Below are 461,373 nucleotides of genomic sequence, written 5' to 3' on the forward strand. Positions count from 1 at the left end.
TCTACTGAGGTGCGAATAAATGGCAGGCCAAGGGTAATGTTGACCGAATTGCCGAAACCTTTGTATTTTAGCACAGGTAATCCCTGATCGTGATACATTGCAAGCACAGCATCTGCTTGTGATAGATATTTATCTTGAAACAGGGTGTCAGCTGGCAATGGGCCAATTAAGTTCATACCTTGGTTATTCAGATGTTCTAAAGTTGGCGTTATGGTGTCAATTTCTTCAGTGCCTAAATGGCCATCTTCACCCGCATGCGGGTTGAGTCCACACACTAATATACGCGGCTTTTCAATACCAAACTTAGTTTGTAAGTCATGGTTTAAAATCGTAGCCACTTTACTTAAACGTTCAACAGTAATCGCACGAGACACATAAGCAAGTGGTATATGTGTTGTTACGAGTGCCACGCGTAAGCCTTCTGTTGCTAGCAACATAACTACATCGGCAGTATTTGATTGCTGTGCGAAATACTCAGTATGACCACTAAACGAGATACCCGCTTTGTTGATAATTCCTTTATGGACAGGTCCTGTGACAACAGCTGCAAATGTACCATCCATGTTTTTTTCGCTGGCGATACGTAGCGTATCCAACACGTATTGACCGTTAGCGTCATTAAGTACGCCGACTTCAACGTCAGTGCCTAAATCCACTTGATGTAAGTAAACACTGCCAGCAGGTGCAAGGCTTGGCGCTTTGCTATCATCAAACTCAATTAAGTTGATATCTAAGCCAAGTAATTTGGCGCGCTGTTTTAAAAGCGCACCATCAGCAATCACCACCAGTTGGGCATCCCACTGGTGCTGCGCTAACTTGATAAGTAAATCAGGGCCAATACCGGCTGGCTCACCTGGGGTAATTGCGATTCTAATGGTCATAATTTTTATTCTGTTGGGAAAATATCAACGTGCGCTTGCTCACGCATTTCTTGCTGCCAGTTGAAACTTTCTTCTTTAAATTTACGATTAAACAGTAGCTGATGTGCGCGGTTGCGCTTAGCTTGTTCAGTTTTATCTGCTACACGCTTGTCAAGAAGCTGTACAATGTGCCAACCGAATTGAGTTCTGAATGGCTCACTGATTTCATTTTTATCTAGAGAAAGCAAAGTATTTTTGAATTCTGGTACATAAGTACTTGGATCAGTCCAATCATATTCACCACCTTTCAATGCTGAACCTGGATCTTCAGAGTATTCTTTAGCAAGTTCGCCAAAATCTGCTTTGCCTTCACGTAGATCTTTAGCAAAGCCTTTTAGCATGTCACGGGCTTTTTCTTCACTTAAAATTATTGATGGTTTAATTAGAATATGGCGTGAACGAACTTCAGTCGTTTCAACTACTTGGCGGCCACGAACATCTTGCACTTTGATAATGTGGAAACCTGCACCTGAACGTAGAGGGCCAACGATATCGTCTTTTTTATGGCCTTTTACCGCTTCAGCAAACAGCGATGGCATTTCGTTGATACCCATCCAACCTAGCTGACCACCTTCAAGTGCTTTTGAGCCACTTGAAGATGAAATAGCGATACGCTTAAACTCTTTGCCTTCTTTTAAAAACTCGATAACCTTTTCTGCTCGAGTTTTAGCACTCGCGATTTCATCTGCTGACGCATCACTAGGAATATCAATCAAGATGTGACCGATATCGTATTCTTCGGCACTTTTGCCTTGGGTTTCCATGATTTTTAGAAGGTTATCGATTTCTTGCGGGCTGATATAAATACGACGGTCAACGTTCGCACGCATGACTTGTTGCGTGGTGATTTCTTTACGAATTTCTTCACGGTAAGCTGTATAGCTTTCACCTGCTGCTTCGATAGTACGGCGTAAATCCGCAATTGTACCGCCTTGCTCACGAGCCATATTTTCAAGTGTTTGGTCTAACTGAGAGTCAGAGATCTCTAAACCCATTCGCTCAGCAAGTTGCATCATCAGAGTTTGGTTTACTAAACGCTCAATAGCTTGAATTCGAAGCGTGTCATCAGACGGTAACTCTTGACCTTGCTCTGCTGCTTGAGTTTTTACACGGTTGATAATGGTGTCGACTTCACTTTGTAGAATAACACCTTGGTTAACAACACCAACGACTTTGTCAATTTCGACAGGTGTTGCGAAAACGCTTTGGCATAGGCCAACTGTTAATAATGCAGATGCTAATAATTTTTTTAAATTCATACTTTTTCTAATACTCTTGCTAATAGTACTGCGGTACTAGTTATTAAGAAAATACGGTCTACGATAGCCAAAAATACCTTGTTGTAATAATTTTTGTGCATCATAACGGCTTTTACTTCCAAGCCCTTTTAATACGATATTGAAGCCAATACTGGTATCAAAAGTTGCTTGTTCTTGACCAATCGCCTGGTTCAAATCTGTTTCGATTTGACGACGGCCTGTGATTTGAAACGCCCAACAGCAGGATTCATACTGAAGACCGCTGAAAACTTCAATACTACGACCGCTTTCTAAATCGCGGTGGTAGCTACCAACAAACTGCCAATCTTGCGATAGCGGAATGCTTGTAAATAAACCAATTTGCTCGATTGTATTGCCTGAGACATCATTTGCATAGCGATGGTTCAATTGCACGAGCTGTTTATCGTCACCTTTATAATCTAAGGTGATATTTGATTGAATAATATCTTTGCCGTCAGTGTCGTACTGAATCCCACCTGATAAATACCAGCGACGGTGCCAATGTAACATGGTTTGCGCTGCGAACAAGGCATTGTAGTTAGTATCAACATTAATGCCTTGTGTTGTAGGTTTTGCGTCATTACTTAAATAAAAGATTTGTCCGGCACTAAAGTTAAATACTTCTTCGTTTTCATTGCTAAATAAGCGGGTTGTCGCACCTAACGTAAATTGGTTCGCAGTGGCAATACGGTCGATGCTTGAGAATCGACGGTCTCTAAATAAACCAAAAAAGTCGTCTTGTAATTTTGTTGTATCGTAAAGGCCAATGTTTGATTGGTCTTTATTAGGGGTGTACAAATACTGAATTTGTGGTTCAAGTGTTTGAATACCATCTTTAAAGAAAAATCCAGTATCACGTTCAAAATTTAATTGGCTGTATAAACGCACTTTTGGCAGGGTACGCGTGACCTTTTCGTCGTAGTCGGTTCCTGTTAAATCACCATGCTGGTTATATTCTGTATGCAGTAAACTGAATTCAGATAAAAATGACCATGCATATTCTTGGTAACCAAAGCTTGCTTTCGGTTCGATATGAACACGACTTGCTTCATCAATGACTGCGTTATCATTAGTGAAATAGCTAAGCTCACCATCAAAGGTTAAATCAACGCCATAAAAATCATACGCATCAGTTTGCGAAAAGCTAATTTGTGGCAGTGCCGCGTATGACTCGCGGTGATCACCAAGTACTTCAAAACTTTGCAACTTGATATTGGTACGCCAAGTGTCACCTAAATGAGTTAGTGAACCTGTGCGGTATAACTGAGTATCTGTGCGAGTCGCATAACCAGAATTTAAATCAGTTAAGTAGTTATCATCACTAACGTTAGTAATATCTATATTACCGCGCCAGTTTTCACCAAAGTAGCTTTGCTGCTGCCAATGGAATAGATAACGCGAGTCAACATTTGGTTCTTCATCATCTTTATCTAAGTATTCAACAGCAATAAGACCGTTGTTTTGCTCCGTTAAATAACGAAATTCACTAATAATCTGTAAACCGCGCTTTGACATATAGCGAGGCGTAATGGTGGCGTCGTAATTAGGTGCAATATTCCAGTAATACGGTGTGATGGTTTCAATACCGTAGCGGCCTGAACTTGAGAAGTTAGGTGTTAATAAGCCTGATTTACGGCGGTCATCCAATGGAAACGTAAAATAGGGAATATAAAGAACCGGCGTATCAAATACCCGTAATACGGTATTGTGGGTTTCGCCCCAACCATCTTCACTGGATAGATCAATTTCGTCAGCTTCAATTGCCCACACCGGTGTTTCGCCCGGGCAGGTAGTAAAGCTTGCGTTCATCAGGTTTAAGCCAGACTCGTTTACTGTTAGTTTTTCTGCGCCACCATGACCAAGTTGGTCGGTGAGCTTATAATCAGCACCAAGCAAGCTTAATTCAGAATTATTTAAATCCGCATTGAGCCCAGAACTATTAATTTGGCTTACTTTATCGCGATAAACGATAGGGCCGGTTGCATTAAGTAACCCACGTTGTTTGTCAATCAGTGCACTTTGTGCGGACAAATTCATCGTTAGGGTGTTAATATCTACATTACCGGTAAATTCTGCGCTTTGGGTACCCAATAGTTCAATATCATCTGATTTGATATCGATCATATTAAGTTCAAGGCCAGGGAGCGGTTGCCAAGCTCTGGTTTGCATTGAAGTGCCACAAAGATTGTGTGTCAGTTCAGTTTCGGCGAACGATGGTGCGCTAAGTACGCTTAGCATCATTATGCCCCAGGTTTTGCTCATTTAATGACCTTAATGCTCTTTGGTTGGATATAAGCTAGACATAATAAAGGAAAACAATGGCAAATACAGTAATTGACTTAGTGAAAAATAGATATCTTACTAAATGAATCGTTATAAAAGTTTACAGCAGTTTTTAAATCCTCATTTTAAAGAGGATGAATATCAATTAGCCGCCATCACTGGGGATGCGAGCTTTCGCCGTTATTTCCGCGTAAATACAAGTGAACAGAGCTATATCGTCATGGACTCAGACCCCAATAAATTAGATAACACGCCTTATATAGAACTCAATAAAGTGTTTTCTCAACATGGCTTTAAATTACCAAAAATTCTTCAAGCAGATGAAAAGCAAGGTTTCTTCTTATTGAGTGATTTAGGCAATACTCATTTGGCCGACTTACTGGGCGACGAAGACCGCACTTTACACTACAAACATTTAATAAAGTTAAGTGCACAATGGGCGCAAATCCCACCTGCCCAACATATGAAAGTATTTGATGGTGAGTTTTTACAGTTTGAACTGAGCATTTTTAGAGATTGGTTAGTTGATAACTTTATTGGTGAGCAACTTTCTGTTGATGAACAGCAAATGTGGCAACAGGCTTGTGAGTTATTAGTTAATAATGCCCTTGAACAACCAATTGTGACGGTGCACCGAGACTTCCATAGCCGTAATATTATGCGCACAGGACAGCAATGGGCGATCATTGATTATCAAGATGCCGTACAAGGGCCAGTGTGTTATGACCTTGTTTCGTTATTAAGAGATTGCTATTTTAAGTTGCCAGAGCAAGAGCTAGATTACCTTTTACATTACGCTTATGACGAATTTTGCGAGCAAAAGCTTTTGCAAGACATCTCATTTACGATGTTTAAACGTTGGTTTGATTTAACTGGCGTGCAGCGTCATTTAAAAGCGGCAGGTATATTTTGCCGTTTGAAATTGCGTGACGGTAAGTCTGGCTATTTGAGTAATGTACTGCCAACCCTTACATACATCAGTAATGTCAGTAAAGAATACCCAGAGTTAACAGCCCTTGGCCAGTGGATAGAGCAGATAATTATTCCACAGACTAAGCAGCGTTTAACAAAAGAGATGAAATGAAAGCAATGATCCTAGCGGCAGGGCGCGGTAAGCGCATGATGCCGCTAACAGAAACGATGCCAAAGCCGATGCTAAAGATTAACGGCAAGCCATTATTAGAGCATCATATTAATAACTTACGCCAAGCAGGCATTACCGATATTGTCATTAACCTTGCTTGGCAAGGTGACAAAATAACAGAGTATTTTGCTGATGGTTCGCAGTTTGGTGTATCGATCACTTACAGCCAAGAGCAGGCTGGGGGTCTTGAAACCGCCGGTGGTATTATTCAAGCATTGCCGTTATTGGGTGAGCAATTTATTGTCATCAATGGTGATGTGTTTACTGATTACGATGTTACTTCGTTGATGCAGCTTCATCTGCAAGCAGGGGAGGCGCATATTGTCCTTGTTGAAAATCCTGCTCATAATCCTGATGGTGATTTTGCTCTAAGTCATCTAAGCCCAGATAGTCAAAAGTATACTTTTTCGGGTATAAGCCGCTATCATGTTGATTTTTTTGAAGGTCTCAGCGCAGCTATTCGTCCACTTGGGCCCATTTTGAGAGAAAAACTCACAGAGCATCAAGTTTCTACTGAGCTTTATTTAGGTCAGTGGGATGACATTGGCACGCCTGCCAGACTCGATGAAATAAATCAGCGTTTCACTTTGTAATAACAACAGAGGTTTGCCAAATTATGTGGGGAAAAGTACTCGGTTTTTGTTTTGGCTTTATGTTTGGCAAGTTTATTGGTGCCCTACTAGGTTTATACCTAGGCCATATGTTCGATCGCAGTTTAAAACAAGACTTTGATAAAGCAGGTGGTTTTTCTGGTTTGTTTAAAGGCGATGACATTAACGAACGCCAAGCTCTTTTCTTTTCAAGCTGTTTTGCGGTAATGGGGCATATTGCCAAATCGAATGGTCGCGTTAGTGAAACGCATATTCGTGCTGCAAGTTTGTTTATGGACGAAATGGGCCTATCGGGCGATGAGCGCCGTGAAGCTCAAGATGCCTTTCGTAGCGGTAAAGAAACGGATTTTTCATTAAAAGAAACCGTTCATGACTTTAAGGAGCGCTTTGCCCGACGTCATGATTTATTGCAATTATTCCTCGAAATACAAATTCAAATGGCCTTTTCTGATGGCCACCTTGCAGAGCAAGAAAAGCAGCTCTTGCAAGAGGTGAGTAAGCAGCTTGGTATTTCGCGCACTCAGTTCGGATTTTTATTAAAGCGCTACCAAGCCGAATTTGCGTTTCGCCAGCAACAACAGCGCTTTTATGAGCAGCAACGTCAACAAAGCCAGCAAAATCGCAGCAGTCATAGTGAACAAAGAGGGCACAGTGTGCCACCCAATAATGGTATGAATCGCGCGCAAGCTTTGGCTCTTTTAGGCTTAAACAATGATGCTTCTGCGCGAGATATTAAAGTAGCCTATCGCAAACTCATGGCTCAGCATCACCCCGATAAGCTGGTATCGCAAGGTTTACCAAAGCATATGATGGAAGTGGCAGTAAAGAAAAGCCAAGATATTCAAGCAGCCTATGAGTATTTAAAAAAGGCGGCGTAGGAAGCCATCAACTTCTTTGAGCAGCCTCTCGTGCTGCTCAGGCTCAGAAGGAACACCAAATAACTCTCTTTGTCGGTAGTCATATTTTGCGTGTTTTCTTACCCAGCGTTTCCTGTCTTTTACGCTTTGCAGCGTGTCAGGGTTACCCTCACTATAGAAAATATCTAATAACGGTGGGCTGATTGTCGATAGCGTAGCATTGAGATGCTGGTTACGAATACTGTTGGGTAAATAACTCCCTAAGCTAATAAAGGCGTTTAGTTCGTTATTTGGAAAGCTAGCATAGTGCTCAATTAATAGCCCCGCACTGGCACCTTGAGCCACAACAATTATGTTGCCGCCCTCATCCATTGCACTGTTATACAAGGCATTGAACCTGGCTATTAACTTTAACTTGTAATCATCAAGCACAGCTTCACTAATATTGGGTGCACCTGTAACAAAATGAGGCGCTTGTTGTGCTTGGGCTGGCGTGGCAGGAGCAGTTTGTTCATCGCTTTGCGTAGTTGACTCTTCAGCGTCTTCAGAGCTCTCAGGCATTGCCATGTCAGCAGGGTGCCAATCAATGTCTGGCATAGTCATGGCAAGAGTTGCATAGCCAATTTCATTTAACTGTTTACGTAAAAAGTTAATGCCAGCATTGTTTGTTGGTAAGTGCTGCCAATCGGGAATAATGAGCACAATTCCACGTTGACTTGCAGCCATCGATTGACGATATAAGCTGATAAACTCATCTTCACCTGCAAGCAGGGGACGCACTTCGTCAGTTGGTAAAAAACGTTGAATATCATTTGTGACCAAGCTTGACCAAGGCGTCGGTTTGATAAAGTCGGCTGCATTCACGCTGCTAATCAACGCAAAACAGGCTGCGTAAACTAAGCGATGTGAGGATTTTAAATTCATGCCGATATTACCTGAGTCATTAATTAAACCAGTGATTAACTATGTTATCGGCAGTGTTTATTAAATATTTAGCGAATTGTCTTAAAACTCAGGAGCAGCTTCAAAAATCAGTGTTTCACCGCTGGCTGGGTGAGCTAAGGTTAGCATTTCGGCATGCAGTTGTAAGCGAGGAGCCATGGCGAATGCCTCGGGGTGAGCATACAACTTATCGCCTAAAATAGGGTGACCTAAAGACAGCATGTGTACACGCAGTTGGTGAGAACGCCCTGTAATTGGGGTCAGCTCAACACGAGTTGCATTACCTTCATATTTAAGCACTTTAAAATGGGTTAATGACGGTTTGCCATTGTCGTGATCAACCATTTGCTTTGGTCGGTTCGGCCAATCACAAATAAGTGGTAAATCTACCGATCCAGTTTCTTGCTCAAGCTTACCAAATACACGAGCAATGTAGCGTTTCGCGGTTTTTCTATCTTGAAACTGAATGCTTAAATTACGATGCGCTTCTTTGTGCATAGCTAAACAAATAATGCCAGAGGTAGCCATATCAAGGCGGTGAACAATTTTCGCCGTTGGAAAAACGCGATTAATGCGAGCAATAAGGCAGTCAGCGTGTTTTGGGTCTTTTCCCGGCACAGTAAGTAAACCACTTGGTTTATTCACAATAAGTAAGTCATCATCTTGATAAACAATACTTAAATAAGGTGTCATTGGGGGATTATAATTGAGTAACACAGCCAGCCTCGATGATATGCAAGGGCGCTATTTTAAAGGAGTATGAGCGCATACACAATGCCAGTGCTGGTTTTTGAGTAGTAGCTAAGATACAGTAAATTAAGGTATGGAGTTTAAAGAAAAGGACAAATGAATGTTTCGCCTTGGTTTAATTCGCTGTAAGCCTTGTATACGTTGTGGCTTAGAAGTAAATGACCGTGAGCCAGAGTGTCCGCATTGTAAAGGCTTTTCAGACCTACAAGCAGTATATTTGAAGCAAGCTTACAAAGACGATTTAATACAAAGAAATAAAAGCTTAGCTAAGTTATTTTGTAAGCTAGCGGCAGTGGCCGTAATTATTACCCTTGTGGTGTTTTTTGTATAAAAAAACGCGATGTGAAAGCACATCGCGTTTGTAGTTTTGAGTTTAGCTATTTAACGTTAGTGTGAAACGACAATTAAACGAATTGCATCCAGTTTAACTTGGGCTTTTTCGATGTAAGTCGTGAGTTCGCTACGCTGTTTATCAAAGAAGCTAAGCTCTTCATCACGAATATTCGGGTTGATCTGTTTAAGAGCAGTTAAACGAGCTTGCTCTTCACCAAGGGCAGTTTGCATTTTCTCTAGTGATTCAGCACGCAATGCTTCTAGCTTGGTTTGAGCCATGCCTTGTGCGCTGGTGATCATTGGGTGAATGGCACTTTGTAGCGCGCTGGCTAATTTACTTGCAGTTTGGCGACCAACCGCAGACAACTGCTGATTGAAAGCATCAAAAGCAACATTATCAGCCAGATTGTTACTGCCCTTATCTAATAAGATACGAATAGGCGTTGGTGGTAAGAAGCGGCCAACCTGAAGTGCTTTAGGCGCCATCGCCTCAGCAATGAAAATGAGCTCAACAAAGAAGGTACCAGCAGGTAGCTTTTTGTTTTTCAGTAACGCTACAGAGGCAGTACCAAAGTCATCATCACAAATCATGTCTAAGCTGCCTTGCACCATAGGGTGGTCCCAGCTGATGAAATGGGCGTCTTCTTGCGAAAGCGAGGTGCTGCGATCAAACGTTACTGTGATGCCATCATCTTTTAAACATGGGAAAGACGGATTTAGCATGTGCTCAGTTGGCTTTAAGATAATGGTATTTTCACCTTTATCTTCTTGGCTTACACCAAAAGTATCGAACACATTGATCATGTAACTTGGTAGTGTAAATTGATCGTCTAACTCTTCGATATCTGCAACAAGACTTTCTGCTCGGCCTTGGCCACTTGAATGCAGCTCTAGTAAGCGGTCACGACCACTTTCCATTTGCTTACGAAGCTTGGCATTTTGACCAGCAACTTGTTCTAGCAGTGGGTCTAGCTCTTCTTCATCGCAATTGTGTGCACCAATAAACTCAAGTAGTTCTTCGCCATACTCTTTATACAGCATTTGCCCTGTTGTCGATGTCGTTTCAAACGCATCTAGGCCTTCGTTGTACCAACGAAGTAACACTTCTTGTGCGGTGTTTTCAAAATACGGTACATGAATGTTTACGTCTTGAGTTTGACCAATACGGTCAAGACGACCAATGCGTTGCTCAAGTAAGTCAGGGTTGAGCGGTAAATCAAACAATACTAAGTGATGCGAGAATTGGAAGTTACGACCTTCAGAGCCAATTTCAGAGCAAAGTAGAATTTGTGCGCTGTCGTACTCGTCGGCAAAGTAAGCGGCTGCACGGTCACGTTCAACAATCGACATACCTTCGTGGAAAACAGAGGCTTTAATCGCTTCACGCTCACGTAGAATCTGTTCTAGGCTAAGTGCGGTTTCGGCTTTAGCACAGATAAGCAGTACTTTTTCGTGTTTAAGGGTTTTTAACGTTTCGATTAACCAATCAACACGTGGGTCAAATGCGCCCCAGCTAGCATTTTCACCTTCAAACTCTTGGAAGATCTTTTCAGGAAATAAAGCGCGAAGGGCTGTTAGCTCAGCATTTTGAATGCCGCCCATATTACCCAGTACTGACATTGCCGTTTTATATTGTTTTGGCATTGCCATTGGGTAAGCATGAAGCTTACGGCTTGGGTACCCATCAATACCACTACGGCTATTTCTAAATAAAATGCGACCCGTACCATGGCGGTCTAACAACATTGATAAAATTTCGTTGCGCGCCGTTTCATCACCTTTCTCTGCTTCGGCTAAAAGATCAGTGATATCGGTTTCTTTTAATAGCTCTTTTAATGTTGCACGAGACGCATCATCAAGGCCTTTTTCACCGAGTAATTGGTTGGCTGCTTCGGCAACCTCTTTGTAGTTACTTTCTTCTTCAACAAACGCATCGTAGTCGTAGAAACGATCTGGGTCGAGTAATTGCAGGCGTGCGAAGTGGCTGCGATGGCCTAGTTGATCCGGCGTTGCAGTTAATAAGATAAGGCCTGGAATGTCTTGGCTTAACTCCGCTATACGTTGGTATTCAGTGCTTGGTTTACCATTATTGATACTTAAATGGTGTGCTTCATCAACAACCAGTAAATCCCAATCAGCCAGAGTTGCTTGCTCAAACCAGCGTTTTTTCTTACTTAAAAATTCAAGGCTAGTAAGTACTAACTGTTCTGTTTCAAATACGTTTGGTGAGTCAGCAAAGGCTTCATCGCAACGCTCTTCATCAAAAATAGAAAAATGTAAGTTAAAGCGGCGTAGCATTTCTACTAACCACTGATGTTGTAAATTTTCAGGCACAACAATCAGTACGCGACTAGCGCGGCCACTGATGATTTGTTGATGTAAAATCATACCTGCTTCAATGGTTTTACCTAAACCCACTTCATCAGAAAGTAATACGCGTGGCGCAAAACGTTTACCGACTTCTTGTGCGATATAAAGCTGATGCGGAATAAGGTTTGCTCGCTGACCAATTAAACCTTTTAAAGGTGATTGTTGGCGCTCAAACTGATGCTGCCAAGTTTGGTAACGTAGAGTGTAGCGGTCAAAGCGGTCCACTTGACCTGCAAATAAACGGTCTTGTGGTTTATTGAATTTGATAAAGTGATCTAAAAAAGTTTCTTTTAACTGTGCTTTTTCACCGTTATCAACGCGTGTGCCATGATAGCATAGTAACTCGCCTTGCTCTTCAACTGACTCAACTTCTAATTCCCACTCTTCAACGCTGCGAATAACATCACCTGGATTAAATGCGACACGAGTAACAGGTGCTTCTGTTAAAGAATAAACTCTGTTTTCTCCACTGGCTGGAAATAAAATGCTGACCTGGCGGCCTTCAAGGGCAACTACGGTGCCTAATCCTAAATCTGACTCAGTATCACTGATCCAACGCTGACCTAAGGAAAAATTCATGTATGTCTCGTCTATGAAGAAAAAAGGCGGCTATGTTACCTGTAACGCCATGCTACTTCAAGGCAGTAAACTCGCCGCACACAATTAAATTTAGTCAACCTTTTTAAGTCATTATTAAAGGTAAAAATTGTATGTATTCTAACCGGTTAAATAATTATATATTTGTTTGTCATAAAAAGGACTTTTGTCGTAAATAGACTAAACTGAGTATATACCTGACGAATAAACCATAGCTTCATCCGCCGCTTGTTTAGTTTATTGGGTATAGCATAAAAATCATAAAACGTAAGGAAAGTGCTATGGAAAAAGCTTCGAACCTTGATAGTAAAATGTATGTGCTTGATACCAATGTGTTACTCCACGAACCCCTCGCTTATTTATCTTTCCAAGAACACGATGTTGTTATCCCCATGACAGTATTAGAAGAGCTCGACCACATTAAAGATAGAAAACATGACGTTAGCCGTGACGCCCGTGTTGCTATTCGTGGTTTAGATGAAGTGCTAAAGGACGCTTCGCCAGAGCAAATGTTGCAGGGTGTCGCGCTCCCTAGTAACAAAAAGGCTAAAACAGATTCTCGTGGCCGCTTAATTATCGTTAATGACCATTTATTTGCAGACAGTATTTCAGGTTTACCAGGCAACGAAAATGACCACCGAATTATCAATTGTGCTGTGCATTTACAAAAGCAACATAGCGACAGCAAAGTGGTGCTTGTAACTAAAGACATCAATATGCGCCTCAAAGCGAAAGGGGCCGGGCTTAAATTTGTTGAAGATTACAGAACTGACCAATTAATTGATGACATAGCGTTGCTTACTAGTGGCTATAAAAAAATTGAAGGCGACTTTTGGCAACATGTTGGTGAGTGCGAAACAGAACAACAAGGCCGAGATACCTATCATCATGTGGCAAAAAGCACGATTAGCGATGTGTTCTGTAATGAATATATTTTAGATGAAAGCGACCACTTTGCGGCTCGAGTAACAAGCTACGATGATAAACAAATTACTTTAAAAGATATCAGTGTTGAACGTTTGATGAGTCATACTGCTTGGGGCGTTAAACCAAAGAATGTGTATCAAGGAATGGCACTTGATGCACTGCTTGACCCAAGTATTGAACTAGTGATCTTAACCGGCCCCGCTGGTTGTGGTAAAACCTTACTCGCGCTTGCCAGCGCCCTTGAAATGATTATAGAAAAAGGCATTTACGATAAAGTTATTGTTACCCGTAATACTCCTGAAATTGCTGAATCAATCGGCTTTTTACCAGGCACGGAAGAAGAGAAAATGGCGCCTTGGTTGGCTGCGATCACCGATACCTTAGAGGTACTACATAAAGGCGATGAAAACCCAATTTCGAGTCGCAATTACATTATGGAAAAAGCCAACGTACAGTTTAAATCAGTAAACTTTATGCGTGGTCGCAGCATTCAAAATGCCGTTGTTATTTTGGATGAGAGTCAAAACTTAACTGCGTCGCAGTTGAAAACTATTATCACTCGCTGTGGCGAAGGCACTAAGCTAATTTGCTCAGGTAACCTTGCGCAAATCGATAGTAACTACTTGACCCCAGTGACCTCTGGCTTAACTTATATTGTTGAACGTTTTAAAGATTTTGAGGGCAGTGCTACTGTTAACTTAAATGGTGTAGTACGTAGCAGGTTAGCCAGCTTTGCTGAAGAAAATTTATAGCTTGCCAGTATACTTATGCCTCGTTAACCTAGCTGTAACGAGGTAAGGTACATATAAGCCAGTGAATTTTTTACCATTAAAGCATTATTATCGCTCTTTGGCAGTGGCACTTATTGTGCCGCTGCTGGTGGCGTTTTTTTTGTGTTTACACCTGTATAACTTAAAACTTGAGCGAGTGATAGAAAGCAGGCAAAACGGATTTAATAATATTACTGCTCAGCTTTCCCATGCGATGAATGCCGCGGATGGCCTCATAGACACCATGTTCAAGCTTTATGAACAGCCACTTTCTTATGATTTTGATCCTAGTTGGACACGTAATGTGAATCAATATGATCACTATTACTATCAAAGTGTGGGCGATGGAGTGGGGGAGATAGTCGGGCAAGGAAAGTTTGCCTCAACGGCTTATGCAATTAATCAATGGCGACGAGTTATTGCGCTTGGTCCCTCGTTTAATACTACGCTGTCACTTATTCAATCTTTAGAAGGTGTTGCTTATGTTAATGAGCAAGGTTTTGTTTACATCAAGCGCCGTAGCATAACAAAAAGTGAATTTCTGACCAGTGTGTTAGATAACAAATTTCGACCTTTATTAATAAATAGCAATAATCTTGCCTCTAGCTCTGTGTTGACCATTAATGGTCATGCCTATTTTGCAATTGGCAAGCAAAGAGCTGCTAATAGTCGCGATTACATTGTGTTGATTTATGATCTTGAAGCAATTTCTAATTGGTTAAAAAAAATAGCGCCTAACTATGGTGAGTATATTTTTATCAATCAAGATAACCAAGTTATTGCCAGCTCAAAGGCAACGCTTAATACGACCATTAGTGCCAGCGAACATTGGCCGCATGTCGCGGTAGATATGCGCAAAAATAACGATAGTCATTTAGTACAAGAAGCGACCAACTTACCTATTTACACTCGTTTCTATGAATCACAGCAAGCTCTTAGTGAACCAGTTGGCTATGACATCTTTTTAGAGTTCGCATTTTTGAGTGTTTTTTTAGTGATGATGTTCAGCGCTGTTTTTTGGTTGAGTCAGCGCATTTTTGTAAAACCGATGACGCACTTAATGAATTACCTTGAGCAGCATGATGAAGGCAAACAAGCGTTAGTTCATTATCGGATTCCTGTTGATTGGCAGCCTTGGTTCAGCCGTGTGAAAAAGGTGTTTAGTCGTAATGAGGAGCTCGTTCAATCTTTACAAGAGGCAAATAAAGCGCTTGATTCCCAAGTACAGGTAAAGTCAAAGCAATTGCGCCGTAGTATTGATGCGAAAGAGCGTCACTTAGCGTTATTAAATACTATGCTAAATAACGTGCCGGATCTTATTTACTTTAAGAATATCGATGGCTCGTTTTTAGGCTGTAATAAGGCGTATGAGCGCTATATAGGCTTGCCACAAGAGAAGTTAGTGGGCCAGCAACTATGTGATATTAGTGATGATAACGGCGAGTTAAATGAGCTTGAAAAGCAAGTACTCAAAGACCGCCAAGCTTATCAAAAAAGATTGACCACCGAAGATAACAGTTATTTGTTTAGCATTGTGCCATTTTACAACGAGCATCAGCAATTTCTTGGCACTATGGCGATTGGTCGTGATATTACCGAGCAGCATAATGCGCTTAATGCATTACAAAGCTCTGAAGCTAAATTACGCAGTGCTATGGAATATGCTGCTAATGGAGTGTTGTTGGTTTCGCTTGAAGATCAGGTGCTGCAAGCAAATAAAGCAGCACGTAGAATCTTTGCAATTGAAAACGCCAATGACCTCAAATTAATAGACTTATTTGCAGAGCCATCTTATCAGACGCTAAAGGATACCTTGACAGAGTTACTGCATGAGAAGAAAAAAGTTTATCACTTTAGTCTTGAGCAGCAAGAGCAACAGCGGTGGTTACAAATTAGCGTGTCATTAGTTTGGAATGCTGAGCAAACACCCGATTACTATGTTGTTCATGTACAGGATGTGACGGATTTAGTGCAAGCAAAAGATGATGCAGAGCGAGCAACATTAGCTAAAAGCCGTTTTATAGCTAACCTAAGTCATGAAATACGCACACCACTTAATGCTGTACTAGGCTTAATTGATGTGATTGCACTGCAAGGGTTAACACAGCCGCAGCGTAACCATGCCGAGCAAGCAAAATCTGCAGCCAATAGCTTGCTTACCTTATTAAATCGTATGCTAGATTTTGCCTGCGCTGAAAGCTCGCAAGTACAACTTAATAAAGCCCCTTTTAGTGTGCCTGATTTAATCGATTACTGTCAGGGGATCACAGCTCCCTTATGTGCGAATAAAAATATCGAGTTTAAAGTCAAATGTGACCAAAGTATTAGTGATAACTTGGTTGGTGATCAAATTTGCTTGCAGCAAGTATTAGCTAACCTACTCACTAACGCAGCAAAATTCACCGAGCAAGGCACAGTGACATTAAACTTAATGCTGGTGGAGGAATCTGCTGAGCAGCAACTTATTTGTTTTACAGTCAAAGACACCGGTATTGGTATTAGTAAGGCCGATCAAAGCCGCTTATTTGATGCATTTACCCAAGGCGATGAATCATTAACGCGCTCTCATCAGGGGGTTGGTTTAGGTTTAGCGATTGTTAAATACGAAGTTGCATTGATGGGAGGCGAAATTAAGCTTGAAAGTGAAAAAGGCAAAGGCAGTGAATTTTGCTTTTGCTTGCAGCTCGATAAAGCCGTAGAGCCTGTGAAAAAAGAGCTGGTTTCATTGCCTTCTAGTACTGATCTATCTGGACTTTTAGTACTTGCTGTGGATGATAATCCACTAAATTTAAGCATTATTAAAAGCATTTTAGAGCAAATTGATGTCACTGTTGTGTGTGCACACAGTGGTGAAAAAGGCATTGAGCTGGCAAATAGCCTCAGACCTGATCTCATTTTTATGGATATTCAGATGCCAGAAATGGATGGTTGTCAGGCAACGCGTATTATTCGTCAGTCTTTCACTAAAGAGCAAATGCCGATATATGCACTCACTGCACACAGTGAAAGCGAAGATATTGAGCATTCTATTTCGGCCGGTATGAATAAGCATCTCACTAAACCTATTGTTGCCAGTAAATTATTTTTAGCAATGAGTGAGTTGGATAGGCCAAAAGAAGTCTTTTTTGATCAAGCTTTTATAATGTCTCAGTTTGCAAATAATACTAAGTTAGTATTAACTATGTTGTCGAAGTTTGCGACTATGGCAGCTGAGCAGCTATTACAAATCTCTACATTAAAAACTACCAATGAGTTGGTTCGTGTAGTTCATAATGTTAAAGGATCAGCTGGCAATCTTGGTTTTAAGCGATTGTCAGCGTGCGCACAACAATGTGAAGCTAGGCTTAAAGCAGATGGCGAATTGCCCGAGCAATTAAATGATGAATTGCAATGGCAAATAAAACAGGTCATTGCATTTATCATTGAACAAGGATCTACTGATGTTGAAAAGAGCCAAGGTACTGATTGTTGATGACGATCCGTTAAATCGCTTGGTATTAGAGAAAACATTACAGCAAGACTATGATGTTTTTTGTGTAGAGAGTGGCGAAAAAGCACTGACGTTTTTAAAAACGCAGACTGTTGATTTATTGATCTTGGATATTGTGATGCCAGGCATTGACGGTTATGAAGTGCTAACTAAGTTAAAAGAAAACGCTGCCACCAGTATGCTGCCTGTTATATTCATTTCTGCAAATACCAGCCATGATGACGAAGCTAAGGGCCTTGAATTAGGCGCGATGGATTACATCACGAAACCATTTAGTGCTGCAATCGTTCGTGCCCGTGTACGCAATCAGCTGCTGATCAAACAAAAAAATGACTTACTCGAAATGCTCGCCTCAATTGATGGCTTAACTGAGATCCCAAATAGACGTTATTTGGATGAAAACTTAGCGCGAGAGTGGCGCCGGTGTCGTCGAGATCAAACTCCGTTATCAGTGTTACTAATGGATGTCGATCATTTTAAACGTTACAACGATTGCTATGGCCACCGTGCAGGTGATGACTGCTTAAAAAAAATTGCTCATGCCTTAGTTGGGGCTTGTGAGCGAGGCAGTGACTTTGTTGCTCGTTATGGTGGTGAAGAGTTTGCTGCGGTGTTACCCAATACTTCAGCGAAAGAAGCTATGTCGTTTGCAAATAAACTGCGCAATGCGGTGAATGAGTTAAACATTCTACACAAAGCGTCGCTAAATGCTGACCATGTCACAATTAGTATTGGTATTGCGACCACAGAAAATGGTCAGGTTTATGCAGAACAAACCTTACTTGAAGAAGCTGATTTAGGTCTTTATCAGGCTAAAGATGCCGGGCGAGATCAAATTGTATCGAGAATGATCGCTGTAAATGAATCAGAGTAGGCAAAGCCTACTCTTAACTTTAGCTTGCTAATTAGCCGTTACTTAGCGATTTATAAATTGTATCACCCACACCAATTAACTTATCATTTTTAAATACGAGTGGCGTACACTCGTCTTTAGTCATCTTGCCATCAGAATGAATGCTATGTGTTACATAGAATAATACCTGATAAACATCATCACCCTGCTTTAACAACTCGGTAAAGTTAGGTGTATTCAGTTTGTTTAATACGGTTTGGTAGCTTGTATCTAATGCGAGATTAGAAATCACTTCACGGTTACTTTTATGCTGTTTTTCCCAGCTAGAAGAACTACCAGCCCAATGAGTGTCGGCTTCACCGTCAGAAACAGCGATGACACAGCCAGTTAAAAATGGTGCAGTTAGAGCGGCAATTAGAAGTGCTTTTTTCATGTTTTTTATCCCTAAGAAATTGTTTTATAGTTAAACCTTGATAGCAAACTGCTTGCCAAAAATTTTATTTTTAATAAAATCATTGGGTTAATGTTATTTTGCGCAATGGGGCTAAGTAAAAAATCACTAACTACTTAGCTCTATTGACTAATATATTGCCTTTTAGACCAACCTGTTACGCATCTCGCCCTGATTAAATGCTTGAATATTTAAAGCTATTTCGTTAACTAAGCGAACAATAGACTCTTGGCTTGCCCATGCGATGTGAGGCGTGAGCAATAGGTTTGACCCTTTGTAGAGTGCTAGCGGGTTTGATTGCTCTGCGGGTTCTTTGCTGAGTACATCAACACCAGCTCCAGCAATGATATTATTAGCCAATGCATCTGCTAAATCAGCTTCATTGATGATACCACCACGGGCGGTATTAATAATGATGGCTGACGGTTTCATCATTCTTAACTCTTCCGCGGCTATTTGGTTGCGAGTTTCATCAGTTAGCGGGCAGTGAACACTAATAATATCCGCTGTTTTTAGGGCGTCATTAAAACTGACGCGACCTTCACGAGGTGCTTGGCCTTTACGCTCACTGATGATGACTTTGGCACCAAAGACTCGTGCTACGTCGGCAACGGCTTTACCCAGTGACCCATAACCAACAATTGCCAATGTTTTGCTGGCAATTTCATTAAAGCTGTAATCTAGGCGACAAAACATCGGGCTTTTTTGCCATAAGCCTTGCTGACAATCATTAATGTATCTGTGAGTATTACCCAATAAATTAGTGATTAGAGTAAAGGTATGTTGTACCACACTTGGTGTTGAATAGCCCGCTACATTTGTCACTGCAATGTTATGCTTCTTAGCCGCCTCTAAGTCAATGTTGTTAGTACCTGTGGCTGCAACGCAAATGAGTTTTAAATTAGTCAGCTTAGCCATGGCGTGCTGATCAATCACCACTTTATTACTGATAACTACATCTGCATCTTGGCTGCGCTCAACAACTTGTTCTTGGTTGGTTAAGTCATAACAGGTTAATTTACCTAATTGCGCTAAGGCATCTAACGAAGTGTTGGCTAATGTCGCTGCATCAAGGACAGTAATATTCATGTGCTTTCCTTTTTTAATTTATTGCTTGACCTTGGGGTGTACTCCAAGGTTTATAGTGAGCATAATAAATAAACGCTTCACAATGGAGACGGTGATGAAAATAGGTGAGTTTGCCCGTCAGTTGGGTGTCTCAACAGATACGCTAAGGTACTACGAAAAGCATGGTTTGTTAACGCCAAGTTCGCGTTCAGACGTAGGATATCGTTTTTACTCTGAGGATGATTATAAGCAAATGGCTTTTATTCTCAGAGCAAAGAATGTTGGCTTTAGTTTGGCTGAGATTAAAGAGCTACTTCAGATTAAATTTCATAAAGATCAGCACTCTTGCCATGAAGTTAAAGAGATGACGTTACAAAAACGTGATCTCGTTGCACAAAGAATTGCAGAGCTTACTCGCTTTTATGACTCACTTTCATTATTGGCAGATAAATGTTGTGGCGGTGAAGAACCTGCTGAAAACTGTTCGATACTAACGACGCTGGAGGATATCGATGGACTTACTCATTAATTTTTGGCACCTGTTTTTACTCTCAGCACCTTGGTTAATGCTAGGCTTATTCATCGCAGGTCTTTTAAATGTGTATTTGCCTGCCAACTTTCTTAATCGCCATTTAGGCAAAGAAGGCTTATGGACCACAGTGAAAGCGGCCTTTATTGGTGCCCCAATGCCACTGTGTTCATGTGGCGTAATCCCTGCGGCAATTGGTTTAAGAAGAGCGGGGGCGTCAAAAAGTGCCACCACAGCATTTTTGGTATCAACTCCTGAAACTGGGGTCGATTCGGTCTCCGTATCTTATGTGTTATTAGGTCCATTTATGGCGGTGATTCGCCCTATTGCAGCCGTATGCAGTGCGATTGTGGCAGGTGTTTTAGTAGGTAAAGACAGTGAACTTCATCAACAGCAAAGCACAATACCAAATAAAGAAAGCACTAAAACAGACTCTTGTTGTAGCAGTAAACAACCAGAGCCTATGACCGCATCAAGCTGTTGCAGCAAAGAGGCACCTGTTAAGCCCGCGCAAAGTTGTTGTAATAAGCAAACGCTTAAAGAACCTGAGCCTGTTAAAAAAACAAGTTGTTGTAGTAGCAAGGAACTGCAACCAACACAGGGTCAGCAACACAGTTGCTCAACAGAAAAAGAAGCACCTTCGCAGAAAAGCTGTTGTAGCAGTGAGCACTCAACTAAAACCGTTGAAAGTCGTTTTAGCAAACTGAAACGCGCGGTGAGTTTTAGTTGTAACAAGCTGCTTGAAGACACCATGATCTGGTTAATGATCGGTTTATTCTTTGCTGCTCTAGTACAAACTTATGTACCAGAATCTTATTTAAGCCAGTGGGGTAATGGCATCCTTGCGATGCTGGTGGTCATTTTAATCAGTATTCCTATGTACATCTGTGCGACTGCATCGACACCTATTGCGGCAGGCTTATTACTCAGTGGTGTGTCCCCCGGTGCGGTGCTCGTGTTTATGTTAGCTGGGCCAGCAACTAATATTGCAACGCTTGGTGTGGTTGGAAAAGAGCTTGGCAAGCGAGCAGTATTTGCCTACCTATTAGGGGTAATTGGAACGGCGCTAGCATTTGGCTTTTTAACCGATTATTTAGTGGCGCAGTATGGTTTTGTGGTTGCGCCTATGATGGGCGAAGAGCATGAAGTTTTACCTCATTGGTTAAGTCTTGCAGCGGGTATTGTATTGGCGATTTTAATGCTTAGATTGGTCCTCAAAATGGTATTAAAAAAGTCGTCTCAAACTGGTAAGAGCATTACTTAATTATTTGTTATAAAAATATTTTTTTACATTGATTGGGATTTAAGTTGGTTAACTATCGCGTCTCGGTTCGCATTTAAAATTGTCTGAGTTATAATCCGCCAATTATTTTTAACGGCACGCATCGCGTGCCGTTTTTTAACTTAAGTAGTTTTTAATGAGTGAAAGTGTGGATAAATACGCCGACATAAGACCTTACAATGATGATGAAGTAGCTGATTCAGTAGCGCGTTTGATTGCTGATAATGCCTTTGTAGATGTAATCGCTAAGTATAACCTACCGCGCTTTTTATCGAACTTCCCATTTCTTACTCGTCCATTGGTACGCAGCCAACTGCGTAAAAAATGGGGTAACACCTCATCGGTTGAGCAAGTTCAGCATGAAGTGGCTGATTATTTAAATAAATTAATTACCCGTACGACTTCAGAAGTGACGTTTTCTGGCATAGATAAACTAGATCCAAAACAAGCCTATTTATTTATCTCGAATCATCGCGATATCGTGCTTGATCCTGCATTAGTGAATTGGGGCTTGTTTAAGCACAATATGCCGACAGTGCGCATCGCAATTGGTGATAATTTACTGCAAATCCCTTATATCACTGAGTTAATGCGTTTAAATAAGAGCTTTATTGTGAAGCGTTCAGCGAAAGCACCAAAAGAGATGCTAAAAGCGCTGTCGCAGCTGTCTGCTTATATTTATGACTCATTAACAGAGGGTCATTCAATTTGGATAGCCCAAAAAGAAGGTCGAGCAAAAGACGGTTTTGATCAAACAGATCCAGCCTTACTTAAAATGTTGCAGTTACAAGGTCGTAAGCAGAAGAAAGAATTTGCTGAGTACGTACGCGAACTAAAAATTGTACCTGTGTCTATCTCTTATCAATACGAGCCATGTGCGATTGCTAAAGCGAAAGAGCTTTATCATAAACAGCAACATGGTCAGTATGTTAAACAGCAGGGTGAAGACATTGCCAGTATTGTTGAAGGCTTTAGTACAGCCAAAGGACATGTACATTTAGCGTTTGGCGAGCCAATTGAGTCGGGCTGTGAATCGCCTGAGGAGCTTGCAAAAACGATTGATCAGCAAATAGTTGATTCGTTTTTCTTACACCCAGGTAACTATATAGCGGGTGGTTGCACGCAAGCTATAATTGATGAAGAAGATGCCGCTGCCTTTAATGAGCGCATGGCGAAAGTGCCAGAAGAGTTAAAACCTTTGGTATTAGCGATGTATGCAAAACCATTTCATCGTAAAGCAGAACTTGCTACAAGCGAGTCTGAGTAAGCGATACAGTTAGTTTAAGAGGCCACTTTTTAAAGTGGCTTTTTTTATGGTTAATTTTCAGGCTATACTTTTAATATTCTTTATTAACCGGCATTTGTGATGCAACAAATTGAAATATTTGAAATTCCAAGCCCTTGCAAAGGGATATGCCAAGTTAATAACCGAGGCTATTGTAAAGGCTGCTATCGCAGTCGGGATGAGCGTTTTTATTGGAATCAGTTTACTAACGCGGAAAAGCGTAAAGTGATTAGCTTATGCCAACAGCGTTACAAACGTTACCTTCAGAAAAAACAGCAAGCACAACAGCAGCAAACAAACCCTGAGCAAGGTGGTTTTGATTTTTAAAATTCAGTGAGGTGGTATTTTGATTTTAGAAAGTGCACCGTACCGTTTTCATCAAGCTTTTTGAGTACCATGGTCAGTTGTGGAATTATTGCTTTATGGCGTTTGTGAACAAAGTGATAGCTCTGCATTGGCATTAACACTTGTTTATGAAAGGCTGTTTGATTAAAGTTTGGGTGCTTAGTTGACAGTAAAAAGTCTAGCAATATTGTCCCTTCAACACGTTTTTGTGTTAGTAAATTAAGCTGAGCAGTGACATTTCTGACTTTGATAACATCACCATTAAATGGGTGACGTTCGATATAACTCTGTGCAGCTGGGTAGCTTGATTGAATTGCTAAAGACTTGAGCTCTTCGTATTGACATTGCTGGCAATTTTTCAGCAGCACTAAATTAAAATCAAAAAGCGGATAATCGACTTTCAATAAATTAGGATAATTATCCTTAACATCAGCAATGCGACCTAACTGTCCATCGAGCACACCTTGGTTAGCGGCTACTAAAGCATTTTGATGATTGAAATCGATAATATGGACCTCATAACCTATTTCCTTATAAGCCATTTTCATTAAATCAATAACATAGCGAGCTTGTGGTGTATCGGCAGGGCGATTAAAAATCAGTAAGTTTGTGCTGGCGTTACTTAAGAAGCAAAAAAGCAGCAAAAATAAGGCAAATCCGTAATTAAGATACTTCGACAACGTGCATTCCTTGCGTACATAAATTGCTCGTTAATCTACTTATATGTGCCTCCAAAATCAAGTTTGTCGTGGTCTTTTTAGCCTAATAAAAGCGATTAAAGCGGTCTAATTTTGTTATACTTGTTAAATCAAAAAATTTATTGCTGAGAAAGTATGAGTTTCAATTTATGTAAATTGCCGCGAGAGCAAAAATATCAAATTCAATTGGATTACGAAGCGTCTTTTTGGGCCTATCAAATAAAGCGTGGAAAAAACACGCGTGAGGGCGTCTATACTGCAATAAACAATCGCCCTATCTCTGAGCAAGCTTTTCTTAAGCAGCAATTTGAGCATTACCTTTCGCTAATGAGCTAACATGGCAGACTTCAGATTTTGTTTACTTGAGCCGATTAAAACGCCCTTAGTAAATAAATTTTATGACAAAAACAATGCCCGTGGTCGAGCGACCAAAGCGGACTAGGTGTGGGTTGTTTACAATGAGTTAGAAATAATTGCTGCCTGCCGGGTTCAAGACCAATCAGGACAATTGTTTTTGTCTACTCTTTATGTTGATGAAATGTGGCGGGGTCAAAAGATAGCCTCACAATTGCTTACTACTGTAACTGATGCACAAAAAGGTACCGTTTTTACCTTCGTGTACCAAAATCTGATTGATCTTTATCTACAAAATGGGTTTAACTATGCATTAACATTACCCAATTCTTTGCAATCGTTGTTTGAGGTATATGCGCATCGAAAAGTAGTTGCGATGCACTTTACGCGTGACACAGTGCCAAGTTAGCAATTTGGAACGTCAATGACTAAGTTCTTCTCCAGTATAGCGTTATTTTTTATTTTGACTTGTGGCTTGTTTAGCCATTCTGCCTTTTCCCAGGTAAAACGTTTATCAACAAGTGAAGGCTTATCACAAAGTTATGTTAACACCATGCTCATCGATAATAGTGGATACTTATGGTTATCGACTGAAGGGGGCCTCAATCGTTACGATGGTTATCAGGTTGTGCATATCAAAGGCCCTAATGGTGAACTTGAAGACTCAATCATTGACCGTATTTACCAAGACCCGCAAGGTTATATCTGGATAGCTTCCCTACAAGCGGGTTTATTCCGTTATGATCCCACCACCGACACTTATCAGCAGTTTATTGCTAAACCTACCACTGAAGAGCAAATTTTTATTGAGTCAGTGTTTAGTATGGTGGCGGTTGATGACAAAACACTATGGCTAGGGCGTGGTTGGGATTTTGCCAAGCTAGACTTAGAAACGAAAAAAATCACCTCTATTTTTGAAATTCCTGAGCGGGTAAAAAGCAGTGTTATACGTGAACTTTACGCGTATCAAGGTTTTATCTTTATGGGCACTAGCAATGGCGCCTATGTTTATGAACTTGCATCTGGCAAGGTCCGTAAGTTAGAACATTTGCAAAATGAGCCAAGCCACATCTACCAAAACTATGTGAAGTCATTCTCGGTGATAAACAACAATACTTTGTTAGTTGGGGCTGTGAGAGGACTATATCAGGTAGATATTAGTAATTTGCAAGCCATGTTTGATACTCCTGACATCGCCTTTAAAAATAAATCACTGATCAGTGATTTGAATATTTGGAAGATTATTCCAGAGGCTAACTCAGTTACCTTAGGCACTGATAAGGGCTTATTTGAATATAACCTAGAAACTGGCGAGTTAGTTAAGAATATGCGCTTAAAAGAAAGTGGCTATACTCTAGCTGATACCAGCATTATTGATATAGTGAAAGACCGTTCTGGTGGGATGTGGCTAGCAACCAAAAATGACGGTGCCTTTTACCAATCTTATGATAACTACAACTTTATCAATGTTACAGCCAATACATTAAAGGGTGATGGATTATCTCATCATTCAATTTGGAGTATTACAGAGTTTCAAAATCGCCTTTGGCTTGCTACGCATAATGGTTTAACAGCGGTTGATTTAGAAACTTACGAAAGCGAGGTTTTCTTAAAGGATTATCAAGTCGATCTTATTACAACTGAGTTTAGTATCTACCAAGTAATGCCCTATAAAGATAAGCTATGGTTACATACCAATCGAGGCGTTTTAAGTTTTGATCCGAAAACAGGGCAGGCAACACCAGTAAAAGCGGCAGATCCAGAGAAACAGGTTTTAATTAATGATTGGGTTCATGGCATATTGTTGATGCCATCGGGTGACCTTTACTATGTTCATCCTGATTACGGCATGTTTGTTTATAATATTGATAGCCAAAAAGTCACCCGGTTAGGCGGTAAATTTGATGAGTTTGAGCCGTTCTTAGCTTACGGTTTTTTGCCTGCATTATCATCTAACCCAGAGGCACCTCTATTTTATAATGCAGGTATTCTCTATCAAGTAGATCCTAACACATACGAACTAACCACGATTTATACAGTCCCAGAGCAACACGAAAATGTGGCTGTGAATGTGATGTCATACATCATAGATAACAACAATGTACTGTGGTTATCATTATCGAATTTTGGTTTGATTGGTTTAGATGCCGATACTTATGAACATATTTACACAATTGATTTAGAAAAGAATAAGTTAGGTACATTGCTTTACGATATGGTACTTGATGAAGCGGGCATGATATGGATGAGTAGCCACAAAGGATTATGGCGACTAAATCCAAATAATCTGCACTTTCAACAGTTTACTGGCTCAGAGGGGTTATTCTCAACCGAGTTTAATAGTGGTGCATTTACTAAGCTTGAATCAGGGCAAATTGTCTATGGTACGTTAAAAGGATTTACTTACTTTTATCCAATGGATAACCACTATCAGCAAGCTTTAATTGATCACGTTAATATCACTAATCTTGATTTGATGTCTCGTGATTTACCCGCTGAGTTAAAACAGCCAATCGACAGTGTTGTCCTTGAGCATGATGATATAGGATTAGAAGTTGCGTTTTCGGCAATGGCATTCAATTATCAAGAGCGTATTATTTATGAATATCAGCTTGGGGATGGCCAAAAAACGTACACACGAAATAACAACCGTGTGTTATTCCCTAAACTCAGCGCAGGAAAATACCATCTTAAAGTTTGGGCTAAAGATCCATTAACGGGAGATTTAACGCCGCCCGCTATTTTGAATATCGAAGTAAAATACCCACTTTGGCGCGCACCACACTTCATTATTTTATATGTGATTCTGGTTGCACTATTTGTAGCTGCTTGGATATTTAGACGTAATCGAATGCAACAAATATTGCTAGCAGCTCATAAAGAAAGTAAAGAGAGTGAAGCGCGATTAAAGCTCGCTCTTGAAGGTAGTCATTCAGGTGTATGGGATTGGTCATCGCAAAGCCCAATTATTTATCAACCACGTCTTAAAAATGAGCTCGGCTATGAGACCGATAGCGTAAACTTAGATGATTATTTAGCAAAGATTCACCCACATGATAAACAAACCTTCCGTTTAGAGTGGTTAGAGTTTTTATCGACTCAAAAAGGTTATTTCAATTGTACTTACAGGCTGCGTCATGCCGATGGTAATTGGCGTTGGTATAAAGACTTTGGCAAAGTGGTTGAATGGCAAGGCAATGCTCCTGAAAAAGTAGCAGGCACTTATACGAATATGACTCGTGAGTTAGTATTTGAGGAAAATGCTCGCTTGTTTGGTGCGGCATTCGAACAAACACGAGACTGGGTATTTATCTTAGATAAAAACTTACGTATTCGAGCTACCAATAAATCCTTTCAAGATGCATTTGGTTTTCCGGCTGAGCCGCGTTCTAGTCGCTCGTTAACCTTAGGGATGCCAATTCCTACACGAATTCATTACTTGCGCATTATGCAAAAGCTTAAATCTGGTGAGCACTTCTCTGCAGAAGATGTAGTTTCAGTTGCGAGCGGTGAAAAGCGCCAAGTATTGATAAAAATAAGTGCAGTAGCAGGTAATAACCGCCAACTTGATAGCTATGTGATTATTGTTACTGATATTAGCGCGCAAAAGCTGGCTGAAAGTGAGCTACATTTACTCGCTAATTATGATGCTTTAACCGGCCTACCTAATAAAACCTTGTTTAATGATCGGGTGGTCCACGCTATTGAACAGGCTGATTATCATCAAACAAAAGTGGCGTTATTAAACGTTAATATTAAGCGCTTTAAGCATTTTAATGATTCACTTGGGCGCGAAGAATCAGATGAACTAATCAAGCGAGTTGCTAAGCGCTTAAAGCATGTACTTCGCCCGCAAGATAGTGTGGCACGTTTCGATGGTGATGAGTTTGTGATCCTTGCTGAAGATTTTAAACAGCTGGATGAATTACTATTACTATGCGCTAAAGTAATGGATTGTGTTGATACACATATTGAACTGAGCCAACAAGCGGTAAAAGTAAACCTTAGCGTCGGTGTTGCTGTTTACCCAGATGATGCAAAAGACACAAAAGCGTTATTAAAAGCAGCTAATGTGGCACTTTATCACGCGAAAAGTCATGTTGAAGGGTGTTATCAGTTCTATAAGCAAGAAATGAATTTACAAGTGCAGCGCACTTTGCATTTAGAATCTCAGTTAAGTAAAGCTTACCAAGAGCACGAGTTTTGTAATTTTTATCAGCCAATAGTAAGCGCAGAAACTTGCCAAGTTGCAGGGCTTGAAGTGCTTCTACGTTGGCCGAGTAATGATGAATATAAACCTGAAGACTTCGCTAATGCCGCAGAAAGTTCAGGGCTTATTACCAAAATTATGTTGCAAACTCTATCGAGAGCATTGATTGAATTGCGCCAGTGGCGTACTACGCATCCTGATTTATATATTTCAATTAATCTCTCCGCCCTTGATTTTGAAAGCGAAAATCTGGTTGAAAAAATACATCAATCAATAAGCGCAATTAATGTACCTGCGAGTGCATTAGTTTTTGAAATCACCGAATCAGTTATGATGCATGATTCGGATAAAGCGCAGCAAAGTATGGAAAAGCTCAAAGCGCTAGGTTGTCGTATTTATATGGATGACTTTGGTACGGGCTATGCCTCACTGACCTATTTAAAACGTTTCCCGGTCGATGTACTGAAAATAGACAAGAGCTTTGTTAATGACATCGGAGTTGATAAAGGCGATGAGGCTATCATTAACTCAACACTTACCCTTGCAAAAAGTTTAGGTAAAGAGTGTGTAGCTGAAGGAGTTGAAAATCGCACCCAGTTACAATTCTTACGTTCTTTAGGGTGTGAGTATTTCCAAGGTTATTTGTTCAGCAAACCTGTGGCGGGAGACGAAGTGAAAGCGCTTTTAGATACACAGTGGAGCGATGAGTTTTTAGGGTAAAGCTAAACGCTTTACCCTTTTAGTTAATCTTGGCGCTTTCCGCAATGGCGGCAATAAAGGCTACGATTACGGTTTTTCAGTTCGTTATGAATCGCTTTGTTCGCCTCTTGCTGACTTAACCCTAGTTTATAACGCAAGTTTTCTAAGTGTTCCTCTTCAACGGGTGAAAGATGGCCATCTTCAATAGCTTCGTGTACCGCATCGGTAAAAACTTGTCTACGTTTTCGTAGCTGCTCAGAAAAACTCGAAGCTAACAAACCGGTTGGAATTGCCACCATGCCCATACTAACGAGTGTAATAGCGCCACCAAATAAGCGACCAAGGGGGGTCACAGGCACGACATCGCCATAACCAACGGTTGTTAGTGTGACCATTGCCCACCACATTGCTGCAGGGATAGAGCCAAATTTATCGGGCTGAACATCATGTTCAATTAAATAAATACCACATGAAGCGATGATCAGCACCACAGCCATTATAAAAAATGCCGCAAGCAAGGAACTGCTTTCTTCTTTAAATGAGTTTAAAAGTAGTTGCATGGCGCGTGAATAACGAGTGAGCTTAAAGATCCGCATCAACCTAAGTACTCGTAAGAAACGTAAATCAACACTCACAAACACCATTAAAATGGTGGGTAAAATGGCAATGAGATCAATCAGCGCCATAGGCGAAAAGAAATACTTAATACGAATTTTTGAGTTTGTTAACGGGCTTTCTTTATGTGCGCTTTTATCTACACAACACCAAAGTCTAAGTACATACTCTAAGGTGAAAATACCGACAGAAATCAGCTCAATCATTAAAAATTCGTGATGATATTGTTTTGCTAAAGGGCCGACCGACTCTAAAACAATCGCCACTACATTGATCATGATCAGTGACATTAAGAACACGTCAAGTGTACGACCAATACGCCGATACTTGCCGTTGCCTTCAAAAACGCGCGCTGTGTAATTTCTTAACCGCTGCAAAATAATGATCCATTTATTAGTTTAGTTTTAGCACCATATTAATGCTGCCTTCTTCAAAATCGCGGGTGATCTTAAACCCTAGTTTTCGTGCCAGCTCAATCATGCCAGTGTTTTCCGGCAGGGTGATCCCGGCAATTTGTTTAACGCCTTGGTTTTTACAATGCTCAATCGCGGCATTCATTAGTATTGTACCGAGCCCTAAACCTTGGCAGTCAGAGCGCACCACAATTGCAAACTCTGCATCTAGCTTGTCAGGATCCATCAACACCCGAGAAACCCCTAGTGTGCAGGCTGAGCCGTTTTGCTCTTGGCTGACAATAAATGCCATTTCTCGGTCATAATCAATTTGCGTCATTTTTGCCAGCTGATCATGATTAAATTGCGGTAACTCACCAAAAAAGCGCTTATATCTGTCTTCTTTACTCAGTGACTGATCAAACTCTAAATGTGCTTGTTCATCTTCAGGTTTTATAGGTCTTAATTGTGCTTGAGTGTTATTTTTAAGAGTAACTTCTTTAACCAGTTCAATAGGGTAGGGGCGAATACACAAACGTTTACGATTTGCTTTTGCTTTATAACGGCTCAGGCCAATTGTCGCATCAAGTACTAAAAATTGTCCATTGCTGGCTAAAATAGGATTTAGTTCGACACTGATTATATCGGGTTGATCGATTACAAGCTGCGAGATACGTGTTAGCAAGGCGCATAAGCGATACTTATCGACTTTTTCTGGTAGTACGCGATCTTTAAGTACGCCTTTATCGTGCGCTGCAGCAATCAGGTATTTTGCCAAGTTCATATTAAGTGGTGGTAATGCCACTGCAGCTTGAGCGAATTCAAGTCCGGTACCTGCTTCACCAAGTAAGATCACTGGGCCAAAGTTAGGCTCTGTTTTAATAGCGATACGCAGCTCATTAGCACCTGCTCGTGGCGCCATCTTTTGCAATGAAAAGCCTTCAATATGGGCATCAGGGTAGGTGTTTTTGATTCGTAGCAGCATGGCAAAAGCTGTTTGCTCAACTTCTTGCGCATCATTTAAATTAAGTACCACGCCACCGACTTCTGATTTTGAAGGAATGCTTGGGCTGATTAGTTTTAATGCTACCGGAAAGCCCAGCTCTATGGCTTGTTCTTTTGCTTCTGTTGGCGTGTAAGCAACCTCTGTTTGAATACAATCAATGCCATAATGAGTGAGTATTTGGCTTGCTTCATGGGTTGATAAATAGCTTTGCTCTTCGGCTAAAAATTCATTCACCACAGCGCGAGCTGCGTCTTTATTTATCTTCGCATCATCAGTATTCGATTCAGGGGTTTGCGTTAAGTGCTTTTGGTTACGACGATAGCTCACTAAGTGCATAAATGCACCAACCGCACCTTCAGGTGTACGGTAAGTTGGAATGGCATTATTAGCGCAGACTTTACGTGCGGCATACGCAGCATCTTCACCCATAAAGTTCGTCATAACATAAGGCCGAGCCATTTTAGGGATTTTTTCTAAGGTTTCGACAATGATCTCAGCATAGTCTTCACTTGGCGCTAAAGCAGAAGGAGTGTGAATGATCAGTAAGTTTTTGACTTCTTTGGCTTGCAGCAAGATTTCTAAGGCTTGTTGATAGCGCCTTGGTGCTGAGTCACCAAAAATATCCACCGGATTCGAGGTCATCTCTGATTGCGGGATCACTTTATTAAGCGCCGCTCTGGTCTCGTCGCTAAGCTCAGCTAGTTTTCCTGAGCTCTGTAATAGCGTATCCACTGCCATGACACCTGGGCCGCCACCATTTGTTAAGATAGTCAGTTGTTCGACTTTTAGTAATTTTGGGTGCATTGCCAGTGTTTGTGTAGCAGCAAAAAGCTCACGTAAGTCGTTTACCCTTAGCATACCTGCTCGCTGGAATAGCGCATCATAGACTGCATCTGAGCTTTGCTTGCCACCAGTATGGATCTCTGCAGCAAGAGCGCCCGCACTGGTTTTACCGGTTTTAATGGCAATTACGGGTTTACTAAACGCAGCGGCTCTAGCTGCGGAAATAAAGCTACGAATATCTTCAATATTATCGATATACAACAAGATAGCTTTGGTTTTTGCATCTCGGCCTAAAAAGTCGAGTAACTCATCAAAGTCGATATCAAGGCAGTCACCGACAGACACAAAATATGAAAAGCCAATCTCTTTATTTTTGGCCCAATCAAGGATTGTTGAACAAACGGCCGCTGATTGGGATACAAAGGCGAGTTTTCCTGGACTGGCAATCGTATGGGAAAAACTGGCATTTAAGCCGATATGAGGAATGAGTAAGCCTAAGCAGTTAGGTCCTAGTAAAGACACATTTGCTTGAGTTGCAGCCTCTTTTAATGCTTGTTTTTGTTCTACATTTAAACCCGCAGCAATCACCACCGCATGTTTACAGCCAAGCTCACCAAGTTCATTAATGATGTTGATTAAGGTATTTTTGTTAGTACAAATAACGGCAAGGTCGGGTACTTTTGGCAGTGCAGCAATGCTTGGATAGGCTAATACCCCGTGTACAGCGCTGTGATTTAAACTAACCGGCATGATCGGGCCTTTAAAGCCCCCTTGTAGCAAATTGCGCATCACCACAAAACCCGCTCGATTAGGGGAATTTGAGGCGCCAATGACCGCGACCGATTTAGGATTAAAAAAATGGCTAATACGTTTAACGCTCATGCTGTTTCCTTCGCTTGCGCTGTTTGTTAAAACTTCAGGGTCTGTTAAGTTTAATACACCCAAACTAGAACCGACACGCTTCTAAAGTATTAAAAGTGATACTCATAAGATAACCTGTTTATAACTACTTTTCGAGTCAAAAACAGTGACCTACATCAAGGAGAAAAGCATGAATAAGACGCAACCATTTAATATCGTTATTGCAGCGTGTGCATTAGCGGTTGGTTTACTTGGATTAGGTTTTATTTTGAAAAGTGCGGCCCTTGATGTAAAGGGTATGGAGCGCACTGTCCACGTTAAAGGTTTAGCTGAAATGGAAGTGCCAGCTGACACCGTTATTTGGCCATTACAGTTTTCAGATGCCGACAATAATCTTGAAAAATTAGTTGGTCGAGTTGAAGAGAAAAGCGATGCGGTTGTGGCTTTTTTAAAGTTACATGGTTTTAGTGATGAAGAAATCAGCCTTGGTAGTCAATCCATTATTGATAAGCAAGCCCGTGAATATGGCGGCGAGAATCAGCAGTTTCGTTATATTGCCCGTAATAATGTCATTGTTTATTCAAATGACATCGAAAAAGTGCAACATGCCTTAGGCGCAGTAAGCCAATTAGCGAAGCAAGGCATCGCGATAGTACAAGACAATTACGAAACGCGTATTCAATATTTATTTAATGGCTTAAATGAAATTAAGCCAAATATGATTCAAGAAGCAACCGAAAAAGCCCGCGAAGTAGCAATGAAATTTGCCAAAGATTCACAGTCTAAATTAGGTAAAATTAAAACAGCGCGTCAGGGGCAGTTTTCAATAACAGATAGAGATTCAAACACACCTCAGCTGAAAAAAGTGCGTGTTGTTACCAGTGTTGAATATTATCTATCTGACTAAACCCAATACCACAGATAAAGGCAGCCGCATGCGTGTGCATACAATAACCATGCGGCAAAGCGCACCTAGCATAAAGCCACCACTAAATGCCACAGCCACCCCCAATAAGCCAAACTGATCTTTTAACAGTACTGCCATTAAAACCGTGACACTGGTTGCGCCAAGCAATACGTACAAGTTGATAAGCGGGTTCCCTTTTAACTTGATCATGCTACTGGCTAAAATTCTTGCTGGTAATAACAGCTGCCCGAGTAACAGCAGCATTAAAATCCAAAACCCTTCTTGCAATTGGCTTTCGCCATAGAGAGTGAGTAGTGGCTTTGCGAGCAGGGCGAGTATAAAAATAGCGGCAAAGTTAAAACGCCATACCACTTTCATTAACTCGCTAAGTTGCTGCTCGGTCGTCTCATCAGCCATTAAAATGGGTTTTAAATATTGGTTGGCAGCATTGCCTAAAATAGTCAGTAAGCCAGCAATCACTACCGCAGGAAAGAAGATACTCACGCCTTGTGCACCAAACCAGTGATGCACCAGTAAGACATCGAGTTTTGCTACCAACACGGTTCCTGCGCCACTGGCGAGCATGATCAATGAGTCTTTACACCATTGCTTGGTTTGGTAGCGGGCAGTGCTTGCGACGATCATTTTTTTGATTAACCAATATTGATAAATGACCACACATAAGATGCTACAAAACAACAGGATACAAATCTCGACTAAAGATAAGTCACCACGTATTAGATAGACTAAAAAGCAAAACCCAGCCGTTAGCAATTCAAAGATACACTGCTGCGTTATCAGGCCAATTTTGGGTTTGTTTAAAGCCACTAAAAAAGCAGATTGGCTTTGCATAATGGCGCCAATTGGCACCAGTAATAGTAAATAAACCACATGCTCTTGGGCGCTTTGGTGCGGTGAAATAGCCTGAAAGCTAATCACCACAGCAGCGACAAAAATCACCCCGAATAAACAAGATGCAGCTAAATAAACATGTTTTAAGCCGCGTAATAACTCATGTTGCTGAGCCTTGAAGAGCGGATAGCTAATACGCATTAAAGACGATGCAAAACCCATGCTCGCCGGTAATAAAAGAATTTCACAAAGTGCGAGTAATGCCGCGAACGTGCCAAACTCATCAGTACTTAATAACCTTGCAAGGCACAAGGTAAGTACAATACGGCTACCGTGGTTAAGGGCTGTAAAGCTGCTGAGCGATAAAAACGCTTTAACAACATCCTTATTCATGGAGTTATTGATTGAGCGCGTTTAATAACTGCGCCGTTGGTACCTGCAAATAGGCCGCACACAGTAGAACTTTGCTATCACTACTCGTTGGTTTATTGGCACTGTAAAAATGCTTGAGAGTATTTATCAAGGCACTGACAGCAGTTGGGCTATGGCTTTGGTCTACTTCCATCATGGCTAATAATGCTGAAAACTCATGTTTTGCTAGCATTTGGGTTGTCGTGTTTTGCGCTATAAAGCAACCAATAGGGGTGAGCTGCTGCTTATTTAATGTTTTTAACGCACTTCCTAGGCTCTCGTTGCTTTCAAATAACATTAACGAGCGCAAATAATTAAAGGGCAGTTTATCGGGCTGACACTGAGTAAATAAATGATGTAGTAGGGTATTCCCTTGGTTGTCTGTTACGCAAAAGGCATTTTGAAACTTAAGGCCTGGAGTGAAAAAACTCAATTTATCGATATCATCAATCAAGCCCACAGCTTCACTTGGTAGCGGGCTTGCTTCGAGTAAATGCGCTGCCACATTTTGTAAAAACAAATATTTAACTTCACTACTGCAAGCTAATTGATAGATATGTTGTAATTGTGCCGCTTGCAAAACCCCCGATAAACTTTGGTAATCGGCAATGAGTTCTTTTAACTGATGATGTTGTAGTCGGCTGTTCAATTGCTCAATCGCGCTTTGCATGGAAATACTCGCTTTTTATTATTTATACATTTATAGCTCAACTACTTGTTTAAATAAATAAAAAAGGCCGCTGAGCGGCCTTTTTCAAGTCTTTATTGTTTAAGCTGCCTGTTTCTTAGCAACCCATTGGTCAACAAACTTCTCAAGTACGTTTAATGGTACTGCACCATTTTTAAGTACTACGTCGTGGAATTCACGAATATCGAATTTATCGCCTAGTTTTTCTTTAGCCGCTTCACGAAGCTCTAAAATTTTCAGCATGCCCACTTTGTATGCCGTTGCTTGTGAAGGCATTACAATGTGACGCTCAACCATTTTAACGCCATCAGACGTCGCATTTGGTGTGTTATTTACGTAGTAGTCGATACCTTCTTGACGAGTCCACTTCATAGCATGGATACCTGTATCTACTACTAGGCGACATGCACGCCATAATTCCATCGCAAGACGACCAAAATCTGAATACGGGTCTTCGTATAAGCCCATTTCTTTTGGTACTAGCTCAGAGTATAAACCCCAACCTTCAACGTAGGCTGTGTAGCCGCCAAACTTACGGAACTTAGGCACACCTTCAAGCTCTTGCGCGATAGCAATTTGCATGTGGTGACCTGGAATACCTTCGTGGTATGCAAGTGCTTCCATTTGGTATGTTGGCATTGCTTCCATATCGTAAAGGTTTGCGTAATAAATACCTGGGCGTGAACCATCTGGTGCAGGTTGTTGGTAGAACGCTTTACCTGCTGCTTTTTCGCGGAATGCTTCAACAGCTTTAACCTTAAGGTCTGCTTTTGGCTTAACTATGAATAGCTCGTCTAGACGAGACTTCATGTTATCGATAAGCGCTGTTGCCTCATCAAGGTAACGTTGTTTACCTTCAGCGGTATTCGGGTAGTAGAACTGCTTATCAGTTTTCATGAATTGCATGAATGCTTTAAGGTCACCTTTAAAGCCTACTTTGTCCTTAATCTCACGCATTTCGTCGTGAATACGCGCGACTTCAGCTAAACCGATTGTGTGAATTTCTTTCGCTGTTAAATCAGTTGTTGTGGTACGTGCTAGCGCATTGTTGTAGAACGCTTCGCCGTCAGGGAATTTCCAAGCACCATCACGGTCATCAGCGCGCTTTTCTAACTGAGCTAAGAAGTTAATTAGTTTAGTGTAAGAAGGTTTTACTGCTGCTTTTAAGGCTTTTTCTGCATCGCTGATAAGTGCTGATTTTTCGCTGTCGGCAATCTCTAATGCGTTTACTTTACGTTTAAAGTCAGCAAGTAACGTTGAGTCTTCACCATCATGGAATGGTGCGCCGCGTAAGATATTATTGCTTGAATCAATTACGTGTGGGAAAACAAACTTAGGGGCGATAATGCCTTTATCTGCACGTACTTCAAGGTCTTTGATTAGTTGATCAATAACCGTTGTAACACCATTTAAACGTGAGATATACGCTTTAGCATCTGACACATCAGCAATTTGATGTTGGTTGATTAAAAACGCTGGGATCATCGAGTGAACACCAAACATTTGGTTCACTGGGTAGTTGTAATGACGCCATTTGAAATCAGCAATTTCGTTTTCTAAATCTTGCTTTTTAAGGTCGTAGCTTACTTTCGTCGCGTCATCTAATAGGTCACGGTTAATTGCCTTAAGCGCAACTAGATCAGCTTTAGTTTGTTCAAAGTCTTCTAAAACGCGCTCTTCACTGCCATCGTCCCATTTGTCGTAATCTTTTTTGATGCCCATGTATGTTTGATAGATAGGGCTTTTCATTACATCACGGTTAAAAGTATCTTCGAAGAAGGCATTTGCTTTATCGATTTCACTTTGTACAGGTTGGCTTTGTACACTTGGTGCAGGCTTCGGTTGCTCTTGCATTTGTTGGCAGCCGCCAAGTAATGCAACACTTACCGCCGCAGCGATGAAGGTCAGTTTACGCATTATCGTTCCTTTGTAGTTGTTAGAAATTTAATTATAATTCTTAAACGAATAATTCTAGCAGGTCATTTAAAAAGCGGTGGCCTTTTTGGCTTACCTGCCAGTTATCTTTATCATCAATTAGTAAGCCTTTTGCAATTGCATCAGTCAAGGCTTGTTCCTGACTTGGCAGTGACAAACTTGTAAGCAAAGGTAAATCAGCTTTGGGGCAGGGTTCGACTAAACGAAAACGATTCATAAAGAATTCAAAAGCTAAGTCGTCTTCTGCTACTTGCCATTGTTCGTATAAATACGGTTTGGCAAGATCCATATAACCTCGTGGGTGTTTTACTTTCACCGTACGGGTGATGACTTTATTTTCATCGGTAATTTTACCATGTGCACCGCAGCCGATACCGAGATAATCGCCAAATCGCCAATAATTCAAGTTATGACGGCATTGGTAGCCGGGCTTCGCGTAGCCAGAGATCTCGTATTGCTCATAACCTGCAGCTGCCAGCAATGCTTGACCTTGTTCTTGAATATCCCACAGAGTGTCGTCATGCGGTAAGGTCGGTGGCTTAGAAGCAAATTGAGTATTCGGCTCAATCGTTAGTTGATACCAAGATATGTGTGGAGGATTAAGCGCGATGATTTTTTCAAGGTCGCTTAAGGCATCTTCAAGAGATTGTCCGGGTAAGCCATGCATTAAATCAAGGTTAAAGCTATTTAACCCCGCTTGGTGTGCCTGTTTAGCTGCATAGCTTGCTTCGTCAGCACCATGAATACGGCCAAGGGCTTTTAGCTTGTCATTTTGCATGCTTTGTACGCCAATCGAAATACGATTGATGCCAGCGGCAACATACTCTTTAAAGCGACCTGTTTCGACGGTACCGGGATTAGCCTCTAGGGTAACTTCACAGTCATCACTTAGGCCAATTAATCTGTCGACTTCACCTAGTAAGCGGGTATAAGCGTCACCCGTTAATAAGCTTGGGGTACCGCCACCAATAAATATGCTGTGGATTTTACGCCCTTGCACCAAGTGCAAGTCGGCCTTGAGATCATCAATTAGATGCTGAACATATTCTTTTTCGGGGATTGTGCCTTTTTGGCCATGGCTATTAAAGTCACAGTATGGGCACTTTTGCACGCACCAAGGCACGTGCACATATAAACTTAAAGGCGGTAAACTCACAGGCCGCCTTTTTGCTGCAATTGCGCAAGTAGTTGTTTTAAAGCTTGGCCGCGATGGCTAAGGGCATTTTTTTGCTCCTTAGTTAACTGAGCGCTAGTGCATTGCTCAGACGGTACGTAAAAAACAGGATCATAACCAAAACCACCCTGACCATCTTGGCTATGGGTGATTTCGCCTTCCCAACTGGCACTACAAATAAGTGGTGTAGGGTCGTCGGCGTGGCGCATTAATACCAAAACACACCAAAAACGCGCACTGCGAATTGGGTTATCAGCAAGCTCTTTTAATAGCTTGTCGATATTATCTTGATCGCTTGCACCCGCTCCGGCAAAGCGTGCAGAGTATACACCCGGTGCACCATTTAGGCCGTCAACTTCAAGACCTGAGTCATCAGCAATAGCGGGCATGCCAGTGATCTTTGCAGCATGGCGCGCTTTAATAATGGCGTTTTCAACAAATGTGGTGCCTGTTTCAGGCACGTCTGGTACTTGAAAATCGCTTTGTGGAACCACGTTAATATTAAGAGGGCTGAGCATACTTGCCAACTCTTTTACTTTGCCAGGGTTACCCGTGGCTAAAACCAAGGTGTTATTCATAGGTCTATTAATCTACGTAAAATTTTTGCTGAAACTTCAGCGTTTGTACTTTGCCATTTTGATTTATTTCGATATCAAAACGGTAGATTTCTTCGTTGCTATAATCGATTTGAGCTAGGTAATAAATTGCATCGCCTTCAACAACTTCTTTAAACTTAAGCTGCTTTTTATTGCCAAGCAAATTACGTGCTGTGCCTGTTAAAGTTGCAGTCTGTGCTGTTTTATCGCTGTTTTTTAATACCGAAATATTAATAATCCCTTTGCTAGGGCTACGCTCTAAATCGTAGTTTTTGGCGATATTAGGCTGGATAAAGGTCGATGGAAATGCAATGTAGTGAACTTCCCAAGGGCCAAGTACCTTGTACTGAGCGCCTGCCTGTTCATCCGCTTTGGCATAGCTTGTAAATAAACTTAATACAATTAAAGAAAAATAAATAAATTGCTTCATGGTATATCTCACTTAACAAAAGAGGCCTTTCGGCCCCTTACTGCGTCACGCTAAACGTTTAGCCAATTAAATCCAACAATAGAAACTGTAAAAACTGTAGACCAATAATCAACACTAAGATTGATAAGTCTAAACCACCTAGTGGTGGAATAACCTTACGAATAGGGCGTAACATAGGTTCAGTTAGCTGGTGGAATACAGCTTCAATTGGGTTGTAACCTTGGCTTACCCAGCTTAGTAAAGCACGAATAATTAAAACCCAAAATAGTAAGTTTAACCCTTCTTTAACGACAGTTATTAAAGCCTGAATAAATACCGGACCTGGCGCCCAAGCATTATAAAACATCAGAAAAATAACACTGAGTTTCGCTACTGCAACTAAATAAGCAAGCACTAACGAAGCAATATCAAAGCCACCCACTCCTGGAATAATTTTACGAAGCGGGTTTACTGCGAACGAAGTGGCTTTCACCACAAACTGGCTCATAGGATTGTAAAAGTCAGCTTTTGCCGCTTGTAACCAAAAGCGTAAAAGGACCACCATTAAAAAGAGATCAAAAATAATCCCAACTAAAAAGTGCATGGCTTGCATAATTTTACCTTAAAAGTAAGCTTAAAGTTCTTTTTCCATCGCTTCAGCGCGGGCTATACAGGCATCCATTGCATCTGCAACAGTACCTACTAAACCTTGTGATTTTAGATGCTCAACCGCTTCGTGAGTGGTACCCCCTTTAGAGGTTACATTTGCACGTAGCTGAGCAATACTGATGTCTGGTTGCGAAAGTGCCATTTCGGCTGCGCCTAGTGCAGTTTGTTGTACTAAACGGCGCGCATCTTCATCACTAAAGCCAAGTGCTTTAGCTTTTTCTTCGATAGCTTCCATAAATAAGAAGAAGTAAGCAGGTGATGAACCTGTAACAGCGATGATGTCGTTGATTTGTGACTCTTGCTCAACCCAAACAACAATGCCTGTACACTCAAAAACTTGTTGTACAAACTTGTGCTCTTCAGCGGTTTCGCCTGCGCCATATAGACCTGAAACACCACGACCGAGTAATGATGGTGTATTAGGCATACAACGCACCATTTTCACGTCTTGACCTAGCATTTCACGTAAACGGTTTACGCTAAGGCCCGCTGCCACTGAAATAAATAGCTTGTCGCTAAAATCAACGCCAGAGTCTTGGAATGATTGGCAAAGATCGCCCATCATTTGTGGTTTAACAGATAAGACAATTACATCAGCATCGCGAAGTGCCGCGTTGTTATCCGCGGTAGTTTGCACCCCGAAATCAGCAGCAACCTTAGCTAATTTTTCTTGGTTGCGATTGGTTGCAATGATGTTTTTAGCTGCAAAACCGTTCTTTACCATGCCGCCAATGATGGCGTAGCTCATGTTACCCGTGCCTATAAATGCGATTTTTTTGTCTGACATATGTCTGTTATCACCTTTTAATTTCGTTGGCCAAATATATCCGTGCCAATGCGTACCATGGTTGAACCCGCAGCAATCGCTGCTTCAACATCGTTACTCATACCCATCGACAAGGTGTCTACTTGGGGATATTGGGCCTTTAGTTTATCAAAGCAAGCGCTTAATTGCTCAAAATATTGTAATTGTAGCTGGGCATCATCGGTTTTGGCAGGAATAGCCATCAAACCTCGCAGGCATAAATTAGGGCATTGACTGATAAATTCGGCCAATGCCATTAGCTCGTCTGGGTGGCAGCCTGACTTAGCCTCTTCTAAACTAATATTAACTTGTATTAATACATTGAGTGGCGCTTTATCGGCTGGCCGTTGCTCATTAAGACGTTTTGCAATTTTTGTGCGGTCAACACTTTGCACCCAATCAAAATGAGAGGCTACTTGAGCACTTTTATTTGATTGAATAGGGCCAATAAAGTGCCAAATAATGTCTTTATAATCAGCCAATGCTGTTACTTTTGTTACCGCTTCTTGGACATAAGATTCGCCGAACTGGCGTTGGCCATGCTCATAGGCAGCAATAATATCGTCGGCAGGTTTTGTTTTTGAAACAGCCAATAGGTTGATTGATTGCTCATCGCGGCGATTATTTTTTGCAGCTTGAGCAATTCTTGCGTAGGCGGATGTAAGTCGTTCTGCTATTGTAACCATATAATTATCAGTTGGTTGTGGAGTCATAAATGGATATTACCGAATTATTGGCCTTTAGTGTGCAACACAAAGCCTCGGATTTACACTTGTCATCGGGCGTATCACCTATGATACGTGTTGATGGTGATGTGCGTCGTATTAATATTCCAGCATTAGAACAAAAAGATGTAAATAGTCTGGTATACGATATTATGAACGATAATCAGCGTAAGGACTACGAACAAAATCTCGAAGTGGATTTTTCTTTTGAAGTACCAAACCTTGCGCGTTTTCGTGTAAACGCATTTAACTCAAACCGTGGCCCAGCGGCGGTGTTTCGTACTATCCCAAGTGATGTTTTAACGCTTGATGACTTAGGTGCGCCTGATATTTTTAAAACCATTTCCGATAATCCGCGTGGTTTAGTGTTGGTTACAGGCCCGACTGGTTCTGGTAAATCAACTACCTTAGCGGCGATGGTTGATTATATTAATCAACATAAGCATCACCATATTTTAACTATCGAAGATCCTATCGAATTCGTGCACGAGAATAAGCTGAGTCTCATTAACCAACGCGAAGTTCACCGTGACACGCATAGCTTCTCTAATGCACTTAGAAGCGCATTACGTGAAGATCCGGATGTAATCTTGGTGGGTGAGCTTCGTGACCTTGAAACAATTCGCTTAGCGATGACCGCGGCAGAAACAGGTCACTTGGTGTTTGGTACCTTGCATACTACTTCTGCACCAAAAACTATCGACCGTATCATTGACGTATTCCCTGGTGAAGAAAAAGACATGGTGCGTTCAATGTTGTCTGAATCACTACGTGCCGTAATATCACAAACCTTACTTAAAAAAGTGGGCGGTGGCCGAGTAGCAGCCCATGAAATCATGATAGGTATTCCTGCTATCCGAAACCTAATCCGAGAAGATAAAATCGCGCAAATGTATTCATCAATTCAAACCGGTGCGTCCCATGGAATGCAGACCATGGATCAATGTTTAGCAAGCTTAGTTAACTTCGGTATTATTACAACCAATGATGCGCGTGCTAAAGCACAGGATAAAACCCAGTTTGGTGGTTAACGGAGTTATTTAAAATGTCTTTACCTTTAAATCATTTTTTACAAGTTATGATCGACAAAAAAGCGTCTGACTTGTTTGTTTCTAGCCAACTGCCTGTCAGTGCAAAAATAAACGGTGAGCTAGTACATCTTACCGACGAAAAGCTTTCTGATGAAGCTTCACTCGATTTGGTTGAGTCAGCCATGAGCGATAAGCAGCGTAAAGAATTTCATGATACTAAAGAGTGTAACTTTGCGATTGCAACTGATGAGGGCCGTTTCCGTGTTTCTGCTTTTTGGCAGCGTGACAGAGCTGGTATGGTTATTCGTCGTATCGTGACTCAGATACCTGATGTGAATGAGCTAGGGTTGCCGTCAACCTTAACCGATGTGATTATGGCTAAACGTGGTTTAGTTCTGTTTGTGGGTGGTACAGGTACGGGTAAATCGACCTCGCTCGCTGCGCTTTTAGGTTATCGTAACCGCAACCAGCGAGGTCATATTTTAACGATTGAAGATCCTATTGAATTTGTTCACGAGCATCGTAAAAGTATCATTACTCAACGTGAAGTAGGTTTAGATACAGAAAGCTTCGAATCAGCGCTAAAAAGCTCGTTGCGTCAAGCGCCTGATGTAATCTTAATTGGTGAAATACGCTCACAAGAAACCATGGAGTATGCATTAAGCTTTGCAGAAACAGGTCACTTGTGTGTGGCAACACTGCATGCGAATAATGCTAACCAAGCAATCGACCGTATTATGCACTTAGTACCTAAAGAAAAGCACGATAAGTTAAAATACGACTTAGCACTTAACCTTCGCGCTATTGTTGCTCAGCAGTTGATTCCAACTGCCGATGGCGAAGGACGTGTAGCTGCTATCGAAATTTTGCTAAATTCACCTATGGTGGCAGAGCTTATTAAAAAAGGTGATGTTGGTTCTATCAAAGAAACCATGGCGAAATCGAAAGAAATGGGTATGCAGACCTTTGATCAAGCATTGTTTGAGCTTTATAAGCAGCGTCGCATTAACTACGCCGATGCGTTGCATCATGCTGATTCGCCAAATGACCTACGCTTAATGATTAAGCTACAAAACAATGAGCAAAGTGGCGCAGGCTTTTTACAAGGCGTGACTATCGATGGTCTTGATGGAAAGAGTGACACATAAATGGGATTGCGAGTAAGTTTAATCAGCTGGTTATTACTATTAGTGAGTACGTTTCATGTATACGGTAATGACAATAAAGGTGTGGTTATTTTTATTCGCGATGATGTTTATGACGATTACAGTCGCTTTTTGAATGGTCGTAAGCCTATTGAAGTTAAAGACTTCAGTGGTGCTTACATTCGTCGCGATGTAGTCGATATGATCATAGCTCAACAAGCATTGAATATAGGCGGCTACACTAAGCCATTTCGCTACCACAAAGGTAATGCTAATTACCGTAATACCAAGCTGTTAGAAGATGGCCAGCTTTTACTCAGCTTTGATAGTGTATGGTCTGTTGATGCAAAGTCGCTTGCAGAGTCGGTGTACATATCAGATCCTGTGATTCGAAATGGTGAGTATTTTGCGGGCATTTTTACCTCACCGAACAATAAAAAAGCGCTGCAAATAAAACAGCTTACTGACTTTAAGCAATTAACTGCGGTGTCAACGCCACGCTGGCAAACCGATTGGCAAACGTTATCGGCTCTGCCACTGAAAGAATTACTTAGAGAAGACGAGTGGCTAGGACAAGTCCGCACTGTATCGATGCAGTGGGTTGATTTTATGATGATGCCCCTGATGCCCAGCCTCAATAATCGTTATTCCTTAGAGAATATTGAATTGGTTGCTGTGCCTAACCTTTTACTTCAGCTTAAAGATAGCCGCCACTTTATCATTTCGAAGAGTCATCCCGATGGCAAAGAAGCCTTTGCTGCAATTCAAAAAGGGCTTGCACAACTTCGTCAATCAGGTGCAATTGAAAAAGCCTACCGAGAGGCAGGCTTTATTCCAGATTTAAAAGACTATATTGTGATTAACGAAGATCGCTAGTCGCCGTAAAATTGTTCAAAGAAGCTTTCTAAGATGATCACTGCAGACATGTTATCAACATTGCCTTTACCAAGGTTTCGATAGCCACCTTGTTCGAATAAACGGGCTTTGGCATCTGCAGTCGTTAGTCGTTCGTCTTGAGTTTCAACCGGAATAGCAAAGTGGTTGTGTAAGCGATTAGAGAACTTCTTCGCTTTAAAGGTCACCTCTTGATTCGTACCATCCATATTAAGCGGTAAACCAACTACCATTAAATCAGGTTGCCATTCGTCCACTTGCTTTTTAATGAGCTGCCAATCAGGAATACCATCTTTCGCTTTTACTGCTTGTAAGCTTGATGCTGTTCCTGTGAGTTCTTGACCTATAGCTATACCAATGCTTTTGGTTCCAAAGTCAAAACCCATTACGGTGCGTTCACCCACCGGCTTAAAAGTTCGTTTTGTCATAGTCTTAAAATTTTAAATGTTAAGCGTGGCCTGCTTCAGAGCTTAATTGCCCGACATCAAAACCGAGCATAGAAACCGCTTTTTCCCAGCGTTTTTCGACTGGAGTATTAAATATGATTTCAGGATCAGCTTTGATAATTAACCAGGAGTTTTCTAACAGCTCTTGTTCTAATTGGCCTTGATCCCAGCCAGCATAGCCAAGAGTGATAATAAATTGATCAGGTGCCTCACTTGTGGTTAAGCTTGCTAACACATCTTTTGAGGTCGTGATCATAATGTCACTGCTGAGCTTTTGACTCGCTGCATAACCAGGCTTTGGCGAATGTAAAACAAACCCGCGATCGGTTTTTACAGGTCCGCCAGCATACACAGCTAAGCCTGCAGCTTGTTTGCTTTTGTCGTTATCAATTTCGATTTTATCGAGTAGCTCGCCCACAGTGATGTTGATAGGCTGGTTAATCACCAAGCCCATTGCACCATCTTGATTGTGCTCACAAATATAAGTGACAGCACGCTTAAAAAAAGGGTCTTGCATGCTCGGCATCGCGATTAAGAAATGATTCTCTAATGACTGCATAGGTCGCCCCTTTTGTTGTTTAAATTAAGTATGGCTCAGTTTTCTTTCAATGGCATCAAATAAGTGACCAGTGATTGAAATATCATAAGCAGCTTCAATCTCTTTTACACACGTTGGCGCAGTGACATTGATTTCAGTTAAGCGGTCGCCAATGATATCTAGACCAACAAAAATAAGGCCTTTTTCTTTCAATGTCGGCGCAACTGCTTCAGCAATTTTGCGGTCAGAGTCGCTAATAGGGCGTGCTTCGCCACGACCACCCGCTGCTAAGTTACCGCGCGTTTCGCCATTTTGTGGAATACGCGCTAAGCAATATGGCATCACTTCACCATCAACTACAAGTACGCGTTTGTCGCCTTGTTTGATTTCAGGAATATAATTTTGTGCCATTGCAAAACGGTTACCATGCTCGGTTAATGTTTCGCAGATCACACCTATATTCGCATCATCCTCTTTAACACGAAAGATAGATGCCCCTCCCATGCCATCAAGCGGCTTTAAGATAATATCTTTATGCTCAGCTAAAAATGCACGAATGTCTGCTTGGCTTCGAGTTACCAACGTATCAGGGGTATGTTCGCTAAACCAAGCTGTAAATAGCTTTTCGTTGGCATCACGTAAGCTTTGAGGCTTGTTGATAATAAGAGTACCGGCTTGCTCGGCACGCTCTAAAATATAGGTTGCGTAGATATACTCAGTATCAAAAGGTGGATCTTTACGCATTAAAATTACGTCTAAATCAGCTAAAGCAATAGCGGCTTTTTCTTCTAACTCGTACCAGTGATTTACATCATCAAAAACACGGGCTTTGGCTGCAGTTGCATAGCCTTGACCTTGACGCAGAGACAGGTCATCCATTTCCATGTAGTAAATTTCGTAACCGCGCTTTTGTGCTTCCATCATCATTGCAAAGCCAGTGTCTTTTTTAATATTAAAGCCACTTATTGGATCAGAGATTATGCCTAACTTAATTGCCATTATTTTGCCTTAGAATCGTATGCCATACTGTGTTTTGTTACTTTGATATATGGGTGTTTTTACGGTTTTCAATTCGCTAAATCGCCAAACTGTAATTGCAGTGCGCTTAACACAGTCAGGGCCGCTGTTTCTGTCCGCAAAACACGAGGGCCTAAACGAATATCAACAAAATTTTGTTGTTTAGCTATATCGATTTCTTCATCGGTAAAACCACCTTCAGGACCCACTAAAAAACGCACGCCCTCGCTAGGCACATGAATAGTTTTAATGCTGTGCTCAGCACGTGGATGTAAGGTGAGTTTTTTTGCTTCACTTGCTTGCTCTAACCATTCTTTTATATCGATAGGAGGATGTACAACAGGTACATAATTGCGGCCAGATTGTTCTGCTGCAGCAATTGCAATTTTTTGCCATTGTTGGTGTTTTTTCTGCAGTCTATCGCCACTGAGTTTTACACCACAACGTTGACTAAAAATAGGAGTGATTTCTGTGATACCTAACTCTACAGATTTTTGAATAGTGAAATCCATTTTATCGCCACGAGAAATACCTTGGCCCAAGTGAATTTTTAAAGGCGATTCAACATTATGATCAATAAATTCTTGTGGCTCGACCACCACATTTTTTTTGCTGACTTCAATAATCTCACTGAGGTATTCACCTCCTTCACCATTAAAAATCGAGACCTTATCACCGACTTGCATACGTAATACACGGCCAATGTGACCTGCTGCATCATCATCAAGTGCTAATGGTGTGTTTAAAGAAATCGCTGAGGGTTGGTAAATATGTGGAACTCGCATGGCTGTCACTTATCAATAATTTTAGCAATATGGTAAGTATACAGCGGTTTAGGTGCAATTATTTATTTGTTATTTAAACTCATCTTTGGCAGTTAAGGCGTGGGCAGTTGTTTCGGCTATTTCAGATTGGCAAGATAAGTGATTAATGTGAGCTGCATCAGGGCAGGGAGTAAAGCCAAAGCCTTGTCCTTCTTGCTGCACTAAGTAACGTATTTTGTGCAATGAGTTATAGATAAACTTTTGTGCGTCGTCTGCCAGTTGGTAGTCAGTTTGGTTTATCAATACACCTTGTATGTTGTGATGTTCATGTAAATAGCTAGCTAATTCTGAAACACTAATCTCATTACTAAAATCACAGTAGCAATAATCTTTAACGAGTTGATCGAACATGAGCTTTACCATGCTACGGCTATTAGCTCCAGCCACCACAAGGGTTGAGTTTTCGGCATTTGCAAAATAGTGCTGAGCAAATGCACGACTAAACTCATTATCGATATCAACTAATAAATAATTATTAACTTTAAATGGCATAACGCCTCACGATTCAAGAACTTCCGTATCAAATTGAAAACATACTTATTAGTAAATAGCCTATTGCACCGAAAACGGCAAACTCAATACAGGCTATGCCAATGTTATCTTGGTGGTCTACTTCTAACGATGTGTCGATATTGGGTAAAGATATATATTTAATAATATAGCTCAAAATATACAACAATACCCACATTGCACCGCAATGAGATACTAGAGTGAATAAATTTTCTACCATCTTACCACTAATAAAGGATGCACTGGCAAGACCAGCATAACCCGCAAGTGCTAGGCCAATAGACTTACCCGCATAGCGAATACCAATAGAAGTATTTTCAAGATTAAAATTACTTTGTAGCGATGCACCTTGGTTGGCTTTGGCAAAGCGATACTCTCGGATTTTACTATCAAGGGCAAACATACCTTGCAGCACAAAAAAGCTTACAGTGGCGATCAGCAAGCTGCTATAGCCTTGGGTATGGCACCAGTTATATAGACCAAGAGCAATAATACAGTTTGCGATTAACATGCCTGAGTCGACTAAAGCAGCACAGACATTTTGTTTTAATATGGCCGCTTCTTCGTTAAAGCGATGCAAAATCCATTTACGGTGAATTAAGTGACCTATTTTGATAAAGCTAAATAACAGCACAATAAGTAATAGGACCTTGAGCGGGTTAGACTGCGCTGCACTTAAGCTAATTTCATCAAATATATAGGCAATGGTAGCAATAACAACCATGATCTCACTGGCAAAGCTGATCCCCATAGCAAAGTTATCATGCTGTGCAAGCTCTTCTTTAAGCGCTTGTTTTGCTTTGATTTGCGTTAGAATACGTAGCAGTACTATAGTGACGCAAATTACAGCGAAACTAATAGCAATCGCGACTAAACTAGTGTTAGATAGTGATAAATATGACATGCAGGTCCCTGCTAAATAATTCTTTGATAATCATTCTAGTACGGTTATTGGCAAGTTAAAAGAGAGTATTTAATGAGTAATTTACACGCGCTTACCGAGTCACTACATCAGTTAGGCCAAACCCGCTTCGAGAGCCTGTATAAAGGGCAAGCGGAGCAAGAGAAAATTATTAACTTATTGTCTTTAAGTGACTTTGCGTGGAATTGCTTACAGTCTCAACCAGACCTAAAAGATTGGTTACTAGATGATAATGAACTCACTAACCGTAAGATTGAAGCTCCGTTAAACAGTGCTGAAATTAGCGAACTTGACGACAATGCAGCGATGGCAAAGCTGCGCTTATATCGCGAAAAGTACTGGTTGAAAGTGGCTTTTCTTGATTTGTGTTGTGCTAACCCAATTGCTGACAGTATTGCTTATATCTCAGCGCTTGCAAACCAGCTTATCGATAGTGCTAATCAATGGGCATTTGCACAAGTAGCTAAAGTCAGCGGCATGCCGCTTGATGATGACGGTAATGCAATGCCAATGTTAGTTTTAGGCATGGGGAAACTTGGCGGAGGAGAACTTAACTACTCATCTGACATTGATTTAATTTTCTCTTATCCACGCGATGTTGCAACACAAGGTGGTCGCCGCTCCATTGAAGCCCAGGTGTTTTATACTAAAGTGGCGCAAAAACTAATTATGGCGCTTAACCAAACTACGGTAAATGGCCAAGTATTTCGGGTCGATATGCGTCTGCGCCCATTTGGTGAAAGTGGGCCTTTGGTGATGAGTTTTAATGCAATGGAAGACTATTACCAAGAGCAAGGGCGTGAGTGGGAACGTTATGCCATGCTAAAAGGGCGTTTAATTGGCTCAGAAAATCGTTATTGGGACGAGTTTTATGAATTGCTTCGCCCGTTCGTTTATCGTCGCTATATTGATTTCTCGGTGATTGAATCGTTACGTAAAATGAAGCAAATGATTGCTCAAGAGGTACGCCGAAAGCGCCTTACAAACAATATTAAATTGGGTGCAGGCGGCATTCGAGAAGTGGAGTTTATAGTGCAAGCTCTGCAAATGGTGCGAGGAGGGCGTGAAGCTAATTTACAAACTCAGTCATTATTGGTTGCTTTAAAAGAGCTCGTAAACAACCAAGTTATGTCGAATAAAGAAGCTGAGTTATTAACACAGAACTATTTAGATTTACGTCAAATTGAGCAGTACCTACAGATTTTCGATGATAAACAAACGCAAACCTTGCCTGATGACGAGCTAAACCAACAACGTTTATGTTATTTGCTCAACAAAGAAGATTTTAATCAGTGTTTAATTAGCATTGAGCAGACCATGTCCCAAGTACATAGTGAATTCGAACAAGTGATTGGCTTTGAAAGTGAAACGGCGGATCCTTGTGAAAGTGAGTATATTAGCGCTTGGGAAATGACTGATGTTAGCCTGATGTGTGAGCCGAACCTTGATTGGCAACCGGCGCTTGAAGATTTTAAAGCGCGATTAACTAAGGCGAAAATTGGCAGTCGAGGTCGTGATATCCTCGATAAATTAATGCCGCTTTTACTTAAACAACTCACTGTAACTAAAGCGAGCTGTGATGCCTTTACCATGATTTGCCAAGTACTGAATAAGATCATTTCACGAACCGCCTACTTGGAGCTGTTATACGAAAATCCCGGTGCGTTAAATCAGCTGGTTTCACTTTGTTGTCATAGTAAATGGATAGGTGAGCATATTTCTCGCTACCCAATTTTACTTGATGAGCTGATCGATCCTCAGGTGCTCTATAAACCGACGCCTCTGTCTGCTTACAAAAATGAAATTAGACAGTATTTCTTACGCATTGAGCATGGTGACTTAGAATTGCAAATGGAAGCACTTCGTCAGTTTAAACAAACACATCAATTACGTATTGCCGCAGCAGATGCAACAGGTGTTCTTAGTGTAATGAAAGTAAGTGATCACCTTACTGCGCTTGCTGAGGCTATTGTAGAGCAAGCTGTAAATATAGCATGGCATGCCTGTGTTGAGCGCTTTGGTCAGCCAGCGAATACTTCAGAGCAAGAAAAAGGCTTTGCAGTGATAGCGTATGGCAAAACGGGCGGTTTTGAAGTCGGTTACGATTCAGATCTTGATCTTGTGTTTGTGCATAACCACGATGGTAGCAGTTACACTGATGGTGATAAGTCGATTGATTCTAGGCAGTTCTACTTAAAGCTGGCGCAGCGCTTAATGCACTTATTCAATACTCGCACCGCTTCTGGCATTTTGTATGAGCTTGATACTCGCTTAAGGCCTGAAGGAGCGTCTGGGTTACTGGCTATTAATCTAGAAAGCTTTTATCACTATCAACAAACTCAAGCATGGACTTGGGAGCATCAAGCACTAGTCCGCTCACGAATGATTTATGGGCAAACCTCATTGAGCGAGCGTTTTGCACAAATTCGCAAAGACGTTTTATGCCAAGCCCGCGATAATGAAAAGCTGAAAACAGATGTCGTTGAGATGCGTGAAAAAATGCGCGCTCACCTTGCTAAAGGGAATGATGAGCTATTTGACTTAAAACAAGATAGGGGCGGTATTACAGATATTGAGTTTATCACTCAGTACTTGGTGTTGAATAATGCTATGCAGCACCCTGAGCTAACTACTTGGTCTGATAATGTGCGTATTTTAGCTGATGCAGCTCGTTTGGATTGTATCAGTGAACAAATGCAGCAAGAGTTAATCACTGCGTATATTGCGTATCGTTCACGCTATCATGTGATGAGTTTGAATCAGCAAGGGCGTTGTGCGCCACGTGCTGAGTTAACTCAGCACATCGACTTAGTAAGTCAGGCGTGGCAGCAGGTGTTTTAGCTTTTTAAGCGACGGCAGTTTTCGCGCACATAAGCAGAGGGCAGCTCGGTTATTACCGCTGCTCTTTGCTTAAAGCAGAAGTAAGTGTAAACCTCATTTTCGAAATCATCGTTGATGGCGCGGCCAACTTGGTAAAGTGTTGAGACAAAATTACTATCAACGCGAAAATGGTCTTTTACCACATAGTCTTTACTTAAATACCAGTACAGCACGATATCTTCGTGGCGGGCATAATCCGCGAGTACATCTTTTAGAGTATTACCACTTTCAAAACGACGTGGTTGAATCTCTCCAGTCCAGTTTGGCGATGAAGGATCGACTACTTTTTCACGTTCAAAAAGTGCTACATCAAGGCTGGTTTCTGGCGTAGGCAATTTAAGAACGTACTTATCTCGTTCGTTATTTTTGTCATTTACTTGGTTACGTAGTGCTGCATAAAAGCGCGATAAGCCTTGTGCCGCAGCATTCTTAGTATCTTTCATGTCCATTACTGGACCACTACCGAATAAAAAGTAAATAGCAGCAGCAATTAAAATAAATGCTAGTGATAAATGCTTAACCCAGAACCACATTTCTAATACTCTTGTTGTTGATTAGCTTTATAAAACCATACAAACAGCAAAATGTCACTCTACTTGTAATAAGAAGGGGCATTCTTGTCTGGACGGGTTTTAAAGCGGCGATGTAGCCACATGTACTGTTCTGGCGCTAAATCGATGGCTTGCTCCATACGTTGATTTACATGAGTAACATCAACAAGATCATCACCACTTGGGAAGTTTTCAAGAGCAGGTAACACTTCTAGGTGGTAGCGACCATTTTCATCACGACGACTAGTTAAACTCACCGTTTCGCAGTTGCGGCTACTTGAAAATAGCAGCGTCCCCGTTGTTGTTGCTGCTTCTTTTACCGCATAAAAGGGGGCAAATTCACAGCGTTTACGGCCGTAATCTTGATCTGGCAAGTAGTAGCAAACTTTTTTATTTTTAAGTGCTTTTAATAAGCCTTTGACATCTTTTTTGCCAATTAAGTATTCGTTTGAACGAAGACGACCGTTAGTCGTGAAATATTCCATCAAAGGGTTATTGTGTGGGCGATAAAAGCCAATACCTTGGTGTTTTACACCCATAATACGGCTCGCCATTTCTAAGTGTAAAAAGTGTGGCACAAGTAACAGCACACCTTTACCTGCTTGCTGAGCCTTTTCAAAGTGCTCAAGACCTTTAACTGAACCAAACACTTTATTGATACGCCACTGGGGCCACCACCAAGCCATGCCGGTTTCCATCATTGCAATACCAGTATTTTCCATATTTTTAAGTACTAATTCGCGTTGTTCATGTTCTGGCATATCAGGAAAACATAAACGAATATTCACTTCAGCAATATGACGGCGGCGCTTCATAAAACGGTGTACTAAACGACCAAGTAGTTTTCCAAGCGCTAGTTGTAATTTATGTGGTAACCAAGAGATAAGATATAAAAAGAACACGCCAACCCAAGTTAACCAGTAACGAGGGCCTAAAAAAGACGCCTTAAAAGGAGATGAACTAACCACAAAAAAATCTCTGAAAATAAAAAAGCTAGTTTAACTGTATGTCTTTAAAAATACAAAAAAGCCAGCACGAGGCTGGCTTTTAAATAAGGACTCATTAGAAGAAATTACTAGATTTCTTTTAAACCTTGGTTAATTGCCGCAAGGTCTTCGCTTGTTAGTGTACCAGCAGCTTGCTTCAAACGAAGTGTTGAAACAACATAGCGGTAACGAACGTTTGCTAAATTACTTTTTGCATTATAAAGGTTTTGCGTGCTGATCAGTACGTCTACGATAGTACGTGTACCAACTTCAAAGCCTGCTTCAGTTGCTTTAAGCGCACTTTCAGCAGAAACAACAGCTTGTTGTAGCGCTTTATAAGTTGCGATGTCAGATACCACTTGGTTGTATGATGTGATAACTGAGCGGGTTACTGCACGTAAGCTTGCTTCTAAGTCTTCACTTGCCGCGACATAGTAAGCACGAGCTTGCTCAGTTGCAGCGGTAGTTGCACCACCTGAGTAGATAGGCAGGCTAAAGTTTACGCCAATTTTAGCACTATCTTCACGTGGCTTATGTGAGTTACTGTTTAAGTCAGTTAGGCTGTCACCATATGAAGCATTTAATGTTAGCTTCGGATAATGCCCCGCTTTTGCTAAATCGATTTGATCTTTAGCAATATCAACCGTGACTTTTGAAACTTGCAGATTTAAGTTGTTGTCTTTTGCAATTTCGATGTAGTCAGTTGACTGTTTTTTAGGTGCAACCGTTGAAAACGTTTCGGTATTCAACATATCTAATTTAGCGTGGTATTTACCTGTGATTTCGCGAAGCTGCTCACGAGCTGTTTCAACACTATTCTTAGCAACAATTTCTTGCGCAACAGAGTTATCGTACTGAGCTTGCGCTTCGTGAACATCAGTAATCGCTGTTAAACCAACCGCATAACGTTCTTTAGTTTGTTGCAATTGGCGCTCGATAGCGCGCTTTTCTGCTTGTACGAACTCAAGGTTATCGATTGCACTTAGTACGTTGAAGTAACCCTCAGCAACACGAACGATTAAATCTTGGCGAGCAAAGTCGTACTGAGCATTTGCTTGTAGTGCTTGTTTATCTGCAATACCAAGTGAATTCCATGCGCCTAAATCAAACAGTGTTTGGTTTAAGCTGATACTACGGCTAAATTCATCAGGATCATAGTCATAACCGGTATAACCCGTTGCATCATTACCGTCATAAAGATCTGATTTGGTTGATTGGTAACCAAGGCTTAAACCAATTTGTGGTAATAGTGCACTTAACGCGCGATCGCTCTCATAGGCTTGCGCATCTGCTTGGGCTTTTGCTTTAAGTACGGTAGGATCGTTTGCCGTAGCAATCTCGTATACTTGCAGTAAGTCTTCAGCATAACTAGCTGTTGCAGTCAGTGCGCTTGAAAACCCGATCAGCGCAGCGAGTAGTGTTTTTTTCATTGTTCGTTCAGTCCTTAGACAATTTTGTACTGTCACCATGGTACTCTTTTTTAATGAATAACCAAAAAAAAATTACGTAAATCTGCATGTCCAAGTGTAACAGAATATAATTGGCCGTAACATTTACTTAAAACGTAAAGGAAATAGTGAATGAAAATATCAGCAATCTCACAATTTAACCATGATGACATAGAGTTAAAGCCGATTGAGCGTGTTTATGATGGTTTCTTTAAAATTAATACTTATCGCTTTCATCATGCATTGTTTGCTGGTGGTAAATCGGTAGAAGTTAAACGCGAAATATTAGAACGTGGTCATGCTGTTGCAGTACTTCCTTATGACCCTACGACCGACCAAGTTTTATTAATCGAGCAAATCCGAATAGGTGCGTTAGCATCCAAGCAGTCACCTTGGTTGCTTGAGTGTATTGCAGGCATGGCTGATGGCAGTACTGATTACGAAGATGTTGCTAAGCGAGAAGCATTTGAAGAAGCGGGCATTGAGCTTAATGAGCTAGAATTTATGATGTCTTACCTTTCAAGCCCAGGTGGTACAACTGAGCGTTTGTATTTATATTTAGCACGCACTGACTTAGCTGGGTATCAAGGTGGAATTTTTGGTCTAGATAATGAAGATGAAGATATCAAAACTCATGTAATGTCATACGATGAGGCTATGTTACGTTTAGAGCAAGGTGAAATAGACAATGCTGCCACAGTTATCTCATTACAGTGGTTAGCACTGAATAAGCAACGTATACTGTCTGATTGGAAAAACTCATAGGGGATTATTTTGTCGTATGTCAGTGCCCAGCAGCGTTATATTCAAAGCTTACCTAAGTATTTAACTTTGTGTGAGCATAACTATGTGCGTGCGCTTAAACTATTACCACATGAGCGTCGTGTAGGTCAGGAGCGAAAGGTGCAATTAGGCCATAGTACCTTTGCTGTTAAAGTTGACGATACAGCAAAATACACCACAGATATTTCTATTAGCCAAGAGGCGGGTAATTTAGCCTCAGTTAAGCCTTTGTATTTAACTGTGCGTATGTACCATGATGCGAAAGTAGCCGAAATTGTGCATCATGATTTTCATCAGCGTATTAAGCCTTCTTACGCTTATCCAAACCCGAACATGCATCAAAAAGATGAAAAATATCAGCTTAATGCCTTTTTGTATGACTGGCTGATTGCTTGTGTTGAAAATGGCCGAGCAGTTTTAAATTGGGATGTAAACAATGGCTTGGTTTAGTAATGCCTACCATTTTGATAAAACAGCGCTAAAAGTCGCTCATATCACTGACTGCCATCTATCAAAAGATACTAGTGGTGAATACTTTAGCGTGAATACGGCAGCATATTTTGCGCGTTGTTTACAGGCTATTGCTGAGCAAAATGCGGATTGTGTGGTGTTTGGTGGTGATTTAACACAAGATCACAGCAGTGAGTCTTATCAGCTTTTTGCTAAGTTAATAGCAGACGCAGCGCTCAATTGTCCGGTATTTTGGCTGCCGGGTAATCATGATGAACTTTTTGAATATGAAGCGCTTACAAGTTCACAAATTCTAAGTAGTAAACGTATTACCTTTTTAGGTGGGCAACTACTTTTGGTAAACTCAAAAGGTTCGACCCCTGCAGGCTGGGTAACACAAACACATTTAAATGAATTAAGCGAGGCGATAGGACAAGTCCCGAGCGTAGTGTTTTGTCATCATAATCCGCTACCTATTCAGGCTTACTTAGATAAGCATATGTTAGAAAATGGTCCGCAGTTTTTAAATACCTGTGTCAACAGTCAGCAGTGTATTGGCGTGTTCCATGGCCATGTTCATCATGAGTACACTCAAAACTACCGTGATCTCAGCGTGTTTGCGACACCAGCCAGTTCGATACAATTTACTAAGCACACCATGGCATGGCAGCAAGAGGACTTAGGCCCTGCATTTCGACTCATCAACTTAAACATTGATGGGCAACAAAATTTACTGTTAAGCACGGATGTAGTATGGCTAAACGAGTAATTTATATACACGGCTTTAATAGCTCTGAGCAATCTTATAAAGCAGTTTGTTTTGGTAAGCATATGGCGCACTTCGATGTAGATTATCAGGTGCCGCGACTAACTCATGAGCCGTTACATGCAATTTTACAATTAGAACAACTGTTAAATGATGATACTGTATTACTAGGTAGTTCATTAGGCGGTTTTTATGCGACCTATTTGTCGCAACGTTATTCGATACCCGCGGTGGTAATTAATCCTGCGGTTCGCCCATTTGAGTTACTCGATAACTATTTAGGGGAAAATTATAACCCGTATCAAGATAGTCACTATGAACTTGGTACTCGTCACATGGATGCATTGCGCAGTTTATATTTGCCGCAATTAGACACCCCTTCATTGATTTATTTGTTACAGCAAACGGGCGATGAAGTACTGCCTTTTCAGCAGGCGGTTAAATATTATTCTCAGTGTAAGCAACACGTTGAATTTGGAGGCGATCATAGTTTTATCGGCTTCGAACAAACCTTTGCAAGTATTGTAGATTTTCTTAAAATCACGTAAAACATAGCTAAGCGCATAAAAGATATAAAAACTATGAGTCAGCAAAATTATAACGCCGAAGCAATTGAAGTCTTAAACGGGTTAGAGCCCGTAAAACGCCGCCCAGGTATGTATACCGATACGGTTCGTCCTAACCACTTAGGTCAAGAGGTTATCGATAACAGTGTCGATGAAGCAATGGCTGGTCATGCAACAAAAATAGATGTCATCCTTCATGAAGATAACTCGCTTGAGGTTATCGATGATGGCCGTGGTATGCCGATTGATATACACCCAGAAGAGGGTATTCCGGGTGTGGAACTTATTTTTACCAAGCTGCACGCTGGTGGTAAGTTCTCTAATAAAAACTATCAGTTTTCAGGTGGTTTACACGGTGTAGGTATTTCGGTTGTGAATGCGCTATCGACTCGTGTTGAAGTTACCGTCCGTCGTGATGCACAGCAATTTCGCATGGCCTTTGAAAACGGCGATAAAGTTGAAGACTTAAACGTGATTGGCACTGTGGGCAAACGTAACACAGGTACAACCGTGCGTTTTTGGCCTGATGCCAGCTATTTTGACTCAGCTAACTTCTCTCTTACTAAGCTTAATCATTTATTAAAAGCCAAAGCGGTATTATGCCCAGGCCTGCGCATTAAGTTTACCAACAAGCAAACTAAAGAAAGCCAAGAGTGGTATTACGAAACGGGCTTAAAAGACTATCTAGTTGAAGCAGTTAAAGGCTTTGAAGTATTACCAAAAGAACCTTTTATTGGTGAGTTTTCAAGCTCAACAGAAGGCGCTGACTGGGCTGTTGTGTGGTTACCAGAAGGCGGTGAATCGATCGCTGAGAGTTATGTTAACTTAATTCCTACCGCTCAAGGCGGTACGCATGTCAATGGCTTGCGTCAAGGCTTGCTTGAAGCAATGCGTGAATTCTGTGAATTCAGAAACTTATTACCACGAGGCGTAAAGCTTACGCCAGATGATATCTGGGAGCGTTGTAGCTACGTATTGTCGGTTAAAATGCAAGACCCGCAGTTTGCAGGCCAAACGAAAGAGAAGTTATCATCTCGCTCATGTGCTGCGTTTGTCTCGGGTGTGGTGAAAGACTCATTCAGTTTATGGTTAAACGAACATACTGAAACCGCTGAATTATTAGCTGAGCTATGTATCTCAAATGCACAGCGCCGTTTACGTGCTGCTAAAAAAGTCGTGCGTAAGCGCATTACCTCAGGCCCTGCATTACCCGGTAAATTAACTGATTGTAGCGCTCAAGATAATGACCGCACTGAACTGTTTTTAGTAGAGGGTGACTCTGCAGGTGGTTCAGCAAAACAAGCGCGCGACCGTGAATTCCAAGCAATTATGCCGCTGCGCGGTAAAATATTAAATACGTGGGAAGTTGAGTCAGGGCAAATTTTAGCATCACAAGAGGTGCATGATATTTCTGTGGCCCTTGGTATCGACCCTGACTCAAGTGATTTATCTGGTCTGCGTTATAACAAAATTTGTATTTTGGCCGATGCTGACTCGGATGGATTACACATTGCCACCTTGCTTTGTGCGCTGTTTGTTCGTCACTTTCCATCGCTAATAAAACAAGGCCACGTGTACGTAGCTATGCCTCCGCTATTTCGTATCGACATTGGTAAAGAGGTTTATTACGCCCTTGATGAAGATGAAAAGAACGGTATTTTAGCGCGCATTGAAGCGGAGAAAAAACGCGGTAAAGTCAATGTTCAACGCTTCAAAGGGTTAGGTGAAATGAATCCGTTACAATTACGCGAAACGACCATGGATCCTAATACACGTCGTTTAGTGCAATTAACCTTGGACGAAGAAGAGCAAACTATGGAAATGATGGATATGTTACTTGCGAAGAAACGTTCGTCAGACCGTCGTCAGTGGTTAGAAGATCACGGTAACCGCGCTGAAGTTTAATAAAGTGTGTGGCAATCTAGTTTCTAGCAAAGAATTAAAGGGCAAGACAAAAATGAAAAAAATACTGACCTCAATATTATCGCTGAGCTTGTTATCAGCGCCTGTAATGGCAAAAGATATTCTTGATAAGTTAACAGTTACTGATGGTTTTTCTATTAGTCTGTTTGCTGATGATGTTGAAAATGCGCGTCAAATAGCGGTTTCAAAAAGAGGCATTGTTTACGCAGGTTCCCGTAAAGCAGGAAATGTTTATGCTCTGATTGATCACAACAGTGATGGTGTGGCTGATAGAAAAATGGTTATTGCCACAGGTCTTGAAATGCCATCAGGTTTAGCAATCAAAGACGGTGACTTATATGTGGCTGAAGTGTCACGCATCATTCGCTTTAAAGACATCGATAAAAACCTAAAAGATCCAAAATTCGATGTGGTTTACGACAAGTTTCCGACTGATCGTCACCATGGTTGGAAGTTCATTAGTTTTGCGCCAACGGGTGAGCTAATTGTGCCTGTGGGTGTGCCATGTAACATTTGTGCTGAAGACGACAAGTACGGTCGTATCTTTTCGTTAGATGTGGATACAAAAGAAATTAAAACAATCGCCAAAGGAGTTCGTAACTCAGTTGGTTTTGATTATCACCCTACAACTAATGCATTTTGGTTCAGTGACAATGGCCGTGACATGATGGGTGATGATATGCCACCTTGTGAAATTAACCGTGTTGGTGAAGGTGAAGAGGGCGCCCATTATGGTTTCCCTTATGTTCACGCAGGTGCAATTTTAGATCCTGAGTTTGGTAAAGGTAAAAGTATTGCCGACTACAAATCACCAGCGCTTGCATTAGGTGCTCATGTTGCACCACTGGGTATTCATTTTTATAACGGCAAGCAGTTCCCTGCGAAATACAAAGAACAGCTGTTTGTTGCTGAGCATGGCTCTTGGAACCGCAGTAAAAAATCAGGCTATAGAGTGATGCTAGCGAATGTTGAGCAAGGTCGTATTACTAAGTACACCCCGTTCATCACAGGCTTTATGCAAAACGAAGAAACATTTGGTCGCCCAGTTGCATTTGCAGAGCTTGCAGATGGCAGCTTATTGATCTCAGACGACTTTGCTAACGCGATTTATCGTGTTAGTGCTAAGAAAAAATAGGTAAGCGTTAATGAGTGATACAGATACCTTGCTGATGCAAGGCGTAGAACAACAAACAATGGGGCGCTTTACTGAAGACGCCTACTTAAACTACTCAATGTACGTCATTATGGACCGTGCTTTACCTCACGTAGGTGACGGTCTAAAACCTGTACAGCGTCGTATCATTTATGCAATGAGCGAACTGGGGTTATCGGCGCAAGCAAAATATAAAAAATCAGCGCGTACCGTGGGTGATGTACTAGGTAAATACCACCCGCATGGTGATAGTGCTTGTTACGAAGCGATGGTGTTAATGGCACAGCCGTTTTCTTATCGCTACCCGCTGGTGGATGGTCAAGGTAACTGGGGGGCTGCGGATGATCCTAAGTCATTTGCTGCAATGCGTTACACCGAAGCGCGTTTATCTAAGTTCTCAGAAGTTCTACTAAAAGAGCTTGGTCAAGGCACCGTAGATTGGACCGCAAACTTTGACGGCACACTCGATGAGCCAATGGTATTGCCTGCGCGTTTACCGCATATCTTACTTAATGGTGTAACCGGTATTGCGGTGGGTATGGCAACTGATATACCCCCACATAATGTTCGTGAAGTTGCCAGTGCTTGTTGTTTATTACTTGATAAGCCAAAGACTGAAATCGAAGAGTTGCTTGAGTTAGTGCATGCGCCTGACTACCCAACAGAAGCTGAGATCATCACACCGAAAGACGATATTCGTAAGATTTATCAAACTGGACGTGGCTCTATCAAGATGCGTGCAATTTACACTGAAGAGCAAGGCGACATTGTGATCACTGCGCTGCCTCACCAGTGTTCAGGTGCAAAAGTGCTCGAGCAAATAGCAGCTCAAATGAATGCTAAAAAGCTGCCTATGGTTGCGGATTTACGTGACGAATCTGATCATGAAAATCCAACCCGTATTGTAATTGTTCCACGCTCAAACCGCATTAAAGCTGAGCCATTAATGGCTCACTTATTTGCAACCACAGATTTAGAAAAAAACTACCGTGTAAACCTAAACATGCTTGGCCTTGATGGTCGTCCGCAAGTTAAAGATTTACGTAGTATCTTAACAGAGTGGTTAACGTTCCGCCGCGAAACAGTTCGCCGTCGCTTACAACACCGTTTAGATAAAGTACTCGCACGCTTACATATTTTAGAAGGTTTATTAACGGCCTTTTTAAACATTGATGAAGTCATCGAAATTATCCGTACTGAAGATAAACCAAAGCCTGTTTTAATGGAGCGTTTTGGTTTAACTGATATTCAAGCGGAAGCGATTTTAGAGTTAAAACTACGTCATTTAGCAAAACTTGAAGAGTTCAAGATAAAAGGTGAGCAAGATGAGCTTGCGCTTGAGCGTGACAAGTTAGAGCAAACTCTTGGTTCAGAGCGTCGTATGTCGACCTTGATGAAAAAAGAAATCCAAGAAGCGGCTGAAATGTACGGTGATGAGCGTCGCTCGCCTGTCGTTGAGCGTGTCGAAGCTAAAGCTCTTAGTGAAAAAGATCTTATCCCTTCAGAGTCAGTCACCGTTGTATTATCTGAAAAAGGCTGGGCTCGTGTCGGTAAAGGTCATGATTTAGATGTTGAAGGACTAAGTTATAAGTCAGGCGACAGCTATAAAGCCTCTGCGCGAGGTAAGAGTAATCAGCCAGCAGTGTTCCTTGACTCAAGTGGTCGTGCTTTTGCGACTGATGCGCATAGCTTACCTTCAGCACGAAGCCAAGGTGAGCCAATGACTGGGCGTTTTAATTTAAGCTCTGGCGCTAACTTTGAGCATGTGGTGATGGCAGAAGATAACCAAGTGTTGTTAATGGCTTCAGATGCGGGTTACGGCTTTATTAGCGACTTTAAAGATCTTGTGAGTAAGAACAAAAACGGTAAAGCGCTGGTTAGCGTACCTAAAGGCGGTGAATTACTCGCGCCAATTAGAGTTACTGATGTAGCGACAGATTACTGTATGGCTATTTCTAACGAAGGCCGAATGTTGTTATTCCCACTGCGCGATCTACCTAAGCTTAGTAAGGGTAAAGGAAATAAGATTATTTCTATTCCTAGTGCGAAAGTACAAGCTCGTGAAGAGTTCGTAAAAGTGCTCGCGGTTGTACCAGAAGGCAGTAGTGTAACCTTACATGCAGGAAAGCGAAAACTGACACTTAAACCAAGTGATCTTGAGCATTACCATGGCGAACGGGGTAGGCGAGGTAACAAGTTACCGCGTGGTCTACAACGGGTAGATGAAGCTGTTATTGAATTTACACAAGTTGATGATAATGAAGAGCCAACTTCAGAAGTAACAGAATAAAAATAAGGCCCGAAAGGGCCTTATTTTTTCATCAATTCGCTATAACTTTCATTGATGCCGGTTTAGAAAAGTTAAGATAATGACCATTATCAGCTTTTACTTCCATTAATTCCTGATGACTTGTATGCCCTGTAAATTGAGCTGTTCGTCGATAAGAGAGGTTCGGCCAATCTGATAATACAACGGCTACACTGGGGGCTGCTTTTATATAAACTGGGTGTTTATAAATAAAAGAAGGTAGTTTGTAACCAGAGCGTTCATTTGCACTGAGGCAGTACTCACTTTGATCTATTAAGCTCACAATACAACCTAAGGCTTCTTTTGAACTAAAAACGCGCATTGATCTTGGCTTAGAAAAGTCAAGGTAATGGCCATTTTTAGCAAGTACTTTTTTAAGTTTTTCATGTTCAACAGTTCCATTGAACGTAGCTATACGGTTATAAGACAAATTAGTGTAATCAGATAACATGACTTGCAAACCTTGTGGTGCTCTCACATAAATTGGCTTCTTGTGCACAAATGCAGGTAAAGAACTTACTTTTTGCCCATCCTCAAGACAAAACTCCTCATTTGTTTCGATATTAACAATACAGGCTTTTGGCTTGTCGAGTGTACTGACTATCGAGGTTGCTAAATTTTGTTTTGCGGGTTTTAAATTTTTAGCTGCTAAGATATTTGAACCACAGTGAATCGAAGCAAAAACAGGATTGGCAGACTGTTCGATATTGATATGAAACTTATTCATTTTATCTGTATTTAATCGATTCTCAGGCAAATTAAAAGTTTTTGTACCTGCTTTTTCAGTGACCACAATTAATTGGCAGCTAGACTTTGCAAAGTTATCTTTATACACCGCACCAGATGAGCCATGAAGCGCAGGATAGATAAAGCTTGAAAGTTGCTTGTTGGGATCATAAAAGCCAATCAGAGTCGTAATGGCAACATCTTGCTTGTAAGGTGTTCTTTGCAAATTACTCTTCGTATTTGTATCTACTACAATATTACTCCACGGTTCCATTTTTTTACTAACAGGATTCCATTTTGTGAAACCTGTCATTGAACTTGGAGAAAAATTAGCTTTGCTTTCAAAAAAACGCTGAATACGATTTAGCTCATATGGAGTGTGTAACGTATATTTATTGAATTCGTAATACATTGGCCCACCACCAGACATTGATCCTTTACCATATTGGTGGCCATTAAAAGACGCAATACACGTTTCCTTATAGCAACGGTCTTTGTAAGTTACTATAGATGAAAAGTTAGGTATAAATTTATCTAAATCCGCATCCCAACCCCAGGTTGAGTTACGTTCATCCGCAGGACGATGCAACACACCATCTACACCACCAGGGTAGTGTCCCATACCATAATTATGGCCAAGTTCATGGCTAAACTCATTTCCTTCAGAGCGGCGCAAGGTGACCATTCCAGCCCCTCCGGATAAACCATGAACAAAAATACCATTACTATATTTACCGATAGCATTATGAGCGGTTAATTGTGCACTACTGAATGGATGTGAAGTGGGACCAGACATTCCTGAAGCGTTAATTCCATAGTTAGCGTTATTAATACCGTGGGAAAATAAGTTCTTTGCGATTTGATGACGCATATCACCGCTATAAACCCCCCCTTTACTCGGATCTGAGTCGGTAAGTAAGTTACCATTTGGCAACATTACTTCAGTAAGGTGAATCGGCTCGAACTTATTAACTGTTAATTTACTGAGCGGGACTTGTTGGAAATACTGTCGATGTAAGTCTGGATCATTTTGAAATGTGAATTTGTCACGATAAGGCGTAAGTAAACCAATATCTATTGTGTTAATGATTAAGTTTGAGCTTCCACCTACAGTAACGTTCTTTAGCTCTCCTTGTTTCTCTTCAAACTGGAAAGAGAGGCGCATATTTGGTTTAACAACAGATGCGGGGACTATAGTTGAAAATGTGTCTTCACTATAACTAATTGGGTTGTCACTATCTTCAAACCCAAAAGGTTTAGTGAAGTTTTCTGGCGAGCGCATATATGTTTGGTAAAGCAGGCTATTATTGTGATCAAGTACGCTTAATATAATTTTTGCATCATTATTCAATTTATCATGTGGCTTAAACATGATCATCGTTCTTCGTTCGGCTACCAAGTGAGGTTGAATGTCGTCTTCAACCCCATTTTGTGATGGCGTAATTGAGTTTTGTGCAAAAAGGACCGTGGCTGGGAAGTTTCCTGTTGTGTCACTATGAAACTCGTTTTGATTAAATGTATTGGTCTGTAAGGCTGATGCATTAAAGGAGTGACACAATGCAAATGAGCCAAGTAACGCTATGACTATAGGAGTTTTTTTCATTAGCACTTACCGTTTTTTGTAGTTTATAAATAGGGTAGGGGTATGAAAAAGTTAGCATTTTAAAAGCCATTACTCTTTAAGAGGCTTCATAATTTTTTTTGAGAAAAATCTGTAAATACAAAGAGGCCTCTCACGTTTGTTTGTCGTTTTTATGCTCATTATTTGTAGTGAAATGATGATATATTGCTTAGGCTTACACATGTGCGCTTAAAGCTATGGCTATGGCACTTTTCACGTTATAATGCGCGCTGTTTAGTACGAGGAGAATTCGTTTGTTAGCTTTTTTTCGCATCATTTTCATGGCTTTATTTATAATTTTAAGCTGTGTGTTTGGTTTGCTCTTATGTATTGTTAAGCCATTTCATACCAATAATGTACATATTATTTCAGGTTGGTTTTGCAAGGTAACTAAAATTTTAGGTGTAAAACTTGAGCTTAAATACCACGATGATCCAAAAAATATAGGCCCTGCTGTGTATGTGGCAAATCATCAAAATAACTATGACCTATTCACTTTACCTGCCATGGTGCCAGAGAACTGCGTAAGCCTAGGTAAAAAAAGCCTTAAATGGATCCCGTTTTTTGGTCAGCTGTATTGGTTATCGGGTAACATATTGATTGACCGTGCAAATCGTTCAAAAGCCGCAGGCACAATTTCTAAATCAGCTGAGAAAATAAAACAAAAAGGTCTATCTGTTTGGATGTTTCCTGAGGGCACACGAAGCTATGGTCGTGGTTTATTACCTTTTAAAACAGGGGCATTTCACACAGCAATGAGTGCTGATGTGCCCGTTGTGCCAGTTTGTATGAGTACAACGCACAAAACTATTAAGCTAAATCGCTGGGATAATGGTACAATTTACCTCGAAATGTTAGCGCCGATTTATCTTGATAAAGACGTATCTGCTCGTGACCATGCTTCACATGTTCATCAGATTATGGCTGCTAAAATAACTGAATTAGATGCTCAAGTGAGAAACAAATAATGGAAAATTGGCGCGAAATTACTGAAGACATCGTTACTTCATTACTTGAAGATGGCTCAGATCCTGAAGTACTTTATGAAGTGGAACACCACTTTGTTAGCGAAAATTTTGAAAAGTTAGAGCAAGCAGCTTTAGCCGCTTTTAAACTAGGATACGATGTTGAAGAGCCAGCTGAACTTGAGCTAGAAGACGGCGAGAAAGTATGGAGCTTTGACGTGGTTGTTGAGTGTGAGCTTGACGTAGAAGCTATTATGGAAGATGTCGATAAGCTAGAAGCACTTGCTCAGCAAACAGGTGTTGAATACGACGGCTGGGGCACTTACTTTCAGGAATAAACAGCTAGAGAGCTGTCAGCTATCAGCCGTCAGCTTTCAGGGATAAAGTTAGCGAGTTGCTACTTTCTAACTTCCTCCTTTCTAACTCATACCTATTTCGTATTCGCTAGCCAATCTATAGACATTTGTAATCAATTAGCGATAATAAAAAACTTGATATTTTTATGCGCTAAGCTCACATATGCTTATTACCTTACCCATTGCCGAACTTGTACCAGGGATGTTTGTTGACAGTGTCAGTAAGCAACAAGAGCATGTAAATAGTATTAAGATCAAAACACGTGGTTTAGTGCGTGATAAAACAATTATTCAACGCCTGATCTCTGAAGGGGTTGAAGAGCTACTCATCGACTTTACACAAAGCGATGTTGCACTGCCTAAAAAATACCAACCAAAACCTGAACCGGCTAAACCGAAAGTTGAACAAAAGCCTGCAGCTAATGGCTCACCGCAAGGGATCACGGTTCAACAAGAGTTTCTAAAAGCCAGCGTGCATTACGAACAACATAGCCGAAAACTGCAAAGTTTCTACTCTGATATTACATCGGGTTTGAAAATGAATGTATCGGTGCTTGATGATATCGCCGTTGATATAGTCAGCTCGGTATTTCGTAATCACAATGCATTAACTATTTTAACTCGCCTCAAAGATAAGCATATTTATAACTGGCGGCACATGATCAACACCGCGATTTTGGTGAGTGTGTTTGCCAAGTATTTAGGCTACAAAGAAAAGACAATTAAAGAGCTGGCAATGGGTGCATTGATGCACGATATCGGTCAAGCGAAAATGCCACAAGGTGTACTATCTAAACCAAGCGCTTTGAATGACAATGAAATGCAAGTTGTTAAAAAGCATGTGGCACAGAGCCTTGGCTTAGTAAAAGGTGAAAAGGGCATTACACCATTAATGCTCGATATGATAGTAAATCACCATGAGCGTTTAGATGGTACAGGTTACCCACGTGGTATTGCTGCTGAAAAGCTTAGTCGCGCAGCACGAATGATGGCCATTGTTGATGTTTATGATGCGATGACGGCAGATAGACCTCATCAAATGGGTGAAGAGCCAATCTCAGCTCTGCGTTATTTACTTGCTAATAAACAATTGTTTGATTCTGAATTAGTACAACGTTTTATTAAATGCTTGGGTGTGCATCCAGTTGGCACAATCGTTAAGTTAAACAATGAGCGCTTAGCGCTAGTTATGGAAGGTAACCACGAAAATCCTATTAAGCCAAAGATAAAGGTTTTCTATAATGCTAAGCACAAGCACCATATTACAGCTAAAGATGTCGATCTAAGCGTAGAAAAAGAACTAAAAATCATGGCTAGCATCAAACCATTAGATTATCAGCTTAATTTGGCTCGTTTGTTAAAAGAGCATCTGCTTGTTTAGACTTAATACAGCGTTTTTTGGCGCTGCGTTTTGCTGATATAAATGCACCACTAAAACAACTTGTCATTAATACCAACCAAAGCAAAGAGCCTTTTTCCACATGTAAGGCCACGCAACAGAATAGAAGCGATAAAACAGCACTCAGCATAGCACCTAGCCAATAGTGATTAACTGGGTTATCGCAATCACCTGCTTTAGTACAAGCGCAATAGTTTGCTTTACAAAAATAATGAACGCTGACACCGCATAACATCAGTGCTGCAATAATCAATGCGATTTCCATACTCAAGCTCTACAGAAAAACCTTTATTTTTAGTCTAATAGGACGTGAAATAGAAGTCAATGCAAATGATAACCACTATCACTTGGTGTTTTTGTAATCAGACCTCTGATGGGTTTTAATAAGTTGTTATCTTGTTGTTAAAATGTCGGTTTTTTACCTAATTCTAACGAAAAGTTACAGTTTTTTGATCTTAATTAAGGTAATGTTCGAAAGTTTGTAATTATTAGAATAAAACATCTAATACCAACATACAGCGCTAATCTTTTATGCTTAACTAATAGGTTGCCCTCGTTGTTGGATTAGCTTTCGCACAAGTTTGCAAGAGGACACAGATTTATGAAGTTCACTAAAACACTTATTGCAGCATCACTTGCTGTTGTTTCTGCTGACAGCTTTGCTGCAGCTTTCCAATTAGCTGAGCAAAACGTATCAGGTTTAGGTCGTGCATACGCTGGTGAAGCAGCTGTTGCTGATGACGCGTCTGTTGTTGCTCGTAACCCTGCACTTATGTCTTTATTCAAAGACAAGCAAATTTCAGTTGCAGGTATTGCGGTAATTCCAGATGTAAGCTTAAAAGGTGAAAGTGCTGCGTACGGCTTAGATAAAAGCTCTATCGATGATGATAGTATCGCTCCATCTGCATTTATACCTGCAGGATACTTCACTATGCCTTTAAATGACAAAGTGTCTTTAGGCTTTGGTGCTTTTTCAAACTTCGGTCTTTCAACTGAATTTAAAGACGATTACGCAGCGGGTTCTATCGCAGGTGAAACTGAAATCGTTACAATTAACATGAATGCAAGCGCTTCATACAAAATTAATGAACAGTTCAGTCTAGGCCTTGGCTTAAACTATGTTTATGCAGATGCTAAAGTTGTTCGTAATGCAGGTACTAACCCGTTTGGTTTACCAGCTAGTACGCAAATCGCTCACCTTGAAGGTGACGACTACGGCTTTGGTTGGAATATTGGTGCAATGTATCAGTTAGACGAAAACAGTCGTTTTGGTTTTAACTACCGTAGCGAAACTGATATCGACTTTGAAGGTGAGTACTCAAACCAACTTCCAGCAGCTGTTGGCGGCTTAGCGGGTACTGTAGTACCTGGTGAGTTAAAATTAACTTTACCAGCAATTGCTGAGTTCTCAGGTTCACACCAAATTGATAAGAAGCTTGGTGTACATTACAGCATCTTATGGACTGGTTGGGACAGCTTCCAAAAGTTAGAAGCTTATACACCAAGCCAAGAAACGCCAGTATTCTCTAAAGCAGAGAACTTCTCTGATTCAATGCGTTACTCTATTGGTACTGACTACCAATACAGCGATGCACTTTTACTTCGTGCAGGTATTGCCTACGATGAGTCGCCAGCAGACCAATCACACCTTTCAATCTCTATCCCTGATACAGATCGTTTTTGGTTCTCATTTGGTGGTAACTACGCATTTAGTGAAAACTCAAATGTTGATTTAGGTGTAAGTATCCTTCGTGGTAAAACACAGAACTTCTCAGAAAAAGACAGCTTAGCGGCCTCTTTAGGCCAAGATGTTTCATGGGAATATGAATCAAAAGGTCACGCAGTACTAGTTGGTGCTCAGTACAACTACAAATTTTAATTGTGACGCGACGTAAAGTCGCTGCTACAGAGCATTAAAAAGCCGCGCTATAACAATGTCATAGCGCGGCTTTTTTGTAAGCGTGATTTTATATCACGCTTAATTACTTGTAAGTTATAGACTTTCGATTTTCGCTTTTTGCGCTAATAGTTTGTCTTTCGCATCTGTAAATTCAGCCAGTTTAGCATGCTCTTTAGCAAGCACTGCTTCTGGTGCGTTATTTACGAACTTCTCGTTAGCTAACTTGTTTTGAACTTGTGCTAAGCCTTTTTCTGCTTTTTCAAGCTGCTTCGCGATACGAGCAAGTTCAGCTTCAACATCGATTAAGCCAGCCATTGGGATCATGATCTCAAGGTTGCCAACATACGAAGTTGCACACGCTGGTGCATCGTCTTTGTTATCAAGTAGCGTGAACTCCTCAAGCTTAGCAAGAGAAGCTAAGAATGCTTCGTTTTCCGTTAAGCGGCGCTTGTCTTCATCAGACGCGTTAGCAAGCAATACAGATAGAGGCTTACTTGGGCTGATATCCATTTCACCACGGATGTTACGAATAGCAAGAATGAATTGCTTAACCCACTCTAGGTCAGCCATCGCTTGGCTATCAACATTTGCTTCATTGTAAAGAGGGAAACCTTGAACCATGATGCTAGTGTTGGCAGTTTCGATACCTGCAAGTGGCGCAACACGTTGCCAAATCGTTTCAGTGATGTAAGGCATTAACGGGTGCATCAAGCGTAGTAGGCTTTCTAATACTATGATTAAGGTATGACGAGTACCACGTTGTTGTGCTTCGTTACCTTTAAACAATACTGGTTTAGTAAGCTCTAGGTACCAGTCACAGAATTGGTTCCACGTGAACTCATAAATGGTGTTTGCTGCTAGATCAAAACGGTAGTTTTCTAGATGCTCAGTATAGGTTTTAACAGTTGCTTCAAATTGGCCTAAAATCCAACGATCAGCTAGTGAGTACTGTTTTTCAGCATCTGTAGCGAAGCCACAGTCTTGCTCTTCTGTATTCATTAATACGTAACGGCTCGCGTTCCATAGTTTGTTACAGAAGTTACGGTAACCTTCAAGACGATTCATATCCCAGTTGATATCACGACCCGTTGAAGCCATTGCCGCAAGGGTGAAACGCAGTGCGTCTGTACCGTGTGCTTCAATACCATTTTCGAATGTTTTACGGGTATTTTTCTCAATCTTCTTCGCTAGTTGTGGCTGCATCATGTTACCAGTGCGCTTTTCAACCAGGCTTTCAAGGTCGATACCGTCAATCATATCGATAGGATCAAGTACGTTACCTTTCGACTTAGACATCTTATCGCCGTTTTCATCACGGATAAGGCCAGTTACGTAAACGGTTTTAAATGGTACTTGTGGCTTGCCGTCTTCATCTTTGATGAAGTGCATGGTCATCATGATCATACGAGCAACCCAGAAGAAGATGATGTCGAAACCTGTTACCAATACGTCAGACGGGTGGAAAGTTTTTAAATCATCAGTGTTTGCCGGCCAGCCTTGCGTTGAGAAAGTCCAAAGCGCAGATGAGAACCAAGTATCTAAAACGTCTTCGTCTTGTTTAAGTGCAACATCATCAGCAAGGTTGTTATCGCGGCGTACTTCAGCTTCGTCACGACCAACGTATACGTTACCTTCGTTGTCGTACCAAGCAGGAATGCGGTGACCCCACCAAAGCTGACGTGAAATACACCAATCTTGTACGTCGTTCATCCACGAAAAGTACATGTTCTCGTATTGTTGAGGTACAAATTTAATATCGCCATTTTTAACTGCTTCTTTCGCAGGCTCTGCTAGAGGTGCTACGCGAACATACCATTGGTCTGTAAGAAGTGGCTCAATTACTACGCCAGAACGGTCACCGTAAGGTACCGTTAGGCTGTGATCTTCGATTTTTTCTAGTAGGCCAAGTTCTTCAAATTCAGCAACGATTGCTTTGCGAGCATCAAAGCGGTCAAGGCCGTGTAAACGCTCTGGAATTGGCGCATCTAACTCAAGCTCTTTACCGTCGAATGTGTAGCTTTCGCCTTCGCTTAATACAGCAGCATCTTTATTGAAGATGTTGATCATTGGTAGTTGGTGACGTTTACCCACTTCGTTATCGTTAAAGTCGTGGGCAGGCGTGATTTTCACACAACCTGTGCCTTTTTCCATGTCTGCATGCTCATCGGCAACAATTGGAATACGACGGTTTACGATAGGCAGTAAAATTTCTTTTCCGATTAGGTCTTGGTAACGCTCATCATCAGGGTTAACAGCAACACCTGAATCACCTAACATTGTTTCAGGACGTGTTGTCGCAACAATGATGTAGTCTTTACCATCTTTGGTTTTTACGCCATCAGCAAGTGGGTAACGTAGGTTCCACATGTGACCTTGTTTGTCTTTGTTTTCAACTTCAAGATCAGAAATCGCTGTGTGTAGTTTAGGATCCCAGTTAACTAGGCGCTTACCACGGTAAATTAAATCTTCTTTGTGAAGACGTACAAATACTTCTTTAACTGCTTCAGAAAGGCCTTCGTCCATAGTGAAACGCTCACGGTCCCAATCTACAGAAGCGCCTAAACGACGTAATTGTTTAGTGATCGTGCCGCCTGAGTGGTTTTTCCATTCCCAGATTTTATCGATAAATGCATCACGGCCTAAGTCGTGACGTGTTTTACCTTCTTCAGCAGCAAGCTTACGCTCAACAAGCATTTGTGTTGCGATACCCGCGTGGTCAGTACCTACTTGCCATAATGTGTTGTTGCCTTGCATACGCTTTAAGCGCGTTAGCGTATCCATGATGGTATCTTGGAACGCGTGGCCCATGTGTAAGCTACCCGTGACGTTTGGTGGCGGGATCATAATTGAGTATGCGTCACCTTGGCCAGACGGTTTAAAGTAGCCATTTTCTTCCCAGCCTTGGTATAAAGACTGTTCAATATCTTGCGGATTATAGGTTTTATCCATTACACAGAACCTTAAATAAATGCTTAAATGTCAATTTCTTGCGTTGCAATATGGGCGCCCAGTTGGCGAAGCTTTTTAAACCGCTCACGGGCGGCTTGTTTAGCATTTGGCTCAACGGGTACGAAATCATAAACCTGCTGAAAACGACGGATAAAATCCGGTAGGTGTTCAGCTAAGTTGATTAATATTTTTCTGTTGCCGACAGGTGGAGTCATACCAATCTCAACCGGAGCGCCACCTTTAGGGCCTTCACCTTGTAAGTTGTGAGGTACGAAACTATCTGGTTCAAATGACCAAATAATGTCGTCGATTGTGTGGGCCGTGTCGGTGTTATCGGCGTAAATAAATACGCGATGACCTAGACGATACTGATCAGCAGCAATTTTGGCTGCAAGATCGAAAACAGCGTCTGCCGTTTGGTGGACACTATCATCTTGTTTCAGAACGTAAAATTGTGCGTTCATATTCATAGTGACTTTCGTCCCCACAGATACACAGATCAAAGCAGGGATTTTGACATAGAACGCGAATTGCTTCAATTAATAAGGCGCCATTTGGCGCCTTATTTAGGGTTAGTTTTAAGCTTTCGACAAGGCTTAATCGTGACTTGCTTCACTTATGCCCGCACGGTTTAACAAATACTGGGTTAACATAGGAACCGGACGACCAGTTGCACCTTTGTTTTTACCGCCGCTGCGCCATGCTGTACCTGCGATATCTAAATGCGCCCAGTTGTATTTTTTGGTGAATTTAGATAAGAAGCATGCTGCTGTTATCGTACCTGCAGCACGACCACCTAAGTTGGTAAAATCAGCGAATGGGCTTTCAAGTTGCTCTTGATAGTCATCCCATAGCGGAAGCTGCCATGCGCGGTCGCCACTTTGCTCAGACGCTTTAAGTAGGTCATGGGCAAGTGGGTTATGGTTAGATAGTAAGCCCGTTGCATGTGAACCCAGAGCAATAATACACGCACCCGTAAGTGTTGCTACGTCGACAACAGTATCTGGTTCGAAACGCTCAACATAAGTTAGGGCATCACACAGCACTAAACGACCTTCAGCATCAGTGTTTAACACTTCAACGGTTTGACCTGACATCGTTGTTAAAATATCACCAGGGCGATAAGCATTTGACCCTGGCATGTTTTCACAACCGGCTAAAACACCGACAACGTTGATAGGTAACTGCATTTGTACCAATGCGCGCATAGTACCAATAACACCCGCTGCACCACCCATATCGTATTTCATTTCGTCCATGGCTTCGCCAGGCTTGATTGAAATACCGCCTGAGTCAAAGGTTAAGCCTTTACCTACTAATACGATAGGTGATTGGTCTTTGTCGCCACCTTGATAGTTGATTACTGACATAACTGATTCATTAGCACTACCACGACCAACCGCTAAGTATGAATTCATGCCAAGCTCAGCCATTTTTTCTTCACCAATAATATCAACGCTTACATTATCGAAGTTATTAGCAAGCTCTTGTGCTTGTTCCCCTAAATACGCAGGGTTACAGATATTTGGTGGCATGTTGGCAACGTCTTTACATAATTTGCTACCTGCAGCGATTGCTAAGCCATGCTCAATGGCGCTTTCGCCAATTGTTAACTCGCGGCGTGTTGGCACGTTGAAAACAATTTTACGAAGTGGGCGACGCGGATCGCTCTTTTTGCTTTTCAGTTGGTTGAAGGTGTATAAGCAGTCTTGAGTTGTTTCAACTGCTTGGCGCACTTTCCAGTAGGTGTCGCGGCTTTTAACGTGTTGCTCTGTTAAAAAGCATACTGCTTCCATTGAACCGGTTTCGTTTAGCGTGTTAATCGTTTTTGAGATGATTTGCTTATATTGTTTGTCATCAAGCTCACGCTCTTTACCACAACCGACTAACAACACACGCTCACTCAGTACATTTGGTACATGATGTAATAGCAATACTTGGCCTGGTTTACCTTCAAGGTCACCGCGGCGTAGCAAATTTGAGATATAACCGTCACTGATTTTATCTAATTGTTCACCAATGGGGGATAAACGACGTGGCTCATAAACGCCTACTACAATACATGCGCTACGTTGCTTTTCTGGACTACCACTTTTTACGCTAAATTCCATTGTTACTCCTGATATTGAGTCGTATAACCTTAGTTTATAAGGGTAAGAAATTCTTTTTCGAGTCCTTTCTTACATTTTTTAGTTTAATAGCACTAATCTTAGTACATAAACTATGACTCTATTTATGTGTTTTTGAACTTTATCTTAATGTGAATATCAATATCACATAATAGACGCCATCTGCACCATTTATGCAAGATTATATGTTCTTGCTAGGTATGATATTTAACTTTGATGGCATATAATAAAGTGAGTAAAATAACTAGTTTACTCAAAATTCCTTACTATTCCAGTGAAACTCGATGTTTAACAGGGGCGAGCATTGCTAATTTTTCGTTATTTGACCACTGAAGTCTTCAAGTCGCAGGTCGCCGTATTTTTAACTTTGATGACTATTTTTGTGTCTCAAAAGTTTGTCGTTATCTTAGGAGACGCCTCTGAAGGGGGTCTTCCAGCTAAACTTGTGCTTTCGATGATTGCACTAAAACTTCCTCAACTAGCTTCTCTTATACTGCCTTTGAGTATCTTCTTGGGTATTATTTTGGCGTACAGTCGCATTTATGCCGACAGCGAAATGACTGTTTTCAAAGCCTGCGGTGTTAGTGAGTGGTACGTGGTTCGGGTAACCCTTATTTCAAGCACTGCGATGGCTGTTTTAGCTGGGGCGCTGACACTTTATGTTGCGCCATGGGCCAGTGAACAAGAATATCAATTAAAAGAGCAAGCAAAAGCGGATGCAGGCTTATCGGCACTTCGTGCAGGGCGTTTTCAGCAAACTGGAAACGAAAAAGCGGTTGTTTTTATTCACAACATCGAAAATAGCGGAAAAGAGCTACACAAAGTATTTGTTGCTCAGCTACCCGATCGTGAAAAAGGTGACTTAGCACGTTTGGTGTATGCAGAACGTGGTGTGGTGATTGAGCAAGAAAACGGTGAACAGCAACTTGTTCTTAACGATGGTAAGCGCTACGAAACAGATGGCGAGTCTGCTGCGTTAAACTTAACAGAGTTCGATGGTTACAGTGTGCAAATTCAAGATCAAGAAATTGAACATCAGCGCCGTAAGTTAGAAGCTATTTCAACGCTTGATTTATTCAAAATGAAAACCTCTGAAGCCATTGCACAGTGGCAGTGGCGTTTAGCTATCCCGCTTTCAATTCCATTATTAACCTTATTAGCAGTACCGCTAAGTGTGGTGAATCCGCGCCAAGGTAAATTCGCTAAATTGGTGCCCGCAATCAGCTTGTATTTAGGGTATTTCATTTTACTGAATGCCGCTAAATTTGCAGTTGAAGATGGCAAAATCCCACCTTCAATTGGCTTGTGGTGGATTCATTTATCAGCTTTGTTTATTGGTGGTTTCTTGATTATTAAAGGTCGTCCGCTCGGCGCATGGTTAAGGTCAATTGTGACTAAGCGGGAGCTAAGCATATGATGAAAACTCTCGACTGGTATTTAGGCCGCAGCATTATTCAAACAACCGGTTTTGCTTTAATGGTACTGGTGGGTATTAGTACCCTGATTAAGTTTATTGAGCAGTTAAAATCGGTTGGTCGTGGTAGCTATGATATTGCAACCGCGCTGATCTACACCATATACAGCATGCCGGGTGATTTGGTTATTTTCTTTCCTATGGCTGCACTGATTGGCGGATTGACCGGTCTTGGCGCTTTAGCATCCAACAGTGAGTTGGTGGTAATGCAAGCCGCGGGTATGTCACGTCTGCAAATTATTACTTCAGTTATGAAAACCGCTATGTTTATGGCGATTTGTATGATGGCGCTTGGTGAATGGGGCGCCCCTGAAGCACAGCTCAAGGCAAAAGAAATACGCAATCAAGCAATTTATGGTGGTGATGTTTTTAATGCCAAGCAAGGTGTGTGGGCAAAAGATGGCAGCAATTTTATTAATATCGAAGATGTCGACCAGCAAGGTACGTTACGTGGCGTGCATATGTATCACTTTGATAAGTCGTTGCAACTTACTCAGATCACAAAGGCTGAAGAGGCATTAAATCGTAAAGATGGCTGGTTACTTCGTGATGTGAATAAGGTGGTGATCACACCTGAGCAGATCAGTACTGAACAGCACAAGGAAGAGTTTTACGACTCGCAGCTGACCGCTGAAAAGTTAGGAGTTGTATCAGTGAAGCCCGAGGCGCTTTCGTTTACTGGGCTTTGGTCATATTTAGGTTATTTGCAGCAAAATGAGCAAGACACCAGCACTTATGAGTTAGCTTTATGGCGTAAGGTTATGCAACCGGTATCTATAGCCGTTATGTTGTTAGTTGCCTTATCGTTTATATTTGGTCCGCTTCGCACAGTAACAATGGGCGCACGTATTATTATGGGTGTAATAACAGGTATTACTTTCCACCTAACTAATGAGATTTTTGGTCCTGTGGTGATGGTTTATCAAATTCCAGCTGTGGTTGGTGCTGTGTTACCAAGCTTACTGTTTATAGGGTTTGCTACTTATCTATTGAATAAACGAGTGTAATGCTCGTTTAAAATGCACAAAAAAGCGTGGTTTGTTGCCACGCTTTTTTTGTACTTGATGTGTTGCTTAATCACTTAATCAAGTGAGCGATAAATACGTTTATTTTCTTCTTTGGTGAGGGTGAGCACTTCAGTTTTTGCGATGTAATCTTGCAATGCGCGCTTATTTTTAAAATCCACCAACACCACTAAATTACCTAAACCTAATAGCGCAGTAATGGCTCTAAGTGCACCTTGTTGCCAGCTAATTAATTGACCATCGAGGGTTTGCACCTTTAAACGCCATGCCCGCATACCAATTGTTTGGCCACTCTTAGTCCAAAAGTAGCTAAAGAAACTAATACTCACTATTACCAATAATGCACTTCGAATGCCATACAGTAATGGCGAGTTTTGAATGAAAGCAGATACATCCTCAGCGTCACCAATGCTTAGTAAGTCTAAAGAAATTAGCCCTTGAACAGCTAATAAATACAGTACGGTAGTCAGCATCGCAAAGGCAATGATAACCAAGGTATCGTAGATTAAAGAGGCAAAGCGGCGCCAGAAACCGGCACGTGGAAACTCAGCTGACATAAACAATCTCATCCAATTAAATTGCGCAGTAGTTTAGCAAAGTCCTTCGCAAACAAGAAATACTTAACGGCCGTTTAGCAAGTCGACAAACAGGTCTGACCTGCTATAGTTGAGAAAATAATAAAAAATGAGCACACAATTATGGCCGTTTCTCAAAGCGAAACCCATCAGGTATTTAATCAACCCAAACCACTTGAAAACTACAATGCCTACGAGGCTGATACCATATTACAGTATTGGCAAAACCGTTTTGCAGGGCAGTGGGGAACTGTGCATTTAGCTGCGTTTGGGGAGCAAGTGGGTGGCGTATTACTGCAAGCTGGTTTTTTAGCAAACAAACACTTACCAGAATTAACGACTCACAGTCGGTTTGGCGAACGCATAGACCAAGTTGACTATCATCCAAGCTATCATGAGCTGATGCAGCATGCCATAGAGCAAGGGCACTGCGCATTGCCTTGGCAGCAACAAAAAGCCGGGAGTCATGTTGTAAGAGCTGTGATGGCAGTGCTGCACAATCATGCAGAACCGGGCTCCGGCTGTCCATTAACCATGACTTTTGCCAGTGTGCCAGCTATTGCCAGCCAAGAAAATATCGCAGCTATGTGGCTACCTAAAATAATGGCAAATCATTACGACCCAGATAATAAGCCTTGGTCTGAAAAAAAGGGTGTCACTATAGGTATGGCGATGACCGAAAAACAAGGCGGCTCTGATGTTCGAGCCAATACCACTAAAGCCGCAGCTATTAATGAAAGTGGCGCAGGGCAATTATACGCTTTAACTGGGCACAAATGGTTTTGCTCAGCGCCCATGAGTGACGCATTTTTAGTACTCGCTAACACTGATGAAAACCAATTATCCTGCTTCTTAGTGCCGCGCTGGCTCGAAACTGGTGAGAAAAATGCCATGTATATTCAGCGTTTAAAAAATAAGTTAGGTAATCAATCGAATGCGAGCTCTGAAATAGAGTTCAGAGGCGCGCATGGCTGGTTGCTAGGAGAGCCAGGGCGAGGCATTGCAACTATTATTCAAATGGTCGCTTTGACTCGTTATGATTGTATGCTTGGTTCAAGTTCGTTGATGTTGCAAGCTGTGAAAGAAGCGATATGGCACACTTCAGGGCGAAATGTATTTGGTAAAAACCTGCACCAGCAGCCACTAATGCTTAATGTACTGGCAGATTTAGCTATCGAGGCTGAAGCTGCACTTGCTATTTCCATGCGCATTGCACATGCTCTTGATAATCAAGGTAATAGCAATGAAGTTGCATTAGTACGCAGTGCCACTGCAATAGGTAAATACTGGATCTGTAAGCGTGCGGTGCAGCAGACCTATGAGGCTATGGAATGTATTGGTGGCGTGGGTTATGTGCAAGACAACATTATCAGTCGACTTTATAAAGAAGCACCTGTTAACTCAATTTGGGAAGGTTCTGGTAATGTACAGTGCCTTGATCTTTTGCGTGTATTTAATCGTGAGCCTGAATCTCTGAAGGTGCTTATGAATGAGCTTGAAAAGGCACGCAGTTTGAGCCTCGACTACGCGACAAAGTTAGATGAACTACAACGAATGCTCACTGATGCCGCGAATCTCGAAATGCATGCTCGACGCATAATTGAAAGGCTTGCGCTACTTTGGCAAGCATCAACGCTATTACAATTTGGCGAGCCACTTATTGCAGACGCGTTTGTGAAGAGTCGTCTAAATGAAGTGAGTTTTAGCCAGTACGGCTGTCTTAGTCATGACATCGATTGTCAGGCTATTGTTTCACGAATGATGCCAAAACTCTAAAGTTAACAACTTGTTTAATTATTGTGCGGTTGAGTAGTGGCACCGCATAAAACGCTTGCTGCCTTACCTATTCTTTGTATAATGCTTGGCATAGAGACAAAAGCAGTTTAAAAAGCTTTTGCTCTAAAGTGGTTTTTCTTTATCTTCTCGTGTTTAGAAGGTTAAAGAAAAATTAAGCCAGTATGATGGAATTGGTAGACATGACGGATTCAAAATCCGTTGCCTTCGGGCGTGGCGGTTCAAGTCCGCCTACTGGTACCACTTTTTAACCCTAGCCAATCGGTTAGGGTTTTTTTATGCCTGAAAGCTATCAGCTATCAGCTATCAGCCGAGTGATCGCCTATCGCCTAGTACCCAGAACCTAGGACCCAGAGCTTATAACTCAAATTTAAGTACCAACTCCACCACTATTAAAGCAACTTTTGTTCTATTTATAACCGACCAAGTTCAAACTATGTTTGATCTACAAATAACCATGAAAAATGTGTGCTTATTTGCTTGGAAAGTAACCGTTTAAGACTAGAGTACGATGGTGTTTGCATGCGTCTTATAATACAATTTGTTTTCTAAACTATAAGTGAGGTCAATCACTTAGTGCATAATATCGGGTAAGGTAACTTAGCGTGGGTACATACGACTTAAAGCGTATAGTTGAAAGTATTTCAAATTTAAAAAGTGAAAACTTTTATAATGCAATATGCCTGTCTTTATCGGAAGTGCTTGGTGCTTCTCATGTTTTTTTAGCTCAAGTTGATGAGTCGACTTTGCATGCGACAACCATCGCTTTGGCTGAGCATGACGAAATTGTAGAAAACATCAGCTACGATATCCGCTGTACGCCATGCAACGATGTAAGGTGTGGCAGTATCTCAAGTTACAGCTCTGGAGTTCAGCAGCTATTCCCTAACGATCAGTTACTTGTTGATATGGGCATAGAAGCCTATGTGGGTGTGCCTTTACAAAGTATATCTGGCAAAACAGATACTATTCTTGTCGCACTATTTCAGCATGAAATAAACGATGCGATGCAAATAGAGTCTTTCTTCTCGTTATTTACAGGTCTTATTCAGCGAGAAATCGAAAAAGACCGCTTTATTGCTAAACTTGATTTTGCAAATCAACTTATCGAGCAAAGCCACGAAGCGATTTTTATTTGCGACCATAATGTACATATTACTTATGCAAATACGGCATTTACTGAAATGACCGGTTACTCGCTGAGTGAAGTATTAGGGCAAAACCCAAAAATTTTAAGCTCAAACAAGTATGATCCACATTTTTACAAAGCGATGTGGCATCAAATTAATACAGAGGGTAAGTGGTCTGGTGAAATAACGAATAAAACCAAACAAGGTAAGCTGTATACGCAATTTTTATCTATTACCAAAATGCAAAATAATGGTGAAGATTGCTATGTTGCGTTTATTTTGGATATCACCGAGAAAAAAGAAGCTGAACAGAAAATCTATTTTCACGCAAACCATGACCAACTCACCGGTTTAACCAATCGTTTTTACTTTAAAGAGTATTTATGCAAGCTAATATCGTCTTTGTCTTACCAAGATGATGCGAATACTAACTTAGCAGTGATCTACTTCGATGTTGATAAGTTTCAAGACATCAACACAGTCTACGGCTTAACGTTTGGTGATAAGGTACTATGCGAGCTGTCAAAACGGCTTAATGGCAGTTTTAAAGAGTGTGCTTTTTCGCGTATTGATGGTGATAGCTTTGCCATCTTACAAACTTATCAGCACGTTAGTGAACTTGAGCATGTTTGCAAACAAATTACCGCGTTACTTGTTGAACCTTTTTCGATTGGTGGAATTAGTCAGCAGGTTTCAGTTACGCTGGGAATGAGTCAATTTGAGCAAACTGAAACGGCTACTTCAAATTATAAAATTGAAAAGGTTGCCCGTCGTTTAATACGCCAAGCTGAACTTGCCACCTTAAATGCCAAGCAAACAGGTGATGAGTACCTGTTTTTCTGTAAAGAGATGGATAACAAGGTCAAAAAACACAATTTGTTAGTAGAACAGCTTACCCAAGCTGTGAAAAACAATGATATTGAAGTGTATTTTCAACCTATTATCGATATTGAAAATAACACAGTTGCTAAATTCGAAAGTTTAGTACGCTGGAATAATCAAGGCCAATGGCTATCACCTGCTGAGTTTATTCCTTTGGCTGAAGAGTCTCGGGTGATTATTCCACTCGGTGAACTCGTGTTGACTAAAACTTGTCAGCAAGTAAAAGAGTTAGAAGCAAAAGGTTATGAAAACGTTGTTTTTAACGTAAACCGTTCTTTATTTGAGTTTACTGAGTATAACCCTGAGCGTAATACATGGCTTGAGGTTATTAAAAGCCAAGGGGTTAAACCATCCCAAATTTCATTTGAATTAACCGAAAGTGTTTTAGCTCCAGAAAACACCAATCATCTAGATGTGTTAAGGCAGTTGAAGCAAGCAGGGTGTTTAATTTCATTAGATGATTTTGGTACGGGTTATTCGTCTCTTAGCTACTTACGCCGTTTTCCTGTCGATGTACTTAAGCTAGATAAGTCTTTTATAGACGAAGTACATGTTGATTCAGGTGACGAAGCGCTGGTCAAATCAATTATTCAAATGAGTCGTGTTCTGGGTATTAAAGTTGTTGCTGAAGGGGTTGAAGAACGCGAACAATTGGCTGTACTAACAGAAGCTGGCTGTGACTATATCCAAGGCTATTACTTTTCAAAGCCATTGCCAGCAAGCGATATACTGCCATTTTTAACGCAATTTCCTCGAGCGCAGTAGGTAATTACGGTATGATTTTGATATCAACCTGCTAGTAAAAGCTTACTATGTCAAAATCAACTGCGAAACAAAATATAAAGACGATAGTTTCAGCTATTAAGGCTGAAGAGCAGTCGCTAAGATCGCTTTATCCTATACTTAATCAGCAAAATACAATTGCTATGGCTATTCTACTCGTGTCGTTATGTTCACTATTCGGCGTTGCGACACTCTATTATTTAGCTATTATTCCTGCATGGCTGTGTATCATTTTGGCTGCTTTTATTACCTCGATATCGCATGAACTTGAACATGATCTGATCCATAAGCAGTATTTTAGTAATCGTCCTTTTACACATAACCTGATGATGCTAACCGTGTGGTTAATGCGGCCAAATACGGTTAACCCTTGGTATCGCAGAAAAATTCACTTACATCACCATAAAGTATCCGGCACCTCTCAAGATTTAGAGGAGCGCTTAGTGGGCAATGGCATAAAATCCCCATTTTTGAGGGTGTTGGTTATCACTGATGGCTTGCTAGGTTTATTAATTAATACCAAGCGATTTAATAAAGAAATTAGTGGCTTTAAGTTTTTACGAGTTTTTAATGCTGGCTTTCCTGTTGCAACAGCGTATTTTGCGACTCTTTATGGGTTAATTGCTTACTATGCTCTGCAATTTGTGCAGCCATTTACATTACCCGCTTGGGGAGTAGAGTTACTTACTGGGGCTGAATTCTTAATGGTGGTACTTATCGTGCCTAATATCATTCGCTCAACGTCTCTTAACTTGGTGACATCTTCAATGCATTATTATGGTGGTGTAAATAATTTGCTAGAGCAAACGCATGTGATCACCAGTCGCTGGTTTTTACCGTTTCAATTATTTTGTTTTGATTTTGGTCGCACACACACAATCCACCATTTTGTACCGAATCAGCCCTTTTACATTAGGCAATTGATCAGCAAAAAAATACATCCTATTATGGCCCAGCATGGGGTACGTTTTAATGACTTACAAAGCTTAAAACATGCAAATCACTACCCTGTAAAAGAGCAGTCATCTCAACAAGGAATTTAATATGAAGGTAACAGGTCGTTGTCATTGTGGTGAGGTAACTTACAATGCAGAAGTTGATGAAAATAAAGTGATTAACTGTCACTGTACAGATTGCCAAATTATCTCGGGTGCGCCTTTTCGCACTGTTGTGGTGTCTGTGCCAGATGGGGTTACCTTTACAGGTGCTGAGCCAAAAGAATATATAAAAATAGCCGAAAGTGGTAATCAGCGTGCGCAAGGCTTTTGTGGTAACTGTGGTACAGCCTTGTACGCGACTTCTGTAGGTGCAGGTGAGCGTATTTATGGCTTACGTATTGGCGCTGTAGAGCAAGCTGATGAGCTTATCCCTAAAGCGCATATTTGGTATCGCTCACATAAGCCTTGGCTCGATAACCTAAGTGATATGAGTATCTTTGAAACCGCACCTAATTAGCTGCCCCTTTTTGTTGTTGGCCGATAGTTAGATTTCGGCCACTTAAATAACCAAACAAAGCACACAGTAGACTTGATGCAATACACAGCCAAAGTGCTCCTTCCCAATTATTAAAATAACTATGTAAGGCACCCGCAATAATAGGGCCGGTTGCAGCCAATAAATATCCGATACATTGTGCCATGCCCGACAAAGCTGCGGCTTGCATTGAGTCTTGAGTTCGCAGGCTTACGAATGATAAACCTAGAATAAAACATGCGCCTGAACAAAAACCTAGAGTGATTGACCAAAACATCGCGAAACTAGGTGCAACTAATAACCCAAGTGAACAAAGCGCCCCAAGTAACGCAAGGCTTAAAGTTAAAATACGTTGATCTTTTAATTTGGCAAGTAGCGGAATAAGCACAATCCCTGGCAGGGCGGAGGCAACTTGAAAGGCGCCTTGTAAAGCACCAGCATGCTGCGCACTATGACCACCCTCTATTAAAATACTGGGCAGCCAACCTAGCATGATATAAGTGAAAAATGAGTTAAAGCCGAGCAGTGAAGTGATTTGCCAAGCAAGTGCTGAGTGCCAAATTTTGCTTTGTGTACTACTTGGCACAGATGATTTTTTTGGCATGGTATGTTGCTTAAGTTGTGGTAACCACACAACAGTAGCCAGTACAACTAATAGGGCATAACTGGCGAGGGCTAATTGCCAGCCAAGTTCTTTATATTCTGCCAGCGGAATGATTATTGCTGAATAACTTCCGCCAAATATCCCCATTGCCAAAACATAACTAGACGTCATAACAGCCACTTTATGGGGAAAGTCCCGTTTTATCAGGCTTGGCAATAACACATTACCAATCGCGATACCGACGCCAATCACTGCAGTACCAATAAATAACACTGTGGCTGAGTCAATAACGCGAGATACGACTCCTACGCCTATAAGCACAAGGGCAATGAACAGCGATACTTCAAGACCGCACTTTTTAGCAAGGCTCGCCGCCATGGGGGAGGCAATAGCAAACGCGATTAAAGGTAAAGTAGTCAACATACCGGCTTGTGATGCACTTAACTGAAATTGTTCAATGATTTGTTCAAGTACAGGTGCGATCCCAGTGATAGGAGCACGTAAACTGGCTGCAATTAGAAAAATGCCCAGTACTAATAGAAGGTTACGAATTACGTTTTGAGAAGATGACACGCTGTTTGGAAAGATAGCTATAGGTACTTTTATCATACCAAAACACTAAACAGCGTGGGTGAACTATGAGATAGCTCACCAAATAAAACGGTTACTTAAAACTGATAGCTTGCTGATATCATGGCGTTGCGCGGTCTACCCGGAAAGTAGCGGTCGCCACTAAATGTGGTGTAGTCTGCGCGCTCAGCATAGTGCTCGTCGGTTAAATTGTTTATTCGTGCAGTAAGGGTAAAGTTAGGTGTTAGCTGCCATGCTGCTCTTAAGTTAACTAATGAGTGGCCTTCGTAACTATGCTGGTTTTCAGGATCAGTAAAGTAGCTGCTGGTGGTATGCAGCTCAAGTCCAACACGTGTTATATCGTTTGCTTGCCAAAGTAGCTGTAAGTTTGCAATGTTACGTGGTGCAGTATCAATGAGATTGCCATTGATATTAACCCCACCGAGTAACTGATTATAACTATATGTGTGTTTGGCATGACTTGCGGCTATTTGCATCGATAAGCTTGGTGTAATGGCATAGGCTAATTCAAGCTCAACACCACGATGCTGGGTTTGGCCGTCGTTGACATAATAAAAATCACTGTCGCGGAAAATGGTGTTCTTTTTATTCATTGCATAAATGCTAAATACATAATGCAGTTGTGCTTGTTGACCTTTTAAACCAAGCTCGAGGTTTTTAGCTATTTCAGAGTTAAGATCTGCAACATTTTGTTCGCGTTGTAATTGATAAAGCTCTGCCGCTTGCGGTGCTCGATACCCTTCTGAAGCATTGGCGTAGATAAACTGGTTATCAGCATATTGATAGCTTAAACCAAGCTTTGGCGAGAAGTTAGTAAAGCTATTTACGCTACTTTCTGGTCGAGAATAACGGCACCCGCCCATTGCGCATGCTGTGCCATCTTCTTTTGTACGACCAGCCAACATATGGTTAGTGTAGTCATAGCGCATACGCTCGTATCGACCACCAAGGCTGATGAGTAAGTCATCAAGCTGCCAATCAAGGTTAACAAATGGTGCTAATAGGGTGCTAGTTACTTGATAATCGTAATGTTTACCTTGAGGTACGGTGGCGACTAAAAACGCTGAGCCTCGAGTGGGGCTGTCTTGATATTGTAAAAAATCAGCATCTGTCAGCTCACCATCAAAACCAACTGTTAAGAGGCTTGCACCAGTTAACTTATGCTGCCAGCTTGATTGAAGGCCAACACCTTGCTGAGCATTTTCTTCAAGGGGAGTACCCGGTAAAAAATGCTTAAAGAAGGTCATGTTTTGGTCGCGGATATAAGGCGTTAGGGTAAAGTTGTTAGCCTCATCTTGTGTCCAATTTAGTTTTGACCAAATACGTAAAGAACGCGCTTTACGAAACGCATCTGGATCAAAATTAGACTGTGCTATTTGCTCGTCTTTATAACTTTCAAAGCCTTCTATGTAGCCTGCAGTTTGTTGATCTAAGTGAGTGTAGGTTAGGCCTGTACTTACACTTAGTTTTTCGCCATCAAAACGGTGACGCAGTGATAGCTTTTCTTGGTCAACACTTTCGTCATCACGGTAACCCGTATCTCTGGTGATCGTGGCATTAATGCCTAAACCTTGCTGGCCAAAATCACGGCCAGTGCCCAGTTTGTAGCGGGTGTAGCCAAACGATCCGTAATCAAAACCAAGTTGGTTGTGGTCATAGGTTGTATCTGGGGTGATCACGTTGACTACACCATGTACTGCGTTTGAACCGTAAAGAGCAGAGCCCGGGCCTTTCAGTACTTCGATGCGTTCTGCCATTTCAGTGTGGGCTTCGAATAATTCATTGATGTTGCAAAAACCAGCTGCGCGAAGTGGAATACCATCTTCAGCGGTAAGTAAGCCGCCGCAGGCTCCTGCACCAGAAAGTACAGGCGAACGTAAAGCGGGTAAATACTCTTGGCCGTTACCGTGTTGAAGATTAGCACCAGCAACCTGTTTAAGGGCTTGTTCAATGTGAGTTGGAGCGATAAGCGCCAGTTGCTTTTGTGAAATACTGCTGACCACAACAGGCAATGGATCTGACAACACTTCGCTACGCGAGGCCGTAGTTGTAATATGTTCTAGTTCATTATTAGCAAAGGCTTGTTGATTAAATAATGAGGTGCTCACAAGCACTGAGAGTATCGACAACTTCATGAAAACCCTTTGGTTAGGTACAACAAAAACCAAAGGGTAACTGCTTTTTAGGATGGGTAAAAGCTTTCGCGATTAATAACTTTGTCTGTCACGAACTACGGCGATGCACTGCAAAACCTGCCAGTACTGCAACTAACCAAAACAAGCTACTGCCGCCAGTACCATTTCTGTGCGTGACATTGGCTACTTTTTCTTCTTTTACGCGGGTTTTAAATTGCGCCAATTCAGCATCGAGATTTGTGATCATGTCATCAACGGCACCATTAAAGCTTGCCAGCGACTGCTCTTTTGCCATTTCATCTATGCCAATAGCTGTGCTGCGTTGCTCTGCTTTATGAATACCTGGAGCGCGAAACAGCATTTTTCGGCTTTTTACATCAAATACGGCGGTATCTACAAAGGTTTGTACTGAGTTTTCATTGCCCGGAATCACATATAAACCAACAATAGTTAGATATAAAAATGCAGCGTTATTTTCTAAGCTTTGCGACACCTGGTCGTACGAAACAAGCGCCATAATATCCACATCATATAAACGAGATACTTGCTCTAATGCGGTAAACCCTTCGCCGCCTTTTAAATAAGTGCTTGGGATCACTTCAATGCGGTCTATGTAGTCATATTGCATAAACTGCTTTTTAACTTTGTTTAGCAGTGTCACTTCGTCACTATGATGCAAGCCACCATTGTACTTGTTAGGGATAAAGGCAATCCCTACAGTGGCAGGTAAGTTCAAGGTTGGGATGGTCGCTTGATGGGCAGCTCTGTCTTGCTGATCTGGATAAAGGTACTCAACCAAAGAACTTGATTGCGTTTTTTGATTTCCATATTGACTCATCATGGCACTACAGCCCGTTAGTGCAGTAATGCTAATGATCAAACACCATTTTAGTACAATCATAAATTATCCTTATTATGTAGTGAAGAAGCGTTTGTTTGTGTTGGTAAATATATCGACAAACGATGCAAACGGAGCTGTAACTCAGACCCGGTTTTTCATAAATAGTGCCAAAGAAGTTTAAAGAAATGTAAAGATTGGCTTTCTAATGTGTTGATATGTAAATAGTTACGTTTTTAAATTGTAACCCTTCATCTATGATTCAGGCTAAAACGTTAGGCTTTTTACCAAGAGCAAACGTTAAGGGTCTCTATTATGAATAAATTAATTACTATCTCAGTTGCCGTTTTAGGTTTAAGTTTGATACCTATGGAAGCAAACGCGAAACATGATCGTGACCATGATAGATACGAACAAAAACACGAACGTAAAAAGCATAAAAAGCACCATAAACATAAGAAACACCACAAGCATTGTCATCATGACAAACATGATCGCTACTATGATCGATATGACCGCTACAGCTATCGTGATTTGCCACCCGGTTTATACAAAAAAGTAGGGCATGGTGGTGGCTTACCACCAGGTTGGTATAAGCGTTATCATCATGGTGATATTCTTGACCGTGATATATATCGCCATGGTCGAGTGATTAAACGTCGTGACCGAAATGGCATTATTGCCATCGAAATCGACGATCGCCTGATTCATCTAGTACACGATACGCGAGAGATTTTATCAATTGTCACTCGCCATCGTTAATCCTGTCGAAAGCCGCTTAGCGGCTTTTTTTTTGCTTGTTTCATATCCAGTTCAGAAAAACTTGCTACGCTTAACTGAAACTAATAGAAGGAACACTCGCATGAAAGCATTGTTAACTGTTGCAGTGATAGGTTTAAGCCTAGTGACGGCTGGCGCACTTGCAAAAGACAAGGATAAGGATAAAGGTAAAAGTCTCCCGCCGGGCCTTGAAAAAAAACTTGATAATGGTGGTGATTTACCTCCTGGTTGGCAAAAAAAATTACGTAAAGGCGATATCCTAGATCGTGATATTTACCGCCGCGGTAAAGTGATTAAATCACGAGATAGAGATGGTCTAATTTCAATTCAAGTCGACGGTACTGTCGTGCGTTTAGTGGAAGACACCCGAGAAATTATTTCTATTTTGAGCCGCTAATTTTGTTTGCATCGATCATGACTTATGGATTGAGTTCACTATTGGCCATGCTGCTAGTGGTCTCAATCTTGCCATTTTCATACTCCCAACATTATCTAATTCGCAGTTGTGATTTTGTACGCTTGCAAGTGGTTTACCTTGCTTGTGCGAGTTTAATTGCGGCAGGTTATTTAATTAGCACCACTGATTCATGGCTTTTTATTGGTTGCGCAGTTGCAAGTATCATTGTGCTGATTTTGCAAGTCGGATGGATTTACCCCTACACAAAACTGGCTAACAAAGAAGTTGCCTCAAGCAATAAAAGCGATAAGCACAGTATTCGTATTATGTCGGCAAATGTCCTGATGTCGAACACTGAATATGACAAACTCATTGGCTTAGTTAAAACGCACCAACCTGATTTACTCATTACTCTAGAGTCTGATCAAACTTGGCAAAATAAACTGAGCAGTTTAGAGCAAGAGTACCCATATCGTGTTTACTGCCCAAAAGATAATCGTTATGGCATGCACTTGTACAGCAAGTTTAAAATCAAACAACAGCAAGTTTGTGAGCTTATAGAAAGCGATATCCCCTCAATTCATATTTTGTTTGAAGATGCCGATGGCGTAGAAGTACAAGGGCACTTTATTCATCCAGCTCCCCCTAGCCCCACAGAGGAGGACAGCTCGCGCCCCCGAGATACTGAACTCATTATTTTAGCGAAAGCACTTAAAAACAGACTGCGACCTTGTATCGTTGCTGGTGATTTAAATGATGTTGCTTGGTCACGCAGCACACGTTTGTTTATGCGTATCAGCGGTCTATTGGACCCACGTAAAGGGCGCGGGTTTTTTAACACCTTTCATGCAAGTTACTTTTTTATGCGTTGGCCACTTGATCATCTTTTTCATAGTAATGAGTTCAGTGTCAAGCGAATAGAGCGTTTGGAAAAATATGGCTCTGACCATTTTGCCCTACTTACAGAGCTTGTTTATAACCCAGACTCAGCTAATCAAAAACAGCTAGAACAAATAGACAAAGAGGAAGCGATTGATGAGTTGAAAATGCCTGCTGCGTCCAAGCAGCAAGTGCCAATGTTTAAAGAGTAATAAATATTAGGTGTAATACCAACCCGCAATAATACTTAATAACTTTGAGTGATTAACCCTCTCGTTACCTACATGAAAAATTTCTGACTTAGAAAAACTAAATAACTAAATTTTTGCCTGCTATCAACGAGCTTCTATTACCTTAAAATTGATCTCTTAATTAAGTGAAGTGGTGTAAAAAAGGGCTCATATGAGCCCTTTTTATTTTAATCGTTGACCATAATGGTTTTAATATTAACGAATTCTCGTAACCCAAATCCGCCGTGTTCACGGCCATAACCACTGTCTTTTACCCCCCCAAATGGCAAGTTTGGTTGCGCAAGACCATAGCCGTTAATATTGACCATACCAGTATCAAAGTGCTGCTTTGCAAGCTCAATGGCTGCCTGTTCGTCTTTTGAGAAAATACCGCCGCCAAGGCCATAGCGAGAGTCATTAGCGATTTGCATTGCCTCAGCATTATCTTTTGCTCTGATAAGTGATGCGACAGGGCCAAATAATTCATCATCGTAAGCAGGCATTCCTGGTTTAACATTCTCAAGAAGGGTAGCGGTGTAGTAAAAGCCGGTGTGCTCAGCAATCTTGCCACCGGTGATAATATTAGCTCCAGCATTGACTGAGTCTGTAACTTGTTGATGCAGTTTATCACGCAGATCTTTGCGAGCCATTGGACCGAGCGTTGTCTTTTCATCATTTGGATCGCCAAGCACAACTTGCTCAAATTGTTCTTTAATTAAGGCTTTAAAATCATCATATAACGCATCAACAACAATAAAACGTTTTGCTGCTACACAGGTTTGCCCATTGTTGATCAAACGACCTTGTGTACATGCGCTAATGGCAGTATTTAAATCGGCATCATCAAGTACGATATAAGCATCATTACTGCCAAGTTCTAGGACGGTTTTTTTCACTTGTTTGCCAGCTTGCTCAGCAACTTTTTTGCCAGTTTCATCGCTGCCAGTAAATGTCACCCCACGAATAGCTGAGTGCGCAATTAGCTCGCTTGCAGTTTTGCCGTCAATCAGTAAGTTTTTAAAGCAATAATCATCAAAGCCTGCTTGTGAAAACATTTGCTCAATCTTTTCGGCCATGCCAAATACATTACCAGCGTGTTTTAGCACCGTGGTATTACCCGCCATGATATTAGCGCAAGCATATCGAATAACCTGATAAAGCGGAAAGTTCCAAGGTTGGATACCTAGAATCACACCAATTGGTTGGTAACTAATAATTGCATGACCGTCCTGCATATCTCGCTTTTCATCAGCAAGCACTTGAGGCCCTTGTTCTGCGGTGTAGCGACAAATTGCAGCACACAGCTCAACTTCTTGAAGACCTTGTTGATATAACTTGCCCATTTCATCTGTCATCAGTTGTGCTATTTCTTGCTGATTAGACTCAATCACTTCTGCTAGTTGATTAAGTAATTTTGCACGGTGTTCATGTGATGTAGTGCGCCACTTTAAAAAAGCTTGATGGCATTGTTCAACCTCACTTTGTGCTTGTTGAAGTGACAGTAGATTATAAGTATTTAAAGTTTGCTCATTGGCTGGATTGATTGTAGTAACAGTATCAGTCATCATTATCTCCTTACAAAATTGTAGGAGAGAGTCTGCAAAGCTAATACCTGTTTTTTATTTTTCTATGCTTTTGTTTTGTAATAACTTTATTTTCATCTTGTGTTTGCTTCGCTCTCTTTTTATGTAAATACTGCAACAGGCTGCAAAACTTACAAGGAATACGTAATGACAAATTCTGTGTTAAATACTGAACTTGCAATTATTCAAGCACCGATGGCGGGTGTGCAAAATGCTAAGCTGACTGTGGCTGTTTGTGAAGCCGGGGGGCTTGGATCGTTGCCTTGTGCTATGCTTTCGATAGAGCAGCTTAAGTCAGAACTTGATTACATAAGCCTGAATACTGATAAGCCATATAACCTTAATTTCTTTTGTCATCAGACACCTGACTATACATTGGCTCAGCAAACTGCTTGGCATGGGGTGCTAGCACCTTATTTTGAAGAGTTAAATGTAGATGCCTCACAATTAACCCGTAATGCTTCTCGTCAGCCAATTAATCAACAAGTGATAGATATTATCGCGCCCTATAAGCCCGCTGTTGTCAGCTTTCATTTTGGTCTGCCAAGTAAGGATATTGTTACTCAGATCAAAGCGTGGGGCGGGACTGTTCTTTCATCAGCCACAACGTTAGATGAAGCGCGCTGGTTACAAGCAAATGGGGCCGATGCGATTATTGCACAAGGGATTGAAGCAGGCGGCCACCGTGGGCATTTTTTATCGATGGATTTATCGTTGCAACCCACTACTGTGCAATTAGTACGAGAGTGTGTAGAGCTTGATATACCCGTTATTGCAGCAGGGGGGATCTGTACTTCTGAAGATGTAGCACAGTACCAAGCCTTGGGCGTGATTGCAGTGCAGGTAGGCAGTGCTTACTTACTTTGTGAAGAAGCTACAACAAGTGCTTTACATCGTGAAGTATTAAAAACGGCCGAGCCAGATTCTACAGAATTGACGACCTTATTTTCAGGTCGCCCAGCACGAGGAGTTCGCAACCGAGTCATGCAAGAGTTAGGTGCAATGCCAGAGCAGGCACCGCCTTTTCCTTATGCGTCGATTGCGATGACCGCATTACGCTCAAAAGCCGAAGCCAAAGGCGATAGTGGTTTTTCACCGCTTTGGTGTGGTGAGCGCTTTATTGTTCGAGAAGGTATTAACGCAGAGCAAATTACTACGATATTAATGCAAGGTTGGCAATCTTGACTGATCCCCAGTTACTTCCGCTAGGTGATAGTTATCATCAGCTTGCCAGTGAATTTCGTAACAAGCTTGCTGGGCAATGCTCTATAAAACGTTGCGCTAAAGGTGATGTTTTATTACAACAAGGCGACGAACAAGATGCTGGTTACTTAATTGTGTCTGGGGTGCTTGGCGCATTACATGCATCATCACAAGGCGTGCAAAAGTGTAAAGAGTTTTACTTTCAAGATGAATTTGCACTGCTTTATGGTAATTGGTTAACTAAAACCCCTGCGCTTTACCAACTTAAAGTAATACGTGATGCTGAGCTTATTAAGGTGCCTTTAGTTTTACTCGAGAGAGCCGACTGGCAAGCAATCAAACATAACCTGATTAGTCAGCAGCTACTATTTAAAGAAGCAAAAGAAGCATTTTTATTACTGAATACGCCAGAGCAGCGTTATCAATATTTACGGGATCAAAAACCGCACTGGCTTGAACAACTGAGTTTAAACGAAGTTGCTATGTATTTAGGGATCTCAGCTATTTCTTTATCACGAATTAGGCGGCGTCTTAACTTAAGTTAAGGCGCAGCAAAACAGTGAACATTACACTGCTGATTTTTCAGGAGTCGTTATGTTTATTTTATCTCAATGCTTAGTGGCCATTGCCACATTACTCGATTTGGCTTCATTTCAGTTTAAACAAAGACAAGCAATTTTAGCTTGTTTGTTTAGCTCTGTTTTACTCACATCTGTGCACTTTATGCTGCTCGATAACTTAAGTGCAGCATGTTTAATGCTGATCGCAGCACTACGTTATGGTTACTTTATTTTTGCGCGCAAAACTTGGGTGATGATTGCATTTATGCTTTTGAGCATAAGCGCAGTGCTATTTACTTGGCACACTTGGGTGAGTTTTATTGCCCTAACAGCGACCTTAATTCAGACTTATGCTTCGTTTCAGAGTAAAGATTTGTTACTAAGGCTTTTTATGCTCTTAGGTACACTATGTTGGTTAACACATAATGTTCTGATTTTCTCGCCAGTAGCAGTGGTAATGGAAGCAGTGTTTTTATTGAGTAATTTACTAGGACTTTGGCGTTTTTATATCGCTCCAAAAGCGATGAAAACATGTCAATAGATGCATATTCAAAGTGTTACAGCATGCTTTCCATTTAAATAAAACTAAAGCGAGTCAGCAATTCGCTTTAATAAAAAGGTCTCGCGCTGAATTGATAAGCCCTGTTTATCACTCATTGCCATAGTGGTTTCATTATGTGCTATGGCATCAAAAATATTTACCCATTTAGGGTGCATGCCATTTTGCACTTCGTAATGTTCCATTTTTGGCTCTGCAAATTCATCGCTTATTTCACAGAAGTAGCAATAAGACTTGATATGAACACAGTCGAAGTCGTCTTTGTACCAAGGCCTGATCTCTTCGTATAACCCCAGTGGTCGGTTTACTTGGATGTGTTGTGCGCCTGTTTCTTCATGTAATTCTCGGTGAAGCCCTTGCTCAATGCTTTCGCCTTCATCAACTCCACCACCTGGTAGGCTGTAGTCATCATAACGGGCGGTATATAAAAGTAGTATTTGTTCACCCTTTAATACGATAGCGCGCGCAGTGTTACGAATAAATATCGTGCCATAGTCATTACTTAAACTTGGGTGAATTACTTTTCTTAATAGCTTCATGGGATTACAACTTTAAATTAACGCAAGTACAGCTCAGCTTAATATTGAATGCGCCATAATAACCTTTTTTTCGCATTTAATTCATTATACTTACCCCAAATTGAAACTAATAAGGTAATATAACTGGAATTAAGAACTATTTAGGTATCTAGCGTGTTTGGTTTTCTTTTCGAAAAAAAATTGCGTAGAATGATGAAAAAAGCTTAGGAAATGAATATGTTGAACGTACTTTTGGTCGATGATGACAGTGAATTTAGCGATGTAGTTTGTCACATAGTGGAGTTTCTTGGGCATAATATAAATACCGCAGCAAATTTGGCAGAAGCGGAGCAATGGTTTGAAAACAACACGTTTGATCATGTCTTTTTAGACTTCATGTTGCCAGATGGCAGCGGCCTTCATTTACTTGAGCATTTAAAAGCAATAGGTCAATCTCCTCGAGTCACATTAATTTCAGGGCACCCTTCAGTAAAAGGTAAGCTAGCAGAGATGTGTGAACCTAATGTAGGGCATCTTGTTAAACCTTTACAACGCGAAGATATCGAGCGTGTACTCAACCCGAAAAAATCAGCCCCTAAGAAAAAAGCAACACCAGCAATAAAACGTCATTTTGGCACTCTGATTGGTGAATCTGAGGTGATGCAGAAGCTTTATACTATGATTGAGCGTGTTGCAGCCACTTCTGCCAATGTGATGTTGATGGGTGAAAGTGGTGCAGGTAAAGAAGTGGTGGCGCAGGCAATTCATAATGCGACTGAGTGTGATGGTCCGTTAGTGGCAACCAACTGTGGTGCATTTTCAAAAGAGCTGATTGGTAGCGAATTGTTCGGTCATGAAAAGGGCGCGTTTACAGGGGCTATTGCGCGCAAAGAGGGTGTATTTGAACAAGCTGCTGGTGGTACTTTGTTTTTAGATGAAGTCACCGAAATGCCGATTGATATGCAACCAAACTTACTACGCGTTCTTGAAAGCAAAAAAGTAACCCGAGTGGGTGGCACCAAAGAGCAAGCAGTGAATTGCCGTGTTATTTCTGCTACCAACCGCACCTTAACCGACCTTGCGCAAAACAATGTTATTCGTGAAGATATTTATTTTCGTTTAGCGGTATTCCCCATTGATATTCCACCGCTACGTGAGCGAAAAGAAGATATTCCACTGCTCGCCAATGCCTTTTTAGAGCAACTCAATGAAGAAAACGGCACCGACTTTAAATGGCAAGCAGCGCAAATCAAAGAGCTAGAAGGGCATGATTGGCCTGGTAACGTGCGTGAGCTTCGCCACGCTATTCATCGGGCTTTTATTATGAGTGACCCTAAAGGGGCAGCTATTACCTTGCCTGAATCATTAGAGTCTCCGTTCTCTAAAGTGAATAAAGAGAGCCAAGCAAATCAAGTTGTTGCAGGGCAAACTATTGAAGAAGTTGAAAAAGAATTGATCCACGCTACTTTAGATAAAGTACAAGGTAATAAGACGATTGCAGCACAAATGCTGGGGATCAGTACTAAAACTCTTTATAACCGTTTAAATGCTTATGGAGGCATTGGCGAATATAAATAACAAAGGATGGCTATGAATAATAACGAGTCTTTACGAAAAATGGTGCACGACGCCCGTGCGCCACTAAACCGTATTTCAATGAATGCAGAGTTAGTTAAGCTCGTATTAGAAAATGATATGCCAAAGCAAAAAGCACTTGAGGCATTAAATAAAATAATAGCTAATTGCCAGCAGTGTAGTGAGCACTTACAAGAAATAAGTGACACTCACGGGGCTGACTAAGCACTCATAGATTAGGAAGTAAATGCACAAACAAAAAGGAAAAATAGCGATCAATTGGGCTGGCTTTATTGCCGTGGTGCTCTGTATCGTGGTGGCTAACGCTTTTTTAGCAATTGATAGTATTCGCTCGCTCACTGAAACACAAAACAGCCTAGATAACACGAACTCGCTTAATACAGCTATCGAGCGATTACACTTATCTTTGGTGCAAGCTGAATCGGGTCAACGTGGTTATTTACTCACTGATCGTGAAGATTACTTAATGCCTTACAATGATGCAATTGCCTCGATGCAAGCACAGATAATGCTTGTGAAAAGTTTGCATTCAGAAATACCGGGTCAGGCAGATCGCATTGCTCGTTTTCTTTACTTAGTAAATGACAAAATTGCGGTAATGACTAAAACGACCGATCTGGCTTTAGCCAATAAAGACGTTAAGGCTCGTAGTTTGTTATTAACTAACCAAGGTCGCGACTTATATAAAGAAATTCGCCTAGCAGTTGATGAAATTCAAATGCGTGAGCTTAATTTCAAGATAGAGCAGTTCACTAAACTCTCGCAAATAAAAGACGATGCTAAGTTAACATTTGCAATTACAGCTGTTACTAGCACTTTATTAATTATTGGTATGTTCTTGTTAACACGTATCAATTTGCGTAACCAAGCCAAGTACCGAGCTGAACTTGAAAATCAAAATGAGAACCTAGCGGCAAAAGTAGCAGAGCGCACCCAAGAGCTGACCATCTATTCAGATGAATTAAGCCGCTCAAATCGAGAGCTTGAAGAATTTGCTTTTGTTGCAAGTCATGACTTACAAGAGCCACTGCGAAAGATTCAAGCTTTTAGTGACCGCCTTGAAAAAATGTTCAAAGATGATCTCGGTGAAAAAGGCATTGATTATATTAATCGCATGAAAAACGCAGCTCAGCGAATGTCTAACTTAATCAATGACTTGCTTGAATTTTCACGAGTGACGACTCGGGGCAAAGACTTTACTGATACTGACTTAAATGAGGTTGTTGCAGAAGTACTTGATGATCTTGAAATCGCGGTTAATGAATCTGAAACCACTGTTAATCTCGATACGTTACCGCACATTCAAGCTGATCCAAGCCAAATGCTGCAATTGTTCTTAAACATTCTGTCTAATGCAGTGAAGTTTAGGCGTGAAAATGTGCCGCCTGTAATCAACATTAGTTACCAGCGAACCAAAGAGTTTAGTCAAGTTCATAACGCAGAGGTAGAGTGGGAAATAATTACTATTTCAGACAACGGAATTGGCTTTTCTGAAGAGTACCTAGAAAAAATATTTGTACCATTCCAGCGTTTGCATGGTCGCTCTCAATATAAGGGCACAGGCATAGGCCTATCAGTTTGTCGCCGAATCGTTGAACGCCATGGTGGAGAAATCACGGCGAATAGTCGCGTTAATGAAGGTGCAAGCTTTACAATTAAATTACCTGTGGAAACATCGCTTTTCACACTACAAGGAGAGGCGTAATGCCACTTAATAAAGTTAAACCAATTACTATTTTAATGGCTGATGACGACGAAGATGATCGTTTATTAACCCAAGATGCATTGGCCGAAAGCCGTGTATTGAACGAGCTATTTTTTGTTGAAGATGGTGTAGAGCTGCTTGAATATCTTGAGCGTAAAGGCAAATTTAGTGAAAAAGAAAAATCGCCACGTCCGGGCTTGATTTTACTTGATTTAAATATGCCGCGCATGGACGGTCGAGAAGCGCTCCAAGCAATCAAAGCGAACCCTAACTTGAAGGGCATTCCGGTTGTGATTTTAACCACATCAAAACAAGAAGAAGATATGGTTAGAGGCTATGACTTAGGCGCTGCATCATACATCACGAAACCGGTTACTTTTGAAGGTTTAGTCGAATTGATGCAAACACTAGGAAAATACTGGGTAGAGTTTGTAGAGCTGCCAACATCACGAAACGATTAATTTCGATTAGCGACAATACTTAATTAAGCTAATTGGCATAAGGAGCCAGAATGTTAGATAAGGTAACCCGATTACTCTTAGTAGAAGACGATGAAGATGACTATATTCTCACCTGCGACTACCTAGAACAATTAGGTTCCCATACATTCGATGTTGAGTGGTTAAGCTGCCCAGAACAAGCCATTAGTGTGCTTAGCGAAAACAAGCATGATATTTGTTTGTTAGATTATCGCTTAGGCGCCTCTGATGGTTTAGAAGTGCTGAAACGGGCCGTTGATAACGGTTTTCGCGGTCCGATTATTATGCTGACAGGGCAATCTGATGAAGCTCTCGATTCTGCAGCGCTTGATGCTGGTGCGGTTGATTATCTTGTCAAGAGTGAGATGAACTCTAGCCGCTTTGCCCGTGCTATTCGTTATGCTTTAGCTCGCCGAGATGTTGAAGATGAACGTGTAGAGCGCTTAAAAGCCGAAGCAGAAAACCGTTCTAAAGACCGCTTCTTGGCACATTTAAGTCATGAGTTACGTACACCATTGTCATCCATCTTGGGTTACACTGAGTTACTCATGCACAGCGATAAAAATCTACATGCCCAAAATGAGTTGAGCGTGATTTATAGAAATGGTAAGCACTTATTGAGCTTACTCAATGATGTCCTCGACCTATCAAAAATAGCGGCTGATAAACTTGAACTAAACTGCTGTGATGTCAATTTAGATAGTTTAATGACTGATGTTTATACCCTAATGCGTGTCTCAGCGCTTGATAAAGGCTTAACTCTTAATTTTGAGTCACAACAGGCACTACCTCTAGTGATCAATACCGATGCTACTCGGTTGCGCCAAATTCTAATTAACATCATTAATAATGCTATTAAGTTTACTAACCAAGGTGAAATTACCGTTCGTGCTTGGACTGCTTGGGTCCAGGAGCGTGAAATGCTGTTTTTTAGCATTAAAGATACAGGCTTAGGTATTCCAGCAGAAAAACAAGCATTGATATTTAAGCCATTTGAACAAATTGCTGATGTTGAATCCCGAGATGTGGGGGGAGCAGGGCTTGGCCTTGCAATTTGTTCAGAACTACTGAGCCGTATGCAAGGCAGTATTGAACTTGAGTCAACCCAAGGCGTGGGCTCAGAGTTTACTCTTTCTATTTACCCTGGCAACATTCGAGATATTGAACGCCAAGTACTTCGCTTTGATTCAAACCCAGATTTTCAGCAAAAACTAACCACGCTTAAAACAAGTGGGCGGGTATTAGTGGTAGACGACCTAAAAGATTTACGCAATCTGGTTGGTCATATGATCACCAGTACTGGCGCAGAAGTAGAATATGCAGAAAACGGTAAACAAGCGATTGAAAAAGTAGCTAATGCAGAGCAAGCAGGTAAGCCTTTTGATATAGTATTTATTGATTTGCATATGCCCGTTATGGGTGGCAAAGAAGCCACTATTGAGCTTCGCAAAATGGGTTATCAAGGGCCCATTATTGCCCTCACCGCCGCCACTATGAAAGGGGTGAAAACAGAATTAAGTGCGCTTGGCTTTAACGATATGATTGCAAAACCTGTTGATGCTGGGTTGCTTTACCAAGTGCTAAATCATTATATTTGCGAAGGTAAAACTGAACCTGTGGTTGAGCAAGATGACAGCCCTGAAATGACCATACAGAGCACTCGCTATTTATTGGTGGAAGATGACAGTGATGCGGCGCAAATCACTCAGTTATTGCTTGAAAGTTTAGGTGTTGAAACGGTAATAGCACCAAACTGTGTTGCGTGTCTTGCGACACTCAAAGACGATCAAAACTTTGATAAAGTCTTACTCGACATGCACTTGCCAGATGGTGAAGGCCTTGATTTAGCAAGCGAAATTAAACAGCGCCACCCTAACTTAAAGTTAGTTATTGTTAGTGGCGCAGAGCCAGAGCCTAAAAAAATCGAACCTCTTGAGATTGAGCAAGTCCTCTTAAAGCCGATTAATCTTGGCTTGTTATCAGAGCTTATTGACAGCTAATTGAATGCCTAACTACTAGCTCAGGTTCAAATAATGTTTGTAGCGGTGGGGTTTGTTTTTGATAAACATGATTTAACACCCAGTCCGCTGCCATACGACCCATTTCATCTATTGGGTAGTTAACCGTGGTCAATTGTGGGTAAACATGGCGGGTGAAAAACACGTTATCGTAACCCATAATCGATAATTGCTTAGGTAAAGTTAAACCTAAATCTCTAGCACTTGCCATGGCACCAACCGCCATTTCATCATTGGCACATATCAAAGCAGTGAAAGGATGCGTTTGTTGATGAAGGGCTTTTAATCCTTCATAGCCGCTCTCTTCCATAAAATCACCTTGGAATAATAAGTTTTCATCAAACTCAAGGTTAAACTCATGTAGTGCTTGCTTATGTCCTTCTAGGCGGTCTTTGGCATCTTGTTTCCAAAGAGGCCCGCTGATGTAGGCAATTTTTTTATGACCATGCTCTAAAACATGTTTAGCAGCTAAATAACCACCTTTGATATTGTTAAGCAGAATACAGCGGTCACTGAGTTCACTGATATAGCGGTTGATCAATACAAAGGGAGTTCGACCTTTACTGAGTTTAATAAGATACTCGTCGCTAACTGCTTCAACATGCAAAATAAGTCCATCGCAATTACGACTAATCAGAAATTCAATGCCTTGTTTTTCGCGTTCTTCATCACTATGACCAGCAGCAATAATGAGATGTTTGCCTTGATTACGAAAGGTATCTTCAATGCCACTCATCATAGGCCCGTAGAATGGACCTTGTAATTCAGAGACCAATAAGCCAACACTGTTAGAGCAATTTGATGCCAATGACTGAGCAATTGAATTAGGTCTATAGCCAAGTTTATCCATTGCAGCAGTGACCTTTTTACGGGTGGCATCACTGACATTTGCATTGTTGTTCATTACTCGTGAAACGGTTGCAAGGGAAACACCTGCAAGTTTCGACACCTCATAAATGGTGGCCATGTTATTCCTTACTAAACAAAGTTATGGATGCTGCTTTAACGATAAGTCGGCACTGATCTGCTCAACTGTTTGATTATCAAGAATATACCTTTTCATGATAAAAGCGACAAGCATACTACCTATTGCAGGGTAAAGGGTAAATGAAATTAAGATACCCGAAAGTGTCTGCTCACTCAGTTCGGTATTTGCTTCATAGCCATAAAATGCGAGTAACCAACCTGCAATTGCACCACCAAGGGCAAGACCAAGCTTAATAAAAAATACTACGCTCGCGTAAACAAGGCCTGTCAGTCTTTCACCAGTTTTCCATTGCCCATAATCTATGGTGTCAGCCATTTTTGCCCACAATAAAGGGGTCGCCATTTGCGTGAAAAAACACCATAAAAAGTACACCACAAAGGCAAGTATCAGCTGCTCGCCAGGCAACCAAAATGCCACGCAACTAATTGCTGCAGAGATATATTGCAAACGAATATAGGCGGTTTTCTTATCAACTCGTTTACTCAGTGGGTTCGCACAAGCACAACCAAGAATGTTACCTATCATACCGATGGTAACAAAATAAGTGACTAGCTCGGCTTCACCAAGTACATATTTTACATAGTAAATGGCAAGGGTTGTACGTAATACCATACTGGTTAACAGCATAAATGCAGCAAAGCACAACACCTTAAACGGGCCATTTTGCCAAAGCGTGCTCATGCGGTTTTTCCAGCTTAATGATGAGCTGTTATGAGCCGCAACGCGTTCTTTGGTAAAGCGAAAACAAATTAAAAATAGAATGACGCCTAAGCCACTCATCAAGGCCATAGTGAGTTGATAGCCTGTGGCGTTGTCACCTTTTCCAAGCCAGTTGACTAAAGGCAAAGTACAGGCGCTGACAATTAAGCCGCCGAGCATGCCAAATACAAATCGATAAGACTGAATAGATACTCGCTCTTTAGGGTCGCCACTTAATACTCCCCCTAACGCTGAGTAAGGAATATTAATAGCGGTATAAACCAGCATCAGTAAAGTGTAAGTAACAAAAGCGTATATTACTTTACCTGACTCAGGTAGGTTTGGCGTGGTGAAGGTGATCATACTGATCACCCCGAATGGTAGGGCAAGCCAGAGTAAGTAGGGACGATAACTTCCCCACTTAGTACGGGTTGAATCAGTTAAAGCCCCCATCAATGGGTCAGTAATTGCATCAACGACTCTCACCACTAAAAACAAGGTGCCAACAATAGCGGGTGAAATACCAAAGATATCAGTATAGAAAAAAGTTAAAAATAACATCACCGTTTGAAAGATGATATTACTTGCTGTGTCGCCTAATCCGTAGGCTATTTTTTCTCTTTTAGTCAGCATGTGTGTTCTCGATTGTTGTTATTTTTATCGCTGTTTAAGTAGTGTGCGATATTGTTTTGCGCTTTCTTTTAAAATGCGTTGTTGGTTTTGATAATCAATATAAACTAATCCAAAGCGCTTTTCGTAGCCATACGCCCATTCAAAGTTGTCCATTAAGCTCCACGCAAAGTAGCCTTGAATATCGACGCCTTGGCGAATTGCATCACAAACCGCATTTAAGTGGGTATGATAATAATCTACACGTTCAATGTCGTTCACTTCACCGTTTTCTAACGTGTCGGCCATGGCTGCGCCATTCTCAGTGATATACATTTTTGGCAAATCATATTGCTGATGCAGTGATACCAAAAGCTCAGTTAAACCTTGTGGGTAAACTTCCCAGCCCATATCTGTAACACGTACACCCGCAAGGCTTGCTTCTTCAAACCAGCCATCAGCGGTATTTTTGTAGTGTATGCGGGTATAGTAGTTAACGCCAATAAAGTCGACGGCTTGGCTAATTATCGCCATATCGCCAGCAACAATAGTGGGCTTAACTTCATCAGCTAAATCATTAAATAAAGATGGGTAAGCGCCTTCTAAAACAGCTTTGATATACCATTGATTATGGTACTGATCAGCAAGTTCTGCGGCTTTTATATCATCGGCTGTTAAAGGGTAGGTCGGGCTGAAGTTTAATACGATACCCGCTTCTGTTTCTGGGCAGTTTTTACGTAATACTTGCATGGCAAGGCCATGAGCAAGCAATAAGTGATGAGCTGCTTGACGACCTGCCTGTTGTGATTTAATACCAGGTGCATGTACACCCACCTCATAACCCAAATAGGCACTACAAAAAGGCTCGTTCAAGGTTGCAAATGAATCAACCAGGTGACCCAAATGGCGAGTCACAAGTTCGGCATATTCTTTGAATTTATAGGCCGTTTCACGATTTAACCAGCCACCATTATCTTCAAGGTATTGGGGTAAATCCCAGTGATATAAAGTAACATAGGTTTTAATATTACGTGCTTTTAAAGCTGTTAATAACTGAACATAAAACGCCATTCCTTGCTCGTTTACCGAGCCATCTTGAAGCATGACTCTAGGCCACGAAATAGATAAGCGGTAAGCATCTACGCTCAAGTCTACAATCATCTCGACATCTTGCTGCCAACGAGCAACATGGTCACAAGCTACATTACCATGACTTTGGTCTGCGATGGTTCCAGGCTTTTCACAAAATGTATCCCAGATACAATCGAGGCGTTGCTCGCGTGCACCTTCAATCTGAAATGAGGCTGTTGCAACACCGAAAGTGAACTCGGGTTTGAGTAAAGGTGAATCAGGTAACAGTGAAATTGATTTATGCACAGTTGATACGCGTCCTTCGGGTTAGTGTAAGACTTAGCTGATTAGAGTTTAGACTCGGCTGTAAGCGCTTACAATTTTTCCGCAAATAAATTGCTAAATATGATTAATATGTTATAAATGTAAGCGCTTACATTTAATGTTGCAACATATTTCGCTATTTGTTGTTAGTGATTAAGTACCAAATTTTGCTGTAACAAACTGATAAATATAATTAACTAGAGAAGAAAATTATGGCTCATGTATCAACTCCTGTTTCGGCTGCTTCAAGCCAAGCAGATATGCCAAAGCAACACTTCGCACTGGCATCATTGACCACATTATTTTTTATGTGGGGATTTATAACTTGTCTAAATGACATATTAATCCCTTACTTAAAAGGTATGTTTTCACTTAACTATACGCAGGCTATGCTCATCCAATTTTGCTTCTTTGGTGCGTATTTTGTGATGTCAATTCCGGCAGGTAAGTTGGTCAGTCGAATTGGCTATCAGCTTGGTATTGTTGTGGGTTTGGTGGTTGCATCCGTTGGTTGTGCACTATTTTACCCTGCCGCTGTTGCCCATGTTTATGAGCTATTTTTACTGGCCTTGTTTGTACTGGCATCAGGTATCACTATTTTACAAGTATCTGCAAATCCTTACGTAAGCGTACTTGGTCCGCAAAAGACAGCCTCTTCACGTTTGACTATGACACAAGCATTTAACTCATTAGGAACGACGGTTGCGCCAATTTTTGGTGGTTGGTTGATTCTATCTGAAATTAGCCAAGCCACGGCAGAAGAAGTGAAGCTACCTTATTTAATGTTGTCGTTAAGCTTATTAATACTTGCCGTTATCTTCGCATTTTTAAAGCTACCAAAACTAGGTAAAGAAAGTGACAGTGAAGCGGCTCATCAAGATTTAGAAGACTTTGTTGATTTAGGCAGTGTTTGGCGTTATCGCCATTTAATTTTAGGCGCCGTAGGTATCTTTGTGTATGTGGGCGCAGAAGTGGCAATTGGTAGCTTCTTAGTGGGCTTTTTGACCCTTGATAATATTGCGGGTTTAGCAGAAAAAGAGGCCGCTCATTATATTAGTTATTATTTCGCAGGAGCCATGGTTGGTCGCTTTATTGGTGCGGCTGTAATGCAAAAATTTAATGCAGGTAAGGTATTAGCATGTCATGGCTTACTTGCCGTAATGCTTGTTGTGATTGCCATGACGGGTGAGGGAAGCCTTGCTATGTGGGCAATTTTACTCGTGGGTCTATGCAATTCGATTATGTTCCCAACGATTTTCAGCCTAGCGCTACATGGTCTTGGTAAATACACCTCTAAAGGCTCAGGCATTTTATGTTTAGCGATTGTGGGTGGTGCAATTATTCCTCTATTACAAGGTATTTTAGCGGATTCTATTGGTGTGCAAATGGCGCTATTTTTACCAATTGCATGTTACTTATACATTACTTACTTTGCGCTGGTTGGCTCAAAAGTATCGACTCAGACTCAGCAATCATCATAGGTGAAAAAAATGAAATTGAAAAAAACATTCACTCTCTGTTCGTTAATGATGGCAAGCGTCAGCATGCTAGGTTGTAGTGGGCAAGACAAGGTTACACACGTGAACGCTGAGCAAGAAATTTGGCCAAACATCGAAACAGGTATTGCAGCAAATCCAGAGATGGAAGCAAAAATTGCGAAAATACTCACAAATATGACTCTAGAGCAAAAAATTGCTCAAATGATCCAGCCAGAAATTCGCGATATTACCGTTGAAGATATGCGTAAATATGGCTTTGGTTCTTATCTTAATGGTGGTGGAGCATTCCCTAACAATGACAAACATGCCAGCGCCGCTGACTGGATTGACCTTGCTGAGAAAATGTATCAAGCCTCTATAGATGACTCGCTCGATGGTAGCTCTATACCTACCATGTGGGGCACCGATGCAGTACATGGTCATAACAACGTTATTGGTGCGACATTATTCCCACATAACATTGGCTTGGGTGCGACAAATAACCCTGAGCTAATCGAAAAAATTGCAGCTGCTACAGCGCAAGAAGTGATGGTAACTGGTATCGACTGGGTGTTCGCGCCAACTGTGGCTGTTGTGCGTGATGACCGCTGGGGTCGAACTTACGAGGGCTACTCTGAAGACCCTGAAATTGTTAAATCTTACTCAGCAGCTATCGTTAGAGGTTTGCAAGGCGCGGTTGATGACGATTTCTTATCTGATAAGCGCGTAATTAGCACTGTTAAACACTTTTTAGGCGATGGCGGTACCGAAGGTGGTGATGACCAAGGTAATAACACGGCATCAGAGCAAGAGTTATTTGATATTCATGCGCAAGGTTATGTTGGTGGCTTAGGTGCGGGTGCACAAACCGTGATGGCGTCATTTAACAGCTGGAATGGTGAAAAAATTCACGGCAGCAAATATCTACTTACCGACGTGTTAAAAGGCAAAATGGGCTTTGACGGTTTTGTTGTCGGTGACTGGAACGGCCACGGTCAAATTCCGGGGTGTACTAATGGCAATTGTGCACAAGCCGCAAATGCGGGCCTTGATGTGTATATGGTTCCGACAGATGCATGGAAACCACTATACGAAAACCTCATCAAGCAAGTGAAAAGTGGTGAAATTGCGCAAAGCCGAATTGATGATGCGGTAACGCGTATCTTACGTGTAAAAATGCGCGCTGGTTTGTTTGATAAACCAAGCCCAGCTAAGCGTCCGCTTTCTGGTAAAACAGAGATTATTGGCAGTGCTGAGCATCGTGCAATTGCAAAACAAGCGGTACGTGAATCATTGGTGCTTTTGAAAAATAAGCAAGCGTTATTACCTCTATCACCAAATACAAATGTATTAGTTGCAGGTCAGGGTGCTGATAACATTGGCATGCAGTCTGGTGGCTGGACGATTACATGGCAAGGCACAGGCAATGAAAATAGTGACTTCCCGGGTGGTAGCTCTATTTTTGATGGCATTAAAGCAACCGTTGAGCAAGCCGGTGGGCAAGTTCAATACGATGAAAATGGTGCCTTTGAGACTAAGCCAGATGTTGCGATTGTAGTATTTGGTGAGCAGCCGTATGCAGAAGGCAATGGTGATTTAGATAACCTTGAATATCAACGCGGTAATAAAACTGATTTAGCACTTCTTAAAAAGTTAAAAGATGCGGGTATTCCTGTGGTGTCACTATTTATTAGTGGTCGCCCAATGTGGGTGAATGCTGAGCTTAATGCTAGTGATGCGTTTGTTGCAACTTGGTTACCTGGTAGCGAAGGTGATGCAATTAGCGATGTTATCTTTAAAAAGCAAGATGGCTCTATCAATCATGACTTTAAAGGTAAGTTATCTTTTTCATGGCCAAATAATCCTGTAGGTAACCAAAATCGTGGTGATAAAGATTATGCGCCACTACTGCCTTATGGCTTTGGTTTAACTTATCAAGATAAAAATACATTAGCGGATGACCTGAGCGAAAAATCACAAGTTTCTGCTAAATTAGAAGACTTAGTATTATTTGAACGTGCCGTAAAAGCACCATGGTCACTACAGTTGCAAAGTGGTTCTGAGCTGCAAGCTATGACCAGCAGCCGTGCAGCATTAAATGCTGTTAGCGTAAAAACCTTTGATAAAGACGTGCAAGAAGATGCGCGCGCAATCAGCTTTAATGGTAAGGAAGCAGCTGCTGTTCGTTTAATGGCGGCGTTCCCGTCGGATCTGCGCTCATACGTTGAAAAAGCTGGTCAGTTAGAAATGCAAATTAAAGTAGATCAAGCTGCTGATGCGCCGTTAATGCTAGGTATGCAGTGTGGTGAAAACTGTGACGGTCAATTTGATATTAGCAAACAAGTTAAAGGTACAAGTGATTGGCAGACGCTAACCGTTGATTTGAGCTGCTTTGCTGAACAAGGTGTGCAGCTTGGGCAAGTGTTCTCACCGTGGCAGTTAGCTACTGAAGGTGCATGGCAAGTATCAATTGCTAAATTATCATTAAGTAGCTCACACACGCAGGACTCTTCAGTCTCATGTCAGTAAAACCATATGTCGTTATTTTGCTAACAGGTGTACTTAGCGCCTGTCAGCAAACTGCTGAGCCTGTCAAAGCTAGCTTAGGTGATGGATGGCAGTTAGTTTGGCAAGATGAATTTTCACAAAATACTCTTGATTTGGCTAAGTGGCAACATGAAGTCAATTGTCGAGGTGGCGGTAATGATGAGCAGCAATGCTACACCGCACGAAGTGAAAACAGTTTTGTCAAAAATGGCTTATTGCATATTGTTGCTCGGCAAGAGCAATACACTGGGCCTTTACATAATCGCGATGAAGTAAGCAGCGATGCTGAGCGAGAAAAGGTGGCAACACAGCCTTTTACTTCTGCACGTTTACGTACTAAAAACTTAGCTGATTGGCGATATGGCCGTTTTGAAATTCGCGCTAAATTGCCTGCAGGACAAGGGGCGTGGCCTGCGATTTGGATGTTACCTACTGATTGGCATTATGGCCGCTGGGCATCTTCAGGCGAAATAGACATCATGGAAGCGGTGAATCTAAAGACCCTTACTGATGACAAAACAGCGCCAACAGGTAGCCTTGAGACACGCGTACACGGCACTTTGCATTACGGTGGTCCTGCGCCAGAAAATGTCTACAGTGGTACGCCTTATCGTTTCAGCGAAGCAGATAACCCGGCTGATAATTTTCATGTTTATGCCCTTGAATGGCAACAAGATGAAATTCGTTGGTATGTTGATGATGTTCATTATGCGACATTTCACCACGACCATTGGTATTCAACATCACAACAACAAGACGGCTCGTTTATAGAAAATAAGGGGTTTGCTCCATTTGATCAGCGTTTTCACTTACTCCTTAACTTTGCTGTAGGCGGAAACTGGCCTGCAAATGTGAATGACAAAGGCGTTGATTTTGCGGGTTACCCTAAGCAAATGCTGGTCGATTATGTACGTGTTTTTCAATGTAGTAAAAATATTGAAACAGGCATTGGTTGTGCAACTACACAGCCATCTGCAGTACAAATAAAGGGTAAGTAAATTATGAGCCAAAAGCCTGCAGATACATCGCCGAACTCGTTGTATCAGCTGGCTTTTGGTTCATTCTATCGGTTGAGCTTTTGTAGTAATAGCTGTCTTAACCTTCTCGCTGTTATTTCGTCGATATCTGCTAATATCCCTTGTACAGGCTCAGCTACATGGCTTGCTAAATCCACATCATCAGCAAAGACATAATGATTAAATAGTTGCTGCCATTTCTGCTTGTGCTCGTTTGGTAAGTCTTTAATCGCCAACATACTGTGCAGCATGGCATCAAATGGGTTTGCCAAATACTCTGGGGCTTGTCGCCACCAATAGTTTACTAATACATTAAATGGACTGGTCGCGCTAACCTGATGCCACCATAGAGCAGGTATATAGATAGCATCGCCAGGGGTAAGGGTAGCTGATTGAGCCTTTGAAAGAGCCTCTTTAAAACGTGGAAAACGGCTCAAATCTGGGTTACTAAAATCAACTAAGCTAATTGCTTGTCCAGCAGGTGTAAACTCCAGCGGGCCAACGTAAAGGTTATTGACCTGATCGGTTGGCATTAGAGTAAAAGTGCGTTCACCAGCTGCAACACAAGCTAGGTTATCGGCATTGTCATAGTGAGCCGCAATCTGGCTATGATTCCCCACCCAGAGGCTTGTAAGGCAATTATAATCGGTCACTATTAATGGGTTCTCAAGGCTAAAGCCCGGAGCGCAATACTCTACTGCAGTGGAACCCATATACAACGAATCATTATCGGTTTGCGACAGTTTTAATGCTAGTTTTTGCAATACAGCCTGAAGACTATCGGCGTGCTGTGAAAAATTAAGCCCCGATAAATCAGCGTTATAAAAATACCGACCATGATGAATTGCCTCGCTACTAAAGCTTCGCACCGGAGCATTATTGGCAAGACCTAAAAGATAGTCTAAAGCGCTTTTAGAGCCTTGTTTAGCTGCAATCACTTGGGGCCAATCAGCACAGAGATCTCTTATTACCAGTGGTTCAGTAAGCTCAGCTAAAAAAGGTTTAAGATCAGCAATGCTTGAAGCCTGGCATTCTTTTATTGGCGCAGCCGCAAACATTACTGCTGAGCCCATTTTCTATTAAGCAAATGAGGGATTTTTTCCATTGATGCCAACACCATATAAATAGCCTGCAAGTCACCTTGCTGTTGTAACTGCTTAAGTTGCTCAGCGGTTAAATCGTGTAGTACCTGTTGGTTAATGGTATAAAAGCCGTTCACTGTGACTTTTTCGCCATTTTTATCCGCATATTCAATACTGAAAGATTCGAGTAAATTAACGCTAAGTAAACGCTCAAAAAAGTGGTTAATTGTTTGATGTTCTTGATGTAACGCGTTAAGTACTTGAGCAATATGGTTTAAATAATCGCTATTACCACCATGTTCAAGAAAAATTGCTTCGCCATCGCGTGTGCTTATGCGTGGGCTATCTAAATCAATATGTACCACCAGTGATTGCTCAGGAATGCCATTGTTATACTGAGTTTGTTGACCAATTAAAAATGGCTGGCGCTGCATACTCAGTGGTAAGTAACTCAGCTGTAATTCACCTTGTTCGTTAAGCAGTAAGTTCTCGCCATTTTCAAAACCAAATAAAGCTAAGGCTTCGAATTGACCTGTTTGAGGGTGCTTACGAAATACGATAGGTTGATTTGCTTGGACTTTAGCAAATTCACTTGGAAATACGGTAGCGCAGCTAATATTATCGCCCCAGTTAGCACCGCGTGTGGTGATGACTTTTAGGTCTTTATGGCTGATGTTATCAAGTAATACATGATTGGCCATTGGGCCTCCTAATGCTGAGATTAAATAGGTTGTATGCCAAATTGCTGAATATGATTTAACAGCTCGCGGTTAGTTGGTAGTTGTTGTAATCCGCGTTTGGCTTGTTGTTGGTTAGCACTAAAGTGCTCAATAATAGCCGTTGGCATTGCAAGTACAGGGAATTGTGGTAGTTGTTTCATACCATAAAGTACATACTGGTAACTGGCCGCAGAGAAGACCTCTTGAGTGCGGTCAAAGTCGTTTAGCCACGGGCTTTGATATTGCCAAAGAGCTAAGTTTTCTTGCAGCTGCACAGGGATTGAGTTTGCCTCTTTATGAGCTTGCCAATAGGGGCTAGTGCGCTTTGACAGCACATAATGCAGCTTTAAAAACTCAATGATACGTTGCCAGCGATAATGGCATTGCTCATCAAAACGCTTTGCCAGTGTCGGCATTGCAGCACGATGAGTGGGGAAATTGGCAAGTAAATTATTAAGACCAAGTTCCACCATGACTAACGCTGAGGCTTCAAGTGGTTCAATAAAGCCTGCAGACATACCAATAGCTAAACAGTTTTTATACCAAAAACGGCGTCTATAGCCGGGGTTAAAACTGATTTCACGAAATGTCAATTCACTTTGTTCTGTGCCAGGCTGGGTTTTTGCAATGTATTGGCTAAGTGCATGTTTCGCATCTTCGCTACTGGCAAAGCGGCTTGAGTACACCATACCAAGACCACGGCGGCTTTGTAGGCCAATATCCCAAATCCAACCCGCATCTTGAGCAGTGGCTTTGGTATAAGAAAGAATCTCTTGTTGCGGGTTTAAATAAGGTACCTGAACGGCAACTGCTCGGTCGTTAAATAGCACATCTTGTTGCTCGATTAGTTCGATACCGTAATGCTGATGTAACAGCTTTGCGTGGGTGCCAGAGCAATCAATAAATATATCACCCGTGATAGCGCCATGATCGTGTGTTTGTAATGAACTAATATAGCCATCCTCATCACTATTGATGCTTTCAACATGGCTGACGATATGCTCAACTTTTAGTTTTGTAGTGCAGTGCTGTTGCAGCAGTATGGCAAACTTACCAGCATCTAAATGATAGCCATAGTTTGCTTCACCTTGATAGGCGCTATGTAAGTGGTTTTTCGGCGCTTTATGGTGATCGCACAAGTAGGTTTGGCTTGCCACTGCGTGACTAAAACTCACGGCATCTTTGTTGGCAAACCAGTAAGGTGCAATATTTAATTGCTGATAAGCCACCGGTAAGCTGAATGGGTGATAATAATGTGCGTCGCCTTCATCGTCGCACCAGCTATCAAAGCGTGAACCCTGTTTAAAAGACGCATCACAGCGTTGAATAAATTCACTTTCGCTAATGCCGATGGTTTTTAAGGTTTGTCGCATGGTTGGCCAAGTACCTTCACCAACACCTATAGTGGCAATATCTGGCGATTCAATTAGTGTAATGTGTGCGTTGTGAGTTAAGTGGGGTTGGGCAGCAATTAAGCCTGCAGATAACCAACCCGCAGTACCCCCACCTAAAATGACGACTTTTTTTACTTCATTCTGTTGCATGTTCAAGGCTACCTAAAATGCTATATAGACAAACTAGCATAATTGCGAAAAAAAAAAGCCGCTGTTGAGCGGCTTTTTTGACAACAAAATGCTAGAACGAGTAGCGGAAGCCGATGTTATAGCGCGCACCGTATTGGTTTGCACGTAACAGCTGCTCTGAGTAACGAACGTAGGTACGTTGCGTTTCGTCTGTAAGATTTAGACCTTCAACAAACACCGTTAGTTTTTCATTAACTGCGTAGTTCACATTGATATCCCACTGGCCGTAAGACTCAGTAAAGATAGGTGAAGCATGTTGGTCAAAGCCTGTTAAGAACTCATCACGCCAGTTATAAGAAATACGTGCTGATAAACCGTCTAAATCATAAATTGCTGAGAAGTTAGCTGAATCACTTAAACCAGGTAAAGCAAATTGATAGCCGATTGCATCTCGGTCAGCTTCAACATCACCAAATACGAAAGTCGCGTTGGCTGCAATACCAAAACCTGAATCACCAAACATATGTTGAGCTGCCAGTTCCCAGCCCCATAGATTTGCTGTTTCAACGTTGTTATCACGCGAAATGAAGAAGCTTGCGAGTGGATCTGTATCGTTACCAACGATAGACGTGCCTTCTTCTGTACCTTGGTTTTCGTTGATCTTATCGTGAATTGCTTGGTCAGATGGTTGCTCACCTGCAGCTGCTAAATCTTCACGAGCTTGCTCTGCACGATCACCAATGAATGGGTCAGTAATGCCGTCGATCGTTTCTTCAGTTGTAATATTAACTAAGAAGTTATCAACTTGCTTACGGTAGTAACCTGCTGATACATAGCTGCCTTCACCGTAGTAGTACTCAAGTGATAGGTCGATATTGTCAGCGGTATAAGGTTTTAAGTTTGGGTTACCTACAGCAACTTTTCGTTGACCAACTTTAGGGTTACCTAAAAATGACGTTGTTGAACGAAGCGCGCCAACTGGAGGGCGAGCAAGGCTTCGGCTGTAAGAGAAACGAGCGATGACGTCTTCAACTACCTCGATGTTCATATCGATGCTAGGTAAAAACTCTTTGCTGCTACCTTCACCATTTGAGAAAGAGCGCTCATCAGCGTAAATGTATGACCACTCGTTACCGTTAACCCATTCCATTGCAACAGCAGGGCGCTCTAAGCTGTTTGCTGTAACATCCGTTGATTCGTAACGTAAACCCGCAGTGATGTTCACTGGCATACCGTTGAACTCTGTTTCGAAGTTAGCTTGTGCGTATACGGCTGTTGTTTCTTCGCTGACACGGTGATCGTCATCGATTGGACCTGATTGCACCATACCATTTACATCAGCAGGCCAGCTACATGCACCAATGCCGCCATCTGGGTGATCACAGTCAATGCTTTCTGCAATCGCAACGATGTCATCAAAATCAGCATCATAATAGTAATTTAATAGCTTATCGCTACCACCGCCAGAGAAACCGTCAAGCAAACCTGAGCTATCTACTCGAGTGAACATGCTGTCATCGTACCAATCAGCAGAGTTTAACCACCAACCAGCAGCTAGCTGACCTGAATAAGCAGTCGTGGTGCGGAAGTCGATTTTAGTGTGTGACATACCAAAGTTAATGCTCGAAAGAGCACCGCTGTCCTCATTATACCAAGTACCTTTTAGTTGATATTGGTCAAGGTCATTCGTGTTAGTGTCTTTGTTTACACCGGCAAAAAGCGTCCCCATGTCGCTAGGTAAAATTTCTGCTTGGCCATTAGTTAAGGTCATATCGATTAGCGGAATTTCGCCTTTGCTGAAGTCAGCCATTTTTTCGTCGATATTGACGGTTGGGTTTTCACACCATGAACATGAGGTGTTACCGATGATCATAAATGCATCATGGCCAATACCAACACCGGCACTTTCTGCCGATGAGTTGTGTGCATCAAACTCAATGTTTAAGTTGTCTGTTACTTGCCAATCAATGTTTAAACCAAGCGATTTATTTTCGTTGGTTGTCGCGCCACGATTTAAGTTTGTAGAGTAGTCACCACCAATCTCAGTTACTTGAGTGTAAGTACCGTTTTCATTGATAGTTGCAGCACTTACGTTACCGCCATTATTGAACCAAACACCAAAGCTACGACCATCTTTTTCAAACTCAAGCTTTGAATACGTGTAATCGACTGTCGCTGTAATACGGTCATTAGGTGCATATTGCAGCACAAGTTGGCCATTGGTACGTTTACGTGAATTGTCAGAAAACGCGTAACCAGCATTCTGCGGATACCAAGTAGCACCATCAGCGCGTTGGTTGTTATCTGTGACAGCTAAATCAGGAGATGATGAAATATCAACATTTGGGATCCAGTTATCAACCGCCATTGATTGTTCACGGTTATCACGCTCTTGCACTGAACCTGAAATTAAGATACCAAATTTGTCATCGTTGAATGTGTTGCTGTAAATACCTGAAAGTTCAGGTGTTACATCGCTACCTGTTTCGTTTGATGTATCGTGAACGGCTTTTGCGCCAATCGATGCGTGTAGGCCAGGATTAGAGAGAGGTTTTGCAGTGGTGATATTAACGGTTGCACCAATACCACCGCTAGGGATATCAGAGCGAGCTGTTTTGTATACTTCAACACCACTCACACTTTCAGTTGCGATATCACCAAAATCAAATGAACGACCACCGGTTGTTGGCATTTGACGATTGTTAAGCGTTACTAAGTTAAATTCAGGACCAAAACCACGAACTGTAATTTTGCTACCTTCACCGTTACTTCGGTCAATAGACACACCGGTAATACGTTGTAAAGATTCAGCTAGGTTGGTATCTGGGAATTTACCAATATCTTCTGAAGTAATTGCATCAACAACACCTGCAGATTGACGTTTGATATCCATTGATTTTACAAGACTTCCGCGAATACCGGATACTTGTATTACTTCAATATCACTCGCTTTGTCGGGCTGTTCTTCGGCGACAGCTGAGTGAGGAACTAGCGCGCTTAGACCCATTGCCATAGACAGGCTAATAGCAAGCTGCTTTTTCTTGAAAAGTGTGTGGTTCATGCAAATCTCCAGATTTGGTTTTAAATAATGTTGTTGTCTATTTTTTGTAAGCGCTTACATTTTTTTCCAAAAAAAATCGCCGAACCCGATTTTATAAATGTAACCGCTTACATTACGTTATTGGAAAGTAAAACAATCGTCAATATAAATAACGAGTTAAGATCAGGGTAAATTTCTATGCTTATGTTATTATTAGAAATATTTTATAAGTAAGTTTCTGTTTTTTAGGTACAAATCCTGCGGGTTTAAGCTGGAATGAGAAAAATATAGTCTTTTACATTTGTTAAATTGAGGAGGTTGCGTGCAATCAGTAAAATGGAATGGTGATGTATTCACCTCAAGTAAAATTATTTGTGTTGGTCGTAATTTTGCAGCGCATATTGCAGAGCTTAACAATGAAACACCCGCTAGTATGGTGTTGTTTGCAAAACCAAATAGTGCCATCACAGATATGCTTAATAGTGAACACTTAGGTGAAGCTTTACATTACGAAACTGAGCTTTGTTTTTTAGTTAAAAACAAGCAACTGGCAGCGGTTGGACTTGGCCTCGATTTAACCAAACGTGAACTACAAAGCATACTTAAAGAAAAAGGCCTACCTTGGGAGCGTGCAAAAGCCTTTAATGGCTCAGCATTGTTTACTGAATTTGTCGCTGTTAATGACAGCTTGCATTATCAATTTAGTCTAAAGATTGATGGTAAAGAAACTCAACTAGGTGACACAAAGCTAATGTTGTTTAACGCTGAGCAAATTTTAGCTGAGATCAGTGAATTTATGGACTTAGAGGATGGCGATATAATTATGACAGGCACGCCTGCCGGGGTAGGGAAAGTCGCGGCTAATTCAACCTTTGCTGTAACACTTATGGATGGTCAACAGGAGTTACTATCTCATCAGTGGCAGGCTCTGTAAGTGGGTCTAAAATGTAGCGCTGATAATAAGTTGAAAACTCAGGAAAGCTTTGTTCGAGCCAAGTTCGTTGGCTTTGCTGGTATCTCTCACTTGGCAACACCTTGTTTTTCAGCGCCTCATTAATCTGTACAAGTACTTTTTCGGCATAATGATTAGGCGCATTCGTTGAGCAACCAATGGCGCCAAAAACAATACTCTGTGCTGGATTAACGATGGTGAGTTTTTGAATATTCTGTAGGTTTTGCTGGTTGTAATAATCAGCAACAAATGGGTAATCAATAGTGTAATCAATGTAGCCGTGTTCTAGCTGTGATAGCAGAGCAAAATTTGGGCTACTGCCGTTACCACTTAGTGCTGCACTTTCGTAGAGTTTGGTATTTTTCGCAATCTTATCTAATTTACTGCCAAACTTACGCGCACTATTTTGACCATAAATAAAATTAGCATCAGTGAATAAAGAGATTAGTGGCACTGGATCGCCATGTTTTTGTTTAATCTTTAATGATTTTTCTTCAGTACTTAAAACACTGAATGGTGGGTACACTGTGGTTGGGATTGAGTAAGTAACATGATTATTTTTTTTACCTCGATGGATCATACAGGCATAGCATGCCATTTTCCCGTCAGCGAGATATTTACTGCCACGCTTTTGCGGTAATATCACTTTGCTGTGGTTAATTTCGGGTAAGGCTTCAATCAACATATCTGTAATTTCATTGCATAACCCTCCATGGGGGTTAGCTTTGCTTTTCTCGATAAAGAAAGGCTTAGCATCATTTTCAAACCAGGTAATAGTGAGTTGTTCTGAGGCATCAGTTTTCGGGGCAAAGAACGCCCCCGCAACCACGCATAATACTTGTTTTATGTATTTACTCATCAACAACCTTGCAAGTTAAGTGCTAAGAGTAACTATACACTATAGTATTAGGAAGCGTGTAGTTTGAATAGATAAATGATGAATAAGTATTGGTTTTCGTTTAATCCAATTGCTTCGCATTGAAGAGCAAGTTCAAGCATTTACCTATTCATTTTCTAGTGTTTTTTTGTATTCTTTAAAGCCAACCCCTGTCCAACGTTTGAATGCTTTGGCAAAAGCACTTTCATCTACATAGCCAAAGTACAAAGCAAGGTGTGCTTGATTCGCACTACCTTGGCGTATCAACTTCTTGGCTAGTTCACAGCGAACTTCATCACTTAACTTTTTAAATGAGTAGCCTTTTTCAGCAAGCTTACGATTTAAGTGCCTTTCACTCACAGCCAATAAATTACTTATTTGTTCACGTTTTAAATTGGGTTGCTTAAGTAAAATTGCACTGACTTTATCAACATAACTCTGTGGTTGCAGTTGCTTTAGTTGTTGCTCTGCCAGTGATTGCATTTGTTGTTGCACAGCTTGATTAACGTTACGTTGTCGCAATTGCCAATCATCATCATGATAAATTAAGTAATTTTCGTTGGTGTTAAAAAGCAATTCGGCGTCTCCAAAAATGGCGCGATAGCTTGCTATATTCCCTTGCTGAGAATGCGTAAATGCAACCAACTTGGGCTTTATTGGTGCACCAGAGATCCATTTCGCGCCACAGGCAACACAGGCAAGAACTGCCTCTATCCTTATTGCTGTAGGAGTGCTAAAAAAGGCATCAAAAGTGACTTTCCAGCCATTTTTTGAATGTGATTTACTAAACTTACCACCTTCACCTATTAAGGCTGAATAGGCAATTAAGCTGTCGACAGCATCACCTAGAGTCGGACAACTAAATAGTAAGTAGCCGAGCATATCGTAACTATCGGGCTTTAAACTTAAGGCTATTTTAAGACCAAGTTCATTGTCATTTAAATCTGTCAAAGCTTGCCAAAGCGCATCTTGTAGCGCCATCGGCAGTCTTCCTTCACTTGGGAATTTTTGAATTTGCTGGCATAAATTAGCATCTAATTGTACATCTAACGCGGGAAGAATATGCAAAATAGCCTTGCTAAAGCCAGGTGTTACGCTGTTTGTAGTCATGTGTGTTCTTCTTATTGTTGTGTGATTTTTATAGCACAACTAAGAAATGATGTCTCGTTTTAACTGGTTTTTGTCCTGTCATCGCTATTACAAGTTTTTAAAAAATAGTTAATCTGGTTGTCACACTTTGATTTATCTATGTAGGAATGAGTATGCATCCATACGTTGTAATTGGCGCAGGCCCAATGGGTCTTTGTACTGTTCGTCGACTAGCTGAGACTGGCATTGATGTGATTGGTCTTGAAGCACACAGTGATGTAGGTGGTTTATGGGATATTAATAGCCCAACCAGCACCATGTATGAATCAGCTCATTTAATTTCATCAAAGAGAATGACCGAGTTTGCTGATTTTCCAATGGCAGAACACGTCGCAACATATCCAAAACATGATCAAATGCGTGAGTATTTTCAAGCCTACGCTAAACATTTTGACCTCTATAAGCATTACCGCTTTGGAGCATGGGTTTCTCATTGCGAGCCAGAAGGTGAGTTTTGGCGAGTTAGCTATGTGCAAAATGGCCTGCAAAAAGAAATTTTAGCGAGCGGTTTATTGCTCGCTAATGGTACTTTGCATCACCCTAACCGGGGACAGTTCAAGGGCTCTTTTGCAGGAGAGCAAATTCATTCAAGTGAATATCGAAGTGCAGGCTTATTTTCAGGTAAACGTGTTCTGATAATTGGTTGTGGCAACTCTGCGTGTGATATCGCAGTCGATGCGGTTCATCGTGCAAAATCTGTAGATATGGTGGTACGCAGAGGTTATTACTTTTTACCGAAATTTGTCGCAGGCAGGCCTACAGATACACTTGGTGGTAAAGTGCGATTACCGAATAAATTGAAACAAATAGTCGATGGTACATTAGTTAGGCTTATTTCAGGCAAACCAAGTTCATATGGCTTACCTGATCCAGACTATAAAATGTATGAATCGCACCCTGTGGTTAATTCATTGTTTTTACATCACATTGGTCATGGTGATATCAAAGTTAGACCATCAATTGCTGAGTTAACCGAGGAGGGAGCCGCGTTTACTGATGGCAATAAAGCTGACTATGATTTGATTTTAGAAGCAACGGGTTACAAGTTGCATTACCCGTTTTTAGACCAAGCCCACCTTAACTGGCAGGGGGATGCTCCTCGCTTGTATTTAAATGTGTTTAATCCATTACATCAAAACTTGTATGTGATGGGGATGGTTGAAGCAACTGGTTTAGGTTGGCAAGGCCGTGATGATCAGGCAAAGCTAGTTGCTAAAGTGATCCGAATGCAACTAGATAACCCTACTAAAGCGGCTAAGTTTGCTGAAAAAGTGAAGCGTAAAGCAGCTGTCAGAATTGACGGTGGTATGAATTATTTAGAGCTTGAACGCATGGCGTATTATGTTCATAAAGCTGACTACCTAGCGGCGATTAATGATGAAATGCGCCAATTAAAAATGGGATAAATGATGTCTCAAGCAAGCTTAATCACTTTAAACTTAATTTTGGCCATGATGATGTTTGGTATTGCGCTTAGTCTCAAACTTGCAGACTTTAAGCGTGTACTTAAGGCACCTAGAGGACCTATTACAGGGTTATTAGCTCAGTTTATTTTACTGCCGCTGATAACGTGGTTACTTACTTTAATGGTTCCTATGCCTGCTGAAGTTGCATTGGGACTTATTCTTGTTAGTAGTTGTCCTGGAGGTAGTTTTTCTAACATTGTTACTTTCTTAGCAAAAGGCAATACCGCGATGTCGGTAAGTATGACAGGAGTAGCAAGTCTTGCTGCAACTGTAATGACACCGTTTAATTTTATGCTTTATAGCAGTTTGAACCCAGATACGGCTGTGTTGCTGACCCAAATTAATGTCCCTGCAAGTAATATTCTTGTGATTGTTGCTCTAGTGCTGGCGTTACCACTAAGTTTGGGACTACTTGCTGCTAAATTGTGGCCTGTATTCGCAGCTCGTAGTGAACCCTTTTTTAGATTTATTTCTCTGCTTACCTTGTTCTTATTTGTATTAATTGCACTTACCAGTAATTGGTCCGCATTTATTGCTGGTGCCAGTATTTTTCTGCTGGCGGTGATTGTTCATAACGCGATTGCACTATTGGTTGGTTTTTCGAGTGCCAGAATTATGAAACTGAATAAAGCGGATACGCGTGCGATTACGCTTGAGGTAGGGCTGCAAAACTCTGGTCTAGGCTTGGGTATTATTTTTACTTTTTTCGATAATTTAACAGGCATGGCCATTATTGCAGCAGCATGGGGATGTTGGCATCTAATTTCAGGTATGGGGCTATGTTTTTACTGGCAACACCATGATCGTAAACACGGTATAAAGATCGCAAGTAATAAAGAGGTTCAATGTGGCTCATAAGATCATGATAACAGGTAGCCAAGGCTATATCGGCAAACGGTTAGTCGAGTCGCTATCAACACAGCATAAGCTGGTAGGTATTGATATTGTTGATCTCCCTCAAACTGGTTGTCATTACTATCAACTTGATGTGCGTGATACGCGACTCGCAGAAATTATGCTTGAACACAATGTTACACATGTTGTGCACTTAGCGAGTATTTTACAACCGTCTAAAGATGCCGTTCGAGACTTTGATATCGACGTCAATGGCACTCGAAATGTGCTTGAAGCATGTGTTAAGGCAAATGTGCAGCATATTACGGTAACGAGTTCTGGAGCTGCCTATGGTTATCACGCTGATAACCCTAGCTGGTTAACCGAACAACATCCGTTAAGAGGTAATGCTGAATTTGCTTATAGCCATCATAAACGCTTAATCGAAGAGCTATTAAAAAACTATCGATATACGCATCCGCAGCTAAAACAGTTAGTACTTCGCCCGGGGACTGTGCTTGGTAAAACTACTAATAATCAGATTACTGATTTATTTAATAAGCCAAGAATAATTGCCATTAAAGGCAGTGACTCTCCTTTTGTGTTTATCTGGGATGAAGATGTCTTAGCGATTATTTTACAGGGGGTTACAGAAAATCGTGAAGGCAGTTTTAATTTAGCTGGTGATGGAGCTATGGGCATAAAAGAAATTGCTAAAGCCCTAAACAAACCTGTCATTGAGCTTCCTGCTTGGCTTTTAAAACTCAGCTTACGGGTCGCGAAGCTATTCGGAATGACCCAGTATGGCCCTGAACAACTTAATTTTTTACGTTACCGCCCAGTACTTTGCAATCAAGCACTGAAACAGCAATTTGCCTACCAGCCACAAAAATCGAGTAAAGAAGTATTTGCTTTTTATCTCACTAATAACATTAAGAGGCATCCATATGATTAATCCATCGTTACCCGTTGCTGTGATTACTGGTGCGGCTTCTGGGTTGGGTTTAGATTTAGCAAAACAGTTAGCAACTCAATATCAATTAGTATTGATTGACCTAGACCTTAAGCTGTTGCAAGAGCAATGCGGACAAATAATTAATGCGCAATTATATGGCTGTGATTTAGCGAACAAGGACGAGCTTGATGAGTTAATAACGCAGATCAAAGCTAAGCATTGCTCAATAGCGTTACTGATTAATAATGCAGGGATTACGCATCGTTCTTTGGCTCGCATTACTCGTCCAGAGGTAATAGAAAAAGTAATGGCTGTTGATTACTTTGCGCCTGTACGTCTTGTGTCAGGCTTAATCGAACCATTACAGCAAGCACATGGCAAAATCGTAAATATCAGTTCTATGGCTGGATGGATGCCTGTTATGGCCAGAGCAGGCTATTGCGCAGCTAAATCTGCGTTACACCAATATTTCGAAACATTTCGCGCTGAAATGCGCCCAACGGGCGTGTCGGTGTTGATGGTATATCCTAGTTTTTTAGATACTCCGATTGATAAAAATGCATTAAATGGCGATGGCGGAAAAACCAACCATGCCCGCTCAATGGTTGGTAAAATGCGTACGAGTGACTGGATGGCAAAGCAAATTTGTGAGGCTATTCGACTTGATAAGCAACGGCTTTTCCCTGATAGATTTACATATTTTTCGGCGTTGTTATACCGCTTAATTCCAAGTTTATACATGCATTTTATGGCACGTAAATTTGCCAGTGAGTGGGAGGTTGCGTAATGGTTGTAATAGGCTTAGGGGCGGCTATTATTTTTGCCTTTGCAGTGGAAGCTATGACTGGCTTTGGTAGCATCGTTATTGCCTTAACAATTGCAGCATTATTTATGGATATTCAGCAAGCAATGCTGTTACTCGTGCCACTTAATTTACTAATGACTTCAGTGATGGTGTTTAAGCTGCGTGCGTATATTCAGTTGAATTTGTTAGCAAAGCAGATTTTACCTCCAATGCTGCTTGGCACAATGATTGGTGCTTTACTAACGCCTTATTTTCCAGCGCAATTAACAAAAGTATTATTTGCTTTATTAATCATTTGGTTTGCGGGACGTGCCATTTGGCAAGCGTCAGCTATGCCTTTGAGTAAGCCTGTACAGCTTTCCGTGATAGGTGGTGCAGGTATTACGCATGGTTTATTTGCATCAGGAGGGCCTCTTCTTGTATATGCAATGGCTCGCAGTGGTTTAGACAAAACTTCATTTCGCGCCACGCTTCTAACTATTTGGCTTATTTTAAATAGCTGTTTAACTCTTTGGTTTCTTATCTCAGGACAATTAGCAGGGCAGTTGGGCCACTTTCTAATGCTCGCCCCATGTGTTCTGTTTGGGGCGCTTATTGGTAACTACTTTCACCATACAATTAATCAAACACAATTTTTACGCTTAGTCTTTATCACTTTATTACTGCTTGGAGTGTTGCTGTGCTTAACCGCACTGTGGCAGTGGTAGTAGGTGGCTATGTAAATTGCTGAATATCAGCACTCTCTGAGGAATTTGAATGCACACAAAAACAAAAATTAATGCCATTACCTTAGGAATAATCTTAGCAACAGGTAGCATGGCTGAAGTAAAAGCAGCAGATGACAAAGAACTTGAAGTAATCTTAGTTTCGGCCCAAAAACGTGTTGAAAGTGTCAAGGATGTGCCTTTATCGATCACTGCCATATCGGGTAAAGAGCTACAAAGTAAAAACATTAACGATAGTGAGGAGCTGTCATCACGTATAGCAAACTTTAATATCAGTCAGTCAGGGCAGGGCTACAATATCACTATGCGCGGTTTAGGCTCTGGCCCAAACCAAGGTTTTGAGCAAACCGTGGGTACTTATGTTGATGGCGTTTATCGTGGTCGTGCTTATCAAATGCGCAGCGCTTTTGTTGATCTCGAACGCTTTGAAGTATTGAGAGGACCACAATCAACGTTATTTGGTAAAAATACCACCGCAGGAGCTCTGAATATAACGAGCGCAGCACCCACTGAGGAGCTATCAGGTTATGCAAATCTTAGCTATGAGTTGAATAATGGCAGTACTTTTGATGGTGCTATTAGTGGAGGCGTAACTGAACATTTTCAGGCTAGAGCAGCGGTAAAAGTAATTGACCAAGATGGTTATTTTTACAATACACTGCAAAAGCGTGATGAAGTTGGGCGCGATGGGGTTTTTAGTCGTTTAACTTTGACTTGGCAGCCTTTAGAGAGCTTGGATGTCTCTTTGAAGTATCAACATGACGAAGAAGATAATATTGGTATCACACCAAGCCAGCCAGTTGCAGAGCCTGTTTTATATAATGCGCCATTACCTGCCGTATTTGGGGATGTAAGTAGTTATGTAATCGGCGATAAGCTTAACAAAGGTTTGTCCACTTTAGGTGAAAATGAGCAAGGGGAGTTCAAGGCTGATTATTGGACTTTAAATGTTGAGTGGGATTTAAGCCAACACGTACTTAGTTCGGTAACAGGGTGGCAAGATTATACTATGTTGCAAAGTAATGATGGTGATCATGGCCCTGCACCTCTAACCTATCGCCAAGCGAGTGATGAAAGTTTTCAGCAGTTCAGTCAAGAGCTGCGTATTAGTTCGTATAATGATGGGCCGTTTAATTATATTGCGGGTCTATACTTTCAAACCACAGAACTCGACTTTTCTGAACTGTATCGAATTTATCCACTTAATGCGATAGGTCCACGTGATTATCAATCTGACAGCGATACACAAGCAGTATTTGCAAAGTTTGATTATCAATTTGCACCTAATTGGCAGGCATCATTAGGTTTACGATACTCGCAAGAAGATAAATCAGCATCAAGACGTTTAAGCATGATCGAGCTAAGCTCAGGTACACCTATCAATGATATGGCACAGGTGAATGTTCCAGCAACTTTGCAAGCAATGGGGTTACCTGCAGTTTTACCTACATCAATGTATTTAGGAGTTTTAAGCTCTCAACTAGGGCTTGAGCAACATCAAGTAAATGGTGAACGTGATGAAAATGAATTCAACCCATCGCTTTATATCTCCCGTAAGTTTGATGATGCAATGGCCTATGTATCAATGTCGACAGGGTCTAAAGCTGGTGGCTATGACGCGAGAGCTAATTTAGCATCAAATTGGCAATTTGAACCAGAAAAAGTAATAGCCTATGAAATGGGCGCTAAATTTACCTTGGATGACGGTGCTGCTGATTTGAATATCGCAGTATTTAGTATGCAGTTTGAAGATTTACAAACATCAACATTTGATGGTGTTGCAGGTTTTTATGTTGAAAATGGCGCTGAATCATCAAGCCAAGGCGTTGAACTCGATGGTCGTTGGTTAATTGCCGACAACTGGCAGTTGTCAGGCAATATTGCGTATCTTGATTTTAGCTGGGATGAGTTTACAGGTGCCAAATGTTTTAACAGTGCGATGTATCAACCATCAAACCTTGAAAGCTCAGGTAAAACCTGTGACTTAAGTGGTAAAACAGGGGCGTATGCGCCTAAATGGTCGGGCAGTATTAACCTTGATTATATTAAAGAGTTTGGTTCAGCGATGGAGTTTACTTTTAATCTTGAGAGTGAATTTAAATCGCGTTATTTCACTAATTACGATCTAAATCCATATACAGCGCAAAGTGGCTACGGCAAAGTCAATATGCGTTTCGGTTTAATGGATTTAGAGTCTGGATGGTCTGTTGCATTGTTAGGTAAAAATTTAACTGACAAGATGACTAGTAGCTACAGTACAGATATGTCGTTCGCACCGTCAGGAATGTATGCAACATGGGTTGAGCCAGGTAGAAGTATAACTTTGCAAGCAGGGTATCGATTTTAACTAAGTTCATTGTGTGGTTAAAGCCCTGCATAATTAACTGCAGGGCTTTTTACTTAGAAAGGCATTGGATAGTTTTTGAATACCTGTGCCACTTTTTCAAGGGCTTCATCTGTTAAGTCAATTGAAAAAGCATCGATATTTTCTTTTAACTGCGCCATAGATGTTGCGCCTATGATTGTTGAGCTAACGCCATCTACTTGATTACACCAAGCAAGTGCGAGTTGCGAAGGTGTTAAATTAAAGGCGTTAGCAATTTCAACATAGTCAGCAATCGCAGCTTGTGATTGTGGTGTGTCTCTGAATAGGCCATTACGTTGCACTAGTGTCCAACGGCTTCCTTCAGGACGTGCGCCATTTAAGTATTTACCACTTAGCATGCCGCCACCAAGGGGTGACCAAGGCAGATAAGCGATATCTTCGTGAATACATTGTTCTATTAAATATGGCCAATCTTTAGCGTGCAATAAACTAAATTCGTTTTGAATCGATACCATACGCGGTAGATTGTGTTGCTCACTTAAACGCAGGTATTGACTAATGCCCCAAGGGGTATCGTCCGATAAACCACAATGTTTAATCTTACCTGCCTTTACACAGTCATTCAGACCTTCGAGAATATCTAACATGCCAGCGATATTTTGCTCAGTGTTTGCCTCTGAAAAACGAACGATGCCAGGCCATTGTTTAGCAAAGTGTGGTGAAGTGCGGTTTGGCCAATGTAATTGGTATAAGTCTATAACATCAGTTTGGAGACGTTTAAGTGAAGCATCGACGGCTTCAACCACTGCCTGACGGGTAATGTCGCCTGCATCGCGTACCCAAGGTAAGCCGTTACCTGCAATTTTAGTTGCAATGACAAGGTCATCACGTTTGTCTTTATTACGCGCTAACCAATTACCGATGATCTCTTCTGTTTTACCGTAGGTGTCTGGAGAAGGTGGTACGGCATACATTTCTGCGGTATCAATAAAGTTAACGCCTTTATCTAATGCATAGGCGATTTGTTCATCGGCATCGGCTTGGTTGTTTTGCATACCCCATGTCATGCTACCTAAGCATACACGAGATACATCAATACCACTTCGACCAAGTGGGCTATATAGCATAATAGATCCTTGTTAATCGCTAGAATGGGCTTTAAGTGCAGTTAATAACTCATCATTTAACTGGGCTTTTTTACCCGTTTTAAAATTAAACATAACCACTTGTGATGAGCCAATTGTTGTTACTGTGTCTTGGCTCTCACTAAATACAGTGTAATGCATCATAAAACGATCTTGTTCAATATCACTAATCTTAACACCAACATGCACTGTATCAGGAAATGTCACCGGACGTTTATAGCGAGCATTGTTTTCGCTGATCACCGGGCCGACACCTGTTACTTGTAAATCTTTAAGAAAGCCTAGTTGAGTAAAAAAATCGATACGGGCTGTTTCAAAGTAGCGAAAATACACCACATTATTGACGTGTTGCAGGGCATCCATTTCACCCCATGCAACATTAATTTTTGTTCTGATAGGATGTTGTTCTATAAACGATTGCATAGTAAATCTTAGTTGATTGTGAGAAAACTTAGGTTAGCAATATGCTGCTTTTAGCTCAAGGAAATTAGAAAAGTCAGTAGATTGTGCTAGATTTATAAGTTCACGCTTACGTAAAGTGTGAGCAAAATGAACACACATTAAAGGACCTTAATTATGCAGCAACTAACCTTGAGGGTGATAAAGTGGATCGCACTTTTCATCTTACTTGCTCTAGCTTTGCTCTGTTATAGCATGGGCACAATGTCAGGATTTATCGCTTTAATTGTCGTGGGCTTGTTATTAGAAGCCGCGTTTTGGTTATTTGGTTCACGGCTTATCAGCCGTAAAAAGCCAAACCAACAAACAAGCCAAACCTCTTAGCTTGCACTCTCAGGAAGTTTAAATATAATAACTGTATATATAAACAGTTGTTATATTCCTGATGAAAAAATTCATTCATATCGATATGGACTGCTTTTATGCAGCTGTAGAGATGCGTGATAACCCCGCGCTTGCCAATGTGCCACTGGCTATAGGCGGTAATAGTCGTCGCGGAGTGCTTTCAACAGCCAACTATATTGCTCGTAAATATGGTGTTCGCTCGGCGATGTCTAACTATCATGCCAAGCAATTATGTCCTGATTTGGTTATCGTGCCTGGACGAATGCAGGTCTATAAAGAAATCTCAACGCAAATTCGAGCTATTTTTGCAAAGTATACTGACCTTATTGAGCCTTTATCTTTAGATGAAGCCTATCTAGATGTAACCGACAGTACTGCTTGTAGGGGCAGTGCTACGCTGATGGCACAGCAAATTCGCCAAGAAATCTATGATACGACGGGGTTAACCGCATCAGCAGGCGTTGCACCGATTAAATTTATTGCCAAAATTGCCAGTGATGAAAACAAGCCTAATGGTCAGTTTGTCGTATTGCCTGATCAAGTTGATGACTTTTTGGCGAGTTTACCGCTTGGCAAAATTCCCGGCGTTGGCAAGGTGACATTAGAAAAGCTGCAACTTAAAGGGCTTTACACAGGGGCTGATGTGCGCGCGAAAGGGGTTAACTGGATGCAGCAACACATTGGTAACTTTGGCGTGTCATTATATCAAAAGTGTGCAGGTGAATACGTTGGCAAAGTCTCGACTGAGCGAGTACGTAAGTCACTCAGTGTTGAGCATACCTATGAATACAATAAAAATAATTTAGACGAGTGTTTAAGCCAGTTACCTCGTTTGATGGACGAATTAACTCGTCGCCTTGATAAACAGCAACTAAGCAACTGCATCAATAAGTTATCGGTAAAAGTAAAATTTGCCAACTTTGTTGTTACCAGTGCCGATCAAAGCCACCACCAATTAGACGAACGCATTTTTGCTGAGTTAATGAGCAAAGCCTATGAGCGAGGTAATAACCAGCCAGTGCGCCTGCTAGGGATAGGTGTCGGAATAAAGAGCCAAGCGCATGAGCATTTTCAGCTGAGTATATTAGACTAAAGGTTAACACCTTGGTGCTTGAAAGTTTGTTAGTGTCTAGTTGGGGTGCTAGGCCTATCTAGTTCAACACCTTAGACAACATTATAACTTAAAAAGAGAGATGACTATGCAATCGGTCGTAATCGTGCTGCTCGGAATAGTCGGTATGTTGTTCGGATGGTTCTTTTATTCGAAATTCATCGCCGAAAAAATATTTAAAATGGATGATAATTTTATCACACCAGCTCATGAACTTGAGGATGGTGTGGATTATGTGCCAACCAACAAAGTTGTGTTATGGGGCCACCATTTCACCTCTGTTGCAGGTGCTGCGCCAATTGTTGGCCCTGCGATTGCCGTATATTGGGGCTGGGTGCCTGCGGTACTTTGGGTGGTATTTGGTACTATCTTTTTTGCTGGTGTTCACGACATGGGGGCTCTATGGGCCAGTGCGCGTAACAAAGGCAAATCAATGGGCGCTTTATCTGAAAGCGTAATCGGTAAACGCACCCGTGCGTTATTTATGATTGTGGTGTTTTTAGTGCTGCTGATGGTGAATGCGGTATTCGGTGTGGTAATAGCCAAATCATTTGTATCACAGCCTAACGCGGTATTCCCTGCTTGGTCAGCGATTGTTGTGGCCTTAGTAATTGGCCAGTTGCTACGCCGTAAAGTGTCGTTAATTCCGCTTTGTTTAATCGGTGTAGCGATTCTTTATTATACCATTTACCTTGGTAGTAGCATGCCGATTGCGTTACCTGATGAGATGTTCGGCTTAAGTGCTAATGCGAACTGGATCATTATCTTATTTATTTATGCGGCTATTGCTTCATTATTGCCGGTATGGATGCTGTTACAGCCACGTGACTTCATCAACGGTATGCAGTTATTAGTGGGATTAGTGCTGCTTTATGGTGCGGTATTTATTTCAATGCCTGATATCACAGCGCCTGCGTTTAATACCCAAACGGCGGTAGATACACCAAGTATTATTCCATTGCTATTCGTGACCATAGCCTGTGGTGCGGTATCTGGTTTCCACGGTATTGTGTCATCAGGTACTAGCTCTAAGCAGCTTAATAAAGAAACTGATGGTCGCTTTGTTGGTTACTTAGGTGCAGTAGGCGAAGGTATGCTTGCGCTTATTACATTGGTTGCAGTAAGTGGTGTTGCACTTGCGGTATCACCAGAAGAATGGCACGAAATATACAGTCACTTAGGTGCCGGTAGTGTGAGCGCCTTCATTAATGGTGGCGCTAACTTAATTGAAAATGGTTGGGGTATCTCACAAGAAGTGGCATCAACCTTACTTGCTGTAATGGTTGTGTTGTTTGCGGGCACTACGATGGACTCTGGCGTGCGTCTGCAGCGTTATATCATCCAAGAGTGGGGCGATATTTATAATATCAGTATCATTCGTAACGGTATTGTAGCTACGCTAGTTGCAGTACTTAGCTGTTTATTACTTGCCTTTGGTGCTGGTGGTGCTGACGGTAGCGGCGGTATGATCATTTGGCCGTTATTCGGTTCGACTAACCAAATCCTTGCAAGCTTAACCTTACTGGTTATCTCGGTAATGCTAATTAAAGCGAATCGTCCGGCTAAATACACCTTGATCCCAATGAGCTTCGTATTAGTTATGGCGTTCTTTGCTGGTGTTATCAAACTTGGTGAATACTACCAACAAGGTAACTGGTTACTGGTGACACTTGATTTGTTAGTACTGGTAGTGAGTGTTCTGGTTATGCTTGAAGCTTGGTCTGTGATTGTTAAACATCGTAAAGATTCAACACAGGTTACAGAGCAGTAAACTTAGCTTGCCAGCCTTATAGTTAGCTATCTTACTTGGCTGGCAATAGCGCTCTAAATCAATGATAATAAGGTCCTATGTTTCTAACAGCAGGACCTTTTTTATGGCATACCCTCATGCAGTTGCAGCCCCTCAATTAGCGGATGCAGATCACGATGCATTGATTATTATCGGTGATGATTTTTCTTCTTTAGCGGACGCAAGCTTAAGCCAAGCTATTAACACTCAACAAGCTGTAGACGCGCGTATTGGCAAACAAGTAACATTACTTGTAGTTGACTCAAAACGTGTTATTTTAGCGCCTACAGGTCCTCTAAACCGTGATTATGATGATGTACGTCGTTACTTTGACGCGGCAAAGCAAGGTGTACTAGAAGCGAAAGCATCGGGTAGCACTCAGCCTGCTATTTTACTTGCAAATGTAAATCAAGACAGCCGTTACAAGCATGCCCTTGAAGTGGCGTATTTAGGTGCTTGCCAAGCGCTGTGGCAACCTCTTGAAGCACGTGAGTTCCACGGTCAGGCGATTGAACCAATCAGCCAAATTAGCCTAGTGGGCGCAGATGACGCGATGAGCAAAGCCCTTAATGCCATTGCAGCAGGTCAATACGCTGCACGTGACTTATGTGGTACAGAACCTGAGCGTATGGCACCACCTCGTTTTGCAGATTATTGCGTTGAGTTATTTGCAGGTAGTAAGGTGTCTGTAGAAGTGATTTCAGATATCAACACCATCGATAAAGATTACCCAATGATGAGCACCGTAGCACGCGCATCTTACGCTGTTGAGCGTCATCACCCACGAGTTGTAAAACTAGAGTATGTTCCTGAAGGCGACGTTGAGCGCACCTTAATGTTTGTTGGTAAAGGTTTAGTTTACGATACCGGTGGTGCAGACCTTAAAGTGGGTGGCTTTATGGCAGGTATGAGCCGCGATAAAGGCGGTGCAGCTTCGGTTGCAGGTTTTATGAAATCAGTGGCTGACTTTGCTCCTAAAGGCGTAAAAGTAATTGCTTACTTAGCCGTAGTTCGTAACTCAATTGGTTCTGATTGTTTCGTACCGGATGAAATCATTACCAGCCGTGAAGGTGTTCGTGTTCGTATCGGTAACACAGATGCTGAAGGTCGTTTAGCAATGGGAGACTTACTAAGCGAAATGAAAGATCGCGCCCTAAACGAAGTGAACCCTGAGCTATTCACTGTTGCAACTCTAACCGGTCACGCAGCACGTGCGATGGGTCCTTACAGTGCGTATGTTGAAAATGGTCCTGCTCGTGCAGCTAAAATTTCTCGTCAAATTGCTGACCTAGGCGATTTATGGGCTGATGGTGCAGAAGTATCACGCAGCCGCCGTGAAGATTATGACTTCATTCGCCCTCGCACGTTAGCTGACGATGTATTATCAAGTAACAATGCAGCTTCTGCAGTGACAGCTCGTGGTCACCAATTCCCAATGGCATTTTTAGCAATTGTTGGTGGTTTAGATAAACATGGCACTGAATCAGCACAACCATTACCGTATGTTCATATGGATATCGCAGGCAGTGGTGTAGAAGGTGGTGATTGGCAACATGGTAAGCCTACCGCAGCAACAGTAAGCAGCTTATTCGCTCGTTATTGTTTATAAGCTAAAAGCTATAAGTTTGAAAAGCCCCGCACAGCTGTGCGGGGCTTTTTTTGTGGTGTTAGTCGAGCTTGAAACGGTTAACGACATCACTTAACGCTTGTGAACTTTGTTTTAAGTTTTCACTGGCGTTCGATAGCCCTTCGGTATTCGACAGTGATTGCTCGGTTGATTGAGAAAGCTCATTAATCCGTAAGTTAACCTCATCTGCGGCGCTGGTTTGTTGCTCAGTAGCGCGGGCAATTTGGCTGTTCATATCTTTGATAATAGTGACAAGTCGCTCAATCTCACTCAGTGAACTATTTGCTTCACCTGCCTGTGAAACCGTTTCACTTGATAACTGTTGACTTGCTGAAACAGCATCAACAGCAGCTTGTGCGCCGGTTTGTAGTTTAGTGATCATGGCTTGAATTTCGTCAGTACTTTTACCTGTGCGACTTGCTAATGTACGTACTTCGTCAGCTACAACAGCAAAGCCTCGACCTTGCTCGCCAGCACGAGCCGCTTCAATAGCAGCATTGAGTGCCAGTAAGTTGGTCTGCTCAGCAATGCTACGGATAACATCAAGTACTGAGCCTATGTTGTTACTCTCTGCAGCGAGGTCGGCTGTTACCTTACTAACTTGTTCAATATTATGCGACAGGGTCTCAATGGCGGTAATGGTCTTGTTAAGAACCTGCTTACCCGCTTCTGCATTTTGCGCGGCTTCATTAGCGGCATGCTCAGCTTGATCGGCATTTTGACTGACATCGTGAATTTGATGAGTCATTTGTTCCATTGCGGTTGCTACTTGAGTCGAGCTGTCGTTTTGTAGCTCAATAAAAGAGTGATTTGTTTTACTGGCATCATCAACGCTATGGGCAAACTGATTTACTTGATCTGCATTGTGGGCAACATGTTTCAGTGACTCACGCATTTTTGCGGTGTACAAATTAAAGTAGCGCGATAAACGAGATACTTCATCATTGCCATTTTCATCAAGCTTTTGGGTTAAGTCGCCTTCACCTTGTGAGATGTCTTTCATCATGTCGGCTGCAAGTTGTGTCGGTCGAAGAATGCTATTGGCAATTAGGTAGCTTAGCGCAACTAGTAGGGCAATGATCACTAGCGCGGTAATAATCACATGATTACGTAGCGAAGAGAATGCCTCTTCAATGGTATCGATGTAGACACCAGAGCCTACAATCCATTGCCATTTATCAAAGCCTTTTACGTAGGCAATTTTATCAACTGGCTCGTCTTTACCTGGCTTTGGCCATTTATAAGGAATAAAACCTTCACCTTGTTTTTTGACAATATTAACCATGTTGACAAATAACGGCACGCCGTCTGGATCTTTACTGCCGGCTAGTGATTTACCATTTAATTCGGGCTTAAATGGGTGCATGACCATAACGGGTTGATAATCATTAATCCAAAAGTAATTGTTATCGTCGTAACGAAGTGCAGAAATTGTTTCGAGGGCTGCTTGTTTGGCTTGTTGTTCACTCAGCTTACCTTGCTCGAATAAAGCATAGTTATGCTCGATAATAGAGTGGGCAGACTCAACAAGGTTTTTGGTTTTTATGTATTGCTCTTGTTTTAGCGAGCTAAACTGCTGCATCAAACTTGAGACACTCAAAAATATTAAACCTATCACTACCACACTCACTAACATGGCGAGGCGCTGAAAGATCGTAAAACGGCGTAAGTAATTCATGTGTATTCCTTCGTCATGCTCTTAAGAGCAATGTATTAAGCGTAGCCAAAATAGGTCGAAAATCTAGTTAAATAGTAGAATACATTGAGACAAAAAAAAGGCTGATTTAACAATCAGCCTTTAGTCTAAGTTACCGAAATTAAAAGTGATTACTCAACGTTAAAGTGTCGGTTAAAGAAACTTGTGATAGTTTGGTGTAAGTGCGTTTGTACGCTTTTGCCACGTAAACTGTGTTTTGAGCCCGGGTAAGTCATCATTTCGAACTGCTTTTCTTGATCTTGCAGTTGTTTGAATAACTTAGTGGCATGAGTGAATAACACGTTATCATCAGCCATCCCGTGATAAATCATCAGCGGGCCTTTTAAACCTTCAGCATAAGGGAAAACAGCACTTGCTTCGTAACCTTTAGCATTCGTTGCAGGGTGACCTACATAACGCTCTGTGTAGTGAGTGTCGTAGAGTGCCCAATCAGTTACTGGCGCTCCAGAAACACCCGCTTTGAAGTAATCGCCCGCTTTAAACATGGTCATAAGCGCCATGTAACCACCGTAGCTGTGGCCATAAATGCCAATACGCTCAGGATCAACGTAATCAAGGGTACGTAAAAACTCAACGCCTTTGATTTGATCTGCTACTTCTGCAACACCTAAATGTTTATAAATTACGTCTTCAAATTTTTTACCACGGTTGTATGAACCACGGTTATCAAGTTGGAAAATAACATAGCCTTGTTGTGCCATGTACTGGAAGTACAAGTTTTTACTACGCCAGCTGTTCGTTACACGTTGGGCATGAGGACCGCCGTAAACGTTAACAATAACCGGGTGCTTTTTACCATCTTGGTAATTAGTTGGCTTGAATAAACGATAATGCATGATTTGCCCGTCTTCAGCCGTTAACGTGCCGTACTCTGGAGTGATTAAATCAGTTAGGTAAGGCGTTAATGGGTGTGATTTATCTAACTTGTTTTCTTCAAGCCAAGTGATAAATTCGCCATTAATTTTACGTAATGCCGCAGAGCCAGGCTTATTCACTGATGAGCTGTTATCGATAAAAGTTTTGTTATCTTTAGCAATTACTACATTGTGGTAAGCACCAAGCTCAGTTACGCGTTTAATTTCGCCTTTTTTGAATAGCGGTACGCTGTAAAGGTGGCTCTCGAGAGCTGTGTCTTTACGACCCGCAAAATAAACGATGCCTTTTTTCTCGTCGATACCTTTTAAGCTATCAACTACCCATTCACCTTGGGTGATTTGACGGATCATTTCACCGTTTGTGCGATATAAATAAAGGTGTTTAAAACCGTCGCGCTCAGATGCCCAAACAAAATGTTTTTTATCGTTTAAGAACTGCAAATCAAAGTGCAGGTTAATCCAAGTATCGCTGGTTTCTTTTAGGGCAACTGTTTGCTTTTTAGTTTCGCTATTATAAAAACGTAATTCTAAGTTATGTTGCGAGCGGTCTTGCCACTGGTAAGAAAGCGTTTTGTTATCCTTTAACCATTTAGCTCTGGCAATATAAATATCTTGCTCGTCGCCTAAATCAACCCAGTCGGTTTTTTGATTGTTGATGCTCACAACACCTAACTGGATTTTAACGTTGTCGGTACCAGTAAACGGGTAGCGTTGGTTGAAAAGCTTTACTTCATCAGCGTAAATTTCATTACGAATAGCTTCTTTTACTGGGCTCTCATCAACACGGGTATAAGCGATTTTAGATTCATCACCTGACCACCAGTAGCCAGTCATACGGCCCATTTCTTCTTGCGCAACAAACTCGGCCATACCATTTTTAATTACGCCGCCGCCATCTTTACTTAATTGGATTTCTTGACCCGTCTTTAAGTTAAGAGCGTACAGGTTTTGCTCACGAATAAATGACACATAGTGCCCTTTTGGTGAGAAACGCGCATCGGTTTCAAATGCTTCTGTGTCGGTTAATTTACGGCTTTTAGCTGAATTAAGCTCATAATAGTAAAGGTCGCCATTAAGCGGGAATAAAAGCGCTTTACCGTCTTTTGACCACTTATATTCTAAGATCCCTTTGCCGAAAATACGCTGGCGCTCACGGCGTGCTTTTTCTTCGTCAGATAAGTTTTCAGGGCCAGAAAATAGTGCTGCAGAATCAACTAATAGGCGGTTTTTGTTATCTTTTAAATTGTACTCCCATAAGTCGTAGCGGTTGTAATCATCCGTTTTACCTTGCAGGTAAGTTACACGACTGCCGTCTGGAGAAAATTTAAGTTGTACAGGGGCTTTGCCTGCTAAGCTTGGATCGTCAAAAATACGTTCAAGAGTGAGGGGGTCAGCGGTCACACTGAATGCTGTTGCCACGACTGGCAAAGCAAGTGAGAGAGATTTAATTTTTTTTAGCACAGGAGTACCTTCGCTCGAATAAAAACTGCAACGATGGTAATGGTAAGCTTAGTCAACTGCAACAAAATGCTATAAAGTAGGGTATGTTTACCCAATATCAAAGGATTTATTGATGAAAAATACTGACACGCCGTTTTCTTTGGCCCCAGAATTACAACACGACTGCATCGAACTTGCTGATTGGCCACTGTGTAAAGTATTGCTGATGAATGATAGCCAATACCCTTGGTTTATTTTAGTGCCAAGAGTCGCTGGTGTTAAAGAAATTATTGATCTTTCTGAAGAACTACAAATTACCTTATTACAAGAATCGGGCAAACTCAGTAAACTATTACAACAGGTATTCAACCCAGACAAACTAAATGTGGCGGCATTGGGTAACATGGTGCCGCAATTACATGTTCATCATATTGCACGTTTTACAGCCGATGCGGCTTGGCCAACACCAGTTTGGGGAAAATTACCCGCAGTGCCTTACACTGATGAACAAATTTCCGCATTAAAAGCGCATTTTTAAACTATTTGTTCTAGTAAGATTCGACTAAGCTAAATGAGTGATGCGTAAAGGGGTACAGAATAAATGAAACACACAGTGTTTGCCATGTTGCTTATTCTGAGCTCTTTTTCGTGTTTAGCAAAAAGCTATTACTTTGTTGGTAGTCATTTTCCTGCGATTTTAGAACAAGATCAGCAGGGCACAGTGGTTGGCTTAGGTGCCGATATTGCCCACGAAATTTGCAGGCGTTTAGGGCACGAGTTGGTTATCGATATCATGCCACTAAAACGCGCTTTAAAAATGGTAGAGCAAGGTCAAGCTGATGCCATTATAGGTCCTTACAAATCTATTATACGTCAGCAGTATATGCAATTTAGTGACTTACCTTTTTACGAAGACCCGATTGTTTTATATACCAAAAAGAACAATGATGTGACTTGGGTTGGAAACTTTGCCAGTTTACGAAAAGATATTATTGGTACCATTCGAGGTTGGAACTATGGTCCTGAATTTAAACGTAACGAGGCAAACTTATCGCTATCTGAAGTGGGTAATGTGCGGGCTAGTTTTTTACAGTTGATGCATAACCGAGTTGATTTAATACTTACCCATCCTCGCGCAGCAATGCCTGTGATCGAAAGCTTAGGTATCGATGATAAAGTCATAATGTTATCGCCGCCGGTGACGGTTAATCAGGGCTACTACGGCTTTAGTAAGCAACGCGAACTCGATGAATTTATTGAAGCTTTTAATACTGAGTTTCAAAAGATGCTGATCAACGGGGATATTGTAGAGCTAAACTCCAAATATGGTTTGAACTTCATCGCACACTAGTCGTGTTTTACTAGGGGTCAGGCAATAAAAAACGCTGCAATTGCAGCGTTTTTAATATTAAAGAAGCATTAACCTTAAAGGCCTAATACTTCTTTACCTTGTTTGAAAGTAACATCAACAGGGATGTTAGCTTGGCTTAGTTTTTCTAAGTCTTTAGCTAGTTCAGCTTTGATATCGCCATGAGTTGCGATTAGCTGATCAACTTTTTGGTAATCACCGTCACCTTGAATAGTAAGGATTAGGTTAGATAGTTTCTCCATTGCTTGACTCATTTTCTCCATGTTAACGCTGTATAAGCCGTCAGCATTTTTAGAGAAGGCGCCTTCTTCAGCGAAGAAGTTAAAGCGGATCATGTTCGCTTTACCGTGTGCGCTTGATGCACCAAAACGCACTGAGCGGAAGATACCGGCCATAAAGGTGATGTAGTAATCTTCTAATGTGCCCTCTGTGATCTCACCTTTCTTAAGCAATTGCTCAACCATGTAAAGACCTAAGATATCCGCTTTACCTTCTTCAAGGGCACTTGCATGCTCTTGGAGTGATTGGCGAACAGTTCCTTTACCAGTGATCGTGTTTTTAATACCTAAACCGTGCGCTACTTCGTGGAACATAGTGTTTGCGAAGAAAGCATCAAAGGTAATGTGTTTACGTTGTTCAGGAACAATTAACTGCTCTGAAATTGGCACTAAGATTTTATCGAATTTAGCGCGCATTGCGTTTTTAAGCTGTAAACGACGTGTGCCTTTTTCTAGCTGTACTTGTTCATCATTTGGCAGGTTGATAGCAATTGTTTTACTACCTGCATTTGAGTGGCCTGCGTAATACACAACATCATAAGCATTTAGGTCAGCATCAGAGCCAGGGACTTCTTGTTTGTATTTTTCGTCTACAGGTAAACCTTTTTGTAGCTCAGGTAAGAAAGCGGCAAATTTAGCTAAGCGCTCGCTCCATGCTAAATCTTTAATAAGTACATAAGATTCATACGCTGCACGGTAACCAAATAGTTGATCTTCATAAGTTTCGATAGGACCAATAACCACGTCAATTGGATTATTCTTCATATCCATCCATGCAAAATCAGAAGGTTGGAAGTCATCACTTACTAGTGCTTCTGCGCGCATGCTAAGATAGTTAGCGAATTCTTTGTCATCAGCAAGCGTACTTGCTTCACGTAACAAGTTAGCTGCTTTTTCAAGTTCTTGTGCGTACTCAACTGAGTAAGCCACACTGTAAAGCTGGCCTTTTTCGTCACGTTTTATCACCGAATAAAGACCTGTTTTGTCATCAACCGTTGCGTTGTTTAACTCTTCTTTAGTGATATCGCTTGGATAAAATTCAGCACCTAGTGGTTTTTCTTCATAGCCCGATAAGAAAACTTGGTCGCCGTTTAAGCGATCCCAAGGGCCATAGTTGATATCTGCAAACTTCTGAACTTTTTCATCATTAATTTTTGCAAGGAAAGCGTCTTTGTTATCACCAAATGCTTGACGCCAGAATAGCTCATCCATAATTTTTGATGCATCAATTAATTTGCCAACCATTTGCTTTTGGTTGTCACTTAAATGGCTTAGGTCAGAAGTAAGCGTGAAGTCTGTGTATATGTCTAAACGGCTTTTCTCTGCATTAATGAGTTGTGGGTTGTTTTGTTCAGTACTTTGTTTTGTTTGCTCTGCAGCAGGCTTAGTTTGAGAAGTGCTAGCTTGCTCGTCAGAACATGCGCCAAGAAAAACAGCACCTGATAAGATAAGTGCTTGGCTAATTTTATTTAATGTCATTTTTTTGCCCGTTAAAAAGTGAGAGTCATTGCTTAGAAAACGAAAAGTCTATGCATTAAAGCAAACCTGACATATATATGGCAAGTTTACTACGCTAGAAGCAATATTTATTTATGAGTTAGGAAGTTAAAAAATATAAAAATAGATAATTTCTGTGAATTTCTTAACTTTAGCGCTAAGTTAGACAATACTAAAACTATAACTAATCTAATAATGTCAGTCATTAGTCTGTCTTTGTTTGGGCGGGCTAATCCAAGAGGATGGCACACATATGTCAACAGAAAATGCATTACTGACCATATTGGTCGACAGAATAAATAACGACACTTTAGTGTTACCTACCTTACCGGAAGTTGCAGTAAAGGTTAGGCAAGCCGCGGATAATCCCGAGGTAAACTTGATGGATATGGCAGATGTCATTTCTCATGATCCAGCATTATCAGCACGAATGATCAAAGTTGCGAATAGTGCATTTATGGGGCGCTCAGTTAAAGTCACAAATCTACACCAAGCGGTAACACGAATTGGTCTACGTCAAATCAAAAACATTGCTACCGCAATGGCAATGGAACAGCTGTTTGTATCGCACAATGAGCTGATCAAAGGCTATATGGACAAGGCATGGCAAAAAACGCTTAAAGTAGCGTGCCACTCAATTACCTTAATGGACTTCTTTTTACGCAGAAACAAGCAAACCTCGCTTAATCGCGACACAATCACCTTAGCGGCATTAGTTTATAACATTGGTGTACTGCCAATTTTAACTGAAGCCGAAAAGCACCCAGAGGTGTTCGCAAACCCAAGTTTCCTTGCACATGCTATCCAAAAATTAGGTGGTAAAGTAGGTGGTGCAATTATGCGTGCTTGGGGCTTTACTGATGAGTTTGTAGAAGTTGCTGAAAGTTGGGCAAATCCAAACTATCGTCCAGAACATATCTGCTATGTTGATTTCATTCGTATTGGCGCAATTTTAGAAGGGATTTTACAGGTTTCTGATAAGTCTGCAGCATTACAAACCTACATGGATAAAGGCGTGATTGAATCACTTGATATGTTCAGTGAAGATGAATATCACGATATGCTTAACGAAGTAAAAGCGATTTTTACTGACTAATTTAAACAAAAAGCGCGACTTAGTTAGTCGCGCTTTTAGTGTTAATTAACCTAAAAGTTAATTTTATAAATCTTCCTTGTCGCCTAAGCCTTGAGTCAGCTCTTCTAGCATTTGCTTAATTTCTTCTGACGCTAAGATAAAGTCAGCATCAAGTTTTACTGCCATATCTTCTTTTGGAATGTCAGCGTTTTCTTCTTTTAGTGTTTCTGAGTAGCTTAAACGTTTAATCGAGCCATCGTTTTGCAGCATGAATTTGACGCGCTCTTGCCAATCAAGAGCAAGCTTAGTTACACGCTTACCATTTTCTAAATGAGACTTAACTTCGTCACATGATAAATCATGGCCTTTTAATTTAACCTGAGCGCCACTGTCATCTGCTTCTTCAAGTTCTGCATCGTTACCGATTGAAAAGCCTTCAGGCGTACTGAAATTAGTTAACCAATCAGTTAAAAATACATCTAAATCATAATTAGCAAATGCAGGTACGACAGGAAGTGTGCCAAGTGATTTACGAAGTAGGGCTAAAAGCTCTTCTGCTTTATTAAAGCTTGCGCTGTTAACAACAACCCAGCCATTCTTTTGGTCGATAAACGCAAACTGTAGGCTCGATTTTTTGAATGCTTGAGGTAGTAACGTGTGTAGAATATTTTCTTTTAGTTCGTCTTTTTCTTTTTTCTTAACTGGGCGGTTTTCTTCCGCTTCTATTTGCTCAACTTTTTCTGCAACCATTTCATTGATAACGGCAGCTGGCAGCACTTTTTCTTCACGCTTTGCGCATACTAAAATGCTGTCTTGAGAGAAGTGAGACAGGGTTTGCCCATGCTTACCAAACGCTTTTGTCCAACCAAAAGTTGAAAGCTCTTGGCCGGTACATGAACGAAACAGGTCTTGCTCTAGGGCTTTGTCGAAGTCTTCTTGAGAGTATGAAACGTCTTGTTTAAAACGGTAACAGATAAGGTTACTAAACCACATAATTAGGCTAATCCTTTCAATAAATTTGCCCAATCATAGCAATAAAAAACTGATGCCGAAATGAATCATTTCGGCATCAGCTCTATTTGCTTATGAGTTAAACATTGAAAGAGGTTTTGGCATGTTTTTCGGAAAACTAATATGGTAGTGCAAGCCTTTACCGACTTCGCTTGATACCTCAATATCGCCACTTAGGGTTTGTTTAACGAGGTTAAAGGTAATATGTGTGCCCAAACCACTGCCGCCTTGGTCGCGTTTAGTAGTAAAGAATGGGTCGAAGAGCTTTTCTAATTGCTCTTTTGATACGCCATTACCATTGTCTTTAAAGTCGATGACAACTTCGTCATCTTCTTCTTTGATAACAATATCAATAACACCACTTTCAATACCTTCAAAACCATGAATGAGTGAGTTCATAATCAAGTTTGTGAAAATTTGGCTGATAGCACCCGCAGGTAGGTTAAGCGTTAAATCATCAGGGCAATCTAAATTAATGTGATGCGATGTTTTTTTGAGTTTTGGATGTAAAGAGCGGATCACTTCACCTAAATACTCTTTAAAATTAATTGTTCGTACCGCTTCACTGGCTTGGTCGACTGCAATTTGCTTGAAGCTTGCAACCAGCTCAGAAGCACGGTCTAAGTTACTGGTGAGTAAGCTGGTGCTTTGTTTAGCATCATTAATAAATTCTTCCAGTGCTTTTGGCGACAGAGTCTTATCTTTGTAAGCTGCTTCAATTTGGTCTAAGCGCTCTTGTAAAAAGGAAGTTGCAGTAACACCAATCCCAATAGGTGTATTAACATCATGAGTAATACCTGCAACTAAGCCGCCTAATGCAGCCATTTTTTCTGAGCCTACTAAGCGCTCTTGTGCCATATTAAGTTCATCAAGATAGCGTTGTAACTCAGTTTGCTTAGTTATTAGCTCTTGTTCAGTTTGCTTACGTAAATCGATTTCTTCAGTAAGTGTTAGCTTTTGTTTTTCAAGCTCGTATTTTTGTTGCTGCAAGTCCATCATAGCTTGGCTTAGGTTTGATGTTTTGCGTGCGACTTCTTGTTCTAACTGCAAGTTATGTTGGTCGAGCTTTTCATTACTTATCAAAAGTTCTTTTTGGGTATGTTCGAGCTCTTCACGGTAAAGTACCACTTTATCAATTAAGCGGTTGAAAGATTCTTCCATTACTTTTAATTCGTTATGCTCAACGGTTTTGATCTCGATATGGCGACCTTCTAAATCGTTTAGTTCTAGATCTTCAATTTGTTCTGTGAACTGTGCCAATGGCTCGGTTAAGCGCTTTCTAAATGCGAGTAAGAAAAGAATGATCAAAAAGGTGGTTTTGATCATCGCATTTCCGATTAAAAAATAGATAGAAATCATGATGCGGCTAAATACCACTTCACGGCTTGAGAATAGGGTTACGTCGCCTACTTGGGTTGTTTTACCCGAGAATTCAAAAATAAGTGGGAATGTATAACCAAATAAACCCGACGGCGTATCTTCGATAATTGCTTCTTCTTGAACTAACTGTTGACTGTAAAGCTCATGAATATCTAACGAACGCCCTAATTGTGAGAGTACCTCACCACTATCATCACGCACAATAATGCCTTCGATCATAGGGATTGCCAGTAGGCCCTCAGCCGTCGTGATGGTTTGTTTATCGTTCAGTTCCCAAATTGCACGGGTTAAACTACGGCTAAATGTTTTTTGTAAAGTAGTTAACTCGTCGCGAATGTAATCTTTTGTATTAACGTACTCAGCAATAACCTGTCCACACGTCACCACGAAGGTTAGTAAAAAGTAGACAGAGAGCACATTTGTTAATAATTCTTTTGACAGGCTTTTTTGTAGCATGGAATATCCATAGCTCCTTGGTGACAATTGTAATACATTCAGCTAGTTCTAAAGTTAGCTAATAAATGGTTAAAAAGAAATAAATATATCCTTTTTTACTGGAACATTTATAAATTGTTAGTATTTTTTGAAAAAGCTTAGCCTTACTGCGCTTTAAAAATTGTGTTATAAATTTATTTCACCTTTAACTTTTTTAACATTAGCCTTTTTTAATGTTGTATTTGCTACAGCAAAGATTTTTATTTCATGAATAATCCTAATTTTTCAGTACTGGTCTGTGATGACTCAAATATTGCCCGCAAGCAGGTAGTGCGCTGTTTAGGGGATTGCTTGAATGCAGATATTCAACAAGCAACCAATGGGCGTGAAGCACTTGCGTTACTGCGCGAACATAATTTTGATCTACTCTGTTTAGATTTAACCATGCCTGAACTGGATGGAGTCGCTGTGCTTGAATCTATTAAAGCAGAGAAAATAGAATGCTTTGTAATAGTTATTTCGGCTGATATTCAGACTGAAATGAAGCAAAGAGTAGTAAAGTTGGGCGCCATTGATTTCATTGATAAGCCAATAGATCTTGTTCGCCTAAAAGCAACTTTGCATAAATTTGGTATTCATTAATCTTTTAAATAACACAAACGCATAATTTATCTTTTCTTTAAGGGTTGACAGCCTGACTACATTTAAGGCAGTCTAGAGTCTATGAAAACATTTAATCACGCAACGACCATTATTATTACAACCATCATCCTTACTGGATAGTGGCATAGGTCGGTGCAACAAATTTATAGGCCTGTGTTCACTAGAACACAGGCCTTTTTCGTTTATGGAATGAGGAAACATAAATAATGCGAGTATTAAAATTTGGTGGGTCGTCCTTGGCCGACTACGAATGTTTGCAACAGGTAGCTCAGTTAGTCAAAGAAGAATTACGCGATGAAATGCTGTTAGTGCTATCAGCTCCAGGTGGTATGACTGATTCATTAGTCGCGTTAGCAAGTACTGCAGAACATGGGCAGGACTTTAGTGAGCTATGGCAAGCATTGGTTGCGCGCTGTGAACAACTAAAAGCTGCTGTTGAAGCTGATTTTGGTCAGGTAGCAAGTTGGCCTAACTTGAATGAACTGAAGAATAAACTTGATGGTGTTGCACTTTTAAAGTGCTGCCCAGACCAAGTACGTGCCTATACTATTAGCTTTGGTGAGCGCGTAAGTGTTGCTTTGATGGAGTGCATGCTTAAACAAAGTAATGCTCGCTATCTAGAAGCGACTGATTGTATTGCCTCTGTGGGCGGCTACATTGATGCTGAAGCTGACTTGGCTGCAAGTAAGTTGCGTTTTCAAGAAGCACTAAAAGCTGCACCGAGCACTATTTATATCATGCCGGGCTTTACTGCTGCTAACGAACAAGGTGAGCTAACAACACTTGGTCGCAATGGCTCAGACTACTCAGCGGCAATTGCTGCAGCATGTTTAGAAGCCGATGTATGTCAGATCTGGACTGATGTTGATGGCGTTTATAATGCTGATCCGCGTTATATCAAAAAAGCGTCTAAGGTTGATTCACTATCATATAAAGAAGCGATGGAGCTTTCTTATTTTGGGGCGAAGGTATTGCACCCGAAAACGATTTTACCTTGTGCCAAAGCGGGTGTGCCGTGTGAGATCAAAAATACACATAATCCACGTGCTGAAGGCTCAGTGATCAGTAACGACAGTGTATCTAACGAGCCTGTTAAAGCGCTATCAAGTCTACAAAACCTTGCTATGTTAACTGTTTCAGGCCCAGGTATGAAAGGTAAAGTGGGCATGGCATCAAAAGTATTTAATGCACTTGCTCATGACAATGTTTCAATTGTTTTAATCACTCAATCTTCATGTGAATTTAGCATCAGTTTTTGTGTTCATGAAAGCGACCTATCGCTTGCCCTTGAAGCACTTCAGACTGCTTTCGAATTAGAATCACAAGCTGGCCTAATCGAACCAGTTCAAGTGCAGCGTAACCTTGCTATTGTCACTTTAGTAGGCGATAACATGCGTGCTCACAAAGGGTTAGCGGCTAAGTTCTTTGCTTCGTTAGCACAAGCGCAGGTTAACATCGTTGCAATTGCACAAGATTCCACTGAAAGTGCAATTTCAGCGGTCATCGACGGTGAGTTTTGCAACGACGCTGTAAAAGTTTGCCATGAAAATTTCTTTACCCACATTCCTTCAATTGATGTTTTTTTACTTGGTTGTGGTTTGGTTGGTCAAGAGCTTATTCAGCAGTTACAACGCCAACAAGCGTGGCTTGAAAAGCGTAACATTAAGCTGAACTTATACGGTGTTGCTAACTCAAGACAGCTTTACCTTGATAGCGAAGGTATTGCTTTTAATGGCTGGCAAGACAAACTAGCCGAGTCAGAGCAAGCATTTGATTTAAGTTTGGTGGAGCAATTTGTAAAACAAAACCACTTAATCAACCCTGTGATAGTTGACTGTAGTTCGGCCGATAAGCTTGCTGCGCAATATGTGGATTTCTTGAATGCCGGTTTTCATGTTGTTGCTGCTAACAAAAAAGCCAATACTAGCTCATATGCTTACTACCAAGATTTAGTTGCAGCAACACAAAAGAATAATCGTAAATTTTTATACGAAACAAACGTAGGTGCAGGTTTACCGGTACTTGATAATCTTAAATCGCTATTTGGTGCGGGCGATGAACTCATTAAATTCAGCGGTATCTTATCGGGTTCATTATCGTATATGTTTGGTGCACTACAAGATGGTTTATCACTTAGTGAAGCAACATTAAAAGCAAAAGAAAGTGGATTTACAGAGCCTGATCCGCGTGATGATTTATCTGGAACTGATGTTGCTCGAAAACTACTCATCATTGCCCGTGAATCTGGTCTTGAATTAGAACTAAGCGATATCGAAGTTGAATCTGTTTTACCAAAAGGGTTTGCAGAAGATGATTCTGTAGCCGATTTCATGGCAAAACTACCATCACTTGATGCGCAGTTTAACGACCGCATTCAAAGTGCTGCAAGTGAAGGTAAAGTACTTCGTTATGTGGGCACTATTGAAAACGGTCAATGTAAAGTAGGCATTGAAGCCGTAGATAGTAGCCATGCTCTTTACGATATCCGTGACGGTGAAAATGCATTGGCAATCTTAAGTCAATATTATCAACCACGTCCGTTTGTGATTCGTGGTTATGGCGCAGGTGCTGAAGTAACGGCTGCAGGCGTATTTGCTGATATCTTAAAAACGTTAACGCGCTAGGAGCAGGTCATGATCCGTGTATACGCACCCGCTTCAATCGGGAATTTTGCTGTCGGCTTTGATGCACTCGGTGCCGCGCTCGCACCTATCGATGGTACTTTATTAGGCGATGTTGTAGAGGTTAGTGCCGCAGAGCAAGATACTTTTGTATGCTCTGGCGACTATGCCCATAAACTGCCAGCTAATGCTGAAGAAAACTTAGCTTATCAATGTTTAATTCACTTTAAAGAGCACGTAGCGCCGACTATGTCAGCAGTAAAGCTTGAGCTTAAAAAGAATCTACCGATTGGCTCTGGTTTAGGTTCAAGTGCTTGTTCTGTAGTGGCTGCGTTCGCGGCCCTCGATAAGTTCGCCGAAACGAATTTATCCCAAGAGCAACTTATCGAGTTGATGGCTGACTTTGAAGCCATTGTTAGTGGCGGCCGTCATTACGATAACATCACGCCGTGTTATTTAGGTGGTTTGCAATTAACGGGTGAACTCATTCCGAACAAGTCAATTTCGTTACCTGTTGATAATCAATGGTATTACGTAGCGGCTTTCCCTGGTTTTTCACTGAATACCGCAAAAGCGCGTTCGGTCTTGCCAACGCAATTATCAATGCACGACAGTGTTGAATTTGCACAGCGGCTTTCTGCGTTTAGTAGCTTATTGCTCACTGGCCGTTTTGATGCTGCATTATCAATTATGTCTGATGAAATAGCCGAACCGTATCGTGCACCGCTTATTCAAGGCTTTGTCGAAGCGAAAAGTGCTTTACCAGAGCTTGGCGCTGAAATTGTCAGTATTTCAGGTGCTGGGCCAACATTATTTACCGTGTGTAAGAGTCTTGAAGCTGCACAAAAGTGTGCAGCGTGGCTGAATGATAATTACATTAATGAGCAGGGCTTCTGCCATATCTGCCAACTTGATCAACTTGGCACGCGACAGCTTTAAAGAATTTAAGGAATAAACATGCAATTACATAATTTAAAAGATGAAACACAACAGGTGTCGTTTGTTGAAGCGGTAAAAACGGGTTTAGGCCGTAATCAAGGTGTGTTCTTCCCTGATAGCCTATCGCCAATGCAAGACATTGATACTTTATTAGATTTGGACTTTGTTAGTCGGAGTAGTAAGATTTTATCGCACTTAATTGGTGATGAATTACCTGCTGATACCGTCGCACAGATGGTGCAAAACGCTTTTAACTTCGATGTGAAGTTGGTAGAAGTTGAAAAAGACATTTATTGTTTGGAGTTATTTCATGGCCCAACGCTTGCTTTTAAGGACTTTGGCGGTCGTTTTATGGCTGAGTGTCTTGCCCAATTTAACCAAGGCGAAAAAGTCACTATTTTAACGGCCACATCGGGCGATACTGGCGCAGCCGTTGCTCATGCATTTTATAACAAGCCAAATATAGATGTCGTGATCTTATACCCAAAAGGTAAAATATCATTAGCGCAGCAAAAACTATTCACTACTTTAGGTAATAACATTCACTGCTACGCCGTTGATGGTAGCTTTGATGACTGCCAAAGTATGGTAAAACAAGCTTTCTTAGACGATGAAATTAAACAAAAGCTAGGTTTAAACTCAGCGAATTCAATCAACATCAGTCGTTTAGTTGCGCAAGTATGCTATTACTTTGAAGCAATTGCGCAATTACCAAAAGAGCAGCGTAGTAAAGCGCATATCTCAGTACCTAGTGGTAACTTTGGTAATGTATGTGCGGCGATGATTGGTGCTGTACTTGGAATGCCTGTTGCTAAATTAAGTGCCACAACTAATCAAAACGACACTGTGCCACGCTTCTTGCGAAATAAAGAGTGGGCGCCAAATGACACACTTGAGTCTTTATCGAACGCAATGGATGTGAGTAAACCGAATAACTGGCCACGCGTTCAATTTATGCTAGATAACGAATGGTTTAGCTATGATGACTTTTATTCAAGCTGTGTTGGTGAAGAAGAAACAAAAGAGGTGATGAAAAAAATTCATCAAACTGGTTATATCGCAGAACCTCATACTGCAATTGCTTATCAAGGCTTGAAAGAAAATCTAGCCGACGGTAGTGCAGGTATATTTTTAGCGACCGCACACCCTGCTAAATTCAAAGACAGTGTAGAGCAAATTTTAGACATTGAACTGCCAATGCCAAAACCGCTTGCTGATGCATTGGCAAAGCAGTGTTTGGCTGAAGATATTAAGTTTGATTATCAATTGCTTCGAACAGAGCTGCTAAATAAATTAGCTTAATACTAAAAAAAGAGCGGCGAAGCCGCTCTTTTTTAATGAAGTAATGAATGACTATGACGGTTTAAAACTCGCATGCATAAAATGACCACCGCAGCAATACATAGCAAAATACTGATCACTGAGACTAATTCATTTTGTGTCCATTGCATCAAAGTGAAAGCCGAAATAAAAATAATAAATGGTTTAAATTCATAGTAGTAGTTGGACTTTTTTTGTTTAACTCGCTGGCTTATATGATCTGTTCTTCTAGCTTCTGAGCGCATTCGCCAAATGTTAGCGCCTAATAAAAATAAAGTTACACCAATTAATGTTGGTACATAATTATTTGCTAATGTGATGCAGCTCATGCCGAGAAAGAAGTATCCGTAGGGGACTAATTCATATATAGGTTTAGCTAACATGTACTTATACCATCCTTGATATTGACTAGGAATATAAGCTTAGTTCGCTTCTATTGAAACGCAATAAAGCGTTGATAATTTTATCTAGAGTGACATTTTAAAAATATATGTAATATTTTAAATCTATAATTTTTTTTTATGTATCAATAAAAAAATATCATTATTAAAACACTGTGAAATAAATTCAATCCCTGTTTAAATATGTTCATCTTTACAAGATAGGCAAAAGTGCGTTTTAAGCGTACAATACAGCCTTCAAAAAACACCATACACGTTGCCTTAGGAGACCCCATGTTAGAACGTAGCATGAATATTTCGGATTTCGATCCAGAGTTATTTGCAGCCATCACTAAAGAGACGGCTCGTCAAGAAGAGCACATCGAACTGATCGCGTCTGAAAACTACTGTAGCCCACGCGTACTTGAAGCGCAGGGTTCTCAGCTTACCAACAAATACGCTGAAGGTTACCCAGGCAAACGTTACTATGGCGGTTGTGAGCATGTTGACGTTGTTGAGCAACTAGCAATTGATCGTGCAAACGAATTATTCGGCACAGATTACGCTAACGTCCAACCGCATGCGGGTTCACAAGCAAACGCAGCTGTTTTCCAAGCTCTTCTTCAGCCGCATGATACAGTACTAGGTATGAGCTTAGCTCATGGTGGTCACTTAACTCACGGTTCACACGTTAACTTTTCTGGTAAAACGTATAATGCAATTCAATACGGCCTAAATGACGAAACTGGCGAAATTGATTACGCTCAAGTTGAAGCACTTGCATTAGAGCATAAGCCAAAAATGATCATCGCTGGTTTCTCTGCATACTCAGGCGTTGTTGACTGGGCTAAATTCCGTGAAATCGCTGATAAAGTTGGTGCATATTTATTCGTAGATATGGCTCACGTTGCTGGTCTTATCGCAGCGGGTGTATACCCAAGCCCAATTCCTCATGCACACGTTGTTACTACGACAACTCACAAAACATTAGCAGGCCCTCGTGGCGGTCTAATCGTTTCTGCATGTGGTGATGAAGAGATCTACAAAAAGCTAAACAGTGCTGTTTTCCCTGGTGGTCAAGGTGGTCCTTTATGCCACATCATCGCTGCTAAAGCGGTTGCTTTCAAAGAAGCATTACAGCCAGAGTTCAAAGCGTACCAAGCACAAGTTGTTAAGAACGCTCAAGCTATGGTTGAAGTACTTCAAGAGCGTGGCTATAAAGTTGTTTCTGGTAAAACAGACAACCACTTATTCCTTCTTGACCTAATTGACAAAGATATCACAGGTAAAGATGCTGACGCTGCACTAGGTAACGCTAACATCACTGTTAACAAAAACTCAGTACCAAACGACCCACGTTCACCGTTCGTAACGTCTGGTCTTCGTATTGGTTCTCCGGCTATTACTCGCCGTGGTTTCAAAGAAGCTGAGTCAAAAGAGCTTGCAGGCTGGATCTGTGACGTATTAGACAACATCAACGATGAGTCTGTACAAGCAGAAGTAAAAGAGAAAGTTAAAGCTATCTGTAAAAAATTACCAGTTTACGCTTAATTACTGGTTAAACCGTAATTAAGATAACAATAGCGTTGTTTTTTGCTATTATAAAGGCCGCTTAGTAAGCGGCCTTTTTTTGTTTTTTATAAACGGAAGTTGAACCCTATGCATTGCCCTTTTTGCACCGCAAAAGATACCAAAGTAATTGATTCTCGACTTGTTGGCGGTGGTCACCAAGTTAGACGTCGACGTGAATGTAACGAATGCCATGAGCGCTTTACCACCTTTGAAGGCGCTGAACTTGTGATGCCAAGAGTGATTAAGCAAGACGGTAGTCGCGAACCATTTAACGAAGATAAGTTACTCAATGGCTTGCATCGCGCTTTAGAGAAACGCCCAGTTAGCACTGAGCAGGTCGACGAAGTCGTTAACATTATTAAATCTCAACTTCGTGCTACTGGTGAGCGTGAAATATCTAGCCATTTAATTGGCGAGTGCATCATGGAGTCACTGAAGAAACTCGACAAAGTGGCCTATGTGCGTTTTGCATCTGTATATCGTTCATTTGAAGATATTCGCGAGTTTGGTGAAGAAATCGCTCGTTTAGGTGATTAACTATGTCATTCACAGAGCTTGATATTGCTTATATGGCGCGTGCCATTGAGCTTGCTAAACAAGGGCGTTTTACCACGACTCCAAACCCTAATGTTGGCTGTGTACTGGTTAAAGATGGCGAAATAGTCGGTGAAGGGTTTCATCAACTAGCAGGGCAGGGCCATGCTGAAGTAAATGCCTTGGCTGTGGCTGGCGACAATGCGAAAGGCGCCACAGCATATGTAACTTTAGAGCCTTGTAGTCATTATGGACGCACTCCGCCTTGTGCCGAAGGTTTAAAAGCAGCTGGTGTCAGTAAGGTTATTGCTGCCATGGTCGATCCTAACCCTGCGGTGAGTGGTCGTGGTCTACAGATTTTAGCCGATGCTGGTATTTCAGTGGCATCCGGTTTACTTGAGCAACAAGCGCGTGACCTAAACAAAGGCTTTTTAAAGCGTATGGAAACAGGGGTACCATATGTGACTTGTAAAATGGCCTGTAGTTTAGATGGCAAAACCGCGCTAAATAATGGTCAAAGTAAATGGATTACTGGTCCTAAAGCGCGCCAAGATGTGCAAGCATATCGTGCGCAAAGTTGCGCTATCTTGACGGGGGCTGACACAGTCATTACTGATAATGCAAAACTCAATGTGCGCGTTGATGAACTGCCATTTGCTATGCCTACATCCTTGCCTTTGCGCCAGCCTACTCGAGTGATTATTGATTCACAAAATAGGTTAACGCCTGAACTTACATTATTTAGCATTGAAAGTCCGGTGATTATTTTCACTACATCGCTTGATAAACAACATCAATGGCCTCACTTTGTTAAACACGAAGTTGTACCAGCAGTTAATAATAAAGTTGATTTATCCGCGGTTTTAAAGCGTCTTGCTGAACTACAATTTAATCAGATATGGCTCGAAGCAGGAGCGACCCTTGCAGGGGTGTTTGCTGAGCAGGATTTAATTGACGAATACATCGTTTATATTGCCCCTAAGTTAATAGGTGATATGGGCAAAAGCTTACTAAACTTTGCAGAAGTTACCGTGATGAGTGATATCACTGAACTGACCTTTACTGATACAGTGATGATTGGCGACGATATTCGCTTAACAGCTACAAAGCAAAGCAAGCCACAAAAATTGAAAAATAAAGAGTAGCACTATGTTTACTGGAATTATTGAAGCAACAGGTAAAATTGTTGAACTAACACAAAAGCAAGGCGATCTGGCTATTCGTATTCAAAGCACTAATTTGGATATGAAAGACGTCAAGCTCGGTGACAGTATTGCCACTAATGGTGTGTGTTTAACGGTTGTCGCTAAACATAGCGATGGTTTTAGTGCTGACTTATCTAACGAAACAATCAGCTTAACTGGGTTTGCGCATTATAAAAAAGGACAAACAGTCAACCTCGAAAAAGCCATGCAACCCGTTTCTCGCCTAGGCGGGCATTTAGTATCAGGTCATGTTGATGGTATTGCGACTGTAGAAAGTATCAGTCCTAATGCCCGTGCAACAGAGTACTGGTTAAGTACAGACAATGATTTAATGAAATACATTCCGTACAAAGGTTCGGTATGTATTGATGGCATTAGCTTAACGGTCAATGAGGTCGAACAAAACCGCTTTAAGCTTACTATTGTTCCGCATACCGCTGAACAAACAACGATTGCAGAATTTCAGGTGGGTACTCAGGTGAACTTAGAAGTTGACCAGATTGCTCGCTATTTAGAGCGCCTAATAAAAGGGGCCGAACAACCTTCCCGTTCAGACATATCAATGAGCTTGCTAGCACAAGCTGGCTTTATTAAATAAGCAAAGATAGTCACTATTAATAATACTCTCATGGGCATATTATGAATTTACACAGCGCGCAAGAAATTATCGATGACATTAAAGCCGGTAAAATGGTTATTTTAATGGACGATGAAGACAGAGAAAATGAAGGCGATTTAATCATCGCAGCAGAGCATATCAGTGCAGATGCCATCAACTTTATGGCAACGCATGGCCGTGGTTTAATTTGTTTAACTATGACACAAGAGCGTTGTCAACAGTTAGAGTTACCACTCATGGTTAAAAATAATGGTGCTGCTTTTTCGACTAACTTCACCATGTCTATTGAAGCGGCGAAAGGCGTAACGACAGGTATTTCTGCAGCTGATCGTGCTCGTACAGTACAAGCTGCTATTGCTAAAGGTGCCGTGCCAAGCGATATTGTTCAACCGGGGCATATCTTTCCTATTATGGCGCAGCCAGGTGGCGTGCTAACTCGAGCGGGTCATACCGAAGCGGGTTGTGATTTAGCGCGTTTAGCGGGCCTTGAGCCTTCATCAGTGATTGTTGAAATCTTAAATGCTGATGGCACTATGGCACGTCGCCCAGATCTTGAAATATTTGCTAAAGAGCATGACTTAAAGATTGGCACTATTGCAGATTTAATCGAATACAGAAACCTAAACGAAACCACCATCGAGCGTGTTGCCAAGTGTAAATTGCCAACTGATCACGGCGAATTTGATTTAGTTACTTACAAAGACACCATTGATGGTCAACTTCACTATGTCCTACAAAAAGGTGAAGTATCTAAAGATGAGCCGACGTTAGTTCGTGTTCACTTACAAAGTACCTTCAATGACATCTTATTATCAGATAGAAGTGCTGATCGTAGCTGGGGCTTATCAGATGCTATGGCTTATATCGCTGAGCACAACGGCGTACTGGTTATTTTAGGTAAGCAAGAATCAACGGAAGACCTAGAAGCAACCGTTAAAGCATTTGCTGCACAAGATGCTGGCGAAAATGTTAGTCACCGTAAATTCCAAGGTACATCGCGTACTGTGGGGGTGGGTTCACAGATCCTTGCTGATTTAGGTATTGAAAAGATGCGCTTGATGAGCCGTCCTAAAAAGTACCATGCGTTATCTGGTTTCCACTTAGAAGTGGTTGACTACGTTGAGCCGCAGTCATAATTAGGCAAATTGTTGGAAAACAGATTTACTAGGCTACTTTTATATTTTTGTGGTATTATGCGCCGTAATTTTTGCGCAATCGCAACCGCTTAAACTTATTTTTTAGGGTTATTAAATGAAAATTATTGAAGGTAACAAATACGCACCGGGCAAAAAGTTTGCCATTGTCATTTCTCGCTTTAATGACTTTATTGGTAGCAGCCTATTAGCAGGCGCTGTTGATGAGCTTAAGCGCACAGGTGGCGTATCTGAAGACGACATTACTGTTGTTTACGTACCAGGTGCCGTTGAATTACCTTTAGCAGCGAAACGCGTTGCAGCAAAGAAAGAACACGATGCAATCATCGCTTTAGGCGTAGTGATCAGAGGTGGTACGCCACACTTTGATTTAGTCGCTGGCGAATCAAACAAAGGTCTTGCGCAAGTATCTCTTGAGTATGATATCCCGGTTGCATTTGGCGTATTAACCACTGAAAGCATTGAGCAAGCAATTGAGCGCGCAGGTACCAAAATGGGTAATAAAGGCGGCGAAGCTGCTTTAGGTGCGCTTGAAATGGTTAATGTGTTAGACAAAATTTAAGTTTAAGGAATCTCTGTGAAACCAGCAGCAAGACGTAAAGCACGTATCTTAGCACTTCAAGCCGTATACTCTTGGCAGTTAAGCGGTAACCCGATTGCTGATATTGAACAGCAAATGTTAATTGAAAATGATGTGACTAAGATCGACGTCGAATATTTCAAAGACCTAGCACGCGGTGTTGTTGTTAACTGTAAGCAATTAGATGAAATCGTTGCGCCACATTTAGCACGCCCAGCAGATGAGTTAGACATGGTCGAAAAAGCAATTTTACGTCTGTCTGGCTATGAGCTGAAATTCCGTGAAGACGTACCTTACAAAGTAGCAATCAATGAAGGCATTGAGCTTGCTAAGATGTTTGGTGCTGAAGACAGTCATAAGTTTGTCAACGGTGTACTTGATAAAGCAGTGAAAGAACTGCGTAAGTAAGTAGCACCGTAAAAGGAGAGCCGGCTTGGGCCGGCTTTTTTGTGTATGAAGGAATTTGAATTAATCAATCGTTACTTTAAAGGCCGTGGTATTATTCGCCATGATGTGAACCTAGGTATTGGTGACGATTGTGCCTTGGTATCTGTGCCTGAAAACTGCCAATTGGCAGTAACAACAGACACGTTAGTTGCGGGGGTACACTTTTTTGATGACATCTCTCCTCGTGCTCTTGGGCATCGAGCTTTAGCTGTTAACTTAAGTGATCTGGCGGCTATGGGTGCAGAACCAACGTGGATTTCGGTTGGCTTAACTTTGCCAGAAGTAAACATAGAATGGCTTGAAGAGTTCACCGAAGGTATGCATGAAATTGCAGAGTACTTCAATGTGCAGATCATTGGCGGTGATACCACCCAAGGCCCTTTAACTATTACAATTTGTGCTAAAGGCATCGTACCTGAAGGCAAAGCACTACGTCGTAGTGGTGCTAAAGTTGGCGATTGGATTTATGTAACAGGCCCATTAGGTGATGCTGGTGTGGCAATTGAAGCTCGTAAACAAGGACTTGATATTGCCCCTGAACATTTAAATTATTTAAATAATCGCTTTGATTACCCGACTCCGCGTGTTGCAGCGGGGCAGGTGTTACGAGGTGCAGCCTCTGCGGCGATTGATATATCTGATGGCTTATTAGCTGATTTAGGACATATTTTAGCGCTATCGCAAGTCAGTGCTGTGATCAATGTCGATAAAGTGCCAGTCTCTGATGCACTAAACTCTTCAATTCCACGTGCAGAGCAGTTTGATTATATCTTAAATTACGGTGACGATTATGAGTTGCTGTTTACTGTGCCTGAAAGTAATAAAAGCATGGTTGATATGAAGTTGCGCCAGTATGGTGTTGAAGCAAGTTGTGTTGGGCAAATTAAAAGTGGCGAAAGTGACATAGAACTATTACTTGATGGTGAAAAATTTAACTATCAAGGCAAGGGTTTTCAGCACTTCACGAAGGAGCCGGTTTGAGCAATAACCGTTTATTCAATTTAAAACGCCCACACCAATTTTTTGGTTTGGGTTTTGGCTTAGGCCTTGCGCCTAAAGCTCCAGGCACCTTTGGTACCTTTGCTGCATTGCCGTTTATTTTTACCACAATGTACTTCCCGCTATGGTTACAGATTGTGTTTGCAATCGTGATCAGCGTATTTGGTATTTGGGCATGTGGTAAAACGGCAGATGACTTAGGGGTACACGATCATCCTGCCATTGTTTGGGATGAAGTTGCTGGTTATTATATCACCATGATTGGTGCTGCACTGAATTGGCAGTCACTGTTGGTTGGTTTTTTGTTGTTTCGTTTTTTTGATATCGCTAAACCAGGTCCTATCAGAATTCTCGATAGACGTTTACACGGTGGCTTGGGCATCATGGCTGATGATATTTTAGCAGGTATATTTTCATTAATTTGTGTTCAAGCCTTGTTTAAAGCTGGCTATTTGCCTTTTTAAACGATGAGTTAAGTGTTACTTGGTGGCAAGTATATGATGCGATTTCTAGTTGTCTGTTTGTTGATGCTTTGCAGCATGCCTGTGTTTGCATCTATTACTGACTATGTCGTTAAACAGTGGAACATCCAAAATGGCTTGCCATCACAATCTTTAAAAAGTATTGCTCAAGATGAGCAAGGCTATATGTGGCTAGGCACACAGTTTGGATTAAGCCGATTTGATGGTAATACTTTCACCAACTTCAATACGCAAAATAGCGACTTCCTGCCAAGTAACGGTATTAATAAGTTATTGGTTGATAGCACTGGATTACTTTGGGTAGGTACCAAAAATGGCTTGGTGACACTTGATCCTAAAACTATGATGTCGCAAACCTTTAACGTCAAAGGCCCTGTGCGGGATATTCTTGAAGACTCCAAAGGTAGTATCTGGATTGCCGCGAACGGCCTTTATTATGTTGCTCGAAATCAAGTCACACTAAATCAAAACTCAGCGTTAATCGTACCGGTATCTAATGCCACTGCAATTACGCAAATTGTTGGTTCAGTGAGTCAAATGGCTTTGTCGCCAGAAGGTATTTGGCTGGTTAATGAGCGTCACTTACTGCGCTTAACTAATACCTCTTCTGACTTTGCAAAATTACGATTAGAACTCACTGCAAAAGTGTCATTACCTGAACGATTAGCACAAACCATTATTCATGATATGGCTTGGCTTGAAGGTAACTTATACCTAGCCTCAGAGCTAGGTGCTTATTTTCTTGATTTAGATGATGAGCTGCGTCCATTCCCACTTCCAAATGCGAGTAACTCTGCTGTTTATAAGTTTATGAGTGACTCTGATGGGGCGTTATGGATTTCGACCTATGGCAGGCTGTTATTTCGTGATAACTCAGGTGATTGGCAATGGGTTGAGCCAAGTCAGCTAGATCAGAGTATTTGGTTTGCTGATATCTTTCGTGATAATCAAAATAATATTTGGCTGGCAAGCTTCAGTGAAGGTTTATGGCTTGCTCATGAGGGGCGTATTGAACGTCACTCTGCTATTTCAAATATGACAGAAGCGGTGATGGCTATTAGCCAAGCACCTGATGGCAAATTATGGGTGGCCAATCGAAGTGGTGTTGGCTACTTCGATTATAACAAAAATTTTGTAAATCAAATTCCGAGTAATCAATTTGGTCGAGCTGCGGTGCACGACTTACAATTTGATGGTGACCGTTTGTACATCGCAACTGGTCGCGGTGTGTTTTATTACGAAAACCAAAACTTATATACAGTCCCTGGGCGAGCGCTACGAGATAACCCTGTATTCGCAATTAGCCGTTCTAGCAAAGGCGGTTTTTGGCTTGGTACTGGCCGAGGTATGTATCGCTTAAGTTATGGTGGTTTAACACCATTTGCTTACAATGCATTCTTAAGCAGTAAATTTATAACCTATGTTCTTGATGAGCAAAACTTTGGCTTAATTGGTACCAGTAAAGGGGCTTATTACTTTACCGACCGAGGTATTGAGAAAATTGGCGACCAAACTAGTTTAGAAAGTGCTTACGTCACCAGTATTTTAAATATTGAAGGGGTGGGGATATTAATAGGCTCACTTAACGATGGTCTATTTTATCGCAGTACCAAAGGTCAGTGGCGTCAGTTAGATGCGACCGATGGTCTACCGTATGGGTCTATTTTTAGTCTCGTTTACGATAAGCAGTTAAAGCGTATTTGGGTAAGTACCATGAAAGGCGTATATCGCATGCCGGTAGAGCAGTTTGGTACTGACATTGAGAGCTTAAAAGTAGAACAAGTGATCTCATCGTTTGACCGTCAGCTCGATGGTAAAGCTAGTCAATGTTGTGCCGGTCTTGGCCATGATGCTGTGGCAGATACAGGTAACTCTATTTGGTACCCAAGCCTACAAGGTGTTGTTGAAATTCCAAAGAGTGTTGAGCTCTTTGGTGTGCAAGCTCTGAAACCTCGTATTGAAAGCCTGATCACGCCGCTTCGTCATTTAAGTACGGCAACCTTAGGTAATAAACCTGAGCTGCAAATTGATGAGCGTGATGTGACATTAAAATATACTGCGATTGATTATTATGCCCCTTCAAGTATTGAGTTCCGTTACCGCTTAAGTGGCTTGGACAGTGACTGGCGTTATGCTAATACTCGTCGTGAGGCAATTTATACCAACTTACCGCCGGGTTCTTTTTTATTCCAGCTTGAAGCAAAACGCCGTGGTGAAGATTGGCAAAAAGCACGTCGTACTGAGTATAGTTTTGTGGTGCCGCGTCGCTTTGACGAGACTATCTATTTCAGACTTTTGATCACCAGCAGCTTTATTTTATTGTTTTATCTTGTGTTCTGGGTATTTAGAGCGCAAGAGAAACGTAAACAATTAGCTCTTGAGAGCTTAGTAACAGAACGAACTGTTGAGCTTCGTGAAGCCAACGATAAGCTTAATCAAGTAAATTCACAGCTTAAGTTAGTTAGCCATTCTGATGAGCTTACTGGATTACGTAGCCGCCGTTTCTTGTTTGATCAACTACCAAAAGATATCGAGCACTTCCAGCGAAACTCGCAGTCATTACAAGCGCAGGGCAAATCATTGGTATTGTTGATCATTAACTTTGATAACTTTAGCCGAATTAATGATGCTTATGGGCCACTTGCAGGCGATAGCTGTTTACAGCAAATGGCAACCTTACTTAATAGCCGTACACAAGGTTCTGACTATGTCGCACGTTGGAGTGGTGATGAGTTTTTACTCTTACTACGTGATTTCAAACGTACAGCGATAGACAATTATGTTGCTGATTTATGTGAAGCGATTGCAGCAAATCCATTTAGATTACCAAATGGTGAGTCAACCACCATTACTGCGTCGATTGGCTGGTCTTTCTACCCATTACCTTTATTGGGTGGACAAGTTATTGGTTGGGAAACTTCAGTCAATCTTGCTGATATCGCATTACATCAAGTTAAAAAGCGTGGTGGTGATGGTGTTGCAAACATTACCTTTGATGAGCAATTAGATGCCTTTGAGTTCGAGCAAAGCAATAATGTTGATCAGCAGCTCAGTGCATTACAAGCTAATGGCTTAGCCGATATAAAAATTTGGATGCGATAGAGTTTCTATTGGTATTATACCAACCCGCAATAATACTTAATCATTTTGAGGGATTAAACCTGTCGCTAACTGCGTTAAAAATTTCTCATTTAGAACAACTAAATAACGAAATTTTTGCCTTGCTATCAACGAGGTTTAATTGCCTCAAAATAGACTACTTAATTAAGCGGATTGGTATTAAAAAAGGAGCTTTAAAGCTCCTTTTTTGTGAATGCTGTTTGGCTTAAGCCATGAACTCTTTGATGCTAGCTAAGATGCCATTAGCATCTAAGCCCATTTCGGCGTGCATTTCATCTTGCGTGCCATGCTTAATGAATTCATCTGGAATACCTAAGTTTAAGATAGACACGTTAGCCTTAATTGCAGCTAGGTGCTCATTCACAGCAGAACCTGCACCACCCGCAATGGCGTTGTCTTCTAAGGTAACAATCACATCATGGCTAGCTAGTAATTCGCTAATAGCATCAGTATCAAGAGGCTTAATAAAGCGCATATCAATCACTGTTGAGTTAAGTTCATCGGCGACTACTTTGGCGTTCTCTAATAGCGTACCAAACGACAAGATTGCCACTTTGCTACCTAGCTTGATGCTACGCGCTTTACCAATTTCAATCGCGCTCATTGTCGATTCAACGTCACAATTACCCGCACTACCTCGAGGGTAACGAACAGCAACAGGTTGATTGCATTGGTAACCTGTATACAACATTTGGCGACACTCATTAGTATCGCTTGGTGCCATGATAATCATGTTAGGAATACAACGCATAAAGCTCAAGTCATAGGCTCCTTGGTGAGTTTCACCATCTGCACCTACAATTCCTGCACGGTCAATAGCAAATAAAACAGGTAAGTTTTGTAATGCCACATCGTGGATAAGTTGGTCGTAAGCGCGTTGCAAAAAGCTTGAATAAATAGCAACAACAGGTTTTAAGCCTTCACAGGCAAGGCCAGCTGCAAGCGTTACAGCATGTTGTTCAGCAATAGCTACATCAAAGTATTGCGCAGGGTACTCTTTAGAAAAGCGCACCATGCCAGAACCTTCACGCATCGCTGGGGTAATTGCCATCAGCTTGTCGTCTTGTGCTGCCATATCGCATAACCAGTCACCAAATACATTAGAAAATGTAGCCGCGCCAGGTTTTGATTTTGGTAATTTAGACATGCTAGGATCAAATTTTGGTACGCCATGGTAGCCAATTGGATCCGCTTCAGCAGGTTTATAACCTTTACCTTTTTGTGTTTTGATATGCAGTAACTGCGGACCTTTAAGGTTACGCATGTTACGTAAGGTATCGACCAACATATTAACATCATGACCATCGATTGGGCCGATGTAATTTAGGCCTAACTCTTCAAAGAAAGTACCTGGAATGACCATACCTTTTAAATGTTCTTCCATTCGACTGGCAAGCTCTTTCACAGGTGGTAAGCCTGAAAGAAGTTTTTTGCTACCTTCACGAATATTGGTGTAGAAGCTACCAGACAAAATACGTGCAAAGTGATTGTTTAGTGCACCCACGTTTTCAGAGATCGACATTTCATTATCATTTAAGATAATTAGCACATTAGGGTTTACATCACCCATGTGGTTCATCGCTTCAAATGCCATACCTGCAGTAATCGCACCATCGCCAATAACAGCAACTGTTTTACGATCTTTACCTTCTTTTTCAGCAGCAATGGCCATACCTAGTGCAGCCGAAATTGAAGTGCTCGAATGACCTACACTGAAGGTGTCGTAAGGGCTTTCTTCACGGAATGGGAAAGGGTGTAAGCCGTCTTTTTGACGAATAGTATGCATTTGGTCACGACGACCAGTTAAGATTTTGTGTGGGTATGCTTGATGACCCACGTCCCATACTAAACGATCTTCAGGCGTGTTATAAACATAATGAAGCGCAACCGTTAGTTCAACAGTGCCTAAACCTGATGCTAAATGACCACTACTTTGCGAAACTGAGTTAAGTAGGTATTCGCGTAACTCTTTACTAAACGCAGGTAACTTGTCTTGCGCTAAATCACGCAGTTGTGCTGGTTCGTCAACCAAACTTAATAATGGATACTTGCTACTATCAAGTGTCATGATTTTATATACATCCTTCGCTAACCAGAGTGCATTATAGCCCATTGCTGCTCTGATTTTTTAGTTATTTTGTCTTTCTTTTTTAGGCATTAATAATTACGTTCAACGATATAGCTAGCAAGGCTTGCCAGTTCGCTGGTGTCGTAATCAATTGCCTCAAGAGCTTGATGAGCTTGAGCTAGTAAGTCTTGTGCTTTTTGCTTTGCACCTGCCATTCCCAATAAAGCAGGGTAAGTTGCTTTATTGGCGGCAATATCTGAACCTTGTGGCTTACCTAATGTTTCAGTATCAGCTTCTACATCTAGGATATCGTCTTGTACCTGAAAAGCCAGACCTATTGCTTGGCCGAATAAGTTCAACTGCTTTAGAGTATGTTCATCGCAGCTATTAGCACTTAATGCACCAAGTGTAATTGCACAGTTTAGTAAGGCGCCCGTTTTTAACTGATGAATACGCTCTAGCTGAGACACGCTAATTTCTTTATCAGTCGCTTCTATATCCAGTGCCTGTCCACCTACCATACCTTCAATACCTGAGGCTTTGCTTAACGAGGCTATCATTTTTACCTGCTGGCTCGCAGGAACTGAAAATCGGTGGTTGGCGATTAAATCAAATGCCAGTGTTTGTAATGCATCACCTGCGAGTATTGCTTGCGCTTCACCATAGACAATATGACAGGTGGGACGACCACGTCTTAAGTCATCGTCATCCATTGCAGGTAGGTCATCATGGACTAATGAGTAGCTATGAATACATTCAATGGCAGCAGCAAGAATATCGAGATCGGCCTTGTTAGCACCCATCATTCGGCCCGTCGCATATACAAGGTAAGGACGTAAGCGCTTACCACCATTTAAAACACCATAATGAGTAGCTTCTTTAATGTTCTTTTCGGTATTAAGTGGCTGTGCGAAATAGCGATTTAAATGTGCCTCAACGTCTTCTCGAGCGCGTTGTAATTGTTCTTTTAGTTGCACTTAATTAGTCCAAGTTTGAATCAAAATTGCTAAGAGGAGCTTGGCTATCGTTACCCATTAAGATGGCAACTTTTTGTTCGGCTTGTTGCAACTTACCAGATGAAGCATTCGCCAGCGCAATACCACGTTCAAATTGTTTTAGTGATTGTTCTAAAGACAATTCACCTTGCTCCATTTGTGCAACTATTTGAGATAATTCATCCAGCGCTTCTTCAAAGCTTAAGTTTTCTGGTTTCTTTGTTGCCATTGTGGCCTCGATAGCTGTTAGAAAGTGAGGCCAATTTTAGGGGGAATGCTAAACTAGGTCAAAGAATGATGTGTTTTTTTACGCATAATCCATTTTCAATATGTTATTTTTACGCTTTTACATACAGCTTAAACTTGTAGCTTAAAAATCTTACATTAAAATATAATTAATTCATTTAATGATTTAAGTATTTCAATTGCTTGCCGATAAGCAGTTAATAATAAAAATTTGATGCCTGAGGGTGTCGTGTAATTGTTCCTCTGGAGGGGTATGTGGATTTAGCAACCATAATAGGTATTCTTGGTGCCATAGGCTTAATTGCTATGTCGATGGTGTTAAGTAGTGACGGCCAAGTTGCAATGTTTTACAACACGCCTTCGGTGGTCATTGTATTTGGTGGTTCGATTTTTATCGTGTTATCGAATTTCACCATGGGGCAATTTTTGGGCATAGGTAAAGTGGCTGCTAAAGCCTTTATGTTCAAAATCGAATCTCCAGAAGAATTAATTGAAAAAGCAGTAGAATTAGCTGACTCAGCACGTAAAGGTGGTTTTCTAGCATTAGAAGAAGCCGAAATCCCCAACGGTTTTATGCGTAAAGGGGTGGATATGTTAGTGGATGGTCATGATGCTGATGTTGTTCGTGCCACGCTGCAAAAAGATATTTCTCTCACCGCTAATCGTCATGAACTTGGCGCAGGCTTATTCAAGTCACTTGCTGATATTGCCCCTGCGATGGGTATGATCGGTACGCTAATAGGTCTGGTTGCTATGCTATCAAACATGGATGACCCGAAAGCAATCGGTCCTGCGATGGCGGTTGCACTTTTAACAACATTATATGGTGCTTTCTTAGCAAACGTTGTAGCAATTCCTATTCAGGTAAAGCTAGAACTACGTAAAGATGAAGAAGCTCTTAACCAACGCTTAATTCTCGATGCCGTACTAGGTATTCAAGATGGCCAAAATCCGAAAGTCATTGAAGGTATATTGAAAAATTACCTAGCTGAATCAAAACGTAAAGTTGATACCGAGGAGTAGGGCATGTCCGATCAAGAGTGCAAATGTCCACCACCAGGTTTACCAGCCTGGATGGGAACCTTCGCAGATTTAATGTCATTATTAATGTGCTTCTTTGTACTCTTACTTGCTTTCTCGGAAATGGATGTACTGAAGTTTAAGCAAATTGCTGGTTCAATGAAGTTTGCATTTGGTGTGCAAAACAAAATTGAAGTAAAAGATATTCCAAAAGGGACCTCGGTAATAGCAATGGAGTTTACCCCAGGTAAACCTGAACCTACCCCTATCGAAACGATTCAACAACAAACTGTAGAAATGACTCAGCAAATGCTTGAGTTTCAAGCTGGTGATGAAAGCTCTGCCGGTGGTCGTCAAGAGCAACGTGGTAATAAGCGTGGTGGTGAATCGCAAAGTACGGCTCAGCAACAAGCATTGGAGCAGTCAATTTCTGCGGCTGACCAAGAACAGACTAATGAGCTTGTGAAGAAAATTGCCCAGCAGCTTGAACAGCAAATTATGGATGGTGCGATTGAACTTGAGTCATTAGGTCAACAAATTATTATTCGCATCCGTGAGAATGGCTCATTCCCATCTGGCAGCGCCTTTTTACAGCCTAAGTTTAAGCCTATTATTCGTGATATTGCGACACTATTAAAAGATGTGCCGGGTGAAATAACCGTGTCAGGACATACTGACGACTTCCAAGTATCAAATGAGCTTTATACTAATAATTGGGATTTATCTTCAAAACGTGCAGTTGCCGTTGCAAGCGAAATGGAAAAAGCCCCTGGTTTTGATAAATCTCGTATGATGGTTGTAGGTCACGCAGAAACTAGGCCTCTTGTACCGAATGTGACTGATGAAGATCGCAAGCGGAATCGTCGTGTCGAAATATCTATCATGCAAGGTAAAGCTCACGAATCTGACCCTATTGATGTAAGACAATAAATCAATTAAAGTGAAACTTCATTAACACATGTAATGGAGTATAAAAATGAAAAAAGTTGATAAGTACAGCTATATGCCAGGTAATGGCGGCGGTGGCGATGACAATGATGATGGTAAAACGCAAGGTGAGTAACTTTGCCTCATTGGATTGATTCTGTCATTGTGACATTAGATCATAGCTGGGTGTTCATTCTGAGCCCGGCTATTTTTGTATTTTATCTTCGTAAAGATTGGCCCGCACTTTACTTTGCTGTTATCACGGCAGCCTTCTTCTTGTTCGGAACTCTTATTTATTCTGCTCTAAAAGCATTTGATGATATTTATGTGTGGCGCTATGTTGTGTGGGCTTTTAATGATATTGCTTGGATGGCCTTAATTGCCTACTTGGGGATTAAAGACAAAGTCTATTTATGGCAAAGTGCTTTAGGGCAACTGGTCGTTATAATGGCTCCCATATTACAGTTGTTTCGTTTAGTCGATCGTCATCTTTGGGACTTATCGTACAGCACCTATATGTATAAAACCCTGTTACCTTTAATCAATGTTGGTACAGTGGTTGTGTGTTATCTACCTCTTATTTACCTTTTCACCCGACGCCGGCAGCAGGCGTAAGCCATTCCTAAGTTAAAATTCCTGTGCTAGAATACTGTTTATAAAAACAGTATTAGTGTTGCGTTATGAAACTTTACATTGCCGAAAAACCGTCATTGGCGCGAGCCATTGCGGATGCACTGCCTAAACCTCATAAAAAACAGGATGGTTATATAGAGCTTGGTAATGGTGATTGTGTCTCTTGGTGTATAGGGCATTTACTTGAACAAGCCGAGCCAGATGATTACGACACAAGTTTTAAAAAGTGGCGATTCGAGCATTTACCTATTGTGCCTGAGCAATGGCAATTAAAACCTAAAGCAAAAACACGTAAACAACTCACCGTATTAAAAAAGCTTATTAAGCAGGCAAGCGTAATCGTTCATGCTGGCGACCCTGACCGTGAAGGCCAGCTATTGGTTGATGAAGTGATCGAGCAGGTCAAACTGAGCAAAGCCAAAAAACAGCAAATTCAACGACTATTAATAAGCGATTTAAACTTAAGTGCAGTTAAAAAAGCACTTAATAATTTAAAGTCGAATCGCGATTTTATTCCCTTGAGTGTGTCTGCATTAGCTCGCTCACGTGCTGATTGGTTATTTGGCATGAATCTAACTCGGGCTTATACGCTTGCTGGGCAAAAAGCAGGGTTTGGTAATGTGTTATCTGTAGGTCGTGTTCAAACACCTATTTTAGGTCTTGTTGTAAATCGTGATAATGAAATAGCTAACTTTGTAGCGAAACCTTTTTACGAAGTATTAGCTCATCTTGAAACTGAGCAGCAGCAAACATTTTCAGCTAAGTGGCAACCAAGTAAAGCATGCGAACCTTATCAAGATGAGGAGGGGAGAGTATTACATAGAGGGCTTGCTGAAAATGTTGTATCACGTATAACTAATCAACCAGCTAAAGTGGTTGACCTTGAGCAAAAACAAAAAAAACAACAAGCACCGTTACCTTATAATTTATCAGCTTTACAAATCGATGCGGCAAAAGCGTTTTCAATGCCTGCACAAAAGGTGTTAGATACCTGCCAAAGCTTGTATGAGCGTCATAAGTTAATTACTTATCCTCGTTCAGATAATCGCTATTTACCAAAAGAGCATCATAAAGATGCAGCGAGTATTATTGCTGCTATTGCTAATAATGAAGGCCAAGCAAGTGAAGCTTGCAAGCAAGCTGACACCAGCAAGCGGAGTAAATGTTTTAATGACAGCAAAGTTGCGGCACACCACGCTATTGTTCCTACCGAAAAACAACTTCGCTCAGCATCATTAAATAGTGATGAACAAAAAATCTATCGGTTGATCTGTCGTCATTATTTAATCCAGTTTTATTCTGACTATGTCTTTAACGAAACCAAAGTAACAGTCGAGATTGCTGGTGGACTTTTTAAAGCCGCTGCTAAGCAAGATGTTAGCTTAGGCTTCAAAACATTAATGGGCAAAACAGAGTTAAAAGATGAGCAAACCTTACCTGCTCTTGAAAAAGGTCAGCAGCTGCATTGTAATCAGGGGGACGTGGTAGACAAAATGACTACACCGCCAGCACATTTTACTGATGCTACCTTATTAAGTGCTATGACAGGCATCAGCCGCTATGTGAAAGACCCTGAGATTAAAAAGATCCTTAAAGAAACTGATGGACTAGGTACTGAGGCTACACGGGCAGGTATTCTCGAGCTTTTATTTAAGCGCCGCTTTTTAGAGCGTCAGGGTAAAAATATTTTAGCTACGGCAACAGGTAAAGCGCTTATTAGCACTTTACCTGAGCAGCTTGCTAGCCCTGACTTAACTGCTAAGTGGGAAGCATCATTAGGGAATATAGCTGAACAGCATATGAGTTATCAGCAATTTTTAACGCCATTACTGACTGAGTTACATGCTTTAGTTGATCAAGCCAAACAGTGCGACAGCGAAGTTTTTGCCCAATTACCAAAAACGCCGCAAAAGCGACGTTTTAAAAGAAAGGCTAAGCCTAGAGCTAGGTCAGCCTAAACTACTTTTTGTTAAATAGGGCAACCGCGGCATTACTCATTGCAGTTATCCCTGTAGGAAGCGCCTTTTTGTAATCAGGTGCAAACTTACTTGAATGTAAAGAAGGTAATGTTGCGCCAGATTGCATTGCAGCATCATATTGACTAGGTTCAACACCCCCTAACCAAAACAAAGTAATTGGTACATTTTGTTCTGTACGACCATAAAGGCCAAAGTCTTCACCAGCCATTACAGCTTCAGTTTCAAGTACATTGTCTTCACCAATCGCATTAGCAATCGCTGAACGTACTAAGTTGGTTTGAGTTGGATTATTGTATGTTGAAGGAATTGACTCATCTTCATGCACATATACTTCAGGTGCTAAACTTTTATCAAGTCCCGCACTTAATGCGATGCCTTTCGAAATTCGTTTGATCGCTGCAATTTGTTGTAAGCGAACTTCAGGGTTATAACTGCGCAGTGTAAGTTGTAGTTTTACTTCATCTGAAATGACATTGTGTTTGGAGCCACCGTGAATTGAGCCTACCGTGATCACTGATGGCTCTAGTGGTGACAATTCGCGACTAGTAATTGTTTGTAGTGCCAACACAATACGTGAAGCAATCACAACTGGATCTATTGTTGTGTGTGGATAGGCACCGTGACCCCCTTTACCTTTTACAGTAATATCAACAGAGTCAACACTAGCCATCGTGTATTCTGTTTTCATACTGACTTTACCAGCAGGAACACTGGCACTTACATGTAACCCAATAACATGATCTGGAGTAGGGTACTTAGTAAAAAGCCCTTCTTTAAGCATGGCTTTTGCACCACCACCTACTTCCTCTGCTGGTTGTGCGACCATCATTAAAGTACCTTGCCACTGATCTTTATGTGTCATTAACTGTTGAGCTGTGCCAATAAATGAACTCATGTGAATATCATGACCACAACCATGCATTACGCCAACGGTTGCACCAGCATCATTTGTTACAGTAACTTTAGAGGCATAGGGTTTACCAGTTTGCTCAACAATTGGTAATCCATCAGTATCAGTGCGGATCATTACTGTTGGGCCATCACCGTTTTTATAAATCCCAACAACGCCAAAACCACCCACGTTATCTGTAACAGTAAAGCCTAGTTGCTTTAATTTTTTTGCTAGCTTCTGGCCTGTTTGTTTTTCGTGGTAAGACAGCTCAGGAGATTGATGTAAATCTAAATAAAGCTTTTCAATCTCAGGCATGGTTTTTTGAAGGTTTAAATCTAGTGTTATTGCTTGCGCGAATGGACTAAGAAGTAACAAAGCTGCAGAAATAGTAGATAATTTCATAATGACCTCGACCCGTGGGGCTTGTAATTGTTATGTTTGCCACTATATAAAAACCTAAATACTTATATAGTGCAATCGATCAAATGAATAATATGATAAAACTTACCCAGCAAAATTTGCAGCAAGCATTGGGTGAAACGTCCGCTGAAAAATTAGTATTACTTACTTTTTACTCTTCGCAAAACCCAGAGTGTCTTCAGCAAGCTGCTATTTTAGAAAAAATCGCACATGAATATGGTGAGCATTTATTAGTAGCAACATTAGATTGTGATGTTGAGCAGGCACTTGCAGGACAACTTGCACAGCAAATCGGTTTACAAGCATTACCTACACTTGTGATGTTAAAAGATTCAGCGCCTGTAGATATGTTACCTGGCGCTCAAACAGAGCAGCAAATTCGGGATGCGCTAGCCAAACATTTACCAGCTCAACACGAGTTATTACTAGAGCAGGCTAAGCAAGCGTTAATTAATCAAGACCTAAACAATGCCTTTAACTATGCAAAGCAGGCTTATGAGCTTGATCCAAACCATACACGTGTAAAGTTAGTTTTAGCTGATATCTGCATTCAAATTCATAAATTGGAAGATGCACAAGCATTATTAGATTCGGTTGCAGAAAGTGAACGTGATGCGTATTTCACAAATATTCAAGCAAAGTGTGAACAAGCATTAGCTGCAACAGATTCACCAGAAATAAAAGCACTGCAAGATAAAGTTGAAAAATATCCAAATGATTTAGAGATAAAAGTAGAACTAAGTAATGCTCTTAATAGTGCGGGCCGTAAAGAAGAAGCTTTAGAGATGTTATTTAATGTACTTAAAAAAGATCTTAACTACGCAGATGCAAAACCAACCTATCTAGAAATTATCGCTTCATTACCTGATGGTGATGCCTTGGCATCTAAGTATCGCCGTAAGTTATATAGTATCTTGTACTAATTCAGAGTTGATTGATAAAGGCGCCATTAAAAATAGTGGCGCTTTTTTTATTTAAAAACTTGCGTATTACCTAATATCGATAATACTTAAGATCCTCTCGAGAAAAGTTGGCTGTATTTTGTACAGTAAACTGTGTTTTTTACTGCCTTTAGCTTGTTTTTTGCGCGAAAGGTAAGTTTTTAGTAGTTTTCTACAAAAAGTGCTTGCGTTAATTCTTCGCATCCCTATAATGCGCATCCACTGACACGGCGGGCAGCAACGAAAGACGCTGAACAACGTAGCAGAGAGTTAAGTGAAACTTCGGTTTAAAACGGTCTAAAAAGAAAGTTTAAAATTAAGTGTTGACTCGAAAAATTAAGGATGTATTATACGCATCCCTAGCGACAACGTCGCAACGTTCTTTAACAATATAAAGCAATCATCTGTGTGGGCACTCGTACAGATTGAGTTCTAACAGCAGATTCTAGTTCGCTAGATGACGCAAACAAATTTAGAGTCTCAATTGAACTGAGTGACCAACGGAAACAAGTTTACTTGTTTCAGCACAGTCAATTCGATATCGAAAGATATCAAAATTCAGAATTCATTGAGCATGTCCTTCGGGACAGAAAAAACTTTTAATTGAAGAGTTTGATCATGGCTCAGATTGAACGCTGGCGGCAGGCCTAACACATGCAAGTCGAGCGGAAACGAAGAGGTGCTTGCACCTCTGGCGTCGAGCGGCGGACGGGTGAGTAATGCTTGGGAATATGCCTTATGGTGGGGGACAACAGTTGGAAACGACTGCTAATACCGCATGATGTCTACGGACCAAAGTGGGGGACCTTCGGGCCTCACGCCATAAGATTAGCCCAAGTGGGATTAGCTAGTTGGTGAGGTAATGGCTCACCAAGGCGACGATCCCTAGCTGGTTTGAGAGGATGATCAGCCACACTGGGACTGAGACACGGCCCAGACTCCTACGGGAGGCAGCAGTGGGGAATATTGCACAATGGGCGCAAGCCTGATGCAGCCATGCCGCGTGTGTGAAGAAGGCCTTCGGGTTGTAAAGCACTTTCAGTAAGGAGGAAAGGTTAAGTGTTAATAGCACTTAGCTGTGACGTTACTTACAGAAGAAGCACCGGCTAACTCCGTGCCAGCAGCCGCGGTAATACGGAGGGTGCGAGCGTTAATCGGAATTACTGGGCGTAAAGCGTACGCAGGCGGTTTGTTAAGCGAGATGTGAAAGCCCCGGGCTCAACCTGGGAACTGCATTTCGAACTGGCAAACTAGAGTGTGATAGAGGGTGGTAGAATTTCAGGTGTAGCGGTGAAATGCGTAGAGATCTGAAGGAATACCGATGGCGAAGGCAGCCACCTGGGTCAACACTGACGCTCATGTACGAAAGCGTGGGGAGCAAACAGGATTAGATACCCTGGTAGTCCACGCCGTAAACGATGTCTACTAGAAGCTCGGGTCTTCGGACTTGTTTTTCAAAGCTAACGCATTAAGTAGACCGCCTGGGGAGTACGGCCGCAAGGTTAAAACTCAAATGAATTGACGGGGGCCCGCACAAGCGGTGGAGCATGTGGTTTAATTCGATGCAACGCGAAGAACCTTACCTACACTTGACATACAGAGAACTTACCAGAGATGGTTTGGTGCCTTCGGGAACTCTGATACAGGTGCTGCATGGCTGTCGTCAGCTCGTGTTGTGAGATGTTGGGTTAAGTCCCGCAACGAGCGCAACCCCTATCCTTAGTTGCCAGCGATTCGGTCGGGAACTCTAAGGAGACTGCCGGTGATAAACCGGAGGAAGGTGGGGACGACGTCAAGTCATCATGGCCCTTACGTGTAGGGCTACACACGTGCTACAATGGCGCATACAGAGTGCTGCGAACCTGCGAGGGTAAGCGAATCACTTAAAGTGCGTCGTAGTCCGGATTGGAGTCTGCAACTCGACTCCATGAAGTCGGAATCGCTAGTAATCGCATATCAGAATGATGCGGTGAATACGTTCCCGGGCCTTGTACACACCGCCCGTCACACCATGGGAGTGGGTTGCTCCAGAAGTGGATAGTCTAACCTTCGGGAGGACGTTCACCACGGAGTGATTCATGACTGGGGTGAAGTCGTAACAAGGTAGCCCTAGGGGAACCTGGGGCTGGATCACCTCCTTATACGATTTAGAACTTATTTGTTCGTAGTGTCCACACAGATGATTGTTAGTTAGCTAAACCACTTGGTTTAACTAATTAATATGCTCTTTAAAAATTTGGAAAGCTGATATTAAAATTCTTATAGATATTCGTATCTATAAAGAGTTTTCAAAAGTAAAAATATGCCATTAATCGAAAGATTAATTGGTATCTACTTTAGTATTCTCATCATTATTTGATGAATTAACTTCTGGCGAAGTTAACAGCTGTCACTAACAAAGACCCGTTTGGGTTGTATGGTTAAGTGACTAAGCGTACACGGTGGATGCCTTGGCAGTTGGAGGCGATGAAGGACGTATTAACTTGCGATAAGCCTAGTCAAGCTAGTAAAAAGCGCTTGAGACTAGGATTTCCGAATGGGGAAACCCACCTGCTTGCAGGTATCGTTAACTGAATACATAGGTTAACGAGGCGAACGCGGAGAACTGAAACATCTAAGTACCCGTAGGAACAGAAATCAACCGAGATTCCGGAAGTAGCGGCGAGCGAAACCGGACCAGCCCTTAAGCTTATTATGTGTTAGTGAAACATTCTGGAAAGTTTGACGATACAGGGTGATAGTCCCGTACACGAAAATGCATCTTAAGTGAAATCGAGTAGGTCGGAGCACGTGAAACTTTGACTGAATATAGGTGGACCATCATCTAAGGCTAAATACTCCCAACTGACCGATAGTGAACCAGTACCGTGAGGGAAAGGCGAAAAGAACCCCTGTGAGGGGAGTGAAATAGAACCTGAAACCGTGTACGTACAAGCAGTAGGAGCCCCTCGAGGGTGACTGCGTACCTTTTGTATAATGGGTCAGCGACTTATATTTTGTAGCGAGGTTAACCGATTAGGGTAGCCGTAGTGAAAGCGAGCGTTAACTGCGCGTTTAGTTGCAAGGTATAGACCCGAAACCCGGTGATCTAGCCATGGGCAGGTTGAAGGTTGAGTAACATCAACTGGAGGACCGAACCCACTAACGTTGAAAAGTTAGGGGATGACCTGTGGCTAGGAGTGAAAGGCTAATCAAACCGGGAGATAGCTGGTTCTCCCCGAAATCTATTTAGGTAGAGCCTCGGACGAATACTTACGGGGGTAGAGCACTGTTAAGGCTAGGGGGTCATCCCGACTTACCAACCCTTTGCAAACTCCGAATACCGTAAAGTACTATCCGGGAGACACACGGCGGGTGCTAACGTCCGTCGTGAAGAGGGAAACAACCCAGACCGCCAGCTAAGGTCCCAAAGTCATAGTTAAGTGGGAAACGATGTGGAAAGGCCCAGACAGCCAGGAGGTTGGCTTAGAAGCAGCCATCCTTTAAAGAAAGCGTAATAGCTCACTGGTCGAGTCGGTCTGCGCGGAAGATGTAACGGGGCTAAACTATGCACCGAAGCTGCGGATTCAAACTTTGTTTGAGTGGTAGGGGAGCGTTCTGTAAGCCGTTGAAGGTGTACCGGGAGGTATGCTGGAGGTATCAGAAGTGCGAATGCTGACATGAGTAACGATAATGCGGGTGAAAAACCCGCACGCCGGAAGACCAAGGGTTCCTATCCCATGTTAATCAGGGTAGGGTAAGTCGACCCCTAAGGCGAGGCCGAAAGGCGTAGTCGATGGGAAACGGGTTAATATTCCCGTACTTGGTATAATTGCGATGGGGGGACGGAGCAGGCTAAACAAGCATGGCGTTGGTTGTCCATGTGAAAGTGAGTAGGTTGAGAGTTTAGGAAAATCCGGACTCTTAAGACTGAGACACGAGACGAGCACCCAAGGGTGTGAAGTTGTTGATGCCATACTTCCAGGAAAAGCCTCTAAGCTTCAGATTATACCGAATCGTACCCCAAACCGACACAGGTGGTCAGGTAGAGAATACTAAGGCGCTTGAGAGAACTCGGGTGAAGGAACTAGGCAAAATCGTACCGTAACTTCGGGAGAAGGTACGCTCCTATCTGTGATGAGACTTGCTCTTTAAGCGGACGGGAGCCGCAGTGACCAGGTGGCTGGGACTGTTTATTAAAAACACAGCACTGTGCAAAATCGCAAGATGACGTATACGGTGTGACACCTGCCCGGTGCCGGAAGGTTAATTGATGGGGTTAGTTTTCGGACGAAGCTCTTGATCGAAGCCCCGGTAAACGGCGGCCGTAACTATAACGGTCCTAAGGTAGCGAAATTCCTTGTCGGGTAAGTTCCGACCTGCACGAATGGTGTAACCATGGCCACGCTGTCTCCACCCGAGACTCAGTGAAATTGAAATCGCAGTGAAGATGCTGTGTACCCGCGGCTAGACGGAAAGACCCCGTGAACCTTTACTACAGCTTGGCACTGAACATTGAACCTACATGTGTAGGATAGGTGGGAGGCTTTGAAGCAGAGACGCTAGTCTTTGTGGAGCCGTCCTTGAAATACCACCCTTGTAGTTTTGATGTTCTAACGTTGGTCCCTAATCGGGATTACGGACAGTGCCTGGTGGGTAGTTTGACTGGGGCGGTCTCCTCCCAAAGAGTAACGGAGGAGCACGAAGGTTGGCTAAGTACGGTCGGACATCGTACGGTTAGTGTAATGGTAGAAGCCAGCTTAACTGCGAGACAGACACGTCGAGCAGGTACGAAAGTAGGTCATAGTGATCCGGTGGTTCTGAATGGAAGGGCCATCGCTCAACGGATAAAAGGTACTCCGGGGATAACAGGCTGATACCGCCCAAGAGTTCATATCGACGGCGGTGTTTGGCACCTCGATGTCGGCTCATCACATCCTGGGGCTGAAGTCGGTCCCAAGGGTATGGCTGTTCGCCATTTAAAGTGGTACGCGAGCTGGGTTTAGAACGTCGTGAGACAGTTCGGTCCCTATCTGCCGTGGGCGTTTGAGAATTGAGAGGGGTTGCTCCTAGTACGAGAGGACCGGAGTGAACGAACCGCTGGTGTTCGGGTTGTCATGCCAATGGCACTGCCCGGTAGCTACGTTCGGAACTGATAAGCGCTGAAAGCATCTAAGCGCGAAGCAGGCCTCGAGATGAGTTCTCACTAGACTTTTAAAGTCTCTGAAGGGCCGTTGAAGACTACAACGTTGATAGGCAGGATGTGGAAGTGGTGCGAGCCATTAAGCTAACCTGTACTAATTACCCGTGAGGCTTAACCATACAACGCCAAACGCGTTTTGTGACAGCGTAACAGACAGAAGTTAAGAAACTAAAGTAGACATTTACTTGATATCAGAATTCCGAATTTTAGTTGATTGCCAAGGCGATTAACGACCCAAATTTGCTTGGTGACAATAGCGTTTTGGACCCACCTGACCCCATGCCGAACTCAGTAGTGAAACGAAACAGCGCCGATGATAGTGTGGCATTTGCCATGTGAAAGTAGGACATTGCCAGGCTCCAAATTCAGTCGTAAGACTTAAAATTTAAAATAATAAGAAAATTGAAAAGAATTTTCTTGGTGACAATAGCGTTTTGGACCCACCTGACCCCATGCCGAACTCAGTAGTGAAACGAAACAGCGCCGATGATAGTGTGGCATTTGCCATGTGAAAGTAGGACATTGCCAGGATCCTATTAAAGAAAGCCCGATTCGAAAGAGTCGGGCTTTTTTGCGTTTTAGCTGTCAGCTTTCAGACGTCAGCTGAATGATCGCTGACGGCTGAAAGCTGATAGCTCTGTATTGGGTTTCGCTGAGCTCTACCCAACCTACGCCAGACCCTCAAACTTTCCCTTTTCTAACTCGTATCTTTCCCCTTTCTAGCTTGTAACTTTACTCTCGCTAACTCGCTACAGACGATACTTGTACTTGCTTCACTGACTTTGTTATGCGATAAAGCGTTTTAAATTTGTAATACAATTAAGGTTTGATGTGTCTCGTAAGAAAACAACCAAGTCGAAAGGCTCTTCAGGTTTAAATCGTAAAAATAGTGAAGCATTTATTGCTAAGTTCTCATCTCATCCTGATACACATCTATGTTCGTCGGGTTTAATGTATAAAGTGATTGATGAGCTTGAAGGGGAGCGAATTACAGAGTTCGACACAGTAGTCATTAATCAGCGCATTATGCTTGCTGATGGCACTGTGATTGCCGACAGTTACAAAGCGGGTATGCCAGAGGTGTTTGCATTATCTGAAGCAATCGAAGGGTTAAAAGAAGGCTTGTTGCTAATGAATATTGGTTCTCGTTATGAATTTGTGATCCCTCCAGAGCTTGCATGGGGTAAAAAAGGTAACGGTGGCAAGATTGGCGCAAATGCAGTGCTGCATTTTGACGTTCGATTAATGCGTTTAGCTTAATTCTCTTAGTGTAACAGCCTTAGCATAACTCGACAGAGTAATTAAAACGCGTTAACGTTCACTATTGGTTACTGAGGAACATTATGGACGCATTTGCTTCACGAGTTTACTTTCTTCGCCATGGCGAAATAGCTACGCCTGGAATTCTTTCTGGGCAAATCGATGTTGATTTATCTGAACAAGGCTATAGACAAATGCGCCAAGCCTCAGCTGAACTCAAAAATTTAAATGCCATATATAGCTCACCGCTGAAGCGTTGCTCAGTTCATGCTGACTATTTAGCAAATCAACACAGATTGAACGTTCGGTATTATAACGCTCTGAAAGAGTTCAATTTTGGTGATTGGGATGGCCAAGACTACCAGCAGCTTTGGCAGCAAACAAGTAAACCTCATATCGGTGATTTTTGGCAGCATCCTTGGCAAGTAAAAGTACCGAATGGTGAAGCTATGGCTGATTTTTATACTCGAGTAGATACATGGTGGCAAACGTTTTTAGAATCATTGTGTGAATCTAAACATACTCAGTCATTAGTAATTAGCCACGCTGGTGTGATCAAACAAATTCTAGCTATTGTTTGTCAAATGCCTAAACAATCAGCTACACATTTAAATGTTTTCCATCTCCCATATGCTGGGCTTATAACACTCGATGTATATATTGATGAACAAGGACAGGCTTGGCCAAAAATTGTTTTTTAGCCATCTAGAGCGATATTCATTGAATTATTTACTTAGCCCGCCATAATACTCATATGCTATGGAATGGAGTGCAATTCTCCAGCTGTTCCCGCAACTGTAATCCATCTAAATAATGGTTAGCCAGATACTTAGCACTAACAATTAATCATCGAGCGGGTCAACTCACATCATTTTCTGGTACTTACCAGTGCTTTCTTGTGCGTTGCTATTACTCGCCAAGAGAGAATAAACTTGCAACAAAATAGCCTTAGCGCTGCGCCATTAATATCAGTTTCTGATTTAAGTTGGGGTACTGCGAATAAAACCATACTTAAATCAATTAGCCTTGAATTAAAAGCAGGGCAATTTATCGGTTTACTCGGCCCTAATGGTGCTGGTAAATCAAGTCTGCTGCGCTGTCTTTATCGTTACTTGAAACCTCAGCAAGGAGCCGTGCTGCTAAGCGGTGAAGATATTTGGCAAATCAGTGCTGATGAATATGCAAAGCAGGTTGCGGTGGTTTTACAAGAGTCTCCATCGCAGTTTAATTTGTCATTATTTGATGTTGTGAGTCTGGGCTTAACCCCTCATAAACGACTTTTCAGCGGTACCTCTGTCAAAGATAAGCAGCGAATATATCAAGCGATTAAGCAGGTTGGTTTGTCGCATCATAGTGAGCAAGCATTTGATTCTCTCTCTGGTGGCGAAAAGCAAAGAGCGCTCATTGCACGCTCTATCGTACAGCAGCCTAAGCTGTTGATCATGGATGAACCAACTAGCCACCTTGATGTTAAATACCAAATTCAAATAATGGAATTAGCAAAGTCCCTCGATGTGACTGTGCTTGCTTCTTTCCATGATTTAAATCTCGCAGCAAGTTTATGTGATGAATTACTGGTGATTGATGAAGGTCGCTTGATTTGTCAGGGGCAACCAAAAGCGGTGCTAACAGAGCAGCTGTTAAGTGATGTATTTGGTGTATGCGCAACAGTATCTGCTCATCCCCAATCAAACAATGATAAGTATATTCCACACATTACTTACTTCTATGGTTATCAGACTCAGGAGTATCATCGTGACTGATGCAATACGTTTAAGTGTCTGTATCCTAGTTGGGCTTATTAGTTGCTTTTTAGCTCTTAGCTTTGGTGCTGCTAATACACCACTGAGTGAAGTATTTGATGGCTTATTTAGCCAAGGTAGCGATGAGTTTGTGCAGCGTATTATTTGGCAGCTACGCATGCCAAGAACCGTACTGGCATTTTTAGCGGGATCTGGGCTTGCCCTTGCGGGATTAATTTTGCAGACCGTAACCCGAAACCCACTTGCTGATCCTTATTTGTTTGGAATTTCTTCGGGAGCTTCATTCGGTGTCGTGTGCTTTATAGCCCTAACAGGCGTGAGTTTTGGTTTTAGTATGTCAATTGCAGCATTTGCCGGAAGCTTACTCTCTATGCTGTTGCTCATTGCTATTGCAGGCCGTCGCCATGTTGGCCAAGTTGAAGCCATGTTACTTGCCGGCGTTGCTTTATCATTCTTATTTAGTGCTATGACTAGTTTGCTACTTTATTTTAGTGATCCTCAAGCCATTACAGCTATTTTATTTTGGACCATGGGCAGTTTTTCTCGTGCGCAGTGGGACACTCTTTGGATGCCATTTATAGTTATTACTGCCTGTATGGCACTGATGATTGCTTTTCGTCGTCAGCTTAATGCAATGCTACTTGGTGATGAAAGTGCCGCGACTTTGGGGATTCATGTACAGCGCTTTCGGATCATGATGCTACTGCTAAGTTCATTAATAACTGCAGTGCTTGTTGCTATGTGTGGTGGCGTCGGTTTTGTTGGCCTGATGATCCCACATATTGTGCGTTACTTTTCGCCACAAGGCAGCAGCCATAACTTAATCATGACTTCGCTAGTCGGCGGTATTTTTATGGTGTGGGTTGATGTGCTATGCCGAACCTTATTGAATAATCAAGAATTACCCGTTGGTGTGATCACAGCAGCTATCGGCAGCGTGTTTTTTTTATTCTTATTGTATTTTCGTAAACAGAGCAGGTAGTTAATGTTTAATATCATGCCAATTAACCAGCAGTTTTCAGCTATTATTCAACAAAAAATAGACCTTAAAACGAAGCCGCTTGGTGCGTTAGGTCAGCTTGAAAGCTGTGCTAAACAATTAACGCTTATTTTCTCAAAGCAGCTCGATAGAGAGCAGGCGCTTCTAGCCTTCAAACCGGTTATTTCTAGCCCTACTCTGGTTGTATTTGCTGGCGACCATGGTGTTGCAAGCCAAGGGGTGTCAATTGCTCCTAGCTGCGTTACATCACAAATGGTGGCAAACTTTGCAGCAGGAGGCGCAGCGATCAATGTATTTTGTCGTCAGCTAGGTTGGCAGCTCGAAATTGTTGATGCCGGAACCCTCAGTACTGCACATGGTAAAGGTGTGCATAACCAGCGTTTAGGTGAAATCACCGCACCTTTAAATACCGAAATGGCGATGTCTCTTAGCCAAGTTAAGAAAGGGGTTGAATTAGCAAAGCAGCGAGTTCATTCACTCTATGAGCAAGGCTGCAATACCATCGCCTTTGGTGAGATGGGCATTGGCAATACCACAAGTGCTGCGGCATTGATGGCTGCCTTGTTGTCGTTACCTGCCAGTCAATGTGTTGGTAAAGGCACAGGCGTGAGTGACGAGGTTGTTGCTAAAAAAATCAAGGTTGTCGAGCAAGCCCTTCAATTACACCAAGCTCATTTTAGCGATCCACTAATGACGCTTGCGGCATTAGGTGGTTTTGAAATTGTTCAGATCACCGGTGCTATTTTAGCTGCTGCCGAGCTTGGCATGGCTGTGATCGTGGATGGCTTTATTTGTACTGCAGCAGCGCTTGTTGCAACTCGGATTAATGCAAACGCTCGCGATTACATGATATTTGCTCATGCCTCTGATGAACAAGGGCACAAAGCAATGCTCAATGCCTTGCATGCAGCACCTTTATTGCAGCTTGATTTACGTTTAGGAGAGGGCACCGGGGCTGCGCTTGCCTTACCTTTATTGCAAGCATCTTTGGCGTTTTACAATGACATGGCAAGTTTTGCCGATGCCAATGTTGAGCAAGTAGTTTAATATGAGCACTGAACTTAACACATCAAATACTACCCCAAGTCAGCTTCAGCTATTTTTACTGGCGCTTAGCTTTTTAACGCGCATACCCGTTAAATTAAACTTTGTAGTATCGAGCACGGCACTCAATCAGGCCAGCCGTTATTTTGCATTAGTCGGGGTGTTATTAGGTGTACTTTTAGCGCTAAGCTTTTTGTTGTTGAACTGGTTATTCCCCGCTGCTATAGCAATAGCGTTAGTTATGGCCTTTAGCTTGATAATTACAGGGGCATTTCATGAAGATGGCCTTGCTGATGTGTGGGATGGCTTTGGTGGTGGTTGGCAAGTTGCAGATAAACTCAGCATTATGAAAGATAGTCGCTTAGGGACGTATGGTGCAGCGGCGTTAGTGATGGTTTTATTAATTAAGTACCAAACACTCGTCGCACTCACCGAAGCAACCAGTATTCTTGTTATTGCACTTGTTCTAGGGCAAAGCCTAAGCCGAGTTGTAGCAACAAGCTTAATTGCAGATATGGATTATGTAAGTCAGGATGCCACATCTAAAGTAAAACCAATAGCGATGCATTTAAGCACACAAAGTTATCAAATACTGCTAGCAACTGGCGGCGCAGTCTTGGCAATAGCATGGTTGTTTTTTGGCTTCACTCTAGGGCAATTACTGATACTCATTAGCGTGCTTTTTGTTACTCGATTATTATTAAAGCGCTGGTTTGAAAAACAATTATCTGGCTATACCGGCGATTGCCTAGGTGCTGCCCAGCAAGTGTCAGAGCTTGTTACCTACCTTTGCTTGGTGAGTCTATTATGAGCCAACAACATACTTTAATTTTAGGCGGTGCTCGCAGTGGTAAAAGTCGTTTTGCTGAGCAGTTGGCAACTAATTCAAACAAACCGCTTATCTACGTTGCTACCGCAAACGCTGGCGATGAGGAAATGGCTGCCCGAATTAGTAAACATCAAATAGAACGAAGTAAGCATTGGCAACTTGTTGAAGAGCCTTTGTATTTAGCCAAAGCATTACAACAGCATAGCCAGACTGAAAACTGTATTTTAGTGGATTGTTTAACGCTGTGGTTAAGTAATTGCTTATGCCAGCATGGTGAGGCATTTTGGCTTGAGCAAAAAGCGGCCTTACTCGATGCGCTATTGCAATTGCCGGGTGAGGTGATCTTGGTCAGCAATGAAGTGGGTCATGGTATCGTGCCGCTAGGTGAATTAAGCCGTCAGTTTGTTGATCATTCAGGTTGGTTGCATCAAGCCTTAGCACAGCAAGTTGCACGTGTTGAGTTTGTGATTGCAGGTCTTGCACAAACCTTAAAAAGAGAACAATGATGAAAACATTAATGGTGCAAGGCACGACCTCAGATGCAGGTAAAAGTACTCTTGTAGCAGCTCTTTGCCGGATCTTTGCAGAGCGAGGCATTAAGGTTGCCCCCTTTAAGCCACAAAATATGGCATTAAATAGCGCTGTAACCGCTGATGGTGGCGAGATAGGTCGAGCACAAGCTCTGCAGGCTATAGCAGCAAAAGTGCCCGCAGAAGTCGATTTTAACCCTATCTTGTTAAAGCCCAATAGCGATACAGGGGCGCAGGTTATCGTCCATGGCAAAGCGCTTTCGAATATGGAAGCGGGCAGTTACCACGATTACAAAAAAGTGGCTATGGATGCGGTTCTTACTTCGCAGCAGCGCTTAAGTGAGCGTTTTGAGTTATTGGTCGTTGAAGGAGCTGGCAGTCCTGCAGAAATCAACCTACGTGAAAATGACATTGCTAATATGGGTTACGCTGAAGCGGTGGACTGCCCGGTAATTATTATTGCTGATATCGACAAAGGCGGTGTGTTTGCTCACTTAGTTGGGACGTTAGCGTTATTGTCTGAGTCGGAGCAGGCGCGAGTTAAAGGCTTTGTAATTAACCGCTTTCGGGGTGATATTGCGTTATTGCAAGGCGGTTTAGATTGGTTAGAACAATATACAAATAAGCCCGTGCTTGGGGTTTTACCTTATTTACATGACTTAGCGTTAGATGCAGAGGATGCTGTTGCTATAAGTAATCAGGTCGATAAACCGCAATTACGGATAGCAGTTTTGTTATTGCCTCATATTAGTAATCATACCGACTTTGATGCACTGCGATTACAACCAGAAATCGATTTACAGTATGTACGTCATACTCAAGCTATTCCTAATGTCGATTTGATCATTATCCCTGGTAGCAAAAATGTTTTAAGTGACCTAGCCTTTTTAAAAAATGAAGGTTGGCATAAACAAATAACACGTCATTTACGCTATGGCGGTAAAATACTCGGTATATGTGGTGGACTACAAATGTTAGGCAATTACCTAGAAGATCCACATGCTGTTGAATCTAATTTAGGTAGTGCAGAAGGACTAGGGCTTGCTGACTTTAAAACGCAATTAGGGCAGCAAAAAGTACTAAGCCAAGTATCTGGCATACTTCATTTAAATAATAGCGATAACGCAATTTCAGGTTATGAAATTCACGCCGGGATAAGCCAAGGATCAGCACTTAAAAAGCCATTTTTGAGTTTTAATAATCACCCGAGTGGATTTAAAGAGGATGGTTTTATTAGCGATGATAACCAAGTGGCGGGTACTTACTTACACGGCTTGTTCGATACGCCAGAGGGCGTGGGCGAGTTAACAACTTGGCTTGCTCCAAATAGCCAAATTAAGCCAATTGATATTAATTTAAACCGAGAACAACAGTTAAGCCGTTTAGCGAACGTGGTAGCAGAGAATCTCGATATTGAACAAATCATCAATATTTATGAGAACTTCAATTTAGAGCATAAGGAACAACAATGAGCGAACAGAATCAAGATAAGCACCAACAACGCCAGCAAAAAGTAAAAGAAAAAGTAGACGAACGTATTGCTGCGGCACAAAAAGAGCAGGGGATTTTTCAAGTTATAACTGGCAACGGTAAGGGCAAATCTACCTCTGGTTTTGGCACTGTAGCACGTGCGGTGGGTCACGGAATGAAAGCGGCTGTGTGTCAGTTTATTAAAGGCACATGGGAGTGTGGTGAACGTAACTTACTCGAAAAAGCAGGGGTTGAATTTGTCATTATGAACACAGGTTTTACCTGGGAAACACAAAATAAAGAGTCAGATACCGCGGCTGCGCAAGTGACATGGCAAGAAGCAAAAAGAATGCTGAAGGATGAGTCGATTAACCTCGTTATGCTAGACGAAATAACTTATATGATCACCTACGGCTATATTGATTTAGACGAAGTGCTAGAGGCAATTAGCTCTCGCCCTGCTATGCAATCGGTAATTATTACAGGTCGTGGTGCGCACCGTAAACTAACCGACTTAGCTGATACAGTCAGTGAAGTCAGAAACGTAAAACATGCTTTTGATGCCGGTATCAAAGCGCAAAAAGGATTCGATTATTAACATGAAGGCCATCAAGTTTGCACTCTTAGGTTTTTTATTTTATTTACCGGCACTTACACAGGCCCATGAAATAAACAAGCCACAGCGCATTGTTGCTTTAGCGCCGCATATCGTTGAAAACCTGTTTGCGATTGGTGCAGGTGAGCGCATTGTTGGTACCGTTGACTATGCTGACTTTCCTTTGCAAGCGAATGATATTGAACGAGTAGGTGGCTATTACGGCATTAACATGGAAAAACTGTTGTCGTTAAAACCGGATCTTGTACTAGCTTGGAAAACGGGTAACAAAGCTGAAGATCTCGCTTATATTGAAAAGCTAGGTATTCCAGTTGCTTACAGTAATCCTAATCAGGTTGATAATGTTGCCGATGAACTACGTAAACTGGGTACGCTTACGCATTTGCAAACAAAGGCAAATAAAGTTGCCAAAGAGTTTGAAGATAAACTCAATGCTATTCGTACAGCTCAAAAGGGCAAACCGAAAGTGTCGGTGTTTTATCAATTATGGCCTGAACCTATGATGACGGTTGGTGGAAACACTTGGATCAATCAGCTATTAACCATTTGCCATGCCGACAATGTGTTTGCTAATAGTGATACCGACTATCCGCGTATTAGTATTGAAAATGTATTGGTTGCCAAACCTGAAGTGGTGATTATTCCAGATGAAAAATCGAAAAAGCCTCAGCCTAAAATTGATTGGCGCCAATGGCCCGAATTGCCAGCTGTGCAGCATAACCAGTTTATTAGTGTGAACGCTGACTTATTGCACCGTTTTACAACTCGTATGCTTGATGGCTTGACTGATATGTGTGGTAAAATCGACATTTCTCGTCAGCAAATACAGGCTTCAAAATGATCGACTGGCAAACATTTCTAGATACCGAACTTGCGAAACCTTACATGCAAGAAACCTTGCAATATGTGGCAGATAGGCGAGCAGAGGGTGTTACCGTTTATCCAAAAGATGAGCAGGTTTTCTCTGCTTTTGATGTCACACCACTAAATGAAATCAAAGTGGTTATTTTAGGGCAAGACCCATACCACGGAGAAGGTCAGGCCCATGGTCTTTGTTTTTCGGTATTGCCTGAAGTTAAAAAGTTACCTCCGTCATTGAAAAATATGTACAAAGAATTGGCGACAGATATTGAAGGTTTTGAGATACCACATCATGGTTATTTGCAAAGTTGGGCAGAACAAGGTGTGTTTTTACTCAACACTGTACTGACTGTTGAGCAAGGGCAGGCTCATTCTCATAAGCACCTTGGCTGGGAGCAATTTACCGATGCAGTGATTGCGCTTATCAACCAGCACTGTGACGGTGTGGTGTTTGTATTATGGGGCGCACATGCTCAGAAAAAAGGTAAACACATAGATACCTCGCGTCATCATGTGATTCAAGGTCCGCATCCATCACCGCTTTCTGCTCATCGTGGCTTTTTTGGTTGTCAGCATTTTTCAAAGGCAAACCAGCTACTTATTGATCAAAACAAAGTGCCGATCAATTGGTCGTTGCCACAAATTCTATAGCACAAATGCAAAAGGCCCTTGCGGGCCTTTAATTAAAAGTCTAATTCATCAAGCTCAACGCTGTCTGTGAAATAGTCTAACTCCTGTAGTTCTTTGCGAAGTCTATGCTTATCTTTTAGAGCTTCGATTTCGCGCCATTTTCTCTTTTTATTTTTTGTAGAGGTCTTTTTTGTTGTGCTAGGACCTTCTAATATTTCTAAAATATCGTCTAGGCTATCCATGAACTTCTCCTATTGATTTTTTGAACCTCGGAAATACCTATACCACAGGCTGCTCAAAAATAGAATAAAAAAGTGACAATACTGTTACAGAAGTGTGATTGATAGATGAATAGATCAAAGGTTTAGTTATTTTAGAAACAAAAACGCCACCTAGCGGTGGCGTTTCAAAAAATGCTGTAATTTAAATTACATTGCTTTAAAACGAGCTTCTAATTCAAGCTGCGCTTGTGCAAAAGAACGAATACCCTCAGCAAGCTTTTCTGTTGCCATCGCGTCTTGGTTATGTAACCAACGGAACTGGCTTTCAGTCAGTGGTGCTGGTTTTTCTTCAACAGCAAAGTCGCTTTCTAATAAGTACTCTTGTGCATCAGTTAATTGGCCAAGCTCTTCTAAAAGTGCAGGGCTGATAGTTAACTTATCACAGCCAGTAAGCGCGATGATCTCGCCTGTGTTACGGAAGCTTGCGCCCATAACTACAGTTTTGTAATCATGGCGTTTGTAGAACTCGTAAATGCTACGTACTGATTGCACGCCTGGATCGTTTAGCGGATCAGTTGGTTTTTCCATACCATTAGCAACATGCCAATCCAGGATACGGCCAACGAATGGTGAAATTAAAAATACATTCGCATCGGCACATGCGCGAGCTTGTGCTTCAGAGAATAACAGCGTTAAGTTACACTTAGTGCCTTCTTTTTCAAGCTGTTCAGCGGCTTTGATGCCTTCCCACGTTGATGCAACTTTGATTAGGATTTTATCTTTGCTAACACCTTCTTTTTCGTAAAGGCTCAGTAAAGTGTGGGCTTTATCGATAGTCGCTTGGGTATCAAATGATAAACGTGCGTCTACTTCTGTTGAGATATAGCCCGGTACGATTTCGCTAATTTCTTTACCAATTAATACAGCAAAGTAATCACATGCTAACTCAAGTTGTTTAGCTGCATCTTGCTCGGTTTCTTTGGCATATTGCCACGCTTTATCTAAATAAGGCTTATACGCTTCAATTTCACTGGCTTTTAAAAGTAGAGATGGGTTTGTTGTTGCATCTTCTGGTTGGTGCTTTTTGATAGCTTCGATATCACCCGTATCTGCAACAATAGATGAATGTTGTTTAAGCCTTTGTAGTGCTGAAGTCATTTGCTTTCCTCATTCCAAGCAAGTTAAAAGAAAATCCATTATAGCGGCCTTTATGCTGCAACACTATGACAGTGTTTAATAGGTCAAATGTCCTTAATACAGAAAACTAGAACATTATGTATGAAAGAACAGCGGATAAAGGCAGGACGAAACAAAACGTGCATTTTGATTCAATTAATGTTGAAATTGACATCAAACAAATTACAAGTCAATAGCTAAGTATGATCACTGTTATTTCACCTGCAAAAAATTTAGATTATGAAACACCAGCCACGACCGATAAATTCACTCAACCTGAATTACTCGAGCACAGCGAAGAGTTAATGTCAGTTTGCCGTGATTTAACCCCAGCGCAAATTGGCAGCCTAATGAAAATCAGCGATAAACTAGCGGGTTTGAATGCGGCACGTTTCGCCGAGTGGTCGCAGCCATTTACGCAACATAACGCAAAACAAGCAGTGCTAGCCTTTAATGGCGATGTGTACGGTGGATTAGATGCACAAACTCTTAGTGATGCCGACCTAGATTACGCACAGTCGCACTTACGTATTTTGTCAGGCCTTTATGGTGTACTGAAGCCACTCGATTTAATGCAAGCTTACCGCCTTGAAATGGGCACTAAACTAGAAAACCCACGTGGTAAAAACTTATACCAGTTTTGGGGCAGTGTTATCGCCGAAAAGCTTAATACAGTGCTTGCTGAACAAGATAGCAAATATTTGGTAAACCTTGCTTCGAATGAGTATTTTAAAGCGGTTGATAAAAAAGCCTTAAACGCTCAAATTATTACTCCACATTTTAAAGACTGTAAAAACGGCCAATATAAAGTGATCAGCTTTTATGCGAAAAAAGCTCGCGGCATGATGGCACGTTACATCATTGAAAATAAAATTACCCAATTAAGTGATTTAAAAGATTTCACCGTTGCAGGATATTACTTTAGCAGCGATGCAACAGCAAAAGAATTAGAGCCTGTTTTCTTACGGGAAGAGCAGAACTAATTTTTTAGTAAAATGAATTAGAAGAGCCGTGCTAAGCACGGCTTTTTTGTGCCTGTATGAAACTGGCGTTTATTTTGCAGACCACTCGCTATGTTTCTTAAATGATCAGGTAATCGTATGTTAAAAATACCAACCGTAGGTGAGGCCGAAAAACTTATAGAAGAAAAACTCGGTGGCTGGGTTGATATCATTATAAGCCATATTCCAAACTTTATTGTCGCAGTAGTCATCACTATCGTATTTTCATTACTGGCGCGTATCGTTGGCTCAATGCTTAGAAAGCTATTACGCCGCTCGTTAGAGTCTTCGCAAATAGCAGACTTGATGTCATCGATAGCCAAGGTTATTGTGTTATGTGTAGGCTTATTCGTAGCTCTTGATTTCCTGGGCCTTAGAGGCACGGTCACCTCATTACTTGCCGGTGCTGGTATTGTTGGTCTTGCGATTGGTTTTGCCTTTCAGGATATGACAGAGAATCTTATAGCAGGTATTGCTATGGGGATCCGCAAACCATTTAAAACAGGTGATGTAATTCGCACCGAAAGCGTGTTCGGTACAGTACGGGCGATTAATCTTAGAAACACCCTCATTGAGAACTTTTATGGGCAACTTATCTTAGTGCCTAACAAGATTCTATTTAGAAATATACTCAGTAATTACAGCACGTTAGGTGTGCGTCGTATTGAGGTGCCAGTGGGTATTTCGTATGCTGACGACCCAGAACAAGCCGCAGAAGTGATTGTTAAAAAAATCAATGAGTTTGATTTTGTTATTAAACAAGAAGAAACCGCCGTTTACGCCGAAAGCTTTGGTGATAGCAGCGTTAACCTACTGGTTTGGTTTTGGATTAAATACCCTGGCGAAGCGGATTTCATGACCGTTCGTCACAAGGCTGTTGTGGCAGTAAGAAACGCGCTAAGTGAAGCTGACATGACCATCCCATTCCCAATCCGCACGTTAGATTTTGGTATCAAAGGCGGTGAGAAATTAAACGCCATGATAAGCGAAAAACACCAAGATAAAGATGCAGAACCACAAGCGACTGATGAGTAAAATTTACTGACTCATCGGCGTGATTTACACAGGGAAGTATGGCTGAGGAGGGGGGGAGTTTATTTTCGCCGACATAGAGTGAATCGTTTTTGCCTCTAAAAACTTTTTGTCCAAATACAAGCTTGTTCTCATTTTTACTGTTTTTTAGAAATGATTGGTGTTTTATTTGTTAGAAATAAGCCTTCGCGCGAAATAAATTTCACGCCTACGGTGAGCTATTTTTGACTTAGAGCTTAAAATTTAAGGCTTAAAGCTAGGTTCTTGTGTTTGGTTTCGCTGCGCTCAAACCAACGGGCTTTCAGCTTAGCTCTACAAACAAAAAAAGCGCAAGCAGTTTAACTGTTTGCGCTTTTTATTTATTCGATATGCCAATGATTAGTGAAGGATACGTGCTCTGATTGTCCCTTCAACAGCACTTAGCTCTTTAAGAGCTACTTCTGATTGATCTGTATCTACATCAATTACTACGTAACCAATCGCTTCGTCTGTTTGTAAGTACTGGGCTGCGATGTTGATTCCGTGCTGTGCAAACGCTTGGTTAATTTGCGTTAGAACACCTGGGCGGTTGTGGTGTACGTGTAATAAACGGCTGCGGTTTGCAAGCTCAGGTAATGATACTTCAGGGAAGTTAACTGCTGTAATAGTTGAACCATTATCTGAGTACTTAGCAAGTTTGCCTGCTACTTCAATACCAATATTTTCTTGTGCTTCTTGTGTTGAACCACCAATGTGTGGAGTCAAAATCACGTTATCGAACTCGCGCAGCGGTGATACGAACTCTTCATCATTTGATTTTGGTTCTAGAGGGAACACGTCGATTGCTGCGCCGCTCAGCTTTTTATCACGCAGTGATTCTGCTAGAGCATCAATATCAACAACAGTACCGCGAGAAGCATTGATCAAGATGGCGCCTTGCTTCATTACTTCAAGCTCTGCCATACCAATTAGGTTCTTCGTTTGCGGTGTTTCTGGTACGTGTAAGCTAATAACATCGGCACGTTGTAATAACTGAGTTAGGTTATGAACTTGCGTTGCATTACCCAGTGTTAGTTTGTCTTCGATATCGTAAAACTCAACGTTCATACCGATATTTTCAGCCATGATACCTAGTTGTGTACCAATGTGGCCGTAACCAATAATACCTAACGTTTTACCACGTGCTTCGAATGAACCGTTGGCTGATTTTAACCAACCACCGCGGTGCGCTAGGGCATTACGCTCTGGAATACCACGAAGTAATAATAAGATTTCACCAAGTACTAATTCTGCCACAGAGCGTGTGTTTGAGAATGGCGCGTTAAATACCGCAATACCACGTTCACGGGCACCTTGCAGGTCGACTTGGTTAGTCCCGATACAGAAGCAGCCGATTGCGACTAGCTTTTCAGCTGCTTCTAATACCGCTTCATTAATATGAGTGCGAGAGCGAAGGCCTACAAAATGCACATCTTTAATGCGCTCAATGAGCTCGTCTTCAGGTAAGGATGTTTTTACGTAATCAATATTACTGTAGCCATTACGCTTAAGCGTTTCTACAGCACTTTGGTGCACGCCTTCCAGCAAGAGAATTTTAATTTTGTCTTTTGCTAACGATACCTTACTCATATCCTCATTCCTATTTACTTTATTTGCGGCCCATTTTTGGTGCCGATAATGACTTTATCTGCGCCACGATGGGCAAATAAGCCGTTTGTTACTACGCCAACAATCTGGTTGATTGTTAGTTCTAATTCTTTGGCGTTGCTGATATCTAAATTGTGCACGTCTAAAATGACGTTACCGTTATCTGTTACAACACCTTCACGGTAAACAGGGTCACCGCCTAGTTTTACTAGTTCACGAGCTACATAGCTGCGTGCCATTGGGATCACTTCAACCGGTAGTGGAAATGCGCCTAATGTTGTAACTTCTTTAGATTCATCAACAATACAAACAAATTGTTTTGCTACCGCTGAAACGATTTTCTCGCGTGTCAGCGCTGCACCACCGCCTTTGATCATTTCATTTTGTGGGTTGATTTCGTCTGCGCCATCAACATACACATCAAGGCTTGATACATCGTTTAGCTCGAATACTTCTATACCCAGTGCTTTTAACTTTTCAGTTGAAGCCTCAGAGCTAGAAACCGCACCAGTAATGGTGTCTTTTACTGTATCAAGTGCATCAATAAAGTGATTCACTGTAGAGCCTGTACCTACACCAACAATGGTATTTTCGTTTACAAACTCAAGGGCTGCCCAGGCAGCGGCTTTTTTTAATTCATCTTGCGTCATAATTATGTGCTCAGTTAGCTGTCAGAGAGGGTCTATAGTATACAAACAGTTTGCTTACCATTGGTAGATTTTCTCTGGGGTTATAATGTATTTTAACGGTACATCCCACGATTCAATAGGCAATGCTGGAACATGCTGACATTGATGGGCAAGGCCGATCAAAATCGGTTTTTGCCAGTTTTCTTGGTAATACCGAGCCAACGTTTTGTCATAAAACCCGCCGCCCATTCCTAAACGGTTACCTTGATCATCAAATGCCACTAATGGCATAAGTAAAATATCAAGCTTGTCTAGAGGACATATTTGACTGCAATTTAACTTGGGTTCCAAGATACCATAGCGGTTTGCAGTCATGGGTGAATTTTCTTCATACCTTTGAAAGTATAAAGTTGTACCGTTGAAGGGGTGGATTATAGGCAGGTATAAATGCTGTCCTTGCACCCATAATTCTTTAATTAACAATGAGGTGTCTAACTCTCCGTCATTACTAAAATAAATGCCGGTATGGGCGTTTTTAGGTGTTTTTAACGATTTTAAGTGTTGAGTAAAATTCACTTTTAGCGCAATCGCTGCATTTTTTTGTTGTTCAACAGTCAGTGAATTGCGCTTTTTTCGAATGGATTGTCTGATTTCTGCTCGTGTGTTGCTCATGTCAATATTAGTGTTAACTTTCTAAAAAGGAGAAAAGTTCAGGAAAAAGCTCCACTACACCCAAAATGATTAATAATAAAATGACCATCGCAATAAGCGAATAGAGTAGTGTGTTTGAGCGTTTTTTAACGGGCTCTGTTAATTCGTCTTCAAGCAGCAGAGCATCTTCTTGCCAGCTATCGTCGCTATCAGCAACACTATTATTTTCTGGCTCAGGTAAACGTTGCTCTAGGTCATCTAGCTTTTCTTCTAGGCGAATAAGGCTACTGGTAATGTAATCGAGGGCATCGAAAATACGTTCTTCACGCTCTTTGGCTTGTGCGGCTAAATTTGTTGATTGGCTGCTGGTGGCTGTTTGATTAACGCTTTGGAGTTTAGCTTTAATGCCTACACTGGCAAGCAACTTAGCTTGTTTAAGTGCTTTATCTTGCTCGCTCGGCGCAAATAATGGCTTATGCTCAAACAGGGTCGCTACTTTGTCTGTTGTTGTTTTTAGTTTTGCGGCTAGTTGTTCTGTTGCTTGTGTTTGGTCGACACCGGCTTCAAGGCCTGCAAACATCACACGAAATTTTTCTGCCATTTGCTGATTATCCAAATCCTTAAATCAATGACTTGAGTATATACCCAAATAGATTGGTGGAAAAACAAAAGCCCGCATAAAACGGGCTTTTTCTATTATGGGTTTGCAAATACGCTGTTTAGTATTTTGCTGATTTGCTTTCGGCTGGTAGTGATTTAAGGATAAAATCACGTAAGTCATTATTTGATGATTCTAAATCAGCATGGCGTAAATACATCATGTGACCACTACGATAGCCTTTAAAGCTTAAGCGATCTTTCATTTTGCCACTTGGATCTAACTGCCACATTGTGTATTTAGCATCAAAGTAGTTTGTTGCACCGTCATAGTAGCCAGATTGGATCATCACGTTTAAGTATGGGTTTTGTGCCATTGCTAAACGTAAGTTTTCACCTGTGTTGTTGCCTGAGCGGTCCCAAGGGTGAACATTACCAAATAGGTTATATTTGATATCTGTTTTGTAGTTAAGCTCTTCACGAAGATAATAGTTAATTGCAGGCGTGAATGAGTGTAACCAAGAAGTCAGTTCTGCCCAGTAATCAGGAGACTCACCTGCATCACGTTTGTCGATACCTAGGTAACGAGAATCTAAACGACCCACTGTTTGGCCGCGCTCACGTAATAACTCTTTCCAAAAGAAATTAGTTGGAATATCAAGGTTGTTTTGCTCAACAAACTTCTCAGATAAGCCTGCGTATTTTGCTGCTTGCTTAATGATTGCTCGCTTTTCATCTGCAGGTAAAAAACCACCTTTAGCAATTGCTGGTAAAAACTTATTAACGGTGAACTGTTCAACTTCAGGTAGTAACTCGTCTAAGTCTTTTGCTTGTAAGTCTGCGCTGAGGGCTTTGTGGTACCAAGCTGTCGCTGCAAAGTAAGGTAGGCGATTAGCTGCTTCTACCGGGCCTTCTCGTTTAATACCAATTTCAGTTGGTGATACTAAAATAACGCCGTTGATATACATCCATTGGCGATTTTGTAATTCGTGAGCAAGACCAGAAACACGAGTCGTACCATAGCTCTCACCAATTAAGAACTTAGGTGAGCGCCAGCGCTCGTTGCGAGAAACAAAAGTATTTAACCACTCTGCTAAGTATTTGATGTCAGCGTTAACACCAAAGAACATTTTTTGTTGGTCTGATTTACTCGGCAGCTCACCTTTTTCGTTTTCAAGAACACGTGAGTAACCCGTGTTTACTGGGTTGATATAAACAATATCAGCCACGTCTAAAATTGAGTAAGGGTTATCTTTTACGCCATAAGGTTGAACTGGGTAGCCTTCGTCATCAATTTTTAATACACGTGGTCCAGTATAGGCAAGGTGCATCCATACTGATGCAGAGCCTGGGCCGCCATTGAAAGAAAAGACCAAAGGACGTTTTGTTCTATCGTCTACTTTATCACGGGTATAATAAGTATATTGCAGCGTTGCTACGGCATCACCTTGTTCATTCCAAACCGGTTGTGTGCCAGTGGTTGCGGTATATGAAAAGCGCTCACCATTAATGCGAGCTTTATGCTCTGTCACTACTTTGCTGTCAACGTCAATACGACGTCCATTATCTGCAAAGCTTGGAGTACTGAAGGTCAGTGTTAGTGCTGTCACTGACAAGCCAATAAAACTAACTAGTTTCATGTTGATTCCTTATTATTCGAATTGCAGCTATTAAAAAGTAAAGCCAACTCGATGACAAACTAATGAGACTAGTGACCAATATTAGCTGTTAAATAGTAAAATAACCGGAAATGCTGAGCTGGTTACAAAAAAGTGCATTTTTTTAGCAAAGATATTTTGCTTAATTATTTAGCTAGATTAAAAAATGACGTATATTTAGCGTGTTTATAATCTGTGTACACGTGCTTAGAAAAGAGAAGTTGCAATGCAAAGAGTATTAGTCGTCGAAGACAGTAAAGTAGTACAGCAAGTGTTACGTCATCTCGCTGCTCACTATTTAGATGTAGCTGTTGACTTTGCGTGGTCTTTAAAAGAGGGCGTCTCTTTAATATCAGAGCACGATTACACCTTAGCCTTAGTCGATTTAACGCTACCTGATGCGATGAATGGCGAAGTAGCTAAATACACCTTATCAAAAAATATTCCAACCGTTGTCCTGACATCAAAGATTGATGAATATATTCGCCAGCAAATGTTAGAGCTTGGTGTAGTAGATTACGTGGTTAAAGATAACCGTGATTCATATCATTATGCGATAAAGCTTGTTGCGCAACTACTTAGAAATGATGGGAGTAAAGCGCTAGTAGCCGATGACTCAGTATTGAGCCGCACTTTAATGAAGCAAATGCTCGAAAAGCAATTGTTTGATGTACGCGATGCCCAAGATGGTGAGCAAGCATTGCAAATGTTAAAAGACGACCCTGAGATTAAGTTGTTACTTACAGACTATGCAATGCCAACAATGGATGGTTTTGAGTTAGTGAAAGCGGTGCGTAATTTCCGTGGCCGTGATGACTTAGCAATTATCGGGTTATCCGGTGCGGGTAAGCATGGCTTGTCGGCGCGTTTTATTAAATACGGAGCAAACGACTTTTTAACTAAGCCGTTTATGAATGAAGAGTTTCATTGCCGTGTTATGCAAACCATGGAGCAGTTAGCTTTAATAGCTGATATAAAAGAAAGTGCATACCGCGACCATTTAACTGGTTTGCATAATCGTCGTTATTTTTATCAATACGCAGAAAAACTGCTTAAAAATGTTGAGCAAGAAAACGTACTGGCCTTGCTTGATATCGACTTCTTTAAAAATGTGAATGACCAGTTTGGTCATGAAGCAGGTGATCAGGCTCTAAAACAAGTGTCTTCATTTTTAAAGACTAAATTTGATGACTTCACTATCGCTAGAATTGGCGGCGAAGAATTTGCAGTGGTTCTGCACAATATGAATTTAGCTAACGCAGAATCTAAACTCAATATTTTCAGAGAGCAGTTAGCGAGTCATGCTTTTTCAATTAACGGTGAGCCTTATTCATTAACGATGAGTATCGGTATGACCCTATTCCAAAAAGTATCACTTACAGCTGCGATGCGCATTGCTGACAAAGCCTTATATCAAGCCAAACAGCAAGATCGGAACTGCTTAGTTCAGTTATAGTTGTGCTTACTGCACCAGCGCTGGCTAATTGTTAAAAAAATGCACCATTAGGGTGCATTTTTTTTGTGCAAAAACTAGTTTTTATTCATAACCAATTGATATTAAAGAATAAAAAATAATGGCACAAAGGTTGGATTGTATAAACCAACAGGATAACAATAAGCGTCCGAAGGGGGCCACTATGAAAATGATTAGTGCAATAATAAAGCCATTCAAACTTGATGATGTACGTGAAGCATTGGCTGATTTAGGCATTGAGGGGATGACAGTTGTTGATGTAAAAGGCTTTGGTCGTCAACGCGGTCATACTGAACTATATCGTGGAGCTGAATACCAAGTCGATTTTATTCCAAAAATCAAACTTGAAATTGCAACTCGTAGCGAAAATTGTCAACGCGTAGTTGAAACCATCACAAAAATTGCTTCAACAGGCAAAATTGGTGACGGCAAAATTTTTGTTTACGACTTAGACCAAATCGTTCGTATTCGTACGGGCGAACTAGATGAAGAAGCAATTTAAGGGGGAATTATGGAAAACACTATCGTAGAGTTGAAGTTCTCACTCGACACTTTTTACTTTTTAATGTCGGGTGTTTTAGTAATGTGGATGGCGGCTGGTTTCGCTATGCTGGAAGCAGGTTTAGTGCGTGCAAAAAATACAACAGAAATCCTAACTAAAAACGTTGCACTATTTTCTATTGCCTGCACTATGTTTTTATTAGTGGGTTACAACATCATGTATGTTGATAATGCAGAAGGCGGTTTCATTCCTTCATTTGGCGCATTAATTGGCACTCAAGCTGCTGATGCGGACCACTCTTTAGAGTCTGATTTCTTCTTCCAAGTTGTGTTCGTAGCAACGGCTATGTCAATCGTATCTGGCGCGGTGGCTGAGCGTATGAAGTTATGGGCATTCTTAGTTTTTACTGTTGTTTTAACTGGTTTTATCTACCCAATCGAAGGTTACTGGACTTGGGGCGCAGGCTTCTTATCTGAAATGGGCTTTGTTGATTTCGCTGGTTCTGCAATCGTTCATGGTGCAGGTGCTGCGGCAGCGCTAGCTGGTGTACTTTTCCTAGGTGCTCGTAAAGGTAAATACGGTAAAAACGGTGAAATCTATCCAATTCCAGGTTCTAACTTACCGTTAGCAACACTTGGCACACTAATCCTTTGGATGGGGTGGTTTGGTTTTAACGGTGGTTCACAACTACTTGTTTCTGACGCTGAAAATGCAACAGCAGTAGGTAAAATCTTCTTAAACACTAATGCAGCAGCAGCGTGCGGCGCTATTGCAGCACTATTCGTATGTAAAGTGTTATGGGGTAAAGCTGATTTAACTATGGTTCTAAATGGTGCATTAGCAGGTCTTGTAACAATTACTGCAGAGCCAGCATCACCAACTCCATTACTTGCTTGTTTACTTGGTTTATTAGGTGGCTCACTGGTTGTGTTTAGTATTGTTGCGCTTGATAAAGCAAAAATTGATGATCCAGTGGGTGCTATCTCTGTACATGGTGTGTGTGGTTCATTAGGTATCATGCTAGTACCACTTTCAAACTCAGATGCAACCTTTGTTAATCAATTAATTGGCTTAGTATGTATCTTAGGGTTTGTGTTCATCGCATCATCAATCGTGTGGGCAATCCTGAAAAATACCATGGGTATCCGTGTTACCGAAGAAGAAGAGTTGAACGGTATGGATCAACATGACTGTGGTATTGATGCTTACCCTGAGTTTGTATCAGTTCGCAGTAACTAATCTCAGTGCGTGCAGTAGCACGTACCTAACAATATCATTGTGTGTTCAAATCAAAGCTCTACTTAGGTAGGGCTTTTTTGCATTTAAATAACTTTTCTCTAATAAGCGAAATAGTCACTTTTGAACTATGCTTTAAATTCCAAACTAATAAGGAAAAACTATGGATAACAAACTCTTACTTATAATCATTTCACTGTTTTTACCCCCTGTGGCAGTATTTTTAAAAGCGGGTGCAGGTAAAGACTTAGTGATTAACATTATTTTATGCTTCATTTTTTTTATACCAGCAGTGATCCACTCGCTATGGCTGTGTACTCGCTAAACGAGTTTAAGTGACTGTTAATTTTACAGGTGTTAACATTGCGCTGTTTAAGGTGTATTCCTGTAAAATTAACTGACCAATAGCGAACTCAATGGCTGATAAAAAAACTCCTGCAAAAAAGTCGTCTAGCAAACCTAAGGCGGCATCAAAGAAAAATACCACTAAGCGCTCACGCGCACCCAAAGGCCCAGCTAAAGCCAGTGTAACAAGAAAACTTTGGTCAATCTTTTGGAAGCTTTCGCTCGCATTGATTATTGCTATGGTGCTGTATCTAATTTATTTAGATGCCAAAATTACCCGTCAGTTTGAAGGCAATAAATGGCAGTTACCAGCACAAGTTTATGCCCGTGCAATGAGCTTTTATCCTGGGCAATACTTGTCTCAGCAAGAGGTTATTTGGGAATTGAACCGCTTAAATTACTCATCTGTAAATAAGCTAAGCCGTACCGGTCAGTATGTTAAATCAGCCAATAGTATTAAAGTGTATCGCCGTGAGTTTGAGTTTTATGATGGCCTAGAAGATTCACAAGTAATTGAGCTGCGCTTTTCGGGGCAAAAGTTAGCAACAATCAAAGATAAGTTTGGTCGTCGTTTAAACAGCGCGCGATTAGAGCCGGTACAAATTGCCCGAATTGGTAATGACTCAAAACAAGATCGTGAGTTTGTACCGCTTGATAAATTTCCACCGATGCTAAAAGACACCTTGCTGGTGGTTGAGGACCGTAATTTTTATCAACACCACGGCGTATCTGTGTGGTCAATTATGCGCGCTCTATACAGTAATATTAAAGCTGGTAGAACAGTGCAAGGCGGTAGTACCTTAACTCAGCAATTAGCAAAGAATATTTATTTAACCCGTGAGCGATCGCTGGTGCGTAAGTTTAATGAAGCGCTTATCGCATTAATATTAGATTATCGCTACAGCAAAGATGAAATATTAGAAGCCTACCTCAATGAAGTGTATTTGGGTCAGTCTTACAATCAAGGTGTTCACGGTATGGGTCTTGCCGCTGAGTTTTATTTCTCAAAACCTGTGGATGAACTTGAATACGATCAAATTGCACTGCTTGTGGCTATGGTCAAAGGTCCCTCGTATTACAACCCGCGTCGTTATAGCGAACGTGCAATGGAGCGCCGTGATCTCGTACTTCGTTTAATGGTTGAAAATAAGCTTATTGATACTCGAGAATACCGCGCGGCGTTAAAGCGTCCTATTGATATTGCACCGATGAAAGACAGCCTGCAAAAGTCATATCCGGGTTACTTAGAGTTGGTTAATCGCGAATTAAAACGTTTGTTACCAGATCAGCAGGTGTTAGATGCTGGGGTACGTGTCTTCACCTATTTTGACTTACAAAAGCAAACAGCAATGGAAGAGTCTATTGAAGCAAGTTTACCTTACCTAGAAAGGCGCCCAAAAACAGAAGAGCTTGAGGCGGCGATGATCTCTGTTAATGTTGAAAAGGGTGGGGTCTCAGCATTAGTTGCAGGTCGTGACGTACGTTATTTTGGTTTTAACCGAGTGCTAGATACTAAGCGTAACATTGGCTCATTAGTTAAGCCCGCAGTTTATTTAACAGCATTTGAAAGTGGCAAATTTAATGTTGCCACTTTAGTGGATGACTCTCCGCTACAAGTGACTAATGAGCAAGGTAAAGTATGGCAACCTGAGAACTTCGACAAGCAGTTCCGCGGATATATGCCATTATATAAAGCATTTAGTAATAGTATTAATATTCCTGCAGTTAATACTGGTCTTGATGTTGGTGTAGATAAAGTGGCCGATACCTTGAAGCGTTTAGGTGTAGAAGGGCGTATTGATCAATACCCATCATTGCTTTTAGGTGCACTTGAGCTTTCTAGTTTTGAAGTGGCACAGCTTTATACTACCCTTGCCGCAGATGGCCAGTATCGCGAGTTAACATCTATTTCAGCGCTGACAGATTCAGTCGGTAAAGTACTTTATAAACATGAAGTGGCTTCGCAAAAACGCTTCGACGATGCATCAATTTACATGACTAAGTACGCAATGAAACGGGTGACCAAAGACGGCACAGCTAAACGTTTAAATGCTCATTTTCCATCAATTCAGCTTGCTGGTAAAACAGGCACCAGTAATGACTTACGCGACAGTTGGTTTGCAGGTTTTGACCAAAACACAGTTACTGTTGCATGGATTGGTCGCGACGATAACAAGAGCACAGGTTTAACAGGCAGTGTTGGTGCACTAGAAGCCTATATTCGCTACCTTAAACCACTCAACCCTGAAGCCATAGCGGATACTCGTCCTGCTTCTATTCGTTGGGCATTCATTAATGAAGAAACCGGTTTACAAGCACCTCCTGGGTGCGGCAAAGTGGTGCAGCTTCCAATTCGAGCCAGCGAGTTTGAGCCGAGACCAACTTGTGTTAGAGATTAATAACACCTTAAATAAACGAATTGGCAAAGAATAAAAAAAGCCCCAGCATTGAAAAATGCTGGGGCTTTATATTAGCTTTCTTAACGCTTATTAAAGCTTCGCGAATGCGCGCTCTGCTGCTGCAATAGTATCGTTGATCTCTTTTTCAGAGTGTTCAGCACATACAAAGCCAGCTTCGAATGCAGAAGGAGCTAGGTAAACGCCTTCTTCAAGCATTAAGTGGAAGAACTTTTTAAAGCGCTCTAAATCACACTCAGTCGCTTGTTGGTAACTAGTTACTTTTTCTTTGTCAGTAAAGAAGAAGCCGTACATGCCACCTGCGTAGTTTGTTGTAAGTGGAATACCTGCTTTTTTCGCTGCGGCTTCAAAGCCTTCACAAATTGCTTTGCTCTTAGCTTCTAGTTCATCGTGTAGACCTTCAGCGCATAATAACTCAAGCGACTTTAAGCCTGCAGCCATGGCAATTGGGTTACCTGATAATGTACCCGCTTGATAAACTGGGCCGACAGGTGCGATGAAATCCATGATTTCTTTCTTACCGCCAAATGCACCCACTGGCATACCGCCACCGATTACTTTACCTAGGCAAGTAAGGTCTGGTTTGATGTTGTAGTAAGCTTGTGCGCCACCTAAAGCAACACGGAAACCTGTCATTACTTCATCAAAAATAAGCACTGATTTGTATTCATCACACACTTCACGTAGACCTTCTAAGAAGCCAGGTACAGGTGGAATACAGTTCATGTTGCCAGCAACTGGCTCAACGATGATACAGGCAATGTCATCAGCGTATTTTTCGAAAATTGCTTTGACTTCATCAAGGTTATTAAACGACACCGTTAATGTGTGCTTAGCAAAATCTTCAGGGATGCCCGGTGAATTAGGAACGCCCATTGTAAGCGCGCCTGAGCCTGCTTTTACTAGTAGTGAGTCGGCATGACCGTGGTAACAGCCTTCAAACTTTAAGATTTTGTCACGGCCAGTGAAGCCACGCGCTAAGCGAATTGCACTCATGGTTGCTTCAGTGCCTGAGCTCACCATACGTACTTTTTCGATTGATGGTACGAGCTCTTTTACTTTCTCGGCCATTAAGATTTCAGTTTCGGTTGGCGCACCATAGCTTAAGCCATTTTCAACGGCTTCTAATACCGCTTGTTTAATAGCTGGGTGGTTGTGACCCATGATCATTGGTCCCCATGAACCAACGTAATCGATATAACGGTTACCATCAGCATCAAAGGTAAAAGGACCTTCAGCTTTAGTGATGAATAAAGGAGTACCGCCAACGCCATTGAAGGCACGAACTGGTGAGTTAACACCGCCTGGGATTGATTCTTGTGCGCGATTAAAAAGATCTTGGCTAATTGTCATGAATAGTCCTATTGGGTTGTCACGTTAAATGAGTTGGTTTGCAAGGGCTCAAAGAACCCAAAACGAAGCGTGTTAGCTATTACGTTTACGGCTGAACCAAGGCACGTCGACTTCATATTGCTCAACTTTGTCGGCAACATCTAAGGTTAGAGCAAACAACGCCATGCGAATTAACACGCCATTTTGTACTTGGCGAAAAATTGCTAGGTTGTCGTTGCTATTTAAATCGTTATCTAGCTCGTTTGCTTCTAAACGGCTATCTCTAGGAAGTGGGTGCATCAGTACTGAGTTGGGCTTACAGTGTGCGTTGTAAATTGCTTGGCTGATACGAAAACCACCACGGTATTTGTTAGCTTCTTCTTGTGAAGGGAAGCGTTCCTCTTGGATACGGGTTTGATACACAATATCTGCCGCCAAGTTGCCTTCCATTTTATCCACTACTTGTATTTTATGACCAGCGTTATCAACAGCATCCAAAATGTAGTCTGGCATTTGCAAGCCATCAGGTGCCACCATAGAGAATTTTACGTCTTTATAATGACAAAGTAGTTTAGATAGAGAATGTACAGTACGGCCATATTTTAAATCACCTACAAGGGCAATGTGCATACCGTCGATACCTTGGTCGAAACGACCAAGTTCACGTTCGATGGTTAGTAAGTCAAGCAAGGCTTGTGTCGGGTGCTCATTCGAACCGTCACCGCCATTGATAACAGGTACATCGCAACCTGTGGCAAATTCAGCAACAGAGCCTGCGTCTGGGTGGCGCATTGCAACTGCATCTGCATACGCTGAGATTACGCGAGCTGTATCATATAAAGACTCACCTTTTGCTAACGCAGAGCTTTGCATGCCCGTGGTTTCACGAACTAAGCCACCAAGTAAGTTAAATGCAGTGCCGAAGCTTACACGGGTACGTGTACTTGGCTCAAAGAACAAGTTCGCTAAAATTGCGCCTTCTAAAACATTGGTGCGCTTTTGCTTTTTAGCATAAGGCTCCATTTTCTTAGCAACTGCAAAAATACGTTCAATACAATCTCGATCAAGCTGATTGACCGACAGGATATTTTCACCTTGGAAACTTAGCATGGGGTTTGTTCCTAATTACATTTATTGGGCGCTGGCGCTCGGTATGGGAGGCCGCATAAATTTGCGCAGTACTATAGCAAATTTTTAGCGTACACAGCAGCAAATTATAAGTTAGGTTTAATAATTGCCAGTGCCACTATAGCTAAAAGGATGAGTACTGGAACTTCATTAAAAATACGGTAAAAGCGATCGCTTCGTGTATTACGGTCATGCTTAAAGTCAGCCAGTAATTTAAAGCAGTAGCCATGGTAGATGTAAAGAATAATTACTAACACAAGTTTGTAGTGCAGCCACATGCTATATCTAAACCAATCACGGCCATATTCAAAAATAGTGAGTACGCCAAACACCAGTGTTAAAACGGCAAACGGTGTAACAAAATAAAGTAAACGACGCTCCATTACTTTAAGCATTGAGTTGCAGGCTTTTTCTTCACTCATTGCATGGTAAACAAATAGTCTTGGCAGGTAAAAAATACCTGCAAACCAAGCAATCATAAAAAATACGTGGAAAGTTTTATAAACTAATAGTGCAGTCATTTAAGCATCCATTTTAATTGTTATAACAAGCTGTTACGTATGGTAAGGATATGTCTGATTTGGTCCCAACGCAAAAGTCCCATAATTTGTTGGTTATCAAGCAGGTTGTAAATATACACTGCACCGCTGCGCTTATCTTTTAGTAAGTCAAAGGCATCGGCTAAAGTGGCTTGGCTACTTAAGCCCGCAAGGCTAACATATTTGATATTACTTTCTTGGTCAGACATCAAACTTAAATCATACTCTGCGAGGCGGTAGCCATTTTCTTCATCATGAACAATAAGAGGGGTTTGGCTATCAAGGGCATCCAGCGACTCTTTGATTTGTTGTTTGTCGTCACTGTAGAGTAGCTTGAATTGTTCATCCATTTCATCCATCACCCCGACTTTTTGCAATGCTTCGGTGGCTGGTGATATTTGATATTCAAGCCCTTGGAAATCGAGTTGTTGCATAAAAATAGAGCGGTTACCAAAAAACTGCAGTGCAGTGACATAGGCCGTTGAGATCACAATCATCGCAGGCACAATAATCTCAGGACTTGAAGTTAACTCCATAACCGTGGTTAAAGCTGCAAGTGGTGCGTGTAATGTCGCGGCCAATAACCCTGCCATGCCAAGCATGCTATAGGTACCTGTGATATCAACGCCTGGGCTAATAAACTGTGCAAAAAAGGCCATTAAGGTGCCCATCAAAACTCCTAGCCCAATAACAGGGCCGATGATTCCGCCGGGGATACCTAAACCAATAGCAAACAAGGTGGCGAGTAATTTGGCAATCAAGATGGTTGTTAAAAACTGCACATCGTCAGGTGATTCAATAGCAATAGTAATAGCACTCATACCAGAGCCCATTGCATGAGGGACCATATAAGCAATCAAGCCCGCGATAAATCCTGCCAGTAATAGGCGAGGAAACATGCTAAGTGGTTTAAATGTGCGAATTATGAGCATTAAGTTTTGGTTAAACGCATAAGCAACAGCGCCAAGTGCCATACCAAAAATGATTAAAAATGGATAATGCCAACCACTCAACGGGTTCATGGTGATAAGCGCAAGCTCTGAAGCATCACCGAAGACAAATTGAGTTGCTAATGCCCCTGTAACCGCTGCAAGCATGATGGGCACGAAAATATGCACTTTATATTCCCTGAGCACCACCTCCATTACAAATATGACGGCTGCTAGTGGTGTATTAAACGATGCGGCAATACCAGCCGCGACACCACAACCCGTAAGAGTGCGCATTGCATTATGGGGAAGGTGTAACTTGTCGGCGAGTAAACTCGCACCTGTTGCGCCCATATGTACTGATGGACCTTCTCGACCAACTGAAAAACCACTAATTAGAGCTAGTGCACCACCGACAAATTGGTTGACCGTGTTATAGAGCGGCATATGACCATAATGTTTTTTAATGCGGTGTATTACGAATGGGATGCCAAGGCGATAATGCTTAAAGCCTGTTAAGGCGGCAAATAAGGCAATTAATAAGGCTGCACCAACAGGCATTATCACCCGTTCGTAAGTTGGTAAAGTGGTAAAATCGTCGGGCTTATCTAAAAATAAGCTTTGAAAAAACATGATGGTGAGGCGAAAAAGTATGATCAACACTGCCGCAATTAACCCTGCACTTACACCAAGTAAGCACAATTGCACAGATGTTTTAGGCTTTGCTAGGCGACGTCTTAGTCTCTCAAGCCACATGCATATTTCCTCACAGCACTTTTGAGCTGCAGTTTAGCAAATCAAATTCACTAAGTCGTTGGGATTTTATAATTTATCCGCATTTTGGGTAAATTTAGCTAATCTGTGCTGTTGTTAATTTGCTTCGTTAATTCAGGTAAGCGAGCGGTAATTGCTTTAGATAATTCATCTACAAGCGGTGCGTGTTTTTTATGAATAACTGTGTTTATAGCCAATTGTCTTAAGATAACCACAGAGAAGTCATTTTGAAAAGTGTTGATATCGCTATTCAGTGCAGGGTAGAGCGCATAATCTAGACGGCCTTTTTTTAACATTTTAAGGGTATGGCTTAAGTCTTCGTTATTAATAATTTCTGCCTTAATATCAAACTCGCTGAGAATTTCGGTATCACCAATAGAGCTCATAATTCGATTATTTGGTTTAGCTAAAATATCCCGGTCACATGGCCTTGATTTTCGACACAAAAGTACCAAGTTTATAATGCCAAGACTTGGCTCAACGACAATCACGTTGTCGAACTTTTTTAGGTTGCTTTTTGAACGCACAATATCACCGTCAACCACGCCTGCGTTCAATAGCAATACGCCTCTTCTAGCCGGGGTTGCTTGCATCTGAACCTTGATATTTAAATCACTATAAACATCAGCCATTATTTCTTTAAAAGGAGTGATGCGAGGTATATCTATATAGGTTAACAACAATTTTTTTGGCCGAGAGTAGTTTGTTGCTAAAGAACTAGTGCCAGCAAATAAATCATTGAGTAAAGTGATTTTAGCCTGATTTTCCGCATTATCTCTCATACCAATCACTAACGGGAAGTCTGGAAACTGAGTCACTATTTTTGGCTCTGGGAAGTTCTGCTGCCTTGCAAAGTAATTAAGAACTTTTGGCGCACTAATCGCAAAATTAATTTGCTTAGTTTGCATTAAGTGAAACAACTCTTCATCGTTTGTTGTTTTTACTATGCTGTCTTCATAGGATTTGATTACTTTTTTGATAACATCAGGGTAGGTGTAGGGCCCAACAACTCCTACTTTATTTTCACTAAAAAGCTGTTCAATATTTTCAAAATCCTGTGGGTTTGACTGGGTAGTAATAACCGCTATTTGGGAGTTTAAGATAGTTGGTGAGGCAATAAAACCAGGCATTATTTCTGAAGGCCAAGCAGGATAATAACCAAGGTAGCCTGTTAACTCGGCTTTTTTTATAGCATCCTGCCAAGGTAAGTATTCAACCTCAAGACTTATAGATTGTTTAGCAAGCGAGCTTCTTAAAAAAGCGATGGCATCTCCGCCATTTTCCATTTCACTGCTAGCATATGGAGGGAATTCTAGTGAGGTTATTTTCCAAGTTTCTTGTAACCTTGTACTAGCCGCTGAAGATGAGCTGAAAACAAGTATAATAAGAGCATAAAAACAAGTGCGCATGGTAAAAAGTTTTTATTAATTGTTTAATAAGTATACGTCTAAATTAGATTTATTATCAGTATTTATTTGCTTATTTACAGCTCATAACATTACAGCTAAAGCAGTGATGCTTTTGGTTATACATGCGTTTGTCGGCCATGCTTAGCAATTCATCAAATGATTGAGCATCGTCGGGGTATAGTGCAAAACCAACACTCGCTTCAACTTGCAAATCACCAAACTCAGATTTTATAGGCGCTTTAATTGCACATATCAAGCGTGATAGCGCACGGTTTATTTGTGCTTGGCTCTCTATGTCGGTAACAATAACCACAAACTCATCTCCACCAATGCGTGCAACGCAATCGGTCTTGCTAGCTGTATCTTGTAAGCGTTTGGCAACCTCTACCAAAACTTTATCCCCCATAGCATGGCCATGGCTATCGTTAATCGGCTTAAACTTATCAAGATCAAAGTACAAGCAACCTACTTTAGAGCCTGTCTTTTCAACCCGAGCAAATTCTTGTTTGATGAAACGCTCAAGCGCATTTCGGTTCGCTAAACCAGTAAGATGGTCTGTTTGTGCCAGCTGTCGTATTTTTTTCTCTGCCATAACTCGTTTCGTAATATCGAAATTAACGCCAATCATACGGTTGCCGTATATTCTGCCATCAGCATTGATATAGCGGGTTTTGCCAGAAGGCAGAACTATTTGAAACTCTGCGTGGAACTCTTCGCCATTTAAGATCGCGAGTTTTAGCTTGTTGGTCACGTCTTCATATTCATCTGGATGCAGGCTATTTGCCCAAGCTGAATAGTCCCCTTTAAATTCTGATTTTGGGATCTCGAATAAGGTATGCATCCAGTCATCCCAAATCAGTTCGTTAGTATCAAAGTTCCATTCCCATATGCCAATATGTGCGGCATCAGCTGCCATAGACATACGCTGGTGTAAGCTTTCAAGCTCGCTTTTAGCTTGTTTTAATTCAGTCACATCTTCAGATACATCCAGTAAATATTGTGCTTTACCGTTGCTGTCTTTTATTGCGAGTTTACGGGTTTTTAGGTAGTGAGTATTGCCATTGATAGTGATTGGATTTTCATCGATAGTAAGGGTGTCATCTCCTTTTAATACATCGCGATCGGTTTGCACGAAGCTGACTGCTTGTTCATTACTAAAAATATCAAAGTCATTTAAGCCGATTAGTTGATTTTTACTTTTACCAAGTAGTTGCTCACCGGCCTTATTTACATGGCTAAATGTTAAATGCCCAGCTTCTTTCACAAACAACATAATTGGCAAATTATCGAAAATAGTTTGCGTAAAGGCTTCTTGATTTCGAATATCAGAGAGATCTTTTATGGTTGCAACATAAGGTCCGGACTCTTTTTTACCAATTGAACTGATTGCTAAAGTTATAGGAAACCGCTTTTTGTTCGCTCGTTGTCCTTTTAAAAGTCGGCTGGTCCCTTTACCTGCACTTTTTTTGCTAAGCTGTGAGTCTCGTAAAATTTCATCAAGTTCTATAGAATTTTCCGGTATGAGAGTGCGAATATGTTTACCAATTAAGTCGTGTGGTTGGTAACCAAAAATGTGGATAACAGCAGGGTTGGCAAATTCAATTCTCCCTTCATTATTAAAGCTAATAACCGCATCTTTTACCGTACTAAGCACAGCTTTTAATTTTGCCGATAACAAGCTCCTTGCTCTGAGCTCAACAACACCCAGTACAAGCAGGCTTAATGCTGCAAGAATAAAAATAATAAGTTGAGCTAACGTTGAGTAGTCATGGTTCGTAACATAAGTGGTATATTCAGTTTCAAAAACCGACATCGATATCATGCCGATGTAATGCATCCCCGAGATTGCACTGCCCATTATCAAGGCAACGACCAGATTCATTCGTGTTTTATGAACGCCTTTGGCAAGTCGAAAATCATTAATCTTTAGTGCGATACCTGATAAAACAATAGCTACGAGAATAGACAAAGAGAACAGCCAAGGTTCATAGGCCATTTTTGCAGGTATAACCATCGCCATCATACCAACAAAATGCATACAACCGATTCCTGCACCCATTAAAATACTTCTGAAAAATAATCCTTTATCCGTTTGTAAGGCAGGGGATAGTACGATGTAACTGGCAAATACACTTGGTAAAATTGAGACCAAGGTGATGCTAATATTGTATTCAATAGGGATGGGTAAGTTATATGCAAGCATACCAACAAAGTGCATTCCCCAAATCCCTATTCCTAAAAAGCAAGAAGCCATGATGGTCCAGACCTGACTTTCATTTTTTAGATAAGAGTGCTTGATACGGGCAGATAATAAAAAAGAAATATAGGAAGCGAATATGGCTATGAGGATTGAAGCAGAAACGAGTAGTAAATCGTAGTCTGCCGGAATGACCTGTGCACTGTTTAAGTGATCAGTTATAAAGTGAAGCTTGAAGTGCTCTATCACAATTACCTTTCCTCAGTGCAAAATATCGCCAGCTAAAATGTAGTACAAATTAACTTTAGTCCAATACAAATAGGTTAGCCAATTGTCCCGCTAAATTGAGTTGCCCCATGTGGATACTTGATTAAAACACTCGGGTATTAGATAATTGCAACCATTATTGGTTTTGAGGGTTTTGGTATGTCAGATGAGTTGCCAATCAAGTTCAGCGATGCAGCGGCTGTTCGTGTTAAACAGTTAATCGAAGAAGAAGAGAATCCAGATCTTAAACTGCGTGTTTACGTCACGGGCGGTGGTTGCTCAGGATTTCAATATGGTTTTACTTTTGATGAAAAAGCTAACCCTGGCGATTTAGAAATTGTAAAAAATGGTGTGACACTAGTTGTTGATCCCATGAGTATTCAATATCTGGTTGATGGTACTGTTGATTACACTGAAGGGCTTGAAGGTGCACGCTTTTTTGTGAATAACCCGAATGCAACAACTACCTGTGGTTGCGGAGCCAGCTTCAGCGTTTAATTAGGTATTTATGAAAGCCACTTGATGTGGCTTTTTTATTGCTTTAACTTCTCATAAAACCCCGTCTCAGCTAAATATTACGTATTATTAGCAGGATTTTTTGCGTAGCCACGCTTACAGACATAGTTAGAGCAGCAAGGGCTCATTCCTCGTGTGACAAGTAAAGTGTGTGGTGAAACGCAAGAGCGAGATGTGTAAGAAGCCTTTATTGAGCATGCATTTGTGTCTGCGCTGTTCGTGATGGGTATCATATTGTGAAGGCAATTTAACAGCTTTTATCAGGCGTTTTTGATTTTAAGTGCCATGCTATTTTCAACTGTGGTTTGTTCTTAATTTAATTGTATTAAAGCAACCTTTTGGTATCGTGATAAATAACAATATAGTATTGATTAATACTCATAATGTTTAACACAACCTAGGTCTAGCAACAAAAGAGGCGATTTAGCGAACCGGTGCCCAGCGTTTGCATCCGGTACTGTTAACTACCTTTTTGTGATTACTGCCGATGGTGAGTGCATTGGCAACGGTTGTTGCCAGTGAGTTAACATTTGTCACAGAGTACTTTCGCCATTTTGTTGATGCTCAGAGATCGTCATTAGTTATCGGTAAATTCGTTACTGTTTAATTAAAAATGAGTGACCCTAGTGTTGGGTCACTTTAATCATCAGTAAAAAGAAGCCTAAAACTAACGCAGATGCGATTAAAATATATACAAATCCTTTCTTGCCTTGCTTAATTGGTACGCCATTTTGTTTTAAAAACAGGTACCAGACCGCACACAGTACAATTGGCAACAAAAATAATATACGAAACATTTCCTAGCCTTTTTCAGTATTTACATACACTTTAAGCATAAATATGCAGAATTTAAAGCGATACTTTCATCTTGTTACGCTTCCAATTGATCAATTTTTTGGTACAGTTAACCAGTTAACTATAGAGCACTTGCTTTTATTTTAGCTACACTTTGACTTGTGTACAAAAACGGTTCATACCTAAAAGGTAGACATTTGTATCATTAATTACTCAAAGTGAAAGTTATTAGTATATAATGTATCCAAGAGTGAGACGGGCAAATTTCGCTCTTAAATTATTAACTTGAATCATCTAGTAGGAGATGTATTTTATGATGGGTAAAACTGTTTCTTCTGAAGAAAACTCGAAATTAACGAAATGGCTTAAAACTAAACGTCACGAAAAAGGTCACACAATGCGTAGCCTTGCTCAGGTTTTAGGTACACCACATTCTTTCATTGGTAAAATTGAAAACCAAGAACGTCGTTTAGATGTTATTGAATTCATGCGTTATTGTGATGCTCTAGAAGTTGACCCATATGAAGGTCTTAACTTGCTAAAAGACGCTTAATTATTCATTACTAAAAGCGAAACGCCGCTTTTAAAGTAATATAAATAGTGCAAGGAAGCACTGTTTAATCCCCTCCCTTGCACTTTTTCAAATTAATCACATTCGTATAAAATATGTTAATTACTTTGATGATAGTTGTTTTCTAACGCATAAAGCTTATGGCGAATTAAGAATAAAAATACGAGTGATGGGATCACCATTAGTGCTGTTAGTACAAAGAACATCGCCCAATTACCCGCTAACCAGTCGTCAATAACCACGCCGCTATAGCTTGAAAGCAAGGTTCTTCCTAAATTACCTAATGAAGCAAGTAACGCATAGTGAGTGGCACTAAAAGCTCTGTCGCAAAGCATAGATATGAATGCCACCATGGCAACCAGAGACCAAGCTTGGGTAAAACCATCAACGATAATAGCAAACGCGTATAGGCTTAGTTTAGGACCAGCAATTGCAATCCAAGCAAAGGCAAGATTTGAGGCTGCCATCGCAATACCACTAATAAATAAGCCTTTAACAATGCCATAGCGTTGATTGAATAAGCTACCTAAAAAGGTAAAGGCGATGGTGAGAATAGCAGTGCCAACTTTAGAGAAGGTTGCAATATCGCTATTTGAAAAGCCCACTTCTTTATAAAACACGATAGACATTCGACCCAAAAAGGCTTCACCGATTTTAAATAAGAAGATAAAGGCCAATAATGCCAATGCTGTTTTTACGCCATTACGGGCGAAGAAGGTTCTAAACGGATCAAAAACGGTTACAGCAAGCCAGGCAACGATTTTAGCAAAGCGAGTTTGTGTACTGCCAGCAAGCTTTTGTTGATATGTTTGTTCAAGCTCAGCTTGAACTGCTTCGCGATTTGATTCTGGCTCTTTTGCCCACAATACGCTGCTCATCAATAGCAACATCACTCCAGACAAGAAAAAATAGACTTGTGGCCAATCAATCGAAGGAATGTCAGCCATATAAAATGGCAGGGCGCCTAATAAGGCATAGCCGCTCCACCATCCTGAAGTGGCCATTGCTGCAGCTGCGGTGGTTTTATGGCTCTCATTTTCGGCCAAAGTATCAATACGAAACGCATCAATAGCAATATCTTGAGTCGCTGAGGCAATCGCAATAACAAAACACAATGCGGCTGCGAACCAGAGGTTGGTTTTGATATCGAGCCCTGCAAGCGAAAAGGTACCAATAAAAATGACCGACTGACAGAGTAAAATCCAGCTGCGTCGCTGGCCTAGCCAATTATATAAAAAAGGTAACTTTATACGGTCAACGAGCGGTGACCATAAAAAGTTAATGCTATACGCACCAAACACGATGCCGAATAAACCAATCATGCTACGGCTCAGGCCTTCATCTTTTAACCAAGCCGACATGACAGAGCCAATCAATACCCAAGGAAAGCCGCTACTAATACCAAAAATAAAAATATTGATTAAACGTTTATCTTTGAAGTACGAGAAATACTCTGAAATAGAAAGGGTTTTTGTCATAGTGTTGCCAGTTTTAAGGGGCTTGCGCCCCTATTTATTATTGATTAGCGTCTAGCACTTTTACGTTTAAGATAACAACCGGTGTTTTTGGTACAAAGCTGTAACCAATTTTTTCGTTGAATGCAGTTTCGACACGCATGATTTTATCTAATGTGTCATAGCCATCCATTACCATACCAAATACAGCAAAACCCCAATCACGGCCTGGGTTAAGGTGATCGTTATCGTCCATGTTGAAGAAAAACTGACGCGTACCTGAGTGTGGTTTTCGGTCTTGGTATGCCATAGCGATACTATACATATCATTTTTTAAACCGTTGCCGCTTTCATTAAAAATAGGGTCGTTTTCGTGCAGACCATCGTAATCTTTATCGTAACCACCGCCTTGAATAACAAAATCACGTTCGTTGTCTTCATCACGCTCAACACGGTGAAATACACTCCCCTGATAACTGCCATCTGCAACGTAAGTTAAAAAATTATTTACTGTAATTGGCGCTCTTGAGCGATCCATTTCGACCACAATACTGCCAAGCGTGGTGACAATTTCAACGCGTGGAAACATGTTGTCTTTTTGAATAAATTTACCCTCAGTCGCTGCGAATGAACTGTGAGCAAACAACAATACAAAACTAAGTAAAAAAATACGCTTCATAGTTAACCTTCTAAGTAGGCGATTAATTCTGGGTCAGATACAATGCGGGTAATTATTTGTTCAGTCAACTTATTAAGCTGACCTTCTATTTTTGCGCGATCATGTCTGAGCGGCCCTTCAAGAGTCGCATTACCTTGGTAAATTTTATTGAAAGTGCTCGCATTTTTGACCACTCGTACCCCAAATTCTATTGTTGCATTGCTGCTATGGGACATCATTTTTTCTGTAACAACCGCTTGTAGCTTGTGAATATCTAATTCAAAACGCGTTGTTGATAAGTTTGAAATGTTTGCACCATTTCGGCTTAAAGCACTGTCTAAAGTGCTTTTTACAGAATCAGTAATTCCTGGGCTTGCAAGAGTTTTAATCTTGTCAGATTCAATTATTTTTAGGGTTACGTTGTCGCCACGTAAGTCAATCACGCTAGTACTAACATTGGCACTAATATTTGAAATTTTCCCGCCTTGATATACTGGGTTAAAAATTAATTGATTAGGCTGGTTGCTACACGCAGTAAGTGCGGCTAACAAACATAAAGGAAGTAATTTTTTCATGAAGTAAGCTCCATTAATTATTTTTTGTAGCACTCAGTACTACAAACTTCTTGTTTGACCCAAGTAACTTACAATTGCCGAACATGCGTTTTAATTTTTCATGGTAGTCAAGGTGACGATTACCAATTATTCTTAATTCACCGCCTTGTTTTAATGTTTGTTTTGCCTGTTTAAACATTTGCCAAGCAATGTGATCCGTGACGGCTTGTGCTTGGTGGAATGGTGGGTTACATAATACAAGGTCAGTACTATTCGGCTTAAAATCGGTTAAACAGTCGTTTTGGACAAATTCACACTGCGCTAATTGCTCTGGTAAATTGTGAGTGACGTTTAATTTAGCTGATTCAACGGCCATATACGACTCATCTACGAACGTTATATGGGCGTTAGGGCAACGATTTAAGGTCATCAAGCCAACAACACCGTTACCACAGCCTAAATCAATGATACTGCGTGTTTTGCTTGTTTGCGGTAAATAGTTAAAGAAAAAACGCGCGCCAATATCTAATGAATCTCGTGAAAAAACATTTGCATGGTTTTGTATTTCAAATTCACTACCTTCTAGAGGCCAGTTAACAGGGTAGGGAGCTACTTTATTAAGACCACTGGTTTTACTGATGACTAAACGAGATTTTTTTACCGCTAAACTCGTCGATGTTTCACCAATATACTGGCTAAAGGCTTTGATGGTTGAATTATGGATATCTTTCGTTTTACCAGCAGCAATAACATCGATGTCACTAGGCAAAGCTGCACTAATTGCAGCAAGTTGATGCTGAAGATAGCCTAAATTGCGTGGCACTTTTAAAATCACTAAATCAACCTGATTAGGTAACGCTGCTAATGAGTTCAATTGTGTTAAAGATTCTGTTGATAGCTCATTGGCTTGTAAATTATAACGAGTAGCTTGGTGGGCAATATACGAGTCGTTAACTGAATGAACTGTTAATGTATTTAAAGCACAGGCTAATGCGCCAAAGCTGTCATTGAGTATTAGGATTGAATTTGCATGTGGATAGTGCTCTTGTACATAATTGACAAGGTACTCATCGCCTGAGTCCCACGCTTGAAGACTGCGATTTTTTTGATCTAACGGAAAGCGTTCTAGGGTATAGGTGTTATCACCGAGCTGTGCTTGGGTGGTCATCATGATTTTACGAAAGTATTAATGTATAGGTAAATTCTAACATGCAACAGCCAAACGCCAACCCTAATCATTTGCCTGAGGGGTTTTATTATCAAGCTAATGCATTAAGTGCACAAAAAAGCCTCGAGTTATTTTACTATCTACAGCAGCACCTAAATTGGCAGCAACCAACGATAAAGGTATATGGAAAAAGCCATGTGATCCCGCGTTTGCAATGCTTTATTGCTGATCCGAATGTTAACTATGGCTATTCAGGGTCACAGCTAATTGTTGAACCGTGGCCAGAGGTGCTTGATGCTATGCGTGCGCGTTTATCTAAAGCAATGCATATTCCATTTAATGCATTATTGGTAAATTTATACCGTGATGGGCAAGATTGTATGGGCTGGCATAGTGATGATGAGAAAGAACTTGGTGAGCAACCAACAATCGCTTCTGTATCACTAGGGGCCGAACGGATATTTAAAATAAAACATAAACACAATAATGAACAACATAGTGTTGTGCTGCAAAGTGGTAGTTGTTTAATTATGAATGGATTTAGCCAGCGAGATTACCAACATAGTTTACCAAAGCAGCAAAAACTTAAACACCCTCGAATTAACCTTACCTTTCGTTCAATCGTATAAAATCATTGGCAAAATGAGTCATGCCCTTGATATAGTAGCTAACAATTATTTTGCTATTAAAGGTCCATGACACATGTCAATGCAACAACAAATTGAGGAAAAGCTCGCGGCAGGTATCGAATGTAAACACCTAAATGTTGTCAACGAAAGTCATATGCATAGCCGTGGAACCGAATCGCACTTTAAAGTGGTTGTTGTGAGTGAAGAGTTTGCTGGTAAACGTTTGCTTGCCCGTCATCGTCAAATAAATGAGCTATTAAAAGATGAATTAGCAAACCATATTCATGCATTAGCAATTCACACTTTTACTCCAGAAGAGTTCAGTGAACAACATGGACAGGCACCTGAGTCACCGAAATGCTTAGGTGGCTCAAAGTTCGATTAAATTAGCAGGACAGTCACCTAAAATTAGATGGACAGTCACTGTAAGTAGCTTGTTACTTGGGTATTTTAAGCTCGAAAGATTTAAGTGGGTCTGAAAAGTTTTTACTGATCAGACCTGTATTTTAACTATTAGCCTTTAAACTAGCGCTAATTTTTATTGTGATAGATATAGGATGATCAATGGTCATTAAGCCGAAAATTCGTGGATTTATCTGCACTAACGCGCATCCAGTAGGGTGTGCTGAGCACGTACAAGAACAAATTAATTATGTGAAAGCGCAAGGACCACTAAGCAATGCACCTAAAAATGTATTAGTGATTGGTGCGTCTACAGGTTACGGCCTAGCATCACGTATCACAGCTGCATTTGGTGGCGGTGCTAAAACGCTAGGTATTTTCTTTGAAAAAGAAGGTAGCGAACGCAAAACAGGTTCTGCAGGTTGGTACAACACTGCGGCATTCCAAGCAGCTGCTGAAGAAGCCGGTTTATGGTCTAAGAATATCAATGGTGATGCGTTTTCTAACGAAATTAAGCAAAAAGCAATTGATACAATCAAAGCTGATTTAGGTAAAATTGATTTAGTTATCTACAGCCTTGCGTCACCTCGTCGTACTGATCCAAATACAGGTGAAACTTACTCATCAACACTTAAGCCAATCGGCTCTGATATCACAACGAAGAACTTAAATACTTCAAAGCGCGTGATTGATGAAGTAACCGTTGAAGCGGCAAGCCAAGAAGACATCGACAATACAATTAAAGTAATGGGCGGTGAAGATTGGGAAATGTGGATTGACGCGCTTAAAGAAGCAGATGTTCTTGCTGATAATTTTAAAACAACAGCTTACACTTATATCGGTAAAGAGTTAACATGGCCAATTTACGGTCATGCGACAATTGGTAAAGCGAAAGAAGATCTTGACCGTGCAACACAAGCAATCAAAGAGTCTACAAAAGACTTAAATGGCGAAGCGTATGTTTCTTCATTAAATGCGGTTGTGACACAAGCAAGCTCAGCAATTCCAATTATGCCTTTATATATCTCTGCTTTATTCAAAGTAATGAAAGCAGACGGCACATACGAAGGTACCATTGAGCAAATTCATTCGCTATTTACTGAGAACCTTTACGGTGAAACGCCACGTTTTGACGAAGGTGGTCATTTATTCCAAAACTACAAAGAGTTAGAAGATGATGTTCAAGCTCGTGTACAACATGTTTGGGATACAGTAGATACAGATACAATCGACGAATTAACGGATTACGTGGGTTACCACAATGAGTTTTTACGTTTATTCGGTTTTGGTATCGACAGTGTAGATTACGAGCAAGATGTGAATCCTGATGTTGCGATTTCACAACTAATCGATTAATTGCTAAACAAACTGATTTTGAAAAGTCGCTTTTTTAAGCGACTTTTTTGTTTCTGGGTGAAAATAAAACACCATCAATAGCACTTTGGTCTATATTGAATTTTATTCAAATGGTTTTTGTAGTCTAAATAACCGTATCTGTCGTATAAATTTCATATTTGCTCTCGCATAGTCACCCTGATTGATGTTAAAATTCGGGCAATATATGTGAGGAGTTTACTGCGTTGCTTGTTTGGGGTGTTAAACAGGCTATTCTTTGATATTTAGAGTTTAACTTGAGCATATCAAATGGCGACGTGGTTGGTACGATTTTTCAGTTTCTTTCCGTTAATGTAATGCAAGTGCGTATGATCAACATAAAAAAAGGTCTGGATTTACCGATAGAGGGCGCACCTCAGCAAGTTATTCATGATGGTTCTGCCGTCAAACGTGTAGCTGTGCTAGGTGAAGAATATATTGGTATGCGTCCAACCATGCATGTTCGCGTGGATGACCAAGTCAAAAAAGGCCAGGTACTTTTTGAAGACAAAAAGAACCCAGGCGTCTTATTTACTGCACCAGCTTCTGGGGTAGTAAAAGAAATTAATCGTGGTGCAAAACGTGTGCTGCAATCTGTTGTTATTGAAGTTAATGGCAGTGAGCAAATCACCTTTGACTCTTTCAAGGCCGACGAGCTTTCGAGCTTAGACCGTGAAAAAGTTAAAGAAGTACTAGTTCAGTCAGGTCAATGGACAGCACTTCGTGCTCGCCCATTTAGCAGAGTAGCTGCTTTGGATGCAAATCCTAGCTCTATCTTTGTTACGGCTATCGACACTAACCCGCTAGCTGCAGATCCTGCAGTAATCATTGCTGAGAATACTCAAGCATTTGAAGCTGGTTTAGCTGTGGTATCTCGTTTAACTGACGGTAAAGTATTTGTTTGTAAACAAGCTGGTAGCCAAGTGCCTAGTTCATCAATCCCTCAAGTAGAAGTACATGAGTTTGGTGGCAAGCATCCGGCTGGTCTTGTTGGTACACACATTCATAACTTAGACCCAGTTTCTGCAAGCAAGCAGGTTTGGCACTTAGGTTACCAAGACGTAATTGCGTTTGGTAATTTATTCCTAACAGGTGAAATTTTCACAGACCGTGTAGTTTCTCTTGCAGGTCCTCGTGTTAAAAACCCACGCTTAGTGAAAACTCAGTTAGGTGCATCTTTAGATGATTTAGTTGCTGGCGAATTAGAAGACGGTGATAACCGTGTAATTTCTGGTTCTGTATTATCTGGCGCTATTTCTCAAGGTCCACACGCGTTCTTAGGTCGTTACCATGTTCAAGTATCTGTATTACTTGAAGGCCGCGAAAAAGAGCTGTTCGGTTGGATTGCACCAGGTGCTAACAAGTTCTCAGTAACACGTACCTTCTTATCTCACCTTGCTCCTAGCCGTCTATTTAACATGACGACTTCAACAGGTGGTTCGAAGCGTGCCATGGTTCCAATTGGTAGCTATGAGCGTGTTATGCCTTTAGACATCCTACCTACACTATTATTACGTGATCTAATCGCACGTGATCTTGATGGTGCAATTTCGTTAGGTGCGCTAGAGCTTGATGAAGAAGATTTAGCATTATGTACCTTCGTTTGTCCAGGTAAATACGAGTACGGTTCAATCCTACGCGATTGCTTGACTACGATCGAGAAGGAAGGCTAGAGAGATGGGTTTAAAGAAATTTCTAGAAGATATTGAGCCGCATTTTGAACCGGGTGGTAAACACGAAAAATGGTATGCGCTTTACGAAGCAGCTGCGACTATTTTCTACACGCCAGGTTACGTAAATAAAGGCAAAACACACGTTCGTGATAACATCGACCTAAAACGTATGATGATTTTAGTGTGGATGGCGACGTTCCCTGCAATGTTTTTTGGTATGTTCAACATCGGCCATCAGGCTGCAGGTGCTTTAGCGCAAGGTTTTGAACTAGCAAACACATGGCAAGTTGGTCTGTTCCAATTATTCGGTGGTGAATTAACTGCTGACTCTGGTTGGGGCGCGAAAATGTTTTACGGTGCCTGCTTCTTCCTACCTATCTACGCAGTAACGTTTGCTGTAGGTGGTTTCTGGGAAGTACTATTTGCTTCAGTGCGTAAGCACGAAGTAAATGAAGGTTTCTTCGTAACATCTGTACTGTTCGCACTAATCCTGCCTGCAACGATTCCTTTATGGCAAGTTGCACTAGGTATTACGTTTGGTGTTGTAATCGCTAAAGAAATCTTTGGTGGTACAGGTCGTAACTTCCTTAACCCTGCTCTTGCCGGTCGTGCGTTCTTATTCTTCGCATACCCAGCGCAAATTTCAGGTGACACAGTATGGACAGCCGTAGATTCATTCTCTGGTGCGACTATGCTAGGTCAAGCAGTGGTTGGTTCACTTGATTACAGCAACATGGAACTATGGTGGAATGCGTTCTACGGTTTCATTCAAGGTTCTGTAGGTGAAACGTCAACACTAGCACTATTAATCGGTGGTTTATTCCTAATTTATGTGCGTATCGCTTCTTGGCGTATCGTTCTAGGTGTATTCCTAGGTATGGTTGCAACGGCATTCTTACTAAATACAGTTGGTTCTGAAACTAACGCAGTATTTGCTATGCCTTGGCACTGGCACTTAGTTCTTGGTGGTTTTGCATTTGGTATGTTCTTCATGGCAACAGACCCAGTATCTGCATCATTCACAGACAAAGGTAAGTTCGCTTACGGTGCGTTAATCGGCTTTATGGTTGTAATGATCCGTGTTGTTAACCCGGCATTCCCTGAAGGTATGATGCTAGCAATCTTATTTGCTAACTTATTTGCACCATTATTCGATCACTTTGTAGTGCAAGCTAATATCAAGCGGAGGTTGGCACGTAATGTCTAGTAATAACGAATCAATCGGCAAAACGCTAACCGTTGTTGTTGCACTATGTTTAGTGTGTGCAATCATCGTATCGTTTGCTTCAGTTCAGCTTCGTCCTTTACAGCAAGCTAACAAAACACAAGATATTCAACGTAATATCTTAGCGGCTGCAGGCATTGAAGTATCAGGTACTGTGTCAGATACCTTTAACTCAAAAATTGAAGCTCGTGTTGTAGACATGAACACAGGTGAGTTTGTTGAAGGTGCTGATCCTAACTCATTTGACTTCGAGAAAACAAAATTCGACCAAGCTCGTAGCTTTGCGTTGAAAGCAGAAGGAATTAAAGACATCGCTGGTATTCAGCGTATGACAAAAAATTCACCTGTTTATATTTCGAAGAAACCTGATGGTTCTACAGATGCAATCATTCTACCAATCCAAGGTTATGGCCTTTGGGGTGTAATGTACGGCTTCTTAGCGCTTGAAAGCGATGGTGAAACAGTTAAAAACATCAACTTCTTCAAGCACAACGAAACGCCTGGTCTAGGTGGTGAAATCCAAAATCCACAATGGACTGCTAAATGGCAAGGTAAAGAGTTACCAATCAATATCATGAAGAGCGGTGCAAAGAATGAACATCAAATCGATGGTCTTTCTGGTGCAACATTAACTTCAAACGGTGTTGATCACACAGTTGACTTCTGGACTGGCGAGCATGGCTTTGGTCCATTCCTTGCGAAAGTACGTGAAGGAGCGTTGAAATAATGGCTGATACTAAAGAAATGAAGTCGGTCCTATTTGGCCCGGTATTCGCAAATAACCCGATCGCATTACAAGTACTAGGTATTTGTTCTGCGCTAGCGGTAACATCAAGCTTAAAAAATGCACTAATCATGTCAATCGCATTGACACTAGTAACAGCGTTTTCTAGCTTGTTTATTTCGTCAATTCGTAATCACATCCCATCATCTGTACGTATCATCGTGCAAATGACGATCATCGCATCACTTGTAATCGTTGTTGACCAAGTACTGCAAGCGTTCTCTTATGCAACAGCTAAAGAGCTTTCAGTATTCGTTGGTCTAATCATTACAAACTGTATCGTAATGGGTCGTGCTGAAGCATACGCAATGAAGTCACCACCGTTAATGTCTTTCCTAGACGGTATCGGTAACGGTTTAGGCTACTCAGTAGTACTATTAACTGTTGGTTTCATCCGTGAGTTATTCGGTAAAGGTTCACTATTCGGTGTTGATATTATTCCACTTGTACAAAATGGTGGCTGGTATCAACCAATGGGTCTATTGATTTTACCACCGAGTGCATTCTTCATTATTGGTTTATTCATCTGGGTACTTCGTACCTTTAAGAAAGACCAAGTAGAAGCAAAAGCGTAAGGGGCGAGCAGTGGAACATTATATTAGTTTATTTGTAAAAGCGGTTTTCATTGAAAACTTAGCTTTAGCCTTCTTCCTAGGTATGTGTACTTTCCTTGCTGTATCGAAGAAAGTAACAACATCAATCGGCCTAGGTGTGGCAGTTATCGTGGTACTAGGTATCTCAGTACCTGTAAATAACTTGGTTTATCATGCTGTTCTTGCACCAGGTGCATTAGAGTGGCTTGGCTACCCAGAGGCAGACCTTAGCTTCTTACGTTTCTTGACTTTCATCGGTGTTATTGCAGCACTTGTACAAATTCTTGAAATGGCATTAGATAAGTTCTTCCCTGCACTTTATAACGCGTTAGGTATCTTCCTACCATTGATCACAGTTAACTGTGCGATCTTCGGTGCGGTATCTTTCATGGTTGAGCGTAACTATAACTTCGGCGAGTCTGTCGTTTATGGTATCGGTTCAGGTGTGGGCTGGGCACTAGCAATTACTTTACTTGCTGGTATCCGTGAAAAAATGAAGTACTCAGACGTTCCTGATGGCTTACGTGGTTTAGGTATTACTTTCATCACTGTTGGTCTGATGGGTCTTGGCTTTATGTCATTCTCTGGTATTTCACTTTAATAGGTAGCGAGGATAAATCATGAATGAGATTTTCTTAGGCGTTGGTGTTTTCATCGCTATCGTTGTTATTTTAGTTTTAGTTATCATTGGTGCTAAATCTAAATTAGTAGCAAGCGGCGATATCATCATCGGAATTAATGGCGACCCAGAAAAAGCTATTAAAACATCTGCAGGTAGCAAGCTATTAGGTGCGCTAGCTGATTCAGGTATCTTCGTTTCATCTGCATGTGGTGGCGGTGGCTCTTGTGGTCAGTGTCGTGTTCACATCAAAGAAGGTGGCGGCGATATCCTACCAACAGAACTTGATCACATCTCTAAAGGTGAAGCTCGTGAAGGCTGCCGTTTAGCGTGTCAGGTAAATGTTAAGAACGACATGGAAATTGAGCTTGAAGAGTCAATTTTCGGTGTTAAAAAGTGGGACTGTACAGTTATCTCTAACGATAACAAAGCAACTTTCATCAAGGAGCTTAAGTTACAAATTCCTGATGGCGAGTCAGTACCGTTCCGTGCTGGTGGTTATATTCAAATTGAAGCGCCAGCACACCACGTTAAATACGCTGACTTCGATATTCCAGAAGAGTATCGTGGCGACTGGAACCACTTCGGTTTCTTCGATCTGGAGTCTAAAGTAGACGACGAAACAATTCGTGCATACTCAATGGCTAACTACCCAGAAGAAGAAGGCATCATCATGCTTAACGTGCGTATCGCTACGCCGCCGCCAAGAGACCTAAGCCTTCCATGTGGTAAAATGTCTTCGTACATTTGGTCACTAAAAGAAGGTGATAAAGTGACTATTTCTGGCCCATTCGGTGAGTTCTTCGCGAAAGACACTGATGCAGAAATGGTATTCGTAGGTGGTGGTGCAGGTATGGCACCAATGCGTTCACATATCTTTGACCAACTTAAGCGTTTACAATCTAAGCGTAAAATGAGCTTCTGGTATGGTGCGCGTTCTAAGCGTGAAATGTTCTACGTAGAAGATTTCGACGGCTTAGCTGCAGAAAACGATAACTTTGTATGGCACACAGCACTGTCTGATCCACAACCAGAAGATAACTGGGAAGGTTATACAGGCTTCATCCATAACGTACTTTATGAAAACTACTTGAAAGATCATGAAGCGCCGGAAGATTGTGAGTTCTACATGTGTGGTCCTCCAATGATGAACGCGGCTGTTATCAACATGCTTAAAGATCTTGGTGTAGAAGACGAAAACATCTTATTAGATGACTTCGGTGGCTAACACCATACACAAAACAATAAGTTTTGGTTAGAATACAGGCCTCGTAGCACATAGTGTTACGAGGCTTTTTTATTTCTATACCTAACCCTGTGGTATCTAAAAGGTGAATGCTATGAATAGAGTGTTTTATCGCCAAGGCTTGATGGCCTTTTTTCTATTAACTATGACTTTACTCATGGCTGGCTGCAGCCAAGCAGATAAGGCAGAAGAGCTTTATTTTGAAGGTAAGACAATGGGCACCACTTATCACATTAAGGTGTTTGCAGAGTCTTCAAAGGTTGCAGGTGTTGATTTACATCCTGAGATTAAGCAAGTGCTTAAAGACGTAAATCAGTCAATGTCGACATACATTCCAGATTCAGAAATTAATCAGTTTAACAATTTACCTGCGGGGCAGGTGATGCCAATTAGCGCTGATTTCAGAAACGTAGTAGCTGAATCAATCCGCCTTGGCGAATCAACGAAAACCTTAGATGTCACTATGGGACCACTTATTGATTTATGGGGCTTTGGCCCAGATAAAAAGCCGACTAAACGCCCAAGCGATGAAGCTTTGGCAGCAATGGTTGCAAAGATAGGAGTTGATAAGCTTAAACTTACTGATGCGGGTTTAATGAAAACAATTGATGGTTTAGAACTCTCGTTTTCTGCAACCGCAAAAGGCTATGGTATCGATAGAGTCGCACAAGTGATAGAAAGTCATGGCTTGAAGAATTATATGGTAGAAATTGGTGGCGAGTTGCGTGTATCGGGTATTAAGCCAGACAACATCACTTGGAAAATCGCTATTGAGCAGCCTGATGCTGAGCCTGGCGTTCGTAAAGTGCATAAAGTGATTGAGCCTGGTACCAATGGTATTGCAACATCAGGTGATTACCGCATTTTTTACGAAATGGATGGTGTTACGTATAGTCATCTAATTGACCCAGAAACAGGTATGCCTAGTCGCCATGATTTGGTATCTGTTACAGTTTTGCACCCATCAGCGATGACTGCTGATGGCTTAGCGACAGCGCTTACTGTGATGGGCATGGAACGTGCGCAGCAATACGCTGAGCAGCATGATCTTCCAGTTTATTTAATTGGTAAGTCAGACAATGGCTTAGTAACTTATTCAAGCCCTGCTTTCAAACCTTATTTGTAGCAGGGCAAGAAGCAGTGCATACCCAAGCCACCTCAATATGCAGAATTCAGCGTTTCACAGGTGCTTAATATCAAGGCGTTACTTTGCAACAATGGCAGTCCCTTTTAAGAAGTAACAACGATGAGAGTAAGCGCCTGTGAAGCGCCCAAAGGGTTGGTTTAAAAGCGATTTATACTGCGTTATTGATTTTAACAATAGAACCACTATTGCTTGCAATCAATGCCTTGCCTAAATCGCTTTTAATTCCAACTGAAACTCGCACCTTGAGGTGGTTTGGGTATATAATACACGCAGCCTAATAAATTAGGCTCGATTTAATTGCTGACGATAGGGGCAAAGCAATGTCACTTTTTCTTCTTACATTTGGTCTACTTATTTTAATTGTGGCAGCGATGGCTGTCGGCATGATTGTGCAAAAGAAATCAATGGCCAGTAGTTGCGGTGGCTTAGGCGCTGTTGGTATAGACAAAGCCTGCGACTGTGACGACCCATGTGACAAGCGTAAAAAGCGCATGGCAAAAGAACAAGCCTGGAAAGAGAATCAAATTCTCTAATCAGAAAAAAGCGCCCAAAGGCGCTTTTTTAATACCTACCTTTATGTAGACAGTCACTGTAATTTCTTATCACAATCTTGCGGCAGAATATATCTTGTCTAAACTTTAGTTACAGCCCATGCATTTTAAATTATCAGTTCAAGGAGTGGACGATGGCTTTAGCAAGGAAGCGGCAAATCTGTTTGTCGAATACTAAATACTATCACTGTGTATCCCGATGCGTTAGACGCGCCTACCTTTGCGGAGAAGACACTCTTACAGGTAAATCATATGAACACCGCCGAGGGTGGGTTGAAGATCGTCTGCTTGTTCTTGCGAAGGTATTTTGTATTGATGTGTGTGCTTATGCCGTGATGAGTAATCATACTCATATTGTGCTTTATGTAGATGATAAAAAAGCAAATAGGTTAACCGATAAGGCCGTTCTTTTACGCAGGAATAAGCTCAGTAAAATGACGCCTTTAGGTCAAAACTTCCTCCGTGGTGAGCAATTGAGTGACGTTCAACAGGCCTTTTTAAATAAAGAGGTTGCAGAGTATAGGACTCGCCTTTCTAGCATTAGTTGGTTCATGCGAATGCTTAATGAATATATTGCCAGACGTGCAAATAAAGAAGACGAATGTACCGGGCATTTTTGGGAAGGGCGCTTCAAGAGCCAAGCACTACTTGATGAATCTGCTCTTTTAGCGTGCATGGCCTATGTTGATTTAAACCCTGTTCGTGCAGAGGTTGCGAGGACCCCAGAGCAATCTGACTATACAAGTTTCAAAAAGCGGTGTCAGGGGGCGAAGAATTCAAAACAACCTAAGCTACTAGCTCGTTTTGTTGGTGGTATGAACAAGAATAAATCAAAGGGAATACCTTTTGAGTTAAAGTCATACCTGTTACTTGTAGAGCAAACAGGGCGTTGTATTAGCACGGATAAACGCGGATATATAGATCATCATTTACCTCCTATCCTTGAGAGGCTTAATCTCGAGCCAGCAAATTGGCTTACATTAACAACACTGTTTGAACATTTATTTCACGGTGCTGTAGGACGAATACAAGCTATTGAAAACTACTGTAGTAAAACTGCTCGAAAGCGGCGAAGTAATATAACAAGTTGTAAGTTATTACTTGCTAGCTAATCTTAAATTTCTCTCAACTTTTATTTTTTGCAAAACATTGCAGCTAACTCGTACTTTCAATTCTCAGAAAGCTAAATCTTTTATCTTGGTTTTTACTAGTGGATTAAGCTAATAGGGTAGGTTGCCTACAAAACGAGTATTTTAGGTTAAAAAATCTAAAGTATTTGAAGATTTAGTAGGCACTTTTAAGAGTGCCTGTCTTTCAAAGCGTGTTTTTAATTATGGGTGACTGTCTTTTGTTATTAACTTTCTAGATTAATTAACTCAGTCCCCAAAATAGCATACTTATTTATGCCGTCGGCTTGTAAGAAAAAAGCAGCAGGGGCGTGAAGAGATGGTATTGATGTAAATATACTTTTGCACGCGTAAACTGGCCATTTTGAGGTGTTTTTTAATTTGTTCATATCACCCGAAAAACAGCTATAGCCTTGTTTTAAAATATTTTTATAGCTACTTTCTGTAAGCGTTAACGATTTATTTAAAACAAAGCTATTACCTGCCTTAAAGCTTAGGCTGCTTGCATCTAAACTCGTATAACCTTGGCGGATACTACTTATATCACCTAGCTCTTTAATTACAGGTGACTGTCCTTTATTGTTAATTGCAATATCTATCTGGTAATCACCTAGCTCACTATTTACGATTATGTCGTCTATTAGTAAGTCGACCCAATTGTCTTTAGCGTTAAATGGAATAGCGTGATATTGCGATATCCTCGCGTCTTTCCACTCCCCCGAAGTTAACGAATCAATCGTCTTTTTGTATAAAACACGGTTAACCTTGCGTGCTATTTGTCGGTTTGGATCATTAGGGTACGCTCCTGATTCAATTAATATTGTTCTAATACCCTTTTCCGAAAAAGTATCCCCAAAGCTACGGTATGAGTAACTGTCGTTGTACTTTCCTAAGTGGCCTGGGATTATTGTTTCAACCGTTTTAGCTAAGTGGGCTATAAACTGCATAGCCTCGCCGCGACTTTTATTTACTTCTCTCGCTTCGTTATAGGCTGGCGCTAGCACTGAAATGGTGGCTTGTTTACCTTTTTTTCCTGCTCCGTAATATGCGTTCTGATCATGTAAATTAAAGCCAAAGTCAGGTTTAAACTGATTTGCGGCAGCCATTAGTATTTGCCCTTCTTTTGTGCGAAGAGCTTTAGCATCGCGATTTAAATCAATTCCTTGAGCATTATAACGGGTTTGTACGGCCGCGCCGTCAGGGTTCACCATAGGGATTATGAGAAGGGATATTTTCTGTCGCCAGCTTTTTAGCCATTGTGCGTTTTCATCAGCTGTTATGAAGCTTAAAAAGTCCATAAGTGCGGCAGTTGCAGTGTTTTCGTCGCCGTGCATTTGGCTCCACATCATCACTTTGATTGGGCCTGTGCCAATTTTAAGAGAATTGAGTGCCTGTCCTTGAAATGAGGTACCAATTTGTTCTAGTTTGACGCTAGGATGCTTTGCTACGGTTTTTAAGTGTGGCTCAATATCGGTGTAATAAATCGCGGGTTTATTTAAGCCATTCACTACGGTGTCTTCAATCGTATTTGCGATTGCGCTGTTACTTAATGCTAAAATGGCAGCAGCGAGTGCATATTGACGCATAACTATCTCTTTTATTCTTTATTTTTGGTTTTGTTAGAATATTATATTTTAATGGGTTTGGCTAATCCTTGCTCAGTATTTAATCTTCAGTTAGTACTGACTTAGTATGCTTTAAAACGGTATTTATGCTTTAAAACGTTATTAATATGCTATTTTCATTTTCTTCATTGCTTTTAGCTATATAAAATAAAGTATTAATTTTAAATACTTAGCTTTAATTAAATCGGTTTTTTACACATTGATAACGTGTACTTAAATAATACTTAACTTTGTGCTGCCAAATTCTACTTGTACCGTCTGTTGACTTTGTTATACTCCACACCGAAATTTCAGTAATTACTGAAACTTTATTGATGAAGATCATATTACCGCATTTAAAAATAGGGTAAGCCACTTACCTAAAATGCAGTAAAAGCGATAAAAAGGCGTGGGTTTTGCGAGCAATTAATCAGTCACAAGGTGCCAAACAGTCTAGCTTAGCTAGGTTGCAACTGGCTGCGCGTGCATTTTTTGCTGGTAAAGAACTAATGTCAGTTTTAGCCTTGTTGCTGATTAATTCAGCCATGCTAATCAACGGTACATTAGAAGATGCTCAAGGGCTAAGAAGCTTATTAAGTGAAGGTGCTTTATACGAAATCCCACTACTTAATGTGTTGAGTTTTTTAGCTTACCCTGTGGTGTCTTGCCAATTACTTATTGGTTTATGCTGGTTGGTCTTCCATTTCTTTCCTGCGCGTCGTGCAGGTGTCATTTTACGTAAAGCGGCCTTCGCTGCGCGTGAAACGATAAAGTCTTTAGTAGTACACAGTGCTCATGGCTGTCGTGCTCCTCCTCGTGTAAGTGGTTGTCTGTAAATAAGCTTTGTTGCTTAAGTTCAGCCATTTTAGTCGTTTTCTAAGTTGTCTTTACTAAAGCACCTAGTGGGTTTTTTACGCCCAAATTTCAGTCAGCCAACCTAAATTCCCTTACTTTTTAGCGTGTCGATTTGTCGTGCTCGTTATTCAGCCGAGGGATATCTGTAGCATCTGTTGCAGAAAAGCGTCGTGTACTTATTTCGACAAGTGTTAACTTTTAGGTTGTAGGATATTCCTTTGTCAATTCGAAACCTTTGTAATATTGCTCTAGCGTCTTTAGTGCTGGCTTTGTCTGGCTGTAAAGGCGGGGTACTCGATCCAAAAGGTCAAATTGGTGTCGACGAGAAGTATTTAATTATCGTAGCTACGGTATTAATGCTGATTGTTGTAATTCCAGTTATTGCCATGACAATTTATTTTGCATGGAAATACCGTGATGGACGAGATCAAGAAATTTACGCTCCAAAATGGGCGCACTCAAACAAGATTGAAGCTGTAGTTTGGACCATTCCTATCATTATCGTTGCGATTTTAGGTGTGATCACATGGCAGTCAACGCAACAACTTGACCCATATAAACCACTTGAAGGTAAAGGTGAGCACCTTACTGTTGAAGTTGTTTCTTTGAACTGGAAATGGTTATTCATTTATCCAGAGCAAGGCATCGCTACAGTGAATGAGCTTGTTTTTCCTGCCAATGTGCCTGTGCAGTACAAGATCACCTCAGAAAGCACCATGAATTCGTTTTTCATTCCACAGCTTGGTAGCCAAATTTATTCAATGGCAGGTATGGAAACAAAGCTTCACTTAATAGCTGATGAACCGGGTACTTTTAAAGGCTTCTCTGCTAACTACAGTGGTGCAGGTTTCACCGGTATGAAGTTCGATGCCATTGCAACAGCCACTGAAGCTGATTTCGATGAATGGGTAAACAAAGTAAAAAATACCGGTTCTGCACTGACTAAGCAAAGCTATGTTGAACTAGCAAAACCAAGTGAATACGACCCAGTTAAATACTATGCCAGCGTAGATAAAGATATGTTCCATTCAATCGTAATGAAATATATGCAAGCGCATGGCTCTCACGGTGCAATGCAACACGCTATGCCAGAGCACTCAGCTCATAAGAAGCACAGCGAGGACGAGGAATAATCATGTCGTTGTTAGGTAAATTAACATTAGACGCAATCCCGTTTCATGAACCAATTATCATGGTTACCATGACGGTTGTTGCTGTCTTAGGTCTGTTAGTGGCAGGCTTAGTAACAAAATATAAAAAGTGGGGCGTGATTTGGCACGACTGGATCACCTCAATTGACCATAAGCGTTTAGGTGTTATGTACATTATTCTTGCGCTTATCATGCTTTTCCGTGGTTTCGCGGATGCCATTATGATGCGACTGCAATTAGCAATGGCTACCGGCGGTGCAAGTGGTTACTTACCACCAGAGCACTATGACCAAATCTTTACGGCGCACGGGGTGATCATGATCATCTTTATGGCGATGCCGTTTATGATTGGTTTAATGAACATCATTTTACCTTTGCAAATTGGTGCCCGTGATGTTGCATTCCCATTCTTAAATAACCTTAGCTTTTGGTTAACTGCTGGCGGTGCAATCCTGATTAATATCTCACTATTCTTTGGTGAGTTTGCGAAAACAGGTTGGGTTGCATATCCACCGCTGTCTGAGCTGTCATTTAGTCCAGGTGTCGGGGTCGACTATTATATATGGGCCTTGCAGATATCCGGCTTGGGTACCTTATTAACATCGGTAAACTTCTTAGCGACTGTATTTAAAATGCGTGCACCAGGCATGACATTAATGAAAATGCCTATTTTTACTTGGGCATGTACGTGGGCGAATATCTTAATTGCCGCATCGTTCCCAATTTTAACTGCGGTACTGGCAATGCTAACGCTTGACCGTTATCTCGATTTCCACTTTTTTACCAATGAATTAGGTGGTAACGCGATGATGTACATCAACTTATTTTGGGCATGGGGTCACCCTGAAGTTTACATTCTGATCTTACCTGCGTTTGGTATTTTCTCAGAAGTTATCTCAACTTTTGCTGGTAAACGCCTGTTTGGTTATAAGTCGATGGTTTATGCAAGCGGTGCGATTTCAATTTTAGGTTTTATCGTTTGGCTTCATCATTTCTTTACTATGGGCTCAAGCGCTAACGTTAATGCCTTCTTTGGTGTTATGACCATGGTTATTGCGGTACCGACCGGGGTTAAGTTGTTTAACTGGTTATTCACTATGTACCGTGGTCGTTTACGTATTACTGTGCCTGTCCTTTGGACTTTAGGTTTCATGGTGACTTTCACTATCGGTGGTATGACCGGTGTGTTACTTGCTATTCCTGGTGCTGACTACGTATTACATAACAGCTTATTCTTAATTGCTCACTTCCATAACACCATTATTGGTGGTGCGGTATTTGGTTATTTAGCTGGTTTTGCGTTTTGGTTCCCTAAAGCAATGGGCTTCAAACTTGACGAGAGCTGGGGCAGAAGATCTTTCTGGTGTTGGTTAATAGGTTTCTTCGTTGCATTCATGCCGTTATATGTACTTGGTTTCTTAGGTATGACACGTCGCTTAAATCACACTAACAACCCTGATTGGAACATTTGGTTATACATTGCAGCTGGCGGTGCGGTAATCATTATGTTCGGTATCTTGTTCCAAGTTGTGCAACTTGTAGTGAGCTTCAAAAATCGCGAGCAACTTGATGATACAACGGGCGATCCGTGGAATGGTCATACCCTTGAGTGGGCATCTGCTTCACCTCCGCAGTACTACAACTTTGCGAAAATCCCACATGTTGATGACATTGATGCGTGGACAGATATGAAAGAAAAAGGCTTAGCTTACAAACAAGAAGCCTCTTATAGCCCAATTCATATGCCAAAAAATACATCAGCAGGTGTATTAATGAGCGCAGCTTTAACAACCTTCTGTTTTGCCATGATCTGGCACATTTGGTGGCTTGCAGCCTTTGGTTTACTGGGTGCTATCGTGGTGTTCATCAAACGTTGTTACACCAGCGATGTTGATTACTACGTGCAACCAGATGAAATTGTTGAACTAGAAACGGCTCACAATACAGCCGCTACGAAGGAGGTGAATGCATGAGTACCATTTCTGCAGGACTCGACACCTTAAACAGCGCACACGGTCATATCGATGCACATGACCATGAGCACCACGATACAGGTGGTAACACCGTATTTGGTTTCTGGCTTTACCTTATGACTGATTGCCTGTTGTTTGCATCATTCTTTGCAACCTATGCAGTATTGTTCATGAATACTGCTGGCGGTGTGTCCGGTAAAGACATTTTTGAACTTGATTTTGTTGCGGTTGAAACCGCAGCACTACTACTCAGTAGTATCACTTTTGGTTTTGCGATGATCTCTGCTCACGGGCAGAAAAAGGCGGCTACTTTAACTTGGTTGCTGGTTACCTTTGCCTTTGGTGCTGTGTTTATTGGTATGGAAGTATATGAATTCCATCACCTAATTGCGCATGGCAATGGCCCTCAGCAAAGTGCCTTTTTAACATCGTTCTTCTCTTTAGTGGGCTTACACGGTCTTCACGTTACAGCAGGTCTTATTTGGATGACTGTCCTGATGATTGAAGTTGTGCGCCGTGGTTTAAACCCACAAACAGTGACACGCCTAAGTTGTTTAAGCTTATTCTGGCACTTCTTAGATGTGGTGTGGATCTGTGTATTTACCGTTGTTTATTTAATGGGAGCAATGTAATGAGTCACAGTGAATCACATGTAATTAATAACTTAGAAGTTCATGCACATAATGATCAATCACATGGCAGCGTTAAAGACTATTTAATTGGTTTTGTTTTGTCAGTGGTTTTAACAGCTATTCCATTTTGGGCTGTGATGAGTGGCTCGTTTTCTAAAACGACCACTGCATGGTGCATCGTGAGCATGGCGATTGTGCAAATTTGGGTGCATTTGAAATATTTCTTACACCTAAACTTCAAAACAGAAGACGGCAAAGCAAGTTCATTGTCGTTTATCTTTAGTGCTTTAATCATCGTGATGGTGGTTGGTTTGTCGGTGTGGATCATCTACGAATCGAACGCCATGATGATGTACTAATAACAATTACTTTGTAATTGGTAAAAAGATTTACGAAAGGAGCTGGTTAGTCTGAGGTTGTGTCTCCAGTTCTTACAGTCTGTTACTAACTAGTTTCTTTCGTAATATTGCGTTTGTGCTGAAAATTAGAGGAGTCGAGGAAGTGTTTCGACGTTATTTAAATGTCACTAAACCTGGCATTATCATGGGCAATTTGATCTCTGTCGCTGGGGGATTCTTGCTAGCCTCTCGCGGTGATATTGACCCATGGTTAATGATCGCAACCTTACTAGGGTTATCTTTAGTAGTGGCATCAGGATGCGCGATCAATAACGTAATTGATCGTGATATTGATGTTGCTATGGCGCGCACTCGCAAACGCGTCACAGTAACTGGCGAAATGTCAGCAAAGGCAGCTATGGCACATGGCATCGTGCTTGGTGTTATTGGTTTCGGCTTATTAGCTGTGTATACCAACGTAGTGGCACTCTTATTTGCTACTTTTGGTTACGTCATCTACGTAGGTGTGTACAGCTTATATATGAAACGTCGTTCTGTGTACGGCACCTTTGTAGGAAGTTTATCTGGCGCAGTACCACCTGTAGTGGGGTATTGTGCCGTGACTGGGCAGTTTGATGCTGGTGCTGTGATTTTATTGGTTATGTTTAGTCTATGGCAAATGCCTCATTCATATGCAATTGCAATCTTTCGTTATAACGACTACCAAGCGGCCAGAATTCCTGTGTTACCTGTAGCGCAGGGGATCGAGAAGGCAAAGCATCACATTGTTTTATATATCGCCGTGTATGCGTTGGTTGTGATGTTATTAACCATTAGTGGTTATACAGGTTTAGCCTTTATGGCTGTAGCTTGTACAACGAGTTTTTGGTGGTTGCTAATGGCGCTTCGTGGCTATCGTCGCAATATTGATGTAAGCGGCTGGGCGCGCCAAGTGTTTGCTTTTTCAATTGTAAACATCACGGTTTTGAGCATAGCTATGGCTTTAGATTACCATTCGGTAGCTCCACAGCTACTTGTTTTAACTTAGAAAAAAGTTGCTAACATATCCCAATGTTACAGTAGCAAAGGCCCGGTTTTTTTCTCCACCGGGCCTTTTTTCTTTGTCGTTATTAAAAGCGAGCCGCTTGTTCAACTACAATGCCGTGACGAGCCGCTAAACGGCGATGATCTTTATCATAACCCCCACCAATTACGGTTGCGACAGGTACATTGCGCTCAAGGCAGCGCTTGAAGACTAAATGGTCGCGTTGCTCTATCCCTTGCCAGCTTATATCAAGTTTACCTAAACCATCTTGCTGCCATACATCAACACCTGCATCATAAAGTACTAAATCTGGGTTTAGGGTGTTTAATAAATAACTCAGCGTATCGTCAACAACGCCTAGGTATTCACTGTCAGCGACATTCGGTGCTAAACCTATGTCTAAGTCGCTGGCTGATTTTCGAAACGGAAAATTCTTTTCACAGTGAATAGAGCAGGTATAGGCGTAGGGCTGATGTTCCAGCATTGCTGCGGTACCATCACCTTGATGAACATCTAAATCAAAAATAAGTATATTGGTCACTTCGCCACTTTTTATCAGGGTTTCGCTGGTGAAAGCTAAGTCGTTTACCATGCAATAGCCTGAGCCAAAGTCAGTATGAGCATGGTGAGTGCCACCGGCTAAGTGACAAGCGATGCCATGTTTAAGTGCTAAGCGTGCTGCTTGTAAGGTGCCAAGTGGGGCGGTAAAAGTACGTGCCATCAGCTCTTTTGACCAAGGTAAGCCAATGCGGCGCATCGCCTTTTCATCTAATCTATTATGCCAAAGGTCGTTGATGTAATTTTCACAGTGCACTAATTCAAGGGGCTCTGGGGTGCCAAGCACCGGCTGTGTTAGGTTGTCATTTATTAATCCAAGGCTTTGTACATGCTCATATAAATAAGCAAACTTACTCATCACAAAGCGATGGTTAGGATCGAAACTAAACGAGTAATTTGGGTGATACACCAAGGGTAAGTGGGGATTTAACTGCATAGCTCATTGGATAGCTGAATTTGCTACAGCATAACGAATCTACTGGCAAATGTTTACTCTGGTGCGTGAATTAAATGGCCCAACTCGCGATGTAATAATGCTTCATCACCCAAGTTTAGCTCAATCAGTCGTTTTAAGTGAGTAATACTATCAATATCTATATGTTCACAGCGAAGGCCTGCATGTTGATGCTCAATATGGCACAGCTCCACTTGCATTTTTATCTCGATATTTGACTCTGGCAGGGTAAAGATTAAGTCTGCCTTACTATGAATAGGCACTAAAAATGAATCACTTTTAGTAATAAGCGCACCTTGCAAAGATAGATCAAGTAACTGACAGTGGTAGTCGTTATCTTCGATGCGAAGGATCGCAGGGCAAGAAAATAATACCCGCGAAAACTCTCTGCGTTCATTCATAACTTTATCTCCACCTATATTAACTTAATGAGTATAGATCATTATGAAATTAGTGAGAGAAATGATTATAGCAACAAAAAAGCCCCTAAATCGGGGCTTTTTGAGTATCAGCTAATTAGCCAATTTTTTTGTATTTAATACGCTTAGGTTGTGCCGCTTCTGCGCCTAAGGTTTTCTTCAGCCACTCTTCGTATTCTGTGTAGTTACCATCGAAGAAGTTAATTTGGCCTTCGTCACGGTAATCAAGAATATGTGTAGCAATACGGTCAAGGAACCAACGGTCATGCGAGATACACATTACACAGCCTGGGAACTCTAAAATAGCGTTCTCAAGTGCACGTAATGTTTCAACGTCTAGGTCATTGGTAGGCTCATCCAGTAGTAACACGTTACCACCTGCTTTTAATAACTTAGCTAGATGTAAACGGTTGCGCTCACCACCTGATAAGTCTTTAACGAATTTTTGTTGGTCGTTACCTTTGAAGTTAAAGCGGCCAACATAGGCACGGCTTGGGAATTCAAAGTTACCAATTTTTAATACGTCTTGGCCGTTTGAGATTTCTTGGAAAACGGTGTTGCTTTCGTCCATGTCACCACGGAACTGATCAACGGTTGCAAGCTCAACAGTATCACCAACAAGGATCTCACCGCTATCTGGCGTTTCTTCACCACTTAGCATTTTGAACAGGGTTGATTTACCCGCACCATTAGCGCCGATAATACCTACGATAGCGCCTTTTGGCATTGCAAAGTTTAAGTCATCGATTAATACGCGATCGCCAAAGCTTTTCTTCAGACCTTTCACTTCGATAACTTGGTCACCTAAGCGTGGACCCGGTGGAATGAATAGTTCATTCGTTTCGTTACGCTTTTGGTAATCGTTTTGCTGTAGCTCAGAGAACTGTGCCATACGTGCTTTAGACTTAGCTTGACGGCCTTTCGGGTTTGAACGAACCCATTCAAGTTCTTGCGCGATTGATTTTTGACGTGCTTTTTCAGATTTCTGTTCTTGTTGTAAACGTAAATCTTTTTGCTCAAGCCACGATGAGTAGTTACCTTCCCAAGGAATACCTTCACCACGGTCAAGTTCTAAAATCCAACCTGCTACGTTATCTAAGAAGTAACGGTCGTGGGTTACAGCAACCACGGTACCTTCGTAATCGTGTAAGAAGCGCTCTAACCAAGCAACTGACTCAGCATCTAAGTGGTTGGTTGGCTCGTCAAGAATAAGCATATCTGGTTTTTCAAGTAGTAAACGACAGATCGCAACACGGCGACGCTCACCACCCGAAAGGTGTTCAATTTTTGCATCCCAAGGTGGAAGACGTAATGCATCAGCTGCACGCTCTAACACGTTGTCGATATTGTGACCGTCGTGCGCTTGGATGATAGCTTCAAGTTCGCCTTGCTCTTTAGCAAGTGCATCGAAGTCAGCACCGTCCATTGCATACTCGTTGTATACTTCATCAAGGCGGTTTAGTGCATTTTTAACTTCGCTTACTGCTTCTTCTACTGTTTCGCGAACTGTTTTGCTTTCGTCAAGCACTGGCTCTTGCGGTAAGTAACCGATTTTAGTGCCAGGTTGAGGGCGAGCTTCACCTTCAAAGTCTTGATCAACACCAGCCATAATGCGAAGTAACGTTGATTTACCTGCACCGTTTAGACCTAGCACACCAATTTTTGCGCCTGGGAAAAAGTGTAAAGAAATATCTTTTAAGATAGTGCGCTTAGGTGGCACAACCTTAGAAACTCGACTCATCGAGAATATAAACTTATCTGGTAACACCATGAAAGGAGCCTTCAATTTATAAGAAAAATTAACAGCGTATATTGTAGAGGCTCTGTCGCGTATACGTCAACGAAACAGGCTTTTATGGGCTTTGCTTTCAAACAAATAAAATTCATTTGGACATCTAAACATCTAGAGGTTGAAATTTCTAACTATCCGTTCATAATTAGCAGTCAGATAAGTATGCTCGGAGCCAGCTATGCCCATTACAGTAAAAGATGAATTGCCAGCCATTGCAAAATTACGTCAAGAGAACGTGTTTGTAATGCCAAAAAGTCGTGCTAAAACGCAAGAGATTCGTCCAATGCGTTTGGCTATCTTAAACTTAATGCCAAACAAAGTTGAAACCGAAGTGCAATTTATTCGATTATTAGCTAACTCACCGTTACAAGTTAATGTTGAGTTGCTGAGGTTGGATACTCATCGCACGAGTAGTAACTCTGAGCAGCATATGGATACTTTCTATCGTTATTTTTCAGAAGTGAAAGATAATAACTACGATGCCATGATCATAACAGGCGCGCCGCTTGCTCATTTAGAGTATGACGAAGTTGCTTACTGGGATGAACTAAAAGTTATTTTAGATTGGGCAGAGCAGCATGTTACGTCTACGTTGTTTTCGTGTTGGGCGGCCCATGCTGGGCTTTATCATCACTATGGTCTGAAGCGTGATCTGAAACCAAATAAACTCAGTGGCGTATTTACCCATAAAAGTTATTTTGATCATGCGGCACTTACCCGAGGCTTTGATGACACCTTTTTAGTGCCACATTCTCGCTATGGTCATATTGATATCGAGAAGATCAATGCCTGCGATGAGCTGGTTGTGTTAGCAGGCTCTGAGCGAGTAGGTGCCTATTTAATTAAAAATAAATCAGGTAGCCAAGTATATATTACGGGCCATCCAGAGTACGATGCCCATACCCTAAAAGGGGAGTATTTGCGTGACCAAGAAAAATCAGCTGATGCGCCTAAGCCAGAAAACTACTTCCCTGACGATAACCCAGATAACGAACCGTCGAAAACGTGGCAAAGCCATGCCTTTTTATTGTTTTCGAATTGGTTAAACTATTATGTGTACCAAACTACACCGTATGATATTAACTTAGTTAGCCAAGATGTAAGGACTAACAACTATGCCGAGTAATGCAGTGAATAAACGCGAACAATTAACCGAGGCGCTAAAACAGCGAATTTTAATCCTCGATGGCGCGATGGGCACCATGATCCAAGAACATAAATTAGAAGAACAGGATTATCGCGGTGAGCGCTTTAAAGACTGGCATGTACTTATTAAAGGCAATAACGACTTATTAAGCCTGACTCAGCCAAAAATCATTGCTGATATTCACCGTGCTTACTTAGAAGCCGGTGCCGATATCATCGAAACCAATACTTTTAATGCCACGACTATTTCGATGGAAGATTACGACATGGCTAGCCTTAGCCGCGAAATCAACCTAGAGTCAGCTAAGCTTGCACGCAGCGTATGTGATGAGTTTGAAGCAAAAGATCCAAGCAAGCCTCGTTATGTTGCAGGCGTACTTGGACCAACATCAAAAACCTGTTCTATTTCGCCAGATGTAAACGATCCCGGTTATCGAAATATCAACTTTGATAAGCTGGTGGCCGCGTATGTTGAGTCAACACTTGCACTTATGGAAGGCGGTGCTGACCTTATTTTGATTGAAACTATCTTTGATACGCTTAATGCAAAAGCTGCTTCGTTCGCTGTGGAAGAAGCATTCGAACAGGCTGGTCGTAGTTTACCTGTGATGATCTCAGGCACCATTACCGATGCCTCAGGCCGTACTTTATCAGGCCAAACAACAGAAGCATTTTATAACTCAATTCGCCATATTAAGCCGCTATCAATCGGCCTTAACTGCGCCCTTGGCCCTGACTTACTGCGCCAGTATGTTGAAGAGTTATCCCGTGTTTGTGAAACCTTTACCTCGGTGCATCCAAATGCAGGTTTACCGAACGAGTTTGGCGAATATGATTTAGAAGCCCCTGAAATGGCAAAAGAAATTATTGATTGGGGCAAGTCTGGCTTTATCAACATTGTAGGTGGTTGTTGCGGCACCACACCGGCTCATATAAAGGCGTTTGCGAAAGGCCTTGAAGGTGTTAAACCTCGCCAATTACCTGAGCTTGAAGTGCGTATGCGCTTATCGGGCCTTGAAGCGTGTAACTTAAACTAGGAAACCGACATGACTGACCAAATTGCTGTATTTACTAACGTCGGTGAGCGTACCAATGTAACAGGCTCGGCTAAGTTTAAACGCTTAATCATGGAAGAAGATTACGAGACTGCCCTCGATGTTGCCCGTGAACAAGTAGAAAATGGTGCGCAAGTGATTGATATCAATATGGATGAAGCCATGTTGGATTCGAAAGCTGCGATGGTAAAGTTTTTAAATTTAATTGCATCAGAGCCTGATATCTCAAAAGTACCTATCATGGTCGACTCATCGAAATGGGACGTTATTGAAGCAGGCTTAAAATGTATTCAAGGTAAAGCCATTGTTAATTCAATTTCACTTAAAGAAGGTGAAGAACCGTTCATACGGCAAGCCAAAATAATAAAACGTTTTGGTGCCGCTGCGGTTGTTATGGCGTTTGATGAAGCCGGTCAAGCTGAAACCGCTGATCGTAAGTTCGAGATTTGTCAGCGTAGCTACAAAATACTTGTTGATGATATTGGCTTCCCGCCAGAAGATATTATTTTTGATCCAAATATTTTTGCTGTAGCAACGGGCATTGAAGAGCACGATAATTACGCTGTTGAATTTATTGAAGGTACGCGTCGAATCAAGCAAGGCTTACCGCACTGTAAAGTGTCGGGCGGTGTATCGAATGTGTCGTTTTCGTTCCGTGGTAACAACCCAGTACGCGAAGCTATCCACTCAGTGTTTTTATACCATGCGATTAAAGCGGGTATGGATATGGGTATTGTAAATGCTGGCCAATTAGCGGTTTACGACGATATCCCCGAAGAGCTGCGTAAAGCAGTGGAAGATGTGATCCTCAATACCGACCCCGGTGCAGGTGAGCGACTTGTTGAACTTGCACCAAAATACTCAGGTATGGCCCAAGCAGAAAAAGTTGAAGATTTAGAATGGCGTACATGGCCTGTTGAAAAGCGCCTTGAACACGCGCTAGTAAAAGGCATTACTGAGTATATCGACGAAGATACTGAAGAGTGCCGTAAGAGCAAAGCTAAGCCGATTGAAGTTATCGAAGGCCCGCTTATGGATGGCATGAACGTAGTGGGTGACTTATTCGGTGCGGGTAAAATGTTCTTACCTCAGGTTGTTAAATCTGCCCGTGTGATGAAGCGTGCCGTTGCCTATCTTGACCCTTTCATTGAAGCTGAAAAAGAAGAAGGCGCAACGAACGGTAAAGTGGTTATGGCAACCGTTAAGGGCGACGTGCACGATATTGGTAAGAATATCGTAGGCGTAGTACTGCAATGTAATAACTACGAGGTCATTGATCTTGGTGTGATGGTGCCGGCAGAGAAAATTTTGCAAACCGCTATTGACGAGAAAGCCGATATTATTGGTTTATCAGGGCTTATTACTCCATCGCTAGATGAAATGGTGCATGTGGCAAAAGAAATGACTCGCCGTGGTTTTGAATTACCGCTACTGATTGGTGGTGCAACAACCTCTAAAGCGCATACCGCGGTTAAAATTGAGCCGCAGTATGATAAAGGTGTGGTTTACGTAAATAATGCTAGCCGTGCTGTGGGTGTGGTCTCTAATTTATTGTCTAAAGAATTAAAGCCAGCTTTTTTAGAGAAAACTAAAACTGAGTATGAAAAAGTACGTGAACAACAAGCACGTAAAAAGCCGCGCTCAAAACCAGTTACTTTACAGCGTGCTCGCGACAACGCTGTAAAACTCGATTGGGACAACTACACGCCACCTGTACCGAAAAAGCTGGGTGTGACTGAGTTTAAAAATGTTTCGATTGCGACGTTAAGACAGTACATCGACTGGACACCTTATTTCATGACGTGGTCAATTGCTGGCAAATACCCACGTATTCTTGAAGATGAAATTGTCGGTGAACAAGCAAAAAGCTTATTTGCTGATGCCAATGCAATGCTTGATGAGCTTGAGCAAACAGGTGCGCTACAGCCACTAGGTGTAATTGGTTTATTCCCAGCAAACCGAGTAGGGGATGACATTGAGATTTATACCGATGAGTCACGTACAACGCTTTTAACTACATCGTGTCATTTGCGTCAGCAAACGGAAAAAACCGACTTTGCTAACTACTGCTTAGCTGATTATATTGCGCCAAAAGGCACCCCCGATTACTTCGGGGCCTTTGCGGTAACTGGTGGTCTTGAAGAAGATGACCTTGCCGATGCCTTCGATGCTAAGCAAGATGATTACAATAAGATCATGGTTAAAGCAGTTGCAGACCGTTTAGCAGAAGCCTTTGCTGAGTATTTGCATGAGCAAGTGCGTAAAGAGTATTGGGGCTATGCGGTAGATGAGAATCTATCGAATGACGAACTTATCCGTGAAAACTACCAAGGTATTCGCCCAGCGCCAGGTTACCCTGCCTGTCCTGAGCATACAGAGAAGAAGAAAATTTGGCAGTTACTCGATACCGAGCAGCGTATTGGTATGAAGCTAACCAGTTCATACGCAATGTGGCCGGGAGCTGCTGTATCTGGCTGGTATTTTTCTCATCCTGAAGCTAAGTACTATGCTGTGGCGCAAATTCAAAAGGATCAGGTTGAAGATTATGCCAAGCGGACCAACATGACACTTGCAGAAGCTGAGCGTTGGTTGTCGCCTAATTTAGGCTATGAACCTGAATAGTAGTTAGTTATTAGCTTTAAATTTTAAATGAAACGAGCCAAATCTGGCTCGTTTTTTTACTGCTATATTGCCATTATTTTGTGCCCATTTTTTGATCATACTTTTTTATCTTTAATGCATTTTCATAGCTTAATTATTGGTAATTTCCTTCTAATTTAAATATTTGTGTTAAAGTTATTGAGGTTGAGCAAGGAGTCTAAGGTGGAATTGTGATTGATACTGTGAATGCAAGCGAGAGAGATAAAGCGCGATTCTTACGCGTATTTGCATTTATTGGTGCAGTGACCTCTTTGTTGATGTCGGTCACAAGTTATCAAGATGGCTACATCGCGTTGAGTTATTTATTAATTGTTGGCGTTGTAATTTTTGCTTTGCCTTTTTTAATAAAGGGGCGTGATCAATTTATCTCAGTACTCATGCTATACGCACTTTATGCAATGATGTGCTTCTTAACTGTCTCGGGTGGCAGCAATGGCACAGGGCCGTTATGGCTATTTATTGTATCTCCCGTGACCTTTTTTATTCGTGGCTTAAAGCGCGGTGCCTTTGATCTTATATTACTCGCCATTATTATCTCGGTGCTTTTCTACTTTACCGATCAATTAGGTTATTACAGTTATCCGAGCTACTACTTTCCTACACGGGTCATGCTGTGTTTCTCGATTTTATGTATTTTGGCCGGCTTCTACGAATATTACCGTAATAAATACAGTTTGCAGTTAATGGAGCAACTTAAGCTTAATCAAAAGCTTGCTCGCACAGACGCGATGACAGAACTCGCTAATCGTCGCTATGCAACAGAATGTTTGCAAGATGAGCGCTTTGGTGAAGGGTCAGTGTTTTTACTGATGGATGTAGATAACTTTAAGCAGATAAACGATACCTACGGACATCAAGTGGGCGATGAGGTGCTGATATTTTTTGCTGATGTATTTAAAAAAGTGTGCGCAGAAGGAGATGTTATTTCCCGTTGGGGGGGCGAAGAGTTTTTAATTGTGATCCCGACAGGCTATGAACTTAGGGCCAGAAAAGTAGCTGAAAAAATACATAAAAAACTCGCTGAAAAGCCATTTAAGAGTGGCCAGCATCGTTTTCATGTCACCTTAAGTATTGGCTTGTACGTGCGCGTTGCTGGTGAGAGCATGGATCATTGTTTAAACATTGCCGACAAACGGCTATACCGTGCTAAATCACAAGGTAAAAATCAAACGGTCGCTGAAGTAGATTTAGCAAAGCATGAGCCAGCTTAAAATATAAAGCCGCAATAAGCGGCTTTATTGATTGCTCAAATTAATGGCCTTTTTCAAAGTCGCTGACTTCACGCTCAGCTTCTTCTTTCGATTTACCGTATTTTTGCTGAAGCTTACCAACCAGCTCTTTACGGCTACCTTCAATTTTATCTAAATCATCATTGGTAAGGTCACCCCATTTACGTTGTGCTTTACCTTTAAGCTCTTTCCAATTGCCTTCTAAACGATCGCTGTTCATCATAATCTCCTTACTTTGTTAAACATTCACTTTAATAAAAGCAATCGCTGTACCATATGTTTTATTTGGTTAAATTGTTGATTAGTAGTTGTTTTATTTTTATGATAGTAAGAAGGGAGGATAGAAAGTTGCAATTACTACGTAGTTTTTAAAGAAAGTCTGTAAAATTTTCTGTTCCGGTAGTGCTTTATGCTGCTCAGTGACTTTTAGATGTATAGCGATTTATTATACGTATATATTCTTCAGTTGATTTGAGCTTACGTAAGCTCTCGTTAAATAGGTCTCTTAAGGCTTCGTCACGAAATAAAAAGCCGTTCGAATTCTTGCCAAATAATGCAAATCGTTGCACTGGTTCAGAGACATCAATTTCCCCCTTGATGTTAATTAATGCTCGGTAATAGTCAAAAATTTTACCGTCCATCTGGATCACCTCATAGCGCTTTCGATACAAAAGTTGAACTTGTGCTAATTGATCATAAGTTTCTGCGTATTGTGGATTTTCTCTGGCCATTACTTGATATTCTGGCGAGAGTAATTCTTTAGCACCTTGCCATGAAAGAACACTAAAGTGTTTTAATTGGCCAATAGAATTAAGCTGAAGGTTTTGCTTGGTTAGGCTAAAAGCAAAGTTCTCATAGCTGTAAGCAATATCTGAAAAGTAGCCGCTCATTCTATGAGTATCGATAACTTTTTCATTTATATCATAAACAACATCAACTAAGTTTTCATTGTATAAAGTGATCCGTCTTGCATAGGGGACGTAGACGAATTGTATTTGATAACCATGTGCACCGAGTGTCGCGCGAAGCAAGTCCGGAATAATGCCGGAGTTGTCTTCAACCATTACCCAAGGCGGCATGGTATTTCCAAGTGCTACCGTAATTTTTTGCTGACTAAACGCATTTTGAAACGGCAAAACCAAAAGTAGCAAGGTGATTAAAATGTGAAAGTAAATCCTGAACAAGTTAATTCCTTATCCTGATTTTTGTTTGGTTGCTTAATCAAGAATAAGCCTAAATAGGCAGAATGCAATGTTTTCACTTGTAAAGCTCGATACAGGAAATAAGCCTCTATTCATCGCAACTTTTGATTTTTTGATACAATGCGCGAAAAGAAAGTAAGAGATACCTAACGTGCTGCCAGTTCAAGATATTTATCAATCCCTGTTAACCACATTACAGAGTAACCCTATGGCCTTATTGCAAGCGCCACCGGGAGCGGGTAAATCAACATGGCTGCCTCTTACCTTGATGCGCGAAGGGCACTTTAAACGCATTGTAATGTTAGAGCCAAGACGACTCGCCGCTCGCAATATTGCTCAGTACTTGGCAAGTCAGCAAAATGAAAAAGTCGGCGGAAGTGTCGGCTTACGTATTCGTGGCGAATCAAAAGTAAGCGCTGCAACAAAGCTCGAAATAGTCACCGAAGGCATGCTGACGCGTATGTTACAAAATGACCCAGAGCTAAGTGATGTTGATTTACTTATATTTGATGAATTTCACGAGCGCTCAATTGCTGCTGATACAGCTTTGGCATTTGCCCTCGAAACACAGGCGGCACTTCGCGATGATTTAAAAATTTTACTGATGTCGGCAACCTTAGACGGCGATCGTTACAGTGACTTTTTTAGCTGCCCTATTATCTCATCTCAAGGGCGAAGCTACCCCATTGATGAAGTGTATATTCCACTTAAAGACGAAAGCCGCTGGCTTGATGATATACCCGCCGTGATAAAACAGGCGCTTAGTGAGCAAACGGGTAGTGCTTTAGTATTCTTACCAGGACAGCGTGAAATCATACGCGTTCAGCAATCCCTAAACGATTTAGCTGATAGTGTCGAAGTATTTAGCTTGTATGGTGAGCAAAATAAAAACGAGCAACAAGCTGCTATAGCGCCAGCTAAAAATGGCAAACGCAAAGTGGTATTAACCACCAATGTGGCTGAAACCAGTTTGACCATTGAAGGAATACGCATTGTGGTTGATAGCGGCAAACGCCGTGCTGCTAATTTCAATTTAAAAACCGGTGTCACTGAACTTGTTACTCAAAGTATCTCTCGTTCTTCAGCTATACAGCGCGGTGGTCGTGCTGGACGAATTGAGCCGGGGGTTGTGTATCGATTAGGCTCTAAGCAAACCTTTGAGCGCCGTAACAGCCATGATGCGCCAGAAATTCTTACCAGTGATATTAGTCAGTTGTTATTAGAGACAAAACAGTGGGGGGCATCACTTGCTGAGCTAAGCTTACTCGACCCACCAAGTAGCCAGCAAATTAAGCAGGCAACGGCACTTTTGAAAATGCTCGAAGCTATTGATGAAAATGAAAAGCTGACCTCGCTTGGCAGCCAAATGCTGAGCTATGGAGCTGATATTCGCCTCTCGCACATGCTTATTAAAGCAAAGCAACTAGAGCAGCGCATGCCTGGTATTTATATATTAGCGGGGTATTTAACTGCACTGCTTGAAAGCCGCATTAGTATGCCTGCTGATCTTAATTTGGCATTACATAGTCAGCACAGCAAACCGCACCCAGTATTTAAGCAGCAATTAACTTATTGGCTATCACGCTTGCAGCTCAAGCCGGTTGATGAGCTTAAAACAGAGTATTTAGCGGTGCTGGTGGCGCTTGCTTTTCCTGACCGGCTAGCAAAAAAGCGCGGTAATGGTTATTTACTTGCCAATGGTGCGGGCGCAGACTTAAGTGAGGAGTTTTGGCATAACGATGATTATATTGCCATTGCTCACATGGGCGGTCATAAGGGAAACCGTGTTTTCGCTGCTGTTGCCTTTATGCCAAGTGAGCTTGAAGATGAGCTTTCGCATTTATTTACTGAGCAAACTCGCTGCGAATACGATGAGAAAGCAGGGCGCTTTATCCATCAAGATGAGCTCAAGCTCGGTGCTATCACCATAGCGAGTCAGCCAAGTAAACAGCCCCTAGATAAGAGCGAGCGCACTAAAGCGTGGTTAAACTTATTTAGTAAGCAGGGTTTTTCGTTATTTAATGAACAGCCCGACAGTGAGCAGTTACTGATTCGAATGAGCTTAGCAAGTAAGCTGTTACCAGAATCATTCCCACTTTTTAATCGTGATGAATTAATTGTTGATAACCAATGGCTTGCACCTTATTTTGATGATATTAAAAACCTTGAGCAGTTAAAAAAGTTTAACTACAGCGAAGCGATTAAAAGTTGTTTTGATTGGCAGCAGCAAAGCTTATTAAATGAATTACTTCCCATACGATTAATCGTGCCAAGTGGTTCAAATGTAAAAGTGACTTATCAGCTTGATGGCCCTGCAAAGCTAAGTGTTCGTATGCAAGAAGTGTATGGCATGACCAGCACGCCTTTACTTGCGCAAGGTAAGTTGCCATTATTAATGGAGCTATTATCACCAGCGAGGCGACCGCTGCAGTTAACTCAAGACTTAGCTAACTTTTGGCAAACGAGTTACCGCGATGTACAAAAAGAAATGAAAGGGCGTTACCCAAAACATTTTTGGCCAGACAACCCTGCCATCAGTCAAGCGACCAACAAAGTGAAAAGTAAGATGTGACTGTAATGAAGTGAGCGCTTAGCTCAGCTTTATTGCCTACCTTAGAACTGCTCACTTCATAAACCGTTACAATTTCTAGCCTTGTTTTGGTTTCTCTTTTACTGGTTGTTTAGTAGTCTGAATTAGTCATAAGTAAAAAAGAGAAAGTCGGTGTCTGCTGCTATAACCCTTACTCAATACGTTAAAAAACGCACAGGTGTGCCCATTGGCCATAAAGATTCGCTGCGCAACATGCTGATACGTTCGCTGGGTGCTGGTTCGTTTTATTTATTTTGGCGATATTGGAATCCGGTTTGGAGCTATTATTTATCTCGTTATGTGATGAAGCCTTGCAATGACATTATGCCGGTTTGGTGTGCCGTTGTTGTGACCTTTGCCGTAAGCGGAGCGCTGCACGATTTAGCCGTGAGTTTAGTGAAGTTAAAGCCAATATTCTTTTTTACTCCTTGGTTTACTGTGATGGGCGCTTTGGTATTGCTAAGCAAGTACAGCCAACTTCAGTTTAGCTCTGCTCCTTGGTGGTTAAGAGCGCTCGCCAACATCAGCTTTATTGTGCTGGGCTATTGGTTGACGAGCTTACTTTTTTAGCGTGTTATTACGTTGCTAAAGGGTAGTCGGTGTAGCCTTTAGCACCGCCTCCAAATAAGGTATCTGGATCATGCTGAGCAAGCTCAATACCTTGTTCAATACGAGCTGGCAGATCTGGGTTGGCAACAAACGGACGACCAAAGCCAATTAAATCAGCCCAACCTGCGGCTAATGCTTGCTCTGCTTTATCGCCAGTGTACTTGCCTGCATAAATCATTAATCCGGCATAGTTTTCACGTAGTGCTTGCTTAAAGCTTTGCCCCATTAGTGGCGCGTCATCCCAATCAGCTTCGGCAATGTGCAAGTAAGCAACGTTTAGGTCATTGAGTACTTTTGCTGCGCCAATATAGGTTTCAAAGGGGTTATCATCAACCGTACCATTGAGTGTTGTGAGTGGTGCAAGGCGCACGCCTACACGCTCAGCGCCAATTTCATCACAAACCGCTTGTGTCACTTGTTGTAAAAAACGTAAGCGGTTTTCTAAACTGCCGCCGTATTCATCAGTGCGTTGGTTCGACTCTGAATCAATAAATTGATTAATTAAATAACCATTAGCAGCATGTAGTTCAATACCATCAAACCCTGCATCAACTGCATTACGGGCAGCTTGGCGGTATTCGTTTATAACCTGTTTGATGTCGTCATGGCTCATTGCGAGTGGCAGTGATGTGGCAACAAAGTCGGGTTTGTCATCTTCATCAATAAAAACTTTTACGTCCTTGGCTGCAATGGCTGATGGCGCAATGGGTTGCTCGCCACCCGTGTTACTTGGGTGAGACACTCGGCCAACATGCCAAAGCTGAGCGAACATAATGCCACCAGCTTGATGAACTTTGTCGGTTACTTTCTTCCAACCGACAATTTGCTCGGGAGTATAAATACCCGGCGTCCAAGCATAGCCCTTACCTAGCGCTGATATTTGTGTACCTTCGCTAATGATTAAGCCTGCGCTGGCACGTTGGGCATAGTAGTCGGCCATTAACTCATTGGCGATATCACCCGGTTGTGATGAGCGAGAGCGTGTCATTGGTGGCATAACAATGCGGTTTTTTAATGTATGACCGGCAAGTTGTACGGTTTCGAATAATTTGTTCATTACGGCTCCTTAAAAGCGAATATGCTTTCAGCATAACGAAAGTTATTTATGAAATTAATGCCAGTAATCACAAAACACTTTTGCTAAAAATGAAAAAACTATAGCGTTAACCTTGGTGCTATAAAGTCTAAAAATGCTAATACTCGTGATGACACACCGCTGTTTTGATAATACACCGCATGCACTTTTTCGCGGCGATTAGGGCTCAGCACTTCGCCTTCGAGCACTTTTACTAAACGGCCTGCTTTTAAATCTTCATTGATCATAAATTCCGACAACAAGGTAATGCCGTGACCTTGAATACAAAGCTGGCGAACAGTTTCACCACTTGAAGCACTGATTGAAAATTTAAGCTCTAAAGGCGTGGTTAGCGGCCAGTGGTTTAAATGCGGTGCATCGGTAAAACCAATAAGTTGTTGTGAGGCTAAATCGGTTAGCTCATTTAATGGTGGTGCAGCTTGTAAATAATCAGGGCTTGCTACTAGCTGTAGTTTGCTTATGCCCAAAGTGCGCGCATGCAAGTTTGAGTCAGCAAGTTCGCCAATACGAATGGCAATATCGGTTTTATGTTCAAGCAAATCGATAATGTTGTCGTGGCTGGTGATCTCGAGCTTTATATCAGGATAAGCGTGATTAAAGGCTTTTAAATGTGGCGCTAATTGGTGAAACACAAAGGGGCTCGCGGCATCGACTCTTAACTTTCCTGATGGGGCACTGTGTAGGAGTTTTAAGGCTTCTTCGCCTTGTGCAAGCTGACTGAGTGCTTCTCTAGCATAGCCTAAAAATATCTCGCCTTCTTCGGTCAGCTCAATGCGCCTTGTGGTGCGATTGAATAAAGTAACGTTTAAGGATTTTTCGAGCCGAGTCACCGCCCGTGATATTTTTGCTACTTGCTCATCTAAGGCATTGGCTGCACTTGAGAACCCGCCGGTATCAACCACGCTAATAAATGCTTCTAAATCTTGGGTATTGGAGACCACACTCATGGCTTTACCTTTTCATTTTTGACAAAAGTATTTTGTCACTATCGCTATTTTTTGCAAATTTAATTTTAGCCACAATAGCCGCACTTTCAAAAATTAATAGAGGATATGTGATGCCAATAGCATTACTTGCGTTAACTCTCAGTGCGTTTGCCATAGGCACCACTGAGTTTGTGATTGTCGGCTTAGTACCAACTATCGCTGATGATTTGATGGTTTCGTTACCGAGTGCTGGGTTACTTGTTAGCTTGTATGCATTAGGGGTTGCGGTGGGGGCGCCAGTACTAACTGCGCTTACCGGGCGCTGGAATCGAAAACATGTATTACTTAGTTTAATGAGTCTTTTTGTTATCGGTAACTTACTGGCTTGGCAAGCACCTAGTTATGGTAGTTTGATCACCGCAAGGGTTCTAACAGGCCTTGCTCATGGGGTATTTTTCTCGATTGGTTCAACCATCGCTACCGGGCTTGTCAGTAAAGATAAAGAAGCCAGTGCTATCGCGATTATGTTTACTGGTTTAACGGTTGCATTAGTAACCGGTGTGCCATTAGGGACTTGGATTGGTCAACATTTTGGCTGGCGAGCGACCTTTTTAGTGGTGTCTTTATTGGGTTTAATAGCACTTATTGGCAGCGCATTTTTAATTCCAAGCAACTTAAAGCAAAGTAAAGCAGCCACGTTGGGTGAGCAATTAAAGGTAATGGTGCAACCTAGGCTTTTACTGGTGTATTTGATGACCATACTTGGTTATGGTGGGACATTTACTGCCTTCACTTATTTAGCGCCCATTTTAGAGCAGCAAACTGGTTTTGCATCTGCCACCATTAGCTTAATCATGCTGGTTTACGGGGTATCGGTTGCTGTTGGGAATATATACGGTGGTAAGTTAGCCGATAAAAAGGGCCCGATTAGTGCGCTTACTATTATCTTTAGTGCTTTAAGTATTGTGCTATTAGTACTGACCTTTACCATGCAATCTAAAGTAGCAGCGGTACTAACCATACTCGTATGGGGTGCATTTGCATTTGGTAATGTTCCTGGGCTGCAAGTTTATGTGGTTAAACTTGCTGAAAAATTCACACCCAATGCCGTTGATGTGGCCTCTGGGTTAAACATTGCAGCGTTTAATATCGGTATTGCGCTAGGTTCAGTGTTAGGAGGCGTTGTCGTTGAAAACTACTCATTACAAGACACTGCTTGGATTGGCGCTATTATTAGTTTAGCGGCGTTAATTGCAACAAGATACAGCGGTTATTTAGATAAACGAGCGCTTATAAAGCCACAAACAGCTTAAAAATAAACTATTGATAGTTAGGGGTTTTGTCGTTATTTTAGGTTCGTAATTTGATTCTTAGTCAATAACTAAAACCACAAGGAATAACGATGAAGCACCTTTATTTTCTGGCTATTTGTTTGCTAAGCGCATTTAGCAGCCATGCAAAGCAAGCTAACCCAGAGCTGACAGCATTAGCACAGCAGTACTTCAATACCATGGTTGCAACACAAGCACCTAATGCCACCAAAAAAGAGTTAGAAGCCTTTTTAGCTTTATTAACTGACGACGTAGCAAACCAGCACTTACCTTATCAAACTGATGATTCAAGAGAACCAGATGGTAAAGCCATGATGCGCAAAGGCATGACTTTTTACCTTGGGGCGCACACTGAATATCAAGCAAACTTACTCGATACCTTTATTTTTAATGATTCGGCCATTGCCTTACGTTATACCCATCACGCTAAAGGTATACACCCACAAAACCAGCAAGAAATTGAATACACGCAAACCATTATGGATGTGCTCGAAATAGAAGATGGCAAGATAGCGGTTATTCGTAAATACCACGAATGAATCCATCAATTTTGAATTAGGCTACTTTTCTACGATCCTTTTTCATATAAATAACCTAAACTTAATGATGATAAATTTAGTTCGTATCAATGACATTGGCTTAAATTTAGACTGAGTAAAATTTTATTTGTGCGGTGATGTAATTTAAGTGCATCCCAAAAATGATGTTTTATCTGTAATTGAGAATGATGCTAAACATAACTGCATTAAGTTTAGGAAACCAACATGACAACAAGACAAACAGTATTAGCGGCAGCGTTGCCATTGGCATTACTATCGACATCAGCAATGGCTGACTTATCGGCTACGGTTACATTGGCGTCAGATTACACCTTTAACGGTGTGAGCCAAACCATGAATGATCCAGCGATTCAAGGCAGCTTAGATTATGCCTTTGCGGATTCAGGTATGTATGTGGGGACTTGGGCTTCAAATGTAGATTTTGGCGATGGTACTGACATTGAGTGGGATGCATATTTCGGTAATTATGTTGAGATAAACGACGCCCTTAGTGTTGATTATGGTATTGCTTACTATTCATATCATGGTGAAGATTACTCAAGCGACGGTAACTATTTTGAGACTTATGCAAAGTTTGGCTATACCAATAGCCTAGGTTTCACAGAACTTAACTTTTGGTACGCTTGGGATTACTTTGGTACCGATGCAGGGCATGTGATTTCTATGGTTGCCCATACCTTTGAAATTGCACCAAATCATGCAATTCGTGCCAGCTTTGATATTTCTAATTCTCTCGATGGTAATAAGTTTGCCTGGGATGGCAACGATAAATCATACAATCATTATCGTTTAGCTTATCAAACAAGCTTTGCAGGTTTTGATTTCGAGCTTGCTGGCGAAAACACCAGCCTTGACTGGGATACCGCAGATGAGCGAATTGTAGCGTCTATTTCACGCAGCTTTGATTTATAAGCTCTGCTTTAATAAACGAAACGGCTAACCTTGGTTAGCCGTTTTTTATGCTTAGAGTATCTTAATGGATGAGGATTAAATCTCTTCGCCTTCGTGCTGCATCGCTAAATCATCAAGCTCAGCAAGGGTGTAATCAAAGTCACTCGTATCGACTTCGTAACGTATTTTCACGCCATAACCACCTTGGCAAAGTGTCGCAGTGACTTTAGCCACTGACCAATGTTTAAGCTTGTTTAAAAACCGATTGGCGGTTTGCTGTGAGTCAAAGCGATAACTGACTTGCGATTCCATCTTTTTTCTAGCCTAAAATTTTTTCGAGAGTGTATGAAATTGCTCTGTTTAAATCAATTGCTCATTGAAAAACGCCAATGTGCGTTGCCATGAAAGCTCTGCCTGCTTTTCATCATAACGCGATGTGGAGTCGTTATGAAAACCATGATTTGCTTGTTCATACATATGCATAGTGTAAGGCACTTGATGGGCTTTTAAGTCGCTCTCGTATTCTGGCCATGTTGCATTAACGCGGTTATCAAACTCAGCTAAATGCACTAGTAGAGGGGCTTTGATGTTTTGTCTGAGCTCTTTGACTGCGGGTGTGCCGTAATAGGGTACGCCTGCATTAATTAGTTTGCTATCAACTGCTGCTAGGTAGTTGACCATATAACCACCAAAGCAAAAGCCTACCGCACCGAGTTTGCCATTACTATTTGGGTGTCTTTTTATATATTCAGCTGCGGCGATAAAATCTTGTTGGATTTTTTGTTTATCCATAGAGCGCTGCATTGCACGCCCTTCATCATCGTTGCCAGGGTAGCCACCAAGAGGGTGTAATGCATCTGGCGCAAAGGCAATAAAACCGGCTTTGGCAAGGCGACGAGCAACATCTTTAATATAAGGGTTTAAGCCTCTGTTTTCGTGGATCACTAAGACTAATGGGTGCTTACCGGTTAAATTAGCGGGTTCGACTAAATAACCTTTTCCTTCGCCATGACCTTTAAACGAATCAAAGGTTTTATAGCTGGCTTTAATATCAGGGTCATTAAAGGATACTTGCTCAGCTAATGCGTAGTTTGGCAGTAAAGCGCTACTTAGCATTGCCATTGAATAACCAAGGGCTGCTAAGCCACCAAGCTTTTTCATAAAGGTGCGGCGATCCATTAAGCCATGGGCGTATTCATCGTACCAATCGAAAGCTTCTTGGGGAATGTGGTTATGGCGTTGCTCAGTCATACTTATATCCTTTAAAAACGAGTTAGGTTTATAACTTTAGCTGAAATATCAGCGATTAACAGCCAATTGCTTTGTTTGCATTAGTACATCCATAAAGCGGCGCTGCCAAATAGCCTTAAAGGCTTTGTTAAATAGGAATAAAAATATTAGCGGCATTAGCAACAGCTTTAAAATCAGCAGTGACAAGATATTCAAAAAGTCGATAAATAAGTCTTCGACGGCAGCCACCATGTTGCTAATGCCAGAGGTAACGGTATCAATAATTTTACTCACCTGTGACGATTGGTTTTGATTGAGTGATGCGTTAAGGTTTTCTAATTGTTCGTTTAAGGCGTCTTTGTCTAGGTTAAGCGCTCTTTGTTGCGCGAGTACAGCATTAAATTGCTTTGTTAATTGCTGCTTTTTATCAAGTAGTGGCTTGGCTTGTTCAAGCTCAGTAAAAGTGAGTCTTTCAGACAAGCTGCGGGTTGCTTGAATCGCTTCTATTTGTGTTTCGATCTCTGCCAAATCACCTTTGAGCTCAGTGGCTCGCTGGTGGTTTTTAATTTGCTGCTCATTTAATAGCGATAACTTGTCGAAGATAGTTTGTTTTTCACTATCGACCTCAGCTTTTAGCTTAGCCGATAGGGCAGAGGCATTATTTGCACTGCTATTAACAGTCTCTACTTTTTCGCTCACAATTTCACTTTGCTGGTTTATTTGCTCATCTAAGAATATCTGGCTAACGAGGCCTGTTGTAAGCACCACCGCAGGTACTAAAAAGCGAATTAAAATCAAGCTTGCCATAATCTTATGACGTACGTTAGGCAAATAATTACGCCATTCACAAATAAAGTAAGCGACAACTGAAACTGTAAATACACCGCTAAAAATAACTCCAGAAGAAATGGTGTATAAAATGCGCTGTAAGAATAACGAGCCTATTGCAAGGCGCATGGCATCCGACATGTATTCTGCTAAGTCATTTACTGGGTCAAGAAGCTGTGCAGGTTGAATACTGGCAATACCAATGCCCACTTCGGCTGATTGCAACAGCGATATAGCTGCATTGACTGTTCGAGATGAAGCATAGACAAGTGTTGATTGCACAAGGGCGCTGTCGATAAAGCGCATGATGAAATGGTTATAATGCTCTAGCCAACAAAAAAGTAGCAGTATTGAAAGAGATAAATACTTGATAAGATGTTGCTTAGTTAGCATAACGCCCCCCGACAGTTTTTTACGCTTACTCACGCTACACTATTCATAGTCGTAGAAGCAATCTAATAGGATTGAATTATTTTGCCGCTTAACTGTCTATGAATTGCTATTAATCGTTTTAGAGGAAATATGAAAGAACCTGCATCAATTGGCCAGTGCTGTATTGAAGATTTAGATCCCGTGCAAGACTTAGGTCGCTTAGTCTCTTATTTACGTTCAAACCTCGTTACTCACCTTGATGATGCTTTAGAGGATAAAGAGCTAACGTCGGCCCAATATATTGTAGTTGTGCTACTTGCGCGTGGTAAGGTAAATACCTTGGCTGAGCTTTGTGAGCACATGATGTATGACCGTGGCGCTATGAGTCGGTTACTTTCTCGTTTAGAAGACAAGGGCTTGGTTGCTAAAAAGCAGTCAGTTGAAGATCGCCGTTCAACTCTTTTATGCCTCACAAAAAAGGGCCAACAACTCTATCCTGAAATTTTACCAACCGTAAATGATATCTATCGCAAAGCACTTACAGGCTTCTCTGATGATGAGCAAAAGCAACTCGCAAGCTTGCTGTTTAGAGCAATTCATAATTTAAAAGCATAAATTTCTCTAAGCGGTACATTGTCGCTGTTAGAGCATTTTGATAATATAGTTGCCTAGGCATTTAATTTTAACAAGTCCGGGTTGTTATGTTTGAATCATCTTTGCTCGCGCAGCTTCACGCGCAATTTCCAGCTCATCAATTTAGCCCAGAAGGTTTGTCGGTTGTTCATACAGGCCGCTTTGCTAATGCCATTGTTTATCGTTACAAAGATGCGAAATTTGATTTAATTATTAAAGACTTTCAGCACAGCCCATGGTGGGTGAGAAAAACTATCGCGCCGCTTTTTATCAATCAGGAGTACAAGGGGCTGGCACGCCTGCAAGACGTAGACGGAGTGGTCGATAACTTTTGTCGTTTGTCATCTATTGCTATTGTTTACGATTTTATAGAAGGCACGCCACTTCGCCAGCTTGCCTTGCAACAGCAGCAGTTACCGAGTGATTTCTTTAAAGAGTTTGAGCGTTTAGTTGCAAAAATGCACCGCCGCGGCGTGGTGCATCTGGATTTACGTAATTTGGGAAATGTGATTTGTTCAAAAGACGGTAAGCCTTACATCATTGATTTTCAGTCAGCGATTCGCTTTGCACGCTTTCCGCGCTGGTTACAGCGTTTTATGCGTGGTGCTGATATGAGTGGGGTTTATAAAGCGTGGCAGAAGTTAGCCAATGATTCATTACCACAAACGAAGGCTGATTATTTACACGACTTTAATCATGTTCGTAAGCGTTGGATTTTTAAAGGTTATCCCATACAACGCGCCTACTTATGGTGTAGTGGGGCAGTGACTCAGATACTCAACTCTGACTTTATTCGCAGTATATTAGATAGATTATAAAAAGCGCGCTTGCACGCGCTTAATGGGGAGAACTAGTATTTAGGCCAGCCATTAGCATCCCAATTAAGGGTGCTTATGAGCAATTTTGGCGTGCCATTATCACCTGCATCATAGGCATGACGAACAATCACATCGGTATTTAAAATGTCTTGTCCTCCTGGGCCTACCCATTGGCTATTACCCGCATCAAGAATGCTGCCGCCGCTGGCTAACATGTTGATGCCATTTTTATCTAGATATGGACCACGAATGTCAGTAGAGCGACCGTAAGCAATGCGGTATGTACTATTGGTACCATCACAGCATTTGCCAACCGAAACAAACAAATAGTAGTAGCCCTGGCGATACACTATGGTAGGTGCTTCGATCCCACCTGAGCGACTAGCTAACGAATAGATTTGGCCAAATGGTTTCATGGTCATCGGGTTAATACGTGTGAGTTTAATGCCCGAATTCCATGAGCCAAAGGCAAGCCAAGGTGCACCATCTTTTGCCACTACAAGATCTGGGTCGATGGCGTTGTAATTATTGCTATTGGTGGTATTGATTACTAAACCATCATCACGCCAATCACCTGTTGCCACACTACTTGCAGAAGTAAGGCCAATAGCACTAACACGTGAACCAAAGGTCGAAATAGAATAATAAAGCCAGCTGCGGCCATTGTAGCTTTTTAATTCAGGCGCCCAGACATCAATTCCATCATGATCTGGCACGTAGTTACTCCACCAGCTTAAACCATTTGAGAAAATCGGTTGCGCATCATTCCAATCTACACCGTTGCTTGAATACTTACCGTAGATACCTGGGCCCGTTTGAAAAACCCACCAGGTGCCATTTTCATAGCCAAGGGTTGGATCGTGGGTGACTAAATTACCTGTAAGTGGCCAGTGATCTGCAGTGCCATTTGTCGTTGATGGATCAAATGGTGTTGATTCAACATTAGCAAGCTTGGTTAGTTGCCATTGCTGCGCATCGCTGCCGTTGTAGCTCCACTGGCTAATATTCGCTCCATCGTTGCCATCAAAAGCATATAAGTCGAGTGCTTTACCACTGTGATCATTTATGAAGCTGTAGTAGCCGCTACCTTCATCATTAATTTGCCAATGTTGACTGGCAAGATTAGCGTATTCATATTGCACAACATTGCCACCATCGGCAGTTGAGAAGTCAAACACTTCGAGGGCTTTACCACTATTTAGATTAATAACCGAATAGTTGCTGCCACCTATGTTGGTAATTAACCAGCGCTGAGTATCGTGATTAGTGTTAGCCCATTGACTGACATTCGCACCATCATTGGTTTGTGCGCTGGCAACTTCAACAAACTTAGCACTGTACTTTGATTTAATCGTGTATACGCCATTATCAATCGCATAGGCACAGGGAAGTATCAGTGTTGATGCAAAGCTAAGCGCAGCGAGCGCTTTTTTTGAAAGTATCATTGTGTCTCCAAATCATTGTTATTGAGCTTTCCTTGTGTGTTCTGCTCCTTGGATGAGTTTTGATCAACACCAATCAATTAATAGCAGTGGTGCAGATTAAAACTATTTATAATACTTTATTATATTATTACCTTTGTAAAGGTTTTAGTGGGAATAATTAACAAAAAATTTACTTTCAACTGTTTTAGAGGGGGCGAAAGTGTTTTAAAGAGATACAAAAAAACCACTCAGTGAGTGGCTTTTCGGATGTTATTGAGTAATAAACTGACTGGGAATATCCCATTTCAGGGTATGTAGTTGACCTTGCCAAGTTTGAATGGTGATCCACAGTTTATCGTCTGCTGAGATGGTTTTTGGGGCAATAGCATGGGCATGCTGACCATGATTTGTACCATGCATTATGCCTTCTTCATCTTTGGCAAACTCAGTCAGTGACAAAGGCGCTTTACCAATATTTAGGTAAGCCTGACGGATATTGCTGATGTCACCTTGATTAAAAGCAATAAAAAAATCTTTTACGTATTCATTGTGGTGTGAGTAAGGAGCATCTTCATTGAGCGGCATCGGCGCGATTTTATATTCACCCGCTTGTTGCTCTTGCCAAAGAGCAGGAAACTGGGGATTTAATGATTGATAAATAAACCATACAGGCAAAGCTAGTATTACAGCATGCAAAATGTACTTTTTACGTTGCCACCAAGTTGCTTGTAAACGAGCCATTAGTTTGCCTCCTGAACATTATTTACTGGCGCAGCTTGGCGCGCTTTTACCGGTTTGCTATTAACTAATTTAGCGGCATACATCATAAAACCTGTGATTGACATTCCACTTAAAATTAAACCAAAAATAAACCAAATAACTTTTGTCCAAAGACCGCCAATATTACCGTAATGCAGTGGATCAGCGATATGCGACAGGGTTTGTAAAGCGTTCATCGTCTCAGGGCTTTTGCTTACTGCAATTTCACCAGTCCATGGATTGACTGATGTTGAGTAGGCGTAGTTATCATAGAAAATAGTATCGCCACTTCCCATGATGTTAAACATGCCACGGTTATGCTCAGGGAGCATCACATAGCTTGCTTTGAAATCTGGGTATTTCTCTTTGGTAATCGCTAATGCCGCTTTTAAGTCTGTAGGCGGTGTTTGTTTATCTGCAGGTAAGGCTGACACAGCCACTAACGGTGCGTGCTCTTCTATGTCTATTTCGTTATGCCACATGATGGCTTGTACTAAATACCACAGGCCAGTCAAAGCCATCACAGCCATAAACCAAATTGACCAAACGCCACTTAGGGTATGTAAATCTTTTAGAAAGGTTTTTTTACCTTGGTTAAAACGTAGTTTTGGCTGACTAAATGCGCGCCAAAAGTTTTTATAAATCACTAAGCCTGTTACTAGCGCACCTAAAATGACAAAAGCCATGGCGCTGACTAGGTAGTAACCTACGCTGTAACCTTCTTGCCAAGGGAAGAATAGCCAGCCGTGTAGGGTACGCATAAATTCAATAAAAGAGATCGTGTCATTAACCGCTTGTACTTCGCCTGTATATTGATTGACGTAGGCCACAGCATAAGGTTTGTCAGTATCGGTGAAAATAACAGCATTCACCAGATAAGGCTCATAAGTGAGAACACTCATCACATCAGCTGTAGGGTAGGCTTTTTCAACGCTACTAATAACTTGATCAACACCTAGTGCTGGTAAGTTATTTGGGTTGTTTGCACGTGCTTCACTGTTAGTGAGCCAAGTAAGCTCATGGCTTATCACAGACACAGTACCTGTGATACAGATAAAGCAAAATAGCACCCACAAAGGGAGCGAAAACCAACCATGTAGTTGGAACCAAAGACGTTTACTCATGGTAAAAATAGCTCGACGTTAATTGATGATAGTAATTGTTATCATTTAAATTGTACTACAATGTTTTAAACAAACACAATCACTGTCGTCGAACTAGTAAAAAGGCTATTAAGCGCCTTTTTCGGAATTTTGATTCAGGGTAACAATCCGTTGTGGGAAAGGAATTTCGATATCCGCCCCCTGAATTGCTTTAAATACATTGCGGTTAACCGCTAATTTAGTCTCTATAATTTTGGTGGTTGGCACCCAAAAGCGATAGCTCAAGGTAACACCGCTTTGTGCAAAGCGCTCAATACCTACTTGTGCGTGAGGAGAGTCACTAACTAGCTCATGATCGTTTAAGACTTTTTCGATAAGCTCAATAGCTAGGTCAGCATTTGCATCATAAGCTATGTCTATTTCGCCTTTGACTAGTGAATAGCTAAACGAGTTATGTAAAATCTCGCCAACAATATGTTTGTTAGGAATGGTGATTTCGACTTTTTCTTCGTTAATAAGAATCGTGTGGCCAAGCTCAATGGTTTTAACTTGTCCGCTTACTCCTTTCACTTCGATAGTATCGCCAACGACAAATGGCCTTGTTGCAATGATCGCAAGACCAGCGCCGTAGTTTGAGAGCATGCCTTGCATTGCTAAACCTGCACCTAATGATGCGGCACCAATCGCTGCCACAAAAGGCGTGACGCTAATGCCTATTTTACCAAGGGCAATAACTAAGAACATGATGATCAGCAATACTTTTATGACATTACTGACAAAGTTGGTGAGGGTGATATCGATATTATGACGCTGCATGAGGCCAGCCACCATATTCGATACTTTTTGCGCAATCCATAAGCCAAAAAATAGAATTAAGATGGCACCTACAATTTGCATGCTATAGGTGACTAAATATTCCATTATCAGATTGTAGTATTTTTCGACTTGTTGTATTTCTGAGTCAATCATGTGTTTTCCTAACAAGGTTACTGCGAGCGTTGACTATACCAGAATATGCTGAATAACAGGATAGAGTATTGGCACTATAATAGCGCTTAGTAGTGCGCTTAATGCCATAGCTACAGAGGCAAAGGCGCCAGCTTTTGGCTGATCAGCAATCAATGACGCTGTACCAATGGCGTGACATGCAGTGCCAATGGCAACGCCTTTTGCTTGAGCGTTGCGAATATTTATCAGCGAGAAAATCAAATTACCAAAAATAGCCCCTAATACGCCAATAAAGATCACCATTGCTGCGGCCAAAGAGGGAATGCCCCCCAGTGATTCTGTCACTAATAAAGTGATCGGTGTCGTTACTGACAAGCTGGCAAGTGATGCACTTAACTGCGTGGGTGCGTCAAAAATATAGCATATTAGCGATGCTACCAGCGTCGCATTGAATACCCCTAAACTACAACTTATAAGAATTAATAGTAGGTTCTTTTTTACATGTATAAATTGCTGATAAAGCGGTAAAGCTAAAGCCACAATCGCAGGCTCAAGTAACCAACTTAAAATTTTACTGTGTTCGGCAAAAGGTGCATAAGGGAGTTTAAATATCACTAACAGCACCGCAATTAAGACAATTGCCCAGCACACAGGGTTGCTAAGTGCTTTGGGAATGGCATGGTGTGCTTTAGAGTTCAAAAAGCGTAACACTAAGAAAAGAGCAATAATAAAAGGAACGCTTAGCCACCATAAACTAACTGTCATTTTCACGTCCTTTAAAGTAAGCAATAACAGAGCCTATTAGTAAAACACTGGTCAGTGGCACTACAAAAAAAATAGTCAGTAATAAAGGCCAATTCTGTGTAATTAAACCTAGGTGCTCAATAATGCCAACCCCAGCTGGGATGAAAAATAACGGCATATAATTAAGTAAAGGGCTGGCTGTCGGTTTTAAGTGTTGTTCTTTCACTAGGCCCGTTAACAGTAATACAAGCAGTAACACCATACCTAGCAATGGGGCAGGGAAAGAGCTTTCAAGCAAAGCCGTCAAATATTTAGCAAGGGCTAAACAGCCAAGAATAATGATACTACTGATGAGGTATTTCATGAGTCAGGATGATTGCGAATAAAGTACAACTACATCATACCCTTGTCAGTTGTACTATGCGACTTTAGCTTACCATGATTTTGCATTATTAAATTTGATGTCTTCAGCGCCTTTCGCCTTCGCAATAGCCTTTTTGGTATTAGGGTTCATCAGTAAACGAATTTGACTCCATGTTTCTTTAGCGAGAATTTTGCGCTGCTGTGAGCGATAGCTTTGCTGAGTAATTCGTTTAATTGCAGCAAGGGTATCCGGCGAGCGGGCCATCAGTGTTTCGAGTACAGCGTCTGTTTGTTTATCAATGTCATCAGTTAGTTGCGTAACTAAGCCATATTCTTTTGCGTCTTCAGCCGAGATAGGGCCTGCATGACTTGCCAACCAAAGAGCTTGGTCGCGTTTCATCAAGCCAGCAAGTACCACGTTAGCCCCCATATCTGGGCAAAGGCCCCAACGCGCTTCCATGATGGCTAATTTGGCATTTTTATCGACGATGCGGTAATCAGCACCGAGTGCGATTTGCATGCCGCCACCAAAGCAATGTCCGTTAATTTTAGCAATCACAGGAATACTTAAATCTTGCCAACCTAACACGACTTTCTGCGCTAGGTTTTGGTTTCCTGGTAACCATTTGAATAAGAGTTTGACGATATTACTCGGCTTTTTCATCACCGCAGCAACATCTAGCCCAGAGCAAAAGTGTCCACCTTCGCCAGATATAACGACAGCGCGTAAATTGCGATCGCGTTTAATTTTTTTTATTACGTTTGAAAGCTCAACAAACATAGCAAAACTTAGTGCATTTTGTTTCTCGGGACGAACAAGGCTAACCCATGCGACTTGTTGTTTTATTTCTAGTTTTATCATGGTAACTCCTCTGACCTGTTTGCTAGAGCTTACGAGTTAATTACAACTAAGTAAAGAATTGCTGATGTGTCGCAAGGAATCACTATATTTTCCAAAAATGGGTAACCTTGTCATATATTTAGTTACAAATTGATGTATATTTTTAAAACAAAGATGCTAGTTCATAGCTAGTTTGGTTTTGTGAATAGTTAGATACTTTCACAAAATCCCATGACACGACTAGACTTAGCTTTAAGTCGCGCTACAAGGAGTAAAAATATGCTGATGCGCAACACAGCTCGCATAACTAAACAATCATCTCGTTCTTTGGCTTTTGCTGCTTTTTCAGTAGCTTTAACAACCACAATGGTTGGCTGTTCAGATGATAAAGCACAACAACAAGCTACGCCGCCACCGGCCGTATCAGTATTTAATGTCGTCACACAAGAAGTTGGTAATTACCGAGAATTTGTTGCGCGTACTGAAGCATTCCAAGAGGTCGCAATTAGAGCCCGAGTTGAGGGGGAATTAATAGAACGTCACTTTAATGAAGGCTCGTCTGTTGAAAAAGATCAGCTTTTACTAAGGATTGACCCATCTGAATATCGCTCAACGGTCGCAGAAGTTGAAGCTGATCTGAAAAGTAAAATTGCTGCAGCGGATGCTGCTGAACGTGATTTAAAGCGCGGAAGAGATGTGGCCGCACAAGGTTTTATTTCACAATCAGACCTCGATAAACTCACTACTAACTTTGAGCAAACGGCTGCAGCTGTAAAAGCGGCTGAGGCAGAGCTTGAAAAAGCAAAGCTTAATTTAAGTTATACAGATATTCGTGCACCGTTTGCAGGGCGTATTGGTAAAGTAAATTATGATGTTGGCAATATTGTTGGTCCATCATCAAATGAACTCGCAGAGCTTACCGATGTTGACCCAATTTACGTGAGCTTTCAGGTTGAAGAAGCAGATTACATCTCTTATCGCCAGCAACATCAAGCACCTTCAGATAAAGACCCTCGTGATGTGCCCATTGACTTAACTTTGCGTTTACCGAATAACTCGACATTTCCTGACAAAGGTGTACTGGATTTCGCAGATACTAAAATTAATCGAAACACAGGTACGGTTGAGCTTAGAGCTGAATTTGATAACCCTGATGGCATAGTTATGCCTGGCTTATTTGTTACCTTAATCGTTGAAAGTACCAATAAACAGGAGCTGGCACTCATTCCTCAAGTAGCGGTACAAGAAAACCAGCAAGGTAAGTTTGTACTTGTTGTTGATGATGAAAATAAAGTTGCTATGCGTATCGTCAAACTTGGTCGTCGCATTAATGCTATGTGGGTGGTTGAGTCAGGCTTAGAAGCTGGTGAAAAAGTCATAATCGAAGGTTTACAAAAAGTTCGCCAAGGTGCTGAAGTGAAAGCGGTTGAAAAAAACGTCGATGAGACAACAGGCACTATTTCTAGCAAAGCTAACTCTTAGGATTGAGATATGATCAGTAAAACTTTTATATCTCGCCCAAAGTTTGCCTTGGTAATATCGATTGTTATTACTATTGCGGGTTTAATTTCAATGGCATTGTTGCCAGTGAATATGTACCCGCAAATTACACCTCCGCAAGTTCAAATTAGTGCCAGTTACCCAGGTGCAAGTGCACAAATAGTTGAAGAGTCGGTGATCAGGCCCATAGAAGAGCAGGTTAATGGTGTTGAAGATATGATGTATATCGAATCAACATCTTCTAATAACGGTACGGCTAATATAACCGTGTACTTTAAGGTCGGAACAGACACAGATATAGCCCAAGTTAACGTACAAAACCGCGTCGCACTCGCTGAAGCAGGCTTACCTGAAGAGGTGAAACGTCAAGGTGTGTCGGTTAAGAAAAAATCGAGCTCGATGCTACTGGGTATTAACTTATATTCGAACCAAGAAAATATCGACGCTATTTTCTTAAGTAACTATGCAACCAACTACTTAACCGAGCCACTTGGCCGTATTAATGGGGTTGCCTCTGCTGAAGTAATGGGCGAGCAAACTTATTCTATGCGCTTGTGGTTACGCCCTGATCGGATGGCATCACTTGGATTAACGGTGTCAGAGGTTCGAGCTGCGTTGCAAGAGCAAAATACCATAGTCGCTGCGGGTAAGCTTGGTGCTGCGCCTTCTGAACCGAGTCAGCAGTTTGAATATTCAATTCAAGCTAAAGGGCGCTTAAAAACCCCTGAAGAATTTGGTCAAACCATTATTCGCTCAAGCAAAGATGGCAACTTTGTACGCTTAAACGATATTGCACGTATTGAATTAGGTGCAGCAAGTTACAGTACAACAGCAAAGCTAAACCAGCAAGACACTGCGTTTATTGTTATTTATCAGCTGACAGAAGCGAATGCGACTCAAGTTGCTGCTGATGTAAAAGCACGTATGGCAGAGCTTGCTAAACAGCTACCGGATGGTGTTGAGTACTCAATCCCTTACGACACAACAGAGTTCATCAATCGTTCTATTGACGAAGTGGTTATTACTCTTGTTCAAGCGGTCGGCTTGGTTATTTTAGTCGTGTTTTTATTCTTACAAAATTGGCGCGCTACGCTTATTCCAACGGTTGCTATTCCAGTATCGTTAGTGGGGACTTTCGCGTTTATGATGATGATGGATTACTCCATCAACTTGATCACTTTATTCGGTTTAGTCCTTGCAATAGGTATTGTTGTGGATGATGCCATTATTGTAATTGAAAACGTTGAGCGAATACTTAAAGAAGAAAAATTGCCAATTAAAGAAGCGGTCACAAAAGCGATGGAGCAGGTATCGGGGCCAATAGTGGCAACGACCTTAGTATTGCTTGCGGTGTTTGTGCCTGTTGGCTTTATGCCCGGAATAACAGGGGAGCTTTATAAACAGTTCTCGGTGACTATTTCGTTTGCGGTACTCATTTCTTCTTTAAACGCACTGACATTAAGCCCTGCTTTGTGTGCTTTATTGTTAAATGAAAAGGCCATGAAGCCGATTAAATGGTTAGCGCCTTTCGAAAATATTATTACTCGCTCGACCAGTGGCTACAGTAAGGTTATTCAATTTATCTTAAAACGCACAGCAAGAATGGCGCTGTTTGCAGTGGTTATTTTTGCTGCGGCAGGGTGGTTGGTGAAAACAGTTCCTACGGGCTTTGTTCCAGCAGAAGACCAAGGATTTCTTTTTGTTGATGTGCAATTACCTGATGCCGCAGCAAGCGGTCGTACTAAAGAAGTGATGCACAAACTGGGTGATATAGTGAAAAATGAACCTGCCGCAACCGATTTTATTGCGGTATCTGGCTTTTCATTACTAGGTGGTGCAGGTTCTAATAATGCTTTGGGTATCGTCGTGCTCAAAGATTGGGAAGAGCGTACAAGTCCGGAGCTTGGATTACGCGCGGTACTGACGCGTTTAATGGGTCAGTTTTGGGCTATGCCAGATGCGCAAATCATGGCATTTAATCCTCCTTCAATACCGGGTCTTGGCACGAGTGCTGGCTTTGAGTTTAGATTACAAGACAGCGAAGGGCGTGAGCCTGCTGAGCTTGCACAAGTGTTAAATGGCCTGATTTATGAAGCCAACCAGCGTCCAGAGCTTTCTAATGTTTACAGTACATTTAGAGCGAACGTTCCACAGTATTTTCTTGAAATTGACCGTAATAAGGCAAAAGCTCAAGGGGTAGCGCTTAGTGATATTTTCTTAACTTTACAGGCGCAATTAGGGTCGTTATACATTAATGACTTTAACCAATTTAGCCGTACTTACCGCGTTATCATGCAGGCGGAAAGCCGTTTTCGTCAAAACCCTGCAGACTTGCAGTACTACTATGTACGAAATGATGAGGGGGCAATGGTGCCGCTCACCACTTTAGCTAAACTTGAGCCAATTCTTGGTCCAACAAGTTTGACCCATTTTAATTTATATCGCAGCGCCAGTATTAGCGGACAGCCAGCAGCGGGTTATGCCAGTGGTGATGCTATTAAAGCAATGCAAGAGTTGGCTGAGCAGCTACCAACGGGCTATGTCTATGAGTGGGCTGGGCAATCGAAACAAGAGATTGAAGCCGGAAATATGGCGCCCATCTTGTTTGGCTTAGCGGTGGTGTTTGTTTATCTATTCTTAGTAGCGCAATACGAAAGTTGGACAATTCCGTTCTCGGTAATTGCAGCGGTACCGCTGGCGTTATTTGGCGCCATGCTTGCGCTATATGTGATTGGTATGGAAAACAACATCTATGCGCAGGTTGGTTTAGTGCTCCTGATTGGTCTATCCACCAAGACCGCTATTTTAATTGTTGAATTTGCTATGGAAGAGCGCGCGGCAGGTAAAAGTATTTTTGAAGCGGCTCTTAACGCTGCAAGATTACGCTTTAGGGCTGTATTAATGACGGCACTCTCGTTTGTGCTTGGTGTATTACCGCTGGTGTTTGCAAGTGGCGCAGGGGCAGGTAGTCGTATATCGCTCGGTATTACCGTGTTATTTGGGATGCTAGCTGCAACCATCTTTGGCACCTTGTTAGTTCCGCTATTTTATACATTAGTGCAATCAATGCGTGAAAAAATAAAAGGCACAGCGAGTTCAGAGTAAAAATTCTTAAAATTACAAAAAAGTCAGGGTAACCTGGCTTTTTTTTTGGTAAAACTCAAAAGAGGTTTGTTATCATAGCCGAATTCAAAGCGATACACATGTGCAGAGGTTTAAGGAATGGCTGGTCCACGCTTATACAGTGAAGAAGAAGTAACTCATCAGGCTTATGATATCTTTTTAGAGTTAGCGCCTGATAACTTAAGCGAGCAAGATATTGCTTATTTTAACGAGCACAGAGAAGAGCTTGGCTTTATTGAAGAAGGTGAGCCTGACGAGCAGTGGCAAGATTTTGTTGCACTAGAAATTGAACCTGAGCTGTTTGTGCAAGTCTTAGTAGGGCTTGAATTCGACAATCAAGATATTTTATTTGCGAAAATATTAATTAGCCGAGACAAAGATGCACCGTTTTGCCACATCCTATGGAAAGATAGCGAATAACTCTCCAGCCGATGTTTGACTCTACTTTTAGTTGTTTTAATTCAATAAAACGAATTATTTTGCCCGCCCTGCTCGTATGCAGTTGGCAGGCTTTTGCTGTTGATCCGTTTGAAGACTTTCATGAATACGGACAATTATCAGAAGAAGAAATTCATAAAATTCATAAAGGCGAGTTGCTGTATGGAGATATGGAGTTTGGCTTTATGGTAAGTCGTGGCAATACCAACTCAACTAGTTTCAAACTCAAAGGTAATCTCTACCAAGATTTTGAAAAATGGCGGAACCAATTTAAGCTCGATACTTTATACAAACGTGACCGCAATGAAGAAACCGGTGATGAAGAAGTCTCAGCTGATCGAATATTTGTATCAGGCCAAGGCAACTATAAGTTAAATGTGAAAAATGAGTCGTTTTTCATTTATGGTGACTACGAGCGAGATAAATTTAGTGGTCTTGAGTTTAAGAGCACAGTAGCGACTGGTTACGGTAATCGCATTTATCAAGGCAGTAAGAATAAAGTCGATATCGATGTTGGCCCTGGTTTATATCGATCGGTGGCTGATCAAGATACGGCTACAGAAGAAGATCAAACAAAAACGGGTTATCTACTTCGTTTAGCGCTGCAGTGGGAGCGTACGGTCTCTGCGCGAACTCGCTTTAATCAAGACGTTAGTTATGAGCAATCGTTGTCAGGGTTAAACTCGCGTTTAAAATCAGAAACCTCATTGATCAGCAAAATCATGGGTGATGTTTCACTCAAATTTACCTATATGTATCGCTATAACTCAAAACCAGAGGAAGATAAGCTTAAGTACGATTCTGAGCTGAGTGCGACCTTTGTTTATAGCTTTTAAGAGAATACCTCACTATGTATCAACATAAGCAGTACGCTATTTTTATTTTTGTTATATTAGGCTGGATTGGCGGCTTCATCGCCCTAGCTTGGAATTTAATTGGTGCAGATATTCCGCTCATGGTGTTTAGCGCTATTTTGGTGCTGGTGGCCTTTTTATTCCATGGTTTAACCATCAAGGTCAACGATAAAACCGTAAGCTGGGCATTTGGACCTGGTGTATTTGGTAAAACAGTAGCTTTTGATGAGATTGAGTCTGTTCGAGCGGTAAGTAACTCATTTCGACATGGCATAGGCCTTCGTATTACTCATGATGGTTGGGTTTATAGTGTATCAGGATTCAGTGCTGTAGAACTGGCAATGAAAGACGGTACTCACTATCGCTTAGGAACCAACGACCAAGATGGTTTACTTGCTGCACTTAAATTACATATTACTGAAGCAGTACCAGAAATTAGCAAAGAGGCTACGTCAGAAGCAGAGTAAATGATCAGCTATTTGACAGCAGTATATAGACATAAAAAAAGCGCCATAGGCGCTTTTTTTATGTCTATATTTTAATGGCTGTGACCACAACCACCTTCACCGTGCACATGACCATGTGCTAACTCTTCTTCAGTTGCATCGCGTACTTCAAGTACTTCAACATCAAAATGTAGCGTAATACCTGAAAGAGGGTGGTTACCATCTACAATGACGTCTTCGTCTTGAATTTCGATGATCATCACTGATTGGTCGCCAGCATCTGTCGTAGCGCGGAACTGCATACCAACTTCAATTTCCATACCTTCAAACATTGATTTTGGTACTGCTTGCATTAGGTCATCGTGACGCTCACCATAGCCTTGCTCTGGTTCAACGGTTACGCTGAATGTGTCGCCTGCTTCTTTACCTAATAGCGCATTTTCGAGGCCTGGAATTAAGTAACCTGTGCCAACGATGAACACTAGTGGCTCACCATCGAAAGAGTTGTCGATGGTGTTTTTGTTATTATCCAGTACTGAATAATGCATTTTTACCACTTTGTTTGCTGCTACGATCATAGTCATTCCTATTTATTCATCTTCGAGAGAGTAAGGCAGAGCTTGAATTGATAACTCTACCTGAGGGAGGTGTTTTGCCCGCAAAATTTGGCCTGCTTCATTATCGTTAGGAAGCACAACCAGACCCATTAAGGTTTGCGTTTGTTGATTATAACTTTGGCTAATAAGCTTGCCGGCACGGCGCCAGTTTTCGCCCATTTGTGTTTCAAGTTCAAGCTCATCAAGTAAGCCTTCAGCTTTTCCTGACACGATATACATAGCACGTTTATTTTTGCCTAGGTATTTCATACGGGCTACGGTTTCTTGCCCTGTGTAGCAGCCTTTTCTGAAACTGATACCACCGAGCGCTTGCAAGTTAACCATTTGCGGTACGTATTCACCAATAGCATCGCTATTTAATGATGGCTCACCAGCAGCAATAGCTGCTTGTTGCCATGGAGCGTCATCTTCAAGCGCTATTACGTTATCAGGTAAGCTAAACTCATCATTGACCATAAGTAATACGCGGTTATTTGCAAGCTTGAGGGCTTTACCGTCAGCAAAATCGACTGCGTTATGCTCATCATCAAAAGTAATTGCTAAGGTTTCTAAAGCCGCTGTTAGGTCATCACCTAATAAGCCAATTAGCTGTTTTTCAGATTGCTGAATTTCTACTTGCGAAAATACAGCATATTTTTTTAACTCGACTAGAGATTGTTCTACCTCAGGCTTTGAACCTGCCAGGTAATAGCTGTCAAGGTGAGAAAACAACCTAAACACACCCCAAAGCTTGCCTTTTGCATTACAGTGGCCAGCCCAAAGGAAGTTATCATTGCTTAACTTGTTGATATCTTGCGTGATTTGTCCGTGAAGGTAAGATAACTTATCTTTGCCTGTCAGGCTGATAAGTGAATAAGATAAAGGACATGCGTAAACAGTCGACATAAAAACCTTCTTTACGATATGAATGAGCGCTAATGATAACTTAGTTAGGGTAGCAATTTAAATAGCTGTTTATTCGATAGCAATTTGGTAAACTGCAGACAAATAAGTACGAGGTTTAAAATGACTGAAATTCACAGTAAAGAACGTATTCGTTGGGCATGCCGTCGCGGTATGTTAGAACTAGATGTTTTATTTATGCCATTCGTTGAAGAAGCGTTTGACTCACTATCAAAAGAACAGCAAGCTGTTTTTCAACGCTTACTTGAGTGCGATGATCCTGATTTATTCGCATGGTTTATGGGTCACGAAGAGTGTAAGGACCCAGAGCTAAACGGTATGGTCGCGTTAATTTTAGACCGAGTTCGTGTATAGATTTACCGTTACAAATAACACCACAGACCACAAACCCTTTGTGGTCTTTTTTTGCTTGATAGCCATCATATTATGCTTTGCTTACCAGCATGTTATTGCTCAGCTTTTGGCGTGTTTAGCTTGTCTTTTTCTAGCCATTCTGTGTTTTAAAAAAGCCCAACATGCGCAGCCTGAAAATGGCGTTATTATTTTAGAGCAAGCAGAGCTTAGGTTCGTGAACGACAATCTTAAAATTCAAGGCCAGATAATGGCTAAAAGTTATGTGTTTGCTAATTTTGTAGTGCTAAGGCTGGCGGGGTTTTATAAATCACACTGGCTGATAATTAATGCAGCCAGTGTTGATGAAATGAGTTATTCGCGGTTAAAGCGTGCGATTATTGCAGTGCAGCAACCGTCTTAGGGGTTAAAATTGTTGGTGTGGGATTCTCGTTTTGCTCAGGATAATCAATAGTGTAATGAAGGCCACGGCTTTCTTTGCGCTCAAGTGCGCTGCGAATAATAAGCTCTGCGACCTGCACTAAGTTTCGAAGTTCTAACAAATTATTTGTAACCCTAAAGTTAGCGTAGTAATCATGAATTTCTTGCTGTAGTAACTCTACTCGGTGAAGCGCGCGCTCTAAGCGTTTTGTAGAACGGACAATACCGACGTAATCCCACATAAATAATCTTAGCTCATGCCAATTATGGGTAATAACAATTTCTTCGTCTGAGTTAGTTACACGACTTTCATCCCATAGTGGTAAAGCTTCAAGGGCTGGGCTTGAATCTATTTTGCTTAAAATATCCTTTGCGGCAGCATGAGCAAATACAATACATTCAAGTAGTGAGTTACTGGCCATGCGATTAGCACCATGTAAGCCTGTGTAAGCTACTTCGCCAACCGCATAAAGGTTGTCTAAATCTGTGCGGCCATTGAAGTCGGTCATAACACCACCGCAGGTATAGTGTGCAGCGGGTACTACCGGAATGGCTTCTTTGGTAATGTCGAGACCAACACTTAAGCATTTTGCGTAGATAGTCGGGAAATGCTCAATGATAAAATCTTTTTCTTTATGACTAATATCAAGGTATACACAGTTCGCGCCAAGGCGTTTCATTTCAAAATCGATAGCGCGAGCAACGATATCGCGAGGAGCAAGTTCTCCGCGTTCGTCAAAATCTTTCATAAAGCGGGTGCCGTCAGGGCGTTTTAAGTAAGCTCCCTCACCTCGCATTGCTTCTGTGATTAAAAAGTTTTGCAGTTCTGGGTGATATAAACTAGTTGGGTGGAATTGATTAAACTCCATATTAGCGACACGACACCCAGCGCGCCATGCCATAGCGATACCATCACCACTGGATACATCAGGGTTAGAGGTATATAAGTACACTTTACTTGCACCACCTGTTGCAAGTGAAACGAACTTTGCTTTAATTGTTTCAACTTTTTTATCGACACAGTTCCAAACATATAAGCCATGAACATGTTTGCCTTTTTTAGCTAGGCTTTTATCAGTGATTAAATCAATGGCATTGTAGTTTTCTAATAGGGTGATATTAGGGTGTGCTTGAACTTGGCTAATTAAGGTCGTTTGTACTGCACGACCTGTAGCATCAGCAGCATGTAATATGCGACGATGGCTGTGACCGCCTTCGCGGGTTAAATGGAAACGTTCTTTACCTTTTGAATCAAATTCCATATCAAAAGGCACGCCTTGTTCAATGAGCCACTTTAAACACTTTTTAGCATTGCTAGCGGTGTAGTGGACTGCGTCGCGGTCACATAATCCGCCACCTGCATCCAACGTGTCTTCAACATGAGATTCAATGCTGTCATTCTTTTTGTCAAATACTGCTGCAATACCACCTTGAGCATATAAGGTAGAACCTTCGGTTAACGCTCCTTTACTAAGTACTGTCACTTTACAGTGATTAGCTAGAGATAAAGCAAGAGAAAGGCCAGCGGCGCCGCTGCCAATGATAGCGACATCAGTAATGTGATGTTTATTTTGGTTCATGTCTGTGGTCTTTGCGGTTACAATGCTCGGCTAGTAGTGCCAAAAGTTTGAGCAAATAAATTTTTATGTGGTATACGTATATGTACCATATTTGCTTTAACACTATTAGTCATTTTAATACGTTATACCAATCTTATTAGTTTTATCGTCACATAAACAGTTTATTGTTAACTGTTTTGAATTGTGAATTTAATATAGATAACCGTTGATTTTTAGGCAGTTATTAGGATTTCCGTGTAATAAGATTGGTATGACTCAATTTATTTGCGTGCTATTTTATAAAAAAATCATTTTAAACTGAACTTTTATATTCATGGTGCAGTCAGAGTTTGTGTAAACAATGGCGAGTATATGAATAGCAAGCAAGAATCAAACAGAGGAGTACCGGCTCGAATGAGCGAGCAGGATTTGGATTTAGCGCTAGTTAAAAGGGTCCAGCAAGGAGATAAAAACGCCTTCAACCTATTAGTTAGAAAATATCAGAATAAAATTGCAGGTTTGATTTCACGTTATGTATCAAACCAAGGTGATGTTGCTGATGTCGCACAAGAAGCCTTTATTAAAGCCTACCGTGCATTGCCTAACTTTAGAGGGGATAGCGCCTTTTATACTTGGTTATACCGTATCGCCGTAAATTGTGCTAAAAATTACTTAGTTGCTCAGGGCCGTAAGCCCCCAGCTAACGATGTTGATGCCGAAGAGGCAGAGTTTTATGACAGTGCTGATGCTATGCGTTCAAACGCATCGCCAGAAAACCTGTTATTAAGTGACGAAGTACGTGCTGTAATTTTTAATACGATTGATAGTTTGCCTGAAGATCTTAAAACCGCGATTACCCTTCGTGAAATTGAAGGTATGAGCTATGAAGAAATAGCCGTGGTTATGGATTGTCCTGTGGGAACGGTACGTTCACGTATTTTCCGTGCCCGTGAGGCGATTGATAATAAATTGAATCCATTAATAGGTGAGTCTTAGTATGACAAAAGCAGACGTTAACAAGTTGGATAATGAGCAGTTATCCGCGTTACTTGACGGCGAGCAGCAGTTAACTGATCAAGCGATCACAAACGACGATGTGTCTACATTTGGTCGTTACGCAATGATTGGTGATGTAATGCGTGCTGAGGCAAATAATAACGCTTTTAACTTTGACATTGCAGATGCAGTGGCTGAAGCACTTGAGCAAGAACCTGTATACGCTGATTTCGCGAATAAAACAACGGTACCAAAAAGCGAAGAAATCGTGGCGGCAACAGGCACAGATAACGTAGTAGCATTTAATTGGCGTCGTCCATTTGCCCAAGTGGCAATTGCTGCCAGTGTTGCTATGTTTGCGATTGTGGGCGTACAAACTTTGCCACAAAACACCGAAGTACCACAAAATGACATTCCAACCTTACAAACAGTACCGTTAACCGGTATGGCTTCTCCGGTAAGTTACTCATCTGAGCAACCTGCGTTAGAGAATGCTCAGCAAGGTTTACGTGAATTACAACAGCAACGTATTGGTGCATTAGTTCTTGAACATCAACGTCAAGCGCGTGTTGCATATTCTCTAGAAAAATCGCAAACTGCAGAAAATGCAGAAGAGGAAAAAAACTAATTAAATGAAAGTTTTTACTTTTATTTTGTCGCTGGTATTAACGGCCCCTGCCATTGCTAGCGACGAAAATCCCGCCAAAACATTATTACATGATATGGCTACGGCCGTTCATACTCGCAATTTTGATGCATCGTTTGTAGTTGTAAAAGGCCAAGCGATGGAACCGTATCGATGGTTACATGCAAAACAAAATGATATCGAACTTGAGCATTTAAGTTTGCTTAACGGTGCTGGTCTTGAAATGGTGCGTGTTGATGATCAAGTTACTTATTTTGAACCGCATTCTGAGCCTTATTCAGTCAAAACAGACTCTATAGCTGGACCTATTCCCGAAGTGCTTTTTAAAGACATCGATAGACTAAGTGCTCATTATGACTTTGTTCTTGGCGGAAAAGGTCGTATTGCTGGTCGTTCTGCACAGTTAGTGCGCATCGAATCTAAAGATGAATACAAATATAACTATTGGATCTGGCTTGATACAGAGTCTTCGTTGTTACTTAAATCAGCCTATGTAAATCACAAAGGTGAGATGCTAGAGCAATTACAACTAACTCATATTAGCGTTACAGAGCAACCTGCGCCGATGTTAGTTGAAATGCAAAACCGTGAGTTTCCTGCTGTGCTTTCAACGAATGATATTGCCAGTGATAGCGACGGCGCAGCGAATGATTGGAAAATTGGCTGGCTCCCTGATGGCTTTAAGCTGTTAAAATCAGACCGCCATAAACTCGACTTAAACAATGAACTTGCTGACTATTATTTATATTCAGATGGGTTTGTTGAAGTATCTGTTTTTATTCAAAGACCCTTACCCGGTAAACGTGCAAGTGGTGCTTTAACATCAGGTGCGACGACGGTCTATGTTCACAATGGTGGTAGCTTTGATGTATCGGTTGTTGGTAATATCCCAGCTATGACAGCCAAAGCTATAGCAGAGTCGGTAGCGCGACCTCTTTAAATTATGATTGAACAAACACTCTCTGTCGTGTCAGTTAAAGGCACGACAGCGAATTTAGAAGCAGAGCAAAAGCAAGCTTGCGCAGGCTGTAATGGTCGCTGCGGTTCGCAGGTCTTTGCTAAGCTGTTCGGAACAGCAAAAAAAACCTTTCCGTATACATTCGAAAAAGAGCTACAGGTAGGGCAAAAAGTAACCTTGGCACTCGATGATAGCCACTTGGTCAAACATGCAATGGCTGTTTATATGCTACCACTTTTGTTTAGTTTAGGGTTTGCTTTAATCGCATTTGCGGCTTTTTCGCTTGCTGAAGGCTGGCAAATTTTAGCCGCCGTCATTGGTGGCTTAACGGGCTATGTGATAGCTAAATCAAGGGTTAAGAGCCTAAAGCATGATATTAAAGTAATAAAAATTCACCCAATTGCTATTCCTTTCACTCAAATAGATGGTGATTAAAGCCAATTAAATGTAAAATTGCCGCTTTATACACTTAGTCCATTTTATATAGAAGTTTAGAATCCAGTTTATGAAGCATATCCGTAATTTTTCGATCATCGCCCATATTGACCATGGTAAATCGACTCTCTCTGACCGTCTTATCCAAGTTTGTGGTGGTTTAACAGACCGTGAAATGCAGCAGCAGGTGTTAGATTCAATGGACATTGAGCGTGAGCGTGGTATTACCATCAAAGCGCAAAGTGTAACGCTAAATTATAAAGCTAAAGACGGCGAAACATACCAGTTAAACTTTATCGACACGCCAGGACACGTTGACTTCACATACGAAGTATCACGCTCACTTGCAGCCTGTGAAGGTGCACTTTTAGTTGTTGATGCGGGTCAAGGTGTAGAAGCACAAACCTTAGCTAACTGCTACACAGCAATTGAAATGGACTTAGAAGTTATTCCAGTTCTAAATAAGATCGACTTACCACAAGCTGATCCACTTCGTGTAGCAGAAGAAATTGAAGACATCATTGGTATCGATGCCCTAGATGCTGTGCAATGTAGTGCTAAAACAGGTATTGGTATTGAAGAAGTACTCGAAATCATTGTTAAAGATATCCCGCCACCAGAAGGCGACAAAGATAAGCCACTACAAGCGCTTATCATTGACTCATGGTTTGACCCATACCAAGGTGTTGTATCATTAGTACGTATTAAACACGGTGAATTACGCTCAGGCGATAAAATTAAGATCATGTCGAATGATCAAGTTCATATCGCAGATAAAGTAGGTATTTTTACACCAAAGCAAACTAACACGGGCATCTTGAAAACCGGTGAAGTTGGCTTCGTAATTGCGGGTATTAAAGAAATTCATGGTGCACCAGTAGGTGATACTATTACTTTACAGCGTAACTCTGCTCCAGAGCGCTTACCAGGCTTCCAGCGTATTAAACCACAGGTTTACGCAGGTATGTTCCCAATTTCATCTGATGACTATGAATCATTCCGTGATGCGCTTGATAAACTGAGTTTGAACGATGCTTCGTTATTCTTCGAGCCAGAAAACTCAACAGCACTAGGCTTTGGTTTCCGATGTGGCTTCTTAGGTATGCTTCACATGGAAATCATCCAAGAGCGTCTTGAGCGTGAATACGACATTGATCTTATTACAACTGCACCAACAGTAATTTACGAAGTAGAGACTAAAGACGGAACTAAACAGATAGATAACCCGTCTGACTTACCGCCGGTGAATAATATTCTTGAAATCCGTGAGCCAATTGTTGAAGCTAACATATTAGTACCGCAAGAATTTTTAGGTAACGTAATTACGCTTTGTGTTGAAAAGCGTGGTATGCAAACTAAAATGAGCTACCATGGTAAGCAAGTTGCGGTGACGTACGAATTACCGATGGCTGAAGTAGTAATGGACTTCTTCGATAAGTTAAAATCAACAAGCCGTGGTTTTGCATCACTTGATTATAACTTTAAACATTTCCAAGCTTCAGACATGGTACGTGTTGACGTATTGATTAATGGTGAGCGTGTTGATGCGTTAGCTATTATTGTACACCGCGATATTGCACAATCACGTGGTCGTCAGTTAGCTGAAGCACTGAAAGACTTAATTCCACGTCAGCAGTTTGATATTGCGATTCAAGCAGCGATTGGGCAGCATGTTATTGCGCGTACAACAGTTAAGCAATTACGTAAAAACGTAATCGCGAAATGTTACGGTGGTGACGTGAGTCGTAAGAAAAAACTGCTACAAAAACAAAAAGAAGGTAAAAAGCGAATGAAGCAACTAGGTAACGTTGAAGTACCTCAAGATGCATTCTTAGCTATCCTTAAAGTTGGTAAATAATTAGAAGTAAATAAAGGAATTAATGCATGGCGGGTTACTTTTCTATTTTCTTAGTGTTGTTAACGCTAGGCTCAGGATTAATTTGGTTAATTGACCACTTTATGTTTGCGCCAAAGCGTCAGCAACGCATTGCCCTTGCTCAAAACGCGGCAGGTGGTGAGTTAGACGAAGAAACTGCTGCATTAATTGCGCCTGAGCCAAGTATCACTGAAACGGCTAAATCAATTTTTCCAATGATTGCGGCAATTACTATTTTCCGCTCTTTCATTTTTGAACCGTTTCAAATTCCATCGGGCTCAATGATGCCAACCTTATTGGTGGGTGACTTCATTTTGGTACAGAAGTACTCATATGGCATCAAAGATCCAATTTGGCGTAGTCAGTTAGTTGACGTTGATGAACCTGAACGTGGTGATATTGTGGTATTTAAATACCCATTAGACGAGCGTGTGGATTACATTAAACGTACGATTGGTTTACCAGGCGATAAAATTGTATATCGCAATAAGCACCTTTATATTCAGCCGAAATGCGCCGAAGGTGTGACTCAGCAAGGTGATTTGCTGTGTAATGAATACAACAAAATTGATATGGAAATCCTCAATAGTGACGAGTTCAAGCAGGGTTCTATGAATTTAGTGCGTTTAGAAGAAAACCTAAGCACAGTAAATCATAATATTTTGATTAACCCGCAAGCTCCTGAAATGAAAGGCCGTTATTATCAACAACCAGGTACACGCTCAGACGAGTGGGTTGTTCCTGCCGATCATTATTTCATGATGGGTGATAACCGTGATAATAGCCAAGATAGTCGCTTTTGGGGCTTTGTACCTAAAGAAAACTTGGTAGGTAAAGCCGTCTTTATATGGATGAGTTTTGAATTTGAAAATGGCCCAGATGACTTTTTACCAGGCTGGGTTCCAACTGGTGTTCGCTTTGAACGCCTAGGTAATATTCAGTAACGATGAAAAAAAACGTAACAGAGTTATACAACAGAATAGGTTATACATTTACTGATCAAGCTTTGCTTGAGCAGGCAATGACGCACCGTAGTCATAAAGGCCAACATAACGAGCGCTTAGAGTTTCTTGGCGACTCAATTTTGAGCTTTGTGATTGCAAATGCGCTATATACTAAATTTCCAAAAGCACGCGAAGGTGATTTAAGCCGTATGCGTTCGACCTTAGTTCGTGGTCAAACATTAGCTGAATTCGGCCTTGAATTTGGCTTAGGCGATTACTTACGCTTAGGTCCAGGTGAGCTTAAAAGCGGTGGTTTTCGCCGTGAATCAACCCTAGCTGATGCCGTTGAGGCGATTATTGGGGCAGTGTTCTTAGACTCAAACATTGAACAATGTGGTGAGTTAATTTTAAGCTGGTACGAGTCGCGTCTTGACGCAATTTCGCCGGGCTTAAATCAAAAAGATCCTAAAACATTACTTCAAGAATACTTACAAGCGCGCAAATTATCGTTACCTGGCTACACTGTAATAGATACAAAAGGCCAAGCGCACAATCAAACATTCACGGTTGAATGTATTGTTGAAGGGATGGATAGCATTATCTCAGTAGGTAGCTCTCGTCGTAAAGCTGAGCAAAAAGCCGCTGAAAAAGCCTTAAAGATACTTAAAAATGAATCTTGATGATTTAATTAGCAAAGAACCTGCAGAGCTAGACACGCACTGCGGGATGGTTGCCATTGTTGGCCGCCCAAATGTAGGTAAATCAACCTTACTTAACTATATTGTTGAGCAGAAGGTGTCGATTACTTCTCGTAAGCCACAAACTACACGTCACCGTATCATGGGTATTCATACCGAAGGTAAATACCAAGCTGTTTATGTGGATACACCTGGCTTACACGTTGAAGAAAAACGCGCTATTAACCGTTTAATGAATCGTGCTGCATCAAGCTCAATTGGCGATGTAGAACTTATAATCTTTGTGGTTGAAGGCACACACTGGAATGAAGATGATGAGATGGTGCTAAATAAAGTACGTCAAAGTGGTCGTCCAGTGTTATTAGTTATGAATAAAATTGACCAAGTTAAAGACCGTGATTTAGTGCTTCCGCACATGCAGTTTTTGGGTGGTAAATTTGATTTTGTGGCTATTATGCCAGTCTCTGCAAAGCAGGGTAAAAATATTGATTTAATCAAAGATGAAGTGAAAAAGCGTTTACCGCTTTGTGAGTTTTACTTTCCTGAAGACTACGTAACAGACCGTTCAATGCGCTTTATGGCGGCAGAAGTTATTCGTGAAAAGCTGATGCGTTTTATGGGTGATGAGCTTCCATATTCAGTCACCGTTGAAATCGAGCAGTTTAAATGGCTAGAAAACGGTGTTTGGCAAATTAATGGCTTGATCCTTGTTGAGCGTGAAACGCAAAAACGCATGGTGATCGGCAATAAAGGCGAAAAGTTGAAAGTGATTGGCCGTGAAGCTCGTAAAGACCTTGAAGACATGCTGGATAACAAAGTCTTTTTAGAACTTTGGGTAAAAGTGAAGTCTGGCTGGGCTGACGATGAGCGTGCGCTACGTAGCCTTGGCTATGGTGAAGACTAAGTAAAGTCTTACACGCCATGGACAGCGAATTCTACACAGCATACTTGCTGCACCGACGTCCTTTTAGTGACTCGCAAGTAATGCTTGATATGCTGGTAGAAGGCGTAGGTCAGCTGAGAATGCTGGCGCGCATTAGTGGTCGCCAGGCCACTAAACATAAAGCACAACTACAACCTTTTCAATCTCTGCTCGTGCAATACAGCGGTAAGTCAGATTTAAAATACATCAATCGTTTTGAGCCCCATGGCGGGCAAACCGTACTGTCGGGTACTCAACTCTATTGCGGTTTTTATTTGAACGAATTAACCAACCGTATCGTACCTATCAATGAGCCGATGGAAAGTGTTTATCATCTTTATAAGAAGCATCTCGACGAATTATCAACGACTAAAAACCTACAAGCTGTACTACGCTCTTATGAGTTTCAACTGTTAGAGATGCTTGGATATGGCGTAGATTTTAGTGTTGATGCTGAAGGTGATGTAATTAACGATGCAGCAAATTATCAGTACTTTGCTGAATACGGTTTCTTGCTGCATGACGACCCCCATAGTGGCTTTTCAGGGAAGCAATTAAATGCCATAGCAGCTCATGACTTTAGCGCCCCTGATGTGTTATATATGGCAAAGCAATTAAGTCGATACTTACTCAAGCCTTTACTTGGCAAAAAGCCATTAAAAAGCCGTGAGTTATTTATTAAGTAGGCTGATGAGCAGCCTTGAATCGTTGTTTTAAACAGGTAAAAAAATGAAAGATATTCTTCTTGGTGTAAACGTTGATCACATTGCCACTTTACGCCAAGCGCGTGGCACGAGTTACCCAGATCCTGCGCATGCCGCAGCTGTTGCAGAGCATGCTGGTGCAGATGGTATCACCATCCATTTGCGGGAAGACCGTCGTCATATTCAAGACCGTGACGTATATGTGATGGCAAAAACGATTCAAACACGTATGAATCTTGAAATTGCAGTCACTGATGAAATGATCGGCATCGCCCTTGAAGTAAAACCTGCTTATGTTTGTTTAGTGCCTGAAAAACGTGAAGAGCTAACTACTGAGGGTGGTCTTGACGTTGTGGGTAATTTTGAAAAGGTAAAAGCAGCAACAGAAAAACTGACAGCTGCGGGAATTAAGGTTTCGTTATTTATTGATGCTGACAATGCACAACTTGACGCTGCAAAAGCTTGTAATGCACCATACGTTGAAATTCACACAGGTGCTTATGCCGATGCAGAGAATGACGAAGAACTTCACACAGAACTTGAACGTATTCGTAACGGCGTACAATATGCCGATAGCTTGGGTTTAATTGTTAATGCAGGCCATGGTCTTCATTATCACAATGTAAAACCAATTGCTGCAATGCCAGAAATTTACGAATTAAACATAGGTCATGCGATTATTGCGCGTGCAGCGATTGATGGCTTAGAAAAAGCAGTAAGCGATATGAAGCGCCTGATGATTGAAGCGCGTTTGTAAACATACGCTTTAATCTGTCAGCCCTTTATTGGCGCTGGCAAGTTTTGAATCGAGAGCGCGATGGATGCGATATCCACCGCGCTTTTTATTTACTTAAGTAAACTATCAATTGTGCAAGCAATGAAGCTAGCCAAGGTGAAAGGCAAAGTAGGGCGACTAAATACTGATGTTTTTTCTTAAAATTTTTTAAAACACCATCATCTATTGCCGACAATTCGCCTTTCTTGATTGAATGAAACACAATTGAGTTAGGTTTTGCTTTCATTAAGCGGGCTTGGCTTTCGTATGTTTGCCACTGCTCTGTGTAATTGGTTTTTACGTAATTATTAGCTTCAATACTTAGTTTTTTATAGCGGAGAAAAAACCAAGTGAGTGAAATAGCACTAAAGACGATAAGTAAGATAAAGTACAAAGCAAGTTACCTCGTATATTTAACAACGCGTGTACCCGTAGAATAAATAATATCGTTACTAGGGCATGAATAGTTAGGCTTGAGTGCTTTGCAAGATTGCTCAGGTGTATCAAAACAAAAATCAAAGCGGGTTTGGGTTTTCACAGCTTTATCAGTAATATTTTTCGCAAGCTCATTCCAATGCCAATTAGTGACAACATCTTTTGCCGCACTGGCAAATACAGGGTTTGTAGAGGCTATTACTTGAATATCTTTAATCTCATTTTTTGGCGTAATGACATACTCAATGGTCGCGCAGCCTTCTGCTGCTTGGAGCACCGCTTTTTTCGGATATCTGGCAGGAAAACGCTCAAGTTGCTGCCATTTTGTTGCTTTTAATTCATCATAGCTAACAGCTAAATCCGCATACTCTAGTTCCATTGGTTTATTTGTAGTTGAAGTACAGCCAAACACAAGTAAACAGCCAGCTAGAATTAGATAGTTTTTCATTAATATACTCCTTTATATCTTTTTTTTGAGTGCTTTTTATCGTTGCGGCTCAACCATACCTGCATCACTTAACAAATTATTTAGCTCATCAATCAGCTCAAACAACTCAGGTTCAATGTAATTTAAATCGCAATCGCTTTTTAGTGATGTTTCGAGTGTTTCGGCAAGTGATTTTAGTTTTGGTACGCCGGTGTAACAACACGCGCCATGGAATTTGTGCACTATGCTAAGTACATGTTCACAATCTTCTTTTTCTATAGCTTCATTAAGTAGGCGTAAGGTTTCAGGTACACTGAGTAACAACATGTTGAGCATTTCTATTGCTAACTCTTCTTTACCGCCAGCGCGTTGTAGCGCTAATTGCCAATCAAGGCGGGCACTTTCAAATGGAGGTTCTGAGTCAACTGTGGCAGCTTTGCTTCGTTCGCGATTAATCGGCGATTGTGGGCTATGATCGCTAATTATTTGTTTTAGCATATCTTCATCAATAGGCTTAGTTAAGTAACCTTTAAAACCATCTTTAAGCAGCTGTTCTTTTTCACCCGCTAATGCGTGAGCAGTAACTGCAATGATTGGCGTATCTTCATTGAGAGATGACTCGCGGATAAGTTTACATGCGGTAATACCATCCATAATTGGCATTTGGATGTCCATGAAGATCAAGTCATACTTATGGCTTTTACTTAGACTGTAGGCTTGTGAGCCGTTGTGTGCCGTATCAATTAGCTCAATCTGTTCTTCAAGTAAGGTGCAAATAAGCTTTAGGTTGGCATCATTATCGTCTACAACTAGTACTTTTAGAGGTAATAACTTTTCAGTGCCTTGTTCAATGTTATGCACTGGATGGTCAAGACGATAAGGGGCAGCAAGTACTTCACATAATTTACGATGGTTAAGTGGTTTGCTTAAGCAAGCATCTGCGCCACTACCCACAAAGGCTTCGCGCATATTGTGCGAGACCGTATTGAGCATAATATATAAATAATCAGTGACTGGGCGCACTGCTTTTACATAACTCTTAAGTTGCTGCATATCGTCAATTGTGGCGGTATGACCAATGATACAAATATCGTAACTGAAGTCTTTATTGATCTCATTTAAGAAGCTTTCTTCATCTATACAAGCAGTAACGCGAGTTTGCCATTCATGTAAAAGCGATAAGGTTGCTTGATGTGTATGCTCATGAGGCTCAAGGTAAAGAATACGTTTATTAATCAATGATTGGGTCGGTAAGTCACTAGTAATTGAGTTACTTGGCGTTCTGAATACGGCATTGAATGTAAAGCAGGTGCCATTACCAGGTGCAGAGTTCAGGGTAATACGACCATTCATCGCTTCAACAATGTGTTTGGTGATGATTAAACCAAGACCTGTGCCACCAAATTTACGGGTGATACTTGAGTCTGCTTGGCCAAATGGTGTAAACAAGGCATCTTGTTTATCCATTGGGATGCCCACACCAGTATCGGTGACAGACACTAAAATAGAGGCGCGCTCTTCATCTAATAAGCGGTAGCCAACATCAACCTTGATTGAGCCTTTTTCAGTAAATTTAATGGCATTACTTATAAGATTTATCAAAATTTGTTTAAAGCGGGTCGGGTCGCCAGTTAGATTGTCAGGTACTTGTGGATGGATAAATATCGATAGCTCAAGTTGTTTTTCGTGTGCACTTGGTGCTAACAAGGTCATAACTTCATTAATATTGTCACGGAGCTGGAATTGCATTGACTCAAGCTCCATGGCACCGGCTTCTAATTTAGAAAAGTCTAAAATGTCACTGATAATCGTTAATAAGCTATTTGCAGATAGCTCAATAGTATCGAGGTAATCTTTTTGATGCTTATTAAGCGGGGTTTTATAAAGCTGACGCGTAAAGCCAATTACACCATTTAAAGGCGTACGTAATTCGTGACTCATTTTGGCTAAAAAGTCTGATTTAACACGGTTAGCGTCTTGCGCGTCTTTTTTGGCAATACTTAGCTGAATATTCTGAGTTTCGTATTGTTCTAAGGTCTCGCGGTAATCAGAGGTTGCCTGATCAATATGCTTTTGCATCTCATCACGTTGCACTACCATGGTTTCTGAAATGGTATTTAAGCCTGTGCGTAATAACTCAAACTCACCAAACATTTTTTTATCAAGACCTGTATCTACTTTCCCTTCAATTAATTTGTCGGTAGCTAGTACTAACTTATTAAGTGGTTGAATAAACATGCGGGTCAACCTAAATGCTAATACGCTCGCAAGTACTAGTGCTATGAGTATCACCACGCCACTGACCAGTAAGGCGCGTTGCTGGCCGATAATGGCTTGTTGTTTATTAAGCATGATCACCACATTACCTAGTGATGCTTGATAGCTATTATGATTCCAAATCGTGTCTTGACGGCTATGATTAATAATGGCGGTAGAAAATGTTAGATAGTGATCAGAGTTGTGTACTTGAACCCCATCCATACTGTTAACATTGCTTTTAACAATTTCTTTGAATTCACTTTGATATTTACTAAAAATCACTAACTCATTGTTTTCATCGAAAATAGCAATTGATTGGATCGCAGGGGAGTGTTTGTTATGAGTATGGCTAACTAAGCGGGTTAGTAAGGCTTTATCACGCTTTAGTAATGGTTGTTCAACAGCAATGGCTAAGGGCTCAATAATAGTAACGCCCTGCTGATATAAAATTTCATCGAGCTCAATGTAACGATTTATTGTAAAATAACCGCCCAGCAACAAGCCTATGATCACAGTCGGTATAAGTGTAAGTATTAAGACTGAGTCACGTAAGCCAAATTTAGTCATAAAGAATGTTGTTATCATTATTATCGTTGTTTAAGAGTATATACTTAATCCCGCTTTATCAATAATTAAGGTGTTGCCCAATGGCACAGATTTTCAAAGCCAAAAAGAAATCCGTTTCGCAAAAAATGCTAACCCTCAATGTCACTGCTATGGACCATCAAGGACGAGGCGTTGCTAAGCAGGGAAGTAAAGTCTGTTTTGTTAATGGTGCTTTGCCGGGTGAAGAAGTAAAAGCGTTATTGATTGAAGATAAGGCACGCTTTGCCAGTGCTGATTGTAAAAAAGTACTATCAGCCTCAGCGCATAGGGTTACTCCTTTTTGTCAGCATTATCAGATTTGTGGTGGTTGTCAGTTACAGCACCTTAATGCAGAACAACAATTGGTTGAAAAGCAAACTGCGGTTAGTCAGCTGTTTAGCAAGTTTGCCAAAGTTGATGACTTAAATTGGCAAGCACCTCTGCTCAGTGAAGAGCGCCATTACCGTCGCTCTGCGCGTATTGCTGTAATGCATGACAAAGCCGCAAAGAAAATGCGCGTAGGGTATCGAGCTCAAGGGTCTAAACAATTGGTGAGCATTGAAAGCTGTGATGTGCTGAGCAGTACTTTTAAAGACGTTTTTTCAGTTTTTGATGTTCTTATCAACAGCCATTCAGGTCTTAGTAGTATTAGTCACCTACAATTATGTGAAGCTGATAATGCGGCCTTTGTGGTTATTAGGCATACCAAAGCTATTAATGCAGAGTTAAAAGCCATTGTCGTAGCGGCGTGTGATGAATATAGCTGGCGTGTTGTGTGGCAATCACACAGTGGTGAAATTGATCACAGTGACCATCCAATGCCGTACTACCAGATACCAGCTTATGATTTACGCTTTGAATTTGGCCTTGAAAACTTTATTCAAGTTAACCCCCAAGTGAACCAAGCTATGCTTCATCAAGCAAAACAGTGGCTTGATTTACAAGGTCATGAGCAGGTATTAGATTTATTTTGTGGTATTGGCAACTTTTCATTATTGATTGCAAAGTATGCTAAATATGTTATTGGTGTTGAAGGGGTCGATTCTGCGGTTGCATTAGCAAAACAAAATGCGCAAACTAACTCATTGTCGAATACCGATTTTTATTGTTTTGATTTAACAAAATCAATGCAATCAGCTGCTTGGTTTAGTGCCGAACTTGATGTGTTAGTGCTTGATCCATCACGTACTGGCGCAATGGCAATTTTAGAGCAGTTACCACTTACTCAGTTTAAAACGATTTTATACGTCTCTTGTGATCCTGTTACTTTAGCCCGTGACAGTGCACTTATTTTACAAGCAGGCTTTAGCATTGAAAAAATTGGGCTTATGAATATGTTCCCGCATACTGGGCATATTGAAACGATGGCGTTATTTCACAGGAGGTAAAGCGCACATGGTAGCCACTAGACAGTCACATCAGCTTACAAAGCCGAGTGATTTTGCCAGCCGTATCGAGCTGTTAGCGCTAACAGAAGACAAACATACCTTATTAGAGCAAGCTCACCAATTGTGTCTGCATTGCGATGATGCAAAACGTGAAAACACAGCCATTGAAATGGTAGAGATTTTAGCCGAGCTAAATTTAGATGCAGATTCACTTGCCACGGCTTTTTTAACACCTTATTTCCTAGCCGAAAAAATCTCGATTGAAACTGTGACCGACAAGCTTGGTGATCACGTTGCGTTATTACTAACAGGTGTAAGCCAAATGGCTACCATCAGCACCTTAGCCCATCAAGGCAAGGGCACTGTTCAAATTGATAATATCCGCCGTATGCTGCTAGCCATGGTTGAAGATGTGCGTGCAGTGGTGATAAAACTCGCTGAACAAGTATGCCATTTGCGTGAGGTCAAAGACGCCAGTGAAGAAGAGCGTGTAATTGCCGCTAAAGAAACACGTGACATTTTTGCACCCCTTGCTAACCGCTTAGGAATAGGTCAGCTTAAATGGGAACTTGAAGATCTTTCGTTTCGTTACCTGCACCCCGACACCTATAAAAATATCGCAAAACAGCTCGATGATAAGCGACTTGCTCGTGAAGCCTATATGGAAAATATGGTTGCTTTAGTAAAAGCACGCTTGGCCGAAGCAGGTATTGAGGGTGAAGTGTATGGCCGCCCGAAGCATATCTACAGTATCTACAAAAAAATGGCGCAGAAGAATTACGAATTCGATCAGCTGTTTGATATTCGTGCTATGCGCATTGTGGTGGAACGCCTGCAAGATTGTTACGCAGCATTAGGTATCGTGCATACCAATTGGCGGCATTTAAATAAAGAATTTGATGATTACATCGCAACACCTAAACAAAACGGCTATCAGTCAATTCATACAGTGGTATTTGGCCCTGAAGGTAAAACCGTTGAAATCCAAATTCGTACTAGCGAAATGCATCAAGATGCTGAGTTAGGTGTTGCTGCGCATTGGATGTATAAAGAAGGTGCATTGCCAGGACGTGGTTCTGGCTATGAGCAAAAAATTAGTTGGTTACGTAAGTTACTACAATGGCAAGAAGAAGTCGTTGATGGCAGTGACTTAGCTGAAGAGCTCAAAAATCAAGTAGTTGAAGATCGAGTTTATGTGTTTACACCAAAAGGTGATATTTTCGATTTACCACTGGGTGCGACGCCACTTGATTTTGCTTATTACATTCACTCAAACGTTGGTCACCGTTGTATTGGTGCAAAAGTGTTTGGCAAAATCGTGCCCTTTACTCATCAGCTCAATACCGGTGATCAGGTTGAAATTTTAACTCAAAAGCAACCTAACCCAAGTCGTGATTGGTTGAACCCATCGCTAGGTTATATTAAGTCATCGCGAGCACGCTCTAAAATCCATCATTGGTTTAAACAGCTTGATCGCGATAAAAACTTGAGCGCCGGTAAAGAAATATTAGAGAACGAGCTGCAAAAACTAGACTTAACAACCAAAGACCTTGCGCCAGCAATTGAGCGATTCAATCTTAAAGGCATTGATGACCTGATGGTTGCGGTAGGCGCAGGTGATGTTCGCTTAAACCAATTATTAAACTTTATTAGTGACCGTGATGATGACGAACCACAAATTAAGTTTAAAAAACCAAAAAGTGTCACAGGTGATAAAAACGGCATTGTTGTTGATGGGGTAGGTAGCTTAATGAGCCATGTTGCTAAATGCTGCCGACCTGTGCCGGGCGATGAAATCATTGGCTATATTACTCAAGGCCGTGGGATTGCAGTTCACCGTGAGGATTGTGATTCGTTTGAAAAACTTCGTGATAAACATCCTGAGCGGGTGATATCAGTAAGTTGGTCAGACGATGTAAATGGCTCTTACTCACTAACGATTAAAGTAGAAGCCACAGATCGCTCAGGCCTTATTAGAGATATCAGCTCTGTCCTTGCAAACGAAAAGGTGAATGTGCTTAACATGAATGTCAACACCGTTGAAGATAAGCAGCTTGCGCTGTTTTCAATGCAGGTTGAAGTACATGACTTATCGAGTACTAACCGATTATTGTCTAAGTTACACCAAATCGAAGGTGTACATGATGCAAAGCGTGGTCATTCGTAATGAGTGATAAACATGCCATTGAGCTGTCGTTATCAATTATGGCCAAACTACGGGACCCAGAATCTGGGTGCCCGTGGGATCTAAAACAAGACTTTAATTCGATAGTGCCACATACCCTTGAAGAAGCTTACGAAGTAGCAGACTGCATTGAAAAAGGTGAACTCACTGAGCTTAAAAGTGAGCTTGGCGATTTACTTTTTCAAGTCATCTTTTATGCCCAACTTGCTAAAGAGCAGGGCTTATTTGATTTTGCAGATGTGGCAAATACACTAAACGATAAATTAATTCGTCGGCATCCGCATGTCTTTGCAAAGCAAAGTGAGCTGTCGGACGCAGAGCTTTCGGCGCAGTGGCAGGCTATTAAAGCGCAAGAACGAGCAGAAAAATCTACTTCACCTCAAATGAGTCTTTGGCAGGATATTCCTGATGCGATGCCAGGTCTTTCAAAAGCTAAGAAGATTCAACAGCGTGTGGCAAGCCTAGGTTTTGATTGGCCAAGTTATCATGGGGCCCTCGATAAAGTCGCTGAAGAAGTCGACGAAGTAAAAGAAGCGCTGGCTCATGACCCTTATTCAGAACACAGTGCAGAAGAGCTTGGCGATTTACTGTTTGCAACGGTAAATGTAGCCCGTCATATTAAACGCGATCCTGAGCAATTATTACGAAGTGCCAATGCTAAATTCGCGTCACGCTTTGAAAAAGTGGCTGCCTACTTAGATGAACGTGGCCAAAGTTTAGAAACGGCCAGTCTCGAAGAAATGGACAACGCATGGGAAGCCATTAAAAAGCAGGCCAAGTGAGCCTGTTTTGATACAGCTTGGGTACAGTGTAACCAAGCTCGTTTTTTGTGCACTTATTTGCTAATTTTATCTGGATTGATAGCAGCCCCTTTGCTATAATTTCGCCCCGTCTTGATTCTATATTATTCCTTTTAATTCCTGATATTCTAGGGTTCGCATGAGTACAAAATTTATCTTCGTAACTGGCGGGGTTGTTTCTTCGTTGGGTAAGGGTATTGCAGCAGCGTCATTAGCCGCTATTTTAGAAGCACGTGGTCTTAACGTGACTATTTTAAAGCTGGATCCTTACATTAACGTTGACCCAGGCACTATGAGCCCAATTCAGCACGGTGAAGTATTTGTAACTGAAGACGGTGCAGAGACTGACCTTGACTTAGGTCACTATGAGCGTTTCATCCGTACCAAAATGACTAGCCGCAACAACTTCACACAAGGTCGTGTTTATGAAGATGTATTACGACGTGAGCGTCGTGGTGAGTACCTTGGTGCAACAATTCAGGTTATTCCACACATCACAAACGACATTAAGCAACGTGTATATGACGGTGCTGAAGGTCGCGATGTAGCAATCGTTGAAATTGGCGGTACAGTTGGTGACATCGAGTCACAACCATTCTTAGAAGCAATTCGTCAGCTTGGCACTGAAATTGGCCGTGAGCGCGCATTGTTTATCCACCTAACGCTAGTGCCATTCTTAGGCCCTGCAGGTGAAGTTAAAACTAAGCCAACACAACATTCAGTAAAAGAATTACGTTCGATTGGTATCCAACCAGATATCTTAATCTGTCGTTCTGATCGTAAACTTCCAAATAACGAGCGCGCGAAGATCGCACTTTTCACTAATGTTGAAGAGAAAGCTGTTATTTCATTACCAGACGTAGAAAGCATCTATAAGATCCCTGCGTTACTTAAATCACAAGAACTAGATAACTTCGTATGTCGTCGTTTCTACCTTGAGTGCCCAGAAGCAGATTTATCTGAGTGGGAACAAGTGTTATATCAAGAGTCTAACCCAACGGGTGAAGTGACGATTGGTATGGTTGGTAAGTACATCGAACTACCAGATGCTTATAAATCAGTAAACGAAGCATTAAAGCACGCAGGTCTGAAAAACCGTCTAACCGTGAACATCGAATATGTTGATTCACAAGACTTAGAAAGCAAAGGTACAGAGTTACTCTCTCACCTTGATGCTATCTTAGTACCAGGCGGCTTCGGAGGCCGTGGTGTTGAAGGTAAGATTTTAGCGGCTAAATATGCACGTGAAAACAAAGTTCCTTACTTAGGCATTTGTTTAGGTATGCAAGTAGCGCTTATTGAATATGCGCGTAACGTTGCAGGCCTTGAAGATGCAAACTCAACTGAGTTTAACGCAAAATCAGCACATCCAGTTGTTGGTTTAATCACTGAATGGCAAGATGCTGACGGTAACGTTGAAATCCGTGATGAGCAATCTGATCTAGGTGGTACTATGCGTTTAGGTGCTCAGAAATGTCACTTAACACCTGGCTCTAAAGTAAGTGAAGTATACGGTAGTGACGAAATTGTTGAACGTCACCGTCACCGTTACGAAGTGAATAACCACTTTGTAGAGCAGCTTGAAAAAGCAGGCTTAAGTTTCACAGGCTTATCTGAAGATAAGAAACTAGTCGAAATTATCGAGAATAAAGATCACCCTTGGTTCATTGCCGCGCAATTCCACCCGGAATTCACGTCAACACCACGTGATGGTCACCCGCTATTTGAAGGGTTTGTTGCAGCAGCACACACTCACCAAAAAGCGTCATCGTAATTTAAGTAGGCCGTGCTATATGCACGGCTTATTTGTTTTAAAAGCCAGCAGCAATAAAGCTGGCACTAACTCACCATTTTCGGGAAAAGAGGAATCAAGATGTCAGAAATCGTAAAAGTGATTGGTCGCGAAATCATGGACTCGCGTGGTAACCCAACTGTTGAAGCTGATGTACATTTAGCTGATGGTTCATGGGGCCGTGCTGCAGCACCATCTGGTGCATCAACAGGTACTCGCGAAGCGCTTGAATTACGTGATGGTGATAAAGCACGCTACCTAGGTAAAGGTGTTTTAAAAGCAGTAGGCTATATCAATAACGAAATCGCTGAAGCTCTTAAAGGTCAAAACGCAGTTGATCAAAAAGCTGTTGACCAAGTTATGCTTGACTTAGATGGTACTGAAAACAAAGAGAAACTAGGTGCGAATGCTATCTTAGCTGTGTCTTTAGCAACAGCTAAAGCGGCTGCAAACTCAAAAGGCGTAGAGCTTTATGAGCACATTGCAGATCTAAACGGCACACCAGGTGTTTACTCAATGCCATTACCTATGATGAACATCATCAATGGTGGTGAGCACGCTGATAACTCTGTAGATATTCAAGAGTTCATGATCCAGCCAGTTGGCGCGACAAACTTCCGTGAAGCGTTACGTATGGGCGCTGAAGTATTCCACAGCTTAGCAAAAGTACTTAAAGCTGAAGGTCACTCTACATCAGTAGGTGATGAAGGTGGTTTTGCTCCTAACCTTGAATCAAACGAAGCGGCACTTGCTGCAATCAAGGTAGCTGTTGCAAATGCAGGTTATGAGCTTGGTAAAGATATCACTCTAGCTCTAGACTGTGCGGCATCTGAGTTCTACGACAAAGAAGCAAATATCTACGACCTTAAAGGTGAAGGTAAAAAATTCACTTCTGAAGAATTCAACCACTTCCTTAAGGGCCTTACTGAGCAATACCCAATTGTTTCAATTGAAGACGGCTTAGACGAGTCTGATTGGGATGGTTTCGCACACCAAACACAACTAATTGGCGACAAAGTACAATTAGTAGGTGACGATCTGTTCGTAACTAACACGAAGATCTTAAAGCGTGGTATTGATAACGGTATTGCTAACTCAATCCTTATCAAGTTCAACCAAATCGGTTCATTAACTGAAACGCTTGCAGCTATTAAAATGGCTAAAGATGCTGGCTTCACAGCTGTTATCTCTCACCGTTCAGGTGAAACAGAAGATGCAACAATTGCTGATTTAGCAGTGGGTACTGCGGCAGGTCAAATCAAAACGGGTTCATTAAGCCGTTCTGACCGTATTGCTAAGTACAACCAATTACTTCGCATTGAAGAAGTATTAGGTGAGAAAGCACCTTACAATGGTCTTAAAGAAGTTAAAGGTCAGTAATCAGCCCTAGCTATTTAGACTGTAAAAGCCTCCTTCGGGAGGTTTTTTTATATTTTAATTAAAGCTGAAATTGCTGTTTTAGGATCTCGCCGGTGAAGCTGGTTTTTAGATAAAAACCGCGAGGCAAGGTTTGTATTATTTGACCATTAGGGCCAATTGCATCAGTCAGCGCTTTGCTATTGGCTGCTTTTGGCCTTATTTGCATAACATCGCCTAAGTGGCCCGAAATCTCATCCACTCGACCTAGAGCTATTAGCTCCATTTGTTCTTCCCAATCACGTTGTAAGAGTGCGTCTTGCTCGGCCGTTGGCTGCCACAAGAAGCCGCTGCCTATGGTGCGGTGAAAAGGTAGAATTTCGCGTTCGCCTAAAATAGGTAACCATAAAACATGATTCAACTTTTTACGAACCGTACTTTGCTGCCATTTCATCCCAGTTACATTCAGTAGTGGTGTTACAGAAACAAACGTCGTTTCGAGTGGTTTGCCTTTAAATGAAATGGGCAGAGTTTTTAACTCAATTCCTAATTCTTCAAAATCAGGCGTTGGCTTTGAGCCTGCAGTTGCGCCAAGCACATATTCGATAAGTTGCCCGGTCCAGCCTTTTTCACGTAGCAAGTCTTCAGGTGTTTTAAAATGATATTGCTCGGCTAATTGCCCTAAAGTAAGGCCTGCTATAGCATCAACACGTTGCATTAATTCATTTATAGAAGCGGGTTTTATCGGTCGCATAAGGCGTTTATTTGATTGTCTAATTAACCGGATCATGATAGCAAATGTGCGCCTTAGTGGATATCTTTGTGTTTGAGTGTTTTTTGCGCACGTTAAGTGTGAGCTAAAAATAACCAATTAATTTTTTGGATATCCAGGTCTAAGTATATGATATTTAATTTAATTATTGTTTTTGTGTGTTGTTTCTATTTCATTAATTAGTCAGTTGTTTGTATAAATACAGATATATAAACATGTTTATCCACAGTTTCTGTGGAGAAAGTGGATATTTTAACTGTGGATTGTGGATTTGTTTGCAATTTAGGCATGGTTTACAAAAGTTATGCACAAGCTGTGGGTAAGGTGATAAAAATGCGGTTGTAAATAGTTATTTTAATCAAATAGGGTATTTTTATAATAATTACATCGTAACGCCTTGATTAAACATGTTTGTTAAAAAATAAATTTTCAATCTAATTTAGGCTTAGGTGTAAAGTGTTTGCTGTATCGCAGGTTATGTGGAACAATCAATAAAAATCGACTTACAAATGAGGCACTAAGGTGATTGATGCCGAAGGTTTTCGTGCCAATGTCGGAATTGTAATTTGCAATAATCAGGGACAAGTATTTTGGGCTCGTCGCTATGGTCAACACTCTTGGCAATTTCCCCAAGGTGGTGTTGATGACGGTGAAACAGCAGAGCAAACCATGTACAGAGAATTACACGAAGAAGTGGGCTTGCTTCCTGAAGACGTTGAGATCGTCGCAAGTTCTAAACATTGGTTACGCTATAAATTACCCAAGCGTTTAATTCGCAGAGACTCAAGTCCTGTGTGTATTGGGCAAAAACAAAAATGGTTTTTACTGAAACTTCGTTGTAAAGATGAAGATGTAAATTTACTTAAAACTCATCACCCTGAATTTGATGATTGGCGATGGGTGAGTTATTGGTATCCGGTTAGGCAAGTTGTTTCGTTTAAGCGCGATGTATATCGTAGAGTAATGAAAGAGTTTGCCCCGTTTGCAATGCCGTTTAATAAACGAGAGCAACACAAAGATCATTGGCGACATAAACGATAAGGGTAACCTTATTTAAATTAAAGGAGCAGCATCATGTTAGCCACGCTCAGATCAATTGCTGAGGCAGTGTCGCAACAGGCGGACTTAACTAGTGCGCTAGCGTGTTTTGTGCAAATGGTAAAAGATGCCATGCAAACACAGTGCTGCTCGATTTATTTTGCAGATTATAGTCAAGACAATTTTGTACTGATGGCAACTCAAGGCTTAAACCCTGATGCGGTCGGTAAATTTCGTATAGGCTTTACTGAAGGTCTTGTAGGTCTCGTTGCGCAGCGCGAAGAGCCTATCAATATTGCTTTTGCAAAGTCTCATCCACGTTTCAAACTCTCACCCGAAGTTAATGAAGAAGGCTACAACGCGTTTTTGTCAGTACCAGTGGTGCACCAGAAAAAGGTTTTGGGTGTTATCGTTGTTCAGCAGAAGCTGGCGCGAGTATTTAGCCCTGATGAAGAATCGTTTTTAATTACTTTATCGGCGCAGCTTGCCTCTCAGTTAGCCCATGCAGAAATAAAAGAGCTGTTACGGGTAGATGAGTTTTCTCATCAAACTTCTGTTTTAAAAGGTGTTTCTGGTGCTCCAGGTATAGCAATCGGCGAAGCTTTTGTAGTAATTCCAAAGCTAGACTTTACTTCTATTGAGTTGCAAAAAGATGAAGACATCACCACTCAACGTAAGTTATTTACTCAAGCGGTTGCTGCCACTAGAAATGAGTTTAGCACTTTATCAATGACCCTCAGTGATTCGATACCGCAAGAAGCCCTTGCTGTGTTTGATGTTTACCAACAGTTACTGGATGCAAAAAGCTTAGGGCAAAATGTAGAAGCGCAACTTCAGCAGGGCTGGAGCGCTAAAAGTGCACTTAAAATAGTCATCGAAAAACTAATTTCACAGTTTAATGCTATGCAAGACCCATACATCAAAGAGCGTGCAGTTGATGTTAAAGATATTGGATTGAGGGTTTTGCATCACTTAGTCAATACAGAGCATGCAGCAAAGCCTTATCCTAAAGAGACTATTTTAATTGCCAGTACACTAACACCAGCCATGCTCGCAGAAGTGCCAAAAGGTCATTTAGCTGGGGTGGTGAGTGTCAATGGAGCTGCAAACAGTCATGCATCAATTTTAACGCGTGCAATGGGGATCCCTGCAATATGGGGTATAGAAGATTTACCTTTACTGCAATTTGAAGGTAAACCAATGATTCTAGACGCTTATGCAGGGCGTTTATATATTTCACCTTCGCAAGTGTTACATCAGGAATATAGCCAACTTAAATACCAAGAAACGCTATTGAATGATCGCTTTTTTGCAGAGCAAAGTTTAGATGCTGTTACATGTGATGGCGAACATATAAGCTTGTTAGTTAATGCTGGACTTGAGTTAAATATAGAGCATGACAATAAACCTTTCTGTGATGGCGTTGGACTTTATCGTACTGAAGCTTGGTTTATGCAAAAAGGTCAGTTTCCTTCACAGTCAGAACAAGAAAATTGGTATCGTGAAGTGCTTACTAGTTATCACCCCAATCCAGTGGTGATGCGTACACTCGATATTGGTGGCGATAAAGTTTTAGATTACTTCAATATAACCGAAGAAAATCCATTTTTAGGTTGGCGTGGTATTCGCGTGACCTTAGACCACCCTGAGCTATTTTTAGATCAACTCAAGGCGATGCTTAAAGCCAATATTGGTTTAGGTAATCTAAAAATTATGCTGCCGATGATCAGTGGCTCAGAAGAAGTGGATGAATCATTAAAACTGCTCGAACAAGCCTATTTTGAACTAAGTGAGCAATATCCTGAGCAGGCAATTGAACGACCAGAAATCGGTGTAATGTTGGAAGTTCCTTCGAGCGTATTTATGCTTGAAGAGTGGTCGCAAAAAGTCGATTTTTGTTCTGTAGGTAGTAACGATTTAACTCAGTATATGCTTGCAGTTGACCGGTCAAATGCGCGTGTTGCAGAGCTGTTTAATCCTTATCACCCAAGTGTACTTCGGGTGCTGTTAAAAATTGCCCAAGAGTGTCAGCAGCATGAGCTGCCATTTAGTTTATGTGGTGAGTTAGGCGGCGACCCAGAAGGTGCATTACTGCTTATTGCTATGGGTTATCGAAGCTTGAGTATGAACTATTCTTCGATTAGTAAAATTAAGTTTGTGCTTAGACGTTTAAATGTTAGCGATATGGAAAAGTTACTTGCCGAGTGTTTATTACAACCCACTGCAAAACATGTACTTAGGTTAACGCGTAACTTTATGATTGAACATCAGCTCGGTGAGCTATTTTACACCCCAAGTCAAGGTCAATCATGAGGGAAAATTGTGCTGTGAAACGCCCAAAGGGTTGGTTTAAAAGCGATTTATACTGCGTTATTGATTTTAACAATAGAACCACTATTACTTGCAATCAATGCCTTGCCTAAATCGCTTTTAATTCCAACTGAAACTCGCATCTTGAGGTGGTTTGGGTATATATATTAGTTTAGTATATGTATATAACAAATTGAATATATGAGTGTGCTATGCATGACGTAATACTTTTAATGGTGTACTGCGCAATTTTGGGCTGTGTGGTTGGATTTTTAGCAGGTTTATTAGGCATTGGTGGCGGTCTTATTATCGTACCGGTACTTAGTGCGCTACTGGTTTCGTTTGATGTTGCAGACCCAAGCCATGTATTAGTTATCGCGATAGCGACATCGTTAGCATCCATTATTTTTACCTCGACATCTTCAGCCCTTGCTCATCATCGTAATGCTAACGTACCGTGGGAAATTGCTCCTTGGGTCATGACTGGGGTTGGACTGGGTGCATTAATAAGCGGATTTGCAGCAAGCTTTATTCCTGAACAACTATTGCGCTTTGTTTTTGCTGGGAGCGTTGTGTTTATAGCCTTGAGAATGGTGTTATCAACACGCACCAAAGCTGCCAGTGAAAAGCCGCTTCCTTCAGGACCTATTCTTGGCTTTTTATGTGCCATAATGGGGGCGTTGTCAGGGCTAATAGGTATTGGTGGTGGGGCGCTGATTGTGCCGCTACTGCATTATTTTTCTGTTGATATTAAAAAGGCCATTGGTTGTGCTGCAGCATGTGGTATTGTCATTGCGCTGTTTGGCTCGGTGGGTTATGTATCTGCTGGGTGGCAATTAACATCGTTAAGTGATGGATTTGCCGGATTTGTGTATTTACCTGCTTTAGTCGGGATTGTGGTTACCTCGTCGCTAATTGCGCCTATAGGTGCCAAAGCCACGCATTACTTGCCAGTGGCAACAATAAAAAAAGTATTCGCGCTATTACTTGTAATAATTGCGCTTAAAATGGTGTTTAGTTAAAGGTTTTTAATTTTATGGCTCTTCAATTTCCAGATATCGATCCGGTTATTTTTTCGGTAGGCCCGCTCAGCGTACGTTGGTACGGTTTGATGTATTTAATTGGTTTTGCTTTAGCAATGTGGCTTGCTAATCGTCAAGCTGAAAAACCAAACTCAGGTTGGACAAAAGAACAAGTAAGCGACTTGTTATTTTACGGCATGCTCGGTGTGATACTCGGTGGTCGTATTGGTTATGTGTTGTTTTATCAGTTCAGTTATTTTATTGAAAACCCACTGTATTTATTCAGAATTGACCAAGGTGGTATGTCGTTCCATGGCGGTACCTTAGGTGTGATTACCGCAATCGCCATATTTGCTTGGACACGTAAAAAGTCATTATTTGAAGTAGGTGACTTTGTGGTGCCATTAGTGCCACTCGGTTTATTAGCAGGACGTATTGGTAACTTTATTAATGGTGAGCTGTGGGGCCGAGTAACTGACGTACCTTGGGCGTTTATCTTCCCTACTGGTGGGCCAGAGCCTCGTCATCCATCTCAACTGTACGAAGCCTTTTTAGAAGGTCTGGTGCTGTTTTTAATTTTACAATGGTTTATTAAAAAGCCTCGTCCAGCGGGAAGTGTTGCTGGGGTGTTCTTGCTTGGCTATGGTGTGTTTAGATTTATTGTTGAATATTTCCGAGAGCCAGATGCCCATTTAGGTTTATTCGCAGGCGTTATTTCAATGGGGCAAATACTGTCATTGCCGATGGTAATTGGTGGTCTTGGTTTGTTAATATGGGCCTATAAAAAGCCGCAACACAGCGTGGCAAGCAAAGCATAATATGAGCTAATCAATGAAACAGTATTTAGATTTATGTCAGCGCATAGTTGACGAAGGTGTGTGGGTTGAGAATAAACGCACAGGTACCAAATGTTTAACCGTTATTAACGCTGATCTTGAGTATGATGTAGCGAATAACAAGTTTCCGCTAATTACAACACGCAAAAGCTTTTACAAAGCCGCCATAGCTGAATTACTTGGTTATTTACGAGGTTACGATAGTGCTGCACAGTTTCGTGATATCGGCTGTATGACTTGGAATGCAAACGCAAACGAAAACAAAGCTTGGCTTGAAAACCCACATCGTCGTGGTGAAGATGATATGGGGCGTGTCTATGGTGTTCAAGGCCGCAGCTGGCAGCGCCCTGACGGTAGTCACCTAGACCAACTTAAAAAAGTTATCGATAACTTATCTAAAGGCATAGATGATCGCGGTGAAATAGTCACTTTTTATAACCCAGGTGAGTTTGAGCTAGGCTGTTTACGCCCTTGTATGCACACGCACACCTTTTCTTTGTTAGGTGATACTCTATACTTAACTTCATACCAACGCAGCTGCGATGTGCCGCTAGGTTTAAACTTTAATCAGATACAATGTTTTGTGCTACTTGCTTTAGTTGCACAAATTACCGGACATAAACCAGGTAAGGCGTATCATAAGATAGCCAATGCACATATTTACGAAAACCAACTTGAGTTGATGCGTGATGTGCAGCTAAAGCGTGAGCCTTTCGCGTCACCAGAATTAAAAATAAACCCAAACATTAAATCACTTGAAGACATTGAAACCTGGGTTACAAAAGACGATTTTGAAGTAGTAGGTTATCAGTGTCACGATGCAATTAAGTATCCGTTTTCAGTGTAAGAACAATAAAATTTAAGGAGAAATCAATGAAAGCTGTGATCCCAGTTGCTGGTCTTGGCACGCGTATGTTACCTGCGACAAAAGCAATTCCTAAAGAAATGCTTCCTATTGTTGACCGACCACTGATTCAATACGTTGTAAATGAAGCAATTTCTGCAGGAATTAAAGAAATTGTTTTAGTGACGCATTCAAGTAAAAACTCAATAGAAAACCACTTTGATACCAGTTTTGAGTTAGAAGCAACGCTTGAAAAGCGTGTTAAGCGTCAGTTACTTGCAGAAGTACAATCAATCTGCCCGAAAGATGTAACGATTATTCAAGTTCGTCAGGGTGAAGCTAAAGGCCTTGGCCATGCTATCAACTGCGCAGCACCTATCATAGGTAATGAACCATTTGTAGTTATCTTACCGGATGTGATCATTGATGATGTGGCCAGCGACCTTAAAAAAGATAACTTAGCCGAAATGATCCAGCGCTTTGAAAGCACAGGTGAGAGCCAAATTATGGTGGAGCCTGTTCCGCAAAATGAAGTAGATAAATTTGGTGTAGTGGACTTAGGTGATGTAAAAATCCAGCAAGGTGAAAGTGCTGCAATTTTAAACATGGTTGAGAAGCCTCCGATTGAGCTAGCACCTTCAAATCTTGCTGTTGTTGGCCGTTATGTATTGAGCAAAAATATTTGGCCATTACTTGCAAAAACTCCTGCAGGCGCAGGCGATGAAATCCAATTAACAGATGCGATTGCTATGCTAATGGAAAAAGAAACTGTCGATGCCTACTCAATGAAAGGTAAAAGCCATGACTGCGGCAGTAAAATTGGTTATTTAAAAGCGATTGTTGAGTTTGCACTGCGTCGTGATGAATTCAAAGGTGAGCTTACAGACTTCATAAAGTCGCTGGTAAAATAAGCAATTTAGATTTCTAGTCAAAAATTACTTCATAAAAGTGCCTATATGGCACTTTTTTATTATTTACATAAACCTTACAATTGTCGATCATTACCCAATAAAGGATTTTTCTGATATACCTTTGTCTTAACGCATTGTTACTATTGAATGTAAATGAATAGTTTCGTTTATGGCTGTTTTCCAAAAATAACTAACACAAAGGTTATAGTCGAAACGTTAATACGTTAGTGGTTACGTTTTATATCTCAAATTATCTTTTAAGTGTTGATGTACAGGTAAGTACTAACAATATGCTCTTCTTTTAATAAGAAGCTAATTTTAATGGTACTTTAAAGAATCCTGATTATGAAATGTTACTTAAAGTCTTTGCGTTACAGTTTATACCTGATGGTGTTACTAGCTGTAGCTGGCTGTAGTAATAACCCATTGCCTTCTATTCTTAAAAATAAAAATATTAATATTACTTACCTTTTTAACAAAGCGTTTAAGCAATCAGATACTTTTAGTGTACTAATTCAAACGAGCCCAGATAAAGCAGCAATAAACTATAAATCAGTTGAAAATGTTAAGCAGATTCAAGATATCGATCTCAACTCTGTCTCTGAGTCATCAAACAAAACGGAGTTTCCTGAGCACAATTACAGTTTTGCTTTACAGCTTATGTCTGTTGAATCAGAACAAAGCCTTGCCTATTCATTTAAAAAAATGGTTAAGCGTGCGCCGAATATCTTCCAAGGAAAACCGATACTTAATATCGAAGTTGCTAAAGTAAATGAGCATACTTATTATCGCCTTAAGTTTGGCCGTTATAAGTACTTGAAAAATGCCAAAGCCGATTGTGAGGCTATTAAGCGGCAAGGAATTGATTGCTGGGTTGGTAACTACACTGACAACCGAATATATTTTTAGGGTTAAAGTTCATTCTAAAGGTGGCATTTTTATTGCTATGTTTTAAGCCTGTTTTTGAGAATCGACGTAATCATGCATTTTTCTATTTTTTCTAAAAACCTATTGATAGCTATCAGCTTAACTGTTTTAACAGCCTGTATGATGAGCCAAGAGCATAGCCAGCCTGAGCAACCATTTACGCATTCACAAAGCGCAGCTATTGCAGCAACCAAAGCAGTAGAACCGGGCGTGCAATTAGGTTTATATTTAACACCGACAAAAGTAAGTCACCGTGTATTAGAGCTAAAGCGAGACTACCCTGATGTTTTGCATGGCCTGGATTTTCGTTTTAAAAAGCGTGAGCACAAAGGCGTAACCGTGTATGGACTAAGAGCTGGTCCATTTACAAACTATACTCAAGCTACTGCATTTTGTGAAATAGTAAAAAAGCTAGGGCAGACTTGTGTGACAGCTCCTTTTGTTGGACAGGTGCTGTAGCTACTGCTTTTGCGTCAACTAACTTTGCTATTCCTGTTTTAACAACCTCACATACTCAGTCTGAGTAGCGATTAATAACTTAAAACAGATCCATTACAAAGCGGCTTACTTCCTTTAATCACAGAGTTTCTTGCTTCACTATTATCTAGCTATATCTAGCAAATAATAATACTTAGGCATAATTATTGCTTTGTACTTACTAAGTTTAGTGAGGATGGCAATTATGCGCCTGTTATTTTATTCAGTTTTTTTAGTGTTGGTGGGTTGTAGCTTAACTGAAGAGCCACAAAGTGCGCCCCCTAGAGAAACCCCAAAATCGCCAATGGCACCATATACGGTGCATCAATATGTTGCTGATTTAAGCAGTCAGCTGAGCCGTATTCAAGGCCCTTATAAAGGTAATGCTCGTATTGCTGTTACCAGTTTTTATATGGCTGATGGCTTAGGAACTGATTTAGCAGAAGATCAGGGCAGTGGCTTAAGTCAGCAAATTCAAGAAAGTTTATTAACGCAATTTACTCAGCTTGGTTTTCATACTATCGAGTATCGGTTAGAAAATACTTTAAATTTGCAGCAATCGGCCGATAGTGTACTTAGTCGTGATGTAAATACCTTACGTCAACGTCAGAATATTGACTTTGTTATTACCGGCACACTGACGCGGCAACAACATGCCTACATAGTTAACGCCCGATTGGTAAATACCAAAGATCTGCGAATAGTGTCAGCAGCAAGCACCGAGATCCCCATTAATGTCATGTGGGGAGCTGAAAAAGTTCAGCAGCGTGATGGCCAGTTGTATCGAAGCGAATATTAAGAGGAACTCATTTAATGAAACGTTTAATTTTAACTTTATGTTTGCCTTTAGGCTTTGGTTGCTCTTCGATGTTAACAGGTGATGCAACACAGCATGATAATGAGCCTCAGTTAACTGCGCAAAGAGAAGTCGCCGCGCCGCATAGTAACGACAGTGTGTTCCAAACTAATAAGGCGGTGATGAACAACAGCACTTTTACCGCTGCACCAACGCGTAAAAATATTAATCATTATGTGCGTGGCATCATGCAAGACTTAGTTGAAAATTTGCAATATGTTAGCGATACCACGCCGGTTGCTGTTTCAAGTTTTGTGTACCTTGATGCTGATTACAACTCAACGAATTTGCTAGGTAATCAAATTGCCGAAAGTTTCATTCATGAACTGCACGCATTTGGTGTACCTGTCATTGACTTTAAAACTACTGATTATATGCGTGTCACGCCAAGTGGTGACTATGTTTTCAGTCGTGATTATTTAGAGCTAAGCCAAGATCAAAATTTTAATTATGTATTGGCAGGTACTTTGGTTAATCATCAAAGTGGTGTGCTCGTTAATGCCCGTATTGTTGGCTTAGCAAGTAAAGCGGTTGTAGGGTCAGCGCAGGGTTTTATCCCGCAATCAGTGGTTGATGCCCTTGATAGCACCAACCGTAGTGATGGTATTACACTAAAACAAGCAAGTGAGTAAGCTATGAAAGGTTTTATCTTAGCATCGTTAACGCTCGCGCTATCCGGCTGCCAATTGCTGCCAGAGCAATCAGCAGAGCCGAAAAACGCACAGGCTTCAGCAAATGGTCAGTTAGATTACGTTGCTATGCTGCAAGCAGTTGAACAAAACGACATGCAGCAGGATAACGCTAACCATCGTCTATTTGTGCCATATCAACATCATAAAACAGTTGTAAATTATGTCGAGCAAATGGCGCTTGAGTTAGTTGATACTATGCAACAAGAAAGTGAGTTAGGAATTGCTATTACTTCTTTTGTCGATTTAGATGCAAGCTTAAAAACCAGCTCTCAACTTGGTAATCAACTATCGGAAACAATGCTGCACCAGCTGCAGAAATTTGGCTTTGGGGTTGTTGATTTTAAAGCGATGGATGTAATTAGTGTGACCTCACGTGGTGATTTTGTGATGTCGCGTGATATAGAAGAGTTAGCCGAGCGTCGCATTGCCAGCCATGTACTTACAGGCACGCTTATATATCGCCCTAACGGCGTTGAAGTGAATGCTCGAGTGATTAATTTAAACTCAAAACTTGTTATTGCCAGCGCACAAAAAGTGATCCCGTATTTTGTGCTAAAAAATGAGTCAATCCAATCTGCAACAGCTAGCGTTAATTAGCTCTTGCATTACACCAATCGGCTATTCTCGAGTCGATTGGTTTATTCTCCTTGATTAGCAAAGCCTTAGACCGTTATAATTTTAGTTACAAGTTACAAGTTACAAGTTACAAGTTACAAGTTACAAGTTACAAGTTACAAGTTACAAGCAATCCCTCAGCTTTTGAGTGGCCTCTTAGTTAAATGGATATAACGGCCCCCTCCTAAGGGGCAGTTACAGGTTCGATTCCTGTAGGGGCTACCAAGTTACCTCAGCACCCCCTAAGCTTAATTAACCCGTTACTTTTTCAAGCTCACCTGTGCGCCATGGTTCAATGATGATTTTGATATGGTCGTTTGGTTTAAACAAGGTATCAAAGGCACCTTGTACGCCGTCGATGCCGACTTTTCCTGTGCGCATTTTTTGCCATGCAATTTTACCTGAAGCGATGTTCTCGAGTGATTGAGCAAATTCTTCTGGTTGATAGTAATAAGAGAAAATAAGGTCTAACTCTTTGACAGTTGCATAGGCAAAATTAACGTTAAGTGGTGCAGTATGTACACCTGTTACAATGATTTTTGCTTTTGCTGGCGCACGTAAAATGTAGTCGTTTAATAAGCGGCTGACACCGGCGCATTCAAAAATAACTACCTTGTTGCTACCTGCAAGCACAGCGGCTTTAGCCACTTCATCATCCGCCATAGGGTTAACATATTCAGTAGCGCCAAATTCAAGGGCAATTTGTTTTTTGCTTTCTTGCGGATCAGAGGCAACGATGTGTTTTACGCCTTGTAACTTTAATGCGGCAATCGCGGCAAGGCCAATTGGGCCACAACCAACTACGATTGCAACATCATCATTATGCATTTGTGCGCGGTTCACTGCATGCAGGCCAACAGCAAGTGGTTCTGTAATGGCTGCCGCTTCTGATGGAACTGCATCAGGAATAGGTAACAACAAGGCTTCATCAACGATAAAGTATTCAGAATAGGCACCATACAGCCCTGGAGTTACACCTACGCCAGCACCGCCAGCAGAGAGTAAGATTGGCACTGAGGTTACACGGGTTCCTTTAGCAAGTTCGCCTTTGGTATTTGGGCCGTAGCTGACGATTTCTGCCGCATATTCATGGCCCAATAACACTTCTTGGTCATCGCCAGCATCTTTTGCCATGATGCCAAGGTTTTTATAGATATCGAATACATCACTGGTGTGGCGTGTAATATGAATATCTGAACCGCAAATACCGCAAGCTAGGCTTTTTACGAGTACTTGGCCGGGTCCAGGAGTGGGAATATCAATTTGTTTTACATGCAACTTGCCATTTTGCATGGCAACAGAATTCATTTGGCTCATATGTGTGTCCTCAATTCACCTTATTTGTGAATTATTAGACTAAAGTAAAGTACCTGCCTTAATCTTGACTTTTTGCGACAAAAACACCGCTTATTGCGACATTGCTGTTTATAAACCGCTCATTGTGGAGTGTTTAAAGTTAAAACCCTAAAAACGATTAGGGTTTTAACTTTAACATTACAGAGGTTTAGCTGAAGTAGGCAGTATTGAGATATAAATGAGTTAATACGCCTGCAAAGTAACCGAGTAAAATGACTGGCGACCATTTTAAATGACTATTAAATGTGTAAATCCCTCTTGCTTGACCCATAAGTGCAACCCCAGCTGCAGAGCCAATTGATAACAGGCTGCCACCTATACCTGCTGTTAAGGTGATAAGCAGCCATTGACCATGCGACATATCTGGCATCATTTGTAACACCGCAAACATCACAGGAATGTTATCTACAACGGCTGACATTAAACCAAGAATAATGTTCGCACCGGTAGCAGACCAATTGTTATAAAGTAAATCAGAAAGCAGCGCTAAGTAGCCGATAAACCCTAAGCCACCAACACAAATTACAATGCCATAGAAGAACAAGAGCGTGTCCCATTCTGCTCTTGATACACGGCTAAATACATCAAAAGGAACAACGTTACCTAAGCGAGATAAGCGCTCTTTATCACCTTCGCGCTCTGCCATAGCGCGTTTTCTGGCAAGGGAGCCGGGTAGAGTGACGCGTAAGAAGTAGCCAAAAAACTGTAAATAGCCAAGGCCCATCATCATGCCTACAACTGGAGGTAAACCAAAGGCGGTTTTTAATACCACGGCGGTTAGTATTGTCAGTAAGAATAAGCACAATATGCGAAGCGCACCACGTTTAAGTTCAATCTCTTCGCCTACGATATCAGGGTGTTGATTATTGATATATAAAGACATAATAAATGCTGGAATAATATAACTAACTAAAGCAGGTAGGAATAAAACAAAAAACTCGGTAAAGGCAACAACATCGGCTTGCCAAACCATGAGTGTCGTGATGTCACCAAATGGGCTGAAGGCGCCCCCTGCATTAGCTGCAATTACAATGTTTACGCATGACATAGCAATAAAGCGATTATCATTTGCTGCAACTTTCATTACTACGGCACATAGAAGTAATGCGGTAGTTAAGTTATCGGCTACAGGTGAAATACAAAATGCCAGTACACCGCTTATCCAAAATAATTGTTTGTAGCTAAAGCCCCTCGCAACCAGCCAGCTTCTTAGGCCATCAAATAAACGGCGCTCTTCTAGGGCGTTGATGTATGTCATCGCAACGAGCAAAAATAGCATTAACTCTGAAAATTCTAACAGGGCGTGACGAAACGCGTTAGTGCTCAGATCAGATAAGTTTTGTGCACTGTACTGCCAAGCAATAAGTGTCCAAATAATCCCGGCTGCAACCAATACGGGTTTTGATTTGCGTAAGTGAATTTTTTCTTCGAGTATGACGAGCACATAAGCAAAGATAAAAATAACAAGGCATATAATGCCAACAGGGTGGGTGAGTAAATCGATAGTACCAGTTGACGCAGCATGAGCTTGGCCACCGAAACATAGCAAGGAAAGGAGCAGTCCTTGTATTAGTTTTTTCATTTTATATTCCAATTAATTCATCTTAATTTCGTTACGGTTTGAGTAAATGTAGCTGCAGACATTTTAGGTTCATTGTTTGCTTTATGTAACAATATAGTAATTAAAATGTTGGTATTTTGAATATAAATATCGGTGATGGCGAGAGCAGACCAGTTGGTTAATTTATTTTTTAATCAATAGGTTGTAGTTGTTTAAATAATATAAGGGCTGCATTCAGCAGCCCCAACTTGAAAATTATGCAAAGTGTTTTTCTAAATCGTCAGAGCCACCAATGTGCTCACCGCCTATGAATACTTGCGGTACTGTCTCACGACCTGAAATAGCTTTTAAGCTGGTTAATGATGCGTGTTGACCTAATATAATTTCTTCGTACACATAACCCTTTGCTTCTAATAATGCTTTAGCTTTTGTACAGAATGGGCAATTAGGTTTCGTAATAATGCTCACTGACTCTGGTTTTATTTGCGCAGGGTTAATGTATTCAAGCATGGTATCAGCGTCAGATACTTCAAATGGGTCGCCTGGCTTTTGCGGTTCAATAAACATTTTTTCGATAACACCGTCTTTTACAAGCATAGAATAACGCCAGCTGCGCTTACCAAAGCCTAAGTCGTTTTTATCAACTAACATACCCATGCCGTCAGTAAACTCACCGTTGCCGTCTGGCAGTAGGGTAATATTTTGGGCTTCTTGGTTTTGCGCCCAAGCATTCATCACGAATGTATCGTTTACAGAAATACAGACAATGTCATCAACACCGTTTTGTTTAAATACAGCAGCAAGCTCGTTATAACGTGGTAAATGTGTTGATGAACAAGTAGGTGTAAATGCGCCAGGTAATGCAAATAGCACAACCGTTTTATCTTTAAAGATTTCGTCAGTAGTAACGGATTTCCACTGCTCGTCTACACGTGTTGCGAATGTAACGTTTGGTACTTTTTGGCCTTCGATATTGTTTAACATTGTTTTGATTCCTCTTGATTTGTTGAGTGCTATTATGCGGTTTAATTTTTGATAGTTCCAATCGTTTGTTTGTATTGATATGATAGGTAAAAGCTATTAAAGGTGCGGTTATGAATTTAAAAGACTTCGAATATGTAAAAGCGGTTGCACAGTACAAGCACTTTAGAAAAGCAGCAGATGCCTGCTATATCAGCCAACCTACTCTAAGCGGGCAAGTTAAGAAGCTTGAACAAGAATTGGGTGTTGTTATTTTTGACCGTTCAACTAAGCAGGTCACAATCACTGCTCAAGGTGAGCAATTACTTAAACAGATCACATTTATTCTTGAGCAAACGCAAGTGCTCAAAGAAATTGCCGCCAGCTCACACGATCCACTAAAAGGTAAAATAAATGTAGGGATTATTCCTACCATCGCACCTTATTTACTGCCAACGCTATTAACATCAATGAAGCAAGCTTTCAGTGAAACCCAATTTTCATTTACTGAAATGCAAACAGCACAAACGCTGCTGGCCCTTGATAATGGAGAGATTGATATTGCAATTGTTGCTGATGTAGCCGATTTAGCGCCTTATCATGTTTCACCGCTTTATAAAGAAGATTTTTTGGTCGCGGTGTCAGAGCAACACGTATTAGCAGAACACACTGAAGTAGCTTTAGCTCAATTACAGGATTGTGATTTATTAATGTTAAATGAAGGTCATTGCTTTAAGGAGCAAGCAGAACAATTTTGTTTTTCAGCAGGGGTCGAGGTGTCAAATCAATATAAAGGGAACAGTATTGAAACCTTACTCGCGCTGGTGGCAATGGATGATGGTGTCACTTTTGTTCCTAAGCTTGCATGTACACCACGTGAAGGAGTGAAGTACTTAGCGATTGCACCAAACCAGCAACGGCAAATTGTCATTGCAACTCGTAAGCACTACCCGCACATAGCAGGTGTTGAGCAATTAGCTAACTGGCTAAATGCTCATGAAGGCCTACAAGCTCATTTACTCGCTAGCAGCTAACTCAACAATATCGTTAATTTGAATGTTAGGCAGTGGTTGCTTATCTATACTCATGGCAACCGCTGATTGCTGATAAAGCTGAGTCACTTTTACCTGATTAAGTGTCGTGATTTTATGCGGGAGTTTATTACCCTGTGCATCCGTTAGGTAATTATGATGGGCAATATTTAAAACTTGCCCTTGCTCGAGACCATGAGCCTTACCAAGGTTTATAATCAGCCTATCGTTTTCGATATGCAGTATTTTACCTTGCGTGGGCAAACAGGCCATGGCTGCTTGTAAGTCATAGGTTAGAGTTTGGTTTATATCACTAATAGCTTGGCCATAGTCGGTTGCCCAAAACCGGTCACTATAAACATCGATGATCTCAGTCTTTTTATACGGCCAAATGCCTTCTGTTTGGTAGCTTTTTTGCCAAAGCTTTTCGTAAGTTGTGCCATCAAAGAGCACATAATCAACTTTATATGCGCGCTTAAAACTGTCATCCTGCCAAAATGCATAGTCGTTATTAATTTTATGGTTGACCGACAAATCACGAATACGACTTAGTAACACATATTGCGAGTTACTTCGGCTAGTGATTTCCTCAAGTAGTGCATTACTATAATCGTATTGCTGAGTGAAAAAGTGATCTACCCTTAGCGGCATGTTGTAATAAGCCGTTGGCTTAGCTGCCATTTGTGTATTGCTTAAGCTATTATATAGGTGTTCACTTATTGCTTTGTTTACGTCAAAAATTTGGCCCATACGAGCTTGCTCGCGATTGGCAAGTTGGCTTTGCGTAACAGCAATAAATTTAGTGTATTGGTTTGCAGGGCACTCTTCTGCTTGAGCAAAGATGTCTAAGCGAAGCGTAATAGCATAGGTGTCGTTATGACGATCTTCGCTGATTAATTCTATTTTCTGGATTTCACCGTGGCTACTTATTTTCAGCTGATCTTGCGTCAAAACCCCGTCAACTAGGGTCTGTACAGAGCTTACTCGAGCGCCAGAAAACACTAACGCCTGAGTAATGGCATCTTTAATGGCGGCAGATTTGGCTTGGCTAGTATCGCCATTTTTTACAACTGCATGGCCTGTAGATTCAAACCACTGCGCTAAACTATTGTTAGAAAACAAAATTGTAAAAGCTAAGCCAAGGCTTTTTAAGCAGGCTATTGTTTTATTGTTCATGCTGACACCTAGCATTAAAACTATTGAATAACCTAAATGAGCAAGGACTGTACCACAGTGGCATTAAACGTGCATATTTGTAGACAAGAGTTTTAAGCGGAAGCAAATTATGCGAGTACTTCTATTAGGTGGGCTAGTTGCCTGCGCAGCATTAACAGGCTGCAGTAGTATTTTTGATAAACATGTAGAATACACTTACATTGAGCCAGATAGCTACCCGGTGCTAAAAGCTGTGGGTTATGCGCCAATAAGTGCTCAGCCTGGCAGTAATGAATCGCAACGTACTCTACTTGCGATTAAAGCCTCAAAGCTTGAAGCTTACCGCGAGCTTGCTGAGCAAGTTTACGGGCAAAGAATTTCCGCAGGCACTACAGTGCAAAACAGCATTGCTCATAATGATCAATTACAAAGCCAAGTACAAGGTGTGATCAAAGGTGCACAGGTTATTAAAACCTATGCAGTAGGGGACACCTACGCAACTGAATTACAGCTTGATATGAAGCGAGTGCACGATTTATACATCGGCGAAGTAAAACCGCGCCAAGTGAAAAAAGTAACATATTATTAGGTGCAACTTAGTCTAGTTGTAACCTATTGGCTTGCCGCATAAGTCCAGCAAATTCTGCAAGCATAAAAAAACGCGATAACTTAGTTATCGCGCTTTTTTAATGAAATAGTATTTAGGCTTTCAAGTTGTGAACGATTTTCTTATCGCCTTGAATAACACTGCCGCCTTGGTCGTAGGTCATCGATGATGGCGCACCGATTATAATATCCTTAAGTTGTTTAACACTCAGCTGTGCTTGATGGGCTGCATGGGCATTAACATCGTTTTTCTTTTTGCAGCTTGATAGTAAAGTGTTAACTTGCTTGATAAGTGAACTCACTTCGTCATCTTGCGAATCATTGTGCGCAACAAGCTTTTGAACTTCTTTATCAATTGTTTGGATTTGTTGTAACAGAGAGATTTTTTGTTGGGCAATACTCTTTAATCCATCGCCACGTTTTGCAGCAATGGCTGTCAATTCATCATCTAACAGCGCAGCAATAGACTCTAAGCACGAAACTTGTTGTGTTAGTTTACTGGCAATTAAATGATTATGATCAGCCATAGACATCAAACTCGAATGCAGCAATGTTCTTTGCTAACTTCTCAGCATCAATTTGGTATTTACCTTCGCTGATTGCTTTTTTCAGCTCAGCTACTTTATTGCTGTCAAAGCCAGATGAATGCTCAGCTTTTTCTTGCAAAGACTTAAGCTGTTTAGCTTGAGGTGTTAAGCTCACAGAATCTGCACTTGCTTTAGGTGCGGCTGACTTTGCAGCAGCTGCATTAGCATTATCTTTTTGTAAATCAAGCTTCTTTTGCTTGGTATTTGTCAACACAGAAGGCTGTTGTTGACCATTATTGACATTGCTTACCATAATTTTGACCTATACATTACCCAACATATGCCTTTATATCGGCGGGCACAGCGGATACTTTAGCATAAATATAAAAAATTAAATATTTACTTGTACAGACTCGACCCCATCCACACGTGCATTTAATACTTTACCTGATTTTTTGTTTTTTACACGTACTAATTCGTCTAACGTGCCATCTTCTAAAGCAATCCCAGTGGTCTTAATTCTTAAACCGCGTAATGAGGCATAAATAGTGACATTATCGCCTTTGCAAACCATACACACCTGACGCATTACAATAGGGCTGCCATCACGCAAGTTACGTTTGCTACGGCTGCCAATAAGTATAGACTCATCTTGTACGTATTGCGTTCTAACAAACTGCTTTGGTTTCATTTCAACACGTAAATGCTCTGGACGAATGACTTCACCACGAGCAAGGTTGGTTGTTACAACAACCACAGGTTCGAGCTCAATTATGCGGACATGGACGTATTGGGTCCAACTATTTAGGTCTTGGCACTTAAGTTGTACTGTTACCTGCCGATTAAAAGGAGGTTCTGTTGGTAACTCTTTGTTTATTGGCGACTCACAAAACCTCTCTGGAATGCGACCATCTAATGGTAAAGCACTTATTTGTGGTTTGGTGTCCAGATCAGGGAGCTGTTCGCTAACAAAATCGATAGCGATTTGTTGAAGTTGCTCGTTATTATAAACTTCTGCCTGCAGTTGTGTTGCAAACAACAGGCTAGTAAGAAAATAAAAAACACTGTATCTTCGGCTTTTTTTTAACAAACTCATATTGTTTCGACTATGCTTATGGTTGAAAACAAGGTATAAATATTTTGCGTCAAAAAACAGACGCTTCGTAACCTTATGTAGCTTTAACACAAAGAAGGCAATTATTGTTCCAGCTCTGATTGTTTATCTTTAGGAGATTGAAATGGCAGGCATTTTAGACTCAGTTAACCAGCGTACTCAGTTGGTTGGGCAAAACCGCCTTGAATTACTATTATTCAAACTCAGAGGGCGACAACGCTTTGGTATCAACGTGTTTAAAGTAAGAGAGGTTTTGCAATGCCCACCACTTACTAACATGCCAAAATCAAATGCGTATATTCGCGGCGTTGCGCACATTCGTGGCCAAACTATCTCTGTTATTGATTTATCGATGGCCGTAGGTGGTCCGGCAATTGAAAATATCAAAGACAGTTTTATCATCATTGCTGAGTACAACCGTTCTGTGCAAGGGTTCTTGGTTGGCGGAGTTGAGCGCATCGTTAATATGAACTGGGAAAAAATAATGCCACCGCCTTCAGGTGCGGGACGTTATTCATACTTAACAGCGGTCACTGAGATTGAAAATGAGTTAGTTGAGATACTTGATGTAGAAAAGATCTTAAACGAAATTTGTCCAGTTAACACTGAAGTGAGTGCTGAAGTGGTTGGTGAGGGTGAAATTCAGCGTGATTTAGGTGAGCGTATTGTCTTTATTGCTGACGATTCAGCGGTAGCTCGAAACCAAGTTAAACGTGCGCTTGAACCGTTAGGTGTACAAACTGAGTTAGCTAAAAACGGCAAAGAAGCATTATTACGTTTACGTGAGATTGCTCAGCTTGATTGTAAAAATGATATTACTGAGCGCGTTGGCTTATTGATATCTGACGTAGAGATGCCGGAAATGGATGGTTATACCTTAACCGCCGAAATTAAAGCAGATCCAAAATTATCACCTCTTCATGTGATCTTGCATACCTCTTTAAGTGGGGTATTTAACCAGGCAATGATTGAAAAAGTAGGTGCCGATGATTTTATTGCAAAATTTAACCCAGATGAATTAGCAACAGCTGTGAAAAAGTGGGTTCATTGTGATTAATTATTTATAGGTGGTATTACTTTGGAAAATAAGCATTTACAACAAAGCGAATACGATCAATTCCGCTCTTTCTTAGAACAACAATGTGGCATCGTGCTTGGTGATAACAAACTTTACTTAGTAAAAAGTCGCCTAGCGCCGCTTATGGCACGTTTTAATGTCGAGTCTTTATCACAGTTGGTAAGTAAAACCTTAAGTCCTCATGAGAGGCAGCTTCGTGCCGCTGTGGTTGATGCGATGACCACCAATGAGACGCTTTGGTTTCGAGACCAATACCCATTTGAGCTATTGAAAACGAAGCTATTCCCTGAACTTAAAGATGTTCGTCGACCATTGAAAATATGGTCAGCGGCAAGTTCATCAGGGCAGGAGCCATACTCTATTGCCATGTCGGTCGCTGAGTTTCAGGCTAAAAACCCTGGCGTATTAAAGATGGGAGCGCAAATAATTGGCACAGACATTTCTAATACCATGCTTGATATGTGTAAGAACGCTGAGTACGACTCGTTAGCCCTTGCTCGTGGTTTGTCGATGGAACGACGTCAGAAGTTCTTTAAGGACAGCGGTAATGGAATGGCTCAGGTTGTTGAACCTATTCGCAAAATGGTGAGCTTTAGACATTTAAACTTACTAGATTCATACGCCTTAATGGGCAAGTTTGACATTATATTTTGTCGTAATGTGTTAATTTACTTCTCACCAGAAGTAAAAGCTAAAATCATTTCGCAATTTGCTCAAGCTTTAAACCCTAAAGGTTATCTATTTTTAGGTGCATCTGAATCAATGGCGGGCCTTAGTGACAGCTTTGATATGGTTCGTTGTAACCCTGGTATTATCTATCAAAAAAAGTAAACTCTCCTTAGCAACCTAGTCCTTAGGTTGCTAAATTTATCTATTTTTCAGTCTGTTATACAAATAAAGCTTACTCCTTATTTTTGGCTTATCTTTTGCATTGTTCACTGCAGAGTCAATTTTTTGGAGATGGTTATGGCTATCAGTTTTGATAAAGCATTTGGAGTTCATCCGCATGCGATGTTGATCCGTTCACAACGCGCTGAGTTATTAGCGACAAATATCGCTAATGCTGATACGCCGGGCTATAAAGCGAAAGACATCGATTTTGCCTCGGCATTAAAAGCGGCAAAAAGCAACCAGCAAGGTGGCAATAGTATGGTAAGAACCGATGCTAAACATATTGCCGGAGGCAGTCGTTTTGTTGGTAATGCAGAAATGTTTCGTACGCCAAATCAAGCAGATACAGGTGATGGCAACTCAGTTGATATACAAGTGGAACGAAACTTGTATGTACAGAACTCATTAGAGTATCAGGCAAGCCTGCAATTTATGAGTAGTAAAATTAAAGGCTTTAAAAAAGCCCTCGGTAGTCAAGGAGCTTAATCATGAGTTTGTATAATGTTTTTGATATTTCAGCAACCGGTATGAGCGCGCAAAATGTCCGCTTAAATACTACTGCAAGTAATATCTCGAATGCGAATTCGATTAGTTCTAGCCAAGATCAGACGTATCGAGCGCGCCATCCTGTTTTTGCTGCAGAGTTGACTAAAGCGTCAGCATCACAAAGCAATCCTCAGGGCTCTTCTGTTGGCGTTAAAGTACTAGGCATTGTAGAGAGTGATAAGCCTCTGCAAATTGAATATAACCCAAACCATCCAAGTGCTGATGAAAATGGTTACATCTATAAGCCTAACGTTAATGTTGTAGAAGAAATGGCAAATATGATTTCTGCCTCTCGCTCTTACCAAACAAATGTGCAAGTTGCTGATGCAGCTAAGCAAATGTTAAGTAAAACACTGTTGCTTGGGCAGCGGTAACCGAGGATAAGTTATGAGTAACGACATCAGCAGTGCGTCATCCACGTATTTAGATAATTTACGTTGGCAAGACAATCAAAATAAAACAGAAGAGAAAGATGATACTTTAACGCAAGAAGACTTCTTCTCACTTTTAACACAACAGTTGTCGTTTCAAGACCCAAGCAAGCCAGCTGATAATGATCAAATGATTGCGCAGATGACGAACTTCACTATGGCTGAGGGTATTTCAAACTTAAACGAGAAGTTTGAATCACTGACTGCTTCAATGACATCAAATTCTGCGTTACAGGCTTCTACCCTTGTTGGTAAGCAAGCATTACTTGAGTCTGACACGATTGATTTTGATGGTGAAAATCTCGCTAAAGGGTCGGTAGTTGCAGAAACTGCCGTTGAGTCTCTAACGTTAAGAATAACAGATTCATCGGGCCAGTTAGTGCGCACAATTGAATTAGGTTCGCAGTCAGCGGGTGCACTTCGTTTTGAATGGGATGGTAAAGATAACGATGGCAATGTACTACCTGAAGGTGAGTATGACATTAGTGCTGAAGGCTTCGTAAATGGAGACTACAGCAGTATGCCAATGGCGACCTTTAAGAATATTGAAAGTGTCAATATTAATGGCGCCAGCGGCATTATCGTAAATACAAAAGAGGGTGCGGTTAGGCTAACTGATATAGCTGAAATCGCATAAGTAAAAAAGGTTTGGGTTAGCTTAGGCTAAGAGATAGGTTAGAGGTGAGTTATGAGCTTCAATATTGCATTAACAGGCTTAGCAGCCGCGCAAAAAGATTTAGACGTTACAGCAAATAACATTGCTAACGTTAATACCACGGGCTTTAAGGAGTCTCGTGCAGAGTTCGCTGATGTGTACGCATCATCAGTATTTAGTTCTGGTAAAACAAAAAATGGTGACGGTGTAAGAACAACAATGGTGGCACAACAATTCCATCAAGGTTCATTATCTTTCACAAATAACTCGCTCGATTTAGCGATTACTGGCGAAGGTTATTTCGCAATGGCGAATGACTTAGGCGCGCAAGACTTTACATATACTCGTGCTGGTGCGTTCAAACTTAATAAAGACAATTTTATTGTGGATGCTAGCGGAAACTACTTACAAGGTTTCCCTGTTGATGAAGCAACGGGTGATACAACTTCTGTTAGTTTAAGCACATCTTCTGCGCTACAAATTCCTGATGCATCAGGTTCTCCACGCGCTACGACCAATGTTTATTCGTCGTTTAACTTAGATTCGCGTGCATTAACGCCAGCAGTTACACCATTTGACCCAGAGACAAGTGCATCGTACAACAGTTCAACATCAACAACGGTGTATGATTCTTTAGGTGAGCCACACATTTTACAGTTCTTCTTTGTTAAAACTGACGCAGCAGTGACTGGTAATGACAATGAATGGCAAGTGTTTGCAACACTTGATGAAAAGCCGTTTGCTGCTAATGGTACTGAGCAAACTGCGTCGCCATATACACCTATTTCAACTTTTCAGTTTGACTCAAGTGGTTTACCTCAAAGCACTGATGGGACTCCAAATACTGATGCTACGTTTAATCCATTAACAATACCTTCAGGCGGTATATCTGGTTTATTATCTAACGGTGCGAGTTTCCCTGATGATGTAAACATCAATTGGCGCGATGAAGCTGGTACAACGAATAAAATACCGACTCAATATGCAAGTAACTTTGAAGTGAAAGCGCTAGAGCAAGATGGTGCGACTGTAGGTCGTCTATCAGGTATTGATATTGGTACAGATGGTAAAATCGTTGCTTCTTACAGTAATGGTGATACTTCATTCTTAGGCCAAGTGGCAATGGTGCGCTTTTCTAATTCACAAGGTTTACAGCAAGTGGGTAACACGGCATGGAAGAAAAGCTTAACCTCTGGTGAGCCAATTGCCGGTGAACCAGGTTCAGGTACATTAGGTTCAATTAACTCATCAGCTCTTGAGCAGTCAAACGTCAACTTAACAAGTGAACTTGTTGATTTGATCAGTGCTCAACGTAACTTCCAAGCAAATTCACGTGCATTAGAAGTTAACTCAACACTACAACAAAACATCCTACAGATCCGTTAATCTAAACGGCTCTGAGCTTAATCCGACACGAAGGCTGCTCCCTCTATTGGCAGCCTTTTTTCATTTTTACCATCCTATTTATGCGTCAATTTTACTTTGGCACTTTTATTGCATTTCTTTAGTTATCGTATTTTTAGTGAGTCAATGTTATGGACAAAATGGTCTACATTGCCATGTCGGGTGCAAAGCAAAGTTTGCGAGGTCTTGAACTCAAGGCGAACAATCTTGCTAATGCTAACACCACTGGCTTTAAAGCTGATTTTGCACAAGCTCGCTCTATGCAAGCCTTCGGTGAAGGTCTGCCATCTAGGGTGTTTGCAATGCAAGAACGCCCTGGATCTAATATGGAATCGGGTGGCTTTGTTGAAACTGGCCGCGAGCTTGATATCGCGATGAGTGACCGTGGTTGGTTGAGTGTACAAGATGCATCAGGCAATGAGGCGTACACCAAAACTGGCACATTAAACATTACTCCAGATGGCGCGTTGATCACTAGCCACGGCCGTCAAGTAATTGGCGAAGGTGGTCCAATTATTTTGCCGTTACCTATCGAGAAAGTTGAGTTTAGTGAAGATGGCGCTATTCAGGTTCGCCCACAAGGTGCGCCTGCTAACTTTTTAGAAGTAGTTGATCGGCTGAAAGTGATTGAGGCTGATAACACTCAGCTTGAAAAAGGTAATGACGGATTATTCCGACCAAAAGAAGATATGTTGGTAAATGATCTATGTGGTTTTTGTGATATTTCACCGAACGTGAAAGTACTGTCGGGAACGCTTGAGATGTCGAATGTAAACCCAGTGCATGAAATGGTCGACATGATCAGCAATCAACGCCAATTTGAATTACAAGTTAAATTGATGAAAACAGCCGAAGAGCTCGATGAGCGTCAAGATCAGCTGTTACGCATTGTTTAAGATGACTGAGAGGGTAGAGTTATGAATCCTGCATTATGGATCAGTAAAACCGGGCTTGACGCCCAGCAAACCGATATTTCGGTGATCTCAAATAATCTCGCGAATGCCAGCACGGTCGGTTACAAAAAAAGCCGCGCCGTATTTGAAGATTTACTATATCAAAACATTAACCAACCAGGTGGTCGTTCGTCACAAGACACTGAAATGCCATCGGGCTTAATGCTAGGTGCCGGTGCCAAAGTGGTTGCTAACCAAAAGAACTTTTCACAAGGTAACATGCTTACCACAGAAAATTCATTGGATTGGATGATTTCAGGTCCTGGCTTTTTTGAAGTGCAATTACCTGATGGCAATATTGCCTATTCACGTAATGGTCAATTCACGACTGACGAAGATGGTCGAATTGTGACATCGGGAGCGGGTTTTCCGTTGCAGCCTGAAATGAATGTTCCAGATGATGCACAATCAATCACTGTTTCGCAAGACGGTGAAGTGTCAGTTCGTATCGCAGGGCAACCAGACAATGTGGTAATTGGTCAGCTAACTATTAGTGATTTTATTAATCCATCGGGTCTTGAGCCCATGGGGCAAAACTTATACACAGAAACCGCTGTTAGTGGTGCGCCTGTGCAAGGTAACCCAGGTATCGATGGTTTAGGCAGTGTGGTTCAAGGTTCTCTTGAAACGTCTAACGTGAATGTGACAGAAGAGCTCGTTAACTTGATTGAAACACAACGAATTTATGAAATGAATTCAAAAGTGATTTCAGCGGTTGATGAAATGCTTAGTTACATTAATCAGCAGCTTTAATGGGTAGGAGGCAGCATGCGTAATATTATCTTAGTCACATCGGCAGCATTAATGCTGGGTGGTTGTATGACAACGCAAAATCATCATGTGGTTCAGGATGACCCTTACTATGCGCCTATGTACCCGGAGCCTACAACAGAGCCTATGGTACCAACGGGGTCGTTGTTTGATAGTTATTCATCAAATGACTTGTACTCAGATAAAAAGGCTCTACGCGCTGGCGATATCATCACTGTTAAATTGCAAGAGTCTACTCAAGCGACCAAAGCAGCTAAAACCGAAACAGATAAAGAAACGGATGCGAGTTTAGATCCAGTAATTGGTCTGGGAGGTAATCCAGTTAACATTGGTGGTGATAGTATTCAATTTGGTATTGGCTCGGGGGCATCGTTTAAAGGTGACTCAAAGTCTAATCAATCAAACAGCTTATTTGGTGATATTTCTGTCAACGTGATGCGTGTTTTACCCAATGGAAACTTAGTTATTCGCGGTGAAAAATGGCTTACGTTGAACACTGGCGAAGAGTTTATTCGCCTTGAAGGCTTAGTTCGTCCAGAAGATGTTTCAGCTAGTAATACAGTAACATCAAACCGAATTGCCAATGCGCGAATTCAATATTCAGGTAAAGGGCAAATTCAAGAAACACAAAGCGCAGGTTGGCTGTCTCGTTTCTTTAGTAGTTCGCTTTTCCCATTTTAGAGGAACAAAGTCATGAATGGGTTTAAATACATCATCGCTCTTTGCTTAATTAGCCTGCAGTTTTCTGCACAGGCTGAGCGAGTCAAAGATGTATCTATGGTTGAAGGTGTTCGTGCAAACCAATTAGTCGGTTATGGTTTGGTTGTAGGTTTGCCAGGCACAGGTGAACAAAGCAGATTTACTCAACAGAGCTTTAAAGCCATGTTAAATGGCTTTGGTATTACTTTACCAGATAGCTTAAAACCTAAAATTAAAAATGTTGCAGCCGTTGCTGTTCATGCAGAGCTACCAGCATTCAGAAAACCAGGGCAAACCATAGATATTACGGTTTCGTCTATCGGGAGTGCAGGTAGTTTACGCGGTGGTACCTTATTACAAACCTTTTTAAAAGGGGTTGATGGTAATACGTATGCGATTGCACAAGGCAGCTTAGTTGTTGGTGGTCTAGGTGCTGAAGGAGCTGATGGTAGCCGGGTCATTATTAACACGCCAACGGTAGGTCGTATTCCAAACGGTGCCATTGTAGAGCGTGCTATTAAGAGCCCGTTTATGCAAGGTGACTACATTACCTTTAATTTAAACCGCCCTGATTTCACAACGGCAAAACGCTTAGAGCAAACAATTAATGATTTAGTTGGCCCTGATAGCGCGCAGGCAATCGATGCAGCCTCAGTTCGTGTATTGGCACCGCGTGATGCATCTCAACGTGTTGCGTATTTGTCTACTCTTGAAAACTTAGAGTTTAAGCCGGCAGACACCGCTGCAAAAATTATTGTTAACTCGCGCACTGGTACAATTGTGATTGGTAAAAATGTGAAGCTGCAGCCTGCGGCTATTACGCACGGTGGTTTGACGGTCACTATTGCTGAGCAGCAAAATGTGTCACAACCAAATGCCTTAAGTGAAGGTGAAACCGCTGTCACAAATCAAAGCATTATTGATGTTAATGAAGATGACTCACGTGCTTTTGTATTTAACCCAGGTGTTAATCTTGATGATCTCGTTCGAGCCATCAATGAGGTTGGAGCCGCACCGGGTGATTTAATGGCGATTCTAGAAGCTTTAAAAGAAGCGGGGGCGATAAACGGGCAACTGGTTATCATTTAAATTAAAGCGCGCTTTCGAGCGCGTTTTTGTTTCTAGTAGTTATTAAATCATTTAGCACACAAATATCAGTCAAAATCTTTGTTCTGAAGTTACTTCATTCCACTATCAGTTATTAGCTATTCATTTATAAAGTTTTTTATTGGCGCAATTTTTGCATTTTATTTTTCATTATTAACTATTGTGTCAAAAAGCTGATGGATACTAATCATCTCGACAAGCAAAACTTTTTTGATTTAGGTAACTTAGACTCATTACGTCAAAGTGCTTTGAAAAGTGATGCCTCTAGCGATGCGTCAAAAGAGGCGCTGAAAAAAGCGGCGGCACAATTCGAGTCTATCTTCACTCAAATGCTTCTTAAAAGTATGCGTAAAGCAAATGAAGCGTTTGAAGATAAAGACAGCCCATTTAACTCAAGCGGCGTTAAGTTTTTTGAAGAGATGCATGATCAACAAATGTCGGTTGAGCTTTCATCTAATGGCTCGCTCGGCCTAGCTGACTTGATAGTGCAGCAGCTTTCGCCTGACGGTAAGAAGTTTACTCCTGGTTCTGTGCTTAGAACTACTGCTGACTTTGATAGTGATAAACGGGCAAGCGGTGTGGTTGATAGCAAAACTGATGTTAAGGCTGAACCGCAAGCTGTCGCAGATACAACAGCAAACGAGCAAACAGAAAACCGCTTTGAAGATGTGGAGTCTTTTATTAGCTCTGTTTGGGAGCACGCAAAAAATGCTGCACAGAAGATTGGTTTAAATCCTGCTGTGATGGTTGCTCAAGCAGCCCTTGAAACAGGTTGGGGTAAACACATTATCAGTAAAGCTGATGGCACAAGTAGTAACAACTTATTCAATATTAAATCGGATACAAGCTGGCAAGGTGATAAAGCGAGCAAAGTCACGCTTGAGTTTGAACAAGGCGTGCCAGTTAAAAAGCAAGCAAGTTTCCGTTCTTATCAATCGATTAAAGACAGTGTTAACGACTTTGTGGATTTCTTAAATGAAAACCCTCGTTATCAAGAAGCACTCAATAATACCGCAGAGCCTGCAGCCTTTTTAGATTCGTTACAAAAAGCAGGTTATGCAACTGATCCAAATTATGCCGATAAAATTAAGCAGGTATTGAAGCGTGTTGAGCTTCAAAGCGTCGCTGCTTCATTGGTACGTTAAGGAGTAGACCCTGATGTCATTTAGCTTATATGACATAGCAAATGCCGGTGTAAGAGCTAACTCTGAGCTTTTACAAACCACCAGTAAAAACATCGCCAACGTTAATACCGAGGGCTATGTGCGTGAGCGTACAGAGTTCACAACCATGATCGACAACCAAGTGGGTCGTGGTGAAACGTATCGCTTACTGAATGAATTTGCGCAGAAGCAATTAAATAGAGATACCTCTAATAAAACATTCTTTGATCAATTTGTGACTGAAGCAAGCCGTGTAGATAGCTTGTTTTCTGAAGAGTCAAACAGCTTATCAACGAGTGTCAATTCGTTTTTTAACAATGTACAAGAAAGCTTAAATCAACCGTCATCAACAGTAGCTCGTTCACTGGTAATGACTGATGCACAAAACTTAATTGATCAAATGGACAGATTATCGAGCATTGTGGTTGACCAAAAAGCAGTGGTAAATGAGCAACTAGAGATTTTTTCTGAAGAAGCAAATAACCTGATCCAAAATATCAGTGATTTGAATACTAAGATTGCGTCGGTTCATGGTACTGATCGTGAGTCAGTATCAAGTGGTTTATACAATGAACGCGATAAAGCGATTCGTGACTTATCTGAGCTGATTGATATTGAAACCCTTGATGGTAATAACGGCGAAAAGCAAGTGTATTTAGGCTCAGGCCAAGCTCTTGTCATGCAAAGTGGTACATTTAACTTGTTTTCATTCAGTGGCGATCCTGATCCGAACTTTAAAGAATTAAATCTTGATGTAAACGGTGGCAAAGCCGTGCCGCTTGAAGTTGATGTAAGTAAGTTGAAAGGCAAAATTGGCGGCTTACTGGCATTTCGTGACGATATTTTAGTGCCAGCACAAAATCAATTGGGTCAAATGGGCTTAGCATTAGCTGATGCCTTTAACCAACAAAATAGCTTAGGTATGGACGCTAATGGTGAAATTGGTGGTGATATTTTTGCTATTCCAACAGTTGATGCGTTTGGTTATCAAGCCAATACGGGTACATCAACAATGACGGCAACTCTTGAGCCAGGTAAAGGCAGCGAATTGCCAGCAAGTGATTTTATCGTTACTTATACCAGCGCCACGACTGTTGAAATTCAGGCAATCGATAATAAAGGTGAACCCATTGGTACAGCATCTACAGCAAATGTGACTGCCGGTGTGATTGACTCTTCAACTATCACTGGCGGTGAAGCATTTGGTTTACAGCTTAATGTATCGGGTGCTGCCAATACCGGTGATCAATTTATGGTTAAGTTGAACTCTCAGGCTGCAACCAGCTTAGAGCTTGCGACGGAACGCCCTGAAGACTTAGCATTAGCATCACCTATTCGAACTGCGAACGATATTAATAACACCAGTGACGCAAGTATTTCTGCTGGTACAGTCTCAGATATTGATAACTCAACGGGTATTACCGTAGGGCCACCACCTAGTTTGGCGAATGGCGATATCACTCTAGTGAAAACGGCGAATGCTAACGAATATCAAATCACAGATGGCAACGGCACATCAACGTTTACTATTACACCACCTGCTGAGAATATTCTTGCTCAAGCGGGAGCTCCTTATGATGCTTATGGCTTCGATTTTAATATCGAAGGCTCTCCAGCTACAGGCGACACTTTCACACTTGAGTTTAACACTGGTGGTTTTGATGATAACCGTAATGGTTTGCTATTGGCTGATTTACAAAATGGTGAACTAGTTCGTCAAAATGTTGAAGCAAGTAGTACTGCTGATAATCATAAAACCTTTAATCAAGCATATTCTGGAATTGTTACTGATATTGGTGTTGTGACTAGTCAAGCTCAAACCAATGGCGCAGCCTTTACAGCATTGGCTGATCAATCAGAAGCCTGGTATGAATCGCTATCAGGTGTAAACCTTGATGAAGAGGCGGCAAACTTACTGCGTTTTCAACAATCGTATGCGGCATCTGCACAGGTACTTTCAACAGCACGTACTATTTTTGACACCTTATTAAGTGCGGCGAGGTAATTATGCGTATTTCAAATAACATGATGTATAAGAATAACCTTAACTCTATTCTTAACTCACAGCAAAATGTAAACAAAGCACAAGAGCAGGTTAATACCCAAAAGCGTGTATTGACTGCTGCTGACGATCCTTCAGCAACGGCTCGCGCTTTACTTTATAACGATCGCATTCAGGGTAATGAACAGTTCACAAAAAATATCACTATGTTGAATAGCCGCCTGACGACAGAAGAAAGTGTGCTGCAAAATATTAAAGGTGCACTTGAGTCTGCTTATACTTTATCTATTCAAGCAGGTAATGGTGCCTATAGTGATATCGACCGTGAAGGTATTGCTGAAGAAGTTAAGGCACTACAAAGCACCGTTCTTGATTTAATGAATGCAAAAACCGAAGATGGTAAGTTTATCTTTTCGGGCTATCAAGATAATACCCCTTCTTATAGTTACAATAGTACGTCTGGTCGCTATGAATATGGCGGCGATCAGGGGCAACACAAAATCAAAGTGGCTGAAGGTGTAGAAATCAAATCGAGTGACAATGGTTTTGATACATTCGAAAAAGTAAATGCGCGCCTAAATGTGGCCTCAAACGACGGCACTGTGTCTGGCGGTATCACAAGCTCGAAAATTTATGTGACTGAGCAAGCTGATTTTGATAAATTCCATCAAGCAAATTACAACGCTGATCCTGCCGCCGCTGCAAATGCTAATACACTAAGCTTTATTACTACCACAGGCACACCTAATACATTTGTTGTGCAGCAAGCGGGTGTAACGATTGACAGTGGCAGCTTTGAAGACGGCAAAATTGAATATCAAGGTATGGAAATTTCTGTTTCGCCTGTTGCAAACGGCCAAATCGATGTTGACCTTGAAGCGCCACAAAAAGAGAATGCGTTAAATACTTTGGATGACCTGATAGCAGGACTAACCAATCCTAATTTAACTCAGGAAGAGTTTGATCAAGTTTTAGCGGATGCCATTGTACAACTCGATAATGCCAAAAATCAGGTTTCACTTGTACAGGCCGGTTTGGGTGGTCGCTTAAATACAGCCAAGAAAATTGAACAATCAAACGGTGACTTAGATACTAGCAACAGAGCTGCAAAAGCCGAGCTTGTTGAGCTTGATATGGCTGAAGCGATTACTGAACTTACCAAACAGGAAACATCACTGCAAGCTGCACAAGCAACATTTGGCCGTTTGGCTAACCTTTCCTTATTTGATTATTTATAATTTTTGTAGGTTAAGCTTAGTTAATAAGCTTAACCTACAAAACCTACCTTAAGCTTCCTACTTTAAAAGTGCTTTTAGCTCACTCTTTATTGTATTCTTACTCTCATTAACACATCGTGATAGCGGCTTTCAAGGTAACCAGAAGCCATGTTTAGTTAAAAAGATAAAGTATTTCTCTTTTAAATACAGTGCATTAAATAAAAATTTAAAAATTGTTTAAAAATTCACTAAAGGATTTTTTGAGCGGACCGATAACTTAATTAACCAAGCAGAGTAACAAACAACAGTTACCGCTTAATTAGAGTAAGTTTGAGAGTAAATGATAAGTTTACTTCGGGAGAAATATCATGGCACTTTATGTAAATACAAATGTTAGTTCATTAAACGCACAAAGACAATTAATGAATTCTGGTAACTCACTTGATACTTCATTCAAGCGTTTATCATCTGGTCTTCGTATCAACAGCGCAGCTGACGATGCGGCTGGTCTACAAATTTCTGACCGTTTAACATCACAAATCAACGGTCTTAACCAAGGTAACCGTAACGCGAACGACGGTATCTCTTTAGCGCAAACAGCTGAAGGTGCACTAGACGAAGTAACATCAATGTTCCAACGTATTCGTACTCTTGCACAACAAGCGTCGAATGGTTCAAATACAGATGAAGACCGTTTAGCGATTCAAGAAGAGATTCGTTCATTATCAGCAGAGGTTAACCGTGTAGCTGAAGATACAACATTCGGTGGTCAAAACCTTCTTGATGGTACTTATGATGCTAAATTCCAAGTTGGTGCTGATGCAGTACAAACTATCGGCTTCAGTATGCAAAACGTAGGCGGTACGGCTGCTACAAATAGTATCTCTACAAATGGTGGTTTTACGTTATCTGGTATCGCTGGTGTTGCGAGTGCTGTAGGCGGAAAAGGTTTAACAACGCTAGCTGCTGGTGTATCTGATATTGCAGGCTCAGCTATTGGCGCTACAAGTGACTTCCAAACTAAGTTTAGAGAAACATCAATCAGCGTGTCATCTCAAACAAATGCACAATACGTGTTAGCAGGTATGGATGCGATGATTGCGGTAGTTGATAAAAAGCGTGCAGAGCTAGGTGCGGTTCAAAACCGTTTCCAATCAACAATTCGTAACCAATCGAATATTGCTGAAAACTTAAGTGCCGCGAAATCACGTATCAAAGATACAGACTTCGCGACTGAAACAGCGAACTTAACTAAGATGCAAATCTTACAGCAAGCTAGCCAAACAATCTTGAGTCAAGCTAACCAACGTCCTCAAGCGGCATTAAGCTTACTAGGTTAATAGTTGGGGGATTTGAGTTAAAGTGAAGTCAAAACTTTGACTCAAAAGAAAAGCGCCTTTGTCTAATGGGGTATTAACAAAGGCGCTAAGATAGGATTATAAAGCGGAGGCGCTCAAAATCCTGACAGTAGTGTTCTAACATTTGTAAGAACATAAAACATATAGCACAAATTATGCCATAGTTTGTGAGAAAGAACCCACTCTTAAACTTATCTCTTCCAAGGCTCCTATTAGTAGGAGCCTTTTCTCATTCTTTAGTGTTTAGTTAATAGTTGGCCTATTAATTGCTCTAATTCTTTTAAGTTAATTAACTAACCAGCAAAGTGGCAGTTTTTTGCCCCAGGCGACTCAGATTTGCCGCTGTAAGGGTCACTTTGTCAAAACACTTTTAAAGTGACTTAACTTTGACAGATAAGAAGAGAGTTTATTATGGCTTTATATGTAAATACTAATGTTAGTGCATTAAACGCACAAAGACAGTTGGATAGATCAGGTGGCGATTTAGATACCTCGTTTAAACGCCTTTCATCAGGCTTACGTATTAACAGTGCAGCAGATGATGCAGCTGGTTTACAAATTTCTGACCGTCTACAATCACAAATTTTGGGTTTGAATCAAGGTAACCGAAATGCGAATGATGGTATTTCACTTGCTCAAACAGCTGAAGGTGCATTAGATGAAATCACATCGACTTTTCAGCGTATCAGAACACTTGCTCAACAAGCCGCTAACGGCTCGAATACTGATGAAGATAGACTGGCAATCCAAGAAGAGATCCGTCAACTGTCTGCAGAAGTAAACCGAATTTCAAGTGATACTACTTTTGGTGGTCAAAATCTATTAGATGGTACTTATAAAGCTAGCTTCCAAGTAGGTGCTGACGCTGTTCAGGTTATTGGCTTTAGTATGCAAAATGTTGGTAGTACAGCGGCTACAAACAGTGTTTCAGCGAATGGTGGCTTTACTATGTCTGGTATCGCGGGCATTGCTTCAGCTGTTGGTGGTAAAGGTTTAACAACACTTGCTGCAGGTGTATCAGAAATTGCTGGTTCAGCTGTCGGTGCTACAAGTGATTTTGCGACCAAATTTACAGAAACAGGTATTAGTGTATCTTCACAGACTAATGCACAGTATGTTTTAGCTGGTATGGATGCGATGATTGCGGTAGTTGATAAGAAGCGTGCAGAGCTAGGTGCTGTGCAAAACCGTTTCCAATCAACTATTCGTAACCAAGCGAATATTTCTGAAAACTTAAGCGCAGCAAAATCACGAATTAAAGATGCTGACTTTGCTTTAGAAACAGCTAACTTGACCAAAAACCAAATTTTACAACAAGCAAGCCAAACAATTTTAGGTCAAGCAAATCAACGACCTCAAGCGGCTTTAAGTTTGTTACAAGGCTAAAATTAAAAATTAGTTAAAAAAATTTACAAATAAAGCTAAAGCTTTCGCTTTATCAGACGATAAACGAGTTAGAGAACTATCAATCTAGGACTCTAAGTCGGTTAAACCGCAGGGTAGGGGTATCCCGTTGTTTAGCTATAAAATGATAAAGCGGAGGCTAATATGGCTTTATATGTAAACACTAATGTGAGTTCTTTGAACGCACAAAGACAGTTAAGTAAATCAGGTACATCACTTGATACTTCTTTCCAACGCCTTTCATCAGGCTTACGCATTAATAGTGCAAAAGACGATGCTGCTGGTATGCAGATCGCTAACCGTTTAACAAGCCAAGTTAATGGTTTAACGCAAGGTAACCGAAATGCGAACGACGGTATCTCTTTAGCGCAAACAGCTGAGGGGGCACTAGACGAAGTAACGTCAATGTTCCAACGTATTCGTACTCTTGCACAACAAGCATCGAATGGTTCGAATACTGATGAAGACCGTTTAGCACTTCAAGAAGAAATTCGTTCACTTTCTGCAGAAGTTAACCGTGTTGCTGAAGATACAACGTTCGGTGGCCAGAACTTACTTGATGGTACTTACGATGCTAAATTCCAAGTAGGTGCTGATGCTGTGCAAACTATTGATTTCAGTATGCAAAACGTAGGTGGTACTGCTGCAACAAACAGTATCTCTACAAATGGTGGTTTTACGTTATCTGGTATCGCTGGTGTTGCGAGTGCTGTAGGCGGAAAAGGTTTAACAACGCTAGCTGCTGGTGTATCTGATATTGCAGGCTCAGCTATTGGCGCTACAAGTGACTTCCAAACTAAGTTTAGAGAAACATCAATCAGCGTGTCATCTCAAACAAATGCACAATACGTGTTAGCAGGTATGGATGCGATGATTGCAGTAGTTGATAAAAAGCGTGCAGAGCTAGGTGCGGTTCAAAACCGTTTCCAATCAACAATCCGTAACCAATCTAATATCTCTGAAAACCTAAGTGCTGCGAAATCACGTATCCAAGATACAGACTTCGCGACTGAAACAGCTAACTTAACTAAGATGCAAATCTTACAACAAGCTAGCCAATCAATCTTAAGCCAAGCAAATCAACGCCCTCAAGTAGCACTTTCACTACTAGGCTAATATTTGTTTTATAAGTCACTTCAGGCTCAGGAAATTTGCTTCGAAGTGGCTTATACTTACCGAGTAAGATATTAAGAGGTGTTACTATGATAGATCTTAATTCAACGCAAAGGTCTAATGATAACCTTACTGCCGGTGGAAATTCTGCAAATTTAAAAGCCGAAATAGATGATATTAAAGCAAATAAAGGCACAGTAATTGCTGGTAGAGAGCCCGTGGATATTGAACAAGTTTCAAAAAGAAATGAGCAAAAAGATAAAGAAGATCTAATTGCCGAAGTAAAACAAAACCTTGAAAAACTCAATAGCTATATCCCAGTTACATCAACAAATTTAATTTTTGAATTTGATGAAGAGGGGGATCCACCCATTATCAAAGTTCTTGATAAAGAAAATGACGAAGTAATTCGAGAAATTCCAACAGAAGAATTTCGCGAAGTGGCTAAAGCTTTAGAAGAGTTTGCCGATAAATTAAGCAATAAAGGTTTGTTGTTCGATAGAACAGCGTAGCAATTAGTATTTTAGGAGTATTACTATGGCATTAATTACATCTGCTGGGGTTGGTTCTGGACTTGATCTGGAAAGTATCATCAGCGCGACACTATCAGCTGAGAATACCCCTAAACTACAAGCGCTCGCTGAAAAAGAAGAGTCTTTACAGGTAGAACTTTCTTCTCTAGGCGAAGTGAAATCTGCAATGTCTAAGCTGCAAGATACAATAGAAAAACTTGCGGATATTGATAACTTTAATAAGCGTATTGCGAACATTAAGCAACCGACTAGTGATGATGGCGATCTGATATCAGTAACACCAACATCTGATATTTCACCTGGGGACTTCAATATTGAAGTTGTTGAACTCGCTCAAGGTAGTCGAGCTACATCTAATGCAGGCTTATTTAATTCAACTGATGATGTCGTCACCGCTTCTGGTGGAACTTTATCTTTTGCTGCTGGCGATAAAAGCTTTGACTTAACACTTGATGCAGGGGCAACATTAGCAGATTTACGCGATGCAATTAACGATTCAGACGATAACTTTGGCGTTACTGCGAATATCATTAACACAGGAACAGAATCAAAGTTAGTCCTCACATCAAATGTATCAGGTGATGGTAATGATTTAGTTATTACTAACGATACAGCTGAACTTGATAATGTTTCAACACTTGCTAACGATGGTGTTACTGCTGGCGGTATTGCTATTGCAGCCGGTGATGAAGCTAAAAGTGCAGAAATTAAAGTGGATGGTATTTCAATTGTTAATGATACCAACACTTTTAAAGATGCTGTACAAGACATGACAATTGTTGCTAAGCGACAAAGTGTTGACGGTGAAACTGCAAAATTATCTGTAAATGTAGATACTGAAAGTGTTACCAAGCTAGTTGATGAGTTTATCGCGAACTATAATAACCTAATTGGTCAAATTGGCTTGCAAACTAGAGTTGGCAAACCTTTAAATGCAGATTCAACAATTCGTTCATTCGACTCTCAACTAATTAATGCACTTTCAACACCTATTACGGATGCTGGTCCATTTTCAAGTATCTTTGATATCGGTTTAGGTGTTGATAAAGATGGTTACTTGGAAAAATCTAGCCTAGTCCGTAGCTTAAATGAAGCTATGGATGAGAATTATGATGATATTGGCAAGGCTTTTGCAGGTGAAAATGGTATAGCAAAACAATTAGAGTCTCTTTTTGACAACTACTTAGACTCTAAAGGAATCATGAATCAACGAGAAACTAACTTAAATTCTCAACTTGATGACCTAGAAGATGATGTTATTAATCATGAATATAGAATGGAAGAGTTAGAAGCAAGGCTTCGCCAGCAATATGCGGGCTTAGATGTGTTGTTAGCGCAAATGCAGTCAACGCAAACGTACTTAAGTGCACAACTATCTAGTCTTCCAGGGTTTACTAAGTCATCATCATAAAAGTTATTTTTCTCTTTGTTTAGGCATATAGGTGAACCATGTACAACGCAAAAGTTAAAAATTATCAAAAAGAAGCACTTAAAACTCGCATTGCAGGTGCTGACCGTTACGAAATCATTCAAATGCTGATGGCTGGCGCTATTGAAAAGATGGTACTAGCTAAAGTTGCCATAGAAAAAAAACATTACGAAGCCAAAAGTGAGCATCTATCTAAAGCATCAGCTATTTTAGAAGCGCTAAGAGGGTGTTTAGATTTCGAAGTAGGTGGAGAAGTTACTGAAAACCTCTATGCATTATATTCATACATGATTGACCGGTTGTTAGACGCAAGCATTAAGAACGATCCTGAAATAGTGACTGAGGTCTCTAACCTTCTTAAAGAAATTAAGTCAGCGTGGGATGCCATTCCGCACGATGTTCGTGAAAAAACACTTTTAGATAATGGTGTAGACGCGAATGTTGGATAATCAATTAGCTGACTTTGAGAAGCAAATTGATCAAATCAACTCATCATTAATCAAGGAAGATTTTGAACAATGCGAATCTTCTTTTAAAAAATTAGACCATGACATAAGAGCTTATTTTGATCAAAATGCTTCCTTAGCTGATTCTAATGTTGAGGCTTATCAAGTATTTTATGATAAGTTCAATGATTTAGTGACTAATATAGAAAACCGAAAAAAAACATTAGCCAAAACGATAGCGTCCCAGTTACGTACCAAAAAGAAGCTCGATGTTTATAAAAGTATCAAGTAGGTAAAAAATGACCAAACTCCCCTCTGTTGAGGCTCAAATCGAGTCCCTTTCAAATAAAATCGATGAGACAATTGAGCAGCAAAGAAGAGAGCAAGAGTTCGCGGATAAGGCAAATTCTAAGTTTGAAGAAAATCTTTTAGCGTTTAAGCAATATTTCCCTGAAATTTTTGAAAAATTCCTTAAATACGAACCAAGTGAACACTTTCAATTTATTCTAAACGACAATGGCACTGCGAATATTATTGATTATGAAACAAGAGTGCCTATGTACTCTTCAGATCCTATTAAGCAAGCTGTTGAGCAAGTTCACAAAAACCTCGAAAATCCAATTTTAGGCAAAACCGATCACTCAGCTATTTCATCCGTAGAGAATCCGTTAGATTTTATTCATATCGATTTGATGAATAATCTAGGGAAGCTTTTTGGTGAAGCAAAGGCCAATTTACCTGTCAATAACTCATTAGATGAGAAACTGCCAAGTTTAATGTTGTTTGGTATTGGCCTTGGTTATCACTTACCTGAACTCATTGAAAAACGTGAAATTAGTTTTATAAATATCATTGAGCCTAACGAAGATTACTTCTTTGCAAGTTTATTTGTAGCTGAATGGAAGAGTATCTTAGAAAGTATTGATAAAAATGGTAGCTTTCTTTACCTAGGTATTGGTAAATCTGAAGACGAAGTATTTAAAAATATCTATGACAGAAGCCGTAATGTAGGTATCGCGTCTGTTAGCTATACTTGGTTCTATCAACATTACCCATCTCAAAAAATGAATAAATGGATTGATGAGTTTAAAACTAATTTTCATCAATTTTTTACCGGTTTTGGTTTTTTTGATGACGCTATGATGGGCATCGCACACACGCTTGGTAATTTAGAAAATGAATTTAATCTAATGAGCGTGCAAAATCCAATGAACAAAGAGATGGCCGAATTTCCAGTAGTTATCATTGCGAATGGACCATCTCTCGACCAAGAAATAGAATTTCTACAAAAACTGCAAGACAAAGTCGTTATTCTATCTTGTAATTCAGCATCAACGGCTCTAGTTAAAAAGGGAATTATTCCTGACTTTCATGTTGCTTTAGAAAGAACAGAGATGACCCATGATTTCTTACGGGACTTTTTGCCTGAGTCTGCTCGTAAGAAGATGAATTTGCTTGTTACGAATGTGATGCACCCAACAGTTTCTAGTTTATTTCCTTGGACAGGGTTTGGTCTTAAAGGGAATGAATCTGCAACTCAGTTAGTACATTTAGCTCAATTTATTAATAGAAAACCAATCACTGAGGTGCTTTCTTACTGTAACCCATTGGTTGGTAACACTGCGTTGAGTTATGCATGTCATCTTGGCTTTAAGAATATTTACCTCTTTGGTGTAGATAACGGCTATGTTGATGAGGATTATCATCACTCTAAATCGAGCTTTTATTACAACAAAGAAGGTCAGGTAGAACATAAGCCTTTAAAGATAGGTAAACAAATCGCACTGCCAGGAAACTTTGTTCCTACGATACTCACTGATGAATTTATGAGTGTAGGCAACATTCAAATGGAAAAGTTAATAAATTCATTCCAAAATCAGGGGATTAACTTTTATAACTGTAGTAACGGTGCAAAAATTAAAGGTGCCACACCTCTGCATTCTGACTATATCTACTTAGAACCTACTTCATTAAGTAAATCAGCAGTCGTTGAGTATGTGAAGGAGCACCGTTTCTCTACGAGAGTCGATTTAGGTGAGGTTGAGCCTTTACTTCATTTCGAAGAGTTTACAGAATTCTGTAAAACAATGGCAGAAATGCTAAAAGAAGAAACGGCTATTCGCTCTGATGCACTCAACAACCTACTGAAAAGTGTTCGTTATTTATATTCTTTTAAAAATTCAGCGAAATATTTAAACGTATTTTTGCTGTTTGAAGGTGAAGTGCTTTATACCACGTCTTTATTAGTATCATTACTTTATAATTATGGTAATGAAACGGAAATTTTAGAGTACTACAACAAAGCACTTGACTGCTGGATTTCATTTATTGAAGGTGCTCCTGACTATTACAAAGAAAATGTACGACTATGTAAATAAAGATATTTTTAATAGAATTTATCTTTATATTTAATTGGTTCACGATAAAATTTGGGCTTGATATATTCATTCATCCAGTCAAATGTTTGAATATATTAAATGGATAATACACTCCCTTCAGTAGAAGAATTTAAGATTATGACCGCAAAAAAAACAACAAGCAGCATTGCTCTTCAAAAAAGGGCAAAAAGTATCATTCCAGGATTAACCCAATTGCTTTCTAAGCGACCAGATATGTTTAGTACCAATATTTGGCCAGGGTATTTTGCTAAATCAAAAGGATGCCAAGTTTGGGATCTTGATGGTAATGAGTACCTCGATATGTCTATTTCGGGTATCGGTGCAAATATTCTTGGTTATGCGGTAGATGAAGTTGATGATGCGGTTATTAACTCTATTCGCAATGGGGTTAGTTCTAGCTTAAATTGCCCTGAAGATGTTGAGCTTGCTGAGAAGTTATTAGAATTACACCCTTGGTCTGAAGAAGTTAGATATGCCCGTTGTGGCGGTGAAGCAATGACTGTAGCAGTGCGTATTGCACGAGCAGCAACAGGTAAAGATAAAATTGCTTTTAGTGGTTATCACGGATGGCATGATTGGTACTTATCAGCCAATGTTACAAGTAATAGTAATCTTAACGACCATTTAATTCCTGGCCTTTCACCTAAAGGTGTTCCTAAAGCGCTAGCAGGAACAGCACTCCCTTTTCCTTTTAATGATATCGAAGCGCTAGAGCAGTTAGTTGCTGAAAATGGTGAAGAGCTTGCAGCTATCGTGATGGAGCCAATGAGAAATTTTGCCCCATCTGAAGAATACTGGCAGCAAGTTGAGGCCATTGCAGCACGATTAAATATCCCATTAATTATTGATGAAATATCTATGGGCTTTAGGATCAACTGTGGCGGATCGCATTTGAAGCTGGGTATTAATCCTGATATCGCTGTTTTTTCTAAGGCAATGGCTAATGGCTATGCTATGGCTGCCGTCATAGGCAAGTCTAAATGGATGGATGCAGCACAAACTAGTTTTATATCTAGCACTATGTGGACTGAACGAGTAGGGCCTACAGCTGCATTAGCAACGATCAACTATTACGAGCAACACCAAGTCCATGAGCATCTAGCCGTAATCGGTGCAAAAATTAAGGATGGCTGGCTAAGTTTAGCGCAAAAGCATGGCCTTGAAATTCATGTTTCTGGTATTGATGCTCTTTGCCACTTTAGTTTAAAGAATGAAAACTTTTTGACGCTTAAATCTTACTTTATTGAGAAAATGTTAGAGCAAGGTGTATTAGCAACTAATATGTTTTACTGCATGTATGCGCATAAAGAGCACCACGTTGAGACTTATTTAAAAGCGGTTGATAATGCGTTTTCGGCCATAGCCGATGCGATTGAAAATCCACAGTTACTGGCACATGTTATTCCATCAACCTCGGGCTTTAAAAGGCTGAATTAAGATGAACTTACTGACTTCAAATAGGTTTAAACTAAGATACCTAGAAGCGGCTGATGCATCTGCTAAGTATTTAAACTGGTTGAATTCAGGTGTTAGCGAATTCATCCTAAATAAACCAGAGTCTAACAGTGGCCTTGTTGCATATATTGAAGAGCAGCTTGCAGATAAAGATGTGTATTTTTATGGCATTTTTACTCTTGATAGTGATGAGCATATTGGAAATATTAAGTTTATCATCAAAGGAAAAAGCCGCGATTGTGTTGAAATGGGTATTCTGATTGGTGAAAAAGCGTGGCATGGCAAAGGGGTTGCAAAGGAAGTAATTGAATGTTTTGCAAGCCATGCAAAGCAGCAATTAGGTATTACTAAAATGCAGCTTGGTGTTGACTCAGCAAATACTGCTGCCGTTTCGGCTTATTATAAAATAGGTTTTAAAGTTGTAGATGATGGTCGAAATGATGGCGGTCTAACAATGTTATGGGAGTTTTAAGTTGTTGAATACTTTTACTGAACAGCTTGTTTCAAAGCTTCTGAACAACGATTTTTATATTGTAATTCAAGCTAGAATGACGTCATCTCGTTTACCTAAAAAGGTAATGCTGCCTCTTGGAACAAAGCCTGTATTAGAAGTGATGCTTGAAAGATTGGCTCCTTTTAAAGAGAAGATCATTATCGCGACAACAGATGATGGCACTCAGCGACCGATCACTGAGTTGTGTGAACGACTAGGTGTAAAATACGTTGAAGGTGACACTAACAATGTATTAAATCGCTATTACCTAGCGGCACAGTCTGTAAAGGCAAACTCAGATACTGTGATTGTTCGTTGTACCAGTGATTGTCCTCTCATTGATTTAACTGAAACCGCACGTGTTATAGACCACTTTTATAGTGTGCGCAGTGAGTATGATTATATTTCGGCTGGCCCTCACTGTGGTTTCCCTAATGGCTTTGATACAGAAGTGTTTACTTTTGAGGCGCTTAAATCAGCCTTTGAATGCGCAACAGAAGATTTTGAAAAAGAACATATGACGCAATTTATTTGCAGAAATATGAAAGTGGCTGACTATAAGAACGTTGATGATTTCAGTCATTGGCGCTTAACTTTAGATGAGCCAGCTGATTATGAGTTAATTAAAGCCATTTATAGCTTATTCAATTACCGCACTGATTTTACATTTGATGAATTAAAACAAATGCTAAGCTCTCATCCTGATATACTTAAGATCAATGAGCACGTAGAACAAGTTCAAGTTGGGTAATATGTTTAAGAAAGAATTTAAAATAGCAGATACATGGGTAGGGCACGATCACCCTTGTTATATCATCGCTGAAATGTCAGCTAACCATGGCCAATGTTTAAATAAAGCTAAAGAGTTAGTTCATGCCGCTCATGAAGCCGGTGCTGATGCGATTAAGCTACAAACTTATACCGCAGATACTTTAACCATGGATTGTAAACTTCCGCACTTTGAAGCGACGGGTCCATGGCAAGGTCAGTACTTACATGATTTATACAAGACAGCCTATATGCCTTGGGATTTTCATGCGGAACTGTTTGAACTATCAGCAAAACTTGGACTTACTTGTTTTTCATCACCATTCGATAAATCGGCAGTCGATTTATTAGCACAATTAGATGCACCAGCCTATAAAATTGCTTCACCTGAACTAATTGACCACCAATTAATTCGTGATGTAGCCGCTACTGGTAAACCCGTAATTATGTCTACAGGTGGTGCGACGTTAGTTGAAATTGCTGAGGCGGTGAAAGTCGCTGAAGATGCGGGTGTTACCGAACTTGCATTGATGAAGTGTACAAGCACTTATCCTGCTCCTGCAGAGACTATTAATTTGCGAACTATCCCACATATGCAACAGGCTTTTGAATGTCCGGTTGGTTTATCTGATCACACACTGGGAAATGATGTGCCACTGGCTTCAGTTGCCGTCGGTGCATGCATGATAGAAAAGCACTTTGTATTAGATAAAACAGATAATACTGCAGATAGCTTTTTTTCAATGACGCCATCGGAGCTTCAGGCCCTTGTCCATGGAGTGAGACAAATTGAAAAAGCACTGGGCAAAGTTGATTATCCATCTGTTGCCTCAAAAGCACGTCGCTGTGTTTACATTATCAAAGATATTAAAGCTGGAGAGCAGCTGAGCCCTGAGCATTTAAGACAAATGCGTCCTGGAGGCGGTGAAATTATGCCAAAAGAGCTGCCAAACCTTATTGGACGAACAGTTAATAAAGAATTACGTTGTGGTACCCAATTGTCTTGGAGTGACCTAAAGTGAGCGATATGAAACAAGACTTAATCCAATCGGTCCAGCAATTTTTATTAGAACGCGGTGTATTTGTTGAAGATGCTGACATTGCTGAATATGACTTTGTAGCTGCGGGAGCGTTAGACTCATTTGAGATACTGAGCCTTATTATGAGCTTAGAAACTGAATATGGTATCGCTGTTCCTCCAGAGTTAATGGTCGATAGTGAAAATGCAAAGGTAGGAAATTTAGCGACTGCGTTAGTGAAGTTAAATGATAGCAATTAGAGTCGATACACTATGTGGCTTGGGTCACTTTATGCGTTGTAAATGGCTCGCGTTAGAGTTGCAATGTTTAGGTGAAGAAGTTGTTTTTTTAGTCGATACACAATTGTCGCATCATTTAACTAAAGAACTCGGAAATATACATTTATTACCCTATGCAAAAACACAGATAGAAGATGCGGCTAACTGTGTTCAGCTTTTCAACGAGCAACAGCTCATTATTGATAAATTAATTATTGATAGCTATCGTTTTAATATTGAATGGGAATCAGAGATGGCTAAACATGTGCCATCGATTATTGCGGTTGATGATCTTGAAAGAGATCATTTAGCAGAGCTGGTTATCGATAGTAAATGGAATGCTGAAAAGACTTCGTCGCGTTATCAAAGTACTGCACTTGAATCACAACACTTTTTACTTGGTCCTGATTTTTCGATGCTGTCTAGGGCTTATCGAAACTGCGTGCAAACAGAGCGCTCAAATAAAGAGCTTATGTTTTCTCTCGGCGGTGGTGGCGATTGGAAACAGCTTACTGAAATCATACGATTAATTCTTGAAACAGCGCCAGAGTATAAAGTTAATCTAATTATAGGCCCTAATGCTACATCCGTTACTCAGCTACATGAGTTAGCTTTAGGTCACTCACAATTAAATTTAATTGCAGCACCTAGTTGTTTAGCAAACTACTATAAAAGCTGTACCTTGTTTGTTGGCGCTTTAGGCACGTCCTTGTATGAGCTGGCTGCGACTAAAACCCCTGCGTTAACGTTCTCAATCGCAAAGAATCAAGAAAATCAACAAGCTGCATTAGATGATTTGGGGCATTATTTCCATATCGCAAACTTAATTGACTATCCGCCAGAACAGGTTTTAAAGCTAATTTTAGCAATGCTACAAAATATAGAACGTATCCACCTAATGCGTGAAAACGTTGCGGTAAAAATTGATGGCGAAGGTGCAAGTCGTGTTGCTAAGTTAATTACTTCAGAACTCGCTTCTAGCCAGATTACTCAAGCCAATAACAATCTAATTGCAAGCCAGTATCAGCATTTAACCGACACAATCACGTTAAGGCGAGTGGTTGATCAGGACATAAACCGCTATTTGGCAGCGAGAAACTTACCGAACAATGCTTGGCGAATGACGATCACAAAAGATATCGATCAACTTGATCATTATTGCTGGTGGTTTGCTAATCGACGCGACTCTTATGTTATGGAAGTGAAAGGCAAGCCGTTACTTTACGTTTGGCATCAATTGTATGAAATAGAACAGCAAAATTATTTAATAGGTGGCTGGTTTGCAGCAAGTGACGATGTTAATTTTGCCCATGCTCAACTAGTATTAGATTGGCAACTAAAAGAGACTGAGCAAACATACCCAGATGCAATGTGGGTAGCCGTTATTAATAAAGAAAATAAGTTTGTAAATTTGCTTAATCAGCGAGCAGGATTTAAATCTATTGCAGGGGATGCGAAAAAAATGGCAGTGACCCAGCATTTATTTCCAAATGCTTCGATTGATGATTTTAATTTTGTAGGAAAAGGGTGAGTAGGTGGATAAAGGTATTTATGAGTTATTTGCTACGAATGTCGCTAACACTCCCACTAAGGTAGCTGTCGCTTTTCAACAGCAAAGCGTAACGTATGATGAATTAAATCAGCAAGTTATTAAGCTTACTAGCCACTTTTTAAAACAAGGTGTTACGCAAGGCCAACGTGTCGCAATATTTGCACCTAACGGTATTGAATTTATTGTTTCTCTGCTGGCAATCGCTAAATTAGGTTTAGCCGCTGTGCCGTTACCTGTTAGCTTAAAAGGGCTTGCTCTGACCGTTGCTCTTAAGAAAACCCCTGTTGCTAAGGTGATTGCTTGGCCGACCATTAGCAAATCACTTCTTGCAGATAATCTTATTGAAGCTGAAAATTTAATAACATTAGGCCAAAGTGTTGCTAATGAAACAAATTGGCTTTGTGTTCAACAAGCTGAAGCAGAATGCTTTTTTACTGATGCGATTGATACGCAAGCACCTTACATCTTAACCATGACTTCTGGTTCTACTGGTCAACCTAAACCAATAGTGTTGAGCCAAGCATGTAAAGTAAATAGAGCATTTGATGCGACCATAAACTACTACGGATTAACGTCCGATGACGTTATTCTCGTAGCGACTCCTATGTACCACTCGCTAGCTCAGCGTGGTGTGCTAATGCCTTTGATGCTTGGTGCAACAACGGTTGTATTACCAAAGTTTAATTTGAAGCTATGGCTACAAGCAATTGAACAGCACCAAGTGAGTTTTTTATTTGCCGTTTCATCTCAATTAGTAAGCTTAATTCAAAACGGTGTTGAAGGGCATGATTTGAGCTCTTTACGCTGCCTAGTATCCTCTTCGGCGGTATTAGATAAAGAGAGTAAACAAAGCTTACTTTCTTTGCTTAGTTGCCGCTTACACGAGTGTTACGGTGCTTCAGAGGTTGGTGTTGTGACTGATTTCGCTGTATCAGAACACCCTGAATTGAGCGGCAGTGTAGGCAATGCTCTACCATTTGTCACTGTGAAAATTACCGATGAGCATGGCCAAGAATTAGCTGCAACTGAAGTTGGAGAAATTTGTTGTAAAACAACAACCGGGTTTAGCGGGTATCATAAATTACCGGAAAAAACGCGAGAAGCTTATTATCTTGGTGATTTTTTCAAAACCGGTGATTTAGGTTACCTTGATGAGCAAGGCTATTTATATTATGTCGGCCGTAAAAAAGAGTTGATCTCAAGCGGCGGAATCAATGTATACCCTCAAGATATCGAAGCCGTTATAAAAATGCATCCGGACATTGAGGATTGCGTGGCTTTTTCAATTCCAGACTCTCAGTTTGGTGAGGTAATAAAAGTTGTTTATACGACGCTCTCGTCATCAGTAAATGAAACAGAATTAAAGAAACTGTGTTTACAGCAATTGACTGATTATCAACAGCCTAGAGTGTTAGAGCAAATTGATAGTTTTGAAAGAAGTAGTTTAGGCAAAATTCTTCGTCAGTTGGTCAAAGAAAAGTATTCGCAATAGTTCAGTACCAAGCAAACTATTTTAAGTTAAGCTGATTTGTGAATTAAATAGTTAAAGCGATGCTATCTGGAAAAATTTTTAAAAGAAGAGGTAAGGGAATTATGAACACAGATTTTCTACAAAAGTATTTTGAGAAGAATGCTAAGCGTTATATTTTCGGAGCAACCACTGAAGCTGAAGAGTTAATAGAAATACACAAGAATAATGACCTTGAAGTTATTGCTATTATAGATAATTTTTATCAGCAAGAATTTTTCGTAGGGCTACCTTGTATAAAGCTCGAGCAAGTACCTGAAGATGCTTTGGTTGTTTCAGCTGTTACGAATAGTAGACCTGTGGACGTAAACAATTTACTTGAAAAACACAGATTGAATTACTGCGACTATTTTTATTTTTACCGCAACTCGGGCTTTCAATGCCCAAAAATAGAGTTCTGGGAGGGAGTCCTAAGTCATTGGGAAAGTAATCAAGAAAATTACAATGAGGTTAAAAGTTGGTTTGAAGATGATTACTCTGTGAGTACTTTTGAATCAATCGTTAATTTTCGCAATAAATATGACCTAAGCTTTATGAAAGACTTTAAGTTTGATATTACAAATATGTATATCGAATCTTTTCTTAACCCATTTGAAGATCAGAGCGTTTTTTTTGACCTAGGAGCATTTGATGGCAGTGATTCAGAACGATTTTTAAGGAACTGTCCATCGGGAAATGCATACCTTTTTGAACCTATTCCAAGTCAAACTGCAATCCTTGAAAAAAAATACCAACACAACAAAGCTATTCAGGTCGTTCCGGTTGCAGTAGGGAGCATAAATAAGACTGTTAATTTTTCATTGTCAGGGACATCTTCAAAAGTTGTTGAACCAGACCAAAATGAAGACGTAATTTCAGTTCAGCAAATTAGTATCGATGAGTTTTGCAGTGAAAATAAAGTCTCGCCCAGTTATGTAAAAATGGATGTTGAAGGCGTTGAATTAGATGTGCTTCACGGTATGGAAAATACTATTTTAAGGGATAAACCAATGCTAGCAATCAGTGTTTATCATCGAGCAGAACATTTGATATCAGTTCCACAATACTTGAAAAAGTTATGCCCTGAATACAAGTTCTTTTTGAGGCATTATACCCAAGGCTATAGTGAAACCGTTTTATTTGCTGTGTAGTAATTATGTTTTTGGAATTGCGTATAATATTATTTCCAAACCGAAATCGCCATGACAATGAAGTTTGTACTCATAATTAGGGTTGTAGCTTTCAATTTGCTGAGCTATTTGCCAAATATGAGCAGGCTCATGATAGACGGAAATAGCGAGTAGCGGGGATTGGTGCGTTATAATTTCTTTTGCACCCTTCAATGCATGCGGCTCTGCGCCCTCGATATCCATTTTAATGAAATTAACCGCAGAGGCTATGCTGGTATCATCTAACGCTATAACAGGCAGAAGTTGATTGTTGTCTTTGATTTGCTGTGAGTCAGCAAACTTGCCTTGTGAAAGGTCTGCACTGAAGCTCAATATTGTATTTTCTTCCCATACACCACATGGAAATAAATAAGTCTTAATACCTTGAGAGACTAATTCTTTCGCTGTTTTGTTTAATAAGTGGAAGTTCTTTGGATCAGGTTCAAAACACTGCATTGTGTTTAACTGTATACCTGCTTCTTTTAATACTTGTGCTGCACTTGCGAGTGTATCGCCGATATATGAACCGCAATCAATAAAGTTAATCCCATTTTTCCAAAGCGGAAGTTTCAGTAACCAAGGTGGAAAGTATTGGATTTGCCAGTCATTTTCAACATAGCTTTCACTAGAGGGTGAGCTACGAAATGCGATGATATCATCAAGACACTTTTTGCTCTCATCATCGCTTAGTCTTTCTTTAAGCCAAGCTAACTGTTCTTTGTCGTTCTGTGTGCTAGAGATTAGTTTTGCTCGGTAATCCTTTGAAATAAAACGTTCTAAAACATATGGGTAGCTATTAATGATTTCATTCATGTTTAGGCATTCTTGAACACCTATTCCAATTAGATCCTGCTTAATAGCTTCACTTGTACAAGATACCGATACAAGCATGGTTACATTTTTATTGGCAATATTGTCAGGTTTGTAAATTGGACAGCCTTGGTACTCAGTTTCTTGCGTGTATAAATCGACAAAAAATTCTATTTTAATTCCATGCTCTGAAAGTGCATGATAGATTTTTTGCCCATTACCACCGGCGCCATAGATTGCTATAGGAAGGTTACTCATCATAATCTAATTACCTCTTTTAAGCTTTATCCACTGCGCTGACTCGACTGATTCTTGCGCTGCTTTAAATAAGTTCAAGCCGTCTTTTGCTTGCTCTAAGCCAAATACATAGTCATTTTTTTTGTCCGTACCTGCTAAGTAACAGCAAAGTTCTTCGTAAATATCTGTATATAAATTAGAAAAAGCTTCAACAAATCCTGTTGGGTGACCTGGCTTCATTCTGTTATATCTAAATTGGTTAGCATACTCACACTGTCCGGCTCTATCTAAGATTTCTCTGCGCCCGTCATTGTAGTTTAACTCTAATTCATCAGGGTTTAGTTGGAACCAACGCGCGCTTCCTTTGTCACCGTATATTCTGATTTGAAGTCCATTGCGGTGGCCAATAGCCGTTTTTGACATCCACATACTACCCTTTATGTTATTTGGGTAGTTCAGCAACATATTTACATCATCAATTAAATTTGGGTATTGAGAATGGTTAGTAAATTGTGCGATTGTTTCCGTTGGCTCCATTTCAAGTAAGTATGTTGATAAGTGGTGTAAATGAACTCCTAAATCTAAGCAAATGGTTGGCACTTCAAAATCTTTTAAACGCCATGCTTGCGGCATTGATGGTTTACCTGCAATATCTGGCGGCCTTCTGAACCCCTCTTGTGGCATTTCAAGGTGAATTTTTTGGATAGTGCCAAGCGCACCTTGCTTTACTAGGTGTTTCAACTCTCTGACCATCGCATAGCCACTGTAGTTGTATGTGACAGCTAGAAAGTGTTTATTTTTATCGTAGCAGGCTTCAATTTCAGCGACTTCTGCAGGGCCGGTAACAAGTGCTTTTTCGCAAATAATGGGTAAATTCGCCTTTAGAAGCGTAGTTATTACCTCAATATGATGGGGTGTTGGTGTCAGTATAACAAATGCATCAACACGGTCTTTCTCTTGCTCTACAAGCTCTTCCCAATCGTTGTATAAATGCTTTTCTGAAACTCCCCATCTCTGCGCTGTCGCACTATTTTCATCGGGATTTCTTGAGAAAGCACCTGCAACAACAGCAAACTTGTTATCGAGTTGACTTGCGGCGAAGTGAACATAGCCTACAGCTGAGTTATTGCCACCGCCAATAAAGGCAAGTTTTAATTGTTTATTGTTGTCATTCATATATATCTGCCTTTTTTGATCATAGCCATTTATCGGCAATCAATCATTTTTCTAAACTATTTATAGTTGCCAATTTGCTGGGTTGGTGAGTCTTGGATCATTAACAGTCATTTCTTTGAGCACGTCGTGACAGATTTTGATGCTGCCCTGATAGGCCTCTAAAATTTGCTCTAACTCAGACTCTGAGTTCACACCGACAACTATTTTATCTATTTCATCTTCTTTTAAAGCATATGCAAGGCTGAGTGTTAGTGGCGACACACCAATATACTGCGCTAACTGATGAAATGACTCTAAATGTTGCTTCCAAGGTTTAAAGTAGTTAGCTAACTCATTGATGGGCATTAATAACAAGCCTTGTAAAAAACAAGATCTAGCGTGCACTTGAGTCTTGTTTTTCTTTAGTAATGAAAGAGCGCCAGTGTGTTTAAAGTAGGTATCAAATGCATTATAAGGTATTTGCACAAGGTTAATTTCACTCAACTGTGTGAAGCCATCCACCTCAGCACCTGAATACAAAGAAACCCCTTTACTTGCTAATTGATTTTCTAATTGTCGTTGCTTTAAACATGCTAAAACGGGCGCAACACCTTGTTTCTCAATGTCGCTTGCTTGGTGAAATAGGATTGCGCTTAGCTTTTGGGTTTTAAAATCTGAAAAACATTGCTCAATTAATGCAATGTAATGATCTGCATCCTTATGAGAAAAATGCTCTTTTTGTAGAGGAGGTAACTTAGTAACTATGTTAAAGCTGTCATTAATCGAAGGATAGGATGCCAACACTTGGTGACTCTCGCCGTAACCAAGTGCGGTATCTAATGTTGTAATGCCTGCATCTTTTGCAATATCTAAAATGGCATGAGCCTTGGCTATGCTTGGTTGACCAAGCTTATTACTGACACCGTAGTTCAAGCCGAATTGCACTGTGCCTAAAGTGAGCTTCATAATAAATCAATCAGTATTTTGATAACGAATTGCTGCTCGTCTGCAGTTATAGCAGGATGCAGAGGAATAGTAACAGCCTGTTTGTAGTACGTTTCTGCATTAGGAAAATCACCTTCCGAAAAGCCTAAAGCTTGATAATAAGGCTGTAAATGGATCGGTATATAATGCAAGTGAGCAATAATTCCTTGCTCGCGCATGCCTGTAATGATTGACTTATGTTTTTCTACTTCACACTGCGTTAAACGAACAATATATAAATGGTAGCTAGAGTAACAATCATCCGATTGTGTTAAATGAGTTACCGTTGAATTTGCAAACGCATGGTTATATGTTGTTGCAATGTCGTTTCGCATTGATACAAAGCTATCTAGCTGCTTTAACTGACTCAGTCCTAAAGCGGCTTGCATATCCGTCATTCTATAATTAAAACCAAGGTCTAGCTGTTGATAGTACCAAGGGCCGTGACTTGGCTCGGTCATTTCTTCAGGAATATTAGTAATACCATGGCTTCGCAAACGGCTCATTTTTTTGTTGAGTTCAGCGCAGTTGGTAACCGCCATCCCCCCTTCAGCAGATGTGATTATCTTTACTGGATGAAAGCTAAACACAGTAATATCTGAATAATCACAACTGCCAACAGGCTTATCTTTATACTTGGCGCCTATTGCATGCGAGGCATCTTCAATTACCTTAAAGTCATACTCTTTGGCAAGTTCATTGATTGCTGCCATATCGCAAGACTGACCTGCTAAATGAACAGGGATCACGACCTTAGGAAGTCGCTGGTTTTGTTTGGCTAACTTTAGCTTGTCTCGAAGTGCTGCAATAGACATGTTGCCTGTTTCAAGGTCGATATCAGCAAAGTCGACTTCAGCACCACAATACAGCGCGCAGTTACTCGATGCGACAAAGGAGATTGGTGACGTCCATACGATGTCACCTTTACCTACGCCTAAAGCAAGGCAAGCAATATGCAAGGCTGAGGTGGCGCTGTTAGTGGCGCAGGCGTGGCTAGCACCGCAATACTCTGCAATGGCACTTTCAAATGCTGGAACAGCAGGGCCCTGTGTTAACCAGTCAGATTTCAAGACATCAATTACGGCATTGATGTCATCCTGTGAAATACTTTGTTTGCCGTAAGGAATTACCTTATTCGTCATAATTCAGTATTACAGTAACGCTTGGACATTGAAGTTTTTAATTTCTTCAATGCTCATATAATCAGGGTTATCGAGTGAGTTATACTCGAAACCTTGGGCAACTTGTTTGCCTTTTTCGCCAAGTGCATTTTCAGTAAAATCATTGCTACGGCTGCTGAATTTGATACCTGGAGCGATAACAAAGTGATCGCTATATTCGTACGTTTCAAAGCATAAGTCGGCCGGGCACATGACTTCGTGTAACTTTTCACCTGGGCGAATACCGATTATCTTAATCGGTAAATCAGGGGCCATGGCTTTGGCAAGATCTGTAATACGAATTGAAGGGATCTTCGGCACGAAAATCTCGCCACCCAGCATTCGCTCGAAATTAGTTAGAACAAAATCAACACCTTGTTGCAGGCTAATCCAAAAGCGGGTCATTTCTTCATGGGTAATAGGAATATGGTCGCGACCTTGGTCAATAAACTTTTGGAAAATAGGCACAACAGAGCCACGAGAGCAAACTACGTTACCGTATCTTACTACTGAAAAGGTTGTTTTATGGCCGCCAGCAATATTATTAGCAGCAACAAATAACTTATCTGATGCAAGTTTAGTCGCACCATATAAGTTGATTGGGTTCGCTGCTTTATCAGTCGACAGTGCAATGACTTTCTCTACGTTATTATCAAGAGCTGCATCAATGACGTTTTCAGCACCATTAATATTGGTTTTGATACATTCCATTGGATTGTATTCAGCAGCTGGAACTTGTTTTAATGCTGCTGCGTGAATCACATAGTGCACACCTCGCATAGCACGGCGAAGCCTTTCTTTATCGCGCACATCACCAATGAAGTATCGCATACACGGTTGGTCAAACTCTTGCTGCATTTCAAACTGCTTTAGTTCGTCCCGTGAGAAGATAATGATCTTCTTAGGTTTATAGCGTTCTAGTAGCGTTTTGACGTATTTTTTGCCGAATGAACCAGTACCACCGGTAATTAAAATCGTTTTATTGTCGAACATAGCGTTACCTAAGTTATTTATCATTGGCGTAGTTATTTATAAAAGTGAAGTACGCAAAGTGAGAATTTTGACACAATTCTCAGTAATTTAACTATTAACTAATACACTAGCAAGTCAGATGCCAAGTTAATTTATCTAAACCATGGTACAAAGTACAAAATTTGGCAAATTAAGCTATAATTTAAGCAATCGGTTTGTCGGAGGCCGCCATGAAAATTCAATCACCCAATACTGGGTTTTTAAACCAAACTCAGCAAACGGGCAATAAGCTTGCTGAGCAATTAGCGTCAGGTAAAAAAGTAAACTCAGCGGCAGATGATGCTGCTGCACTACAAATTATTGATAGATTAACATCACAGCAAGATGGTTACAGTCAGGCAATTAACAATGCGTACGATGGCATCTCTTACTCGCAAGTAACGGAGTCAAACCTATCAGGTGTAAATGATGCCGTCTCGCGTATACGAGAGCTGTCTATTCAAGCGGGTAATGGTGCGCTTACAGACAGTGACAGGGCTGCACTTCAAGAAGAAGTGTCGCAATTGCAAACACAAGTTTCAGAAACATTCGAAAATGCCTCATTCGGTGGTAAACCTTTATTTGATGGTGAACAAGTGTCTTTTCAGGTTGGCCCAGATGCTAATACCACACAATCAGTGACACCATCGGATGGTAGTATTGCTTCAGTTATTGCGGGAATCGATATTTCAACGCAAGCAGGGGCACAAGCTGCCATAGATATTAGCGACCAAGCAGCAGAGGAAATTAACGCTCAAAGAGCTGAGTTAGGCGCTTTTCAAAACACCTTAGCGAGTACGATAAAAGGTTTAGGTAACCAGCGAGAGAATATTGCTGCGAGCCAAAGCCGAATAGAAGATACTGACTATGCAAAATCAGTGTCTGATCAAGTAGCTAATGATATTTTGTCACAAGCATCTGTTGCTTTGCGTGGTCAAGCAAATCGTTCAGCTGAATCCATTTTAGGTTTACTTTAATTCTTTAGTATTAAATTCAGGGGCTAAGTGACTATTTTTTGGCGTTGATGTCAATAAATTGCCGCTTAGCGCTTGCATCCCTCCTAAACTCGCTTACAATTTAGAAATTAACTAACCTCGTGGTAACTGTGGTTCGCCAATAATGATCTTAATTTTAGACAATAATAATAATCGTGCGATAGGTTTACATGCAGCACTTACCTTCATTGGTGAAACTGCACAATTAGTTGATGAGACTTCGTTACAGTCTTTTTGTGAAAAACATCAACAGCAAGAATGCATGGTCATTCTTGGTGCTTTACAGCAGCTAAATCACGAGGCTGTGATCAAACAGTTTCCTGCCATTCCGTTTTTATTAATTGGTGAAACACTCAAACCGTTACTAAGCATTGCTAATGTCGTTGGTTTAATTTGTGAGCCGTTTAACCATGACGTAACTACTCAGCTATTGCATGATTGTCAGCAATATCAGCGCATGCTACCGGGTGACCATAAACAAGCTAAATCCAATAAGTCATTTGATGGTTTAGTCGGTGAAACCGAAGCTGTAAAAGATGTGCGCTTTTTAATTGAGCAAGTAGCAAAAACCGATGCAAATGTGTTGATCTTAGGTGAGTCAGGCACAGGTAAAGAAGTTGTTGCACGTAACGTTCATTTACTCTCTAAACGCAATACCGGACCATTTGTGCCGGTAAACTGTGGTGCTATCCCTGGCGAGCTTCTAGAAAGTGAGCTATTTGGCCATGAAAAGGGGGCTTTTACGGGCGCTATTTCTGCACGAAAAGGGCGCTTTGAATTAGCGCAAGGCGGCACGCTGTTTTTAGATGAAATTGGTGATATGCCTTTGCAAATGCAGGTTAAACTACTACGTGTGTTGCAAGAGCGTAGCTATGAGCGAGTAGGGGGTACTAAGCCTATTCAAGCTGACGTACGAATTATTGCTGCAACTCACCGTAACCTTGAAGAAATGATTGAAAAGGGCGACTTCCGTGAAGACCTTTTTTATCGCTTAAACGTGTTTCCAATTGAAAACCCTTCGCTTAGTGAACGTGCCGACGACATTCCTCTACTTTTAAAAGAGTTAATGCGTCGTGTTAACGAGCAAAGTGGCACAACGGCCAAATTTACTGAGCGTGCGATTCAAAGCTTAAAAGAGCATGCGTGGCCGGGGAATATTCGTGAGCTTGCTAATTTAGTTGAGCGTATGGTGATCATGTTTCCTGATAAAGTGGTTGATGTGCCAGACCTTCCAGCTAAATATCGTTATATCGAAGTTGAGGCTTATGAGCCTGAGTACCCTGAAGAGTTGATGGAGCGAGATGCGTTCAACGATATTTTCAGCACTGGCTTTAGTGATTATGATGATGAAGAACCTGATGTACCAGCAACAACGGTTGACTCAGGTTTACTCCCTGATGAAGGCATTGAGCTGAAAGAGTATCTTGCTGAGCTAGAAATCAGCTTAATCAGCCAAGCATTAGAGCGCTACGATTATGTTGTTGCACGTGCAGCAGAAATTTTAGGTGTTCGCCGCACCACACTGGTCGAAAAAATGAAGAAATATAACCTAACGCGCGACTAAGCCGCGTTAGGTGACTTCCTCGATTTTATCTATTCGTACTCACTGATTATCTCAGCCTTTCTAAAGCAATCATTGCTATGATCATTTACCATGCCGCAGGCTTGCATATGCGCATACACAGTGGTTGGACCTAAAAACTTAAAGCCGCGCTTTTTTAAATCTTTGGCAAATGCTGTTGAGGCTTCAGTAATAGCCGGATAGTCTTCTAATTTATCAAGGTTGTTTACCAAAGGCTTGCCATCAACAAACTGCCATTGGTAGTTTGAGAAGCTGCCAAACTCTTTTTGAATTTCAATAAAACGTTGTGCGTTATTGATAGTCGCAGCTATTTTGGCGCGATTACGAATAATGCCTTCAAACTGCATTAACCGTTCGACGTCGTCTTCGGTCATTTGGGCAACCTCTTCAACTACAAAGTTTTTGAAGGCACTGCGATAGCCATCACGCTTTTTAAGTATGGTATACCAACTCAGTCCCGCTTGTGCTGACTCTAAGGTTATAAACTCAAATAAACGGTGATCATCATATAATGGCACCCCCCATTCTTGGTCATGATAGGCCACATAATCTTCTTTGCTGGTATCGAGCCATGGGCAACGACAATGGTGTTCTTTTTGCATTATTCCCTCGCGATTGTCATTTTTTTGTCAGTGTTGTTTTTGTCTTTAATTTATTGAAATAAAACAAAAATAAATTTGGTACGAATTGTGCATCTAGCTAGGTAGACACGATTTTTTGAGTATTGATTATGGCCTTAGCAAATGTCCTAAAACCACAATTTATCACAGCCAAACAATATAACCCATGCTTACTACAAGAAGAGTATGTGGGTGAGTTGAGCGAGTTGCGCCAACAAGCCAGCTGGTTGGGTCATTTGGTGGATACTATGCCCGCAGGTGTAGTTGTTTTAGATGGCCGAGGTATGATCGCGAAAGCAAATCAAATTGCCATTGATATGCTAGGTGAGCCCCTTGAAGGTGAAAAGTGGTTTAGCGTTATTCAACGTTCATTTCGACCACAACAAGATGATGGGCATGAAGTATCACTCAAAGATGGTCGTTTAATTAAGCTTGATATTACTGCGCTTGCCCCAGAGCCAGGACAGTTAATTTTAATGACAGATTTAACTGAAACCAGACGTTTACAAAAGCGGATGGCACATATGCAGCGCTTAAGTGCGCTTGGCAAAATGGTTGCTTCGCTTGCTCATCAAGTCAGGACGCCGCTATCTGCTGCCATGTTATATGCCGCAAATTTAGGCTCAAAGCGTCTCCCAGAAAGTTCTCGTGGTAATTTTCATACAAAGCTAATGTCGCGTTTAAAAGATTTAGAAACCCAAGTGAATGACATGCTGTTATTTGCCAAAAGTGGCGAGCAACAAGTGGTCGAAAGTGTGTCGATGCAGCAGTTACTTAATGAAGTAAAAGCGGGTGCTGATGCTATGGTTGCTCAAAATAACAGTGAACTTAGCGTGAACTTACCAGAGCCAGATATTGAAATTGTGGGTAATAAAAGCGCTCTGGCGAGCGCTATTCAAAACCTGATCCATAACAGTATTCAAATCATTGGCTCTGAGGCTGTTGTAACACTGAGTGCTGAGCGTGACGAAACTAGCGAAAACTGTGTTCGCATCAGTGTCAGTGATAATGGCCCGGGTGTTGATTTACGCCATGCCAACAAATTATTCGAACCTTTTTACACTACCAAAAGCCAAGGCACGGGGCTTGGACTTGCAGTTGTAAGTTCAGTCGCCAATGCGCACCAAGGACGGGTTGAAGTGACTAATAATGCTCATGGGGGAGCATGTTTTAGTTTGATCTTGCCAATTAGTGCAGAACCAATGTCAGCGGAGGCAAAATGAATACTAACTCTATTTTAGTCGTTGAAGACGACGCAGGCTTACGAGAAGCGCTAATCGATACCCTTGAAATGTCGGGTATTGATTGCGTTGCTGCAGATAGCGCTGAACAAGCGATGATCTTGCTTAAGCAAAATAGCTATTCATTGGTTGTTAGCGACGTGCAAATGGGCGCTATGAGCGGCCTTGACCTACTACGTAGCATTAAACTTAATTATCCTGAGCTGCCGGTATTAATGATGACGGCCTATGCCACCATTGATGATGCTGTAGAAGCAATGCGTCTAGGCGCGATTGATTACATGGCAAAACCGTTTGCCCCAGAAGTGCTTCTTAACATGGTGAGCCGTTATTTGCCTGAAAAGGAAAAAGAAACTGATGGCCCAATTGTTGCCGATCCATCGAGCATTAAGCTATTAGAACTTGCGAGTAAAGTTGCGCGCTCCGATGCCAGTGTTATGGTACTCGGCCCAAGTGGCTCGGGTAAAGAAGTGTTGGCTCGTTTTATCCACGACAAATCAAATCGTAGCGATGCCCCCTTTGTTGCTATTAACTGCGCGGCTATTCCGGAAAATATGCTTGAAGCAACCTTATTTGGTTACGAAAAAGGGGCGTTTACCGGCGCTATTCAAGCCTGTCCTGGTAAATTTGAGCAAGCTCAAGGTGGTACCATCTTACTTGATGAAATTACTGAGATGGATTTAGGCTTACAAGCTAAATTACTGCGTGTACTTCAAGAGCGCGAAGTAGAGCGCTTAGGCGGACGTAAAACTATTGAACTTGATGTTCGCGTACTCGCCACAAGTAACCGAGATTTAAAAGAAGCGGTGAGCGAAAATCTATTTAGAGAAGATTTATATTATCGCTTAAATGTGTTCCCGCTAATGTGGAAACCACTGGCTGAGCGTCCTGGCGATATTATTGTATTGGCTGAGCATTTGATAGAGCGTCATTGCCTTAAAAGTAAAGAGCCTATCGCTCAACTAAGTGAGAGTGCGAAACAAAAGCTGCTATCGCATGCTTGGCCAGGTAACGTACGAGAGCTTGATAACGTTATTCAACGGGCGTTGATATTATGTGATGGTAATAGTATTCATCAAGACGATGTTTTTATTGAAGAGTTGTTATCTGCGGATATCAAGCCAGTCGCTACGCCATCACACAATGCACCGGCTTATCAAGAGCAGCCTGTAGAGGTTAATTTAGATACCGTGCCACAAGTAAGCGAGCAAGGTAATTACAAAGACGAGCTGAAAGATAAAGAGCATCGTATTATTTTAGAAACCTTAGCGCGCTGTAATGGTAAGCGCAAAGAGGTTGCAGAAACCTTAGGTATTAGTCCACGCACTTTACGTTATAAACTGGCGCAAATGCGAGACTTAGGTATAGCCTTACCTGCATAGATTCCTTCCAAAAAGTTAAGCAAACAAGCTCACATTTTTGTGAGCTTGTTTGCTGTCAAAACTCTGACAAACCAAGATTGCTGCTTAAATTGTTGAAATTGTTGTGTTTATTTTGTGGCACGGTTTGTGCTTTATCAGTTCATAAGTAAACTGCATTGTCAGAGAGTATTATGAAAGTTCAAAACAGCGCATTATTTCAAGAAATGCAATCTATGGCCTTAGAAGCAGGCCGTAGCAACTCAATTAATAATTTACCAACACAAACTCAGCCAACATCGTCGGCACAGTTTGGTGATTTACTTACTAATGCACTTGATACAGTGAATGGCTTACAACAAGACGCTAAGCAAAAAGTAACGGCAATGGAAATGGGCGACCGCAGTGTTTCTTTAGCTGATGTGATGATTGCTTCGCAAAAGTCATCAGTGGCATTTGAAGCAACGGTTCAGGTTCGAAACAAACTTGTTGAAGCTTATAAAGAAATCATGAACATGCCTGTGTAACTAGGTAGTGGAGAATTATTGTGGCGCAATCTAATCAATCAACTGATCTAGCCTTAGCAGGCGGTGGTATCGATTCAACCGATACCGATGATCAACAAGAGCAAAAGTCAGGCTACCTAAGTGCCTTAAACGGAGTAGACGTTTTACGTCAGGTTACCTTAGTGATTGCTTTGGCAATCTGTTTGGCTATCGCAATTTTCATTATTATTTGGGCTCGTCAGCCAGATATGCGTCCGCTTGGTAAAATGCCAACGGAAGAGCTTATTCAAACGTTGGACTTTTTAGACGCTCAAAAGATTGATTACGAACTCGATGGTAACGTCATCTCTGTTGAAGAAGGTGAATACCAAAACATAAAGCTATTGATGGCTCGTGAAGGCCTAGAGCAAGCGCCAAGCTCAGGTACTGACATCATCATGCAAGACATGGGATTTGGTGTAAGCCAACGCCTTGAACGTGAACGTTTAAAACATGGTCGTGAGCAACAGCTTGCGCGTACCATCGAAGAGCTAAAAAATGTTACTCGCGCCAAAGTACTTTTAGCTATTCCAAAAGAAAACGTATTCGCTCGTCGCGAAAAACAGCCCTCAGCTACAGTAGTGCTAACCTTAAAACGTGGCCGTTCGCTTGATGGTGAAGAAGTTGACTCAGTGGTTGATATTGTTGCCTCAGCGGTACAAGGTTTATCGCCAGAGCGTGTTACCGTGACTGATCAAAATGGTCGCTTACTTAATTCTGGTTCACAAAACTCACTCGCGGCACGCTCTCGTAAAGAGTATGAAATTGAGCGTAAGCGTGAAGAAGAGTACTTAAATAAAATCGATAGTATTCTAATTCCTGTAGTGGGCCTAGGTAACTATACTGCACAAGTCGATTTAAACATGGATTTCAGCGCAGTCGAAGAAACACAAAAACGTTATAACCCAGATTTACCGGCAGTGCGCAGTGAAACAACTTTCGAAGAAAATAACATAGGTGGCCTCGCTGTCGGCATTCCTGGTGCGCTAACTAATCAGCCGCCAGTAAACTCTAATATTCCTGAAATTGCTGGCCAAGGTAGTGCGGGTTCAGCAACGAATCCTAGCCGTTCGCATAAAGAAGCAACACGCAACTACGAGCTTGATACAACTATTTCGCATAAGCGTCAGCAAACCGGTGTTATCCGTCGCATAAGCGTTTCAGTTGCCGTTGATTATGTGCCGCAAGTGGGTGAAAACGGTGAAACAACCATGGTTCCTCGCTCTGTAGAAGCATTGTCAAATATTCGTCGCTTACTACAAGGTGGTGTTGGTTTTGATATGCAACGTGGTGATGCACTTGAAGTTGTAACAGTACCATTTGTTCGTGAAGATGTTGGGGAAGCAATTGAAGTTCCGCTTTGGGAGCAAGATTGGTTCATGAAGATGCTACGCTTAGCATTAGGTGCTCTGGTTATCATTGTATTGATTGTCTTTGTAGTAAGACCTATGTTGAAACGTCTAATTTACCCAGACGATACACTAGAGGAATATGATGAAGATGCATTAAGTGCTGGTGTAGATATTGGTGATAGCACGCTAGATATGCTAAATAAAGACTTTGACTCTGCTGCTGTAGGATTCTCAAGTGATGGTACACTACAGCTGCCAGACTTACATGGCGATGAAGATTTACTCAAAGCAGTTCGTGCATTGGTTGCAAATGAACCAGAACTGTCTTCTCAAGTAGTGAAAGCGTGGTTAACAGAAGATGACTGATCAAGAACAAAAACAATTACCACCGGCGTTTGATGTTGATAAATTAGACGGCGTTGATAAGGCGGCAATCTTATTGCTGAGCTTATCAGAAGAAGATGCTGCGCAAATCCTTAAACACTTAGAGCCTAAGCAAGTGCAAAAAGTGGGGATGGCAATGGCTGCGCTTGATGATTTATCGCAAGCGAAAATTAGTGCAGTCCATAATTTGTTTATTGAGCAAATTCAAAGCTTCAGTACCATTGGCTTCCAGTCTGAAGACTTTATCAAAAAAGCGCTTACCGCAGCGCTTGGTGAAGATAAAGCCGCCAGCCTTATTGACCAAATTGTCATGGGGTCAGGTGCGAAAGGTCTTGATTCACTGAAGTGGATGGACTCAAAACAAGTGGCGAATATTATTCGCAATGAGCACCCTCAGATTCAAACCATTGTTTTATCTTATTTAGAACCAGAGCAATCAGCAGAAATTTTGTCGCAATTCCCAGAGAAAGTGCGTTTAGATTTAACTATGCGTATTGCTAATCTTGAAGAAGTTCAACCGGCAGCATTACAAGAGTTGAATGAAATCATGGAGAAACAATTCGCCGGTCAAGCTGGTGCGCAAGCTGCGAAAATGGGCGGCTTGAAAGCTGCTGCTGATATCATGAACTACCTAGATACCAATGTTGAAGGTCAGTTAATGGATTCAATCCGTGAACACGATGAAGAGATGTCGCAGCAAATCCAAGACCTTATGTTTGTCTTTGAGAACTTAATGGATGTTGAAGACCGTGGTATTCAAGCGATTCTTCGTGAAGTACAGCAAGATGTATTAATGAAAGCAATTAAAGGCACAGATGAAGCATTGAAAGAGAAAATTTTAAGTAACATGTCAAAACGTGCCGCTGAATTACTCGCTGATGATCTTGAGGCGATGGGCCCTGTTCGTATTAGTGAAGTTGAAGCTGCACAGAAAGAAATTCTTTCTACGGCACGTCGTTTGGCTGACTCAGGCGAGATTATGCTTGGTGGCGGTGGTGGTGAGGAGTTCCTGTAAGCCATGAGTAAGTCTTCTTTTCATACCGGACGTCCAGTGCATGCCAGCGAAGCTGCTGATGAATTACTTGAAAACTGGCCAATCCCTGAAGTTACGCAAGATACAAAAAAACTTGCTGGGCGCTCAACTGCATACGGCACGCCTCTAGCTGATTTATATCGTAAAGAACAGCAAAAACAACAAGCTGACGAACAACCAGAAGAGCCTGAAATCCCGTCATTGACTATGGCTGAACTTGAAAAAATCCGTCAAGATGCCTTTGAAGAGGGACTAAAGCAAGGCCATGAGCAAGGTTACATAGACGGTTTTGAAAAAGGCGCTCATGAAGGTAAAGAAGCGGGGTTTAAAGAAGGTGTTGAGCTTGGTAAGGAGCAAGGCCAAGAAGAAATTAAGCCTATTTTAGAAGAGCAGCTCACTAACTTGAGAAGCTTGCTCGATAGCCTTTCTCAGCCTTTATCTAAAGTAGATGAAAGTGCAGAAAAGCAGTTAGTGCAGCTAGCGGTCATGTTAACTGAAGTATTAGTTTATCAAGAAATTAAAACTTCACCAGAAGTCATTTTGCATGCTTTAAAGCAGGCTATTGACGCTTTGGGTGAAGAACAAGCGAAAGTACGTATTCACTTACACCCTGATGATATCGATTTAATTACCCAAAGTTATGGCGAGCAAACCATAGCAGATAATCATTGGCAGTTAATCGCAGAACCCACATTAGATCGTGGTGGCTGTGAAATTAAAACCCCACAATCATCCTTAGATATGACAATTAAGACCCGCGTCAAAGAAACGTTGGAAAACTTTTTGCATAGCAGTGGTATCTAACACTTTTTAGGCTCATTATGAGTGCTCAATCTATGACTCTAAGCGAACGCTTACAGCGCTATGAAAAACATATCAAGGCTCCCAAACCTGCTGTTGCTGGTATTCTGACGCGTGTCGTTGGTTTAACACTTGAAGCAAAAGGGCTTAGAGCACCGGTTGGCAGTCAATGTAAAATTGAGACCATCAATGGATTTGTTGATGCTGAAGTGGTTGGTTTTAATGACCAAACACTTTACTTGATGCCGAATGATCATATCTCTGGTGTACTGCCAGGTGCGCGAGTTATTCCAAAAGTAAACGAAACAGGGTTGCCTGTAGGAATGAGCTTACTTGGCCGAGTGGTGGATGGTCTCGGTCGGCCGCTTGATGGCTTAGGTGCCATAAATGCTGAGCATCATCTAAAGTTTGCACAAAGTCCAATAAACCCGCTGGCAAGACGTCCTATTAGTCAGCCTATGGATGTAGGTGTTCGAGCCATCAACTCCGTTATTACTGTAGGTCAAGGCCAGCGTATGGGTCTGTTTGCAGGCTCAGGTGTCGGTAAATCAGTGCTACTAGGTATGATGACTCGCGGCTCTGAAGCTGATGTAATCGTTGTTGGCCTTGTGGGTGAGCGTGGTCGTGAGGTAAAAGAGTTCATTGAAGAAATTTTAGGTGTTGAAGGTCGCAAGCGCTCGGTGGTAGTTGCCGCTCCAGCCGATGCCTCGCCATTAATGCGTTTAAAAGGTTGTGAAAGTGCAGTGACCATTGCTGAATATTTTCGTGATCAAGGTCTTAATGTGTTGTTATTACTTGACTCTGTTACCCGTTATGCCATGGCGCAACGTGAAATTGCCTTAGCGGTTGGTGAGCCTCCAGCTACGAAGGGTTATCCGCCTTCAGTATTTGCTAAACTGCCTGCGCTGGTGGAGCGTGCCGGTAATGGTGGTGAAGGGCAAGGTGCGATCACCGCGTTTTTCACTGTGCTTAGTGAAGGGGATGATATGCAAGACCCAATTGCTGACTCTGCCCGTGCTATTTTAGACGGCCACATTGTTTTATCTCGAGATTTAGCCGACAGTGGTCATTATCCTGCTATTGATATTGAAAAATCGATTTCTCGTGTTATGCCACAGGTTGTATCTGAAGCGCATATGCAACAAGCTCGCGTGCTAAAACAAGTGTATTCAATGTATCAACAGAACAAAGATATGATCACACTCGGTGCGTATCAAAAAGGCACCGACCCTATGCTTGACCAAGCAATTAATATGATGCCACGTGTGAATCAATTCCTTCAGCAAGGCATGAAAGATGTGATCAGTTATGATGATGGTCTACAAGGTCTTGCGCAGTTATTAGGACAAGGTTAATGGCTAAAAGTAAACTTGATTTATTGTTAAAGCTTGAGAGCGATAAAGAAGAGTCTCTACGCATGGATTACTTAAAAGCGCAGCAGCACTTACAAAGTAACCAACAAAAACTGCAAGGGCTGAATAACTTTCGCATGGAGTATTCTCAGCAGTTACATTTGAAAGGTCGCTCTGGTTTGTCTAGTGCCGGGTTTAGTCAATATCATGCCTTTATCGCAAAAATTGAAGAAGCGATACGTCAGCAAGCAAGCACTGTGAATACCGCAAAGCAAGTTGTTACGCAGCGAAAAGCATTGTGGTTAAAACAGCAAGTGAAAGCTAAAGCAGTTGCGAAGTTAATCGAAAAGCAAGCTGAAAAACAAGCGATGCAAGTGGCTAAAGCGGAGCAAAAAATGCTGGATGAGTTCGCTTCAAATCAGTTTTATCAACGTCAACTTAAAAACACACTTCTCTAAAATACGACCTTTTTTAGGCATGTTAATTGCATTTACCTAACCAGTAGCATTAATTTTGGCACTTGCGGCGGCAAATTGCCTCTTTAGTTTTAGGTGAATTATGGCGATCAGTGATATCAATTTGCAGGTTAAAACTGAGCAAGGTACTGGTTTTTCAGGCAAAGAATCAGAGTCTAGCGACAAAGCATCGGGCTTAAGTTTTTTAACTTCACTAACACAAGCAAGTGAAGCGGCAAACGCGCAAGCAAAAAGTGATGCAGGTGCTGACTCAGTTGATGAAACTAAAGCTATCAGTACTTCTGAAGAGCCTAAATCAGATGCTAAACCTGGTGATGAAAGCACAGCTGCTGATGCTAAAGCTGCAACTGCTACCACTACCACCTCTTCAGAACAGCAATCTAAAACAAGTCCAGATATTCGTAATGAAGCTGTAACTAAAGAGCAAAGTGATGAACTTGCACTTGTAGAAGATGAAGAAAACTCACTGCTTGCGCAAATTAATGCAGCTCAAGGTATAAGTACTCGTGTTAATAAACTGATTGAAAATAATGATGTTAGCCCAGTTGTTGTTGAAAAAAAACCAACCCCAATCGATACCATTACGCCAGTTTTACCTTTACCGATGACAGACGTTTCACAAACTGATGATTCAAAAGTCTTAGCAGATGATGACAATTCAACTGACAGCTTAATGCCTAGATCTAAAGTTGCGACAGCTGTTGATAATCAATTAAAAGCGATGGGTGATTTACCACCAAAAGATAGCATAACCCAAGTTATTGACAGCCCATTAACCGATAAAGGAAAGCAGGGTGTTTCTGCTGTTAATACCCCTGATACAAAACCTCAGGTAAGTAATCTTAATAATGCAACTGAACAAACAGGCGGTAAAAAGGCTGATGTTGAATTAGATGCTCTGTTGAAATCTACTCAAAAACTGCAGACTGCGGATTTAGAAGGTAAAACGAGCGAAGTTAGTTCAAAACAAACTCAAAGCCACGTTGATAAATCTGCAGCAAGCATCATCGACAAGAAAGTGACAGATAACTCAATCGTTGGCCTATTCGCTAAGGTACAAAGTGGTGATGGAGAGGCTGTGAGTGAGTTCGCTAAAGGTTTGTCGCTAACCTCTGAACAGCAAAAGCAACTTGAGCAACAAATAAATCAACTGAAAGCTGATAATAAACTCAGCGCTGATGAGGTGGCAACAATCAAGTCGCTATTGTCTGAATTAAGCAATAGCAAGTCAGCAGCACAAAGTCCTGTATCACAATTTGCTGTAGAACAAGACATTGCTAATGAAAATCAGGCAAAACAAGATACTAAATTAGCTGACAATAAGGCTATAGATAACAAGTTACCTACAGGCGTCGAAAAGCAAATCACGGCGTTGACTAAGGATGAACAGCAAGCGCTTTTAAATAAAGTGAATACTCAACTGCAAACGTTAACGCCGGGCACTGCTCAGTACGAAAAGCTCTCTGCGGCACAAACCTTGCTCACAGAGGCTATTAATGCTCCAGCTAAAGTAAATACAGCCACAGCAATGCCTGTTCCCGCAGCAACAGCCACAGCAATGTCTGTTCCCGCAGCAACAGTCACAGCTGAACATAGCAAGGCGAAACAAAATAGCTCAGCGCAAGTCACAGCTGATGCAAGCAAAGCAATGACTGGTGATGACGTCACAACAGAACTGGATACAAAACTCAATACCGAACGCACACAAGAAGCTGTTACCCCGCGCGTAGCTCAGTTATTTACTCAGATTACGGCTCAAGCAAATGCAACAGTACAACCAGGTGCTTATGAAATGGCTCATCAACAATACGAGCAAGCGCTTGAAGTACAAACAATGCATACGCAAACAACAGCACAAACCCAGGCTCAATCTAAATCAGTGGCCCTTGACCCTGGAGTAATGCAAGCGATTAACATTATAAAAAGTGATGCAGCAAAAATGCTTCAAGAGCGTGTTAGTGCATTATTAAATATCAATAATAAAGAAGCTGAAATTCGCTTAGACCCGCCAGAAATGGGCAGTATGCAAATTCGTATACGTAGCGATGCTGAGCAAGCTCAAATTAATTTTGTTGTACAAAATCAGCAAGCAAAAGAAGCTTTAGAGCAGTCAATGCCACGTTTACGAGAGATGCTAGCGCAGCAAGGTATTGAACTTGGTGAGAGTAGTATTCAGCAGGGTAACCCTGAGCAACAACAAGAGCAGTCAGGGCAAGGGCAGTTCGCTGGAAAACAACAAACACAAGAGCAGCAACAAGAAGTAACAGCGCAAAGCTCAGAAACTTCTCGACAACAATCTTCATCATCAATAGATTACTATGCATAAGTCCTGCTATTATAAGAAATAAAATAGTTACAGCCTGATGAACAGATTGCTGTAACTTTGAGGGAAGTGACAATGGCCGAAGAAGCAAATTTAGAAATAGAAGATACGGGTAAAGGCAAAAAGAAACTAATAATCATCATTGCTGCTGTAGTGTTGATAGTTGGTGCAGCTGCAGGGTACTTTTTATTTATGGGCGATGATGCCCCTGAAGAAAGCCTAGCAGATGAAACCACAGTGACTGAGTCCGCTGCACCATCGAGCTCCGCACAAATTGGTTCGGCTTTATATGTCGCAATGCCACGTCCATTTGTATTTAATGTACCCGGTGCTAGTCGAGACCGTATCGTACAGATAAAAGTTCAGCTACTAGTGCGCGGTGAAGTAAACGAAGAAACTGCCAAAAAACACATTCCACTTATCGAAAGTACCTTACTTGGCGTTCTTTCAACAACGACCGCAGATGAATTAGGTACTAGCGAAGGTAAAGAGTCAGTGCGTGTCGCTGCACTTGAAAAAGTACAATCAGCATTAAGTGATGTTGAAGGTAGCAAAGTGATAGAGCGGGTATTATTTACCGGCTTTGTGATGCAATAAGGGGTCAGCGTGAGCGATTTATTATCTCAAGACGAAATTGATGCGCTCTTACATGGCGTCGACGAAGTCGAAGAGGAAGATATTCACGAAGGTGATGACTTAGACAGTAATACCTTACAGTATGACTTCTCATCACAAGATCGTATTGTCCGTGGTCGTATGCCGACCCTGGAGATCGTGAATGAACGTTTTGCCCGTCATATGCGAATTAGCTTATTTAACATGATGCGCCGCACCGCAGAGGTGTCGATTAACGGCGTGCAAATGATTAAATTTGGCGAATATATTCACACCTTATTCGTGCCAACCAGTTTGAACATGGTACGTTTTCGTCCTTTGAAGGGCACAGGCCTAATTACCATGGAAGCCCGATTAGTATTCATTTTAGTGGATAACTTTTTTGGTGGAGATGGTCGCTATCATGCAAAAATTGAAGGCCGAGAATTTACCCCTACAGAGCGTCGTATCGTTCAAATGCTGCTTAAAATTATCTTTGAAGATTATAAAGAAGCATGGGCACCGGTAATGGATGTATCTTTTGAGTACCTTGACTCAGAAGTTAACCCTGCGATGGCTAACATCGTAAGTCCAACTGAAGTCGTTGTTATTAGCTCTTTCCATATTGAGCTAGATGGTGGTGGTGGTGATTTCCATATTGCACTGCCGTACTCTATGCTTGAGCCTATTCGTGAATTACTCGATGCCGGTGTGCAATCAGACACCGAAGACACTGACCTACGTTGGAGTAAAGCATTGCGTGATGAGATCATGGATGTTGAAGTGGATTTGTCGACTCAATTACTTGAGGTCGATTTAACACTACAACAAATCATGGAGCTTAAAGCTGGCGATATTATCCCTGTGGAAATGCCAGAACATATCACCGTCTTTGTAGAAGAATTGCCGACCTTTAGAGCAAAAATGGGTCGTTCTCGTGACAATGTTGCACTACAAATTAGCGAAAAAATTAAACGCCCTGAATCAGTTAAGTCAGAACTACATGTGTTCACAAAAGGTGGCAAAAAACTGGATTCAGATGCAGAATTAGCAGAACTAGAAGAAGATCTACATCTATCAGAAGGTGTGGATTTAGACTGGTAGTCGATTTATAAGGTTAAACATAATGAGTGATGATCAAGATACAATGGACGAATGGGCTGCGGCATTGGCCGAAGCTGAAGAAGCCGAAGGTGGTTCAGGTGATGCGGCTGTGGCTGAACTTGATGAACTAAAAGATGAAAGACATGAGCTGTCTGGCGACGAAAAACGTAAACTTGATACTATCTTGGACATTCCTGTTACTATTTCGATGGAAGTGGGTCGTTCAAAAATCAACATTCGTAATCTATTACAGCTCAACCAAGGTTCAGTGGTCGAACTAGATCGAGTAGCTGGTGAGCCACTTGATGTATTGGTTAATGGCACCCTGATTGCGCATGGTGAAGTAGTCGTAGTAAATGATAAGTTCGGTATTCGTTTAACTGACGTTATTAGCCAAGTTGAACGTATTAAAAAGTTACGATGAATGCTTTAGTTGCTTTAACAAGTGCGTCGAGCACTGTATTTCCCACGGCATCACCAACGGCAGATTTATTGTCTATGGTGATGTCTTTGCTTTTAGTGCTTGTGGTTATTATTGCCTTGGCTTTTTTGGTAAAAAAATTAAACCCAAACCTTGCCAACAGTGATGAGTTTAAAGTAGTGCGTAGCTTGCCCTTAGGCTCCCGTGAACGTTTGATGGTTATTGAAATTGATAACGCTCAACACTTAATTGGTGTTACCCCGCATAGTATTAATTACTTGCATAAGCTAGAGACACCTTTACAAGAAAAAGAACTCCCAGAACTTGCCAAGAAGTTTGGTAAGCTACTGAACCCACAATCACCTTCAAATAAAAAGAATTAACGCTATGATCAAGTGGATACTTATTTTAGCAAGTTTGCTGTTTTTGCCGTCGGTTAACGCTGAGGGTATAGAAGCCCTGACTATTACCACTAACCCTGATGGTTCTCAAGATTACTCTGTGACGCTACAAGTGTTAGCGATCATGACTGCGCTGAGCTTCATTCCAGCGGCAGTGATTATGATGACCTCATTTACACGCATTATTGTGGTACTGGCAATATTACGCCAAGCAATAGGCTTACAACAGACGCCATCGAATCAAATTTTGTTAGGTATGTCGCTGTTTTTAAGTATTTTTATTATGGCGCCAATTTATCAGCAGGTGAATGAGCGCGCTATTGAGCCATACTTGAATGAGCAAGTTACCTCAGTACAAGCACTTGAGCTTGCTAAAGAGCCAATGAAAGCTTTTATGCTCTCGCAAGTTCGTATAAAAGATTTAGAGACCTTTGCGAAAATAGCTGGTTATGAGCAATTAGACTCGCCAGAAGACACCCCACTGATTGTTTTAATCCCAGCCTTTGTTACCAGTGAACTGCAAACGGCCTTTATCATTGGTTTTATGTTTTTCATTCCCTTTTTGATTGTGGATTTGGTTGTGGCCTCCGTATTAATGGCCATGGGTATGATGATGCTTTCGCCGATGATTGTATCTTTACCATTTAAGATCATGCTATTCGTGTTAGTTGATGGCTGGGGTCTTGTTATGGGCACACTTGCTAAGAGTTTCGGGCTCGGGGTGTAACAATGCACTTCAAGGCACATAATTAGTTAGGAGAGACAAAATGGAACCGGAAATTTTTGTCGATATTCTGAGTGATGCACTATTTTTAGTCATTAAATTGGTATCGGCAATTGTGGTGCCAGGCTTGTTAGTCGGTCTTGTGGTGGCAGTTTTTCAAGCGGCAACATCCATCAATGAGCAAACATTAAGCTTTTTACCCCGTTTGTTAATTACAATTAGTGCATTAATTTTAGGCGGTCACTGGTTCACTCAAGAGCTTATGGACTATTTTACTCGTTTAGTGATGTCGATACCGGAGATTGCAGGCTAAATGGAATTTCCATTTGCTGTCATTATTCAATGGCTCAGCGATTTTTTGCTACCATTGGTGCGTATTAGCTCCATGATCATGATTATGGCAGGCCTTGGTGCGAAGAATGTACCCACTCGAATTAAACTTGGTTTAGCGGTAGTCGTTACCTTTGTTGCTGTGCCTATGCTGCCACAAGCGACCTTCAATAACCTATTCTCCTTTGAAATGATCCTTGTCGTTATTCAGCAAATGCTTATTGGTGTGGCGATAGGCTTTGCTTCAGTACTATTACTAAACACTTTTGTACTAGCTGGGCAAATACTTGCAATGCAAACTGGTCTTGGTTTTGCGTCAGTTGTTGATCCATCTAACGGCATGAATGTCCCCGCGGTTGGTCAGTTCTATTTAATTTTGGCTACCTTGCTATTCTTCGTATTTAACGGTCATTTAATGATGATTCAAATGGTCATTCATAGCTTTGAGGTACTACCAATCGATGGAACTTGGTGGTCCGTTGATCATTACTGGGATATCGTCACATGGGGCGGTTGGATGTTTACTACTGCCTTGGTGCTTGCTTTAGCGCCACTGACGGCGATGCTTGTTATTAATATGTCATTTGGTGTAATGACCCGTGCGGCACCGCAATTAAATATTTTTTCGATAGGTTTTCCGTTTACCTTGGTGGCTGGTCTTGTGATTATTTGGGCTACTCTAGGTAACTTTATGACTCAATTTGAGTTTCAGTGGTTAAAAATGGTTGAGTTAATGTGCAGCCTAGTTGGTTGTACACCTTAGGAGCGCGCCATGGCTGAAGATTCAGGTCAAGAAAAAACCGAAGAACCCACAGGAAAAAAAATAGAAGACGCCAAGAAAAAAGGCCAGGTTGCTCGCTCAAAAGAGTTAGGCACTATGTTTGTGCTTATCTTCTCGGCAATTTCTTTATTATTGTATGGTCCTGAAATTGGTAAGGGACTTTATAATGTCATGGGGCGCTTATTAAGCCTTAATCGAAATGAAACCTACGACACCACTAAAATGTTCTCTGTGTGGGGAATAGTTGCGGATGCTTTACTATTCCCTATGGCAATGTTTGTTTTTATTATTGTAATTGCAGCTTTTATAGGCAATACACTATTAGGAGGATTTAACTTTAGTTGGCAAGCGGCGGCACCAAAAGCGAGTAAAATGTCACCAGCTAAAGGCATAAAACGTATGCTTGGCCCTCAAGCTGGGGTAGAGCTGGTCAAGTCTATTTTAAAGTTTGCTGTCGTTGCCGGTTTTGCGGTGTTTTTAATCAATACCTTCTTTGATGAAATACTACATTTAAGCCAAGAAAGCGCCCCTAGTAATTTTATTCATGCGCTTGAAATTTTATCTTGGATGTTCCTTGGGCTAACTTGTACATTAATTATTATTGCCGCCATTGACGCTCCTTACCAAAGTCATAAACACCATAAAGAGCTAAAAATGACCCTGCAAGAAGTGAAAGACGAATACAAAAACTCTGAGGGTGACCCGCAAATTAAAGCGCGTATTCGTCGAACCCAGCGGGAAATGTCGCAAAGGCGGATGATGCAAGATGTTCCTGATGCAGACGTTATTGTAACCAACCCGACTCACTATTCTGTTGCACTAAAATACGACACAGCTAAAGCTGGTGCGCCTATTGTTCTTGCCAAAGGCGTGGACGAGCTTGCTATGCAAATTCGTAAAGTGGGAAAGGGTAATGACGTGCCAATTGTTGAATCACCAATGCTTACACGTGCGCTGTATCACACTACCGATGTTGGTCAGCAAATACCTGATCAACTATTTACCGCAGTAGCGCAAGTGCTAGCTTATGTTTTCCAGTTAAAACGCTTCCAAAAAGGGCGCGGAAAACGTCCTGTTCCGCTCAATAAAAAGCTACCAATACCAGATGCTTACAAATATTAATAATACCAATCCGCAATAATACTTTAATCATTTTGAGGGATTAAACCTGTCGCTATCTGCGTTAAAAATTTCTGATTTAGAACAACTAAATAACGAAATTTTTGCCTTGCTATCAACGAGGTTTTATTGCCTCAAAATAGATCACTTAATTAAGCGAATTGGTATAAATTTGTAACTTGGAATAGTTATTGCAAATTCCGTGTAGTGTCAATTTTTTGAAATTGTTGAATTATGGAATTTAAAGCGGTATTACAACAACTTAACAGAGATAAAAAAGAATATGCTAAGGGTATCGGTACGCCGTTAATGGTACTTGCTGCGCTGGGTATGGTGATATTACCTCTGCCTCCGTTTCTTTTAGATATTCTTTTTTCGTTTAATATTGCTTTAGCACTCGTGGTGTTACTGGTTACGGTTTATACCATGAAGCCCCTTGAATTTGGTATGTTCCCGGCGGTTCTACTGATTGCAACTATCATGCGTTTAGCGCTGAATGTTGCCAGTACCCGTGTGGTATTGCTAGAAGGTCATAATGGTGGAGATGCAGCTGGTAAAGTTATCGAGGCCTTTGGCTCGGTTGTTATCGGCGGTAACTATGCTGTTGGTTTAGTGGTCTTCCTTATTTTAATCATTATTAACTTTGTGGTTATCACCAAAGGTGCTGGCCGTATTTCTGAAGTATCAGCTCGCTTTACTCTTGACGCAATGCCTGGTAAACAAATGGCGATTGATGCTGACTTAAACGCAGGTTTTATCAGTGCAGAGCAAGCCCGTGAACGCCGTGAAGAAGTCACCCGTGAAGCCGACTTCTATGGTTCAATGGATGGTGCTAGTAAGTTCGTAAAAGGCGATGCAATAGCAGGTATCGTCATTCTAGTGATCAATATCGTTGGTGGTTTATTCGTCGGTATGATCCAACATGACTTATCTTTCAGCCGTGCGATGGAAGTCTACACCTTGTTGACTATTGGTGATGGTCTTGTTGCACAGCTGCCTTCACTGTTACTTTCTATCGGTACTGCAATCGTTGTTACTCGTCAGAATGAGTCGCACAATATGGGCGACCAAGTTAAGACACAGCTAGGTAACGAAAAGTCACTTTATATTGCATCAGGTATTCTGATCATCATGGGTCTAGTACCAGGTATGCCGCACATCGCGTTTTTAAGCTTAGGTGCTTTACTTGGTTACCTTGCTTATTTCACACAACAACAAAAAGCCAAAGCAGAAGCTGAAAAAGCAGAGCAAGAAGCAAATGGTGGTGCGCCTGGTACTGGTGTTGCCAATAAACAAGAACAAAAAGAGCTGGGTTGGGATGACGTTCAGCAAGTTGATGTTATTGGCTTAGAAGTGGGTTATCGCTTAATTCCACTTGTTGACCAATCTCAAGGTGGTGAACTGTTAAATCGTATTAAAGGTGTGCGTAAGAAACTGTCTCAGGAGCTTGGTTTCTTGGTGCCTCCTGTGCATATTCGCGATAACTTAGAACTTGACCCTAATGCATACAGAATCACTATGATGGGTGTTTCAAGTGGTGAGGGTGAGCTTAAACATGGTGATGAGCTAGCGATTAATCCAGGCCAAGTATTTGGTCCAATCAAAGGGGTTGCCACAAAAGACCCTGCATTTGGATTAGATGCGGTTTGGATCAAACCTGACCAAAAAGATGAAGCACAATCACTTGGCTATACCGTCGTTGATTCAGCAACGGTAGTTGCAACTCATATTAGTCAGTTACTCACGAACAGTGCTGCTTTACTACTTGGTCATGAAGAAGTACAAAACTTATTAGATATGTTAGCGAAGAGTCATCCTCGCCTTGTTGAAGGACTGGTTCCTGACGTATTACCACTTACTACTATCGTAAAAGTGCTACAAAACTTACTCAATGAAGGGGTGGCAATTCGCGATATGCGCTCGATTGTGCAAACCCTTGTTGAGTATGGTCCACGTAGCCAAGACCCTGATGTACTAACGGCTGCAGTGCGAATTTCACTTCGCAGACTTATCGTTCAAGACGCTGTTGGTATGTCTTCTGAGATCCCTGTCATTACCTTGGCGCCTGAGTTGGAACAGATGTTGCATCAGTCACTTCAGAATGCAGGTGACGAAGGTGCCGGAATAGAGCCAAGCCTTGCAGAGCGACTTCAACAATCATTGAATGAAGCGCATCAAAACCAAGAAATGGCCGGTGAACCTTCGATACTGTTAACGTCAGGAATGTTACGTACTGTGTTATCTCGTTTCGTTAAGTACACAATCCCAGGTTTAAGGGTGATGTCTTATCAAGAGGTGCCAGACGAAAGACAGATTAAGATTGTCAGCTCAGTAGGCCAACAATAGGATAGTAAAGGGGTTGAACCATGAAAATTAAACGTTTTTTTGCTAAAGATATGCGCACTGCACTGAAAGAAGTGAAAGATGAGTTAGGTGTTGATGCGGTTATTATGTCGAACAAAAAGCTTGCTAACGGCGTTGAAATCGTTGCAGCTGTTGATTACGACAAAGCAGCCCCGAAAGCCGAAGCTAAACCTGCAGTGGCACAATCAGCACCTGCACCACAGCATAATTTTGTTAAGCCTGAGCCAATGCGTGCTAAACCTGAGCCGCAAGCGAAAGTTGCTGATAGCCTACAAGCGTTACTTGAGCGTCAAGCCCCACGCCCTCGTTCGCCAGAGCTGGCGTCAATGTTTAGTCAATCTGGTATTGATACGAGTGAACATTATCAACCAAAAGAACCAAGCTTTGAGCAGCAACAGCCTGAATATAAGCAAGCTCCTCGTTATCAGCAGCAAGCAGCACCTCGTGTACAAACTCAAGCTCATAGCCTAGGGTTTGATGACGATTTAGACGCAGGTTTTGATGATTTAGACTCACCCGCTGATCATAAAAACTCAGCCCCAGCTAATCAATCAGAAATGACGACTATGCGCGAAGAAATGAATGCGATTCGTCAATTACTTGAACACCAAGTATCTGGATTAATGCAACAAGATATGGCGCGCCGTGATCCAACACGCGCTTGTATGATTGATCGTTTAGCTGGTATGGGGATTGAGCGTGATGTTGCTGAGCAAATGGCGTGTTTTATTCCTGATGATGTATCTCGCCAACAAGCATGGCAAGCGCTGCTGCAAATGGTTGAAAACCAAATGCATACAACTAACAACGAAATCCTACGCCAAGGTGGAGTTTTTGCACTAGTTGGTCCAACGGGCGTTGGTAAAACAACCACAGTTGCGAAATTAGCAGCACTTGGAGCACAAAAATATGGTGCTGATAAAGTTGCACTGATCACCACTGATACATACAGAATTGGTGCCTACGAACAATTGGCTACTTATGGTCGTATTATTGGTTGTGGTGTAAAGCAAGTAAAAGATGCGAATGAATTAGCTGAAGTGTTATACCATTTACGTAATAAGCGTCTAGTATTAATAGACACTGCGGGTATGAGCCAACGAGATTTACGCTTAACTGAACAATTAAACACCTTAATGCGTAATCAGCGTGTTGATATTCGTAGTTATTTAGTATTAAGTGCTACAGCGCAGATAAATGTGTTGCAAGAAACCGTAAGACACTTTAAAAAGGTTCACCTAAGTGGCTGTATCTTCACTAAATTGGATGAATCTTTAAGTTTAGGTGAGATTATTAGCATAGCGATTCAAAATCGTCTGCCAATAGGGTATCTTACTAACGGTCAGCGCGTTCCTGAGGATATTCGCGTAGCGAATGCTGAAAAACTAGTGAAAAAAGCTGAACAATTGTATTTAAAACGAGCAAAAGCACAACATTCAAGACGTCAAGCAGTAGCGTCGAACACAGTAGGGATGTATGATTAACACAGTATTAGATCAAGCAAGCGGCCTGCGCAAAATGAATCAAAATAATAATAGTGGCGTTAAAGTTATCGCTGTTACTGGCGGTAAAGGTGGAGTGGGTAAAACCAACGTCTCACTCAACACCGCAATCGCATTAGGCCAGCAAGGAAATCGTGTATTAGTATTAGATGCCGATTTAGGTTTGGCAAACTGTGACGTGATGCTTGGCCTTCGTGTTGAACGTAACTTATCTCATGTTTTGTCGGGCGAGTGTGAGCTTGATGAAATTCTCGTCGAAGGCCCTGCAGGAATCAAAATTGTACCAGCAACGTCTGGTTCTCAAAGTATGGTTGAATTATCGCCATCTGAGCATGCAGGTCTTATACGTGCATTTAGCGAGTTAAACACTGAGTTTGATATTTTAATTGTTGATACCGCCGCAGGTATTTCAGACATGGTATTAAGCTTTTCTCGTGCAGCCCAAGACGTTGTTGTAGTTGTATGTGATGAACCCACCTCAATTACTGATGCTTACGCACTTATAAAAGTACTTAGCCGTGAGCATGGCGTATATAAATTTAAAATTGTTGCCAATATGGTGCGCAGTTTGCGTGAAGGGCAAGAATTATTTGCTAAACTTTCAAAAGTAACGGATCGTTTTTTAGATGTTTCGATGGAGTTAGTAGCAACCATTCCTTATGACGAGAACATGCGTAAGTCTACGCGCCGTCAAAAAGTAATCGTTGAATTATTCCCGAATTCACCAGCAGCGGTGGCGTTTAAAACATTAGCAACAAAAGCAGTTAAATGGCCGATCCCTAATCAACCGTCTGGCCATTTAGAATTTTTTATTGAAAAACTAGTAAACGGCTAACTATGACAACATCGGTGAATAAAGCGATGGGATATCAATCAGCACAAAATTTAAATGCGATTGTTGAAAAACATGCCTCTTTAGTGAAAAAAGTGGCGTGCCATCTAATTGCTCGTTTACCTGCCAGTGTGCAACTCGATGATTTAATTCAATCAGGCATGATAGGCCTGATTGAAGCGTCAAAAAACTTTGATGCTAGCAAAGGTGCTAGTTTTGAAACCTTCGCAGGTATTCGTATTCGTGGTGCTATGCTGGATGAAATTCGCCGAGGTGACTGGGCTCCACGTTCAGTTCACCGAAATGCCCGCCTAGTGGCAGAAACCATTGCCGAATTAGAGAGCACGTTAAATCGTGAACCAAAAGACACTGAAGTAGCTGAAAAACTTGATATTACACTGGATGAGTACCATCATATTCTACATGATGTAAATTCTAGTAAAGTATTAGGCATTGAAGACTTAGGCGTGGATGAAGATGTCATCACACCAGTAGGTCAGGATTTAGGACTAGACAAACCGTTTAATAACGTTAAAAATGAGCGGTTTAACCAGTCTCTATTAACGGCTATCCAATCGTTACCAGAAAGAGATGCTCTCGTTTTGTCTTTGTACTACAACGACGAAATGAACTTAAAAGAAATAGGACACATACTCGATGTTAGCGAGTCGCGTGTGAGTCAAATACATGGTCAGGCGATGATTAAGCTCAAAGCAAAAATCAATGACTGGATTAATTAGTAGTAAGTAAATAAAGGTTCAAACCTCACCGGAGGATGTTTTGGATAAAAACATGAAAATTCTTGTTGTTGATGATTTTTCTACAATGAGACGTATCATTAAAAATCTATTAAGGGATTTAGGTTTTACCAATGTGCAGGAAGCTGACGACGGTTCAACAGCATTGCCAATGCTACAAAATCAAGAATTTGATTTTGTTGTAACAGATTGGAACATGCCTGGTATGCAAGGTATTGATTTGTTACGCGCAATTCGTGCTGATGATAGCCTTAAGCATATTCCTGTGTTAATGGTGACAGCTGAAGCGAAAAAAGAACAAATTGTTGCTGCTGCTCAAGCAGGTGTTAATGGCTATATCGTTAAACCATTCACTGCTGCGACACTTAAAACCAAATTGGAAAAAGTGTTTGAACGTTTAGGTTAATCTAAGGGGAGAGGCTTATGTCAGCACTTGCTGCGCCTCAAATAAGTTTAGAGCAAGCTCGTCAACTTGTTGAGTATCTTGAAAATGGTGAACAAGAAAAAGCTGATAAGCTCATTCTTGATGCTGCGTCAAAAGAGCAATCAGAGTTGTTTGCTGAAGTCGGTAAATTGACGCGTCAACTTCATGAAGCGTTAAAAAACTTTGACCTAGATACTCGTCTCGCTGATTTAACTACCGACGCTATCCCAGATGCTAAGCAGCGCTTAAATTATGTTATGGAAATGACAGAAAGTGCCGCCAATAAAACTATGGATGCAGTTGAAGCAAGTTTACCGATAGCGCAACAACTTGCTGATGAAATTGCTGCAATTAAGCCTACTTGGGATCGTTTAATGAACCGAGAAATTGAACTCGGTGAATTTAAATCGTTATGTCATAGCCTAGATAAGTTCATGAATAACTCGCACACAAAAACCGATGAGCTTCAAGGCTTGATGACGAATGTGCTGATGGCGCAGGATTATCAAGATTTAACTGGACAAGTTATTCGTCGTGTCATTGAACTAGTGCGAGAAGTAGAAGACAGTTTAATTAATCTCTTAACTGTGTTTGGCAGTCAAGAAGATGGTCATCAACAACAAGAAAAACAGGCCATAGAAAAAGCACCTGCACCAAGTGACACACTAGCAGGTCCTGAAGGGCCGATTATTGATAAAGAGTCTCGCGATGATGTTGTTTCAGGACAAGATGAAGTCGATGATCTATTATCAAGTCTGGGCTTCTAAGAGGAGAGTAGCTGCATGAGCTTTGAAGTCGATGAAGATATATTACAGGATTTCCTTGTTGAAGCAGGAGAAATCTTAGAGCTATTGTCGGAGCAATTAGTTGAGCTTGAAAACAACCCAGAAGACAAAGATCTATTAAACGCCATTTTTAGGGGCTTCCACACTGTTAAAGGTGGTGCAGGTTTCTTAAGTATGACTGAACTTGTTGATGCTTGTCATGGCGCAGAGAATGTTTTCGATTTATTACGCCAAGGTGTACGCACTGTTACGCCTGAGCTAATGGACGTAATATTACAAGCTCTTGATACTATTAATGAAATGTTCGCCACGATTCAAAATCGCGAACAACCAGAGCCTGCAGATCCAGCCCTATTAGAAGTCCTTCATAAATTAAGTCAGCCGCCTACTGCAGAAGAGCTTGCAGGTGAAGATTTATCTGTAGCAGAGGACGTTGCAGTTGCACCTGAAGAACCAGCAGTTGAAGAGGTTGTTGTTGATACGCCTGAAGTCACAGCAGATACAGCAACAGACAACATCGATGAAAATGACCCATTTGCGTTCGATATGTTATTTGATGGCGGCGGTCTTGCTGATAGCAGCGCTGAGTCTCAAAATATTGACGAAATCACTGAAGATGAATTCGAAAGCCTGTTAGATGAGCTGCATGGAAAAGGCCAAGGACCAGCAGCATCTGCTCCTGAGTCAAATAGCAGTGACAGTGATGATATTACCGATGATGAATTTGATAGTTTATTAGATGAATTGCACGGTGTTGGTAATTTTGGGGAAGTAAAACAAGATAATACTGCCAAGCCTGAAGCTACAAGTTCTATTGAGCCAGCCTCTGCCACCCCTACTGCAGAGGCAGCAAGCAGCGATTCAGACGATGAAATTAGTGATGATGAGTTTGAGGCACTTCTTGACGAGTTACATGGCAAAGGCACAGCTCCTCAATCATTGGAAAGTTCAACCGCGGAAAAAGCACCAGAGCCACCAAAAGCTGAACCTACAAAACCTGCTCAGCCTGCAGCCTCTAAACCGGCACCTGCACCTGCACCTGCACCGAAACCTGCAGCTGCAGCTAGTAAACCTGCTCCAGCTCCTGCAAAAGCGCCAGCAGCTTCAGCGGCACCGAAAAAGGCTCCGCCTCCACAGGCAGAAACAACGGTTCGTGTTGATACCAAACGTCTTGACGAAATCATGAACATGGTTGGTGAGCTTGTATTGGTTCGTAACCGCTTGGTAAGTCTTGCGAATAACAGCAACAGTGAGTCAATGGGTAAAGCCATCTCGAACCTAGACGTGGTAACCGCAGACTTACAAGGTGCGGTAATGAAAACCCGGATGCAGCCAATTAAGAAAGTATTTGGTCGTTTCCCACGCGTAGTTCGTGACTTAGCTCGTAGCTTGAAAAAAGACATTAATCTGCAGCTAGTAGGTGAAGAAACCGATTTAGATAAAAACCTTGTTGAAGCACTTGCTGATCCATTGGTGCACTTAGTGCGTAACTCTGTAGACCATGGTATTGAAATGCCAGATGTGCGTGAAGCTGCAGGTAAACCGCGTACAGGTACAGTCACGCTCTCAGCATCACAAGAAGGTGATCATATTCTGCTTACCATTCGTGATGATGGTGCTGGTATGGATGCTGATAAGCTGAAAAAAATCGCAATCAGCAAGGGTGTAATTGATCATGATCAAGCAAGCCGTTTGTCGGATACAGAAGCATACAACCTAATATTTGCTCCTGGTTTCTCAACGAAAGAAGAGATCTCTGATATTTCAGGGCGCGGTGTCGGCATGGATGTGGTTAAAACTAAAATAACCCAGTTAAATGGTTCGGTTAACATCCAGTCGGAATTGGGCGTAGGTACTGCACTAGAAATTAAGGTGCCATTAACGCTTGCTATCTTACCAACTCTAATGGTTGTTGTAGGTGAGCAAACCTTTGCTCTACCGCTTGCTGGCGTAAGCGAAATTTTCCACCTTGATTTAACTAAAACTAACGTAGTTGATGGCCAACTGACAATAATAGTTCGTCAAAAAGCGATTCCGCTTTTCTATTTACAACATTGGTTAGTAAAAGGTGCCAACCGCCAAGAGCGTAAAGCAGAAGGTCACGTGGTGATTGTACAAATAGGTACTAAACAAGTGGGCTTTGTTGTTGACTCATTAATTGGTCAAGAAGAGGTGGTTATCAAACCTTTAGATGCCTTATTACAAGGCACGCCAGGAATGGCAGGTGCGACAATTACTTCTGATGGTGGGATTGCATTGATCCTCGATGTACCTAGTATGCTTAAGCATTACGTTGGCTAATAATAAATAATAAAGTGCAGTGTTTAGCTGCACTTTAAATGATATAAAACAAGAGAGTGCCAATGGCAGTCAAAGTATTAGTTGTTGATGATTCAAGCTTTTTTCGCCGCAGAGTAAGCGAAATTTTAGAGCAAGACAGCAATATTCAGGTAATTGGTTTTGCCGTTAATGGTCGTGAGGCGGTAGATAAAACCCGTGAATTAAGACCTGATGTAATTACTATGGATGTTGAGATGCCAGTTCTTGATGGCATTAGTGCTGTGAAAGAAATAATGGCAGCAACACCGACTCCTATTTTAATGTTCTCATCACTCACCCGTGATGGTGCAACAGCAACCCTCGATGCACTTGATGCTGGTGCTTTAGATTTTTTACCGAAAAAATTCGAAGACATTGCACGTAATAATGAAGATGCAATCGCGCTTTTACAAAATAAAGTAAAAGAAATTGGTCGTCGTCGCCTCTCTCGTTTTTCGCGTCCGGCACCTATTTCGAGACCAACTCTGGCTCCTGCACCAAGGGGCAGTAGCGCTACAAGTACTAGCAGCGGTATTGTTCAGCCTGATCGCAGCTTTAGCCGTTCAGCTCCTGCTAGTTCGCCTGCGGAATCGTTATCGAGTACAAGTAAAATTCGAGCTTCGGGCAAGCAATATCAGTTGGTTGCTATTGGTACATCAACTGGTGGGCCGGTTGCGCTACAGACCATTTTAACTCAGCTGCCTGCTAACTTTCCGCATCCTATTTTGCTTATTCAACATATGCCAGCTGCGTTTACTCCTGCTTTTGCAGCACGCCTCAATGGTTTATGCAGAATCAATGTGAAAGAAGCGCAAAATGGTGACCGCTTAATGCCAGGTACAGCCTATTTAGCGCCAGGTGGTCAACAAATGTTGATTGAAGGGCGCAGCGGCTCTCGTACATTACGTGTGTTTGAAGATGATAGCCCACGTATTACTTATAAGCCAAGTGTTGATGTCACCTTTGCGAGTGCAGCAAAAACCTATGGCGGTGATGTTCTAGCCGTGGTGTTAACGGGTATGGGTGCTGATGGTCGTGATGGAGCGCGTATGCTTAAGCAAGTCGGTGCAACCATTTGGGCGCAAGATGAAAAAACCAGTGTAGTGTATGGTATGCCACAAGCCGTTGCGAATGCTGGTTTGGCTAGTGAAAGCTTAGCGCTCACAGATGTTGCAGCCCGCCTAACGCGTGAGACTGGCTGTGGATAAGCTGTCTTTTCTCGGCTTAATTATCGCAATTAGTGCTATTGCATTTGGTTATGCATTAGAAGGCGGCGTTGTCACAGCTTTGTTCAATGGACCTGCGCTGATTATTGTTCTTGGCGGTACGCTTGGGGCTGTTATGCTCCAGACCCCTGGTAGTGTTTTTGCAAAAACACTCAAAATTAGTCATTGGGTGTTCTTTCCGCCATATCATGATATTGATGCAGCTATCGAACAAGTAAAGCGCTGGTCGCACAAAGCACGCCAAGAAGGTTACTTAGCGCTTGAATCTGAGGCACTTACTCATACAGACCCATACGCGGCAAAAGGGTTGAGTCTACTCGTTGATGGTATCGATGAGCAAAAGCTTAGAGATACCCTTGAAATTGACTTAATGCTTGAACGAGAGCGCTTGTTAGAGGTTAGCCGAGTTTATGAAGCGATGGGGGGTTATAGTCCAACAATTGGTATTTTAGGTGCGGTACTTGGTTTGATTCAGGCAATGCAATTTATAACAGATCCTGAAAAATTGGGTGCGGGTGTCGCCACCGCTTTTATCGCTACCATCTACGGTGTAGGTTTAGCTAATTTATTATTCTTACCTATGGCCAATAAGTTAAAGCAGCAAATTGAACAAAAGATGCTGTATCATGAATTACTTGCTGAAGGCATTATTGCTATCTCGCAAGGTGAAAGCCCACTGAATATAGAACTAAAACTTGAGGCGTACCGTGTTGAGCGTCCAAGCTTAGTTGAAGAGTAATTTATTATGATGCGCCGTCGTCTGCGTCATAACACGTCAAAAAACCAACATACCGAGCGTTGGCTTGTTTCTTATGCCGATTACATGACTATCATGTTTGCTTTTTTTGTGGTCATGTATGCCATAGCAATTAATAAAAATGAAGACTTTCAAATTCTCTCCGATTCGCTTGAGCAGGTTTTCGAGAAATCAGCTCGTGAGCAACAGCAAGTTGGAACCGGAGTGAACGGCACCGGAATTTTAACAGACAGAGTCAGTCCAGAAAAAGACATCCTTTACGGTGAAAGTATCCGAAAGGATGAGCAAGGGCCTGAATTACTTGATGGGCAAAGTGAAACGAGTAATATTGATAAAAAGCATCTAGGCAAGCCCCTTGATAGTTTGCTAACTAAACTACAATCTGCACTCATTGATGAAATTCGTGATGGTGAAGCAAGTTTAGAGCTTCATCAAGACTGGCTTATTATTGAACTAAGCTCAGGTATGTTGTTTTCTTCGGGCAGTGCTGTTGCACAGCAACGTGCAAAGGAAGTTGTAGGTTTAGTTAGAGATATTATAGCGCCTGTTGATAACTATATCCGCGTGCGTGGTTATACTGATAACGAAGGTATTCGTAATGAAATGTTTCGCTCTAACTGGGAGTTATCGGTAGCCCGTGCAACATCAATACTTGTTGAACTTGAGAGTTTAGGTATTAATCCTGCTCGAATGGCAATTGAAGGTTATGGTGAATATTCACCTTTCGCTAGTAATGACACTGAGCAAGGTCGCGCGGAGAACCGTAAAGTGGTCGTAGCGTTATCGAAGTATGGTTTACCCCCCGAAGAGCCGCAAAGTACTGAACAAGAATCACAAAATCAACCGGAAAAGACGACAGAAATTGAGTTGCCAAGTGATGATAACAGCATTAAAGTGATTCAATTACCGCACGGTGGCATTAGGATTACCACGCGCAATGAACAATAATAAGGTGTGATGTGAAAGTTTGGACCGTAGCGAATCAAAAAGGTGGGGTAGGGAAAACAACAACAGCTGTTAGCCTTGCTGGCATTCTTGCTTTACAAGGAAAACGAGTGTTACTTATTGACACTGATCCGCACGCATCATTAACTTATTATTTTGGCATTGACTCTGAAGAGCTTGAAGTCAGCGTGTATGATATCTTTGCACGCGGCAATAGTATGGCCAGTGAAGAAGTTTTACAGGCTCTGTGCCCATCTACGCTAGAGAATCTTGACATTTTACCGGCGACAATGGCAATTGCTACGCTAGATAGAAGCATGGGCAATAAAAATGGTATGGGTCTGATACTTAAAAAAGCACTAGCTAAAATTAGTGACCATTACGATTATGCAATTATTGATTGCCCACCTGTTTTAGGTGTTTTAATGGTGAATGCACTTGCCGCGAGCGAACGGATATTAGTACCAGTACAAACAGAGTTTTTGGCCTTGAAAGGTCTTGACCGTATGATGCGTACGATGGAGCTGATGCAAACATCGCAAGCAAAACAGTACCAATATACGATTATTCCAACAATGTACGACAAACGTACTAAAGCATCACTTGAAGCTTATAAGACTCTGCAGGATAATTACAAAGATAAAGTATGGTCAGGCGTGGTGCCCGTCGATACAAAATTTCGAGATGCTAGTTTAGCACAACAGGTGCCGATTCAATTTTGCCCACGCTCACGTGGCGTGTTTGCATATCGCGCACTGCTTGATTACTTAATTGCACAGGGTTAAAGATGAGTAAGCATTTATTTGCCAATGAAAAAGTGATGACCCAATATTTGGGCGCTTTGTTGTGTGAAGATGAGCCTACTGAAGAAAATCTAGAGCCGGTTGCAAAGTTACTAGAGCAGGTTAAAGAGCCTGAAACTAAGACAGAAGAAAAGCTGACAGAGGTTCAGCCTACCCCAAAATATGCTTTACCGACCCCTGAACCGACTAAAGAGCTTGAGAAAACCGAGAACCAAGCTAATATCAAAGATATAGTTGCAGAACCTAAAGCTGAACTGGTTGCAAAAACTTCGTCTGATCGTCAAGAAGACTATTTTGATGGTGAGTTTCAGGCGTTGTTCTTTGAAGTGGCGGGTTTAACTCTTGCTGTACCTTTAAAAGCATTAGGGGGAATTCATCAGCTGGGAGAGGTTAATCAATTATTTGGCAAGCCTAAATGGTTTAAAGGTGTAATGCTTAACCGAGAAGAAAAGCTTAATGTTGTTGACACAGCACGCTGGGTAATGCCAGAAAAATATGATGAAAAATTAGAACAATCACTAAATTATCAGTATTTAATCACCTTAGGCGACAGTCAATGGGGATTATTGGCTGAAAAGCTCGTAAATAATATTACGCTTCGTAAAGAAGATGTAAAATGGCGAGCGAAATCAGGTAAGCGGCCTTGGCTTGCAGGTGTCATCAAAGAGAAAATGTGCGCCTTGATTGACGTTGAAAATTTAAATCAATTGCTAGAGCAGGGCTTAGACAGCCGTGAGCAGTAACTATTTTTACGGAGTAATAGCATGAGTGAAGAAAGACTACTGTCAGCAAATAAAAACGCTGATAGCAACGATGAAGTGTTACAGTGGGTAACCTTTAAACTTGAAGAAGAAACGTACGGCATTAATGTAATGCAAGTACAAGAAGTACTTCGCTATACAGAAATTGCTCCTGTGCCAGGTGCGCCTTCTTATGTGTTAGGTATCATCAACTTACGCGGTAATGTTGTTACTGTTATTGATACTCGTGCGCGTTTTGGTCTGATGGGCGCAGAGGTAACTGATAATTCACGTATCGTCATCATCGAAGCAGAAAAGCAAGTGATCGGTATTTTAGTCGACAGTGTTGCTGAAGTGGTTTACCTGCGTAGCTCTGAAATTGATAGTGCGCCAAATATTGGCACTGAAGAGAGTGCTAAGTTTATCCAAGGCGTATCAAACCGTGATGGTGAGTTATTGATCTTGGTTGATCTTAATAAATTATTAAATGACGATGAGTGGGACGAGCTAAGCGCACTATAAGCGTTTGGAAATTATATGCTGTTATACTCTTTGTTTGGTGCCTCAATCTTGCTTGTATTAGTGTGTTTGGGGCTTATTTTTGTCAATAACAATAAGCAAGCGGTGGCGATTCAAGCCAAGCAAAAGCAGCTACAAGAAGCTCAGCAACAGTTGAGTATTTTGCGTAGCGAAGTGGCTGAAATGCGTGCCGGAATGCTTAGTATTGGCAAACGAGTTGTCGCTGTTGAAGAGAAAAGTAAAGAGCTTGAGCAGCTGCAAGATGCACAAAAATATGATGATCCGAATGCGAAAATTTATTCGCGAGCGGTAAAAATGGTTGAGCTAGGTGCTGATTTAGAAGAAATAATTCGTGAATGTGAATTACCCAGAGCCGAAGCAGAGCTGCTCATGTCACTTCATAAACAAAAAGGCGCCCAATGAGGCGCTTTTTTATTTGAGTTTTTGAACCCTAAGCTTGAATGTTGAGCTTACCCTGAAAATCTTGCCAACCCGGTGGAAATTTACCACGTAATACATATGAAAAAGCAATTAACTCTGCAATCACGTAGTAAAGCTCTTTTGGAATTTCTTCACCTAACTCAAGATGCGATAAGGTTTGTGCTAAGTCAGCATCTTGGTGTATCAAAATACCTTTTTGCTCAGCAAGTTTAACGATTTCTTCAGCCAATTCACCAAAGCCTTTACTGGTTACTCGTGGTGAGCTGCCTGCTTCATATAGTAGGCCAATTGCTGATTTATGCACCGATTGTTCACTCATAAATATTACACCTTAATATTAATAATCGCATGCGATTTATAAAAAGCTTGGTGGCTTGATGTACCTTGCTGCAAGTTTAGCTCGCCTACATTTAAGCCATGGCCAGCTAATTTATGACGCAGTGTTTCTAAGTGCGGATGAGCAAGTGCGGTTACTTCTTGTGAAGAAGCGAGTAACTGACAATCAACTGCTTTATCCATCACCTCTGCGGTAATTTGTAACTTGCCAAGCTGGGCATAATCAAAGTTCAACCGCACAAACCAGACATTCTTAGCTTCGAGTTTATTTTTACTTGGCTTTTTATACTGCCCTAAGCTGATTTCTGTTTGCCCAGTATCAGGAGGTAACTTCATCGGCAAGAAAAACTGCGCCAAAGCACTGTTATCTTGTTGCTGATTGATGGGCGTTGTTTGCACCTGAGCCAAAGTGTTTTTTAGTTGTGAAGCTTCAGCTGCCATAGCTTGCATCGCAGGCTGCTGTAGCTGTTCTAGTAACTTACTGCCGTTAACGGCTTTAAAGTTGGGCACTAACACTTGCAGTAAGGCATCAAGACCTGTCTGATTATTAAAACTAAGGTTGGTTGGTGCTTGGTTAATAATTGGTGCGGCAAGTGTAGCCACTGCTAATTGTTCTAACCCTTGGCTAAAGCTTGCTTGCTGAGTTTGGCTAGGCAGCGCTGTTGGCCTGAGGATACTTAAAAGTTCTCGTTCAATCGTTGTAGGGTGCATGTTTTGACTCGAGATCATGCGATTAAATGCTTGATTAACGAGTCGATTTAAATCTACTGAAGATGATGTATTTTGTTCACTCAGTGCTACAAGTTTTTCTGTTAATTGCACCGGTAGAGGTATGCTTGCTATAGGCTTGCTTTCAGGAAGCGGTAATAGTTTCGAAATCAGTGCCGCTTCAATCGGTCTTATCGGCAATAATGGCTGACTCAAGTTCGGTTCTTTCAAAGCTAAAAAAGGGGCGTGTAATTGAGTTTGCTGCTGAGCAACTTTTTGTAACCCTGCGGTTTGCTCACTAAGTGCTCGAGTCGCTGAGTTTAATGTCGCTTGTTTAGTTTGTATAACCTGCTCACTGCTATTTTTAACTACTGAATTTGCAAGATTACTTTTAACTTGAGCAAGCTGTTCAGGTACAGGCTTACCAGAACTCAGTGTATTAACAGCTTTGTTGTCTGTAGGCGCTGTTTGCAAAGTATTATCTGTGCTCAGCAAAGAAGGTTGTGTTTTGCTACTGTTTGTTGATGATTGACTCGCCTGAGTTTGTGCATTAACAAGCGGCTCTAAACTGACTTTTATTCGCTGCAATAGTTGTATTAAAGGTGCCGCCTTGTTATAGCTTACGGGTAAACTAACTTGCTTTGCAGACTGACTTTCGGTTAATGATTCTGTCTGTTTAGACGTAGGTAATGGCGTATTAGCTGTAACTGGCCCACTGGCTTTTTGCGCTACTTGGAACGCAGCGTGTTGTGGCGCGGTTTGTTGAACAGCGGCAAACTTTATTATATTGATTTTATTAGCATTAAAGCCTAGCTGGCTAATCATGTTTTTGCTTTCAATCAGCTGATGCGTTGACTGGTTAACAGCAGCTTTTGTGGTAGCAGGGAGTTTTTCAAAATAGCGCACTGCATCACTAATACGCGTTTTTAAATCAGCAAAACTGTCTTTTAGCCAAGAGCTAATTGGTGAATTTGAGCTGCTCGATGGTGCTAACAACGTATTCTTAGGTTCAACAGCTTGGCTTTTTAATGCTTGGTTAAATGTTTCAGACAGCGAATTCTTTAACAGTATTTGTTGCACAGGTGCTTTATTTATCAGTTCAACAGTATTTTTAACTTGCTGGGGGATTAGTTTTAATGCATGCGGGTGAAATTGCCACTGGGCTTGAATCTGTTTGGCTTGCTTTGGCGACATTCTTGAAAGAGGTAGAATTAATTCGTTTTGTTGTTTGTTAGCAACACTCAGTTGCACTTGCTGCCCAGCTAGTTTTAAGTTCATTTCAGGGGTTAGCTTAGCCACCAACTCGGCTACTTTTTGTTGGTTAACACTTTGTTGATGCAATGAATCGCCAAAGCGATTAATAATATTTAAGTTAAAGCTGTTTTGTTGATTGGTAGCAGGCAGCAAAATGGCTTTAAGTGGTGCTTCAGCTTTTAAAAGAGCAACGAGGCTATTGTTAAGAGTAAACTCTGTTTTTAATGTTGGTAGTTGTAGTAAAGGTTTGCTTGGCGCAATTTGAGCTGGGTGTGGCAGATTTGTATTTGCACTCCCTTGCGTTAGCAAGTTCAGTAGTGCTTGTAACTGCTGGCTTTTGCCAAGTGTAATCGTCAGCGGTGATGGTGTGATAGTCAGCTGTTTACCATCACTACTTAATTGAATGTTGGCCGCTAAAAAGCGCTCAGTTTTGAGATTCTCTTGCTCTGTTGATAAGCGTAAAGTTTGCCATGAGTTATTGATTAGCACGTCCATTTGCACGCTGTGCTTACCAATCACAATATTACGGGCAGTTAGGCTCTGCTCAGCCAGCATTTTTAAGGCATCATTTGGTGAGTGTTCTGATGCACTGCTTATTGCTTTTTGGTCTAGATTAAGCTGAGTGCTGAGAGTCAACTGGCTTTGTTTATTCATTATTTTAGATCAAATATAAGTTAATCGTTTTAAAGCAATATTCGTATTACCCTATCATTATGGTAGACTAACGCCTAATTTTGGGTATAGAGAATCGTCATCTTGTTACACATTAAGGCCGTCACCTGCATCAAGCAAGATCGTTGTTTGTTTGCGGATCTTAATTTCAGCTTGAAATCGGGGCAAATTATGCAGTTAGCTGGTCCGAATGGGGCTGGTAAAACATCATTATTGCGCATTATCGCGGGTTTCGCTATGCCAGATGAAGGCGATGTTTTTTACCAAGAGCGTTCGATTACAAAATACTATGATGAATATGCACAAGAGCTAATGTTCATCGGCCATAAAACCGGTGTAAATACGCAACTCACTGCCCTTGAGAATGCTGCATTTTGGCTAAAAATTAATGGTTATGATTGCAAGCAAGACTTATATCCGATCCTAGCAAAAATAGGTTTAGTTGGCCTTGAAGATGTGCCTGTTCGCATGTTGTCAGCAGGACAGCAGCGCCGTGTAGCCTTAGTAAGGTTGTGGTTAAATAGTGCCAAGCTATGGATCCTTGATGAGCCATTTACGGCTCTTGATAAAAGCGGTGTAGCATTTTTGCAAGAACGCTTTGTTGAGCATTTAAATGCTGGCGGCGCAATTCTTTTAACCACCCACCAAGATTTAACGACACAATTTAGTGACCTAAAAACAGTGACTTTGGAGTATCGCCACTGATGGTAAAGCAGCATTCGTATTGGCAATTATTCTCTGCGGTTTTTTTTAAAGATCTGAAATTAGCGTTTCGTCAGCGTGCTGAAATCGTTAACCCCATCTTGTTTTTTCTTATTGTTATTACACTTTTTCCGTTAGCAATTGGCCCTGAGCCTGGACTGCTAGCTCGCATGGCTCCGGGTATTATTTGGGTTGCTGCGTTACTATCGACAATGTTAGGCCTAGATAAACTATTTCGTGATGATTATCACGACGGAACATTAGAGCAATTAATTGCCTCTTCGTATCCATTACCGTTGACAGTGCTTGCAAAAGTTGCGGCTCATTGGGTTATTACGGGGCTGCCTTTAGTGTTAATGACACCGGTATTTGCTTTGTTATTGAATTTAGAAAGTTCAGCGCTTTTAGCAACTGTTCTCACGTTATTGTTGGGGACACCATTGCTTAGCTTCATTGGCGCAATTGGCGCTGGACTTACTGTGGGACTGCAAAAAGGCGGCATTCTAATGAGTTTGCTTGTTTTGCCTTTGTATATCCCTGTACTAATCTTTGCAACCTCTGCTATTGATACCAGCTCTATGGAGCTTGCCTATAGCGGACAGCTTGCAATTCTTGGTGCCATGCTAATCGTAGCGATTATAGCGGCGCCAATTGCCATATCGTCAGCATTGAAAGTGAGTGTAAGTTAATATGTGGAAGTGGTTACATCCCTACGCAAAAGCAGATCGTGCTTACCAATTGTGTAACACCTTACTGCCTTATTTCGCCGTCGTTACGGTGGTCTGTATGATTGTTGGATGGGTCTGGGGGCTTGCTTATGCTCCAGCCGATTACCAACAAAAAGATAGCTACCGAATTATTTTTATCCATGTGCCTTCAGCAATTTTATCAATGGGCGCTTATTCTTCTATGGCGATTGCAGCAGTGATCGCACTAGTATGGCAATTACGTAATGCTGAACTTGCTGTAATTGCAATTGCACCAGTTGGGGCATGTGTGACAGCGATAGCACTAATTACCGGCGCAGCATGGGGTAAGCCTATGTGGGGCGCATGGTGGGTGTGGGATGCGCGTCTTACCTCAGAGCTCATTCTGTTATTTTTATACTTGGGTGTGTTATCGCTTTATCATGCTTTTGAAGATAAAAAAGCAGCGGGTCGTGCCGCCTGTATTTTAGCGATTGTTGGAGTTATCAACTTACCGATTATTCACTTCTCTGTAGAGTGGTGGAATACCTTGCATCAAGGTGCAACCATTACAAAGTTTGATACTAAAGCCATTGATCCAAGCATGTTTTGGCCATTAATGGTGAACATAGTTGCGTTTGCAGGTTTTGTTGGGGTTGTGACTTTAATCCGCCTTAAAAACGAAATTTTACAACGTGAAAAGCACCGCCCTTGGGTGCGTGATATGCTTAAGCGAGGTTAATCATGCAGTTTGATTCTTTTTCAGATTTTATTGCCATGGGTGGCTATGGCTTTTATGTGTGGTTGTCTTTTGGCAGCTGTGCATTGATTTTACTCGGTATTTTATTTAGTTCGTTAAACGATACAAAGCGTATTTTCTCTTCAGTTAGGCAGCAAGCACAACGTGAAGAGCGCATTAAGAAAGCGAAGCAAGAGGCAGGGCAATGAATCCAAGACGTAAAAAACGTTTATTAGCTGTTGTAGCCATTATTTTTGGTGTGGGTGCAACCATTGGTTTAGTGCTTTATGCACTGCAAGAAAACATCAATCTATTCTATACCCCAAGTGAACTTGTTGAGGGTAAAGGACCAAATAAAGAAAAACCGCACATCGGTCAGAAGCTACGTATAGGTGGCATGGTTGTGCCAGGCTCAGTTGTTCGAGATGAATCAAGCTTAAAGGTAAGCTTTAAGTTAATAGATAAAGGCCCTATGGTGACCATTAATTATCAAGGGATTTTGCCAGACTTATTTCGTGAAGGCCAAGGGATTGTGGCGCAGGGCGTGTTAGTAAAAGCGAATGAAATTGATGCCTTTGAAGTTCTTGCAAAGCATGATGAAGAGTATATGCCAGCAGAAGTTGCAGAAGCAGTGAAAGGTATTAAACACGAAAAACCGACGTATAACTTAGAGAACGGTAATTAATATGATCCCAGAACTCGGTTATTTTTCTTTAACACTGGCTATGGTGCTCAGTGTTTTACTGTGTATTTTTCCTTTGTGGGGGGCGCATACCGGCAATTTACGTTTAATGCGCGCAGCTCCATCATTAGCAATTGGGCAGTTCGTATTTGTACTTTTATCATTTGCAGCACTTATTTATGCCAGTTTAACCGACGACTTTACCGTATCGTACGTTGCTTATCACTCAAGTAGCACCTTACCTTGGTACTACAAAATCACTTCGACATGGGGTGGTCATGAAGGAGCAATTTTACTTTGGTTAGTGATGCAAGCAGGTTGGACAGCCGTTGTTGCTATGCGCTCGCAATCATTGCCTTGGGTTTTACGTGCCCGAGTGCTTGGTGTGTTAGGCTTTTTAGGTGTCGGCTTTATGCTGTATACCTTGTTAATGTCGAGCCCATTTGAACGTCTATTGCCGTATTTCCCAGTTGAAGGTCGCGATTTAAATCCATTACTGCAAGACCCAGGTATGATTATTCACCCGCCATTGCTTTATATGGGTTACGTAGGTCTATCAGTGTCTTTCTCATTCGCAATCGCTGCGCTACTTACTGGTAAACTCGATAATACTTGGGCCAAGTGGTCTCGTCCTTGGACTATGGCTGCATGGGGGTTTTTAACTTTAGGTATTACCATCGGTAGTTGGTGGGCATACTCAGAACTAGGCTGGGGCGGCTGGTGGTTCTGGGATCCCGTTGAAAACGCTTCTTTAATGCCATGGCTTGTGGCAACAGCGCTATTACACTCACTCTCAACCACAGAAAAACGTGGTGTATTTAAGTCATGGACAGTGTTACTGGCTATTGCGGCATTCTCTCTAAGCTTACTTGGTACTTTTATTGTTCGATCGGGCATTATTGTATCTGTGCATGCCTTTGCGTCAGATCCTAATCGCGGTATGTTCATTTTAGCTTTCTTAGCCATTGTTGTGGGTGGCGGTTTATCGCTGTATGCACTGCGTGTTTCACAGGTGAAAAGTGAGGGCCGTTATAAGTTTGCCTCACGTGAAGTTGCCCTTTGGTTAAACAATATATTTTTAGTTGTGGCAACGCTGATTGTACTTCTAGGTACTTTACTGCCAATGATCCACAAAGAGCTTGGCTTAGGCAGTATTTCGATTGGTGAGCCTTTCTTCAACAAGATGTTTGCTATTCTACTAGTGCCATTTGCCATTTTAATGGGTATGGGTCCACTGTTACGTTGGAAACAAAACAAATGGTCAATGCTGCAGAACAAACTTGTTCTGTCGGCAGCAGTAAGTTTAGTTGCAACGGCGGCATGGTTGTATTCAAGCTACGACGTGATTGCGCCAATTACTTTTATTGCAACAGCATTGGCGGTATGGATTTTTGTTACCACTCTTGTTGATTTAGCTGCAAAAGTGACTATTCATAGCTCTCTAGGCGAAGGCTTTAAACGACTAGGGCTAAGTTACTGGGCGATGGTTTTAGGTCACATTGGTTTAGCATTCGTGATTGCAGGTGTAACGTTAACTTCTGCTTACTCAGTTGAGCGTGATGTATCAATGAAGCCTGGCGAAACCGTGGCTTTAAATGAATACCAGTACCGATTTGACGGTGTTAAAACAATTCGTGGCGCAAACTATAGTGGTCATGCAGGTGTCGTCACTGTACTGAAAAACGATAAAAAAGTGACCGTTTTACATGCTGAAAAGCGTCGTTATGATATTGGTATGCAATTTATGACAGAAGCGGCTGTTGATGCCGGTTTTACACGAGACTTATACCTAGCACTGGGTGAGCAATTAAGCCAAGGTGCTTGGTCGTTACGTATTTATCATAAACCTTATGTTCGTTGGATGTGGCTCGGTGGTATCTTGATTTCACTGGCAGGCTTTTTAGTGCTTGGTGATAAACGCTATCGCCAGAAGTCGACTAAGCAGGAGGCTTTAGTATGAATCGTAAACTCATCGCACTAGCGCCTTTATTGGTGTTCGTTTTACTGTGTGTGTTTTTATATCAAGGTTTGTTTGCTAATCCTCGTGAGTTACAAACAGGGCGTATTGGGCAGGCTATGCCTACTTTTAACTTGCCAGATTTGATGGATGAGTCAAAGCGTTGGACTGACGCCGATTTAAAAGGTGAAGTTTACCTACTTAATGTATGGGGTACTTGGTGTCCGACTTGTTTAGCTGAGTTAGGTTACTTAACTGAGCTTAGAGAGCAGGGCGTTAAGATAGTTGGTTTATACTATGAACAAGGCTATGACCCTGATTTCGATGGTCAGTTTGATATTAACGCACTACGTGAAGACGTAACTAGCATGCTTAATCGTGCCGGCGACCCGTATCAATTTAATATCTTAGATTTAAAGCGCACTTTAGCTCTTGATTTAGGGGTTTCTGGTGCGCCAGAAACCTTCTTAGTCGATAAGCAAGGCACTATTTTGCTGCACCATACAGGTGATATTAATCCGCGTGTATGGCGTGCTAAATTCGCACCGTTAATGCAGGAGTTACAGTAATGAGACTCGTGATCTTTTTAGTAAGTTTGTTTATCACGTTTACAGCATTTGCAGAGCAAGACAAGTATCAATTTGATGATAAAGAACAAGCCGTTCGCTTTAGTGAGCTAACCAAAGAGCTGCGCTGTCCAAAATGTCAAAACCAAAATATAGCTGACTCAGACGCGGTTGTAGCCAAAGACTTACGCGATAAGGTGTTAGCGCTGGTAAAAGATGGCAAAAGCAAAGATGAAGTCATTGATTACATGATTGACCGTTATGGTTACTTCGTACACTACGATCCACCAGTCACACCAGCAACCTTGGTATTGTGGGTATTGCCTGTATTGATTGTGGTTCTTGGCTTTGGCTTTATTGTTTTACGCCAACGCAAGGCATCAGTGAAACAAACATGGACAGAGCAAGACGAAGCATTACTTGCAAAATTAATTGAACAAAATCAACGTCAGGAGCAAAGCTAGATGGCATTAATGTGGGCTTCTTTTGTTTTACTCACACTGATTGCATTGCTATTTGTTGTCGTACCGTTTTTTAAACGTGAGCGTATTCAACGTCTTGATCACAATGCAAACTCGGAGTTAATCCGAATTTATCATCAACGTTTAGATGAACTTAAAACTGAACTCGATAACCAACGTATTGATGCACAAATGCACGATGAGTCAGTTATCGAACAAAAACGTCGTTTACTCAATGAGTTGTCGCCTGAAAAAGCGTTGAACAGTAAAGGTAATAACCGTATTTTTGCCCTTACTGGCGCAGGCTTTTTGATTGTTTTAACAGCTATCTTTTATGGTTATACCGGTAGTCAGCAGCAAATTAAAGGCTGGCATGACGCGATGGCTAATCTTAAGTCATACGGTGAGCGTGCCGTTATGCAAGAAGGTGAGCCTTTAACACCGAATGAGCTACAAGCTTTTGCTTTAGCACTGCGTACTAAGCTTGATCAAAGTGGTGACGATGAAGTGGCGTGGATGCTACTAGGTCGTGTTGCTATGTCATTAAATGAATTTGATATGGCAATGCAGTCATTTGATAAAGTGCTTAAAATGAATCCTGATAACAAACAAGTGCTGATCAGCTACTCGCAAGTTTTGCTAATGGAAGGCAGTGATGCGAATATGTCTCGAGCAGCGACTATGTTATCAAGAGTGCTAAAAGCAGAGCCAACTAATATTGATGCAATCTCATTATTAGCATTGATTGCTTATGAGCGTAAAGATTGGCTTCAAGCTAAAACAGCATTTGAAGTATTGCTTGCAAGTATGCAGCAAAGCGACCCACGTTATAGCATGATTGCAGAGCGTATTGCCGAAATCGATGCCCATTTAAGTAATGATCAGCAAGTCAAAAAGACTGAATTAGCAGAGGCTACAAGCAGTGAAATTAGCATCACAGTTGATTTAGACCCTGCACTTGCCGATTCACAGCCGCAAAACGGTACATTGTTTATTTTTGCTAAAGCGGCAAGTGGCCCGCAAATGCCATTGGCTGTAGTTAAAATGACAGAGTATAGTTTTCCGTTAACAGTGATTTTAAGTGATACTAATGCGATGGTTGAAGGTCTGAATCTATCTAGTGTCGATAAAATTATTTTAACTGCGCGTTTATCAAAAGATGCAACTGTGGTAACTTCAAGCGGCGAGTTGGAAGGCAAGTCGGATGTCTTAGAGCGTGCAAACGTTAAAGAATATTCACTGCTAATTAATGAGTTAATACCGTAAGGATAGCCGATGTTTAGGCACAGTATATTTTTTATCTTTTTTTTAGTACTTGCAGGATGCGCACAGATACCTGAAGAAAAAGTGGATGAGCGAGACCCATTACAGTCGTTTAACCGTCCTATGTATGATTTTAATATGGACGTGCTTGATGCCTATATTCTTCGTCCAGCAGCCGTTGGTTATGTCACAGTGACACCAACCCCTGTTAGACGCAGTATTGTTAATTTTACTGATAACATTACAGCGCCGACAGATATGGTCAATGCTGGTCTGCAGGGTAAACCAGGTAATATGGGTATTAGTTTAGCGCGCTTTCTAGTGAACTCTACGGTAGGTCTACTTGGCTTATTTGATGTAGCCTCATCGCTTGGTTTAGAAATTGTCGATGAAGATTTTGGTCAAACCCTAGGTGTATGGGGAGTCGGTGATGGTGCTTATTTAATGATCCCAGGTATGGGGCCAAGTACAGCACGAAATCTAACTGGTGATGTGGTAGATAACTTCGTTCTACCTGAAATTACACTAACCACACCACAAACTATTCTGGTATTTGCGCTAAAAGCCGTTGAAGCACGTGCCTCGTTGATGCCGCAAGAGAGCTTATTAAATGAGTCGTTAGACCCTTACATTTTTATGAAGGATATCTACTTCCAGCGTCAATTATATGAGCTACATGATGGTAATCCACCAGTAGAAAAAGAACCCGATGATTTTGATGAAGATTTCCTAGAAAATCTCTAACCTAAAAAATCAAACCAATAAAAATGCCAGCAATTGCTGGCATTTTTATGTTTATATGGGGGAAGTTAATCTCCAAATACACCCATTTGTTCATTAGACCAGCTTAATGCATCGTGGTAAGCATCAGGTACTTCTTCGGGTTTAAGACCGAGTTCTTCTTGAATATCCTTTGCTTTATCCCACTCAGCTTGTTCATAAAATTTTACTAAGCGTAAATAAGTCGCTAGTAATCCTTCACCATGAAGCAAAGCACCTTTGATTTCATTTGTAAGAGGAAGTTTACCCATTACGCTTGGCATATCTTCATCGAGGATAGCGTCCATTAACGACATCATACCGGTTAAAAATGCCATACCCGTATCACGTAACTTGCCATGGCTTATTGCTAATAACTCAGCAAAACGGGCGCGGGTTAGTGATAAACGTATCAGCTCTGCAGGTTTATCTGCCGCAACTTGTGCAGCAAATAAAAGTGATAAGAAACGTTTGATTTCTTCACTGCCTAAAACAATCAGCGCTTGTTTTATCGTGCTAATTTCAGCTCTGCGTTTGAAAGCTGCTGAGTTTGAATAGCGTAACAACTTGTAAGATAAGTTAACGTCTCGTTCAAATACCTCGGTGATTTTTCTGAGATTTAAATCAATACTTGAGGTTTCGTATAAAAGCTCGGCAAGAGCCATCTCAGAAGGTGGTAAAGTTTTACTTTGCACCATTTCAGGCTTTGAAAAGAAAAAGCCTTGAAAATAGCTAAACCCCATGTCCAAAGCAAGTTGGTATTTTTCGTATGTTTCAACTTTCTCGGCGAGTAACTTGATGTGCGGGTGAGGTTTGATTGCCTCAACGACGGATTCAATAGACTCTTTATCACAGGTTAAAAAGTCAATTTTGATAATATCGATATACGGATAAAAATGGCGCCAAACAGGTTGGTGTATGTAATCATCAAGGGCAAGCGTATATCCGCGCTCTTTTAAATCTTGAACCATTGCTAGTAAACGTTTACCCGGTTGAATCGTTTCAAGAATTTCGACAACTACTTGCTCTTTACCCAGTAAAAGTGGGTAGCCTTTTTGGAGTGTCTCTAAAGTGAAATTAATGTAGGCTGGTTTGTTATCCGTTAAATCTTCTAAACCAAAATTGAACTGACTACCTTCAATGAGTCGAGATGTCGCTTCATCACCGTCAATATCAGGAAAAACGTTATCTACGCCATCCCTAAACAAGAGTTCGTAGCCGACAAGTTTCTTTTCCTTATCTAAAATAGGTTGGCGTGCAGCGTAAAAATACATAGTCCTAGCAAGTCCACTTCGGTTAATTCATTTATCCATGAGCAATATAAGTCATCGTGCCAAAAATAGCATTAATTAAATATTCATTTTTGAGGATAAATACTGATTTTCTGTGATCCTAAGACTAGGATAAATTGTAATGAAATTCTATAACTAGCGATTAAATATCACATTTTTGTTATGAAAAGGTTGTAATTGTAAACCCTGCCACTGAACGGCTTGATTGGAGTTGTAGGGTAGAAGCATGTTATAGTCATGAGTGATATCGGTTTTTACCCCAATAATGTCTTAAATTTAAGTAACTTGCGAGTCATTATTCGGATTAAAAGCCAACATTAAACAATTATTGGAGGCTAATTTGGAAACAGGAATGATAATTTCGTTAGCATTGTACTTCATCGTAATGTTGGGGATTGGGCTATACGCTTATAAGCAATCCACAGACGATGTATCAGGTTATATGCTAGGTGGTCGTAATTTATCACCAAGTGTTGCTGCGCTTTCAGCAGGTGCATCAGATATGAGTGGTTGGCTGCTAATGGGCTTACCAGGTGCAATGTATCTGTTCGGCTTAAGCAAAGTTTGGATTGCTATAGGTCTAGTACTCGGTGCTTGGGCTAACTATTTCTTAGTAGCGCCTCGTTTACGTGTTTATACTGAGAAAGCGAATGACTCAATCACCATTCCAGATTATTTCGCAAACCGCTTTGATGATAATAAAAATATACTGCGTGTTATTTCTGCGATAGTAATCATTGTTTTCTTCACCTTGTATACTTCATCAGGTGTTGTCGCGGGTGGTAAGTTATTCGAAAACTCATTTAATATGAGCTATGAAATGGGTCTGTATATCACAACTGGCGTTGTAGTGTTATATACCTTGTTTGGTGGCTTCTTAGCAGTAAGCCTTACAGACTTTGTTCAAGGCTGTATCATGTTTATCTCGCTGCTTGCAGTACCAATTGCGACATATACTATGCTTGATCAACCATTCATGGATACACTCGCCAATGCACGCTATGATTTATTGTTAAGCTCACCAAAAGAAACTGAAATTCATGCACTTAACATGATGGACTGGTTTGCTGGTGGTTCGACGATTGCTATTATCTCTGCAATGGCATGGGGTCTTGGTTATTTTGGACAGCCGCATATTATTGTTCGTTTTATGTCTGTGCGTTCAGTTAAAGATATGCCAACTATGCGACGTGTGGGGATGTCGTGGATGACACTTTCAGCAATTGGTGCTGTGTTAACAGGTTTATTTGGTGCTGCTTATATGCTTGAAAACCAAATGCCAATTGATGATAAAGAAACTATTTTCTTGGTATTGTCTGAACTTATCTTCCATCCTCTAATTGCTGGTTTCTTATTGGCTGCTATTTTAGCTGCGATTATGAGTACCATCTCATCGCAATTACTAGTGTGTTCAAGCTCTCTAACAGAAGACTTCTATAAGATTTATTTAAACCGAAGTGCTTCTCAAAAAGAGCTAGTATTAGTCGGTCGTATTAGTGTTATCTTGGTTGCTCTGTTTGCTATTTACCTAGCGTATGACCGCGATAGCTCTATTTTGGATTTAGTAAGTAATGCATGGGCTGGTTTCGGTGCTGCATTTGGTCCATTAGTACTACTTAGCCTTTACTGGAAGCGCATGAACTTACAAGGCGCTATCAGTGGTATGGTTGTCGGTGCTGCAACAGTACTGTTTTGGATTTACGCGCCAATTAAGATCGATGGCCAATCGCTAAGTGCAATTATTTATGAGATTGTCCCTGGCTTTATTTTATCAACGATTGCCATTATTGTTGTGAGCCTAATGACGACTGAGCCGAAAAAAGAAATTACAGATTTATTTGATGAAGTTGAGTCATCACTTTAGTTTTGAGTAAGCACAAAAAAGGGCAACATTTGTTGCCCTTTTTTTAATTTTATAACCAATGCTTAGCTTGCAGCTTTTTCTTTTATATCTGCAACGTTATCGTCTGATTTTGCTTTTTTAGGCTTCGCAGGAACCTCTTTTGCACCTTTAAGTACAGCCATAAATTGGTCTTTTTCTTTAGCCATTTCAAGCGCTAGTGATTCAATTTGTTGCTCGCTTAATGGTACATCAACTTTTTCAAGCATTAATTCTAATGACTCAGCAATGTCGAGCATTTTGTCATACGCATCAGCTTCTTTCTTAGTAGTAAACGTCATGCGCTCGACTCCGTTTCTTTCTACAACATATTTAACAACAACAGCCATGATTTCTCCTGCATTTAAGCGTGGCATTTGCAGCGTAAAATCGCCACTTTGATTACTGTTTTTATATACAGTAATGCTTCGGGCCTTACTTTGCAAGTATCTAAAGAAATTTTTTATGGAACAAATTTGACAATAATAGGGGCATTAGCTTTATTTATATTGTTACCCAAAGTTAAACACAAGCGATGGAGTGAGTGTTGGGTAATAGCTAACTACCTGTCCAAGATGGACATCACGGAGGAAATTATGAAATTACTATCAAGTCTTTTACTTGCCACGAGTATTGCGTTACTGCCTACAACACCGGCATTCGCCGTAAAACCAACCGAAGCAACACAAGTTAAAATGCAAAAGCTCAGTATTAACAAAGCTAGCATCGATCAACTTACTCAATTACCGGGTATTGGTGAGTCTAAAGCTAAAGCGATTGTTGAGCATCGCAATAAGCAAGGTCCGTTTAAGTCGGTAGAGCAATTAAAAGAAGTAAAAGGAATAGGCGATAAGGTATTTGCTAAACTTGAGGGGAAAATTACGCTTTAAAAGACTAGGGCGTGTTGACCTATTGTGATTGATTTTGCAGCAGTATGTTTGGTATTTAAGCAAGGCAGAGCCTATGTCGTGTGGTTGTTCAACATAAATAGGCGATAACGCAGCATCCATACCAAACACGCGCTACCTTTTGGGTTCTTCCTAGGGGCGATTATCTTTTTATTACTTAAATAGATGAAGCTAAAGGGCGTGGGCAGAACGCGGTAGCTTTGCTCGATTTTTACTTAGTCCACTAGGTTACAAATCTCGCGCCGCGATTAAATTGCCCCTAGAGTGAACAAACTTTAATCCACAAAGGTCAACACGCCCTAAACAGGGCGTTATTCGCCCTGTTTAAATTCATTGATAGCTTTGTCTAAATGCGCTAGTGCGAACAAATTTTCGATAGGTGTTGTGATAAGTGGGTAACTTAAGCCTGCTAATAATAACCAAGGTAACAGCATCCAGCCTTCAAAGTAGGCTAAACCTAAAAATAATGGCGCAAGAAAGGCAAGCTTACACACCGATAAAATAATCTTTTTACTTGGGCTTAAATGAGCCAGAGCAAGTGCAATTATTTGCTGGCGCTGCCTTACTTTAAAAGTTTTTAAAGCAGGGATTTGACTAGTAAAAAAATAAATCATTATAACGACTTTTTAGTTACTAAACGGCTAAATAAAACGGCTACAAAGACTATTGAAAACGCAGCGAAAATAATCTCCATCCATGCAGGCATACTCATTGATGCAAATTGCCAATCAATATTGCCGCAATCGCCAGTGGCTGCAAAAAAGCTAGGGATCCATTCATGCAGTGGCATAAAGCTTGGGAAATTAGGCTCAAATGCGCAGCTAAATGCAAAAGGGTCGGTATTGTTTTGCATTGCAATGTGTTCTTTAGCAATAAAGTAACCCCAGATTGCAGAGATACCCCAAGTAGCAAATGCAACAAGGCGAACAACCATATTTTGCGGGTTAATCGCTCCAATCACACCTGCTGCAAGTAAGCCTAAAACAGCGGTACGTTGATAAATGCACATAATACATGGTTCAAGTCCCATGCTGTATTGAAAAAACAACGCAGTGACTTCAAACGCTAGTGAAATAAATGCTAATAATAACCAAGGTGTTCTTTTAGTTGCTAATTCTGCTAACCAATTCATGAATGATCCAATTTGAAATTGTTTTCAAGATTATGCTTAGACGGGGCTGTGGGTGCAAGTATCTAAGATGAAATTATACGAAAAAGGAGCCAAGCGGCTCCTTTCATTAATCAGTAATGATCGTCAGTTAAACACTTACAGCTTGCAAAGACTCACTTTGATAACAACCAAGTACACGGGTGTACTGAGTATGTTCTTTTAGCTCTTCTAGTGCCTGTTTAACATGTAAGTCATCAAGGTTTGCTTCGAGATCTACATAAAACACTTCTTCCCAAGGGTTTCCAGGTACTGGACGTGACTCTAGTTTTACAAGGTTAATTTTGTGATGTTTAAAAATCATTAAGGCGTCAGCTAACGAACCCGCTTGTTGCTTGGTGGCCATAATTAAACTCGTTTTGGTTGGGATTTGTTTCGACACTTGAAGAGGTTTACGGGCTACTACAATGAAGCGGCTATGGTTTTCACTTTGATTGGCCAAGCCTGATTTAACCACTTCTAAACCGACGTTTTTCCCTGCTTGTGCAGAGCCGATAGCGGCACTGTTTGCGGTTTCAACTGCTGATTGCAATGCATGGAAAGTTGAATCACAGGTTTCATGTTGAATGTCACCTAAGCCCTGAATGAAACGGCTACATTGAGCAAAAGGCTGTGGGTGAGCAAATATTTTATTGATATGAGATAACTCAGTACCAGGCATCGCTAATAAACAGTGTTCAACGCTGTGTGTCACTTCACCAACAATTGAAACTTGAGCGTGCTGTAATAAATCGAATACTTCATTGATACTACCTGAACTGGTGTTTTCAATAGGTAATAAACCAAAATCAGCTTGGCCACTTTCTACTTTACCTGTGATTTGGTCAAAGCTAGAACAACCCATTTCAATTACTTTACCCGGGCGGCGGCTGAAATATTTATGACAGGCTAATTGACTGTATGAACCTTGACCACCCAAATAAGCAACACGATGACTTTCGCTCATGACTTCTGGGTTAAGGTTTTTTTGCAACATCGCTTGTTGGTTTAGAACAGAATCTTCAAGAATGGTTTGGAACACGTTATTAATGTAGTACGCATCAAGGCCTAATGATTTTCCATAACTAATGAGCTTTTCGAGTAATGCTTGTTCGCGAGCCTCATCGCGAATTGGTTTGTTATTGGCTATCTTGTACTCAACCACGCTGTGGCTGATACGACGTCTTTTTGCCAGTAAGACAAGTAAGTCGGAATCTATTTCATTAATATCGTGTCGTAACGCATTTAATGTATCAATGCTCATGTTGGTTTCCTCATTCCAAAACAGTGCGCAAACAAAAAAGCCTCCCAAGTGGGAGGCTTTAGCTATTCGGTGAATTTATCTCGCAAACAGTTAAGCCTCCTCTATTTAAAGAAGCTAAAAAACGAAAAGTAAGTGCGAGAGATAATTTGTTTCATTGAGTTAATGTAAAAACACTTGTATGTAAAGTCAACCGCCTATCGAGGCTAATTTTGAAATCATATGTGTTTATTCAGAAAATTCATTAATCTTCATAAAAAATTTATAAATATAAAAATGAATCTGGTATATTTGTTTTTGCACAATAAATAATAACAATTATTAATAAGGTAGTCCTGTGGTGTATCGACGACCGCCATCACGTTTTGGTGTGAATTCATTAAGTATGAAATTGTCGCTGCTGATCTCTGCGATTTGTTTGATTGCAGGTATATGTGCTGCGGCTTTGATGCTTAAATCTGAAGAAAAACAGCTTGTTTTTGAAGAGCATGAACTTTTAAAACACTCGAGTGAACGCTTGAGTCGTCAATTTAACCGCCTGATTAAAACTAAAATAAATATCGCTGAGCAGGCTAATAATGTTGTAAGCAGCCAACTGCTTCACAATGAGTCTCACTTACAAAGCAAACGAAGCGCTGATATTAAATTTTCCGTTGATGGCAGTATCCGCAGTACTTCAGAAAATGGTTTATCTGCAGCGTTTATCCCTCAAGATAAATATTCTGAATTTTATAAGCAGCTTATAAACGATTCTGAATCACTGTGGAAAATCGTTTCACCTACTTTAATTCAAGATTTCTTTAATTTTTACTTAGTTACGAAAGACAACTTTATTCGTATAGCGCCACCAAACTGGGCACTAAATGTACCTGGCGACTTTGACTTCACCAAAGACGAAGCCTTCAATTATGCCCAAGCTGCAACTAATCCAAGCCGAGAAGCGGTATGGTCAAAAGTGTATTACGACACTATTTGGCATAAATGGGTCGTTAGTGTACTTGTGCCAATCTACCTTGATAACGAATTTTTTGGTGTAACAGGTAGCGATATTGCTCTTGAAACTTTATTGGCACAACTGCCTATTGGTGATCGTGAGCAACATCTATTTGTTTTCGATGCAAAAGGTCAGTTATTAGCTCACCCTGATTTAGATAGGACAACTTTAGAGCAATATGGACGAGAAGGTAAAAAATTACTGACAGAAGATTTTGTTAATCCCGATCTGCAAAAGCTAGTGTCTGAAACGATTCGCTTAAAATTACCTGAGTCTGCAAATTCATTTGTCCAAGATGGCGAAACTCACATTATCAATATTCGTAAAGTTGAGAACCTAAATTGGTATATTGGTATTTATAAAAAGCGTTCGTCGGCACTTTCAGCACTAGAAGAGCTAAAAGTAAAATTCTTTGGCTTGTTTATCTTGTACGCTATTTTAGTTGCCTTGTTATTGCATCAAGCACTTTACCAATTAGTACTGCGTCGTATTCACTCATTAGTTAACGCGGTGGTGAGTTTTGGCAAAGGGCAATTACAAACAGAGTTTCCAAAAGCCAATAAAGATGAAATTGGTACCTTAAATGGCTCGTTCAGAGACATGGCTATTGAAATTCGTAAATTAATTGATGGTCTCAACCAGCGCATTAGCGAAAAAGAAATAGCTGAAAAGGCAGCTAACCGCTTATCTAAAGCTGTGGCTTTCTCGGGCACCGGTGTAGTGATCACCAACCAAGATTTTGAGATCAAATACGTGAATCCGAAAATGGTTGAAATGACCGGTTTCGAAGAGCGTCATTTCATTGGTTCGCCGCTGTTAAATATCATCTCTCAAGAAATGGCTATTTTAGTTGATGATATTGATATTGACTTACGTAGCCGTAATTACTGGCGAGGGGATACCTTATTACAAGCTAATGAACGCCAATCTGTTTGGGTTTCGCTAAGTATTTCACCAATTCGTGAAGATGGTGGTGAGATCACCAGTTATGTGGCATCTGCGCAAGATATTTCGTTTGTGAAAGAAAGCCAACGTAAAATGGAACAACTGGCTTACTTTGATACTTTAACTGGACTTGCTAACCGTACTTTCTTCAGAATGCAGCTGCGCAAGTCAATGGCACTTGCTGAGCGTGGTCATTATGCATTTGCCTTATTCTATTTTGACTTAGACGAATTTAAACGTATCAACGATACGCTAGGTCATGATGCGGGTGATCAGTTGCTAGTAGAAGTTGCTAATCGCCTGAAAAAGCGTCTGCGTACAGAAGATACGATTGCGCGTTTAGGCGGCGATGAATTCGCGGTATTATTAAGTGGTATTGAGCATCAAACACACGCCATGGAAGTCGCAAATACGATTCAACGCACTCTCAATGAGCCTATCAAATTAGGTAATAATGAAGTGATCATTAGTGCCAGTATTGGTATCACTATGGCGCCATTTGATAGTCAAGAAGAAGATCAATTACTTAAACATGCTGACCTTGCGATGTATGAAGCAAAAGCCAAAGGGCGCAATACCTTCCACTTCTATAGCCAAGAATTAAATGCAGCTGCGAACGAGCGCTTATTTATTGAAAATGAGTTACGTACTGGTATCCGTGAAGGGCAGTTTAGAGTTTATTATCAGCCACAAGTGGATTGTCGCAATAATCAGGTAGTTGGGTACGAAGCGCTTATTCGTTGGTTCCACCCTGAAGAAGGAATGATCCCACCGACGAAATTTATTCCAATTGCTGAAGCAACCGGTTTAATTGTTGAGTTAGGTGCATGGATATTACGAGAAGCCTGTGAATTTGCGGCTCGTTTAGCAAGCCAAGATTTGAAGAATAATATTTCAATCAATCTATCGGCTCGCCAGTTTAAAGATGCCAACCTAGTGACGACTCTTGATACGATAATCAAGCAAACAGGGGTTGAGCCTAAACGCTTACACCTTGAGTTAACAGAAAGTATGCTGATGGGGCATGTTGAAGCCGCTATTTTACAACTGCATCAATTAAAAGCCTTGGGGGTATCAATTTCAATCGATGACTTTGGAACAGGCTACTCTTCATTAAGTTACCTAAAACGTTTCCCTGTGGATATCTTGAAAGTAGACCGTTCTTTTGTGAAAGATATCCCTGAGGATACTAATGATATGGAAATTACCGCTGCGATTATTGCTATGGCGCAAAAGTTGAAACTTAATGTTGTTGCCGAAGGGGTTGAGACCATTGAACAAATTGAGTTTTTACAAAACAACAACTGTTATATTGTGCAAGGTTACTACTATAGCAAGCCTATCCCTGAAGATGAGTTGCCTGCACTTTATGAACAGCTCAACTCGTTGAATTCATAAAATACAGAACTCAAAAATATAGGGGGCGACTAGCCCCCTGCAATTTTAACTTTAAATTTCAGTCCCTCGAGAATCGCTTTTAGCTTATCTCTGTCATCACCTTGAACTTCGATGATACCGTCTTTTACTGCACCGCCTTGGCCCATTTTACTTTTAATGGTCTTAGCTAATTTTTTTAAGTCGTGCTGTTCGCTGTCGATCCCAACAACTAACATGACACCCTTACCTTTGCGGCCTTTGGTTTGACGTTCAATACGCAAAAAGCCGTCTTTAAAAATTTTACCTTGGGTTGGTTTGCTTTCTTTAGGTTGCTCAATGCGACCCGTAGCAGTTGAATAAACTAGATTATTATCGCTCATAGTGGATCTCGTAGTAGAAGCTTGGCTAAATGATAACAAATTTCATCCTAAGTGTTTTAATTTTTGGCTTATTTGTTCTAAGCGGTTATATTTAATTAGGTATCAGGAAAGATTTGTTTATTAGGAGTTTATTATGAGTTTATCGCGCAGCACTTCTGCTGATGGCGCTATATTAACCGTACAAATCAAAGGAAAATTTGATTTTAATTTGGTGCAATCTTTTCGTCAGGCGTACGCCGATCTTAACGACAATATCGATAAAGTGGTTATTGACCTCAGAGAAACAGATTACATGGACAGCTCAGCTTTAGGCATGTTGCTGAACATGAAAAAAAACCTAACAGGCAAAGTTGAAACAATTCAAATTAGCAATTGCCAACCGCAACTGAAAAAAATCCTGCAAATCTCACGTTTTGATAAAAAGTTCGATATTGATTGATGCTTAATATTCTGGTTGTAGACGATCTTGCCTTAAATCGTCGCTTATTAACCGTGATGTTAGAGCAGCAGGGCTACCGTGTTTATACCGCTGAAAACGGGCTTGTTGCTTTAAACCTGCTCGAAGAACACACCATTGATATTGTGTTACTCGATGTCATTATGCCTGTGATGGACGGCTTTGAAACCGCAGCGATTATCAAAGAGCGCTTTAGCCAAGTTTACTTACCGATTATATTTATTACCTCTTTAGAAGATGAAGCGAGTTTTGAGCGTTGCTTAGCGGTTGGCGGCGATGACTTTTTACATAAGCCATTTCAAGAGGTCATTCTTAACGCGAAAATTAAAGCGCATAGCCGGATCCGTAATTTAAGCCAAAAGGCAAGAGAGCAAAATCTACAACTTGAATATCATCAAAATCAAGTCGAGCGCGAACATGAAATCGTCGAACATATTTTTAATAACGCCCTCGAAAACCAACAGTCATTTCCGTCGCATTTAGACTTTCATTTATCACCTGCCGCTATGTTTAATGGCGATATGTTTTTGGTAGCACAAAGCCCAATTGGCAGCTTGTACTGCATGCTTGGTGATTTTACCGGCCATGGTTTAGCTGCTGCGGTCGGAGCACTTCCTGCTTCAAGGGTATTTTATACAATGGTAAGTAAGGGGATGTCAGTCAGTGATATTGCTGCAGAAATTAATTCAGTACTAGGTAAATTACTGCCAGGACATATGTTTTGTGCTGCCACCATTCTAGAGCTCAGTAACACCGGGAAAAGTGTTTCGGCTTGGCTTGGAGGATTACCTGATACGTATATCATCGACCAAAATGGAGAACTCATTCGCACTCTTGAATCTCAACACATGGCACTGGGTATTTTAGAAGAGGATGAATTTGAACGTGCACTTATTCACATAGAGGTAGAAGATACTTCTCGTATCGTGATGGCGACCGATGGCATTATTGAAACTACTAGCCCAAATGATGAATATTTTGGTGAGCAGCGTTTTAAAAAGGTGCTTGGCTCAAAGCCAAATATTTCTTCAAATCAAGTATTAGAACGAGTAAACAAATTTGCCCGCGGCAATAAACAACAAGACGACTTAAGCTTAGTATTATTAAATTGTTTACCTATGGATGAGTCTGAGCAAAAGTCTGAACAGCTATCTGCATTACCCTTTAATTTTTCATTGAGCTTAAATTCAAAGCAAATCAAAAGCACAGATCCTGTGTTGGAAGTAGTTGATGTAATAAGTAAAGTGGCGGGGTTAAATGCCCATCGCGCAAATATCTTTTTGATACTCTCAGAGGCCTATAATAATGCCTTAGATCACGGTGTGTTAGGTCTCGACTCAGAGATTAAGAATCAAGAAGATGGCTTTTTAATTTATTATCAACAACGAGAAGAGGCCCTCGCAAATTTAACAGATGCTTTAATCATTATTGATATCCGTTATTGCCCCGAAGAGTGTGCTCTATATTTTACCGTTTGTGACTCCGGAAACGGTTTTAGTAAAGAGCAAACAAATCAACAAAGCCTTGCAAGGGAGCATGGTAGAGGCTTGTGCTTACTTAGAGAAGTTGCCTCAAAAGTGACCTTTAATAGTGCTGGTAATCAAGTCGAAATTTATTATCAATTAACAGCAAGCAGTACTAGCTCACACTAAAATCGCATGTTATCATTCTGGCATTATAGATGTTTGGATGGCTAAATGATTTCTAACTACTTATCTACTGCACAGCTTGAATTACCAGAAAACTTGGTTGCTGAGCAATTATCGAACCTTGAACAATATCTTGCAGAGTCCGCTTCACCAGCAGTGCGTTGGGAGTATCAAATTCCTGAGCTAGGCGAGGGGGGGGCGTGTAGCTTATTTGGTTATTTGCAAGATGAACCATTCAAATTAAACGATTATGTTGCAGATGATGCTACAAATACTGAAAAGCTGACTAAGCTTCAACAAATCATCGATTTTGTCGTTGCTCAGACTCAAGTTGATTGGTTTGGTATTTATCAAGCAACAAATACTGACGAAGGCCCTCAGTTATTAAAACTGGTTTATCACGGGGCACCTAGCCGACCATTATTCCCGCTTAAAGAAGCGTTTGCTAAAGGTAGTAACAATGTTCAAGTCGCGCTTTCTAAGCAAGGTCGCGTGATCAATAACGTTGCTGATTATCTTGCAAAAGGTGGTGAGTATTATACCTGCGATCCAAAGGTGAAAGCTGAAACCTGTTTACCCTTACTATCAGCTAAAAATGAATGCTTAGGTATTATAGATGCAGAAGCATTTAGTAATGATTTCTTTGATCAGCAGACCCTTGCATTACTTGTGGCTTGTTGTATTAAAATTCCTCAACTCTTGGTCTAATTTTACTAGTAATCAGGCTGGGTTTTTATGTTAAGCTAGTGGCAACGCTAACCCCTATAAAAAGAGATAGTCAATGTTCTCAGAATTAAAACCATTACCAACAGATCCTATTCTTGGCCTAATGGCGGCCTTTAAACAAGATACAAACCCAAAGAAAATTGATTTGGGTGTAGGTGTTTATAAGGATGAGCAAGGCAATACGCCTGTATTAAAAGCGGTTAAAAAAGCGGAAGCGTTTCGTTTAGAAAACGAAACCAGTAAATCGTACATTGGCTTGGCTGGTAACTTAGATTACTGTCAAAAAATGGAAAACTTATTACTGGGTGAGCATCCAGCACTTTTAGCTAACCGTGTTCGCACTGCACAAGCACCAGGTGGTACAGGTGCATTACGTGTTGCTGCCGAATTCATTAAGCGTTGCAACAAAGATGCGACGGTATGGGTAACTACGCCAACGTGGGCAAACCACATCAGCTTATTTGAAGCGGCGGGCTTAACAGTAAAAGAATACCCTTACTACGATTACGAAAATAAAGACCTTTTATTTGATGACATGATTAATACCCTTAAGCAAGTGCCTAAAGGTGATGTTGTGTTATTCCACGCATGTTGTCACAACCCAAGCGGTATGGATTTAAATGCTGAGCAATGGAGCACAGTTGCAGATCTTGCTGTTGAAGTTGGTTTCACGCCACTGGTTGATATTGCTTACCAAGGTTTTGGTTCAAGCCTTGAAGAAGACGCAGCGGGTCTTCGTAAATTAGCAGCAGCGGTAGATGAACTAATCATCTGTTCTTCATGTTCGAAAAACTTCGGTCTATACCGCGAACGTATCGGTGCATGTTCAATCATTGCTAAAGATGCAGCGACTGCTGATATCTCTAACTCTGTATTATTAAGCGTTGTACGTAGCATCTATTCAATGCCGCCTGCACATGGTGCTGATATTGTTAGCACGATTTTAGGCAGCACTGAGCTTACTCAAATGTGGCATGACGAGCTTGATGAAATGCGTAATCGTATTAATGGCTTACGTACTTTAATCAAAGAAAGCTTAGCAGCGAAAGGCATTGAGCAAGACTTCTCATTTATTGACCGTCAAAATGGTATGTTCTCATTCCTAGGTATTAATAAAGAGCAAATCGAACGTTTACAAAAAGAGTACTCAATCTACATTGTTGGTTCTAGCCGTGTAAACGTTGCTGGTATCAGTGATGCAAACATTGACTACTTCGCAAAGGCAGTAGCAGACGTTTGTAAATAATCGGCTCTATAGCGATAAAAAAAACCGCATGACTGCGGTTTTTTTGTGCCTGTAATATGTGTTACTACGAGTAGGTATTAATGTAGCCAGCGAATGGCGTCATTAATCATATTGTTGTAGCTGTCAAGCGGAGCGCCAATACTCGCTATTAAGATAGTATCTGCTCGCTCTCCGCGGTTAATGTGACCAGCAAAACGCTCATCATTGAAATCATCAGAGCCGGTGCCAAACGGTTGCTCGTCAGAAGGCACTATGAATACTGTCATTGGGCCAAAGTCAGATTCAAACACCAAGTGTAGGCCTTTTTTGCCTTGAAAGTCACAAAACATCAAATAGGTTACTTTACCTGGTAGCTCATCTAGGTGTCCGCCAATAGTAGCAAACTTTTCATTTACATAAGCAAGGTCTATCGCTTCATGCTTATCTAACGCGCCAATCTCATGATAAAGGTGTGTAAAGGCATGCTCACCCACACTGTATAAAGTATGTTGTTTGTTAATGACAAAGAACACACTAATTGCCACTAAAAACGATGCTGCGGCGGCTAAATACAGGCGATTGAAGGCAAAGCGCGACTTAGCCTCAATAATAGTGTCTAGCGGCTGCTCATGGTTTTCTTCACAAGCATAGGTGTTATCAATAATTCGCTTTGCCAAATTTTCAGGCACGGGTACGTTAAGCGCTTTGCTTAGTTCATCATCGAGGGCACGTACATCATCAATAAACGCCTGTTTATCAGTGTCCTGCTCGGCAAACGCTTCAAGTTCCTTATCAATAGTGCTTGGCTCGGCGAGGATGCGGCGGCGAAACTCGAGTTCATCCATTAATTTGATGCTCCTCTAAGTTGATCATCATCACTGCTTAAAGCCTCTTTAAGCTGGTTTCTGGCACGAAAAAGTCGTGTCATGACAGTATTTTTATTTAAATCGAGGATCTGGGCAATCTCGTCGCCAGAGCAACCCATTACCACCTGCAGCAGTAATGGTTCTCGATACTCTTGTGATAACTTTCCAATTTGTCGTTGAATCACTGTTTGTTCCATTTCAGCATCAAGGGTTGTACTTTTTTCATCTACAAGGGTGTCGTTTTCAACATCGGCGTAATCAAATTGTTTACGTTCAAAGCGACGTGCATTCTCGCGACGTAAGATAGTTAACAACCAAGGTTTTACCGCTTGTTGATCTTGCAGTGAATCCAAGGCACGCCAAGCCCTCAGGAAAGTTTCCTGCACTAAGTCTTCAGCAATGTTCTGATCACGACACAACCAATACGCAAAGCGAAAAAGCTCACTGTGGTAGACATGAACCAGCGCTTCATATCGCTTTTGTTTTTCTGTCATAGTAACTAAGACCTGCCTATCAGAAAAAATCTTTCTGAGATTATTATTTTTTTCTTAAAAAAACGGCTAATTCAAGATTAGCCGTTTATATTCAATCTATTAGATTAATCGTTAATCGTAAAGATTTTTTAATTCAGTGTCATTACTTGTCGATTGAGTGTGCTTTGTTGCTTGGCTTAGCAAGTTTACAATTAAACTTAAATCAACTTGTTCATCTGCTGAACTATAAAGTTTAGTGCGTAATTTAGCAATTTCATCATTAAGTTGTGTGTTTTTGAGTGATGCGAGTAAATACTCAATGGCCGCTACATTCTTACCTGTGTACTGTTTTGCATAGAGGTTTAATGCGTTATAAAACGCTGAGCTATTGTTCTGTTTTGCAAACAGCTTTAACTCATTTAATGACACGGATGTAACACTCTTAGATAATGCTTTAGGCGTTGATTGTTGAGGGCGCTTTTTAATGTAAAGCACTAAGGTGACTAACCAAAGTCCATAGCCGCCAATTGCCACGATAATAAGCCACATCGGGCTCGTGACTTGCGTAACGGTTTGCACATTAGTTGGCGTATGACTCAGCTCATTAGAGCTTGCTGTTTGCGGCTCTGCGATAGCTGGGGCTGTTGGTGTGAGTGGATTTGTACTTGGCACAACTGTTAATGTTCGAGCAGGTATTGTCGCGTAGCTAATACGATTGATTTTGGTATTAAACCAAGGCAGCTTTATTTCAGGCAATGTATAAGTGCCCGGTGTTTGCGGTAATAAAGCATAAGAAGCCGTTTGTTGTGAAATAACACGGCCATCACGTACCAGATGATTACTCTCTTTTTCATCAGGGTAACTTCTAAAACCTTGCACCTGCGGCATATCGATATCAGGAAGTTGCTCTTTAGTAACCCCCAATGCGGTTAAGGTGATAGTTCGAGTGATCGGCGTACCGACTTCCACGGTGTCATCTTTTGGTTGCCATTGCTCATCAAGGTTAACCAATTCACTCGGTAACCAAGCACCTGAGTAGTTTTCTGGAATTGGCTTGATTTCAATATCGACATCTTCGCCCATTGCTGAAACAGCCATTTGTCGGTAATTTTGACGAATACGGCCATTGAATACTGGGGCTGTGATGGTATTCACGCCACTTTTTTGTGGTTGCACTAAATACTCACGGGTGATCACTAAATAGCGTTTTCCATCAATTAACTCATAGTCTTCAGATTGCTTGTTAATTGGAGTTAGCTCAGCGTTTTCCATTTCTGGTGTGGTTAAGTTGCCATCAAGCAGTTCTTTGTTGTTGTCTAAATACAATTTAACCGTATAAACACCGGCTTCTTGCACGTATAAGCTAGTTGGCTTGATGCTTGTTTTAATGAAGGCTTCTTTATTTTGCTCAGAGGTTTGGCTGCGCTTAGCCACCGTTAGCTCAATCGGTTTTGAACTGACACCAGCAACGGTAAAAGCAGGAATGGTATAAGTGCCTTCTTTGCGGGTCATCAGTTTTACAGACCAGTTAGTTTGCTTACTGATTTCACCATTAATAATGTTGGTACGCGAGCTTACACTGGTAGGCCCTACAACAAAGTCTTTTAATAACACTGAAGTGTCGGGTTGTTCGCTGTTAATAGAGTCGTCTGCTGAGATGGTTAAAATAAAAAACTCACCGGCAAGGACTGGGTTTTTATCAACACTTGCCTGTAGCTGGGTGGCAGCCCAAAGCGGCGCTGCCGCGATTAGCAATAAACAACATAATAATCGCATTACCATGATTTTTCGGCTCCTCGTGGACGACGTTGATAGTTTCGTTTTTGTGCTTCTAATTGCATTTTATTTCTTAATAAGATCGCAGGATCATCGGGAACTTTACGCAGCAATTGATTAAGTTGCTGGGCTTTTTCTTTCTCTTCATTAGTCAGCTCAGCAGCTTGTGCCTGCATAGCCTGTTGCTCTGCTTGCTGTTTAGCTTGTTCATCGCTTTGCGATGGCTCTGGCTGGGCATCTTGTTGCTCAGGAGATTGCTCTGGCTTTTGCTCACCTGATTGTGGCGACTTTTCTGATTCAGATTGCATTTCAGGTTTGTTTTGTTGATCACTTTCAGAGTCACTTTGCTCACCTTTTTGATCTGACTGTTCGCCTTGCTCTGAGGGTTGTTGGCTATCTTGCTGCTCACTTTGCTCAGAGTTATCGCCTTGCTGGGAGTTTTCACCCTGTTGCTTTTGCTGGTTATCTTGCTGACCATCGGAGTTTTGTTGATCAGTGTTTTGCTGTTGATCTTGTTGCTGCTGTTGCTCTTGCTGCTGCATTAACTGTTCAACAAGGGCTTGGTTTTCTTTTGCTTCAGTGAAGTCATTTTTAAGCTGTTGGGCTTTCTTATAAGCTTCTATTGCTTGCTCTAGTTCACCTGCCTTTGCAAGGGCATTGCCATAGTTGTACAAACCCGTCGCAGATTTATCTTCACTAAACGCATCCATGGCAGCTTGGTAATTACCTTGCTGATAAAGGGCTGCGCCTTTTAATTGCGTGTTTTCAGCTTGGGCGGCTTGTTCAAATTGATTTTGCTGATAGGCATCGAGAGCGCGTTGGTCTTGGTTTTTAAACACCTCTGGTAACTCGGCGGCGTAAACCTGTTGCTGAGGTAATAGCATAACGAACAAAAAGCCAAGTACTAGGCTGCTTCGGCGAATTAAAAAGAGCGCTAATGGTAGTAAAATAACAAGACCGTATATACCAGCATCAACACGCCATAACGCTTGGCTTTGTTTCTCGTCTTTGAGTACTTCAGCATTGGCTGTTGGGGCAAATGTTTGAATATCTTGATTACTGGTTTGATAAAGTGCAAATTTGCCACCGCTGTTGCGCGCTAAAGCACTTAAGCGACTGATATTTAGCGTCGGAATAACAATCTGTCCTTGCGAATCTTTTAAAAAGCCACCTTCAGGCAACTTAATAGGCGCACCTTGCTCCGTGCCGACGCCATAGACATTCAAGCGATAACTCGACTGAGCGGTAAAGCGACTAATATCTTCTTGATCAAGGCTATCAACCCCATCGGTAACTAAAATAATATCACCATCTAAATAGCCTGCTTGTTTAAGTAAATCGTCGGCTTTTTCTAAACCTTCAATAACGTTCGATCCTTTGCTCGGCATGATATCTGGGCTTAGGCTTGGGATGAGGTTAGCTAAGGTGCTGGCGTCATTGGTTAGCGGTGAAATGGTAAATGCAGAACCTGCATAAGCAACCAATGCCGTATCACCTTCTTTGAAAAGTTCAATCATATCAAGTGCTTTAAAGCGAGCTTGAACTAATCTATTTGGTGCGATGTCGGTACTGAACATTGAGTACGACATATCCATCACAATAACCCGTGCGTTTTTCGCTTGAAACACTGGGACTTGTTTTTTCTCGAAGCTTGGACCTGCTGCAAACACAATGGCTAGCAAGGTAAAAATAGCAACTAGCCAAAGCGGTTGGCTTTGCTTTTTATGATTGTCGCTCATTACAAACTGCGCCAAATGGGGGGCAATTAAATCAGCTGGGGCGTTCTTTTTATTGCGTACTAACAACACACTAAAAATAATCAGTGCGGGGAGCAATAACCAAAGTAGTGCAGGGCGAATAAATTCAAAATCCATACTAGCTCTCCTGCTTAAATTGGCGAATAAAACTTACTAATATTGTTAAGCTGATTAAGCCTAGCGCCACAAGCAGTGGAATATAAAACAATGAAATTTGTGGACGGAACGTCTGCTCATCGCTACTGATAGGCTCAAGTTTATCGAGCTCCTGATAAATTTGCTGCAAGCCAGCCACATCTTTTGCACGAAAATATAAGCCGCCAGTTTGTTCTGCAATACGTTTTAGTAAGCTTTCATCTAAGTTACCGCCACTCATTCCACCCATATTGAATAAGCTAAAACCACGCGGGTTATCGGAGCCAACACCTATGGTATAAACCTTGATGCCTTCTTCACGTGCTAACAGTAGTGCATCTTCTGGGTCAAGGTTACCTGCGGTGTTTTGACCATCAGTTAATAGCACTACGATACGGTTACTTTCATCTTTGTTAGCAAAGCGTTTTACTGACAAACCTAATGCATCTCCGATAGCTGTTGCTCGACCAACTAGACCGATTTGCGCCTCGCTCAGCATTTGGCTCACGGTTTTAACATCACGCGTAAGAGGTGTTTGTAAAAATGCGGTGTCGCCAAATAAAATGAGACCAAGGCGGTCGCCTTGACGTTGCTCAATAAAGTCACTCAGTACCGCTTTTACCATAGTTAGCCTGTCGACATACTGGTTTTGATAGGCCATATCTTGTTCTGTCATAGAACCAGATAAATCTACTGCAAGCATGATATCGCGGCCTTCATTGGGCAAGGTGATGGGGTCATCAAGCCAAGTCGGGTTTGCGATAGCAATAACTAATAATCCCCATACTGCCCATTCGAGCAAAGATACTTTACGACTATGTTGCTGCACCGCTTGATTATTCAAACCAAGCTTAGCAAAGCCAGGAATACGCAACCGTAATTGCCCTTGTTGCTTTAACGGCATAAAGCGACTTAAAAGCCAAGGTAGGGGTAAAAGCACAAAACACCATGGCCAACTAAACTCAAACATTAATTGGCTCCTTGAGTTTAAAGTTGCGAATGGCACTGCGTAATTTAGCTGCAAGTTCAGCATTATTACTTTGCTGCTGATAAAGCGGCATCAACTCGTCGTAACTAAAGTTATCGCCACTTAGCTTAGATAAATTTTCAGACCACTTTGCCAAAGGCTGAGAGGCAAGTTGACTGCTGTAATAATGACGGGTTAAACGTTTTAAAATAATGTGTAGCTCTTGTGCATCATCATCACTAAGGGTTTTACTTAATTTAATGGCTTGTTTCTTGGCTTTTTTGAACTGTTGGTTTTTATATAAAAGCACTAAGCCGATAATTAATAACGAACCAACTAAGGCGATGATCAGCCACCAAATTGGAGCAAGTGGCCACCATGCAACCTCGGTCGGTGCAATGACATCATGTAAGCCATCTAGCGGATTTTTTTGCATTGTTACTTTCTCACTAATTGCAGCTCAAGTGGAGTGGCTGCACTGAATGAAATTAAACTAAGCCCAGATTTTTGTAGGCGCTTTAACCTATTAGAAAAAGACTCTTCAGCAGATTTAGCGAAGCGTTCGCGAAATTGCTTGTCCATTAATGGTAAAGCAAGATCTTGTCCATTTGCCGACACAGTTACTGTTTGTTTAAAAGCAGGTAACTGATGTTCAAATGGGTCGCTAATATGGCAACCAACCAACTCACAGTGTCTGCTCAGCATTTCAAGTTGTTTAAAGCTCGCTTCATCAAGGGCACTAAAATCAGAAACGATATAAACTAGGCTACCGGGTTTAGCCAAATGGTTAAGGCGTTTTAGGTTTTCACTAAATAGGCTGTTGGCTGTTTTGTCGATATTATTGAGCGCTTGGTTGTGAATATCACATAAGTTGTGACAGAGCTTTAACACCGCCTTTTCGCGTGACGTAGGCTTTAATTCGTGATGACTATGTTGATTAAACACCAGACCACCAATGCGGTCACCTCTTTGACACGCCGACCAAGCAACTAATGCGCTAATATGCGCTGCTTGCACCGATTTTAACAGTAACTTTGAGCCAAACAGCATCGAGTTAGAAAAGTCGGTAAATACAAAAACAGGGCGTTCTTTTTCTTCTTGAAACAGTTTAGTGTGGGTTTCGCCTGTACGGGCGGTAACACGCCAGTCGATAGAGCGTATGTCATCACCAGCTTGATAATGACGCACTTCAGCAAACTCCATCCCGCGACCTTTATGTGGCGCAAGGTATTGCCCAGCTAAACTGTTTTTGATTTTTACTTTGGGCGCAAGTTCTAGTAAACGAGCTTTGGCTTTGTAATACATCAACTCTTTGAGTGATAAATTGACGCCTTGACTATGGCTCGTTGCTAACCACGCCGCTGTATCAAATTGGCTCGACATAGCTTATGGCACTGCTACCAGTTCTAAAATACGGCTGATCACGTCATCTTTACTGATGCCATCGGCCTGCGCTTCGTAGCTTAAAATAATACGGTGACGTAACACATTATGCAGCACCGCTTGAATATCATCTGGGGCTACAAAATCACGGTTTTCTAGCCAAGCATGCGCGCGAGCACATTTATCAAGGGCAATGGTTGCACGCGGGCTTGCGCCATATTCAATCCAGCGGCCAAGTTGCTCATCAAGCTCTGAAGCTTCACGGGTTGCAACAATTAATTGCACTAGGTACTTTTCAAGTGGCTCAGCTAAGTACAAGCCTAAAATAGCTTTACGCGCAGCAAAAAGTTCACTTTGACTAATTTGTTGTGTCTCTGCTTGCTTATCAGAAATAGCCTCGCCACGGGTTAGGCGTAGGATATCTAATTCGTGTTCAGCACCCGGGTAATCAATGCTCAAATGCAATAAAAAGCGGTCAAGCTGTGCTTCTGGTAGTGGGTAAGTGCCTTCTTGCTCTAGCGGGTTTTGGGTTGCCATAACCATAAATAGATCAGACAGTGGATAAGTGTTTTTACCAACCGTTACTTGGCGTTCAGCCATGGCTTCGAGTAGCGCAGATTGTACTTTAGCAGGGGCACGGTTAATTTCGTCAGCCAAAATTAGGTTATGAAATAACGGTCCTTTTTCAAATACAAATTCACTGGTTTGCTGACGATATATATCGGTACCTGTGACATCCGCAGGTAATAAGTCTGGGGTAAACTGAACACGTTGGAAGCTACCTTCAACCCCTTTTGCTAAGGCATTGACTGCACGGGTCTTTGCAAGACCTGGAGGGCCTTCTACTAATAAATGGCCATCTGCCAAAATCGCGATTAACAGTGCTTGGGTTAATTGTGGTTGGCCGATAATTTGCGTGTCTAAGTATGATTTTAATTGTGAAAATGCGTTAACTGCCATAATAAAAAGACTGTCCTAAAAGCGTGAGTCAAAAATTGTTTTTGTTATGCGCCAATGCGTTATATTCAGTACCGATAAATTCTTTACGCGGTACCGTGGTGGGGCGCTATTAACAAGTTATAAGGATTCAAAAGTTATAACACAAGTGTTAGACACAAAATTCTCAAATAGTTCGTTATTTTTTAAGGATTTTTAGCCTACCATATAAATACAGTGTTTTTTTGTAAATAGGCCAAAAAAAGCCTATGGTTGAAAACTTAATATTGGCATTCGTACACGGGTTGTTTTAGAATCAGGAAAAACAAACAGGTCAGACCTGTCAGCGGGAGAGCATAAATGTCTGAGCAAAATATACTTAAAACAGCAAAAGGCGATCGTATCGCTATCGTTAGCGGCCTGCGAACGCCATTCGCAAAGCAAGCCACAGCATTTCATCATGTACCAGCCCTTGATATGGGTAAGTTAGTTGTCAACGAAATGCTTGAACGACTTAACTTTAATAAATCTGAAATTGATCAACTTGTATTTGGTCAAGTAGTGCAAATGCCAGAAGCCCCAAATATTGCCCGTGAAATCGTATTAGGTACGGGCATGCCTGTTTCTGTTGATGCTTATTCTGTTTCGCGTGCGTGTGCGACAAGTTTCCAAGCCATTGCTAACGTAGCCGAGTCAATTATGGCAGGCTCAGTGCAAGTGGGTATCGCTGGTGGTGCTGACTCATCGTCTGTATTACCTATTGGTGTCAGCAAAAAATTAGCGGGTAGCCTTGTTGATTTAAACAAAGCACGCACGCTTGGTCAGCGATTAAAGATTTTCTCAAAACTACGTCTAAAAGATTTACTTCCTGTGCCGCCAGCGGTAGCTGAGTACTCTACAGGCTTATCTATGGGTCAAACGGCAGAGCAAATGGCTAAAACGCATAGTATTAGCCGTGAAGACCAAGATGCTTTAGCACATCGTTCTCATACTCTTGCAAGCCAAGCATGGGCTGATGGCAAACTTAAAGACGAAGTGATGACTGCGCATGTAGCGCCTTATAAGAGTTTTATTGAGCAAGATAATAACATTCGCCATAACTCGACTGTTGAAGGCTATGCGAAATTAAAACCAGTATTTGACCGTCAACACGGTTCAGTTACAGCCGCTAATGCTACGCCACTAACTGATGGTGCTGCTGCGGTATTAATGATGAGTGAAAGTAAAGCAAAAGCATTGGGTTACAATATCTTAGGTTATGTACGTAGCTTTGCTTTCTCGGCAATCGGTGTCCATGAGGACATGCTAATGGGTCCGGCTCACTCTACGCCAATTGCTCTTGACCGTGCAGGTATTACATTAGCAGATTTAGATTTAATCGAAATGCACGAAGCATTTGCAGCGCAAACACTGGCTAATATGAAGATGTTTGCGTCAGACAAATTTGCACAAGAAAAGCTTGGTCGCAGTAAAGCGATCGGCGAAATTAACATGGACAAGTTCAATGTATTAGGTGGCTCACTAGCATACGGTCACCCATTTGCGGCAACAGGTGCACGCCTGATCACGCAAAGCTTAAATGAACTTAATCGTCGCGGTGGCGGCTTAGCGCTTACGACTGCGTGTGCAGCGGGTGGCTTAGGCGCAGCCTTTGTATTGGAGAGTGCGTAATGACAGATTCAGTATTTAGTTTATCAGTGGCTGATGACGGCGTAGCCGTTGTAACCATTGATGTGCCGGGTGAGAAAATGAACACCCTGCGCAGCAGTTTCGCAGAAGATTTAAAAACCTTACTCAAAGACGCACAAGCGCAAGCTGTAAAAGGTATGGTATTTATTAGTGGTAAAAGCGATAACTTTATCGCTGGTGCTGATATTAAAATGCTTGATAGCGCGAATAGCCGTGAAGATGCATTAGCGTTAAGCGAAATGTGCCAACAAGCCTTTTTCGATATGAAAAAGCTACCTTTCCCAACAGTAAGTGCTATTCATGGTGCAGCGTTAGGCGGTGGTTTAGAGTTTGCTTTAGCATGTGATTATCGAGTGTGTTCTGACAGCGATATCACTAAGCTTGGTTTGCCAGAAGTACAGTTAGGCTTATTACCTGGTGGTGGCGGTACTCAACGTTTACCAAAATTAGTTGGCTTGCAAAAAGCACTTGAGTGGATGCTTACAGGTAAGCAAGTGCGTGCTAAGCAAGCGAAGAAAACAGGCTTAGTAAATGACTGTGTACCACACAGTGTATTACTTGACGTTGCTAAAGAGTTTGCTCTGAAAGGTAAGGCGAAGGCTACTAAACCTAAGCTAGACCGTTTAAGTCAATTACTTGAGTCAAACCCATTTGGTCGCAATATTATTTTCAAAAAAGCACAAGAAAACGTGCTGAAGAAAACAGGCGGTCACTACCCAGCACCTTTAGCCATTATTAAAGCGGTTCGTGCAAGTGTTGAGCTTGATCAGTTAAAAGCATACAAAACTGAAGCAGAAGGCTTTGCCACGCTGGTAATGAGTGATGAGTCAAAAGCATTGCGCGGTATTTTCTTTGCAACCACTGAAATGAAAAAAGAGTGGCGTAATGATGATGCACCAGCAATCGCTAAAGCGGCAGTATTAGGTGGCGGCCTCATGGGCGCGGGTATTGCCCATGTTAGTGCTGTAAAAGCGGGTGTTCCAGTGCGCATTAAAGATGTGGCTGAAAAGGGCATCAGCAATGCAATGAACTACAGCTATAAGATTTTAGATAAAAAGCAAAAGCGTCGTATTTTATCTAAAGCTGATTTACAACAAACCATGAACCGCATTACCGGTACCACCGATTACAGCGGCTTTAAACACATTGATATCGTTTTCGAAGCAGTGTTTGAAGATCTTGCTTTAAAGCAAGGTATGGTGGCTGATGTTGAACGTGAATGCCAAGACAACACTATTTTTGCAAGTAATACCTCATCATTACCGATTGCACAAATCGCTGCTGATGCAGCACGCCCAGAAAATGTAATTGGTCTGCATTACTTCTCTCCAGTTGAAAAGATGCCACTTGTTGAGATCATTCCACACGCTGGTACGTCTGAAGAAACTATCGCACGCGTTGTTAACTTTGCCCGTAAGCAAGGTAAAACCCCGATTGTGGTTAAAGACATGGCTGGTTTTTATGTAAACCGTATCTTAGCGCCTTATGTTAATGAAGCGGCTAATTTACTGCTTGCAGGTGAGCCAATTGAAAAGATTGACCAAGCATTGGTTGAGTTTGGTTTCCCGGTAGGGCCTTTAGCGTTACTTGATGAAGTAGGGATTGATATAGGTTCTAAAATTGCGCCAATCCTTGAAAAAGAGTTGGGCGAGCGCTTTAAAGCACCTGACGCCTTTAATCGCTTAATCGATTCTAAGCGTTTAGGTCGTAAGACTGGCCGTGGTTTTTACCTTTACGACAAGAAAGATAAAAAAGTGGATGAGTCAGTATACGAGCTACTTGGTGTTACGCCATCACCTCGTTTAAACAAGAGCGAAATTGCTAAACGTTGTGTTGCGCAAATGCTTAACGAAGCGGTGCGCTGTTTAGATGATGGCATTATTGCAAGCCCGCGTGACGGTGATATTGGTGCTATTTTTGGTATCGGTTTCCCACCATTCTTAGGCGGTCCATTTAGCTATATGGATAAACTGGGTGCAGCACAAGTGAGCTCAGAAATGGCGACTTTTGCTAACTACAACCCTATTTTCACACCTTGCGATACGTTAAAAGCAATGGCTGAAAAGGGGGGGCGTTTTTACCAAGCAGAAAGCGAAGAGCTGGCAATAGCTGAAGCTACGCCTGTCGATCCGGTTGAAGTAACCAAAGAAGTGGTTGAAGACGAGCAAGCGTCAGAAGAAGCTAATACAGAAACGACTAAAAGCTAATTCTTTAAATTAATTAGTTAATTTTAAAAGCCCTGCTCATTGAGCGGGGCTTTTTACTTATATATTGGCCATAAGTGGTATTTAACTCTCGAGATCAGTTTGTTATAACTAGGTTTATTTACTAAGCGATTAATCACCATGACTCTCACCACTTCGCGATTAACATTACGGCTGTTAAATGCCGATGACTGGCCATTGTTTTATACTTTGCATAATGATGCCCAAGTGATAGAGAAATGTTTCGATAAGCCCTCAGAGGCGCAGTTACGAGCAAAGTTTAATGAACGCTTAAAGCCTTGGCAGCCAAATTCGAATTCACCACTGTGCTTAGTTATTGTTGAAACCAGTACAGGTAAAGAGGTGGGTGTAACTGGGTTTACTTCATCAACAGTGCCTGATAGTCAAGAAGTCGGTTATTTGCTGCTGCCTAATTTTCATGGTCGTGGCTATGCCACAGAGTCTTTGCAAGCAGTGCTTGATTACGCCAAATCAGAACATGCTGTACGGGAATTTAAAGCGGTTGTCACCGAAGGTAATATCGGTTCAGAAAAAGTACTTGAGAAATGTGGTTTTCAGTTAGTCGATAAGCAGCTAGATGCGTATGCTATTGGCGGTGTTTTGTATACCGATCATCATTTTTATTTAGGTTGCACTGATCACAGAGCGTGATCAGTGCGCAATTTTACAGATGAAGCTCAATCGCTTTTCTGTCTTTTTCTGGCATATTCGCAACCACTAAATCAAACGAATTATCAATCATCCGCTCAATCTCTCCTTGTGGCACGGTACCATCTAAAATAACCGTATTCCATAAACGTTTGTTCATGTGATAACCCGGGATCACCGACGGGAAAATATCACGCAATGCTTGGGCTTCATCTGGCTCGCATTTCAGATTTAGCCACCATACAAGATTACCTTCATCGTCTGTTTGGCCTTCTTTGCCCTCGGCAAGGGTGGCAAACATTTTATGATTCACCTTGTAAACGTCGACATCTTGGCCAAATGGTTGGGTGATCATCACCAATGGCTTTTTCATTAAATATTCGTGTACTGTGTGTTGATTCATGATCCAATCCTTGAAGTCATTTTTCGTAGTTATAAACATAGCAGCTTTTTCTTAGTTTTGAGACAACTAATATTATAATTTGCTGAAAAATCGAATAAATAACGGCTGTGAGTTAAAACTGCAAATTTTTATTGAACAATAGCCATTACGTGGTAAATTTCTGTCAACAAAAAACGATAGGAATACACCCATGCCTAAGGCAAGTGAAGTTAAAAAAGGCGCCGCTATCGAGCATAACGGCCGTGTTTTAGTAGTTAAAGATATTCAACGTTCTGTACCACAAGGTCGTGCTGGTGGCAGTTTATACCGTATGCGTTTATACGATGTGGTAACTGGTGGTAAAGTTGATGAAACATTCAAAGACAGCGACATGCTAAAACTAGCGGATCTAATTCGTCGTGAAGCAATGTTCTCTTACATTGACGGTGAAGAGTATGTATTCATGGATAATGAAGACTACACGCCTTATAACTTAAATAAAGAAGCGATTAGCGAAGAGATTTTATTCGTAAATGAAGAAACTCAAGGTCTTCACGTAATTGTAATCGATGGCGCTCCGGTTGGCTTAGATTTGCCATCAAGTGTTGAGCTTGTTGTTGAAGAAACCGATCCTTCAATTAAGGGTGCTTCAGCAAGTGCACGTTCAAAGCCTGCACGTTTGACAACCGGTTTAACGATTCAGGTACCTGAGCATATTTCTACAGGCGATCGCATTCGTATCAACACGGTTGAACATAAGTTTATGGGCCGCGCAGAAAAATAACTTTGTGGCTCTTCAAAAACCGGCTTTTAGCCGGTTTTTTTGTTTTATTTGTAAGGCGCTTATAACAAAATGCATTGAAAAAGGGACTAAAAACGCGCATTATTATTGGCTTACGAAAACAACAATAAATACCAGTAGTAGATTAATGTTGAACCACGGATTGGAAAACAGAGAATACATCAAACTCCCCGAAGGCGTTAATATCGCTATCACTCCTGCAGGTGTTGTCGCCCGAAGCTATGCCTACACCATCGATTTTATTATCCGTAGTTTGGTTTTACTTGCTGTAGGCACTGTACTTGCCTTTTTTGGCGATGCAGGGCAAGGACTTATATTAATTGCTTACTTTTTAATTTCATGGGGCTATAACATCCTGTTTGAAATGGAAAGTGGCCAAACCCCAGGTAAAAAACGACTTAATATTCGTGTTGTGCAAGACAATGGCTTACCAGCGAGCTTTTCGCAAATAGTTGTGCGTAACTTGCTACGCCCCGCAGATATGCTACCGATAGGCTATTTTTTGGGCCTTGTAGTTATGTTGTTTAACAACCGCTTTAAACGCATTGGTGATTGGGCGGCAGGCACCATGGTTATTTACGACGATGAGTTCGCAGAGCGGCCTGAAATAGCTCAAGGTGAAGTGCATATTCCTTCAATTAGCTTTACTACCGAAGAGCAATTAGCTGTACTTGCTTTTGCTGAGCGCCATGATGAATTATCTGATGCAAGGCGTCGTGAGTTGGCAGCTATTTTAGCTGCACCGTTTTCTACAGCAGAGCACGAGATTGAAGCGCAGCTCGTTAGTTACGCACGCCACTTCGCTGGGCAAGTTCAACACGATAACGATTACCCGCAGCAGGAGGGTAAACAATGAAGCAAACTCAATTTGTAAAATCAAATAGCGTAAGTTGGGATGAGTTCGAAGCCCTTTGTGAGCAAAATAATGCTGAGTCTTTACCTGTTAATTTCCCTAATTTATATCGCAAAGTTTGTAATGATTTAGCCATTGCCCAAAGTCGTCAATACAGCCCTGTGTTGATTGAGCAAATAAATAGGCTTGTGCAGTTAGGGCAAAAGCGCCTTTATTTGTCTCGAAGCAATCAATTCTCTGAAATATGGCATGTGGCGCGAACTGCATTTCCACGCGCACTGTATGAAAACCGTTTAATGCTGGCTGTAAACTTAATCGCGTTTTGGGGATTGGCCCTTATCGCTTTTATTTGGGTGACAATTGACCCTGATGCCGTTTATACATTTTTAGGGCAAGGCACAGTGCTTAATATCGAACAAATGTATAACCCCAGTGGCAGCGTTCAATCGGCTGAGCGCGGTGCACCGCAAGACTTAATGATGTTCGGTGTCTACATTTACAATAACATAGGAATTGCATTTCAGATGTTTGCAGGTGGTGTGCTGTTCTGTGTTGGCGCTGCTTTTTTCCTATTATTTAATAGTTTTTACTTTGGTGCAGTTGCTGCTCATATTGTTAATGTAGGTTTTGAAGGGCCATTTTTTTCGTTTGTTATCACTCATGGCTCGTTTGAGTTGACTGCTATCATCATTGCCTCAGCTGCAGGATGTCAGATTGGTTACGGCATATTAAGCCCTGGGCAGTATACCCGTGCATATGCAATGAAACAGGCTGCACAAAAGGCACTTCCGCTCATTGTTGGTGCTTTTTTAATGTTAGTAATTGCTGCTTTTATTGAAGCGTTTTGGTCACCTCGTGATATTGCTTACGAAATTAAATATATAGTTGGCAGCGGCTGTTGGTGTTATGTCATTTTCCGTTTGTACAAGGGAATGCGCTATGGAGCTTAATCGTCTTAGCTTCACACCCCGCAAGCGCAGTGCTTACGAGACCTTTGATTTAACTGTGTTGTTAGTTAAGCAGCATATTGTGGCGCTGATCACTTTGTATTTGATGATGGCAGTTCCAGTATTTTTAATTGTCGGCTTTTTATTAAATTGGGGCATAGGCGGATTTGTTGTTTGGTGGCTTAAACCTGTATTTGAACGACCTTTACTCGATTACATGTCAAAGGCGGTATTCAATCAACCGGTCAAAATAAGTAGTAGCTTAAAGTCACTTAAACAGTTAAAAGTTGCCGATATGCTAGCGCATTTAACCATTTTCAGGCTTAGCCCAAATAGAGCATTTTTAGCGCCCGTTGAGCAACTTGAGCGGCTATCAGGCGAGCGAAAAACAAAGCGCAAGCAGGTTTTATTTGCCTCAACGAAGCCAAAGCAAACGTTGTGGATGCTATTTTGTGTGCATTTTGAGTTTATCTTATTAATGGGGATTTCTGCGCTGACAATTGCACTTGTGCCCCATTCATTTTCAGCACAAGAAGCCATGTATCAAATTTTCGAAGCGCCAATCTGGGTTGAGATAGCGTTTAATTTTATATACATCCTTAGTATTTCCTTAGTGGCGCCGCTTTTCGTCACTGGCGGTTTCCTTGCTTATTTACATCGCCGTGTTGAACTTGAGGGCTGGGATTTAGAGCTGGCATTCAAAAACATTCGTACCCGCCTTGCAGGCGTAGTCAGTGCTGTAGCACTACTTATACTTACAACGTTCACGCTGCAACCATCAACTAGCTATGCAGAGCAAATCGATAAGCAAGCGGTAAAAGAGCAAGTTACAGCTCTTTATAATGAGCCTAATGTCATTGAAACTGAGACTACCTGGCTGCCAAATATTGAAGCGAAAGCGAGTTCATCAGATAGTGATTGGTCGTGGCTTATCGATGTGTTTACAGCCATTGGTCAGATGTTTGGTATGTTGGTTTGGGTATTGGTAGGTTTATTAGTCATTTGGCTAGTTTATTACCTGATGCAAAAGCGCGGTTTTTTTGCCAATTTAAGCTTGCCTGAGCGTAGTAAAGTGAATGAAGAGTCGGTGATCCCGACCTTATTTGCAGAAATTAAAAGTAAAGATTTACCTACTGATTTAATTGCCGCTGCAAAGCAATGCTTTGAGCAAGGTCAGCATCGCTTGGCGCTAGCGTACTTGCTTCATCATGCGCTGACTTGGGCGCAGCAGCGACATGAAGTTCGCTTGCACCGCTCGATGACTGAGCGCGAATGTAAAGGTGCAATTGATGCAAAGGTACCTAGCCAAGGGCAAGCGATTTTTGCCCGCTTATTTTCTGCATGGGTCACAGTTGCTTGGGGCCATAAAACCCCTGATATCGACTTTATCGAGCTGACTGAGCAAATTACAGCAATGACAGCAGAGACTAAGGAGCAAGCCCGTGAAGCTTAAATATGTGCTGATTGCGGCGCTAGTGGTGTTTAGCATATTTGCTATTGCTGGTATTGCTTCTTTAGATTGGCAGAAAAAAGAAATCGAAATTGGTTTTCATAGTGATGTGGCAAAAGACAATTTCACGATGGCTCAACGACTACTCAAAGCCAATGGCATCGATTGGCAGAAGAATAAGCGCTTGGTAGAACAAGTACAAAGTGATGAGTTAAACATAGACCCGCAAAGTATCTTAATTTTGGATGAAGCAGTGCTTGCTGATTCTTACCAGTTAGATGTACAACTTGCTGATTGGGTCGCTGATGGCGGGCGTTTAATTTATGTATTAAATAGGCAACGCGATGAACTGGCGATTGATAACACGGTGTTTTTTAGTCAGCTTGGCATCAATGTGCAAAGCCAAGAAGATGTCTTTGAATATGACTTTGCGATGCTTAAAGAAGGGAATAAAAACAGTACGCTATCTATCGATGAAAACACTCAGCTCGATCTTGAGTTAAGTCGCGCGTTTTATATTGAAAATTGCCCCGGTGTTAGCACCAATAGTGAAAATAGTGACACCCTGATGTGTGACTTTGCATTTGGTCAAGGTCGGGTCATCGTTATGCCTTCACTGTTACCTTTTACCAATTACCGACTTCGCCATCTTGATCATGGCAGCTTATTACTTTGGCTAAGTAAAGGGGCTGATAAAGTCACTTATGTACCTTACCTAACTTACCCAAATTGGTTTGCCAAATTATGGCACTGGAGCTGGCAATTTGTGGTGACGTTGCTGTTATTAATTGTGCTTGCAGTGTGGCATATAAGTAGTCGCATTGGCCGCTCTTATACTCCTGAATTCGATATAAAAACCAGCTTTAATCAGCATATTCGTGCAGTAGCAAATTTCTATACAGAGCATGGTCACGAAGCCGTATTATTTACCGCACTAGAAAAAGATTTTTACGCCAAAGTAGAGTCGCGAGTGCCTAACTTTAAAATGCTCAGTGCTGAAAAACAGGCGCAGATCATCGCTAATTTAACTCATTTTGAAAAACAACATGTGGCTCAGTTACTTGCTAGCAAGTTGCCTGAGTCAAAAGAACAACGAACAGAATATATAAAACGATTCAAACAATTAAGGAATGCCTTATGAGCACGGAATTGGATACTAATCGCATGAGCTTAATTGAGGCAGCTGATGCAGTAAAACAAGTAAAGCATAACATTTCACGTGTGTTAGTTGGTCAAGATGCCATTGTTGAAGATGTACTTACCGTTCTATTTGCGGGTGGTCATGTGTTACTTGAAGGGGTTCCTGGACTTGGTAAAACGCTACTGGTTAGAGCCCTAGCAAAGAGCTTAAATGTAGATTTCTCGCGAGTGCAGTTTACGCCGGATCTAATGCCGTCAGATGTTGTTGGTCATAGTTTGTATGATATGAAATCAGGTGAATTTAATATCAAAAAAGGCCCAGCATTTACTAATATTTTGCTGGCTGATGAAATTAACCGTGCACCAGCTAAAACGCAATCAGCACTACTTGAGGTAATGCAAGAGCAACAAATCACCATTGATGGTGAGTCATTATCTATTGATTCACCGTTTATGGTACTCGCTACTCAAAACCCGTTAGATCAAGAAGGGACTTACCCACTGCCAGAGGCTGAATTAGACCGCTTTATGATGAAGGTCGAGCTTGGTTTTCCTTCACATGAATCGGAAGTTGAGCTTTTAAAACTGAATACACAAATAGTTTCTAATGAAACCAAAGTAGAGCAGCTCCCTGCAGTATTGGATGCTAAGCGTATTGCTGAAATTAAACAGCTTTGTGCAGATATCTTAGTGGACGAACAAATACTTAATTATGCTGTTGATATTGTGCGAAGTTCACGAACTTGGCAGGGTGTGCTGCACGGCGCAGGGTTACGGGCCTCAATTAACATCATTAAAGCTGCAAAAGTAATGGCATTGATGAATGGCCGTGACTTTGTAACCCCAGATGACGTGAAGTCAGTGTCAGTGAATATTTTAAGGCACCGTTTAATTTTATCCGCTGATCTGGAGCTTGAAGGGGTATCATTTGATGAAGTGATCAGTGCCATTTTAGCCAGTGTTGAAGCGCCGCGCTCATGAATCGCATCAAGCATAGACCTGCAAAACGCTTAGTACAATTAACAGCTTTGCTGCTGTTATTGTTGCTTGTCTGTGCTATTGCATCGGTTGACAGCTTAGTGCTAACGGCCTTGTTATTAGTGCCCTTATTGGTGGTATTTGTAGATTATATGGCAGCGAAGTCAGAGCCTTTACTTGAAGTGAGTGCACAAACTAATCTCAACATGGCCTTATATCGACGCCAAGCATTAAATGTAGTCATTAAAAATAAAGCTAAGCATGCGACTATGTTAGATGTCAGTGTTCATTTAAGTAATGCGATTGAGCTGCAAAAACCACAGCAAACTGTGTTTATTGATGCGATGCAACAAGCTAAGCAGAGCTTTAATTTACGTGCTCACAAACGAGGCGATGCAGAGATTAGTGCGATTGAGCTTAGAGTTGGGTCACCACTGGGCCTTTGGCAAACAAACTGGTTAACTGCTCAAGCTATCCAATTAAAGGTTTACCCAGATTTTAGCCGTGTTACTTCAAAGCAGCATTTAAATGGGGTGGTGAATAAGCCAATTTCAGGTTTAAAACTCACTAAAAAGCGCGGTGATGGTATTGAGTTTCAGCAGTTACGTGAATATCGCCAAGGTGATAGCGTCAGGCAGATTGATTGGCAGGCGACTAGTAAGCGTCGAAAACTCATTTCTCGTGAGTATCAAGAAGAACAAAACCAACACGTCATAGTGATGCTAGACGCCTCTAAAAAAATGGCCATAGAAGCCAATGAAGGCAGTCACTTTGATCATGCTTTAAATGCATTATTATTGCTGTCACACACGGTTTTAAAGCAAGGTGACTGGTTTAGCATGCAAAGCTTTAACCAAAATCTGCGTTGGTTACCCGATGTAAAAGGCGCACAAAATGTATCAAGGGTGATGAATCACTTTTATGATCTATACCCAGATAAAAGCAGTAGTGACTATTTAGTGGCTGTGAACCAATTAATTGCCAAGCGCAGTAAACGCTCTCTAGTTTTATTAGTCACCACGCTCGATGAGCAAAGTATTGATGAATTAATGCCTGCAATTAAGCTATTACAAAAGCATCACTTAGTCGCACTTATTAATATTAACAATCGTGCAGTGAATGAAGTACTCGAAGAGCCTATAGAAAAGTACGAAGATGCAACCAGCTATTGTGCAGCATTAGCACTATTAAATTCACACAAAGCCAATATGGCTAAGCTTAAAAAACAAGGGGTGATAGCCATAGACTGTAACCCTGAGCAGCTACTACCGCATGTGCTTAACACCTATTTAAATGTGAAGCACTCAGGGGCATTGTAATACCAACCGGCAATAAAAAAGGCATTGAATTCAATGCCTTTTTTATTAGATAACGAAATGGTTATTTCTGATTATCAATAGCTTCATTAATTTTGTATTGGAAATAAATAGCATAAAAGAAAAATGTAAGTATGCCACTTAAGTGCACAGGTTCATTGCTGCCTTCATTAATAAGCTCTTGAAGTGAAGTTCTTAACGAGAAAATGAATACTAGACCAACAATAAAAGTAATGATTGAAAAGATAGAAGATATTACTTCTGGAATAGCTGTAAATGCTAAAGCAAAGTTGATTACATAAAGTACAATATAACCATAAACTAAGTTTTGGTTTACTTTATGTTTAGCAAGCATGTTTGCCTTATTTGTTCGGCTTACAAGCCAATATATTGAGTAAATTCCCAATGTGATAAGACTTAAAAAAAACACGCCCCAAGCTGAGAAACGATCAAAATTCAAAATTGGCTTATTTCCGCCATTATTTTGTTGAGTAAGTTCGGCTTCTGGCGCTGCATAAATGTTAGCTGATTCTTCAGACATAACGATTCCTCATGATTATTTTTGTATATTCCTTTGTGCTAACCGCACGTCCCCATAATAGCAAAGTGGTTGGTTTTTGTACATTGTTTCAATAACCTAGATGACAAAGCTAAAGAGTATTAAAGCGAGCATAAATAGGCCTTATAGAGGCTATAGCATGCGTGAAGTTTCAATGCTTGATGAAATTATGTACACTGCCGCTGATTTTAATGAGGTGCTTTGTGCTATTTATATTTTTGAGCTGTATTTTTATAGTGGTTATGTATTTAGAGTCTCTTTCTAAAGGGATGCCAGTGAAACGTTGGATGCTGTTAGGTGGTGTGCTGGGGCCCGTAGCTTGGTGTTTGTTTAATGTGCACTATCGCCGCGCATTTGTACGCCATGTTGGCCGCAAGTCATGTGGCTGGCGACCTTAAGCTTTTACGGTTTTTAATAGACTCGGCGCTGACTTATCAAGTTGCTTTTGCAAGAATGCGGTAAATTCTGGCTGAGATAATGGCTTAGAATAATAGTAGCCTTGTATTGTCTGACACTTTAACTGTTCTAACATAGCTATTTGTTCAGCTTGTTCCACACCTTCTGCAACCACATGTAAATCAAGGTTATGAGCAATTGTCACAATAGAGTCGACCATATTGCGGCCTCGTTCAGATTGCATATCGTCAATAAAGGCTTTATCGACTTTCAAGGTATTAAGCGGAAACTGTTTTAGGTACGCTAATGATGAATAACCCGTACCAAAGTCATCCATTGCAAGGTGTATACCACGGGCGCTGAGTGAACGCATTACGGCAATAGCTTCGTTTGGATCATCCATTACGGTGCCTTCTGTGATCTCAAGCTCAAGGAAGTAAGAGGGCAGTTCATTCTTTTGTAATATTACATCAATACGGGTGGTTAAATCAGGCAAGCTAAACTGTTTAGCCGATAAATTCACCGCGACACGACCATTAAATAAGCCTTGATCAATCCATGCTTTTACGTCTCGGCATGCCTTGTTTAAGACAACTTCACCAATTTCGATAATTTGCCCAGTTTCTTCAGCAATCGGTATAAACACACCAGGACTGATCACGCCTTTTTTTGGGGTAATGAAACGCACCAGTGCTTCCATACCATCTAGCTTACCTGTGCGAATGTTCATTTTCGGTTGATAGTAGACTTCGAAGTGATCTTCTTTTAGGCCGTAGCGCATCAAGTTTTCGATTTGTAGGCGTTTAACTGCTTCACGGTTCATAGTGTCATTGAAAAACAGGTAGCTATTACCTTTTTTCTTAGCGTGATACATGGCTGTATCGGCATTTTTAAGCAATAACTCTGGGGTATTCCCATCCTCAGGAAACAGCACAATACCCACACTTGAGGTGATCACAAGTTCATGGCCAGCCATATTAAACGGTGTGGCAATTGCCGCTAAAAAAAGTTTAGCCATACGAGTAATGGTATGAATATCGTTAGTTCCGGACATTACCAGTGCAAATTCGTCTCCCCCTAGGCGATAGAACACATCTTTTTCACGGGTTAACTTATTCAAACGCATCGCAAGCTTAGATAGCAAACTATCACCGAGCTGATGACCGAGTGAGTCGTTGATCTTTTTGAAGTTATCTAAGTCGAAGACTAATAAAGCGTGATGATTATCTTGCTTAGCGAGCTTCTTCAAGTTTGTGAAAAACAAGTTTCTGTTTGGTAAGCCCGTTGTGCGGTCACGGTTCGATAAATTATGTAATTGTGATTCGGCTTTTTTACGCTCAGTTTGATCTGAAAAAACAACTACATAGTTGCAAATTTGATTGTGCTCATTTTTAATCTCATCAATTGAAATTTCAATCGGTAACAGCTGCCTCTTCGCATTGCGAAGTTTTACCTCTTGCTGCCAGTGTTCTGTCGCTTTTACAGTGGCTTTAATTTCATCTACATAGCTTTGATCGTAGCCATTTAGGGTAAATTCTTTCTTTAAGTATTGTTCGCGGCTACCACCAAACAAAGTTAAGAAGCTTGGATTTAAGTCAACTAGCTTGAAGTTTTTATCGTAAATAGCGATAGCATCAGTTAATGACTCAACGCATTTAGCAAATAGGTTTAATCGTGCTTCCGTTGATTTGAGCTGAGAAATATCTCGCACAGTTCCTGTCATTCGCAAAGGGTTTAGGTTTGCGTCTTTTTCTATGATCTTGCCGCGATCTAGAACCCAATGCCAACGACCTAGGGTATCTTTAATGCGGTAACTCGCTTCAAAAAAGGCAGTATGTTCGGCAAAGTGTTTTTTAAGAGCTGTTTCGACGTGTTGTAAATCGTGAGGGTGGATATGTTCGCGGTTAGGGGGGAAGCCGCTGCTATTATTAGTATCTGAAGTGTATTTATCATTTATTCGTAACACTTCTCCGGTTTTAATATTCCAATCCCAGAGGGTGTCGCCACTGCCTTCTACGGTACTTTTTAAGCGATGTTCTGAAATACGCAGTTGCTTTCGAGAGCGCTTCAATTTAAAAATGACAAATAATAGGTACGGCAATAATAGCATCATAATAGCGCTTGGGATAAGCAGCAATGTGCTCTGTTCAAGCTCTATAGGACTAGCGGATGCTGAAAAAATCCCAGTCATAGTTATTGTTAAAAAAGCAGAAATCATTTTTATTGTTTTTATCATTAATGCATTACCGTAATTCGCAACAATTAATCTAATCTAAGCTCGCGTTCGAGTCAAAGAGAATGCGAAGAAAGTGTTGCTTTTGGCTGTTTTTTGTCCTTAGGTTCGCTTAAAAGTTCTATTCTTGGCCTGTTGTCACTAAACGTTACGGCAATATATTGCTGCATTTGGGTTAGGCTTAACTTATCAAGCGCCTCTAAAAGCTGCTGTTGCATATTAAACTCTGTATCGCGATTGCCTATAGCTAGCCATAGACGTTGCGAACGTAAGCGTAAATTTTTATCTTTTTCAGCGATGTGAGTGACAAGACCTGCTTTGGTGTCGAGCCACTGCTGCTCAGATATGTTATTTATTTGCGACACATAATTATTAATAAATTGTTGGTGACGTTGAAGAATCTCATCAGCACTATGTTTAGGTGACTGAACATAAAAAGCGATACCAGCGCGTGTGTTAAAAGGTGCATAGCCAGCACCGACTAAATAGCCTAGTTGTTGCTTGGTTCTTAATTCATTAAAGTAGTCTTGATTTATCAGGTGATTAAGTACCATCATTTGCACTTTTTCGGTGGTGTTATCAGTTTGAGCTTGATAGTAAAGTACCATCGCATGATCACTACAATTTAACGTGAAGCGCTGTTGCTCCACTTCGGTAATATTATTAAGTGGTCGCGTTAAATCAATGATAGTGGTGCTACCAGACAAGTGTTCAGTAATTTGCTTTTGAAACTTAAGCGCATCACTTCGTTGCCAGTTACCATGTAAAAAACATTCAACATGCAAAGCTTTAAAAAACTCATTTCTAAAGCAATTGAATTGATGAAAGCTAGTATCCTTTAAAGCCTGTGCGAGCGCGTTAGGCTCTGGGTTCCACGGCATAACTTGCGCACCCAAAATACTAAATAATTCACTAACAGGCTTGTTTTGATTGCTGTTTCGCCAGTGTCTAACTAGTTGTTTTTTATATTCAGCAAAGCGTTTTGCACATATCTCAACATTAAATAGAGCTTCAAGTAATTCGTTAACTAGCTCTAACTGGCTCGATGAAAGACCTGCGGTATGCAAGGTCAAGCCGCCTTGGTGAGATGTTAAGTGATAACTAAGGCCTGCCAGTTCTGCCGGATAAAATTGCTCAGCAACACTGTCCATAAACAAGTCTGCAAACAAACGAGTGAGGGCCATATGTTTAACATCTTTAATGGCAAAGGTTGAGTCCATCGCTAAGTAAAAATGCCCTTTAGCCACTCGAAAAGTAGCATCTTGTTTAAACCAAAAGTCAAAGCCTTCTTTTTTGACTAACAATTCAGGCGATCTAGTTGGTTTCTCTAATGGCAGTAGTTCAACATCTTTAGTGAGGTATGGATTAGCACTTGGTAAGCACATCTGTGGCAATGGCGTGTTAATTTCACTGAGTGCTTCTAACCAACTTGTCGAGATATCTTCCACTTTATAGGGGGTGTTGTACCAAGCTGTGGTGTGCTCTGGTTCTACACCTGGATGAATTAAGACCAAGCGCATATTGTCAGGTGTGAGCCATTGCATGGCAATTTCGTGAGCGCAACGGTTAAAGCCGTCCATTAAATAATCGCCTTGTACATAATTAGCTTCATCGTAATGCTGCATATTTATGCTTAAATTACTAACCCAATCAATTAAGCGAGCTTTTTCTTGGTTATCAAAGGCAATTTGTAAGAGATTCTTTTTATCTTGATAAAGACGTGGCAATTTATCGCAGTTTTGGTTTATTAAACAGATATACTCAAACACCATCTCTACGATATCTTCATAGTACTCAATACCTTCATCAGTTAAAGCCATGCTGATGTTAAAGTCTTTAAAGTTACTACCGTTAATGCCCCCACCTGCAGAAAGGGCATTTATCCAGCCTTGCTCTTTTAAAATAGAGTACAGTGATCCTTTGCCTTCGTAACCGAGTAGGTGAGCAATAAAACTAACGGTTTTGTGACGATAAAAGTCGTCAATATTAGGCATTGCAAAGCTAATGATCAGCTTTTGCATATGTTTATGTGGTTCAATGTGTAACACCTTACCTAAGTCTTGTTTACGGTAAAGTGGCTGTTCTATGATCTCTTTGCTTTTTGGTTGACCTTTAATTTCGCTGAAAAACTGTTTTACCCAAGCAGTCATTGTCGCAATATCTTCATTGCTACATATCACAAGTGTCATCCACTGAGCTTGATAATGGCTATCGAAAAAAGCACGTAACTCATCACTTATGCAGCCTTCACGATCAGCGAGGGTTTGCTGGTTACCGACCGAGAACTTTGCAAAAGGGTGGGCTGGATTGACTGTTTCTTTGTGAGCCTGATAGATGCGTCGGCCATCATCTTTTATTTTTAGCTTAAACTCAGCATCTATGGCATTACGCTCTTTAGTTGTTTCTTTAGGGTTTAGTAACGGTGCTATGAAGAAACGGCTAAATTGTGCTAATGCTTCAGCAAACTGTTGGTTTTTAATATCAAAGAAGTAGCATGTGTGCTCTGTGCCTGTCCACGCGTTAGTGTTGCCACCAGATTGTGATACAAAATTAGAAAAACCACCCGACTCCGGGTACAGGTCTGTGCCTAAAAAAAGCATATGTTCCAAAAAATGTGCAAGGCCTTGTCTATCAAGAGGATCGTCAAAATGGCCTGCGTTGATAGCCATAGAAGCCGCTGATTTTGTTGATTCTAAGTCTTGCACTAAAAGTACTTTTAGACCATTGTCCAGTGTTAGGGGTTGATATGTTCTGTTATCATTGCGGCTGATATTCAAAAGATGCTCCTGAAAGAGTGCGTTAATGTCCTAACAACAGATGATATTTTCAGGAAAGCTAAAAAAGACAGAGCTACGAAAATCTACCTGAATATCATAAGCGGATGTTTAATGTATCTAGTGATGATATTCTAATATAGCGGACAATCAAGCAAACTGGCTACTGTTTTATATTCTTTAATCGGTTGATTTTTTATGAAAACAATCTTAATCATGCGCCATGGCGAAGCTACGCCAATGCAAGCAGATGATGCAGCAAGACAACTTACCGAGACCGGTCACTATGAAGCCAGTCGTATGGGGCAGTGGTTAGCAACCTATCATAAACCCGATGCCTTGTTGGTGAGTCCTTACATTCGTGCACAACAAACGGCTGCTGATGCTACACAACATATTTCGTTAAAATTTAATGAAACTTGCAGCGATATTACCCCTGATGGTGTTCCACAAATTGCTGCTGATTACTTGGAAACTCTGATTGCTATGCATCCACAATGCAACACCTGGTTAATCGTTGCCCATATGCCAATTGTTAGCTATTTAGTTGATCAGTTAAGTCCAGGTCATATGCCTATTTTCAATACAGGCGCGGTTGCAGTTATCGAATATGATGAACACAAACAGCGCAGCCACTACCTCAGTATTCACTCGCCAAATAACGTCGAAATCTAACAGTGGATTTGCTAAATTAGCGCCACTGTTAATTTTTCAAGTTCTTACTATGACAATCGAACGTTTACAAACCGGTGCGCGTATGAGCCGCATCGTCAAGCATAACGGCACAGTATACCTATGCGGACAAGTTTGTGCTGATGCTGAAAAAGATATCACCGAACAAACTCAAACTATGCTCGATAAGGTAGAAGCTTTACTTACTGAAGCGGGTAGTAGCAAAGAGCATATGCTAAGCGCCACCATCTATTTAAAAAGCATGGAAGACTTTGCAGCGATGAATGCAGTTTGGGATGCATGGGTACCTCAAGGGCATGCTCCAGCTCGCGCTTGTGTTGAGGCAAAAATGGCGCGTGAAGTTTTGCTCGTAGAGATTTCTGTTGTTGCAGCAGTTAAGTAACGAACGGCGTAAAGCGCATTTGATTGCTCGATTTAACGAGCAATCAGGACGCGCAATTATTGAACTACCGAGTTGGCATTTTTGCGATAATGAGCAAGATGCCAATGACTGCGCATTGCTGGTTTTAAGTGGCGAAAAGCAAGCAACAACCCCTTCATTATATTGGTTCGAAGCAAATAATGAGGCTCTTCCTGAGGTCGGTGATTTAGCCATTTTTACCAATTGGCACGGACAGCCCTTAGGCATTATTGAAACTGTCTCAGTGACCATCATCCCATATAATCAAATAAGTGCAGATTACGCTGCATTAGAAGGCGAGGGCGACAAAAGTCTTGCATACTGGCAGCGTGTGCATTGGGATTATTATCAGCGAGAGCTAGCAGGTACGGATTATCAATGTCATCCTGATATGCCATTGGTGTGTGAGCAGTTTAAGTTAGTTTTCAAGGAATCAGAATGAGTTCGAATCCTGTGGTTTTTATTACCGGGGGCGGCCGTGGTATAGGCGCAGCAACGGCAAAGTTATTTGCCAAGCATGGTTATGATGTATGTATCAACTATAAGTCGGATCAGCACAGTGCTTTGCAAGTTGCCAAAGAAATAGAAAAACTGGGCGTTAAAGCGTTTACTATACAAGCCGATGTTGCCGATGAGCAGCAAGTGAAGGCAATGTTTGCGAAGCTTGATACTTGGGCACCACGTTTAGATGTACTGGTTAACAATGCAGCAATGATGATGCCGCAAATGCCGCTTTTAGAGATGGATGCAAAGCGCATTAACGCCATTTTAAGTTGCAATGTTACAGGCGCATTTTTGTGTGCACGAGAAGCAATTAAGCGTATGAATAAAGGCAGTATTGTGAATGTTTCATCAGGTGCGTCGCGCACAGGCTCGCCAAATGAATATTTAGATTATGCTGCATCTAAAGGAGCGCTTGATACTTTCACGATCGGCCTTGCTAAAGAAGTCGCCAGTAAAGCTATTAGGGTAAACGCGGTAAGGCCAGGCCTTATTTATACCGATATGCACCGCGATGGCGGTGAAGCAAACCGAGTTAATAGGTTAAAATCTAAGTTACCGCTAGGGCGAGGTGGTGAAGCTGACGAGGTCGCCTCAGCAATTTACTTTTTGGCAAGTGAGCAAGCATCATTCACAACGGGCAGTTTTATAGATGTATCAGGTGGCTTATAAAACTAAAGTAAAATACTTAACCAAACACTAAAGCTTACAACACTTAATACCGTTGAGAGCACCACAGCACTTGCGAGTGTTGCTTGATGTTGCTTAATTTGATTAGCGATTAGATAGGCGTTTACACCTAAAGGAGAAGCGCTCAAAAGTACCAGCACGTTTAGTAACGATTGTTCTAGATGAAAGACGTAGTTGGCAAAAAAGTAGACTCCGCACGGTAACACGGCAAGCTTGATGATGGTTGCGATGAGTGATGCTTGTAAGTTGTCTGACACCTTATAAAACGCAAGGTTTGCTCCTAATACGAATAACGCACAGGCAATGGCAGGTTTGGCAAGTAGGGTGAGGCCATTTGCTAAATCATCAAAAAGTGTAAAACCAAGTAAGTTAACAGCAAGGCCGCTACTGATACTTAACACCACAGGGTTCAGCAGCATGTTTTTAGCAAATGCTCGCCAAGAAAAAGACTGCTGCGATTTAGCACTAAGTAAAAAGGTTAGGGTAAACAAAAGTGCACTATGAAAAGTAATGATCATAAACACAATACCGACCATTTGCTCGCCAAGTGCCGCAATAATAATTGGCAAACCTACCAGCACTGTATTTGAATAACTACTGCCAAGGGCAAAAACTGCGTGATGTGATGCTGCAGATTGTTTCTTAATGAAATAGCGGTCAATAACATAGCCAAGGGCGTAAATAGCCAATACTGGAAAGTAAAAACTTAAAAAGCCCGCAACAGAAACACTACTTTGTAAATCGGCTTGTGCCATATTTAAAAATAGAAACGCTGGCACGCTAATATAAAAAGTGAACTTACTTAACCCTGCTATATGTTCTTTCGATAAAAACCTGCTACGAGAACTGATATAACCACTTAACACGATAAAAATCAGTGGAAAGATAATCGAAAAAATATGCACATTAAGCCTTATGACAAGAAGACGTTAGCGTCTGAATTCATCACTTTGTGGAAGGTTAATTAAAATAAGCACAGCACCTTTACCGCCAAATTCAAGAGGTGCTTGGTGCATAGCAATCACATCAGGGTGTTGTACTAAATATTGCGGCACCTTGTGTTTGAGTATGCGTTCACCAATGCCATGCACGACACAGGCACAATAGTAATGCTGCTTTTTACACTCATGAATTAAACCAGCCAGCTCATCTTTGGCTAATTCTTTATTTAAGCCATGTAAATCAAGGGTTAAATCAGGTGGGTAATCTCCACGACGAAGTTGCTTTGCCAAATAGCTATCATGACCAGGTTTGACATAACTCACGGTTCCATGAGTATCTATGTCAGGTACATATTCATCAGAAAAGAAAAATTCTGCCTGATGTTGCTTTTTTTGCTGGGAAAATTGTTTCGCTTGTGACACTTTAGGCTTATTGGTGAATCGAATAGTGTCTTGTTTAAATGCTTTGGCACCACTGATACTCTGACGAAATAAGTCAATATCGTCAGTGCTAATGTGATTGTTGGCGTGGGGATCTTTTTTCATGGCGGCAGTCTAAACAAAAAAACGCTAAAAATCGAGTAAAAACCAACTGAAAAGACGGTACAATACGCGTCAGAACAGACTTTGAAAGTTAAGGAACATACATGAACCATTTCCAGATAGAAGACGCAATTTTAGACGAGGCAATTGCAGAACTTTCAACGTTGCATGATTGGTTACGTTGGACAACCAGTCAATTCGCCAGCAGTGGTATTTTCTTTGGGCACGGCACAGACAACGCATGGGATGAAGCAGTTAGCCTTTTATTACCTGCACTAAGCTTGCCAATCGATGCACCTAAAGAGCTAATGCATGCGCGTTTAACCAGCACCGAGAAAAGCCGTTTAGCTGAACTAATTGCAGAGCGTATTAATGATTGTACGCCAGTACCATACCTGACCAACATCGCGTGGTTTGCAGGTATGCCGTTTTATGTTGATGAGCGTGTGTTAATCCCTCGCTCACCATTTGCAGAGCTAATTAATAATCGTTTTGCTCCTTGGTTAGAAGAGCCAGAGTCGGTAACGCGCATTCTTGATTTATGCACTGGCTCAGCATGTATTGCCATTGCCCTTGCACAAGCATTTGAAGATGCACAGGTTGATGCGGTTGATATTTCTTACGAGGCGCTAGAAGTTGCTGATATTAATATTAGCGATTACATGCTGAATGACCGCGTACTGCCAATTCAGTCAGACGTGTTTAGTGGTGTTCCGGGTCAAAAGTACGATCTGATCGTAGCTAACCCACCTTATGTTGATGCTGAAGATATGGCTGATTTACCACGTGAATTCCATCACGAGCCAGAGCTTGGTTTAGCATCGGGACATGATGGTCTTGATGTGACTCGTACCATTTTAGCGGAAGCCGCAGAGCATCTAACTGATAACGGTTTGTTATTTGTCGAAGTTGGTAACTCTATGGTACATATGGAAGCGCTGTACCCGGGTGCACCATTTGAGTGGGTTGAATTCGAACAAGGTGGCCTTGGCGTGTTTGTAATCAGCAAACAGCAGCTTGTGAAGTATTTCGCAGATTAACAGCATATTTTAAAAGCCGAGCCTGAGGGCTCGGTCTCAGTAGTCATTAGGAATGAGGAAAGTTAATGGCAGGTAATAGCATCGGACAACTATTTAAAGTGTCCACCTTTGGTGAGAGCCACGGCGTTGCATTAGGCGGCGTTGTAGATGGCACACCAGCAGGTCTTGAAATTAGCGAGGCCGATTTACAAATTGATTTAGACCGTCGCAAGCCGGGGCAAAGTCGTTATACAACACAGCGCCGCGAAAGTGATGAAGTAAAAATTCTTTCTGGTGTATTCGAAGGTAAAACCACAGGTACTAGCATTGGTTTACTGATTGAAAACACCGATCAGCGTTCAAAAGACTACGGCAAAATCGCTGAAGTGTTTCGCCCAGGTCATGGCGATTATACCTATTGGCATAAATACGGTATCCGTGATTATCGAGGTGGTGGTCGCTCCTCAGCCCGTGAAACGGCTATTCGTGTAGCGGCAGGTGCGATTGCGAAAAAATACTTAAAACAGTTTCATGGTATTGAAATTCGAGCATGTTTGAGCCAACTAGGGCCAATCAAAGCCGAAGACTATAACTGGGATGAGGTGGAAAACAATGCATTTTTCTTTCCAGACACCAGCAAGCTAGAAGCGCTTGATGAATACATGCGTGACCTAAAAAAACAAGGCGATTCGGTAGGCGCTAAAGTTAAAGTGGTTGCTAAAAATGTTCCTGTAGGTCTTGGTGAGCCAGTATTTGATCGCCTTGATGCAGAGCTTGCACACTCATTAATGAGTATTAATGCGGTAAAAGGCGTTGAGATTGGTGATGGCTTTGATGTGGTTGAGCAAAAAGGCTCTGAGCACCGTGATGAGTTAACCCCAGATGGTTTTACATCAAATCACGCAGGTGGTGTACTTGCAGGTATCTCGACAGGGCAAGATATCATTGCCTCAATCGCCCTTAAGCCAACTTCAAGCATCACCATACCGGGCAACAGCATTAATACTAGCAACGAAGCGGTAGAGATGATCACTAAAGGACGTCATGACCCATGTGTAGGTATTCGTGCCATTCCTATCGCTGAGGCGATGATGGCGATTACCTTAATGGATCACTTATTGCGCCAACGTGGTCAAAACCCACATGTTAGCCATGAACATGGACCAATCAAAGGTTCGATTTAAGCGCAGCTTTAAACAAAGTAAACGCAGTTAATAAGCGCGATAATATCATCGCGCTTTTTTTATGCCTGTTAGAATTTTAATAAGGGGAGTAGGCTATGTTTGCTATCAGTCCACATTGCCAGCTCGTTATGTGGGTAGCGTTTAATGGGCGACAAATCACTGATAGATACACGATTTAAAAAAGCCTGATTATCAGTTAGCACCACCCAGTCTGAGCCTATGTCTGATGGGCTATGGCCTTGATAGCTAAACTTTAACATAGCCTTATTGAAGTGTTGGCTATGTGCCTGTAATACAGGCAGTAAGTCGATATGATTATTTGAAATATGCACAATCAATACGCCATTTTCATTGAGCCTCTGCCAATAAAGTGACATTGCTTCTTGGGTTAGCAAATGCGCAGGAATTACATCACTTGAAAACGCATCAATTATTAAGACATCAAATACTTCGTTTGCATTATTTTTTAGCGCAATACGACCATCCCCTAAGCTGACTGTGAGCTTGGCTTCACTGTTTTCAAGATATGAGAAATAACGTTTTGCCATCTCGTATACAGCAGGGTTTAACTCAAAAAAGTGAATACTATCCTGTTGGTCTGCAAAACGAGCTAATACGCCTGCACCCAAACCAATCACGCCAATGTTTAGTGCGCTGTGTTGCTTTAGTATGGCAAGTGATTTAGCGACACCAGTATGCTGGTGGTAATAACTTTGCCCAAACTGTTGGCTTGGATTTAGTGGCTCTGAGCCATGAATCGTGGTGCCGTCAATTAAGCGCCTTTCTTTTATTGATTGAGTGTTTATATCTTTAACCGCTAAATAGCCATAAAAGTTGCGGCTAGTCGCAACGTTATATTGGTTAAAGTTTACCGCTAAAAAACAATAGCATGCTAACCAAGTAACTGAGCTGGTTGCGAGAGTGAATTTGAGCTGTTTTGTCTTTGTTTTAGCTTTTATTTGGTAGTAACACACAAAACTAAAAATAACCGCTAATGTAAGTAAATACTCGTCAATCTGGACAAATAGCAATGGGGCAATGAGCGTACTGAAAAGCGAACCTAACACACCGCCAAGGGCGATATAAAAATAAAAAACGGTAAATTGCTCGTTTTCAGGGGCTTTGTTTCTCAGCTCACCATGACAGACCATACCGGCGGTTAATAGAATCATGCTGTAAATTATAAGCTGGGCTAGGGCATTGAATAAGCTGCCAAAATAAAACATCAGCAGGCCTGCAAAAGCCGAAAATATAAACGCATATGCCCAGACATGACGCTGATAATTAGCTTTGTTGGCAAACGTATAACTAAAGGTGAGCAAGTAAATTAAAAGAGGTAACGACCAAAGTAATGGCATGGGGGGAATATTAGTGCTGATCATATGCGTGGTAGATACCAACATGGCTGAGCTTAAGGCACTTAATAACAGCCATTGACCTTTACCTTTTAATAGTGTGACAGGCCTAGTCTGAAAAGACTCTCTTGATAAATCGGGTGCTTTTTTTAGTAAAAATATTACTAGAAGTGCTAATAACAAGCAGTAGCTGATAAGTCCAAATAGCCAGTAGGTAGTTTGCTGCTCTAAAGAAAATAGTAATTCATAAACGAGCGGGTAGCTCATTAACGCCAGTAAAGAACCCAAGTTTGAGATGGAATACCAATGGTAAGGCACCTGTGCTGAAGCAGTTTGCACATACCATCTTTGTAAAAGTACGCTGGTAGCGCTCAGTAGAGTAAATATTGGACCAATTTCTATAAATAAATTAACAAACACCGCAAGCGCAGGCGGCCAATTTGTGAGATTTGGGGCTGCAAATTCTGTCACAACAATGAGTGTGGCAAAGGTGACTAAAACTATATGGATGACTACCTGCAACTTAATATGAAAACGACCCATGTTATGCGCATAGAAATAGCCAATAAGTAACATGACTTGATAAAACACTAAACTCGCTGACCAGATAGAGGCACCACCACCAAATTGTGGTAGCAGTTGCTTTGAAAGCATCGGTTGGATTTGAAAAATTAAAAAAGCACTGATGAAAATAGTGAGCGTTGATAAATATTTATACATTGTTTTTATTACCTATTTTGAGATAGCAAAAACAATCCAATAGCCAGAGCAAAGTGACAATGGAGTAACCCTTGAGTTTCTCTTAAGAAAACCTTAATCTTTGATTCGTAAATATTTATTGGAGAAGTAAGTGGCGCGTTATCGAATCGGCAAGTTTGCAATTGATGAGAGTCGATGTTTAATTTCATCGCAAGATTATAAGCAAATAGTCGAGCCAAAGGTCATGGATGTATTACATACCCTTTATTTAAATAAAGGTGAAGTTGTAAGCCAAGAAGTAATCTTTGCAAAAGTGTGGCCTAATGCTACCTATAACCCCAGTTCGGTACAGCGTTGTATAGCATTGCTACGAAAAGCACTCCAAGAAGATGCCAAGAACCCACAGTTTATAATTACACACCCTAAGCGCGGTTATAGCCTTGAGAAAGTAACACAGGGGCCAGGCAAAAAATTAAAAGCGCAACATGTTCTGTTGCTGTTTGTTTTACTAGTTAGCTTTATTGCTATTGCGTGGCAACTAGTGCCTAAACAACAAGATACTGCTTACTTTACTCAGTTGATGCCACTCACTTCGAGTGAACTAAATGAAGCTAATTTGTCACTTTCATACAGTGGTAAGTACCTTGCTTTTGTTCGAGGTAATAAAGGAAGTCAGCAGATTTGGATTAAAGAGCTTGCGACTGAGCGAGAAGTGAGGCTGACTGAAGATGCTGCAAGCTACTACGCTTTGGGGTGGTCGACCTCCGATAATGCGATTGCATTTGTGAAAAGTACAGAGCAGAAACAACATCTAAACACTATAAGCATTGATTTATCTAAATTTCAGCCATTAGAACAAGCGACTGTGAGTGTTTTTAATGACACCGTTTTAACCAGTCACCACATCGATTGGCATGTTGATAAGCTGCTCTATTACATAGAAAAAGATAAACTAAACAACGATACTCGACTCGTTTCACTTAACTTAGAATCTAAACAAAAGACACAGTTACTAGCTGCTACACAGCAAGATTGGTTGCTCGTTAATGCGTTATCGAAAGATGGTAGTAAAGTCGCGATGGGGATTGAGGCTGGGCAAAATAAATACCGTATTGATGTACTCGACCTTGCCAGTAAAAAAATACAAACTATTGCTATCATAGAAAACGGTATTCAAGGGTTAAGTTGGCACCCGAATAATCAAGCGCTATTAATTAGCCAACGAAATCAGCTTGTAAATCTAGATCTTGATGGTGAGCTTCAGCTAATTTCATTTAATAATTATCAAATAATTCGTGATGCCCAGTACACACCAGACGCTGAAGCCATTTTGATGGAGTTAGTGAATGTTGATGTAGATATTGTTAGCCAAACACGTGCTAACCCTGACACTCTGACCAAACTCGTAGATACCTCATCAATCGACTTTCTACCCGTGTTTTCGCCAGACTCAACGAAATTTGTTTTTGAGTCTCATCGTTTTGGATTAAAACAATTATTTTTATACGATAGTGGCAAGCAAACGCGCATTTTTGCTAACCCTGATAACCATGAGTTATTTGGCATTGTTTGGAGCCAAGACGCACGGCAGGTTTACACCGCAAGTAAAGATACACTGTTTAAAATTGATTTAAACAGTGGCACTTATGAAACAATACCTCATGGAAATCACTCTTTTTATTTGAGAGAAATGTATCACAATGAAGACGCGATTTTAGTTTCGTATCGAGCAGAGGATGGACAGACGTTTCATCCAGCAAAATTCGATTTAACAAGCTTAACGTTGACACCATTCACAGGCTCAGGGAAACGTTTAAGCTGTTATGGTATGGATTTAGATGAGCAAGATCAGATCTACTTCTCAAATAGCAATGAAGTGTTTCGAGTTAATACCCGTGGAAATATAGAAACTGTTTGGCAAGCAGCTAGCAATGACATTATTGGTATATCTGTTAGTAACCAGCAATTAGCAGTAACAATGGAGCATGCAGATACAATTAATTTCCAGCGTATCGATTTGGCAACTGCTGAAACAGAAAGTTGGCAGTTAACACAACCTAAGCAACATATGTTGATCAACAGTGCTCATGATTTAAAAGAGTTTTTATATCTTACAGAACCTTATAGAACTCGTAAGTTAGTAAAACTTCAGTAGCTTGATATGTTCTTTACGTCTTAATCAACTCCACAAGCTGCTTAAGCTGTTCATGATTGAGTGGATTGTGGGCATGATTACCGTACAACAGTACGATATCAATCATAGGCAGTACTGGTAACGAATTATCGCTGATTTCTTCCAAACCTTTTTGCATGCTTATTCGCGCCATGCTGCCGATTGCCAACCCTTGTTCAATTAAGCCATGTAATGCACCTGCTGATCCACAGCAGGCAATAATATTAAAACGACGCTCGGTTTTTAAGAGACCTTCAATACTGGCTTGGTGAAACTTACAGTCTCGTTGAAACAGGGCAATAGGAAGTGGGGTTGAATCTTCAATCTCAAAAGCGGGGCTTTTCACCCATACGCCTTGGCTTGATTGCAATAAGTAACCTTCTTCGCTGTCTGGTGAGCGAGTGGCAACAACTAAATCGAGCATACCTTGGTCTAGTTTGGCTCTAAGCTCAGAACTTGGGGCGCAGCTTATCTGTATATCTAAGGCATCAAACTGTTGGTGTAGGGCACAAACAAGCTGTGGTAGCAAAGAGTGGACATAGTCGTCAGGACAGCCGATGCGCACACGTAAATTGCCAGTACCTGCTTTTAATTGTTTAAAGGCTTCATCATGAAGGGCTATCAGTTGCTTCGCATAACTTGCTAGCTGGTGGCCTTGATGGGTTAGCACCAGCTGACGACCTTGCTTTTCAAATAGTGAACTTGCGAGGTCCTGTTCAAGCTTTTTCATTTGCATACTTACCGCAGATTGGGTTCTGGAAATTTGTGCTGCAGCACGGGTGAAACTACCTGTATCGACGAAGGCGCAAAATGTTCTAAGGGCATCAATATCCATAATGTATCAGCTTTTCTTATAGGTACTATAAAAACAATTGGCGAGTAATTGCCCAATTGCTGTTTTATAGTGAGCCTAATCTAAACGTTAAAGGAAGTACAATGCAATTATTTATTGGCAATAAAAACTACTCAACTTGGTCATTGCGAGCGTGGTATTTACTAAGTAAATTCAATGTTTCTTTTAAAGAGCAACAATTGGTTTTAGATACGCCTGAATTTTATGAAGCATTAAAAAATAAGTTTCCCGTGCAAAAAGTGCCGGCACTTATTGATGCTGAGTTAACCGTGTGGGACTCACTCGCTATTTGTGAATACATCAATGATGCTTATCTAAATGGTGCCGCTTGGCCTAGTGAAATAGCCCAAAGAGCAAAAGCGCGCAGTTTAGCTGCCGAGATGCACTCTGGTTTTGCTGCACTTCGTAATGAAATGCCAATGAATATTCGTGCTAAAAGGCATGTTGAATTATCAGAACAAGCTAAAAAAGATATCGCTCGTATCGATGAGATATTTTCTTCTCAGCAACAAAGTTATCCTAATATGTGGTTATTTGGCGATTTCTCTATTGTTGATGCGATGTTCGCACCTGTAGTACTTCGTTTTAAAACGTATCAAGTTGAGCTATCGTGTGCTGCACAAACTTATTGCCAGCATCTACTTGCTTGCCCGGTTATCAAAATCTGGATTAGCGAAGCTCTTAAGGAAACAGATATCGTTGACTGTGATGAAGCAGGTGAGGAAATTAACTAGCCGATATTGAGAATTTCTAACTATTAATTTTATTGCCTATTATACTTTTGCGTGGGATTTTTTGGCATATTTTTATACAAAAATACTAGTTCAATTAATGAGCACACACACTATACTAGAGTAGTTGCTCTTTAATCGAACATCCCACATTTCCTTTCGTAGTAGGCATTTATTTATGGGCGCTTTTGCAGCAAAATTATTAAATCAAGATATGACAATTGAGCGCTATGCCTGTCAATTTAAGTCGCTTGAGGTAGAGCATGTCTTTTTACAAAGTAAATTCGGTCAAGATAAAAAAATAGCACAATTTTTGTGCTGTACAATTGCATTAGTCACTGCGCTTGTAACCTTCTTCGATAAGATGATTATACAGGCTTCATTTTGGCCAGAAACCGCTTTAATCGGCCGAGCTATTATGGTCTCAGTTTGTATTCTTAGTGCTTTTGCTCTGAATTATATTAAAAGCATCCAGTCATTTCGTTTGGTGATATCTGTGTTTATGCTGTTTTTATTTTTGAACATGCAATTTATGGCTATCACTTATGAGCGTTTCTATATTTTGCATATGTTTTTTGATGTGATCATCTTGATCACATTTTATTTCTCGACCTTGGTTTCAATTAAGTTATCGGTATTTTTAAGTATTTCATATAGTGCTCTTGCTATCTCTGTTATCTATTTCAGTAAAGAAATATCTAACCACTCTTTTTACATGGTGGTTTTAGCGCATGTGGCAGCAAACTTAGCAGGTATGATCATGGCTGCTCATGAACATATTATCCGTAGAGAACTTTTTGTAAGGAACACCCAGCTTGCTCAGCTTGCCCATGAGATGAAAAGCCAAGCCCTTAAAGATGCCCTTACTCAGTTACCTAACCGTCGTGCTTTTGATAATGCCTATGAAGAATATCAGCGGATGGTTAAACAGCAGCAAGGTGAGTCCAAGCAAGTATGTGTTATTTTAGCTGATATTGATTACTTCAAACGTGTTAACGATACCCATGGTCACGAGGTAGGTGATGTTGTATTGCAGCGTTTTTCTGCTTTTTTAACTGACTCATTACGTTCCTCTGATGATGTATATCGATTTGGCGGTGAAGAATTTGTTATTGTGCTACCACTATGCTCAGTGTCAGATGCAACTGTTATTATTAATACTATGATCGCAAGGATGAATAGTGAAATGTGCGAGGTTGGTGAGTTATCTTTAGCAATACGTGCAAGTTTTGGCTTAACCGTAATGAAAGAAGAGGAGCAAAAGTCAGTTATCTCCAGAGCTGATGCTGCACTTTATCAGGCTAAAGATGCAGGACGGAATCAATTAGTTATTAAATTTTAATAGCCTAAATATAAGTACAAAATATGTACCTTATGCTCGTTTAAGTATAATCTTTATACATTCTTTTCTATTAATTTAATCTGAATTATTAGCAAGCAAGGAGTCGCGAATGCTAACACGCCAGGCGGAAGGCTATAAAATTTCAATTAGGGCAAGTGTATTGCTGGTTTTTGCCCTTGCTAGCTTACTCACCGGTATCGTGGCGATAAGTTTGCATTATTACTTTAGTGAAAAGTTATTACTGCAATCTAAATCAGAACAGTTCAAACAAACTAGTCAGCAAATAGCCGATCACATAACAAGAATCAATCAGCGTGCTGATAATACCTTAAGCGTGATGATCCACGACACTAGGCTATTATCAGAGAGCCAAAATAACAAAGAAATTTTACAGCAAGTGCTGATCGAAATTTTAACGCGTCATCCAGACTTTTATTCGCTAATTCTTGGTCATGCTAATGGTGAATTATTACAGGTTATTAATTTAAAAGGGTATGCAAAGCTTCCTCCATCAATCCAACTCGATGAAGACGATCATTGGTTAGTGTATCAAATTTCTGGGCAGGGGGGGGAGCGTAAGCAGGTAACCACGTATTTAGATGAGTCGTTGGTCATTCGTAAAAGAGACACCCAAACTACGGATTACGACCCACGGAATAGAGTTTGGTTTCTGGATGCAACGAGTGACTCTGTAACGAAAACAGAGCAGTATGTGTTTAAAGTACTTGAGGTACCAGGTTACACCTATGCAATAAAGTCAGCGCAAACAGGCGATGTATTAGCGATTGATATAGCCAGTGCAAGTTTGAATCACTTTTTAACCGACCAACAATCTAAAATGAAGCACCTTGTTGAAAGCGAAATGTATGTTTATCGGGGGAATGGTGAAATTATCGCAAGCAGTAAAAATCAAAGTCATCAGCATAGTTTTGCTGACCTATCTAAGTTAGTTAAATTGGATGAACAAAAATCAGGGCTTGCTAACAAAGAACATCAATTCGGCAAAATGTTAAATGTGCATGAAAAGGGCATAGAAAAATACATGTTTGTATTGCCGCTGCCGCTTAGTAGCGATATGCAATCAGATGAAGTTGATTATTTCACGGTGCTGGTATCTAAAGATGACGTGCTGGCGGTTATAAGAGATAAAATTCGTATTTCAATTTTAGTGACTGGTTTATTTTTAATTTTGCTGCTGCCAGTCTCTTGGTTTTTTGCCTCTTCAATCGTCAACCCGATTCTCAAATTAGTAGGTGAAAATAAAAAAATTCAGCAGCGAGATTATAATGAAGTTTCAACACTCTCTAGCCACATTTTAGAAATCCATTATTTGGCAAGTTCGATGGTGGATATGAGTCGCTCTATTGAGCAACATGAAAACTCACAAAAAGCCCTGATGGAGTCATTTGTAGAGCTTATCGCCCAAGCGATTGATGACAAATCACCATATACGGCAGGGCACTGTGAGCGGGTCCCTGAGCTGGGTATTTGGCTTGCTGATGCTGCGTCAGACTCAAAAAATGAGGCGTTTTCTGAGTTCAGCTTTAAAACGTCTGATGAACGACGAGAGTTTCGCTTAGCTGCGTGGTTGCACGACTGTGGTAAAATTACTACGCCTGAGCATATCGTTGATAAAGGCACTAAGCTTGAAACCATTTATAACCGTATTCATGAAGTACGTACTCGATTTGAGGTGCTGCTACGTGATGCAAAAATTACTTATTATGAGCAGTTATTAGCCCATCCTGAGCAGCAATCTGTGCTTAAGCAAACGCTTGACCAACGAACCAAAAAGTTACACGCAGACTTTAGCTTTATTGCTGCCTGTAATGTTGGTGGTGAGTTTATGGATGAAGCGCAGCTGTCTCGTTTACATGAGGTTGCTAGCATTAAGTGGCAGCGCCATTTTGACGCAAGTTTAGGTTTATCGCCCCTTGAAGAAATGCGCATGGCTGATTTGAAGAATCAGCATTTACCTGTCGAAGAGTCACTCCTGAGCGATAAGCTAAGTGATTTAATTCCACACGAAAAAGCCGTTGAGTACCCAGAAAGTTTGGGCATTAATATGGCGATTCCGGAGTATAAATATAACCTTGGCGAAGTGTATAACTTGTCGGTGGCGCGGGGCACGCTTACAGCGGAAGATCGGTTTAAGATCAATGAGCATGTGATCAGTACAATTCGTATGCTTGGTAGTGTGCCATTCCCGAAAGAATTAGCTAAAGTTCCGCGTTATGCATCAACCCACCACGAAACCTTAAAAGGGACTGGCTACCCACGAAAATTAACCGAGGAACAATTATCAATACCTGAACGTGTGTTAGTACTTGCTGATATCTTCGAAGCATTAACCGCGGCAGACCGCCCATATAAAAAAGCCAAACCTTTGAGTGTTGCTATTGATATTTTAGCGAAAATGGTTGATGACGATCATATTGACCGTGACGTATTTGAGCTCTTTTTAACTTCCGGCATTTACCTAAAATATGCAAAACAGTTTTTACATGAGTCGCAAATTGATTCTGTCAATTTAACAAAATATCTAAGGTAATTATTTGCTTATGCTTTAGGATAAAATTGCAGAGTTTTGTTTGTAATACAAAATTATTGGTGTATAAAAGATATACAAGCTAATATTACTAACGAACAAAGCATTGCAAGGAGATGCATAAGTGCTGGTATCTGCTTTTCAAAAACTTAAATCGAGAATTCGTTTTTCGATTCGCCTTACCGTTGTTGCCGTGTTCGTTTTAGCAACTTCACTAACAGCTCTCATTGCAATTAGTCTGCAATATTATTTCAGCGAAAAAATGGCTATAGAGGCCAGTGTCAAAAACTTTAATTTAGCCACAGGCTCAGTGGTTGATTACCTTGCAAGGGTGAATGAAAAGTCAGAAAACACGCTAAGTGTAATGGTTCAAAATAGTAGCTTGATCAGTGCCAACAGCGAAGATAAAAGTGAGCTGAGAAATGTCATGAGTGAAATCATGCAGCTCAATCCATTATTTTATGCGTTGTATGTAGGCTATGAAAATGGTGACTTTTATGAATTAATTAATTTAGAAAGCAGTGAAATAGTGCGTCAGCAGTTGCAGGCCATTGAAGCAGACCGTTGGGTGGTGATCCACATTAGCGGTGAAGGGGCAGAGCGTGTTCAGCATACTCATTATTTTGACCAGCAATTTAATTTACGTATCTCGCAAACCAAAGGCACCAGCTATGATCCGCGAGAGCGCTTGTGGTTTAAGCAAGCAAACTCAACACGCGTGAAAAAAACAAAGCCATATTTCTTTACTCACCTGCAAGCACCTGGGCAAACCTACTCAATAAAGTCAGCAAATGAAAATAGTGTGTTGGCGTTAGACGTTAGCTTGTCGAGTATTTCTGAATATTTGAGTCAACAGCAAAGTAAAATGAGTAGCCAGTATTTAAGTGAGCTGTACATTTACAATAAAGAAGGTGAAATTGTTGCCTCTAACCAACAAAAAAATAGCTTACTTTTGCCAAGGCTTGAAAAACTTCCCTTAACAGAACAGCAGCAAAGTGTATTGGCGAAGTACCCTTATTTGAGCGTTTCTAACGAAACTAATTGGCCACCAATGGACTTTAGTGTCGGCGGTAACCCGAAAGGCTATAGCATTGATTATATTAATGCCTTGGCTGAGTTGCTCGGAATTAAGGTAACTTTTATTAACGGTTTTACATGGACTGAGTTTTTAACTCAATTTGCAAAAGATGAAATAGATATTGTACAGCCTATTTTTAAAACCCCAGCAAATGAGTCGCTCGGTCTTATGAGTCAAACAATGGCAACTTTGCCGTTCAGTATCATTACTGCTAAAGGTTCAACACCGGTCGTTAGCATGAAGCAGTTAGCGGGCAAACAGTTAGCAATTGGTGAAGGCTGGTCGGTAATTAAAGTGATTAAAGTGCACTTTCCTGATATCGACATTGTTGAGCTGCCAAGTACCAAAGCGGTGCTCGATGCGGTAAGCCAAGGACGTGTGTATGCAGGGTTAGATAACGAAGCAGTGTTCAAATACACTCAAAATCAGTTTTTTATTGAAGGGATTCAATATAATCAGCTTGATAGTTATAGTCATGATCTCCTACCAGATACTCTGCATTTATTGTTTCATCCTGATGATGCAGAGCTAAAAGATTTAATTAATATGGCGATAGAGCAGCTCCCAAATTCGTATATTGCAGCACTAGAGCGTAAATGGTTAGGGAGCGATCCTAGTCAGCAATCACAAGTGATTGGCACAGTGCCATACCCTGAATTTCTTACTCTAATTACAGATCGGGCAAACTTCGCCCATTTACGTTTAATGACTCTAAATGGCGTTGAGAAGTACGTGTATATTACCCCTGTTTCAGAAGGGGGAAGCAATAGCGATTACTTAGCGATAGTGGTGCCCAAAGAGGGCGTATTGAGCTCTACCCGTGAAAAAATTAAGCTGTCTATTTTTATCACCGCGGCCTGTTTGATTATGGTACTGCCTGTATCATGGTTTTTTGCCTCACCAATTGTTTCGCCAATTAAGACCTTAGAGGGTGAAAATTTAAAAATTAAACACCGTCAGTTTGATCAGGTTTCAACGCTAAAAAGCAGTATTAAAGAAATCAATAATTTAGCCAACTCCATGGTGCAAATGAGCCAATCAATTCAGCAGCATGAGCAAAAGCAAAAAGCCTTAATGGAGTCATTTATTGAGCTTATAGCTCAGGCTATCGATGATAAGTCTCCTTATACAGCAGGACATTGTGAACGGGTACCTGAACTTGGGATCATGCTGGCCAAAGCAGCTTCAAATTCAAATGAGGATGCGTTTAAACAGTTTGCGTTTAAAAATAAAGACGAACTAAGGGAATTTAGCCTCGCAGCTTGGTTACATGACTGCGGCAAAATCACTACTCCAGAGCATATCGTAGACAAGGGCACAAAGTTAGAAACTATTTATAACCGTATCCACGAAGTGAGAACGCGTTTTGAGGTACTTTGGCGGGATGCAGAAATTGCTTATCTAAAAGACGTGCTAGTGTCACCTGAAAAGCAACCAGAGCTTGAGGCTGAACTTATTAAACGCCAAGCAGAGTTACGTAGTGATTTTTCGTTTATAGCAGCCTGTAATGTTGGCGGTGAGTTTATGGATGAAGCAAGCCTTGGACGTTTAGAGGCGCTTAGCAACATCACTTGGCAGCGAAATTTTGATGATAAAATAGGCCTTTCGCCAGTTGAAGAGTTAAGGGTTCAAAGCAATGATGAGCAATTGCCTGTCACTGAAAAGCTACTTTCAGATAAGCCTGAGCATTTGATTGCCCACGATAAACCTATACAGTATGACGAGCGTTTAGGGATAAAAGTAACCATTCCAGAATACAAGTATAATCTTGGCGAACTGTATAACTTACAAATTCAGCGCGGTACTTTAACAAACGAAGATCGATTTAAAATTAATGAGCATATTATCAGTACTATTCGGATGCTAGATAACGTCCCATTTCCTGATGAATTAGCCCGTGTGCCGCGTTATGCCTCGACCCATCACGAAACATTAAAAGGCACGGGTTATCCCCGTAAATTGTCTGCAGATGATTTATCGATACCTGAGCGTGTGTTAGTGCTGGCCGATATATTTGAAGCATTGACCGCAGCCGATAGACCTTATAAAAAAGCCAAACCATTGAGTGTTGCGATTGATATTTTAGCGAAGATGGTTGCCGATCAACATGTAGATGAAGATGTGTTCAAATTGTTCTTAACGTCAGGTATCTATCTTGAGTATGCAAAACGCTATTTAAATCCAGATCAAATCGATGATGTAGATATTGCGAAATACCTGTGATTGGAAGCGCTTGCTTTTACTTTAGGGGGAAAAGTCCGTACAATTCGCCTCGTTTTTAGTGACGCTTTTAACGAGATAAATTCAAGCCGTATGCATCAGATTGCTGACTTAATCGCTATTTTTGAAAACACCTTTTATCAAAGCCATAATACGCGTTTGATAAAGGGTGATGATGAACCTATATACCTGCCAGCTGATGAGCAAACGTCTTATCATCAAATTGTGTTTGCCCACGGTTTTTATGCCAGTGCCTTACATGAGATTGCTCACTGGTTAGTGGCTGGAGAGGCACGTAGATTAAAAGAAGATTATGGCTATTGGTATTGTCCTGATGGTCGTGATAAACACCAACAAGCTGAATTTGAAGCGGTTGAAGTAAAGCCTCAAGCTATTGAATGGGCGCTAAGTGCAGCAGCTGGTTTCGATTTTAATGTATCGGTTGATAATTTAAATGGTGAACAAACCTGTCGATTTGATTTTCAGGCTCGGGTTCACCAGCAAGTGTTGAGTTTTTTAGCAACAGGTTTTAATCAGCGCACTACAGCACTCCTCAAAGCATTGAGCGATTTTTATAATACCCCATGGCCATTAACGGCTACACAGTTTTCATGGCAGCGCGATTTTCAAAGCAACCCAGGAGCTTTATCTGATGCAGTTTAAATTAGGTTTGATTGTAAATCCGGTTGCCGGCTTAGGTGGCAGTGTGGCACTGAAGGGAAGTGATGGCGCAGATACCGCTGCAAGGGCGATGCAACTTGGCGCAGAGCCAAAAGCAAACTTACGCACCCGAGCAGCTCTTGAAGTTCTGCTTGCACATCAAGGCGACTTAACCATTTACACAGTAGACGGTGAAATGGGCGAGCAGACGGCGCGCCAGCTTGGTTTTAAAACTCAAGTGATTTACCAAACAAATGAAATCACCACCCCCGATGACACTGAGCAGGCTGCCAAGTTATTAGTTGAGCAAGGTGTCGACCTTATTTTATTTGCTGGTGGTGATGGTACTGCACGTAATATTTGTCATGCGGTTGGTGATAGCACCCCTGTGTTAGGTATTCCTGCAGGCTGTAAAATACATTCTGGCGTTTACGCTATTACTCCTAAAGCAGCAGGTCGCGTTGTCGAGATGCTAGTCAAAGGTGAACTCGTCAGCCTTGGCGATGCCGATGTTATGGATATCGATGAAGATGCATTTCGTGAAGGTAAAGTAAAAGCTAAGCGCTATGGTGAAATGCAAGTTCCGAGTGAAGTGCGATATGTGCAAGCAGTTAAAAATGGCGGTAAAGAAACCAATGAATTAGTGCTTGCTGACATTGCTGCCTATGTTGTCAGTGAAATGGACGAAGACTGCTTATATGTAATGGGCAGTGGTTCAACCGTGGCTGCAATAATGGAAGAGATGGGTCTTGAAAATACCTTATTAGGTGTTGATTTAGTAGCAGACCAAGAGCTAGTTGCGCAGGATTTAACTGCACAGCAATTACTTGAGCTCACACAAGGTAAAGATACTAAGTTGGTGATCACCTTAATTGGTGGACAAGGGCATATATTCGGCCGAGGAAATCAACAATTGAGTCCTGCACTTATCCGTGCGATTGGTCGCGACAACATTATTGTAGTGGCAACGAAAACTAAATTACAGGCCTTAAATGGCCGACCACTGATTGCCGATACAGGTGATAGTGAGTTAGACGATGAATTAAGTGGTTATATTCGCGTAACCACAGGTTTTAATGACCATATTATGTATGCAGTGGGTCATCAAGATGGGCTGCACCCAGAGGAGAAGTAACAATGATTTTAGTAAGTTATATTGATGCAGCGCAGCAATATTTTGATGATTTAGTCGATAAAGCAACTGACGACGAGCTATTTGCTGGTGGCTATTTGCGTGGTCACTTTGACTTAGCGGTAGGCTACGCACAAGTAGAAGAATTAAATTTATCGATTGATGAACTTAATAATCAAGTTGAATCAAGTCTGGTTAAAGCTTATCGCAATGGTGAGCTAAACGAAGAAGATAAAGAGCTCGTTGTGCGCCTTTGGGATGAGGTTAAAGCACTAGCGGTTTAGTTGAGTATTAAAATGAGTACTGTAAAGCGACCTGTGTCGCTTTTTTTACATCAAGTGATTACCTTTATTAGGGAATTCTATTAACTTAAAATTTACCTTAGAACTTAGATACGTTAAGGTTAACGAGATATTTTTCCAGGGAATTTGAAAATGAATAACAATAATGATGTGCAGGCACCAAGTGGTGCAATCGCACGTTTTCTGAATACGATTGAAAGGGTGGGCAACAAGCTCCCTGATCCTGCGATTATCTTCTTAGTCGCAATGCTGCTTATTTGGTTCTTATCTTGGCTCTTCTCGGGCACCACATTTGATGCAATCGACCCGCGAACAGGCGAAGCCATAGTTGTAAATAATCTATTAGCAGGGGATTCCCTTGCTACTTTCTTGTCTTCGATGGTGAAAACTTTTACCAGTTTTGCGCCACTTGGCGTGGTGCTTGTTGCCATGTTAGGTGTTGGTGTTGCTGAGCACTCTGGCTTTATCAACACTGGCCTTAAATTAATGCTAAAAGTAACACCTAAGCAGCTTTTAACACCCTCTATTATCTTAGTGGCGATTGTCAGCCATACGGCAACTGATGCCGGTTATGTATTAGTCATCCCTCTGGCTGGGGTCATTTTTTATGCTATGGGTCGTCATCCGCTTGCTGGTATTGCTGCGGCGTTTGCTGGGGTAAGTGGTGGCTTTAGCGCAAACTTTATTCCGTCAGGGATTGATCCGTTACTGCAAAGCTTTACCCAAAGTGCAGCACAAATTATTAATCCTGATATGGCGATTAATCCGCTTAATAACTGGTTTTTCACCTCTGCTTCAAGCTTATTTATTATCTTATTAGGCTGGTATATCACAGATAAAATTATCGAGCCGCGTTTACAAAACACGCCACTTGATGGTGATACAGAAGATTTACCTGCTTTTGATGAAGCGCGCAGTGATGAAAAACGTGCATTCTATATCGCAAGCACAGTGATGATTGTTGGCCTTGTATTACTTTGGTTTGTCTCTGCTCCAGCTGACTCAGCAATGCGAAGTAGTGATGGTTCTTTAACTAATTTCCGCTCACCGTTAATGCAATCAATTGTTCCACTTATATTCTTACTGTTTTGGATCCCAGGTGCAGTTTACGGTTTTGTAGTTGGTACATTCAAAAGTTCTAAAGATATGATCGATGCCATGAGTAAAGCCATGAGCGGTATGGCTTACTACATTGTTATGGCGTTCTTCTGCGCGTTATTTATTGCCGCATTTAGTAAATCAAATCTAGGTGCATTACTTGCTATTGAAGGTGCACAGCTACTTAAAGCGATGGCATTACCAAGTTCGGTGACTGTGGTAGGTATTATCTTCTTAACGGCGTTTGTGAATCTATTTGTAGGTTCAAGTTCAGCAAAATGGGCGCTGTTAGGGCCAATCTTTGTACCAATGCTGATGCAACTAGGTATTTCACCTGATTTGACTCAAGCTGCGTACCGTGTAGGTGACTCAAGCTCTAATATCATTACCCCACTGATGCCATACTTCCCACTGGTTGTGGTGTACTGCCAGAAGTATGTTAAAGGCACAGGTATTGGTACGTTAATCGCCATGATGTTGCCGTATTCAATCGCCTTCTTAATCGGTTGGAGTATCTTCTTACTCGCGTACTGGGGCTTAGGCATCCCACTTGGCCTACAATCAAGCTACGCATACCCAGCCATTGGCTCATAACGATTTAAGTAATAAAGCCTCAGCCACCCAGCTGAGGCTTTAAAAACTTTAGGCTGATAGCCTAACTTCAGACACAAAAAAACCTTGTCACTTTCATGACAAGGTTTTTTTATTGCTTACAGCTTTGATTAGTTCGCAGTGAAGCTCACTGGGCGACGCTCTTTACGTGGGCCGCCACGTTTTTCACCACGATCTTTGTCTTTGAAGCTACGCTTTTTGTCACCACGATCACCGCTTGGGCGTTCAGAGCGAGGAGCCGCAGGACCTTGGTCTTGCGTTAGCGTCATATTCATCGGACGTTTACAGATGAACACCTTTTGGAAGTGATCAAGCACATCTTTTGGCATGTTCTGTGGTAACTGTACCGTACTGTGACTGTCGTGTAAGCGGATATCACCAATGAATTTGCTTGAGATATCAGCTTCGTTAGCAATCGCACCAACGATATTTTTAACTTGTACACCGTGCTCACGACCAACTTCGATACGGTAAGTATCCATAGGGCCCATGCTGCGGCTATTGCGCTCACGTGGCTCGCGAGGTTTACGCTCACGTCCTTGACGGTCGCCACGCTCAGCACGATCACCTCGTTCGTTACGACGACGCTCGTTACGTTCGCCACGCGGTTGAACTTTAACTTCTTCAACCTTGATTGGTGATTGTTGCTGCGCTAAACAAAGTAATGCACCGGCTAAATCTTCAGCACTTAGCTCAAGCTTTTCTGCCATGTCAGCAGCTACTTGGTTAAAGAAAGTGATATCTTTGTTTTCAAGAGCAATAGTTAATTTGTCTTGAAGAGCTTTAATACGTTTTTCTTCAACTACTTTTGCTGTTGGTAAATCAACTTGTGCGATCTCTGACTTCGTATGACGAATGATATTTTTAAGTAAATAACGCTCGTTATGTTTTACGAAAAGAATCGCTTTACCTGTACGACCCGCACGACCAGTACGACCAATACGGTGAACGTAGGCTTCTGAGTCTTGTGGAATATCGTAGTTGATTACTAAGCTTAAACGGTCTACATCAAGACCACGTGCAGCAACGTCTGTTGCAATAACGATATCAACTAGGCCGTTTTTCAAACGGTCTACTGTTCGCTCACGTGCTTGTTGGTTCATATCACCATTAAGTGGTGCGGCAGAGAAACCTTCGCGCTCAAGTAATTCAGCTAACTGTACAGTGTCGTTACGTGTACGTACGAAAACAATTGCACCATCGTATTGTTCAGCTTCTAAGAAGCGAACGATAGCTTTGTTTTTGTGTACATGTGCATTCCAAAATACTTGCTCAACAGTAGATACAGTTGAGTTACGAGCAGAGATATGAACTTGCTCAGGCTCATTCATGTACTTGCTGCTGATATTTTGAATTTGCTTAGGCATGGTCGCAGAGAAAAGACATGTTTGCTTTTCACGTGGCGTTTTCTCCATGATGCTTTCTACATCATCAATGAAGCCCATGCGTAACATTTCGTCTGCTTCATCAAGAACAAGGGCTTGTAAGCTCTCAAACTTGATTGTGCCACGGTTAATGTGGTCAATTAAGCGACCTGGCGTTGCAACAATGATTTGCGCGCCACGACGAAGTGCACTTAGTTGGATGCTGTAGCTTTGGCCACCATAAAGGGCTAAAACTTCAACACCACGAGTATGCTTAGCATATTGTTCGAATGCCTCAGCTACTTGGATCGCAAGTTCACGCGTAGGCGTTAAAACAAGGATCTGTGGCTGCTTCACAGACGGGTCAATATTATTTAGTAACGGCAGTGCAAATGCTGCTGTTTTACCTGTACCCGTTTGCGCTAGTCCCAGTACGTCCTTTCTTTCTAGCAATAACGGTATACATTGAGCTTGGATTTCAGATGGAGTCTTGTAACCCAACTCTTCAACTGCTTTAAGGATTGCAGGAGAAAGATTTAGAGATTCAAACGTGACTGGTTCTGACATTAATACGCCTCAACGAATTTAAAGAGGCGCGCATTGTATAGGAAATACGAGGCAATTGCTTGTATAAATTACAACTAATTTGTATGTGGTTGATGTTGGTCATAATTTAATCAGTTTGAATTTGCCAAAATCAACCACTTTTACAATTTATTGATATAACCCTAAATTTTCTTTAGCGTATGCTTCGAATTCAGTGAAGCCACCAATGTGAGCTTGGTCAATAAAAATCTGTGGTACAGTTGGGCAAGGTTTGCCAGCAGACTGCTCTAGATCCGCTTTGCTGATGCCTTCTTTGATTATGTCAATATAACGATATTTAAAATCGTCACGCTCATTTGCAAGTTTTTCAGCAACATCTTTTGCACGAACACAGTATGGGCAGCCTTCACGGCCAAAAATTACAGTTAACATATCGCTCTCCTCGATGTGAATGTGTTTATCTAGTTGTTATCTTAACGAATAAAATGAATAAAAACAGCGCATAAAATCGATTGTACTATTCTGTTTTTCTCATCATAGTAATTTAGCTAATCAAGTGTCCGCATCCTAAGACCAAGTTCTGTTGAGTAACCCATAGAGTGAGCAGTAATAGCCAACTGTTCATCAATGACATAATAAGTTGGATAGGCACTTACTTTATAATCTTGACCCGTACTTTTACTGCCAAGTAACACTGGCATGGTCAGTTCTAGTGAATCGGTAAACTGTTTAACTTCAGCAATGTTTTGATAATCGAGGGCAATTGCTATGGCATTTAACTTACCTTGCTGATGGGACTTTTCTAAATTTGGCATGCTGTAGCGACAAATTGAGCACCAAGGCGCAAAGAAATACACCACTGTTTGCTTTCCTTGTAATTGTGCGATGGTCATCCGCTCTGTCGGGTCATTTAGCGTGGCTAAATTAAAATAGGGGGCAGGAGTTTTATCAGTTGAGAGTAAATTACGTTGCTGAAATGCGGTCACGGCATACACAACGACAGCCATTAACACGACATTTTTTAGCACACTGATAAATTTTTTTAAAAAAGTTGGATTTTTTTTCATTGTTATTTTGTACGTGTTTAGCCCTTTAAAATCAACTTATTCAGACCCGTTTGCGATGGTATAAATTTCATTTAATTTAAAAAAGTTGTAATTTTTTTTGCTAAAAATCTTGAAAAGATTTTGCCCGCCCATAGATAGTTTAGTGAGGACGCCTGATGGGTCCAAAACAAACTAAAGTAATTGAAATATATAATATTAATTTAACTTTGTTAGCGCTGGTTCTATAGAAGAGCACTAACAAAATATCGCTTAAATATGAGGATATAATTATGCGTACAGTAGACTTATCACCACTTTATCGTTCATTCATCGGTTTCGATCACTTAGCATCATTAATGGATGCGGCAGCGCGTACAGACAAGCAGCCAAGTTTTCCTCCATATAACATCGAAGCACTCGATAAAGACAAATATCGTATCACTATGGCTGTAGCAGGTTTTAGTGACAGTGAATTGACCATTGAGTCAGAAAATAACACTTTAAAAGTCAGCGGTACGAAAGCTGATAAAGAAGATAATGCTGAACGTAAGTTCATACATCAAGGCATTGCGGAGCGTAACTTTGAGCGTAAGTTCCAATTAGGTGACCACGTTAAAGTACTTGGCGCAGACCTTGAAAATGGCTTACTAAGTATCGATTTAGAGCGTGAGATTCCAGAAGCATTAAAACCACGCAAAATTGAAATCGGTAATGGTAAATTACTCGAAAACAAGTAATTCCCAACAGCATTGTTTCCCCTAGTTAGTTTTGCCGCCTCACTTGAGGCGGCTTTTTTGTTGTTACAGTTTATCTAAATTATCCAAACACCAGTTGGCACGATCAAGTGTGGCTTGCTGAACTGATTCATCTTGCTTATACCAGTTATTATAAATCATACCAATCCGTGGGTTTTGTGATAGTTGCTGTTTATGCTCTAACATAAAATGCCAATATAAACTGTTAAACGGACATGCATCATCAGTCGCTTTTTCTTTAATGTTGTAGTGACAGTGTTTGCAATAATCACTCATTTTATTGATGTAATTACCACTGGCAGCGTAAGGCTTAGTGGCAATTAAGCCACCATCAGCAAATTGACTCATGCCACGAGTGTTTGGCATTTCAACCCATTCAATGGCGTCGATATAAATCCCTAGATACCATTCATCTACTTCGCTTGGCTCAATAGCGGTTAATAAGCAAAAGTTACCGGTTATCATCAAACGTTGTATGTGGTGTGCATAAGCCGTTTGCAGGCTTTGTGAAATAGCATGGTGCATACAATTCATGTTCGTTTTGCCGTGCCAAAAGTAATCGGGTAGGGCACGCTTGGCATTTAAGGCATTTTTGCTTGCGTAATCAGGCATATTTTGCCAATAAATCCCACGTACATATTCACGCCAGCCGAGAATTTGCCGAATAAAGCCTTCTACTTGCGCAATATCAATATGTTGCTTTTCAAAGCTCGTTAACACTTGTTCGATGACCTGCATTGGGTGCAACATTTTAGTATTGAGGGCAAACGATAAACGGCTGTGATACAAAGACCATTGATACTTTGACTGGCATGTCATGGCATCTTGAAATTGACCAAAATTAACAAGCAAATGTTCACAGAAAAAATCGAGTAATTGTTTTGCTTCAGAGCGAGTGGTTGGCCAAATGAGAGTATTGCTACACTCGCCAAAGGTGTTTACTTTGTGCTTTTCTATCCGTTTGAGGGTTTGGCTAATATCATGACCAAAACACAAAGGTTCTGGGATTTCTTTAAGATCGCTCGGTTTTAACTTATTTCTGTTTTGCTGATCAAAATTCCATTTCCCACCACGAGGTTGGTTATTATCGTCCATTAATATATTAAATCGCTTACGCATAGCACGATAAAAAAACTCCATTTTAACTGGCTTATCTTGCTTAAAATACTGGTCAATATCATCGAAAGGTAGTAGAAAATGCTCCGAGTCAACGGCATTAACATTAAATTCGCTCTGCTTTGAAAATTCTACAAGTTGCTTTTTGAGGCGGTATTCGTCTGGATATTGATACTCAATATTTTGGCATCGATAGTGCTTTGCTAAACGGGTGAGTAGATCAGGTAATGTAGCATCATTTTTTGTGTCATCAAGTGTTAGATGTAGGCAGTTTAAATTTGCTTTTGTAAGTGCATTAGCAAAGTTTTCCATTGCAGCAAAGAAAGCGGCCACTTTTTGTAGGTGATGTTTTACATAGTCGGTTTCTTGTTTTAATTCGGCGATGACATACAGTGTGTCTGGTTGTGATTTATCTTTAAACCAACTGTGGCTTGCATTAAGTTGGTCGCCAAAAATAAATCTTAAGGTGGTGTATTGCACTTTTAATTACCTTTGCAGCAAGTAATCTAAGGTGTTACGAAACAAACACTAAGATAGATCGATTAATATAGTCTATAAAAAAGGTATATTAATGGCATAATTAATGAGTAAAAAACTAGGAATGGTACGACATGAAAATTAACTTACATTTACTATTTATAAGCCTACTAGTTTGCCCTTTGGCGCACAGCACTGTTTATCACTGTGAGAAAAATGGTGTTGCTGAGTTTAGCCAACAACCTTGTGGCAAAGATGCAAAGTTGATTACTATTAAAGAGCAAAGCCCACACCTTTCGTATACTTCAAATAATGATGCACAAACATCAACAGATAAAGATTCCGCGGAAGTCGAGCGTTATATCCGCTTAAAGCAAATTGATGCGAAAATTGCAGAACATAACAATAAAATTGATACATTTAAGCTCAAAATGAACAGGGAAATTGCGGCCTTATCTGAGCAATCTGATTCTCAGC

Annotated in this window: 420 protein-coding genes, 2 tRNA genes, 4 rRNA genes and 1 riboswitch (2 of these 427 cut by a window edge); of the genes, 281 read left to right on the top strand and 145 right to left on the bottom strand. The window is 41.2% G+C overall.

The genetic code is table 11. From position 1 onward, the window contains the following. The 3 genes in view from pdxA to lptD are tightly spaced (at most 36 nt apart) and all read right to left on the bottom strand, a layout consistent with a single transcriptional unit that may run on beyond the window. Positions 1-881 carry the 5' portion of a 4-hydroxythreonine-4-phosphate dehydrogenase PdxA gene (pdxA, locus tag QUE86_RS10760; protein ID WP_130049683.1) on the bottom strand. The gene continues 112 nt to the left of window position 1, outside the view, so 881 of the gene's 993 nt are visible here — the first part of the coding sequence; it begins with the start codon at positions 879-881; its stop codon lies beyond the left edge, outside the window. A 5-nt stretch (positions 882-886) separates the two neighbouring features. Beyond that, positions 887-2,179, bottom strand: coding sequence for a peptidylprolyl isomerase SurA (gene surA, locus QUE86_RS10765; protein WP_130049682.1), 1,293 nt, complete (start codon positions 2,177-2,179; stop codon positions 887-889). A 36-nt stretch (positions 2,180-2,215) separates the two neighbouring features. After that, on the bottom strand, positions 2,216-4,462 hold the full coding sequence (lptD, locus tag QUE86_RS10770; protein WP_286257151.1) for an LPS assembly protein LptD: 2,247 nt from the start codon (positions 4,460-4,462) through the stop codon (positions 2,216-2,218). 103 nt (positions 4,463-4,565) lie between these two features. Between lptD and QUE86_RS10775 the strand changes: the two genes are divergently transcribed. From QUE86_RS10775 to djlA, 3 genes are read left to right on the top strand one after another with little or no spacing between them, the layout of a single operon-like run. After that, complete coding sequence (locus QUE86_RS10775; RefSeq protein WP_130049680.1) at positions 4,566-5,567, top strand: aminoglycoside phosphotransferase family protein; 1,002 nt, start codon at positions 4,566-4,568, stop codon at positions 5,565-5,567. Beyond that, positions 5,564-6,220 carry an N-acetylmuramate alpha-1-phosphate uridylyltransferase MurU gene (murU, locus tag QUE86_RS10780; protein ID WP_286257154.1) on the top strand — a complete coding sequence of 219 codons (657 nt, stop codon included), beginning with the start codon at positions 5,564-5,566 and terminating at the stop codon, positions 6,218-6,220. Before QUE86_RS10775 ends, murU begins: the two co-directional genes overlap by 4 nt. A gap of 23 nt (positions 6,221-6,243) precedes the next feature. Continuing rightward, positions 6,244-7,116: a co-chaperone DjlA gene (gene djlA / locus QUE86_RS10785; RefSeq protein WP_167658207.1), complete on the top strand. Its 873-nt coding sequence runs from the start codon at positions 6,244-6,246 to the stop codon at positions 7,114-7,116. Here the strand turns inward: djlA and QUE86_RS10790 are convergent. Together QUE86_RS10790 and rluA are read right to left on the bottom strand one after the other, a co-directional pair. Next, entirely contained in the window at positions 7,099-8,019 is a 921-nt protein-coding gene (locus QUE86_RS10790) for a DUF3530 family protein (protein ID WP_286257157.1), read from the bottom strand. The genes djlA and QUE86_RS10790 overlap by 18 nt on opposite strands. An 81-nt stretch (positions 8,020-8,100) precedes the next feature. Further along, a complete protein-coding gene (rluA, locus tag QUE86_RS10795; RefSeq protein ID WP_239977226.1) occupies positions 8,101-8,754 on the bottom strand; it encodes a bifunctional tRNA pseudouridine(32) synthase/23S rRNA pseudouridine(746) synthase RluA in 654 nt (217 codons plus the stop codon). Positions 8,755-8,887: 133 nt separating this feature from the next. Here rluA and QUE86_RS10800 point away from each other — a divergent pair, with 133 nt between their 5' ends. After that, positions 8,888-9,118 (top strand): hypothetical protein, encoded by a 231-nt coding sequence (locus QUE86_RS10800; protein ID WP_286257160.1) that lies wholly within the window; start codon positions 8,888-8,890, stop codon positions 9,116-9,118. Between the two features lie 56 nt (positions 9,119-9,174). Here QUE86_RS10800 and rapA read toward each other — a convergent pair whose 3' ends face one another. Then, the gene (rapA, locus tag QUE86_RS10805; protein WP_178926602.1) at positions 9,175-12,069 is read right to left on the bottom strand and encodes an RNA polymerase-associated protein RapA; all 2,895 of its coding nucleotides are present in this window, start codon (positions 12,067-12,069) and stop codon (positions 9,175-9,177) included. Between the two features lie 299 nt (positions 12,070-12,368). Here rapA and QUE86_RS10810 point away from each other — a divergent pair, with 299 nt between their 5' ends. From QUE86_RS10810 to QUE86_RS10820, 3 genes are all read left to right on the top strand, one after another. Continuing rightward, complete coding sequence (locus QUE86_RS10810; RefSeq protein WP_167658205.1) at positions 12,369-13,766, top strand: PhoH family protein; 1,398 nt, start codon at positions 12,369-12,371, stop codon at positions 13,764-13,766. Positions 13,767-13,827: 61 nt separating this feature from the next. Further along, positions 13,828-17,256 carry a response regulator gene (locus QUE86_RS10815; protein WP_286257164.1) on the top strand — a complete coding sequence of 1,143 codons (3,429 nt, stop codon included), beginning with the start codon at positions 13,828-13,830 and terminating at the stop codon, positions 17,254-17,256. Continuing rightward, positions 17,225-18,148: a GGDEF domain-containing response regulator gene (locus tag QUE86_RS10820; protein ID WP_286257166.1), complete on the top strand. Its 924-nt coding sequence runs from the start codon at positions 17,225-17,227 to the stop codon at positions 18,146-18,148. Before QUE86_RS10815 ends, QUE86_RS10820 begins: the two co-directional genes overlap by 32 nt. Before the next feature lie 31 nt (positions 18,149-18,179). Here QUE86_RS10820 and QUE86_RS10825 read toward each other — a convergent pair whose 3' ends face one another. Continuing rightward, a complete protein-coding gene (locus tag QUE86_RS10825; protein WP_130049661.1) occupies positions 18,180-18,560 on the bottom strand; it encodes a DUF3192 domain-containing protein in 381 nt (126 codons plus the stop codon). Positions 18,561-18,722: 162 nt separating this feature from the next. Then, complete coding sequence (locus QUE86_RS10830) at positions 18,723-19,667, bottom strand: D-2-hydroxyacid dehydrogenase (protein ID WP_130049660.1); 945 nt, start codon at positions 19,665-19,667, stop codon at positions 18,723-18,725. A gap of 94 nt (positions 19,668-19,761) precedes the next feature. Here QUE86_RS10830 and zntR point away from each other — a divergent pair, with 94 nt between their 5' ends. The 4 genes from zntR to QUE86_RS10850 all read left to right on the top strand — a co-directional run bounded on the left by zntR (position 19,762) and on the right by QUE86_RS10850 (position 23,069). Next, positions 19,762-20,175, top strand: coding sequence for a Zn(2+)-responsive transcriptional regulator (gene zntR / locus QUE86_RS10835; RefSeq protein WP_130052199.1), 414 nt, complete (start codon positions 19,762-19,764; stop codon positions 20,173-20,175). Next, positions 20,159-21,439: an SO_0444 family Cu/Zn efflux transporter gene (locus tag QUE86_RS10840; protein WP_130049659.1), complete on the top strand. Its 1,281-nt coding sequence runs from the start codon at positions 20,159-20,161 to the stop codon at positions 21,437-21,439. The genes zntR and QUE86_RS10840 overlap by 17 nt, the downstream gene beginning before the upstream one ends. Before the next feature lie 154 nt (positions 21,440-21,593). Continuing rightward, on the top strand, positions 21,594-22,724 hold the full coding sequence (locus QUE86_RS10845; RefSeq protein WP_130049658.1) for a 1-acyl-sn-glycerol-3-phosphate acyltransferase: 1,131 nt from the start codon (positions 21,594-21,596) through the stop codon (positions 22,722-22,724). Positions 22,725-22,823: 99 nt separating this feature from the next. Beyond that, the gene (locus QUE86_RS10850; protein WP_130049657.1) at positions 22,824-23,069 is read left to right on the top strand and encodes a DUF1289 domain-containing protein; all 246 of its coding nucleotides are present in this window, start codon (positions 22,824-22,826) and stop codon (positions 23,067-23,069) included. On the opposite strand, the gene QUE86_RS10855 is transcribed toward QUE86_RS10850, so the two are convergent. Next, positions 23,066-23,767 carry a type 2 periplasmic-binding domain-containing protein gene (locus QUE86_RS10855; RefSeq protein WP_233786787.1) on the bottom strand — a complete coding sequence of 234 codons (702 nt, stop codon included), beginning with the start codon at positions 23,765-23,767 and terminating at the stop codon, positions 23,066-23,068. The two genes, QUE86_RS10850 and QUE86_RS10855, sit on opposite strands and share 4 nt — an antisense overlap. A gap of 153 nt (positions 23,768-23,920) precedes the next feature. Between QUE86_RS10855 and QUE86_RS10860 the strand changes: the two genes are divergently transcribed. From QUE86_RS10860 to QUE86_RS10870, 3 genes are all read left to right on the top strand, one after another. Continuing rightward, positions 23,921-24,121, top strand: a complete 201-nt coding sequence (locus tag QUE86_RS10860) for a DUF3283 family protein (protein WP_130049656.1) — start codon at positions 23,921-23,923, stop codon at positions 24,119-24,121. A gap of 106 nt (positions 24,122-24,227) precedes the next feature. Then, a complete protein-coding gene (locus QUE86_RS10865; protein WP_286257169.1) occupies positions 24,228-24,548 on the top strand; it encodes a GNAT family N-acetyltransferase in 321 nt (106 codons plus the stop codon). Positions 24,549-24,563: 15 nt separating this feature from the next. After that, the gene (locus QUE86_RS10870; protein ID WP_130049654.1) at positions 24,564-29,069 is read left to right on the top strand and encodes an EAL domain-containing protein; all 4,506 of its coding nucleotides are present in this window, start codon (positions 24,564-24,566) and stop codon (positions 29,067-29,069) included. 23 nt (positions 29,070-29,092) lie between these two features. On the opposite strand, the gene QUE86_RS10875 is transcribed toward QUE86_RS10870, so the two are convergent. Together QUE86_RS10875 and QUE86_RS10880 are read right to left on the bottom strand one after the other, a co-directional pair. Beyond that, entirely contained in the window at positions 29,093-30,040 is a 948-nt protein-coding gene (locus QUE86_RS10875) for an ion transporter (protein WP_306173845.1), read from the bottom strand. Between the two features lie 16 nt (positions 30,041-30,056). Then, a complete protein-coding gene (locus QUE86_RS10880) occupies positions 30,057-32,726 on the bottom strand; it encodes a bifunctional acetate--CoA ligase family protein/GNAT family N-acetyltransferase (protein WP_239977921.1) in 2,670 nt (889 codons plus the stop codon). Between the two features lie 169 nt (positions 32,727-32,895). On the opposite strand from QUE86_RS10880, the gene QUE86_RS10885 reads away from it, so the two are divergent. After that, positions 32,896-33,612, top strand: a complete 717-nt coding sequence (locus tag QUE86_RS10885; protein WP_286257170.1) for an SIMPL domain-containing protein — start codon at positions 32,896-32,898, stop codon at positions 33,610-33,612. Here the strand turns inward: QUE86_RS10885 and QUE86_RS10890 are convergent. The 9 genes from QUE86_RS10890 to QUE86_RS10930 all read right to left on the bottom strand — a co-directional run bounded on the left by QUE86_RS10890 (position 33,601) and on the right by QUE86_RS10930 (position 41,864). Further along, the gene (locus QUE86_RS10890; protein ID WP_286257171.1) at positions 33,601-34,857 is read right to left on the bottom strand and encodes a lipopolysaccharide biosynthesis protein; all 1,257 of its coding nucleotides are present in this window, start codon (positions 34,855-34,857) and stop codon (positions 33,601-33,603) included. The genes QUE86_RS10885 and QUE86_RS10890 overlap by 12 nt on opposite strands. 4 nt (positions 34,858-34,861) lie before the next feature. Continuing rightward, positions 34,862-35,545, bottom strand: coding sequence for a hypothetical protein (locus QUE86_RS10895; protein WP_250661689.1), 684 nt, complete (start codon positions 35,543-35,545; stop codon positions 34,862-34,864). 99 nt (positions 35,546-35,644) lie between these two features. Beyond that, entirely contained in the window at positions 35,645-37,480 is a 1,836-nt protein-coding gene (locus QUE86_RS10900; RefSeq protein WP_130049648.1) for a DUF885 domain-containing protein, read from the bottom strand. A 40-nt stretch (positions 37,481-37,520) separates the two neighbouring features. Further along, complete coding sequence (gene hemW / locus QUE86_RS10905) at positions 37,521-38,654, bottom strand: radical SAM family heme chaperone HemW (RefSeq protein ID WP_130049647.1); 1,134 nt, start codon at positions 38,652-38,654, stop codon at positions 37,521-37,523. Further along, the gene (locus QUE86_RS10910) at positions 38,651-39,250 is read right to left on the bottom strand and encodes an XTP/dITP diphosphatase (protein ID WP_250661690.1); all 600 of its coding nucleotides are present in this window, start codon (positions 39,248-39,250) and stop codon (positions 38,651-38,653) included. The genes hemW and QUE86_RS10910 overlap by 4 nt, the downstream gene beginning before the upstream one ends. Positions 39,251-39,257: 7 nt before the next feature. Continuing rightward, complete coding sequence (locus QUE86_RS10915) at positions 39,258-39,698, bottom strand: DUF4426 domain-containing protein (RefSeq protein ID WP_178926612.1); 441 nt, start codon at positions 39,696-39,698, stop codon at positions 39,258-39,260. 58 nt (positions 39,699-39,756) lie between these two features. Next, entirely contained in the window at positions 39,757-40,290 is a 534-nt protein-coding gene (locus QUE86_RS10920) for a YggT family protein (protein WP_130049645.1), read from the bottom strand. 21 nt (positions 40,291-40,311) lie between these two features. Continuing rightward, positions 40,312-41,133, bottom strand: coding sequence for a pyrroline-5-carboxylate reductase (proC, locus tag QUE86_RS10925; RefSeq protein WP_130049644.1), 822 nt, complete (start codon positions 41,131-41,133; stop codon positions 40,312-40,314). Positions 41,134-41,150: 17 nt separating this feature from the next. Continuing rightward, complete coding sequence (locus tag QUE86_RS10930; RefSeq protein ID WP_130049643.1) at positions 41,151-41,864, bottom strand: YggS family pyridoxal phosphate-dependent enzyme; 714 nt, start codon at positions 41,862-41,864, stop codon at positions 41,151-41,153. Between the two features lie 2 nt (positions 41,865-41,866). Here QUE86_RS10930 and QUE86_RS10935 point away from each other — a divergent pair, with 2 nt between their 5' ends. Genes QUE86_RS10935 through QUE86_RS10945 form a run of 3 tightly spaced genes read left to right on the top strand, consistent with a single transcriptional unit; the run spans position 41,867 to position 44,928 of the window. Further along, on the top strand, positions 41,867-42,907 hold the full coding sequence (locus QUE86_RS10935) for a type IV pilus twitching motility protein PilT (RefSeq protein ID WP_130049642.1): 1,041 nt from the start codon (positions 41,867-41,869) through the stop codon (positions 42,905-42,907). Positions 42,908-42,921: 14 nt separating this feature from the next. Continuing rightward, positions 42,922-44,055 carry a PilT/PilU family type 4a pilus ATPase gene (locus tag QUE86_RS10940; RefSeq protein WP_286257177.1) on the top strand — a complete coding sequence of 378 codons (1,134 nt, stop codon included), beginning with the start codon at positions 42,922-42,924 and terminating at the stop codon, positions 44,053-44,055. Beyond that, positions 44,056-44,928: a hypothetical protein gene (locus tag QUE86_RS10945; protein ID WP_286257179.1), complete on the top strand. Its 873-nt coding sequence runs from the start codon at positions 44,056-44,058 to the stop codon at positions 44,926-44,928. Here the strand turns inward: QUE86_RS10945 and ruvX are convergent. The 6 genes from ruvX to QUE86_RS10975 all read right to left on the bottom strand — a co-directional run bounded on the left by ruvX (position 44,925) and on the right by QUE86_RS10975 (position 49,185). Further along, positions 44,925-45,374 (bottom strand): Holliday junction resolvase RuvX, encoded by a 450-nt coding sequence (gene ruvX / locus QUE86_RS10950; protein ID WP_130049639.1) that lies wholly within the window; start codon positions 45,372-45,374, stop codon positions 44,925-44,927. The genes QUE86_RS10945 and ruvX overlap by 4 nt on opposite strands. A gap of 19 nt (positions 45,375-45,393) precedes the next feature. Continuing rightward, a complete protein-coding gene (locus QUE86_RS10955) occupies positions 45,394-45,951 on the bottom strand; it encodes a YqgE/AlgH family protein (RefSeq protein WP_130049638.1) in 558 nt (185 codons plus the stop codon). A 24-nt stretch (positions 45,952-45,975) separates the two neighbouring features. Further along, on the bottom strand, positions 45,976-46,929 hold the full coding sequence (gene gshB, locus QUE86_RS10960) for a glutathione synthase (RefSeq protein WP_130049637.1): 954 nt from the start codon (positions 46,927-46,929) through the stop codon (positions 45,976-45,978). A 68-nt stretch (positions 46,930-46,997) separates the two neighbouring features. Beyond that, entirely contained in the window at positions 46,998-47,732 is a 735-nt protein-coding gene (gene rsmE, locus QUE86_RS10965; protein WP_286257182.1) for a 16S rRNA (uracil(1498)-N(3))-methyltransferase, read from the bottom strand. Between the two features lie 69 nt (positions 47,733-47,801). Beyond that, on the bottom strand, positions 47,802-48,263 hold the full coding sequence (locus QUE86_RS10970; protein ID WP_130049635.1) for a hypothetical protein: 462 nt from the start codon (positions 48,261-48,263) through the stop codon (positions 47,802-47,804). Positions 48,264-48,291: 28 nt separating this feature from the next. Next, positions 48,292-49,185 (bottom strand): DUF350 domain-containing protein, encoded by an 894-nt coding sequence (locus tag QUE86_RS10975; RefSeq protein ID WP_130049634.1) that lies wholly within the window; start codon positions 49,183-49,185, stop codon positions 48,292-48,294. 72 nt (positions 49,186-49,257) lie between these two features. Between QUE86_RS10975 and glnE the strand changes: the two genes are divergently transcribed. Next, positions 49,258-52,044 (top strand): bifunctional [glutamate--ammonia ligase]-adenylyl-L-tyrosine phosphorylase/[glutamate--ammonia-ligase] adenylyltransferase, encoded by a 2,787-nt coding sequence (gene glnE / locus QUE86_RS10980; RefSeq protein WP_286257186.1) that lies wholly within the window; start codon positions 49,258-49,260, stop codon positions 52,042-52,044. Here the strand turns inward: glnE and QUE86_RS10985 are convergent. From QUE86_RS10985 to tolC, 3 genes are all read right to left on the bottom strand, one after another. Next, positions 52,041-52,616, bottom strand: coding sequence for a TcpQ domain-containing protein (locus tag QUE86_RS10985; protein WP_130049632.1), 576 nt, complete (start codon positions 52,614-52,616; stop codon positions 52,041-52,043). The two genes, glnE and QUE86_RS10985, sit on opposite strands and share 4 nt — an antisense overlap. 59 nt (positions 52,617-52,675) lie before the next feature. Next, the gene (gene lpxL, locus QUE86_RS10990; RefSeq protein ID WP_130049631.1) at positions 52,676-53,602 is read right to left on the bottom strand and encodes an LpxL/LpxP family Kdo(2)-lipid IV(A) lauroyl/palmitoleoyl acyltransferase; all 927 of its coding nucleotides are present in this window, start codon (positions 53,600-53,602) and stop codon (positions 52,676-52,678) included. A gap of 107 nt (positions 53,603-53,709) precedes the next feature. Next, positions 53,710-55,050 (bottom strand): outer membrane channel protein TolC, encoded by a 1,341-nt coding sequence (gene tolC / locus QUE86_RS10995; RefSeq protein WP_130049630.1) that lies wholly within the window; start codon positions 55,048-55,050, stop codon positions 53,710-53,712. 150 nt (positions 55,051-55,200) lie between these two features. Here tolC and QUE86_RS11000 point away from each other — a divergent pair, with 150 nt between their 5' ends. The 7 genes from QUE86_RS11000 to parC are packed head-to-tail and all read left to right on the top strand — an operon-like array spanning position 55,201 to position 62,999. Then, a complete protein-coding gene (locus tag QUE86_RS11000) occupies positions 55,201-55,833 on the top strand; it encodes an NUDIX domain-containing protein (RefSeq protein ID WP_130049629.1) in 633 nt (210 codons plus the stop codon). Between the two features lie 9 nt (positions 55,834-55,842). Further along, complete coding sequence (locus QUE86_RS11005; protein WP_130049628.1) at positions 55,843-56,301, top strand: DUF1249 domain-containing protein; 459 nt, start codon at positions 55,843-55,845, stop codon at positions 56,299-56,301. Beyond that, positions 56,288-57,070 (top strand): metallophosphoesterase, encoded by a 783-nt coding sequence (locus tag QUE86_RS11010; protein WP_239976850.1) that lies wholly within the window; start codon positions 56,288-56,290, stop codon positions 57,068-57,070. The genes QUE86_RS11005 and QUE86_RS11010 overlap by 14 nt, the downstream gene beginning before the upstream one ends. Further along, the gene (locus tag QUE86_RS11015; RefSeq protein WP_286257192.1) at positions 57,055-57,615 is read left to right on the top strand and encodes a YqiA/YcfP family alpha/beta fold hydrolase; all 561 of its coding nucleotides are present in this window, start codon (positions 57,055-57,057) and stop codon (positions 57,613-57,615) included. Before QUE86_RS11010 ends, QUE86_RS11015 begins: the two co-directional genes overlap by 16 nt. A 33-nt stretch (positions 57,616-57,648) precedes the next feature. After that, positions 57,649-59,538 (top strand): DNA topoisomerase IV subunit B, encoded by a 1,890-nt coding sequence (gene parE, locus QUE86_RS11020; protein ID WP_130049625.1) that lies wholly within the window; start codon positions 57,649-57,651, stop codon positions 59,536-59,538. A 52-nt stretch (positions 59,539-59,590) separates the two neighbouring features. After that, entirely contained in the window at positions 59,591-60,691 is a 1,101-nt protein-coding gene (locus QUE86_RS11025) for a PQQ-dependent sugar dehydrogenase (RefSeq protein ID WP_130049624.1), read from the top strand. Positions 60,692-60,701: 10 nt separating this feature from the next. Next, positions 60,702-62,999, top strand: a complete 2,298-nt coding sequence (parC, locus tag QUE86_RS11030) for a DNA topoisomerase IV subunit A (RefSeq protein ID WP_130049623.1) — start codon at positions 60,702-60,704, stop codon at positions 62,997-62,999. A gap of 31 nt (positions 63,000-63,030) precedes the next feature. Here the strand turns inward: parC and QUE86_RS11035 are convergent, their stop codons facing one another. Continuing rightward, the gene (locus QUE86_RS11035; protein ID WP_286257195.1) at positions 63,031-65,346 is read right to left on the bottom strand and encodes a M66 family metalloprotease; all 2,316 of its coding nucleotides are present in this window, start codon (positions 65,344-65,346) and stop codon (positions 63,031-63,033) included. 299 nt (positions 65,347-65,645) lie between these two features. Between QUE86_RS11035 and QUE86_RS11040 the strand changes: the two genes are divergently transcribed. The 3 genes from QUE86_RS11040 (at position 65,646) to QUE86_RS11050 (ending at position 68,066) form a co-directional block, all read left to right on the top strand. Continuing rightward, positions 65,646-66,332: a 1-acylglycerol-3-phosphate O-acyltransferase gene (locus QUE86_RS11040; protein ID WP_434784463.1), complete on the top strand. Its 687-nt coding sequence runs from the start codon at positions 65,646-65,648 to the stop codon at positions 66,330-66,332. Continuing rightward, positions 66,332-66,667: a ribonuclease E inhibitor RraB gene (gene rraB / locus QUE86_RS11045; RefSeq protein WP_167658182.1), complete on the top strand. Its 336-nt coding sequence runs from the start codon at positions 66,332-66,334 to the stop codon at positions 66,665-66,667. The genes QUE86_RS11040 and rraB overlap by 1 nt, the downstream gene beginning before the upstream one ends. 181 nt (positions 66,668-66,848) lie before the next feature. Further along, entirely contained in the window at positions 66,849-68,066 is a 1,218-nt protein-coding gene (locus QUE86_RS11050; RefSeq protein ID WP_167658181.1) for a cyclic di-GMP phosphodiesterase, read from the top strand. Here the strand turns inward: QUE86_RS11050 and QUE86_RS11055 are convergent. Beyond that, positions 68,026-68,349, bottom strand: a complete 324-nt coding sequence (locus QUE86_RS11055) for a hypothetical protein (protein ID WP_130049619.1) — start codon at positions 68,347-68,349, stop codon at positions 68,026-68,028. The two genes, QUE86_RS11050 and QUE86_RS11055, sit on opposite strands and share 41 nt — an antisense overlap. A gap of 336 nt (positions 68,350-68,685) precedes the next feature. On the opposite strand from QUE86_RS11055, the gene QUE86_RS11060 reads away from it, so the two are divergent. Further along, entirely contained in the window at positions 68,686-69,963 is a 1,278-nt protein-coding gene (locus tag QUE86_RS11060; protein ID WP_130049618.1) for an outer membrane protein transport protein, read from the top strand. A 114-nt stretch (positions 69,964-70,077) separates the two neighbouring features. Here QUE86_RS11060 and QUE86_RS11065 read toward each other — a convergent pair whose 3' ends face one another. The 3 genes from QUE86_RS11065 to pepA all read right to left on the bottom strand — a co-directional run bounded on the left by QUE86_RS11065 (position 70,078) and on the right by pepA (position 75,044). Further along, positions 70,078-72,933 (bottom strand): valine--tRNA ligase, encoded by a 2,856-nt coding sequence (locus QUE86_RS11065; protein WP_286257198.1) that lies wholly within the window; start codon positions 72,931-72,933, stop codon positions 70,078-70,080. A gap of 23 nt (positions 72,934-72,956) precedes the next feature. Beyond that, entirely contained in the window at positions 72,957-73,403 is a 447-nt protein-coding gene (locus tag QUE86_RS11070) for a DNA polymerase III subunit chi (RefSeq protein WP_130049616.1), read from the bottom strand. A 126-nt stretch (positions 73,404-73,529) separates the two neighbouring features. Further along, the gene (gene pepA, locus QUE86_RS11075) at positions 73,530-75,044 is read right to left on the bottom strand and encodes a leucyl aminopeptidase (protein ID WP_130049615.1); all 1,515 of its coding nucleotides are present in this window, start codon (positions 75,042-75,044) and stop codon (positions 73,530-73,532) included. A gap of 322 nt (positions 75,045-75,366) precedes the next feature. On the opposite strand from pepA, the gene lptF reads away from it, so the two are divergent. Both lptF and lptG read left to right on the top strand, forming a co-directional pair. Then, positions 75,367-76,479 (top strand): LPS export ABC transporter permease LptF, encoded by a 1,113-nt coding sequence (lptF, locus tag QUE86_RS11080; RefSeq protein WP_130049614.1) that lies wholly within the window; start codon positions 75,367-75,369, stop codon positions 76,477-76,479. After that, positions 76,476-77,543 (top strand): LPS export ABC transporter permease LptG, encoded by a 1,068-nt coding sequence (lptG, locus tag QUE86_RS11085; RefSeq protein ID WP_130049613.1) that lies wholly within the window; start codon positions 76,476-76,478, stop codon positions 77,541-77,543. Before lptF ends, lptG begins: the two co-directional genes overlap by 4 nt. Before the next feature lie 74 nt (positions 77,544-77,617). On the opposite strand, the gene QUE86_RS11090 is transcribed toward lptG, so the two are convergent. Next, positions 77,618-78,118 carry an RDD family protein gene (locus tag QUE86_RS11090; RefSeq protein WP_286257201.1) on the bottom strand — a complete coding sequence of 167 codons (501 nt, stop codon included), beginning with the start codon at positions 78,116-78,118 and terminating at the stop codon, positions 77,618-77,620. Positions 78,119-78,259: 141 nt separating this feature from the next. Here QUE86_RS11090 and QUE86_RS11095 point away from each other — a divergent pair, with 141 nt between their 5' ends. From QUE86_RS11095 to QUE86_RS11115, 5 genes are all read left to right on the top strand, one after another. Then, on the top strand, positions 78,260-79,912 hold the full coding sequence (locus QUE86_RS11095; RefSeq protein WP_286257203.1) for an acyl-CoA dehydrogenase family protein: 1,653 nt from the start codon (positions 78,260-78,262) through the stop codon (positions 79,910-79,912). A 176-nt stretch (positions 79,913-80,088) separates the two neighbouring features. Continuing rightward, positions 80,089-80,173, top strand: a tRNA-Leu gene (locus tag QUE86_RS11100). A 362-nt stretch (positions 80,174-80,535) separates the two neighbouring features. Continuing rightward, positions 80,536-82,707 carry a putative bifunctional diguanylate cyclase/phosphodiesterase gene (locus QUE86_RS11105; RefSeq protein ID WP_130049609.1) on the top strand — a complete coding sequence of 724 codons (2,172 nt, stop codon included), beginning with the start codon at positions 80,536-80,538 and terminating at the stop codon, positions 82,705-82,707. Between the two features lie 47 nt (positions 82,708-82,754). Then, positions 82,755-83,768, top strand: a complete 1,014-nt coding sequence (locus QUE86_RS11110) for a fatty acid desaturase (protein WP_130049608.1) — start codon at positions 82,755-82,757, stop codon at positions 83,766-83,768. A gap of 1 nt (position 83,769) precedes the next feature. Next, positions 83,770-84,180, top strand: a complete 411-nt coding sequence (locus QUE86_RS11115) for a GFA family protein (RefSeq protein WP_130049607.1) — start codon at positions 83,770-83,772, stop codon at positions 84,178-84,180. On the opposite strand, the gene QUE86_RS11120 is transcribed toward QUE86_RS11115, so the two are convergent. The 3 genes from QUE86_RS11120 to rhlP all read right to left on the bottom strand — a co-directional run bounded on the left by QUE86_RS11120 (position 84,173) and on the right by rhlP (position 88,429). Beyond that, complete coding sequence (locus tag QUE86_RS11120) at positions 84,173-85,411, bottom strand: MFS transporter (protein ID WP_239976866.1); 1,239 nt, start codon at positions 85,409-85,411, stop codon at positions 84,173-84,175. The two genes, QUE86_RS11115 and QUE86_RS11120, sit on opposite strands and share 8 nt — an antisense overlap. A gap of 59 nt (positions 85,412-85,470) precedes the next feature. Further along, positions 85,471-87,528: a TonB-dependent receptor gene (locus QUE86_RS11125; RefSeq protein ID WP_256854988.1), complete on the bottom strand. Its 2,058-nt coding sequence runs from the start codon at positions 87,526-87,528 to the stop codon at positions 85,471-85,473. 88 nt (positions 87,529-87,616) lie between these two features. After that, the gene (rhlP, locus tag QUE86_RS11130) at positions 87,617-88,429 is read right to left on the bottom strand and encodes a rhombotarget lipoprotein (protein WP_286257216.1); all 813 of its coding nucleotides are present in this window, start codon (positions 88,427-88,429) and stop codon (positions 87,617-87,619) included. Between the two features lie 252 nt (positions 88,430-88,681). Here rhlP and QUE86_RS11135 point away from each other — a divergent pair, with 252 nt between their 5' ends. The 3 genes from QUE86_RS11135 (at position 88,682) to QUE86_RS11145 (ending at position 90,634) form a co-directional block, all read left to right on the top strand. Further along, positions 88,682-89,128 carry a hypothetical protein gene (locus tag QUE86_RS11135; protein ID WP_130049603.1) on the top strand — a complete coding sequence of 149 codons (447 nt, stop codon included), beginning with the start codon at positions 88,682-88,684 and terminating at the stop codon, positions 89,126-89,128. A 100-nt stretch (positions 89,129-89,228) separates the two neighbouring features. Further along, a complete protein-coding gene (locus QUE86_RS11140) occupies positions 89,229-89,543 on the top strand; it encodes a hypothetical protein (RefSeq protein ID WP_167658170.1) in 315 nt (104 codons plus the stop codon). Positions 89,544-89,560: 17 nt separating this feature from the next. Further along, the gene (locus QUE86_RS11145) at positions 89,561-90,634 is read left to right on the top strand and encodes an endonuclease/exonuclease/phosphatase family protein (protein WP_178926625.1); all 1,074 of its coding nucleotides are present in this window, start codon (positions 89,561-89,563) and stop codon (positions 90,632-90,634) included. A gap of 206 nt (positions 90,635-90,840) precedes the next feature. Here QUE86_RS11145 and QUE86_RS11150 read toward each other — a convergent pair whose 3' ends face one another. After that, a complete protein-coding gene (locus QUE86_RS11150) occupies positions 90,841-92,217 on the bottom strand; it encodes an NAD-dependent succinate-semialdehyde dehydrogenase (protein WP_130052196.1) in 1,377 nt (458 codons plus the stop codon). 165 nt (positions 92,218-92,382) lie between these two features. Between QUE86_RS11150 and QUE86_RS11155 the strand changes: the two genes are divergently transcribed. From QUE86_RS11155 to QUE86_RS11165, 3 genes are read left to right on the top strand one after another with little or no spacing between them, the layout of a single operon-like run. Then, positions 92,383-93,420 carry an NAD(P)H-dependent flavin oxidoreductase gene (locus QUE86_RS11155; RefSeq protein ID WP_286257220.1) on the top strand — a complete coding sequence of 346 codons (1,038 nt, stop codon included), beginning with the start codon at positions 92,383-92,385 and terminating at the stop codon, positions 93,418-93,420. After that, positions 93,417-93,983: a Crp/Fnr family transcriptional regulator gene (locus tag QUE86_RS11160; protein WP_130049599.1), complete on the top strand. Its 567-nt coding sequence runs from the start codon at positions 93,417-93,419 to the stop codon at positions 93,981-93,983. Before QUE86_RS11155 ends, QUE86_RS11160 begins: the two co-directional genes overlap by 4 nt. 49 nt (positions 93,984-94,032) lie before the next feature. Continuing rightward, positions 94,033-94,539, top strand: coding sequence for a YgjV family protein (locus QUE86_RS11165; RefSeq protein WP_167658166.1), 507 nt, complete (start codon positions 94,033-94,035; stop codon positions 94,537-94,539). Between the two features lie 44 nt (positions 94,540-94,583). Here the strand turns inward: QUE86_RS11165 and QUE86_RS11170 are convergent, their stop codons facing one another. Next, a complete protein-coding gene (locus tag QUE86_RS11170; RefSeq protein ID WP_130049597.1) occupies positions 94,584-95,096 on the bottom strand; it encodes an NUDIX hydrolase in 513 nt (170 codons plus the stop codon). Positions 95,097-95,312: 216 nt separating this feature from the next. On the opposite strand from QUE86_RS11170, the gene QUE86_RS11175 reads away from it, so the two are divergent. Genes QUE86_RS11175 through QUE86_RS11195 form a run of 5 tightly spaced genes read left to right on the top strand, consistent with a single transcriptional unit; the run spans position 95,313 to position 100,855 of the window. Beyond that, positions 95,313-96,653 (top strand): sigma-54-dependent transcriptional regulator, encoded by a 1,341-nt coding sequence (locus tag QUE86_RS11175; protein WP_178926629.1) that lies wholly within the window; start codon positions 95,313-95,315, stop codon positions 96,651-96,653. 6 nt (positions 96,654-96,659) lie between these two features. Next, positions 96,660-96,875, top strand: coding sequence for a histidine kinase (locus tag QUE86_RS11180; RefSeq protein ID WP_130049595.1), 216 nt, complete (start codon positions 96,660-96,662; stop codon positions 96,873-96,875). A 22-nt stretch (positions 96,876-96,897) separates the two neighbouring features. Beyond that, on the top strand, positions 96,898-98,376 hold the full coding sequence (locus QUE86_RS11185; RefSeq protein WP_178926630.1) for a sensor histidine kinase: 1,479 nt from the start codon (positions 96,898-96,900) through the stop codon (positions 98,374-98,376). Then, positions 98,376-98,837, top strand: coding sequence for a response regulator (locus QUE86_RS11190; protein ID WP_130049593.1), 462 nt, complete (start codon positions 98,376-98,378; stop codon positions 98,835-98,837). Before QUE86_RS11185 ends, QUE86_RS11190 begins: the two co-directional genes overlap by 1 nt. Before the next feature lie 50 nt (positions 98,838-98,887). Beyond that, complete coding sequence (locus tag QUE86_RS11195) at positions 98,888-100,855, top strand: response regulator (protein ID WP_178926631.1); 1,968 nt, start codon at positions 98,888-98,890, stop codon at positions 100,853-100,855. On the opposite strand, the gene QUE86_RS11200 is transcribed toward QUE86_RS11195, so the two are convergent. The 3 genes from QUE86_RS11200 to QUE86_RS11210 are packed head-to-tail and all read right to left on the bottom strand — an operon-like array spanning position 100,842 to position 104,546. Further along, a complete protein-coding gene (locus QUE86_RS11200) occupies positions 100,842-101,840 on the bottom strand; it encodes a LacI family DNA-binding transcriptional regulator (protein ID WP_130049591.1) in 999 nt (332 codons plus the stop codon). The two genes, QUE86_RS11195 and QUE86_RS11200, sit on opposite strands and share 14 nt — an antisense overlap. A gap of 21 nt (positions 101,841-101,861) precedes the next feature. After that, positions 101,862-103,193: a glycoside-pentoside-hexuronide (GPH):cation symporter gene (locus QUE86_RS11205; RefSeq protein WP_130049590.1), complete on the bottom strand. Its 1,332-nt coding sequence runs from the start codon at positions 103,191-103,193 to the stop codon at positions 101,862-101,864. A gap of 24 nt (positions 103,194-103,217) precedes the next feature. Then, positions 103,218-104,546 carry a GH1 family beta-glucosidase gene (locus QUE86_RS11210; RefSeq protein WP_167658161.1) on the bottom strand — a complete coding sequence of 443 codons (1,329 nt, stop codon included), beginning with the start codon at positions 104,544-104,546 and terminating at the stop codon, positions 103,218-103,220. A 230-nt stretch (positions 104,547-104,776) separates the two neighbouring features. Here QUE86_RS11210 and QUE86_RS11215 point away from each other — a divergent pair, with 230 nt between their 5' ends. The 3 genes from QUE86_RS11215 to QUE86_RS11225 are packed head-to-tail and all read left to right on the top strand — an operon-like array spanning position 104,777 to position 109,587. Next, on the top strand, positions 104,777-106,045 hold the full coding sequence (locus QUE86_RS11215) for a sugar MFS transporter (protein WP_130049588.1): 1,269 nt from the start codon (positions 104,777-104,779) through the stop codon (positions 106,043-106,045). Between the two features lie 9 nt (positions 106,046-106,054). Then, positions 106,055-108,571, top strand: a complete 2,517-nt coding sequence (locus QUE86_RS11220) for a glycoside hydrolase family 3 protein (protein WP_250661701.1) — start codon at positions 106,055-106,057, stop codon at positions 108,569-108,571. Continuing rightward, the gene (locus QUE86_RS11225; protein ID WP_239976886.1) at positions 108,562-109,587 is read left to right on the top strand and encodes a glycoside hydrolase family 16 protein; all 1,026 of its coding nucleotides are present in this window, start codon (positions 108,562-108,564) and stop codon (positions 109,585-109,587) included. The genes QUE86_RS11220 and QUE86_RS11225 overlap by 10 nt, the downstream gene beginning before the upstream one ends. Before the next feature lie 65 nt (positions 109,588-109,652). Here QUE86_RS11225 and QUE86_RS11230 read toward each other — a convergent pair whose 3' ends face one another. The 4 genes from QUE86_RS11230 to QUE86_RS11245 form a co-directional block, all read right to left on the bottom strand. Then, positions 109,653-110,663 (bottom strand): cupin-like domain-containing protein, encoded by a 1,011-nt coding sequence (locus tag QUE86_RS11230; RefSeq protein WP_167658158.1) that lies wholly within the window; start codon positions 110,661-110,663, stop codon positions 109,653-109,655. Beyond that, a complete protein-coding gene (locus tag QUE86_RS11235) occupies positions 110,663-111,388 on the bottom strand; it encodes a SapC family protein (protein ID WP_178926635.1) in 726 nt (241 codons plus the stop codon). Before QUE86_RS11235 ends, QUE86_RS11230 begins: the two co-directional genes overlap by 1 nt. A 20-nt stretch (positions 111,389-111,408) precedes the next feature. Further along, positions 111,409-112,950 carry a tryptophan halogenase family protein gene (locus QUE86_RS11240; RefSeq protein ID WP_286257250.1) on the bottom strand — a complete coding sequence of 514 codons (1,542 nt, stop codon included), beginning with the start codon at positions 112,948-112,950 and terminating at the stop codon, positions 111,409-111,411. Between the two features lie 91 nt (positions 112,951-113,041). Then, complete coding sequence (locus QUE86_RS11245) at positions 113,042-115,990, bottom strand: TonB-dependent receptor (protein WP_286257252.1); 2,949 nt, start codon at positions 115,988-115,990, stop codon at positions 113,042-113,044. Between the two features lie 301 nt (positions 115,991-116,291). Here QUE86_RS11245 and QUE86_RS11250 point away from each other — a divergent pair, with 301 nt between their 5' ends. Further along, the gene (locus QUE86_RS11250; protein WP_130049582.1) at positions 116,292-116,903 is read left to right on the top strand and encodes a fumarylacetoacetate hydrolase family protein; all 612 of its coding nucleotides are present in this window, start codon (positions 116,292-116,294) and stop codon (positions 116,901-116,903) included. On the opposite strand, the gene QUE86_RS11255 is transcribed toward QUE86_RS11250, so the two are convergent. Further along, entirely contained in the window at positions 116,854-117,780 is a 927-nt protein-coding gene (locus QUE86_RS11255) for an ABC transporter substrate-binding protein (protein ID WP_130049581.1), read from the bottom strand. The genes QUE86_RS11250 and QUE86_RS11255 overlap by 50 nt on opposite strands. A 144-nt stretch (positions 117,781-117,924) precedes the next feature. After that, complete coding sequence (locus QUE86_RS11260) at positions 117,925-118,908, bottom strand: AraC family transcriptional regulator (protein WP_286257256.1); 984 nt, start codon at positions 118,906-118,908, stop codon at positions 117,925-117,927. Positions 118,909-119,060: 152 nt separating this feature from the next. Between QUE86_RS11260 and QUE86_RS11265 the strand changes: the two genes are divergently transcribed. Genes QUE86_RS11265 through QUE86_RS11290 form a run of 6 tightly spaced genes read left to right on the top strand, consistent with a single transcriptional unit; the run spans position 119,061 to position 126,079 of the window. Beyond that, positions 119,061-120,353 (top strand): flavin-containing monooxygenase, encoded by a 1,293-nt coding sequence (locus tag QUE86_RS11265; protein WP_130049579.1) that lies wholly within the window; start codon positions 119,061-119,063, stop codon positions 120,351-120,353. Beyond that, complete coding sequence (locus tag QUE86_RS11270; protein WP_286257259.1) at positions 120,354-121,271, top strand: bile acid:sodium symporter family protein; 918 nt, start codon at positions 120,354-120,356, stop codon at positions 121,269-121,271. Further along, positions 121,261-122,202, top strand: coding sequence for an SDR family oxidoreductase (locus tag QUE86_RS11275; protein ID WP_286257260.1), 942 nt, complete (start codon positions 121,261-121,263; stop codon positions 122,200-122,202). The genes QUE86_RS11270 and QUE86_RS11275 overlap by 11 nt, the downstream gene beginning before the upstream one ends. Further along, complete coding sequence (locus tag QUE86_RS11280) at positions 122,195-122,989, top strand: SDR family NAD(P)-dependent oxidoreductase (protein ID WP_250661707.1); 795 nt, start codon at positions 122,195-122,197, stop codon at positions 122,987-122,989. The genes QUE86_RS11275 and QUE86_RS11280 overlap by 8 nt, the downstream gene beginning before the upstream one ends. Next, the gene (locus QUE86_RS11285) at positions 122,989-123,714 is read left to right on the top strand and encodes a sulfite exporter TauE/SafE family protein (protein ID WP_286257262.1); all 726 of its coding nucleotides are present in this window, start codon (positions 122,989-122,991) and stop codon (positions 123,712-123,714) included. Before QUE86_RS11280 ends, QUE86_RS11285 begins: the two co-directional genes overlap by 1 nt. 49 nt (positions 123,715-123,763) lie before the next feature. Continuing rightward, the gene (locus QUE86_RS11290) at positions 123,764-126,079 is read left to right on the top strand and encodes a TonB-dependent receptor (RefSeq protein WP_286257264.1); all 2,316 of its coding nucleotides are present in this window, start codon (positions 123,764-123,766) and stop codon (positions 126,077-126,079) included. Positions 126,080-126,132: 53 nt separating this feature from the next. Here QUE86_RS11290 and QUE86_RS11295 read toward each other — a convergent pair whose 3' ends face one another. Both QUE86_RS11295 and QUE86_RS11300 read right to left on the bottom strand, forming a co-directional pair. Beyond that, on the bottom strand, positions 126,133-127,185 hold the full coding sequence (locus tag QUE86_RS11295; protein WP_130049574.1) for an aldo/keto reductase: 1,053 nt from the start codon (positions 127,183-127,185) through the stop codon (positions 126,133-126,135). 12 nt (positions 127,186-127,197) lie between these two features. Next, positions 127,198-127,626 carry an acyl-CoA thioesterase gene (locus tag QUE86_RS11300; protein WP_130049573.1) on the bottom strand — a complete coding sequence of 143 codons (429 nt, stop codon included), beginning with the start codon at positions 127,624-127,626 and terminating at the stop codon, positions 127,198-127,200. Positions 127,627-127,779: 153 nt separating this feature from the next. Between QUE86_RS11300 and QUE86_RS11305 the strand changes: the two genes are divergently transcribed. The 4 genes from QUE86_RS11305 (at position 127,780) to QUE86_RS11320 (ending at position 132,516) form a co-directional block, all read left to right on the top strand. Beyond that, positions 127,780-127,986 (top strand): hypothetical protein, encoded by a 207-nt coding sequence (locus QUE86_RS11305; RefSeq protein WP_054562678.1) that lies wholly within the window; start codon positions 127,780-127,782, stop codon positions 127,984-127,986. A gap of 61 nt (positions 127,987-128,047) precedes the next feature. Then, positions 128,048-129,100 carry a DNA polymerase IV gene (gene dinB / locus QUE86_RS11310; RefSeq protein WP_130049572.1) on the top strand — a complete coding sequence of 351 codons (1,053 nt, stop codon included), beginning with the start codon at positions 128,048-128,050 and terminating at the stop codon, positions 129,098-129,100. A 106-nt stretch (positions 129,101-129,206) separates the two neighbouring features. Beyond that, entirely contained in the window at positions 129,207-130,889 is a 1,683-nt protein-coding gene (locus tag QUE86_RS11315; RefSeq protein ID WP_130049571.1) for a carbon starvation CstA family protein, read from the top strand. Positions 130,890-130,992: 103 nt separating this feature from the next. After that, the gene (locus QUE86_RS11320; RefSeq protein WP_130049570.1) at positions 130,993-132,516 is read left to right on the top strand and encodes a M17 family metallopeptidase; all 1,524 of its coding nucleotides are present in this window, start codon (positions 130,993-130,995) and stop codon (positions 132,514-132,516) included. 58 nt (positions 132,517-132,574) lie between these two features. Here the strand turns inward: QUE86_RS11320 and QUE86_RS11325 are convergent, their stop codons facing one another. After that, on the bottom strand, positions 132,575-134,212 hold the full coding sequence (locus QUE86_RS11325; protein ID WP_286257273.1) for a methyl-accepting chemotaxis protein: 1,638 nt from the start codon (positions 134,210-134,212) through the stop codon (positions 132,575-132,577). Between the two features lie 149 nt (positions 134,213-134,361). After that, positions 134,362-136,587, bottom strand: a complete 2,226-nt coding sequence (locus tag QUE86_RS11330; RefSeq protein ID WP_239977651.1) for a S9 family peptidase — start codon at positions 136,585-136,587, stop codon at positions 134,362-134,364. A gap of 112 nt (positions 136,588-136,699) precedes the next feature. Here QUE86_RS11330 and QUE86_RS11335 point away from each other — a divergent pair, with 112 nt between their 5' ends. Beyond that, entirely contained in the window at positions 136,700-137,104 is a 405-nt protein-coding gene (locus tag QUE86_RS11335) for an HIT domain-containing protein (protein WP_286257276.1), read from the top strand. A 63-nt stretch (positions 137,105-137,167) separates the two neighbouring features. Continuing rightward, entirely contained in the window at positions 137,168-137,917 is a 750-nt protein-coding gene (locus tag QUE86_RS11340; RefSeq protein WP_130049566.1) for a substrate-binding periplasmic protein, read from the top strand. 74 nt (positions 137,918-137,991) lie between these two features. On the opposite strand, the gene QUE86_RS11345 is transcribed toward QUE86_RS11340, so the two are convergent. Further along, on the bottom strand, positions 137,992-139,692 hold the full coding sequence (locus QUE86_RS11345) for a dipeptidyl-peptidase 3 family protein (protein WP_130049565.1): 1,701 nt from the start codon (positions 139,690-139,692) through the stop codon (positions 137,992-137,994). A gap of 271 nt (positions 139,693-139,963) precedes the next feature. Between QUE86_RS11345 and QUE86_RS11350 the strand changes: the two genes are divergently transcribed. Further along, positions 139,964-140,806 (top strand): HDOD domain-containing protein, encoded by an 843-nt coding sequence (locus QUE86_RS11350; protein WP_058586211.1) that lies wholly within the window; start codon positions 139,964-139,966, stop codon positions 140,804-140,806. 63 nt (positions 140,807-140,869) lie between these two features. Here QUE86_RS11350 and rdgC read toward each other — a convergent pair whose 3' ends face one another. Both rdgC and QUE86_RS11360 read right to left on the bottom strand, forming a co-directional pair. Continuing rightward, positions 140,870-141,778 (bottom strand): recombination-associated protein RdgC, encoded by a 909-nt coding sequence (rdgC, locus tag QUE86_RS11355; RefSeq protein WP_130049564.1) that lies wholly within the window; start codon positions 141,776-141,778, stop codon positions 140,870-140,872. Between the two features lie 90 nt (positions 141,779-141,868). Next, positions 141,869-143,632, bottom strand: coding sequence for a sensor histidine kinase (locus QUE86_RS11360; protein WP_130049563.1), 1,764 nt, complete (start codon positions 143,630-143,632; stop codon positions 141,869-141,871). Between the two features lie 246 nt (positions 143,633-143,878). On the opposite strand from QUE86_RS11360, the gene QUE86_RS11365 reads away from it, so the two are divergent. The 4 genes from QUE86_RS11365 to thrC all read left to right on the top strand — a co-directional run bounded on the left by QUE86_RS11365 (position 143,879) and on the right by thrC (position 149,136). Beyond that, a complete protein-coding gene (locus QUE86_RS11365) occupies positions 143,879-144,253 on the top strand; it encodes a response regulator (RefSeq protein WP_130049562.1) in 375 nt (124 codons plus the stop codon). A gap of 227 nt (positions 144,254-144,480) precedes the next feature. Further along, a complete protein-coding gene (gene thrA / locus QUE86_RS11370) occupies positions 144,481-146,898 on the top strand; it encodes a bifunctional aspartate kinase/homoserine dehydrogenase I (protein WP_286257285.1) in 2,418 nt (805 codons plus the stop codon). Positions 146,899-146,907: 9 nt separating this feature from the next. Continuing rightward, complete coding sequence (gene thrB, locus QUE86_RS11375) at positions 146,908-147,834, top strand: homoserine kinase (protein ID WP_130049560.1); 927 nt, start codon at positions 146,908-146,910, stop codon at positions 147,832-147,834. Between the two features lie 18 nt (positions 147,835-147,852). Continuing rightward, on the top strand, positions 147,853-149,136 hold the full coding sequence (gene thrC / locus QUE86_RS11380) for a threonine synthase (RefSeq protein ID WP_250661715.1): 1,284 nt from the start codon (positions 147,853-147,855) through the stop codon (positions 149,134-149,136). Between the two features lie 32 nt (positions 149,137-149,168). Here thrC and QUE86_RS11385 read toward each other — a convergent pair whose 3' ends face one another. Further along, on the bottom strand, positions 149,169-149,537 hold the full coding sequence (locus tag QUE86_RS11385; protein WP_130049558.1) for a hypothetical protein: 369 nt from the start codon (positions 149,535-149,537) through the stop codon (positions 149,169-149,171). 291 nt (positions 149,538-149,828) lie between these two features. Here QUE86_RS11385 and glyA point away from each other — a divergent pair, with 291 nt between their 5' ends. From glyA to QUE86_RS11435, 10 genes are all read left to right on the top strand, one after another. Then, the gene (gene glyA, locus QUE86_RS11390; protein WP_054552577.1) at positions 149,829-151,085 is read left to right on the top strand and encodes a serine hydroxymethyltransferase; all 1,257 of its coding nucleotides are present in this window, start codon (positions 149,829-149,831) and stop codon (positions 151,083-151,085) included. A 108-nt stretch (positions 151,086-151,193) separates the two neighbouring features. Continuing rightward, positions 151,194-151,643 carry a transcriptional regulator NrdR gene (gene nrdR, locus QUE86_RS11395; protein WP_054552576.1) on the top strand — a complete coding sequence of 150 codons (450 nt, stop codon included), beginning with the start codon at positions 151,194-151,196 and terminating at the stop codon, positions 151,641-151,643. Positions 151,644-151,645: 2 nt separating this feature from the next. After that, positions 151,646-152,785 (top strand): bifunctional diaminohydroxyphosphoribosylaminopyrimidine deaminase/5-amino-6-(5-phosphoribosylamino)uracil reductase RibD, encoded by a 1,140-nt coding sequence (gene ribD, locus QUE86_RS11400; RefSeq protein WP_130049557.1) that lies wholly within the window; start codon positions 151,646-151,648, stop codon positions 152,783-152,785. Between the two features lie 4 nt (positions 152,786-152,789). Next, entirely contained in the window at positions 152,790-153,443 is a 654-nt protein-coding gene (locus QUE86_RS11405) for a riboflavin synthase (protein WP_130049556.1), read from the top strand. Between the two features lie 41 nt (positions 153,444-153,484). After that, positions 153,485-154,600 carry a bifunctional 3,4-dihydroxy-2-butanone-4-phosphate synthase/GTP cyclohydrolase II gene (gene ribBA / locus QUE86_RS11410; protein ID WP_130049555.1) on the top strand — a complete coding sequence of 372 codons (1,116 nt, stop codon included), beginning with the start codon at positions 153,485-153,487 and terminating at the stop codon, positions 154,598-154,600. 115 nt (positions 154,601-154,715) lie between these two features. Continuing rightward, the gene (gene ribH, locus QUE86_RS11415) at positions 154,716-155,180 is read left to right on the top strand and encodes a 6,7-dimethyl-8-ribityllumazine synthase (protein WP_054562661.1); all 465 of its coding nucleotides are present in this window, start codon (positions 154,716-154,718) and stop codon (positions 155,178-155,180) included. 15 nt (positions 155,181-155,195) lie between these two features. Further along, positions 155,196-155,606 (top strand): transcription antitermination factor NusB, encoded by a 411-nt coding sequence (gene nusB / locus QUE86_RS11420; protein WP_054552571.1) that lies wholly within the window; start codon positions 155,196-155,198, stop codon positions 155,604-155,606. A 45-nt stretch (positions 155,607-155,651) separates the two neighbouring features. Next, positions 155,652-156,626 (top strand): thiamine-phosphate kinase, encoded by a 975-nt coding sequence (gene thiL / locus QUE86_RS11425; protein WP_130049554.1) that lies wholly within the window; start codon positions 155,652-155,654, stop codon positions 156,624-156,626. Then, positions 156,623-157,108 (top strand): phosphatidylglycerophosphatase A family protein, encoded by a 486-nt coding sequence (locus tag QUE86_RS11430; RefSeq protein WP_130049553.1) that lies wholly within the window; start codon positions 156,623-156,625, stop codon positions 157,106-157,108. The genes thiL and QUE86_RS11430 overlap by 4 nt, the downstream gene beginning before the upstream one ends. 33 nt (positions 157,109-157,141) lie before the next feature. Then, the gene (locus QUE86_RS11435) at positions 157,142-160,228 is read left to right on the top strand and encodes a ligand-binding sensor domain-containing diguanylate cyclase (protein ID WP_130049552.1); all 3,087 of its coding nucleotides are present in this window, start codon (positions 157,142-157,144) and stop codon (positions 160,226-160,228) included. Positions 160,229-160,451: 223 nt separating this feature from the next. On the opposite strand, the gene dxs is transcribed toward QUE86_RS11435, so the two are convergent. From dxs to xseB, 3 genes are all read right to left on the bottom strand, one after another. After that, positions 160,452-162,314, bottom strand: a complete 1,863-nt coding sequence (dxs, locus tag QUE86_RS11440; protein ID WP_286257301.1) for a 1-deoxy-D-xylulose-5-phosphate synthase — start codon at positions 162,312-162,314, stop codon at positions 160,452-160,454. Positions 162,315-162,403: 89 nt separating this feature from the next. Further along, positions 162,404-163,291 (bottom strand): (2E,6E)-farnesyl diphosphate synthase, encoded by an 888-nt coding sequence (ispA, locus tag QUE86_RS11445; RefSeq protein ID WP_130049550.1) that lies wholly within the window; start codon positions 163,289-163,291, stop codon positions 162,404-162,406. A 4-nt stretch (positions 163,292-163,295) separates the two neighbouring features. After that, complete coding sequence (gene xseB, locus QUE86_RS11450; protein ID WP_054552565.1) at positions 163,296-163,538, bottom strand: exodeoxyribonuclease VII small subunit; 243 nt, start codon at positions 163,536-163,538, stop codon at positions 163,296-163,298. Between the two features lie 272 nt (positions 163,539-163,810). On the opposite strand from xseB, the gene pomA reads away from it, so the two are divergent. The 4 genes from pomA (at position 163,811) to QUE86_RS11470 (ending at position 168,093) form a co-directional block, all read left to right on the top strand. After that, positions 163,811-164,578 carry a flagellar motor protein PomA gene (gene pomA / locus QUE86_RS11455; protein ID WP_054552564.1) on the top strand — a complete coding sequence of 256 codons (768 nt, stop codon included), beginning with the start codon at positions 163,811-163,813 and terminating at the stop codon, positions 164,576-164,578. 3 nt (positions 164,579-164,581) lie between these two features. Beyond that, a complete protein-coding gene (locus QUE86_RS11460; protein WP_054562656.1) occupies positions 164,582-165,505 on the top strand; it encodes a flagellar motor protein MotB in 924 nt (307 codons plus the stop codon). 135 nt (positions 165,506-165,640) lie between these two features. Beyond that, positions 165,641-166,117 (top strand): hypothetical protein, encoded by a 477-nt coding sequence (locus tag QUE86_RS11465; protein ID WP_130049549.1) that lies wholly within the window; start codon positions 165,641-165,643, stop codon positions 166,115-166,117. A gap of 65 nt (positions 166,118-166,182) precedes the next feature. Then, positions 166,183-168,093: a DNA topoisomerase III gene (locus QUE86_RS11470; RefSeq protein WP_286257308.1), complete on the top strand. Its 1,911-nt coding sequence runs from the start codon at positions 166,183-166,185 to the stop codon at positions 168,091-168,093. Position 168,094: 1 nt separating this feature from the next. On the opposite strand, the gene QUE86_RS11475 is transcribed toward QUE86_RS11470, so the two are convergent. Further along, positions 168,095-169,408 (bottom strand): M20 metallopeptidase family protein, encoded by a 1,314-nt coding sequence (locus QUE86_RS11475; protein WP_130049547.1) that lies wholly within the window; start codon positions 169,406-169,408, stop codon positions 168,095-168,097. 83 nt (positions 169,409-169,491) lie between these two features. Here QUE86_RS11475 and QUE86_RS11480 point away from each other — a divergent pair, with 83 nt between their 5' ends. From QUE86_RS11480 to ung, 16 genes are all read left to right on the top strand, one after another. Next, positions 169,492-170,349, top strand: a complete 858-nt coding sequence (locus QUE86_RS11480) for a tetratricopeptide repeat protein (RefSeq protein ID WP_286257311.1) — start codon at positions 169,492-169,494, stop codon at positions 170,347-170,349. A gap of 618 nt (positions 170,350-170,967) precedes the next feature. Continuing rightward, positions 170,968-172,508: ribosomal RNA gene (locus QUE86_RS11485) — 16S ribosomal RNA — on the top strand. Between the two features lie 277 nt (positions 172,509-172,785). After that, positions 172,786-175,668, top strand: a 23S ribosomal RNA gene (locus QUE86_RS11490). 124 nt (positions 175,669-175,792) lie between these two features. After that, positions 175,793-175,907, top strand: a 5S ribosomal RNA gene (rrf, locus tag QUE86_RS11495). Between the two features lie 58 nt (positions 175,908-175,965). After that, a 5S ribosomal RNA gene (rrf, locus tag QUE86_RS11500) occupies positions 175,966-176,080 on the top strand. The 16S, 23S and 5S rRNA genes sit together here, the layout of an rRNA operon. 300 nt (positions 176,081-176,380) lie before the next feature. Then, entirely contained in the window at positions 176,381-176,809 is a 429-nt protein-coding gene (locus tag QUE86_RS11505) for an FKBP-type peptidyl-prolyl cis-trans isomerase (protein ID WP_130049545.1), read from the top strand. 83 nt (positions 176,810-176,892) lie between these two features. Next, a complete protein-coding gene (locus QUE86_RS11510; protein ID WP_256855227.1) occupies positions 176,893-177,510 on the top strand; it encodes a histidine phosphatase family protein in 618 nt (205 codons plus the stop codon). Between the two features lie 60 nt (positions 177,511-177,570). Beyond that, positions 177,571-177,638: riboswitch (cobalamin riboswitch) on the top strand. 103 nt (positions 177,639-177,741) lie between these two features. Further along, positions 177,742-178,572: an ABC transporter ATP-binding protein gene (locus QUE86_RS11515; protein ID WP_130049543.1), complete on the top strand. Its 831-nt coding sequence runs from the start codon at positions 177,742-177,744 to the stop codon at positions 178,570-178,572. Next, positions 178,538-179,554 carry a FecCD family ABC transporter permease gene (locus QUE86_RS11520; protein ID WP_130049542.1) on the top strand — a complete coding sequence of 339 codons (1,017 nt, stop codon included), beginning with the start codon at positions 178,538-178,540 and terminating at the stop codon, positions 179,552-179,554. Before QUE86_RS11515 ends, QUE86_RS11520 begins: the two co-directional genes overlap by 35 nt. A gap of 3 nt (positions 179,555-179,557) precedes the next feature. Then, on the top strand, positions 179,558-180,619 hold the full coding sequence (cobT, locus tag QUE86_RS11525; RefSeq protein ID WP_130049541.1) for a nicotinate-nucleotide--dimethylbenzimidazole phosphoribosyltransferase: 1,062 nt from the start codon (positions 179,558-179,560) through the stop codon (positions 180,617-180,619). A 1-nt stretch (position 180,620) separates the two neighbouring features. Then, the gene (locus QUE86_RS11530; protein WP_286257321.1) at positions 180,621-181,427 is read left to right on the top strand and encodes an adenosylcobinamide-GDP ribazoletransferase; all 807 of its coding nucleotides are present in this window, start codon (positions 180,621-180,623) and stop codon (positions 181,425-181,427) included. Further along, on the top strand, positions 181,424-181,951 hold the full coding sequence (gene cobU, locus QUE86_RS11535) for a bifunctional adenosylcobinamide kinase/adenosylcobinamide-phosphate guanylyltransferase (RefSeq protein ID WP_286257323.1): 528 nt from the start codon (positions 181,424-181,426) through the stop codon (positions 181,949-181,951). The genes QUE86_RS11530 and cobU overlap by 4 nt, the downstream gene beginning before the upstream one ends. After that, positions 181,951-183,447 carry a cobyric acid synthase gene (locus QUE86_RS11540; RefSeq protein ID WP_130052192.1) on the top strand — a complete coding sequence of 499 codons (1,497 nt, stop codon included), beginning with the start codon at positions 181,951-181,953 and terminating at the stop codon, positions 183,445-183,447. Before cobU ends, QUE86_RS11540 begins: the two co-directional genes overlap by 1 nt. Further along, positions 183,444-184,043, top strand: coding sequence for a cob(I)yrinic acid a,c-diamide adenosyltransferase (gene cobO / locus QUE86_RS11545; protein WP_130049538.1), 600 nt, complete (start codon positions 183,444-183,446; stop codon positions 184,041-184,043). The genes QUE86_RS11540 and cobO overlap by 4 nt, the downstream gene beginning before the upstream one ends. A 1-nt stretch (position 184,044) precedes the next feature. Beyond that, positions 184,045-184,902: a cobalamin-binding protein gene (locus QUE86_RS11550; protein ID WP_130049537.1), complete on the top strand. Its 858-nt coding sequence runs from the start codon at positions 184,045-184,047 to the stop codon at positions 184,900-184,902. Further along, on the top strand, positions 184,899-185,573 hold the full coding sequence (ung, locus tag QUE86_RS11555) for a uracil-DNA glycosylase (RefSeq protein ID WP_178926658.1): 675 nt from the start codon (positions 184,899-184,901) through the stop codon (positions 185,571-185,573). Before QUE86_RS11550 ends, ung begins: the two co-directional genes overlap by 4 nt. A gap of 32 nt (positions 185,574-185,605) precedes the next feature. On the opposite strand, the gene QUE86_RS11560 is transcribed toward ung, so the two are convergent. Both QUE86_RS11560 and tal read right to left on the bottom strand, forming a co-directional pair. Then, on the bottom strand, positions 185,606-185,794 hold the full coding sequence (locus tag QUE86_RS11560) for a DUF3545 family protein (RefSeq protein WP_054554247.1): 189 nt from the start codon (positions 185,792-185,794) through the stop codon (positions 185,606-185,608). 186 nt (positions 185,795-185,980) lie between these two features. Further along, positions 185,981-186,931, bottom strand: a complete 951-nt coding sequence (tal, locus tag QUE86_RS11565; protein ID WP_130049535.1) for a transaldolase — start codon at positions 186,929-186,931, stop codon at positions 185,981-185,983. A gap of 221 nt (positions 186,932-187,152) precedes the next feature. On the opposite strand from tal, the gene yaaA reads away from it, so the two are divergent. Both yaaA and QUE86_RS11575 read left to right on the top strand, forming a co-directional pair. Then, on the top strand, positions 187,153-187,932 hold the full coding sequence (gene yaaA, locus QUE86_RS11570; RefSeq protein WP_167659128.1) for a peroxide stress protein YaaA: 780 nt from the start codon (positions 187,153-187,155) through the stop codon (positions 187,930-187,932). Between the two features lie 117 nt (positions 187,933-188,049). Continuing rightward, positions 188,050-188,985, top strand: coding sequence for a mechanosensitive ion channel family protein (locus QUE86_RS11575; RefSeq protein ID WP_178926660.1), 936 nt, complete (start codon positions 188,050-188,052; stop codon positions 188,983-188,985). A 375-nt stretch (positions 188,986-189,360) separates the two neighbouring features. Here QUE86_RS11575 and serA read toward each other — a convergent pair whose 3' ends face one another. The 5 genes from serA to QUE86_RS11600 form a co-directional block, all read right to left on the bottom strand. Beyond that, complete coding sequence (gene serA, locus QUE86_RS11580; RefSeq protein ID WP_286257331.1) at positions 189,361-190,590, bottom strand: phosphoglycerate dehydrogenase; 1,230 nt, start codon at positions 190,588-190,590, stop codon at positions 189,361-189,363. A 14-nt stretch (positions 190,591-190,604) separates the two neighbouring features. Beyond that, positions 190,605-191,258 (bottom strand): ribose-5-phosphate isomerase RpiA, encoded by a 654-nt coding sequence (gene rpiA, locus QUE86_RS11585; RefSeq protein ID WP_130049532.1) that lies wholly within the window; start codon positions 191,256-191,258, stop codon positions 190,605-190,607. A gap of 54 nt (positions 191,259-191,312) precedes the next feature. Then, the gene (locus tag QUE86_RS11590) at positions 191,313-191,909 is read right to left on the bottom strand and encodes a 5-formyltetrahydrofolate cyclo-ligase (protein WP_286257333.1); all 597 of its coding nucleotides are present in this window, start codon (positions 191,907-191,909) and stop codon (positions 191,313-191,315) included. A gap of 13 nt (positions 191,910-191,922) precedes the next feature. Beyond that, positions 191,923-192,489: a hypothetical protein gene (locus tag QUE86_RS11595; RefSeq protein WP_130049530.1), complete on the bottom strand. Its 567-nt coding sequence runs from the start codon at positions 192,487-192,489 to the stop codon at positions 191,923-191,925. 118 nt (positions 192,490-192,607) lie between these two features. After that, positions 192,608-194,125: a S10 family peptidase gene (locus tag QUE86_RS11600; protein WP_178926663.1), complete on the bottom strand. Its 1,518-nt coding sequence runs from the start codon at positions 194,123-194,125 to the stop codon at positions 192,608-192,610. 244 nt (positions 194,126-194,369) lie between these two features. Between QUE86_RS11600 and QUE86_RS11605 the strand changes: the two genes are divergently transcribed. From QUE86_RS11605 to mrcB, 5 genes are all read left to right on the top strand, one after another. After that, positions 194,370-195,599 (top strand): diguanylate cyclase domain-containing protein, encoded by a 1,230-nt coding sequence (locus QUE86_RS11605; RefSeq protein ID WP_130049528.1) that lies wholly within the window; start codon positions 194,370-194,372, stop codon positions 195,597-195,599. Between the two features lie 181 nt (positions 195,600-195,780). After that, complete coding sequence (locus QUE86_RS11610; RefSeq protein ID WP_054554260.1) at positions 195,781-196,119, top strand: P-II family nitrogen regulator; 339 nt, start codon at positions 195,781-195,783, stop codon at positions 196,117-196,119. Positions 196,120-196,128: 9 nt separating this feature from the next. Next, complete coding sequence (locus tag QUE86_RS11615) at positions 196,129-197,358, top strand: ammonium transporter (RefSeq protein ID WP_130049527.1); 1,230 nt, start codon at positions 196,129-196,131, stop codon at positions 197,356-197,358. 160 nt (positions 197,359-197,518) lie between these two features. Continuing rightward, positions 197,519-197,680: a YqaE/Pmp3 family membrane protein gene (locus QUE86_RS11620; protein ID WP_082401591.1), complete on the top strand. Its 162-nt coding sequence runs from the start codon at positions 197,519-197,521 to the stop codon at positions 197,678-197,680. A gap of 91 nt (positions 197,681-197,771) precedes the next feature. Continuing rightward, on the top strand, positions 197,772-200,099 hold the full coding sequence (gene mrcB / locus QUE86_RS11625; RefSeq protein ID WP_286257344.1) for a penicillin-binding protein 1B: 2,328 nt from the start codon (positions 197,772-197,774) through the stop codon (positions 200,097-200,099). Between the two features lie 90 nt (positions 200,100-200,189). Here the strand turns inward: mrcB and hemL are convergent, their stop codons facing one another. The 6 genes from hemL to QUE86_RS11655 all read right to left on the bottom strand — a co-directional run bounded on the left by hemL (position 200,190) and on the right by QUE86_RS11655 (position 208,674). Then, positions 200,190-201,470 (bottom strand): glutamate-1-semialdehyde 2,1-aminomutase, encoded by a 1,281-nt coding sequence (gene hemL / locus QUE86_RS11630; protein ID WP_239977986.1) that lies wholly within the window; start codon positions 201,468-201,470, stop codon positions 200,190-200,192. Positions 201,471-201,542: 72 nt separating this feature from the next. Beyond that, entirely contained in the window at positions 201,543-202,559 is a 1,017-nt protein-coding gene (locus tag QUE86_RS11635; RefSeq protein ID WP_130049524.1) for an aspartate carbamoyltransferase, read from the bottom strand. A 104-nt stretch (positions 202,560-202,663) separates the two neighbouring features. Beyond that, positions 202,664-203,098 (bottom strand): CopD family protein, encoded by a 435-nt coding sequence (locus QUE86_RS11640; RefSeq protein WP_130049523.1) that lies wholly within the window; start codon positions 203,096-203,098, stop codon positions 202,664-202,666. Between the two features lie 20 nt (positions 203,099-203,118). Continuing rightward, positions 203,119-204,801 carry a chloride channel protein gene (locus QUE86_RS11645; RefSeq protein WP_130049522.1) on the bottom strand — a complete coding sequence of 561 codons (1,683 nt, stop codon included), beginning with the start codon at positions 204,799-204,801 and terminating at the stop codon, positions 203,119-203,121. A 98-nt stretch (positions 204,802-204,899) separates the two neighbouring features. Beyond that, positions 204,900-206,105, bottom strand: a complete 1,206-nt coding sequence (locus QUE86_RS11650; RefSeq protein WP_168989991.1) for a type 2 periplasmic-binding domain-containing protein — start codon at positions 206,103-206,105, stop codon at positions 204,900-204,902. 193 nt (positions 206,106-206,298) lie between these two features. Further along, entirely contained in the window at positions 206,299-208,674 is a 2,376-nt protein-coding gene (locus QUE86_RS11655) for a diguanylate cyclase domain-containing protein (RefSeq protein ID WP_286257350.1), read from the bottom strand. Positions 208,675-208,851: 177 nt separating this feature from the next. On the opposite strand from QUE86_RS11655, the gene erpA reads away from it, so the two are divergent. After that, positions 208,852-209,190, top strand: a complete 339-nt coding sequence (gene erpA, locus QUE86_RS11660) for an iron-sulfur cluster insertion protein ErpA (RefSeq protein WP_036966451.1) — start codon at positions 208,852-208,854, stop codon at positions 209,188-209,190. 641 nt (positions 209,191-209,831) lie between these two features. On the opposite strand, the gene QUE86_RS11665 is transcribed toward erpA, so the two are convergent. Next, the gene (locus QUE86_RS11665) at positions 209,832-210,005 is read right to left on the bottom strand and encodes a hypothetical protein (protein ID WP_178926669.1); all 174 of its coding nucleotides are present in this window, start codon (positions 210,003-210,005) and stop codon (positions 209,832-209,834) included. 311 nt (positions 210,006-210,316) lie between these two features. Here QUE86_RS11665 and QUE86_RS11670 point away from each other — a divergent pair, with 311 nt between their 5' ends. Next, positions 210,317-210,556 (top strand): helix-turn-helix domain-containing protein, encoded by a 240-nt coding sequence (locus QUE86_RS11670; RefSeq protein WP_054562310.1) that lies wholly within the window; start codon positions 210,317-210,319, stop codon positions 210,554-210,556. A gap of 116 nt (positions 210,557-210,672) precedes the next feature. Here the strand turns inward: QUE86_RS11670 and QUE86_RS11675 are convergent, their stop codons facing one another. Genes QUE86_RS11675 through QUE86_RS11690 form a run of 4 tightly spaced genes read right to left on the bottom strand, consistent with a single transcriptional unit; the run spans position 210,673 to position 214,408 of the window. Continuing rightward, complete coding sequence (locus QUE86_RS11675) at positions 210,673-212,052, bottom strand: AmpG family muropeptide MFS transporter (RefSeq protein ID WP_130052191.1); 1,380 nt, start codon at positions 212,050-212,052, stop codon at positions 210,673-210,675. 37 nt (positions 212,053-212,089) lie between these two features. Beyond that, positions 212,090-212,707: a peptidylprolyl isomerase gene (locus QUE86_RS11680; RefSeq protein ID WP_130052190.1), complete on the bottom strand. Its 618-nt coding sequence runs from the start codon at positions 212,705-212,707 to the stop codon at positions 212,090-212,092. 2 nt (positions 212,708-212,709) lie between these two features. Continuing rightward, on the bottom strand, positions 212,710-213,261 hold the full coding sequence (locus QUE86_RS11685; protein WP_130052189.1) for a YajG family lipoprotein: 552 nt from the start codon (positions 213,259-213,261) through the stop codon (positions 212,710-212,712). Between the two features lie 13 nt (positions 213,262-213,274). After that, positions 213,275-214,408, bottom strand: a complete 1,134-nt coding sequence (locus QUE86_RS11690; protein ID WP_286260377.1) for a methyltransferase — start codon at positions 214,406-214,408, stop codon at positions 213,275-213,277. Between the two features lie 41 nt (positions 214,409-214,449). Here QUE86_RS11690 and QUE86_RS11695 point away from each other — a divergent pair, with 41 nt between their 5' ends. The 12 genes from QUE86_RS11695 to QUE86_RS11750 all read left to right on the top strand — a co-directional run bounded on the left by QUE86_RS11695 (position 214,450) and on the right by QUE86_RS11750 (position 225,763). Then, complete coding sequence (locus QUE86_RS11695) at positions 214,450-215,037, top strand: alpha-ketoglutarate-dependent dioxygenase AlkB family protein (protein ID WP_167659142.1); 588 nt, start codon at positions 214,450-214,452, stop codon at positions 215,035-215,037. Positions 215,038-215,110: 73 nt separating this feature from the next. Continuing rightward, the gene (locus QUE86_RS11700) at positions 215,111-215,422 is read left to right on the top strand and encodes a BolA family protein (protein ID WP_130052187.1); all 312 of its coding nucleotides are present in this window, start codon (positions 215,111-215,113) and stop codon (positions 215,420-215,422) included. 179 nt (positions 215,423-215,601) lie between these two features. Then, positions 215,602-216,795: an enoyl-ACP reductase FabV gene (fabV, locus tag QUE86_RS11705; RefSeq protein ID WP_130052186.1), complete on the top strand. Its 1,194-nt coding sequence runs from the start codon at positions 215,602-215,604 to the stop codon at positions 216,793-216,795. Between the two features lie 347 nt (positions 216,796-217,142). Then, positions 217,143-218,486: a Na(+)-translocating NADH-quinone reductase subunit A gene (locus QUE86_RS11710; RefSeq protein ID WP_130052185.1), complete on the top strand. Its 1,344-nt coding sequence runs from the start codon at positions 217,143-217,145 to the stop codon at positions 218,484-218,486. A gap of 4 nt (positions 218,487-218,490) precedes the next feature. Beyond that, the gene (locus tag QUE86_RS11715; RefSeq protein ID WP_130052184.1) at positions 218,491-219,693 is read left to right on the top strand and encodes an NADH:ubiquinone reductase (Na(+)-transporting) subunit B; all 1,203 of its coding nucleotides are present in this window, start codon (positions 218,491-218,493) and stop codon (positions 219,691-219,693) included. Further along, entirely contained in the window at positions 219,686-220,438 is a 753-nt protein-coding gene (locus tag QUE86_RS11720) for a Na(+)-translocating NADH-quinone reductase subunit C (protein ID WP_054562304.1), read from the top strand. Before QUE86_RS11715 ends, QUE86_RS11720 begins: the two co-directional genes overlap by 8 nt. Beyond that, positions 220,438-221,070: an NADH:ubiquinone reductase (Na(+)-transporting) subunit D gene (locus QUE86_RS11725; protein ID WP_054554281.1), complete on the top strand. Its 633-nt coding sequence runs from the start codon at positions 220,438-220,440 to the stop codon at positions 221,068-221,070. The genes QUE86_RS11720 and QUE86_RS11725 overlap by 1 nt, the downstream gene beginning before the upstream one ends. Positions 221,071-221,080: 10 nt before the next feature. Further along, a complete protein-coding gene (gene nqrE / locus QUE86_RS11730; RefSeq protein ID WP_016708692.1) occupies positions 221,081-221,689 on the top strand; it encodes an NADH:ubiquinone reductase (Na(+)-transporting) subunit E in 609 nt (202 codons plus the stop codon). Positions 221,690-221,708: 19 nt separating this feature from the next. Further along, positions 221,709-222,935, top strand: coding sequence for an NADH:ubiquinone reductase (Na(+)-transporting) subunit F (nqrF, locus tag QUE86_RS11735; RefSeq protein WP_130052183.1), 1,227 nt, complete (start codon positions 221,709-221,711; stop codon positions 222,933-222,935). Positions 222,936-223,047: 112 nt separating this feature from the next. After that, a complete protein-coding gene (locus QUE86_RS11740) occupies positions 223,048-224,079 on the top strand; it encodes an FAD:protein FMN transferase (RefSeq protein WP_167659144.1) in 1,032 nt (343 codons plus the stop codon). 341 nt (positions 224,080-224,420) lie between these two features. After that, a complete protein-coding gene (nqrM, locus tag QUE86_RS11745; protein WP_036966498.1) occupies positions 224,421-224,633 on the top strand; it encodes a (Na+)-NQR maturation NqrM in 213 nt (70 codons plus the stop codon). A 152-nt stretch (positions 224,634-224,785) separates the two neighbouring features. Continuing rightward, positions 224,786-225,763, top strand: coding sequence for a transposase (locus QUE86_RS11750; RefSeq protein ID WP_286257379.1), 978 nt, complete (start codon positions 224,786-224,788; stop codon positions 225,761-225,763). Positions 225,764-226,005: 242 nt separating this feature from the next. On the opposite strand, the gene QUE86_RS11755 is transcribed toward QUE86_RS11750, so the two are convergent. Beyond that, entirely contained in the window at positions 226,006-227,364 is a 1,359-nt protein-coding gene (locus tag QUE86_RS11755; RefSeq protein ID WP_286257381.1) for a M14 family zinc carboxypeptidase, read from the bottom strand. Between the two features lie 434 nt (positions 227,365-227,798). Here QUE86_RS11755 and QUE86_RS11760 point away from each other — a divergent pair, with 434 nt between their 5' ends. The 6 genes from QUE86_RS11760 (at position 227,799) to cyoE (ending at position 233,379) form a co-directional block, all read left to right on the top strand. Further along, positions 227,799-228,218 carry a hypothetical protein gene (locus QUE86_RS11760; protein ID WP_130052179.1) on the top strand — a complete coding sequence of 140 codons (420 nt, stop codon included), beginning with the start codon at positions 227,799-227,801 and terminating at the stop codon, positions 228,216-228,218. A gap of 237 nt (positions 228,219-228,455) precedes the next feature. Further along, positions 228,456-229,370, top strand: coding sequence for a ubiquinol oxidase subunit II (gene cyoA / locus QUE86_RS11765; RefSeq protein WP_130052178.1), 915 nt, complete (start codon positions 228,456-228,458; stop codon positions 229,368-229,370). A 2-nt stretch (positions 229,371-229,372) separates the two neighbouring features. Beyond that, positions 229,373-231,361 carry a cytochrome o ubiquinol oxidase subunit I gene (gene cyoB, locus QUE86_RS11770; protein ID WP_054554289.1) on the top strand — a complete coding sequence of 663 codons (1,989 nt, stop codon included), beginning with the start codon at positions 229,373-229,375 and terminating at the stop codon, positions 231,359-231,361. Continuing rightward, on the top strand, positions 231,358-231,993 hold the full coding sequence (cyoC, locus tag QUE86_RS11775; RefSeq protein ID WP_286257384.1) for a cytochrome o ubiquinol oxidase subunit III: 636 nt from the start codon (positions 231,358-231,360) through the stop codon (positions 231,991-231,993). Before cyoB ends, cyoC begins: the two co-directional genes overlap by 4 nt. Further along, on the top strand, positions 231,993-232,352 hold the full coding sequence (cyoD, locus tag QUE86_RS11780) for a cytochrome o ubiquinol oxidase subunit IV (protein ID WP_130052176.1): 360 nt from the start codon (positions 231,993-231,995) through the stop codon (positions 232,350-232,352). The genes cyoC and cyoD overlap by 1 nt, the downstream gene beginning before the upstream one ends. A 142-nt stretch (positions 232,353-232,494) precedes the next feature. Next, on the top strand, positions 232,495-233,379 hold the full coding sequence (gene cyoE, locus QUE86_RS11785; protein WP_054554292.1) for a heme o synthase: 885 nt from the start codon (positions 232,495-232,497) through the stop codon (positions 233,377-233,379). Between the two features lie 82 nt (positions 233,380-233,461). On the opposite strand, the gene QUE86_RS11790 is transcribed toward cyoE, so the two are convergent. The 3 genes from QUE86_RS11790 to ettA all read right to left on the bottom strand — a co-directional run bounded on the left by QUE86_RS11790 (position 233,462) and on the right by ettA (position 236,578). Further along, positions 233,462-234,370: a histone deacetylase family protein gene (locus QUE86_RS11790; RefSeq protein ID WP_130052175.1), complete on the bottom strand. Its 909-nt coding sequence runs from the start codon at positions 234,368-234,370 to the stop codon at positions 233,462-233,464. A gap of 53 nt (positions 234,371-234,423) precedes the next feature. Further along, positions 234,424-234,789 carry a PilZ domain-containing protein gene (locus QUE86_RS11795; protein WP_130052174.1) on the bottom strand — a complete coding sequence of 122 codons (366 nt, stop codon included), beginning with the start codon at positions 234,787-234,789 and terminating at the stop codon, positions 234,424-234,426. 115 nt (positions 234,790-234,904) lie between these two features. Further along, a complete protein-coding gene (gene ettA, locus QUE86_RS11800) occupies positions 234,905-236,578 on the bottom strand; it encodes an energy-dependent translational throttle protein EttA (RefSeq protein WP_130052173.1) in 1,674 nt (557 codons plus the stop codon). 199 nt (positions 236,579-236,777) lie between these two features. Here ettA and QUE86_RS11805 point away from each other — a divergent pair, with 199 nt between their 5' ends. The 4 genes from QUE86_RS11805 to QUE86_RS11820 all read left to right on the top strand — a co-directional run bounded on the left by QUE86_RS11805 (position 236,778) and on the right by QUE86_RS11820 (position 242,672). After that, positions 236,778-237,725 (top strand): homoserine O-succinyltransferase, encoded by a 948-nt coding sequence (locus tag QUE86_RS11805; RefSeq protein WP_130052172.1) that lies wholly within the window; start codon positions 236,778-236,780, stop codon positions 237,723-237,725. Then, entirely contained in the window at positions 237,715-238,782 is a 1,068-nt protein-coding gene (locus QUE86_RS11810; RefSeq protein WP_130052171.1) for a homocysteine S-methyltransferase family protein, read from the top strand. Before QUE86_RS11805 ends, QUE86_RS11810 begins: the two co-directional genes overlap by 11 nt. Before the next feature lie 9 nt (positions 238,783-238,791). Further along, positions 238,792-241,422, top strand: a complete 2,631-nt coding sequence (gene metH / locus QUE86_RS11815) for a methionine synthase (RefSeq protein WP_286257392.1) — start codon at positions 238,792-238,794, stop codon at positions 241,420-241,422. A gap of 209 nt (positions 241,423-241,631) precedes the next feature. Next, positions 241,632-242,672 carry a GGDEF domain-containing protein gene (locus QUE86_RS11820; RefSeq protein ID WP_239977537.1) on the top strand — a complete coding sequence of 347 codons (1,041 nt, stop codon included), beginning with the start codon at positions 241,632-241,634 and terminating at the stop codon, positions 242,670-242,672. Positions 242,673-242,712: 40 nt separating this feature from the next. Here QUE86_RS11820 and QUE86_RS11825 read toward each other — a convergent pair whose 3' ends face one another. Next, entirely contained in the window at positions 242,713-242,910 is a 198-nt protein-coding gene (locus QUE86_RS11825) for a CsbD family protein (RefSeq protein ID WP_130052324.1), read from the bottom strand. 196 nt (positions 242,911-243,106) lie between these two features. Next, on the bottom strand, positions 243,107-243,874 hold the full coding sequence (locus QUE86_RS11830) for a substrate-binding periplasmic protein (RefSeq protein WP_256854807.1): 768 nt from the start codon (positions 243,872-243,874) through the stop codon (positions 243,107-243,109). 169 nt (positions 243,875-244,043) lie between these two features. Here QUE86_RS11830 and hrpB point away from each other — a divergent pair, with 169 nt between their 5' ends. Both hrpB and QUE86_RS11840 read left to right on the top strand, forming a co-directional pair. After that, positions 244,044-246,464 carry an ATP-dependent helicase HrpB gene (hrpB, locus tag QUE86_RS11835; RefSeq protein ID WP_286257397.1) on the top strand — a complete coding sequence of 807 codons (2,421 nt, stop codon included), beginning with the start codon at positions 244,044-244,046 and terminating at the stop codon, positions 246,462-246,464. Between the two features lie 150 nt (positions 246,465-246,614). Beyond that, complete coding sequence (locus QUE86_RS11840) at positions 246,615-247,052, top strand: MBOAT family O-acyltransferase (protein ID WP_286257399.1); 438 nt, start codon at positions 246,615-246,617, stop codon at positions 247,050-247,052. A gap of 7 nt (positions 247,053-247,059) precedes the next feature. On the opposite strand, the gene QUE86_RS11845 is transcribed toward QUE86_RS11840, so the two are convergent. Continuing rightward, a complete protein-coding gene (locus tag QUE86_RS11845) occupies positions 247,060-248,148 on the bottom strand; it encodes an alkene reductase (protein WP_286257400.1) in 1,089 nt (362 codons plus the stop codon). A gap of 98 nt (positions 248,149-248,246) precedes the next feature. Next, on the bottom strand, positions 248,247-249,134 hold the full coding sequence (locus tag QUE86_RS11850; RefSeq protein WP_286257402.1) for a LysR substrate-binding domain-containing protein: 888 nt from the start codon (positions 249,132-249,134) through the stop codon (positions 248,247-248,249). Between the two features lie 110 nt (positions 249,135-249,244). Between QUE86_RS11850 and QUE86_RS11855 the strand changes: the two genes are divergently transcribed. From QUE86_RS11855 to QUE86_RS11865, 3 genes are all read left to right on the top strand, one after another. Further along, on the top strand, positions 249,245-250,426 hold the full coding sequence (locus tag QUE86_RS11855) for an MFS transporter (protein ID WP_130052164.1): 1,182 nt from the start codon (positions 249,245-249,247) through the stop codon (positions 250,424-250,426). Positions 250,427-250,515: 89 nt separating this feature from the next. Further along, positions 250,516-250,983 carry a nuclear transport factor 2 family protein gene (locus tag QUE86_RS11860; protein ID WP_130052163.1) on the top strand — a complete coding sequence of 156 codons (468 nt, stop codon included), beginning with the start codon at positions 250,516-250,518 and terminating at the stop codon, positions 250,981-250,983. 225 nt (positions 250,984-251,208) lie between these two features. Then, positions 251,209-251,916, top strand: coding sequence for a TorF family putative porin (locus tag QUE86_RS11865; RefSeq protein ID WP_130052162.1), 708 nt, complete (start codon positions 251,209-251,211; stop codon positions 251,914-251,916). Between the two features lie 75 nt (positions 251,917-251,991). On the opposite strand, the gene QUE86_RS11870 is transcribed toward QUE86_RS11865, so the two are convergent. From QUE86_RS11870 to QUE86_RS11880, 3 genes are read right to left on the bottom strand one after another with little or no spacing between them, the layout of a single operon-like run. Next, positions 251,992-252,207: a hypothetical protein gene (locus QUE86_RS11870; protein WP_130052161.1), complete on the bottom strand. Its 216-nt coding sequence runs from the start codon at positions 252,205-252,207 to the stop codon at positions 251,992-251,994. Positions 252,208-252,255: 48 nt separating this feature from the next. Further along, on the bottom strand, positions 252,256-253,146 hold the full coding sequence (locus tag QUE86_RS11875) for a dienelactone hydrolase family protein (RefSeq protein ID WP_130052160.1): 891 nt from the start codon (positions 253,144-253,146) through the stop codon (positions 252,256-252,258). Between the two features lie 48 nt (positions 253,147-253,194). Continuing rightward, on the bottom strand, positions 253,195-254,346 hold the full coding sequence (locus QUE86_RS11880) for a hypothetical protein (RefSeq protein WP_167657883.1): 1,152 nt from the start codon (positions 254,344-254,346) through the stop codon (positions 253,195-253,197). A 129-nt stretch (positions 254,347-254,475) separates the two neighbouring features. Between QUE86_RS11880 and QUE86_RS11885 the strand changes: the two genes are divergently transcribed. Together QUE86_RS11885 and QUE86_RS11890 are read left to right on the top strand one after the other, a co-directional pair. Continuing rightward, the gene (locus QUE86_RS11885) at positions 254,476-254,940 is read left to right on the top strand and encodes a MarR family winged helix-turn-helix transcriptional regulator (RefSeq protein WP_130052158.1); all 465 of its coding nucleotides are present in this window, start codon (positions 254,476-254,478) and stop codon (positions 254,938-254,940) included. An 86-nt stretch (positions 254,941-255,026) separates the two neighbouring features. Beyond that, the gene (locus QUE86_RS11890; protein ID WP_286257413.1) at positions 255,027-255,776 is read left to right on the top strand and encodes an RIO1 family regulatory kinase/ATPase domain-containing protein; all 750 of its coding nucleotides are present in this window, start codon (positions 255,027-255,029) and stop codon (positions 255,774-255,776) included. A gap of 32 nt (positions 255,777-255,808) precedes the next feature. Here the strand turns inward: QUE86_RS11890 and QUE86_RS11895 are convergent, their stop codons facing one another. The 7 genes from QUE86_RS11895 to QUE86_RS11925 form a co-directional block, all read right to left on the bottom strand. Then, positions 255,809-257,221, bottom strand: coding sequence for a family 43 glycosylhydrolase (locus tag QUE86_RS11895; protein ID WP_275668437.1), 1,413 nt, complete (start codon positions 257,219-257,221; stop codon positions 255,809-255,811). 249 nt (positions 257,222-257,470) lie between these two features. Further along, entirely contained in the window at positions 257,471-257,941 is a 471-nt protein-coding gene (locus tag QUE86_RS11900) for a PA2404 family protein (protein WP_167657886.1), read from the bottom strand. Continuing rightward, the gene (locus tag QUE86_RS11905) at positions 257,941-259,092 is read right to left on the bottom strand and encodes a PepSY-associated TM helix domain-containing protein (RefSeq protein WP_286260379.1); all 1,152 of its coding nucleotides are present in this window, start codon (positions 259,090-259,092) and stop codon (positions 257,941-257,943) included. The genes QUE86_RS11900 and QUE86_RS11905 overlap by 1 nt, the downstream gene beginning before the upstream one ends. 99 nt (positions 259,093-259,191) lie before the next feature. Beyond that, positions 259,192-260,031 carry a mechanosensitive ion channel family protein gene (locus tag QUE86_RS11910; protein WP_130052153.1) on the bottom strand — a complete coding sequence of 280 codons (840 nt, stop codon included), beginning with the start codon at positions 260,029-260,031 and terminating at the stop codon, positions 259,192-259,194. Positions 260,032-260,064: 33 nt separating this feature from the next. Then, complete coding sequence (locus QUE86_RS11915) at positions 260,065-260,775, bottom strand: LrgB family protein (RefSeq protein WP_286257423.1); 711 nt, start codon at positions 260,773-260,775, stop codon at positions 260,065-260,067. Further along, on the bottom strand, positions 260,765-261,118 hold the full coding sequence (locus QUE86_RS11920) for a CidA/LrgA family protein (protein WP_286257425.1): 354 nt from the start codon (positions 261,116-261,118) through the stop codon (positions 260,765-260,767). Before QUE86_RS11920 ends, QUE86_RS11915 begins: the two co-directional genes overlap by 11 nt. Positions 261,119-261,187: 69 nt before the next feature. Beyond that, positions 261,188-261,979 carry a crotonase/enoyl-CoA hydratase family protein gene (locus QUE86_RS11925; protein WP_130052150.1) on the bottom strand — a complete coding sequence of 264 codons (792 nt, stop codon included), beginning with the start codon at positions 261,977-261,979 and terminating at the stop codon, positions 261,188-261,190. A gap of 258 nt (positions 261,980-262,237) precedes the next feature. Between QUE86_RS11925 and QUE86_RS11930 the strand changes: the two genes are divergently transcribed. The 5 genes from QUE86_RS11930 to QUE86_RS11950 all read left to right on the top strand — a co-directional run bounded on the left by QUE86_RS11930 (position 262,238) and on the right by QUE86_RS11950 (position 268,340). Further along, on the top strand, positions 262,238-263,440 hold the full coding sequence (locus QUE86_RS11930; protein ID WP_239977317.1) for an efflux RND transporter periplasmic adaptor subunit: 1,203 nt from the start codon (positions 262,238-262,240) through the stop codon (positions 263,438-263,440). 9 nt (positions 263,441-263,449) lie between these two features. Continuing rightward, a complete protein-coding gene (locus QUE86_RS11935) occupies positions 263,450-266,563 on the top strand; it encodes an efflux RND transporter permease subunit (protein WP_130052149.1) in 3,114 nt (1,037 codons plus the stop codon). A 117-nt stretch (positions 266,564-266,680) separates the two neighbouring features. Then, entirely contained in the window at positions 266,681-267,001 is a 321-nt protein-coding gene (locus QUE86_RS11940; RefSeq protein ID WP_130052148.1) for an HI1450 family dsDNA-mimic protein, read from the top strand. Positions 267,002-267,060: 59 nt separating this feature from the next. Beyond that, positions 267,061-267,855, top strand: a complete 795-nt coding sequence (locus tag QUE86_RS11945) for a DUF481 domain-containing protein (RefSeq protein ID WP_372799659.1) — start codon at positions 267,061-267,063, stop codon at positions 267,853-267,855. Positions 267,856-267,869: 14 nt separating this feature from the next. After that, complete coding sequence (locus QUE86_RS11950; RefSeq protein WP_167657888.1) at positions 267,870-268,340, top strand: hypothetical protein; 471 nt, start codon at positions 267,870-267,872, stop codon at positions 268,338-268,340. A 71-nt stretch (positions 268,341-268,411) separates the two neighbouring features. Here QUE86_RS11950 and QUE86_RS11955 read toward each other — a convergent pair whose 3' ends face one another. Beyond that, positions 268,412-268,897, bottom strand: coding sequence for an FKBP-type peptidyl-prolyl cis-trans isomerase (locus QUE86_RS11955; protein WP_130052146.1), 486 nt, complete (start codon positions 268,895-268,897; stop codon positions 268,412-268,414). 12 nt (positions 268,898-268,909) lie between these two features. Beyond that, entirely contained in the window at positions 268,910-269,821 is a 912-nt protein-coding gene (gene ygfZ / locus QUE86_RS11960) for a tRNA-modifying protein YgfZ (RefSeq protein WP_178926680.1), read from the bottom strand. A gap of 120 nt (positions 269,822-269,941) precedes the next feature. On the opposite strand from ygfZ, the gene QUE86_RS11965 reads away from it, so the two are divergent. Beyond that, on the top strand, positions 269,942-270,193 hold the full coding sequence (locus QUE86_RS11965; RefSeq protein WP_054562257.1) for an FAD assembly factor SdhE: 252 nt from the start codon (positions 269,942-269,944) through the stop codon (positions 270,191-270,193). Between the two features lie 40 nt (positions 270,194-270,233). Then, a complete protein-coding gene (locus tag QUE86_RS20040; RefSeq protein ID WP_345779675.1) occupies positions 270,234-270,593 on the top strand; it encodes a protein YgfX in 360 nt (119 codons plus the stop codon). On the opposite strand, the gene nadB is transcribed toward QUE86_RS20040, so the two are convergent. After that, entirely contained in the window at positions 270,568-272,190 is a 1,623-nt protein-coding gene (gene nadB, locus QUE86_RS11975) for an L-aspartate oxidase (protein ID WP_130052143.1), read from the bottom strand. The genes QUE86_RS20040 and nadB overlap by 26 nt on opposite strands. A gap of 393 nt (positions 272,191-272,583) precedes the next feature. Between nadB and rpoE the strand changes: the two genes are divergently transcribed. From rpoE to pdxJ, 10 genes are all read left to right on the top strand, one after another. Continuing rightward, a complete protein-coding gene (gene rpoE, locus QUE86_RS11980; protein WP_036969086.1) occupies positions 272,584-273,165 on the top strand; it encodes an RNA polymerase sigma factor RpoE in 582 nt (193 codons plus the stop codon). 1 nt (position 273,166) lies between these two features. Then, positions 273,167-273,793, top strand: a complete 627-nt coding sequence (locus QUE86_RS11985) for a sigma-E factor negative regulatory protein (protein ID WP_286257436.1) — start codon at positions 273,167-273,169, stop codon at positions 273,791-273,793. A 4-nt stretch (positions 273,794-273,797) separates the two neighbouring features. After that, entirely contained in the window at positions 273,798-274,751 is a 954-nt protein-coding gene (locus QUE86_RS11990) for a MucB/RseB C-terminal domain-containing protein (protein ID WP_130052141.1), read from the top strand. A 3-nt stretch (positions 274,752-274,754) separates the two neighbouring features. Further along, positions 274,755-275,204, top strand: coding sequence for a SoxR reducing system RseC family protein (locus tag QUE86_RS11995; RefSeq protein ID WP_250661749.1), 450 nt, complete (start codon positions 274,755-274,757; stop codon positions 275,202-275,204). 70 nt (positions 275,205-275,274) lie between these two features. Then, positions 275,275-277,062 carry a translation elongation factor 4 gene (gene lepA, locus QUE86_RS12000; protein WP_054554335.1) on the top strand — a complete coding sequence of 596 codons (1,788 nt, stop codon included), beginning with the start codon at positions 275,275-275,277 and terminating at the stop codon, positions 277,060-277,062. 26 nt (positions 277,063-277,088) lie between these two features. Then, a complete protein-coding gene (lepB, locus tag QUE86_RS12005) occupies positions 277,089-278,024 on the top strand; it encodes a signal peptidase I (RefSeq protein ID WP_062566752.1) in 936 nt (311 codons plus the stop codon). A gap of 2 nt (positions 278,025-278,026) precedes the next feature. Further along, the gene (gene rnc, locus QUE86_RS12010) at positions 278,027-278,704 is read left to right on the top strand and encodes a ribonuclease III (RefSeq protein WP_130052139.1); all 678 of its coding nucleotides are present in this window, start codon (positions 278,027-278,029) and stop codon (positions 278,702-278,704) included. After that, complete coding sequence (gene era, locus QUE86_RS12015) at positions 278,694-279,626, top strand: GTPase Era (RefSeq protein WP_167657892.1); 933 nt, start codon at positions 278,694-278,696, stop codon at positions 279,624-279,626. Before rnc ends, era begins: the two co-directional genes overlap by 11 nt. A gap of 17 nt (positions 279,627-279,643) precedes the next feature. Beyond that, complete coding sequence (recO, locus tag QUE86_RS12020; protein ID WP_130052137.1) at positions 279,644-280,330, top strand: DNA repair protein RecO; 687 nt, start codon at positions 279,644-279,646, stop codon at positions 280,328-280,330. Between the two features lie 43 nt (positions 280,331-280,373). Further along, entirely contained in the window at positions 280,374-281,105 is a 732-nt protein-coding gene (gene pdxJ / locus QUE86_RS12025) for a pyridoxine 5'-phosphate synthase (protein ID WP_130052136.1), read from the top strand. A gap of 85 nt (positions 281,106-281,190) precedes the next feature. On the opposite strand, the gene QUE86_RS12030 is transcribed toward pdxJ, so the two are convergent. From QUE86_RS12030 to barA, 3 genes are read right to left on the bottom strand one after another with little or no spacing between them, the layout of a single operon-like run. Then, on the bottom strand, positions 281,191-281,517 hold the full coding sequence (locus tag QUE86_RS12030; protein WP_167657893.1) for a hypothetical protein: 327 nt from the start codon (positions 281,515-281,517) through the stop codon (positions 281,191-281,193). 6 nt (positions 281,518-281,523) lie between these two features. Then, positions 281,524-282,006, bottom strand: coding sequence for an energy transducer TonB (locus tag QUE86_RS12035; RefSeq protein ID WP_167657894.1), 483 nt, complete (start codon positions 282,004-282,006; stop codon positions 281,524-281,526). Positions 282,007-282,042: 36 nt separating this feature from the next. Continuing rightward, the gene (gene barA / locus QUE86_RS12040; protein WP_286260381.1) at positions 282,043-284,811 is read right to left on the bottom strand and encodes a two-component sensor histidine kinase BarA; all 2,769 of its coding nucleotides are present in this window, start codon (positions 284,809-284,811) and stop codon (positions 282,043-282,045) included. Between the two features lie 80 nt (positions 284,812-284,891). Between barA and rlmD the strand changes: the two genes are divergently transcribed. The 5 genes from rlmD to eno all read left to right on the top strand — a co-directional run bounded on the left by rlmD (position 284,892) and on the right by eno (position 292,374). Then, complete coding sequence (rlmD, locus tag QUE86_RS12045) at positions 284,892-286,217, top strand: 23S rRNA (uracil(1939)-C(5))-methyltransferase RlmD (RefSeq protein ID WP_167657895.1); 1,326 nt, start codon at positions 284,892-284,894, stop codon at positions 286,215-286,217. A 7-nt stretch (positions 286,218-286,224) separates the two neighbouring features. Next, entirely contained in the window at positions 286,225-288,384 is a 2,160-nt protein-coding gene (gene relA, locus QUE86_RS12050; protein WP_286257444.1) for a GTP diphosphokinase, read from the top strand. Further along, positions 288,384-289,184 (top strand): nucleoside triphosphate pyrophosphohydrolase, encoded by an 801-nt coding sequence (gene mazG, locus QUE86_RS12055; protein WP_286257446.1) that lies wholly within the window; start codon positions 288,384-288,386, stop codon positions 289,182-289,184. Before relA ends, mazG begins: the two co-directional genes overlap by 1 nt. Before the next feature lie 157 nt (positions 289,185-289,341). Then, positions 289,342-290,976: a CTP synthase gene (gene pyrG / locus QUE86_RS12060; protein ID WP_054562242.1), complete on the top strand. Its 1,635-nt coding sequence runs from the start codon at positions 289,342-289,344 to the stop codon at positions 290,974-290,976. A 99-nt stretch (positions 290,977-291,075) separates the two neighbouring features. Continuing rightward, positions 291,076-292,374 (top strand): phosphopyruvate hydratase, encoded by a 1,299-nt coding sequence (gene eno, locus QUE86_RS12065; protein WP_062566760.1) that lies wholly within the window; start codon positions 291,076-291,078, stop codon positions 292,372-292,374. A 58-nt stretch (positions 292,375-292,432) separates the two neighbouring features. On the opposite strand, the gene mutH is transcribed toward eno, so the two are convergent. Next, the gene (gene mutH / locus QUE86_RS12070; protein WP_130052319.1) at positions 292,433-293,104 is read right to left on the bottom strand and encodes a DNA mismatch repair endonuclease MutH; all 672 of its coding nucleotides are present in this window, start codon (positions 293,102-293,104) and stop codon (positions 292,433-292,435) included. 540 nt (positions 293,105-293,644) lie between these two features. On the opposite strand from mutH, the gene rppH reads away from it, so the two are divergent. The 12 genes from rppH to QUE86_RS12130 all read left to right on the top strand — a co-directional run bounded on the left by rppH (position 293,645) and on the right by QUE86_RS12130 (position 303,875). Next, positions 293,645-294,163, top strand: coding sequence for an RNA pyrophosphohydrolase (rppH, locus tag QUE86_RS12075; protein ID WP_054554350.1), 519 nt, complete (start codon positions 293,645-293,647; stop codon positions 294,161-294,163). Positions 294,164-294,196: 33 nt separating this feature from the next. Further along, the gene (gene ptsP / locus QUE86_RS12080; protein ID WP_130052130.1) at positions 294,197-296,473 is read left to right on the top strand and encodes a phosphoenolpyruvate--protein phosphotransferase; all 2,277 of its coding nucleotides are present in this window, start codon (positions 294,197-294,199) and stop codon (positions 296,471-296,473) included. Positions 296,474-296,682: 209 nt separating this feature from the next. Then, positions 296,683-297,492, top strand: coding sequence for a sulfite exporter TauE/SafE family protein (locus tag QUE86_RS12085; protein WP_286257452.1), 810 nt, complete (start codon positions 296,683-296,685; stop codon positions 297,490-297,492). 14 nt (positions 297,493-297,506) lie between these two features. Beyond that, the gene (gene lgt, locus QUE86_RS12090) at positions 297,507-298,310 is read left to right on the top strand and encodes a prolipoprotein diacylglyceryl transferase (RefSeq protein ID WP_130052128.1); all 804 of its coding nucleotides are present in this window, start codon (positions 297,507-297,509) and stop codon (positions 298,308-298,310) included. A gap of 13 nt (positions 298,311-298,323) precedes the next feature. Then, positions 298,324-299,175, top strand: a complete 852-nt coding sequence (locus tag QUE86_RS12095; protein ID WP_054562236.1) for a thymidylate synthase — start codon at positions 298,324-298,326, stop codon at positions 299,173-299,175. A gap of 26 nt (positions 299,176-299,201) precedes the next feature. After that, positions 299,202-300,083 (top strand): UTP--glucose-1-phosphate uridylyltransferase GalU, encoded by an 882-nt coding sequence (gene galU / locus QUE86_RS12100; protein WP_239977801.1) that lies wholly within the window; start codon positions 299,202-299,204, stop codon positions 300,081-300,083. A gap of 345 nt (positions 300,084-300,428) precedes the next feature. Continuing rightward, positions 300,429-300,992: an SPOR domain-containing protein gene (locus tag QUE86_RS12105; RefSeq protein WP_167657901.1), complete on the top strand. Its 564-nt coding sequence runs from the start codon at positions 300,429-300,431 to the stop codon at positions 300,990-300,992. Between the two features lie 72 nt (positions 300,993-301,064). Beyond that, positions 301,065-301,469, top strand: a complete 405-nt coding sequence (locus QUE86_RS12110; protein ID WP_286257458.1) for an SPOR domain-containing protein — start codon at positions 301,065-301,067, stop codon at positions 301,467-301,469. A gap of 223 nt (positions 301,470-301,692) precedes the next feature. Further along, entirely contained in the window at positions 301,693-302,286 is a 594-nt protein-coding gene (locus tag QUE86_RS12115; RefSeq protein ID WP_130052124.1) for a FlgO family outer membrane protein, read from the top strand. A gap of 14 nt (positions 302,287-302,300) precedes the next feature. Beyond that, entirely contained in the window at positions 302,301-302,975 is a 675-nt protein-coding gene (locus QUE86_RS12120) for a FlgO family outer membrane protein (RefSeq protein WP_130052123.1), read from the top strand. A 3-nt stretch (positions 302,976-302,978) separates the two neighbouring features. Continuing rightward, positions 302,979-303,632 carry a FlgO family outer membrane protein gene (locus QUE86_RS12125; protein ID WP_130052122.1) on the top strand — a complete coding sequence of 218 codons (654 nt, stop codon included), beginning with the start codon at positions 302,979-302,981 and terminating at the stop codon, positions 303,630-303,632. A 168-nt stretch (positions 303,633-303,800) separates the two neighbouring features. Further along, positions 303,801-303,875, top strand: a tRNA-Arg gene (locus tag QUE86_RS12130). Between the two features lie 27 nt (positions 303,876-303,902). On the opposite strand, the gene QUE86_RS12135 is transcribed toward QUE86_RS12130, so the two are convergent. The 3 genes from QUE86_RS12135 to QUE86_RS12145 form a co-directional block, all read right to left on the bottom strand. After that, complete coding sequence (locus QUE86_RS12135; RefSeq protein WP_286257462.1) at positions 303,903-304,967, bottom strand: zinc-binding dehydrogenase; 1,065 nt, start codon at positions 304,965-304,967, stop codon at positions 303,903-303,905. Positions 304,968-305,154: 187 nt separating this feature from the next. Further along, positions 305,155-306,588, bottom strand: coding sequence for a sodium:proton antiporter NhaD (gene nhaD, locus QUE86_RS12140; protein ID WP_239977806.1), 1,434 nt, complete (start codon positions 306,586-306,588; stop codon positions 305,155-305,157). Positions 306,589-306,822: 234 nt separating this feature from the next. Further along, positions 306,823-307,551, bottom strand: a complete 729-nt coding sequence (locus QUE86_RS12145) for a glutathione peroxidase (protein WP_130052119.1) — start codon at positions 307,549-307,551, stop codon at positions 306,823-306,825. A gap of 110 nt (positions 307,552-307,661) precedes the next feature. Here QUE86_RS12145 and QUE86_RS12150 point away from each other — a divergent pair, with 110 nt between their 5' ends. Continuing rightward, a complete protein-coding gene (locus QUE86_RS12150) occupies positions 307,662-308,561 on the top strand; it encodes a LysR substrate-binding domain-containing protein (protein ID WP_286257470.1) in 900 nt (299 codons plus the stop codon). Here QUE86_RS12150 and QUE86_RS12155 read toward each other — a convergent pair. Continuing rightward, positions 308,544-309,734, bottom strand: coding sequence for a flagellar assembly protein FlgT (locus QUE86_RS12155; protein WP_239977808.1), 1,191 nt, complete (start codon positions 309,732-309,734; stop codon positions 308,544-308,546). The two genes, QUE86_RS12150 and QUE86_RS12155, sit on opposite strands and share 18 nt — an antisense overlap. Before the next feature lie 109 nt (positions 309,735-309,843). Here QUE86_RS12155 and QUE86_RS12160 point away from each other — a divergent pair, with 109 nt between their 5' ends. After that, positions 309,844-310,302 carry an LPP20 family lipoprotein gene (locus QUE86_RS12160; protein WP_130052116.1) on the top strand — a complete coding sequence of 153 codons (459 nt, stop codon included), beginning with the start codon at positions 309,844-309,846 and terminating at the stop codon, positions 310,300-310,302. Between the two features lie 112 nt (positions 310,303-310,414). On the opposite strand, the gene flgN is transcribed toward QUE86_RS12160, so the two are convergent. The 3 genes from flgN to flgA all read right to left on the bottom strand — a co-directional run bounded on the left by flgN (position 310,415) and on the right by flgA (position 311,942). Further along, positions 310,415-310,846: a flagellar protein FlgN gene (gene flgN, locus QUE86_RS12165; protein WP_286257475.1), complete on the bottom strand. Its 432-nt coding sequence runs from the start codon at positions 310,844-310,846 to the stop codon at positions 310,415-310,417. Further along, positions 310,839-311,159 carry a flagellar biosynthesis anti-sigma factor FlgM gene (gene flgM / locus QUE86_RS12170; protein WP_286257478.1) on the bottom strand — a complete coding sequence of 107 codons (321 nt, stop codon included), beginning with the start codon at positions 311,157-311,159 and terminating at the stop codon, positions 310,839-310,841. Before flgM ends, flgN begins: the two co-directional genes overlap by 8 nt. A gap of 78 nt (positions 311,160-311,237) precedes the next feature. After that, positions 311,238-311,942: a flagellar basal body P-ring formation chaperone FlgA gene (gene flgA / locus QUE86_RS12175; RefSeq protein ID WP_130052114.1), complete on the bottom strand. Its 705-nt coding sequence runs from the start codon at positions 311,940-311,942 to the stop codon at positions 311,238-311,240. Between the two features lie 142 nt (positions 311,943-312,084). Here flgA and QUE86_RS12180 point away from each other — a divergent pair, with 142 nt between their 5' ends. The 29 genes from QUE86_RS12180 (at position 312,085) to QUE86_RS12320 (ending at position 341,782) form a co-directional block, all read left to right on the top strand. Next, entirely contained in the window at positions 312,085-313,017 is a 933-nt protein-coding gene (locus QUE86_RS12180; protein ID WP_130052113.1) for a chemotaxis protein, read from the top strand. A 21-nt stretch (positions 313,018-313,038) separates the two neighbouring features. After that, positions 313,039-313,869: a CheR family methyltransferase gene (locus tag QUE86_RS12185; protein ID WP_130052112.1), complete on the top strand. Its 831-nt coding sequence runs from the start codon at positions 313,039-313,041 to the stop codon at positions 313,867-313,869. Positions 313,870-314,004: 135 nt separating this feature from the next. Continuing rightward, positions 314,005-314,415, top strand: coding sequence for a flagellar basal body rod protein FlgB (flgB, locus tag QUE86_RS12190; RefSeq protein ID WP_286257485.1), 411 nt, complete (start codon positions 314,005-314,007; stop codon positions 314,413-314,415). Between the two features lie 2 nt (positions 314,416-314,417). Continuing rightward, positions 314,418-314,849 carry a flagellar basal body rod protein FlgC gene (gene flgC, locus QUE86_RS12195; protein ID WP_130052110.1) on the top strand — a complete coding sequence of 144 codons (432 nt, stop codon included), beginning with the start codon at positions 314,418-314,420 and terminating at the stop codon, positions 314,847-314,849. A gap of 13 nt (positions 314,850-314,862) precedes the next feature. Then, positions 314,863-315,543, top strand: coding sequence for a flagellar hook assembly protein FlgD (locus tag QUE86_RS12200; RefSeq protein WP_062566777.1), 681 nt, complete (start codon positions 314,863-314,865; stop codon positions 315,541-315,543). Between the two features lie 51 nt (positions 315,544-315,594). After that, a complete protein-coding gene (gene flgE / locus QUE86_RS12205) occupies positions 315,595-316,947 on the top strand; it encodes a flagellar hook protein FlgE (RefSeq protein WP_256854791.1) in 1,353 nt (450 codons plus the stop codon). 149 nt (positions 316,948-317,096) lie between these two features. Next, positions 317,097-317,861, top strand: coding sequence for a flagellar basal body rod protein FlgF (locus tag QUE86_RS12210; protein WP_054553307.1), 765 nt, complete (start codon positions 317,097-317,099; stop codon positions 317,859-317,861). A 21-nt stretch (positions 317,862-317,882) separates the two neighbouring features. After that, complete coding sequence (gene flgG, locus QUE86_RS12215; protein WP_130052107.1) at positions 317,883-318,671, top strand: flagellar basal-body rod protein FlgG; 789 nt, start codon at positions 317,883-317,885, stop codon at positions 318,669-318,671. 15 nt (positions 318,672-318,686) lie between these two features. Beyond that, positions 318,687-319,370, top strand: a complete 684-nt coding sequence (gene flgH, locus QUE86_RS12220; protein ID WP_130052106.1) for a flagellar basal body L-ring protein FlgH — start codon at positions 318,687-318,689, stop codon at positions 319,368-319,370. A gap of 12 nt (positions 319,371-319,382) precedes the next feature. Further along, positions 319,383-320,477, top strand: coding sequence for a flagellar basal body P-ring protein FlgI (locus tag QUE86_RS12225; protein WP_130052105.1), 1,095 nt, complete (start codon positions 319,383-319,385; stop codon positions 320,475-320,477). A gap of 194 nt (positions 320,478-320,671) precedes the next feature. Beyond that, positions 320,672-321,640, top strand: a complete 969-nt coding sequence (gene flgJ, locus QUE86_RS12230) for a flagellar assembly peptidoglycan hydrolase FlgJ (RefSeq protein WP_167657914.1) — start codon at positions 320,672-320,674, stop codon at positions 321,638-321,640. 13 nt (positions 321,641-321,653) lie between these two features. Next, positions 321,654-323,663, top strand: coding sequence for a flagellar hook-associated protein FlgK (flgK, locus tag QUE86_RS12235; RefSeq protein ID WP_286257496.1), 2,010 nt, complete (start codon positions 321,654-321,656; stop codon positions 323,661-323,663). A 2-nt stretch (positions 323,664-323,665) separates the two neighbouring features. Next, complete coding sequence (gene flgL, locus QUE86_RS12240) at positions 323,666-324,898, top strand: flagellar hook-associated protein FlgL (protein WP_286257498.1); 1,233 nt, start codon at positions 323,666-323,668, stop codon at positions 324,896-324,898. A 347-nt stretch (positions 324,899-325,245) separates the two neighbouring features. Beyond that, positions 325,246-326,217, top strand: coding sequence for a flagellin N-terminal helical domain-containing protein (locus QUE86_RS12245; RefSeq protein WP_286257500.1), 972 nt, complete (start codon positions 325,246-325,248; stop codon positions 326,215-326,217). Between the two features lie 429 nt (positions 326,218-326,646). Then, positions 326,647-327,621 (top strand): flagellin N-terminal helical domain-containing protein, encoded by a 975-nt coding sequence (locus tag QUE86_RS12250; RefSeq protein ID WP_286257503.1) that lies wholly within the window; start codon positions 326,647-326,649, stop codon positions 327,619-327,621. A 162-nt stretch (positions 327,622-327,783) separates the two neighbouring features. Next, complete coding sequence (locus QUE86_RS12255) at positions 327,784-328,755, top strand: flagellin N-terminal helical domain-containing protein (RefSeq protein WP_105175247.1); 972 nt, start codon at positions 327,784-327,786, stop codon at positions 328,753-328,755. A gap of 86 nt (positions 328,756-328,841) precedes the next feature. After that, positions 328,842-329,264: a flagellar protein FlaG gene (locus QUE86_RS12260; protein ID WP_286257506.1), complete on the top strand. Its 423-nt coding sequence runs from the start codon at positions 328,842-328,844 to the stop codon at positions 329,262-329,264. A 25-nt stretch (positions 329,265-329,289) separates the two neighbouring features. Then, complete coding sequence (fliD, locus tag QUE86_RS12265; protein ID WP_286257508.1) at positions 329,290-330,696, top strand: flagellar filament capping protein FliD; 1,407 nt, start codon at positions 329,290-329,292, stop codon at positions 330,694-330,696. Positions 330,697-330,734: 38 nt separating this feature from the next. Then, on the top strand, positions 330,735-331,163 hold the full coding sequence (gene fliS, locus QUE86_RS12270; RefSeq protein WP_286257510.1) for a flagellar export chaperone FliS: 429 nt from the start codon (positions 330,735-330,737) through the stop codon (positions 331,161-331,163). Then, positions 331,153-331,452 carry a hypothetical protein gene (locus tag QUE86_RS12275; protein ID WP_286257512.1) on the top strand — a complete coding sequence of 100 codons (300 nt, stop codon included), beginning with the start codon at positions 331,153-331,155 and terminating at the stop codon, positions 331,450-331,452. Before fliS ends, QUE86_RS12275 begins: the two co-directional genes overlap by 11 nt. Positions 331,453-331,459: 7 nt before the next feature. Continuing rightward, on the top strand, positions 331,460-333,538 hold the full coding sequence (locus QUE86_RS12280; protein ID WP_286257513.1) for a motility associated factor glycosyltransferase family protein: 2,079 nt from the start codon (positions 331,460-331,462) through the stop codon (positions 333,536-333,538). A 99-nt stretch (positions 333,539-333,637) separates the two neighbouring features. Next, entirely contained in the window at positions 333,638-334,996 is a 1,359-nt protein-coding gene (locus QUE86_RS12285) for an aminotransferase class III-fold pyridoxal phosphate-dependent enzyme (protein ID WP_286257515.1), read from the top strand. A gap of 1 nt (position 334,997) precedes the next feature. After that, positions 334,998-335,486, top strand: coding sequence for a GNAT family N-acetyltransferase (locus tag QUE86_RS12290; protein ID WP_130052090.1), 489 nt, complete (start codon positions 334,998-335,000; stop codon positions 335,484-335,486). A gap of 1 nt (position 335,487) precedes the next feature. Further along, positions 335,488-336,258 (top strand): cytidylyltransferase domain-containing protein, encoded by a 771-nt coding sequence (locus QUE86_RS12295; protein WP_286257519.1) that lies wholly within the window; start codon positions 335,488-335,490, stop codon positions 336,256-336,258. A 1-nt stretch (position 336,259) separates the two neighbouring features. Next, the gene (gene pseI, locus QUE86_RS12300; RefSeq protein ID WP_286257520.1) at positions 336,260-337,297 is read left to right on the top strand and encodes a pseudaminic acid synthase; all 1,038 of its coding nucleotides are present in this window, start codon (positions 336,260-336,262) and stop codon (positions 337,295-337,297) included. Between the two features lie 5 nt (positions 337,298-337,302). Next, the gene (locus tag QUE86_RS12305; protein WP_240701325.1) at positions 337,303-337,554 is read left to right on the top strand and encodes a phosphopantetheine-binding protein; all 252 of its coding nucleotides are present in this window, start codon (positions 337,303-337,305) and stop codon (positions 337,552-337,554) included. Next, a complete protein-coding gene (gene pseG / locus QUE86_RS12310) occupies positions 337,541-339,103 on the top strand; it encodes a UDP-2,4-diacetamido-2,4,6-trideoxy-beta-L-altropyranose hydrolase (RefSeq protein WP_286257523.1) in 1,563 nt (520 codons plus the stop codon). The genes QUE86_RS12305 and pseG overlap by 14 nt, the downstream gene beginning before the upstream one ends. A gap of 4 nt (positions 339,104-339,107) precedes the next feature. Continuing rightward, positions 339,108-340,616 (top strand): class I adenylate-forming enzyme family protein, encoded by a 1,509-nt coding sequence (locus tag QUE86_RS12315; RefSeq protein WP_286257525.1) that lies wholly within the window; start codon positions 339,108-339,110, stop codon positions 340,614-340,616. A gap of 101 nt (positions 340,617-340,717) precedes the next feature. Next, entirely contained in the window at positions 340,718-341,782 is a 1,065-nt protein-coding gene (locus QUE86_RS12320; protein ID WP_286257527.1) for an FkbM family methyltransferase, read from the top strand. A gap of 3 nt (positions 341,783-341,785) precedes the next feature. Here QUE86_RS12320 and QUE86_RS12325 read toward each other — a convergent pair whose 3' ends face one another. From QUE86_RS12325 to pseB, 5 genes are read right to left on the bottom strand one after another with little or no spacing between them, the layout of a single operon-like run. Continuing rightward, positions 341,786-342,871, bottom strand: a complete 1,086-nt coding sequence (locus QUE86_RS12325; protein ID WP_286257529.1) for an FkbM family methyltransferase — start codon at positions 342,869-342,871, stop codon at positions 341,786-341,788. Positions 342,872-342,874: 3 nt separating this feature from the next. After that, positions 342,875-344,023 (bottom strand): Gfo/Idh/MocA family protein, encoded by a 1,149-nt coding sequence (locus QUE86_RS12330; protein ID WP_130052083.1) that lies wholly within the window; start codon positions 344,021-344,023, stop codon positions 342,875-342,877. Positions 344,024-344,083: 60 nt separating this feature from the next. Continuing rightward, a complete protein-coding gene (locus QUE86_RS12335) occupies positions 344,084-344,968 on the bottom strand; it encodes an aldo/keto reductase (RefSeq protein ID WP_286257532.1) in 885 nt (294 codons plus the stop codon). Further along, a complete protein-coding gene (gene pseC / locus QUE86_RS12340) occupies positions 344,965-346,128 on the bottom strand; it encodes a UDP-4-amino-4,6-dideoxy-N-acetyl-beta-L-altrosamine transaminase (RefSeq protein WP_130052081.1) in 1,164 nt (387 codons plus the stop codon). Before pseC ends, QUE86_RS12335 begins: the two co-directional genes overlap by 4 nt. 9 nt (positions 346,129-346,137) lie before the next feature. Further along, entirely contained in the window at positions 346,138-347,139 is a 1,002-nt protein-coding gene (pseB, locus tag QUE86_RS12345) for a UDP-N-acetylglucosamine 4,6-dehydratase (inverting) (RefSeq protein ID WP_286257535.1), read from the bottom strand. A gap of 209 nt (positions 347,140-347,348) precedes the next feature. Here pseB and QUE86_RS12350 point away from each other — a divergent pair, with 209 nt between their 5' ends. Further along, entirely contained in the window at positions 347,349-348,134 is a 786-nt protein-coding gene (locus tag QUE86_RS12350) for a flagellin N-terminal helical domain-containing protein (protein WP_239976963.1), read from the top strand. 142 nt (positions 348,135-348,276) lie between these two features. Then, positions 348,277-349,716, top strand: a complete 1,440-nt coding sequence (locus QUE86_RS12355) for a sigma-54 dependent transcriptional regulator (protein ID WP_055197959.1) — start codon at positions 348,277-348,279, stop codon at positions 349,714-349,716. Positions 349,717-349,745: 29 nt separating this feature from the next. On the opposite strand, the gene QUE86_RS12360 is transcribed toward QUE86_RS12355, so the two are convergent. Beyond that, positions 349,746-350,336, bottom strand: a complete 591-nt coding sequence (locus QUE86_RS12360) for a DNA-3-methyladenine glycosylase I (RefSeq protein ID WP_130052078.1) — start codon at positions 350,334-350,336, stop codon at positions 349,746-349,748. Positions 350,337-350,464: 128 nt separating this feature from the next. On the opposite strand from QUE86_RS12360, the gene QUE86_RS12365 reads away from it, so the two are divergent. The 31 genes from QUE86_RS12365 to QUE86_RS12515 all read left to right on the top strand — a co-directional run bounded on the left by QUE86_RS12365 (position 350,465) and on the right by QUE86_RS12515 (position 381,090). Beyond that, complete coding sequence (locus QUE86_RS12365) at positions 350,465-351,577, top strand: sensor histidine kinase (RefSeq protein ID WP_167657939.1); 1,113 nt, start codon at positions 350,465-350,467, stop codon at positions 351,575-351,577. Then, positions 351,574-352,977 (top strand): sigma-54-dependent transcriptional regulator, encoded by a 1,404-nt coding sequence (locus tag QUE86_RS12370; RefSeq protein ID WP_130052076.1) that lies wholly within the window; start codon positions 351,574-351,576, stop codon positions 352,975-352,977. Before QUE86_RS12365 ends, QUE86_RS12370 begins: the two co-directional genes overlap by 4 nt. Before the next feature lie 170 nt (positions 352,978-353,147). Further along, positions 353,148-353,480 (top strand): flagellar hook-basal body complex protein FliE, encoded by a 333-nt coding sequence (gene fliE, locus QUE86_RS12375; protein ID WP_130052075.1) that lies wholly within the window; start codon positions 353,148-353,150, stop codon positions 353,478-353,480. Between the two features lie 20 nt (positions 353,481-353,500). Further along, a complete protein-coding gene (gene fliF, locus QUE86_RS12380; RefSeq protein WP_130052074.1) occupies positions 353,501-355,216 on the top strand; it encodes a flagellar basal-body MS-ring/collar protein FliF in 1,716 nt (571 codons plus the stop codon). Next, positions 355,209-356,249 (top strand): flagellar motor switch protein FliG, encoded by a 1,041-nt coding sequence (fliG, locus tag QUE86_RS12385; RefSeq protein ID WP_130052073.1) that lies wholly within the window; start codon positions 355,209-355,211, stop codon positions 356,247-356,249. The genes fliF and fliG overlap by 8 nt, the downstream gene beginning before the upstream one ends. A gap of 3 nt (positions 356,250-356,252) precedes the next feature. Next, on the top strand, positions 356,253-357,071 hold the full coding sequence (gene fliH / locus QUE86_RS12390) for a flagellar assembly protein FliH (protein ID WP_130052072.1): 819 nt from the start codon (positions 356,253-356,255) through the stop codon (positions 357,069-357,071). Between the two features lie 17 nt (positions 357,072-357,088). Continuing rightward, positions 357,089-358,423 (top strand): flagellar protein export ATPase FliI, encoded by a 1,335-nt coding sequence (gene fliI, locus QUE86_RS12395; protein WP_167657941.1) that lies wholly within the window; start codon positions 357,089-357,091, stop codon positions 358,421-358,423. Then, complete coding sequence (gene fliJ, locus QUE86_RS12400) at positions 358,423-358,878, top strand: flagellar export protein FliJ (protein ID WP_286257550.1); 456 nt, start codon at positions 358,423-358,425, stop codon at positions 358,876-358,878. Before fliI ends, fliJ begins: the two co-directional genes overlap by 1 nt. A gap of 100 nt (positions 358,879-358,978) precedes the next feature. Then, positions 358,979-361,222: a flagellar hook-length control protein FliK gene (locus tag QUE86_RS12405; protein WP_286257551.1), complete on the top strand. Its 2,244-nt coding sequence runs from the start codon at positions 358,979-358,981 to the stop codon at positions 361,220-361,222. A 72-nt stretch (positions 361,223-361,294) separates the two neighbouring features. Further along, the gene (fliL, locus tag QUE86_RS12410) at positions 361,295-361,816 is read left to right on the top strand and encodes a flagellar basal body-associated protein FliL (RefSeq protein WP_130052068.1); all 522 of its coding nucleotides are present in this window, start codon (positions 361,295-361,297) and stop codon (positions 361,814-361,816) included. 9 nt (positions 361,817-361,825) lie between these two features. Next, positions 361,826-362,917 carry a flagellar motor switch protein FliM gene (gene fliM, locus QUE86_RS12415; RefSeq protein WP_054553268.1) on the top strand — a complete coding sequence of 364 codons (1,092 nt, stop codon included), beginning with the start codon at positions 361,826-361,828 and terminating at the stop codon, positions 362,915-362,917. Between the two features lie 22 nt (positions 362,918-362,939). Continuing rightward, positions 362,940-363,341 carry a flagellar motor switch protein FliN gene (gene fliN / locus QUE86_RS12420; RefSeq protein WP_054553267.1) on the top strand — a complete coding sequence of 134 codons (402 nt, stop codon included), beginning with the start codon at positions 362,940-362,942 and terminating at the stop codon, positions 363,339-363,341. Continuing rightward, positions 363,338-363,721 (top strand): flagellar biosynthetic protein FliO, encoded by a 384-nt coding sequence (gene fliO, locus QUE86_RS12425; RefSeq protein ID WP_286257555.1) that lies wholly within the window; start codon positions 363,338-363,340, stop codon positions 363,719-363,721. The genes fliN and fliO overlap by 4 nt, the downstream gene beginning before the upstream one ends. A gap of 4 nt (positions 363,722-363,725) precedes the next feature. Next, positions 363,726-364,466 (top strand): flagellar type III secretion system pore protein FliP, encoded by a 741-nt coding sequence (fliP, locus tag QUE86_RS12430; RefSeq protein ID WP_130052066.1) that lies wholly within the window; start codon positions 363,726-363,728, stop codon positions 364,464-364,466. Positions 364,467-364,506: 40 nt separating this feature from the next. Continuing rightward, positions 364,507-364,776: a flagellar biosynthesis protein FliQ gene (gene fliQ / locus QUE86_RS12435; protein ID WP_036970111.1), complete on the top strand. Its 270-nt coding sequence runs from the start codon at positions 364,507-364,509 to the stop codon at positions 364,774-364,776. Beyond that, positions 364,777-365,556 (top strand): flagellar biosynthetic protein FliR, encoded by a 780-nt coding sequence (fliR, locus tag QUE86_RS12440; protein ID WP_130052065.1) that lies wholly within the window; start codon positions 364,777-364,779, stop codon positions 365,554-365,556. Between the two features lie 9 nt (positions 365,557-365,565). Further along, positions 365,566-366,696: a flagellar biosynthesis protein FlhB gene (flhB, locus tag QUE86_RS12445; RefSeq protein WP_130052064.1), complete on the top strand. Its 1,131-nt coding sequence runs from the start codon at positions 365,566-365,568 to the stop codon at positions 366,694-366,696. Positions 366,697-366,927: 231 nt separating this feature from the next. Then, entirely contained in the window at positions 366,928-369,039 is a 2,112-nt protein-coding gene (gene flhA / locus QUE86_RS12450; protein ID WP_130052063.1) for a flagellar biosynthesis protein FlhA, read from the top strand. Positions 369,040-369,059: 20 nt separating this feature from the next. Then, the gene (gene flhF, locus QUE86_RS12455) at positions 369,060-370,541 is read left to right on the top strand and encodes a flagellar biosynthesis GTPase FlhF (RefSeq protein ID WP_130052062.1); all 1,482 of its coding nucleotides are present in this window, start codon (positions 369,060-369,062) and stop codon (positions 370,539-370,541) included. Further along, the gene (locus QUE86_RS12460; protein ID WP_130052061.1) at positions 370,534-371,394 is read left to right on the top strand and encodes a MinD/ParA family ATP-binding protein; all 861 of its coding nucleotides are present in this window, start codon (positions 370,534-370,536) and stop codon (positions 371,392-371,394) included. The genes flhF and QUE86_RS12460 overlap by 8 nt, the downstream gene beginning before the upstream one ends. A gap of 26 nt (positions 371,395-371,420) precedes the next feature. Beyond that, entirely contained in the window at positions 371,421-372,131 is a 711-nt protein-coding gene (locus tag QUE86_RS12465; RefSeq protein WP_054553325.1) for an RNA polymerase sigma factor FliA, read from the top strand. A 40-nt stretch (positions 372,132-372,171) separates the two neighbouring features. Next, complete coding sequence (cheY, locus tag QUE86_RS12470) at positions 372,172-372,555, top strand: chemotaxis response regulator CheY (protein ID WP_016708035.1); 384 nt, start codon at positions 372,172-372,174, stop codon at positions 372,553-372,555. Between the two features lie 17 nt (positions 372,556-372,572). Then, entirely contained in the window at positions 372,573-373,340 is a 768-nt protein-coding gene (locus tag QUE86_RS12475) for a protein phosphatase CheZ (RefSeq protein ID WP_130052060.1), read from the top strand. Positions 373,341-373,355: 15 nt separating this feature from the next. Then, on the top strand, positions 373,356-375,659 hold the full coding sequence (locus QUE86_RS12480; protein ID WP_286257573.1) for a chemotaxis protein CheA: 2,304 nt from the start codon (positions 373,356-373,358) through the stop codon (positions 375,657-375,659). A gap of 62 nt (positions 375,660-375,721) precedes the next feature. Then, a complete protein-coding gene (locus tag QUE86_RS12485) occupies positions 375,722-376,885 on the top strand; it encodes a protein-glutamate methylesterase/protein-glutamine glutaminase (protein WP_286257574.1) in 1,164 nt (387 codons plus the stop codon). Continuing rightward, a complete protein-coding gene (locus tag QUE86_RS12490; RefSeq protein ID WP_167657946.1) occupies positions 376,878-377,642 on the top strand; it encodes a flagellar motor protein in 765 nt (254 codons plus the stop codon). The genes QUE86_RS12485 and QUE86_RS12490 overlap by 8 nt, the downstream gene beginning before the upstream one ends. A gap of 6 nt (positions 377,643-377,648) precedes the next feature. Then, entirely contained in the window at positions 377,649-378,608 is a 960-nt protein-coding gene (locus tag QUE86_RS12495; protein ID WP_130052056.1) for a flagellar motor protein MotB, read from the top strand. 11 nt (positions 378,609-378,619) lie between these two features. Further along, positions 378,620-379,390: a ParA family protein gene (locus QUE86_RS12500; protein WP_130052055.1), complete on the top strand. Its 771-nt coding sequence runs from the start codon at positions 378,620-378,622 to the stop codon at positions 379,388-379,390. 2 nt (positions 379,391-379,392) lie between these two features. Then, positions 379,393-380,151 (top strand): chemotaxis protein CheW, encoded by a 759-nt coding sequence (locus QUE86_RS12505; protein ID WP_239976955.1) that lies wholly within the window; start codon positions 379,393-379,395, stop codon positions 380,149-380,151. 21 nt (positions 380,152-380,172) lie between these two features. Then, the gene (locus tag QUE86_RS12510; protein ID WP_054553251.1) at positions 380,173-380,670 is read left to right on the top strand and encodes a chemotaxis protein CheW; all 498 of its coding nucleotides are present in this window, start codon (positions 380,173-380,175) and stop codon (positions 380,668-380,670) included. Between the two features lie 15 nt (positions 380,671-380,685). Continuing rightward, the gene (locus QUE86_RS12515) at positions 380,686-381,090 is read left to right on the top strand and encodes a DUF2802 domain-containing protein (RefSeq protein ID WP_130052053.1); all 405 of its coding nucleotides are present in this window, start codon (positions 380,686-380,688) and stop codon (positions 381,088-381,090) included. A 28-nt stretch (positions 381,091-381,118) separates the two neighbouring features. Here the strand turns inward: QUE86_RS12515 and QUE86_RS12520 are convergent, their stop codons facing one another. Together QUE86_RS12520 and fliK are read right to left on the bottom strand one after the other, a co-directional pair. Then, complete coding sequence (locus QUE86_RS12520; RefSeq protein WP_130052052.1) at positions 381,119-381,427, bottom strand: EscU/YscU/HrcU family type III secretion system export apparatus switch protein; 309 nt, start codon at positions 381,425-381,427, stop codon at positions 381,119-381,121. A gap of 5 nt (positions 381,428-381,432) precedes the next feature. Next, positions 381,433-384,060 (bottom strand): flagellar hook-length control protein FliK, encoded by a 2,628-nt coding sequence (gene fliK / locus QUE86_RS12525; RefSeq protein ID WP_286257581.1) that lies wholly within the window; start codon positions 384,058-384,060, stop codon positions 381,433-381,435. 147 nt (positions 384,061-384,207) lie between these two features. Between fliK and ccmA the strand changes: the two genes are divergently transcribed. The 10 genes from ccmA to QUE86_RS12575 are packed head-to-tail and all read left to right on the top strand — an operon-like array spanning position 384,208 to position 391,878. Beyond that, complete coding sequence (gene ccmA, locus QUE86_RS12530) at positions 384,208-384,783, top strand: cytochrome c biogenesis heme-transporting ATPase CcmA (protein WP_353506594.1); 576 nt, start codon at positions 384,208-384,210, stop codon at positions 384,781-384,783. Then, positions 384,783-385,469, top strand: coding sequence for a heme exporter protein CcmB (gene ccmB, locus QUE86_RS12535; protein WP_062569752.1), 687 nt, complete (start codon positions 384,783-384,785; stop codon positions 385,467-385,469). The genes ccmA and ccmB overlap by 1 nt, the downstream gene beginning before the upstream one ends. 1 nt (position 385,470) lies before the next feature. Next, the gene (locus QUE86_RS12540; protein ID WP_130052050.1) at positions 385,471-386,208 is read left to right on the top strand and encodes a heme ABC transporter permease; all 738 of its coding nucleotides are present in this window, start codon (positions 385,471-385,473) and stop codon (positions 386,206-386,208) included. A gap of 2 nt (positions 386,209-386,210) precedes the next feature. Beyond that, positions 386,211-386,414: a heme exporter protein CcmD gene (ccmD, locus tag QUE86_RS12545; protein WP_167657948.1), complete on the top strand. Its 204-nt coding sequence runs from the start codon at positions 386,211-386,213 to the stop codon at positions 386,412-386,414. After that, positions 386,411-386,890: a cytochrome c maturation protein CcmE gene (gene ccmE, locus QUE86_RS12550; protein ID WP_130052048.1), complete on the top strand. Its 480-nt coding sequence runs from the start codon at positions 386,411-386,413 to the stop codon at positions 386,888-386,890. The genes ccmD and ccmE overlap by 4 nt, the downstream gene beginning before the upstream one ends. A 1-nt stretch (position 386,891) precedes the next feature. Beyond that, the gene (locus QUE86_RS12555) at positions 386,892-388,847 is read left to right on the top strand and encodes a heme lyase CcmF/NrfE family subunit (RefSeq protein WP_178926723.1); all 1,956 of its coding nucleotides are present in this window, start codon (positions 386,892-386,894) and stop codon (positions 388,845-388,847) included. After that, positions 388,844-389,413, top strand: a complete 570-nt coding sequence (locus tag QUE86_RS12560; RefSeq protein ID WP_130052046.1) for a DsbE family thiol:disulfide interchange protein — start codon at positions 388,844-388,846, stop codon at positions 389,411-389,413. Before QUE86_RS12555 ends, QUE86_RS12560 begins: the two co-directional genes overlap by 4 nt. Beyond that, positions 389,413-389,874: a cytochrome c-type biogenesis protein gene (locus tag QUE86_RS12565; protein ID WP_130052045.1), complete on the top strand. Its 462-nt coding sequence runs from the start codon at positions 389,413-389,415 to the stop codon at positions 389,872-389,874. The genes QUE86_RS12560 and QUE86_RS12565 overlap by 1 nt, the downstream gene beginning before the upstream one ends. Then, on the top strand, positions 389,875-391,137 hold the full coding sequence (gene ccmI / locus QUE86_RS12570) for a c-type cytochrome biogenesis protein CcmI (RefSeq protein WP_286257591.1): 1,263 nt from the start codon (positions 389,875-389,877) through the stop codon (positions 391,135-391,137). A 9-nt stretch (positions 391,138-391,146) separates the two neighbouring features. Beyond that, positions 391,147-391,878 carry an MlaA family lipoprotein gene (locus QUE86_RS12575; RefSeq protein ID WP_130052043.1) on the top strand — a complete coding sequence of 244 codons (732 nt, stop codon included), beginning with the start codon at positions 391,147-391,149 and terminating at the stop codon, positions 391,876-391,878. Between the two features lie 65 nt (positions 391,879-391,943). On the opposite strand, the gene QUE86_RS12580 is transcribed toward QUE86_RS12575, so the two are convergent. Beyond that, complete coding sequence (locus tag QUE86_RS12580) at positions 391,944-393,167, bottom strand: EAL and HDOD domain-containing protein (protein WP_130052042.1); 1,224 nt, start codon at positions 393,165-393,167, stop codon at positions 391,944-391,946. 370 nt (positions 393,168-393,537) lie between these two features. On the opposite strand from QUE86_RS12580, the gene putP reads away from it, so the two are divergent. Continuing rightward, positions 393,538-395,049: a sodium/proline symporter PutP gene (putP, locus tag QUE86_RS12585; protein ID WP_130052041.1), complete on the top strand. Its 1,512-nt coding sequence runs from the start codon at positions 393,538-393,540 to the stop codon at positions 395,047-395,049. A gap of 62 nt (positions 395,050-395,111) precedes the next feature. On the opposite strand, the gene QUE86_RS12590 is transcribed toward putP, so the two are convergent. Further along, on the bottom strand, positions 395,112-395,414 hold the full coding sequence (locus tag QUE86_RS12590; protein WP_130052040.1) for a YebG family protein: 303 nt from the start codon (positions 395,412-395,414) through the stop codon (positions 395,112-395,114). A 246-nt stretch (positions 395,415-395,660) separates the two neighbouring features. On the opposite strand from QUE86_RS12590, the gene QUE86_RS12595 reads away from it, so the two are divergent. Beyond that, positions 395,661-395,954 carry a ComEA family DNA-binding protein gene (locus tag QUE86_RS12595; RefSeq protein WP_130052039.1) on the top strand — a complete coding sequence of 98 codons (294 nt, stop codon included), beginning with the start codon at positions 395,661-395,663 and terminating at the stop codon, positions 395,952-395,954. Positions 395,955-396,283: 329 nt separating this feature from the next. Here QUE86_RS12595 and QUE86_RS12600 read toward each other — a convergent pair whose 3' ends face one another. The 3 genes from QUE86_RS12600 to QUE86_RS12610 all read right to left on the bottom strand — a co-directional run bounded on the left by QUE86_RS12600 (position 396,284) and on the right by QUE86_RS12610 (position 398,383). Next, complete coding sequence (locus QUE86_RS12600) at positions 396,284-396,586, bottom strand: DUF6170 family protein (protein ID WP_130052038.1); 303 nt, start codon at positions 396,584-396,586, stop codon at positions 396,284-396,286. Beyond that, positions 396,586-397,104, bottom strand: a complete 519-nt coding sequence (gene dsbB / locus QUE86_RS12605) for a disulfide bond formation protein DsbB (protein WP_130052037.1) — start codon at positions 397,102-397,104, stop codon at positions 396,586-396,588. The genes QUE86_RS12600 and dsbB overlap by 1 nt, the downstream gene beginning before the upstream one ends. Positions 397,105-397,231: 127 nt before the next feature. Further along, entirely contained in the window at positions 397,232-398,383 is a 1,152-nt protein-coding gene (locus QUE86_RS12610) for a chorismate mutase (protein WP_286257595.1), read from the bottom strand. A gap of 334 nt (positions 398,384-398,717) precedes the next feature. On the opposite strand from QUE86_RS12610, the gene QUE86_RS12615 reads away from it, so the two are divergent. Continuing rightward, entirely contained in the window at positions 398,718-401,717 is a 3,000-nt protein-coding gene (locus tag QUE86_RS12615) for a bifunctional diguanylate cyclase/phosphodiesterase (protein WP_167657951.1), read from the top strand. 29 nt (positions 401,718-401,746) lie between these two features. Here the strand turns inward: QUE86_RS12615 and QUE86_RS12620 are convergent, their stop codons facing one another. Then, positions 401,747-402,076, bottom strand: coding sequence for an SUI1 family translation initiation factor (locus QUE86_RS12620; RefSeq protein ID WP_130052034.1), 330 nt, complete (start codon positions 402,074-402,076; stop codon positions 401,747-401,749). 133 nt (positions 402,077-402,209) lie between these two features. Here QUE86_RS12620 and QUE86_RS12625 point away from each other — a divergent pair, with 133 nt between their 5' ends. From QUE86_RS12625 to QUE86_RS12640, 4 genes are all read left to right on the top strand, one after another. Then, complete coding sequence (locus QUE86_RS12625; protein ID WP_130052033.1) at positions 402,210-402,515, top strand: STAS domain-containing protein; 306 nt, start codon at positions 402,210-402,212, stop codon at positions 402,513-402,515. Beyond that, positions 402,515-404,185 carry an ATP-binding SpoIIE family protein phosphatase gene (locus tag QUE86_RS12630; RefSeq protein WP_178926726.1) on the top strand — a complete coding sequence of 557 codons (1,671 nt, stop codon included), beginning with the start codon at positions 402,515-402,517 and terminating at the stop codon, positions 404,183-404,185. The genes QUE86_RS12625 and QUE86_RS12630 overlap by 1 nt, the downstream gene beginning before the upstream one ends. 45 nt (positions 404,186-404,230) lie before the next feature. Beyond that, positions 404,231-404,890, top strand: coding sequence for a GAF domain-containing protein (locus tag QUE86_RS12635; protein WP_286257602.1), 660 nt, complete (start codon positions 404,231-404,233; stop codon positions 404,888-404,890). A 73-nt stretch (positions 404,891-404,963) separates the two neighbouring features. Then, positions 404,964-406,154 carry an amino acid aminotransferase gene (locus QUE86_RS12640; RefSeq protein ID WP_286257605.1) on the top strand — a complete coding sequence of 397 codons (1,191 nt, stop codon included), beginning with the start codon at positions 404,964-404,966 and terminating at the stop codon, positions 406,152-406,154. 77 nt (positions 406,155-406,231) lie between these two features. Here QUE86_RS12640 and QUE86_RS12645 read toward each other — a convergent pair whose 3' ends face one another. From QUE86_RS12645 to QUE86_RS12680, 8 genes are all read right to left on the bottom strand, one after another. Next, positions 406,232-406,978: a DUF3379 family protein gene (locus QUE86_RS12645; RefSeq protein WP_130052029.1), complete on the bottom strand. Its 747-nt coding sequence runs from the start codon at positions 406,976-406,978 to the stop codon at positions 406,232-406,234. Continuing rightward, the gene (locus tag QUE86_RS12650; RefSeq protein WP_130052028.1) at positions 406,978-407,493 is read right to left on the bottom strand and encodes a sigma-70 family RNA polymerase sigma factor; all 516 of its coding nucleotides are present in this window, start codon (positions 407,491-407,493) and stop codon (positions 406,978-406,980) included. Before QUE86_RS12650 ends, QUE86_RS12645 begins: the two co-directional genes overlap by 1 nt. A 111-nt stretch (positions 407,494-407,604) precedes the next feature. Then, entirely contained in the window at positions 407,605-409,254 is a 1,650-nt protein-coding gene (locus QUE86_RS12655; protein ID WP_286257609.1) for a BatD family protein, read from the bottom strand. After that, the gene (locus QUE86_RS12660) at positions 409,248-411,122 is read right to left on the bottom strand and encodes a VWA domain-containing protein (RefSeq protein WP_286257611.1); all 1,875 of its coding nucleotides are present in this window, start codon (positions 411,120-411,122) and stop codon (positions 409,248-409,250) included. The genes QUE86_RS12655 and QUE86_RS12660 overlap by 7 nt, the downstream gene beginning before the upstream one ends. Position 411,123: 1 nt before the next feature. Continuing rightward, positions 411,124-412,110 (bottom strand): vWA domain-containing protein, encoded by a 987-nt coding sequence (locus QUE86_RS12665; RefSeq protein ID WP_286257612.1) that lies wholly within the window; start codon positions 412,108-412,110, stop codon positions 411,124-411,126. Continuing rightward, positions 412,103-412,543 carry a DUF4381 domain-containing protein gene (locus tag QUE86_RS12670; RefSeq protein ID WP_130052024.1) on the bottom strand — a complete coding sequence of 147 codons (441 nt, stop codon included), beginning with the start codon at positions 412,541-412,543 and terminating at the stop codon, positions 412,103-412,105. Before QUE86_RS12670 ends, QUE86_RS12665 begins: the two co-directional genes overlap by 8 nt. Before the next feature lie 2 nt (positions 412,544-412,545). After that, on the bottom strand, positions 412,546-413,490 hold the full coding sequence (locus QUE86_RS12675; RefSeq protein ID WP_130052023.1) for a DUF58 domain-containing protein: 945 nt from the start codon (positions 413,488-413,490) through the stop codon (positions 412,546-412,548). A 3-nt stretch (positions 413,491-413,493) separates the two neighbouring features. Continuing rightward, entirely contained in the window at positions 413,494-414,450 is a 957-nt protein-coding gene (locus QUE86_RS12680; RefSeq protein ID WP_286257615.1) for an AAA family ATPase, read from the bottom strand. Between the two features lie 336 nt (positions 414,451-414,786). On the opposite strand from QUE86_RS12680, the gene fadI reads away from it, so the two are divergent. The 3 genes from fadI (at position 414,787) to QUE86_RS12695 (ending at position 418,991) form a co-directional block, all read left to right on the top strand. After that, complete coding sequence (fadI, locus tag QUE86_RS12685) at positions 414,787-416,097, top strand: acetyl-CoA C-acyltransferase FadI (RefSeq protein WP_130052021.1); 1,311 nt, start codon at positions 414,787-414,789, stop codon at positions 416,095-416,097. Then, positions 416,097-418,322, top strand: a complete 2,226-nt coding sequence (fadJ, locus tag QUE86_RS12690; protein ID WP_286257621.1) for a fatty acid oxidation complex subunit alpha FadJ — start codon at positions 416,097-416,099, stop codon at positions 418,320-418,322. The genes fadI and fadJ overlap by 1 nt, the downstream gene beginning before the upstream one ends. A gap of 138 nt (positions 418,323-418,460) precedes the next feature. Beyond that, positions 418,461-418,991, top strand: a complete 531-nt coding sequence (locus QUE86_RS12695; RefSeq protein ID WP_130052019.1) for a GNAT family N-acetyltransferase — start codon at positions 418,461-418,463, stop codon at positions 418,989-418,991. A gap of 13 nt (positions 418,992-419,004) precedes the next feature. Here QUE86_RS12695 and QUE86_RS12700 read toward each other — a convergent pair whose 3' ends face one another. Next, on the bottom strand, positions 419,005-419,391 hold the full coding sequence (locus tag QUE86_RS12700; RefSeq protein WP_130052018.1) for an MmcQ/YjbR family DNA-binding protein: 387 nt from the start codon (positions 419,389-419,391) through the stop codon (positions 419,005-419,007). A 190-nt stretch (positions 419,392-419,581) separates the two neighbouring features. Between QUE86_RS12700 and efpL the strand changes: the two genes are divergently transcribed. The 7 genes from efpL to QUE86_RS12735 all read left to right on the top strand — a co-directional run bounded on the left by efpL (position 419,582) and on the right by QUE86_RS12735 (position 426,859). Then, on the top strand, positions 419,582-420,154 hold the full coding sequence (gene efpL, locus QUE86_RS12705; RefSeq protein WP_130052017.1) for an elongation factor P-like protein EfpL: 573 nt from the start codon (positions 419,582-419,584) through the stop codon (positions 420,152-420,154). 145 nt (positions 420,155-420,299) lie between these two features. Then, entirely contained in the window at positions 420,300-421,028 is a 729-nt protein-coding gene (locus QUE86_RS12710) for an RDD family protein (RefSeq protein WP_286257627.1), read from the top strand. After that, positions 421,025-421,975, top strand: coding sequence for a stage II sporulation protein M (locus QUE86_RS12715; RefSeq protein WP_130052015.1), 951 nt, complete (start codon positions 421,025-421,027; stop codon positions 421,973-421,975). Before QUE86_RS12710 ends, QUE86_RS12715 begins: the two co-directional genes overlap by 4 nt. Beyond that, a complete protein-coding gene (locus QUE86_RS12720) occupies positions 421,965-423,425 on the top strand; it encodes a hypothetical protein (RefSeq protein ID WP_286257630.1) in 1,461 nt (486 codons plus the stop codon). Before QUE86_RS12715 ends, QUE86_RS12720 begins: the two co-directional genes overlap by 11 nt. Further along, positions 423,415-424,563 carry a DUF4350 domain-containing protein gene (locus QUE86_RS12725; RefSeq protein WP_130052013.1) on the top strand — a complete coding sequence of 383 codons (1,149 nt, stop codon included), beginning with the start codon at positions 423,415-423,417 and terminating at the stop codon, positions 424,561-424,563. The genes QUE86_RS12720 and QUE86_RS12725 overlap by 11 nt, the downstream gene beginning before the upstream one ends. Continuing rightward, the gene (locus QUE86_RS12730; protein ID WP_130052012.1) at positions 424,560-425,543 is read left to right on the top strand and encodes an AAA family ATPase; all 984 of its coding nucleotides are present in this window, start codon (positions 424,560-424,562) and stop codon (positions 425,541-425,543) included. The genes QUE86_RS12725 and QUE86_RS12730 overlap by 4 nt, the downstream gene beginning before the upstream one ends. Then, positions 425,540-426,859: a DUF58 domain-containing protein gene (locus QUE86_RS12735; RefSeq protein WP_167657962.1), complete on the top strand. Its 1,320-nt coding sequence runs from the start codon at positions 425,540-425,542 to the stop codon at positions 426,857-426,859. The genes QUE86_RS12730 and QUE86_RS12735 overlap by 4 nt, the downstream gene beginning before the upstream one ends. Before the next feature lie 61 nt (positions 426,860-426,920). On the opposite strand, the gene QUE86_RS12740 is transcribed toward QUE86_RS12735, so the two are convergent. Continuing rightward, positions 426,921-427,397: a DUF4234 domain-containing protein gene (locus QUE86_RS12740; RefSeq protein WP_167657963.1), complete on the bottom strand. Its 477-nt coding sequence runs from the start codon at positions 427,395-427,397 to the stop codon at positions 426,921-426,923. Between the two features lie 157 nt (positions 427,398-427,554). Here QUE86_RS12740 and QUE86_RS12745 point away from each other — a divergent pair, with 157 nt between their 5' ends. Then, a complete protein-coding gene (locus tag QUE86_RS12745; protein WP_256854756.1) occupies positions 427,555-427,680 on the top strand; it encodes a hypothetical protein in 126 nt (41 codons plus the stop codon). Between the two features lie 10 nt (positions 427,681-427,690). Further along, complete coding sequence (locus QUE86_RS12750) at positions 427,691-427,813, top strand: hypothetical protein (RefSeq protein WP_256854814.1); 123 nt, start codon at positions 427,691-427,693, stop codon at positions 427,811-427,813. Here the strand turns inward: QUE86_RS12750 and QUE86_RS12755 are convergent. Together QUE86_RS12755 and QUE86_RS12760 are read right to left on the bottom strand one after the other, a co-directional pair. Beyond that, positions 427,810-429,924 (bottom strand): sensor domain-containing protein, encoded by a 2,115-nt coding sequence (locus QUE86_RS12755; RefSeq protein ID WP_372799658.1) that lies wholly within the window; start codon positions 429,922-429,924, stop codon positions 427,810-427,812. The genes QUE86_RS12750 and QUE86_RS12755 overlap by 4 nt on opposite strands. Positions 429,925-430,100: 176 nt before the next feature. Further along, positions 430,101-432,821 carry an insulinase family protein gene (locus QUE86_RS12760; RefSeq protein WP_167657964.1) on the bottom strand — a complete coding sequence of 907 codons (2,721 nt, stop codon included), beginning with the start codon at positions 432,819-432,821 and terminating at the stop codon, positions 430,101-430,103. 195 nt (positions 432,822-433,016) lie between these two features. Here QUE86_RS12760 and sixA point away from each other — a divergent pair, with 195 nt between their 5' ends. Genes sixA through QUE86_RS12780 form a run of 4 tightly spaced genes read left to right on the top strand, consistent with a single transcriptional unit; the run spans position 433,017 to position 435,084 of the window. Continuing rightward, positions 433,017-433,493, top strand: coding sequence for a phosphohistidine phosphatase SixA (sixA, locus tag QUE86_RS12765; RefSeq protein WP_130052006.1), 477 nt, complete (start codon positions 433,017-433,019; stop codon positions 433,491-433,493). A 49-nt stretch (positions 433,494-433,542) separates the two neighbouring features. Further along, the gene (locus QUE86_RS12770; RefSeq protein ID WP_286257637.1) at positions 433,543-433,893 is read left to right on the top strand and encodes a RidA family protein; all 351 of its coding nucleotides are present in this window, start codon (positions 433,543-433,545) and stop codon (positions 433,891-433,893) included. Further along, positions 433,877-434,353 carry an ASCH domain-containing protein gene (locus tag QUE86_RS12775; RefSeq protein WP_239977151.1) on the top strand — a complete coding sequence of 159 codons (477 nt, stop codon included), beginning with the start codon at positions 433,877-433,879 and terminating at the stop codon, positions 434,351-434,353. The genes QUE86_RS12770 and QUE86_RS12775 overlap by 17 nt, the downstream gene beginning before the upstream one ends. Beyond that, positions 434,350-435,084: an SDR family oxidoreductase gene (locus QUE86_RS12780; protein ID WP_130052003.1), complete on the top strand. Its 735-nt coding sequence runs from the start codon at positions 434,350-434,352 to the stop codon at positions 435,082-435,084. Before QUE86_RS12775 ends, QUE86_RS12780 begins: the two co-directional genes overlap by 4 nt. Before the next feature lie 2 nt (positions 435,085-435,086). Here the strand turns inward: QUE86_RS12780 and QUE86_RS12785 are convergent, their stop codons facing one another. Further along, the gene (locus QUE86_RS12785; protein WP_130052002.1) at positions 435,087-436,007 is read right to left on the bottom strand and encodes an AEC family transporter; all 921 of its coding nucleotides are present in this window, start codon (positions 436,005-436,007) and stop codon (positions 435,087-435,089) included. 24 nt (positions 436,008-436,031) lie between these two features. After that, positions 436,032-436,589 carry an endonuclease SmrB gene (gene smrB / locus QUE86_RS12790; protein ID WP_130052001.1) on the bottom strand — a complete coding sequence of 186 codons (558 nt, stop codon included), beginning with the start codon at positions 436,587-436,589 and terminating at the stop codon, positions 436,032-436,034. A 101-nt stretch (positions 436,590-436,690) separates the two neighbouring features. Here smrB and prmB point away from each other — a divergent pair, with 101 nt between their 5' ends. Both prmB and aroC read left to right on the top strand, forming a co-directional pair. Continuing rightward, a complete protein-coding gene (prmB, locus tag QUE86_RS12795; RefSeq protein ID WP_130052000.1) occupies positions 436,691-437,626 on the top strand; it encodes a 50S ribosomal protein L3 N(5)-glutamine methyltransferase in 936 nt (311 codons plus the stop codon). Between the two features lie 65 nt (positions 437,627-437,691). Then, a complete protein-coding gene (aroC, locus tag QUE86_RS12800; protein WP_130051999.1) occupies positions 437,692-438,789 on the top strand; it encodes a chorismate synthase in 1,098 nt (365 codons plus the stop codon). A gap of 68 nt (positions 438,790-438,857) precedes the next feature. On the opposite strand, the gene QUE86_RS12805 is transcribed toward aroC, so the two are convergent. Beyond that, positions 438,858-440,864: a fused MFS/spermidine synthase gene (locus tag QUE86_RS12805; protein ID WP_286257646.1), complete on the bottom strand. Its 2,007-nt coding sequence runs from the start codon at positions 440,862-440,864 to the stop codon at positions 438,858-438,860. Positions 440,865-440,994: 130 nt separating this feature from the next. Between QUE86_RS12805 and QUE86_RS12810 the strand changes: the two genes are divergently transcribed. Then, entirely contained in the window at positions 440,995-442,998 is a 2,004-nt protein-coding gene (locus QUE86_RS12810) for a winged helix-turn-helix domain-containing protein (protein WP_286257648.1), read from the top strand. Positions 442,999-443,011: 13 nt separating this feature from the next. Here the strand turns inward: QUE86_RS12810 and QUE86_RS12815 are convergent, their stop codons facing one another. Beyond that, positions 443,012-443,851: a LysR family transcriptional regulator gene (locus QUE86_RS12815; protein ID WP_130051996.1), complete on the bottom strand. Its 840-nt coding sequence runs from the start codon at positions 443,849-443,851 to the stop codon at positions 443,012-443,014. A gap of 101 nt (positions 443,852-443,952) precedes the next feature. Between QUE86_RS12815 and QUE86_RS12820 the strand changes: the two genes are divergently transcribed. The 8 genes from QUE86_RS12820 to QUE86_RS12855 all read left to right on the top strand — a co-directional run bounded on the left by QUE86_RS12820 (position 443,953) and on the right by QUE86_RS12855 (position 455,574). Beyond that, positions 443,953-444,603 (top strand): glutathione S-transferase family protein, encoded by a 651-nt coding sequence (locus QUE86_RS12820; protein WP_167657971.1) that lies wholly within the window; start codon positions 443,953-443,955, stop codon positions 444,601-444,603. A 175-nt stretch (positions 444,604-444,778) separates the two neighbouring features. Beyond that, entirely contained in the window at positions 444,779-445,942 is a 1,164-nt protein-coding gene (locus tag QUE86_RS12825; protein WP_167657972.1) for a GGDEF domain-containing protein, read from the top strand. A 109-nt stretch (positions 445,943-446,051) separates the two neighbouring features. Further along, positions 446,052-448,493, top strand: coding sequence for an HD-GYP domain-containing protein (locus tag QUE86_RS12830; protein ID WP_286257659.1), 2,442 nt, complete (start codon positions 446,052-446,054; stop codon positions 448,491-448,493). 121 nt (positions 448,494-448,614) lie between these two features. Next, positions 448,615-451,791: an HD domain-containing phosphohydrolase gene (locus QUE86_RS12835; protein WP_286257661.1), complete on the top strand. Its 3,177-nt coding sequence runs from the start codon at positions 448,615-448,617 to the stop codon at positions 451,789-451,791. A gap of 90 nt (positions 451,792-451,881) precedes the next feature. Next, complete coding sequence (locus QUE86_RS12840; protein ID WP_286257664.1) at positions 451,882-452,451, top strand: elongation factor P hydroxylase; 570 nt, start codon at positions 451,882-451,884, stop codon at positions 452,449-452,451. After that, complete coding sequence (locus tag QUE86_RS12845) at positions 452,441-453,583, top strand: ATP-NAD kinase family protein (RefSeq protein WP_286257666.1); 1,143 nt, start codon at positions 452,441-452,443, stop codon at positions 453,581-453,583. Before QUE86_RS12840 ends, QUE86_RS12845 begins: the two co-directional genes overlap by 11 nt. 2 nt (positions 453,584-453,585) lie before the next feature. Beyond that, positions 453,586-453,864: a YfcL family protein gene (locus QUE86_RS12850; protein ID WP_130051989.1), complete on the top strand. Its 279-nt coding sequence runs from the start codon at positions 453,586-453,588 to the stop codon at positions 453,862-453,864. Between the two features lie 150 nt (positions 453,865-454,014). Then, positions 454,015-455,574: an AbgT family transporter gene (locus tag QUE86_RS12855; RefSeq protein WP_130051988.1), complete on the top strand. Its 1,560-nt coding sequence runs from the start codon at positions 454,015-454,017 to the stop codon at positions 455,572-455,574. Between the two features lie 128 nt (positions 455,575-455,702). Here QUE86_RS12855 and QUE86_RS12860 read toward each other — a convergent pair whose 3' ends face one another. From QUE86_RS12860 to QUE86_RS12870, 3 genes are all read right to left on the bottom strand, one after another. After that, positions 455,703-457,523, bottom strand: a complete 1,821-nt coding sequence (locus tag QUE86_RS12860; protein ID WP_130051987.1) for a DEAD/DEAH box helicase — start codon at positions 457,521-457,523, stop codon at positions 455,703-455,705. A 147-nt stretch (positions 457,524-457,670) separates the two neighbouring features. After that, complete coding sequence (locus QUE86_RS12865) at positions 457,671-457,934, bottom strand: GrxA family glutaredoxin (protein WP_054553185.1); 264 nt, start codon at positions 457,932-457,934, stop codon at positions 457,671-457,673. Between the two features lie 116 nt (positions 457,935-458,050). Continuing rightward, positions 458,051-458,509, bottom strand: coding sequence for a TlpA family protein disulfide reductase (locus tag QUE86_RS12870; protein ID WP_233786794.1), 459 nt, complete (start codon positions 458,507-458,509; stop codon positions 458,051-458,053). Positions 458,510-458,838: 329 nt separating this feature from the next. Between QUE86_RS12870 and QUE86_RS12875 the strand changes: the two genes are divergently transcribed. After that, complete coding sequence (locus tag QUE86_RS12875) at positions 458,839-459,285, top strand: Hsp20 family protein (protein ID WP_130051985.1); 447 nt, start codon at positions 458,839-458,841, stop codon at positions 459,283-459,285. Between the two features lie 63 nt (positions 459,286-459,348). Here QUE86_RS12875 and QUE86_RS12880 read toward each other — a convergent pair whose 3' ends face one another. Continuing rightward, the gene (locus tag QUE86_RS12880) at positions 459,349-460,899 is read right to left on the bottom strand and encodes a cryptochrome/photolyase family protein (RefSeq protein ID WP_130051984.1); all 1,551 of its coding nucleotides are present in this window, start codon (positions 460,897-460,899) and stop codon (positions 459,349-459,351) included. Between the two features lie 131 nt (positions 460,900-461,030). Between QUE86_RS12880 and QUE86_RS12885 the strand changes: the two genes are divergently transcribed. Then, a protein-coding gene (locus tag QUE86_RS12885; protein ID WP_286257675.1) for a hypothetical protein crosses the window boundary here: on the top strand, positions 461,031-461,373 show its beginning. It continues 431 nt past the right edge of the window; the window shows 343 of its 774 coding nt (coding positions 1-343); it begins with the start codon at positions 461,031-461,033; its stop codon lies off the right edge, out of view.

Origin of the sequence: Pseudoalteromonas apostichopi, assembly GCF_030297135.1 — a bacterium.
In the GTDB taxonomy this organism is placed as follows: Bacteria; Pseudomonadota; Gammaproteobacteria; order Enterobacterales; family Alteromonadaceae; genus Pseudoalteromonas; species Pseudoalteromonas apostichopi.

What these genes read in the sequence shown, in the direction of transcription:
- surA (WP_130049682.1), bottom strand. Translation starts at nt 2,179, where the DNA reads ATGAATTTAAAAAAATTATTAGCATCTGCATTATTAACAGTTGGCCTA.
- lptD (WP_286257151.1), bottom strand. Translation starts at nt 4,462, where the DNA reads ATGAGCAAAACCTGGGGCATAATGATGCTAAGCGTACTTAGCGCACCA.
- QUE86_RS10775 (WP_130049680.1), top strand. Translation starts at nt 4,566, where the DNA reads ATGAATCGTTATAAAAGTTTACAGCAGTTTTTAAATCCTCATTTTAAA.
- murU (WP_286257154.1), top strand. Translation starts at nt 5,564, where the DNA reads ATGAAAGCAATGATCCTAGCGGCAGGGCGCGGTAAGCGCATGATGCCG.
- djlA (WP_167658207.1), top strand. Translation starts at nt 6,244, where the DNA reads ATGTGGGGAAAAGTACTCGGTTTTTGTTTTGGCTTTATGTTTGGCAAG.
- QUE86_RS10790 (WP_286257157.1), bottom strand. Translation starts at nt 8,019, where the DNA reads ATGAATTTAAAATCCTCACATCGCTTAGTTTACGCAGCCTGTTTTGCG.
- QUE86_RS10800 (WP_286257160.1), top strand. Translation starts at nt 8,888, where the DNA reads ATGTTTCGCCTTGGTTTAATTCGCTGTAAGCCTTGTATACGTTGTGGC.
- rapA (WP_178926602.1), bottom strand. Translation starts at nt 12,069, where the DNA reads ATGAATTTTTCCTTAGGTCAGCGTTGGATCAGTGATACTGAGTCAGAT.
- QUE86_RS10810 (WP_167658205.1), top strand. Translation starts at nt 12,369, where the DNA reads ATGGAAAAAGCTTCGAACCTTGATAGTAAAATGTATGTGCTTGATACC.
- QUE86_RS10820 (WP_286257166.1), top strand. Translation starts at nt 17,225, where the DNA reads ATGTTGAAAAGAGCCAAGGTACTGATTGTTGATGACGATCCGTTAAAT.
- QUE86_RS10825 (WP_130049661.1), bottom strand. Translation starts at nt 18,560, where the DNA reads ATGAAAAAAGCACTTCTAATTGCCGCTCTAACTGCACCATTTTTAACT.
- QUE86_RS10830 (WP_130049660.1), bottom strand. Translation starts at nt 19,667, where the DNA reads ATGAATATTACTGTCCTTGATGCAGCGACATTAGCCAACACTTCGTTA.
- zntR (WP_130052199.1), top strand. Translation starts at nt 19,762, where the DNA reads ATGAAAATAGGTGAGTTTGCCCGTCAGTTGGGTGTCTCAACAGATACG.
- QUE86_RS10840 (WP_130049659.1), top strand. Translation starts at nt 20,159, where the DNA reads ATGGACTTACTCATTAATTTTTGGCACCTGTTTTTACTCTCAGCACCT.
- QUE86_RS10845 (WP_130049658.1), top strand. Translation starts at nt 21,594, where the DNA reads ATGAGTGAAAGTGTGGATAAATACGCCGACATAAGACCTTACAATGAT.
- QUE86_RS10850 (WP_130049657.1), top strand. Translation starts at nt 22,824, where the DNA reads ATGCAACAAATTGAAATATTTGAAATTCCAAGCCCTTGCAAAGGGATA.
- QUE86_RS10860 (WP_130049656.1), top strand. Translation starts at nt 23,921, where the DNA reads ATGAGTTTCAATTTATGTAAATTGCCGCGAGAGCAAAAATATCAAATT.
- QUE86_RS10870 (WP_130049654.1), top strand. Translation starts at nt 24,564, where the DNA reads ATGACTAAGTTCTTCTCCAGTATAGCGTTATTTTTTATTTTGACTTGT.
- QUE86_RS10880 (WP_239977921.1), bottom strand. Translation starts at nt 32,726, where the DNA reads ATGAGCGTTAAACGTATTAGCCATTTTTTTAATCCTAAATCGGTCGCG.
- QUE86_RS10885 (WP_286257170.1), top strand. Translation starts at nt 32,896, where the DNA reads ATGAATAAGACGCAACCATTTAATATCGTTATTGCAGCGTGTGCATTA.
- QUE86_RS10890 (WP_286257171.1), bottom strand. Translation starts at nt 34,857, where the DNA reads ATGAATAAGGATGTTGTTAAAGCGTTTTTATCGCTCAGCAGCTTTACA.
- QUE86_RS10895 (WP_250661689.1), bottom strand. Translation starts at nt 35,545, where the DNA reads ATGCAAAGCGCGATTGAGCAATTGAACAGCCGACTACAACATCATCAG.
- QUE86_RS10900 (WP_130049648.1), bottom strand. Translation starts at nt 37,480, where the DNA reads ATGCGTAAACTGACCTTCATCGCTGCGGCGGTAAGTGTTGCATTACTT.
- QUE86_RS10910 (WP_250661690.1), bottom strand. Translation starts at nt 39,250, where the DNA reads ATGAATAACACCTTGGTTTTAGCCACGGGTAACCCTGGCAAAGTAAAA.
- QUE86_RS10915 (WP_178926612.1), bottom strand. Translation starts at nt 39,698, where the DNA reads ATGAAGCAATTTATTTATTTTTCTTTAATTGTATTAAGTTTATTTACA.
- QUE86_RS10920 (WP_130049645.1), bottom strand. Translation starts at nt 40,290, where the DNA reads ATGCAAGCCATGCACTTTTTAGTTGGGATTATTTTTGATCTCTTTTTA.
- proC (WP_130049644.1), bottom strand. Translation starts at nt 41,133, where the DNA reads ATGTCAGACAAAAAAATCGCATTTATAGGCACGGGTAACATGAGCTAC.
- QUE86_RS10930 (WP_130049643.1), bottom strand. Translation starts at nt 41,864, where the DNA reads ATGACTCCACAACCAACTGATAATTATATGGTTACAATAGCAGAACGA.
- QUE86_RS10935 (WP_130049642.1), top strand. Translation starts at nt 41,867, where the DNA reads ATGGATATTACCGAATTATTGGCCTTTAGTGTGCAACACAAAGCCTCG.
- QUE86_RS10940 (WP_286257177.1), top strand. Translation starts at nt 42,922, where the DNA reads ATGTCTTTACCTTTAAATCATTTTTTACAAGTTATGATCGACAAAAAA.
- QUE86_RS10945 (WP_286257179.1), top strand. Translation starts at nt 44,056, where the DNA reads ATGGGATTGCGAGTAAGTTTAATCAGCTGGTTATTACTATTAGTGAGT.
- ruvX (WP_130049639.1), bottom strand. Translation starts at nt 45,374, where the DNA reads ATGACAAAACGAACTTTTAAGCCGGTGGGTGAACGCACCGTAATGGGT.
- QUE86_RS10955 (WP_130049638.1), bottom strand. Translation starts at nt 45,951, where the DNA reads ATGCAGTCATTAGAGAATCATTTCTTAATCGCGATGCCGAGCATGCAA.
- gshB (WP_130049637.1), bottom strand. Translation starts at nt 46,929, where the DNA reads ATGGCAATTAAGTTAGGCATAATCTCTGATCCAATAAGTGGCTTTAAT.
- rsmE (WP_286257182.1), bottom strand. Translation starts at nt 47,732, where the DNA reads ATGCGAGTTCCACATATTTACCAACCCTCAGCGATTTCTTTAAACACA.
- QUE86_RS10970 (WP_130049635.1), bottom strand. Translation starts at nt 48,263, where the DNA reads ATGCCATTTAAAGTTAATAATTATTTATTAGTTGATATCGATAATGAG.
- QUE86_RS10975 (WP_130049634.1), bottom strand. Translation starts at nt 49,185, where the DNA reads ATGTCATATTTATCACTATCTAACACTAGTTTAGTCGCGATTGCTATT.
- glnE (WP_286257186.1), top strand. Translation starts at nt 49,258, where the DNA reads ATGAGTAATTTACACGCGCTTACCGAGTCACTACATCAGTTAGGCCAA.
- QUE86_RS10985 (WP_130049632.1), bottom strand. Translation starts at nt 52,616, where the DNA reads ATGTGGTTCTGGGTTAAGCATTTATCACTAGCATTTATTTTAATTGCT.
- tolC (WP_130049630.1), bottom strand. Translation starts at nt 55,050, where the DNA reads ATGAAAAAAACACTACTCGCTGCGCTGATCGGGTTTTCAAGCGCACTG.
- QUE86_RS11000 (WP_130049629.1), top strand. Translation starts at nt 55,201, where the DNA reads ATGAAAATATCAGCAATCTCACAATTTAACCATGATGACATAGAGTTA.
- QUE86_RS11010 (WP_239976850.1), top strand. Translation starts at nt 56,288, where the DNA reads ATGGCTTGGTTTAGTAATGCCTACCATTTTGATAAAACAGCGCTAAAA.
- QUE86_RS11015 (WP_286257192.1), top strand. Translation starts at nt 57,055, where the DNA reads ATGGCTAAACGAGTAATTTATATACACGGCTTTAATAGCTCTGAGCAA.
- parE (WP_130049625.1), top strand. Translation starts at nt 57,649, where the DNA reads ATGAGTCAGCAAAATTATAACGCCGAAGCAATTGAAGTCTTAAACGGG.
- QUE86_RS11025 (WP_130049624.1), top strand. Translation starts at nt 59,591, where the DNA reads ATGAAAAAAATACTGACCTCAATATTATCGCTGAGCTTGTTATCAGCG.
- parC (WP_130049623.1), top strand. Translation starts at nt 60,702, where the DNA reads ATGAGTGATACAGATACCTTGCTGATGCAAGGCGTAGAACAACAAACA.
- QUE86_RS11035 (WP_286257195.1), bottom strand. Translation starts at nt 65,346, where the DNA reads ATGAAAAAAACTCCTATAGTCATAGCGTTACTTGGCTCATTTGCATTG.
- QUE86_RS11040 (WP_434784463.1), top strand. Translation starts at nt 65,646, where the DNA reads ATGGCTTTATTTATAATTTTAAGCTGTGTGTTTGGTTTGCTCTTATGT.
- rraB (WP_167658182.1), top strand. Translation starts at nt 66,332, where the DNA reads ATGGAAAATTGGCGCGAAATTACTGAAGACATCGTTACTTCATTACTT.
- QUE86_RS11050 (WP_167658181.1), top strand. Translation starts at nt 66,849, where the DNA reads ATGCTTATTACCTTACCCATTGCCGAACTTGTACCAGGGATGTTTGTT.
- QUE86_RS11055 (WP_130049619.1), bottom strand. Translation starts at nt 68,349, where the DNA reads ATGGAAATCGCATTGATTATTGCAGCACTGATGTTATGCGGTGTCAGC.
- QUE86_RS11060 (WP_130049618.1), top strand. Translation starts at nt 68,686, where the DNA reads ATGAAGTTCACTAAAACACTTATTGCAGCATCACTTGCTGTTGTTTCT.
- QUE86_RS11065 (WP_286257198.1), bottom strand. Translation starts at nt 72,933, where the DNA reads ATGGATAAAACCTATAATCCGCAAGATATTGAACAGTCTTTATACCAA.
- QUE86_RS11070 (WP_130049616.1), bottom strand. Translation starts at nt 73,403, where the DNA reads ATGAATATGAACGCACAATTTTACGTTCTGAAACAAGATGATAGTGTC.
- pepA (WP_130049615.1), bottom strand. Translation starts at nt 75,044, where the DNA reads ATGGAATTTAGCGTAAAAAGTGGTAGTCCAGAAAAGCAACGTAGCGCA.
- lptG (WP_130049613.1), top strand. Translation starts at nt 76,476, where the DNA reads ATGATGAAAACTCTCGACTGGTATTTAGGCCGCAGCATTATTCAAACA.
- QUE86_RS11090 (WP_286257201.1), bottom strand. Translation starts at nt 78,118, where the DNA reads ATGTCAGCTGAGTTTCCACGTGCCGGTTTCTGGCGCCGCTTTGCCTCT.
- QUE86_RS11095 (WP_286257203.1), top strand. Translation starts at nt 78,260, where the DNA reads ATGGCCGTTTCTCAAAGCGAAACCCATCAGGTATTTAATCAACCCAAA.
- QUE86_RS11110 (WP_130049608.1), top strand. Translation starts at nt 82,755, where the DNA reads ATGTCAAAATCAACTGCGAAACAAAATATAAAGACGATAGTTTCAGCT.
- QUE86_RS11115 (WP_130049607.1), top strand. Translation starts at nt 83,770, where the DNA reads ATGAAGGTAACAGGTCGTTGTCATTGTGGTGAGGTAACTTACAATGCA.
- QUE86_RS11120 (WP_239976866.1), bottom strand. Translation starts at nt 85,411, where the DNA reads ATGATAAAAGTACCTATAGCTATCTTTCCAAACAGCGTGTCATCTTCT.
- QUE86_RS11125 (WP_256854988.1), bottom strand. Translation starts at nt 87,528, where the DNA reads ATGAAGTTGTCGATACTCTCAGTGCTTGTGAGCACCTCATTATTTAAT.
- rhlP (WP_286257216.1), bottom strand. Translation starts at nt 88,429, where the DNA reads ATGATTGTACTAAAATGGTGTTTGATCATTAGCATTACTGCACTAACG.
- QUE86_RS11135 (WP_130049603.1), top strand. Translation starts at nt 88,682, where the DNA reads ATGAATAAATTAATTACTATCTCAGTTGCCGTTTTAGGTTTAAGTTTG.
- QUE86_RS11140 (WP_167658170.1), top strand. Translation starts at nt 89,229, where the DNA reads ATGAAAGCATTGTTAACTGTTGCAGTGATAGGTTTAAGCCTAGTGACG.
- QUE86_RS11145 (WP_178926625.1), top strand. Translation starts at nt 89,561, where the DNA reads ATGACTTATGGATTGAGTTCACTATTGGCCATGCTGCTAGTGGTCTCA.
- QUE86_RS11150 (WP_130052196.1), bottom strand. Translation starts at nt 92,217, where the DNA reads ATGACTGATACTGTTACTACAATCAATCCAGCCAATGAGCAAACTTTA.
- QUE86_RS11155 (WP_286257220.1), top strand. Translation starts at nt 92,383, where the DNA reads ATGACAAATTCTGTGTTAAATACTGAACTTGCAATTATTCAAGCACCG.
- QUE86_RS11165 (WP_167658166.1), top strand. Translation starts at nt 94,033, where the DNA reads ATGTTTATTTTATCTCAATGCTTAGTGGCCATTGCCACATTACTCGAT.
- QUE86_RS11170 (WP_130049597.1), bottom strand. Translation starts at nt 95,096, where the DNA reads ATGAAGCTATTAAGAAAAGTAATTCACCCAAGTTTAAGTAATGACTAT.
- QUE86_RS11175 (WP_178926629.1), top strand. Translation starts at nt 95,313, where the DNA reads ATGTTGAACGTACTTTTGGTCGATGATGACAGTGAATTTAGCGATGTA.
- QUE86_RS11180 (WP_130049595.1), top strand. Translation starts at nt 96,660, where the DNA reads ATGGCTATGAATAATAACGAGTCTTTACGAAAAATGGTGCACGACGCC.
- QUE86_RS11185 (WP_178926630.1), top strand. Translation starts at nt 96,898, where the DNA reads ATGCACAAACAAAAAGGAAAAATAGCGATCAATTGGGCTGGCTTTATT.
- QUE86_RS11190 (WP_130049593.1), top strand. Translation starts at nt 98,376, where the DNA reads ATGCCACTTAATAAAGTTAAACCAATTACTATTTTAATGGCTGATGAC.
- QUE86_RS11195 (WP_178926631.1), top strand. Translation starts at nt 98,888, where the DNA reads ATGTTAGATAAGGTAACCCGATTACTCTTAGTAGAAGACGATGAAGAT.
- QUE86_RS11200 (WP_130049591.1), bottom strand. Translation starts at nt 101,840, where the DNA reads ATGGCCACCATTTATGAGGTGTCGAAACTTGCAGGTGTTTCCCTTGCA.
- QUE86_RS11205 (WP_130049590.1), bottom strand. Translation starts at nt 103,193, where the DNA reads ATGCTGACTAAAAGAGAAAAAATAGCCTACGGATTAGGCGACACAGCA.
- QUE86_RS11215 (WP_130049588.1), top strand. Translation starts at nt 104,777, where the DNA reads ATGGCTCATGTATCAACTCCTGTTTCGGCTGCTTCAAGCCAAGCAGAT.
- QUE86_RS11220 (WP_250661701.1), top strand. Translation starts at nt 106,055, where the DNA reads ATGAAATTGAAAAAAACATTCACTCTCTGTTCGTTAATGATGGCAAGC.
- QUE86_RS11225 (WP_239976886.1), top strand. Translation starts at nt 108,562, where the DNA reads ATGTCAGTAAAACCATATGTCGTTATTTTGCTAACAGGTGTACTTAGC.
- QUE86_RS11230 (WP_167658158.1), bottom strand. Translation starts at nt 110,663, where the DNA reads ATGTTTGCGGCTGCGCCAATAAAAGAATGCCAGGCTTCAAGCATTGCT.
- QUE86_RS11235 (WP_178926635.1), bottom strand. Translation starts at nt 111,388, where the DNA reads ATGGCCAATCATGTATTACTTGATAACATCAGCCATAAAGACCTAAAA.
- QUE86_RS11240 (WP_286257250.1), bottom strand. Translation starts at nt 112,950, where the DNA reads ATGCAACAGAATGAAGTAAAAAAAGTCGTCATTTTAGGTGGGGGTACT.
- QUE86_RS11245 (WP_286257252.1), bottom strand. Translation starts at nt 115,990, where the DNA reads ATGAACCACACACTTTTCAAGAAAAAGCAGCTTGCTATTAGCCTGTCT.
- QUE86_RS11255 (WP_130049581.1), bottom strand. Translation starts at nt 117,780, where the DNA reads ATGAGTAAATACATAAAACAAGTATTATGCGTGGTTGCGGGGGCGTTC.
- QUE86_RS11260 (WP_286257256.1), bottom strand. Translation starts at nt 118,908, where the DNA reads ATGACTACAAACAGCGTAACACCTGGCTTTAGCAAGGCTATTTTGCAT.
- QUE86_RS11265 (WP_130049579.1), top strand. Translation starts at nt 119,061, where the DNA reads ATGCATCCATACGTTGTAATTGGCGCAGGCCCAATGGGTCTTTGTACT.
- QUE86_RS11270 (WP_286257259.1), top strand. Translation starts at nt 120,354, where the DNA reads ATGATGTCTCAAGCAAGCTTAATCACTTTAAACTTAATTTTGGCCATG.
- QUE86_RS11280 (WP_250661707.1), top strand. Translation starts at nt 122,195, where the DNA reads ATGATTAATCCATCGTTACCCGTTGCTGTGATTACTGGTGCGGCTTCT.
- QUE86_RS11285 (WP_286257262.1), top strand. Translation starts at nt 122,989, where the DNA reads ATGGTTGTAATAGGCTTAGGGGCGGCTATTATTTTTGCCTTTGCAGTG.
- QUE86_RS11290 (WP_286257264.1), top strand. Translation starts at nt 123,764, where the DNA reads ATGCACACAAAAACAAAAATTAATGCCATTACCTTAGGAATAATCTTA.
- QUE86_RS11295 (WP_130049574.1), bottom strand. Translation starts at nt 127,185, where the DNA reads ATGCTATATAGCCCACTTGGTCGAAGTGGTATTGATGTATCTCGTGTA.
- QUE86_RS11300 (WP_130049573.1), bottom strand. Translation starts at nt 127,626, where the DNA reads ATGCAATCGTTTATAGAACAACATCCTATCAGAACAAAAATTAATGTT.
- QUE86_RS11305 (WP_054562678.1), top strand. Translation starts at nt 127,780, where the DNA reads ATGCAGCAACTAACCTTGAGGGTGATAAAGTGGATCGCACTTTTCATC.
- dinB (WP_130049572.1), top strand. Translation starts at nt 128,048, where the DNA reads ATGAAAAAATTCATTCATATCGATATGGACTGCTTTTATGCAGCTGTA.
- QUE86_RS11315 (WP_130049571.1), top strand. Translation starts at nt 129,207, where the DNA reads ATGCAATCGGTCGTAATCGTGCTGCTCGGAATAGTCGGTATGTTGTTC.
- QUE86_RS11320 (WP_130049570.1), top strand. Translation starts at nt 130,993, where the DNA reads ATGGCATACCCTCATGCAGTTGCAGCCCCTCAATTAGCGGATGCAGAT.
- QUE86_RS11325 (WP_286257273.1), bottom strand. Translation starts at nt 134,212, where the DNA reads ATGAATTACTTACGCCGTTTTACGATCTTTCAGCGCCTCGCCATGTTA.
- QUE86_RS11335 (WP_286257276.1), top strand. Translation starts at nt 136,700, where the DNA reads ATGAAAAATACTGACACGCCGTTTTCTTTGGCCCCAGAATTACAACAC.
- QUE86_RS11340 (WP_130049566.1), top strand. Translation starts at nt 137,168, where the DNA reads ATGAAACACACAGTGTTTGCCATGTTGCTTATTCTGAGCTCTTTTTCG.
- QUE86_RS11345 (WP_130049565.1), bottom strand. Translation starts at nt 139,692, where the DNA reads ATGACATTAAATAAAATTAGCCAAGCACTTATCTTATCAGGTGCTGTT.
- QUE86_RS11350 (WP_058586211.1), top strand. Translation starts at nt 139,964, where the DNA reads ATGTCAACAGAAAATGCATTACTGACCATATTGGTCGACAGAATAAAT.
- rdgC (WP_130049564.1), bottom strand. Translation starts at nt 141,778, where the DNA reads ATGTGGTTTAGTAACCTTATCTGTTACCGTTTTAAACAAGACGTTTCA.
- QUE86_RS11360 (WP_130049563.1), bottom strand. Translation starts at nt 143,632, where the DNA reads ATGCTACAAAAAAGCCTGTCAAAAGAATTATTAACAAATGTGCTCTCT.
- QUE86_RS11365 (WP_130049562.1), top strand. Translation starts at nt 143,879, where the DNA reads ATGAATAATCCTAATTTTTCAGTACTGGTCTGTGATGACTCAAATATT.
- thrA (WP_286257285.1), top strand. Translation starts at nt 144,481, where the DNA reads ATGCGAGTATTAAAATTTGGTGGGTCGTCCTTGGCCGACTACGAATGT.
- thrB (WP_130049560.1), top strand. Translation starts at nt 146,908, where the DNA reads ATGATCCGTGTATACGCACCCGCTTCAATCGGGAATTTTGCTGTCGGC.
- thrC (WP_250661715.1), top strand. Translation starts at nt 147,853, where the DNA reads ATGCAATTACATAATTTAAAAGATGAAACACAACAGGTGTCGTTTGTT.
- QUE86_RS11385 (WP_130049558.1), bottom strand. Translation starts at nt 149,537, where the DNA reads ATGTTAGCTAAACCTATATATGAATTAGTCCCCTACGGATACTTCTTT.
- glyA (WP_054552577.1), top strand. Translation starts at nt 149,829, where the DNA reads ATGTTAGAACGTAGCATGAATATTTCGGATTTCGATCCAGAGTTATTT.
- nrdR (WP_054552576.1), top strand. Translation starts at nt 151,194, where the DNA reads ATGCATTGCCCTTTTTGCACCGCAAAAGATACCAAAGTAATTGATTCT.
- ribD (WP_130049557.1), top strand. Translation starts at nt 151,646, where the DNA reads ATGTCATTCACAGAGCTTGATATTGCTTATATGGCGCGTGCCATTGAG.
- QUE86_RS11405 (WP_130049556.1), top strand. Translation starts at nt 152,790, where the DNA reads ATGTTTACTGGAATTATTGAAGCAACAGGTAAAATTGTTGAACTAACA.
- ribBA (WP_130049555.1), top strand. Translation starts at nt 153,485, where the DNA reads ATGAATTTACACAGCGCGCAAGAAATTATCGATGACATTAAAGCCGGT.
- ribH (WP_054562661.1), top strand. Translation starts at nt 154,716, where the DNA reads ATGAAAATTATTGAAGGTAACAAATACGCACCGGGCAAAAAGTTTGCC.
- thiL (WP_130049554.1), top strand. Translation starts at nt 155,652, where the DNA reads ATGAAGGAATTTGAATTAATCAATCGTTACTTTAAAGGCCGTGGTATT.
- QUE86_RS11435 (WP_130049552.1), top strand. Translation starts at nt 157,142, where the DNA reads ATGATGCGATTTCTAGTTGTCTGTTTGTTGATGCTTTGCAGCATGCCT.
- dxs (WP_286257301.1), bottom strand. Translation starts at nt 162,314, where the DNA reads ATGACACTTGATAGTAGCAAGTATCCATTATTAAGTTTGGTTGACGAA.
- xseB (WP_054552565.1), bottom strand. Translation starts at nt 163,538, where the DNA reads ATGGCAACAAAGAAACCAGAAAACTTAAGCTTTGAAGAAGCGCTGGAT.
- QUE86_RS11460 (WP_054562656.1), top strand. Translation starts at nt 164,582, where the DNA reads ATGTCCGATCAAGAGTGCAAATGTCCACCACCAGGTTTACCAGCCTGG.
- QUE86_RS11470 (WP_286257308.1), top strand. Translation starts at nt 166,183, where the DNA reads ATGAAACTTTACATTGCCGAAAAACCGTCATTGGCGCGAGCCATTGCG.
- QUE86_RS11475 (WP_130049547.1), bottom strand. Translation starts at nt 169,408, where the DNA reads ATGAAATTATCTACTATTTCTGCAGCTTTGTTACTTCTTAGTCCATTC.
- QUE86_RS11480 (WP_286257311.1), top strand. Translation starts at nt 169,492, where the DNA reads ATGAATAATATGATAAAACTTACCCAGCAAAATTTGCAGCAAGCATTG.
- QUE86_RS11510 (WP_256855227.1), top strand. Translation starts at nt 176,893, where the DNA reads ATGGACGCATTTGCTTCACGAGTTTACTTTCTTCGCCATGGCGAAATA.
- QUE86_RS11520 (WP_130049542.1), top strand. Translation starts at nt 178,538, where the DNA reads ATGGTTATCAGACTCAGGAGTATCATCGTGACTGATGCAATACGTTTA.
- cobT (WP_130049541.1), top strand. Translation starts at nt 179,558, where the DNA reads ATGTTTAATATCATGCCAATTAACCAGCAGTTTTCAGCTATTATTCAA.
- QUE86_RS11530 (WP_286257321.1), top strand. Translation starts at nt 180,621, where the DNA reads ATGAGCACTGAACTTAACACATCAAATACTACCCCAAGTCAGCTTCAG.
- cobU (WP_286257323.1), top strand. Translation starts at nt 181,424, where the DNA reads ATGAGCCAACAACATACTTTAATTTTAGGCGGTGCTCGCAGTGGTAAA.
- QUE86_RS11540 (WP_130052192.1), top strand. Translation starts at nt 181,951, where the DNA reads ATGAAAACATTAATGGTGCAAGGCACGACCTCAGATGCAGGTAAAAGT.
- cobO (WP_130049538.1), top strand. Translation starts at nt 183,444, where the DNA reads ATGAGCGAACAGAATCAAGATAAGCACCAACAACGCCAGCAAAAAGTA.
- QUE86_RS11550 (WP_130049537.1), top strand. Translation starts at nt 184,045, where the DNA reads ATGAAGGCCATCAAGTTTGCACTCTTAGGTTTTTTATTTTATTTACCG.
- ung (WP_178926658.1), top strand. Translation starts at nt 184,899, where the DNA reads ATGATCGACTGGCAAACATTTCTAGATACCGAACTTGCGAAACCTTAC.
- QUE86_RS11560 (WP_054554247.1), bottom strand. Translation starts at nt 185,794, where the DNA reads ATGGATAGCCTAGACGATATTTTAGAAATATTAGAAGGTCCTAGCACA.
- tal (WP_130049535.1), bottom strand. Translation starts at nt 186,931, where the DNA reads ATGACTTCAGCACTACAAAGGCTTAAACAACATTCATCTATTGTTGCA.
- yaaA (WP_167659128.1), top strand. Translation starts at nt 187,153, where the DNA reads ATGATCACTGTTATTTCACCTGCAAAAAATTTAGATTATGAAACACCA.
- QUE86_RS11575 (WP_178926660.1), top strand. Translation starts at nt 188,050, where the DNA reads ATGTTAAAAATACCAACCGTAGGTGAGGCCGAAAAACTTATAGAAGAA.
- serA (WP_286257331.1), bottom strand. Translation starts at nt 190,590, where the DNA reads ATGAGTAAGGTATCGTTAGCAAAAGACAAAATTAAAATTCTCTTGCTG.
- rpiA (WP_130049532.1), bottom strand. Translation starts at nt 191,258, where the DNA reads ATGACGCAAGATGAATTAAAAAAAGCCGCTGCCTGGGCAGCCCTTGAG.
- QUE86_RS11590 (WP_286257333.1), bottom strand. Translation starts at nt 191,909, where the DNA reads ATGAGCAACACACGAGCAGAAATCAGACAATCCATTCGAAAAAAGCGC.
- QUE86_RS11595 (WP_130049530.1), bottom strand. Translation starts at nt 192,489, where the DNA reads ATGGCAGAAAAATTTCGTGTGATGTTTGCAGGCCTTGAAGCCGGTGTC.
- QUE86_RS11600 (WP_178926663.1), bottom strand. Translation starts at nt 194,125, where the DNA reads ATGAAACTAGTTAGTTTTATTGGCTTGTCAGTGACAGCACTAACACTG.
- QUE86_RS11605 (WP_130049528.1), top strand. Translation starts at nt 194,370, where the DNA reads ATGCAAAGAGTATTAGTCGTCGAAGACAGTAAAGTAGTACAGCAAGTG.
- QUE86_RS11610 (WP_054554260.1), top strand. Translation starts at nt 195,781, where the DNA reads ATGAAAATGATTAGTGCAATAATAAAGCCATTCAAACTTGATGATGTA.
- QUE86_RS11615 (WP_130049527.1), top strand. Translation starts at nt 196,129, where the DNA reads ATGGAAAACACTATCGTAGAGTTGAAGTTCTCACTCGACACTTTTTAC.
- QUE86_RS11620 (WP_082401591.1), top strand. Translation starts at nt 197,519, where the DNA reads ATGGATAACAAACTCTTACTTATAATCATTTCACTGTTTTTACCCCCT.
- mrcB (WP_286257344.1), top strand. Translation starts at nt 197,772, where the DNA reads ATGGCTGATAAAAAAACTCCTGCAAAAAAGTCGTCTAGCAAACCTAAG.
- hemL (WP_239977986.1), bottom strand. Translation starts at nt 201,470, where the DNA reads ATGACAATTAGCCAAGATCTTTTTAATCGCGCACAAGAATCAATCCCA.
- QUE86_RS11635 (WP_130049524.1), bottom strand. Translation starts at nt 202,559, where the DNA reads ATGCTAAGTTTCCAAGGTGAAAATATCCTGTCGGTCAATCAGCTTGAT.
- QUE86_RS11640 (WP_130049523.1), bottom strand. Translation starts at nt 203,098, where the DNA reads ATGACTGCACTATTAGTTTATAAAACTTTCCACGTATTTTTTATGATT.
- QUE86_RS11645 (WP_130049522.1), bottom strand. Translation starts at nt 204,801, where the DNA reads ATGTGGCTTGAGAGACTAAGACGTCGCCTAGCAAAGCCTAAAACATCT.
- QUE86_RS11650 (WP_168989991.1), bottom strand. Translation starts at nt 206,105, where the DNA reads ATGGAAAATGGCGGAGATGCCATCGCTTTTTTAAGAAGCTCGCTTGCT.
- erpA (WP_036966451.1), top strand. Translation starts at nt 208,852, where the DNA reads ATGTCAGATGAGTTGCCAATCAAGTTCAGCGATGCAGCGGCTGTTCGT.
- QUE86_RS11665 (WP_178926669.1), bottom strand. Translation starts at nt 210,005, where the DNA reads ATGTTTCGTATATTATTTTTGTTGCCAATTGTACTGTGTGCGGTCTGG.
- QUE86_RS11670 (WP_054562310.1), top strand. Translation starts at nt 210,317, where the DNA reads ATGATGGGTAAAACTGTTTCTTCTGAAGAAAACTCGAAATTAACGAAA.
- QUE86_RS11675 (WP_130052191.1), bottom strand. Translation starts at nt 212,052, where the DNA reads ATGACAAAAACCCTTTCTATTTCAGAGTATTTCTCGTACTTCAAAGAT.
- QUE86_RS11680 (WP_130052190.1), bottom strand. Translation starts at nt 212,707, where the DNA reads ATGAAGCGTATTTTTTTACTTAGTTTTGTATTGTTGTTTGCTCACAGT.
- QUE86_RS11685 (WP_130052189.1), bottom strand. Translation starts at nt 213,261, where the DNA reads ATGAAAAAATTACTTCCTTTATGTTTGTTAGCCGCACTTACTGCGTGT.
- QUE86_RS11690 (WP_286260377.1), bottom strand. Translation starts at nt 214,408, where the DNA reads ATGACCACCCAAGCACAGCTCGGTGATAACACCTATACCCTAGAACGC.
- QUE86_RS11695 (WP_167659142.1), top strand. Translation starts at nt 214,450, where the DNA reads ATGCAACAGCCAAACGCCAACCCTAATCATTTGCCTGAGGGGTTTTAT.
- QUE86_RS11700 (WP_130052187.1), top strand. Translation starts at nt 215,111, where the DNA reads ATGTCAATGCAACAACAAATTGAGGAAAAGCTCGCGGCAGGTATCGAA.
- fabV (WP_130052186.1), top strand. Translation starts at nt 215,602, where the DNA reads ATGGTCATTAAGCCGAAAATTCGTGGATTTATCTGCACTAACGCGCAT.
- QUE86_RS11710 (WP_130052185.1), top strand. Translation starts at nt 217,143, where the DNA reads ATGATCAACATAAAAAAAGGTCTGGATTTACCGATAGAGGGCGCACCT.
- QUE86_RS11715 (WP_130052184.1), top strand. Translation starts at nt 218,491, where the DNA reads ATGGGTTTAAAGAAATTTCTAGAAGATATTGAGCCGCATTTTGAACCG.
- QUE86_RS11720 (WP_054562304.1), top strand. Translation starts at nt 219,686, where the DNA reads ATGTCTAGTAATAACGAATCAATCGGCAAAACGCTAACCGTTGTTGTT.
- QUE86_RS11725 (WP_054554281.1), top strand. Translation starts at nt 220,438, where the DNA reads ATGGCTGATACTAAAGAAATGAAGTCGGTCCTATTTGGCCCGGTATTC.
- nqrF (WP_130052183.1), top strand. Translation starts at nt 221,709, where the DNA reads ATGAATGAGATTTTCTTAGGCGTTGGTGTTTTCATCGCTATCGTTGTT.
- QUE86_RS11740 (WP_167659144.1), top strand. Translation starts at nt 223,048, where the DNA reads ATGAATAGAGTGTTTTATCGCCAAGGCTTGATGGCCTTTTTTCTATTA.
- nqrM (WP_036966498.1), top strand. Translation starts at nt 224,421, where the DNA reads ATGTCACTTTTTCTTCTTACATTTGGTCTACTTATTTTAATTGTGGCA.
- QUE86_RS11750 (WP_286257379.1), top strand. Translation starts at nt 224,786, where the DNA reads ATGGCTTTAGCAAGGAAGCGGCAAATCTGTTTGTCGAATACTAAATAC.
- QUE86_RS11755 (WP_286257381.1), bottom strand. Translation starts at nt 227,364, where the DNA reads ATGCGTCAATATGCACTCGCTGCTGCCATTTTAGCATTAAGTAACAGC.
- cyoB (WP_054554289.1), top strand. Translation starts at nt 229,373, where the DNA reads ATGTCGTTGTTAGGTAAATTAACATTAGACGCAATCCCGTTTCATGAA.
- cyoC (WP_286257384.1), top strand. Translation starts at nt 231,358, where the DNA reads ATGAGTACCATTTCTGCAGGACTCGACACCTTAAACAGCGCACACGGT.
- cyoD (WP_130052176.1), top strand. Translation starts at nt 231,993, where the DNA reads ATGAGTCACAGTGAATCACATGTAATTAATAACTTAGAAGTTCATGCA.
- QUE86_RS11790 (WP_130052175.1), bottom strand. Translation starts at nt 234,370, where the DNA reads ATGCAGTTAAATCCCCACTTACCCTTGGTGTATCACCCAAATTACTCG.
- QUE86_RS11795 (WP_130052174.1), bottom strand. Translation starts at nt 234,789, where the DNA reads ATGAATGAACGCAGAGAGTTTTCGCGGGTATTATTTTCTTGCCCTGCG.
- ettA (WP_130052173.1), bottom strand. Translation starts at nt 236,578, where the DNA reads ATGGTGTTACCAGATAAGTTTATATTCTCGATGAGTCGAGTTTCTAAG.
- QUE86_RS11805 (WP_130052172.1), top strand. Translation starts at nt 236,778, where the DNA reads ATGCCCATTACAGTAAAAGATGAATTGCCAGCCATTGCAAAATTACGT.
- QUE86_RS11810 (WP_130052171.1), top strand. Translation starts at nt 237,715, where the DNA reads ATGCCGAGTAATGCAGTGAATAAACGCGAACAATTAACCGAGGCGCTA.
- metH (WP_286257392.1), top strand. Translation starts at nt 238,792, where the DNA reads ATGACTGACCAAATTGCTGTATTTACTAACGTCGGTGAGCGTACCAAT.
- QUE86_RS11825 (WP_130052324.1), bottom strand. Translation starts at nt 242,910, where the DNA reads ATGAACAGCGATCGTTTAGAAGGCAATTGGAAAGAGCTTAAAGGTAAA.
- QUE86_RS11845 (WP_286257400.1), bottom strand. Translation starts at nt 248,148, where the DNA reads ATGAACAAATTATTCGAAACCGTACAACTTGCCGGTCATACATTAAAA.
- QUE86_RS11850 (WP_286257402.1), bottom strand. Translation starts at nt 249,134, where the DNA reads ATGAGTGTGGTCTCCAATACCCAAGATTTAGAAGCATTTATTAGCGTG.
- QUE86_RS11855 (WP_130052164.1), top strand. Translation starts at nt 249,245, where the DNA reads ATGCCAATAGCATTACTTGCGTTAACTCTCAGTGCGTTTGCCATAGGC.
- QUE86_RS11860 (WP_130052163.1), top strand. Translation starts at nt 250,516, where the DNA reads ATGAAGCACCTTTATTTTCTGGCTATTTGTTTGCTAAGCGCATTTAGC.
- QUE86_RS11865 (WP_130052162.1), top strand. Translation starts at nt 251,209, where the DNA reads ATGACAACAAGACAAACAGTATTAGCGGCAGCGTTGCCATTGGCATTA.
- QUE86_RS11870 (WP_130052161.1), bottom strand. Translation starts at nt 252,207, where the DNA reads ATGGAATCGCAAGTCAGTTATCGCTTTGACTCACAGCAAACCGCCAAT.
- QUE86_RS11875 (WP_130052160.1), bottom strand. Translation starts at nt 253,146, where the DNA reads ATGACTGAGCAACGCCATAACCACATTCCCCAAGAAGCTTTCGATTGG.
- QUE86_RS11880 (WP_167657883.1), bottom strand. Translation starts at nt 254,346, where the DNA reads ATGCTAACTAAGCAACATCTTATCAAGTATTTATCTCTTTCAATACTG.
- QUE86_RS11885 (WP_130052158.1), top strand. Translation starts at nt 254,476, where the DNA reads ATGAAAGAACCTGCATCAATTGGCCAGTGCTGTATTGAAGATTTAGAT.
- QUE86_RS11890 (WP_286257413.1), top strand. Translation starts at nt 255,027, where the DNA reads ATGTTTGAATCATCTTTGCTCGCGCAGCTTCACGCGCAATTTCCAGCT.
- QUE86_RS11895 (WP_275668437.1), bottom strand. Translation starts at nt 257,221, where the DNA reads ATGATACTTTCAAAAAAAGCGCTCGCTGCGCTTAGCTTTGCATCAACA.
- QUE86_RS11900 (WP_167657886.1), bottom strand. Translation starts at nt 257,941, where the DNA reads ATGGCTCGTTTACAAGCAACTTGGTGGCAACGTAAAAAGTACATTTTG.
- QUE86_RS11910 (WP_130052153.1), bottom strand. Translation starts at nt 260,031, where the DNA reads ATGATTGACTCAGAAATACAACAAGTCGAAAAATACTACAATCTGATA.
- QUE86_RS11915 (WP_286257423.1), bottom strand. Translation starts at nt 260,775, where the DNA reads ATGACAGTTAGTTTATGGTGGCTAAGCGTTCCTTTTATTATTGCTCTT.
- QUE86_RS11920 (WP_286257425.1), bottom strand. Translation starts at nt 261,118, where the DNA reads ATGAAATACCTCATCAGTAGTATCATTATTCTTGGCTGTTTAGCCCTT.
- QUE86_RS11925 (WP_130052150.1), bottom strand. Translation starts at nt 261,979, where the DNA reads ATGATAAAACTAGAAATAAAACAACAAGTCGCATGGGTTAGCCTTGTT.
- QUE86_RS11930 (WP_239977317.1), top strand. Translation starts at nt 262,238, where the DNA reads ATGCTGATGCGCAACACAGCTCGCATAACTAAACAATCATCTCGTTCT.
- QUE86_RS11935 (WP_130052149.1), top strand. Translation starts at nt 263,450, where the DNA reads ATGATCAGTAAAACTTTTATATCTCGCCCAAAGTTTGCCTTGGTAATA.
- QUE86_RS11940 (WP_130052148.1), top strand. Translation starts at nt 266,681, where the DNA reads ATGGCTGGTCCACGCTTATACAGTGAAGAAGAAGTAACTCATCAGGCT.
- QUE86_RS11950 (WP_167657888.1), top strand. Translation starts at nt 267,870, where the DNA reads ATGTATCAACATAAGCAGTACGCTATTTTTATTTTTGTTATATTAGGC.
- QUE86_RS11955 (WP_130052146.1), bottom strand. Translation starts at nt 268,897, where the DNA reads ATGATCGTAGCAGCAAACAAAGTGGTAAAAATGCATTATTCAGTACTG.
- ygfZ (WP_178926680.1), bottom strand. Translation starts at nt 269,821, where the DNA reads ATGTCGACTGTTTACGCATGTCCTTTATCTTATTCACTTATCAGCCTG.
- QUE86_RS11965 (WP_054562257.1), top strand. Translation starts at nt 269,942, where the DNA reads ATGACTGAAATTCACAGTAAAGAACGTATTCGTTGGGCATGCCGTCGC.
- nadB (WP_130052143.1), bottom strand. Translation starts at nt 272,190, where the DNA reads ATGAACCAAAATAAACATCACATTACTGATGTCGCTATCATTGGCAGC.
- rpoE (WP_036969086.1), top strand. Translation starts at nt 272,584, where the DNA reads ATGAGCGAGCAGGATTTGGATTTAGCGCTAGTTAAAAGGGTCCAGCAA.
- QUE86_RS11985 (WP_286257436.1), top strand. Translation starts at nt 273,167, where the DNA reads ATGACAAAAGCAGACGTTAACAAGTTGGATAATGAGCAGTTATCCGCG.
- QUE86_RS11990 (WP_130052141.1), top strand. Translation starts at nt 273,798, where the DNA reads ATGAAAGTTTTTACTTTTATTTTGTCGCTGGTATTAACGGCCCCTGCC.
- QUE86_RS11995 (WP_250661749.1), top strand. Translation starts at nt 274,755, where the DNA reads ATGATTGAACAAACACTCTCTGTCGTGTCAGTTAAAGGCACGACAGCG.
- lepA (WP_054554335.1), top strand. Translation starts at nt 275,275, where the DNA reads ATGAAGCATATCCGTAATTTTTCGATCATCGCCCATATTGACCATGGT.
- lepB (WP_062566752.1), top strand. Translation starts at nt 277,089, where the DNA reads ATGGCGGGTTACTTTTCTATTTTCTTAGTGTTGTTAACGCTAGGCTCA.
- rnc (WP_130052139.1), top strand. Translation starts at nt 278,027, where the DNA reads ATGAAAAAAAACGTAACAGAGTTATACAACAGAATAGGTTATACATTT.
- era (WP_167657892.1), top strand. Translation starts at nt 278,694, where the DNA reads ATGAATCTTGATGATTTAATTAGCAAAGAACCTGCAGAGCTAGACACG.
- recO (WP_130052137.1), top strand. Translation starts at nt 279,644, where the DNA reads ATGGACAGCGAATTCTACACAGCATACTTGCTGCACCGACGTCCTTTT.
- pdxJ (WP_130052136.1), top strand. Translation starts at nt 280,374, where the DNA reads ATGAAAGATATTCTTCTTGGTGTAAACGTTGATCACATTGCCACTTTA.
- QUE86_RS12035 (WP_167657894.1), bottom strand. Translation starts at nt 282,006, where the DNA reads ATGAAAAACTATCTAATTCTAGCTGGCTGTTTACTTGTGTTTGGCTGT.
- barA (WP_286260381.1), bottom strand. Translation starts at nt 284,811, where the DNA reads ATGACTAAATTTGGCTTACGTGACTCAGTCTTAATACTTACACTTATA.
- rlmD (WP_167657895.1), top strand. Translation starts at nt 284,892, where the DNA reads ATGGCACAGATTTTCAAAGCCAAAAAGAAATCCGTTTCGCAAAAAATG.
- relA (WP_286257444.1), top strand. Translation starts at nt 286,225, where the DNA reads ATGGTAGCCACTAGACAGTCACATCAGCTTACAAAGCCGAGTGATTTT.
- mazG (WP_286257446.1), top strand. Translation starts at nt 288,384, where the DNA reads ATGAGTGATAAACATGCCATTGAGCTGTCGTTATCAATTATGGCCAAA.
- pyrG (WP_054562242.1), top strand. Translation starts at nt 289,342, where the DNA reads ATGAGTACAAAATTTATCTTCGTAACTGGCGGGGTTGTTTCTTCGTTG.
- eno (WP_062566760.1), top strand. Translation starts at nt 291,076, where the DNA reads ATGTCAGAAATCGTAAAAGTGATTGGTCGCGAAATCATGGACTCGCGT.
- mutH (WP_130052319.1), bottom strand. Translation starts at nt 293,104, where the DNA reads ATGCGACCGATAAAACCCGCTTCTATAAATGAATTAATGCAACGTGTT.
- ptsP (WP_130052130.1), top strand. Translation starts at nt 294,197, where the DNA reads ATGTTAGCCACGCTCAGATCAATTGCTGAGGCAGTGTCGCAACAGGCG.
- QUE86_RS12085 (WP_286257452.1), top strand. Translation starts at nt 296,683, where the DNA reads ATGCATGACGTAATACTTTTAATGGTGTACTGCGCAATTTTGGGCTGT.
- lgt (WP_130052128.1), top strand. Translation starts at nt 297,507, where the DNA reads ATGGCTCTTCAATTTCCAGATATCGATCCGGTTATTTTTTCGGTAGGC.
- QUE86_RS12095 (WP_054562236.1), top strand. Translation starts at nt 298,324, where the DNA reads ATGAAACAGTATTTAGATTTATGTCAGCGCATAGTTGACGAAGGTGTG.
- galU (WP_239977801.1), top strand. Translation starts at nt 299,202, where the DNA reads ATGAAAGCTGTGATCCCAGTTGCTGGTCTTGGCACGCGTATGTTACCT.
- QUE86_RS12105 (WP_167657901.1), top strand. Translation starts at nt 300,429, where the DNA reads ATGAAATGTTACTTAAAGTCTTTGCGTTACAGTTTATACCTGATGGTG.
- QUE86_RS12110 (WP_286257458.1), top strand. Translation starts at nt 301,065, where the DNA reads ATGCATTTTTCTATTTTTTCTAAAAACCTATTGATAGCTATCAGCTTA.
- QUE86_RS12115 (WP_130052124.1), top strand. Translation starts at nt 301,693, where the DNA reads ATGCGCCTGTTATTTTATTCAGTTTTTTTAGTGTTGGTGGGTTGTAGC.
- QUE86_RS12120 (WP_130052123.1), top strand. Translation starts at nt 302,301, where the DNA reads ATGAAACGTTTAATTTTAACTTTATGTTTGCCTTTAGGCTTTGGTTGC.
- QUE86_RS12125 (WP_130052122.1), top strand. Translation starts at nt 302,979, where the DNA reads ATGAAAGGTTTTATCTTAGCATCGTTAACGCTCGCGCTATCCGGCTGC.
- QUE86_RS12135 (WP_286257462.1), bottom strand. Translation starts at nt 304,967, where the DNA reads ATGAGCCAAATGAATTCTGTTGCCATGCAAAATGGCAAGTTGCATGTA.
- nhaD (WP_239977806.1), bottom strand. Translation starts at nt 306,588, where the DNA reads ATGAAAAAACTAATACAAGGACTGCTCCTTTCCTTGCTATGTTTCGGT.
- QUE86_RS12145 (WP_130052119.1), bottom strand. Translation starts at nt 307,551, where the DNA reads ATGTTAAACAATATCGAAGGCCAAAAAGTACCAAACGTTACATTCGCA.
- QUE86_RS12150 (WP_286257470.1), top strand. Translation starts at nt 307,662, where the DNA reads ATGAATTTAAAAGACTTCGAATATGTAAAAGCGGTTGCACAGTACAAG.
- QUE86_RS12155 (WP_239977808.1), bottom strand. Translation starts at nt 309,734, where the DNA reads ATGAACAATAAAACAATAGCCTGCTTAAAAAGCCTTGGCTTAGCTTTT.
- QUE86_RS12160 (WP_130052116.1), top strand. Translation starts at nt 309,844, where the DNA reads ATGCGAGTACTTCTATTAGGTGGGCTAGTTGCCTGCGCAGCATTAACA.
- flgN (WP_286257475.1), bottom strand. Translation starts at nt 310,846, where the DNA reads ATGGCTGATCATAATCATTTAATTGCCAGTAAACTAACACAACAAGTT.
- flgM (WP_286257478.1), bottom strand. Translation starts at nt 311,159, where the DNA reads ATGGTAAGCAATGTCAATAATGGTCAACAACAGCCTTCTGTGTTGACA.
- flgA (WP_130052114.1), bottom strand. Translation starts at nt 311,942, where the DNA reads ATGAGTTTGTTAAAAAAAAGCCGAAGATACAGTGTTTTTTATTTTCTT.
- QUE86_RS12180 (WP_130052113.1), top strand. Translation starts at nt 312,085, where the DNA reads ATGGCAGGCATTTTAGACTCAGTTAACCAGCGTACTCAGTTGGTTGGG.
- flgB (WP_286257485.1), top strand. Translation starts at nt 314,005, where the DNA reads ATGGCTATCAGTTTTGATAAAGCATTTGGAGTTCATCCGCATGCGATG.
- flgC (WP_130052110.1), top strand. Translation starts at nt 314,418, where the DNA reads ATGAGTTTGTATAATGTTTTTGATATTTCAGCAACCGGTATGAGCGCG.
- QUE86_RS12200 (WP_062566777.1), top strand. Translation starts at nt 314,863, where the DNA reads ATGAGTAACGACATCAGCAGTGCGTCATCCACGTATTTAGATAATTTA.
- flgE (WP_256854791.1), top strand. Translation starts at nt 315,595, where the DNA reads ATGAGCTTCAATATTGCATTAACAGGCTTAGCAGCCGCGCAAAAAGAT.
- QUE86_RS12210 (WP_054553307.1), top strand. Translation starts at nt 317,097, where the DNA reads ATGGACAAAATGGTCTACATTGCCATGTCGGGTGCAAAGCAAAGTTTG.
- flgG (WP_130052107.1), top strand. Translation starts at nt 317,883, where the DNA reads ATGAATCCTGCATTATGGATCAGTAAAACCGGGCTTGACGCCCAGCAA.
- flgH (WP_130052106.1), top strand. Translation starts at nt 318,687, where the DNA reads ATGCGTAATATTATCTTAGTCACATCGGCAGCATTAATGCTGGGTGGT.
- QUE86_RS12225 (WP_130052105.1), top strand. Translation starts at nt 319,383, where the DNA reads ATGAATGGGTTTAAATACATCATCGCTCTTTGCTTAATTAGCCTGCAG.
- flgJ (WP_167657914.1), top strand. Translation starts at nt 320,672, where the DNA reads ATGGATACTAATCATCTCGACAAGCAAAACTTTTTTGATTTAGGTAAC.
- flgK (WP_286257496.1), top strand. Translation starts at nt 321,654, where the DNA reads ATGTCATTTAGCTTATATGACATAGCAAATGCCGGTGTAAGAGCTAAC.
- flgL (WP_286257498.1), top strand. Translation starts at nt 323,666, where the DNA reads ATGCGTATTTCAAATAACATGATGTATAAGAATAACCTTAACTCTATT.
- QUE86_RS12245 (WP_286257500.1), top strand. Translation starts at nt 325,246, where the DNA reads ATGGCACTTTATGTAAATACAAATGTTAGTTCATTAAACGCACAAAGA.
- QUE86_RS12250 (WP_286257503.1), top strand. Translation starts at nt 326,647, where the DNA reads ATGGCTTTATATGTAAATACTAATGTTAGTGCATTAAACGCACAAAGA.
- QUE86_RS12255 (WP_105175247.1), top strand. Translation starts at nt 327,784, where the DNA reads ATGGCTTTATATGTAAACACTAATGTGAGTTCTTTGAACGCACAAAGA.
- QUE86_RS12260 (WP_286257506.1), top strand. Translation starts at nt 328,842, where the DNA reads ATGATAGATCTTAATTCAACGCAAAGGTCTAATGATAACCTTACTGCC.
- fliD (WP_286257508.1), top strand. Translation starts at nt 329,290, where the DNA reads ATGGCATTAATTACATCTGCTGGGGTTGGTTCTGGACTTGATCTGGAA.
- fliS (WP_286257510.1), top strand. Translation starts at nt 330,735, where the DNA reads ATGTACAACGCAAAAGTTAAAAATTATCAAAAAGAAGCACTTAAAACT.
- QUE86_RS12275 (WP_286257512.1), top strand. Translation starts at nt 331,153, where the DNA reads ATGTTGGATAATCAATTAGCTGACTTTGAGAAGCAAATTGATCAAATC.
- QUE86_RS12280 (WP_286257513.1), top strand. Translation starts at nt 331,460, where the DNA reads ATGACCAAACTCCCCTCTGTTGAGGCTCAAATCGAGTCCCTTTCAAAT.
- QUE86_RS12285 (WP_286257515.1), top strand. Translation starts at nt 333,638, where the DNA reads ATGGATAATACACTCCCTTCAGTAGAAGAATTTAAGATTATGACCGCA.
- QUE86_RS12290 (WP_130052090.1), top strand. Translation starts at nt 334,998, where the DNA reads ATGAACTTACTGACTTCAAATAGGTTTAAACTAAGATACCTAGAAGCG.
- pseI (WP_286257520.1), top strand. Translation starts at nt 336,260, where the DNA reads ATGTTTAAGAAAGAATTTAAAATAGCAGATACATGGGTAGGGCACGAT.
- QUE86_RS12305 (WP_240701325.1), top strand. Translation starts at nt 337,303, where the DNA reads ATGAAACAAGACTTAATCCAATCGGTCCAGCAATTTTTATTAGAACGC.
- pseG (WP_286257523.1), top strand. Translation starts at nt 337,541, where the DNA reads ATGATAGCAATTAGAGTCGATACACTATGTGGCTTGGGTCACTTTATG.
- QUE86_RS12320 (WP_286257527.1), top strand. Translation starts at nt 340,718, where the DNA reads ATGAACACAGATTTTCTACAAAAGTATTTTGAGAAGAATGCTAAGCGT.
- QUE86_RS12325 (WP_286257529.1), bottom strand. Translation starts at nt 342,871, where the DNA reads ATGATGAGTAACCTTCCTATAGCAATCTATGGCGCCGGTGGTAATGGG.
- QUE86_RS12330 (WP_130052083.1), bottom strand. Translation starts at nt 344,023, where the DNA reads ATGAATGACAACAATAAACAATTAAAACTTGCCTTTATTGGCGGTGGC.
- QUE86_RS12335 (WP_286257532.1), bottom strand. Translation starts at nt 344,968, where the DNA reads ATGAAGCTCACTTTAGGCACAGTGCAATTCGGCTTGAACTACGGTGTC.
- pseC (WP_130052081.1), bottom strand. Translation starts at nt 346,128, where the DNA reads ATGACGAATAAGGTAATTCCTTACGGCAAACAAAGTATTTCACAGGAT.
- pseB (WP_286257535.1), bottom strand. Translation starts at nt 347,139, where the DNA reads ATGTTCGACAATAAAACGATTTTAATTACCGGTGGTACTGGTTCATTC.
- QUE86_RS12350 (WP_239976963.1), top strand. Translation starts at nt 347,349, where the DNA reads ATGAAAATTCAATCACCCAATACTGGGTTTTTAAACCAAACTCAGCAA.
- QUE86_RS12355 (WP_055197959.1), top strand. Translation starts at nt 348,277, where the DNA reads ATGATCTTAATTTTAGACAATAATAATAATCGTGCGATAGGTTTACAT.
- QUE86_RS12360 (WP_130052078.1), bottom strand. Translation starts at nt 350,336, where the DNA reads ATGCAAAAAGAACACCATTGTCGTTGCCCATGGCTCGATACCAGCAAA.
- QUE86_RS12365 (WP_167657939.1), top strand. Translation starts at nt 350,465, where the DNA reads ATGGCCTTAGCAAATGTCCTAAAACCACAATTTATCACAGCCAAACAA.
- QUE86_RS12370 (WP_130052076.1), top strand. Translation starts at nt 351,574, where the DNA reads ATGAATACTAACTCTATTTTAGTCGTTGAAGACGACGCAGGCTTACGA.
- fliE (WP_130052075.1), top strand. Translation starts at nt 353,148, where the DNA reads ATGAAAGTTCAAAACAGCGCATTATTTCAAGAAATGCAATCTATGGCC.
- fliG (WP_130052073.1), top strand. Translation starts at nt 355,209, where the DNA reads ATGACTGATCAAGAACAAAAACAATTACCACCGGCGTTTGATGTTGAT.
- fliH (WP_130052072.1), top strand. Translation starts at nt 356,253, where the DNA reads ATGAGTAAGTCTTCTTTTCATACCGGACGTCCAGTGCATGCCAGCGAA.
- fliI (WP_167657941.1), top strand. Translation starts at nt 357,089, where the DNA reads ATGAGTGCTCAATCTATGACTCTAAGCGAACGCTTACAGCGCTATGAA.
- fliJ (WP_286257550.1), top strand. Translation starts at nt 358,423, where the DNA reads ATGGCTAAAAGTAAACTTGATTTATTGTTAAAGCTTGAGAGCGATAAA.
- QUE86_RS12405 (WP_286257551.1), top strand. Translation starts at nt 358,979, where the DNA reads ATGGCGATCAGTGATATCAATTTGCAGGTTAAAACTGAGCAAGGTACT.
- fliL (WP_130052068.1), top strand. Translation starts at nt 361,295, where the DNA reads ATGGCCGAAGAAGCAAATTTAGAAATAGAAGATACGGGTAAAGGCAAA.
- fliN (WP_054553267.1), top strand. Translation starts at nt 362,940, where the DNA reads ATGAGTGATGATCAAGATACAATGGACGAATGGGCTGCGGCATTGGCC.
- fliO (WP_286257555.1), top strand. Translation starts at nt 363,338, where the DNA reads ATGAATGCTTTAGTTGCTTTAACAAGTGCGTCGAGCACTGTATTTCCC.
- fliP (WP_130052066.1), top strand. Translation starts at nt 363,726, where the DNA reads ATGATCAAGTGGATACTTATTTTAGCAAGTTTGCTGTTTTTGCCGTCG.
- fliQ (WP_036970111.1), top strand. Translation starts at nt 364,507, where the DNA reads ATGGAACCGGAAATTTTTGTCGATATTCTGAGTGATGCACTATTTTTA.
- fliR (WP_130052065.1), top strand. Translation starts at nt 364,777, where the DNA reads ATGGAATTTCCATTTGCTGTCATTATTCAATGGCTCAGCGATTTTTTG.
- flhB (WP_130052064.1), top strand. Translation starts at nt 365,566, where the DNA reads ATGGCTGAAGATTCAGGTCAAGAAAAAACCGAAGAACCCACAGGAAAA.
- flhA (WP_130052063.1), top strand. Translation starts at nt 366,928, where the DNA reads ATGGAATTTAAAGCGGTATTACAACAACTTAACAGAGATAAAAAAGAA.
- flhF (WP_130052062.1), top strand. Translation starts at nt 369,060, where the DNA reads ATGAAAATTAAACGTTTTTTTGCTAAAGATATGCGCACTGCACTGAAA.
- QUE86_RS12460 (WP_130052061.1), top strand. Translation starts at nt 370,534, where the DNA reads ATGATTAACACAGTATTAGATCAAGCAAGCGGCCTGCGCAAAATGAAT.
- QUE86_RS12465 (WP_054553325.1), top strand. Translation starts at nt 371,421, where the DNA reads ATGGGATATCAATCAGCACAAAATTTAAATGCGATTGTTGAAAAACAT.
- QUE86_RS12475 (WP_130052060.1), top strand. Translation starts at nt 372,573, where the DNA reads ATGTCAGCACTTGCTGCGCCTCAAATAAGTTTAGAGCAAGCTCGTCAA.
- QUE86_RS12480 (WP_286257573.1), top strand. Translation starts at nt 373,356, where the DNA reads ATGAGCTTTGAAGTCGATGAAGATATATTACAGGATTTCCTTGTTGAA.
- QUE86_RS12485 (WP_286257574.1), top strand. Translation starts at nt 375,722, where the DNA reads ATGGCAGTCAAAGTATTAGTTGTTGATGATTCAAGCTTTTTTCGCCGC.
- QUE86_RS12495 (WP_130052056.1), top strand. Translation starts at nt 377,649, where the DNA reads ATGATGCGCCGTCGTCTGCGTCATAACACGTCAAAAAACCAACATACC.
- QUE86_RS12505 (WP_239976955.1), top strand. Translation starts at nt 379,393, where the DNA reads ATGAGTAAGCATTTATTTGCCAATGAAAAAGTGATGACCCAATATTTG.
- QUE86_RS12510 (WP_054553251.1), top strand. Translation starts at nt 380,173, where the DNA reads ATGAGTGAAGAAAGACTACTGTCAGCAAATAAAAACGCTGATAGCAAC.
- QUE86_RS12515 (WP_130052053.1), top strand. Translation starts at nt 380,686, where the DNA reads ATGCTGTTATACTCTTTGTTTGGTGCCTCAATCTTGCTTGTATTAGTG.
- QUE86_RS12520 (WP_130052052.1), bottom strand. Translation starts at nt 381,427, where the DNA reads ATGAGTGAACAATCGGTGCATAAATCAGCAATTGGCCTACTATATGAA.
- fliK (WP_286257581.1), bottom strand. Translation starts at nt 384,060, where the DNA reads ATGAATAAACAAAGCCAGTTGACTCTCAGCACTCAGCTTAATCTAGAC.
- ccmB (WP_062569752.1), top strand. Translation starts at nt 384,783, where the DNA reads ATGGTAAAGCAGCATTCGTATTGGCAATTATTCTCTGCGGTTTTTTTT.
- QUE86_RS12540 (WP_130052050.1), top strand. Translation starts at nt 385,471, where the DNA reads ATGTGGAAGTGGTTACATCCCTACGCAAAAGCAGATCGTGCTTACCAA.
- ccmD (WP_167657948.1), top strand. Translation starts at nt 386,211, where the DNA reads ATGCAGTTTGATTCTTTTTCAGATTTTATTGCCATGGGTGGCTATGGC.
- ccmE (WP_130052048.1), top strand. Translation starts at nt 386,411, where the DNA reads ATGAATCCAAGACGTAAAAAACGTTTATTAGCTGTTGTAGCCATTATT.
- QUE86_RS12555 (WP_178926723.1), top strand. Translation starts at nt 386,892, where the DNA reads ATGATCCCAGAACTCGGTTATTTTTCTTTAACACTGGCTATGGTGCTC.
- QUE86_RS12560 (WP_130052046.1), top strand. Translation starts at nt 388,844, where the DNA reads ATGAATCGTAAACTCATCGCACTAGCGCCTTTATTGGTGTTCGTTTTA.
- QUE86_RS12565 (WP_130052045.1), top strand. Translation starts at nt 389,413, where the DNA reads ATGAGACTCGTGATCTTTTTAGTAAGTTTGTTTATCACGTTTACAGCA.
- ccmI (WP_286257591.1), top strand. Translation starts at nt 389,875, where the DNA reads ATGGCATTAATGTGGGCTTCTTTTGTTTTACTCACACTGATTGCATTG.
- QUE86_RS12575 (WP_130052043.1), top strand. Translation starts at nt 391,147, where the DNA reads ATGTTTAGGCACAGTATATTTTTTATCTTTTTTTTAGTACTTGCAGGA.
- QUE86_RS12580 (WP_130052042.1), bottom strand. Translation starts at nt 393,167, where the DNA reads ATGTATTTTTACGCTGCACGCCAACCTATTTTAGATAAGGAAAAGAAA.
- putP (WP_130052041.1), top strand. Translation starts at nt 393,538, where the DNA reads ATGATAATTTCGTTAGCATTGTACTTCATCGTAATGTTGGGGATTGGG.
- QUE86_RS12590 (WP_130052040.1), bottom strand. Translation starts at nt 395,414, where the DNA reads ATGGCTGTTGTTGTTAAATATGTTGTAGAAAGAAACGGAGTCGAGCGC.
- QUE86_RS12595 (WP_130052039.1), top strand. Translation starts at nt 395,661, where the DNA reads ATGAAATTACTATCAAGTCTTTTACTTGCCACGAGTATTGCGTTACTG.
- QUE86_RS12600 (WP_130052038.1), bottom strand. Translation starts at nt 396,586, where the DNA reads ATGATTTATTTTTTTACTAGTCAAATCCCTGCTTTAAAAACTTTTAAA.
- dsbB (WP_130052037.1), bottom strand. Translation starts at nt 397,104, where the DNA reads ATGAATTGGTTAGCAGAATTAGCAACTAAAAGAACACCTTGGTTATTA.
- QUE86_RS12610 (WP_286257595.1), bottom strand. Translation starts at nt 398,383, where the DNA reads ATGAGCATTGATACATTAAATGCGTTACGACACGATATTAATGAAATA.
- QUE86_RS12620 (WP_130052034.1), bottom strand. Translation starts at nt 402,076, where the DNA reads ATGAGCGATAATAATCTAGTTTATTCAACTGCTACGGGTCGCATTGAG.
- QUE86_RS12625 (WP_130052033.1), top strand. Translation starts at nt 402,210, where the DNA reads ATGAGTTTATCGCGCAGCACTTCTGCTGATGGCGCTATATTAACCGTA.
- QUE86_RS12630 (WP_178926726.1), top strand. Translation starts at nt 402,515, where the DNA reads ATGCTTAATATTCTGGTTGTAGACGATCTTGCCTTAAATCGTCGCTTA.
- QUE86_RS12635 (WP_286257602.1), top strand. Translation starts at nt 404,231, where the DNA reads ATGATTTCTAACTACTTATCTACTGCACAGCTTGAATTACCAGAAAAC.
- QUE86_RS12640 (WP_286257605.1), top strand. Translation starts at nt 404,964, where the DNA reads ATGTTCTCAGAATTAAAACCATTACCAACAGATCCTATTCTTGGCCTA.
- QUE86_RS12645 (WP_130052029.1), bottom strand. Translation starts at nt 406,978, where the DNA reads ATGGATGAACTCGAGTTTCGCCGCCGCATCCTCGCCGAGCCAAGCACT.
- QUE86_RS12650 (WP_130052028.1), bottom strand. Translation starts at nt 407,493, where the DNA reads ATGACAGAAAAACAAAAGCGATATGAAGCGCTGGTTCATGTCTACCAC.
- QUE86_RS12655 (WP_286257609.1), bottom strand. Translation starts at nt 409,254, where the DNA reads ATGGTAATGCGATTATTATGTTGTTTATTGCTAATCGCGGCAGCGCCG.
- QUE86_RS12660 (WP_286257611.1), bottom strand. Translation starts at nt 411,122, where the DNA reads ATGGATTTTGAATTTATTCGCCCTGCACTACTTTGGTTATTGCTCCCC.
- QUE86_RS12665 (WP_286257612.1), bottom strand. Translation starts at nt 412,110, where the DNA reads ATGTTTGAGTTTAGTTGGCCATGGTGTTTTGTGCTTTTACCCCTACCT.
- QUE86_RS12670 (WP_130052024.1), bottom strand. Translation starts at nt 412,543, where the DNA reads ATGCAAAAAAATCCGCTAGATGGCTTACATGATGTCATTGCACCGACC.
- QUE86_RS12675 (WP_130052023.1), bottom strand. Translation starts at nt 413,490, where the DNA reads ATGTCGAGCCAATTTGATACAGCGGCGTGGTTAGCAACGAGCCATAGT.
- QUE86_RS12680 (WP_286257615.1), bottom strand. Translation starts at nt 414,450, where the DNA reads ATGGCAGTTAACGCATTTTCACAATTAAAATCATACTTAGACACGCAA.
- fadI (WP_130052021.1), top strand. Translation starts at nt 414,787, where the DNA reads ATGTCTGAGCAAAATATACTTAAAACAGCAAAAGGCGATCGTATCGCT.
- fadJ (WP_286257621.1), top strand. Translation starts at nt 416,097, where the DNA reads ATGACAGATTCAGTATTTAGTTTATCAGTGGCTGATGACGGCGTAGCC.
- QUE86_RS12695 (WP_130052019.1), top strand. Translation starts at nt 418,461, where the DNA reads ATGACTCTCACCACTTCGCGATTAACATTACGGCTGTTAAATGCCGAT.
- QUE86_RS12700 (WP_130052018.1), bottom strand. Translation starts at nt 419,391, where the DNA reads ATGAATCAACACACAGTACACGAATATTTAATGAAAAAGCCATTGGTG.
- efpL (WP_130052017.1), top strand. Translation starts at nt 419,582, where the DNA reads ATGCCTAAGGCAAGTGAAGTTAAAAAAGGCGCCGCTATCGAGCATAAC.
- QUE86_RS12710 (WP_286257627.1), top strand. Translation starts at nt 420,300, where the DNA reads ATGTTGAACCACGGATTGGAAAACAGAGAATACATCAAACTCCCCGAA.
- QUE86_RS12715 (WP_130052015.1), top strand. Translation starts at nt 421,025, where the DNA reads ATGAAGCAAACTCAATTTGTAAAATCAAATAGCGTAAGTTGGGATGAG.
- QUE86_RS12720 (WP_286257630.1), top strand. Translation starts at nt 421,965, where the DNA reads ATGGAGCTTAATCGTCTTAGCTTCACACCCCGCAAGCGCAGTGCTTAC.
- QUE86_RS12730 (WP_130052012.1), top strand. Translation starts at nt 424,560, where the DNA reads ATGAGCACGGAATTGGATACTAATCGCATGAGCTTAATTGAGGCAGCT.
- QUE86_RS12735 (WP_167657962.1), top strand. Translation starts at nt 425,540, where the DNA reads ATGAATCGCATCAAGCATAGACCTGCAAAACGCTTAGTACAATTAACA.
- QUE86_RS12740 (WP_167657963.1), bottom strand. Translation starts at nt 427,397, where the DNA reads ATGTCTGAAGAATCAGCTAACATTTATGCAGCGCCAGAAGCCGAACTT.
- QUE86_RS12745 (WP_256854756.1), top strand. Translation starts at nt 427,555, where the DNA reads ATGCGTGAAGTTTCAATGCTTGATGAAATTATGTACACTGCCGCTGAT.
- QUE86_RS12755 (WP_372799658.1), bottom strand. Translation starts at nt 429,924, where the DNA reads ATGATGCTATTATTGCCGTACCTATTATTTGTCATTTTTAAATTGAAG.
- sixA (WP_130052006.1), top strand. Translation starts at nt 433,017, where the DNA reads ATGAAAACAATCTTAATCATGCGCCATGGCGAAGCTACGCCAATGCAA.
- QUE86_RS12770 (WP_286257637.1), top strand. Translation starts at nt 433,543, where the DNA reads ATGACAATCGAACGTTTACAAACCGGTGCGCGTATGAGCCGCATCGTC.
- QUE86_RS12780 (WP_130052003.1), top strand. Translation starts at nt 434,350, where the DNA reads ATGAGTTCGAATCCTGTGGTTTTTATTACCGGGGGCGGCCGTGGTATA.
- smrB (WP_130052001.1), bottom strand. Translation starts at nt 436,589, where the DNA reads ATGAAAAAAGATCCCCACGCCAACAATCACATTAGCACTGACGATATT.
- prmB (WP_130052000.1), top strand. Translation starts at nt 436,691, where the DNA reads ATGAACCATTTCCAGATAGAAGACGCAATTTTAGACGAGGCAATTGCA.
- aroC (WP_130051999.1), top strand. Translation starts at nt 437,692, where the DNA reads ATGGCAGGTAATAGCATCGGACAACTATTTAAAGTGTCCACCTTTGGT.
- QUE86_RS12805 (WP_286257646.1), bottom strand. Translation starts at nt 440,864, where the DNA reads ATGTATAAATATTTATCAACGCTCACTATTTTCATCAGTGCTTTTTTA.
- QUE86_RS12815 (WP_130051996.1), bottom strand. Translation starts at nt 443,851, where the DNA reads ATGGATATTGATGCCCTTAGAACATTTTGCGCCTTCGTCGATACAGGT.
- QUE86_RS12820 (WP_167657971.1), top strand. Translation starts at nt 443,953, where the DNA reads ATGCAATTATTTATTGGCAATAAAAACTACTCAACTTGGTCATTGCGA.
- QUE86_RS12825 (WP_167657972.1), top strand. Translation starts at nt 444,779, where the DNA reads ATGGGCGCTTTTGCAGCAAAATTATTAAATCAAGATATGACAATTGAG.
- QUE86_RS12830 (WP_286257659.1), top strand. Translation starts at nt 446,052, where the DNA reads ATGCTAACACGCCAGGCGGAAGGCTATAAAATTTCAATTAGGGCAAGT.
- QUE86_RS12840 (WP_286257664.1), top strand. Translation starts at nt 451,882, where the DNA reads ATGCATCAGATTGCTGACTTAATCGCTATTTTTGAAAACACCTTTTAT.
- QUE86_RS12845 (WP_286257666.1), top strand. Translation starts at nt 452,441, where the DNA reads ATGCAGTTTAAATTAGGTTTGATTGTAAATCCGGTTGCCGGCTTAGGT.
- QUE86_RS12850 (WP_130051989.1), top strand. Translation starts at nt 453,586, where the DNA reads ATGATTTTAGTAAGTTATATTGATGCAGCGCAGCAATATTTTGATGAT.
- QUE86_RS12855 (WP_130051988.1), top strand. Translation starts at nt 454,015, where the DNA reads ATGAATAACAATAATGATGTGCAGGCACCAAGTGGTGCAATCGCACGT.
- QUE86_RS12860 (WP_130051987.1), bottom strand. Translation starts at nt 457,523, where the DNA reads ATGTCAGAACCAGTCACGTTTGAATCTCTAAATCTTTCTCCTGCAATC.
- QUE86_RS12865 (WP_054553185.1), bottom strand. Translation starts at nt 457,934, where the DNA reads ATGTTAACTGTAATTTTTGGCCGTGAAGGCTGCCCATACTGTGTTCGT.
- QUE86_RS12870 (WP_233786794.1), bottom strand. Translation starts at nt 458,509, where the DNA reads ATGGCTGTCGTTGTGTATGCCGTGACCGCATTTCAGCAACGTAATTTA.
- QUE86_RS12875 (WP_130051985.1), top strand. Translation starts at nt 458,839, where the DNA reads ATGCGTACAGTAGACTTATCACCACTTTATCGTTCATTCATCGGTTTC.